Source organism: Streptomyces sp. NPDC012637 (genome assembly GCF_042954805.1).
In the GTDB taxonomy this organism is placed as follows: domain Bacteria; phylum Actinomycetota; class Actinomycetes; order Streptomycetales; family Streptomycetaceae; genus Streptomyces.
Genome location: NZ_JBIBDS010000009.1, coordinates 56,874 through 486,462, shown reverse-complemented (window position 1 = coordinate 486,462; position 429,589 = coordinate 56,874). Strand labels below are relative to the sequence as shown.

Annotated in this window: 384 protein-coding genes, 8 tRNA genes, 1 rRNA gene, 4 pseudogenes and 1 riboswitch (1 of these 398 running past the window's edge); of the genes and pseudogenes, 269 read left to right on the top strand and 128 right to left on the bottom strand. The window is 72.7% G+C overall.

Features of this window, described 5'->3' with window-relative positions; translation table 11 throughout:
* The 3 genes from rrf to ACFY8W_RS32980 all read left to right on the top strand — a co-directional run.
* Positions 1-93: ribosomal RNA gene (gene rrf / locus ACFY8W_RS32990) — 5S ribosomal RNA — on the top strand; the annotation flags it as partial.
* A gap of 228 nt (positions 94-321) precedes the next feature.
* Complete coding sequence (locus ACFY8W_RS32985) at positions 322-1,404, top strand: hypothetical protein (protein ID WP_391113340.1); 1,083 nt, start codon at positions 322-324, stop codon at positions 1,402-1,404.
* Positions 1,404-2,120, top strand: a complete 717-nt coding sequence (locus ACFY8W_RS32980) for a hypothetical protein (protein ID WP_391113337.1) — start codon at positions 1,404-1,406, stop codon at positions 2,118-2,120. Before ACFY8W_RS32985 ends, ACFY8W_RS32980 begins: the two co-directional genes overlap by 1 nt.
* A gap of 80 nt (positions 2,121-2,200) precedes the next feature.
* On the opposite strand, the gene ACFY8W_RS32975 is transcribed toward ACFY8W_RS32980, so the two are convergent.
* On the bottom strand, positions 2,201-3,487 hold the full coding sequence (locus ACFY8W_RS32975) for a DUF1015 family protein (protein WP_391113334.1): 1,287 nt from the start codon (positions 3,485-3,487) through the stop codon (positions 2,201-2,203).
* 86 nt (positions 3,488-3,573) lie between these two features.
* Between ACFY8W_RS32975 and ACFY8W_RS32970 the strand changes: the two genes are divergently transcribed.
* The 4 genes from ACFY8W_RS32970 (at position 3,574) to ACFY8W_RS32955 (ending at position 7,846) form a co-directional block, all read left to right on the top strand.
* A complete protein-coding gene (locus tag ACFY8W_RS32970; RefSeq protein ID WP_391113331.1) occupies positions 3,574-4,656 on the top strand; it encodes an HAD hydrolase-like protein in 1,083 nt (360 codons plus the stop codon).
* Between the two features lie 288 nt (positions 4,657-4,944).
* The gene (locus ACFY8W_RS32965) at positions 4,945-5,904 is read left to right on the top strand and encodes an iron chelate uptake ABC transporter family permease subunit (RefSeq protein WP_391113328.1); all 960 of its coding nucleotides are present in this window, start codon (positions 4,945-4,947) and stop codon (positions 5,902-5,904) included.
* Positions 5,901-6,932, top strand: a complete 1,032-nt coding sequence (locus ACFY8W_RS32960; RefSeq protein WP_391113325.1) for an iron chelate uptake ABC transporter family permease subunit — start codon at positions 5,901-5,903, stop codon at positions 6,930-6,932. The genes ACFY8W_RS32965 and ACFY8W_RS32960 overlap by 4 nt, the downstream gene beginning before the upstream one ends.
* Positions 6,933-6,970: 38 nt before the next feature.
* Positions 6,971-7,846 (top strand): ATP-binding cassette domain-containing protein, encoded by an 876-nt coding sequence (locus ACFY8W_RS32955; protein WP_391113322.1) that lies wholly within the window; start codon positions 6,971-6,973, stop codon positions 7,844-7,846.
* 313 nt (positions 7,847-8,159) lie between these two features.
* On the opposite strand, the gene ACFY8W_RS32950 is transcribed toward ACFY8W_RS32955, so the two are convergent.
* Positions 8,160-8,507, bottom strand: a complete 348-nt coding sequence (locus ACFY8W_RS32950; RefSeq protein ID WP_391113320.1) for an SCP2 sterol-binding domain-containing protein — start codon at positions 8,505-8,507, stop codon at positions 8,160-8,162.
* 41 nt (positions 8,508-8,548) lie between these two features.
* On the opposite strand from ACFY8W_RS32950, the gene ACFY8W_RS32945 reads away from it, so the two are divergent.
* From ACFY8W_RS32945 to ACFY8W_RS32920, 6 genes are all read left to right on the top strand, one after another.
* On the top strand, positions 8,549-8,917 hold the full coding sequence (locus tag ACFY8W_RS32945; protein ID WP_391113317.1) for a hypothetical protein: 369 nt from the start codon (positions 8,549-8,551) through the stop codon (positions 8,915-8,917).
* Between the two features lie 7 nt (positions 8,918-8,924).
* Positions 8,925-9,740: a TlyA family rRNA (cytidine-2'-O)-methyltransferase gene (locus ACFY8W_RS32940; protein ID WP_391113314.1), complete on the top strand. Its 816-nt coding sequence runs from the start codon at positions 8,925-8,927 to the stop codon at positions 9,738-9,740.
* Positions 9,737-10,675: an NAD kinase gene (locus ACFY8W_RS32935; protein WP_391113311.1), complete on the top strand. Its 939-nt coding sequence runs from the start codon at positions 9,737-9,739 to the stop codon at positions 10,673-10,675. Before ACFY8W_RS32940 ends, ACFY8W_RS32935 begins: the two co-directional genes overlap by 4 nt.
* A gap of 336 nt (positions 10,676-11,011) precedes the next feature.
* Positions 11,012-12,754, top strand: a complete 1,743-nt coding sequence (gene recN, locus ACFY8W_RS32930) for a DNA repair protein RecN (protein ID WP_391113308.1) — start codon at positions 11,012-11,014, stop codon at positions 12,752-12,754.
* A complete protein-coding gene (locus ACFY8W_RS32925) occupies positions 12,754-13,572 on the top strand; it encodes a hypothetical protein (protein ID WP_391113306.1) in 819 nt (272 codons plus the stop codon). Before recN ends, ACFY8W_RS32925 begins: the two co-directional genes overlap by 1 nt.
* Positions 13,573-13,710: 138 nt before the next feature.
* Positions 13,711-14,817, top strand: a complete 1,107-nt coding sequence (locus ACFY8W_RS32920; protein ID WP_391113303.1) for a glycosyltransferase — start codon at positions 13,711-13,713, stop codon at positions 14,815-14,817.
* 33 nt (positions 14,818-14,850) lie between these two features.
* Here ACFY8W_RS32920 and ACFY8W_RS32915 read toward each other — a convergent pair whose 3' ends face one another.
* A complete protein-coding gene (locus ACFY8W_RS32915) occupies positions 14,851-16,473 on the bottom strand; it encodes a PucR family transcriptional regulator ligand-binding domain-containing protein (protein ID WP_391113400.1) in 1,623 nt (540 codons plus the stop codon).
* 166 nt (positions 16,474-16,639) lie between these two features.
* Here ACFY8W_RS32915 and ACFY8W_RS32910 point away from each other — a divergent pair, with 166 nt between their 5' ends.
* A complete protein-coding gene (locus ACFY8W_RS32910) occupies positions 16,640-18,160 on the top strand; it encodes an amino acid permease (RefSeq protein ID WP_391113300.1) in 1,521 nt (506 codons plus the stop codon).
* 26 nt (positions 18,161-18,186) lie between these two features.
* The gene (locus ACFY8W_RS32905; RefSeq protein WP_391113297.1) at positions 18,187-19,812 is read left to right on the top strand and encodes an FAD-dependent oxidoreductase; all 1,626 of its coding nucleotides are present in this window, start codon (positions 18,187-18,189) and stop codon (positions 19,810-19,812) included.
* Positions 19,813-19,821: 9 nt separating this feature from the next.
* Here ACFY8W_RS32905 and ACFY8W_RS32900 read toward each other — a convergent pair whose 3' ends face one another.
* Entirely contained in the window at positions 19,822-21,210 is a 1,389-nt protein-coding gene (locus ACFY8W_RS32900) for an FAD-binding protein (protein WP_391113294.1), read from the bottom strand.
* A gap of 84 nt (positions 21,211-21,294) precedes the next feature.
* On the bottom strand, positions 21,295-23,097 hold the full coding sequence (locus ACFY8W_RS32895; protein ID WP_391113292.1) for a glycoside hydrolase family 15 protein: 1,803 nt from the start codon (positions 23,095-23,097) through the stop codon (positions 21,295-21,297).
* A gap of 565 nt (positions 23,098-23,662) precedes the next feature.
* On the opposite strand from ACFY8W_RS32895, the gene ACFY8W_RS32890 reads away from it, so the two are divergent.
* From ACFY8W_RS32890 to ACFY8W_RS32830, 13 genes are all read left to right on the top strand, one after another.
* Positions 23,663-25,321: a CTP synthase gene (locus ACFY8W_RS32890; protein WP_391113398.1), complete on the top strand. Its 1,659-nt coding sequence runs from the start codon at positions 23,663-23,665 to the stop codon at positions 25,319-25,321.
* Positions 25,322-25,395: 74 nt separating this feature from the next.
* The gene (locus ACFY8W_RS32885) at positions 25,396-26,022 is read left to right on the top strand and encodes an NUDIX domain-containing protein (protein ID WP_391113289.1); all 627 of its coding nucleotides are present in this window, start codon (positions 25,396-25,398) and stop codon (positions 26,020-26,022) included.
* Positions 26,023-26,233: 211 nt separating this feature from the next.
* Positions 26,234-28,240 carry a tetratricopeptide repeat protein gene (locus tag ACFY8W_RS32880; protein WP_391113286.1) on the top strand — a complete coding sequence of 669 codons (2,007 nt, stop codon included), beginning with the start codon at positions 26,234-26,236 and terminating at the stop codon, positions 28,238-28,240.
* A gap of 178 nt (positions 28,241-28,418) precedes the next feature.
* Positions 28,419-29,534 (top strand): alanine dehydrogenase, encoded by a 1,116-nt coding sequence (ald, locus tag ACFY8W_RS32875; RefSeq protein WP_391113283.1) that lies wholly within the window; start codon positions 28,419-28,421, stop codon positions 29,532-29,534.
* Between the two features lie 431 nt (positions 29,535-29,965).
* A complete protein-coding gene (locus ACFY8W_RS32870) occupies positions 29,966-31,009 on the top strand; it encodes an AAA family ATPase (RefSeq protein ID WP_391113280.1) in 1,044 nt (347 codons plus the stop codon).
* A complete protein-coding gene (locus tag ACFY8W_RS32865; RefSeq protein ID WP_391113395.1) occupies positions 31,006-31,536 on the top strand; it encodes a hypothetical protein in 531 nt (176 codons plus the stop codon). Before ACFY8W_RS32870 ends, ACFY8W_RS32865 begins: the two co-directional genes overlap by 4 nt.
* A 47-nt stretch (positions 31,537-31,583) precedes the next feature.
* On the top strand, positions 31,584-32,828 hold the full coding sequence (locus ACFY8W_RS32860) for a segregation/condensation protein A (protein WP_391113277.1): 1,245 nt from the start codon (positions 31,584-31,586) through the stop codon (positions 32,826-32,828).
* Between the two features lie 56 nt (positions 32,829-32,884).
* Positions 32,885-33,439: an SMC-Scp complex subunit ScpB gene (gene scpB / locus ACFY8W_RS32855; protein ID WP_391113392.1), complete on the top strand. Its 555-nt coding sequence runs from the start codon at positions 32,885-32,887 to the stop codon at positions 33,437-33,439.
* The gene (locus ACFY8W_RS32850; RefSeq protein WP_391113274.1) at positions 33,439-34,560 is read left to right on the top strand and encodes a pseudouridine synthase; all 1,122 of its coding nucleotides are present in this window, start codon (positions 33,439-33,441) and stop codon (positions 34,558-34,560) included. The genes scpB and ACFY8W_RS32850 overlap by 1 nt, the downstream gene beginning before the upstream one ends.
* 271 nt (positions 34,561-34,831) lie before the next feature.
* Complete coding sequence (locus tag ACFY8W_RS32845; RefSeq protein WP_391113271.1) at positions 34,832-35,905, top strand: AAA family ATPase; 1,074 nt, start codon at positions 34,832-34,834, stop codon at positions 35,903-35,905.
* Positions 35,902-36,642 (top strand): NUDIX domain-containing protein, encoded by a 741-nt coding sequence (locus tag ACFY8W_RS32840; RefSeq protein ID WP_391113269.1) that lies wholly within the window; start codon positions 35,902-35,904, stop codon positions 36,640-36,642. The genes ACFY8W_RS32845 and ACFY8W_RS32840 overlap by 4 nt, the downstream gene beginning before the upstream one ends.
* The gene (locus ACFY8W_RS32835) at positions 36,639-37,652 is read left to right on the top strand and encodes an ADP-ribosylglycohydrolase family protein (protein ID WP_391113266.1); all 1,014 of its coding nucleotides are present in this window, start codon (positions 36,639-36,641) and stop codon (positions 37,650-37,652) included. The genes ACFY8W_RS32840 and ACFY8W_RS32835 overlap by 4 nt, the downstream gene beginning before the upstream one ends.
* A 3-nt stretch (positions 37,653-37,655) precedes the next feature.
* Entirely contained in the window at positions 37,656-38,429 is a 774-nt protein-coding gene (locus ACFY8W_RS32830; RefSeq protein WP_391113264.1) for a DNA polymerase beta superfamily protein, read from the top strand.
* On the opposite strand, the gene ACFY8W_RS32825 is transcribed toward ACFY8W_RS32830, so the two are convergent.
* From ACFY8W_RS32825 to ACFY8W_RS32815, 3 genes are read right to left on the bottom strand one after another with little or no spacing between them, the layout of a single operon-like run.
* Positions 38,346-39,098: a DNA polymerase beta superfamily protein gene (locus ACFY8W_RS32825; RefSeq protein ID WP_391113262.1), complete on the bottom strand. Its 753-nt coding sequence runs from the start codon at positions 39,096-39,098 to the stop codon at positions 38,346-38,348. The two genes, ACFY8W_RS32830 and ACFY8W_RS32825, sit on opposite strands and share 84 nt — an antisense overlap.
* 10 nt (positions 39,099-39,108) lie before the next feature.
* Entirely contained in the window at positions 39,109-39,579 is a 471-nt protein-coding gene (locus tag ACFY8W_RS32820; protein WP_391113259.1) for a Rieske 2Fe-2S domain-containing protein, read from the bottom strand.
* A 45-nt stretch (positions 39,580-39,624) separates the two neighbouring features.
* Positions 39,625-39,960, bottom strand: a complete 336-nt coding sequence (locus tag ACFY8W_RS32815) for a DUF952 domain-containing protein (protein ID WP_391113256.1) — start codon at positions 39,958-39,960, stop codon at positions 39,625-39,627.
* A gap of 377 nt (positions 39,961-40,337) precedes the next feature.
* Here ACFY8W_RS32815 and aroH point away from each other — a divergent pair, with 377 nt between their 5' ends.
* The 5 genes from aroH to der all read left to right on the top strand — a co-directional run bounded on the left by aroH (position 40,338) and on the right by der (position 44,900).
* Positions 40,338-40,700: a chorismate mutase gene (gene aroH / locus ACFY8W_RS32810; protein WP_384423569.1), complete on the top strand. Its 363-nt coding sequence runs from the start codon at positions 40,338-40,340 to the stop codon at positions 40,698-40,700.
* Positions 40,697-41,785 carry a prephenate dehydrogenase gene (locus tag ACFY8W_RS32805; RefSeq protein WP_391113252.1) on the top strand — a complete coding sequence of 363 codons (1,089 nt, stop codon included), beginning with the start codon at positions 40,697-40,699 and terminating at the stop codon, positions 41,783-41,785. The genes aroH and ACFY8W_RS32805 overlap by 4 nt, the downstream gene beginning before the upstream one ends.
* A gap of 274 nt (positions 41,786-42,059) precedes the next feature.
* The gene (cmk, locus tag ACFY8W_RS32800) at positions 42,060-42,731 is read left to right on the top strand and encodes a (d)CMP kinase (RefSeq protein ID WP_391113249.1); all 672 of its coding nucleotides are present in this window, start codon (positions 42,060-42,062) and stop codon (positions 42,729-42,731) included.
* On the top strand, positions 42,728-43,372 hold the full coding sequence (locus ACFY8W_RS32795) for a 1-acyl-sn-glycerol-3-phosphate acyltransferase (RefSeq protein ID WP_391113246.1): 645 nt from the start codon (positions 42,728-42,730) through the stop codon (positions 43,370-43,372). Before cmk ends, ACFY8W_RS32795 begins: the two co-directional genes overlap by 4 nt.
* A gap of 79 nt (positions 43,373-43,451) precedes the next feature.
* Complete coding sequence (gene der, locus ACFY8W_RS32790) at positions 43,452-44,900, top strand: ribosome biogenesis GTPase Der (protein ID WP_391113243.1); 1,449 nt, start codon at positions 43,452-43,454, stop codon at positions 44,898-44,900.
* 122 nt (positions 44,901-45,022) lie between these two features.
* Here the strand turns inward: der and ACFY8W_RS32785 are convergent, their stop codons facing one another.
* Positions 45,023-45,250: a hypothetical protein gene (locus ACFY8W_RS32785; protein WP_391113240.1), complete on the bottom strand. Its 228-nt coding sequence runs from the start codon at positions 45,248-45,250 to the stop codon at positions 45,023-45,025.
* A gap of 203 nt (positions 45,251-45,453) precedes the next feature.
* Positions 45,454-46,236 carry a hypothetical protein gene (locus tag ACFY8W_RS32780; protein ID WP_391113237.1) on the bottom strand — a complete coding sequence of 261 codons (783 nt, stop codon included), beginning with the start codon at positions 46,234-46,236 and terminating at the stop codon, positions 45,454-45,456.
* A 225-nt stretch (positions 46,237-46,461) separates the two neighbouring features.
* On the opposite strand from ACFY8W_RS32780, the gene ACFY8W_RS32775 reads away from it, so the two are divergent.
* Entirely contained in the window at positions 46,462-47,181 is a 720-nt protein-coding gene (locus ACFY8W_RS32775; protein WP_391113234.1) for a transglycosylase family protein, read from the top strand.
* On the opposite strand, the gene ACFY8W_RS32770 is transcribed toward ACFY8W_RS32775, so the two are convergent.
* The 3 genes from ACFY8W_RS32770 to ACFY8W_RS32760 are packed head-to-tail and all read right to left on the bottom strand — an operon-like array spanning position 47,178 to position 51,171.
* Entirely contained in the window at positions 47,178-47,825 is a 648-nt protein-coding gene (locus tag ACFY8W_RS32770) for an ATP-binding cassette domain-containing protein (RefSeq protein WP_391113231.1), read from the bottom strand. The genes ACFY8W_RS32775 and ACFY8W_RS32770 overlap by 4 nt on opposite strands.
* Entirely contained in the window at positions 47,822-50,722 is a 2,901-nt protein-coding gene (locus ACFY8W_RS32765) for an ATP-binding cassette domain-containing protein (protein WP_391113228.1), read from the bottom strand. The genes ACFY8W_RS32770 and ACFY8W_RS32765 overlap by 4 nt, the downstream gene beginning before the upstream one ends.
* Entirely contained in the window at positions 50,710-51,171 is a 462-nt protein-coding gene (locus ACFY8W_RS32760) for a hypothetical protein (protein ID WP_391113226.1), read from the bottom strand. The genes ACFY8W_RS32765 and ACFY8W_RS32760 overlap by 13 nt, the downstream gene beginning before the upstream one ends.
* Positions 51,172-51,327: 156 nt before the next feature.
* On the opposite strand from ACFY8W_RS32760, the gene ACFY8W_RS32755 reads away from it, so the two are divergent.
* The 4 genes and pseudogenes from ACFY8W_RS32755 to ACFY8W_RS32740 form a co-directional block, all read left to right on the top strand.
* On the top strand, positions 51,328-51,831 hold the full coding sequence (locus ACFY8W_RS32755; RefSeq protein WP_391113223.1) for a hypothetical protein: 504 nt from the start codon (positions 51,328-51,330) through the stop codon (positions 51,829-51,831).
* The gene (locus tag ACFY8W_RS32750; protein WP_391113220.1) at positions 51,809-53,104 is read left to right on the top strand and encodes an ABC transporter substrate-binding protein; all 1,296 of its coding nucleotides are present in this window, start codon (positions 51,809-51,811) and stop codon (positions 53,102-53,104) included. Before ACFY8W_RS32755 ends, ACFY8W_RS32750 begins: the two co-directional genes overlap by 23 nt.
* A 68-nt stretch (positions 53,105-53,172) precedes the next feature.
* Positions 53,173-54,450 (top strand): glycosyltransferase, encoded by a 1,278-nt coding sequence (locus tag ACFY8W_RS32745; RefSeq protein ID WP_391113217.1) that lies wholly within the window; start codon positions 53,173-53,175, stop codon positions 54,448-54,450.
* An 83-nt stretch (positions 54,451-54,533) separates the two neighbouring features.
* Positions 54,534-55,595 (top strand): annotated as a pseudogene (locus tag ACFY8W_RS32740) (helix-turn-helix transcriptional regulator); the annotation flags it as partial.
* A gap of 52 nt (positions 55,596-55,647) precedes the next feature.
* Here ACFY8W_RS32740 and ACFY8W_RS32735 read toward each other — a convergent pair.
* A pseudogene (locus ACFY8W_RS32735) lies at positions 55,648-57,171 on the bottom strand (cbb3-type cytochrome c oxidase subunit I); the annotation flags it as partial.
* A 330-nt stretch (positions 57,172-57,501) separates the two neighbouring features.
* Between ACFY8W_RS32735 and ACFY8W_RS32730 the strand changes: the two are divergent.
* Positions 57,502-57,705, top strand: a complete 204-nt coding sequence (locus ACFY8W_RS32730; protein WP_391113214.1) for an I78 family peptidase inhibitor — start codon at positions 57,502-57,504, stop codon at positions 57,703-57,705.
* A 90-nt stretch (positions 57,706-57,795) separates the two neighbouring features.
* On the opposite strand, the gene ACFY8W_RS32725 is transcribed toward ACFY8W_RS32730, so the two are convergent.
* Entirely contained in the window at positions 57,796-58,824 is a 1,029-nt protein-coding gene (locus tag ACFY8W_RS32725) for a phosphatase PAP2 family protein (protein ID WP_391113211.1), read from the bottom strand.
* 403 nt (positions 58,825-59,227) lie between these two features.
* On the opposite strand from ACFY8W_RS32725, the gene ACFY8W_RS32720 reads away from it, so the two are divergent.
* A complete protein-coding gene (locus ACFY8W_RS32720; protein ID WP_391113208.1) occupies positions 59,228-61,012 on the top strand; it encodes an MFS transporter in 1,785 nt (594 codons plus the stop codon).
* Between the two features lie 44 nt (positions 61,013-61,056).
* On the opposite strand, the gene ACFY8W_RS32715 is transcribed toward ACFY8W_RS32720, so the two are convergent.
* Positions 61,057-61,491, bottom strand: coding sequence for a cell division protein SepF (locus tag ACFY8W_RS32715; RefSeq protein WP_128981817.1), 435 nt, complete (start codon positions 61,489-61,491; stop codon positions 61,057-61,059).
* Between the two features lie 332 nt (positions 61,492-61,823).
* Here ACFY8W_RS32715 and ACFY8W_RS32710 point away from each other — a divergent pair, with 332 nt between their 5' ends.
* The 5 genes from ACFY8W_RS32710 to ACFY8W_RS32690 all read left to right on the top strand — a co-directional run bounded on the left by ACFY8W_RS32710 (position 61,824) and on the right by ACFY8W_RS32690 (position 66,928).
* Entirely contained in the window at positions 61,824-63,080 is a 1,257-nt protein-coding gene (locus tag ACFY8W_RS32710; RefSeq protein ID WP_391113204.1) for a DUF5685 family protein, read from the top strand.
* Positions 63,081-63,178: 98 nt separating this feature from the next.
* Entirely contained in the window at positions 63,179-63,967 is a 789-nt protein-coding gene (locus ACFY8W_RS32705; RefSeq protein ID WP_391113201.1) for a DUF1684 domain-containing protein, read from the top strand.
* Between the two features lie 182 nt (positions 63,968-64,149).
* Positions 64,150-65,052, top strand: a complete 903-nt coding sequence (locus ACFY8W_RS32700; protein WP_391113198.1) for a trypsin-like serine protease — start codon at positions 64,150-64,152, stop codon at positions 65,050-65,052.
* 169 nt (positions 65,053-65,221) lie between these two features.
* Positions 65,222-66,121: an alpha-lytic protease prodomain-containing protein gene (locus ACFY8W_RS32695; RefSeq protein WP_391113196.1), complete on the top strand. Its 900-nt coding sequence runs from the start codon at positions 65,222-65,224 to the stop codon at positions 66,119-66,121.
* Between the two features lie 96 nt (positions 66,122-66,217).
* Complete coding sequence (locus tag ACFY8W_RS32690; protein ID WP_391113194.1) at positions 66,218-66,928, top strand: hypothetical protein; 711 nt, start codon at positions 66,218-66,220, stop codon at positions 66,926-66,928.
* Here the strand turns inward: ACFY8W_RS32690 and ACFY8W_RS32685 are convergent.
* Both ACFY8W_RS32685 and ACFY8W_RS32680 read right to left on the bottom strand, forming a co-directional pair.
* Positions 66,910-67,803, bottom strand: coding sequence for an alpha/beta fold hydrolase (locus ACFY8W_RS32685; protein ID WP_391113191.1), 894 nt, complete (start codon positions 67,801-67,803; stop codon positions 66,910-66,912). The genes ACFY8W_RS32690 and ACFY8W_RS32685 overlap by 19 nt on opposite strands.
* 181 nt (positions 67,804-67,984) lie before the next feature.
* Complete coding sequence (locus tag ACFY8W_RS32680) at positions 67,985-69,025, bottom strand: DUF3533 domain-containing protein (RefSeq protein ID WP_391113188.1); 1,041 nt, start codon at positions 69,023-69,025, stop codon at positions 67,985-67,987.
* Between the two features lie 167 nt (positions 69,026-69,192).
* On the opposite strand from ACFY8W_RS32680, the gene ACFY8W_RS32675 reads away from it, so the two are divergent.
* The 3 genes from ACFY8W_RS32675 (at position 69,193) to ACFY8W_RS32665 (ending at position 74,668) form a co-directional block, all read left to right on the top strand.
* The gene (locus ACFY8W_RS32675; RefSeq protein ID WP_391113185.1) at positions 69,193-72,681 is read left to right on the top strand and encodes a DNA polymerase III subunit alpha; all 3,489 of its coding nucleotides are present in this window, start codon (positions 69,193-69,195) and stop codon (positions 72,679-72,681) included.
* Positions 72,678-73,637 (top strand): hypothetical protein, encoded by a 960-nt coding sequence (locus ACFY8W_RS32670; protein ID WP_391113182.1) that lies wholly within the window; start codon positions 72,678-72,680, stop codon positions 73,635-73,637. Before ACFY8W_RS32675 ends, ACFY8W_RS32670 begins: the two co-directional genes overlap by 4 nt.
* Before the next feature lie 161 nt (positions 73,638-73,798).
* Positions 73,799-74,668, top strand: coding sequence for an alpha/beta fold hydrolase (locus tag ACFY8W_RS32665; RefSeq protein WP_391113179.1), 870 nt, complete (start codon positions 73,799-73,801; stop codon positions 74,666-74,668).
* Here the strand turns inward: ACFY8W_RS32665 and ACFY8W_RS32660 are convergent.
* Positions 74,665-75,612, bottom strand: coding sequence for a lytic polysaccharide monooxygenase (locus ACFY8W_RS32660; protein WP_391113176.1), 948 nt, complete (start codon positions 75,610-75,612; stop codon positions 74,665-74,667). The genes ACFY8W_RS32665 and ACFY8W_RS32660 overlap by 4 nt on opposite strands.
* Positions 75,613-75,873: 261 nt before the next feature.
* Positions 75,874-76,548: a response regulator gene (locus ACFY8W_RS32655; protein ID WP_391113173.1), complete on the bottom strand. Its 675-nt coding sequence runs from the start codon at positions 76,546-76,548 to the stop codon at positions 75,874-75,876.
* Positions 76,549-76,679: 131 nt separating this feature from the next.
* Between ACFY8W_RS32655 and ACFY8W_RS32650 the strand changes: the two genes are divergently transcribed.
* From ACFY8W_RS32650 to ACFY8W_RS32630, 5 genes are all read left to right on the top strand, one after another.
* Positions 76,680-77,663 carry a tripartite tricarboxylate transporter substrate-binding protein gene (locus tag ACFY8W_RS32650; RefSeq protein ID WP_391113170.1) on the top strand — a complete coding sequence of 328 codons (984 nt, stop codon included), beginning with the start codon at positions 76,680-76,682 and terminating at the stop codon, positions 77,661-77,663.
* Positions 77,660-78,223, top strand: a complete 564-nt coding sequence (locus tag ACFY8W_RS32645) for a tripartite tricarboxylate transporter TctB family protein (RefSeq protein WP_391113167.1) — start codon at positions 77,660-77,662, stop codon at positions 78,221-78,223. Before ACFY8W_RS32650 ends, ACFY8W_RS32645 begins: the two co-directional genes overlap by 4 nt.
* A 3-nt stretch (positions 78,224-78,226) precedes the next feature.
* Positions 78,227-79,726 carry a tripartite tricarboxylate transporter permease gene (locus ACFY8W_RS32640; protein ID WP_391113163.1) on the top strand — a complete coding sequence of 500 codons (1,500 nt, stop codon included), beginning with the start codon at positions 78,227-78,229 and terminating at the stop codon, positions 79,724-79,726.
* Positions 79,727-79,730: 4 nt separating this feature from the next.
* Positions 79,731-80,195, top strand: coding sequence for a GNAT family N-acetyltransferase (locus ACFY8W_RS32635; protein WP_391113161.1), 465 nt, complete (start codon positions 79,731-79,733; stop codon positions 80,193-80,195).
* Positions 80,196-80,265: 70 nt separating this feature from the next.
* On the top strand, positions 80,266-80,682 hold the full coding sequence (locus tag ACFY8W_RS32630) for a DUF6299 family protein (protein WP_391113158.1): 417 nt from the start codon (positions 80,266-80,268) through the stop codon (positions 80,680-80,682).
* Here ACFY8W_RS32630 and ACFY8W_RS32625 read toward each other — a convergent pair.
* Both ACFY8W_RS32625 and ACFY8W_RS32620 read right to left on the bottom strand, forming a co-directional pair.
* Entirely contained in the window at positions 80,669-81,172 is a 504-nt protein-coding gene (locus ACFY8W_RS32625; protein WP_391113155.1) for a DUF402 domain-containing protein, read from the bottom strand. The two genes, ACFY8W_RS32630 and ACFY8W_RS32625, sit on opposite strands and share 14 nt — an antisense overlap.
* Positions 81,153-82,082: a GNAT family N-acetyltransferase gene (locus ACFY8W_RS32620; protein WP_391113152.1), complete on the bottom strand. Its 930-nt coding sequence runs from the start codon at positions 82,080-82,082 to the stop codon at positions 81,153-81,155. The genes ACFY8W_RS32625 and ACFY8W_RS32620 overlap by 20 nt, the downstream gene beginning before the upstream one ends.
* A gap of 74 nt (positions 82,083-82,156) precedes the next feature.
* Between ACFY8W_RS32620 and ACFY8W_RS32615 the strand changes: the two genes are divergently transcribed.
* Entirely contained in the window at positions 82,157-82,531 is a 375-nt protein-coding gene (locus tag ACFY8W_RS32615) for a GntR family transcriptional regulator (protein ID WP_391113149.1), read from the top strand.
* A 161-nt stretch (positions 82,532-82,692) separates the two neighbouring features.
* Here ACFY8W_RS32615 and ACFY8W_RS32610 read toward each other — a convergent pair whose 3' ends face one another.
* Entirely contained in the window at positions 82,693-83,802 is a 1,110-nt protein-coding gene (locus tag ACFY8W_RS32610; protein WP_391113146.1) for a DUF5925 domain-containing protein, read from the bottom strand.
* Positions 83,803-84,014: 212 nt separating this feature from the next.
* Between ACFY8W_RS32610 and ACFY8W_RS32605 the strand changes: the two genes are divergently transcribed.
* A complete protein-coding gene (locus tag ACFY8W_RS32605) occupies positions 84,015-84,821 on the top strand; it encodes a GDSL-type esterase/lipase family protein (RefSeq protein WP_391113143.1) in 807 nt (268 codons plus the stop codon).
* Here the strand turns inward: ACFY8W_RS32605 and ACFY8W_RS32600 are convergent.
* Complete coding sequence (locus ACFY8W_RS32600) at positions 84,805-86,463, bottom strand: protein kinase (protein ID WP_391113140.1); 1,659 nt, start codon at positions 86,461-86,463, stop codon at positions 84,805-84,807. The two genes, ACFY8W_RS32605 and ACFY8W_RS32600, sit on opposite strands and share 17 nt — an antisense overlap.
* A gap of 275 nt (positions 86,464-86,738) precedes the next feature.
* Here ACFY8W_RS32600 and ACFY8W_RS32595 point away from each other — a divergent pair, with 275 nt between their 5' ends.
* A complete protein-coding gene (locus tag ACFY8W_RS32595) occupies positions 86,739-87,011 on the top strand; it encodes a hypothetical protein (protein ID WP_384416307.1) in 273 nt (90 codons plus the stop codon).
* 206 nt (positions 87,012-87,217) lie between these two features.
* Here ACFY8W_RS32595 and ACFY8W_RS32590 read toward each other — a convergent pair whose 3' ends face one another.
* Together ACFY8W_RS32590 and ACFY8W_RS32585 are read right to left on the bottom strand one after the other, a co-directional pair.
* Positions 87,218-87,994 carry an ABC transporter permease gene (locus ACFY8W_RS32590; RefSeq protein WP_391113136.1) on the bottom strand — a complete coding sequence of 259 codons (777 nt, stop codon included), beginning with the start codon at positions 87,992-87,994 and terminating at the stop codon, positions 87,218-87,220.
* On the bottom strand, positions 87,991-88,932 hold the full coding sequence (locus tag ACFY8W_RS32585) for an ATP-binding cassette domain-containing protein (RefSeq protein ID WP_391113134.1): 942 nt from the start codon (positions 88,930-88,932) through the stop codon (positions 87,991-87,993). The genes ACFY8W_RS32590 and ACFY8W_RS32585 overlap by 4 nt, the downstream gene beginning before the upstream one ends.
* Before the next feature lie 75 nt (positions 88,933-89,007).
* Here ACFY8W_RS32585 and ACFY8W_RS32580 point away from each other — a divergent pair, with 75 nt between their 5' ends.
* Entirely contained in the window at positions 89,008-89,718 is a 711-nt protein-coding gene (locus ACFY8W_RS32580; RefSeq protein WP_391113131.1) for a TetR/AcrR family transcriptional regulator C-terminal domain-containing protein, read from the top strand.
* Between the two features lie 267 nt (positions 89,719-89,985).
* Here the strand turns inward: ACFY8W_RS32580 and ACFY8W_RS32575 are convergent, their stop codons facing one another.
* From ACFY8W_RS32575 to hmgA, 3 genes are all read right to left on the bottom strand, one after another.
* The gene (locus ACFY8W_RS32575; protein ID WP_391113129.1) at positions 89,986-91,206 is read right to left on the bottom strand and encodes a type ISP restriction/modification enzyme; all 1,221 of its coding nucleotides are present in this window, start codon (positions 91,204-91,206) and stop codon (positions 89,986-89,988) included.
* A 234-nt stretch (positions 91,207-91,440) separates the two neighbouring features.
* On the bottom strand, positions 91,441-92,190 hold the full coding sequence (locus ACFY8W_RS32570) for a UTRA domain-containing protein (RefSeq protein ID WP_391113126.1): 750 nt from the start codon (positions 92,188-92,190) through the stop codon (positions 91,441-91,443).
* A gap of 51 nt (positions 92,191-92,241) precedes the next feature.
* Positions 92,242-93,555 carry a homogentisate 1,2-dioxygenase gene (hmgA, locus tag ACFY8W_RS32565; protein WP_391113123.1) on the bottom strand — a complete coding sequence of 438 codons (1,314 nt, stop codon included), beginning with the start codon at positions 93,553-93,555 and terminating at the stop codon, positions 92,242-92,244.
* Positions 93,556-93,738: 183 nt separating this feature from the next.
* On the opposite strand from hmgA, the gene ACFY8W_RS32560 reads away from it, so the two are divergent.
* The 8 genes from ACFY8W_RS32560 to ACFY8W_RS32525 all read left to right on the top strand — a co-directional run bounded on the left by ACFY8W_RS32560 (position 93,739) and on the right by ACFY8W_RS32525 (position 105,390).
* A complete protein-coding gene (locus ACFY8W_RS32560; RefSeq protein ID WP_391113121.1) occupies positions 93,739-95,838 on the top strand; it encodes a right-handed parallel beta-helix repeat-containing protein in 2,100 nt (699 codons plus the stop codon).
* Between the two features lie 575 nt (positions 95,839-96,413).
* Entirely contained in the window at positions 96,414-97,241 is an 828-nt protein-coding gene (locus ACFY8W_RS32555) for a hypothetical protein (RefSeq protein WP_391113118.1), read from the top strand.
* Positions 97,238-98,533, top strand: coding sequence for a hypothetical protein (locus ACFY8W_RS32550; RefSeq protein WP_391113115.1), 1,296 nt, complete (start codon positions 97,238-97,240; stop codon positions 98,531-98,533). The genes ACFY8W_RS32555 and ACFY8W_RS32550 overlap by 4 nt, the downstream gene beginning before the upstream one ends.
* 124 nt (positions 98,534-98,657) lie before the next feature.
* Positions 98,658-99,302 carry a TetR family transcriptional regulator gene (locus ACFY8W_RS32545; protein WP_391113390.1) on the top strand — a complete coding sequence of 215 codons (645 nt, stop codon included), beginning with the start codon at positions 98,658-98,660 and terminating at the stop codon, positions 99,300-99,302.
* Between the two features lie 405 nt (positions 99,303-99,707).
* Complete coding sequence (locus ACFY8W_RS32540) at positions 99,708-101,951, top strand: molybdopterin-dependent oxidoreductase (protein WP_391113111.1); 2,244 nt, start codon at positions 99,708-99,710, stop codon at positions 101,949-101,951.
* A gap of 122 nt (positions 101,952-102,073) precedes the next feature.
* On the top strand, positions 102,074-103,573 hold the full coding sequence (locus ACFY8W_RS32535; protein WP_391113109.1) for a citrate:proton symporter: 1,500 nt from the start codon (positions 102,074-102,076) through the stop codon (positions 103,571-103,573).
* 295 nt (positions 103,574-103,868) lie between these two features.
* The gene (locus ACFY8W_RS32530) at positions 103,869-104,534 is read left to right on the top strand and encodes a hypothetical protein (protein WP_391113108.1); all 666 of its coding nucleotides are present in this window, start codon (positions 103,869-103,871) and stop codon (positions 104,532-104,534) included.
* Between the two features lie 157 nt (positions 104,535-104,691).
* The gene (locus ACFY8W_RS32525) at positions 104,692-105,390 is read left to right on the top strand and encodes a class F sortase (RefSeq protein WP_391113106.1); all 699 of its coding nucleotides are present in this window, start codon (positions 104,692-104,694) and stop codon (positions 105,388-105,390) included.
* Between the two features lie 162 nt (positions 105,391-105,552).
* On the opposite strand, the pseudogene ACFY8W_RS32520 reads toward ACFY8W_RS32525, so the two are convergent.
* Positions 105,553-105,708 (bottom strand): annotated as a pseudogene (locus ACFY8W_RS32520) (transposase); the annotation flags it as partial.
* Between the two features lie 121 nt (positions 105,709-105,829).
* Here ACFY8W_RS32520 and ACFY8W_RS32515 point away from each other — a divergent pair.
* The 3 genes from ACFY8W_RS32515 to ACFY8W_RS32505 all read left to right on the top strand — a co-directional run bounded on the left by ACFY8W_RS32515 (position 105,830) and on the right by ACFY8W_RS32505 (position 109,901).
* On the top strand, positions 105,830-106,258 hold the full coding sequence (locus tag ACFY8W_RS32515; RefSeq protein ID WP_391113104.1) for a protein-tyrosine phosphatase family protein: 429 nt from the start codon (positions 105,830-105,832) through the stop codon (positions 106,256-106,258).
* A gap of 1,115 nt (positions 106,259-107,373) precedes the next feature.
* Entirely contained in the window at positions 107,374-108,765 is a 1,392-nt protein-coding gene (locus tag ACFY8W_RS32510) for an aldehyde dehydrogenase family protein (RefSeq protein WP_391113102.1), read from the top strand.
* 56 nt (positions 108,766-108,821) lie between these two features.
* On the top strand, positions 108,822-109,901 hold the full coding sequence (locus ACFY8W_RS32505) for a zinc-binding dehydrogenase (RefSeq protein ID WP_391113100.1): 1,080 nt from the start codon (positions 108,822-108,824) through the stop codon (positions 109,899-109,901).
* 170 nt (positions 109,902-110,071) lie between these two features.
* Here ACFY8W_RS32505 and ACFY8W_RS32500 read toward each other — a convergent pair whose 3' ends face one another.
* The 3 genes from ACFY8W_RS32500 to ACFY8W_RS32490 all read right to left on the bottom strand — a co-directional run bounded on the left by ACFY8W_RS32500 (position 110,072) and on the right by ACFY8W_RS32490 (position 112,721).
* Positions 110,072-111,112: an EamA family transporter gene (locus ACFY8W_RS32500; RefSeq protein WP_391113099.1), complete on the bottom strand. Its 1,041-nt coding sequence runs from the start codon at positions 111,110-111,112 to the stop codon at positions 110,072-110,074.
* Positions 111,113-111,329: 217 nt separating this feature from the next.
* The gene (locus tag ACFY8W_RS32495) at positions 111,330-112,028 is read right to left on the bottom strand and encodes a helix-turn-helix domain-containing protein (RefSeq protein WP_391113097.1); all 699 of its coding nucleotides are present in this window, start codon (positions 112,026-112,028) and stop codon (positions 111,330-111,332) included.
* An 18-nt stretch (positions 112,029-112,046) separates the two neighbouring features.
* Positions 112,047-112,721, bottom strand: a complete 675-nt coding sequence (locus ACFY8W_RS32490) for a TetR/AcrR family transcriptional regulator C-terminal domain-containing protein (RefSeq protein WP_391113387.1) — start codon at positions 112,719-112,721, stop codon at positions 112,047-112,049.
* A gap of 120 nt (positions 112,722-112,841) precedes the next feature.
* Here ACFY8W_RS32490 and ACFY8W_RS32485 point away from each other — a divergent pair, with 120 nt between their 5' ends.
* The 3 genes and pseudogenes from ACFY8W_RS32485 to ACFY8W_RS32475 all read left to right on the top strand — a co-directional run bounded on the left by ACFY8W_RS32485 (position 112,842) and on the right by ACFY8W_RS32475 (position 114,970).
* Positions 112,842-113,993 carry an acyl-CoA dehydrogenase family protein gene (locus ACFY8W_RS32485; protein WP_391113095.1) on the top strand — a complete coding sequence of 384 codons (1,152 nt, stop codon included), beginning with the start codon at positions 112,842-112,844 and terminating at the stop codon, positions 113,991-113,993.
* A 60-nt stretch (positions 113,994-114,053) separates the two neighbouring features.
* A pseudogene (locus tag ACFY8W_RS32480) lies at positions 114,054-114,269 on the top strand (YiaA/YiaB family inner membrane protein); the annotation flags it as partial.
* Positions 114,270-114,343: 74 nt separating this feature from the next.
* Positions 114,344-114,970 carry a TetR family transcriptional regulator gene (locus ACFY8W_RS32475; protein WP_391113093.1) on the top strand — a complete coding sequence of 209 codons (627 nt, stop codon included), beginning with the start codon at positions 114,344-114,346 and terminating at the stop codon, positions 114,968-114,970.
* Here the strand turns inward: ACFY8W_RS32475 and ACFY8W_RS32470 are convergent.
* Positions 114,961-115,422: a MaoC/PaaZ C-terminal domain-containing protein gene (locus ACFY8W_RS32470; RefSeq protein WP_391113091.1), complete on the bottom strand. Its 462-nt coding sequence runs from the start codon at positions 115,420-115,422 to the stop codon at positions 114,961-114,963. The genes ACFY8W_RS32475 and ACFY8W_RS32470 overlap by 10 nt on opposite strands.
* 103 nt (positions 115,423-115,525) lie before the next feature.
* Here ACFY8W_RS32470 and soxR point away from each other — a divergent pair, with 103 nt between their 5' ends.
* Positions 115,526-115,990 (top strand): redox-sensitive transcriptional activator SoxR, encoded by a 465-nt coding sequence (gene soxR, locus ACFY8W_RS32465; protein ID WP_391113089.1) that lies wholly within the window; start codon positions 115,526-115,528, stop codon positions 115,988-115,990.
* A gap of 56 nt (positions 115,991-116,046) precedes the next feature.
* On the opposite strand, the gene ACFY8W_RS32460 is transcribed toward soxR, so the two are convergent.
* Positions 116,047-117,120 (bottom strand): RNA ligase (ATP), encoded by a 1,074-nt coding sequence (locus ACFY8W_RS32460; protein ID WP_391113087.1) that lies wholly within the window; start codon positions 117,118-117,120, stop codon positions 116,047-116,049.
* Positions 117,121-117,273: 153 nt separating this feature from the next.
* On the opposite strand from ACFY8W_RS32460, the gene ACFY8W_RS32455 reads away from it, so the two are divergent.
* Complete coding sequence (locus tag ACFY8W_RS32455) at positions 117,274-118,011, top strand: hypothetical protein (protein WP_391113085.1); 738 nt, start codon at positions 117,274-117,276, stop codon at positions 118,009-118,011.
* On the opposite strand, the gene ACFY8W_RS32450 is transcribed toward ACFY8W_RS32455, so the two are convergent.
* The 5 genes from ACFY8W_RS32450 to ACFY8W_RS32430 form a co-directional block, all read right to left on the bottom strand.
* The gene (locus ACFY8W_RS32450) at positions 117,957-118,676 is read right to left on the bottom strand and encodes a 3-keto-5-aminohexanoate cleavage protein (RefSeq protein WP_391113083.1); all 720 of its coding nucleotides are present in this window, start codon (positions 118,674-118,676) and stop codon (positions 117,957-117,959) included. The genes ACFY8W_RS32455 and ACFY8W_RS32450 overlap by 55 nt on opposite strands.
* On the bottom strand, positions 118,676-119,284 hold the full coding sequence (locus ACFY8W_RS32445) for a hypothetical protein (RefSeq protein ID WP_391113080.1): 609 nt from the start codon (positions 119,282-119,284) through the stop codon (positions 118,676-118,678). The genes ACFY8W_RS32450 and ACFY8W_RS32445 overlap by 1 nt, the downstream gene beginning before the upstream one ends.
* Positions 119,285-119,581: 297 nt before the next feature.
* Entirely contained in the window at positions 119,582-120,826 is a 1,245-nt protein-coding gene (locus ACFY8W_RS32440; protein WP_391113077.1) for a serine-threonine protein kinase, read from the bottom strand.
* 71 nt (positions 120,827-120,897) lie between these two features.
* Entirely contained in the window at positions 120,898-122,295 is a 1,398-nt protein-coding gene (locus tag ACFY8W_RS32435) for an erythromycin esterase family protein (RefSeq protein WP_391113075.1), read from the bottom strand.
* A gap of 205 nt (positions 122,296-122,500) precedes the next feature.
* Positions 122,501-123,757, bottom strand: a complete 1,257-nt coding sequence (locus ACFY8W_RS32430; protein WP_391113072.1) for an exo-beta-N-acetylmuramidase NamZ domain-containing protein — start codon at positions 123,755-123,757, stop codon at positions 122,501-122,503.
* A 198-nt stretch (positions 123,758-123,955) separates the two neighbouring features.
* On the opposite strand from ACFY8W_RS32430, the gene ACFY8W_RS32425 reads away from it, so the two are divergent.
* Genes ACFY8W_RS32425 through ACFY8W_RS32415 form a run of 3 tightly spaced genes read left to right on the top strand, consistent with a single transcriptional unit; the run spans position 123,956 to position 127,043 of the window.
* A complete protein-coding gene (locus tag ACFY8W_RS32425) occupies positions 123,956-124,720 on the top strand; it encodes an SDR family NAD(P)-dependent oxidoreductase (protein WP_391113069.1) in 765 nt (254 codons plus the stop codon).
* The gene (locus ACFY8W_RS32420) at positions 124,717-126,402 is read left to right on the top strand and encodes an AMP-binding protein (protein ID WP_391113066.1); all 1,686 of its coding nucleotides are present in this window, start codon (positions 124,717-124,719) and stop codon (positions 126,400-126,402) included. Before ACFY8W_RS32425 ends, ACFY8W_RS32420 begins: the two co-directional genes overlap by 4 nt.
* A 47-nt stretch (positions 126,403-126,449) precedes the next feature.
* A complete protein-coding gene (locus tag ACFY8W_RS32415) occupies positions 126,450-127,043 on the top strand; it encodes a TetR family transcriptional regulator (RefSeq protein WP_391113384.1) in 594 nt (197 codons plus the stop codon).
* Between the two features lie 194 nt (positions 127,044-127,237).
* Here the strand turns inward: ACFY8W_RS32415 and ACFY8W_RS32410 are convergent, their stop codons facing one another.
* The 9 genes from ACFY8W_RS32410 to ACFY8W_RS32370 form a co-directional block, all read right to left on the bottom strand.
* Positions 127,238-128,452, bottom strand: a complete 1,215-nt coding sequence (locus ACFY8W_RS32410; RefSeq protein WP_391113063.1) for an acyl-CoA dehydrogenase family protein — start codon at positions 128,450-128,452, stop codon at positions 127,238-127,240.
* 6 nt (positions 128,453-128,458) lie between these two features.
* Complete coding sequence (locus tag ACFY8W_RS32405; protein WP_391113060.1) at positions 128,459-129,511, bottom strand: phosphotransferase; 1,053 nt, start codon at positions 129,509-129,511, stop codon at positions 128,459-128,461.
* Positions 129,512-129,668: 157 nt separating this feature from the next.
* Entirely contained in the window at positions 129,669-130,580 is a 912-nt protein-coding gene (locus ACFY8W_RS32400) for an MBL fold metallo-hydrolase (protein WP_391113057.1), read from the bottom strand.
* 99 nt (positions 130,581-130,679) lie between these two features.
* Positions 130,680-130,976: a hypothetical protein gene (locus tag ACFY8W_RS32395; protein ID WP_391113055.1), complete on the bottom strand. Its 297-nt coding sequence runs from the start codon at positions 130,974-130,976 to the stop codon at positions 130,680-130,682.
* Between the two features lie 311 nt (positions 130,977-131,287).
* A complete protein-coding gene (locus tag ACFY8W_RS32390; RefSeq protein WP_391113052.1) occupies positions 131,288-131,620 on the bottom strand; it encodes a DUF202 domain-containing protein in 333 nt (110 codons plus the stop codon).
* Positions 131,617-132,012: a YidH family protein gene (locus ACFY8W_RS32385; protein ID WP_384416195.1), complete on the bottom strand. Its 396-nt coding sequence runs from the start codon at positions 132,010-132,012 to the stop codon at positions 131,617-131,619. Before ACFY8W_RS32385 ends, ACFY8W_RS32390 begins: the two co-directional genes overlap by 4 nt.
* A 9-nt stretch (positions 132,013-132,021) precedes the next feature.
* The gene (locus ACFY8W_RS32380; protein ID WP_391113049.1) at positions 132,022-132,537 is read right to left on the bottom strand and encodes an NUDIX domain-containing protein; all 516 of its coding nucleotides are present in this window, start codon (positions 132,535-132,537) and stop codon (positions 132,022-132,024) included.
* 228 nt (positions 132,538-132,765) lie between these two features.
* Entirely contained in the window at positions 132,766-133,539 is a 774-nt protein-coding gene (locus ACFY8W_RS32375) for a glucose 1-dehydrogenase (protein ID WP_391113046.1), read from the bottom strand.
* A gap of 27 nt (positions 133,540-133,566) precedes the next feature.
* The gene (locus ACFY8W_RS32370; RefSeq protein ID WP_391113042.1) at positions 133,567-134,196 is read right to left on the bottom strand and encodes a TetR family transcriptional regulator; all 630 of its coding nucleotides are present in this window, start codon (positions 134,194-134,196) and stop codon (positions 133,567-133,569) included.
* A gap of 95 nt (positions 134,197-134,291) precedes the next feature.
* On the opposite strand from ACFY8W_RS32370, the gene ACFY8W_RS32365 reads away from it, so the two are divergent.
* Positions 134,292-135,959 (top strand): FAD-binding dehydrogenase, encoded by a 1,668-nt coding sequence (locus tag ACFY8W_RS32365; protein WP_391113039.1) that lies wholly within the window; start codon positions 134,292-134,294, stop codon positions 135,957-135,959.
* Positions 135,960-136,023: 64 nt separating this feature from the next.
* On the opposite strand, the gene ACFY8W_RS32360 is transcribed toward ACFY8W_RS32365, so the two are convergent.
* Positions 136,024-137,421: a gluconate:H+ symporter gene (locus ACFY8W_RS32360; protein WP_391113036.1), complete on the bottom strand. Its 1,398-nt coding sequence runs from the start codon at positions 137,419-137,421 to the stop codon at positions 136,024-136,026.
* 69 nt (positions 137,422-137,490) lie between these two features.
* Entirely contained in the window at positions 137,491-138,027 is a 537-nt protein-coding gene (locus ACFY8W_RS32355) for a gluconokinase, GntK/IdnK-type (RefSeq protein WP_391113033.1), read from the bottom strand.
* Positions 138,028-138,174: 147 nt separating this feature from the next.
* Here ACFY8W_RS32355 and ACFY8W_RS32350 point away from each other — a divergent pair, with 147 nt between their 5' ends.
* The 4 genes from ACFY8W_RS32350 (at position 138,175) to ACFY8W_RS32335 (ending at position 142,403) form a co-directional block, all read left to right on the top strand.
* On the top strand, positions 138,175-138,876 hold the full coding sequence (locus ACFY8W_RS32350; protein WP_391113030.1) for an FCD domain-containing protein: 702 nt from the start codon (positions 138,175-138,177) through the stop codon (positions 138,874-138,876).
* A 200-nt stretch (positions 138,877-139,076) separates the two neighbouring features.
* Entirely contained in the window at positions 139,077-140,552 is a 1,476-nt protein-coding gene (locus ACFY8W_RS32345) for an amino acid permease (protein WP_391113026.1), read from the top strand.
* Between the two features lie 136 nt (positions 140,553-140,688).
* Positions 140,689-141,774 (top strand): S-(hydroxymethyl)mycothiol dehydrogenase, encoded by a 1,086-nt coding sequence (locus ACFY8W_RS32340; protein WP_391113023.1) that lies wholly within the window; start codon positions 140,689-140,691, stop codon positions 141,772-141,774.
* Positions 141,774-142,403: an MBL fold metallo-hydrolase gene (locus ACFY8W_RS32335; protein WP_391113020.1), complete on the top strand. Its 630-nt coding sequence runs from the start codon at positions 141,774-141,776 to the stop codon at positions 142,401-142,403. The genes ACFY8W_RS32340 and ACFY8W_RS32335 overlap by 1 nt, the downstream gene beginning before the upstream one ends.
* Here the strand turns inward: ACFY8W_RS32335 and ACFY8W_RS32330 are convergent.
* Both ACFY8W_RS32330 and ACFY8W_RS32325 read right to left on the bottom strand, forming a co-directional pair.
* Positions 142,387-143,316, bottom strand: coding sequence for a pseudouridine synthase (locus ACFY8W_RS32330; RefSeq protein WP_391113017.1), 930 nt, complete (start codon positions 143,314-143,316; stop codon positions 142,387-142,389). The genes ACFY8W_RS32335 and ACFY8W_RS32330 overlap by 17 nt on opposite strands.
* Before the next feature lie 61 nt (positions 143,317-143,377).
* Positions 143,378-143,465, bottom strand: a tRNA-Leu gene (locus tag ACFY8W_RS32325).
* Between the two features lie 219 nt (positions 143,466-143,684).
* On the opposite strand from ACFY8W_RS32325, the gene ACFY8W_RS32320 reads away from it, so the two are divergent.
* From ACFY8W_RS32320 to ACFY8W_RS32310, 3 genes are all read left to right on the top strand, one after another.
* Complete coding sequence (locus ACFY8W_RS32320) at positions 143,685-145,010, top strand: M20/M25/M40 family metallo-hydrolase (protein ID WP_391113014.1); 1,326 nt, start codon at positions 143,685-143,687, stop codon at positions 145,008-145,010.
* Positions 145,011-145,189: 179 nt separating this feature from the next.
* A complete protein-coding gene (gene chpH / locus ACFY8W_RS32315; RefSeq protein ID WP_391113012.1) occupies positions 145,190-145,423 on the top strand; it encodes a chaplin ChpH in 234 nt (77 codons plus the stop codon).
* Between the two features lie 114 nt (positions 145,424-145,537).
* Positions 145,538-146,416: a chaplin family protein gene (locus ACFY8W_RS32310; RefSeq protein WP_391113009.1), complete on the top strand. Its 879-nt coding sequence runs from the start codon at positions 145,538-145,540 to the stop codon at positions 146,414-146,416.
* Between the two features lie 50 nt (positions 146,417-146,466).
* Here the strand turns inward: ACFY8W_RS32310 and ACFY8W_RS32305 are convergent, their stop codons facing one another.
* Positions 146,467-146,655 carry a DUF5703 family protein gene (locus ACFY8W_RS32305; RefSeq protein ID WP_128983151.1) on the bottom strand — a complete coding sequence of 63 codons (189 nt, stop codon included), beginning with the start codon at positions 146,653-146,655 and terminating at the stop codon, positions 146,467-146,469.
* 47 nt (positions 146,656-146,702) lie between these two features.
* On the opposite strand from ACFY8W_RS32305, the gene ACFY8W_RS32300 reads away from it, so the two are divergent.
* On the top strand, positions 146,703-147,335 hold the full coding sequence (locus ACFY8W_RS32300; protein WP_391113006.1) for a hypothetical protein: 633 nt from the start codon (positions 146,703-146,705) through the stop codon (positions 147,333-147,335).
* Between the two features lie 98 nt (positions 147,336-147,433).
* Here the strand turns inward: ACFY8W_RS32300 and ACFY8W_RS32295 are convergent, their stop codons facing one another.
* Together ACFY8W_RS32295 and ACFY8W_RS32290 are read right to left on the bottom strand one after the other, a co-directional pair.
* A complete protein-coding gene (locus ACFY8W_RS32295) occupies positions 147,434-149,707 on the bottom strand; it encodes a helix-hairpin-helix domain-containing protein (protein WP_391113003.1) in 2,274 nt (757 codons plus the stop codon).
* Positions 149,704-150,690, bottom strand: a complete 987-nt coding sequence (locus ACFY8W_RS32290; RefSeq protein WP_391113000.1) for an aldo/keto reductase — start codon at positions 150,688-150,690, stop codon at positions 149,704-149,706. The genes ACFY8W_RS32295 and ACFY8W_RS32290 overlap by 4 nt, the downstream gene beginning before the upstream one ends.
* A 186-nt stretch (positions 150,691-150,876) precedes the next feature.
* Between ACFY8W_RS32290 and ACFY8W_RS32285 the strand changes: the two genes are divergently transcribed.
* A complete protein-coding gene (locus tag ACFY8W_RS32285) occupies positions 150,877-151,926 on the top strand; it encodes an LLM class F420-dependent oxidoreductase (protein ID WP_391112997.1) in 1,050 nt (349 codons plus the stop codon).
* A 275-nt stretch (positions 151,927-152,201) separates the two neighbouring features.
* Positions 152,202-152,987 (top strand): ferritin-like domain-containing protein, encoded by a 786-nt coding sequence (locus ACFY8W_RS32280; protein ID WP_391112994.1) that lies wholly within the window; start codon positions 152,202-152,204, stop codon positions 152,985-152,987.
* Between the two features lie 56 nt (positions 152,988-153,043).
* On the opposite strand, the gene corA is transcribed toward ACFY8W_RS32280, so the two are convergent.
* Entirely contained in the window at positions 153,044-154,036 is a 993-nt protein-coding gene (gene corA / locus ACFY8W_RS32275) for a magnesium/cobalt transporter CorA (protein WP_391113382.1), read from the bottom strand.
* A 97-nt stretch (positions 154,037-154,133) separates the two neighbouring features.
* Between corA and ACFY8W_RS32270 the strand changes: the two genes are divergently transcribed.
* From ACFY8W_RS32270 to ACFY8W_RS32250, 5 genes are all read left to right on the top strand, one after another.
* Positions 154,134-154,823: an MSMEG_4193 family putative phosphomutase gene (locus tag ACFY8W_RS32270; RefSeq protein WP_391112991.1), complete on the top strand. Its 690-nt coding sequence runs from the start codon at positions 154,134-154,136 to the stop codon at positions 154,821-154,823.
* A 113-nt stretch (positions 154,824-154,936) separates the two neighbouring features.
* Entirely contained in the window at positions 154,937-155,527 is a 591-nt protein-coding gene (locus ACFY8W_RS32265) for a DUF3090 family protein (protein WP_391112988.1), read from the top strand.
* Complete coding sequence (locus tag ACFY8W_RS32260; RefSeq protein WP_391113379.1) at positions 155,491-156,345, top strand: SCO1664 family protein; 855 nt, start codon at positions 155,491-155,493, stop codon at positions 156,343-156,345. The genes ACFY8W_RS32265 and ACFY8W_RS32260 overlap by 37 nt, the downstream gene beginning before the upstream one ends.
* 166 nt (positions 156,346-156,511) lie before the next feature.
* Positions 156,512-157,741 (top strand): cysteine--1-D-myo-inosityl 2-amino-2-deoxy-alpha-D-glucopyranoside ligase, encoded by a 1,230-nt coding sequence (gene mshC / locus ACFY8W_RS32255; RefSeq protein ID WP_391112985.1) that lies wholly within the window; start codon positions 156,512-156,514, stop codon positions 157,739-157,741.
* 114 nt (positions 157,742-157,855) lie between these two features.
* Entirely contained in the window at positions 157,856-160,912 is a 3,057-nt protein-coding gene (locus ACFY8W_RS32250) for an NPCBM/NEW2 domain-containing protein (RefSeq protein WP_391112982.1), read from the top strand.
* A 219-nt stretch (positions 160,913-161,131) separates the two neighbouring features.
* Here the strand turns inward: ACFY8W_RS32250 and ACFY8W_RS32245 are convergent, their stop codons facing one another.
* From ACFY8W_RS32245 to ACFY8W_RS32225, 5 genes are all read right to left on the bottom strand, one after another.
* Positions 161,132-162,193, bottom strand: a complete 1,062-nt coding sequence (locus tag ACFY8W_RS32245) for a PAC2 family protein (RefSeq protein WP_391112979.1) — start codon at positions 162,191-162,193, stop codon at positions 161,132-161,134.
* A 154-nt stretch (positions 162,194-162,347) separates the two neighbouring features.
* On the bottom strand, positions 162,348-163,952 hold the full coding sequence (locus ACFY8W_RS32240; RefSeq protein ID WP_391112976.1) for an FAD-dependent oxidoreductase: 1,605 nt from the start codon (positions 163,950-163,952) through the stop codon (positions 162,348-162,350).
* A gap of 16 nt (positions 163,953-163,968) precedes the next feature.
* The gene (gene glpK, locus ACFY8W_RS32235; RefSeq protein WP_391113376.1) at positions 163,969-165,519 is read right to left on the bottom strand and encodes a glycerol kinase GlpK; all 1,551 of its coding nucleotides are present in this window, start codon (positions 165,517-165,519) and stop codon (positions 163,969-163,971) included.
* A gap of 35 nt (positions 165,520-165,554) precedes the next feature.
* A complete protein-coding gene (locus tag ACFY8W_RS32230; RefSeq protein WP_391112973.1) occupies positions 165,555-166,313 on the bottom strand; it encodes an MIP family channel protein in 759 nt (252 codons plus the stop codon).
* Positions 166,314-166,578: 265 nt separating this feature from the next.
* A complete protein-coding gene (locus tag ACFY8W_RS32225) occupies positions 166,579-167,343 on the bottom strand; it encodes an IclR family transcriptional regulator C-terminal domain-containing protein (RefSeq protein ID WP_391112970.1) in 765 nt (254 codons plus the stop codon).
* 244 nt (positions 167,344-167,587) lie between these two features.
* Between ACFY8W_RS32225 and metH the strand changes: the two genes are divergently transcribed.
* The 4 genes from metH to ACFY8W_RS32205 all read left to right on the top strand — a co-directional run bounded on the left by metH (position 167,588) and on the right by ACFY8W_RS32205 (position 175,655).
* Positions 167,588-171,124, top strand: coding sequence for a methionine synthase (gene metH / locus ACFY8W_RS32220; RefSeq protein ID WP_391112967.1), 3,537 nt, complete (start codon positions 167,588-167,590; stop codon positions 171,122-171,124).
* Positions 171,125-171,255: 131 nt separating this feature from the next.
* A complete protein-coding gene (locus tag ACFY8W_RS32215; RefSeq protein WP_391112964.1) occupies positions 171,256-171,963 on the top strand; it encodes an HAD-IA family hydrolase in 708 nt (235 codons plus the stop codon).
* Between the two features lie 456 nt (positions 171,964-172,419).
* Entirely contained in the window at positions 172,420-174,009 is a 1,590-nt protein-coding gene (locus tag ACFY8W_RS32210) for an ABC transporter substrate-binding protein (protein ID WP_391112961.1), read from the top strand.
* Between the two features lie 68 nt (positions 174,010-174,077).
* Complete coding sequence (locus ACFY8W_RS32205; protein ID WP_391112958.1) at positions 174,078-175,655, top strand: ABC transporter substrate-binding protein; 1,578 nt, start codon at positions 174,078-174,080, stop codon at positions 175,653-175,655.
* A 71-nt stretch (positions 175,656-175,726) separates the two neighbouring features.
* Here the strand turns inward: ACFY8W_RS32205 and ACFY8W_RS32200 are convergent, their stop codons facing one another.
* Together ACFY8W_RS32200 and ACFY8W_RS32195 are read right to left on the bottom strand one after the other, a co-directional pair.
* Positions 175,727-176,398, bottom strand: a complete 672-nt coding sequence (locus ACFY8W_RS32200; RefSeq protein WP_391112955.1) for a response regulator — start codon at positions 176,396-176,398, stop codon at positions 175,727-175,729.
* A 50-nt stretch (positions 176,399-176,448) separates the two neighbouring features.
* The gene (locus ACFY8W_RS32195; RefSeq protein WP_391112952.1) at positions 176,449-177,372 is read right to left on the bottom strand and encodes a PD-(D/E)XK nuclease family protein; all 924 of its coding nucleotides are present in this window, start codon (positions 177,370-177,372) and stop codon (positions 176,449-176,451) included.
* A 217-nt stretch (positions 177,373-177,589) separates the two neighbouring features.
* Here ACFY8W_RS32195 and ACFY8W_RS32190 point away from each other — a divergent pair, with 217 nt between their 5' ends.
* The 3 genes from ACFY8W_RS32190 (at position 177,590) to ACFY8W_RS32180 (ending at position 180,548) form a co-directional block, all read left to right on the top strand.
* Complete coding sequence (locus ACFY8W_RS32190) at positions 177,590-178,723, top strand: site-2 protease family protein (RefSeq protein ID WP_391113374.1); 1,134 nt, start codon at positions 177,590-177,592, stop codon at positions 178,721-178,723.
* Between the two features lie 18 nt (positions 178,724-178,741).
* Positions 178,742-179,629, top strand: coding sequence for a tRNA (adenine-N1)-methyltransferase (locus tag ACFY8W_RS32185; protein WP_019884997.1), 888 nt, complete (start codon positions 178,742-178,744; stop codon positions 179,627-179,629).
* Positions 179,630-179,978: 349 nt separating this feature from the next.
* Complete coding sequence (locus tag ACFY8W_RS32180) at positions 179,979-180,548, top strand: hypothetical protein (RefSeq protein WP_391112949.1); 570 nt, start codon at positions 179,979-179,981, stop codon at positions 180,546-180,548.
* A gap of 32 nt (positions 180,549-180,580) precedes the next feature.
* Here ACFY8W_RS32180 and ACFY8W_RS32175 read toward each other — a convergent pair whose 3' ends face one another.
* Entirely contained in the window at positions 180,581-180,892 is a 312-nt protein-coding gene (locus ACFY8W_RS32175; protein WP_391112946.1) for a ferredoxin, read from the bottom strand.
* 242 nt (positions 180,893-181,134) lie between these two features.
* Here ACFY8W_RS32175 and arc point away from each other — a divergent pair, with 242 nt between their 5' ends.
* The 6 genes from arc (at position 181,135) to prcA (ending at position 187,166) form a co-directional block, all read left to right on the top strand.
* Positions 181,135-182,901 (top strand): proteasome ATPase, encoded by a 1,767-nt coding sequence (arc, locus tag ACFY8W_RS32170; RefSeq protein WP_391112943.1) that lies wholly within the window; start codon positions 181,135-181,137, stop codon positions 182,899-182,901.
* Between the two features lie 165 nt (positions 182,902-183,066).
* Positions 183,067-184,578 carry a depupylase/deamidase Dop gene (dop, locus tag ACFY8W_RS32165; RefSeq protein ID WP_391112939.1) on the top strand — a complete coding sequence of 504 codons (1,512 nt, stop codon included), beginning with the start codon at positions 183,067-183,069 and terminating at the stop codon, positions 184,576-184,578.
* 145 nt (positions 184,579-184,723) lie between these two features.
* Complete coding sequence (locus ACFY8W_RS32160; protein ID WP_175439096.1) at positions 184,724-184,936, top strand: ubiquitin-like protein Pup; 213 nt, start codon at positions 184,724-184,726, stop codon at positions 184,934-184,936.
* Positions 184,937-184,999: 63 nt separating this feature from the next.
* Entirely contained in the window at positions 185,000-185,575 is a 576-nt protein-coding gene (locus ACFY8W_RS32155) for an endonuclease domain-containing protein (RefSeq protein ID WP_391113371.1), read from the top strand.
* Positions 185,527-186,366, top strand: coding sequence for a proteasome subunit beta (gene prcB / locus ACFY8W_RS32150; RefSeq protein WP_391112936.1), 840 nt, complete (start codon positions 185,527-185,529; stop codon positions 186,364-186,366). The genes ACFY8W_RS32155 and prcB overlap by 49 nt, the downstream gene beginning before the upstream one ends.
* Before the next feature lie 47 nt (positions 186,367-186,413).
* A complete protein-coding gene (gene prcA / locus ACFY8W_RS32145) occupies positions 186,414-187,166 on the top strand; it encodes a proteasome subunit alpha (RefSeq protein ID WP_384414579.1) in 753 nt (250 codons plus the stop codon).
* A gap of 177 nt (positions 187,167-187,343) precedes the next feature.
* Here prcA and ACFY8W_RS32140 read toward each other — a convergent pair whose 3' ends face one another.
* Positions 187,344-188,363 (bottom strand): substrate-binding domain-containing protein, encoded by a 1,020-nt coding sequence (locus ACFY8W_RS32140; RefSeq protein WP_391112933.1) that lies wholly within the window; start codon positions 188,361-188,363, stop codon positions 187,344-187,346.
* Between the two features lie 124 nt (positions 188,364-188,487).
* Here ACFY8W_RS32140 and ACFY8W_RS32135 point away from each other — a divergent pair, with 124 nt between their 5' ends.
* The 12 genes from ACFY8W_RS32135 (at position 188,488) to ACFY8W_RS32080 (ending at position 201,363) form a co-directional block, all read left to right on the top strand.
* Complete coding sequence (locus tag ACFY8W_RS32135) at positions 188,488-189,819, top strand: MFS transporter (RefSeq protein ID WP_391112930.1); 1,332 nt, start codon at positions 188,488-188,490, stop codon at positions 189,817-189,819.
* A gap of 9 nt (positions 189,820-189,828) precedes the next feature.
* The gene (gene pafA / locus ACFY8W_RS32130; protein WP_391112927.1) at positions 189,829-191,190 is read left to right on the top strand and encodes a Pup--protein ligase; all 1,362 of its coding nucleotides are present in this window, start codon (positions 189,829-189,831) and stop codon (positions 191,188-191,190) included.
* 128 nt (positions 191,191-191,318) lie between these two features.
* A complete protein-coding gene (locus ACFY8W_RS32125) occupies positions 191,319-192,257 on the top strand; it encodes an FKBP-type peptidyl-prolyl cis-trans isomerase (protein ID WP_391112924.1) in 939 nt (312 codons plus the stop codon).
* Between the two features lie 64 nt (positions 192,258-192,321).
* A complete protein-coding gene (locus ACFY8W_RS32120; protein ID WP_391112921.1) occupies positions 192,322-192,702 on the top strand; it encodes an FKBP-type peptidyl-prolyl cis-trans isomerase in 381 nt (126 codons plus the stop codon).
* A 153-nt stretch (positions 192,703-192,855) separates the two neighbouring features.
* A complete protein-coding gene (locus ACFY8W_RS32115) occupies positions 192,856-193,812 on the top strand; it encodes a WYL domain-containing protein (RefSeq protein WP_391112919.1) in 957 nt (318 codons plus the stop codon).
* Between the two features lie 16 nt (positions 193,813-193,828).
* Positions 193,829-194,779 carry a WYL domain-containing protein gene (locus ACFY8W_RS32110; RefSeq protein WP_391112916.1) on the top strand — a complete coding sequence of 317 codons (951 nt, stop codon included), beginning with the start codon at positions 193,829-193,831 and terminating at the stop codon, positions 194,777-194,779.
* A 97-nt stretch (positions 194,780-194,876) separates the two neighbouring features.
* Entirely contained in the window at positions 194,877-195,122 is a 246-nt protein-coding gene (locus ACFY8W_RS32105; protein WP_386864385.1) for a hypothetical protein, read from the top strand.
* A gap of 92 nt (positions 195,123-195,214) precedes the next feature.
* Entirely contained in the window at positions 195,215-195,412 is a 198-nt protein-coding gene (locus ACFY8W_RS32100) for a hypothetical protein (protein ID WP_391112912.1), read from the top strand.
* A gap of 187 nt (positions 195,413-195,599) precedes the next feature.
* Positions 195,600-195,884 carry a Sec-independent protein translocase subunit TatA gene (gene tatA, locus ACFY8W_RS32095; protein ID WP_384414608.1) on the top strand — a complete coding sequence of 95 codons (285 nt, stop codon included), beginning with the start codon at positions 195,600-195,602 and terminating at the stop codon, positions 195,882-195,884.
* Between the two features lie 104 nt (positions 195,885-195,988).
* The gene (gene tatC, locus ACFY8W_RS32090) at positions 195,989-196,891 is read left to right on the top strand and encodes a twin-arginine translocase subunit TatC (RefSeq protein ID WP_391113368.1); all 903 of its coding nucleotides are present in this window, start codon (positions 195,989-195,991) and stop codon (positions 196,889-196,891) included.
* A 125-nt stretch (positions 196,892-197,016) separates the two neighbouring features.
* Positions 197,017-199,845: a DEAD/DEAH box helicase gene (locus tag ACFY8W_RS32085; RefSeq protein WP_391112908.1), complete on the top strand. Its 2,829-nt coding sequence runs from the start codon at positions 197,017-197,019 to the stop codon at positions 199,843-199,845.
* A gap of 129 nt (positions 199,846-199,974) precedes the next feature.
* Positions 199,975-201,363, top strand: a complete 1,389-nt coding sequence (locus ACFY8W_RS32080; RefSeq protein ID WP_391112904.1) for a cytochrome P450 — start codon at positions 199,975-199,977, stop codon at positions 201,361-201,363.
* Between the two features lie 306 nt (positions 201,364-201,669).
* Here the strand turns inward: ACFY8W_RS32080 and ACFY8W_RS32075 are convergent, their stop codons facing one another.
* The 3 genes from ACFY8W_RS32075 to ACFY8W_RS32065 are packed head-to-tail and all read right to left on the bottom strand — an operon-like array spanning position 201,670 to position 203,978.
* Positions 201,670-202,602: an ADP-ribosylglycohydrolase family protein gene (locus ACFY8W_RS32075; protein WP_391112901.1), complete on the bottom strand. Its 933-nt coding sequence runs from the start codon at positions 202,600-202,602 to the stop codon at positions 201,670-201,672.
* 9 nt (positions 202,603-202,611) lie between these two features.
* Positions 202,612-203,079 carry an abscisic acid-deficient protein Aba4 family protein gene (locus ACFY8W_RS32070; protein ID WP_391112898.1) on the bottom strand — a complete coding sequence of 156 codons (468 nt, stop codon included), beginning with the start codon at positions 203,077-203,079 and terminating at the stop codon, positions 202,612-202,614.
* The gene (locus ACFY8W_RS32065; protein WP_391113366.1) at positions 203,076-203,978 is read right to left on the bottom strand and encodes a hypothetical protein; all 903 of its coding nucleotides are present in this window, start codon (positions 203,976-203,978) and stop codon (positions 203,076-203,078) included. The genes ACFY8W_RS32070 and ACFY8W_RS32065 overlap by 4 nt, the downstream gene beginning before the upstream one ends.
* A gap of 195 nt (positions 203,979-204,173) precedes the next feature.
* Between ACFY8W_RS32065 and ACFY8W_RS32060 the strand changes: the two genes are divergently transcribed.
* Both ACFY8W_RS32060 and ACFY8W_RS32055 read left to right on the top strand, forming a co-directional pair.
* Positions 204,174-204,818: a MerR family transcriptional regulator gene (locus ACFY8W_RS32060; RefSeq protein ID WP_391112895.1), complete on the top strand. Its 645-nt coding sequence runs from the start codon at positions 204,174-204,176 to the stop codon at positions 204,816-204,818.
* 673 nt (positions 204,819-205,491) lie between these two features.
* Positions 205,492-207,276, top strand: a complete 1,785-nt coding sequence (locus ACFY8W_RS32055; protein WP_391112892.1) for a hypothetical protein — start codon at positions 205,492-205,494, stop codon at positions 207,274-207,276.
* A gap of 80 nt (positions 207,277-207,356) precedes the next feature.
* Here ACFY8W_RS32055 and ACFY8W_RS32050 read toward each other — a convergent pair whose 3' ends face one another.
* Together ACFY8W_RS32050 and ACFY8W_RS32045 are read right to left on the bottom strand one after the other, a co-directional pair.
* The gene (locus ACFY8W_RS32050) at positions 207,357-208,193 is read right to left on the bottom strand and encodes an SIP domain-containing protein (protein WP_391112890.1); all 837 of its coding nucleotides are present in this window, start codon (positions 208,191-208,193) and stop codon (positions 207,357-207,359) included.
* Between the two features lie 267 nt (positions 208,194-208,460).
* On the bottom strand, positions 208,461-209,366 hold the full coding sequence (locus ACFY8W_RS32045) for a 5'-3' exonuclease H3TH domain-containing protein (RefSeq protein WP_391113363.1): 906 nt from the start codon (positions 209,364-209,366) through the stop codon (positions 208,461-208,463).
* Between the two features lie 272 nt (positions 209,367-209,638).
* Between ACFY8W_RS32045 and ACFY8W_RS32040 the strand changes: the two genes are divergently transcribed.
* The 4 genes from ACFY8W_RS32040 to ACFY8W_RS32025 all read left to right on the top strand — a co-directional run bounded on the left by ACFY8W_RS32040 (position 209,639) and on the right by ACFY8W_RS32025 (position 214,168).
* The gene (locus ACFY8W_RS32040; RefSeq protein WP_391112887.1) at positions 209,639-210,838 is read left to right on the top strand and encodes a betaine/proline/choline family ABC transporter ATP-binding protein; all 1,200 of its coding nucleotides are present in this window, start codon (positions 209,639-209,641) and stop codon (positions 210,836-210,838) included.
* Positions 210,831-212,639 carry a glycine betaine ABC transporter substrate-binding protein gene (locus ACFY8W_RS32035; protein ID WP_391112884.1) on the top strand — a complete coding sequence of 603 codons (1,809 nt, stop codon included), beginning with the start codon at positions 210,831-210,833 and terminating at the stop codon, positions 212,637-212,639. Before ACFY8W_RS32040 ends, ACFY8W_RS32035 begins: the two co-directional genes overlap by 8 nt.
* Before the next feature lie 204 nt (positions 212,640-212,843).
* Complete coding sequence (locus ACFY8W_RS32030) at positions 212,844-213,395, top strand: cupin domain-containing protein (protein ID WP_391112881.1); 552 nt, start codon at positions 212,844-212,846, stop codon at positions 213,393-213,395.
* 32 nt (positions 213,396-213,427) lie between these two features.
* Positions 213,428-214,168 (top strand): helical backbone metal receptor, encoded by a 741-nt coding sequence (locus tag ACFY8W_RS32025; RefSeq protein ID WP_391113361.1) that lies wholly within the window; start codon positions 213,428-213,430, stop codon positions 214,166-214,168.
* Here the strand turns inward: ACFY8W_RS32025 and ACFY8W_RS32020 are convergent.
* Entirely contained in the window at positions 214,095-215,252 is a 1,158-nt protein-coding gene (locus ACFY8W_RS32020) for a TDT family transporter (protein WP_391112878.1), read from the bottom strand. The two genes, ACFY8W_RS32025 and ACFY8W_RS32020, sit on opposite strands and share 74 nt — an antisense overlap.
* Before the next feature lie 70 nt (positions 215,253-215,322).
* On the opposite strand from ACFY8W_RS32020, the gene ACFY8W_RS32015 reads away from it, so the two are divergent.
* Positions 215,323-216,255: a LysR substrate-binding domain-containing protein gene (locus ACFY8W_RS32015; RefSeq protein WP_391112875.1), complete on the top strand. Its 933-nt coding sequence runs from the start codon at positions 215,323-215,325 to the stop codon at positions 216,253-216,255.
* Between the two features lie 266 nt (positions 216,256-216,521).
* On the opposite strand, the gene ACFY8W_RS32010 is transcribed toward ACFY8W_RS32015, so the two are convergent.
* A complete protein-coding gene (locus ACFY8W_RS32010) occupies positions 216,522-218,141 on the bottom strand; it encodes an amidohydrolase family protein (RefSeq protein ID WP_391112871.1) in 1,620 nt (539 codons plus the stop codon).
* A gap of 18 nt (positions 218,142-218,159) precedes the next feature.
* A complete protein-coding gene (locus ACFY8W_RS32005) occupies positions 218,160-218,822 on the bottom strand; it encodes a TetR family transcriptional regulator (RefSeq protein ID WP_391112868.1) in 663 nt (220 codons plus the stop codon).
* Between the two features lie 71 nt (positions 218,823-218,893).
* Between ACFY8W_RS32005 and ACFY8W_RS32000 the strand changes: the two genes are divergently transcribed.
* A complete protein-coding gene (locus ACFY8W_RS32000) occupies positions 218,894-220,315 on the top strand; it encodes a cytosine permease (RefSeq protein WP_391112865.1) in 1,422 nt (473 codons plus the stop codon).
* Here the strand turns inward: ACFY8W_RS32000 and ACFY8W_RS31995 are convergent.
* From ACFY8W_RS31995 to ACFY8W_RS31985, 3 genes are all read right to left on the bottom strand, one after another.
* Entirely contained in the window at positions 220,305-220,988 is a 684-nt protein-coding gene (locus ACFY8W_RS31995; RefSeq protein WP_391112861.1) for a gamma-glutamyl-gamma-aminobutyrate hydrolase family protein, read from the bottom strand. The two genes, ACFY8W_RS32000 and ACFY8W_RS31995, sit on opposite strands and share 11 nt — an antisense overlap.
* A gap of 30 nt (positions 220,989-221,018) precedes the next feature.
* Entirely contained in the window at positions 221,019-222,467 is a 1,449-nt protein-coding gene (gene eat / locus ACFY8W_RS31990) for an ethanolamine permease (RefSeq protein WP_391112858.1), read from the bottom strand.
* A 135-nt stretch (positions 222,468-222,602) separates the two neighbouring features.
* Positions 222,603-223,331, bottom strand: a complete 729-nt coding sequence (locus tag ACFY8W_RS31985) for an FCD domain-containing protein (RefSeq protein ID WP_391112855.1) — start codon at positions 223,329-223,331, stop codon at positions 222,603-222,605.
* A gap of 78 nt (positions 223,332-223,409) precedes the next feature.
* Between ACFY8W_RS31985 and ACFY8W_RS31980 the strand changes: the two genes are divergently transcribed.
* The 4 genes from ACFY8W_RS31980 to ACFY8W_RS31965 all read left to right on the top strand — a co-directional run bounded on the left by ACFY8W_RS31980 (position 223,410) and on the right by ACFY8W_RS31965 (position 228,308).
* Entirely contained in the window at positions 223,410-224,774 is a 1,365-nt protein-coding gene (locus tag ACFY8W_RS31980) for a glutamine synthetase family protein (protein WP_391112852.1), read from the top strand.
* An 8-nt stretch (positions 224,775-224,782) separates the two neighbouring features.
* A complete protein-coding gene (locus ACFY8W_RS31975; RefSeq protein ID WP_391112849.1) occupies positions 224,783-226,156 on the top strand; it encodes an aldehyde dehydrogenase family protein in 1,374 nt (457 codons plus the stop codon).
* 5 nt (positions 226,157-226,161) lie between these two features.
* Positions 226,162-226,947 (top strand): 3-oxoacyl-ACP reductase, encoded by a 786-nt coding sequence (locus ACFY8W_RS31970; RefSeq protein ID WP_391112846.1) that lies wholly within the window; start codon positions 226,162-226,164, stop codon positions 226,945-226,947.
* Between the two features lie 104 nt (positions 226,948-227,051).
* Positions 227,052-228,308, top strand: coding sequence for a haloacid dehalogenase-like hydrolase (locus ACFY8W_RS31965; RefSeq protein WP_391112843.1), 1,257 nt, complete (start codon positions 227,052-227,054; stop codon positions 228,306-228,308).
* A 12-nt stretch (positions 228,309-228,320) separates the two neighbouring features.
* On the opposite strand, the gene ACFY8W_RS31960 is transcribed toward ACFY8W_RS31965, so the two are convergent.
* On the bottom strand, positions 228,321-229,523 hold the full coding sequence (locus ACFY8W_RS31960; protein ID WP_391112840.1) for an alanine racemase: 1,203 nt from the start codon (positions 229,521-229,523) through the stop codon (positions 228,321-228,323).
* A gap of 480 nt (positions 229,524-230,003) precedes the next feature.
* Between ACFY8W_RS31960 and ACFY8W_RS31955 the strand changes: the two genes are divergently transcribed.
* Genes ACFY8W_RS31955 through ACFY8W_RS31945 form a run of 3 tightly spaced genes read left to right on the top strand, consistent with a single transcriptional unit; the run spans position 230,004 to position 233,256 of the window.
* On the top strand, positions 230,004-231,272 hold the full coding sequence (locus tag ACFY8W_RS31955; protein WP_391112836.1) for a hypothetical protein: 1,269 nt from the start codon (positions 230,004-230,006) through the stop codon (positions 231,270-231,272).
* Entirely contained in the window at positions 231,269-232,468 is a 1,200-nt protein-coding gene (gene mycP, locus ACFY8W_RS31950) for a type VII secretion-associated serine protease mycosin (protein ID WP_391112833.1), read from the top strand. Before ACFY8W_RS31955 ends, mycP begins: the two co-directional genes overlap by 4 nt.
* Before the next feature lie 53 nt (positions 232,469-232,521).
* Complete coding sequence (locus ACFY8W_RS31945) at positions 232,522-233,256, top strand: SseB family protein (RefSeq protein WP_391112830.1); 735 nt, start codon at positions 232,522-232,524, stop codon at positions 233,254-233,256.
* Between the two features lie 102 nt (positions 233,257-233,358).
* On the opposite strand, the gene ACFY8W_RS31940 is transcribed toward ACFY8W_RS31945, so the two are convergent.
* Positions 233,359-233,727 carry a DUF1844 domain-containing protein gene (locus ACFY8W_RS31940; RefSeq protein WP_391112827.1) on the bottom strand — a complete coding sequence of 123 codons (369 nt, stop codon included), beginning with the start codon at positions 233,725-233,727 and terminating at the stop codon, positions 233,359-233,361.
* A gap of 303 nt (positions 233,728-234,030) precedes the next feature.
* Here ACFY8W_RS31940 and infC point away from each other — a divergent pair, with 303 nt between their 5' ends.
* From infC to ACFY8W_RS31890, 10 genes are all read left to right on the top strand, one after another.
* Positions 234,031-234,726, top strand: coding sequence for a translation initiation factor IF-3 (gene infC / locus ACFY8W_RS31935; protein WP_384414684.1), 696 nt, complete (start codon positions 234,031-234,033; stop codon positions 234,724-234,726).
* A gap of 125 nt (positions 234,727-234,851) precedes the next feature.
* Complete coding sequence (gene rpmI / locus ACFY8W_RS31930; protein WP_041128339.1) at positions 234,852-235,046, top strand: 50S ribosomal protein L35; 195 nt, start codon at positions 234,852-234,854, stop codon at positions 235,044-235,046.
* A 106-nt stretch (positions 235,047-235,152) separates the two neighbouring features.
* Entirely contained in the window at positions 235,153-235,539 is a 387-nt protein-coding gene (gene rplT / locus ACFY8W_RS31925) for a 50S ribosomal protein L20 (RefSeq protein ID WP_019884941.1), read from the top strand.
* Between the two features lie 166 nt (positions 235,540-235,705).
* The gene (locus tag ACFY8W_RS31920) at positions 235,706-236,545 is read left to right on the top strand and encodes a TrmH family RNA methyltransferase (protein ID WP_391112823.1); all 840 of its coding nucleotides are present in this window, start codon (positions 235,706-235,708) and stop codon (positions 236,543-236,545) included.
* Positions 236,546-236,800: 255 nt separating this feature from the next.
* Complete coding sequence (locus ACFY8W_RS31915; RefSeq protein WP_391112820.1) at positions 236,801-238,060, top strand: ATP-binding protein; 1,260 nt, start codon at positions 236,801-236,803, stop codon at positions 238,058-238,060.
* Positions 238,061-238,229: 169 nt separating this feature from the next.
* The gene (gene pheS / locus ACFY8W_RS31910; protein WP_391112816.1) at positions 238,230-239,357 is read left to right on the top strand and encodes a phenylalanine--tRNA ligase subunit alpha; all 1,128 of its coding nucleotides are present in this window, start codon (positions 238,230-238,232) and stop codon (positions 239,355-239,357) included.
* Entirely contained in the window at positions 239,357-241,888 is a 2,532-nt protein-coding gene (gene pheT, locus ACFY8W_RS31905; protein ID WP_391112813.1) for a phenylalanine--tRNA ligase subunit beta, read from the top strand. Before pheS ends, pheT begins: the two co-directional genes overlap by 1 nt.
* Before the next feature lie 252 nt (positions 241,889-242,140).
* Positions 242,141-243,208: a SpoIIE family protein phosphatase gene (locus ACFY8W_RS31900; protein WP_391112810.1), complete on the top strand. Its 1,068-nt coding sequence runs from the start codon at positions 242,141-242,143 to the stop codon at positions 243,206-243,208.
* A gap of 295 nt (positions 243,209-243,503) precedes the next feature.
* Positions 243,504-244,847, top strand: coding sequence for a transcriptional regulator (locus tag ACFY8W_RS31895; protein WP_391112807.1), 1,344 nt, complete (start codon positions 243,504-243,506; stop codon positions 244,845-244,847).
* A 76-nt stretch (positions 244,848-244,923) separates the two neighbouring features.
* The gene (locus ACFY8W_RS31890; RefSeq protein WP_391112805.1) at positions 244,924-245,454 is read left to right on the top strand and encodes an NUDIX domain-containing protein; all 531 of its coding nucleotides are present in this window, start codon (positions 244,924-244,926) and stop codon (positions 245,452-245,454) included.
* 124 nt (positions 245,455-245,578) lie between these two features.
* Here the strand turns inward: ACFY8W_RS31890 and ACFY8W_RS31885 are convergent, their stop codons facing one another.
* The gene (locus tag ACFY8W_RS31885; protein ID WP_391112802.1) at positions 245,579-246,439 is read right to left on the bottom strand and encodes a 3-hydroxybutyryl-CoA dehydrogenase; all 861 of its coding nucleotides are present in this window, start codon (positions 246,437-246,439) and stop codon (positions 245,579-245,581) included.
* Positions 246,440-246,638: 199 nt separating this feature from the next.
* Here ACFY8W_RS31885 and ACFY8W_RS31880 point away from each other — a divergent pair, with 199 nt between their 5' ends.
* Positions 246,639-247,886 (top strand): family 10 glycosylhydrolase, encoded by a 1,248-nt coding sequence (locus ACFY8W_RS31880; RefSeq protein ID WP_391112799.1) that lies wholly within the window; start codon positions 246,639-246,641, stop codon positions 247,884-247,886.
* Positions 247,887-247,934: 48 nt separating this feature from the next.
* On the opposite strand, the gene ACFY8W_RS31875 is transcribed toward ACFY8W_RS31880, so the two are convergent.
* Both ACFY8W_RS31875 and ACFY8W_RS31870 read right to left on the bottom strand, forming a co-directional pair.
* A complete protein-coding gene (locus ACFY8W_RS31875) occupies positions 247,935-248,138 on the bottom strand; it encodes a DUF1918 domain-containing protein (protein ID WP_391112796.1) in 204 nt (67 codons plus the stop codon).
* A gap of 79 nt (positions 248,139-248,217) precedes the next feature.
* Positions 248,218-249,174 (bottom strand): EamA family transporter, encoded by a 957-nt coding sequence (locus ACFY8W_RS31870; protein ID WP_391112793.1) that lies wholly within the window; start codon positions 249,172-249,174, stop codon positions 248,218-248,220.
* Here ACFY8W_RS31870 and ACFY8W_RS31865 point away from each other — a divergent pair.
* The 4 genes from ACFY8W_RS31865 (at position 249,173) to ACFY8W_RS31850 (ending at position 253,063) form a co-directional block, all read left to right on the top strand.
* Positions 249,173-250,609, top strand: a complete 1,437-nt coding sequence (locus tag ACFY8W_RS31865) for an aminotransferase class I/II-fold pyridoxal phosphate-dependent enzyme (RefSeq protein WP_391112790.1) — start codon at positions 249,173-249,175, stop codon at positions 250,607-250,609. The two genes, ACFY8W_RS31870 and ACFY8W_RS31865, sit on opposite strands and share 2 nt — an antisense overlap.
* 103 nt (positions 250,610-250,712) lie before the next feature.
* Positions 250,713-251,165 carry a GNAT family N-acetyltransferase gene (locus tag ACFY8W_RS31860; RefSeq protein WP_391112787.1) on the top strand — a complete coding sequence of 151 codons (453 nt, stop codon included), beginning with the start codon at positions 250,713-250,715 and terminating at the stop codon, positions 251,163-251,165.
* 69 nt (positions 251,166-251,234) lie between these two features.
* Positions 251,235-251,810 carry a histidine phosphatase family protein gene (locus ACFY8W_RS31855; protein WP_384416439.1) on the top strand — a complete coding sequence of 192 codons (576 nt, stop codon included), beginning with the start codon at positions 251,235-251,237 and terminating at the stop codon, positions 251,808-251,810.
* A 29-nt stretch (positions 251,811-251,839) separates the two neighbouring features.
* The gene (locus ACFY8W_RS31850) at positions 251,840-253,063 is read left to right on the top strand and encodes a methyltransferase (protein WP_391113358.1); all 1,224 of its coding nucleotides are present in this window, start codon (positions 251,840-251,842) and stop codon (positions 253,061-253,063) included.
* On the opposite strand, the gene ACFY8W_RS31845 is transcribed toward ACFY8W_RS31850, so the two are convergent.
* Both ACFY8W_RS31845 and ACFY8W_RS31840 read right to left on the bottom strand, forming a co-directional pair.
* Positions 253,050-254,651 carry an ATP-binding cassette domain-containing protein gene (locus tag ACFY8W_RS31845; RefSeq protein WP_391112783.1) on the bottom strand — a complete coding sequence of 534 codons (1,602 nt, stop codon included), beginning with the start codon at positions 254,649-254,651 and terminating at the stop codon, positions 253,050-253,052. The genes ACFY8W_RS31850 and ACFY8W_RS31845 overlap by 14 nt on opposite strands.
* A gap of 163 nt (positions 254,652-254,814) precedes the next feature.
* A complete protein-coding gene (locus tag ACFY8W_RS31840) occupies positions 254,815-255,207 on the bottom strand; it encodes a hypothetical protein (protein ID WP_391112780.1) in 393 nt (130 codons plus the stop codon).
* 271 nt (positions 255,208-255,478) lie between these two features.
* Here ACFY8W_RS31840 and argC point away from each other — a divergent pair, with 271 nt between their 5' ends.
* From argC to ACFY8W_RS31815, 5 genes are read left to right on the top strand one after another with little or no spacing between them, the layout of a single operon-like run.
* Positions 255,479-256,507: an N-acetyl-gamma-glutamyl-phosphate reductase gene (gene argC, locus ACFY8W_RS31835; protein ID WP_391112777.1), complete on the top strand. Its 1,029-nt coding sequence runs from the start codon at positions 255,479-255,481 to the stop codon at positions 256,505-256,507.
* On the top strand, positions 256,504-257,670 hold the full coding sequence (gene argJ / locus ACFY8W_RS31830; protein WP_391112774.1) for a bifunctional glutamate N-acetyltransferase/amino-acid acetyltransferase ArgJ: 1,167 nt from the start codon (positions 256,504-256,506) through the stop codon (positions 257,668-257,670). The genes argC and argJ overlap by 4 nt, the downstream gene beginning before the upstream one ends.
* On the top strand, positions 257,667-258,581 hold the full coding sequence (argB, locus tag ACFY8W_RS31825; protein WP_391112771.1) for an acetylglutamate kinase: 915 nt from the start codon (positions 257,667-257,669) through the stop codon (positions 258,579-258,581). Before argJ ends, argB begins: the two co-directional genes overlap by 4 nt.
* Positions 258,578-259,777: an acetylornithine transaminase gene (locus tag ACFY8W_RS31820; RefSeq protein ID WP_391112768.1), complete on the top strand. Its 1,200-nt coding sequence runs from the start codon at positions 258,578-258,580 to the stop codon at positions 259,775-259,777. The genes argB and ACFY8W_RS31820 overlap by 4 nt, the downstream gene beginning before the upstream one ends.
* 7 nt (positions 259,778-259,784) lie before the next feature.
* Positions 259,785-260,321, top strand: a complete 537-nt coding sequence (locus tag ACFY8W_RS31815) for an arginine repressor (protein WP_046911235.1) — start codon at positions 259,785-259,787, stop codon at positions 260,319-260,321.
* Positions 260,322-260,405: 84 nt separating this feature from the next.
* Here the strand turns inward: ACFY8W_RS31815 and ACFY8W_RS31810 are convergent, their stop codons facing one another.
* The 3 genes from ACFY8W_RS31810 to ACFY8W_RS31800 are packed head-to-tail and all read right to left on the bottom strand — an operon-like array spanning position 260,406 to position 263,155.
* Positions 260,406-261,092: a L,D-transpeptidase family protein gene (locus tag ACFY8W_RS31810; protein ID WP_391112765.1), complete on the bottom strand. Its 687-nt coding sequence runs from the start codon at positions 261,090-261,092 to the stop codon at positions 260,406-260,408.
* Between the two features lie 37 nt (positions 261,093-261,129).
* A complete protein-coding gene (locus ACFY8W_RS31805; RefSeq protein ID WP_391112762.1) occupies positions 261,130-261,729 on the bottom strand; it encodes a pyridoxamine 5'-phosphate oxidase family protein in 600 nt (199 codons plus the stop codon).
* Positions 261,730-261,787: 58 nt separating this feature from the next.
* Positions 261,788-263,155 carry a hypothetical protein gene (locus ACFY8W_RS31800; RefSeq protein ID WP_391112760.1) on the bottom strand — a complete coding sequence of 456 codons (1,368 nt, stop codon included), beginning with the start codon at positions 263,153-263,155 and terminating at the stop codon, positions 261,788-261,790.
* A gap of 140 nt (positions 263,156-263,295) precedes the next feature.
* Between ACFY8W_RS31800 and ACFY8W_RS31795 the strand changes: the two genes are divergently transcribed.
* Together ACFY8W_RS31795 and argH are read left to right on the top strand one after the other, a co-directional pair.
* The gene (locus ACFY8W_RS31795; protein ID WP_391112757.1) at positions 263,296-264,489 is read left to right on the top strand and encodes an argininosuccinate synthase; all 1,194 of its coding nucleotides are present in this window, start codon (positions 263,296-263,298) and stop codon (positions 264,487-264,489) included.
* An 81-nt stretch (positions 264,490-264,570) separates the two neighbouring features.
* Positions 264,571-265,998, top strand: a complete 1,428-nt coding sequence (argH, locus tag ACFY8W_RS31790; protein WP_391112754.1) for an argininosuccinate lyase — start codon at positions 264,571-264,573, stop codon at positions 265,996-265,998.
* Between the two features lie 9 nt (positions 265,999-266,007).
* On the opposite strand, the gene ACFY8W_RS31785 is transcribed toward argH, so the two are convergent.
* Positions 266,008-266,517 (bottom strand): HAD domain-containing protein, encoded by a 510-nt coding sequence (locus ACFY8W_RS31785; protein ID WP_391112751.1) that lies wholly within the window; start codon positions 266,515-266,517, stop codon positions 266,008-266,010.
* Positions 266,518-266,601: 84 nt separating this feature from the next.
* Between ACFY8W_RS31785 and ACFY8W_RS31780 the strand changes: the two genes are divergently transcribed.
* Both ACFY8W_RS31780 and ACFY8W_RS31775 read left to right on the top strand, forming a co-directional pair.
* Complete coding sequence (locus ACFY8W_RS31780; RefSeq protein ID WP_391112748.1) at positions 266,602-267,153, top strand: TetR family transcriptional regulator; 552 nt, start codon at positions 266,602-266,604, stop codon at positions 267,151-267,153.
* Positions 267,150-268,706, top strand: coding sequence for an MFS transporter (locus ACFY8W_RS31775; protein ID WP_391112745.1), 1,557 nt, complete (start codon positions 267,150-267,152; stop codon positions 268,704-268,706). Before ACFY8W_RS31780 ends, ACFY8W_RS31775 begins: the two co-directional genes overlap by 4 nt.
* A 63-nt stretch (positions 268,707-268,769) precedes the next feature.
* On the opposite strand, the gene ACFY8W_RS31770 is transcribed toward ACFY8W_RS31775, so the two are convergent.
* Positions 268,770-269,444 (bottom strand): 1-acyl-sn-glycerol-3-phosphate acyltransferase, encoded by a 675-nt coding sequence (locus ACFY8W_RS31770; RefSeq protein WP_391112742.1) that lies wholly within the window; start codon positions 269,442-269,444, stop codon positions 268,770-268,772.
* A gap of 238 nt (positions 269,445-269,682) precedes the next feature.
* Between ACFY8W_RS31770 and ACFY8W_RS31765 the strand changes: the two genes are divergently transcribed.
* The 3 genes from ACFY8W_RS31765 to ACFY8W_RS31755 all read left to right on the top strand — a co-directional run bounded on the left by ACFY8W_RS31765 (position 269,683) and on the right by ACFY8W_RS31755 (position 272,190).
* Positions 269,683-270,867 (top strand): glycerophosphodiester phosphodiesterase family protein, encoded by a 1,185-nt coding sequence (locus ACFY8W_RS31765; RefSeq protein ID WP_391112739.1) that lies wholly within the window; start codon positions 269,683-269,685, stop codon positions 270,865-270,867.
* 278 nt (positions 270,868-271,145) lie between these two features.
* On the top strand, positions 271,146-271,667 hold the full coding sequence (locus tag ACFY8W_RS31760; RefSeq protein WP_391112736.1) for a sigma-70 family RNA polymerase sigma factor: 522 nt from the start codon (positions 271,146-271,148) through the stop codon (positions 271,665-271,667).
* Between the two features lie 37 nt (positions 271,668-271,704).
* Complete coding sequence (locus tag ACFY8W_RS31755) at positions 271,705-272,190, top strand: GNAT family N-acetyltransferase (protein WP_391113355.1); 486 nt, start codon at positions 271,705-271,707, stop codon at positions 272,188-272,190.
* Between the two features lie 36 nt (positions 272,191-272,226).
* Here the strand turns inward: ACFY8W_RS31755 and ACFY8W_RS31750 are convergent, their stop codons facing one another.
* The gene (locus ACFY8W_RS31750) at positions 272,227-273,192 is read right to left on the bottom strand and encodes a helix-turn-helix domain-containing protein (RefSeq protein ID WP_391112733.1); all 966 of its coding nucleotides are present in this window, start codon (positions 273,190-273,192) and stop codon (positions 272,227-272,229) included.
* Between the two features lie 177 nt (positions 273,193-273,369).
* Between ACFY8W_RS31750 and ACFY8W_RS31745 the strand changes: the two genes are divergently transcribed.
* Entirely contained in the window at positions 273,370-273,768 is a 399-nt protein-coding gene (locus ACFY8W_RS31745; protein WP_391112730.1) for a hypothetical protein, read from the top strand.
* A 103-nt stretch (positions 273,769-273,871) separates the two neighbouring features.
* On the opposite strand, the gene ACFY8W_RS31740 is transcribed toward ACFY8W_RS31745, so the two are convergent.
* Together ACFY8W_RS31740 and ACFY8W_RS31735 are read right to left on the bottom strand one after the other, a co-directional pair.
* The gene (locus tag ACFY8W_RS31740) at positions 273,872-274,327 is read right to left on the bottom strand and encodes a hypothetical protein (RefSeq protein WP_391112727.1); all 456 of its coding nucleotides are present in this window, start codon (positions 274,325-274,327) and stop codon (positions 273,872-273,874) included.
* 2 nt (positions 274,328-274,329) lie between these two features.
* Positions 274,330-274,692 carry a hypothetical protein gene (locus tag ACFY8W_RS31735; RefSeq protein WP_391112724.1) on the bottom strand — a complete coding sequence of 121 codons (363 nt, stop codon included), beginning with the start codon at positions 274,690-274,692 and terminating at the stop codon, positions 274,330-274,332.
* A gap of 525 nt (positions 274,693-275,217) precedes the next feature.
* Between ACFY8W_RS31735 and ACFY8W_RS31730 the strand changes: the two genes are divergently transcribed.
* From ACFY8W_RS31730 to ACFY8W_RS31695, 8 genes are all read left to right on the top strand, one after another.
* Positions 275,218-276,276: an ATP-binding cassette domain-containing protein gene (locus ACFY8W_RS31730; RefSeq protein ID WP_391112720.1), complete on the top strand. Its 1,059-nt coding sequence runs from the start codon at positions 275,218-275,220 to the stop codon at positions 276,274-276,276.
* Positions 276,273-276,941, top strand: a complete 669-nt coding sequence (locus ACFY8W_RS31725) for an ABC transporter permease subunit (protein ID WP_391112717.1) — start codon at positions 276,273-276,275, stop codon at positions 276,939-276,941. The genes ACFY8W_RS31730 and ACFY8W_RS31725 overlap by 4 nt, the downstream gene beginning before the upstream one ends.
* Before the next feature lie 112 nt (positions 276,942-277,053).
* Positions 277,054-277,911: a MetQ/NlpA family ABC transporter substrate-binding protein gene (locus ACFY8W_RS31720; protein ID WP_391112714.1), complete on the top strand. Its 858-nt coding sequence runs from the start codon at positions 277,054-277,056 to the stop codon at positions 277,909-277,911.
* A gap of 129 nt (positions 277,912-278,040) precedes the next feature.
* A complete protein-coding gene (locus ACFY8W_RS31715; protein ID WP_385693778.1) occupies positions 278,041-278,688 on the top strand; it encodes a GNAT family N-acetyltransferase in 648 nt (215 codons plus the stop codon).
* 61 nt (positions 278,689-278,749) lie between these two features.
* Positions 278,750-279,928, top strand: coding sequence for a precorrin-6y C5,15-methyltransferase (decarboxylating) subunit CbiE (gene cbiE, locus ACFY8W_RS31710; protein WP_391112710.1), 1,179 nt, complete (start codon positions 278,750-278,752; stop codon positions 279,926-279,928).
* A 324-nt stretch (positions 279,929-280,252) separates the two neighbouring features.
* A complete protein-coding gene (gene cobT / locus ACFY8W_RS31705; protein ID WP_391112707.1) occupies positions 280,253-283,753 on the top strand; it encodes a nicotinate-nucleotide--dimethylbenzimidazole phosphoribosyltransferase in 3,501 nt (1,166 codons plus the stop codon).
* Positions 283,754-284,040: 287 nt separating this feature from the next.
* Positions 284,041-285,273 carry a uroporphyrinogen-III C-methyltransferase gene (gene cobA, locus ACFY8W_RS31700; RefSeq protein ID WP_391112703.1) on the top strand — a complete coding sequence of 411 codons (1,233 nt, stop codon included), beginning with the start codon at positions 284,041-284,043 and terminating at the stop codon, positions 285,271-285,273.
* A gap of 105 nt (positions 285,274-285,378) precedes the next feature.
* Positions 285,379-286,197 (top strand): TrmH family RNA methyltransferase, encoded by an 819-nt coding sequence (locus ACFY8W_RS31695; RefSeq protein ID WP_391112700.1) that lies wholly within the window; start codon positions 285,379-285,381, stop codon positions 286,195-286,197.
* Between the two features lie 175 nt (positions 286,198-286,372).
* Here ACFY8W_RS31695 and ACFY8W_RS31690 read toward each other — a convergent pair whose 3' ends face one another.
* Positions 286,373-287,608: a protein kinase gene (locus ACFY8W_RS31690; RefSeq protein ID WP_391112697.1), complete on the bottom strand. Its 1,236-nt coding sequence runs from the start codon at positions 287,606-287,608 to the stop codon at positions 286,373-286,375.
* A gap of 526 nt (positions 287,609-288,134) precedes the next feature.
* Here ACFY8W_RS31690 and ACFY8W_RS31685 point away from each other — a divergent pair.
* The 3 genes from ACFY8W_RS31685 (at position 288,135) to ACFY8W_RS31675 (ending at position 289,970) form a co-directional block, all read left to right on the top strand.
* On the top strand, positions 288,135-288,302 hold the full coding sequence (locus tag ACFY8W_RS31685) for a hypothetical protein (RefSeq protein WP_391112694.1): 168 nt from the start codon (positions 288,135-288,137) through the stop codon (positions 288,300-288,302).
* A gap of 423 nt (positions 288,303-288,725) precedes the next feature.
* Positions 288,726-289,658 carry a phosphotransferase gene (locus ACFY8W_RS31680; RefSeq protein ID WP_391112691.1) on the top strand — a complete coding sequence of 311 codons (933 nt, stop codon included), beginning with the start codon at positions 288,726-288,728 and terminating at the stop codon, positions 289,656-289,658.
* Between the two features lie 39 nt (positions 289,659-289,697).
* Complete coding sequence (locus ACFY8W_RS31675; protein ID WP_391112688.1) at positions 289,698-289,970, top strand: zf-TFIIB domain-containing protein; 273 nt, start codon at positions 289,698-289,700, stop codon at positions 289,968-289,970.
* A gap of 86 nt (positions 289,971-290,056) precedes the next feature.
* Here the strand turns inward: ACFY8W_RS31675 and ACFY8W_RS31670 are convergent.
* The 5 genes from ACFY8W_RS31670 to ACFY8W_RS31650 all read right to left on the bottom strand — a co-directional run bounded on the left by ACFY8W_RS31670 (position 290,057) and on the right by ACFY8W_RS31650 (position 290,524).
* A tRNA-Val gene (locus ACFY8W_RS31670) sits at positions 290,057-290,131 on the bottom strand.
* A 28-nt stretch (positions 290,132-290,159) separates the two neighbouring features.
* A tRNA-Val gene (locus ACFY8W_RS31665) sits at positions 290,160-290,231 on the bottom strand.
* A 34-nt stretch (positions 290,232-290,265) separates the two neighbouring features.
* A tRNA-Val gene (locus ACFY8W_RS31660) sits at positions 290,266-290,337 on the bottom strand.
* A 1-nt stretch (position 290,338) separates the two neighbouring features.
* A tRNA-Cys gene (locus ACFY8W_RS31655) sits at positions 290,339-290,412 on the bottom strand.
* Between the two features lie 39 nt (positions 290,413-290,451).
* A tRNA-Gly gene (locus tag ACFY8W_RS31650) sits at positions 290,452-290,524 on the bottom strand.
* A gap of 264 nt (positions 290,525-290,788) precedes the next feature.
* On the opposite strand from ACFY8W_RS31650, the gene ACFY8W_RS31645 reads away from it, so the two are divergent.
* From ACFY8W_RS31645 to ACFY8W_RS31635, 3 genes are read left to right on the top strand one after another with little or no spacing between them, the layout of a single operon-like run.
* Positions 290,789-291,841, top strand: a complete 1,053-nt coding sequence (locus ACFY8W_RS31645) for a chorismate-binding protein (RefSeq protein WP_391112685.1) — start codon at positions 290,789-290,791, stop codon at positions 291,839-291,841.
* A complete protein-coding gene (locus tag ACFY8W_RS31640) occupies positions 291,838-292,668 on the top strand; it encodes an aminotransferase class IV (protein ID WP_391112682.1) in 831 nt (276 codons plus the stop codon). Before ACFY8W_RS31645 ends, ACFY8W_RS31640 begins: the two co-directional genes overlap by 4 nt.
* A 56-nt stretch (positions 292,669-292,724) precedes the next feature.
* Positions 292,725-293,561 (top strand): GNAT family N-acetyltransferase, encoded by an 837-nt coding sequence (locus ACFY8W_RS31635; RefSeq protein WP_391112680.1) that lies wholly within the window; start codon positions 292,725-292,727, stop codon positions 293,559-293,561.
* A gap of 187 nt (positions 293,562-293,748) precedes the next feature.
* Here ACFY8W_RS31635 and ACFY8W_RS31630 read toward each other — a convergent pair whose 3' ends face one another.
* Positions 293,749-294,261, bottom strand: a complete 513-nt coding sequence (locus tag ACFY8W_RS31630; protein WP_391112677.1) for a DsbA family protein — start codon at positions 294,259-294,261, stop codon at positions 293,749-293,751.
* A gap of 135 nt (positions 294,262-294,396) precedes the next feature.
* Between ACFY8W_RS31630 and ACFY8W_RS31625 the strand changes: the two genes are divergently transcribed.
* Both ACFY8W_RS31625 and ACFY8W_RS31620 read left to right on the top strand, forming a co-directional pair.
* Entirely contained in the window at positions 294,397-294,822 is a 426-nt protein-coding gene (locus tag ACFY8W_RS31625; RefSeq protein ID WP_391112674.1) for a hypothetical protein, read from the top strand.
* A 133-nt stretch (positions 294,823-294,955) separates the two neighbouring features.
* Entirely contained in the window at positions 294,956-295,120 is a 165-nt protein-coding gene (locus ACFY8W_RS31620) for a hypothetical protein (RefSeq protein WP_391112671.1), read from the top strand.
* 30 nt (positions 295,121-295,150) lie between these two features.
* Here the strand turns inward: ACFY8W_RS31620 and ACFY8W_RS31615 are convergent, their stop codons facing one another.
* Together ACFY8W_RS31615 and ACFY8W_RS31610 are read right to left on the bottom strand one after the other, a co-directional pair.
* Positions 295,151-295,708, bottom strand: a complete 558-nt coding sequence (locus tag ACFY8W_RS31615) for a CGNR zinc finger domain-containing protein (protein ID WP_391112668.1) — start codon at positions 295,706-295,708, stop codon at positions 295,151-295,153.
* A 191-nt stretch (positions 295,709-295,899) separates the two neighbouring features.
* A complete protein-coding gene (locus ACFY8W_RS31610; RefSeq protein ID WP_015032345.1) occupies positions 295,900-296,313 on the bottom strand; it encodes an SsgA family sporulation/cell division regulator in 414 nt (137 codons plus the stop codon).
* A gap of 189 nt (positions 296,314-296,502) precedes the next feature.
* On the opposite strand from ACFY8W_RS31610, the gene ACFY8W_RS31605 reads away from it, so the two are divergent.
* Complete coding sequence (locus tag ACFY8W_RS31605; protein WP_391112665.1) at positions 296,503-296,994, top strand: TIGR02611 family protein; 492 nt, start codon at positions 296,503-296,505, stop codon at positions 296,992-296,994.
* A 54-nt stretch (positions 296,995-297,048) separates the two neighbouring features.
* Positions 297,049-297,123: transfer RNA gene (locus ACFY8W_RS31600), tRNA-Val, on the top strand.
* A 75-nt stretch (positions 297,124-297,198) separates the two neighbouring features.
* On the opposite strand, the gene ACFY8W_RS31595 is transcribed toward ACFY8W_RS31600, so the two are convergent.
* Positions 297,199-299,616, bottom strand: a complete 2,418-nt coding sequence (locus ACFY8W_RS31595) for an SCO7613 C-terminal domain-containing membrane protein (RefSeq protein WP_391112663.1) — start codon at positions 299,614-299,616, stop codon at positions 297,199-297,201.
* An 82-nt stretch (positions 299,617-299,698) separates the two neighbouring features.
* Between ACFY8W_RS31595 and ACFY8W_RS31590 the strand changes: the two genes are divergently transcribed.
* On the top strand, positions 299,699-300,157 hold the full coding sequence (locus tag ACFY8W_RS31590; protein WP_391112660.1) for an SRPBCC family protein: 459 nt from the start codon (positions 299,699-299,701) through the stop codon (positions 300,155-300,157).
* A 40-nt stretch (positions 300,158-300,197) separates the two neighbouring features.
* Positions 300,198-300,269 (top strand) — tRNA-Val (locus tag ACFY8W_RS31585).
* A gap of 55 nt (positions 300,270-300,324) precedes the next feature.
* On the opposite strand, the gene ACFY8W_RS31580 is transcribed toward ACFY8W_RS31585, so the two are convergent.
* Positions 300,325-301,053, bottom strand: a complete 729-nt coding sequence (locus ACFY8W_RS31580) for an exonuclease domain-containing protein (protein WP_391112657.1) — start codon at positions 301,051-301,053, stop codon at positions 300,325-300,327.
* Between the two features lie 120 nt (positions 301,054-301,173).
* Here ACFY8W_RS31580 and ACFY8W_RS31575 point away from each other — a divergent pair, with 120 nt between their 5' ends.
* From ACFY8W_RS31575 to thrS, 3 genes are all read left to right on the top strand, one after another.
* Positions 301,174-301,749, top strand: a complete 576-nt coding sequence (locus tag ACFY8W_RS31575; protein WP_391112654.1) for a DUF4365 domain-containing protein — start codon at positions 301,174-301,176, stop codon at positions 301,747-301,749.
* Positions 301,749-303,086 carry a hypothetical protein gene (locus tag ACFY8W_RS31570; RefSeq protein WP_391112651.1) on the top strand — a complete coding sequence of 446 codons (1,338 nt, stop codon included), beginning with the start codon at positions 301,749-301,751 and terminating at the stop codon, positions 303,084-303,086. The genes ACFY8W_RS31575 and ACFY8W_RS31570 overlap by 1 nt, the downstream gene beginning before the upstream one ends.
* 112 nt (positions 303,087-303,198) lie before the next feature.
* The gene (thrS, locus tag ACFY8W_RS31565; RefSeq protein WP_391112648.1) at positions 303,199-305,175 is read left to right on the top strand and encodes a threonine--tRNA ligase; all 1,977 of its coding nucleotides are present in this window, start codon (positions 303,199-303,201) and stop codon (positions 305,173-305,175) included.
* Positions 305,176-305,203: 28 nt separating this feature from the next.
* On the opposite strand, the gene ACFY8W_RS31560 is transcribed toward thrS, so the two are convergent.
* Positions 305,204-305,890: an ion channel gene (locus ACFY8W_RS31560; protein WP_391112645.1), complete on the bottom strand. Its 687-nt coding sequence runs from the start codon at positions 305,888-305,890 to the stop codon at positions 305,204-305,206.
* Positions 305,891-305,955: 65 nt separating this feature from the next.
* On the opposite strand from ACFY8W_RS31560, the gene ACFY8W_RS31555 reads away from it, so the two are divergent.
* Positions 305,956-306,519, top strand: a complete 564-nt coding sequence (locus ACFY8W_RS31555; protein ID WP_391112641.1) for an HIT domain-containing protein — start codon at positions 305,956-305,958, stop codon at positions 306,517-306,519.
* Between the two features lie 40 nt (positions 306,520-306,559).
* On the opposite strand, the gene ACFY8W_RS31550 is transcribed toward ACFY8W_RS31555, so the two are convergent.
* Together ACFY8W_RS31550 and ACFY8W_RS31545 are read right to left on the bottom strand one after the other, a co-directional pair.
* Complete coding sequence (locus ACFY8W_RS31550; RefSeq protein WP_391112638.1) at positions 306,560-308,218, bottom strand: hypothetical protein; 1,659 nt, start codon at positions 308,216-308,218, stop codon at positions 306,560-306,562.
* Between the two features lie 193 nt (positions 308,219-308,411).
* Positions 308,412-310,619 carry an elongation factor G-like protein EF-G2 gene (locus ACFY8W_RS31545; protein ID WP_391112635.1) on the bottom strand — a complete coding sequence of 736 codons (2,208 nt, stop codon included), beginning with the start codon at positions 310,617-310,619 and terminating at the stop codon, positions 308,412-308,414.
* Positions 310,620-311,046: 427 nt separating this feature from the next.
* On the opposite strand from ACFY8W_RS31545, the gene pgsA reads away from it, so the two are divergent.
* From pgsA to ACFY8W_RS31530, 3 genes are read left to right on the top strand one after another with little or no spacing between them, the layout of a single operon-like run.
* Positions 311,047-311,706, top strand: coding sequence for a phosphatidylinositol phosphate synthase (pgsA, locus tag ACFY8W_RS31540; protein WP_391112632.1), 660 nt, complete (start codon positions 311,047-311,049; stop codon positions 311,704-311,706).
* On the top strand, positions 311,703-312,632 hold the full coding sequence (locus ACFY8W_RS31535) for a phosphatidylinositol mannoside acyltransferase (RefSeq protein ID WP_391112629.1): 930 nt from the start codon (positions 311,703-311,705) through the stop codon (positions 312,630-312,632). Before pgsA ends, ACFY8W_RS31535 begins: the two co-directional genes overlap by 4 nt.
* Positions 312,629-313,786, top strand: coding sequence for a glycosyltransferase (locus ACFY8W_RS31530; protein ID WP_391112626.1), 1,158 nt, complete (start codon positions 312,629-312,631; stop codon positions 313,784-313,786). Before ACFY8W_RS31535 ends, ACFY8W_RS31530 begins: the two co-directional genes overlap by 4 nt.
* 136 nt (positions 313,787-313,922) lie before the next feature.
* On the opposite strand, the gene ACFY8W_RS31525 is transcribed toward ACFY8W_RS31530, so the two are convergent.
* Entirely contained in the window at positions 313,923-315,638 is a 1,716-nt protein-coding gene (locus ACFY8W_RS31525; RefSeq protein ID WP_391112624.1) for a ricin-type beta-trefoil lectin domain protein, read from the bottom strand.
* 152 nt (positions 315,639-315,790) lie between these two features.
* Between ACFY8W_RS31525 and ACFY8W_RS31520 the strand changes: the two genes are divergently transcribed.
* The 13 genes from ACFY8W_RS31520 to ACFY8W_RS31460 all read left to right on the top strand — a co-directional run bounded on the left by ACFY8W_RS31520 (position 315,791) and on the right by ACFY8W_RS31460 (position 328,865).
* Positions 315,791-316,426, top strand: a complete 636-nt coding sequence (locus ACFY8W_RS31520; protein WP_391112621.1) for an MBL fold metallo-hydrolase — start codon at positions 315,791-315,793, stop codon at positions 316,424-316,426.
* Positions 316,427-316,437: 11 nt separating this feature from the next.
* Positions 316,438-316,980 (top strand): hypothetical protein, encoded by a 543-nt coding sequence (locus ACFY8W_RS31515; RefSeq protein ID WP_391112619.1) that lies wholly within the window; start codon positions 316,438-316,440, stop codon positions 316,978-316,980.
* Between the two features lie 124 nt (positions 316,981-317,104).
* Positions 317,105-318,019 (top strand): pyridoxal 5'-phosphate synthase lyase subunit PdxS, encoded by a 915-nt coding sequence (gene pdxS / locus ACFY8W_RS31510; RefSeq protein ID WP_391112616.1) that lies wholly within the window; start codon positions 317,105-317,107, stop codon positions 318,017-318,019.
* A 6-nt stretch (positions 318,020-318,025) separates the two neighbouring features.
* Positions 318,026-318,616: a pyridoxal 5'-phosphate synthase glutaminase subunit PdxT gene (gene pdxT, locus ACFY8W_RS31505; protein WP_391112614.1), complete on the top strand. Its 591-nt coding sequence runs from the start codon at positions 318,026-318,028 to the stop codon at positions 318,614-318,616.
* 63 nt (positions 318,617-318,679) lie between these two features.
* Complete coding sequence (locus ACFY8W_RS31500) at positions 318,680-319,432, top strand: YebC/PmpR family DNA-binding transcriptional regulator (RefSeq protein WP_391112611.1); 753 nt, start codon at positions 318,680-318,682, stop codon at positions 319,430-319,432.
* A 113-nt stretch (positions 319,433-319,545) separates the two neighbouring features.
* Positions 319,546-320,103, top strand: a complete 558-nt coding sequence (gene ruvC, locus ACFY8W_RS31495; protein WP_391112608.1) for a crossover junction endodeoxyribonuclease RuvC — start codon at positions 319,546-319,548, stop codon at positions 320,101-320,103.
* A complete protein-coding gene (gene ruvA / locus ACFY8W_RS31490; RefSeq protein ID WP_391112605.1) occupies positions 320,100-320,732 on the top strand; it encodes a Holliday junction branch migration protein RuvA in 633 nt (210 codons plus the stop codon). Before ruvC ends, ruvA begins: the two co-directional genes overlap by 4 nt.
* 88 nt (positions 320,733-320,820) lie before the next feature.
* Entirely contained in the window at positions 320,821-321,927 is a 1,107-nt protein-coding gene (gene ruvB / locus ACFY8W_RS31485; protein ID WP_391112603.1) for a Holliday junction branch migration DNA helicase RuvB, read from the top strand.
* A 174-nt stretch (positions 321,928-322,101) separates the two neighbouring features.
* Positions 322,102-322,560 carry a preprotein translocase subunit YajC gene (gene yajC / locus ACFY8W_RS31480; RefSeq protein WP_391112600.1) on the top strand — a complete coding sequence of 153 codons (459 nt, stop codon included), beginning with the start codon at positions 322,102-322,104 and terminating at the stop codon, positions 322,558-322,560.
* A gap of 145 nt (positions 322,561-322,705) precedes the next feature.
* The gene (gene secD, locus ACFY8W_RS31475) at positions 322,706-324,484 is read left to right on the top strand and encodes a protein translocase subunit SecD (RefSeq protein ID WP_391112597.1); all 1,779 of its coding nucleotides are present in this window, start codon (positions 322,706-322,708) and stop codon (positions 324,482-324,484) included.
* A 1-nt stretch (position 324,485) separates the two neighbouring features.
* Positions 324,486-325,565, top strand: a complete 1,080-nt coding sequence (secF, locus tag ACFY8W_RS31470; RefSeq protein WP_391112594.1) for a protein translocase subunit SecF — start codon at positions 324,486-324,488, stop codon at positions 325,563-325,565.
* Positions 325,562-326,113, top strand: coding sequence for an adenine phosphoribosyltransferase (locus ACFY8W_RS31465; RefSeq protein ID WP_391112591.1), 552 nt, complete (start codon positions 325,562-325,564; stop codon positions 326,111-326,113). The genes secF and ACFY8W_RS31465 overlap by 4 nt, the downstream gene beginning before the upstream one ends.
* 277 nt (positions 326,114-326,390) lie before the next feature.
* Positions 326,391-328,865: a RelA/SpoT family protein gene (locus ACFY8W_RS31460; protein ID WP_391112590.1), complete on the top strand. Its 2,475-nt coding sequence runs from the start codon at positions 326,391-326,393 to the stop codon at positions 328,863-328,865.
* A 141-nt stretch (positions 328,866-329,006) separates the two neighbouring features.
* On the opposite strand, the gene ACFY8W_RS31455 is transcribed toward ACFY8W_RS31460, so the two are convergent.
* Positions 329,007-330,236 carry a DUF349 domain-containing protein gene (locus tag ACFY8W_RS31455; protein WP_391112587.1) on the bottom strand — a complete coding sequence of 410 codons (1,230 nt, stop codon included), beginning with the start codon at positions 330,234-330,236 and terminating at the stop codon, positions 329,007-329,009.
* Between the two features lie 220 nt (positions 330,237-330,456).
* Entirely contained in the window at positions 330,457-331,239 is a 783-nt protein-coding gene (locus ACFY8W_RS31450; protein ID WP_391112584.1) for a peptidylprolyl isomerase, read from the bottom strand.
* A gap of 153 nt (positions 331,240-331,392) precedes the next feature.
* On the opposite strand from ACFY8W_RS31450, the gene ACFY8W_RS31445 reads away from it, so the two are divergent.
* The 5 genes from ACFY8W_RS31445 (at position 331,393) to rpsD (ending at position 336,604) form a co-directional block, all read left to right on the top strand.
* On the top strand, positions 331,393-332,100 hold the full coding sequence (locus ACFY8W_RS31445; protein WP_391112582.1) for an MBL fold metallo-hydrolase: 708 nt from the start codon (positions 331,393-331,395) through the stop codon (positions 332,098-332,100).
* Positions 332,101-332,110: 10 nt separating this feature from the next.
* A complete protein-coding gene (hisS, locus tag ACFY8W_RS31440; protein ID WP_391112579.1) occupies positions 332,111-333,373 on the top strand; it encodes a histidine--tRNA ligase in 1,263 nt (420 codons plus the stop codon).
* A 192-nt stretch (positions 333,374-333,565) separates the two neighbouring features.
* On the top strand, positions 333,566-334,192 hold the full coding sequence (locus ACFY8W_RS31435; RefSeq protein WP_391112576.1) for a vitamin K epoxide reductase family protein: 627 nt from the start codon (positions 333,566-333,568) through the stop codon (positions 334,190-334,192).
* A 52-nt stretch (positions 334,193-334,244) separates the two neighbouring features.
* Positions 334,245-335,600 (top strand): AAA family ATPase, encoded by a 1,356-nt coding sequence (locus ACFY8W_RS31430; protein WP_391113353.1) that lies wholly within the window; start codon positions 334,245-334,247, stop codon positions 335,598-335,600.
* A gap of 389 nt (positions 335,601-335,989) precedes the next feature.
* Positions 335,990-336,604, top strand: coding sequence for a 30S ribosomal protein S4 (rpsD, locus tag ACFY8W_RS31425; protein ID WP_391112573.1), 615 nt, complete (start codon positions 335,990-335,992; stop codon positions 336,602-336,604).
* A 34-nt stretch (positions 336,605-336,638) separates the two neighbouring features.
* Here rpsD and ACFY8W_RS31420 read toward each other — a convergent pair whose 3' ends face one another.
* Positions 336,639-338,810, bottom strand: a complete 2,172-nt coding sequence (locus ACFY8W_RS31420) for an AAA family ATPase (protein ID WP_391112570.1) — start codon at positions 338,808-338,810, stop codon at positions 336,639-336,641.
* Positions 338,811-338,986: 176 nt separating this feature from the next.
* On the opposite strand from ACFY8W_RS31420, the gene ACFY8W_RS31415 reads away from it, so the two are divergent.
* The 15 genes from ACFY8W_RS31415 (at position 338,987) to nusB (ending at position 352,575) form a co-directional block, all read left to right on the top strand.
* Positions 338,987-339,418: a DUF948 domain-containing protein gene (locus ACFY8W_RS31415; protein WP_391112568.1), complete on the top strand. Its 432-nt coding sequence runs from the start codon at positions 338,987-338,989 to the stop codon at positions 339,416-339,418.
* Positions 339,419-339,423: 5 nt separating this feature from the next.
* On the top strand, positions 339,424-339,780 hold the full coding sequence (locus ACFY8W_RS31410; RefSeq protein ID WP_391112565.1) for a hypothetical protein: 357 nt from the start codon (positions 339,424-339,426) through the stop codon (positions 339,778-339,780).
* On the top strand, positions 339,780-342,449 hold the full coding sequence (gene alaS / locus ACFY8W_RS31405; RefSeq protein ID WP_391112562.1) for an alanine--tRNA ligase: 2,670 nt from the start codon (positions 339,780-339,782) through the stop codon (positions 342,447-342,449). The genes ACFY8W_RS31410 and alaS overlap by 1 nt, the downstream gene beginning before the upstream one ends.
* Positions 342,449-342,913: a Holliday junction resolvase RuvX gene (ruvX, locus tag ACFY8W_RS31400; RefSeq protein ID WP_356069196.1), complete on the top strand. Its 465-nt coding sequence runs from the start codon at positions 342,449-342,451 to the stop codon at positions 342,911-342,913. The genes alaS and ruvX overlap by 1 nt, the downstream gene beginning before the upstream one ends.
* 101 nt (positions 342,914-343,014) lie before the next feature.
* Entirely contained in the window at positions 343,015-344,775 is a 1,761-nt protein-coding gene (gene mltG / locus ACFY8W_RS31395) for an endolytic transglycosylase MltG (protein ID WP_391112558.1), read from the top strand.
* Positions 344,772-345,599: a shikimate dehydrogenase gene (locus ACFY8W_RS31390; RefSeq protein WP_391112556.1), complete on the top strand. Its 828-nt coding sequence runs from the start codon at positions 344,772-344,774 to the stop codon at positions 345,597-345,599. Before mltG ends, ACFY8W_RS31390 begins: the two co-directional genes overlap by 4 nt.
* 107 nt (positions 345,600-345,706) lie before the next feature.
* Positions 345,707-345,943, top strand: a complete 237-nt coding sequence (locus tag ACFY8W_RS31385; protein WP_391112553.1) for a hypothetical protein — start codon at positions 345,707-345,709, stop codon at positions 345,941-345,943.
* Positions 345,944-346,074: 131 nt separating this feature from the next.
* On the top strand, positions 346,075-347,259 hold the full coding sequence (gene aroC, locus ACFY8W_RS31380; RefSeq protein WP_391112550.1) for a chorismate synthase: 1,185 nt from the start codon (positions 346,075-346,077) through the stop codon (positions 347,257-347,259).
* Positions 347,256-347,774, top strand: coding sequence for a shikimate kinase (locus ACFY8W_RS31375; RefSeq protein WP_391112547.1), 519 nt, complete (start codon positions 347,256-347,258; stop codon positions 347,772-347,774). The genes aroC and ACFY8W_RS31375 overlap by 4 nt, the downstream gene beginning before the upstream one ends.
* On the top strand, positions 347,771-348,865 hold the full coding sequence (gene aroB / locus ACFY8W_RS31370) for a 3-dehydroquinate synthase (protein WP_391112544.1): 1,095 nt from the start codon (positions 347,771-347,773) through the stop codon (positions 348,863-348,865). The genes ACFY8W_RS31375 and aroB overlap by 4 nt, the downstream gene beginning before the upstream one ends.
* A complete protein-coding gene (gene aroQ / locus ACFY8W_RS31365) occupies positions 348,862-349,308 on the top strand; it encodes a type II 3-dehydroquinate dehydratase (RefSeq protein ID WP_391112541.1) in 447 nt (148 codons plus the stop codon). Before aroB ends, aroQ begins: the two co-directional genes overlap by 4 nt.
* A 122-nt stretch (positions 349,309-349,430) precedes the next feature.
* Positions 349,431-350,300, top strand: a complete 870-nt coding sequence (locus tag ACFY8W_RS31360) for an AAA family ATPase (RefSeq protein WP_391112538.1) — start codon at positions 349,431-349,433, stop codon at positions 350,298-350,300.
* 112 nt (positions 350,301-350,412) lie between these two features.
* Positions 350,413-351,519, top strand: a complete 1,107-nt coding sequence (locus tag ACFY8W_RS31355; RefSeq protein WP_391112535.1) for a M24 family metallopeptidase — start codon at positions 350,413-350,415, stop codon at positions 351,517-351,519.
* Positions 351,520-351,568: 49 nt separating this feature from the next.
* A complete protein-coding gene (gene efp, locus ACFY8W_RS31350; protein ID WP_391112532.1) occupies positions 351,569-352,135 on the top strand; it encodes an elongation factor P in 567 nt (188 codons plus the stop codon).
* A gap of 2 nt (positions 352,136-352,137) precedes the next feature.
* Positions 352,138-352,575, top strand: coding sequence for a transcription antitermination factor NusB (gene nusB / locus ACFY8W_RS31345; protein ID WP_391112530.1), 438 nt, complete (start codon positions 352,138-352,140; stop codon positions 352,573-352,575).
* A 221-nt stretch (positions 352,576-352,796) separates the two neighbouring features.
* Here the strand turns inward: nusB and bldD are convergent, their stop codons facing one another.
* On the bottom strand, positions 352,797-353,300 hold the full coding sequence (gene bldD / locus ACFY8W_RS31340) for a transcriptional regulator BldD (RefSeq protein WP_265867144.1): 504 nt from the start codon (positions 353,298-353,300) through the stop codon (positions 352,797-352,799).
* 247 nt (positions 353,301-353,547) lie between these two features.
* Here bldD and pyrR point away from each other — a divergent pair, with 247 nt between their 5' ends.
* From pyrR to ACFY8W_RS31270, 14 genes are all read left to right on the top strand, one after another.
* The gene (pyrR, locus tag ACFY8W_RS31335) at positions 353,548-354,111 is read left to right on the top strand and encodes a bifunctional pyr operon transcriptional regulator/uracil phosphoribosyltransferase PyrR (protein ID WP_384422421.1); all 564 of its coding nucleotides are present in this window, start codon (positions 353,548-353,550) and stop codon (positions 354,109-354,111) included.
* 85 nt (positions 354,112-354,196) lie between these two features.
* On the top strand, positions 354,197-355,168 hold the full coding sequence (locus ACFY8W_RS31330) for an aspartate carbamoyltransferase catalytic subunit (protein WP_391112526.1): 972 nt from the start codon (positions 354,197-354,199) through the stop codon (positions 355,166-355,168).
* A gap of 5 nt (positions 355,169-355,173) precedes the next feature.
* Positions 355,174-356,487, top strand: a complete 1,314-nt coding sequence (locus ACFY8W_RS31325; protein WP_391112524.1) for a dihydroorotase — start codon at positions 355,174-355,176, stop codon at positions 356,485-356,487.
* Positions 356,484-357,053 (top strand): hypothetical protein, encoded by a 570-nt coding sequence (locus ACFY8W_RS31320; RefSeq protein WP_391112523.1) that lies wholly within the window; start codon positions 356,484-356,486, stop codon positions 357,051-357,053. Before ACFY8W_RS31325 ends, ACFY8W_RS31320 begins: the two co-directional genes overlap by 4 nt.
* Positions 357,050-358,192 (top strand): glutamine-hydrolyzing carbamoyl-phosphate synthase small subunit, encoded by a 1,143-nt coding sequence (gene carA / locus ACFY8W_RS31315; RefSeq protein ID WP_391112520.1) that lies wholly within the window; start codon positions 357,050-357,052, stop codon positions 358,190-358,192. The genes ACFY8W_RS31320 and carA overlap by 4 nt, the downstream gene beginning before the upstream one ends.
* Positions 358,185-361,493, top strand: a complete 3,309-nt coding sequence (gene carB / locus ACFY8W_RS31310; RefSeq protein WP_391112517.1) for a carbamoyl-phosphate synthase large subunit — start codon at positions 358,185-358,187, stop codon at positions 361,491-361,493. The genes carA and carB overlap by 8 nt, the downstream gene beginning before the upstream one ends.
* Before the next feature lie 55 nt (positions 361,494-361,548).
* Entirely contained in the window at positions 361,549-362,658 is a 1,110-nt protein-coding gene (locus ACFY8W_RS31305) for a quinone-dependent dihydroorotate dehydrogenase (protein WP_391112514.1), read from the top strand.
* A complete protein-coding gene (pyrF, locus tag ACFY8W_RS31300; protein WP_391112512.1) occupies positions 362,655-363,494 on the top strand; it encodes an orotidine-5'-phosphate decarboxylase in 840 nt (279 codons plus the stop codon). Before ACFY8W_RS31305 ends, pyrF begins: the two co-directional genes overlap by 4 nt.
* 322 nt (positions 363,495-363,816) lie before the next feature.
* The gene (locus tag ACFY8W_RS31295) at positions 363,817-364,140 is read left to right on the top strand and encodes an integration host factor (RefSeq protein WP_128978280.1); all 324 of its coding nucleotides are present in this window, start codon (positions 363,817-363,819) and stop codon (positions 364,138-364,140) included.
* Positions 364,141-364,200: 60 nt separating this feature from the next.
* Entirely contained in the window at positions 364,201-364,764 is a 564-nt protein-coding gene (gene gmk, locus ACFY8W_RS31290; protein ID WP_391112508.1) for a guanylate kinase, read from the top strand.
* A 28-nt stretch (positions 364,765-364,792) separates the two neighbouring features.
* Complete coding sequence (gene rpoZ / locus ACFY8W_RS31285) at positions 364,793-365,065, top strand: DNA-directed RNA polymerase subunit omega (RefSeq protein WP_005319902.1); 273 nt, start codon at positions 364,793-364,795, stop codon at positions 365,063-365,065.
* Between the two features lie 129 nt (positions 365,066-365,194).
* Positions 365,195-366,409, top strand: coding sequence for a bifunctional phosphopantothenoylcysteine decarboxylase/phosphopantothenate--cysteine ligase CoaBC (coaBC, locus tag ACFY8W_RS31280; RefSeq protein ID WP_391112505.1), 1,215 nt, complete (start codon positions 365,195-365,197; stop codon positions 366,407-366,409).
* 242 nt (positions 366,410-366,651) lie between these two features.
* Positions 366,652-367,860, top strand: a complete 1,209-nt coding sequence (gene metK / locus ACFY8W_RS31275) for a methionine adenosyltransferase (protein ID WP_391112502.1) — start codon at positions 366,652-366,654, stop codon at positions 367,858-367,860.
* A gap of 95 nt (positions 367,861-367,955) precedes the next feature.
* Entirely contained in the window at positions 367,956-370,103 is a 2,148-nt protein-coding gene (locus ACFY8W_RS31270) for a primosomal protein N' (RefSeq protein WP_391112499.1), read from the top strand.
* Between the two features lie 117 nt (positions 370,104-370,220).
* Here the strand turns inward: ACFY8W_RS31270 and ACFY8W_RS31265 are convergent, their stop codons facing one another.
* Positions 370,221-370,742: a hypothetical protein gene (locus tag ACFY8W_RS31265; RefSeq protein ID WP_391112496.1), complete on the bottom strand. Its 522-nt coding sequence runs from the start codon at positions 370,740-370,742 to the stop codon at positions 370,221-370,223.
* Between the two features lie 259 nt (positions 370,743-371,001).
* Between ACFY8W_RS31265 and fmt the strand changes: the two genes are divergently transcribed.
* The 9 genes from fmt to ACFY8W_RS31220 all read left to right on the top strand — a co-directional run bounded on the left by fmt (position 371,002) and on the right by ACFY8W_RS31220 (position 379,545).
* The gene (gene fmt / locus ACFY8W_RS31260; RefSeq protein ID WP_391112494.1) at positions 371,002-371,934 is read left to right on the top strand and encodes a methionyl-tRNA formyltransferase; all 933 of its coding nucleotides are present in this window, start codon (positions 371,002-371,004) and stop codon (positions 371,932-371,934) included.
* Between the two features lie 172 nt (positions 371,935-372,106).
* Positions 372,107-373,540 carry a transcription antitermination factor NusB gene (locus ACFY8W_RS31255; RefSeq protein ID WP_391112492.1) on the top strand — a complete coding sequence of 478 codons (1,434 nt, stop codon included), beginning with the start codon at positions 372,107-372,109 and terminating at the stop codon, positions 373,538-373,540.
* Between the two features lie 445 nt (positions 373,541-373,985).
* On the top strand, positions 373,986-374,669 hold the full coding sequence (rpe, locus tag ACFY8W_RS31250) for a ribulose-phosphate 3-epimerase (protein ID WP_391112489.1): 684 nt from the start codon (positions 373,986-373,988) through the stop codon (positions 374,667-374,669).
* Positions 374,670-374,854: 185 nt separating this feature from the next.
* Positions 374,855-375,904: a sugar-binding domain-containing protein gene (locus ACFY8W_RS31245; RefSeq protein WP_356072011.1), complete on the top strand. Its 1,050-nt coding sequence runs from the start codon at positions 374,855-374,857 to the stop codon at positions 375,902-375,904.
* Between the two features lie 78 nt (positions 375,905-375,982).
* Positions 375,983-376,498, top strand: a complete 516-nt coding sequence (locus ACFY8W_RS31240) for a ribonuclease domain-containing protein (RefSeq protein WP_391112486.1) — start codon at positions 375,983-375,985, stop codon at positions 376,496-376,498.
* The gene (locus ACFY8W_RS31235) at positions 376,495-376,899 is read left to right on the top strand and encodes a barstar family protein (RefSeq protein ID WP_391112484.1); all 405 of its coding nucleotides are present in this window, start codon (positions 376,495-376,497) and stop codon (positions 376,897-376,899) included. The genes ACFY8W_RS31240 and ACFY8W_RS31235 overlap by 4 nt, the downstream gene beginning before the upstream one ends.
* A gap of 105 nt (positions 376,900-377,004) precedes the next feature.
* Positions 377,005-378,447 carry a GuaB1 family IMP dehydrogenase-related protein gene (locus ACFY8W_RS31230; protein WP_391112481.1) on the top strand — a complete coding sequence of 481 codons (1,443 nt, stop codon included), beginning with the start codon at positions 377,005-377,007 and terminating at the stop codon, positions 378,445-378,447.
* Between the two features lie 77 nt (positions 378,448-378,524).
* Positions 378,525-379,028 (top strand): GNAT family N-acetyltransferase, encoded by a 504-nt coding sequence (locus ACFY8W_RS31225; RefSeq protein WP_391112479.1) that lies wholly within the window; start codon positions 378,525-378,527, stop codon positions 379,026-379,028.
* Positions 379,029-379,110: 82 nt separating this feature from the next.
* Complete coding sequence (locus ACFY8W_RS31220; RefSeq protein WP_391112476.1) at positions 379,111-379,545, top strand: hypothetical protein; 435 nt, start codon at positions 379,111-379,113, stop codon at positions 379,543-379,545.
* A gap of 154 nt (positions 379,546-379,699) precedes the next feature.
* On the opposite strand, the gene ACFY8W_RS31215 is transcribed toward ACFY8W_RS31220, so the two are convergent.
* Positions 379,700-380,698 carry a GDSL-type esterase/lipase family protein gene (locus ACFY8W_RS31215; protein WP_391112474.1) on the bottom strand — a complete coding sequence of 333 codons (999 nt, stop codon included), beginning with the start codon at positions 380,696-380,698 and terminating at the stop codon, positions 379,700-379,702.
* Between the two features lie 334 nt (positions 380,699-381,032).
* Between ACFY8W_RS31215 and ACFY8W_RS31210 the strand changes: the two genes are divergently transcribed.
* A complete protein-coding gene (locus ACFY8W_RS31210) occupies positions 381,033-382,529 on the top strand; it encodes an amino acid permease (protein WP_391112471.1) in 1,497 nt (498 codons plus the stop codon).
* Positions 382,530-382,539: 10 nt separating this feature from the next.
* Positions 382,540-382,995, top strand: a complete 456-nt coding sequence (locus tag ACFY8W_RS31205) for an Lrp/AsnC family transcriptional regulator (protein ID WP_030691274.1) — start codon at positions 382,540-382,542, stop codon at positions 382,993-382,995.
* Between the two features lie 92 nt (positions 382,996-383,087).
* Here ACFY8W_RS31205 and ACFY8W_RS31200 read toward each other — a convergent pair whose 3' ends face one another.
* Entirely contained in the window at positions 383,088-383,639 is a 552-nt protein-coding gene (locus ACFY8W_RS31200; RefSeq protein ID WP_391112468.1) for a Repetin, read from the bottom strand.
* Between the two features lie 290 nt (positions 383,640-383,929).
* Between ACFY8W_RS31200 and ACFY8W_RS31195 the strand changes: the two genes are divergently transcribed.
* Both ACFY8W_RS31195 and ACFY8W_RS31190 read left to right on the top strand, forming a co-directional pair.
* Entirely contained in the window at positions 383,930-384,748 is an 819-nt protein-coding gene (locus tag ACFY8W_RS31195; RefSeq protein ID WP_391112466.1) for a nitrilase-related carbon-nitrogen hydrolase, read from the top strand.
* Between the two features lie 62 nt (positions 384,749-384,810).
* Complete coding sequence (locus ACFY8W_RS31190) at positions 384,811-386,505, top strand: FAD-dependent oxidoreductase (RefSeq protein ID WP_391112463.1); 1,695 nt, start codon at positions 384,811-384,813, stop codon at positions 386,503-386,505.
* 45 nt (positions 386,506-386,550) lie between these two features.
* On the opposite strand, the gene ACFY8W_RS31185 is transcribed toward ACFY8W_RS31190, so the two are convergent.
* From ACFY8W_RS31185 to ACFY8W_RS31175, 3 genes are all read right to left on the bottom strand, one after another.
* Complete coding sequence (locus ACFY8W_RS31185; protein ID WP_391112460.1) at positions 386,551-387,252, bottom strand: DUF5995 family protein; 702 nt, start codon at positions 387,250-387,252, stop codon at positions 386,551-386,553.
* A 73-nt stretch (positions 387,253-387,325) separates the two neighbouring features.
* Entirely contained in the window at positions 387,326-388,741 is a 1,416-nt protein-coding gene (locus tag ACFY8W_RS31180) for a solute carrier family 23 protein (protein WP_391112457.1), read from the bottom strand.
* An 89-nt stretch (positions 388,742-388,830) separates the two neighbouring features.
* Positions 388,831-390,039, bottom strand: a complete 1,209-nt coding sequence (locus ACFY8W_RS31175) for an MFS transporter (protein ID WP_391112454.1) — start codon at positions 390,037-390,039, stop codon at positions 388,831-388,833.
* A gap of 135 nt (positions 390,040-390,174) precedes the next feature.
* Between ACFY8W_RS31175 and ACFY8W_RS31170 the strand changes: the two genes are divergently transcribed.
* Positions 390,175-391,299 carry an ROK family protein gene (locus ACFY8W_RS31170; protein ID WP_391112451.1) on the top strand — a complete coding sequence of 375 codons (1,125 nt, stop codon included), beginning with the start codon at positions 390,175-390,177 and terminating at the stop codon, positions 391,297-391,299.
* 120 nt (positions 391,300-391,419) lie between these two features.
* Here the strand turns inward: ACFY8W_RS31170 and ACFY8W_RS31165 are convergent, their stop codons facing one another.
* Complete coding sequence (locus ACFY8W_RS31165) at positions 391,420-393,807, bottom strand: chitinase C-terminal domain-containing protein (RefSeq protein ID WP_391112449.1); 2,388 nt, start codon at positions 393,805-393,807, stop codon at positions 391,420-391,422.
* A 266-nt stretch (positions 393,808-394,073) separates the two neighbouring features.
* A riboswitch (FMN riboswitch) is annotated at positions 394,074-394,203 on the top strand.
* 180 nt (positions 394,204-394,383) lie between these two features.
* Here ACFY8W_RS31165 and ribD point away from each other — a divergent pair.
* The 10 genes from ribD (at position 394,384) to ACFY8W_RS31115 (ending at position 402,893) form a co-directional block, all read left to right on the top strand.
* Positions 394,384-395,472 (top strand): bifunctional diaminohydroxyphosphoribosylaminopyrimidine deaminase/5-amino-6-(5-phosphoribosylamino)uracil reductase RibD, encoded by a 1,089-nt coding sequence (gene ribD / locus ACFY8W_RS31160; protein WP_391112446.1) that lies wholly within the window; start codon positions 394,384-394,386, stop codon positions 395,470-395,472.
* A gap of 2 nt (positions 395,473-395,474) precedes the next feature.
* On the top strand, positions 395,475-396,083 hold the full coding sequence (locus ACFY8W_RS31155) for a riboflavin synthase (RefSeq protein WP_391112443.1): 609 nt from the start codon (positions 395,475-395,477) through the stop codon (positions 396,081-396,083).
* On the top strand, positions 396,080-396,715 hold the full coding sequence (locus ACFY8W_RS31150; RefSeq protein WP_391112441.1) for a nicotinamide mononucleotide transporter: 636 nt from the start codon (positions 396,080-396,082) through the stop codon (positions 396,713-396,715). The genes ACFY8W_RS31155 and ACFY8W_RS31150 overlap by 4 nt, the downstream gene beginning before the upstream one ends.
* The gene (locus ACFY8W_RS31145) at positions 396,712-397,989 is read left to right on the top strand and encodes a bifunctional 3,4-dihydroxy-2-butanone-4-phosphate synthase/GTP cyclohydrolase II (RefSeq protein ID WP_391112438.1); all 1,278 of its coding nucleotides are present in this window, start codon (positions 396,712-396,714) and stop codon (positions 397,987-397,989) included. Before ACFY8W_RS31150 ends, ACFY8W_RS31145 begins: the two co-directional genes overlap by 4 nt.
* 33 nt (positions 397,990-398,022) lie before the next feature.
* Entirely contained in the window at positions 398,023-398,508 is a 486-nt protein-coding gene (gene ribH, locus ACFY8W_RS31140; RefSeq protein WP_384421051.1) for a 6,7-dimethyl-8-ribityllumazine synthase, read from the top strand.
* A gap of 33 nt (positions 398,509-398,541) precedes the next feature.
* Complete coding sequence (locus ACFY8W_RS31135; RefSeq protein ID WP_116162050.1) at positions 398,542-398,814, top strand: phosphoribosyl-ATP diphosphatase; 273 nt, start codon at positions 398,542-398,544, stop codon at positions 398,812-398,814.
* Positions 398,815-398,864: 50 nt separating this feature from the next.
* Positions 398,865-399,713: an ATP phosphoribosyltransferase gene (hisG, locus tag ACFY8W_RS31130; protein ID WP_391112435.1), complete on the top strand. Its 849-nt coding sequence runs from the start codon at positions 398,865-398,867 to the stop codon at positions 399,711-399,713.
* Between the two features lie 57 nt (positions 399,714-399,770).
* Positions 399,771-400,223, top strand: coding sequence for a PH domain-containing protein (locus ACFY8W_RS31125; protein WP_391112432.1), 453 nt, complete (start codon positions 399,771-399,773; stop codon positions 400,221-400,223).
* 241 nt (positions 400,224-400,464) lie between these two features.
* Positions 400,465-401,805: a CNNM domain-containing protein gene (locus tag ACFY8W_RS31120; RefSeq protein ID WP_391112430.1), complete on the top strand. Its 1,341-nt coding sequence runs from the start codon at positions 400,465-400,467 to the stop codon at positions 401,803-401,805.
* Entirely contained in the window at positions 401,802-402,893 is a 1,092-nt protein-coding gene (locus tag ACFY8W_RS31115; protein ID WP_391112426.1) for a CNNM domain-containing protein, read from the top strand. Before ACFY8W_RS31120 ends, ACFY8W_RS31115 begins: the two co-directional genes overlap by 4 nt.
* A 62-nt stretch (positions 402,894-402,955) precedes the next feature.
* Here the strand turns inward: ACFY8W_RS31115 and ACFY8W_RS31110 are convergent, their stop codons facing one another.
* Positions 402,956-404,845 carry an AAA family ATPase gene (locus ACFY8W_RS31110; RefSeq protein ID WP_391112424.1) on the bottom strand — a complete coding sequence of 630 codons (1,890 nt, stop codon included), beginning with the start codon at positions 404,843-404,845 and terminating at the stop codon, positions 402,956-402,958.
* 306 nt (positions 404,846-405,151) lie between these two features.
* Positions 405,152-405,796: a hypothetical protein gene (locus ACFY8W_RS31105; protein ID WP_391112421.1), complete on the bottom strand. Its 645-nt coding sequence runs from the start codon at positions 405,794-405,796 to the stop codon at positions 405,152-405,154.
* A gap of 187 nt (positions 405,797-405,983) precedes the next feature.
* Between ACFY8W_RS31105 and ACFY8W_RS31100 the strand changes: the two genes are divergently transcribed.
* Positions 405,984-407,390 carry a C39 family peptidase gene (locus tag ACFY8W_RS31100; RefSeq protein WP_391112418.1) on the top strand — a complete coding sequence of 469 codons (1,407 nt, stop codon included), beginning with the start codon at positions 405,984-405,986 and terminating at the stop codon, positions 407,388-407,390.
* Here the strand turns inward: ACFY8W_RS31100 and ACFY8W_RS31095 are convergent.
* Positions 407,338-408,480, bottom strand: a complete 1,143-nt coding sequence (locus tag ACFY8W_RS31095; protein WP_391112416.1) for a tyrosine-type recombinase/integrase — start codon at positions 408,478-408,480, stop codon at positions 407,338-407,340. The genes ACFY8W_RS31100 and ACFY8W_RS31095 overlap by 53 nt on opposite strands.
* Before the next feature lie 427 nt (positions 408,481-408,907).
* On the opposite strand from ACFY8W_RS31095, the gene ACFY8W_RS31090 reads away from it, so the two are divergent.
* Entirely contained in the window at positions 408,908-411,769 is a 2,862-nt protein-coding gene (locus tag ACFY8W_RS31090; protein ID WP_391112413.1) for a protein kinase, read from the top strand.
* A gap of 154 nt (positions 411,770-411,923) precedes the next feature.
* Here ACFY8W_RS31090 and ACFY8W_RS31085 read toward each other — a convergent pair whose 3' ends face one another.
* Positions 411,924-413,816, bottom strand: a complete 1,893-nt coding sequence (locus tag ACFY8W_RS31085; RefSeq protein ID WP_391112410.1) for a hypothetical protein — start codon at positions 413,814-413,816, stop codon at positions 411,924-411,926.
* Positions 413,816-414,271, bottom strand: a complete 456-nt coding sequence (locus ACFY8W_RS31080) for a DUF2199 domain-containing protein (RefSeq protein WP_391113351.1) — start codon at positions 414,269-414,271, stop codon at positions 413,816-413,818. Before ACFY8W_RS31080 ends, ACFY8W_RS31085 begins: the two co-directional genes overlap by 1 nt.
* A 129-nt stretch (positions 414,272-414,400) precedes the next feature.
* Here ACFY8W_RS31080 and ACFY8W_RS31075 point away from each other — a divergent pair, with 129 nt between their 5' ends.
* On the top strand, positions 414,401-414,835 hold the full coding sequence (locus tag ACFY8W_RS31075) for a hypothetical protein (protein WP_391112407.1): 435 nt from the start codon (positions 414,401-414,403) through the stop codon (positions 414,833-414,835).
* 42 nt (positions 414,836-414,877) lie between these two features.
* On the top strand, positions 414,878-415,648 hold the full coding sequence (locus tag ACFY8W_RS31070) for a transposase (protein WP_391112405.1): 771 nt from the start codon (positions 414,878-414,880) through the stop codon (positions 415,646-415,648).
* A gap of 65 nt (positions 415,649-415,713) precedes the next feature.
* On the opposite strand, the gene ACFY8W_RS31065 is transcribed toward ACFY8W_RS31070, so the two are convergent.
* The gene (locus tag ACFY8W_RS31065) at positions 415,714-416,829 is read right to left on the bottom strand and encodes a hypothetical protein (RefSeq protein ID WP_391112402.1); all 1,116 of its coding nucleotides are present in this window, start codon (positions 416,827-416,829) and stop codon (positions 415,714-415,716) included.
* A gap of 104 nt (positions 416,830-416,933) precedes the next feature.
* Between ACFY8W_RS31065 and ACFY8W_RS31060 the strand changes: the two genes are divergently transcribed.
* Both ACFY8W_RS31060 and ACFY8W_RS31055 read left to right on the top strand, forming a co-directional pair.
* Positions 416,934-417,593 (top strand): hypothetical protein, encoded by a 660-nt coding sequence (locus tag ACFY8W_RS31060; protein WP_391112401.1) that lies wholly within the window; start codon positions 416,934-416,936, stop codon positions 417,591-417,593.
* Positions 417,594-417,742: 149 nt separating this feature from the next.
* Positions 417,743-418,111, top strand: coding sequence for a hypothetical protein (locus ACFY8W_RS31055; protein WP_391112399.1), 369 nt, complete (start codon positions 417,743-417,745; stop codon positions 418,109-418,111).
* Between the two features lie 90 nt (positions 418,112-418,201).
* On the opposite strand, the gene ACFY8W_RS31050 is transcribed toward ACFY8W_RS31055, so the two are convergent.
* Positions 418,202-422,038 carry a hypothetical protein gene (locus tag ACFY8W_RS31050; protein WP_391112396.1) on the bottom strand — a complete coding sequence of 1,279 codons (3,837 nt, stop codon included), beginning with the start codon at positions 422,036-422,038 and terminating at the stop codon, positions 418,202-418,204.
* 71 nt (positions 422,039-422,109) lie between these two features.
* Positions 422,110-422,502 (bottom strand): hypothetical protein, encoded by a 393-nt coding sequence (locus tag ACFY8W_RS31045; RefSeq protein WP_391112394.1) that lies wholly within the window; start codon positions 422,500-422,502, stop codon positions 422,110-422,112.
* A 279-nt stretch (positions 422,503-422,781) separates the two neighbouring features.
* Between ACFY8W_RS31045 and ACFY8W_RS31040 the strand changes: the two genes are divergently transcribed.
* On the top strand, positions 422,782-422,928 hold the full coding sequence (locus ACFY8W_RS31040; RefSeq protein ID WP_391112391.1) for an SCO1431 family membrane protein: 147 nt from the start codon (positions 422,782-422,784) through the stop codon (positions 422,926-422,928).
* A gap of 28 nt (positions 422,929-422,956) precedes the next feature.
* Here the strand turns inward: ACFY8W_RS31040 and ACFY8W_RS31035 are convergent, their stop codons facing one another.
* Positions 422,957-424,108 carry an erythromycin esterase family protein gene (locus ACFY8W_RS31035; RefSeq protein ID WP_391113348.1) on the bottom strand — a complete coding sequence of 384 codons (1,152 nt, stop codon included), beginning with the start codon at positions 424,106-424,108 and terminating at the stop codon, positions 422,957-422,959.
* 228 nt (positions 424,109-424,336) lie between these two features.
* On the opposite strand from ACFY8W_RS31035, the gene ACFY8W_RS31030 reads away from it, so the two are divergent.
* The 4 genes from ACFY8W_RS31030 (at position 424,337) to ACFY8W_RS31015 (ending at position 429,517) form a co-directional block, all read left to right on the top strand.
* Positions 424,337-425,077, top strand: coding sequence for a MerR family transcriptional regulator (locus tag ACFY8W_RS31030; protein ID WP_391112389.1), 741 nt, complete (start codon positions 424,337-424,339; stop codon positions 425,075-425,077).
* A 343-nt stretch (positions 425,078-425,420) separates the two neighbouring features.
* Entirely contained in the window at positions 425,421-426,596 is a 1,176-nt protein-coding gene (locus tag ACFY8W_RS31025; RefSeq protein WP_391113345.1) for an acyl-CoA dehydrogenase family protein, read from the top strand.
* A gap of 496 nt (positions 426,597-427,092) precedes the next feature.
* Positions 427,093-428,214, top strand: a complete 1,122-nt coding sequence (locus tag ACFY8W_RS31020) for a hypothetical protein (protein WP_391112386.1) — start codon at positions 427,093-427,095, stop codon at positions 428,212-428,214.
* 202 nt (positions 428,215-428,416) lie between these two features.
* Positions 428,417-429,517, top strand: coding sequence for a phosphotransferase (locus tag ACFY8W_RS31015; protein ID WP_391112384.1), 1,101 nt, complete (start codon positions 428,417-428,419; stop codon positions 429,515-429,517).
* Positions 429,518-429,538: 21 nt separating this feature from the next.
* Here ACFY8W_RS31015 and ACFY8W_RS31010 read toward each other — a convergent pair whose 3' ends face one another.
* A protein-coding gene (locus ACFY8W_RS31010; RefSeq protein ID WP_391112381.1) for a hypothetical protein crosses the window boundary here: on the bottom strand, positions 429,539-429,589 show its end. Its footprint extends 318 nt past the window's final position; only the last 51 of its 369 coding nucleotides appear in the window; its start codon lies off the right edge, out of view; the stop codon is at positions 429,539-429,541.

Here is a 429,589-nt window from a genome sequence, read left to right as displayed (position 1 = left end):
ACGCCCGGTTACATTCCGAACCCGGAAGCTAAGCCTTTCAGCGCCGATGGTACTGCAGGGGGGACCCTGTGGGAGAGTAGGACACCGCCGAACAATCTTTCAGGACCCGTGGTCCCAGCGTTCACGCTGGGACCACGGGTCCTTTTTTGTTTTCCTCTGGATTTTTCTGAAAGCGCGGTGCGGTGCCGGCTGCGCGAGAATGACTGCAGTACCCGAAGACAGGAGTCACGTCGATGTCCACCAACTCTCCCGACGACCGTCCGGAGCGCGAGCCGCGTCGCCGGGACGGTGGCGAGCGGGGCGGCTTCCGTGGGCCGCGTCGTGACGACAACCGTGGTGGCGGCTACCGAGGCCGCGACGACCGTCCGCCCTTCCGTCGCGACGACAACCGCGATGACCGGCCTTCCTACCGTCGCGATGACCGTCGTGACGACAACCGCCGCGACGACAACCGTGGTGGCGACAACCGTGGCGGTGGCTACCGCGGTCGCGATGACCGTCCGCCCTTCCGTCGCGACGACAACCGCGATGACAGGCCTTCCTACCGTCGTGACGATCGTCGCGATGACCGTCGTGACGACAACCGTGGTGGCGAGAACCGTGGTGGCGGCTACCGCGGCCGCGACGACCGTCCCTCGTTCCGGCGGGATGACCGCCGTGACGAGCGGCCGTCCTTCCGCCGTGACGAGCGTCGCGACGACCGCCGTGACGACCGTCGCGACGAGCGGCCCTCCTTCCGCCGCGATGACCGGCCTTCCTACCGGAGCGACGACCGCCGCGATGACCGTGGTGGCGACAACCGGCGCGACGACAACCGTGGTGGCGGCTACCGCGGTCGCGACGACCGTCCCTCGTTCCGGCGGGATGACCGTCGTGACGAGCGGCCGTCCTTCCGCCGTGACGACCGTCGTGACGAGCGGCCCTCCTTCCGCCGCGACGACCGGCCTTCCTACCGGAGCGACGACCGCCGCGATGACCGTGGTGGCGACAACCGGCGCGACGACAACCGTGGTGGCGGCTACCGCGGCCGCGACGACCGTCCCTCGTTCCGGCGTGACGAGCGGCGTGACGACCGGCGCGATGACCGGCGTGACGAGCGGCCGTCCTTCCGTCGTGACGAGCGGCGCGACGACCGCCGTGACGACCGTCGTGACGAGCGGCCCCGTGGGCCGCGTCGTGAGGACGACCGGCGTGGTGGCGGCGGGTTCCGCGGGCGGGACGACCGTCGGGACGACCGTGGGCGTGGGCCGCGTCGGGACGACCGGGGCGGCTACGGGCGCCGCGACGACCGGGGCGACCGTGGTGGCGAGCGTCGCGGTGGCGACCGCGCGCCCATCAAGCGGCTGCCGATTCCGCCGGAGGTCACCGGTGAGGAGATCGACGCGGACGTGCGGCAGGAGCTGATGAGCCTGCCCAAGGGGCTGGCCGACGACGTCGCCCGCAACCTCGTCATGGTCGCCCAGCTGATCGACGAGGAGCCGGAGAAGGCGTACGAGTACTCGCGCATCGCCCTGCGGCTCGCGTCCCGTGTCGCCGCCGTCCGCGAGGCGGCCGGCTTCGCCGCGTACGCGACCCAGAAGTACTCCGAGGCGCTGGCCGAGTTCCGGGCCGCGCGGCGGATGACCGGCAGTGTCGAGCTGTGGCCCGTCATGGCGGACTGCGAGCGCGGTCTCGGCCGGCCCGAGCGTGCCCTCGCCATGGCCGGTGAGCCCGAGGTGCAGAAGCTGGACAAGGCCGGACAGGTCGAGATGCGGCTCGTGGCCGCCGGCGCCCGCCGGGACATGGGGCAGCTCGACGCCGCCATCGTGACCCTGCAGAGCCCCGAGCTGGCGTCGAACGCCAACCACCCGTGGACCGCGCGACTGCGTTACGCGTACGCGGACGCGCTGCTGGCCGCCGGGCGTGACGGCGAGGCGCGCGAGTGGTTCGCGAAGGCGCTGGAGGCCGACAAGGACGGCTCCACGGACGCCTCCGACCGGCTCGCCGAGCTGGACGGCGTCGAGTTCGTCGACGCGTTCGACGACACCGACGACGTCGAGGAGGCCGCTGACTCCGACGCGTCCGACCGGGAGAGCGACGAGGGCGACCAGGACGGCATCGCCGACGGCGACAAGAGCTGACGCCTGCGGTACGACATGAAGGGCGGCACCCCTGCCGGGGGTGCCGCCCTTCGTCGTTTCCGCCCACGGTGGGCCGGCGGTCAGTCGAGCGCCAGGCTCCTGAGCACCAGGCCGGTCGCCGGCTTCGGGCCGAAGGAGGTCGACTTGCGGGGCATGGTGACGCCCTGGCGGGCCAGGTCGCGGACGACCTCCTCCTTGACCGGGTGCATGAGGACCGCCGTACCGCCGCGGCGCTCGGCCTGGGCGACGGCCGCCTCGGTGTCGTGGATGTAGGCAATGTCCTCGGGGGCGTCCGGGATGCGCCAGACGTGGTCGAGGAGCGTGGAGTGCAGGACGGTCGCGTCCAGGGTGCGCCAGGCCTCGGGACGGTCCGTGCGGACGGTACGGGCGAGCAGCGCCGGGTCGGGGCGGTCGAGCAGGTGGAAGGTGCCGTCTCCGGCGAGGAGGAAGGCGTTGCCTTCGGCGGTGGCGGCGGCCAGGGCCTCCTGGGCGGCGGACAGCGGGCCGTCGACGCGGGTGACGCGGAAGGCGTCGCCGATGGCGGCGAGCGCGTCGGCGACGGGGAGCCGGTTGAGGAGGCGGTGGATGGCGCGGACCCGCAGCGGGTAGCGGGCGGTGTCGATCAGCAGCACCAGGCCGTGGTTCCAGGGGCCGGGGGCGGTGTGCTCCTCGCGGAGCCGGAGGTAGGTGGCCCAGCGGTGGTGGCCGTCGGCGATGAGGGCCTGGTGACGGCCGAGTTCGGTGGCGACGGCGGTGAGGTCGGCCGGGTTGGTGACGGACCAGAGGCGGTGGTGGAAGCCGTCCTCGGTGGTCGTGGACAGCAGTGGTTCGCGTTCGACGGCCCGGTCGATGACGGCGCCCGCGCCGTCGCCGTCGCCGCGGTAGGTGAGGAGCAGCGGCTCCAGGTTGGCGGCGGTGGTGCGCATGAGGTCGGCGCGGTCCTCCACGACGTGCGGCATGACGTCCTCGTGGGGGAGGACGATGCCCTCGGCCGGGGTGGAGAGCTCGAGCGCGCCGATGAGGCCGCGCTGGAGGATGCCGTCGCCGCGCTGCTCGTACACGTAGAGGGCGGGCTCGGGGTCCGGGGCGAGGATGCCGTCGGCGAGCCAGCGGTCGAGGGTGACGGCGGCCTTGCGGTGGCGGGTGCCGGCGGTGATGGCCTGCGGGAGGATCAGCCGGACGATGTTGTGGGGGTCGGCGGACTCGAGGTGGTGCAGTCCGTCGGGCCGGACGACGACGTCGTACGGCGGCGAGGTCACGGCGGCCAGGCTGCCCACCCGTTCGGGTACGTACCTGATGCCCCGGAACGGGGTCAGGCGGAGACCGGGGGCGCGGACGTCGTCGGCCGCGTGACCTGAGGTGTTCATCTCGTCATCCTATGTGGCGGGTGGTCATGAGCGATGATCAGGGGAGCGGGGCATTTTCACCTGCCGAAACGTGAGGAGTACATGGAATGACGGGATTCGGCCAGGGACGGCAGGGCAGAAACCGGCCGGACGGGAGTGCGCGCCCGCTGAATGAGGCGTACGACACGGCGCTGCTCGACCTGGACGGCGTCGTGTACTACGCGGGCGGCCACGCGATCCCGTACGCGGTCGAGGCGCTGGGCGCGGCCAGGGCCGGGGGCATGCACCTGGCGTACGTCACCAACAACGCGCTGCGGACGCCGGACACGGTGGCCGCGCACCTGACCGAGCTCGGCGTGCCGGCGGAGCCGGGGGACGTGATCACCTCGGCGCAGGCGGTGGCCCGGCTGATCGCGGACGAGGTGCCGCCGGGGTCGCGGATCCTGCTGGTCGGCGGCGAGGGGCTGCGGGTGGCGCTGCGCGAGCGGGGCCTGGTGCCGGTGGAGTCGGCGGACGACGACCCGGTTGCGGTGGTGCAGGGGTACGGGGGGCCCGATCTGCCGTGGGGCCGGTTCGCTGAGGCGAGCTACGCGGTGGGGCGGGGGCTGCCCTGGTACGCGTCGAACACGGACCTGACGATTCCGAGCGTTCGGGGCATCGGGCCGGGCAACGGGGCGGCGGTGGAGGTCGTGCGGATCGCGACCGGTGCCGAGCCGAAGGTCGCGGGCAAGCCGTTGCCGCCGATGCACCGGGAGACGGTGCTGCGGACGGGGGCCCGCAGGCCGCTGGTGGTCGGCGACCGGCTGGACACGGACATCGAGGGTGCGTTCAACGGTGGCGTGGACTCGCTGCTCGTGCTGACCGGGGTGACCGACGTGGCGCGGCTGCTCGCGGCGGTGCCGGAGCACCGGCCGACGTACGTGGCGCGCGACCTGCGCGGTCTGCTGGTCGCCCAGCCGGAGGTGGCCGAGGGCGCGGACGGGGCGTTCCGGTGCGGGGGCTGGACGGCTTCGGTGAGCGGGGGTGCCTTGCTGCTCGACGGCGAGGCGGGCGCGGCGGACGGAGCCGGGGACACGCCGGATCCGCTGGACGGCGTGCGGGCGCTGTGCGCGGCGGCCTGGACGGAGGCGGGGGCCGGTGCGTCCGGTCTGGACGCGGGGAAGGCGCTGGAGCGGCTGGGGCTGGCGTAGGGGACGCGGCCGGGACTGGCGTGGGGGACGCGTCGGCCTCGCGCCATTCCCCGAATTCACCCGCGTCGATCGCGGCGTGGATGCGCCGGATGTCGGGTCCCGCCCAAACCCGGCCCGCGGGTCGCGGCTGGGATCGGTCCCCGTCCGTACAGGGGATCGATCACCGATGGGAGGGTAGGCTAACCTAACCTCGTGTTGGTCGAGAGTCCCTCCCGTGCGAGCGCGGAGCCGACCGGCCCTGTCCAGAATCCGAGGCGCCGGAACTCCCTGCGTGCCGTCGGACTGGTCGTGGCCGTCGGGATCCTGCTGCTGATCTGCGTCCTGAGCATCATGATCGGTGCCAAGCCGGTGCCGCTCGGCGACGTCTGGCACGGGCTCTTCCACAACAGCGGCATCCGCAACGACGTCGTCATCCACGACGTCCGCGTCCCCCGCACCATCCTCGGCCTGCTCGTCGGTCTCGCCCTCGGCCTCTCCGGCGCCGTCATGCAGGGACTCACGCGCAACCCGCTCGCCGAGCCCGGTCTGCTCGGCGTCAACGCGGGCGCCGCCGCGGCGGTCGTCTCCGCGATCGCCTTCCTCGGGGTCACCGACGCCGCCTCCTACGTGTGGTTCGCCTTCGTCGGCGCGGCCGTCGTCTCCGTCGTCGTGTACGTCCTGGGCGGCAGTCGCAGCGCCACCCCGGTGCGGCTCGCCCTCGCCGGCACCGCGGCCACCGCCGCCCTGTACGGCTACGTCAACGCCGTACAGCTGCTCGACTCCGCCGCCCTGGACCGGCTGCGCTTCTGGACCGTCGGCTCGCTCGCGGACGCGAACATGGACACCGTCCGCCGGGTCGCGCCCTTCATCCTCGTCGGCACCGTCCTCGCGCTGCTGATCGCCCGGCCCCTCAACGCCATGGAGATGGGCGACGACACGGCACGGGCACTCGGCGCGAACCTCAACCGCACCCGGATCACCGCCATGCTGTCGGTGACCCTGATGTGCGGGGCCGCGACCGCCGCCTGCGGGCCGATCGTCTTCGTCGGCCTGATGGTCCCGTACATCGTGCGGTCGATCACCGGCCCCGACATGCGCTGGATCCTGCCGTACGCGGCGGTCCTCTCGCCCGTCCTCCTCCTCGGCTCCGACGTCATCGGCCGGGTCGTGGCCCGCCCCTCCGAACTCCAGGTCGGCATCGTCACGGCCCTCGTCGGCGGGCCCGTCTTCATCCGTCTCGTCCGCCGCAAGAGGATGGCCAAGCTGTGAGCACCAAGACCCTGCGGGCGGGCGGCCTCTCCGTGCGCTACGAGCCGCGCGCCCTGTTCTCCGTCGTCGGCCTCGTCGTGCTCGCGCTCGCCGCCGCGGTCGTCCTCATCGGCAGCGGCGACTTCCCGATCGCGCCCGGCGACGTCGTCGCCACCCTCCTCGGCGACGGCACGCCCGTGCAGGAGTTCGCCGTCATGGACCTGCGGCTGCCCCGCGTCCTCGTCGCCGTGTTCGTCGGTGCCGCGCTCGGCATCGGCGGCGCCGTCTTCCAGTCGATCTCTCGCAACCCGCTCGGCAGCCCCGACGTGATCGGCTTCGGGCAGGGCTCCACCGTCGGCGCGCTCGTCGTCATCGTCCTGTTCCAGGGCAGCGCCACGGCCGCCGCCGCGGGCGCGGTCGTCGGCGGGCTCGTCACCGGCGCCGTGATCTACCTGCTCGCCTGGAAGCGCGGAGTGCACGGCTACCGGCTCGTGCTCGTCGGCATCGGTGCCGCCGCCATGCTCACCGCCGTCATCCACTACCTCATCACCAAGGCGCAGCTCGTCGACGCGACCCGCGCGGTGGTGTGGATGACCGGCTCGCTGGACGGCCGCGACTGGGCGCAGTTCTGGCCGCTGTTCGCCGTCAGCTGCGTGCTGCTGCCGCTGGTCCTCGGACACGGGCGGGCGCTGCGGATGCTGGAGATGGGCGACGACGCCGCGTACGCCCTCGGCGTCAAGGTCGAGCAGACCCGGATCGTCCTCATGGCCGCCGCCGTGCTGCTCGTGGCCGTCGCCACCGCCGCCGCGGGCCCCATCGTCTTCGTCTCGCTGAGCGCGCCCCAGCTGGCCCGCCGGCTCACCCGCTCGCCCGGCCCGAACCTGGCCGCCTCCGCGCTCATGGGCACGGCCCTGCTGCTCGTGGCCGACTGGGCCGCCACCAACGCCTTCGGCGAGCGCCAGCTGCCGGTCGGCGTCGTCACCGGCGTCCTCGGCGGCTGCTACCTGCTGTGGCTGCTCGTCAGCGAGCGGAAGGCGGGCCGCATATGACCACCGCGCACACGAACGACAGGATCAGGAGCCAGGGTATGAACGGGCAGCAGCAGACGCGGCAGCAGACGCAGCGGCTCAGTGCCGAGTCGGTCACGCTCGCCTACGACCAGCGGGTCATCGCCCGCGACCTGAGCGTCGCCATCCCCGACAACTCCTTCACGGTCATCGTCGGCCCCAACGCCTGCGGCAAGTCGACGCTGCTGCGCGCCCTGTCCCGGATGCTCAAGCCCACCGAGGGCCGGGTGCTGCTCGACGGGCAGGCGATCCACTCGATGCCCGCTAAGAAGGTCGCCCGCACCCTGGGGCTGCTGCCGCAGTCCTCCGTCGCGCCCGACGGCATCACCGTCGCCGACCTCGTCGCCCGCGGCCGCTACCCGCACCAGGGCCTGCTGCGCCAGTGGTCCCCCGAGGACGAGCGGGTCGTGCAGGAGGCGATGGCCTCGACCGGCGTCGCCGAGCTGGCCGAGCGGTACGTCGACGAGCTGTCCGGCGGACAGCGCCAGCGGGTCTGGATCGCGATGGCGCTCGCCCAGCAGACCCCGCTGCTGCTCCTCGACGAGCCGACCACCTTCCTCGACATCCAGCACCAGATCGACATCCTCGACCTGTGCGCCGAACTGCACGAGACGCAGGGCCGGACGCTGGTCGCGGTGCTCCACGACCTCAACCACGCGGCCCGGTACGCCACCCACCTCATCGCCTGCCGCGGCGGCGAGGTCGTCGCCGAGGGCCCGCCGAGCGAGGTCGTCACCGCCGAGCTGGTCGAGCGGGTCTTCGGACTGCGCTGCCAGGTCATCGAGGACCCGGAGACGGGCACTCCGCTGGTCGTCCCGGCAGGCCGCAAGGCCCGCGCGAAGGGCCCGGCAGAGGCAGCGGGAGCCGCGGAGCCGGCGCCCGCGTCGGCGAAGTGACGTAGGCGGGGGAGCGCGGGGGCGTACGCCCGGGGCGTGGGCCCGCGGTCTGTGCCGGGCCTTGGCCTCGCGGTCCCTGCGGGGCTTTGCCGCACGCTTGCGACCGTGCCGGGCTTGCCCCCGCTGCCTGTGCCGGGCCCTGGCCTCGCGACCCGCCCCGGGTCCTGGGCCGGCGCCCGCGGCCCGTCCCGGGCCCTGGCCCCGCGACCTGTCCCGGGCAACCGGCCCCGGGCCCGGGCTCGCGCCCGGCCCGCGGTCCGTCCCGGGCTCCGGGTCTCCGGCTCGTTCGGGGCTCCGCGACCTGTCCGAGCGCCTACAGCAGCGTTCGCAGGCGCAGCAGGTCGCGGAAGCCGGCCTCCAGGCCGACGCGGCCGGAGGCCCAGGCCTTGGCGAAGTTCAGTTCGCCGTCGACCATCGACACCAGGTCGTCGCCCGTCATGCGGAGCCGGATCTGGGCCTTCTGCGCGGGCGGGCCCGCGAGCGTGGAATCGACCTCGATGCGGCCGTCGGCCAGGCGGCCCGTGAACGTGGTGTCCAGGTCCGTGATGTGGCAGCTCAGGGTGCGGTCGAGCGCGGCAGCGCCGCGCACCTCGCCGTTCGCCCCGGCCAGGTTCTCGGAGAGTCTGTCGAGTGCCGCACGGCACTCCGTGATCGTTGCCATCGCGTCGACCGTACCCCAGGGTCACGCGGTAGCGTCGGGGCATGAGCGACGCGTATCGGGCAGGCCACGACCCGGCCGCCCCCGACGAGGAGGACCTGTACCACCCGCCGGGCGGCGACCCCCTGGCGAGCGGACACGGCGCCGGGACCCCGCAGCGGTCCGCGGCCCCCGACCCGGACGGGGGCCCGGGCGCGGACCTCGACGAGCCCGGGCCCGCCCCGCTCGGTGTCGTCCGCACGCCCACCGGCCGGACCGCCGTCGACGTGCTCCTGGACCGGCTCGGCGACGCCGACCACCTCACGGCGGACGGACACCTCGACGTGTACGAGGATGTACACCGAGGGCTGCGCGCCGAGCTGACCTCGCTCGACGCCCCGCCCGGACCCCGTCCGTACGACAACAGGAGCTGAACCGAACGTGGCAGGACCGGCACGCCGCCGTCTGGACGCCGAGCTGGTACGGCGCAAGCTCGCGCGCTCGCGCGAGCACGCCAGCCAGCTGATCGCCGCGGGCCGGGTGACCGTCGGCAAGACCGTCGCCACCAAGCCCGCCACCCAGGTCGAGACCGCCGCGGCCATCGTCGTCGCCCAGGACGACGCCGACCCCGACTACGTCTCGCGCGGCGGCCACAAGCTGGCCGGCGCCTTCGCGGCGTTCGTGCCGCGGGGGCTGCGCGTCGAGGGCCGGCGCGCGCTCGACGCGGGCGCGTCCACCGGCGGCTTCACCGACGTCCTGCTGCGCGCCGGAGCCGCCCACGTGGTCGCCGTCGACGTCGGCTACGGGCAGCTCGCCTGGTCGCTGCAGAGCGACGAGCGGGTCACCGTCAAGGACCGTACGAACGTGCGGGAGATGACCCTCGAGTCCATCGACGGCATCCCCGTCGACCTCGTCGTCGGCGACCTCTCCTTCATCCCGCTCGGTCTCGTGCTGCCCGCCCTCGTGGCCTGCACCGCGCCCGACGCGGACCTGGTGCTCATGGTCAAGCCGCAGTTCGAGGTCGGCAAGGAGCGGCTCGGCTCCGGCGGAGTGGTGCGGAGCGCCGAACTCCGCGCCGACGCCGTGAAGAACGTGGCACGGCGGGCGGGCGAGCTGGGGCTCGGTGTCGTCGGCGTCACCGCGAGCCCGCTGCCCGGCCCCTCCGGCAACGTCGAGTACTTTCTGTGGCTGCGGGCCGGGGCGCCCGCTCTCGATCCCGCGGAAGTCGACCGCGCCGTGGCGGAAGGACCTCGTTGAGCACAGCTTCGAGCACGTCTCACGCAAGCAGCCGCACCACAGCCAGCCGCACTGTCTTCCTGCTCGCGCACACCGGCCGGCCGGCCGCCGTGCGCAGCGCCGAACTCGTCGTCCTCGGGCTGCTGCGCAGCGGCATCGGGGTGCGCGTCCTGGAGGCGGAGGCGGCCGACCTGCCGCTGCCGCCGTCCGTCGAGAAGGTGCCGGAGGCCTGCTCCGACGCGCTCGACGGCTGCGAACTCCTCGTCGTCCTCGGCGGCGACGGCACCCTGCTGCGCGGCTCCGAGTTCTCCCGCGCCTCCGGCGTGCCGATGCTCGGCGTCAACCTGGGCCGGGTCGGCTTCCTCGCCGAGGCCGAGCGGGACGACCTCGACAAGGTCGTCGACCGGGTCGTGACCCGGGCGTACGAGGTCGAGGAGCGGATGACCCTCGACGTCACCGTCTACCAGAACGGCGACGTGCTGCACCGGGACTGGGCGCTCAACGAGGCCGCCGTGCAGAAGGTGTCCCCGGAGCGGATGCTGGAGGTCGTCCTCGCGATCGACGGCCGGCCGGTGACCGGCTTCGGCTGCGACGGGGTGATCTGCGCGACTCCGACCGGGTCGACGGCGTACGCCTTCTCCGCCGGTGGCCCGGTGATCTGGCCCGAGGTGGAGGCGCTGCTCATGGTGCCCATCGGGGCGCACGCGCTGTTCGCCAAGCCGCTCGTCACCACGCCCGAGTCGGTGCTCGCGGTCGAGGTCGAGCCGCACACGCCGGACGGCGTGCTGTGGTGCGACGGCCGCCGCACGGTGGAGCTGCCCGCCGGTGCCCGGGTCGAGGTGCGCCGCGGCGCCGTCCCGGTCCGCCTCGCCCGGCTGCACCACGCCTCCTTCACCGACCGCCTGGTGGCGAAGTTCGCCCTGCCGGTGTCGGGGTGGCGCGGGGCACCGCACTAGCGCCCGTCCGGCCGCTCCGGCGGCCGGCTTCCGGGGGATCAGGGCCGGGTCCGCGCGGCGTCCGGCCGCCACCTCGCCGCGTCGCGGATGCGCCCGGACAGCCCCTGTCGCGACGCTCCGGCGCCTTGCGGTGCACCGCACCGGACGCCGCGGCCGGTCCGTCCCTGATCCGGCGGACAGGCCCTGGGCCCGTCCGGCCGCTCCGGCGGCCGGCTTCCGGCGGGGAGCCGCACGGGTCAACGAGGCGGTGCCGGGAAAGGCACGCGCCACGTGGCCGGCCGGCGAATTCGCCCCTGGAGGGGGGGGCGACGTGGCACCGGGCGGCGAAAACCTCGTATGGTCTGGGGCGTGCTGGAGGAGATGCGGATACGGTCGCTGGGTGTCATCGACGACGCCGTCGTCGAGCTGTCGCCCGGTTTCACCGCGGTGACCGGCGAGACCGGTGCGGGCAAGACCATGGTCGTCACCAGCCTCGGGCTGCTGCTCGGCGGGCGGGCCGACCCGGCCCTGGTGCGGATCGGGGCGGGCTCCGCCGTGGTCGAGGGGCGCATCACGCTGCCCCCGGGCTCGTCGGTCGCCGCGCGCGCCGAAGAGGCGGGCGCCGAACTCGACGAGGGCGCGCTGCTCGTCAGCCGTACCGTCTCCGCGGAGGGCCGCTCCCGCGCCCACCTCGGCGGGCGATCGGTGCCGGTCGGGCTGCTCGCCGAACTCGCCGACGAGCTCGTCGCCGTGCACGGCCAGACGGACCAGCAGGGCCTGCTGAAGCCGGCCCGGCAGCGCGGTGCGCTCGACCGGTACGCGGGTGACGCCGTCGCCGTGCCGCTCGCCGCCTACGGCGAGGCGTACAAGCGGCTGCGGGCCGTCGCCGTCGAGCTCGAGGAGATCACCACCCGGGCCCGGGAGCGGGCCCAGGAGGCGGATCTGCTGCGCTTCGGGCTCGGTGAGATCGAGGCCGTCGAGCCGCGCGCGGGCGAGGACGTCGAGCTGGCCGCGGAGGCGGAGCGGCTCGGGCACGCCGAGTCCCTGGCTTCCGCCGCCGCCCTCGCGCACGGCGCGCTCGCCGGGCAGCCCGAGGACCCCGAAGCCGTGGACGCGACGACGCTCGTCGCGGGCGCCGGCCGGGCCCTGGAGGCCGTACGGGCGCACGACCCGGCGCTCGCCGCGCTCGCCGACCGGATGGGCGAGATCTCCATCCTGCTCGCCGACGTGGCCGGTGAGCTGGCCGGTTACGCCGACAACCTGGACGCCGACCCGCTGCGGCTCGCCGCCGTCGAGGAGCGGCGCGCCGCGCTCACCCAGCTCACCCGCAAGTACGGCGAGGACATCACCGCCGTCCTGGCGTGGGCGGAGCAGAGCGCGGCCCGGCTCACCGAGCTGGACGGCGACGACGAGCGCATCGACGAGCTGACCGCCGAGCGGGACCGGCTGAGCGAGGAGCTCTCGGCGCTGGCGCAGCGGCTCACCGACGCCCGTACCGAGGCGGCGGCCCGGTTCGCCGAGGCCGTCACCGCCGAGCTGGCCTCGCTGGCCATGCCGCACGCGCGGGTGTCCTTCGCGATCCGGCAGACCGAGGACCCGGACGGCGTCGAGGTCGGCGGCCGCCGGGTCGCCTACGGCCCGGCCGGTGTCGACGAGGTCGAACTGCTCCTCGCGCCGCACCCCGGCGCCCCGCCGCGGCCGATCGCCAAGGGCGCGTCCGGTGGTGAGCTGTCCCGGGTGATGCTCGCGGTCGAGGTCGTCTTCGCCGGTACGGACCCGGTGCCGACGTACCTCTTCGACGAGGTCGACGCGGGCGTCGGCGGCAAGGCGGCGGTCGAGATCGGGCGGCGGCTCGCCAAGCTCGCCAGGACCGCACAGGTCGTCGTGGTCACCCACCTGCCGCAGGTGGCGGCCTTCGCCGACCGGCAGCTGCTCGTGGAGAAGACCAACGACGGTTCGGTCACCCGCTCGGGCGTCACCGTCCTGGAGGGCGAGGACCGGGTGCGCGAGCTGTCCCGGATGCTCGCGGGCCAGGAGGACTCCGAGACCGCGCGGGCGCACGCCGAGGAACTGCTGGCGACGGCGCGGGCGGACGCCTGATGCCGGGGCCGTGGACGGGGGTGGCCGGAGCGGTCGCGGGCCCGCCCGCGGTGCGCCCGGCCGGGCTGCTCTCCGCGGTCGCCGGCCGGGCGATCCGCTTCGCCGTCGCCTTCGGTGCGACGCGGGTCGCGCACGGGCAGCTGCGGCGGCGCCCGCCGGGCAACCCGGCGAGCTGGGAGCGGACCAACCACGCCGGCCGGACCGTGCACGTCCAGGCCGGAGCCGCGGTCGCCTTCGGCACCGCGCTCGCGGCCCTGCCCGGGGCGCCGGCCGTGCTCGCCACCGTCGCCGGGGCGGTCTGCGGCCGCCACGACGACCTGCGGGGCGACGAACGCCGGGGCTTCCGGGCCCATCTGACGGCGCTGCGGGACGGCGAGGTCACCAGCGGGGCCGTCAAGCTCCTCGGGATCGGCGCCGCCGGGCTCGCGGCCGGGGCGCTGCTCAAGCGACGCCCCCTGGACAAGGTCCTCGCGGGTGTCGTCGTCGCGGGGACGGCCCATCTCGTCAACCTGGTGGACGTACGGCCCGGGCGGGCCGGACTGCTCGTGCTCGGGCTCGGCGCGCCGGGGCTGCTGCGCGGGTCGCTCGCCGCCGTACCCATGGGGGCGGCCGCCGCGGTGCTCGCCGACGACCTGGCCGAACGCACCATGCTCGGCGACATGGGCGCCCACGCGCTGGGAGCCGCGCTCGGCACCGCCGTCGCCGCCGTCAACGGGCGGTTCGGACTCGCGGTCCACGCGACCGGTCTGGTCGCCGCCGCGGCGTACGGCGAGCGAAGAGAGGCAAGGGTCCCCCGGCCGGAGGCTGGGGGAGAGTGAGCGGGCTCGCGCGCGCCTCCGCGCCCGCCCCTGCGCTCACCCGTGTGGGTGAACCCGGCCGGTAAGTTGCGGCGGGCGACACGGCAACGCGGGGACTTCGGTGCCGGAACGTGCGTACGGACTGGCATTCTTGGGCGCGTGACACAGCTCCGTACGGTCCAAGTGCTGGGCGGCGGCAGCGCGGGCAGCAGCGCGCACGTCAGATCGCTTGCCTCGGGGCTCGTGGCAAGGGGCGTGCGGGTGACCGTGTGCGCCCCGCCCGAACTCGACCACGTCTACGACTTCACGGGCACCGGCGCGCACTTCGTGCCCGCGGTGCGCCGGGGCGGCCCGGCGGCGGTCGCCGTGCTGCGCAACGCGTTCATCGGCGCCGACGTCGTGCACGCGCACGGCCTCGACGCCTCGGTGCGGGCCTCGCTCGCGCTGTCCGGCGCCCCGGCGCCACGCACCCCGCTCGTCACGACCTGGCACACGCGCAGCCACGTGGAAGGCGCGCGGGCCCGGCTCGTACGGCTCCTGGAGCGCCGGACCGTACGGGCGGCGTCCGTCGTCCTCGGCACCTCGTCCGAACTCGTCGACCGGGCGCGGCGGCGCGGTGCCCGCGACGCCCGGCTCGCGCCGGTCACCGTGCCCGCCTCGCGGGCGCCGGTCTGCCTCCACGACGGCAAGGCACGGGCCGAACTCGGCGCCGTCGACCGCCCGTTGCTGATGGCCGTCGGCGCGCTGGAACCGGGGCGGGGCTACGGGATGCTGCTCGATGCGGCGCGGGCGTGGCGGGACCTCGACCCGGCGCCGCTGCTGGTCATCGCGGGCGAGGGCCCCGAACGGCCCGCGCTGCAGCGGCGGATCGAGGCGGAGGACCTCGCGGTGCGGCTGATCGGGCGCCGGGACGACGTGGCGGAGCTGCTCGCGGCGGCGGACGTCGCGGTGCTGCCCTCGCGCTGGGAGGCCCGCTCCCTGCTCGCGCAGGAGGCACTGCGGCTCGGCGTGCCGCTCGTCGCCACGGCGGTGGGCGGAGTGCCCGAACTCGTCGGCGACGCGGCGGAACTGGTCCCGTACGGCGACGCGGACGCCCTCGCGGGCGCGGTACGCGGCCTGCTGGACGACGTGGACCGCCGCCTCGACCTGGCGGCGGCCGGGCGGGTGCAGGCGGGTACGTGGCCGACGGAGGACGAGACGATCGCACACGTCCTGAGCGTCTACGACGAGCTGTCGGACCGCGTGGGCGCGGCGCGGAAGCACTGACCGCGGGGGCTCGGCGGAACCCCCGCGGCCTGGTCACGTCGTGTGGCGGCGGGCTCTCAGGGCCAGGCTCAGGGCCAGGACCGTCTGGGGGTCGTCCAGATCCGTGCCGAGGAGCTCGGAGATGCGGGCCAGGCGGTTGTAGAGGGTCTGCCGGTTGAGGTGGAGCTCGCGGGCCGTCTCCGCCTTGCGGCCCGCGTGGGCAAGGTAAGTCTCCAGGGTCGGCAGCAGGGGAGGCCTGGAGGTGCGGTCGTGGTCGCGGAGCGGGCCGATAGCGCGGTCCACGAAGGCCGCCAGGTCCGGGTGGTCCCGCAGCCGCCACAGCAGCAGGTCGGTGTCCAGACGGCGGGCGTCGTACCAGGGGCGGTCCGACAGGCCCTGGGCGGCCGTCGCCGTCTCCGCCGCGTGCCGCAGGCCGGCCGAGGCCGCCGCCCAGCCGCCCGCGACGCCCACCACCACGACCGGCGGGTGGGCGCCGGCGCGTTCCAGGCCGGCCCGCTCGACGCCGGCCCGCAGCGCCGCCGCGACCCGGTCCGCGACCGCCGTGCGCTCCGACTCCGAGCGCAGGCCCAGCAGGAGCGGGACCCTGCCTTCCACCGGGCGGACGCCGAGGAGGACGGGGACGCCGACCGAGGAGAGCTCCTCGAGGACCGCCCGCGCCAGGAGCGCCCAGTTGCCCGACGGGGACAGCTCGGAGGCGAGGCGCATCACGACCGGCAGGAGCGGGCCGTCGCCCGGTCTGAAGCCGAGGACGCGGGCCTGCGCCGGCGCGTCCTCCGCCGTGATCCGGCCCTCGGCGAGGTCCGTCAGGAAGTCGCCACGGCCGCGTGCCGCCAGCTCCTCCTCCTGCCGGGCCTGCATCAGGACGACCGCGAGCAGTCCCGCCGCCCGCTCCGCCGCCATCCGGTGCACCGGAGACAGCGACGAGGAGACGGCCAGCAGCACCAGCCGCGCCCGCACCGACGAGGTGCCCGGGCCGCCGCCCGGCACGTCGACCAGGACCGCGCCGGCCGGCGGTCCCGACTCGCGCGCCGCCCGCTGTCCGCGCAGCCCGTCCCACACCTGGAGCGGGTCGGCGGGCTCGGTCTCCGTGCCCGCCGCGTACAGCAGCTGGCCGTCGGCGGTCTCCAGGAAGACCGGGTTGAGCGCGAAGTCGGCCAGGATCCGCAGCACCTGCGGCACCCCGCCACCGCCGAGCAGCGCCTCGGTGCACTGCCGGTGGACCTCCTCGGCCTGGCGCAGCAGCGCGTAGTGGCCGTTGACGATCTCGGTGTGGATCTCCTCCGTCACGGCGACGAAGGGCACCTCGCGGTGCAGCTGGACCAGCGGCAGTCCGGCGGTCCGCGCCGTCTCCACGATCGTCGCCGGGAGCCGCGCGAACCGCGGGCCCAGTTCGACCACGAGGGCCGCGATGCCGCGCTCGGCGAGCCGCCGTACGAAGGCCCGCTGCTCCGCCGGGCGCGTGCCCAGGCCCATCCCGGTGGTGAGCAGCAGTTCGCCGCCCTTGAGCAGCGAGGCGATGTTCGGCACCTCGCCGGCGTGGACCCAGCGCACGGTGCGGTGCAGCCGGTCCGCGCCCGCGACGACCTCCGGGAGACCGCCGCGCAACCCCGGGAGCTCGAGCGCCCGCTGCACGGTGATCCCGCCCTGACTTTCCATCGACATGGACGGAAGCTACCCGCCGGGCCCGTCACCGCGACATCACCGGCCGGTAAACGGGCCGGACAGTTCGTACACCAGGGCGACAACTCGTCGCCCCCTGGCGGGAATTGTGCGACCGGATGTCGATTGTGGCCTACGTCACCCAAGAGGATGCTCTCGCGCCATGGCAGAGAACCCCACCCCAGAGGTCCACCGGCTCAAGGCGAACTCGGTCGGGCTCGTCGGCGTCGTCTTCATGGCCGTCGCCACCGCCGCGCCCATCACCGCGATGACCGGCAACCTCCCCATCGCCGTCGGCTTCGGCAACGGCACCGGCGCCCCCGCCGGCTATCTCTTCGCGACCGTCGTCCTCACCGTCTTCTCGGTCGGCTACGTCGCCATGGCCAAGCGGATCACCGCCGCCGGCGCCTTCTACGGCTACATCTCGCACGGCCTCGGCCGGATCGCCGGCATGGCCTCCGGCATGCTCGCCGTCCTCGCGTACATCGTCTTCGAGGCGTCCATCGTCGGCGTCTTCGCCTACTTCGCCAAGACGACCGTGGCCGACCAGCTGGGCGTGGACCTGCCGTGGATCGGCTACGCGGCGGCCATGCTCGCGGTCACCGCCGTCCTGTCGTACTTCGACATCAACCTCACCGCCAAGGCCCTCGGCGTGATGCTGGTCGCCGAGATCGCGGTCCTCTTCGCCGTCGCCACCGCCGTGCTGATCGCCGGCGGCGGACCCGACGGCATCCCGGCCGAGCCGATCAACCCCAAGAACGCCTTCACGGGCGCCTCCGCCGGCCTCGGCCTCTTCTTCGCCTTCTGGTCGTGGGTCGGCTTCGAGTCCACCGCGATGTACGGCGAGGAGTCCCGCGACCCCAAGCGGGTCATCCCGCGCGCGACGCTCATCTCCGTCATCGGCGTCGGCATCTTCTACATCTACGTGTCGTGGATGACGATCGCCGGGAACGGGCTGGCCGGCTCCGTGGAGCTGTCCGCGTCCTCCTCGCCGCTCGACCTGTTCTTCGCACCCACCGAGTCCTTCATCGGCGCCTGGGCCGTCGACGCCTTCCAGTGGCTGCTGCTCACCGGCTCCTTCGCCTGCGGCATGGCCTTCCACCAGTGCGCCTCCCGCTACCTGTACGCGATCGGCCGCGAGGGCTTCCTCCACCCGGCCCTCGGCCGTACGCACGCGAAGCACGGCTCGCCGTACGTCGCGTCCTTCGTGCAGAGCGCCATCGCCGTCGTCCTCGTCGGCGCCTTCTGGCTCACCGGCCAGGACCCGTACATCCACCTCTACACGCTGCTGGCGATCCTCGGCACGATGGCCATCCTCATCGTCCAGACCCTCTGCTCCTTCGCTGTCATCGGCTACTTCCGCAAGAACCACCCCGAGGACCGGCACTGGTTCAAGACGCTGACCGCCCCGCTGCTCGGCGGCGTCGGCATGACCGCCGTGGTCGTCCTGCTGATCATGAACATGGAGACCGCGGCCGGACTCGCCGCCGACTCGCTCTTCTTCAAGGCCATCCCCTGGATCGTCGGCGCCGTCTTCTTCGGCGGCCTCGGTCTCGGCCTCTACCTCAAGGCCCGGCGCCCCGAGCGCTACGAGATCATCGGCCGCATCGTCCTGGAGGACGCCACCGAGCGCGCCGACGACAGCACGGAGACCGCCGGCCCCGTCGCCGTACCCCAGAGCTGATCCCCCCTCACCTCCAGGAGCGCCCCATGGCACGCACCAACCCGATGCACCTCCTGAAGCACCTGGCCGCAGAGCACGCCGCCGCCCGACGCCTCGGCGTCCCCGTGGACGAGCTGCGCGGCCTGAGGAACGACGCCCTCGGGCGCCGGACCCTCCTCAAGTACGCCGCCGCGGCCGGCATCGCCGTCTCCGCCGGGACGGCCATCGCCGCCCCGGCGGCCGCCAAGGCCGTCACCCCCGCCCGGATCGCCGTCGTCGGCGCCGGCATCGCCGGCCTCACCGCGGCCCTCACCCTCCAGGACGCGGGCCTCAGCCCCGTCCTCTACGAGGCCAACCCGACCCGGGTCGGCGGCCGCATGTGGACCCAGCGCTCGCACTGGGCGTACGGGCAGACCTCCGAGATCGGCGGCGAGCTCATCGACACCAGCCACAAGAAGATCCTCGAACTCTGCCGCCGCTTCGGCCTCGCCACCGAGGACTTCCTCGGCGGCGGGCCCAACGGAGCCGAGGAGGTCCTCTGGTTCGACGGCGCCTACTACCCGCGCGAACAGGCCGACGAGGACTTCAACGCGGTCTACCAGGCCCTCCACCGCGACCTGCTCGAAGCGGGCGAGGTGAAGTGGAACCAGACCACCCCCACCGGCACCGTCCTGGACGACATGTCGATATACGAGTGGATCGAGAGCCGGGTCCCCGGCGGCCACTCCTCCCCGCTCGGGAAGTTCATGGACGTCGCCTACAACGTCGAGTACGGCGCCGACACCACCGACCAGTCCTCGCTCGCCCTGGTGCTGCTCATGGGCTACCAGACCAATCCGGGCAACTTCAACATCTGGGGCCTGTCCAACGAGCGCTACCACGTCGTCGGCGGCAACGACCGGCTCCCGAACGCCGTCGCGCAGGCCCTCGGACCCGGCACCCTGAAGATGGGCTGGTCGCTCGACGCCGTACGGGCCAACGCCGACGGCACCCAGACCCTCACCTTCACCGAGGCGGGCAGCACCCGGACCGTCACCGCCGACCACACCGTCCTGTGCGTGCCGCTGCCCGTCCTCCAGCGGCTCGACCTCGGCCGGGCCGGCTTCGACCCGCGGATGACGAACTTGCTGCGGGACGCCCGCATGGGCTACTGCACCAAGCTCAACATGCAGTTCGCCACCCGCCCCTGGCGCGGCACCGGCCCCTGGCCCGGAGTCTCCGCGGGCGACTGCTTCACCGACAGCGAGGTCCAGCAGACCTGGGACACCACCAAGATCCAGGGCGGCACCGGCGGCATCCTCATCCAGTACGGCGGCGGAACCCTCGCCAGGTCCCTGGACCCGGCCGGGCCGTTCTCCACCGAGTCCGACCCGTACGTCCGGGACCTCGTCACCCGCTACCTGAAGGGCGTCGACGCCTTCTTCCCCGGCACCTCCAAGGCCTACACCGGCCGCGCCCAGCTCTCCGCCTGGCACAAGAACCCGTACGCGCTCGGCGCCTACTCGTACTGGCCGGTGGGTTATCTGCACCGGTACGCGGGCTACGAGGGCACCGCCCAGGGCAACGTCCACATCGGCGGCGAGCACTGTTCCTACGACTTCCAGGGCTTCATGGAAGGCGGCGCCACCGAGGGCGAACGCGCCGCGCGGGAGGTGATCGCCGCGCTCAGGTGACGGGCGGGCTCAGGCGGCCGGCGCGATGTTGTGGTTGAAGCGGAAGACGTTGTCGGGGTCGTAGTCGGCCTTGACCCGGGCCAGGCGCCGGTAGTTCTCGGCGCCGAAGCCCTCCACCACCCGCTGCCGGCCCTCGTCGCCGGTGAAGTTGAGGTACACGGCGCCGGTCGACCACGGCAGCGCGTCCGCCCGCACGTCCCTGACCCACTGGATCGCCCGCTCGTCGTCGGCCGGGTCCTCCCACACCGCGAAGGGGTGCAGGCCCCAGGCCGCCGACCGCCACGGGACCGGGGAGTCCGCCGGACCGCGGGCGACCCGGCCGCCCAGCGGGAACAGCACGTGCTGCATGCCCGAGGGCACGATCATCCCGTCCGCGCGGGCGCAGAACACGTCCACCGCCGGGTCCGGGAACGCCGACAGGTACTCGGCCGACCAGTAGTTCCGCATCCCCGGCGGGTCGTCCAGCATGCACTGGAAGTCCACGTACGGCAGGTCCATCAGCAGCTCCACCGACGGCGACAGCGCGTACAGCGGATCGGCGAACGCGCGGACCTCGGCCGCCGGCCCGGCCCAGGTCACCAGGGCGCCGCTGAGCAGCGTGCCCTGCAGCTCCTCGGGGATGAACTCCTCGGGCGGCGCGTTGAGGTAGATCCCGCCGCCGCCGGCCTCGTCCGGCGCGTCCGCCATCAGGTCCCGGTACGCCCGGATGACCTCGGGGCCGGCCTCCTTGCGGAACAGCAGCATCACGAAGCCGAACTCGGGCAGCGGATGCACCCGCAGGGTCATCGAGGTGACGACCCCGAAGTTCCCGCCGCCGCCGTGCAGCGCCCAGAACAGGTCCGGGTTCTCCTCGGCGTCCGCGTGCACGTGCTTGCCCTCGGCCGTGATCAGCTCCACCGCCAGCAGGTTGTCGCACGCGAGCCCGAACTTCCGCTCCAGCCAGCCCGATCCGCCGCCCAGCGTGAAGCCGCCGACGCCCGTCGTGGACGCCCGGCCGCCGGTCACGGCCACGTGGAACGGCTGGCAGGCATGGTCCAGATGGCTCATGGTGGCCCCGCCCTCGACCCGTACGGTCATGGCCTCCGGGTCGACGACCACCGCGTGCATCCGCCGCAGGTCCACCACGAGCCCGCCGTCGTTGAGAGCCGTGCCGGCCACGCTGTGCCCGCCCCCGCGCACCGCGATCGGCAGCCCCGCCCCGCGCCCGAACAGCACGGCGTTCGACACGTCCTCGGGCGTCTCGCACTGGGCGATGACGGCGGGACGTTTGTCGATCATCCCGTTGAAGACGACCCGCGCCTCGTCGTAGCCCGGATCGCCGGGCACGAGCACCTCACCCGCGAGGTCCTCACGAAGACCCGCCAGGGCGCTGTCGGGAACGGTGGTCTGGGGAGCCATGGGAGTGCCCCCCTTTCGCGTGCGACACGGGGGACAGGACACCTTCATCGTAGGTCCGGGCCCTGCCCTCCGCCGCTCGGGACGTCAGCCCCCGTACGCGCCCGAAGCGGTGAGCCGCAGGGCCGTGTCGATCAGCGGGACGTGGCTGAAAGCCTGCGGGAAGTTGCCCACCTGGCGCTGGAGCCGCGGGTCCCACTCCTCCGCGAGCAGCCCCAGGTCGTTGCGGAGCGACAGCAGCCGCTCGAACAGCTTCCGGGCCTCGTCGACCCGGCCGATCATCGCCAGGTCGTCCGCGAGCCAGAACGAACAGGCGAGGAATGCGCCCTCGTCGCCCTCCAGGCCGTCCACGCCGGCCTCCTCGCCGGCGGTCGGGTAGCGCAGCACGAAGCCGTCCTCCGTGGACAGCTCCCGCTGGATCGCCTCGATCGTGCCGATCACCCGCTTGTCGTCCGGCGGCAGGAAGCCCATCTGCGGGATCAGCAGCAGCGAGGCGTCCAGCTCCCGGGAGCCGTAGGACTGCGTGAAGGTGTTCCGCTCCGGGTCGTAGCCCTTCTCGCAGACGTCCCGGTGGATCTCGTCGCGCAGCTCGCGCCAGCGCTCCAGCGGGCCGTCCGCGTCACCGGACTCGATGAGCTTGATCGTGCGGTCCACCGCCACCCAGGCCATCACCTTGGAATGGGTGAAGTGCCGGCGCGGGCCGCGTACCTCCCAGATGCCCTCGTCGGGCTGGTCCCAGTTCTTCTCCAGGTAGTTGATCAGCTTGATCTGCAGCAGCGAGGCGTAGTCGTTGCGCGACAGGCCCGTCATGTGCGCCAGGTGCAGGGCCTCGGTGACCTCGCCGTACACGTCCAGCTGGAGCTGGTTGGCGGCCCCGTTGCCGACCCGGACCGGGCCGGAGTTCTCGTAGCCTGGCAGCCAGTCCAGCTCCGCCTCGCCGAGCTCCCGCTCGCCCGCGATGCCGTACATGATCTGCAGGTTCTCCGGGTCGCCCGCGACCGCGCGGAGCAGCCAGTCCCGCCAGGCGCGGGCCTCCTCGCGGTAGCCGGTGCGCAGCATCGAGGAGAGGGTGATCGCCGCGTCCCGCAGCCAGGTGTAGCGGTAGTCCCAGTTGCGGACGCCGCCGATCTCCTCGGGCAGGGAGGTGGTCGGCGCGGCCACGATCCCGCCGGTCGGCGCGTACGTGAGCGCCTTGAGGGTGATCAGGGAGCGGACCACGGCCTCCCGGTACGGGCCGTGGTACGTGCAGTGATCGACCCACTCGCGCCAGAAGTCGGCGGTCGCCTCCAGCGAGCCCTCCGGGTCCGGCAGCGGCGGCGGCTCCTTGTGGGAGGGCTGCCAGGAGAGCGTGAAGGTGATCTTGTCACCGGGCGTGACCGTGAACTCGGAGTACGTGGTGAGGTCCTTGCCGTGGGTCTCGGCGTCGGTGTCCAGCCACACGGAGTCGGGGCCCGCGACGGCCACCGTGCGCTCGCCGACCTTGTGCACCCAGGGCACCACCCGGCCGTAGCTGAAGCGCATGCGCAGGCTGGAGCGCATCGGCACCCGGCCGCTGACGCCCTCGACCACCCGGATCAGCTGCGGGGCGCCGTCACGCGGCGGCATGAAGTCGGTCACCCGGACCGTGCCCCGCGGGGTGTCCCACTCGGATTCCAGGATGAGCGAGTCGCCGCGGTAGCGGCGCCGGTCGGCCGGGGCCGCCGGGGCGCCCTCCGGGCCGGCCGGGCCGACCCGCCAGAAGCCGTGCTCCTCGGTGCCGAGCAGTCCCGCGAAGACTGCGTGCGAATCGAAGCGGGGCAGGCAGAGCCAGTCGACACTGCCGTCCCGGCAGACCAGGGCGGCGGTCTGCATGTCTCCGATGAGTGCGTAATCCTCGATGCGCCCGGCCACGTGCTTCACTCCAGATCGAACGGCCACGTCCGCCCCGCGGGGCGTTTCCGCCCCGGAGGGCGATTCGTACAGGTCAGCGGGTCAAGGGATCGTTGACGAGCTCTTGGTCCGGCTGACAGGCGGGGGTGGTGCCGTGCCGGTCCGGCTCGGCAGCGCATGTCCGAGCAGGATACGACGCACCCTAGTGACCGGCTGCGCCGATCTTGTAACGCCGTTGCGCCGTTCGGGTGAACAGGTCTTGACCCCGCCCGGGCGACGGCTGTGCCCCCACCCATGGTGCACGGCCGAGCCGGTTCCGACTCGGCCCGGGCGGCGGCAGTGCCCCCACCCATGGTGCATGGCCGAGCCGGTTCCGAACCGGCGTGTCGCCCACCGTATGCACCCGACTGCCCCGTGTGGCCGGAAGCCATCTCCCGATGTCGCTGATACCCTGGTACCCCGTGGACCGGTGGGAAACGGCGACAGCCGAGGACCCCGAAACCGCAGCGACGGCACCCCCCGATTCTTCCGGAGGGGACGCCGGAACGCACTTCCAGAACGCGACCACGGGAGCCCCCTCTTGGCGATGCCGCCCAACACCACGACGACCAAGCACATCTTCGTCACCGGGGGTGTCGCCTCCTCCCTCGGCAAGGGCCTGACCGCCTCCAGCCTGGGTGCGCTCCTCAAGGCCCGGGGCCTGCGGGTCACGATGCAGAAGCTCGACCCGTACCTGAACGTCGACCCCGGCACGATGAACCCGTTCCAGCACGGCGAGGTGTTCGTCACCAACGACGGCGCCGAGACCGACCTGGACATCGGCCACTACGAGCGCTTCCTCGACGTCGACCTCGACGGCTCGGCCAACGTCACCACCGGTCAGGTCTACTCGCAGGTCATCGCCAAGGAGCGGCGCGGCGAGTACCTCGGTGACACCGTGCAGGTCATCCCGCACATCACCAACGAGATCAAGTCCCGCATCCGCCGCATGGCCACCGACGACGTCGACGTCGTCATCACCGAGGTCGGCGGCACCGTCGGCGACATCGAGTCGCTGCCCTTCCTGGAGACCGTCCGCCAGGTCCGCCACGAGGTCGGCCGCGACAACGTCTTCGTCGTGCACATCTCGCTGCTGCCCTACATCGGCCCCTCCGGCGAGCTGAAGACCAAGCCGACCCAGCACTCGGTCGCCGCCCTGCGCAACATCGGCATCCAGCCCGACGCCATCGTGCTGCGCGCCGACCGCGAGGTCCCGACCGCCATCAAGCGCAAGATCTCGCTGATGTGCGACGTCGACGAGGCCGCGGTCGTCGCCGCGATCGACGCCAAGTCGATCTACGACATCCCGAAGGTCCTGCACTCCGAGGGCCTGGACGCCTACGTCGTCCGCAAGCTCGACCTGCCCTTCCGCGACGTGGACTGGACCGTCTGGGAGGACCTCCTGGACCGCGTCCACAACCCGGAGCACGAGGTCACCGTCGCGCTCGTCGGCAAGTACATCGACCTGCCCGACGCCTACCTGTCGGTCACCGAGGCCATGCGGGCCGGCGGCTTCGCCAACAAGGCCCGGGTCAAGGTCAAGTGGGTCACCTCCGACGACTGCAAGACCGAGGCCGGCGCCGAGAAGCAGCTCGGCGACTGCGACGCGATCCTGATCCCCGGCGGCTTCGGCGACCGCGGTGTGGCCGGCAAGGTCGGCGCCATCCGCTACGCCCGCGAGAACAAGGTGCCGCTGCTCGGCATCTGCCTCGGCCTGCAGTGCATCGTGATCGAGGCCGCCCGCAACCTGGCCGACATCCCCGAGGCGAACTCCACCGAGTTCGACCCCGCCACCGCGCACCCCGTCGTCTCGACGATGGAGGAGCAGCTGGCCTACGTCGAGGGCGCCGGCGACCTGGGCGGAACGATGCGCCTGGGCCTGTACCCGGCCAAGCTCGCCGAGGGCTCGGTCGTCCGCGAGACCTACTCCGACGAGCCGTACGTCGAGGAGCGCCACCGCCACCGCTACGAGGTGAACAACGCCTACCGCGCGGAACTGGAGAAGAAGGCCGGTCTGGTCTTCTCCGGCACCTCCCCGGACAACAAGCTCGTCGAGTTCGTCGAGTACCCGAAGGACGTCCACCCGTACCTGGTCGCCACCCAGGCGCACCCGGAGCTCAAGTCCCGCCCGACCCGCCCGCACCCGCTGTTCGCGGGTCTGGTGAAGGCGGCCGTCGAGCGCAAGACGGGCAAGTCCGCCGAGTAGATCACTGGCGTTAACGTTGCCGGGGTACGGGTCCTGTGGACCCGTACCCCGGCTTTCGTACGAGAGGACTACCGATGCAGGTGCAGGACACCCCGGAGGAGTGGCGGGTCGTCGCCACCACCACCCCCTTCACGGGCAACAAGACGAGTGTCCGCACGGACGACGTGGTCATGCCGGACGGCGCGGTCGTCCGCCGCGACTACCAGGTCCACCCCGGCTCGGTCGCCGTCCTCGCCCTCGACGGCCAGGACCGGGTCGTGCTGCTCAAGCAGTACCGCCACCCGGTGCGGCAGAAGCTGTGGGAGATCCCGGCCGGACTGCTCGACGTGCCCGGCGAGAACCCGCTGCACGCCGCGCAGCGCGAGCTGTACGAGGAGGCGCACGTCAAGGCCGAGGACTGGCGGGTGCTGACCGACGTCTACACCACGCCCGGCGGCTGCGACGAGGCCGTGCGGATCTTCCTGGCGCGCGACCTGTCCGAGGCGGAGGGCGAGCGGTACGCGGTCGCCGAGGAGGAGGCCGACATGGAGCTCACCCGGGTGCCGCTGGACGAGCTCGTCCGCGGTGTCCTGGCCGGGGAGCTGCACAACAACTGCCTGGTCGTCGGCGTGCTCTCGCTGGTGGCCGCCCGCGCGGGCGACGGCCTGGACGCACTGCGCCCGGCGGACGCGCCCTGGCCGGCGCGCCCGTTCGAGGCGTGAGGGGCGACCCACTGGCGGGAGCCTCCGCCCCCGGCCGGCCCCGGCCCGGGCCACGACGGCCGGGCCGCCGGTCGGACAATCCAGTGATCCGATCGGGCGATTTGCCCGCCGCGCTCCGCCGGGTCCGGCGCACGGGCTGAACTACGCTCGGGAACGCCCGTGCGGAGCCCCCCGCGGGATGGTCGTGCGCAGGTGGACGGGAGCGTGGCCCGTGACGGATCAGGCGGTGGCGGCGGTCGGCGCCTCGCAGTTCTACGGTCGCCAGCGGGAGTTGAAGGCACTGCGGGCCGACATCGAACGCACCGGGCTCGACACCCTGACCGGCCGCAAGGCGCCCCGCGCCCGGGTCCTGCTCATCGCGGGCAAGCCCGGCTCGGGGCGGACCGCGCTCGCCGACGAACTGGTCGGCCGGCTCGCCGCCGACTACCCCGACGGGGTGTTCCGGGTGCGGCTCACCGAGGCCGGCGGCGAACCCGTCCCCACCGCCCGCGCCGCCCAGGAGCTGCTCGCCGCGCTCGGCGTCGCCGAGCCGCCCGGCGCCGCCGAGGACGAACTCACCGCCCTGGTCCGCGGCGCCTTCGACGGCCGCAGAGCCCTGCTGCTCCTCGACGACGCCGTCGACGCCGAGCAGGTCGACCCGCTGCTGCCCGACAACCCCGACAGCCTGGTCGTGGGCGTGGCGCGCGGCCCGCTCACCGGCATCCCGGACGTCCGGCCCTGCACGGTCGGCGGTCTCGACCCCAAGTCGTCCATCGAACTGCTCACCGCCTTCACCGGCTCCGTCCGCGTCACCGTCGACCCGCAGGCCGCCGAGAGCCTGGCCGAGGAGTGCGGCGGACTGCCCGGCGCCCTGGTGCTGGCCGGCGGCTGGCTCGCCGCGCGCCCCAAGGCCTCGGTCGCCGATCTCACCAAGCGGCTGCGCGCCCTCACCGGCGACCCGGTCGAGCGGGCCTTCGTCCTGGTCCACGAGTCGCTGCCGCAGCCGGCCGCCCGGATACTGCGACACCTGTGCCTGGCCCCGCTGGGCCGGGCCGACGCCCACACCGCCTCCGCGCTGGCCGGCTGCTCGGTGTCCGCCGCCGCGACCACCCTCGCCGACCTCGCCGCGCTCCGTCTCGTACGGGAGATCCCGGGCCGGGACGGGCGGTGCGAGGACGGGCAGTACGAGGTGCCCGGACACCTGGTGCCGCTGCTGCGGGCCGAGCTCGCGGAGCAGGACCGGCCGGCCGAGGTGCAGCTCGCGCGGGCGCGGATGCTGGAGCGGACGGTGCGACTGCTGCAGTCCAGCCGCGCCGTCACCGAGGCCGAGGGCTCCCCGGCCCGCCGCAAGCTCGCCGGGCTGCCCCGCGCCCTGCGCTTCCCGAACGCGGCGACCGCCGCCGCCTGGCTGGACAGCCGCCGGCCCGTGCTGCTCGCCGCGGCCCGGCTCGCGGTCGCCGACGGAGAGCTCGACACGCTGGCCCGCCGGCTGATCGCGGCACTCGTCCGGGCCCTCGCCGCGCACCGGGGGGCCGAGGCCGCCGCGCCCGACCTCTACGGGCTGCACCGGCTGGTCCTCGACGTCGCCGAGCGGCGCGGGCTGCACCGGGAGCGGGCCGCGGCCCTGCTGAACCTGGCCGACCTGGACGCCAGGACCGGACGAACTCAGGACGCCTTGCTGCGATATCGGTCGGCCTTGGACGCCGGACGCAAAGCAAATGACCCGTATGCGACCGGTCGTGCAATGGAATCCGTAGGTGGCAGTTATCAGGAGCTGGGGGACTGGCAGCGGGCCGGCGACTGGTACGGCCGCGCCCTCGCGCAGCGGCTGGCCCGCGACGAGCGCGCGGACCAGGCCCGGCTGTACGGCCGGCTCGGCGCGGTGCACACCTACGCCGGGCGGTACGGGGAGGCGCTGCGCAACTGGCGGGCCGCCGCCGCGGGCTACCGGCGGCTCGCCGATCTCCCCGGCTACGCACGGGCGTTGAGCGAGGCTGCCCGGGTCCAGGAGTACGCGGGCCGGCCCGAGGAGTCGCTGCGGACCTGCGAGGAAGCGGTGGAGTGGGCGCGCCGCGCGAAGGACGAGCGGCTCCAGGCCGCGCTGCAGCTGAGGCTGGCCGACACCCTCGACCGGCTCGGCGACCCCGCCGCGGCCCGGCTGCACAGGTCCGCGGCGGAGAGGCTGCTGGGAACCGACTCCTCCGCCTACGAAATCCGCAGTGGTTCCGGCGAAGATTAATACTTTGAAAGGCTAGACAGCGGGAACTCCTTCATTAGACTGGTCGCGCCGCGTTCGAACGTGGTCTGCCCCGGTGCGCCGCAGTGCATCCGGGTATGAATGGCTTTGTCACACCTTTTGGCTCTGACGCGCCACAGCACCCCCAGTTGTCCCCCCGATACAAGGACCGTGATCGACGATGAAGGTCGGCATCCCCCGCGAGGTCAAGAACAACGAGTTCCGCGTGGCCATCACCCCTGCCGGTGTCCACGAGCTCGTCCGCAACGGTCACCAGGTCTTCATCGAGCAGAACGCCGGTGTCGGCTCCTCGATCACGGACGAGGAGTACGTCGCCGCCGGCGCCGAGATCCTCGCCGGTGCCGACGAGGTCTGGGCCACCGCCGACCTGCTGCTCAAGGTCAAGGAGCCGATCGCGGAGGAGTACCACCGTCTCCGCAAGGACCAGACCCTCTTCACCTACCTGCACCTCGCCGCCTCCAAGGAGTGCACCGACGCCCTCCTGGAGTCCGGCACCACCGCCATCGCGTACGAGACGGTCGAGACCGCGAACCGCGCGCTCCCGCTGCTCGCCCCGATGTCCGAGGTCGCGGGCCGCCTGGCCCCGCAGGTCGGCGCCTACCACCTGATGCGCTCGGCCGGCGGCCGCGGCGTGCTCCCCGGCGGCGTCCCCGGCACCCACGCCGGCGAGTGCGTCGTCATCGGCGGCGGCGTCTCCGGCTGGAACGCCGTGCAGATCGCCATCGGCCTGGGCTTCCACGTGACCCTGCTCGACCGCGACATCAACAAGCTCCGTGAGGCCGACAAGATCTTCGGCACGAAGGTCAAGACGATCGTCTCCAACGCCTTCGAGCTGGAAAAGGCCGTCGTCGAGGCCGACCTCGTCGTCGGCGCCGTCCTCATCCCGGGTGCCAAGGCCCCGAAGCTGGTCACCAACGAGCTCGTCGCCAAGATGAAGCCCGGAAGTGTCCTTGTCGACATTGCCATCGACCAGGGCGGCTGCTTCGAGGACTCCCGTCCGACCACCCACGCCGAGCCGACCTTCCAGGTCCACAACTCGGTCTTCTACTGCGTCGCCAACATGCCGGGCGCGGTCCCGAACACCTCCACCTACGCCCTCACCAACGCCACGCTGCCCTACATCGTGTCGCTGGCGAACAACGGCTGGGTCGAGGCGCTGCGCCGCGACGCCGCCCTCGCCAAGGGTCTCAACACCCATGACGGCAAGGTGGTTTACAAGGAGGTCGCCGAGGCGCACGGCTACGAGCACCTCGAGCTGAGCAGCCTCCTGGGCTGATCTGCGAGGGCGGAGGGTCAACCCTCACCGTCAACCTCGCGCACCGGGCCGGACCTTGTCGAGCAAGGTCCGGCCCGATGTGTGTCCGGCCACGTTCCGACGCTCGGTCAACTCGCCTCGAACGTAACTCTTTAACCGTTTCGCGCACCCCTGAAACGTGCGGTTCCATGCCTGCGCACCCTTGACAGCGGGGTGTTCGGTTGCCGACACATCGGGCCGGGTCCGGCGGATTGTGTTGCTGCGGAGCGGTGACACGCCATAGAGTCGCCAACCGTCGGCATGGTGCCACGCTGACCTATCGATAAATGTTCCTGACCACATCCAAGGAGGTAAGACGACTTGTGAATGAGTCGACATTTACTCCCGAGGGTGGCGAGCCAGGGGCCCCGATCGGCTCCGTCGCGGTGCGGACCTTCGCGACGCACCAGCCCATGACGACAGCCCATACGATGAAGATGACGGACGGCCTACACGTGAACGCCACGGCCGGCAACGAGATGGGCCGAGAGTCCACCCACTTCGCCGCCTACGACGAGGTGCCCGAGGGGCACTTCTACGACCCCGACGCCGAGTACGAGCCCGACCCGGAGTACGCGGCCACCCTCGCACCGGACGCTGCCCGCCAGCGCCGCGAGCGGATCGGCCCCACCGGACGGCCCCTGCCGTACTTCCCGATCCCGGGCCCGCTGACCGACCACGGCCCCGCGAAGATCATCGCGATGTGCAACCAGAAGGGCGGCGTCGGCAAGACCACGTCGACCATCAACCTGGGCGCCGCGCTCGCGGAGTACGGACGACGGGTGCTGCTCGTCGACTTCGACCCGCAGGGCGCCCTGTCGGTCGGCCTCGGCGTGAACCCGATGGAGCTCGACCTCACCGTCTACAACCTGCTCATGGAGCGGGGCATGTCGGCGGACGAGGTGCTGCTCAAGACCGCCGTGCCCAACATGGACCTGCTGCCGAGCAACATCGACCTGTCGGCTGCCGAGGTCCAGCTGGTCTCCGAGGTCGCGCGCGAGTCCACGCTGCAGCGGGCGCTGAAGCCGCTGATGAACGACTACGACTACATCGTGATCGACTGTCAGCCCTCCCTCGGCCTGCTGACCGTGAACGCCCTGACGGCCGCTCACAAGGTCATCGTGCCGCTGGAATGCGAGTTCTTCGCGCTGCGCGGCGTGGCCCTGCTGACCGAGACCATCGAGAAGGTCCAGGAGCGGCTCAACCCCGACCTGGAGCTCGACGGCATCCTCGCCACGATGTACGACTCGCGGACGGTGCACTCGCGCGAGGTGCTCGCGCGCGTCGTCGAGGCCTTCGACGACCACGTGTACCACACGGTGATCGGCCGGACCGTGCGCTTCCCGGAGACCACGGTCGCCGGTGAGCCCATCACCACGTACGCCTCGAACAGCGTGGGCGCCGCCGCCTACCGTCAGCTCGCCAGGGAGGTGCTCGCCCGGTGTCACGCCGAGTGAGTCTGCCCGGCGCCGACGAACTGTTCCGTACGACCGGGGGGATGGCGCTCCAGGCCTCCTCGCCGCGCCGGACCGTACCGGCACCGGCGGGCGAGAGCGACTCGGCGGCGGCCACGGCCGCGGCGGCGGAGGGCCCCGCGGAGCACACGGCCGCGGACACCGAGGCGGCGGAGCCGCGCGCCCGGACGGCGGAGTCCGCCGCGCCGGCCGCGCCCGCTTCCGCGAACGCTCCCGGCTCCGCGGCGGCCAAGGGCGCTGCCGCTCCCGCCGCGAACGCCGCCCGTCGACGGAGCCGCACCGCCAACCGGCGCCCGAGCGGGCGTGAGCGCCACGACGAGAAGATCACGGTCTACGTCTCCGCGGAGGAGCTGATGGACCTGGAGCACGCGCGCCTGGTGCTGCGCGGCGAGCACGGCCTGGCGGTCGACCGCGGCCGGATCGTCCGCGAGGCGGTCGCGGTGGTCCTCGCGGACCTGGAGTCCCGCGGCGACGCGAGCATCCTCGTGCGCCGCCTGCGCGGTCGCTGACGGTAGCCTGCGGGCTGCCGCACCCCCGCTCCACCAGGACCCTCCCGATGCCCCCTCCCCCTCCCTCTGACGAAACGTCCCGCCCGCCGCGCCGGCGCACCCTGGGGCGTGGGCCGGGCGCGTCGCCGTCGAGCCCGCCGCCGCCCCGGCCGGCGGCTCCGCCCGCGGCGGAGGATTCGACATCGGTGGACGACTCACGTCCGGCGGAGGACTCGCGTCCGGTGGACGACTCACGTCCGGAGTGGGACTCGCGTCCCGCGGAGGACTCACCCCCGTCGGAGGTCGCGCCCCTGCCGCAGGTCGCACCCCTGCCGGAGGACGTGCCCGCGCCGGAGGCCTCCGCCCCGCCCGGGCCCTCGGCGGCGCCGACCGGGCCCTCCGACGGAGGCCGGGGCGGGAGCACCCCGGCCCTCTCCCCGTCCTCACCGCCGACGCCGTCCTCACCGCCGACGCCGCCGACGACGCCGGCGGTGTCGTCGGCAGAAGGGCCGGGCGAGGCCGGTGACGGGCGGTTCACCGTGCGGCTCGCGAACTTCGAGGGGCCGTTCGACCTGCTGCTGCAGCTGATCGCCAAGCACAAGCTGGACGTCACCGAGGTCGCCCTGTCCAAGGTGACCGACGAGTTCATGGCGCACATCCGGGCCATGGGGCCCGACTGGGACCTCGACCAGACGACCGAGTTCCTTGTCGTCGCCGCGACCCTGCTCGACCTGAAGGCGGCGCGGCTGCTGCCGGCCGCCGAGGTCGAGGACGAGGCGGATCTCGCGCTGCTCGAGGCGCGGGACCTGCTGTTCGCGCGACTGCTGCAGTACCGCGCGTACAAGCAGATCGCCGACATCTTCGGCGAGCGGTGGGAGGCCGAGGGGCGCCGCTACCCGCGCACCGTCGGTCTCGAGCCGCAGCACGCCGAGCTGCTGCCCGAGGTCGTCATCTCCATCGGTGCCGAGGGCTTCGCCCGGCTCGCCGTGAAGGCCATGCAGCCCAAGGCCAAGCCCGAGGTGTACGTCGACCACATCCACGCCCCGCTCGTCAGCGTGCGCGAGCAGGCCGCCGTGGTCGTCGCGCTGCTGCGGGAGAAGGGCACCGCCACCTTCCGGGAGCTCGTCACCGGCGTCGACGACACCCTCACCGTCGTCGCCCGCTTCCTCGCCCTGCTGGAGCTCTACCGCGAGAAGGCCGTCGCCCTCGACCAGGAGACCGCCCTCGGCGACCTCACCGTGTCCTGGACCGGCGGGGAGGCGGACCCGTCCGGGGCCGTCACCGACGAATTCGATCAGGAGGACGCCACGTGAACGATCCCAGGCCCGAGGACGGGCCCGCGATCAAGCCCGCCCTCGAAGCCGTCCTCATGGTCGTCGACGAGCCCGTCACCGAGGCCCATCTCGCCAAGGTCCTCGACCGGACCCCGCGCGAGGTCGGCGACGCGCTGCGCGAGCTCGCCGACGAGTACGCGACCCAGGGCCGCGGCTTCGAGCTGCGCCTGGTCGCCGGCGGCTGGCGCTACTACACCCGTGCCGAGTACGCCTCCGCCGTCGAGGCCTTCGTCCTGGACGGCCAGCAGGCCCGGCTGACCCAGGCGGCCCTGGAGACCCTCGCCGTCGTCGCGTACCGCCAGCCGGTCAGCCGTTCCCGCGTCTCCGCCGTACGAGGAGTGAACTGCGACGGGGTCATGCGCACCCTTCTCCAGCGCGGTCTGGTGGAGGAGGCGGGCGCGGAACCCGAAACAGGTGCGATCCTGTACAGGACGACGAACTACTTCCTGGAGCGGATGGGCCTGCGCGGCCTGGAGGAGCTTCCGGAACTCGCGCCCTTCCTCCCCGAGGCGGAGGCGGTCGAGCCGGACTCCCTGGAAGGCGTTCCGTCGTTCGACCCGGATGCCGACGACAAGACGACGGAAGTTTGATGCGAAGCAGCAGCGGCAGGAACAGCGGAAACAACGGCGGGAGCCGTGGTGCCAAGAGCGGCGGCCGCGGCAACTACAGGGGCGCGGGGAACAGCCGCGACGACCGGGGCGGTCAGGGCGGCCAGAGCGCCGGCCGTCCGCGCCGGCCCCGTCCCGAGGAGCGCTCCTACGACGTGGACGGCCTCGCCGGCCGTCCCTCCGACGGCCCGAAGCGCGGTCGCGGCGAGGCCGCCCGCGGCGGTGCCAAGGGCGGTCCCAAGCAGTCCCCGAAGCGCGGCGGCGGCCGTACCGCCCCGGCGCGCTCGCGCGAGTACGACGCCCGGGCGGAGGAGCGCAACCGCGAGCGGTACGCGAACAAGCCGCAGATCAAGACCCCGAAGACCTTCCCGGGCGCCGAGCAGGAGGGCGAGCGCCTGCAGAAGGTGCTGGCCCGCGCCGGCTACGGCTCGCGCCGTGCCTGCGAGGAGCTGGTCGAGCAGGCCCGCGTCGAGGTCAACGGCGAGATCGTCCTCGAGCAGGGTCTGCGCGTCGACCCTGAGAAGGACGAGATCAAGGTCGACGGCCTGACCGTGGCGACCCAGTCGTACCAGTTCTTCGCGCTGAACAAGCCCGCTGGTGTCGTCTCCACCATGGAGGACCCCGACGGCCGCCAGTGCCTCGGCGACTACGTCACCAACCGCGAGACCCGGCTCTTCCACGTCGGCCGGCTCGACACCGAGACCGAGGGCATCATCCTGCTCACCAACCACGGCGAGCTGGCCCACCGTCTCACCCACCCCAAGTACGGCGTGAAGAAGACCTACCTGGCCGCCATCACCGGCCCGCTGCCCCGCGAGGTCGGCAAGCGGCTCAAGGACGGCATCCAGCTGGAGGACGGCTACGCGCGCGCCGACCACTTCCGGGTCGTCGAGCAGACCGGCAAGAACTACCTCGTCGAGGTCGTGCTGCACGAGGGCCGCAAGCACATCGTGCGCCGCATGCTCGCCGAGGCGGGCTTCCCGGTGGAGAAGCTGGTCCGGACCGCCTTCGGACCGATCACGCTGGGCGACCAGAAGTCGGGCTGGCTGCGCCGGCTCAGCAACACCGAGGTCGGCATGCTGATGAAGGAAGTCGGCCTGTAGCCGCACCCGCTCCACGCGAGGCCCGTGACCGCCAGCCCGGCGGTCACGGGCCTTTTTCGTACTTGTGGTCGAGCCCTGCCGCCATTTATAGTCAGGATGACTCTTAAAGGCTCAAGGAGGCGGCCATGAGTCCCACGAACTTCCCCATCGCCCTTGCCGCGCGCGGCCGGCGGACCTGGACCCACGGGGGTGGACCAGGCTTCGGCGTCCCGCCCGCCGCGGGGGCGGTGGGGAACCTCGGGGCGGCGGGCCGGACAGGGGAGGAGCAGGCGTGAAGCGCTACGGGCACGGCCTCGTCCTCGGCAGGTTCCGTCCGCCGCACGCCGGCCACCACCACCTCGTCCGCACCGCGCGCGAGCGGTGCGAGCGGCTCACCGTCCTCGTCCGCGGCGCCGGCGACGAATCCCCGCCGCTCGCCGACCGCGTCGCCTGGATGCGGGAGATCCACCCGGACGCGCTCGTCGTCGGCGCCGAGCTCCCCGTCGACCTCCAGGACCCCGACCACGGGGACGCCCACATGGCGATCCTCCGGGCCGCCGTGCCCGAGCCCGTCGACGCCGTCTTCACCTCGGCCCCGCACGGCGAGGAGCTCGCCCGCCGCCTCGGCGCCGCGGCCGTCCGCGTCGAGCCCGACCGGACCCGTCACCTCGTCTCCAGCGCCGCCGTCCGCGCCGACCCCGTCGCCTTCTGGGACGACCTGGAGGCACCCGTACGGGCCGCGCTCACCCGACGGGTCGTCGTCCTCGGCGCCGAGTCCACCGGCGCCACCACCATGGCGCGCGCCCTCGCCGACCACTACGGGCGGCGCGGCGGCGTCTGGACCCGCACCCGCTGCGTCCCCGACCACGGACGCGAGTACGCCGAGCTCAAGCTCGCCGAACTGCGCGCCGAACGGCCCGGCGCCGACCTGTCCGACGTCGGCCTCCGCTCCGCCGACTTCCCCGTCATCGCCCTGCGCCAGGCCGAACTGGAGGAGGAGGCCGCCCGCGACGGCTCGCCCGTCCTCTTCTGCGACAGCGACGCCTTCGCCACCACCATCCGGCACGAGCGGTACCTGGGCACCAGCAGCCCCGGCACCGGCGAGATAGCCGCCCGCGGCCGGCAGCACCTGTGGCTGCTGACCGACCACCGAGGCGTCGCCCACGCCGACGACGGGCTGCGCGACGGCGAGCACCTGCGGCCCTGGATGACCGCGCGCCTCCTCACCCAGCTCGCCCACACCGGCCGCCGCACCGTCGTCCTCACCGGCCCGCACGAGGAGCGCCTCGCGACGGCCGTCGCCGCCGTCGACGCGCTGCTCGCCGAGGCCCGGCACTTCACCGAACCACTGCCGGAGCACCGATGACCACCGCGCCCCCGGGCGTCGAGGGCTACGACAAGCACGCCTTCGAGCCCTTCGCCCTCACCGCCGACCTCGCGGTCCTCACCGTCCGCGAGGGCCGCCTGCACGTCCTGCTCGTCGAACGCGGCCAGGAGCCCTACGCCGGGGCCTGGGCGCTGCCCGGCGGCTTCGTCCTGCCCGACGAGTCCGCAGAGCAGGCCGCGCGCCGCGAACTCGCCGAGGAGACCGGCCTGTCCGGCGATACCGCGGCCCTGCTCCACCTGGAGCAACTGCGCACCTACAGCGACCCGGGCCGCGACCCGCGGATGCGGGTGGTCTCCGTCGCGTTCACCGCGCTCGTCCCCGACCTGCCCGAGCCGCGCGGCGGCGGCGACGCGGCGCAGGCCCGCTGGCTGCCGTACGAGGAAGTCCGGCACCTGGCCTTCGACCACGACCGGATCCTCGCCGACGCCCGCGAACGGGTCGGCGCCAAGCTCGAGTACTCCTGTCTCGCCACCGCCTTCTGCCCGACCGAGTTCACCCTCGGCGAGCTGCGGCAGGTGTACGAGACGGTCTGGGGCGTCGCGCTCGACCGCCCCAACTTCCGGCGCAAGGTCCTCGCGACGCCCGGCTTCGTCCGGCCCGTCGAAGGCCCGCCGCGCCGCACCGGCGGACGGGGGAAACCGGCCGCTCTCTACCGGGCGGGCGAGGCCACGGCCCTCCACCCGCCACTGCTGCGACCGGAAGGACGGACGGAATGACGAAGCAGGCTGCGACCGGCTCGCTGATCGGGCTGGCGCTGGGGGACGCGCTGGGCTTCCCGACCGAGTTCAACGACGTGCCGCAGATCCTCGGGAAGTTCGGCCCGTGGCGCGGCATGGAGCTGCCGGTGCGCGGGGGCACCGCGTACATCACCGACGACACCCAGATGACACTCGCCTTCGCACGGGGCGTCCGCACCGCCATGGAACGCGGTGAGCTCGCCCCGCTGCGGCTCGCCAGGCCCGTCCGGTCGGAGTACGTCGACTGGTACCACTCGCCGGAGAACAACCGGGCCCCCGGCCGCACCTGCATGGTTGCGTGCAGGCTCCTCGACAGCGACCGGGCCTGGCAAGACGCCAGCCAGATCCACTCCAAGGGCTGCGGCGCCAACATGCGGGTCGCACCCATCGGGCTCGTGCCCGGCCTCACGGACGACCAGCGCTCCGGCGCCGCCCAGCTCCAGGCCGCGCTCACCCACGGGCACCCCACCGCGCTCGCCGCCTCCGACCTCACCGCACGGGCCGTGTGGCTGCTCGCCCAGGGGGCCGACCCGACCGGGCTCGTCGGCCGGCTCCGCTCGTACGCGTACGAGAACCGCGACCGGTACCACGAGCGCTGGCTCGGCGACCTGTGGACCCGTTCCCAGGACCCCGGCGCCACCCACTTCATCCGGCGCGGCTGGGACGAGTGCCTGTCGGTCCTGGAGCGCCTGGACGCCGTCCAGCGCACCGCCGACCCGGAGCTCGACCCCTGCGAGTACACCGGGGACGGCTGGATCGCCGAAGAGGCGCTCGCCACCGGCCTGCTCTGCTTCCTCCTCTTCCCCGACGAGCCCCTGACCGCCCTGCGCCGCGCCGCCTGCACCCGGGGCGACTCCGACTCCATCGCCGCCCTCGCCGGCGCCTTCGCGGGCGCGCACCTGGGCGCGGACGCCTGGCCGGGGGAGTGGGTGGAGCGGATCGAGCACAGGGACGAGCTGCTGGCCCTCGGCGCGTTCTGGGACGCGTGAGCCATGTCCGACCAGAACGCCCTCGTGCCCGACGTGGACCTGTCCGCCGTCGTCGCCGAGCAGCCCGACCCGCTGCTCTTCGCCACCGTCTCCGGCGCGCACCTCTACGGGTTCCCGTCCCGTGACTCGGACGTGGACCTGCGCGGGGTGCACCTGCTGCCCGTTCCCGCCCTGCTGGGCCTGCGCGAGCCGGAGGAGACCAGGACCCGCATGTGGGACCGCGACGGGGTCGAGATGGACCTCGTCACCCACGACCTGCGGAAGTTCGTCCGGCTGATGCTGCGGCGCAACGGCTACGTCCTCGAACAGCTCACGTCACCGCTCGTCGCCCACACCACCGACGCGCACGCGGAGCTGCGCGCCCTCGTGCCGGGCGTGCTCACCTCGCACCACGCCCACCACTACCGGGGGTTCGCCGGCACGCAGTGGCGGCTCTTCGAGAAGAGCGGCGAGCTGAAGCCGCTGCTCTACACCTACCGCGCGCTGCTGACCGGAATCCATCTCATGCGCTCCGGCGAGATCCAGGCCCATCTGCCCACGCTCGCGGCCGAGGTGCCCGAGGCGCCCGCGCGGCTCGGCGGGCTCGTCGCGGCCAAGGCGGACGCCGAGCACGGCGCCGCCGACGTGGCCCTGGCGGACGTGCGGGTGGAGGTGGAGCGGCTGCACGGCGTGCTCGACGCGGCGCAGGCCGCGTCAGGACTGCCGGACGAAGCCCGCGCCTTCGCCGGCCTGGAGGACCTCGTCGTCCGGGCCCGGCTGGAGCACGCGCAGGGCTGAGGCGCGGCGGGCGCGGGCCAGGAAGTCCTCGACCCGGGGCTGGTCCGGGGCGTCGGGCAGGGGGCTGGTGGCGTGGGCGCGGTCGGACTCCTCCTGGAGACGGTTCATCCAGGACTCGACCTCCGGCCACGACACCTCGCCGCGCTTCACCGCGAGCAGGCGATCCCGCTCCTCGCTCACGTCGATCCGCAGCTCGCCGCTGCGCAGCAGGTCCCGGCAGCTGGTCAGCAGGCGCAGCAGGTGCATCGCGTGCTTCCAGCGGGGCGCGCCGTACTGGCGGACGTCGGCCTCCAGCTTGCGGCGCTGGCCTTCGGCGTACCGGACGAAGGTCGTGTGCGAGCGGCGGGAGAGGAACGCGTCGCGGAGGGACAGCAGTTCGCGGCCGGTCGCGTCGGCGTGCTCGACGAGCGGGGAGTGCAGGCACTCCAGGACGTTCGGGTTGTTGCGCAGCGCCAGCTCACAGAAGCGCTCGAGCTCCCAGCTGAACTGCTCCTCGGCCGGGCCCTCCACGTGCGCCGGCGGCTTGTCGAAGCACCAGAACAGCGGCGTCGGGGCGAGGTACACGCCCCGGCGGTCGGTGTCGCTGTCCTCGGTCGCCAGACCGAACGCGCGCGACCCCATCACACAGGAGTAGATCGTGTGGTCGCGCACCAGTTCCTCGGGATTCATGCGCGCCAGACTAGGCCAGGGTGATCGTCCCCGACGAGACGTCGATCTCCTCGGCCGGCAGCGGGCGGGGCGCCGGGCCCGCCACGACGGAGCCGTCCGCGATGCGGTACTTGGATCCGTGGCACGGGCAGTCGATCGTGCCGTCGGCCACCTTGTTCACGAGACAGCCCTGGTGCGTGCAGACCGCCGAGAAGGCCTTGAACTCGCCCCGCGCGGGCTGGGTCACCACGACCTTCGCGTCCTTGAAGACCGTGCCGCCGCCGACCGGGATGTCGGAGGTCCTCGCGAGCGCCGGGCGGCCGGAGGAGGCCGCCGCGGACGGCGGCGTGGACGGCGGTGCCGTCGGCGGCGCGGTGGCGTCCGTCGGCCCCGGGCTCTCCTCCGCACCGCCCGTTCCGTCCTCACCGCAGCCGGTGACGAGGACCGTGCCGGCGAGGAGAGCCGCACGGCGGGACAGGCGGGGCAGGGCGTCAGCAGTCATGGCGACCAGCTTGGCCAGCTCCCCGTCCCGCGCGCCGCGACACGCCTACGCCCAGGGCGTCAGCTCCCTCGCCCGGCCGTCCGCGTCCCGCCGTACCTCCAGGACCGCCGTCACCGCGGCCCGCTCGATCGGTCCGTACACGTGCGGGAAGAGCATGTCCTCCGAGCCCTCCCAGCGGACCTCGCCGCCCAGCCGCGACTCGTCGAGCACCAGGACGAGCAGCGGGCCGGGTACGTCGCGGTAGTGGCCGTCGGCGATGGCGAGGGCCGTGGTCTCGTCCGGCGAGCAGTGGACGAAGCCCTCGGCGGCGAGGGAGGGCGGGGCGTAGGGGAGTCCGGGGTCGGCGGACCATTCGTCCAGGGGTACGACGTGCAGCAGCATGCCGACAGTTGTACCGCGCGCCCGCACCCGCTGTATCCCGCGCCGGCTCCCGCTGGGCCGCACACCCGCATCACCCGCTGGGCCGCACGCCGGTACCCGCTGCGCTGTGCTTCCGCTGCCCGCCCCGACTACCCCGGGTGGCGGAACGTGGCGATGCGGGTGTGATGGGCGAGATCCCCGGTCCCTGCCCCAGGCCGCCGACAAGCTCAGCCCGCCGGCTCGCTGCCCCCCCGAGCGGCTCCCTGGAGGACCTCATCCGTCGGCAGAACCTCTGACGCCCGCGCGGCCCGTCTCGCAGGGCGGGCGCCGCGACGGTGGCTCCGGACGGCTGACTAGGCTGGCCGGAGCACCGACGCAGGCGAAGAAGGAGTGACGAGGTGGCGGTACGAGCGGTCCGAGGCGCCGTCCAGCTGGAGCGGGACGAGGCCGGGCACATGCACGAGCAGGTCGAGGAGCTGCTCACCGCCGTGCTCGAACGCAACGGACTGACCGCCGACGACCTCATCAGCATCTGGTTCACGGCCACACCCGATCTGCACAGCGACTTCCCGGCCGCGGCCGCCCGCCGCACCGGGATCGTGGACGTCCCCCTGATCTGCGCCCAGGAGCTCGACATCGAAGGCGCGATGCCGAGGGTCGTACGGCTCCTCGCGCACGTCGAGTCGGAACTGCCCAAGTCCCGGATCGCGCACGTCTACCTCGGTGCCGCGGCCGCCCTGCGCAAGGACATCGCCCAGTGAGAACCGCGCTCGTCATCGGAACCGGCCTGATCGGCACCTCGGCCGCACTCGCCCTCGCCGGGCGGGGCGTCACCGTCCACCTGCGCGACCACGACCCGGCCCGGGCCCGTACCGCCGCCGCGCTCGGCGCCGGCACGGACACGGCGCCCGAGGGGCCGGTGGACCTGGTGATCGTCGCCGTACCGCCCGCGCACGTCGCCGGGACCCTCGCCGAGGCGATCGGGTCCGGGCTCGGCCGCGGCTACCTCGACGTGGCCAGCGTCAAGGGCGGCCCCAAGCGGGAGCTGCAGGAGCTGGGGCTCGACCTCACCGCGTACATCGGCACCCACCCGATGTCCGGCAAGGAGCGCTCCGGCCCGCTGGCCGCCACCGCCGACCTCTTCGAGGGCCGGCCGTGGGTCCTCACCCCGACCCGGGACACCGACACCGAGGTCCTCAACCTGGCCCTGGAACTGGTCGCCCTCTGCCGGGCCGTCCCCGTCGTCATGGACGCCGACGCCCACGACCGCGCGGTCGCGCTGGTCTCGCACACCCCGCAGCTCGTCTCCTCCATGGTGGCGGCGCGCCTCGAGAGCGCGGATGAGACCGCGGTACGGCTCTGCGGACAGGGCATCCGCGACGTGACCCGGATCGCCGCCTCCGACCCCCGCATGTGGGTCGAGATCCTCTCCGCCAACCCCGGGCCCGTCGCCGACGTCCTCGCGGGCGTGGCGGCCGACCTGGACGAGACGGTACGGGCGCTGCGCTCGCTCGAGTCCGGCGACGACGCGAAACGGCGCGCGGGCGCCTCGGGCGTGGAGGACGTCCTGCGCCGCGGCAACGCGGGCCGCGCCCGCGTCCCCGGCAAGCACGGCGCCGCCCCGACCGCGTACGAGACGGTCGCCGTCCTCATCAGCGACCAGCCGGGCGAGCTGGCCCGGATCTTCGCCGACGCGGGCCGCGCGGGCGTCAACATCGAGGACGTGCGCATCGAGCACGCGACGGGCCAGCAGGCCGGTCTGGTCCAGCTCATGGTGGAGCCGTCGGCGGCGCCGGTGCTGGGCACGGCGCTGAAGGAGCGGGGCTGGGCCCTGCGGACGAGCTGACGTCCCGGAGGGACGAGCTGACGCCCCCGGGGCCCGTCCGGTCCCCCGGGTACGACTCGCCGGACCGGGTCCGGCACAGCCGTCCGGGGCCCGGGACACCGCCCCGGGCCCCGCGGTCCCGGCCGGCGGAGCACGATCCGGCCCGCTCCGGCGGGGTCCCGGCCCCCGGCCCCGCGACCGCTGGGCCGAACGGGTGCGGCGGACTCGGTAACCTTGTGGGGTCCCCCGTACATCCGCCGGGGGCTGCCGCTCACCCAGGAAGGCGTTCCCCACCGTGGAAACCGTGATCGTCGCCATCGACGGCCCCTCCGGCACGGGCAAGTCGAGCACCTCGAAGGCGGTTGCCGCCAAGCTGGGGCTGAGCTACCTCGACACCGGGGCCCAGTACCGGGCCATCACCTGGTGGATGATCAGCAACGGCGTCGACGTCACCGACGCCGACGCGGTCGCCAACGCCGCCGCCAAGCCCGTCATCGTCTCCGGCACCGACCCGGCCCGGCCCACCATCACGGTGGACGGCGTCGACGCCGCCGGACCCATCCGTACCGAGGAGGTCACCTCCAAGGTCAGCGCCGTCAGCGCCGTCCCCGAGGTACGGACCCTCATCACGGAGCTCCAGCGGTCCATCGCCCGGACCGCCGAGCGGGGCATCGTCGTCGAGGGCCGGGACATCGGCACCACCGTCCTGCCCGACGCCGACCTCAAGATCTTCCTCACCGCCTCTCCCGAGGCCCGCGCCGCCCGCCGCTCCGGCGAGCTCAAGGGCGTCGACGTCCACGCGACCCAGCAGGCCCTGATCAAGCGGGACGCGGCCGACTCCAGCCGCAAGACCTCCCCGCTCGCCAAGGCCGCCGACGCCGTCGAGGTCGACACCACCGAGCTCACCCTGGACCAGGTCATCGAGTGCGTCGTGACGCTGGTGGAGGAGAAGAGGGCCGCCGAGTGACCGAGCCCTCACGGAAGGGCGCCGCCGTCGGCCGCCGCATCGGCATCGGGCTGATGTACGGCTTCTGGAAGCCGCGCGTGCTCGGCGCCTGGCGGGTCCCGGCCACCGGCCCCGTCATCCTCGCCGTCAACCACGCGCACAACATCGACGGCCCCATGCTCATGGGCACCGCCCCGCGGCCCGTGCACTTCCTCATCAAGAAGGAAGCGTTCGTCGGCCCGCTGGGCGCCTTCCTGGAAGGCATCGGGCAGCTCAAGGTGGACCGGGACTCGACCGACCGGACCGCGATAGGCAACGCCCTCGCGGTCCTGGACCACGGCGGAGTCCTCGGGATCTTCCCCGAGGGCACCCGCGGCGAGGGCGACTTCGCCTCGCTCCGTGCCGGCCTCGCCTACTTCGCCGTCCGCAGCGGTGCCCCCATCGTCCCGGTCGCCGTCCTGGGAAGCACGGACGCCCCCGGACGGTTGGTCAAGGGGCTGCCCCGGCTCCGCAGCCGGGTCGACGTCGTCTTCGGCGACCCGTTCGAGGCCGGTGACGGCAGCGGCCGGCGCACCCGCAAGGCGCTGGACGAGGCGACCTTCCGCATCCAGGAACGGCTCACCGACCACCTGAAAAACGCCAGGCGCCTCACCGGGCGCTGAGCGACACTCTCAGTAGTGGGCCCCGGGGCTCAGGCCTACCGAGGACCCACCGACCACGAATGATCAAGGAACGGACTTCATGAACGACCAGCACGACCACGGGGCACTTGGCGACGCCGAGTACGCGGAGTTCATGGAGCTCGCCGCGGAAGAGGGCTTCGACCTCGAGGACGTCGAAGGCGCGATCGAGGAGGCCGGGCACGGCCCGCTGCCCGTCCTCGCCGTCGTCGGCCGCCCGAACGTCGGCAAGTCGACCCTGGTGAACCGCATCATCGGCCGCCGCGAGGCCGTCGTCGAGGACCGCCCGGGCGTCACCCGCGACCGCGTCACCTACGAGGCCGAGTGGGCCGGCCGCCGCTTCAAGGTCGTCGACACCGGCGGCTGGGAGCAGGACGTCCTCGGCATCGACGCCTCGGTCGCCGCCCAGGCCGAGTACGCCATCGAGGCCGCCGACGCCTGCCTCTTCGTCGTGGACGCCACCGTCGGCGCCACCGACACCGACGAGGCCGTCGTCAAGCTGCTCCGCCGCGCCGGCAAGCCCGTCGTCCTCGCGGCCAACAAGGTCGACGGCCAGTCCGGCGAGGCCGACGCCGCCATGCTGTGGTCGCTCGGCCTCGGCGAGCCCTTCCCGGTCTCCTCGCTGCACGGCCGCGGCACCGGCGACCTCCTCGACGAGGTCCTCAAGGCCCTGCCCGAGGCCCCGGAGCAGCGCTTCGGCAACGCCGTCGGCGGCCCGCGCCGCATCGCCCTCATCGGCCGCCCGAACGTCGGCAAGTCCTCCCTCCTCAACAAGGTCGCCGGCGAGGAGCGGGTCGTCGTCAACGAGCTGGCCGGCACCACCCGCGACCCGGTCGACGAGCTGATCGAGCTCGGCGGCAAGACCTGGAAGTTCGTGGACACCGCGGGCATCCGCAAGAAGGTCCACCTCCAGGAGGGCGCGGACTACTACGCCTCGCTGCGCACCGCCGCCGCCGTCGAGAAGGCGGAGGTGGCCGTCATCCTCATCGACACCACCGACCACATCTCGGTCCAGGACCAGCGCATCATCACGATGGCCGTCGAGTCGGGCCGCGCCGTCGTCATCGCCTACAACAAGTGGGACGAGCTGGACGAGGAGCGGCGCTACTACCTGGAGCGCGAGATCGAGACCGAGATGCAGCAGGTCTCCTGGGCGCCCCGGGTCAACGTCTCCGCCAAGACCGGCCGCCACATGGACAAGCTGGTCCCGGCGATCGAGACCGCCCTCGCCGGCTGGGAGACCCGTATCCCCACCGGCCGGCTCAACGCGTTCCTCGGCGAGCTCGTCGCCGCCCACCCGCACCCGATCCGCGGCGGCAAGCAGCCCCGCATCCTGTTCGGCACGCAGGCGGGCACCAAGCCGCCGCGGTTCGTGCTCTTCGCCTCCGGCTTCCTGGAGGCGGGTTACCGCCGGTTCATCGAGCGCCGCCTCCGCGAGGAGTTCGGCTTCGAGGGCACCCCGATCCACATCTCGGTGCGGGTGCGCGAGAAGCGCGGCAAGAAGAAGTAACGCGCGCGGGCGGCGCACGCCGCAGCAGCGCAGACGGCCGAGGGCCGGGGCATCGATGCCCCGGCCCTCGGCCGTTCCTCCAGGTCCTCCAGGTCCGTCGGGTCCGACAGGTCCGTCGGGCGCTACAGACCGCCGCTCCGCGAACCCGGCGGCAGCGCGTACGCCGACGACCAGGCCGTCTGCTGACGGTGCCGCGCCGCTCCGGTGCTGCCGAAGCCCCGGAAGGCCAGTTCGTCCTCGCCGCTGCGGTCGCCCGGCAGCGTACGGAACGACCGGCGGTACTCGGAGTACAGGGCGTCGTAGATCGGAGTCGCCGAGAAGCCCGCGGAACCGTCCTGCGCCGGGCGCATCGAGGGGATCGGACTCGGAACCTGACTCGGAGTCGGACTCGGATACTGCTGGCGGAATGGGTCGTATGGGTGCACGTATGTGCCAACGACCCCGCCGTCCGTGAGATGCGGGCGATGCACCTCGGAAAGCGGCGCCCGGGGGCGCGGCACGGTCGGCACCCCGGGGAAGCGGGCCGGCCCTATGGCGGGTCGCGGGTGGTCCATCACGTGCCGGCCAGCGGCATGGCGGCGGCCACCAGGCGCCCGTTGGCCGCGGCCTTCTCCAGGGCGTCGCGCAGCAGGTCCTCGCGCGGCTGCTGGCCGATCGAACCGACCGGGGCGGCGAAGACGAGGACCGTGTGCGACTTGTTCGCCGCGGCCCGCCAGCCGTCGGTGACCTGGAGCGGCTGGTGCGCCTGCCACCAGGCGACCTGGCCCGTGCCGCCCGTACCGGGCTGGAGCACCGAGTGCAACTGGCCCATGGCGACCAGGACCGACCAGCCGGGCAGCGGGGCCGGCGCGTGGTCGAGGTCGGTGACCGGCTGGAAGCCCTGCTCGACGAGGAGGGGCAGGAACTCGTCCGTCAGACCGTCCGAACCGGGGCGGGCGACCGGCGCGGTCGGCTCCACCACGAGCGCCGGGTGCAGCTCGCCCTGGATCAGGACGAGACCGCTGGTGACGCCGAGGACCGCCTGCTCCGGGTGGGCGGCGGAGAGCGAGTCGGCGGCGTCGGCCGCCGTGATCGAGGCGACGGCGCCCTGGAGCTGCTCCTCGGCGACCCGCACGACCTGCGACGGGATGCAGCTGGCGTGGGCGAAGGCCAGGACCGCGGTCTCCTCGCCGACGAACAGCACGGTGCTGGTGCGCTCCTGCTCGGAGTCGCCCGGGGTCCGGCAGGAGGTGCAGTCGTAGCTGCCCGGGGCGTTGTCGCCGGCGAGCAGCCGGTCGGCTTCTTCGTCGCCGATCTCGGCGCGTACGTCCTCGCTGACGTCGAGCATGCGCGGCACGGGGGACTCCCTGGACTCATTGCGTGCGACGGCGGGCGGTTCCCGGTCGTCTCATGCCGAGTTCAACGGGGAAGGCTCGGCCGGGGTCACGCGTGGAGGGCCGGCAAATGTCTGAGGCGCGGCGGCGAGGGCCGCGCCCGGGCCGTGCGGCCGACCGGGTGGGATGTGAACGGCGTTCCGCGCGGCACGGGGCCGGGCTTCCGGGCCGCTGCCTAGCCTGCCCCGATGTCGAAGATCCGATGGTGGACGACCGGGTGCCTGCTGGCGGCCGCGCTGCTGGCGGTCCCGGCGGAGGCCGTGGCGGGTGCGGCGCCGGCTGTCGCGGGTGCGGCGCCGGCCGGGACGGGCGTGGCGCCGGACGTGGCGGGTGTGGTGCCGGCCCTGGCGGGTGTGGTGCCGGCTGGGGCAGGTGTGGTGCCGGTCCTGGCGGGTGTGGCGCCCGCCGGGACGGGCGTGGCGCCCGCCGGGTTCGCTCCCGGCGGGCCGGCGGCGCCCGGCTCCGCCGCTCCCACGCCCGTCGAGGCGTGCGTGAAGGACCAGTGGCCGTGGGGCTGCGTCGCCGAGTGCGAGAGCAGCGGGGACTGGCGCGCCAACACCGGCAACGGCTTCTACGGCGGGCTGCAGTTCTGGCAGCCCACCTGGGACGAGTTCGGCGGCCGCCGCTACGCCCGGCGCGCGGACCTGGCGACCCGTGCGCAGCAGATCACCGTGGCCGAGGACGTGCTGCGCGTCCAGGGCTGGGGGGCCTGGCCGGTGTGCTCGCGGCGGTACGGCCTGAGCGGGCGCGCCCATGTCGTGCAGCCCGGCGACACGCTCAGCGCGGTCGCCCGGCGGTTCGCCGTCAAGGGCGGCTGGCGGGCGCTGTACGCCGCGAACCGGGCGGCGATCGGCCCGGACCCGAACCGGCTGACGGTCGGCACGATGCTGCGGATCGCCCCGCTCTAGACGAGCTCCCTGGCGTCGGCGAGGGAACCCCGGCTCAGTTCGTACGCGACCGAGCCCGGCGGCAGCCCGCGCGGGACGCGCTGCTCGGCCAGGACGACCGCCGCGGAGCGGGGCGGCCGGGCGAGGGCGGCGAGCAGGTCGTACGTACGGGAGGCGACGGCCGTGGACAGGCCGAGGGACGGCTCGTCGACGAGGACGACGCGGGCGGGGGAGAGCAGCGCGCAGGTCAGGGCGAGCATGCGCCGCTCGCCGCCGGAGAGGGTGCCGGCGCGGTGGCCGAGCAGCGGCGCGAGCTCCGGGTACGCGGCGAGAGCCGCGTCCTGGCGGCCGGCGGCCACCAGGTCCAGGTTCTCGGCGACGGTGAGGGTCGCGTACACCGCCCGCAGATCCGGTACGAAGCAGAGCCCGCGGCGGGCCCGGGCGTGGGCGGGCAGCCCGGTGACGTCCGTTCCGCGCCACAGCACGCGACCGGCGGCCAGCGGCACCGTCCCGGCGAGGGCGCGCAGCGCGGTGGTGCGGCCGGAGCCGTTGCGGCCGAGCAGCACGGTGACGGTGGCGGCGGGCAGCGCCAGGTCGAGACCGTGCAGGGCCTCCAGGGGTCCGTAGCGGACCCGCGCGGCGCGGAGGGCGATCTCGACGGTCATGGCCCGTTCCTGGACACGATCCGGCCGCTCTCCATGGTGTGGACGGTGCGGGCGATGCCGGCGACGAGGTCCGGGTCGTGCTCGATCACGAGCACGGCGAGGCCGTCGGCGGCGAGGGCGGCGAGGACGCGGGCGAGGGCGTCGGTCTCGTCGGCGTCGAGCCCGGCGGCGGGCTCGTCGAGGAGCAGGGTGTGCGGCCCGGCCGCGAGCGCCCTGGCCAGCTCGACCCGGCGCAGCGTGCCGGTCGGCAGCCCGGCCGCCGCCATCCGCCGGACCGGCCCGGCGAGCCCGGCGAGACGCAGCGCCTGCTCGACGGCCGTCTCCGCGTCCCGGCCGCGGCCCCGGGCGCCCACGTGGACGTTCTCCTCGACGGTGAGCGACGGGAACACGGCGAGCTGCTGGAAGGTCCGCGCGATCCCGAGGCGGTGACGGGTGTGGGCGGCCCGCTTCGTGATGTCCACCCCGTCGAGGGCGACCCGGCCGGCGGTCGGCCGCAGCGTGCCGGCGAGACAGTCGAACAGCGTGCTCTTCCCCGCCCCGTTCGGCCCGACGACGGCGGTGACCGCACCCGGCCGGAGCTCCAGGTCGACCCGGTCGAGGGCGGTGAGCCCGCCCGGGTAGGTGAGGCTGAGACGACGGGCGACGAGGCGGGCCTGCGCCCGCCGTGAGGGCGTTCGCCCGACCGCCGGTCCGCCGTCGCCGGCGGTTCCGGCCTCGGGCCGCAGGCCCTGCGCCCGGCCTGCGGCCGGTCCCTGTGCGGGTGAGTGCCCGTGTGCCGGTTCTGCAGTGGGTGGTGCGGCGTCGGTGGCTGTGGGCGGTTGGGGGTGTGTCCGGACTCCTGTCGGTTTCTCCGCGGGTGGGACGGCGTGTGCCGGTTCTGTGGTGGGTGGTGCGGCGTCGGTGGCTGTGGGCGGTTGGGGGTGTGTCCGGACTCCTGTCGGTCTCTCCGCGGGTGGGACGGCGTCTGCCGGTCTTCCGGCGGGTGCCGCAGCCGCGGGCCGTTGGCGGTGCGCCCGGCCCTCGCCCGGGGCGGCGCCCCGGCGCCCGCTCCGTGCCGGGCCTTCGGCCGGCTGCCCGTCGGTGGTGGCCCCGCCGGGTGCCGGAGCCGCGCGCCGGCCCGTGCCACCGGCTTCGCCCGGGCGCGATTTCGGGAGCAGGGCCGGGACGAGTGGGGGGACGCGGCCCGTCAGGGTGGCGAGGAGGCCGATCAGGACCACCGCGACGCCCGCGTGGGAGCCGGCGTCCAGGGCCACGAGGAGGGTGGCGGCCAGCAGGGGAGTGAGGAGGGTGTCCGCGCCGAGGACCAGGACGGCGGCGAACCAGAGGAGGCCGCGGACCGGGTCGAAGGCGTCGGGGTCGAAGGCCCGGACGCCCATGCCGAGCAGGCCGCCGCCCAGCGCGGCCAGCGCCGAGCCCAGGGTGAAGGCGAGCAGCTTGAGGCCCGCCACCGGGACGCCCGCCGCCTCCGCGCCCGGCTCGTGGTCGCGCAGCGCCGCCAGCCCGCGGCCCGTGCGTCCCCGGCGCAGGGCGGCGACCAGGAGCAGGCAGCCGGCCAGGAGCACCAGCTCGAGGACGTAGTACGCGCGGTCGTGGCCGAAGCCCGCCGGGCGGTCGAGCGCCACGCCCGCCGTCGCGTACGGCTGCGCGAAGACGAAGCGGCTCACCGCGACCCCGACGGCGAGGGTCGCCAGGGCGAGGGCGAGCCCGTGGCGCCGGATCGCAGGCCAACCGGTCAGCAGACCCAGCGGCGCCACGCACAGCACCGCCACGCCCAGCGCCACGAGCTGCGGCAGACCGGCCGCCGTGAGCAGGCCCGTGAACAGCGCGCCGAGACCCGCGTACGCCGCCTGGCCCAGCGCGATCTGCCCGCCCCGGCCGGAGACCACCACCAGCGACAGCAGGATCACGGCGAGGGCGGGGACCTGCACCGCCGTCGTCAGGTCCTCGCCCGCGAAGCCCAGCGGCAGCGCGAACAGCACCGCCGTCACCAGCCACACGCCCGGCGGGACCCGCGGCGCGGCCCGCGGCGGCGGCAGCGCGTCCGTGTCGCCCACACCGGGCAGCACCAGGGCCGCCACGAGCAGCGCCACCACGAACAGGTTCGCGCCCACCGCCTGGAGCAGTTCGCCCGGCCAGCCCCCGGGGTGCAGCCGGGTCAGCTGGGCCTGCGCCACGCCGAGCGCGAGCGCGGTCACCACCGCCACCGGCAGGCTCCGCATCCGCGCCACCACCGCGACCGCGATCACCTCGACCACCAGCAGAGGCATCCCGTACGGGTCGAGCCGCACGTACGGTGCGAGCAGCACGCCCGTGAGGCCCGCCGTGAACGAGCCGAACGCCCAGCCCGCCGCCGACACCCGGTCCGCCGGGATGCCGGACAGGACGGCGAGCGGCCGGTTGTCGACGACCGCCCGCAGCTCCCGGCCGAACCGGGTCCACCGGGTCACCGCGCCCACGAGGCAGGCCAGCGCCACCGCCGCCGAGAGCTGCGCCCACGGGTCGTCGCCGAGCAGCACGGGCGCGTCGTCGCGCGCGCCGCCGCCCCAGACCAGCGCCGCCGCGCCGACGAGCAGCACGAACACACCGATCGAGGCCACGAGCGTCTGCGCCGGGCCGGCCCCGGCCAGGGCCAGCGGCCGGAACACGGCCCGGTCCAGGACCAGGCCGATGCCCGGCGCGACCACGAGCAGCGTCACCAGCGCGGCCGGTGGCAGCGGCCAGCCCCACTCGACCACGAGCTGGCGCAGCACGTACGCGCAGATCATGGCGACCGCGCCGTGCGCGAGGTTGAGGACGCCGGTCGCCCGGTAGGTGACGATCAGGCCGATGCCGGTGAGCGCCGCCGCGCTGCCGACGGCGAGCCCGGCGAGCGTGAGGTCGTACGTCAGCGAGGCCACGGCTCACACACCGGGCAGGGAGCCAGGTCCGCGTCCCCCGCCGGTTCCGCCTCGGGCCGCCCCGCCACCAGCGGGCAGTCAGGCCGGTGCGCCAGCGTCCCGCCCGGCACCCGCAGCGGCGGCCCTGCGGAGGAAGGCGCCCCGGCCCGCTCCTCGTCCGGCCGCTCCTCCTCCGCCGGCTCCGGCGCCTCCGTCCCCGGTCCCCACCCCGGCCCCGAGCCGCCCAGCAGCGCCCCGACGACCAGCACCGCCCCCGTCACGATCAGCGCCGCTCCCGGCACCGTGCACGAGGCCAGATACGGCAGCTGGCGCTCCGCGAAGCGCTCGCCCGAGATCCCGTACCAGCCGATGACGCACAGCACCGCCCCGCCCGCCGCCGCGACGAGCCCGCCCCACAGCAGGAGCCGGGGAGCCGGTGTCCGGCGGACCGACGGCGGAATCGACGGCACGGGAGCCTCCCTCGCTTCGGTCGGTGACATCACACAGCCACACCCTTTATGTTCTCTTTAGTTCCCTTCCTTGCGCTATGTCCGCGATCGGCACACCCTGGAAGCGGCAGGCCGCCCGGTCTGCCCTCGCGTCCGGCACCTCCGGTGGTGAGCCAGATGGTTCTCAAGCGACGCGCGGCCGCTTTCGCCGCCGCGGCGGTCCTCGCCCTCACGCCGGTGGTCGCCGGCTGCTCGGACGACGGCGGCTCCGCCTCCGACCAGGGCACGCCCACCGTTCCCCCCGTGCCCGAAGCGACCGACCAGCCCGGTGACCCGGCCGCTGCCAAGGCGGAGATCACCAGGAACTGGACCGCCTTCTTCGACCCGAAGACCCCGACCGCCGAGAAGGTCAAGCTCCTGGAGAACGGCGAGGCGATGGCACCGGTCCTCGGCGCCTTCGCGGGCGACAAGAACGCCCGGCAGACCTCCGTGAAGGTCAAGCAGGTCGACTTCACCTCGCCGACCGGCGCCGACGTCACCTACGACCTGCTCGTCGCCGGCAACACCGCCCTGCCCGACGCCAAGGGCACCTCCGTCCTCCAGAACGACACCTGGAAGGTCTCCGTGCGGACCCTCTGCGGCCTCGTCCAGGTCAGCGGTGCGACCGTCCCGGGCTGCTGAGACGGCACTGGCGCTGCTCCTCGCCGTCCTGGCCGCGCTCACCGCGGCCTGCGGCAGCCGGCTCCCGGAGCGCGCCTTCGAGACGCGGCCCACCGTCAACCCCTCCGGCGGTGAGCCGCTTCGCGTCGGCATCATCACCAGCGCCACCAGTCCCGTCGGCGGCGGGACCTTCACCGGCCCGCGCGACGGCGCCCTCGCCTACTTCGCCGCCCTCAACGCCCGCGGCGGCCTCGACGGCCGCCGGATCGAGGCGGTCACCTGCGACGACGGCGGCAGCGGCATCGGCAACAACGCGTGCGTGCACCGGCTGGTCGACGAGCGCAAGGTCTTCGCCCTGGTCGCCACCACCGCCCTCGACTACGCGGGTGCCCCGCGGGTCTCGCGGGCCGGCGTCCCCGACATCGGCGGGCAGCCGCTGACCCCGGCCTACGAGACGTACCCGCACCTCTACGGGATCTACGGCAGCTCCGCCCCGCGCACCGGGCAGGCGCCCGGCTGGAACGGCGTCCTGTACGGCGGCACCGAGGTCTACCGCTGGTTCAGGACCCACCTCGGCGCCCGCACCGCCGCCGTCGTCTCCTACAACCAGGCCGCCTCGGCCGCGTACGCCCGGCTGATCTCTCAGGGGCTGCGGGCCGAGGGCTACCGGGTCGTCGACGAGCAGGTCGACTTCGTCCTGCCCAACTTCCGCGCGGTGGCGGCCGATCTGCGGGCGCAGAAGGCCGACGTCGTCTTCGACGCGATGGACACCCACGGCAACGCCCGGCTGTGCGAGGCGATGGAGGCCTCGGGCGTGCGGGTCGCCGCCAAGGTGACCAACGTGCAGAACTGGTCCTCGTCGGTGCCGCGCGACTACGCGAAGTCGCCCGGCTGCCGGGCCGCGCTCTACGTCACCGGCTCCAGCCGCAACCACGACGACACGTCCTTCCCCGCCGTACGGGAGTTCCGGGCGGCGATGGGCGGCCGGCCGCTCTCGCAGTGGCAGTTGGAGGGCTGGGCGGCCGCCATGTGGTTCACGGACGCGGCGCGGTCCTGCCTCGCCGCGCCCGGCGGGCTCACCCGGGCCTGCGTCGAGGAGTACGTCAACCGGGCGGAGCCGTACACCGCGCGGGGGTTGCTGCTGCCGGTCCGCTTCGAGCACCTCGCCGAGCCGCCGAAGACCCGTGACACCTGTCTGTCCGTGGCGCGTTGGCGCGACGGGCACGGCTGGGTCGCCCAGGGCGACATGAACAGCACCTGTGCCTCCGTCCCCCAGTTGGGATACCGGCCGTGAACACGGACGCGCCGGGGCAGTACAGTCGCCCACGACCACGCACCTGACCGGGGGGAACCGGCACGCCCATGCGCATCTCCTTCCTTCTCCACAACGGCTACCACATCGGCGGGACCATCCGGGCGACCTTCACGCTCGCCGCCGAGCTGGCGGGCCGTCACGAGGTCGAGATCGTCTCGGTGTTCCGCCACCGCGACGAGCCGATCCTCGGCGTGCCCGCCGGTGTGACGCTGCGGCACCTCGTCGACCTGCGGAAGAAGAACCCGGGTTACGACGGCGAGCACCCCGACTTCCACCGGCCCGCCCGGGTCTTCCCGCGCGGTGACGGCCGCTGGAAGCAGTACAGCGCGCTCACCGACGCCCGGATCGGTGAGCACCTCGCCTCCGTCGAGGCGGACGTGGTCGTCGCGACCCGCCCCGGGCTCAACGTCCAGCTCGCCCGGCAGGCGCCGCGCGGCCCGGTCCTCGTCGGCCAGGAGCACCTGACCCTGGACGGGCACGGCTACCGGCTGCGGCGCGACATCCGGCACGAGTACGCGCTCCTGGACGCGGTCACCACGGTCACCGAGGCCGACGCCCGTTCCTACCGGGCGCTCGGGCTGCCCGGGGTGCGCATCGACGCCGTTCCCAACAGCGTTCCCGCGCCGGGCCTGCCGCCCGCCGACCCCGGGTCGAAGATCGTCGTGGCGGCCGGCCGGCTCACCCCGGTCAAGCGGTACGACCTGCTGATCGACGCCTTCGCGGACGTGGCCGCCGCCCGCCCGGACTGGAAACTGCGGATCTACGGGACCGGCGACGCCTCCGACAACCTGAAGAAGACGCTGGCGAAGCAGGTCGAGCGGCTCGGTCTCGGCGAGCACGTCTTCCTCATGGGCACCGCCCACCCGATGGAGCCGGAGTGGGCCAAGGGCTCGCTGGCCGCGGTCACCTCGCGGCGCGAGTCCTTCGGCATGACCATCGTCGAGGCGATGCGCTGCGGGCTGCCGGTGGTCTCCACCGACTGTCCGCACGGCCCCGCCGAGATCATCGAGGACGGCGTGGACGGCCGGCTCGTCCCGGTCGACGACACGGCGGCGGTCGCGGCGGCGCTGCTCGCCCTCATCAACGACGACGAGGCCAGGGCACGGGCGGCGAAGGCCGCGCTGGTGGCCTCCGAGCGCTTCGACCCGGCGCGGGTCGCCGGCCGCCACGAGACGATCTGGACCGACCTGGCATCGGCCGCCGCACCGCGCTCCCGCACCCACCCCGCCTTCCGGGCCGTCGCCCACCGCACGGTCGGCGCGGCCGTCGACGCCGTCTACACGGCGAAGGCGGCGGCGGGGAGGCTGGTCCGCCGCTTCCGCTGAGGCGGGGGAGGGGCCGGACGAAGGGCGAGCCCCTTTCCGATCGCGGACGCATCCTGTCCGCGATCGCTGGCAGACTCGGGCGCATGTTGGAGACCTCCGCACGACTGCTGCGCCTGCTCTCGTTGCTCCAGGCACACCGTGACTGGTCCGGGGCCGAGCTCGCCGAACGGCTCGGGGTGACGCCGCGGACGGTGCGGCGGGACGTGGACCGGCTGCGGGAGCTGGGATACCCGGTGAACGCGACGCCCGGCACGGGCGGCGGCTACCAGCTCGGCGCGGGGGCCGAACTGCCGCCGTTGCTGCTCGACGACGAGGAGGCGGTCGCCGTCGCCGTCGGGCTCCGGGCCGCCGCCGGGCAGGGGATCGAGGGCATCGGCGAGAGTTCCGTGCGCGCGCTCGCCAAGCTGGAGCAGGTGCTGCCCGGGCACCTGCGCCGCCGGGTGGGCGCCCTGAACGCGTACACCGTGCCGATGCTGCGCACCCCGCGCGACCGGATCGACCCGGCCGTCCTGACCGAGCTGGCCAACGCCTGCCGGGACGCCGAGCGGCTGCGCTTCGAGTACCGCGACCACGGCGGCGCCGCCACGCGCAGAACCGTCGAGCCGCACCGCCTGGTGTGCAGCGAGCGCCGCTGGTACCTGGTCGCCTGGGACCTGGACCGGGCCGGCTGGCGCACCTTCCGGGCCGACCGGATCACGCCGACGCCGCCGCACGGGCCCCGCTTCACGCCCCGCGAACCGCCCGCCGAGGACCTGGCCGCCTATGTGGCGAAGGGCGTGTCCACCGCCGCGTACAGCACCGAGGCGACGATCCGGCTGCACGTGCCGCTCGCCGAGGCCGCGGCCGCCGTGGGCGCCGCCGACGGGACGCTCACGGCCGAGGGCGAGCACTCCTGCGTGCTGCGGACCGGAGCCCACAGCCTCGACCTGCTGGTCGTCCACGTGTCGATGATCGGTTTCGAGTTCGAGGTCCTCGACCCGCCGGAGCTCGTCGACCGGGTGCGGGCGCTCAGGGACCTGCTGTCCCGGGGCCTCGGCCGGTCGGCCGGCGCTCCGGCGGCGGGCTCGTGATCCGCATCCGCTCGTACGCCGCGAACTCGGGGTGGTGCAGGTCGAAGGCGGGGGACTCGGAGCGGATCAGCGGCACCGCGAGGAAGTTGTGCCGGGGCGGCGGGCACGAGGTCGCCCACTCCAGCGAGCGCCCGAAGCCCCACGGGTCGTCCACCTCGACCTTCGGCGCGTACCGCCAGGTCCGCCACGCGTTGTAGAGGAACGGCAGGGTGGACGCGCCGAGCAGGAACGCGCCGATCGTCGACAGCGTGTTGAGCGCCGTGAAGCCGTCGGCGAGCAGGTAGTCGGCGTACCGCCGGGGCATGCCCTCCGCGCCCAGCCAGTGCTGCACGAGGAAGGTGAGGTGGAAGCCGACGAAGAGCGTCCAGAAGTGGATCTTGCCGAGGCGCTCGTCGAGCATCCGCCCGGTGAACTTGGGCCACCAGAAGTAGAAGCCGCCGAAGGTCGCGAACACGACGGTGCCGAACACGGTGTAGTGGAAGTGGGCCACCACGAAGTACGAGTCGGTGACGTGGAAGTCCATCGGCGGCGACGCAAGGATCACCCCGGTGAGCCCGCCCAGCAGGAACGACACCAGGAAGCCGGTCGCCCACAGCATCGGGGTCTCGAAGGACAGCGAGCCCCGCAGCATCGTCCCGGTCCAGTTGAAGAACTTCACCCCGGTCGGCACCGCGATCAGGAACGACAGCATCGAGAAGAAGGGCAGCAGCACGGCCCCGGTCACGAACATGTGGTGGGCCCACACGACCACCGAGAGCCCGGTGATGGTCATCGTCGCGGCGATCAGCGTCACGTAGCCGAACAGCGGCTTGCGTGAGAAGACCGGGATGATCTCGCTGACGATGCCGAAGAACGGCAGGGCGATGATGTAGACCTCGGGGTGCCCGAAGAACCAGAACAGGTGCTGCCACAGCAGCGCGCCGCCGTTGTCCGCCTGGAACGCGACCGAGCCGAACCGCCGGTCGGACTCCAGGACCAGCAGGGCCGCGGCGAGGACGGGGAAGGCGACGAGCACCAGGATCGTGGTGAAGAGCACGTTCCAGGTGAAGATCGGCATCCGGAACATGGTCATGCCGGGCGCCCGCATACCGATGATCGTCGCCAGGAAGTTCACCGAGGTGAGGATCGTGCCGAAGCCGGAGAACGCCAGCCCCATGATCCACAGGTCGACGCCGATCCCGGGCGAGCGCAGCGCGCTGTTGAGCGGGGCGTAGCCGGTCCAGCCGAAGGCGGCGGGTCCGGTGGGGGTGAGGAAGGACCCCAGCACCATCAGGCCGCCGAAGAGGAACAGCCAGTACGAGAACATGTTGAGCCGGGGGAAGGCGACGTCGGGCGCGCCGATCTGGAGCGGCACCAGCTCGTTGGCGAAGCCGGCGAAGGTGGGTGTCGCGAACAGCAGCAGCATGATCGTGCCGTGGATGGTGAAGGCCTGGTTGAACTCCAGGTTCGACACCAGCTGGAGCCCCGGCCGGGCCAGCTCGGCCCGCATCACCATCGCCAGCGCCCCCGCGACGAGGAAGAAGACGAACGAGGTCACCAGGTACAGGTGCCCGATCTTCTTGTGGTCGGTCGTGGTGAGCCAGTCGATCACGATCCGCCCATGCCGTTGCCGCTGCGATTCGACGGCCGCGGTCTCGGTCTCGGTACCCATCCCCGGATGATGACCTCCGTCGCGCGGGTGGTGCGGGAGGCGGACCGGCGGGTCGTCCGGTCGGCGGACCGTGTGCACGGGATGCGGAGGAACCGTGAATTCCGCCGGCGGTGCCGGGTCCGCCCGAATTCCCGGGCGGGGCACACGTGTACGGAATTCGGGAAGCGCTTGCCGACGGGGTGCGCGTTCGCCGTGGGCGGCTCGCGGAGAGGGCCGGGAATTACCCGGGAAACGGCCGGAAACCGACCTCGCCGGCTGACGGAGACGCGTCAAACATATGTCGAGAACCTGTGACACAAGCGTGACCGGCGAGGTACTAACGTGATCTGCATGACATCCGAACACGCACCCGACCACGCTTCCGAAACGTATGTGGGGCTCGCCCGGGAGGCGGCCGAACGGCTCGCCCGGAGCCGCGGCTGGAGCGTCGTCCGCAGCCTCGCGCCCGGCTCGGTCATCACCATGGAGTACCTGGAGGGGCGCATCAACTTCGAGGTCGAGGACGGCGTCGTCACCCGCGTCTGGCACGGCTGACCGCGCCCTCCGCGGAGCGGGCCCGACACGGGAGAGGGCCCCGGCCGATGATCGGCCGGGGCCCTCTCCCGTACGCGTGGGGGCGGCGGCTCAGCCGCCCGTCACGGGACGCGAGTGCGGCGGACGGCGGCTGCCGGCCTGACCGACCGGACCGCGCTCCGAGCGCACCGCGTGGTGCCCCGTGTGGTGCGAGGGGTGCGCCGTCCGCGGCGCCGCGAGCGGCTGGCCGGGGCGCGCCGTGCCCCGGGCGGCCGTGCCGCGGCCCGACCCGGCGCCGACGGCCTCGCGGACCGGCTCCTCGGCGCCCGGACGCGGCGGGAACAGATGGCCCGGCAGCGGGCCTCCGCCGGCGACGGGCAGCGACGGCACCAGGCGGCGGCGGGAGCGCAGCTGCTCGCGCAGCCGGTCGCGCACGCCCAGGATCCAGGCCTCCGCCACCGCGAGCACCGGCTCGCACCAGGGCAGCGCCAGCAGGATGAGCAGGCCGGCGGCCCAGCCGAGCAGCACGTCGCTCAGCCAGTGCGTGCCCAGGTAGACGGTGGTGAGTCCGACGCCCAGCGCGACCACGGCCGACAGTGCCGACAGGTAGCGGCGGGCCCTCGGCGTGGTCGCCAGATAGGCCAGGATGCCCCAGGTCACGACCGCGTTCGCGGTGTGGCCGGAGGGGAATATATCCCCGCCCGCGAACAGCTCGGCGGAGCCGACCTGGGTCGCGTAGTGGGGGCCGAGGCGGCCGAGTCCGAGTTTGACCGCGCCGACGGTCACGTTCAGCAGCAGCAGCGCGGCGCCGAGGCAGAGCAGCGGCCGCAGGGTGTGCTGACGCCAGGAGCGCCAGCCCAGCCACGCCGCGACCATCACGGCCGTCGGGCCGCGCTGGCCCAGGACCACGTAGTAGTCGAGGAAGGCGTGCAGCTCCTGCCACTGCTGGTAGGGCCGGAAGAGCATGATCTTCCAGTCGAGGGTGACCAGCCAGGTCGACAGGAGTACGGCGACGACGATGGCCAGATAGAACGCCAGCGTCCCGCCGAAGAGGGCGAGACGCGTACGGGTCATCCGCGGGACCTCTATCTTCGGCGGTTCCGGCTCCCGGTCCAGCCGGGCAAAGATGTCGGTACGCACCCAATCGACGTTACAGGGAGTGAGTACCGACCTTGGTCGTTCCCGTGCCTTCGTGATGACGATGTGATGTGGAGTTGCTCTCAGCCGGGCGTTTGTTCCCGTCACCCGTCGGAAAATCCGATGACCTTCAGCCCTATTGCCCGATGGATGTTTCCGGAACTCTGTTTGAGCGCCCGGGGAATTCCCGGAACGGCGTCACGGCGGGAATTCCAGGCGACGCGCGGCCGGCCCGGAGTGGTGTACGCCACACCACGCGGTCCGCCGGGGTGAGAGCTGCACCACGCGCTCGGGCCTTGAACTCGCGTACGCTGACGGCTCACTCGCCCGTCGATGCCGGGCCGCCCCGGGGCCGCTCCCCGGCCGGTGCCCGCCGAGCGCGAGGGCTTCACTGGGAGGTACGTACATGGCGCGGACGATCACGGCCGGAGCACGTCTCCGCACCGCCGGCGGTGGTGCCAACCGCTGGGTCGTGCTCGTCGTCCTCTGCGTCAGCCTGCTGCTGGTCGCGCTCGACGCGACCGTGCTGCACGTCGCCGTCCCCTCGCTCACCGAGGACCTCCGCCCCAGCTCCACCGCACTGCTGTGGATCGTCGACGCCTATCCGCTGATCTGCGCGGCGCTGCTGATCCTCTTCGGCACGCTCGGTGACCGGGTCGGTCGCAGACGGGTGCTGCTGCTCGGCTACGCGCTGTTCGGCGTCGCCTCGGCGATCGCCGCGCTCGCCACCGTTCCCGAGGTCCTGATCGGCGCCCGCGCCCTGCTCGGCGTCGGCGGCGCGATGATCATGCCCGCCACGCTCTCCATCCTCCGCGCGGTCTTCCCCGACCGGCGAGAGCGGGCCACCGCGATCGGCATCTGGACCGCGGTCGCCGCCGTCGGCGCCGCGACCGGGCCCGTGCTCGGCGGCTTCCTGGTCGAGCACTTCTGGTGGGGCTCGGTCTTCCTGATCAACATCCCCCTGATGGCGCTGATCCTGCCCGTCGGGCGCTGGCTGCTGCCCGAGTCACGGGGCGGTTCCGACGGTCCCTGGGACGTGCTCGGCGCGCTGATGGCCGCGGCCGGAGTGCTCGGCGCCGTCCTCGGCGTCAAGCGGCTCGGTGCCGGCGACCCGCCGTTCGCCCCGGCCACGCTCGGCCCGCTGCTGCTCGGCGCCGCGCTGCTCGTCCTCTTCGTACGGCGGCAGAAGCGGCGCGCGCACCCGCTGATCGACATGCGGCTGTTCGCCCGGGCACCCTTCACCACCTCGGTCGGCTGCATCGTGCTCGCCATGCTGGCCCTGGTCGGCCTGGAACTGATCGCCGTCCAGTACCTCCAGCTCGTCCTCGGCCTCAGTCCGCTGGAGACCGGCCTCCGGCTGCTCCCGCTGACCTTCGCCGCGATGGCGGCCGGTGCCACCGGTTCGTACACCCTGCGCAGGATCGGCCCGCGCCGGATGGTCGGCTGGGGCTTCCTGCTGACCGCGTCCGCGGTGCTGCTGCTCGTCCTCATGGGGCAGCACGACCGGCCGCTGCTGCTCACCGTCGGCTTCGTGCTGCTCGGCTTCGGCCTGCAGACCACGCTCTTCTCGGCGTACGAGTCGATGCTGAGCGAGGCCCCGCCGGAGAGTGCGGGCGGCGCCGCGGCGATCGGCGAGACCTCGTACCAGCTGGGCGCCGGAATGGGCATCGCCCTGCTCGGCAGCGTGATGAACGCGGCGTACGCACCCGGTCTCAGCGGGGTGCCCGGAGTGCCGGAGGACGCGGCCAGGTCGGCCGCGAACTCGCTCGGCGAGGCCTATCAGGTCGCCGAGCGGCTCGGCGGCCCGGCCGGCGACGCCCTGCACCACGCGGCCCGGCACGCCTTCGTGAACGGCCTGCACGTGACCCTGTTCGTGAGCGCCGGACTGCTGCTGCTCGGCGCGCTCATGGCGCTGCGGCTGCCGCGCGTCATGGAGTGCCCGGCGGCACCGGACGCCGAGCACACCGGCCAGGACCGGCCCGGCCGGGACGGCAGCGGCCAGGACAGGACCGGCGAGGACCAGGCCGGCCGGGGACGGGCCGGCACCGGGCTGCCGGGTGCGGCGGCGGGCCGCGGGCCGGCGGACCCGGACGGCGGGCCGCGAACGGGGGGCGGGACCGCGGATGCCGTACGGGTCCCCGCCTCGCGGGGCCACGCCGAGCCGGCCGGCTCGGGCCTGCAGGGGCACTGACGCTCCCGGCGGGCCGGACGAACGCCCCCGACGGGGCGCCGGTGTCAGCTCTGGTTGAAGAAACCGTCCTGCGAACGGCCGCCGGGCTCGCCGCTGACGATCTCCGTGTCCGCCGGGGTCAGCAGGAAGACCCGGGTGGCCACCCGCTCGATCGAGCCGCGCAGGCCGAAGGCGAGACCGGCGCAGAAGTCGACCACGCGCTTGGCGTCGTTCGGCTCCATCGCGGTCAGGTTCACGATCACCGGGACGCCGTCCCGGAACAGCTCGCCGATGCCCCGGGCGTCCCGGAACCCGTCGGGCGAGAGGGTCGCGATCCGACGGCCATGCTCCTGCGCCGTGTCGGACGCCACCCGCACCCGCGGGTCCGTCACCCAGGCGTCGTTGCTCTCGGCACCGTCGGCGTACTCGTCGTCGTAGTAACGCTCGTCGTTGTCCTCGACGAGTCCCAGCCAGGCACTGGCCTTGCGCACCGATCCCATGGACGCCTCCTTTCAGCGCGGTCACTCGTGGTTCCGCAATCCCTATCGTCGTCCATGATGCGGATCGCGCGCCAAGTGGATAGTCGGCGCGCAGGGGATTCGTGACGGTACTGGTGCAGAACGTAGGGCTCGAAATCTGGCGATTCGTCAGGGATCCTGCGGTTTGCGGGGGCTGACGAAGGGTCGGATCCGGGCATGCAACTTAAAATATGAAAGTCGGGCCACAAGGGTGACGATGGGGGCGTACGGGTGAACCGGTTCCCCTCGGACTCCTCGGTACGATGCCCGACGCAGCCGCGCGGACCCGCGCGCCGGTCCACGGGGGAGTGTCTTTGTTCGGAATCGTCAGGCCCTGCGCGCACCGCCTCACCGAAGGCCTCAAGGTCGAGTGGATGGCCCATCTCTGCGGCCTCTGCCTGGCACTTCGTGCCGACCACGGACAGTTCGCCCGGGTCGTCACCAACTACGACGGCCTGATCGTCTCCGTCCTGACGGAGGCTCAGGCCGGCCGGACCGAGGCCGGGCGTCGCACCGCGGGTCCCTGCCCGCTGCGCGCCATGCGGACCGCGCCCGTCGCGCGCGGCGAGGGAGCGCGGCTCGCCGCCGCCGTCTCCCTGGTCCTCGCCTCCGCGAAGATCCGCGACCACGTCGCCGACCGCGACGGTCTGCTGGCCCGCCGGCCGGTCGCCGCCGCGGCCCGCCGGGTCGCCCGCTCCTGGGACCGGGCCGGCGCCCGCACCGGCCGGGAACTCGGCTTCGACACGGCCGTCCTGGTCGACGCGGTCGACCGGCAGACCGGCCTGGAGGCCCTGGCCGGGCCCGGTACGCCGCTGCTCGTCGTCACCGAGCCGACCGAGACGGCGACCGCGGCCGCCTTCGCGCACACCGCGGTCCTCGCCGGCCGCCCCGGCAACGCCGAACCGCTCGCCGAGGCGGGCCGCCTCTTCGGGCGCCTCGCCCACCTCCTGGACGCCGTCGAGGACCAGGCCGCCGACGACACGGCCGGCGCCTGGAACCCGCTCACCGCGACCGGCACCTCCCGCGAGGAGGCCCGCCGGCTCGCCGACGACGCGCTGCACGGCATACGCCTCGCGCTGAAGGACGCCGAGTTCACCGACGGACACCTCGCCCACGTGCTCCTCGCGCACGAGCTGCGCGCCTCCGTCGACCGCGCCTTCGGCACGACGACCTGCGCACACGGGGCGCCGGGACCCGCCCAGGGCGGGGCGCCCGGCCCGTACGGCTCGTACAACCCGTACGGCGGCGGCAATCCGTACGGCGGGGGGCACCCTCACGGCGGCGGTCCGGCGGGCCCCGCCGGTCCCGGCGGCTCCGGCGGTCCGGGCGGCCCCGGCGGGCTGCCGCCGCAGTTCGGCGCCGGCGGACCGCACCAGCCCAAGAAGCCCCGCGGCTTCCTGGCCGGCTGCGCCATGTTCACCTGGCTGTTCTGCACCTGCCAGATCTGCTGCGCCAAGGAGTACGAGGGCCCCTGGTCCCGCAAGAAGCGCGAAGGCTGCTGCCGGGACTGTGACTGCAACGGCTGTGACGGCAACGGCTGCGACTGCTGCTGCCCCTGCGACGGCTGCTGACGGTGCGTCGGGCCCCCGGGGTCGTGGGGCGGCGTACGGGGGTCGCTCCGCCCGGTCTGTTCCGTGCCGGGAGCCGACCTGTGGAAAAGTGGCACACCATGAGTACGGATGCATCACAGGACTGGCAGCACTGGCACGAGCAGCGGACGGCGGCGGTCGCCTCGTCGTACGGGCCGCTCTCGCTGACCGGCACGTACTGGCTGTCGGACTTCCCGGAGGGGCGAATTCCGGCCGTTCCGGGGGAGTGGCGGGCGGACGGCGACGAGGTGGTCCTCAGCGCCGGCGCCGAGGACGCGGTCACGGTCGACGGCAAGCCGCTGATCGGCACCGTACGGCTGACCGCCGACCACGGCCCGATCCACGAGTCCCGGGCCGAGTCGGCGGGGCGCCGTCTCGTCGTCCTGCGCCGCGAGGGGGAGTGGGCGGTACGGGACTTCGACCCGGAGTCGGAGGCGCGCCGCGCCTTCCAGGGCATCGAGGCCACGCCCTACGACGAGAAGTGGGTGCGGCCGGGCGTGTTCCGCCCGTACAGCGAGGACCGGCACGTCCGGGTGGAGAACGCCGACGGCAAGGAGCGCGGTCTGGGGCTCTCGGGCGAGCTGGTCTTCGACCTGAACGGCGCCGAGCACAGCCTCCAGGTGGCGGTGGAGGACGACGGCACGCTGTGGGCGGTCTTCGCCGACGCCACCAGCGGCCGGGACAGCTACCGATTCCGCTTCCTGCGGCCGGCCGCCCCGGCGGCCGACGGTTCGGTGACGGTGGACTTCAACCGGGCGCTGCTTCCGCCGTGCGCGTTCGCGGCGCACTTCATCTGCCCGTTCCCGCCGCCGGGGAACACGCTGGACGCGGCGGTCGCGGCGGGCGAACGGCGGGTGGCCGGCGTCTGACGGCCGGTCCGAGCGGACGCCGGCCGGCGTTCCGGGAGGACGGTGACGGGCGGCGCGGGCCCGTGGGAGCCCGCGCCGCCCACGCGCGTAGAGCAGGTGTGTGGGCGGTCTTGTGCGTTCCGGATCGGTGGGCCAGTATCGCTCGCGGTGCATGTCAGGAACACGTCACCTGACGATGCCTCATGGACCCGCCACCCGCGGGTTCCTCCGGTGTGACCCGAAGGAGACCAGTGAGGACCACGCGCATCCGACTGCTCGCCGTCGCCGCCGCCGCCACGGCGGCCACCGCCCTCGGCCTTCCCGGCGCCCAGGCCGCCCCCACCCCCGGACCGGCGAGCGCGCAGGCGCTCGCCCGCGCCGACGCCGCCGTCCTGAAGGCGGACGTCGGCGGCACCGCCTGGTACGTCGACAAGGCCGCCGGCCGGGTCGTCGTCACCGTCGACTCCACGGTCGGCGAGGCCGGGATCGCCAGGATCCGCCAGGCGGCCGGGGCCGACGCCGCGGCGCTGCGGGTCGAGAGAACGTCCGGGGTCTTCAAGCCCCTGCTCGGCCCCGGCGACGCCATCTACGGCAGCGGCTACCGCTGTTCGCTCGGCTTCAACGTGGTCAGCGGCAACACGCCGTACTTCCTGACCGCCGGCCACTGCGGCAACGTCGTCAAGACCTGGTACGCCAACTCGGCCCAGTCCACGCTGATCGGCCCCACGGTCGGATCGAGCTTCCCGGGCAACGACTACGCCCTGGTCCGCTACGACAACACCTCGCTCAGCCGCACCGGCGGCTTCACCGCCGCCGACGCCTACGTGGGCGAGTCCGTCAAGCGCTCCGGCTCGACCACCGGCACCCGCAGCGGCACCGTCACCGGCCTGGACGCCACCGTCCACTACTCCGGCGGCGGCACCGTGCGCGGCATGATCCAGACCAATGTCTGCGCCGAGCCCGGCGACTCGGGCGGTGCCCTCTACGACGGCACCAAGGCGCTCGGCATCACCTCCGGCGGCAGCGGCAACTGCTCGACCGGCGGCACCACGTTCTACCAGCCGGTGCCCGAGGCGCTCGCCAAGTACCGGGTGAGCCTCCTCTAGCAACTCCCGCACGCGGCTGGTCAGTTGACGGCTGCACGACCGAAAGCCGCCCTTGCGGCGCGAAGTCGTGCGGCCGGAGACTCCCCCACAGCGCCGGCCCCCCAAGGCCGCGCCTCACGGGCCCGACACCCCACTGCGGGCCCCCGATTCCCCTCTGGAGGAACGAGAAGTGAGGATCAAGCGCACCACCCCCACGAGAAACACCGGCACCATCCGGATGGTCGCCGTCGCGACCGGTCTGGTCGCTGCCGCGGCGCTCGCCGTCCCCACCGCGACCGCCGACTCCGCGCAGACCTTCGGCGCCACCCAGCTCGCCGCCGCGAGTGACGCCGTGCTCACCGCCGACGTGGCGGGCACCGCCTGGCACACCGACGCCGCCACCGGCACGGTGGTCGTCACCGTCGACTCCACCGTCTCGCAGGCGGAGATCGCCAAGATCAAGCGCCAGGCCGGCGCCAACGCGGGCGCGCTGCGCATCGAGCGCACCCCCGGCAAGTTCAACAAGCTGATCTCCGGCGGCGACGCGATCTACGCGAGCAGCTGGCGCTGCTCCCTCGGCTTCAACGTCAAGGACAGCGCGGGCAACTACTACTTCCTGACCGCCGGCCACTGCACCGACGGCGCGGGCACCTGGTACTCCAACTCCTCCCGGACCACGGTGCTCGGCTCCACCTCCGGATCGAGCTTCCCGACCAACGACTACGGCATCGTGCGCTACACCAACAGCACGGTGACCAAGTCCGGCTCGGTCGGCAGCGTCGACATCACCAGCGCCGCCAACGCCACCGTCGGCATGTCCGTCACCCGCCGCGGTTCCACCACCGGCACCCACAGCGGCTCCGTCACCGGTCTCAACGCCACGGTGAACTACGGCGGCGGCGACATCGTCTACGGCATGATCCGGACCAACGTCTGCGCCGAGCCCGGCGACTCCGGCGGCCCGCTCTACTCCGGCAGCCGCGCCATCGGCCTCACCTCCGGCGGCAGCGGCAACTGCTCCTCCGGCGGCACCACGTTCTTCCAGCCGGTCACGGAGGCGCTGAGCGCGTACGGCGTCAGCGTCTACTAGACCCGCTCCGCCCGTTCCGGGCACCATGAGCACGATCAAGGTCCCCCGGCCGCACGACGGCCGGGGGACCGTTGTCCGTGAACGGGGGGAACACACGTGGCCGTCTTCAGGAACCGGAGGCGCCTCACCGTCTCCGACGCCCAACGCCGGGTACGCCGCAGTCCGTTGCTCTTCACCGCGCCGATCGTGCTGCTCGTCCTGCTGACGGGGGTGCTCGGCTGGGAGATCGTCCGGGCCAACATGACCGCGGCGGCGCGGGCGGAGTGGCCGTGGCGGCTCCAGCTGCTCGACATGGAGCCGCTGGGCAGCCTGCTGGCCGTCGCGGCGGGCGCGGTCCTCGCCCGGGCCCAGTACGCCCGTACCGTACGGCCGTTCCTGGGCTGGCGCGCCGACTGGACCACCGGACACCTGCGCGGCGGCGTGCCCGAGTGGCAGGTCGGCCTGCTCAACGGGGGCTCGCACACGGTCGTGGTGGAGGAGTACGCGTGCCTCGTCGTCCCGCGGGGCGGCACGCCCGATCCCGCCGCGCCGTGGACCGACGTCCAGGGAGCGGCGGCGGTGCTGACCGCGTCCGGGCTCACCGCGGGGGAGGACTTCCAGCTGGTCACGATGGGCAACTTCCCGCTGGTGGGCACCGGCAGCTACGAGACGGCGATGCTCGGGGCGTTCTCCCAGCGCTTCGTCGACGAGGTCGAGGCCCTGTACCTCAGGGTCCGGGTGGTCGACACCGTCGGCGACAGCCACGAGCGGATCCTGGACGCCCTCAAGGGCGCCCGGTCCACCGCGTATCAGCGCCCCGTGTCCTGACCGTCCAGCCAGCGCAGCACCTCGGGCAGTGCGTACTGGGCGGCGAAGTGCCCGGCGCCGGGCACGAGGACGGGCCGGGCCCCGGGGATGCGGCCGGCGAGCCAACGGGTGTGGCCGACGGGGGAGAAGCCGTCGTCGAGGCCGTGCCACAGCAGTACCGGCACGGTGACGGAGGAGACGTCGAAGCCCCACGGGCGGACGAAGGCGAGACAGTCGTCGAGCCAGCCGTGGTGCGAGACCCGCAGCGCCTCGCGGTAGCCGCGCAGCAGCACCGTGCGCACCCGCGGGTCCTCGACGACGGGCCGGTCGTGCGGGGAGAGGTCGGCGCGCAGGTCCTCGATGAGCCGCTCCGGGTCCCGTCGTACGGCGGCGGCGCGGTCTGCGAGCTCCCGGTCGAGCGCGACGGGGCCGGTCCCGTCCAGGCAGTCCCGGGCCAGGCCGTACTCGCGGACGTTGAACGGGGTCATGTCCGCGTACCAGTCCAGACCGGCGGCGTCCGGGGGCGCGAGCCCCACCAGGACGGCGGCCGCCCGGACCCGGTGGGGCAGCAGGGCGGCGCAGGCCAGCGCGTGCGGCCCGCCGCCGGAGCGGCCGACGACCGCGAACCGGTCCACGCCGAAGGCGTCGGCGACCGCGGCGGCGTCCGGGGCGGCGTCGGCGACGCGGCGGCCCGGGCTGCGTGCGGAGTCCCCGTATCCCGGGCGGTCGTAGGAGAGGAACCGGACGCCGGGGTGCCGCTCGGCCAGTCCGGGCAGCGCGGTGGCCAGGCGGCTGCCGGGGGTTCCGTGGAACAGGAGCACGGGGGTACCCGACGGGTTTCCCCATTCCTCGGCCACCAACCAGCGGCCGTCGTCGGTGCGCACGGGCGTTCCCATGAGGGCAGGGTATCTTGTGAATCCATTCACAAAAGGCTTCGGGCTCCTGTTGGAGGCGCCTGGGCCCGCTGCGGCGCGCGGCTCGTGACGCGCGAGGGCCCCGGCGGAGCGTGCGGTCCGCCGGGGCCCTCCGGGTCCGTCCGGTGCTCGGGGCCGGGACGGGCTCCGGCGCGTGCGTGGGTCAGGTCCGGACCTCGCCCGGCTCCGTGGCGATCGGCTCGGCCTCCGGCTGCTCCCGCTTCAGCGAGGCCATCACCAGCGTCACGGCGGAGCCGACGACCGCCCAGGCCGACAGGACCAGCATCGAGGCGGTCATGTCGTTGCCCTTGAAGTACGCGATCGAGCGCGCCGCCCAGGTGCCGGCGCCCGGTGGCAGGTACGGGCCGATCGCCTTCCAGAACGGCGGCAGCATCGGCAGCGGGAAGGCGCCGCCCGCGCTGGGGTTGCCCGCGACGACGATGAGGAGGATCGCCAGGCCGATGCCGACGATCCCGAAGACGGACTGCAGGGCGAGGGTGGCCGCGCCGACCGCGAACACCACCAGGGTGCCGAGGCCCCACAGGGCGGCGACGCTGCCGGGCAGGGCGCCGAGGATCGGACCGATGACGACGGCGCCGCCGAGGCCGCTGAGGACCGAGTAGAGCGCGAGCGTCCCGAGCCGGATGACCGCCCGCTCCCGGTTGGCGGGGCGGGAGCCGGCGCTGATCGCCAGGATCGCGGCGCAGATGTAGCCGCCGACGCACCAGCCGACGACCAGGTAGAAGGCGGAGAGCCCGTCGAAGTCCTCGGGAGAGGCGGGGGCGACGTCGACGGTCCGGATGGTGCGCTGGTTGGCCGCCTCCACCTGGGTGAACATCTTCTCCAGTGTGGAGGAGAGCACCGTGCCGCCGCCGGAGGCGACCAGCAGGGTGTCGGTGCGGCCCCTCGGGTCGACGATCAGCGCCCCGTCGATCTCCCGGTCCAGGATCTGGTCCCGCGCCGCGTCCGCGTCCGCGACCGTGCGCGGGTCGAGCGGATCGCCGGGGAGCTTCTCCAGCCGGTCCATGAGGACGGTGGAGACCTGCTGCGGGGCGACGACTCCGAAGGGCACGTCCGTCGGTTTCGGACTGTGCAGGGCCCCGACGTACGAGGTGATGAACAGCATCTGGAGCGCGAAGACGCCGATGACCAGCAGGGCTGCTCGGGGGGTGACGGCGCTCTTCAGTTCCTCGACGAGACTCATGTCCCCACGCTCCGGGGCGGCCGGTGTTTCCGCAGGTGGGACGGGGCTGAATGGCTGAGCGGGCGGCGACGGACACGGTTATCGTACGGGCGTTCGAAAATGGGCTATGGTGGGAGTGAGGGGGTGGGAACGTATGTACGATTTTGCTGTGGGAGGTGAGGCGGCGCATGCCGGGGTTCACGCATCTGCACACCGCGTCGGGCTTCTCCCTGCGCCACGGCGCCTCGCATCCCGCCCGGCTGGCCGAGCGCGCCGCCGAGCGCGGCATGGACGCCCTCGCCCTGACCGACCGCGACACGGTCGCGGGCGTGGTCCGCTTCGCCAAGGCCTGCGAGAAGGCGGGCGTCCGTCCGCTCTTCGGCGTGGACCTCGCCTGTGAGCCGTTCCTGACCGCGGTCCCTCCGGACGGCGCGGGACCCGACGGGACCCGGACGGGCGGGGCCACCTCCGCGCGGCGCGCGCCCGTGCGCGGTGGCGCCTTCGTGGACGAGTCCGCGCCCCGCGCCGTCTTCCTCGCCCGGTCCCGGGCCGGCTGGGCCGGGCTCTGCGCGCTCGTCACCGCCGCCCACGCCCATGCGGGGGAGGGGCCGCCCGTGCTGCCCTGGGCGGCCAACCGCGGCGAGGACCTCTTCGTCCTGCTCGGTCCCGGCTCCGACGTCGGGCGGGCCCTCGCCGCGGGACGCCCCGACCGGGCCGCGCGGCTGCTCGTGCCCTGGCGCGAGCGGTACGGCGACGCCCTGTGCCTGGAGGTCGTGCACCACGGGCGCTCCGGCACCGGCCCCGGCTCGCTGCGGCTCGCCGCCCGTACCGTCGGCTTCGCCGCCGAGCAGGGCGTCCGGCCCGTGCTCGGCAACGAGGTGCGGTACGCCGATCCCGGCCAGGGCCCGGTCGCCGACGTGCTCGACTCGGCCCGCCGGCTCGTCCCGGTCGACCCGCGCAACGGGCTCGACAGCGGCGAGGCCTGGCTCAAGGACGCCGGCGCCATGCTGGCCACGGCCGAGCGGGTGGTGGAGGCCGCGGGCTTCCGCCGGGACGCCGCGCACCGGCTCCTGGAGCGGACCGAGTCCGTCGCCGCGGCCTGTCTCGTCGACCCCCAGGACGACCTCGGCATGGGCTCCGCGCACTTCCCCGAGCCGTACCTGGTCGGCGCCGCCCACCGCACCGCGCAGCGCGTGCTGGCCTCCCGGGCCGCCGCCGGCATGGTCCTCAAGGGTTACGACCGGCGCCCCGACCGGCGCGCCTACTGGGACCGGATGCACCGGGAGCTGGACATCATCGCCCACCACGGTTTCGCCAGCTACTTCCTGACAGTGGCCCAGGTCGTGGACGACGTACGGGAGATGGGCATCCGGGTGGCCGCCCGCGGATCCGGCGCCGGCTCCCTCGTCAACCACCTCCTCGGCATCGCCCACGCCGACCCGGTCGAGCACGGCCTGCTGATGGAGCGCTTCCTGTCCAAGCGCCGCACCGCCCTGCCCGACATCGACGTCGACGTGGAGTCCGCCCGCCGCATCGAGGTCTACCGGGCGATCCTCGGCCGCTTCGGCGCCGAGCGGGTCGTCACCGTCGCCATGCCCGAGACCTACCGGGTCCGCCACGCGGTGCGCGACGTGGGCGCCGCCCTGTCCATGGACCCGGCCGAGACCGACCGGATCGCCAAGGCCTTCCCGCACATCCGCGCCCGGGACGCCCGCGCCGCCCTCGACGAGCTGCCCGAACTGCGCGAGCTGAAGGCGGAGACGGAAGGGCGCGAACGCTTCTGGGAGCTGGTCGAGGCGCTCGACGCGCTGCCCCGCGGCGTCGCCATGCACCCCTGCGGCGTGCTCCTCTCCGACGCCTCGCTGCTCACCCGTACCCCCGTCGTGCCGACCAGCGGCGAGGGGCTGCCCATGTCGCAGTTCGACAAGGAGGACGTGGAGGACCTCGGTCTGCTCAAGCTCGACGTCCTCGGCGTGCGGATGCAGTCGGCGATGGCGCACGCGGTCGCCGAGGTCGAGCGGGTCACCGGCACCCGGCCGGACGTCGACGCGGTCCCGCCCGGCGACCCCGACACGTACCGGCTGATCCGCTCCACCGAGACCCTGGGCTGCTTCCAGATCGAGTCGCCGGGCCAGCGCGACCTGGTGGGCCGGCTCCAGCCGGAGAACTTCCACGACCTGGTCGTCGACATCTCGCTCTTCCGCCCGGGGCCGGTCGCCGCCGACATGGTCCGCCCGTTCATCGCGGCCCGGCACGGCCGCGCGCCGGCCCGCTACCCGCACCCCGACCTGGAGGACGCGCTGAAGGAGACGTACGGCGTCGTCGTCTTCCACGAGCAGATCATCGAGATCGTGAGCATCATGACCGGCTGCGGCCGCGACGAGGCCGACCAGGTGCGCCGCGGTCTCTCCCACCCCGAGTCGCAGGGCAGGATCAGGAACTGGTTCGCCGAGCGGGCGAAGCGGAAGGGCTACGAGGACGAGGTCGTCGCCCGTACCTGGGAGATCGTCGAGGCCTTCGGCTCGTACGGCTTCTGCAAGGCGCACGCGGTGGCCTTCGCCGTGCCGACCTACCAGTCGGCCTGGCTCAAGGCGCACCACCCGGCCGCCTTCTACGCCGGGCTGCTCACCCACGACCCCGGCATGTACCCGAAGCGGCTGCTGCTCGCGGACGCCCGGCGGCGCGGGGTGCCCGTGCTGCCGCTCGACGTGAACCGGTCGGCGGCCGCCCATCGTATCGAACTGGTGTCCGATAGTGGTCCGGAGACCTGGGGACTCCGGCTCGGTCTCGCCGACGTCCACGGCATCAGCGAGGCCGAGAGCGCCCGCATCGAGGCCGGGCAGCCCTACGCCTCCCTGCTCGACTTCTGGGAGCGGGCCCGCCCGCGCAAACCCGTCGCCGAACGGCTCGCCCAGGTCGGCGCGCTGGACGCGTTCGGCGCCAACCGCCGCGACCTGCTGCTGCACCTCACCGAACTCCACCGCACCCAGCGGGGCGCCGCCTCCTACGGCGGACAGCTCCCGCTCGCGCAGGGCCGCAAGACCGCCCCCGTCGGCCTGCCCGACCTCGACGAGAGCGAACGGCTCAGCGCCGAGCTCGGCATCCTCGGCATGGACGCCTCCCGCCACCTCATGGGCGACCACCAGGCCTTCCTGCGCGAACTCGGCGTGGTCTCCGCCCGGCGGCTGCGCTCGGCCGCGCACGGCCAGGTCGTCCTGGTCGCCGGCGCCAAGGCGGCCACCCAGACCCCGCCGATCCGCTCCGGCAAGCGGGTCATCTTCACCACCCTCGACGACGGCACCGGCCTGGTCGACCTCGCCTTCTTCGACGACTCCCACGAGCGCTGCGCCCACACCGTCTTCCACTCCTGGCTGCTGCTCGTCCGCGGGGTGGTGCAGCGGCGCGGCCCGCGCAGCCTCAGCGTGGTCGGCGCCGCCGCCTGGAACCTGGCCGAGCTCGCCGAACTGCGGGCGAGCGGCGGCCTGGAGGCGGTGGGCGAGCGGCTCTCCGAGCAGCCCGGGCAGGCCCCTGCCGGGGAGGCCGGCGGCACCGGCCGGAAGATCACCCTGTCCACCGGCTACACGATGAACCCCTGGGCCGACCTCCGGCCCGCCGGGGAAGGCGCCGCGACACCGTCGCGGAAGCTGTGGCACAGCAGTCCGGGGAGCGCGGGATGATCCTTTGCGTACGGTTCCGACTGGAGCCCATGGGGGAGGTGATGCTCCCTCGACTGCTCGACCTGCTCGGCGAGTTCACCCCGGTCGTCGAGGCGGCCCCACCCGCCGAGGCGCTCGCCGACGTGCGCGGCGCGCTGCGCTACTTCGGCTGGAGCCCGGCCGAACTCGCCTCGGTGATCCGGGTCAGGGCGCTCGCCCTGTACGGGATCGACTGCGTCATCGGCGCGGGCCCCAACCCGATGCTGGCCCGGATGGCGGCCCGCGAGGCCCGGCCCGGCGCCACCGTCGTCGTGGAGGACCCGACGGCCTTCCTGCGGGACCGGCCGGTCGCCGCCCTCGACGGAGTGGGCCGCGCCACCGCCCGCACCCTCTGCGGCTACGGCCTCGACTCCGTCGGCCGGGTCGCGGACGCTCCGCTCGCCGTGCTCCAGCGCCTGGTCGGCGCCAAGGCCGGCCGCGAGCTGTGGGAACGGGCCCGCGGCGTCGACCGCACCCCCGTCGTCCCCGGCGAGGTCTCCCGGTCCCTCGCGGCCGAGCGCTCCTTCCCGCACGACGAGCTGGACCCCGGCGAGCACCGCAGGGCGCTGCTCTCGCTCACCGGCGAACTGGGCGCCCGGATGCGGACGGAGGGCCAGGTGTGCCGCTCCCTGACCGTGACCGTGCGCTACGCGGACCGCACCACGTCGAGCCGCACCCGCACCCTGCGCGAGCCCACCGCCCACTCGGCGGACCTCACCGCGCTCGCGTATGCGATCCACGCCTCCTTCGGCCTCCAGCGCGCCCGGGTCCGGGGCGTCGCGCTGCGCGCCGAGGGCCTGGCCCCGGCCGAGGGCGCCGCCCACCAGCTCACCTTCGACCCGGCCGACGACAAGGCCCGCCGCATCGAGGAGGTGGCGGACCGGGCCCGGGCGAAGTACGGCCCGCGGGCGATCGTGCCGGGCTCGCTGGCCGCGTGAGCACGACGGTGTAGGCGACACGGGACTTTTTACCGACGCGTAACTTCCCACTGCGGCTACCCGTACGTAACTTGGCGGAAAGCGCGCATCCCCACTTGTGGTCCGGACCGCAGGGCGTAGAGCACTCCCTCATTCCCCTTGAGCCGCAAGGAGATCGCCCGATGCTGCCCAGGAAGCCCTGGAAGCAGGCCGTCAGAGCGCTGTCCGTTCTGCTCCTGACCGCCGCCGCCACCCTCGCACCGACCGCCGCCGCCCAGGCCGACACGGCCCCCAGCCGGGGCTGGAACGACTTCACCTGCAAGCCGTCCGCCGCCCACCCCCGCCCGGTCGTCCTCGTCCACGGCACCTTCGGCAACTCCGTCGACAACTGGCTGGGCCTCGCGCCCTACCTCGTCAACCGGGACTACTGCGTCTTCTCGCTCGACTACGGCCAGCTGCCGGGCGTGCCGTTCTTCCACGGCCTCGGCCCCATCGACAAGTCCGCCGGCCAGCTCGACGCGTACGTCGACCGGGTCCTCGCCTCGACCGGGGCCGCGGAGGTCGACCTGGTCGGCCACTCGCAGGGCGGCATGATGCCGCGCCACTACCTCAAGTTCCTCGGCGGCGCCGCCAAGGTGAACGCGCTCGTCGGCATCGCCCCCGACAACCACGGCACCACCCTCAACGGGCTCACCCGGCTCCTGCCGTACTTCCCGGGCGCCGAGGACCTGATCGGCACGCACACCCCCGCGCTCGCCGACCAGATCGCCGGCTCGGCGTTCCTCACCAGGCTGAACGCGGGCGGCGACACCGTTCCCGGCGTCCGGTACACGGTGATCGCCACCAAGTACGACGAGGTCGTCACCCCGTACCAGTCGGGCTGGCTGTCCGGGCCCGACGTCACCAACGTGCTGCTCCAGGACCGCTGTGCGCTCGACCTGTCCGAGCACGTGGCCATCGGGACGGTGGACCGGATCGTCTTCCACGAGGTGAACAACGCCCTCGACCCGGCCCACGCGACCCCGACCACCTGCCTGTCGGTCGTCGGCTAGCGGGCCGACCTGCGGCGGGCGGTGGCGAAGAGCACGACCGCGCCCAGACCGAGGACGGCGGCGCCGCCCATCGCGAGGTACGGGGTGGCGGCGTCGCCACCGGTCTCGGCGAGCTCCTCGCCGGAGCCGTGGGCGGCGGGCGCGGGAGCCGCGCTGCTCGGGGCGGCGTCGCCGCCCGGGGTCGCACCGCCCGGAGCCGTGGTGCCCGTGGTGGTGCCAGGCGCGGTGTGCCCGCCGTGGCCGCCGTGCCCGGTCTGCGCGGGCTGCTCGGAGGGAGCACTCGGCGCCGGGACCGGAGCGCCGCCGCCGCTGTCCTTCCCGAACACCACGTCGGAGCAGGTGTAGAACGCCTCGGGGGAGTCGGAGCGCTGCCAGATCGAGTAGATCAGGTGACGGCCCGACTTCTTCGGCACGGTGCCGGTGAACACGTAGTCACTGTTCTGCATACCGGGGTCGGTCGCCGTGGCGAACGGCTTCGCCTCCAGGTCCGACCACGTCAGCGGCTTCGACGGGTCGTAGCCGTCCTTCGTCACGTACAGCTCGAAGGACCCCCTGTGCGGCGCCGTCCCCTTGTAACGGAAGGTGTGCGCACCGGAGTTCATCGCGCTCGCCGGCCAGTCCGCGCGCGCCAGGTCGAGTCCGCGGTACTTCTCGTTCCCGGCGCTGCACAGCTTCCCGTCCGGGATCAGCTCCCGGTGCTTCCCGGCCGCGTTCGCGATGTTCACGCCGTTCCAGTCGTAGAACGCCTGCGTCCCACCGGCGGCCACGGCCGCCCTGCACGCCGCCGAGTCCGGGCTCTCCGGCCCCTCCGCGTAACAGCCCGCGACCCGGCTCACCGGGTCGGTCATCGACCCGTGCGCGAACGCTCCGGGCGCGGCGGCGAGTCCGGACAGGACCAGCGCGGCGGCGGTGGCGGAGACGGCGGTGGTACGGCGTGAGGTCATGGGGGACAACTCCTTCACGAGGGTGGGGCCGTGGGGGGATGACCAGCAAACTAGCCCTCGGAATCCGCCGAACCGGCGCTCGTCGCGCCCGGAAGCCGATCCTTATGGTCGCGTTAAGGAGTCTCTAAGCGGGACCACAGACAGTGCCTCCCCCAGCCGCCGAACCGGCATCCGGTCCCATGAGCGCAGCGGTCCTCACCATCGTCCTGGCCTTCGTCGGCTCCAGGAACGGCAGCGGGCCCTGCTCGGCCGTCGGCGCCGTCAGCCCAGCCGGCGGTAGCGCCGCTCCGGGCGGCCCGTGCCGCCGTAGCGGAGGGTGATCTCGGCGCGGCCGGTCTCCGCGAAGTACTCCAGGTAGCGGCGGGCGCTCACGCGGGACAGCGAGCCCGCCTCCGCGCACTCGGTGGCCGACAGGCCCTCCGGATGCGCCCGCAGGATGGTGTCGACCAGGTCGGCCGTGGGCGCGGCCAGGCCCTTGGGGAGCTCGCGGGAGGCGCGCGGGCGGGCGCCGAAGATCTGGTCCACGTCCTCCTGGCGGGCCTCCGCCCGCTCCAGTTCGTCCAGGCGGCCCTGCAGGGAGGCCACGTGCCGCAGCTGCTCCTGCAGCGCCGCCTGGTTGAAGGGCTTGATCAGGTAGTGCAGGGCTCCCGCGCGCAGCGCCGAGCGGATCGTGTCCACGTCCCGCGCCGCCGTGATGAACAGCGCGTCCGCCGAGAGGCCCGCCGCCCGCAGCTCGCGCAGCACCGCGATCCCGTCCATGTCGGGCAGGAAGATGTCGAGCAGCAACAGGTCCGGCCGCAGCCGGTCCGCCGCGCGCAGCGCCTCCGCCCCGGTGTGCGCGACGCCCACGACCTCGAAGCCCGGCACCGCCGACACGTAGCGGCAGTGCAGCTTGGCCACCATGAAGTCGTCGTCGACCACCAGCACCTTCGTCACGCCGACAAGGTAGGACGCGACCACAAGGACCACAACGTCCGTTGGTTGCGGAAGAGAGACAGCTTCTTAACGTGCGGGCAACATGTGGGCCACCTCACACCTTTCCCCGTACCTACCGAGAGGCGGCTCACGTGCGCCTGCGCACCCCCCTCGCCCTGCTCGGGGCGGCGCTCCTCGTGCTCGTCGGACCGCCGCTGCTCAGCCCGGGCAGCGGCTCCGACACCGGCACGCAGATACCCGGCCTGCGCTTCATGGTCCCCAACACACCCGGCGGCGGCTACGACATCACCGCCCGCACCGCGGCCAAGAACGCCGAGGACGCCGGGCTCACCTCCGACATCGAGGTCTTCAACCTGCCCGGCGCCGGCGGCACCGTCGGCCTCACCCGGCTCGTCGGCGAGCGCGGCAACGGCAGGCTCGCCATGTCCATGGGCCTCGGCGTCGTCGGCGCCGTCCACACCAACAAGACCCCGAGGACCCTCGCCGACACCACCCCGATCGCCCGGCTCACCATGGAGCAGGACATCGTCGTGGTGGGGAAGGACTCCCCGTACCGGACCATCCAGGACCTGCTCGCCGCCTGGAAGAAGGACCCCGGCAAGCTGCCCGTCGGCGGCGGCTCCTCGCCCGGCGGCCCCGACCACCTGGCGCCCATGCTGATGGCGCAGGCCGCGGGCATCGCCCCGAAGAGCGTCAACTACGTGCCCTTCGACGGCGGCGGCGAGCTCCTCGCCTCCATCCTCGGCAACAAGGTCGCCTTCGGCGTCTCCGGCGTCGGCGAGTACCTCGACCAGATCAAGGCCGGCGAGCTGCGGCTGCTCGCCGTCACCGGCGCCGAGCGGGTCCCCGGCCTCGACGCGCCGACCCTGCGCGAGGCCGGCCTCGACACCGAGTTCATCAACTGGCGCGGGATCGTCGCCCCGCCCGGCCTCACCGACGCCGAACGCGACAAGCTCATCGGCCTCGCCACCGAACTGCACGCCTCCGAGGAGTGGCGCGAGTCCCTGAAGACCCACGGCTGGAACGACGCCTTCCTGCCCGGGGAGAAGTTCGGCGCCTTCCTCGCCGAACAGGACAAGCGCGTCGGTTCCGTCCTGAAGGAGCTGGGACTGTGACCACGGAAGAAACCACCGGAACCGCCACCGAAGCCACCACGGGAACCCCCGCGGAAACCGGGAAGCGGTCGTCCTGGCTGCGCGAGCACTCCGAGCTCGGCGTCAGCCTGATCCTCCTCGTCCTCGGCGTCCTGGTCCTCACCGACGCCCTCACCATGACGGTCGACATCGCCCAGCGCGGCCCCGTCGGCCCCCGCACCGTCCCCCTCGTCGTCGGCACCGGCCTGCTCGCCGTCGCCGTCCTCCTCGCCGTCGACGTGCTGCGCGGCGGCCGCGGCGAGGCCGAGGGCGGCGAGGACATCGACCTCTCCGAGCCCAGCGACACCCGCACGGTCCTCCTCCTCGCCGGCGTCTTCCTCGGCTTCGCGGTCCTCATCGGCCCCCTCGGCTTCCCCGTCTCCGGCGCCCTGCTCTTCTGGGGCTCCGCCCACGCCCTCGGCAGCCGGCACCACCACCGCGACCCGCTGATCGCCGCCGTGCTCTCCCTGTTCACCTACCTCGTCTTCGACAACCTCCTCGGAGTCCCGCTGCCCGGCGGCCCGCTGATGGGAGTGCTCTGACCCATGGACTCTCTGAACTCCCTGCTCGACGGGTTCGGCACCGCGCTGACCCCGATGAACCTCCTGTGGGCCGCCGTCGGCGTCCTCCTCGGCACCGCCATAGGCGTGCTGCCCGGCATCGGCCCCGCCATGGCCGTCGCCCTGCTGCTCCCCGTGACGTACGGACTCGAACCGACCGGCGCCTTCATCATGTTCGCCGGCATCTACTACGGCGCGATGTTCGGCGGCTCCACCACCTCGATCCTGCTCAACACCCCCGGCGAGAGCGCGGCCGTGGTCGCCGCCATCGAAGGCAATCCCATGGCCAAGGCGGGCCGGGGCGCCCAGGCGCTCGCCGCCGCCGCCATCGGCCACTTCGCCGGCGGCCTCGCCGGCACGATCCTGCTCGTCGCGCTCGCCCCGACCGTCGCCGCGCTCGCCGTCGACATCGGCGCCCCGGACTACTTCGCCATCATGGTCCTCGCCTTCATCGCGGTGACCTCCGTCCTCGGCTCCTCCCGCATCCGCGGCCTCGCCTCGCTCCTCATCGGCCTCACCCTCGGACTGGTCGGCCTCGACCAGATGACCGGCCAGCAGCGCCTCACCTTCGGCTCGCTCCAGCTCGCCGACGGCATCGACGTCGTCATCGTCGCGGTCGGCCTCTTCGCCATCGGCGAGGCCCTGTGGGTCGCCGCCCACCTGCGCCGCACCACCGGCGAGGCCATCCCCGTGGGCCGCCCCTGGCTCGGCCGGTCCGACGTCCGGCGCACCTGGAAGGCCTGGCTGCGCGGGCCGCTCATCGGCTTCCCGTTCGGCGCGATCCCGGCAGGCGGCGCGGAGATCCCCACCTTCCTGTCGTACGTCACCGAGAAGCGCCTCTCGAAGCACAAGGACGAGTTCGGCAAGGGCGCCATCGAAGGCGTCGCGGGCCCCGAGTCCGCCGCCTCCGCCTCCGCCGCCGGCACCCTGGTCTCCATGCTCACCCTGGGCCTGCCCACGACCGCCGTGGCCGCCGTGATGCTCGCCGCCTTCCAGCAGTACGGCATCCAGCCGGGACCGCTGCTGTTCGAGCGCGAACCCGAGCTGGTGTGGGGCCTGATCGCCTCGCTCTTCGTCGGCATGGTGCTGCTGCTCGCGCTCAACCTGCCGCTCGCCCCCGTGTGGGCCAAGCTGCTCCGCATCCCCCGCCCGTACCTCTACGCCGGCATCCTCTTCTTCGCCGCCGTCGGCGCGTACGCGGTCGGCGGCGAGGCCCTCGACCTGGTGATCCTGCTGGTCATCGGCCTCATCGGATTCGGCATGCGGCGCTACGGACTGCCCGTCCTGCCAGCCGTCATCGGCGTCATCCTCGGCCCGGCCGCCGAGCAGCAGCTCCGCCGCGCCCTGCAGATCAGCGACGGCTCCCTGACCGGCCTCGTGAACACCCCGTTCTCGGTGACCGTGTACGCGGTCGTGGCGATCCTGCTGGCCTGGCCGCTGCTCCGAAAGCCGTTCGACCGCCGCTCGAGCGCCGCCGTAACGTGACCGTATGACGACCCCTCCGCTCCGCCCCGCCACCGCGGCCGACGTGCCCGCCGTGAAGGCCGTGATCGACGCGGCCTTCCACCACTACATCGAGCGGATCGGCGTCGTGCCCGCCCCGATGGAGGAGGACCACGCGGCCAACGTCGAGGCGGGCAGGGTGTTCGTCGCGGGCGACCCGGTGACCGGTCTCGTCGTGGTGATCCCCGAGGCCGGTCACCTCTGCCTCGACACCGTCGCCGTCCACCCCGACGCCCAGGGCACCGGCCTCGGCCGGACCCTGATGGCCTGGGTCGAGCAGCGGGCGCACGAACTCGGCCTGCCGGAGGTGCGGCTGCTCACCAACGCGATGATGTGGGAGAACCAGAAGATGTACGAGCGGTACGGCTACGAGGTCACCGAGCGCCGCCGGACCGGCCCGTACGACCGTATTCATTACCGCAAAGTGCTCAACTCGCCCCCGATGGGGTGAGTTTCGGACAAGTGGCGGCTTGATCCGGTATGCCTGGCGGGCAGCACCCCCACCCCGAAGGGATCCCCCCATGCGCGCTCGCCTCGCCCTCGCAGGCGCCCTGCTGGCCACCGCCGCCGCCACCGCCCCGACCGCCCACGCCGGAGCGGGCGACGGCCTGTCCGTCGCCCCGCACGGGACCGTCGCCGAGGACGGCACGGTCACCCTCTCCGGCTCGTACCGCTGCGTGGACGACGGCGCCGGGCCCGTCTTCGTCAGCTCCACGCTGATCCAGGACGACCGTTCCGCCGGCATCGGCGGCACCCGGGCCGTCTGCGACGGCCGGGTCCACGAGTGGACCAACAGCGCCGTCGTGAAGGAGCCGGGCTACCGCCCGGGCGAGGCCCGGGTGGAGGCCACGCTGATGCAGCTCACCGCCCAGGGCCCGATGGGCCTGCCGCTGCCCGGCTTCCTCGCCACCGAGGAGTCGGCCGTCACCCTCGGCTGAGCAGCCCGACCAGTCCGTCCCGGCCCAGGGCGGCCAGCTCGTCGAGGGCCAGCACCGCGCGCTCGGCCGCCTCCGGGTCGGAGGCGGCCAGACCGCTCGCCGCGAACTCGTCCTCGTCGAGCCGCAGCACCTCACTGCCGTCCGCCGACACCCACAGGTCCAAATCCAGGTCCTCGACCACCACCTCCTCGGCGCCGATGCCGGCGGGCCGCGTCACGTCGCAGTACCAGCCCTTGAGCGTCCCGTCGCCGGAGCGGACCTCCTTCACCGCGTACCAGCGGTCGCGCCAGTAGTGCTCCGTGAACACGTCGCCCGGCTCGAAACGCACGAAGCCGAAGTCCCGTACGCCCTCCGCGGCCCAGGGCGCGCGGACGGTCAGCCGGACGCCGTCGTCGGACACCCGCTCCGCGGGGTAGCGGATCTTCGTCCGGCCGGCCTTCACCAGGACGATCTCGACCGTGCCCGCCGCCTCAGCCGAGCTTGCGGACATGACGGGTCTCCTTCGCGCGGATCTCGTAGCCGAACCACTCGTTGACGGCCAGCATCGGGCCGTTCTTCGCGTCGTTGCCGGTGAACGCCTCCGTGCAGCCGGCCGCGCGGGCCCGGTGCAGCGAGTCGTTCTTGACCAGCTTGGCGAGCCCCCGGCCCCGGTGGTCGGGGTGGGTGCCGGTCATTGCGGAGCCGTAGCGGCCCAGGCCGTCGGTGCGGGCCGCGCTGAACGCCACCGGCCGCCCGTCGACCAGGGCCACCGTGGTGAGCTCCCGGTCGAGCAGCGGATGGTTCCAGGTGGACGCCAGCCAGTACTCGTAGTCGTCCAGCTCCGCGGCCACGTCGCCCGGCTCGTCCGCCGTGGTCACCCCGTCCAGCTCGAACAGCGGCCGCGGGTCGGCGGCGAAGCCGGCCGCCGTGCGCAGCTCGACGCCGGCGGGCGGCGCCTGCAGCGGCGGCAGTTCGGCCGTGGTCAGATCGAGCCGCAGGAAGTACGCGGAACGGCTCGGCCGGTAGCCGTGCTTCTCCGCGAAGGCGACGCAGGGAGGCTCGTCGAGGACCCAGCTGTACAGCGTCGTCGCGCCCACCTCCGCCAGGTGCTCCTCGGCCGCGCGCAGCAGCAGGGTGCCGGCCCCGCGCCCGGTGTGGTCGGGGTGGACGAAGACGTTGACGTCGCCGATCCCCGGCTCGGGGGACTCGTGGGCGAGCGACACCTCCGCCGTGCCGACGGCCTCGCCGTCGACCTCGGCGATCAGCGGCCGGGTGCGGGCGCCGGGATGGGCATGGGCCAGGTCGTAGGCCACCTGCGGGCCGGTTGCGAGCATGTAGGGCAGGGCGGCGCGCCTGACCCGGGCGTAGGCCTCGGCGTCCTCGGGGACTCCGGGCCGAACGTCGCGGACGATCACAGTCATGGGACCGCACGCTAGGCGGCGTCCGCGTTCGGCCGCCTCCCATTTTCCGGCGGGCCGGGTGCACAATCGGGCGGGTGACGCTTCGAATCAGCGTGGATGCCCGTTCCACCACCGCTCCGTACGAACAACTGCGCGCCCAGATCTCGGAGAGCGCCCGCTCGGGCGAGCTGCCCGTCGGCTACAAGCTTCCGACGGTGCGCGGCCTCGCGGAGGACCTCGGGCTCGCGGCGAACACGGTCGCCAAGGCGTACAAGGCCCTGGAGGCGGACGGTGTGATCGAGACCCGGGGCCGCAACGGCACCTTCGTCGCCGCCGCCTCCGACGCCGCCTCCCGCCTCGCCGCCACGGCCGCCGCGGCCTACGCGACGGAGGCCCACCGGCTGGGCCTGACCCGCGACGAGGCCGGCGCGGCGGTGAAGGACGCGCTGCGCGCGGCGTACGACGACTGAGTGCGGACGCCGGGCGGTGACGCCGGGCGCTGACCCTCGGTGCCGAGTCGGCCGGTCGGTTGTGACGGCGGGCGTGTGGACACCGGGCCGTGGCGACGGGCGCAGGGCCGGCGGGCGGTGACCGCCGGGGCCGACGCCCGGTGCCGAGGCGCCGGGCGGCGCTACAGGTACATGCCCTGGCTCGTCGCGCGCTGCTCCGGCATGCCCGCCGCGGGCGTCCCGCGGCGCAGGGCGAACAGCTCCGCGAGGGTGGCTCCGTCCCGTCCGATGCCGTCCTCGCGGCCGAGCCAGGTCACCGCCTCGGCGCGGCTGAGCGGTCCCACCTCGACCCGGGCCAGGCAGCGGCCGGGCCGCACCACGGCGGGGTGGAGCCGCTCCAGGTCCTCGTTGGTGGTGACGGCGACCAGCACGTTGCGGCCTTGGCCGAGGAGCCCGTCGGTGAGGTTGAGCAGCCGGGACAGCGCCTGGCCCGCCGCGTGTTTGGCCTCGCCGCGGATCAGCTCGTCGCAGTCCTCCAGGAGGAGCAGCCGCCAGCGGCCCTCCTCGGTCCCGTCGTCCTCGCCGATCGCGATGTCCATCAGGTAGCCGACGTCGCCGAAGAGCTGCTCGGGGTCGAGGACGCAGTCGACCTGGCACCAGTCGCGCCAGGAGCGGGCGAGGGTGCGCAGCGCGGAGGTCTTGCCGGTGCCGGGCGGGCCGTGGAGCAGCAGCAGCCTGCCGGTGATGTCGTCCGGGGTGAGGGCCATCAGCCGGTCCATCTGCTCGGCGACCGGTGCCGTGTAGTTGGGGCGGACCTCCTCCCAGGTGGCCGCGCCGATCTGACGGGTGGTCCGGTCCGGGCCGCGCCGGGGCGAGAGGTGCCAGAAGCCCATGGTGACGTTGTCCGGGCTCGGTTCCGGCTCGTCCACGGCCCCGTCGGTGGCCTCCTTGAGGACCCTCTTGGCGAGTTCGGGGTCGGTCGCGGTGACGGTGACGTGGGCGCCCCAGTTGAAGCGCGAGGCGAGCAGCGTCCAGCCCTCGCCCTCGGCGAGGACGGCCCCGCGGTCGCCGTCCTTCGCGGCGCGCAGCAGCCGGGCGTCCGAGGGCAGGAGGGTCGCGGACGGCTTGACCCGTTCCAGTCGGGCGCCGTGTGCGTGGGGCTGCTCGCCGTTGACGAAGCGGCCGAGGAACAGGGCGTCGACGACGTCGGACGGCGAGTCGGCGTCATCGAGGTTGAGTCGGATGGGCAGGGAATGGAGTGGATCGGCCGGTGTGTCCGGGGTGCCTGACATGGCCTCATGATCTGCCACGGGGGCGGTGCGCGCACCGGGTTTTGCGGCGGACGGCCCGTCGGGTGACGGGTGGGGCCGAAGTGGCTTGTTCTCGACGGTTCGTGAGGGAGTGACAGGAGCGTTTCACTCCCACTTTTGACATGAACACTTCCGGCGGGTCGGATCCACTGCTACTACCTGGTAACGCAGAGATCCTGCTACAGGGAGGTTCCATGAAACTGTCCCGTTTTACGGCGTTCTCGTCCTCACTGCTCCTCGGTGCCGTCCTCGCCCTGACCGGGGCCGGCGTCGCCCACGCCGCGGAAAGCGCCGCGGTGGACTACGTGGCCCTCGGCGACTCGTACTCCTCCGGTGTGGGAGCCGGGAGTTACGACAGCGCCAGCGGCGACTGCAAGCGCTCCACCAAGGCCTACCCGGTCCTCTGGAAGAACGCCAACGCCCCCTCGTCCTTCGCCTTCACCGCGTGCTCGGGCGCCCGAACGGGTGATGTCACGGCCAATCAGCTCGGACCGCTCAACAGCGGCACCGACCTGGTCTCCATCACCATCGGCGGCAACGACGCCGGTTTCGCCGACGTCATGACCACCTGCGTCCTGCAGTCCGAGTCGACCTGCATCAACCGCGTGAATCAGGCCAAGGCCTACGTCGACTCGACCCTGCCCGGCAAGCTCGACTCGGTCTACTCGGCCATCAGATCCAGGGCCGCCAACGCCCGTGTGGTCGTCCTCGGTTACCCGCGCTTCTACCAGCTCAACGGCAGCTGTATCGCCGGCCTGAGCGAGAACGAGCGCCGCGCCATCAACGACGCCTCCGACTACCTCAACGCGGCCACCGCCAAGCGCGCCGCCAACCACGGCTACACCTTCGCCAGTGTGGTCCCCGCCTTCACCGGCCACGAGATCTGCTCGAGCTCGTCCTGGCTGCACAGCGTCAACTGGCTCAACATCGGCGAGTCGTACCACCCGACCGCGTCCGGCCAGTCCGGCGGCTACCTGCCGACCTTCAGGGCCGTGGCGTAGCGGATCCGCCCGGCGCACCGCCGGAGGCTCCGGCCGAGGCACCACCAGGGGAGGCGGTCCCCTCCGAAGGCGTCGCCGTCGACGGCGGGGCCGACGGCGGGACCGTCTCCTCACAGGTCACCGTGAACGCCACCCAGTTGGACTGCCGGGCGACCGGCTCGCGGACCTCGACCCGGATCCGGTCGCTCACCTGCGAGCCCGCCCCGTACTCCGCCTGCGTGCGGGTCAGCACCTGCTCGGTGGGTCCGCCCTCGGGGAACTCCAGCGTCCGCCACTGCGCGTCCTGGCCCTCGCCGCTCTGCGTCGCCCAGCGGTACGACACGGTCGCCGGCGTCCGGTCCACCGTGACCGCCGCCGTGAACGACGGCGCCGCGTCCTCCGGCGGCGGGCACGCCCCGCTGTAGGAGTCGCGCACCGCCCGTACGTTCAGCAGGACGGACACCGGCGGAGTCGTCGTCGCGCTCGGCGAGGCACTCGTGGTCTCCGCGGACGTCGTCGGCGCCGCCGTCGGCGCCGTCGTGGGCGCGCTCGTCGTGACCGGCGGCACCGTCGGTGTCTCGTTCGAGTCGGTGTCCCGCAGCGCCGCGTACGTCAGCCCGCCCGCCACCAGGAGCAGCGCCGCGATCCCGGCCGTCAGCCCCCAACGCCTGCGCGGCCGGGACCCGTCGCCCGGTCCCGGCGCCGGCAGGGGAGTGGTCGCCCCGGCCCCCGCCGGACCACCGGGTCCGCCCGGCGCGCCCGCGCCGGCCAGGCCGACCGGCCCACCCGCGCCGTCCGTGCCGCGCGGCGGGACGGGCGCGTACGGCCCCGCCCGCAGCGGCTCCGTGCGCGGCGTGCCGCCCGCGCCGATCAGCCGCAGCTGGTCCTCCGCGGTCGCCGCCGACGAGCGCTGCTCCGGGTCCTTGCGCAGCAGCCCCTCGATCACCGGCGCCAGCGGGCCCGCGTGCGCGGGCGGCGCGGGTTCCTCGTCCACCACCGTGCGCAGGGTGTCGAGCGGTGTCTCCCGGCGGAACGGCGAGACGCCCTCCACCGCCGCGTACAAGAGGATGCCCAGTGACCACAGGTCCGCCGCGGGACCCGGCGTGTGGCCCAGGGCCCGCTCGGGAGCGAGGTACTCGGGCGAGCCGATCAGCTCGCCGGTCATGGTGAGCGGCGAGACGCCCTCGACGGCCGCGATCCCGAAGTCGGTGAGCACCACCCGCCCGTCGTTGGCGAGCTGGACGTTGGCCGGCTTGACGTCCCGGTGCAGCACTCCCGCCTCGTGCGCGGCACGCAGCGCCGCACACACCTCGGCGCCGATGTGCGCCGCCCGTCGCGGCGGCATCGGACCCTCGGCCTCCAGGGTCTCGGCCAGCGTGAGGCCCGGGACCAGCTCCATCACGATCCACGGGCGGTCGTCGTCCAGGGCCACGTCGTAGACGGTGACGACGTTGCGGTGGGTGATCCGGGCGGCGGACCTGGCCTCCCGCTCCAGCCGGGCGTAAAGGCGCTCGCGGTCCTCCGCCGGGAGTCCGGCCCCGGCCCGGACCTCCTTGACCGCCACCTCGCGTCCCAGGACCTCGTCCCGGGCGCGCCAGACGGTGCCCATCCCGCCCTCGCCGAGCACGTCGAGCAGCCGGTAACGCCCCGCGATGACCGTCATCACTCCACGGTAGCGGAGGCCCGTGCGTTTTGGTGGCGGAGATCACACCCGCTCGCGGCCCCGCAGGGTGGGGCCGCGCGTGCAGGATGGTTCGTGACGGTTCGACAGGTGTTCGATCGCTGTCCAACTCACCCTGGAATCAGACGGATTCGGACAGTGATCGTCAACCCCCGTACACGAGCGGTGAATCCTGCGGCCGGAATACACGGGTGTCGTAGCGGGGCGATAGGGTTAACCTGCCCGGGCCGGGTGCCCTCGTACGGGTGGGGAGTGACATGGAACAGATAGCAATGCGCAGCAGGCCGCGTGTGCCTGCCATCACCTGCGGGAGCAGCGCGACGAGTTCGCGACTCGACCGCCATCTCGCGGTGCTCGGCGGTCCCGCCGTGCCGCAGCGCGAGGCGGCCGAGGCGACGCTGCTCATGCGGGAACTGACGACGCGTACGCGTGAGGTGCCCGTGCAGGGCCACCGCAGCCGCAGCGCGCGGGTCTCGCTCTTCGCCCCGCTGCGCCGACTGCGCCGCTCGCTCTTCGGCAACCACAGCTGACAGGCCGTCCGGGACGGGCTCCCGCGCACCCCGAGGCGCCGCTCCCGCCCGCACCCGCTCGGCCCACGGCTCGTCCCTGACCGATCGCCGGACGTGTCCCCGCCCGTCCGGCGCCTTCCCTTACCCGCGTCCCCGTACGGCCCGCACCCCGCGGGACACGTGCCCGGCAAGGCCCGTACGCGCGAGGTCCCCGCGGATGCGGGATCTCAGGCGCGGGCGTAGCGCCCGACGGCCGCCGGAGCGCACAGCGCGATCAGCGCCAGCGACCAGAGCAGTCCCCCGGCCACCGGGTGCGTCACGGGCCAGGCCGCGTCGGCCGGCACCGGCGCGTTCCCGAACAGCTCGCGGACGGCGGTCGTCACCGCCGAGATCGGGTTCCACTCCGCGACCGTCCGCAGCCAGCCCGGCATCCCGTCGGTCGGGAGGTAGGCGTTGGAGAGCAGCGGCAGCATGAAGGTCGCGCTGCCCAGCTGTCCGGCCGCCTCCTCGCTCTTCGACGCGAGACCGAGCAGGATGCCCACCCATGTGGCCGCGAAGCGGAAGAGCAGCAGCAGTCCGAAGGCGCCGAGGGCCTCCAGGGCCGTGCCCTCGATCCGCCAGCCCATCGCCAGGCCGACCAGCATCAGCGGGACCATGCCGACCGCGCTGGTGACCAGGTCGGCGAGCGCCTGGCCCAGTGGCACCGCAGCCCGGCTCACCGGCATCGTGCGCAGCCGGTCCATCACTCCGCGGTGGGTGTCCTGTGCGGCCTGGAACATCCCGGTCATGACGCCGTTCGCGGCCGTCGCCACCAGCATTCCCGGCACCAGGAAGGCCCGGTAGTCCGCGCCCGGCATGGCGAGCGCGCCGCCGAGGACGTACCCGAAGAAGAGCAGGAAGACCACCGGCATGGTCTGCGTCATGACCGTGATCGCCGGGGCGTGCCGGATCCGCAGCAGATGGCGGCCGAGGATCGCGGTGCCGTCGTGGACGAGAGCGCTCATGCGGCGAGCTCCTTGCGGTCGGTGAGGCGCAGGAACACCTCGTCGAGGGTGGGCGGGCGCAGCGACGCGTCCAGGATGGGGACGCCGGCCGCGTCGATCTCCCGGACGAGCCGGGGCAGGGTCAGCGTCGGGTCGGTGGTGACCGCGCCGACCGTGCGGCGCTCGGGGTCCAGCGAGGGCAGCGAGCCGGTGAGCCGGTCGAGCACGGCCGCGGCCGCCTCGAGCGGCGCCGGTTCGGCCACCACGACCTCGGCGTAGCTGCCCATCCGCGCCTTGAGCTCGGCCGGCGTGCCCCGGTGGGCGGCGCGGCCCCCGTCGACGAGGACGATCTCGTCGGCGAGCCGGTCGGCCTCCTCCAGGTACTGGGTGGTGAGCAGCACGGTCGTGCCCTGGGACGCCAACCCCCGTACGGCGTCCCAGATCCCGTTCCGGCTGTGCGGGTCGAGTCCGGTGGTCGGCTCGTCGAGGAACAGCACGCTCGGCGGGACGATCAGGCTCGCGGCCAGGTCGAGGCGCCGGCGCATGCCGCCCGAGTAGGTGCGGGCGGGCCGGCCGGAGGCCTCGGCGAGGCCGAAGCGCTCGAGGAGTTCGTCGGCGCGGGAGCGCGGGGCGCGCAGCAGCCGGGCGAAGAGCCGCAGGTTCTCCGCGCCGGTGAGGTCGCCGTCGACGGAGGCGTACTGCCCCGTGACCGCGATCCGCTCGCGCACCCCCGCCGGGTCGCGGACCACGTCGCGCCCGGCGACCCGCGCGCTGCCGGAGTCGGGCGACACCAGTGTGGTGAGCACCCGGACCGCCGTCGTCTTCCCGGCACCGTTGGGGCCGAGCACCCCGCAGACCGTGCCTTCGGGCACGGCGAGGTCGAGCCCGCGCAGCGCGCGGACCTCGCCGTAGCGCTTGCACAGGCCCTCACTAAGTACAGCGTACGTAGTTGTCGTCATGCGGTGACCCTAGCGCATTACGTACGGTGTACGTAACCGACTGCGTCATTACGATGTGCGGCGAGGTGATGAGCGATGGCAGGCCGAGCGGCCGAACCCGAAGTGATCTGGGCGCGCCCCGAGCGCACGGGCCGCGGCCCGAAACCGGCCTACCGCCGGGAGGACATCACGGACGCGGCCGTCCGCATCGCCGACGCCGACGGCATCGACGCGGTCTCCATGCGACGGATCGCCGCCGAACTCGGCTGCGGCACGATGTCCCTGTACAACTACGTGCCGCGCAAGGAGGACCTGTACGAGCTGATGGTCGACCGGGCCAGCGGCGAGTACGAACTCGGCGGGTCGAGCGGCGACTGGCGCGCCGACATGACGGCCGTCGCCCGCCAGGCCCGCGGGATCCTGCACCGCCACCCCTGGGTGATCCGGCTGATGACCACCGGATACGCCTTCGGGCCCAACGCCCTGCGCTTCCTCGAGCACTGCCTGGAGTGCCTGGACGGGCTCGACCTGCCCGGCGGCACCAAGATGGAACTGATCGCCACGATCAACGGCACCGTGATGACGATCGTGGCCAACGAACTCGCCCTCGCCGAACGCGCCCGCTCCCTGCCGTGGTCGGAGGAGCAGGAACAGGCCGTACGCCAGGCCTACCTGGCGAGCCGGCTCGCCACCGGCGCCTACCCCCACCTGACGGCCGTCTTCACCGCCGCCGCCCCGCCGCCCGACGCGGAGGAGGTCTTCACCCGCACCGTCGACCGGGTCCTCGACTCCTTCGTGAAGGCCTGAGCGGGCCGGGGGCCGGGGCCGGGAGCGGCGAGGAGCGCCCGGTCGAGCCCGTCGAGCCCGGGAGCGCCCGGTCGAGCTCTGTCGTGGCTGGTTGAGCCCAGTCGGGCTCTGTCGTGGCCGTTCGGGTCCGTTCGGGCTCTGTCGTGGCCGGTCGAACCAGGGTGAGCTTTGCCGTGGCCGGTCTGGTCCGTTCGAGCTCTTGCGTGGCCGGTCGAGCCGGTCGAGCCCGGGAAGCGACCGGGTCCTGCCCTGGAGCGCAGCGCCCAGTCACAGCAGGGCGAACTGGCCCTCCGGCCCTTCCTCCTGGTGGCCGAGCACGGACGCCGGGCGGCGCGCTCCGTCCGGCACGGGCAGCACCCCGGCCGCCCGCAGCCCGGCCCCGGTCACCCCTTCCGCCACCGCGCGCCCGGCCAGCGCCGACCGCTCCGGCTCGCGGCCGGCGAGCAGCGCCAGGACCGTGATCAGCTCCAGCAGCTCCGAGGTCCACTCCTGCGGCCACGCCGCAGGACCGATCGCCTCCAGGCTCCCCGGCTCGGCCGGCGCGGTCCGGTGCGCGAACCACTGCTCCAGCATCCGCACCCCGACGACTTCGAACTCCCACGCCCCGGCCGGCACGGGGGAGACGCGGCCCTCGTCCAGGGACAGCACCTCCTCCACCGGGTCGTACGCGAGCACGGACGGCCGGGCCGGCACCGCCGCCCGTACGTACGGCCTGCGGCCACCCGGAAGCCGCGGCCGCGCCCCGCCGCGGGCCCCGCGCAACTGCACCTCGATCAGCTCACGGCCGAGCGCCACGCCCGCCGCCCACACCTCCGGGTCCACGGGCAGCGGCACCCGGCAGCCGGCGGCGGAGGGCAGCGCCGCCGCCACGGCCCACGCGAGCACGTCCGCCGCGGCCACCTCACAGCCGTACCGCCCACCGAGGAACTCCCGCAGACCCGGCGCCAGATTCGGCTCCAGGCCGCCCGGGCGGCGGAACAGCGGGCGGATCCGGCCCGGACGGCCCGCGGGGGAGCGGCCGTCCGGCAGCGCGGCCGTCACCAGCAGCGCGGGTCCGCCCGCGCCCGGCACATGACCCTGCTCGACCGCGAACAACTGGTGCCCGTCGGCCACCCGCCACAGCTCGGGCCGCGCGGAGTCGATCAGCCGGTGGTCCGGCAGCAGCCACTGCTCGTCGAACGGGCCGTGTGCGAGCCGCACCGGCTCGGGACAGGGGCCCGGCTCCCGCGACAGCCGCACCGTCGCCGTCCGCTGCCCGGGCAGAGCGGCCACCGAGCTCGCCGGCGTCCGCGCCCGGCTCGGCCGGAACAGCGCCTCGCGCTCCGCGCCTTCCGCCGCCGCCAGCCGCTCCCACCGCGCCCGCAGCGTGCGCGGATCCGGCGCGACGATCCAGGACCGCCCGAGCCGCAACGGCGCCACGGACCACGGCATGAGGTCGTCAAGGAGGGGCAGGTCCACGATCGCCGCGTCTTCCGTCACGCCCCGCATGCTAACGAGGGCGCTCCGTGCGCCTCCACGGGTCCACCGGCGTCACCGTGCCTCCACCGTGACCCTGGTCCGCGTCACCGTGCCTTCACCATGGCCGCGACGGGCCCGCCGCGCCTCCACCGTGCCCGTGGTCCGCGTCCCCGCGCCCGCAACGTGACCGCGACAGACTCGCCGCAGCCGGCACCACGCCAGAGGTCCGCGTCACCGCGCCTCCGCCGTGACCACGAGCCGGCGTCACTGTGCCTCCACCGTCACCGTGAAGGAGAACCGGTCGCCCCGGTAACGGATCCGGGCCACGTCCACGACCCGGCCGTCCTCGTCGTACGTCACGCCCGTGTAGTGCAGGATCGGCGAGAGCAGCGGGACCTGGAGCAGCTGCGCGGTCTCCGGGTCCGCTAGGCGGGCCTCGACGGTGTCGGTGATCCGGCTGATCCGGACCCCGACGACGTCGCGGAGCACCTTCGTCATCGGCCAGCGCTCCAGATCGGCCGGGTCGATGCCGGCGGCGATCTCCGGCAGCACCGCGTTCTCCGCCCAGTTCGTGGGCTCGCCGCTCTCGCCGTCCGCGCGGAGCCGCCGGAAGACCGCGACCTCCGAGCTGCCGGGGAAGTGCTCGGCCAGCTCGCCGGGCACCGGCTCGGTGCCGTGGCCGAGCACGGTCGTCCGCTCGCCGGACTGCTGGGCCACGATCGCGTCGATCGAGCCGAGCAGCCGGCGCGGGGTGGAGCGCCGGGCGCCCGGTTCGATGAAGGTGCCGCGCCGCCGGTGCCTGCTGATCAGGCCCTCCTCCTCCAGCTCCTTGAGGGCCTGGCGCATGGTCAGCACGCTCACGCCGTAGTGCGCCGCGAGCTGCTCCTCGGTGGGCAGCCGCAGCGAGGCGTCAGGGGTGCGGCCCAGTATGGAGGCGCGCAGCGACTGCGAGACCTGGTACCAGAGCGGCAGCTTCCGGTTCAGGACCAGCGAGTCGGGAGCGAAGGCGGTCACGGTTCTCTCCGTACGACGACTACGGGACACCCGGCCGGATGTTACGGGTGTTCACGGCCGGAAGTGGCGCTCAAGACCCTGCCATACGTCGTCGTAGCCGCGCTGCAGGTGGTCGGCACCGGCCGCCTGGGCGGTGGCGGTGACCGGCCAACGGGTCTCGAACATGAAGGCCAGGCCGTCGTCGATCTTCTGCGGCTTCAGCTCGGCGGCGCTGGCCCTGTCGAAGGTCTCCCGGTCGGGGCCGTGCGCGGACATCATGTTGTGCAGCGAGCCGCCGCCCGGCACGAAGCCCTCCGCCTTGGCGTCGTACGCGCCCTCGATCAGGCCCATGTACTCGCTCATCACGTTGCGGTGGAAGTACGGCGGCCGGAAGGTGTCCTCGCCGACCAGCCAGCGCGGCGCGAAGACGACGAAGTCGACGCCCGCGAGCCCCGGGGTGTCGGACGGCGAGGTCAGCACCGTGAAGATCGACGGATCCGGGTGGTCGTAGGAGATCGTCCCGATGACGTTGAAACGGCGCAGGTCGTAGACGTACGGAGTGTGGTTGCCGTGCCAGGCGGCGACGTCCAGCGGCGAGTGGGTGTACGTCGCCGCCCACAGGTTGCCGCAGTACTTGTTGACCACCTCCACCGGGCCCTCGACGTCCTCGTACGCGGCGACCGGCGCACGGAAGTCACGGGCGTTGGCCAGACCGTTGGCACCGATCGGACCGAGGTCGGGCAGCTGGAACGGGGCGCCGTAGTTCTCGCAGACGTAACCGCGGGCCGTCTCGTCGAGGAGCTCGACGCGGAAGCGCACGCCGCGCGGGATCAGCGCGACCTCGCCGGGACCGGCCGCGAGGTCGCCCAGCTCGGTGCGCAGCAGCAGCCCGCCGCGCTCGGGCACGATCAGCAGCTCGCCGTCGGCGTCGCTGAAGACCCGCTCCATGGAGGCGTTGGCGTGGTAGAGGTGCACGGCCATGCCGGCCCGCTGGGTCGCGTCGCCGTTGCCGCCCAGCGTCCACAGGCCCGCCAGCCAGTCCGTACCGGGCGCCGGGTCCGGCAGCGGGTTCCAGCGCAGCCGGTTCGGGTCCGGCACCGTCTCGGTGAAGGGCGCGGACCGCACGGCGCCGTTGTCGATCCGGGTGAACGGCGGATGCGCGGCCGAGGGCCGGATCCGGTACAGCCACGAGCGCCGGTTGTGCGCCCGGGGCTCGGTGAACGCGCTGCCGCTCAGCTGCTCCGCGTACAGCCCGAGCGGCGCCCGCTGCGGCGAGTTCCGGCCCTCCGGGAGGGCACCGGGGACGGCCTCGGAGCTGTGCTCGTTGCCGAACCCCGTGCTGTAGGTCAGCGCTTCGGCCGTCTTCCTCGCCTGTTCCGCGTTCATCGCGTGCTCCTGTCCTGACGCTCACAACAATCCTATGCATGACCGTAGGATTCCGCTCCCGCTCGCGTCAACGGGGACTTTCCGGGCCCTTCCCCGCCTTTCCCCGGATGGCCGCCGGGCTCCTTGGACGAGGTGCGTGCACGGGGGGTTCCCAAAGATGAACAATGCTCTACTCTCACGCGCATGTCGTGGACCCGAAGGTTCGTTCTCGCGCTCTCGGCCGTGCTCGCGGCCCTCGCCACCGCCCTCGTCACCGCCCCCGCCGCCCAGGCGCACGAGGAGCGGCCCGTCACCTTCCCCGACGGCTCCGGCAGCGTCCCCACGCTGCGCACCGGCGAGCCCGATCTGCTCGTGTGCAAGAACGACCCCGCCGACTTCCGACGACGGACCGCCGCCTTCCCCGCCGGACTGAAAGCCCGCAACCTCACCCTCTTCGACCGCTGCCGCCGCCAGGGCTACCGCCACCTCCAGCAGGCCGTCGACGCCGTCGACCGGCCCGGCATGACCATCGCGATCCTGCCCGGCCTCTACGAGGAAGAGCCCTCACAGCCCGCGCCCACCGGCGCCTGCGCCACGCTCAAGGCACCGAAATCCTCCTTCGGCTACCAGATCCTCAGCTACGAGCAGCAGAAGCAGTGCCCCCACAACCAGAACCTCGTCGCGATCCTCGGCAAGAAGAACCTCCAGATCGAAGGCACCGGCGCCTCCCGGCTCGACGTCGTCATCGACGCCAGGTACACCAAACTCAACGCCATCCGCGCCGACGGGTCCGACGGCGTCTACTTCCGCAACTTCACCGCCCAGCGCACCACGTTCAACTCGCTCTACGTCCTCGCCGCCGACGGCTTCGTCATCGACGACGTCCTCACCCGCTGGAACGACGAGTACGGCTTCCTCACCTTCGCCTCCGACCACGGCCTCTACAAGAACTGCGAGTCCTACGGCAACGGCGACTCCGGCATCTACCCCGGCTCGGCCTCGGACATCAACGACGGCCGCGGCTACGACGTCCCCCGCTACTCCATCGAGATCACCGGCTGCCGCAGCCACCACAACATGGTCGGCTACAGCGGCACCGCCGGAGACTCCGTGTGGGTCCACGACAACGAGCTCGACCACAACATGGGCGGCGCCTCCATGGACTCCGCCTTCCCCGGTCACCCCGGACTCCCGCAGAACCACGCCCGCTTCGAGCGGAACCTCATCCACGACAACAACCAGAACTACTACCCGTACGTCGCCGACGGCACCTGCGCCAAACCGCCCGCCGAACGCGGCTACGAACAAGGCGTCGTCTGCCCGCAGATCTCCATGCCGCCCGGCACCGGCATCATCACCGCCGGCGGCAACTGGAACCTCTACGAGAACAACTGGATCTACGGCCACCAGCGCGCCGCCTTCTTCCTCAGCGCCGTCCCCGCGTTCATCCGCGGCGAATCCGCCTGGGGCAAGCAGACCGACACCTCCCACCACAACCGCTACGCCGCCAACCACCTGGGCGTCGACCGCGCCGGCAACATCCGCCCCAACCGCACCGACGTGTGGTGGGACGGCCAGGGCAGCGGCAACTGCTGGCAGCCCGGCACCGGCGCCGGCACCCCCTACGCCCTGCCCGGCTGCGGCCCCCGCCGCGGCGACGTCTCGGGCGACACCCGCCGCCTCGTCGGCGAACCCGTGAAGCTCGCCCAACTCCTCGTCTGCGCCGACTACAACGTCCAGGCCCGCCGCCTGCCCGCCGGCTGCGACTGGTACGGCGCACGCGGCATCCAGCGCGTCGAGACCCAGCTCACCCTCGGCACCGCCGCCGTCCTCGCCCTCGTCGGCACCATCCTGTGGTGGCGCCGGCTCCGCGGCAGCCGCCTCGCGGGTGCGGCCACCCTCCTCGGACTGCTCGGCCTGGCCCTCGACGTCACCGCCTCCACCCTCGCCCTCACCCCGACCGTCCTCCCGGCCCTCGCACTGCTCCTCACCGGCCTGTGGTGGACCGCGCTCGGCATCGCCCTGCGCCCGCACCGCCGCTTCTTCGCCTGGACCACGATCACCCTCGGCGCCCTCACCCTCCTCGACGCCTTCGACAAGGCGGTCCTGATGATCCCCTGGATCCCCCTGAGCCCGGCCTGGATACGAGGCCTGCTCGCGGTGGTCTGGGTGCTGTGGGCCGTGATCGCCGCAGGCACCCGCCGCCCGACCCCCACCCTTCCCCCCGCCCCCGCCCCCCTCCCCACCCCCTCGACCCCTTCTGACCCCTCCACCCCCTCCGGCCCCGCGGGCGGTGCCGCGTGACCGCCCGCCCCTTCCCGACGCCTGCGGCTGGGCTGCCGCCCGCCCCGACCCCGCCCGCCGCTCCCACTGCTGCGGCTGAAGTCGCCGTGATCGCCAAGGTCCTGGTCTCTGCTCCCGCGACTCCGGCCCAGGTCGCTGGGGCCGCCTCGGCTCTGCCCGCCGCTTGCTCGGCTCCGGCCTCGTTGGCCGTGGCCGCCCCGGCTCCGACCGCCGCTTGCTCGGCTCCTGCCCCGTTGGCCGTGGCCGCCCCGGCTCCGACCGCCGCTCGCTCGGCTCCGGCCTCGTTCGCCGTGGCCGCCCGGGTTCAGCTCGCCGCTCGCTCGGCTCCGGCTCCGGCCGCCGCTCCCTCGGCTCCGGCTCCGGCCGCCGAGAGCGCCCCTCCGCCTGCGCCCGTCGCCACCGGCGTTCGGCTTGCGGCCGCCGCCTCCGCCCCTTCACGTCCGCCCGCCACCTCCGCCCCTTCACGTCCGCCCGCCGCCCCCGCCCCCTCACGTCAGCCCGTCGCCACCGACGCTCGGCCGCGCCGCGGGTTCCGCCGCGCCTGGCGTCCCGCGCGGCGCCGCCCGGCCGGTGCCGTGCTCGCGCTCGCCGTCGGCGCGGCGCTGCTCGCCGGCTGTGGTGGGCGCCCCGCCACCCACCACAAGCCCGGCACCAGCCACCAGGAGGCGACCGGCGGCAACGGCACCCTCCTCGAGGCCCGCGACAGCACCGGGCACCGCCTCCGCGAGGTGCCCGCCGCCGGGGCGCCGGCCGTGCGACTGGAGGCCCGCCCCGACAGCGAGGGCGGCTGGAACGTCCACCTCGTGGTGGAGAGGTTCCGCTTCACTCCCGAGAGCACCGGCGGCGCCGCCCTCCCCGGGCGCGGCCACGCCCGGCTCCTCGTCGACGGCCGTGAGACCGCCCGCGCCTACGGCCCCTGGGCCCATGTCCCGGCCGGTGCCCGCACCCTCACCGTCCGGCTGCACGCCGACGACCACACCGCCTGGGCCGTCGCCGGCCGTCCCGTCGAGGCCACCGTCCGCCTCGCCGCCGGAACCTCCGCGGGAGCGACCCAGCCCGCGCCGCCCGCTCCCACGACCGTGCCGAACTCGACACAGACGCCGACGCAGTCGCCGAAGCCGATGCCGAAGCCGGCACCCCAGGGCCGTACCGTCACCATCACCATCACCGGAAACTCCGTACAACCACCGCCTTCCCGAATCGAGTTGAAGAAGGGCGAGCGCGTCACCCTCCAGGTGACAGCCGATCGCGCGGACACCCTGCACGTTCACGGCTACGACCGCGAACTCCCGCTCACCACAGGCCGCACCGCCACCCTGACGCTCACGGTCGACCGCACCGGTCTGTTCGAGGTGGAGACCCACGAGTCCGGACTCGTGCTGACCCAACTCGTCGTCCGGTGACGGCACCCACCGCGCCCGCGCCCCTGTCCCTGCCACTCGCCCATGGCGTGGGCGCCCAGCACGACCTGCCCCTCTCGCCCTTCTACGCCTATGCCGGCGCGTTCGCCGCGCTCTTCGTCTCCTTCCTCGCCCTCGGCCTGCTCTGGTCCTCCTCCCGCTTCCGCGGCGAGCTGGCCGGCCGCCCGCTGCCCGCGCCCGTCCAGCGCCTCGCCGACGCGCCCGCCACCCGCACCGCCCTGCGGATGCTCGGAGCCGCCGCCGCGCTCGTCCTCGTCCTGCACCTCCTCCTCGGTCCCGACGACCCGGACCACAACCCCGCACCCGGCGCCGTCTACGTCCTGCTCTGGGTCGGACTCGTCCCCGCCTCCCTTCTCCTCGGCCCCGTCTGGCGCCTGGTCAACCCGCTCCGCGCCCTGCACGGCCTGCTCCCCGCCCCGCGGCCGCCCCGGCCGCTGCCCGCCCGGCTCGGCATCCGGCCCGCGGCCGCCGGGCTGCTCCTCTTCACCTGGCTGGAGCTGGTCGCCCCCGACAACACCTCAACCCCCGTTCTCCTGGCGGTGCTTGGTGCCCACACCGCGGTCCACCTGCTCGGGGCCGCCCGCCACGGCCCCGCGTGGTTCGCCCACGCAGACCCCTTCGAGGTCTACTCCTCCCTCCTCGCCCGGCTCTCCCCGCTCGGCCGCCGCGCCGACGGCCGACTCGTCCTCCGCTCGCCCTTCAACGGCCTCGACGCCACGCCGCCCATGCCCGGCCTCGTCGCCACCGTCTGCGTCCTCCTCGGCTCCACCGCCTACGACGGCTTCTCCGACAACCCCCGATGGATCACCCTCCTCCAGACCTCACCCCTCGGCCGCACACCCACCGCGACCCTCGGGCTGCTCGGTGCCGTCGTCCTCGTCGCCGCGCTCTACGGGCTGTGCGCCGGCAGCCTCCGGCTGGTCGACCGCGAACTCACCACCCCGCTCACCTCCTTCGCCCACTCGCTGCTGCCCATCGCCCTCGGCTATCTCGTCGCCCACTACTTCACACTCTTCGTCACCGAAGGGACACGCACAGCCATCATGGCAGCCGGCACTGACAACGCCTCCGCGCCCGCCCCGCCCCTGGGTGCCGGCGGCCTCGCCACCCTCCAGGTCGCCGCGATCATCACCGGTCACGTCCTCGGCGTCGTCGCCGCGCACGACCGCTCGGTCCGCCTCTTCCCTCCCGCGCGGGCCGTCGCCGGCCAACTCCCGCTGTTCGTCCTGATGATCGCGTACACCCTCGGCGGAATCGGCCTGCTGATCGCCTGACCACGGCAGGAGCGGCATGATGGTCCCCGTGCCCCAGCCCACCCCGAAGCCCTCGCAGGCCTCGAAGCCCTCGCAGACCCCGGAGCCGGCGCCGGTCCCGAAGCCCTCGCAGACTCCGGAGCCGGTGCGGGCCCCGAAAGCCGCGCCCGCCGCGGGCCCCACGCCCGCGCTCCGCCGCGCCCCCGTCCAGCAGCGCAGCGCCGAACGCCTCGCCCGCATCCTCGACGCCTGCGCCGAACTCCTCGACGAGACCGGCTACGAGCAGCTGAGCACCCGGGCCGTCGCCGCGCGGGCCGGTGTCCCCATCGGCTCCGTCTACCGCTTCTTCGGCAACAAGCGGGCCATGGCCGCCGCCCTCGCCCACCGCAACCTCGACAGCTACGCCGCCCGCATCACCGCCGGGCTCGCCGCGCTGCCGGCCGCCGACGCCTTCGCCGTCATCGACACCGTGCTCGACGCGTACATCACCATGAAACGGACCGTGCCCGGCTTCGGCCTGGTCGACTTCGGGATCCCGGCCGCGGCGCCCGGCGAGGCCACGGGGGACGAGGACCCCAACCTCCGCGTCGCCGACCGGCTCTGCGGGCTGCTGGCAGCGCCGCTCGGCCGCCCCGTCGACGAAACCCTGCTGCGCAAGGTCCTCGTCTGCGTCGAGGCCACGGACGCCCTGCTCCGGCTCGCCTTCCGCACCGACCCGGCCGGCGACCCGGCCCTCGTCGCCGAGACCCGCGAGCTGCTCCACGCGTACCTCGGCCCGTCCCTGGCCTGAGCGTTCCCTCTTCTCGCTGTTCCTCCCCTGGCCGCTCCTCGCCTTGCTGTTCCGCTCCGGGCCGTCGCCTCCTGGCTGTCCGCTCCTGGCCGTCCGCCTCGCGGCCGTTCCCCTTCTGGCCCTCGGCCTGTCCGTCCGCTCCTGGCCGTTCCCCTCCCGGCCCTGCGCCCCCTGGCCGTCCGCCGCCTGGCCGTTCCCTCTGGCCCTCCGCCCCTGGCCGCCCCTCCCGGCCATTCCCCTCCTCGCCGTTCGCGCGTGACCGCCCCCGCCGCCCGCCCGGGAAGGCCGCCCTGCCGGACCGTCTGCCGGCCGGCCGACGCAGGGTCTGTCGGACCTCCCTACTGGTCGGTATGCTCGCGCTTGCCCGCGCGCCACCGTCGTTGCCGCCGCTCCAGGGAGACCTCCATGTCCACCGCCCTGCGCATCTGCCCCCTGTGCGAAGCGACCTGCGGGCTGACCCTCACGCTCGACGGCGACCGGGTCACCGCCGCGCGCGGCGACCGGGACGACATATTCAGCCAGGGTTTCGTCTGTCCGAAGGGCGCCTCGTTCCCCGCGATCGACGCCGACCCCGACCGGCTCGCCCGGCCGCTCGTCCGCGAGAACGGGACACTGCGGGAGGCCGACTGGGCCGAGGCCTTCGACCTCATCGCCGCCCGGATCCGCCCGCTGGTCGACGAACACGGACCGCACGCCGTCGGCGTCGTCCTCGGCAACCCCAACGCCCACACCGTCGCCGGCGCCCTCTACCCGCCGCTCCTCATCGGCGCCCTGCGCAGCCGCAGCCTCTTCACCGCCTCCACGGTGGACCAGATGCCCAAGCACGTCTCCAGCGGACTGCTCTTCGGCGACGCCTTCGCCGTCCCCGTGCCCGACCTCGACCGCACCGACCACCTGCTGATGCTCGGCGCCAACCCGCTGGACTCCAACGGAAGCCTGTGCACCGCCCCCGACTTCCCCGGGCGGCTCAAGGCGCTGCGCCGCCGCGGCGGCACCCTCACCGTCGTCGATCCGCGGCGCACCCGCACCGCCCGGCTCGCCGACCGTCACCTCGCCATCCGCCCCGGCGCCGACGCCCTCTTCCTCGCCGCCCTCGTCCACACCCTCTTCGCCGAGGGACTCACGGACCTGGGCGCGCTCGCGTCGCACGTCGAAGGCGTCGACGAGGTCCGCGAGGCCGTACGGGAGTTCAGCCCCGAGGCGGTGGCCGCCGCCTGCGACCTCGACGCCGAAACCATCCGTACCACCGCCCGCGAACTCGCCGCCGCGCCCACCGCCGCCGTGTACGGACGGATGGGCTCGTCCACCGTCGCGTACGGCACGCTCGGGAACTGGCTCGTCGACGTCCTCAACGTCCTCACCGGCAACCTCGACCGGCCCGGCGGCGCCCTCTTCCCGCTGTCCGCGACCGCTCCCGCGCCCCGGCCCGCCGGCCCCGGGAAGGGCTTCGCGCTCGGCCGCTGGACCAGCCGGGTCTCCGGCCACCCCGAGGCCAAGGGCGAACTGCCGCTGTCAGCCCTCGCCGAGGAGATCGACACACCGGGGGAGGGGCGGATCCGGGCGGTGATCACCGTAGCCGCCAACCCCGTTCTGTCCGCGCCCGACGGCCGCCGCCTCGACGCCGCCCTGGACTCGCTCGACTTCATGGTCGCCGTCGACCCGTACCTCAACGAGACCACCCGGCACGCCGACGTCGTCCTGCCCCCGCCGCCGCCCTCGCAGAGCGCGCACTTCGACTTCGCCTTCAACCAGTTCGCCGTGCGCAACCAGGTCCGCTACACACCGGCCGCCGTACCGCTCGCCGCCGGACGCATGGACGAGTGCGAGATCCACGCCCGGCTGATCCTCGCCGTCTCCGGGATGCACGGTGCTCCGCCGTCCGCCGTGGACGACCTGGCCGTCGACGGCATGCTCGCCAAGGCCGTCGCGCAGGAGCACTCGCCCGTGCACGGCGAGGACCCCAAGGACGTGGCCGCGCGCCTCACCGGAGCCACCGGGCCCGAGCGGCGCCTGGACCTGATGCTGCGCCTCGGTCCGTACGGGCGCTCCCACGGCCTCACCCTCGACGCGCTGCGCGCCGCGCCCCACGGCATCGACCTCGGGCCCCTCCAGCCGCGGCTGCCCGGCCTGCTCAAGACCCGCAGCGGGCGGATCGAGCTGCTGCCCGCGCCGATCGCCGCCGATCTGCCGAGGCTGCGCGCGGCCCTCGACTGCGACACCGACTCCGACTCCGCGGCCGAGCGTGGCATCCTCCGGCTCGTCGGACGGCGCCACCTGCGCTCCAACAACAGCTGGCTGCACAACATCCCGGCCCTGACCGGCGGTTCCAACCGCTGCACCCTCCAGGTCCACCCGGAGGACGCGGCGAGGCTCGGCCTCACCGCCGGCGGCTCCGCCCTCGTCAAGGGAGAGGGCGGTGAGCTGGAGGCCGAGGTGGAGATCACCGACGCCGTGCGCCCGGGTGTCGTGAGCCTGCCGCACGGCTGGGGCCACGACCGTCCCGGCACCCGGCTCGGCGTCGCCGCGGGCAGCCCCGGAGTCAACGTCAACCAGCTGCTCGACGGCTCGCTGCTCGACCCGCTGTCGGGCACCGCCGTACTCAACGGCTTCCCCGTCCAGGTCGGACCCGCCGCGACACCCATGCTGTGACCTGGGGTTTTGCTCGTATTGCTCACGCGTCAACGTCTTGTTAACGCGTGACGGCCCCACCTACCGTCATCCGCACCGCCGCTCTGGCGGGAGTTCAAGGGTGAACGTGAGGTGTCCTTCCCATGCTGACCATCCTCGGCTTCGCCATGATCGCGACCTTCCTGGTCCTGATCATGATGAAGAAGATGTCGCCGATCGCGGCGCTCGTGCTCATTCCCGCGTTGTTCTGCGTCGCCGTCGGCCAAGGGGCGCAGCTGGGTGACTACGTCATCGAGGGCGTCGGCAAGCTGGCGCCCACGGCCGCGATGCTGATGTTCGCGATCGTCTACTTCGGCGTGATGATCGACGTCGGTCTCTTCGACCCGATCGTCCGCGCCATCCTGCGCTTCTGCAAGGCCGATCCCGTGCGCGTGGTGGTCGGTACGGCGGTGCTCGCCGCGATCGTCTCGCTGGACGGCGACGGCTCGACCACCTTCATGATCACGGTCTCGGCGATGTACCCGCTCTACAAGCGGCTCGGCATGAGCCTCGTCGTCATGACCGGCGTCGCCGCCACCGCCAACGGTGTCATGAACACCCTTCCCTGGGGCGGCCCGACGGCCCGCGCGGCCACGGCGCTCAAGCTGGACGCGGGCGACATCTTCGTTCCGATGATCCCGGCGCTCGGCGTCGGACTGCTCTTCGTCTTCGTCCTCGCGTACGTCCTGGGCCGGCGCGAGCGCAAGCGCATCGGCTACCTCAGCCTGGACGACGTGCTCGCGCCGCGGACCGAGACCGTCCTGGTCACGGCCGGCGGCGGCACCGCCGAAGGCGGCGAGGGTACGGGCGAGGGCAAGGCTGCGGGTACGGGCAAGGGCGGGGCCGCGGGTACGGGCAAGGGTGCTACGGGCGGCGCCGCGAGCGGGGCGGGCGGCGGCTCCGGCGCCGCGGTTGCGGAGGGGGACGCGGCGGGGAACGCGGACGGCACCGCGGGCGGCGGCTTCCAGGGGCTCGACCCGCGCCGCGAGACGCTGCGCCCCAGGCTGTACTGGTTCAACGCGGGCCTCACCGTCGCCCTGCTCACCGCGATGATTATGGAGCTGCTGCCGATCCCGGTGCTGTTCCTGCTCGGAGCCGCGCTCGCGCTCACCGTGAACTTCCCGAAGCCGGCCGACCAGAAGGCCCGGCTCGCCGCCCACGCCGACAACGTCCTCAACGTGGCGGGCATGGTCTTCGCCGCCGCCGTCTTCACCGGTGTGCTCACCGGCACGGGCATGGTCAAGCACATGGCCGACTGGCTGGTCGGCGCCATCCCCGAGGGCATGGGTCCGCACATGGCCCTGGTCACGGGCGTGCTCAGCCTGCCGCTCACGTACTTCATGTCCAACGACGGCTTCTACTTCGGCGTCCTGCCGGTGCTCGCCGAGGCGGGCGCGGCGCACGGCGTCTCCCCGCTGGAGATCGCCAGGGCCTCCCTGGTCGGCCAGGCGCTGCACATGTCGAGCCCGCTGGTCCCGGCCGTGTACGTGCTCGTCGGCATGGCGAAGGTGGAGTTCGGCGACCACACCAGGTTCACGGTGAAGTGGGCCGCGTTGACCTCGCTGGTGGTGCTCGCCGCGGGCGTCCTGTTCGGGATCGTCTAGTCCCGCGACCTGACCTTCAGGGCCCCGCAGGGCCCCGGAGGGTCCCTTGGGGGCCCCGCAGGGCCCTTTTGGGCCGGTCGGGAAACGGCCCTTGCGGCCCGGACGGGGCTGAACGGGGCTGGACGGGGCTGGACGGGACGTGGCTGGACGGGGCTCGACGGGGGGCGCCGAGGGCCGGACGGGTGGAAGTCGGAGGGTGGCACGGCACGGTGTCGCGCTCCGTGGCCATGTGGTGACCAATAGTCAGATTATCGGCCCGAGAGATCCGATATCTGACCGACTGGAGGAATCCCGCATGACCGTTCCGGCGCTCCGTCCGCTGCTCACCACCGCCGCCACCGCGCTCGTGATCAGCTCCGCCGCCCTCGCGGGCGCGCCCTCGGCATTCGCCGCGCCCGGCGACAACGGCGACATCAAGATCCATGAGAAGGGCACGGTCGAGCCCGACCCGAGCAACGACCCCAAGGTCTGCGAGTTCCACATCGCCGCCTTCAACTTCGACGGCCTCCAGGACGTCGACTGGCAGATCTTCAACCAGCCGGGGAACAACGGAGCCGTGAAGTCGGGGAGCATCATCCTGGACCAGAACGGCGACGGCTACACCGCCGACATGACGCTCCCCGACGGCATGTACAAGGTCGAGTGGACCTGGGAGGGCCAGCAGGGCGCCAAGAAGAGCAAGGTGTTCCGGGTCGAGTGCGTGACCCCGCCCACCAAGCCGCCGACCCACCCGCCGACCACGGGCGGCAACGGCGACGGCGGCCACCACGGCAAGCCGCCGCACCACAAGCCCCCGCACGGGCCCGTCGGCGCCGGCGGTGGCGGAGCGGCCGACCCGACCTCTCCCGCCACTGACAGCTCCGCCTTCGGCGTCGGATCGGCCATTGCCGCGGGTCTCGCGGGCACCGCCGGCCTGATCCTCATCCGCCGTTCGCGCCGCCGCAACGATGGCGCCGCGTAGGTCCGACCTCCCGCGCGCGGCGGCCCCGGCCGGCCGGGCCCCGGCCCCGCCGCCGTCCGGGCGGAGCCCGCGCAGGTCCCACCCGCGCGGGTCCGCCCGGCGCAGGCGCACCACTCGGCGCCAGCGCAGGCTCCTCCGGCTCGCCAGAACCGTCGCCGTGACCGTCACCCTGGTCGTCGGCGGCGTCTGGTGGGCCCAGGGTGAGGAACCGGCCGGCCCGGCGCTCGCCGCCGGACCCGCGGCGCACGGCGTGACGGCGGACGGCGACGGAAGCCCCGGCGGCAACGGAAAGGGGGCGTCCGGGCACCCGGGCGCCGCCCCGGCCGCCGCCGGGTCGGGGGCCCGTGGCGCGACCGCCGCGCCGAAGCCCCAGCGGCCGCCCGCGCCCCTGGGCCGCTCCCGGCCCACCACCCTCGCCGTCCCCGCGATCACCATCGAGGCGCCCGTCGTCGGACTCGGCCTCGACCGTGCCGGGAGCCTCGCCACCCCGCCCGTCGACAACCCGCGGGTCGTCGGCTGGTACGCCAGCGGCGTCTCCCCCGGAGAACGGGGCACCGCCGTCGTCGTCGGCCACCGCGACACCCGCACCGGACCGGCGATCTTCATCAACCTCAACTCGCTCAACCCCGGCAACACCATCCGGGTCGCCCGTGCCGACGGACGCGTCGCCGTCTTCACGGTCGACCGGGTCCGTACGTACGCCAAGTCGGCCTTTCCGAGCGACGAGGTGTACGGGGCCACCGAACGCCCCGAACTCCGCGTCCTCACCTGCGGCGGAACCTTCGACCCGAAGGAGGGCTACGCCTCCAACATCGTGGTCTTCGCCCACCTCACAGGTGTCGACCGGGAGATCTGACGGGCCCCCGCCACGGACGCCGGGCGTACGACGCCCGGCACCACGGCGACCCGGCAGCGTGCTGATGAGCCCGGACGATCGTGGAATCGACCGAGACGACCCAGTCGAGGTCGCCCTCCGCATCGGTCCGGGCGAGCAGCGTGGTGAAAACCTTATCCAGGTCCCGTCGGCAGCCCACTTCCGCAGCCGGTTGTGGGCACCCTTCCACGAGCCGAAGTGCTCGGGCAGGTCCATCCACGGTGTCCCGGTGCGGTGCTTGAACGCGATCGCGTCGATCACCTGCCGGTGATCACGCCACCGGCCACCCCGCTTCCGTATAACGATCGGATGATCCGAAGGAAGTGGCTAGGCCTGCGGGCCTGGGGAGGCCCCATGCGCCAGACGCCGCGGCCTGTCCGACCCTTATCCGCCGAACGACACACCTAGCTAGGCTCGTCGTGTGATCACAGCCTGGGAGCCCGCGGGCGCGGGTGTACTACGACTTCCCTCGGGTCGGCTCGTTCGTGGTCGAGGGCTCAGTCGACCCCTTCCACCAGGGCCGTTGCCCACCTTCGCGCTCTATCTACTGGGACACGAGCCGCCCTCCGTCGCGTGGGAGGCTCGATGGCTTCGCTGGCCGGACTTCTGGCTGCCGTCCGACCGCGCGGCAGCCGCTGACGCACTGCGCGAGGCGTGGACGCGCGCCGAACACGAGCGCGTCGAGATCGCGTGTGGCGGTGGACGCGGACGCACCGGCACGGCCCTGGCCTGCATCGCCGTGCTGGACGGTGTGCCCAGTCACGAGGCGGTCGCCTACGTCCGCAGGCATTACGCGTCACGCGCCGTGGAGACACCCTGGCAACGACGCTTCGTCTCCCGCTTCCAGTAGGAGCCTGGAGCGGCCATCGGGGGTTTTCCGCCGGATCGGCGACGAGTCGTTGCTGCCGGACCGGACTCCGAAGCGGGCGTCGCCGCCGTATTCATCCGGTCGGCGAGGTGATCCGAAGGAAACGCCCGGTGCCCCGCGAGCAGCGCGAGCGCCTCCTCCGGGCGGCCATCCCGTACGGCGAGTTCGGCACGGACCGACCGCACCTCGTACTGCGCCTGATGGTCGCCCTGAGCCCGGGCGGAACGTTCCGCCGGTTCCAGAAGGGCCGCCGCGCCCGGTTCCGCCGTCCGTATTCGCATGCCGGCCAGGACCACCAGCGCGTACGGGCTGCTCCACGCGGCCTCGGACTCCGCGTCCCGCACGGCCGTCGCCGCCGTCTCGCGCGCCTCGTCCGGCTCCTCGACCGGAGGTGCAGTTCCGCGAGATGGGCCCTCTCGAAGACCGTCGCCGTCGGATCCCCCGAGCGTTCCGCCGGGGCGAGTGCCCGCCGACCCGTCGCGATCGCCTCCCGCCGCCGGCCGACCCGTCGCGATCGCCTCCCGCCGCCGGCCGGCCCGCCGCGCCGTCTCGCGCAGCACCGACAGGACCGAGGCCGGCAACTGGTGGTCCCCGTACGCCTCCGCGTGCGGCAGCGCCCCCTCCGTCACCCGACCCGCCTCCCCGAACCGGCCCGCGAGCCCCAGCGACGTCGCCCGCGCCGCGAGCGCCCGGGCGAGCAGCCCGCGCCGCTCGGGACCGGCCACCGGTCCGCAGCGGCGGGCCGCTGCCGTGCGGGTCGTGGACAGGGCGGGCCGCGGGGCGCGACGATCGGGCGGTGGCCCACGAGGTGGCCGACGAGGTGACCGTGGGGTAGTCGTTCCGGGCCCCTCTGGCGCCAGAAAACTAACAGCGCTAGTTTGGGGTACCGGCGAGTAGCCCGGGCGACCCCGAACGACCGCCCGGCACACCGCCGGCCGGCGGTGTCCACCGGCCGACGGTCCGCCGGTGACACGCACCGCCCGGTGCGCCCGCCGGTTCGCCAGGACACGCACCGCCCGGCGGCCGGCCGGTCTCCGGCGGGCGCACCGCCGGCCGCGCACGCACACCCGTGCCCGACACGCGAGGAGAGACAGCGGATGAAGGCCCACGACGCGATGTACATCGGCGGGGAGTGGCGCCCCGCCGCCTCCACGGAGACCGTTCCCGTGGTCGACCCGGCCACCGAACAGGTCGTCGCCCGGGTCCCGGCCGGCACCGCCGAGGACGTCGACGCCGCCGTGCGCGCCGCCCGCGCCGCCCTCCCCGGCTGGGCCGCCACGCCGCCCGCCGAGCGGGCCGCCCGGCTCGCCGCCCTGCGCGACGCGCTCGCCGCCCGGGCCGAGGAGATCGCCGCCACGGTCACCACCGAGCTCGGCGCCCCGCCGCAGCTCGCCGCCGCCGTGCACACCAAACTGCCGATCGCCGTGGCCGGCTCGTACGCCGAACTCGCCGCCACCCACCCCTTCGAGGAGAAGGTCGGCAACTCCACCGTCTACTCCGAGCCGGTCGGCGTGGTCGCCGCGATCACGCCCTGGAACTACCCGCTCCACCAGATCGTCGCCAAGGTCGCCCCGGCCCTCGCCGCCGGCTGCACGATCGTCCTCAAGCCCGCCGAGGACACCCCGCTCACCGCCCAGCTGTTCGCCGAGGCCGTCCACGAGGCAGGCGTCCCGGCCGGCGTCTTCAACCTGGTCACCGGCCTCGGCACGGTCGCCGGGCAGGCCCTCGCCGAGCACCCCGGCGTCGACCTGGTCTCCTTCACCGGCTCCACCGCCGTCGGCAGGAAGATCGGCGCGCTCGCCGGCGGCGCCGTCAAGCGTGTCGCCCTCGAACTCGGCGGCAAGTCCGCCAACGTGATCCTGCCGAGCGCCGACCTCGGCAGGGCCGTCGCCGTCGGCGTCGCCAACGTCATGTCCAACTCCGGCCAGACGTGCAGCGCCTGGACCCGGATGCTGGTGCACGCCGACCAGTACGAGGAGGCGGTCGGGCTGGCCGCCGCGGCCGTCGCCAAGTACGTTCCCGGCGAACGCGTCGGCCCGCTCGTCAACGCCCGGCAGCGCGACCGGGTCCGCGGCTACATCGAGAAGGGCCTCGCGGAAGGCGCCCGGCTCGTCGCCGGCGGCCCCGACGCCCCGCGCGACACCGGCTACTACGTCTCCCCGACCGTCTTCGCCGACGTCACCCCGGACATGACCATCGCCCAGGAGGAGATCTTCGGCCCGGTCGTCTCGATCATCCGCTACGAGGACGAGGCCGACGCCCTCGCCATCGCCAACGGCACCGTGTACGGGCTCGCCGGCGCCGTGTGGGGCGACCCGGACGAGGCCGTCGCCTTCGCCCGCCGGATGGAGACCGGTCAGGTCGACATCAACGGCGGCCGTTTCAACCCGCTGGCCCCGTTCGGCGGCTGGAAGCAGTCCGGCGTGGGCCGCGAGCTCGGCACGCACGGCCTCGCCGAGTACCTCCAGACCAGGTCCCTGCAGTTCTGAGCGCCGCCGTTCCCAGCGCCGTACCCCGCGTCGTCCGCACAGAAGGAGCCCCACGCGTGATCCGCGCCGCCGTCCTGCCCGCCGTCGGCTCTCCTCTGGAGATCACCGGCATCCAGCTGCCCGAGCCCGGTCCCGGGCAGGTCAGGGTCCGCCTCGCCGCCGCAGGCGTCTGCCACTCCGACCTGTCGCTGTCCAACGGCACCATGCGGGTGCCGGTCCCCGCCGTCCTCGGCCACGAGGGCGCCGGCACGGTCGTCTCCGTCGGCGAGGGAGTCACCCACGTCGCCCCCGGCGACGGCGTCGTCCTCAACTGGGCGCCGTCCTGCGGCGCCTGCCACCACTGCGGACTCGGCGAGGTGTGGCTCTGCGCGAACGCGCTGACCGGCGCCGCGAACGTGTACGCCCGCACCGAGGACGGGACCGAGCTCCACCCCGGGCTCAACGTGGCCGCCTTCGCCGAGGAGACCGTCGTCGCGGGCAACTGCGTGCTGCCCGTCCCCGACGGCGTACCGCTCACCGACGCCGCCCTGCTCGGCTGCGCCGTCCTCACCGGCTGGGGCGCCGTCCACCACTCCGCGCGGGTGCGGGCCGGCGAGTCCGTCGCCGTCTTCGGCGTCGGCGGCGTCGGCCTCGCCACCCTCCAGGCCGCGCGGATCGCCGGCGCCTCGACGGTCGTCGCGGTCGACGTCTCGCCCGAGAAGGAGGCCCTGGCCCGGGCCGCCGGAGCCACCGACTACGTCCTCGCCTCCGAGACCACCGCCAAGGAGATCCGGCGGCTGACCGGAGGCCACGGTGCCGACGTCTCCGTCGAGTGCGTCGGCCGTGCGACCACCATCCGCACGGCCTGGGAGGCCACCCGGCGCGGCGGCCGCACCACGGTCGTCGGCATCGGCGGCAAGGACCAGCAGGTCACCTTCAACGCCCTGGAGATCTTCCACTGGGGCCGCACCCTGTCCGGCTGCGTCTACGGCAACTCCGACCCGGTGAAGGACCTCCCGGTCCTGGCCGAGCACATCCGGGCCGGCCGCCTCGACCTGGGCGCCCTGGTCACCGAACGGATCACCCTGGAGGGCATCCCGGGCGCCTTCGAGAACATGCTCGCGGGCAGGGGCGGCCGGGCGCTCGTCGTCTTCTGACCGCCCGCTTCCGACCGCCCGCTTCCGACCGCCCGCTTCCGCCCGACTGATCCTGACCGCCTGCCCGACCGCCTGCCCGACCGTCTGATCCCGACCGCGCCTGATCCCGACCGCCTGCTGCCCACCATCTGCCGGGTGACGGCAGCGGTCGCTCGGCGACGGGCGGGGGGCTACTCGGTACCGGCGGCGGGCTTCGTGACGGTCCGCGGCCGGGACCGGGACACCGCCACTCCCGCCAGGCACAGCGCGCCGCCGCCGAGCGTGAGCAGTCCCGGCAGCTCGCCGAGGAGCACCCAGGCCATCAGGACCACCAGGGCCGGCACGGCGTAGGTCGTCGCGCCCATCCGCCCCGCGGTCGTACGGGCCAGGGCGTAGGCCCAGGTGGTGAAGGCCAGCGCGGTCGGGAACACGCCGAGGTAGACCATGTTGAGCGTCGCCGACAGCGGTGCCCGGCCCGCCTCCTCGACCAGCTGCCCGGCGAACGGCAGACAGGCCACCGCCCCGATCGCGCAGCCGAAGGTCGTCACCTGGAGCGCGCTGGCGTGGGCGAGCGCCGGCTTCTGGGAGACGACGCCACCCGCGTACGCGACGGCGGCGAGCAGGCACAGCACCACGCCGAGCACCGAGGCGTGCCCCTCGCCGGAACCGGCCGACATCGACAGGCCGACCGCGACGGCGCCGGCGAAGGACACCGCCATGCCGGCCAGCAGCCGCGGCGGCAGGGACTCCTTGAGGAACCGGGCGCCGAGCAGGGCGATCAGGATCGGGCCGATGTTCACGACCATCGCGGCCGTACCCGCGTCGACCTCCTGCTCGCCCCAGTTCAGGACCACCATGTAGACCCCGAACCACAGCAGCCCGGACGTCACGATCCCGGGCCAGGCGGCCCGCGGCGGCAGGCCCTCGCGCCGTACCAGCAGGACGGCGCCGAGGACCAGGGCGCCCGCGAGGAGCCGGCCGAGGGCGAGGGCGCCGGGGGAGTAGGCGGCACCCGCGCTGCGGATGGAGACGAAGGCGGATGCCCACAGGACGACGGTGACGGCCGCCGCGGCGAGCGCGAGGCGCGAGGTACGGCTGGGCGCGCCCGGCGGACCGACAGAAGCACCGGAGGGGGCGGGAGAGGCGGAGGAGGCGGGAGAAGCGGGGGAAGAGCCGGAGGAGGAACTCGAGGAGGAAGCGGACGAGGCGGCGGAGGTCGGCTGGTTCGGCATGGCACGACCGTAGGGCGCGGACCGTTCGGCGGTCACCGCAATATCGCGGACGCCGGGCCGGGCCGCCGCACCACCACGCGAGGCGCCGGGCCAAGCCGCCGCACCACCACGCGAGGCGCCGGGCCAAGCCGCCGCACCACCACGGCGGACGCCGGGCCACCACCACGGCGGGCGCCGGGCCAAGCCACCGCTCCACCACGCGAGGCGCCGGGTCGGGTCACCGGAGTGCCGTCGGCTCGATGCCGAGCGCCGCGTGCAGCGCCCGTTCCCCGTCCGGCGTCACCTTCACCGCCCGTTCCGAGCCGATCCGTACGCACCAGCCCGCGTCCAGCGCGTGCCTGCACAGAGCCGCGCCCGCGAGCCCCGCGAGGTGCGGCCTGCGCTCGGTCCAGTCGAGGCAGCCGCGTGCGAAGGGCCGCCGCCCCTTCCCCGGTACGAGCGGGACGCCCAGGCCCTCGAACCAGGCCAGGCCGCCGTCGGTGAGCGCGAACCCGGTGTCCTGGCGCAGCAGTCCGCGTGCGGTCATCGCATCGGTGATCGCGATGCCGAGCCTCCCGGCGAGGTGGTCGTAACAGGTCCGCCCGCGTGCCATGGCCTGCCCGGCGCTCGCGGCCCGCAGGTTCCGCGGCGCCTCGGGCACGGCCGGCTCGGCGCGGGCGGCCAGGTCCTCGACGAGGTGCGCGATCCCGGGGTCGGCGAGCCGTACGTAACGGTGCCTGCCCTGCCGCTCCTCGGTGAGCACCCCGCCGGCGACGAGCTTCCCCAGGTGCTCGCTCGCGGTGGACGGCGCCACCCGCGCGTGCCGGGCCAGCTCCCCGGCGGTCCAGGCCCGCCCGTCGAGCAGGGCGAGCAGGAAGGCGGCGCGGGTCTCGTCGGCGAACAGGGCGGCGAGCGCGGCGAGGTCTTTGGGAGCCATGCCGTCAGGGTGCCGCACTCACGCTTCGGTCGTGGCCGAAGTGTCCTGGACCCCCGCCTCGTACTGCATCGCGAGCCCGTCGAGCAGTGCCCGCAGTCCCGTCTCGAACGCGCTCTCGTCGACCTGTTCGCGGCGCTCCGCGAGCAGGTGGGCCTGGCCGAGGTGCGGATAGTCGGCCGGGTCGTACGCGGTCTCGTCGTCGACGAAGCCACGGGCGAAGGAGCCGAGCGCGGAGCCGGTGATGAAGTAGCGCATCAGGGCGCCGATGCGGGTGGCCTGGGCCGGTGGCCAGCCGGCCCGGACCATCGCGCCGAAGACCGCGTCGGCGACCTTGAGGCCGGCCGGGCGGCGGCCCGGGCCCTGGGCGAGCAGCGGTACGAGGTTCGGGTGGTCGGTGAGCGCGGCGCGGTAGGAGACGGCCCAGTCGTGCAGGGCGGTGCGCCAGTCGCGGGAGTCGTCCGGAGCGAACATCGACAGGTCGACCTTGGCGCTGACCCCGTCCGCGACCGCGTCCAGGATCTCGTCCTTGGTCCGGAAGTGGTTGTAGAGCGAGGGGCCGCTGACGCCCAGTTCGGCAGCGAGGCGCCGGGTGGAGAGGGCGGCGAGCCCCTCGGCGTCCACGAGTGCTCCCGCCGTCTCGACGATGCGGTCTCGGCTGAGGAGGGGCTTGCGCGGGCGGGCCATGGCGCACATAGTAGGCGGGAGCAAGAAAACTAGCAGTGGTAATTAAAGTGGGGCGGTCAAGCCGGGACGGCGGCCTGTCGTGGGCGGGCCGGTTCCGGCGGCCGCCGGTCGGCGGCGGAAGGCGGCGCGATGAACCTGGAGCTCAGCGAGGAGCAGGAGGCCGTACGGCAGCTCGCACGGGACTTTGTCGCGCGCGAGGTCGCCCCGCACGTCGTCGCGTGGGACCGCGCCGAGAACGTCGACCGGGCGATCGTGAAGAAGCTCGGTGCCGTCGGCTTCCTCGGCCTGACGATCCCCGAGGAGCACGGCGGGTCCGGCGGCGACCACCTGTCCTACTGCCTCGTCACCGAAGAGCTCGGCCGCGGCGACTCCTCGGTCCGCGGCATCGTCTCCGTCTCGCTCGGCCTCGTCGCCAAGACCATCGCCTCCTGGGGCGACGAGGAGCAGAAGCGCACCTGGCTGCCCCGGCTCGCCTCCGGTGAGGCCGTCGGCTGCTTCGGCCTCACCGAGCCCGGCACCGGCTCCGACGCCGGGAACCTCGCCACCCGGGCGGTCCGCGACGGCGACACGTACGTGATCGACGGCGGCAAGACGTTCATCACCAACGGCACCTGGGCCGACGTCGTGCTGCTCTTCGCCCGCACCGGCGCCGCGCCCGGCCACAAGGGCGTCTCCGCCTTCCTCGTCCCCGCCGACACCCCCGGCCTGACCCGCCGCGCCCTCCACGGCAAGCTCGGCCTGCGCGGCCAGGCCACCGCCGAGCTGGTCCTGGAAGGCGTCCGCGTGCCGGCGAGCGCGATGCTCGGCCCGGAGGGCAAGGGCTTCTCCGTCGCCATGTCCGCCCTGGCCAAGGGCCGGATGTCGGTCGCGGCCGGCTGTGTCGGCATCGCCCAGGCCGCCCTCGACGCGGCGGTGCGGTACGCGGGGGAGCGCGAGCAGTTCGGCAAGCCCATCGCCTCGTACCAGCTCGTCCAGGAGCTGATCAGCGACATCGCCGTCGACGTCGACGCGGCCCGGCTGCTCACCTGGCGGGTCGCCGACCTCGTCGACCGCGGCCGGGACTTCGCCACCGCCGCGTCCAAGGCCAAGCTGTACGCCTCCGAGGCCGCCGTGCGCGCGGCGAACAACGCCCTGCAGGTCTTCGGCGGGTACGGCTACATCGACGAGTACCCGGTCGGCAAGCTGCTCCGGGACGCCCGCGTCATGACGCTGTACGAGGGCACCAGCCAGATCCAGAAGCTCATCATCGGCCGGGCGCTGACGGGCGTCTCGGCGTTCTGAGTACCCGCTGAGTACGAGGGCGGATGTGGCGGGGGCCACATCCGCCCGATGCTGTCCCGCATGAGCGACCCACTCGTCAAACAGCAGCAGAACACCGCCGCCTACTACGTGCAGGCGGTCGTCTCCTTCGGCCTCGCCCTCCTGGCCGTGACCGTCGGGATCTACAAGCTCGACGCCAGCGCCTGGGTCCGCGCCTTCCTCGCGGTGGCGGTCCTCTACCTCACCACCTCCGCCTTCACCCTGGCCAAGGTCGTCCGTGACCGGCAGGAGCTCGGCACCCGCAATCTCTAAGCGCTTGCTCACCGGCGTTGTATGGTGTTCGTCCCTGACGGCCCGAGGAGGAGTGTGCGATGAGCGCGGCGGAGGAGACGCCCGGCGGCGAGGACATGCCGTGGGGCGAGGTGACGCCCGAAGCCGCCCGGCGCCTGCTGGTCGCGGCCGTCGACGCGTTCGCCGAGCGCGGCTACCACGCCACCACGACCCGGGACATCGCGGGCCGGGCCGGCATGAGCCCGGCCGCGCTCTACATCCACTACAAGACCAAGGAAGAGCTGCTCCACCGGATCAGCCGGATCGGCCACGACAGGGCCCTGGAGATCCTGCGGGCCTCCGCCGACGGTCCGGGCCCGGCGGCCGAGCGGCTCGCGGACGCCGTCCGCTCCTTCGTCCGCTGGCACGCCGAGCGGCACACCACCGCCCGGGTCGTGCAGTACGAGCTCGACGCCCTCGGCCCCGAGCACCGCACCGAGATCGTGGCGCTGCGCCGCGAGTCGGAGGCGACCGTGCGGCGGATCCTCAACGAGGGCGTGGCGGCGGGGGAGTTCGACGTCCCTGACGTGGCCGGCACCACGGTCGCGGTGCTCTCCCTCTGCATCGACGTCTCGCGCTGGTTCAACACCCAGGGCCGCCACACCGCCGACGAGGTCGGCGCGCTCTACGCCGACCTCGTGCTGCGGATGGTCGGCGCTCAGAAGTAGTAGCGGGAGACCGACTCCGCGACGCAGACCGGCTTGTCGCCGCCCTCGCGCTCGACGGTCACCGTCGCCGTGACCTGCACCCCGCCCCCGGCCTCCGTCACCTCGGTGAGGACGGCGGTGGCGCGCAGCCGCGAGCCGACCGGCGCGGGAGCGGGGAAGCGGACCTTGTTCGTGCCGTAGTTGAGGCCCATCTTCATGCCCTCGACCCGCATGATCTGCGGCACCAGGGTCGGCAGCAGGGAGAGCGTCAGATAGCCGTGGGCGATCGTCCTCCCGAACGGGCCGGCCGCGGCGCGCTCCGGGTCGACGTGGATCCACTGGTGGTCGCCCGTGGCCTCGGCGAACTGGTCGATCCGCTTCTGCTCGATCTCCAGCCACTCGCTGTGCCCCAGCTGCTCGCCGACCCCGGCGCGCAGCTCGTCGGCGGACGTGAAGATCCTCGGCTCGGCCATGTTCCCGCTCCCTCTCAGGTGGAAGTGTCTAAGCGCTTGCTCAGCATGTGCGGCGAGAGGTCTCCTGTCAACGGAACAGGCCCCCTCACGTAGGCTCGGACGAGTGCCGCAGATTCCCGAGAAGATCCACGAACTGACCGTCGGCCAGCTGTCCGCGCGCAGCGGGGCGGCCGTCTCGGCCCTGCACTTCTACGAGGCGAAGGGCCTGATCACCAGCCGCCGTACGAGCGGGAACCAGCGCCGCTACGGTCGCGACACCCTGCGCAGGGTCGCCTTCATCCGCGCCGCCCAGCGGGTCGGCATCCCGCTCGCCACCGTCCGCGACGCACTCGCGCAGCTCCCCGAGGAGCGCACCCCGACCCGCGAGGACTGGGCCCGGCTGTCGGGGACCTGGCGGGCCGAGCTGGACGAGCGGATCAAGCAGCTCGGCCGGCTGCGGGACCACCTGAGCGACTGCATCGGCTGCGGCTGTCTCTCCCTCGAGAACTGCGTGCTGTCCAACCCCGACGACGTGTTCGGCGAGCGGCTCACCGGCTCGCGCCTGCTGCCCGAACGGCGGGAGGCATAGGAACAGGGGCCCGCCACCCCCGTGGGCGGGCCCCTGTTCGGCTCGGCAGGCGGGCGTCACTCGTACTCGGTGCCGCCCTTGCGGGTCAGATAGGCCGGGCTGACCGCCTTCGCTATCGCGCGTCCGCCGACGACCGGGCTGTACCGCTCGGTCACCGGGCGGATCACCACGCCCTCGCGCAGGTGCAGCTCACTCCCGGACACCGTCTCCCGGCCGCTCGCGAGGACGAGGACGGTGTCGAGGTCGTACGGGCCGGTGAACAGCCGTGGTACGAGCGGCAGTTCGCCCGGCTCGAGCACCTCGGCCGGATCCAGCCACCGCACCTGCCCGTCGATCTCGGCGGACAGGTCGAACAGCGCGAAGCCGACACCCTCCTCGGCGCGGGCGTTCGCCCCGTACGCCAGGTCCTGCACCCCAGCGCCGTACACCTCGCCGAACAGGCCGACGCGCCGGGCGCCGAGGCGGGCGGCGAGCCGGGCCGCGACGGCGGACAGGCCGTGGCCGTGGACGGCGCGCCAGTACAGGTTGCGCGGGTCCTCCTTCAGCGCCAGGCCCTTCGCGCCGAAGCCCTTGGACGAGACGACGGTCCGGTCCTCCTCGGCGAGATAGGTGACGAGGCAGGCCGTGCCGTGCAGCTTCTCGGTGAGGACCACCGGCTCGCCCGGCTCGAAGACGTCCGGGAAGCGGTGCAGGTTCTCGATGTCCACCCACGGCAGCAGATCCGGCGCCGCCTCCACGTCCCCGCTCATCGTCGGCGGGATCGGCGGCGCCCACTTCGTGATCCCGAGCAGCTCCGCGAAGTCCGTGCCGTCCTCCGCCGCCTGCTTCAGGTCCACCCCGTCGAGCGCCTTCGGCCGGCACACCAGTCCCTGCGACAACTCCCCTCGCAGCCGTACCGCCTTGACCCGGTCCGAGGCCTTCCCGGCGAGCCGGCCGGTCAGCCCCAGCTCCTCGACGAGCGCGGCGGGCAGCACGGCCTGTTCCGGAATGTAGACCGCCACGTCGCCCGTCCGGTAACTGCCCTTCGCGACGACCGCCCGGTAGAGGCCGACCTGCGCGAGTTCGAGCGCGTCGGCGTTGGGATGGTCGTGGACGGTCAGGGTCTCGGCGGTGACGCGCAGCGTGGACATTCAGGACTCCGGTCGGTCGGTGGGTTTCCCGTGTGTGGTCATCGCCGCACACTCTGACGGCTCCCAATTCCACTGGGCGAACGGTTTGTCGGCTGGTAGCGTCGCTCTCTTCGCCGGGCGTCGACCCGGCGGAGTCCCGTCAGGACCGTCGCCGTGCCCGATACGCCGCTCCCTCCCGCCCTCGCCGCCGCCCTCCGGCACGTCGAGGAGGTCTTCCGCGGCATGACCGCGAGCCCCGACGGGTGCCTGCACTGCTACGGCGCCGAGGAGTTGGCGCTGCTCGCGACACCCGACGTCCGGCTGGACGACGACCTGCTGCGGATGATGTGCCACGAGGCGCCCGACATCTTCGGCGACCATCCGGCCGTGATGCGCCGTCTGGTGCCGCAGTTCCTCGCGTTCGTGGCCGGTGGGCGCTTCGACGGCGCCGGGTACCAGCCGACGGGCCTGGGCCGCACCGCGTGGTGGAGGTGGCCCCCGGAGCAGGCCGGTGCCGTCGACGCGTTCCTCTCCGTCTGGTGGGCCGAGACGCTGGCCACACCCGATCCCGACCCCGACGTACAGACGGTCTTCCAACTCTGCGCCGACATGCGCCAGTCGGTGACGCCGATGCTCGACCATTGGGCAGCCTCGCGGCCCGGGGGGACGCAGGAGCGTCACCTGGCGGAGTGGGTGGACCGGTGGATCGACGACCTGCTCAGCGACTACGGCACGTCGCTCTCCCCCTGGTTCCCGGACCCCCTCGTCGAGCTCCAGACCTGGCTCCTCCGGCACGCCTCCCACCTCGACCCACGGGTCCCGCTGCTCGCGCTGCCGTACGACGAGCGGTGGCTCGTCTACGACGAGACGGTCGCCGCGGCGGGCTCGGCGAGGGCCGCCGAGACCAGCTGAGCGTTGGAGCGGGCCGGCGTGCCGTCCGGGAGCAGCAGGGTGTCCTCCAGTCCCGTGCGGGCGGCCAGGCCCAGCCGGCGGGCGAGCCGGAAGAGCGGCCAGGCCGCGCCGTCGCGGCCGTGGAGCAGGACCGGGCGGCCGTGCGGCGAGCGGGCGAGCGTCGCGAGGAGGGCGAGTGCCGCCTCCTCCGACGCGGCCTCGGCGAGGACCCGCGGCACGCGCGGGGCCGGCGAGGAGCGCAGGAAGCGCGCCGGGCCGTCGGTGCCCTGGCGCAGGACCGCGTCCACGGCGACGCCCCGGTCGAGCAGGGCCGTCGCGAGGGCCTCGGCGCCCGGCTCGTGCCAGGCGACCGTCGCCCGGTCCGGCAGCACCGTCCAGGACCGCACCCGGGCGAGCCTGCGCACCGGGTCGGGCTCCGCGCGGGCGCCGGTCGTCACCCCCACCGGTACGTCGCCGCCCACGGCCGCGCGGATCGCGGTGAGCGTGTCCGCGAGCACCCGCGGCGAGAGCGTGTCGCTGCCGCAGGGCGTCCTGGGGTGGACGTGCACCTCGTCCGCGCCCGCGGCGACCGCCGCGGCCGCCGCCTCGGCCATCGCGACCGGGGACATCGGCACTCCGGCCGCGTCCCCGGGCCCGCGGCCCCCGTTGAGACACACCTGGAGCATCAGGCCACCGACGCCAGCCGGGACACGTCACCGCGGGTCCTGGCCAGGGCCCGGGGCGTCAGCACGCCCCGCGGTATCAGCACCCCGCAGTCCTCGCACACCGGCCCGAACCACGGCTCGTCCCGCAGCTCCGACCGCCACTCGATGCGCGGGCCCGCGCACACCGGGCAGTGCTCGCCCGGGCCGCTCCGCAGCGCTTCCACCAGCCGTCCGACCACCTCCGGCAGCGGCTCCGAGGGATGGCGCGCCGGGTCGTCGCAGCGGGCCACCCCGTTGCCGCCCCAGATCCTGCGGTGCCACTCGTCGAGCCCGCCCGGCCGGCGCAGCCCGCCGTGTTTCTCGCGCCGCCGCCGCTCGGCGAACTCCTTCTCGTACGCGAGCCACACCGAGCGGGCCGCCTCCAGTTCGTCGAGCGCGGCCACCAGGCGGTTCGGATCCGCCTCCCGGTCCTCGGGACCGAATCCGTGCCTACGGCACAGATGGTCCCAGGTCGCCCGGTGACCGTAGGGCGCGAACCGCTCCAGGCACTTGCGCAGCGAATACCGTCGCAACGCCGTGTCGCACCCCGGATCGCGGACCTGTCTCGCGAGACTCCGGAACCCGGCCATCGTCTGCCACCTCCGTCGCTAGCACTCCGGCGATATGAGAGGGACGAACGAGCGGCGCTTCCTGTTCCATCGACGGGCGGATGGCAGCCATCCGGACACCGAAGCCCGGTCATCCGGACACTGATGCGGTCATCCGGACGCCGATGCCCGGTCATCCGGACAGGGGTGTCCGGTCATCGGCCGACCGGCTGGGGCGGTCGCGGGCGGACGGGCGGACGGACGGGCGGATGGGCGGACGGGGGACGGGAGACGGGGGGCGGGGGGATGAGGGGACGGGGGGATGAGGGGACGGGGGCGTCAGTTGAAGCGGCCGGCCCGGGCCACCACCCGGGCCAGTTCCTCGTGGCAGATGTCGCTGTGTTCGGCGACGACCTGTGACGCGTCCACGCTCACGCAGCCCGAACCCGGCAGCCCGTCCCGCAGCACGGCCCCGAGCGTGCGGGCGGCCGTGCCCGGGACGGCCTGGACGCCGTCGTAGCCGACGGCCCACCAGCGCCGGTCGTCGCCGAGCAGCGACTCGTCGTCACGGGCGAGCCGGGAGGCCAGCGGGTAGAAGACCCTCAGCGCCGTGTCGTGGTGCGAGTGGCAGGCCACCAGCGGGCCGTCGACCCGGCCCTGGAGCCCGCCGAGCGAACCCCGCCGGCCCTGGTCGTGCGGGAGCCGGTCCGCGAAGGCGTAGTGGGAAAACGCGCCCTGAAGCAGCGTCACCGACTTCACGTTGCGGACGCCGGGAGGCAGCCCGCGCAGGCCGTGCGAGACGAGCCGGGCGCCGAAGCTGTGGCCGACGAGATGGACGCGCAGCTCCGGCGCCCGGCGTGCCAGGTCACCGAGCAGCGGGCCGAGACCGCGCTCGCCGACGACGCCCGCCCGGCGCTTCATCGTGAAGTACGTCGCCTGGCGGAGCGCCTCCTTCGCGCCCCGCCACAGCCGCTTGACGCGGTCGCCGCCGAACAGCGACTCGGCGCCGACGGCCGCCACCAGGCCCGCCGCTGCCGACGCCGCGGCGTCGTGGACGCCGGCCTCGGCCGCCGTCCCGGCCTCGTGGGCGTCGGCGAACATCGTGTACACCGTCAGCGGATCGGCCACCAGGAACGCGGGCACCTCGGTCGCGACCAGACCTTCCCCGGCGGTGCCCGTCAGCTCCCTCAGCAGTCCCGCGAACTCGGCGAACGCCGCCTCGTCCGCCGGCTCCTCCGCGAGCAGCTCCGCGATGCGGGCCACCGTCGCCGCCCGGCCGGGGACGACCGCCACCAGCGCCGGGTAGTCCGGAACCCGTTCGTCCGAGAACATCATCGACGGCCAGACCAGGCCCGCGTACCCGAGCCGCGTCGCGCCGCCCGTCACCCCGGGGAAGGGGGCGAAGAAGCGGTCGAAGAGGCCGCTCGCGACCGCGCGCGAGTTGTTCCAGCCGTGCGTGAAGAGCACCAGGTCCGTGCAGCCCCGGCGGGCCAGTGACGCGAGCGCGTCCGCCTGGCCCGCCGGGCCGTCGCCGTCCTTGTCGAAGTCCACCTCGCGGTACGGCTCGACACTCGTCACCGTCATGGGCCCGTCCCTCCGCGCCGAGGTACGCCGTTGGCACCGGGATTCTGCCCGGGCCGGGGGACGGCCAGTCGTCAGCCGAGCAGGCGCGCCGCCGAGATCTCCGGGAAGTGCATCACCGCGTCGTACGAGGCGGCGAGCCGCACCGGTGTCGTGTCATCGGCCCAGGGGTACACGGTGCCGATCGCCCGGGTCGGCCGGGCCCCGCCCAGCCACTCCCGCGCGGCCGGCGTGGCCGTGCGCAGGTCGATCAGGAAGGGGCGCGGCGCGACCCGGTCCAGGACGTGCTCGTTGCTGTCCGGCCCCAGCCGGCTTACGGAGAACACCCGGACCGGCTCGCCCGGCGTCCCGGCGTCGTGCGCGTTGAACGAGCCCCGCCCGAAGGCGGCCCCGACCGTCACGTAGTCCCGGCCGAGAGCGTCCCGCAGGAAGGCGCCCTGGGTGCGCGGGTAGTGCTTCGGCATCGTCGTCTCGTAACCGACGTGCCCGTTGTGCGCGGACAGCACCATCCGGTCGCCGGTGTGCCGCTGCCACCACACGGTGTTCTCGGCCATGATCCGGTCGCGGTAGAGCATGGCCTCGCCCACGTGCTCCTCCGAGGTGAGGTCGTACGAGTACTCCGTGCCGACCTGGGCGATGGCCCGGGCGTGCTGCACCGCCCACGTGTGCGCCTCACGGGCGGCGCGGTCCCGCCCGGCCGGCTTCTGCCGCTCCAGCAGGGCGAGGGCCCGGTTCACGTCGGCCGCCATCGCCCGCCGTTCGGCGAGCGGCCTGACCAGGTAGGCGTTCATCCAGCCGTCGACGTCGCCGCCGGCCGGCCGGGAGGCGCGGTACAGCTCGTGGAAGCGGGGGAGCAGCTCAGGCCGCGTCCGGGCCACGTGGCCGGTGACCTCGTCGAAGAGGTTCGGGCCCGCGTAGCCGAGGTCGTTGCCCATGAAGCGCACCTGGTGCTGCGGGTGGCGCAGGTTGTGCCGCCGCATCCAGGTGAACAGGTCCAGGTACTCCTCGGTGTTCCAGAAGGCGTACGCGTTCTGGAACTCGTCCCGCATGATCTTCCGGATGTCGCCCCTGCCGAACCGCACGTAGTCGTCGACGAGCAGGCCGGTGCTCCAGTTGGCCTCCAGGGCGAAGGTGGTGAACCCCTGCTCCTCCACGAGCCGTTCGAACATCCGGTGCTTGGCCTCGAAGAACTCGGCCGAGCTGTGCGTGGCCTCGCCGATGCCCACCACCTTCGCCGAGCCCACGATCCGCTCCAGGGTGCGGGCGTCGCTCAACGGGCGTGCGGTGACAGCGAGTTCCCTGGCGGGATCGGTGTTGTCGGCCTCCCGCGGCTGGGCGGCCGGTGCCGCCCGCGCGGCCGGGGCCGCGGGGGCGGCCGGCGCGGCCTGGGCGGCCGGGGCGAGCAGGCCCACGCACAGGGCGGCGAGGAGGGCGCCGAGGGGACGGCGGTGACGCCGTAAGGAAGTCTTCATGATCCGATCCTCGGCTCCGGAGACCGCGCCGGCCCATCCCGGCGGCCCCCGGACCGGAGGGGGGACAACCCCCGTACGGGGACGGCTTCCCTCGTACGGGGACGACCCTGCCCATGGGTTGCCCCTTGGGGTTGCCCCTGCCCATGGGCTGTCCCTTCCCTGGTGGTGCCCCTGTCCTGGGACAACCCCGGCCCGTGGGCGGGTTCTAGCGGTACATCAGGTACTCCCGTCGCACGGCCCGGAACGCCGCGAGGTCCGTCTCCCAGGCGGCGACCACCTCGTCCGCCGTCGCGCCCGCGTCGATCAGCGTGCGCACGCGGGTCGAGCCGGTCAGCTTGTCGATCCAGTTGTCCGCGCGCCACGCGAAGCCGCTCCAGCTGCGGCGCGCGGTGACGAGGAGCGCGATCCCGGTCCGCACCGGGTCGAAGACCTCGCGGTCGTGCACCATCAGCTGCACACCGCCGACGGTCTTCCCCTGGAACTTCGAGAAGGTCGGCGCGAAGTACGCCTCCCGGAAGCGGACGCCCGGCAGGTCCAGCGCGTTCGCGGCCTCCGCCCACCGGCCGTCGATCCCCTCCGCGCCGAGCAGCTCGAACGGGCGGGTGGTCCCGCGGCCCTCGGACAGGTTGGTGCCCTCGAAGAGGCAGGTGCCCGAGTACACGAGCGCGGTGTCGGGCGTCGGCATGTTCGGGCTCGGCGGCACCCACGGCAGACCGGTCGCGTCGAAGAAGTCGTCGCGCCGCCAGCCGCTCACCGCGACCGTCTCCAGCGTCACCGGCTTCGCCAGGAACTCGCCGTTGAACAGCCGGGCCAGCTCCGCCACCGTCATCCCGTGCGCCTGCGCGATCGGCTCGCGGCCCACGAAGGTCGCGAACGCCCGGTCCAGGACGGGGCCGAGCGCGGCCCGCCCGGTCACCGGGTTCGGCCGGTCGAGGACGACGAAGCGCTTGCCCGCGAGCGAGGCCGCGACCATGCAGTCGTAGAGCGTCCAGATGTACGTGTAGAAGCGGGCGCCCACGTCCTGGATGTCGAACACGACCGTGTCCACGCCCGAGGCGGTGAAGACGTCCGCGAGCGGCTGACCGCTCTTCAGGTACGTGTCGTAGACGGGAAGTCCGGTCGCCGGGTCGTCGTAGCGGCCCTCCGAACCACCGGCCTGGGCGGTGCCGCGGAAGCCGTGCTCGGGGCCGAATACGGCGACCAGGTCGACGCGTTCGTCGGCGTGCATCACGTCCACGACGTGCCGGGCGTCCGCGGTGATGCCGGTCGGGTTGGTGACCACGCCGACCCGCCGGCCGGCGAGCTGCGCGTAACCGTCGGCGGCGAGCCGCTCGAAGCCGGTGCGCACCCGGCGGCCCCGGCCGGGCGGCGCGTCGGCGGCGGCCGGTCCGGCCCCCGCCGTCACCGCCGCCGCGCCGAGCGCTCCGCTCGCGGCCAGCAGTCCCCGTCTGGACAGGCTCATGAAGAAACCTCCTTGATCGCCTTCCGTGACATGCCCACGCACGCTAACGCCGCGGAGCCCGCCACGGAACGAGGCGTACCGCCACGTCCTGTCCCCAGGGCGGCCGGCCTCGGCGGGGGAGGGCGCTCCGCACCCTTCCCCGGCTCCATACCGACCGGTTAGTCTGCCCGCACAGCCGTGAGCGAGAGGTGGGCCGGGATGAGTTCGGTGCAGGGTGCGGGAGTGGTCGTCACGGGAGCGGGAGGCGGTATCGGGGCCGCGCTCGCCAGGCGCTTCGCCGCCGAGGGCGCGCGCGTCGTCGTCAACGACCTCGACCCCGGCCGCACCAAGGCCGTCGCCGACGAGATCGGCGCCCTGGCCGTGCCAGGCGACGCCTCCGCCGTCGTCGAGGAGGCCCGCGAGGCGCTGGGCGGCACCGTCGACGTCTGGTGTGCCAACGCCGGACTCGCCTCGCCCGGCGACGCCTTCGCCGACGAGGACGTGTGGGCGGCCGCCTGGGACGTCAACGTGATGGCCCACGTCCGCGCCGCCCGCGCCCTGCTGCCCGACTGGCTGGAGCGCGGCGGCGGCCGCTTCGTCTCGACCGTCTCCGCCGCCGGACTGCTCACCATGGTCGGCGCCGCCCCGTACAGCGTCTCCAAGCACGGCGCGTACGCCTTCGCCGAATGGCTCTCGCTCACCTACCGCCACCGCGGCCTCAAGGTCCACGCCATCTGCCCGCAGGGCGTGCGCACGGACATGCTCACCGCGGCCGGATCGGCCGGCGAGCTGGTGCTCGCGCCGACCGCCATCGAGCCCGAGGACGTCGCCAACGCGCTCTTCGACGCCATGGCCGCCGACCGCTTCCTCGTCCTGCCGCACCCCGAGGTGGCCGACTTCTACCGGGCCAGGGCCGCCGACCCCGAACGGTGGCTCGGCAACATGAACCACATCCAGCGGAAGTGGGAAGGAGCGGGCGCATGACCGACACCGACGCCGGCAACGGCTCGATCTACGCCGCCAGGCCCTGGCTTGGCCGGCTCAGCGAGGCCCAGCGGGCGCCGATCGATCCCCCGCCCACCCTCCTGCACGCCTTCCGGGCCGCTGTCGCCCGCACGCCCGGGCATCCCGCCCTCGCCTACTTCGACGGCCGGATCACCTACCGCGAGGCCGACGCCCTCTCGGACTCCGTCGCCGGCCACCTCGCCGCCCGCGGTGTCGAGCGCGGCGACCGCGTCGCGGTCATGTTGCAGAACAGCCCGCACTTCGTCCTCGCCCTGCTCGGCGCGTGGAAGGCCGGCGCCACCGTCGTCCCGCTCAACCCGATGTACAAGTCGGCCGAGGTCGGTCACGCCCTGCGCGACTCCGGCGCCCGCGCCGTCGTCTGCTCCGACCGCGCCTGGGCCGGTCACGTGCGCGACGCCGCGGCCGGCACCGGCGTCGCCGTCGTCCTCACCGCCGACGAGCGCCAGCTCCAGACCCGCGACGACCCGCGCGTCCTCGGCTTCGCACCCGACCCCGGCGCCACCGGCACCGCCACCGACGCCGACGACCTCCTCGCCGTCGCCCGCGCCGGCCACCCGGCACCCGCGGACCGCGAGCTCACCACCGACGACATCGCCCTGATCAGCTACACCTCCGGCACCAGCGGCACGCCCAAGGGCGCCCTCAACCTCCACCGGGGCCTCGTCCACAACGCCGAACGCCAGCGCACCGGCCACCCGGTGCCGCCCGGCGCCGGCTACTTCGTCCTCGCCCCGCTCTTCCACATCACGGGCCTCGTCTGCGAGCTCGGCGCCTGCTTCGCCAACGCCGGCACCCTCGTCCTCGCCTACCGCTTCGAGCCCGGCGTCGTCCTCGACGCCTTCCTGGAGCACCGGCCCGCCTACACCGTCGGCCCGTCCACCGCCTTCATGGCGCTCGCCGCCCACCCGGCCGCGACGCCCGACCACTTCTCGTCCTTCCTGGTCGTGTCGTCCGGCGGCGCGCCCGTCCCGCCCGCGCTCGTCGAGAGGTTCCGCGCCGGCTTCGGCCCGTACCTGCGCAACGGCTACGGCCTCACCGAGTGCACCGCGCCCTGTGCCGCCGTACCGCCGGAGCACGAGGCGCCCGTCGACCCGGTCTCCGGCACCCTCTCGGTCGGCGTGCCGGGACCGGACACCGTGGTCCGCATCCTCGACGAGGACGGCGCCGAGGTGCCCTTCGGCACGCACGGCGAGATCGCCGTCCGCGGCCCGCAGGTCGTCCCCGGCTACTGGGGGCTGCCCGAGGCCACCGCCGCCGCCTTCCCCGACGGGGAACTGCGCACCGGCGACATCGGCTTCATGGACGAGGACGGCTGGCTGTACGTCGTCGACCGCAAGAAGGACATGATCAACGCCTCCGGCTTCAAGGTCTGGCCGCGGGAGGTCGAGGACGTCCTCTACACCCACCCGGCCGTCCGCGAGGCCGCCGTCGTCGGCGTCCCGGACGCCTACCGCGGCGAGACCGTCAAGGCCTACGTGAGCCTCCGCCCGGGCGCCGTGGTCGAGCCCGGCGAGCTCTCCGACTACTGCGAGCAGCGGCTGGCCGCGTACAAGTACCCGCGCGAGGTCGAGATCCTGCCGGAGCTGCCCAAGACGACAAGTGGGAAGATCCTCAGGCGGGACCTGCGGTCCCCGAAGTGAGCACCAGCAGCACGAGCGGCACCAGCATGAAGGAAAGGCGGCCCAGCATGGCCAGGACGACGGACGGGAACGGCACCCCCGTCCCCCAGAGGCTCCTCGCCGCCGCCACCCGGCTCTTCGCCGAGCGGGGGTACGACCGGACCTCCGTCCAGGAGATCGTGGAGGCGGCGGGCGTCACCAAGGGCGCCCTCTACCACTACTTCGGTTCCAAGGAGGACCTGCTCCAGGAGGTCTACGCCCGGGTGCTGCGCCTCCAGCAGGAGCGGCTCGACGCCTTCGCGGACGCCGACGCGCCGATCGGGGACCGGCTGCGCGGCGCCGCCGCCGACGTGGTCGTCACCACGATCGAGAACCTCGACGACGCGGCGATCTTCTTCCGCTCCATGCACCACCTGAGCCCGGAGAAGAACAAGCAGGTACGGGCCGAGCGGCGGCGCTACCACGAGCGGTTCCGGGCGCTGATCGAGGAGGGCCAGCGGGCCGGGGTGTTCTCCGACGCCACGCCCGCCGACCTGGTGGTGGACTACCACTTCGGCTCGGTTCACCACCTGTCGACCTGGTACCGCCCGGACGGGCCCCTGACCCCGCAGCAGGTCGCCGACCACCTCGCCGACCTGCTGCTGCGGGCCCTGCGCCCGTAGGGGGGCGGGTACTCGCCCGTACGGGCAGCAGTCGAGCCCCCGGGGCGGACGCCCCGGCCCGGGTCGGCCTCGCCGCGCCGACGCCCAGGAACGAGCCGCTGCTGACGCCGTGCATGTCGGCCGCGGCGGACATGCCGGTCACGCAGGGCGGGTACACCCTGCGCGACCGGCGTGCCTGAGCGGTACGCGCCCCGTCACAGGTACTTCTTCAGCTCCCGCCGGGCCAGCGAACGCTGGTGCACCTCGTCAGGGCCGTCCGCGAGCCTGAGGGTGCGGGCCGCGGCCCACAGCTCGGCGAGCGGGAAGTCCTGCGAGACGCCGCCGGCGCCGTGCACCTGGACGGCCCTGTCGATGATGTCGACGACCGCGCGCGGCGTGGCGATCTTGATCGCCTGGATCTCCGTGTGCGCGCCCCGGTTGCCGACGGTGTCCATCAGCCAGGCCGTCTTCAGGACGAGCAGCCGCAGCTGCTCGAGCGTCACCCGGGCGTCCGCGATCCAGTTCTGCACCACGCCCTGCTGGGCGAGGGCCTTGCCGAAGGCATGGCGGGACACGGCCCGCCGGCACATCAGCTCCACGGCCCGCTCGGCCATGCCGATCAGCCGCATGCAGTGGTGGATGCGGCCCGGCCCGAGGCGGGCCTGGGCGATGGCGAAGCCCCCGCCCTCCTCGCCGACCAGGTTCGCGGCGGGGACCCGGACGTCGTCGAACACCACCTCGGCGTGGCCCCCGTGCGAGTGGTCCTCGTAGCCGTACACCTGCATCGCACGCCGCACCTCGACGCCGGGGGTGTCGCGCGGGACCAGGATCATCGACTGCTGGCGGCGCGGGTCGGCGCCGTCGGGGTCGGTCTTGCCCATGACGATGAAGATCCTGCAGTCGGGGTTCATCGCCCCGGAGATGTACCACTTGCGCCCGCTGATGACATACGAGTCGCCGTCCCGCCGGATCCGGGTCTCGACGTTGGTGGCGTCGGAGGACGCCACCTCGGGCTCGGTCATGGCGAAGGCCGAGCGGATCTCGCCCGCGAGCAGCGGCTCCAGCCACTGCTTCTTCTGCGCCTCGTCGCCGAACTGGGCGAGCACCTCCATGTTCCCGGTGTCGGGGGCCGCGCAGTTGAGGGCGGTGGGCGCGAGGTGCGGGCTGCGGCCGGTGATTTCGGCGAGCGGCGCGTACTGGAGGTTGGTGAGCCCGGCGCCGTGCTCCTCGTCGGGCAGGAAGAGGTTCCACAGGCCCTGGCGGCGGGCTTCCGCCTTCAGGTCCTCGACGACCGGCGGGGTGTCCCACGGCGAGGCGAGCGCGGCCCGCTGCTCCTCGGCGACGGCCTCGGCCGGGTACACGTGCTCGTCCATGAAGGCGAGGAGCTTCGCCCGCAGTTCCTCGGTGCGGGCGTCGAACGCGAAGTCCATGACGGATCAGCCTTCCTGGGGTTCCTGGGGTCCCTGCAGAGTGGTGAGGCCGTGTTCGATGAACACGGGGACGAGCTCGCCGATCCGGTCGAAGCCGGCGCCGACGGTCTGACCGAGGGTGTAGCGGTAGTGGATGCCCTCGAGGATCACGGCGAGCTTGAACCACGCGAAGGCCGTGTACCAGGAGAGGGCCCCGACGTCCCGGCCGGAGCGCTCGGCGTACCGGGCGATCAGCTCGGCGGTGCTCGGGTGGCCCGCTGCCGTCGCGGTGGTGGACACGGGGGAGTCCGGCACCTCCAGCGGCGTGCTGTACATGACCAGCAGGCCGAGGTCGGTGAGCGGGTCGCCGAGGGTGGACATCTCCCAGTCCAGGACCGCGTGGATGCGGTCGTCCGCACCGATCAGGACGTTGTCGAGGCGGTAGTCGCCGTGGATCACGGTGGGGGCCGGGGACGCGGGCAGCTCGCGGCTCAGCGCGGCGTGCAGCTCGTCGATGCCGGGCAGCTCGCGGCCCCGGGACGCGGCGAGCTGCTTGCCCCAGCGGCGCAGCTGCCGGTCGAGGAAGCCCTCGGGCCGGCCGAAGTCCGCGAGCCCGACGTCGGCCGGGTCTACGGCGTGCAGGTCCACCAGGGTGTCGACCAGGCCGAGGACGGCCGCGCGGGTGCGCTCGGGGCCCAGCGGGGCCAGCTCGGCGGCGGTGCGGTACGGGGTGCCCTCGACGAAGTCCATCACGTAGAACGGCGCTCCGAGCACCGACTCGTCCTCGCACAGCAGCACCGCCTCCGGCACCGGCACGGCGGTGGGGCCCAGGGCGCTGATCACGCGGTGCTCGCGCCTCATGTCGTGCGCGGTGGCCAGGACGTGGCCGAGCGGCGGGCGGCGGACGACCCATCGGGTGGTGCCGTCGGTCACGACGTACGTGAGGTTCGAGCGGCCGCCCTCGATCAGCCGGGCGGTGAGGGGGCCCGTGACGAGGCCGGGCCGCTCGCGGTCGAGGTGACGGCGCAGCCGCTCGGGGTCGAGGCCGGGTGGCGGGGAACCGGGCGGGGTGGTGGTCATACGGGCGTACCTCCGGGGTCGGCGTCGCCGTTCATGATGACCGACCAGTCGGTATGTCGTCCAGGGCCTGCCCTCCTGAACCGCCGGCCGGGCCCGGCCGGTCCGGGCGCCCTGGCCGCTGATCCGCCCGCCCCGGTCCCTGAACCGCCGGCCGGGCCTACGCGTGGCAGGCCACCGGCACCCCGCCGTTCATCGCCGCCATGTCCCCGAACACGGCCGCCGGGTCCAGCGGGTGACCTTCCGGCAGGCCTTCCAGCTCCGCGTACGCGCGGTGCAGGTTGGCGACCAGCCGCTCGCTCTCCTGCCATGCGGCGAACTCGCCCAGGTCGGCGCGGCGCGCCGTCTCCAGCGGCGTCGCGCCCCTGGCGTGGCCCTCGGCCGCGAGCTCGCTCACCCAGCGCAGATAGCGCTCGGTCGTGTCGTACGCGGACGGGTCGGTCACCCGGCCGTGGCCCGGCACCACCGTGGACGCGTCCAGCGAGCGCAGCAGTCCGAGCGCGCGCAGCGAACCGGCCAGCGAGCCCATCGGCAGGAACGGCGTACCGCCGTGGAAGATCAGGTCTCCGGTGAACACCACGCCCTGCTCGGGCAGGTGGACGATCGAGTCACCGGTGGTGTGCGCGGGACCCGGGTGGATCACCCGCACCTCGGTCCCGCCGACGTACAGCGTCAGGCGGTCCCCGTACGTGAGGTCCGGCGGCAGGATCTCGACCTCGCCGAAGTCGGTCTGCGGCCACAGCAGATGGAGCTGCCGCCCGGCGGCCAGCTGCTCGGCACAGCAGTTGTCGTGCCCGACGATCCGGGCCTCCGGCCGGAACACCCCGTTGCCGTAGGTGTGGTCGCCGTGGTGGTGGGTCGAGACGATCGTGCGCGGCAGGGCGAGGCCCGCGTCGACCACGGCCGCGCGCAGCAGCCTGGCCCGGCGCTCGGTGGCGGCGGTGTCGACGAGCAGCGACTCGCGGTCGTCGCCGACGAAGCCGGCGTTGTTGAGGCACCAGCCCCCGTCGGGCTGGACGAAGGCGTGGACGTTCGGCGCGACGGCGACCACGTACGGATCGGTGGCAGACAAAGGGAATCCCCCGGTTGAGAGCCCGACTTGACGGGGCTGGACGGGGGAAGCGTGCCAGCAGCTCCCGCTCCGGGGGAAGTCGGTCCGCCGCCCGTGCGCCTAGTGGTCGTCCCAGTGGTTGCCGTGCGCCGCGTGCCGGTGCCCGTCGTGCAGGTAGTCGACGTGGTCGCCGTGCTCCACGCCGGTGTGTCCGCAGTCCGGCCCGTGCGTGTGGTCGGGATGGGTGTGCGGGACGTGGGACGTGGGCTCGCACTCGTCCCAGTGCCCGGCGTGTTCGCGGTGCAGATGACCGTCGTGGGCGTAGTCGACGTGGTCCCGGTGCGTGACGGCGGTGTGTCCGCAGGACGGGCCGTGGGAGTGCGCGTGGGTGGGGTGCTCATGATGGACAACGGTCATGGCTCCGCCTCTGGCAGGGATCGGCTGTCAACCTCAGGCTAGTCCGGAATGTCCGGCAGGGCAGATTCGGGCGGTTTGGGCAGATGGCAGACGGATGAGATGGATGGGACGGATGGGACGGGGGAGGCGAGTGAGGCGGGGGAGGCGAGTGAGACGGGAGAGGCAGGGGAGGTGAGTGAGGCAGAGGAGGCGGAAGGGGGCAGAAGAGGCGGAAAGGGGCGGAAGAAGCCGGTCAGGCCTGCCCCGGACCACGGCGGGGCGGCGCGCCGAGCTCCGCACCTCGGCCCACGGCGGGGCGGCGCGCCGCTCCCTCAGAGCAGCACCCCGACCGCGAAACCCGCGAAGGCCACCGTGCACACCGCCGCGAGCAGCGCGCCCCGGCGCGACAGCGCCTGCGGCCTGGCCGCCTCAAGGGACCGGATCCGGCGGTGCCCCACCGCGAGGAACCCGATCCACACCAGCGCCGAGAGGCCCGCCGCGACCAGCCCGGGCGCCGTCACGTCGTCGTGGATCGCCTGCTTGCCCGCCAGCACGGCCACCACCGTGGCGGACAGGGTGGTGCGCCGCCAGGCCAGCCGGGTCCGTTCCGGCTGCAGCCCGGGGTCCCGGTCCGCCGTGGCGGCCCCGGCCCCGTCGCCGGTCATCGCCCGGCCCAGCCGAAGACGACGACCACCACCATCGCGAGCGCGACCACCGCCACCGCGAGGCTCAGGACCGTCGGGAAGCGGGACACGGGCAGGTCCTCGCCGCGCCGCATGGCCCGCTCGCAGCGCACCCAGTGGTTGACGGCGCGCAGCGCGCACAGCACGCCGGCCGCGAGCAGCGCGAGCGCGAGTCCCACGCGGACGCCCCAGCGCAGGTCCGGCAGGAACTGGTCCACGGCGAAACCGCCGCCGATGAGAGCGAGCGCGGTCCGGATCCACGCGAGGAAGGTCCGCTCGTTGGCCAGCGAGAAGCGGTAGTCGGGGGTCTCGCCCTCCTCCCGGAGGCGCCGCGGCGCGAACCACAGCCGCAGGCTCTGCACGAAGTCGCTCACGCGGGCACCCTAACGGCCCCGGTGCGCGAGCAGCCGCTCGTAGGCGGCGAGCCCGTCCGGCACCCACTCCCACTCGGCGAGCCGCGCCGTCAGCTCGTCCTCCGGCAGGAAGGCGTGCCAGGCCACCTCCTCCGCCTGCGGGTTCACCGGCAGGTCGCACCGCACCTCGTACACGGCCGACCACCACTTGCCGGCGGTGCCCCCGGAGTCGTACAGGAACGTGAAGAGGTGCCGGGGCCGGGGCAGTCCGGACACACCCAGCTCCTCCTCGGCCTCGCGCAGCGCGGCGTCGTCGTAGGACTCACCCGCGCCGAGGACACCGCCGACGAACATGTCGTACAGGGACGGGAAGACCAGCTTGGTCGGCGTCCTGCGGTGCACGAAGATCCGGCCCTCGGCGTCCCGCACCTGGATGAAGGCGCAGCGGTGGACCAGGCCCCGCGCGTACACCTCACCGCGCGGTGCCCGCCCCACCACCTGGTCGTTCTCGTCGACGACGTCGAGTACTTCGTCAGAGGCGCTCATGCGCCCATGAAATCACCGAAGCCGCCGCCGGCCGTTCACTGGCCCACGACCTGTGCCACCGGCCCGCGACGTACGCCACCCGCCCGCGCCCGTCACCGGTCCACGACGTACGCCACCCGCCCGCGCCTACGTCACCGGTCCACGCCGACGCCACCCGCTCACGCCACCGGTCCACGTCCACGCCACCGGCCCTCGCCGACGCCACCGGCCCTCGCGTCCGCGCCGACGTCACTGCCCCATGACGTACTTGACCGTCGGACCGGTGGTCCAGCCGCCGTCGACGGCCAGCTCGGCGCCCGTCACGTACGAGGCGGCGTCGGAGAGCAGGAAGACCACGGCGCCGGCGATCTCGTGGGCCTCGCCGACCCGGCCCATCGGCGTGTTCGGGTACTTGCCCTCGCCCTTCTCGATGCCCACGGAGGCGGTCATCGGGGTGTACGTCATGCCCGGGTGGACCGAGTTGACGCGGATGTTCGAGGTGCCGAGCTCGACCGCGCCGATCTTCGTGAGCCCGCGCACGCCCCACTTGGAGGCGCCGTAGCCGGCGGTGAGGGCCAGGCCCATCAGGCCGGCGGCCGAGGAGATGTTGACGATCGAGCCGGCGCCGGCCTCCTTCATGGCCGGTACGGCGGTCTTCATGCCGATGAAGGCGCCCGTCAGGTTGATGTCGAGGACCTTGCGGAAGTTCTCGACGGACTCGGTCTCCAGGAAGGCGCCGCTCGCTATGCCCGCGTTGTTCACCAGGCCGTGCAGCCCGCCGAACTCGGCGACCGCGTGGGCGACGGCCGCCGCCCACTCCTCCTCCGAGGTCACGTCGTGGTGCAGGAAGCGGGCCCGCTCGCCGAGCTCGGCCGCGGTCGCCTTGCCCTCCTCGTCGAGCACGTCGGTGATCACGACGTTGGCGCCCGCGGCCACCGCCTGGCGTGCCGCCTCGGCGCCCAGGCCGCGGGCGCCGCCCGTGATGAGCACGGTCTTGCCGGTGAGGTCGTAAGCGTCGTTCATGGGGGTCCCTTCGGGGAGCTTCGGTCTTCAGACGCTCCGGGGCCGCGCGGCCCGGAGAAGCGCGGTGGTCGTCTCGACCAGGTCGGCGAGGAAGAGCGGTTCGCCGGTGAGCGGCTCGGCGCCGTGGAGGTACTGCCGGGCCCGGTCCGCCATCGCGGCGCCCACGACGGTCAGCGCCAGGTCGAGCCGCTCCAGGCGGAGCGGCTGGGGCAGCCCGTCGGCGGCGAGACGGGCCTCGATCCGCTCGATGAGCCGCCAGTAGCAGGTGCCGGCGAGCGTGGGGTGCGGGGTGCGGGTGCGGACGCCGCTCTCGTGGCTGAGCTGCGCGGAGATCCGCAGGCAGCGCCGGCCGCGGTCGGTGCGCAGCTCGCTCGCCTCCGCCGTGACGAGCGCCGCGACCAGGGCGTGGGTGTCGTCGGCGGCGGCGTCGAGGAGCGGGGCGAGCACCTGCTCGGTGCGGACCTGACGCCCGGCCATGACGGCGTCGAGCAGTCCGGCGCGGGAGCCGAAGTGGTACTGCACGGCGGACGGGTTGCCCTGTCCCGCGAGGGAGACGATGTCCCGCAGCTGGGCGCCGTCGACGCCCTGCGCGGCGAAGATCTCCTCGGCCGCGCGGATCAGTTTCTCCCGGGTCTCGGGCCCTGACGTCCTTGCCATGTCACTCATATTAATGCTCGACATTAGAAAGCGGGAGGGCTCGCGGAGGGCCGGAACCGTTGACTGGATACATCGGTGTATCCAAGATGCGGTCCATGTCATCCCATGAGTCGTACGACGCCGACGTGATCGTCATCGGGGCCGGTCTCGCCGGTCTCGCCGCCACCGCCGAACTGGTCGACGCGGGCCGGTCCGTGATCCTGCTCGACCAGGAGCCCGAACAGTCCCTGGGCGGCCAGGCCCACTGGTCCTTCGGCGGGCTCTTCCTCGTCGACTCGCCGGAGCAGCGCCGGATGCGCATCCGCGACAGCCACGACCTGGCCCTCCAGGACTGGCTCGGCACGGCCGGCTTCGACCGGCCCGAGGACGACTGGGCGCGGCGCTGGGCGGAGGCGTACGTCGACTTCGCCGCCGGCGAGAAGCGCTCCTGGCTGCACGGGATGGGGGTGCGCTTCTTCCCGGTGGTCGGCTGGGCGGAGCGCGGCGGCTACGACGCGAACGGCCACGGCAACTCCGTGCCGCGCTTCCACATCACCTGGGGCACCGGCCCCGGCCTCGTCGCGCCGTTCGAGCGGCGGGTGCGCGAGGGCGTCGCCCGCGGCCTGGTCCGGTTCCGCTTCCGGCACCGCGTCACCGCTCTCGGCTCCACCGCCGGCACCGTCGACACCGTCACGGGCGAGGTCCTGGCGCCCTCCGGCGTTCCGCGCGGCACGGCGAGCAGCCGTGAGGTCACGGGCGACTTCTCGTTCCGCGCCCAGGCGGTGATCGTCACCTCCGGCGGCATCGGCGGCAACCACGACCTCGTCCGGAAGCAGTGGCCGGAACGCCTCGGCACCCCGCCCGACCGCATGCTCTCCGGCGTCCCCGCCCACGTCGACGGACTGATGCTCGGCATCGCCGAGGACGCCGGCGCCCACCACGTCAACCGCGACCGGATGTGGCACTACACGGAGGGCATCGAGAACTGGAACCCGATCTGGGCCCGCCACGGCATCCGCATCCTGCCCGGCCCGTCGTCCCTCTGGCTTGACGCCACCGGCAAGCGGCTGCCCGTACCGCTCTTCCCCGGCTTCGACACCCTCGGCACCCTCGAGCACATCATGCGGACCGGCTACGACCACACCTGGTTCGTGCTCGACCAGAGGATCATCGGCAAGGAGTTCGCGCTCTCCGGCTCCGAGCAGAACCCGGACCTCACCGGCAAGTCGGTCCGCGGCGTCCTCGGCCGCGCCCGCGCCGACGTGCCGGGGCCGGTCAGGGCCTTCATGGACAAGGGCGCCGACTTCGTCGTCGAACGCGACCTCGGGGCCCTGGTCCGCGGGATGAACCGGATCACCGGCGAGGACCTCGTCGACGAGACGGCGCTGCGCCGCGAGATCACCGCCCGCGACCGCGAGATCGCCAACCCCTTCACCAAGGACCTCCAGGTCACGGCGATCCACGGGGCCCGCCGCTACCTGGGCGACAAGCTGATCCGTACGGCCGCCCCGCACCGCATTCTCGACCCGAAGGCCGGCCCGCTGATCGCCGTACGCCTCAACATCCTCACCCGCAAGTCCCTCGGCGGCCTCCGGACCGACCTCTCGTCCCGCGTCCTCACCGCCTCCGGCGAACCGCTGCCCGGTGTGTACGCGGCGGGCGAGGCGGCCGGCTTCGGCGGCGGCGGCGTCCACGGCTACCGCTCCCTCGAAGGCACCTTCCTCGGCGGCTGCCTCTTCTCGGGGCGTGCGGCGGGGCGCGCGGCGGCCCGGTCGGTGGGCTGACACGACGACGCGGGCCGGTCGTCCGAGGGGACGACCGGCCCGCGGGCCCGGATGCCGCGCCGCGCTACAACACCAGCGACAGCAGCAGCACGAACGCGATGCCGACCACCGAGATGATCGTCTCCATCACCGACCAGGTCTTGATCGTCTGGCCGACGTCCATCCCGAAGTACTCCTTCACCAGCCAGAAGCCGGCGTCGTTGACGTGGCTGAAGAAGAGCGAACCGGCACCGATCGCCAGGACCAGCAGGGAGACCTCACCGGTCGACATGCCCTCGGCCAGCGGGGCCACCAGGCCCGCCGCCGAGATCGTCGCCACGGTCGCCGAGCCGGTCGCGAGCCGGATCGCGACCGCGATGAGCCAGGCGAGCAGCAGGGCCGGGATGGACCAGTTCTCCGAGAAGTCCAGGATCATCTGGCCGACGCCGATGTCGATCAGCGTCTGCTTGAAGCCGCCGCCCGCGCCGACGATCAGCAGGATGCCCGCGATCGGGGCCAGCGACTTCTCGACGGTGGAGGACAGGCGCTCCTTGGAGAAGCCGGCCGCCCGGCCCAGGGTGAACATGCCGACTATGACGGCGGCGAGCAGCGCGATCAGCGGCGAGCCGATGACGTCGGTGACCTTCTGCACGCCGTTGGCGGGGTCGTCCACGACGATGTCGACGAGCGCCTTCACCAGCATCAGGACGACCGGCAGCAGCACGGTGGCGACGGTGGCGCCGAAGCCGGGGCGCTTCTCCAGCTCCTCGGAGGGGCGCACGGGGATCATCTTCTCGGGGGCCGGGATGTCCACCCAGCGGGCCGCGAACCGGGAGAACACCGGACCGGCGATGATCACGGTCGGGATGGCGACGAGCAGGCCGAGGGCGAGGGTGACGCCCAGGTTGGCGCCGACCGCGTCGATCGCGACGAGCGGGCCGGGGTGCGGCGGGATGAGGCCGTGCATCACCGACAGGCCGGCGAGGGCCGGGACGCCGATCCGCATCAGCGAGTAGTTGCCGCGCTTGGCGACCAGCAGCACCACCGGGATCAGCAGCACGATGCCGACCTCGAAGAAGAGCGGCAGACCGATCACGGACGCGATCAGCACCATCGCCCAGGGCATGGCCCGCCCGGACGCCTTCGCCAGGATCGTGTCGACGATCTGGTCCGCGCCGCCCGAGTCCGCGAGCAGCTTGCCGAGGATCGCGCCGAGCGCGATGAGCACGCCGACACCGGCCACGGTGGTGCCGAGTCCGGTGGTGAAGGACTTGATGGTGTCCGCGAGCGGAGCGCCCGCGAACGCGCCGAGCGCCAGCGACCCGATGGTCAGGGCGAGGAAGGCGTGCAGCTTGAACCTGGTGATGAGCAGGACGATGACGGCGATGCCGGCGAGTACGGCGATGCCGAGCTGGGCGTTGCCCGCCGAGGTGATCGGTTCGGCGGCGTCCGCTGCCAGGATCTCGACGCTGAGACTGGTCACGGTGGGTCCCTTGGGGGTGAGGGGGCAGGGGAGGTGCGGGGGGTGGGGGGAAGTGAACGGTGCGGGGGGTCAGACGGTGAGCCGGCGCAGCGCGGCGACGGCCCGGGCGGTGATGTCCTCGGGAGTGCCGGCGACGTCGACGGCGACGCCGGCCTCGTCCTCCTGCAGCGGCTGCAGGGTGGCGAACTGGGAGTCCAGGAGGGCGGTGGGCATGAAGTGGCCCTTGCGGGCGGTCATGCGCTGCTCGATGAGCTCCCGGTCGCCGGTCAGGTGCAGGAAGACCACACCGGGCGCGGCCGCCCGCAGCCGGTCCCGGTAGCTGCGCTTCAGCGCGGAGCTGCTCACCACGCCGCCGAGGCCGGCCCGGCCGTGCGCCCACTCTCCGATGGCGTCGAGCCAGGGCTCGCGGTCCGTGTCGTCCAGCGGGACGCCGGCCGACATCTTGGCCACGTTGGCCGCCGGGTGGAAGTCGTCGCCCTCCGCGTACGGAAGGCCGAGGGCCTCGGCCACCAGCGGACCGATCGTGGTCTTGCCGGTGCCGGCGACGCCCATCACGACGACGACCGGGGGACGGCCGCCCGTGGAGGGCCGGGGGGTGGTGCTCATGGGTGGTGCCTCGCTGTCTTCTTCGACATCGATCCGTCGCGCTCATGAAACCCATTGGGTACGACGTATTCAAGACCCTGTGACAAATAAGTCGTACTTTTTCTTCCCCGCGTGATCATTCGTGTGATCACGCATAGGCTGGCCACCATGACGACACCGGCCCAGGGGCTCCATCCGCACGTCCTGACCTCCCTGGGCCTCGCGATCACCGCGGGCGAGTACCCGCCGGGCAGCGTGCTGCGCACCGACGAGCTCGCCGAGCGCTTCGAGGTCTCCCGGACGGTGGTGCGCGAGGTCGTGCGCGTCCTCGAGTCCATGCACCTCGTCGAGTCCCGCCGCCGGGTCGGCGTGATCGTGCTCCCGGCCGAGCGCTGGAACGTCTACGACCCCCAGGTCATCCGCTGGCGCCTGGCCGGCGCGGACCGGCCCCGCCAGCTGCGCTCGCTCACCGTGCTGCGCTCCGCGATCGAGCCGGTCGCCGCCGGTCTCGCCGCCCTGAACGCGACGCCCGAGCAGTGCCGCGAGCTCACCGAGCAGGCCCTCGGCATGGTCGCCACCTCGCGCGGTCGCCAGCTGGAGGCGTACCTCGTCCACGACGTCGCCTTCCACCGGGTCGTCCTCAACGCCTCCGGCAACGAGATGTTCGCCCGGCTCGGCGACGTCGTCGCCGAGGTGCTCACCGGCCGCACCCGCCACCAGGTGATGTTCGAGGACCCCGACCCGGCCGCCGTCACCCTCCACGTCCAGGTCGCCGAGGCCGTACGGGAGAAGAACGCGGCCCGCGCCGAGGAGCTGACCCGGGAGATCGCGGTGGGTGCGCTCAAGGAGCTGGACGTCCTCGCGCCGTAGCGGCCGTCGGCAACGACGCCGTAACACGCTGTACACCCGCCGGTAACCTCTGAACTAGCTCAAATAAGGGCGTTCAGTGACATCCGCCACAGTCAGAACCGGGTGTTGCCGTGAGGATGTGCGCTGGCCGTGCCGGGAGTCCCACAAGGGCACGGCCGGGTACCGCACAGACCCTCCCCCTCACGAAGGCGAACAACTCCATGAGTGACCGCAGCACTGCGGCCGACCCGCTGTCCGCCACCCCGGCGGGCTCCGGAGCCACGACCGCGTCGGCGACCCCCCACGTCGACGCCGGCGACGCCGGATACCGCAAGGACCTCAAGTCCCGGCACATCAACATGATCGCCATCGGCGGCGCCATCGGAACCGGCCTGTTCCTCGGCGCTGGCGGCCGCATGGCCAACGCCGGTCCCTCCCTCTTCATCGCGTACGCGGTGTGCGGCGTCTTCGCCTTCTTCGTGGTGCGGGCCCTCGGCGAGCTGGTGCTCTACCGTCCCTCCTCCGGCGCCTTCGTCTCGTACGCCCGTGAGTTCATGGGCGAGAAGGGCGCCTACACGGCCGGCTGGCTCTACTTCCTCAACTGGTCGACCACCGCCGTCGCCGACATCACCGCCGCGGCCACCTACGCGCACTTCTGGTCGATGTTCAGCGACATCCCGCAGTGGATCCTCGCGCTGATCGCCCTCGCGGTCGTCCTCGCCGCCAACCTCATCTCCGTGAAGTACTTCGGCGAGATGGAGTTCTGGTTCGCGATCATCAAGGTCGCCGCCCTGGTCGCCTTCATGGTGGTCGGCATCTTCCTCGTCGTGACCTCGCACGACGTCGGCGGCCACACGCCGGGCCTCTCCAACATCACCGACAACGGCGGCATCTTCCCCAATGGCATGATGCCGATGCTGCTGCTGATCCAGGGCGTCGTCTTCGCCTACGCCTCCGTCGAGCTGTGCGGCGTCGCCGCCGGCGAGACCGAGAACCCCGAGAAGATCATGCCGAAGGCGATCAACTCGATCATGTGGCGCGTGGGCCTCTTCTACGTCGGCTCCGTCGTCCTGCTGGCGCTGATCCTCCCGTACACCGCGTACTCCGGCGACCAGAGCCCCTTCGTCACCGTCTTCGACAAGCTCGGCATCCCCGGCGCCGCCGGCGTGATGAACCTGGTCGTGCTCACCGCCGCCCTCTCCAGCCTCAACTCGGGCCTCTACTCCACCGGCCGCATCCTGCGCTCGATGTCGCTGGCGGGCTCCGCGCCCAAGTTCACCGGCGTGATGAACAAGGGCGGCGTGCCCTACGGCGGCATCCTGCTCACCGCGGGCTTCGGCGTCGCCGGCGTCGTCCTCAACGCCCGGATGCCCGAGGAGGCCTTCGAGCTGGTCCTGAACTTCGCCTCGATCGGCATCATCGGCACCTGGGCGATGATCATGGTCTGCTCGCTGCTCTTCGTCCGCCGCGCCAAGGAGGGCAAGCTCGCCCGCCCGAGCTACCAGCTGCCCTGGGCCCCGTACACCCAGATCGTGACGCTCGTCTTCCTCGCCTCCGTCCTGGTCCTGATGTGGCTGGACGGCGGAGTGGGCCGCACCACCGTCAACTCCCTGCCGCTGATCGCGGCGGCGCTGGTCGGCGGCTGGTTCCTGGTCCGCCGCCGGGTCCGCGCGACCCAGGCCGAGCGCCAGGACTGACCCCGGCGACACCCCCACGGACTTTCCCCCACGGGAAGAACGAGACCCCTGCAGGCACGATCTGCGGGGGTCTCGCGTTTTGTCAGGAGATAGTGGTACGCAAGATCCTTACAGTGTCGGAGAAGGGAAGTTCGCGATGCCGCAGCAGGTCCAGGGGGTCGTGGCCCCCGGCAGGAACGAGCCCGTACGGGTCGAGACGATCGTGATCCCGGACCCCGGTCCCGGCGAGGCCGTGGTGAGGATCCAGGCCTGCGGGGTCTGCCACACCGACCTCCACTACAAGCAGGGCGGGATCAACGACGAGTTCCCCTTCCTGCTCGGCCACGAGGCCGCGGGCACCGTCGAGTCGGTCGGCGACGGCGTCACCGACGTCGCGCCCGGCGACTTCGTGATCCTCAACTGGCGCGCGGTCTGCGGCCAGTGCCGCGCCTGTCTGCGCGGCCGCCCCTGGTACTGCTTCGCCACCCACAACGCGCGGCAGAAGATGACCCTGCTCGACGGCACGGAGCTCTCCCCGGCCCTCGGCATCGGCGCCTTCGCCGAGAAGACCCTCGTCGCCGCGGGCCAGTGCACCAAGGTCGACCCGGCCGTCGCACCCGAGGTCGCCGGACTGCTCGGCTGCGGCGTCATGGCCGGCATCGGCGCCGCGATCAACACCGGGAACGTCGGCCGCGGCGACAGCGTCGCCGTCATCGGCTGCGGCGGCGTCGGCGACGCGGCGGTCGTCGGCTCCCGGCTCGCCGGAGCCGCGAAGATCATCGCCGTCGACATCGACGACCGGAAGCTGGCCAAGGCCACGGAGATGGGCGCCACCCACACGGTCAACTCCCGCACCACCGACCCCGTCGAGGCGATCCGCGAGCTCACCGGCGGCTTCGGCGCCGACGTCGTCATCGAGGCCGTCGGCCGCCCCGAGACCTACCGGCAGGCCTTCTACGCCCGCGACCTGGCCGGCACCGTCGTCCTGGTCGGCGTACCGACCCCCGACATGAAGCTCGAGCTCCCGCTCCTCGACGTCTTCGGCCGCGGCGGAACGCTCAAGTCGTCCTGGTACGGCGACTGCCTGCCCTCCCGGGACTTCCCGATGCTGATCGACCTGCACCAGCAGGGCCGCATCGACCTCGGCGCCTTCGTCACCGAGACCATCGGACTCGGAGACGTCGAGAAGGCCTTCGCCCGCATGCACGAGGGCGACGTGCTGCGCTCGGTGGTGGTCCTCTGATGGCCGCCCGCATCGACCACCTGGTCACCTCCGGCACCTTCAGCCTCGACGGCGGCACCTGGGAGGTCGACAACAACGTCTGGATCGTCGGCGACGACACCGAGGCGATCGTCATCGACGCCGCCCACGACGCCGACGCGATCCTCGCCGCGCTCGACGGCCGCGCCCTGCGCGCCATCGTCTGCACCCACGCCCACGACGACCACGTCGACGCGGCCCCGGCCCTCGCCGCCGCCACCGGCGCCCGCATCCTGCTGCACCCCGCCGACCAGCCGCTGTGGAAGCTCACCCACCCCGACCACACGCCGGACGGCGAGCTCGCCGACGGCCAGGTCCTCACCATCGCCGGCACGGACCTCCGGGTCCTCCACACCCCCGGTCACGCGCCCGGCGCCGTCTGCCTCCACGCCCCTGACCTGGGCACCGTCTTCACCGGCGACACCCTCTTCCAGGGCGGCCCCGGAGCGACCGGCCGGTCGTTCTCGGACTTCCCGACGATCGTCGAATCCATCCGCGGGAAACTCCTCACCCTGCCCCCGGAGACGGTCGTCCGCACCGGCCACGGCGAGACGACCACGATCGGCGCCGAGGCACCGCACCTCCAGGAGTGGATCAGCCGAGGCCACTGAGGGGGCGCGTGCTCAGGAACCTCCTCCGCTCGCCCGTGAACGGGTCGGTGAACACCAGCGACCGTGCGACCAGCTGCAACGGCCGCGCGAAGTCCTCCGGCCCGTCCTCACGGACCACGGGATAGACGGGGTCGTGGAGGATCGGCAGCCTGAGCGCGTTCATGTGCACCCGCAGCTGATGGGTCCGCCCGGTCACCGGCACCAGCCGGTACCGGGCGAGATCTCCCTCACGGGCGAGCAGCTCGATCCGGCTCTCCGCGTTCGGCTCGCCCGGCACCTCCCGGGCGGCCATCACCCCGCGCTCCTTCTCGATGCGGCTGCGCACCGTCACCGGAAGCTCCAGCGCCGGGTCGTACGGTGCCACCGCCTCGTACGCCTTGTGCACGAGCCGGTCCCGGAACAGGGTCTGGTACGCCCCCCGGTCCTCCGGCCGTACGACGAAGAGCACGAGCCCGGCCGTGAGCCGGTCCAGCCGGTGAGCCGGCTGCAGCGTCGGCAGCCCGAGCTCCCGCCGCAGGCGCGCGACCGCCGTCTCCGTCACGTGCCGCCCGCGCGGCATCGTCGCCAGGAAGTGCGGCTTGTCGGCCACGACGATCCGCTCGTCCCGGTACACGACCCCGACCTCGAAAGGCACCCGCTCCTCCGCGGGGAAGTCACGGTGGAACCACAGGTACCGCCCGGCGGCATAGGGCTCGTCACCGTCGACGGCCAGCCCGTCGGCGCCGACGAACCGCCCCTCGCGCAGCATCTCCTCGACCCGCGCGGCCCCGACGGCCCCGCCGTACCGCGCCACGAGATGCTCCCGCAGCGTCCCCCACGCCCGCTCCGGGTCCTCGGGCAACCGCACCCGCACGGCATCGATGCCGTCCCGCTGGGGCAGGGGCGACGCGGGGGCCTTGGTTCTCCGTCTCACCCGACAACCCTAAACAACCCCGGACATGCGAAAAGGCCCCACATCAGTGGGGCCTTCCTGCTGGTGTCCGAGGGGGGACTTGAACCCCCACGCCCGATAAAGGGCACTAGCACCTCAAGCTAGCGCGTCTGCCATTCCGCCACCCGGACAGGTGTTTCGTCTTCCTGGCCGCTGGGCCCTTCCGACGAGGAAAACCATAGCAAACATCTGGGGTGGTCGATCACCACCCTGGTCACGGCCGTCGCGGGCGCATCCGCTGTGACGGGAGTGTGTCGGCCGGGAGCCACCCTTGGGCCGGGCGGGGGAGCGCGGGAGGATGGGGGTGATCGCACAGCAAGCACGTGGGGCACGTAGTGGGAGGAAGCAGCGTGAGCGAGTCGAACACCGGCCGTGGCGTCACCGGCGAGGACGAGGTCGTCGACCTGTGCCGGGACCTCATCCGCATCGACACCAGCAACTACGGCGACCACTCCGGTCCGGGCGAGCGGGCCGCGGCCGAGTACATCGCGGAGAAGCTCGCGGAGGTCGGGCTCGAGCCGAAGATCATCGAGTCGCACAAGGGACGGGCCTCCACCGTCGCCCGGATCGAGGGCGAGGACCCCTCGCGGCCGGCCCTGCTGATCCACGGCCACACGGACGTCGTCCCGGCCAACGCCGAGGACTGGACCCACCATCCCTTCTCCGGCGAGGTCGCCGACGGCTGCGTCTGGGGCCGCGGCGCCGTCGACATGAAGGACATGGACGCGATGACCCTGGCTGTCGTCCGCGACCGGCTGCGCAGCGGGCGCAAGCCGCCGCGTGACATCGTCCTGGCCTTCCTGGCCGACGAGGAGGCCGGCGGCACCTACGGCGCCCGGCACCTGGTCGACAAGCACCGGGACCTCTTCGACGGCGTGACGGAGGCGATCGGCGAGGTCGGCGGGTTCTCCTTCACCGTCAACGAGAACCTGCGGCTCTACCTGGTCGAGACCGCCCAGAAGGGCATGCACTGGATGCGGCTGACCGTCGAGGGCACCGCCGGGCACGGCTCCATGACCAACAACGACAACGCCATCACCGAGCTCTGCGAGGCCGTCGGCCGGCTCGGCCGGCACCAGTGGCCGGTGCGCGTCACCAAGACCGTGCGGTCCTTCCTCGACGAGCTGTCGGACGCCCTCGGCACCCCGCTCGACCCCGAGGACATGGACGCCACCCTCGCCAAGCTCGGCGGCATCGCCAAGATGGTCGGCGCCACCCTGCGCAACTCCGCCGCCCCGACCATGCTCGGTGCCGGCTACAAGGTGAACGTCATCCCCGGCCAGGCCACCGCGCACGTCGACGGCCGCTTCCTGCCCGGTTACGAGGAGGAGTTCCTGGCCGACCTCGACCGCATCCTCGGCCCGCGCGTCAAGCGCGAGGACGTGCACGGCGACAAGGCCCTGGAGACCAGCTTCGACGGCGCGCTGGTCGACGCGATGCAGCTGGCCCTGCGGGCCGAGGACCCGATCGCCCGGGCCGTGCCGTACATGCTCTCCGGCGGCACCGACGCCAAGTCCTTCGACGACCTCGGCATCCGCTGCTTCGGCTTCGCGCCGCTCCAGCTGCCGCCGGAGCTGGACTTCGCCGGCATGTTCCACGGCGTCGACGAGCGCGTCCCGGTGGACGGCCTGAAGTTCGGCGTCCGCGTCCTGGACCGCTTCATCGACGCGAGCTGACGCGCGCCGGCGCGAGCCGGTCCGAACCGGCTCGCGCCGAGGGCTTCCGGAATCGACCGCGCGTGCACCGATTACCGGAAAGAGTGAATGGCCGAGGGGCCTCGTAGCCCCCTGGATTCCCCCTCGTTACAGGTGATGCGGTCCGAGGCTTGGACCGCTTTTGCCAACAAGGAGGAATAATGATCAAGAAGGTCGTCGCTGCTGCGGCTGCCACCGGCGGTCTCGTTCTCGCGGGTGCGGGCATGGCCGTTGCCGACGCGGGTGCCCAGGGTGCGGCCATCGGTTCCCCCGGTGTGCTCTCGGGCAACGTCGTCCAGGTGCCGGTTCACGTCCCCGTGAACGTGTGCGGCAACACGGTCAGCATCATCGGGCTGCTGAACCCCGCCTTCGGCAACACCTGCATCAACGCCTGACGTTCTGTCTCGGCCCCCTGAGGGCCCGAGTCAAGGCCGGCCCCGGAGTGCGTGCCATGCACTCCGGGGCCGGTGGCCATTTCGTCACGAGCCGAGAAAAGCAGGTAATCAGCAATGCGACAGGTCACACGCATCATCACCCGCAAGAGCATCGTCACCGTCGCCGCGGCGGGCGGCATGATCGCCCTCGGCGGCGGTTACGCCCACGCCGCCTCGGGAGCGAGCGGTGCGGCATCCGACTCGCCGGGCGTCGCGTCCGGCAACAACGTCCAGGTCCCGGTCCACGCGCCGGTCAACGTCTGCGGCAACACGGTCTCCGTCATCGGGTTGATGAACCCGGCCACGGGCAACACCTGTGCCAACAAGAGCGGTTCGGGCGGCCACGGCGACGACGGGGGTTACGGCGACGAAGGGGGCCACGGCTCCTCCGCCGGCGGCCACGCCTCCGACTCGCCGGGCGTCGGCTCCGGCAACAACGTCCAGGTCCCCGTCGATGCCCCCGTGAACGTCTGCGGCAACAGCGTCAACGGCGTCGGCCTGGGCAACGCCGCCGGCGACAACGACTGCGGTTACGGCGTCGAGCCGACGACGCCCGGCAACCCCGGTAATCCAGGGAATCCCGGCAACCCGGGCGGGCCCGAGACGCCCGGCAACCCCGGCAACCCGGGCGGGCCCGAGACGCCCGGCAACCCCGGCAACCCGGGCGGGCCCGAGACGCCCGGGAACCCCGGCAATCCCGGGAACGAGGGTGAGCACCCGGGCAACCCCGGAAACCCGGGTACTCCCGGCACCCCGGGACACCCCGGTACGCCCGGTACGCCCGGAACCTCGTACGGGCCGAACACGCCCGGTACGCACGGCGTCACGCCGAGCCACCCCACCGAGGAGCTCGCGCACACCGGTGCCGGGTCGCTCGGTCTCGCCGTCCCGGCCGGCGCGGGCCTGCTGCTCGCCGGCTCCGTGATCTACCGCCGGGCCCGCCGCTCCGCCTGACCCGCACGGAAAACGGCAGGGGCCCCGCATCGCGGGGCCCCTTCTGCTTCTCACCAGGTGGCTCGGGTCTGACGGATGATGCGGCGCCGCAGCCGCACTCTGCGGCTGCCGTCGCGACGCAGGCTCAGGCGGTCCAACTCCCAGTGTCCGTACTCTGCATGGTCGGTCAGAAGCCGCGTCGCCTCCTTGCGAGAGACGCCCCGCGGCACGTACACGTCGACAAATTCGTATTCCGGCATCGCATCTATTGTGCGGCCAAGGGCCAGGTACGGATAGCGTCTGTCCTATGTCTGATGCTGCGCAGCCCACCGCTGCCGAGGTACGCGCCGCCGCCGAGGCGGTCAAAGCCGCACTGGACCGTCACCTCGCGGCGGTCGAACGCCGCACCGGGGACGACGACCCGGCCGTCTACGAGGCCTTCAACGCGCTCGCCACGGCGGCGGAGGCGTACGACGAGGCCCTCTACGACCGGTACGACGAGGTCACGCCCTTCGAGATCCCAGGCGCCGACGACTCCCTGCCGCCCTACGCGGGGCCGGACGAGCCGCACGCCCTGAGCGTGCTGATCCGCCGCGACTACGCGGTGGTGGAGCCGCAGCGTCTGATCGCCCAGGCCCGCCGGGTCACCGATCTCGAACGCGAGGAGGGCGCGGGGACCACCCACGCGGCCCTCGGCGTCGTCTTCGGCGAGTACGAACCTGACGAAATCGCGTCCCGGCACAAGGAATTCGGTCTGGAGGAGGGCGACTCCACGCTCTGGGTCGAGGCCGCCGAGGAACTGCCCGAGCCGGGTGAGTGGCTGCACGCCCCGTTCGACCAGGCCGACCCGGAACGGATCGTGTGCCGCTTCGACATCAGCGCCGTCTTCGACGACGAGGTGGACGAGGAGGAGCTGGAGGAAGAGGTCCGCCGGGCCTGAGCCATCGGCCCCGAGTCACCCCCGGTCACCGGGCCTGAGCCCGCAGACGGCGCGCGCCCTTCCCGCGGAGAGCGGGGAGGGCGCGCGCCGTCTTCACGTCATGCCTCGTCGTCCTCGTGCAGCAGCGCCTCCAGGAGCGGTCGCAGCCGCGTCGTGCGCTCCGGGTCCCGGCCCTCGGCGACCGCCCGGGGCAGCGCCTGCTCCACACCGTGGACGACCGACAGATGGCGCTCCGCGCGCCCGAACGCCGTGTACACCCAGGACCGGGTCAGGCCGCCCGCCGCGTCGCCGGGCAGCACCACGACCGCGGCCGGCCAGCGCGCCCCGACCGCCTGGTGCGCGGTGAGCGCCCAGCCGTGCCGCAGAGTGGACTCGACCCGCTCCTTCGGTACGACGACCTTCTCGCCCTCGCAGTCCAGGTGCAGGCCCTCGGCGTCGGCCGAGACGACCGTGCCGACCAGGGTGCGGCCCGGGGCGGGGGAGTGGGCCACCCGGTCGCCCGGGTCGTAGCCGCCGAAGCGGCCCGGGCCGGGGTTGAGGCGCTCCTTGAGCGCCGCGTTCAGGGCGCGGGTGCCGGCCGAGCCGCCGTGGCCGACCGTGATCACCTGGGTCTGCGCGGTCGCCACGCCGATCGCCCGCGGGATCGAGTCGGCGACCAGCTGCACCGTGCGGTGCACCGCCACGCCGGCGTCCCGGACCGGGACGATCACGACCTCCTTGCCGGGTGCGGCCACCTGGTTCAGCTCTCCTACGCCGATGCCGGACACCAGCTCGCCCACCGGGCCCGGGTCGGGCACCCGGGAGGCGATCTGCGGGGCGACCCGGGCCGCGAGCAGATCGGCGAACACCCGGCCCGGGCCCACCGGTCCGAGCACGTGCGGATCGCCGCTGAGCACCAGCCGGCAGCCGTCCGGCAGCGCCTCCACCAGCGAGGCCGCGCCCTCCACGTCGAGCTGCGGCGCGTCCAGGACGACCAGCAGGTCCAGGGCGAGGCTGCCCTCCGCGTCCCGGCCGGGACCGGCCGCGCCGGACAGCAGCGCGGCCACCGGCACCGCTCCGTCCCGGGCCGTGTGCGCCGCGAGCGCGACCCGCAGGCCCCGGGCGCGGGCGGCCCCGGCGAGTGCGGCCGGCTCCGCGCGGGCGGCCTCGCCGCCGGTGTGCAGCACCAGTCCGTGGGCCCCGGCGGCCCGGGCCAGTTCGGGGCCGTCCCACTCGGCCGGCTCGACCGTGCGGATCAGGCGGGCGAGTCCGTCGGCCAGGCTCTCCTCCGCGAGCGCGAAGCGCTCGAGGCCCAGCAGCACGGGTGTCTCGGGCCGCGACTGCTCCCGCGCCTCCTCGCCTTCCTCTCCGGTCTCCTCCGTCTCCTCGTCCTGCTCCTCCTGGAAGACCAGCACCGCGGCCTCGGAGACCGCGAGGTCGACGGCCTTGTCCGGCTCGGGCACCGACAGCCTGGCGAGCCCGTCCCGTACGGCGCCGATCTCCAGGGCCGTATGGCCCTTCAGGGCCGCCTGGTCGAGGAGCCAGGCGGCGAGCGCCACCACCCGGCGCGGGTCGTCGGGGCCGCACTCCGGGCCCAGCAGCGCCCGCGCGAAACCGTCTGCCTGCTCGGACCGCACGCCTGGTACCGCGAGCAGCTGCCACGGATCGTCTTCGAGTGCCCGGGCGGCGCCCTCGCCGAGGACCGCGGCGACCTGCCCGGCGAGCGCCTCGGGCGCGCCGCCGCGTGCGAGGACCTGCCGCACGGCCGCCGTGGTCTCCTCCGTCACCAGCGGCGCCTCGGGCACGGGCGGGCGCACGGTCGTCTCGGGCGGCGCGGCCGGTGCGGGCCGGCTCGGAGCGGGCGCCTCGACGCGCGGGACCGAGACCGGCCTGGCGCCGCTCTCGACGGCCCGGACCGCCGCGAGGAGATCCGCGGCCGTGCCCGTCAGCTTCGCGCCCGCGTCCACGGGCGAGCCGCGCTCGGCCTTGCGCCGCTCGATCTTCGCCCGCAGCTCCCGCTGCGCGGCCAGCTCCGCCTGAGCCTCGGACAGCCCCGACGCGTCGGCACCGTCCGCGCCGGCCTCGGCTGCCCCCGTGTCCTCGGCACCGTCCGCGGCGGCCTCGGCTGCCCCCGTGTCCTCGGCACCGTCCGCGTCGGCCTCTGCTGCCCCCGTGCTCTCGGCACCGTCCGCGTCCCCGGAGTCGCCGGACTCGCCGGACACCCCGTCCTCGGCGCCTGCGGGGTCCCCGGCCCCGGCTTCCGCCGTCCCCGGCTCCGCGCCGGCCTCCGGCCGCGCCTCGGGCGCGTCCGGCGGGCCCGCGGACGGTGCCTGGTCGTCGGTGGCGGGCTCGGTCGCCTCGGGCGGCGCGGTGTCGCCGGAAGGCTCGGTCACAAGGTGCTCCAGTCGTGATCCGGGTAGCGGTGCAGGGGCGCCGACACGTCGTCGAGAGCCCGGCAGATCTCGTCAGGAAGACTAAGGCTCTCCACTGACAAAGCCGCCGCGAGCTGCTGCGCGTTGCGCGCGCCGACGATCGGGGCGGCGACGCCGGGCCGGTCGCGGACCCAGGCGAGGGCGACCTGGAGCGGGGTGGTGGCGAGGCCGTCCGCCGCCGTGCTGACCGCGTCCACGATCCGGCTCGCCGCGTCGTCCAGATACGGCTCGACGAACGGCGCGAGCGCCTCCGAACCGCCCCGCGAGTCCGCCGGAGTGCCGTGCCGGTACTTGCCGGTGAGCACCCCGCGCCCGAGCGGCGAGGAGGGCAGCAGCCCGATGCCCAGGTCGAGCGCGGCCGGCAGCACCTCGCGCTCGACTCCCCGCTGCAGCAGCGAGTACTCCATCTGCGTCCCGGCGAGCCGGGTCCGGTCCCCGGTGTGCTGCCAGGTCCCGGCCTTCGCCAGCTGCCAGCCGCAGAAGTTGGAGACGCCCACGTACCGGGCCCGGCCGCTGCGCACCGCGATGTCGAGTGCCTGGAGCGACTCTTCGAGCGGGGTGTACGGATCGAAGGCGTGCAGCTGCCAGAGGTCCACGTAGTCCGTGCCGAGCCGGGCGAGCGAGGCGTCGAGAGCGGCGAGGAGGTGGCCGCGCGAGCCGTCCGTGCGCCGGTCGGGGTCGGGGACGCTGCCGGCCTTGGTCGAGATCACCAGGTCGCGGCGCGGGATCAGGCCCGACCTCTCGTCCACGAGCCGCCCGAGCAGGTACTCCGCCTCGCCGCCCCCGTACACGTCCGCGGTGTCCACGAGCGTGCCGCCCGCGTCCCAGAACACCTTCAACTGCTCGGCCGCGTCGTGCTCGTCGGTGTCGCGGCCCCAGGTGAGGGTGCCGAGCCCGAGCCGGGACACGCGCAGGCCGGTACGTCCGAGATGCCTCTGCTCCATGGCCGCGAGATTACTGGCCAGGGCACCACGCGGAGAGACCCTGTGGACAACCTGTCCACAGGCCGCCCGTTCGAGGCCCGCCGATCGGGTCCGTGCCCCGCTCCCCGACCGGCTCCTGACGAATGCCGGAGCCGCGCGCTAGAGTCCCCGGCACAGGACGTTACCGATGGGTAAGGGGTACGTGGCATGCGGCTCGGCATCAACCTCGGCTACTGGGGCGCGGGCATGGACGGCGACAACCTGGCCGTGGCCCAGGAGGCGGACCGCCTCGGCTACGACGTGTGCTGGGCCGCGGAGGCGTACGGCTCCGACGCGCCGACCGTGCTCTCCTTCGTCGCCGCCAAGACGGAGCGGATCGACATCGGCTCCGCGATCATGCAGATCCCGGCGCGGCAGCCCGCGATGACGGCCATGACCGCCGCGACCCTCGACTCGCTCTCCGGCGGCCGCTTCCGCCTCGGCCTCGGCGTCTCCGGCCCGCAGGTCTCCGAGGGCTGGTACGGCGTCAAGTTCGACAAGCCGCTGGCGCGCACCCGCGAGTACGTGGAGATTGTCCGCCGCGCGATGTCCCGCGAGCGCCTCACCTACGAGGGCGAGCACTGGACCCTGCCGCTGCCGGACGGCCCGGGCAAGCCCATCAAGCTCACGGTCCACCCGACCCGTCCGCACATCCCGCTCTACATCGCCGCGATCGGCCCCAAGAACCTGGAGCAGACCGGCGAGATCGCCGACGGCGCCCTGCTCATCTTCCCGGCCGCCGAGCACCTGGAGGAGACCGCGCTGCGCCACCTCCGCGCGGGCCGCGAGAAGGCCGGGCTCACCATGGACGGCTTCGACGTCCACCCGACGCTGCCGCTCGCCCTCGGCGACGACATCGACGCGCTGGCGGACGTCTTCCGCCCGTACACCGCCCTCTACGTCGGCGGCATGGGCAGCCGCAAGCAGAACTTCTACAACCAGCTCGCCCAGCGCATGGGCTACGAGAAGGCCGCCGCGGAGATCCAGGAGAAGTACCTGTCCGGCGACAAGGCCGGCGCCGCCGCGGCCGTCCCGCGCCAGCTCATCGACCAGACGACCCTGCTCGGCTCCGTCGACCGGATCGCCGACCGCATGAAGGCCTACGCGGCGGCCGGGGTGACGACCCTGACGCTGGCCCCGGCCGGCTTCACGCTCGACGAGCGGATCGCGGCGCTGCGGGCCGGAGTGGAGGCCCTGGAGCGGGCGGGCCTCGCGTAACCGGCCGGCGGGACGGTCCCGGTACAAGCCTGCGGCCGTGGTGGGGGCTCGGGGGTCTTCCCCGCCACGGCCGTCACGCAGCACAACGCGCGAGCCACGCCCGGGGTTACGCGGTCCGCGGCGCGTCCCCTCCCACACCGCCCGCCCGCCGACGGCGTTCCGTCCGGCCCGCCGGCCGCCCCTCGTCCGTACGCCGTTCGGCCCAGCCTCCCGCCCCTCCTGTTGCCCGCCCGCGCGCGGCGCACTTGACTCGTACACCACGGGAGGTGGCAGCCATGCTCACGGCCAAGAGCCTGTTCCAGGAAATCATCGACAACGACGAGTCGTTCCGGCTCTTCTGTTCCATCGCCGCCAGCGGCGAGACCCAGGGCGGCTGGGAGAACGGCCGGATCGCGGCCCTCGTCGCCCCCGGCATGCGGGACCTGGCACCCAAGATCACCCGGCACGGCGCCGACGAGGACAAGCACGGCCGGATCTTCAACGCCCTGCTGAGGAAGCGCGGCCTCGAACCCGTGCCCGTGCCGCCCGAGACCGACTACACGATGCTGCTGGAGAAGCGCGGCATCGGCCTCGCGCACGACAAGCTGCGCCGCGACGAGCCGCTGACCGAGCACGACATCGTCGTCTACCTGGCGCACAGCCGGGTCACCGAGCAGCGGGCGGCCGATCAGATGATCATGCTGGTCAAGTACTTCGGGGACCATCCCGAGCTCGGCAAGGCCATCCGCATGATCGACCACGACGAGACGAACCACCTCTCGTACTGCCACGAGGAGCTGCTGCGCCTCAACCACGAGGGGCACGGCCGGCTCATCCAGCGCGTCCTGCGGGACTCCGCGCTCGCCGAGATCCGGGTGTACCGGGACGTCAGCCTCGCCGTGATGAGCCACATGGGCCGCATCCTGGGCTGGCCCAGGGCGAAGTCCGCGGCGCTCGCCGCCGGCATCCACGGCATGTACGCGTGGGAGCGCGCCGCCGGCTGGCACAGGATGGTGGACCTCAGGATGCCCGAGCGACGCGACGCCCTCGGCGGCCCCGTGACCCCGGCCCCCGCCTACTAGGCCCGCCGCCCGCCGCCCGCCGGCCTTCCGGCCGGTACGCCCGGGCGCGGCGGGCCTCACATCCAGCCGCGCCGCTTGAACAGCCGGTAGAGGCCCGTGACGGTCGCGGCCAGCAGCAGGAGCAGCGCCGGGTACGACCACGCCCAGCGCAGCTCCGGCATGTGGTCGAAGTTCATGCCGTAGATCCCCGCGACCATCGTGGGTACCGCGGCCATCGCCGCCCAGGCCGAGATCTTGCGCATGTCGTCGTTCTGCCGCACGCCCATCTGCGCCAGGTGCGCCGACAGCACGTCGGACAGCAGCCGGTCCAGGCTCTCCACCTGCTCGTTGGCGCGCAGCAGGTGGTCCTGCACGTCACGGAAGAACGGCATGGCCTTGTCGTGCACGAAGGGCACCGCGCCCGTCGCGAGCCGGGCCATCGGCGCGGTCAGCGGGCTCGCCGCCCGGCGGAACTCCAGGACCTGCCGCTTGGCCGTGTAGATCCGCTCCGCGGTCCGCTTCGGGCTGCCGCCGGCCGGCGCGAAGACATCGGCCTCCAGCTCCTCCAGGTCGATCTGGAGCTCCCCGGCGACGTCGATGTAGTGGTCCACGACCGCGTCGGAGATCGCGTACAGGACCGCGGTCGGCCCGTGCCGGAGCACGTCCGGCGTGGCCTCCATGCGCTTGCGCACGGCCGTCAGCGGGCTGCCGGCCCCGTGCCGCACGGTCACCACGAACGAGTCGCCGACGAAGACCATGACCTCGTCCGAGCTGACCCGGTCGCTCTCCGGCTCGTACACCACCGGCTTCAGCACCACGAACAGGCAGTCGTCGTACACCTCCAGCTTGGGCCGCTGATGCGCCTTCAGGGCGTCCTCCACGGCCAGCGGGTGCAGCGCGAACTCCGAGGAGACGTGGCTGAACTCGGCCTCGGTCGGCTCGTACAGCCCCACCCACAGGAACGCGTCCCCGCTCGACCGCGCCTCCTCCAGCGCGTCCGACAGGTCGGCGGGGCTCTCCGTCCGCTGCCCGCGCCGATAGATGGCTGAGTCCACGATCACGCGCCGTATTCTCCCCCGGCCGCGGCCGGACCGCATCCTCTCGTGGCGCACCGGTCCGCCGCGTGGGCGTCCCCACGCGCGCGTGCGGGCGCCTACGCTGGCCCCCATGGCCACCCTGATCCTCGTACGGCACGGACGCTCCACCGCCAACACCTCCGGGGTGCTCGCCGGTCGCACGCCCGGCGTCGCGCTCGACGAGCGCGGCGCCGCGCAGGCCGCCGAGCTGCCCGGGCGGCTGGCCGGGGTGCCGCTCGCCGCCGTCGTCTCCAGCCCGCTCCAGCGCTGCCACGAGACCGTGCGTCCGCTGCTCGACGCCCGCCCCGGGCTGACGCTGCACACCGAGGAGCGGATCAGCGAGTGCGACTACGGAGACTGGTCGGGCCGCAAGCTCGCCGAGCTGATGGACGAGCCGCTGATGCAGGTCGTCCAGGCGCACGCCTCGGCCGCCGCCTTTCCCGGTGGCGAGTCCATGCGCGCCATGCAGGCCAGGGCCGTGGACGCGGTGCGCGACTGGAACGCCCGGATCGAGGCCGAGCACGGCGAGGACGCCGTCTACGCGATGTGCTCGCACGGCGACATCATCAAGGCGATCGTCGCCGACGCCCTCGGCCTCCACCTGGACCTCTTCCAGCGGATCCAGGTCGACCCCTGTTCGGTCACCGCGATCCGCTACACGCGCCTCCGCCCCTTCGTCCTCCGCCTCGGCGACACCGGCGACCTGGCCGCGCTCGCCCCGCGCGAGACGACCGGCGGACAGGGGGAGGCCGAGGTCGGAGGCGGTGCGGGCGCACCGTGATCCATCCGCGCAGTAGGGTGGACGCGCCGCTGTAGTGCCGTCCCGCGGCACCGGCGGCCGCGACATCCGCGTCCACGACAGCAGCACAGCCGAGACCCAAGGGAGTCAGGAACGTGTCCCGTCAGGTGTTCCTCTACGACCCACCGGAGCGTTTCGTGGCCGGCACGGTCGGGCTGCCTGGCCGCCGTACGTTCTTCCTCCAGGCGTCCGCGGCCGGCCGGGTCACCAGCGTCGCCCTGGAGAAGACCCAGGTCGCGGCCCTCGCCGAGCGGATGGACGAGCTGCTCGACGAGGTCGTGCGCCGTACCGGCGGCAACGCTCCCGTACCGGCGATGGCCCCCGCCGACATCACGGACACCGCCCCGCTCGACGCCCCCGTCGAGGAGGAGTTCCGGGTCGGCACCATGGCGCTCGCCTGGGACGGCGAGGAGCAGCGCATGATCGTCGAGGCGCAGGCGCTCGTCGAACTCGACGCGGACTCCGAGGAGGACCTCGCCGAGGCCGAGGAGCGGCTGCTCCAGGACGAGGAGAACGGCCCGCCGATGCTGCGGGTCAGGCTGACCGGCGCCCAGGCCCGGGCCTTCGCCAAGCGGGCCCTCGACGTGGTGAACGCCGGCCGGCCGCCGTGCCCGCTGTGCAGCCTGCCGCTCGACCCCGAGGGCCACGTCTGCCCGCGCCAGAACGGATACCGCCGCGGCGCATGAGCAGTCATCAGGCCCCCGCGACGCCCACGACGCCCGCGGTCCTCGAACTGCTCGGCCGCGGCGAGCTGACCGTCCGCGGCCAGGTACGCGAGGCGTCCAACGCGGTGCTGTTCTGCTCCGTCGCCCACGAGGGCCGGCAGGCGGACTGCGTCTACAAGCCGGTCGCCGGGGAGCGCCCGCTGTGGGACTTCCCCGACGGCAACCTCGCCCGCCGCGAGGTCGCCGCCTTCGAGCTGTCCGAGGCCACCGGCTGGGGCCTGGTCCCGCCGACCGTGCTCCGTGACGGGCCGTACGGCGAGGGCATGGTGCAGCTGTGGGTCGAGGCCGACCCGGAGGCGGCCCTGCTCGCGCTCGTGGAGGACGAGGAGCCGGGGGAGGGCTGGAAGGCCGTCGGACCCGCCCAGGTGGCCGAGGACCGCACGGCGCTGCTCGTGCACGCCGACAGCCCGCAACTGCGCCGGCTGGCCGTCCTGGACGCCGTCATCAACAACGGCGACCGCAAGGGCGGGCACCTGCTGCCCGGGCCCGACGGACACCTGTACGGGATCGACCACGGCGTCTCCTTCCACGTGGACGACAAGCTGCGCACCCTGCTGTGGGGCTGGGCGGGCGAGGAGCTGACCGAGGAGGCCGTCGCCGTGCTCGCCGGTCTCGACGCCCGGCTCGCACCCGGCACTCCACTGGCGGAACGGCTCGCGGCGCTGCTGACCGCCGCCGAGGTGGACGCCCTGCGGGAGCGCGTCGCCCGGCTGCGCGGGACCGGGCGGCATCCCGTACCGTCGGGGCAGTGGCCCGCGATCCCCTGGCCGCCGGTGTAGCGCCGGGCGCTGCCCGGCCGGACCGCTGCTTTTCCGCCAACATCTTCCGCGCGCCTGAAACCCCCTAGGGGTATGCACGAAAGGCTCTGACCCGCAAGACCGCCTAATAGGTCAAGATCCCGGGTGCGGTTCGTATCCGGAACACCTGTCCGGTTACGCTCAGGACATGCATGCCTGGCCCGCTTCTGAGGTCCCCGCCCTGCCCGGCAAGGGCCGCGACCTCCGGATTCACGACACGTCGACCGGCGGACGAGTGACCCTCGCCCCCGGCCCCGTCGCCCGTATCTACGTCTGCGGCATCACGCCGTACGACGCGACCCACATGGGGCACGCGGCGACCTACAACGCGTTCGACCTCGTTCAGCGCGTGTGGCTCGACACCAAGCGGCAGGTCCACTACGTCCAGAACGTCACCGACGTGGACGATCCCCTCCTGGAGCGGGCCATCCGCGACGGCATCGACTGGGTCGGCCTCGCCGAGCGCGAGACCGCCCTGTTCCGCGAGGACATGACCGCCCTGCGCATGCTGCCCCCGCAGCAGTACATCGGAGCCGTCGAGGCCATACCGGGCATCGTCCCGCTGGTCGAGCGGCTGCGGGACTCCGGTGCCGCCTACGAGCTCGACGGCGACATCTACTTCTCCGTGGAGGCCGACCCGCATTTCGGCCAGGTCTCGCACTACGACACCGAGCTGATGCGCCACCTGTCCGCCGAGCGCGGCGGCGACCCGGAACGCCCGGGCAAGAAGAACCCGCTCGACCCGATGCTGTGGATGGCCGCCCGCGAGGGCGAGCCCAGCTGGGACGGCGCCAGCCTCGGCCCCGGCCGACCCGGCTGGCACATCGAGTGCGTCGCCATCGCCCTCGACCACCTCGGCATGGGCTTCGACGTCCAGGGCGGCGGCTCGGACCTGATCTTCCCGCACCACGAGATGGGCGCCTCGCACGCCCAGGCCCTCACCGGCGAGTTCCCCATGGCCAAGGCGTACGTCCACGCCGGCATGGTCGCCCTGCACGGCGAGAAGATGTCCAAGTCCAAGGGCAACCTGGTCTTCGTCTCCGGGCTCCGCCGGGACGGCGTCGACCCGGCCGCCATCCGGCTCTCCCTGCTCGCCCACCACTACCGGGCCGACTGGGAGTGGACCGACCAGGTCCTCCAGGACGCCGTCGCACGCCTGGACCGCTGGCGCGCCGCCGTCTCGCGCCCCGACGGCCCGTCCGCCGACGCGCTCGTCGAGGAGGTCCGCGAGGCCCTCGCCGACGACCTGGACGCCCCGGCCGCGCTCGCCGCGGTCGACCGCTGGGTCGCGCTCCAGGACGCCGAGGGCGGCACCGACGAGTCCGCTCCCGGCCTCGTCTCCCGTGCCGTCGACGCGCTGCTCGGCGTCGCCCTGTAGCGCGTCCGGACGTCGGCTCCGGTTCACGCGACCGCCCCCGGACTTCCCGTGGAAGTCCGGGGGCGGTTCCTTTTTGTCCTGTCGCGACGCTCGAATCTGCGCTAGATAGGCCACATGCAATCATCAATGCGCATGAGAGCTGCAGTTGCCGGCACCCTCCTCGGCCTGCTCGCCGTCTTCGCCGGACCCGGAAGCACCGCGTCCGCCGAGCCCTCCGACACCACCGTCGGCGCGGTCACCGACTTCGCCGCCGACGGGTCCGTCTACCGCCTGACCGCGGGCCACGCCGAGGCCCGGATCAGCTTCGTCTCCGACGACACCTTCCGCATCGAACTCGCCCCCGACGGAAGGTTCACCGACCCCACGGGACAGGACATCGTCCTCCCGCAGGGCCCGCCGCCCGTCACCCACTGGGCCGACCGCGGCGACCGCTACGAACTCGGCACCGCCCGGGTGACCCTGCGCGCGTACAAGTCCCCGCTGCGCTTCGCCGCGTTCCGCGCCGACGGCACGCCGCTGTGGACCGAGACCCGGGGCCTCACCTGGAACCAGGACCGCACCGTGCAGACCCTGGCCCGCGGCGCCGGCGAGCAGTTCTACGGCGCCGGCATGCAGAACGGCCGCGGCAACACCTCCCACCGCGGCAAGACCGTCGAGGTCGGCGTCGACTACAACTGGAACGACGGCGGCCACCCCAACTCCGTCCCGTTCTACCTCTCCTCCGCCGGCTACGGCGTCTACCGCAACACCTACGCCCCCAACACCTACGCCTTCGGCGAGCCCGTCACCACCACCGCCCGCGAACAGCGCTTCGACGCCTACTACTTCGCCGGCGACGGCGAGGACGCCCTCAAGGACGTCATCGGCCAGTACACCCGGCTCACCGGCAAGCCCTTCCTCCCGCCCGTCTACGGCCTGGAGATCGGCGACGCCGACTGCTACCTGCACAACGCCAACCGCGGCGAGCGCCACACCCTCGACGCGTTGAAGGTCGCCGACGGCTACGTGCAGAACGACATGCCCAACGGCTGGATGCTCGTCAACGACGGCTACGGCTGCGGATACGAGAACCTCGCCGAGACCGCCCAGGGACTCCAGCAGCGCGGCATGCAGCTCGGCCTGTGGACCGAGGACGGCCTCGACAAGCTCGCCGACCAGGTCACGGCCGGCCAGCGGGTCGCCAAGCTCGACGTCGCCTGGGTCGGCGAGGGCTACAAGTTCGCCCTCGACGGCTGCAAGGGCGCCTACGCGGGCATCGAGGCCAACAGCACCGCGCGCGGCTTCACCTGGGCGCCCGAGAGCTGGTCCGGCGCCCAGCGCTGCGGGGTCCAGTGGTCCGGCGACCAGTCCGGCAGCTGGGAGTACATCCGCTGGCAGATACCCACCTACGCCGGCGCCTCCATGTCCGGGCTCGCCTACACCACCGGCGACGTCGACGGCATCTTCGGCGGCAGCCCCAAGACGTACACCCGTGACCTGCAGTGGAAGACCTTCCTGCCGGTCACCATGACCATGGACGGCTGGGCCGCCCACGACAAGCAGCCCTTCCGCTACGGCGAGCCCTACACCTCGATCAACCGGGCCTCCCTCAAGCTCCACGAGGCACTGCTGCCGTACATCTACTCGCACGCCCACCGGGCCACCGAGACCGGCGTCGGCCTCGCCCGGCCCCTCGTCCTCGAACACCCCGACGACCCGGTGGCCGCCTCCGACGCCGCCAAGTACGAGTTCCTCAGCGGCGAGGACTTCCTCGTCGCGCCCGTCTACAAGGACGCCGTGGAGCGCGACGGCATCTATCTGCCCAAGGGCACCTGGATCGACTACGCCAACGGGCGCACCTACGAGGGCCCCGTCACCCTCGACGACTACAGCGCCCCGCTCGACACCCTGCCCCTGTTCGTCCGGGCCGGCGCCGTGGTCCCCATGTGGCCCGGCGGCATCCGCTCGGCCACCGACCGCAGGCCCGGCGACCCGATCGCCTGGGACGTCTACCCGCAGGGCACCTCCTCCTTCGAGCTGTACGAGGACGACGGCGTCACCCGGGAACACCGCTCCGGCCGTCACGCCACCCAGCGCGCCGAGGTGACGGCCCCGCAGCGCGGAGCCGGTGACGTCACCGTGCGCATCGGCGCGAGCGTCGGCGACCACGCCGGAAAGCCGGCCGCCCGGCCCTACCACTTCACCGTCCACACCGGCGACACGCCCGGAGCCGTCACCCTGGGCGGCCGCGCGCTGGCCCGGCACACCACGAAGGCCGCCTTCGACACCGCCACGCAGGGCTGGTGGTACGACCGCGACGACCGTGGGGGAGTGGTCCGGGTCAAGACCGCCGCCCAGCCCACCGACCGCGCCTTCACCCTCGTCCTCGCCGGCACCAGCGCCGTCGGCGGAGCCGTGCCCGGCGCCGCCGCCACCCTCACCGCGCCCGCCGGTCAGGAACTGGGCGCCGGCGTGCCCGGCACCGTCGCCGTGGACGTCACCGCCGGGACCCGGGACGCCACCGCGGTCGAGGTCGGCCTGGACGTCCCGGCCGGCTGGCAGGTCGCCCCGGCCGCGCCGGTCGCGCGCATCCCGGCCGGCACCACCCGGCGCGTGGAACTCGCCGTCACCCCGGCCCCCGACGCCGTCCCCGGCGAGGCCACGCTCACCGCGACCGCCCGCCACCGCGCGGCGGGCACGGACCACACCGCGACCCAGCGCTTCGCCGCCGGGGTCATGCCGCCACCGCCCACCGCACCCGCCTGGGCGAGCGACCTCGTCTGGCTGAAGTCGACCAACGGCTGGGGACCGCCCGAACGCGACCGCTCCAACGGCGAGTCGGGCGCCGCCGACGGCCACGCCCTCACCCTGGCCGGCACGACCTACGAGAAGGGCATCGGCGCCCACGCCGACTCCGACATCGAGGTCTACCTGGGCGGCCGGTGCACCGCCCTCACCGCCGACGTCGGCATCGACGACGAGATCGACGGCTACGGGGACGTGGCCTTCTCGGTCGAGGCCGACGGCAAGGTGCTGTGGACCTCGCCACGGGTGACCGGGGCCTCGGCCACGGTCCCGGTGGACGTCGACGTGACCGGCGCCCGCCACGTCCACCTGAGGATCACCGACACCAACGGAACGAAGAGCGGGGACCACGGGGACTGGGCGGCCGCCCGGTTCGACTGCGCCTGACGGTCCCGCCGTGATGGAGTGTCCGATGACCACCGGTGAGGACCACCGGGACGGAAGGACGCTCCGTGCGACGACGTTCCTTCGCACGAAGAAGTCTCCCGGGAGCCGCCGCTGCCACTGGCGCGGCGGCTCCCGACGCGGTCGCGGTCGACCGGGTGTGACGTACACGCCGGGAGAACGCGTACGGGAGGGGCGGCCGCGCCACCCCTCCCGTACCGGTCACTCCTCGGCGTCGCCGCCGTCCGGCTCCCCGCCCGCGTCCGAGCTCCCTCCGGGGCCCGCGTCCGCGCCCCCCTCCGGGCCGGCGTCCGCGCCCGGGACCGCCTCGGGCCCCGGCTGCTGCGGCTTCGGCGGACGGGTCCGCTCGCCCGGGCCGTCCCGCAGGTACGAGGTGTCGCCGCCCTCCGTCGCCACGCCCGGACCCGGTCCCGGGCCCTGGCCCGGGTCACGGCGCCGCAGATAGCGCTCGAACTCGCGGGCGATGGCCTCGCCGGAGGCCTCCGGCAGCTCCGCCGTGTCCCGCGCCTCCTCCAGGGTCTGCACGTACTCGGCGACCTCGCTGTCCTCCGCGGCCAGCTGGTCCACGCCCAGCTGCCAGGCCCGCGCGTCCTCCGGCAGCTCGCCCAGCGGGATGCGCAGGTCGATCAGGTCCTCGAGACGGTTGAGCAGCGCCAGCGTGGCCTTCGGGTTCGGCGGCTGCGACACGTAGTGCGGCACGGCCGCCCACAGGCTCACCGCCGGCACGCCCGCGTGGGTGCAGGCCTCCTGGAGGATGCCCACGATGCCCGTCGGGCCCTCGTAGCGGGTCTCCTCCAGGTCCATCGTGCGGGCCAGGTCGGGGTCGGAGGTGACGCCGCTGACCGGCACCGGCCGCGTGTGCGGGGTGTCGCCGAGGAGCGCGCCCAGGATCACCACCATCTCCACGCCCAGCTCGTGGGCGAAGCCGAGCAGCTCGTTGCAGAACGAGCGCCAGCGCATCGACGGCTCGATCCCGCGCACCAGGACCAGGTCGCGGGGCTTCTCGCCGCCGATCCGCACCACGGAGAGCCGGGTCGTCGGCCAGGTGATCTTCCGGACGCCGCCGTCCAGCCACACCGTGGGCCGGTTGACCTGGAAGTCGTAGTAGTCCTCGGCGTCGAGCGCCGCGAACACCTCGCCCTTCCACTCCCGGTCCAGATGGGCGACCGCCGCGGAGGCGGCGTCACCGGCGTCGTTCCACCCCTCGAACGCGGCCACCATGACCGGGTCGATCAGCTCGGGAACCCCCTCGAGCTCGATCACCCAGTGCCTCCTTCGTCGAAGTTCCTGTCGTACGGACCAACCTTACGGCTTTCCCCGGCCGCGTCGGCCTTGATCAACTACCCAGGAAAGCCGGGCCGCACACGGAACGGGTAAGGGGCGGTCCCCAATGGAGACCGCCCCTTACCGCCCCGCCCTACTTGCGCAGCATGTCCTCGACCTTGCCGCGGATCTCGTCGGTGGCGAGGCCGCGGATGGTCAGGGTCGTGCGGCGGCGCAGCACGTCGTCCGCGGTCTCGGCCCACTCGAGGTCGCGGGCGTAGGCGACCTGGGCCCAGATCTCCGGCGCGTCGGGGTGGATGCGCTCGGCGAGGTCGGGGTTCTCGTTCGCCATGCGGGCGATGTCGAAGGCGAGCGAGCCGTAGTGCGTGGCCAGGTGCTTGGCGGTGTCGGCCGACATCCGCGGACCGGGCGCCGGGCCGTCCACGAGCAGCCGGTGGGCCACGGCGTTCGGGTTGGCGATGCCGGGCAGCGGCAGCCGCTTCGGCAGCGCGGAGACCGGCTCGTAGTCGTCGCCGAGCGGGCCGCCCGGGAGCGACTCCAGCTTCTTCATGATCGTGCGGCCGATGTGGCGGAAGGTGGTCCACTTGCCGCCGGCCACCGACAGCATGCCGCCGCGGCCCTCGGTGACGACCGTCTCGCGCTTGGCCTTCGAGGTGTCGCCGGGACCGCCCGGCAGCACCCGCAGGCCGGCGAAGGCGTAGGTGATCAGGGAGCGGTCGAGCTGCTGGTCGCGTATGGAGAAGGCGGCCTCGTCCAGGATCTGGGCGATGTCCTTGTCGTTGACGGCGACCTCGGCCGGGTCGCCCTCGTACTCCTCGTCGGTGGTGCCGAGCAGGAGCATGTCCTCCCAGGGGAGGGCGAAGGTGATCCGGTACTTGTCGATCGGGGTGGCCAGCGCGGCCTTCCACGGCGAGGTGCGCTTGAGCACCAGGTGGGCGCCCTTGGAGAGGCGGATGGAGGGCGCCGCGTTGGGGTCCTCCATCTTCCGCAGGTGGTCGACCCACGGGCCGGTGGCGTTGAGCACCAGGCGGGCGGTGACGCCGAACTCCTCGCCGGACAGCCGGTCCCTGAGCTCGGCGCCGGTGACCCGGCCCCGGGTGAAGCGCAGGCCGGTGACCTCGGCGTGGTTGAGGACGACCGCGCCGGCGTCGACGGCGGCGCGGACCGTCATCAGGGCCATGCGGGCGTCGTTCATCTGGTCGTCGCCGTAGACGGCGACGGCCTTCAGGTTGTCGGTGCGCAGCTCCGGCACGTCCTGGGCGGCCTTGGCGGGGCTCAGCAGGTGGCCGACGCCGTCGCCGAAGGCGGACAGGGCGCTGTAGGCGAAGACGCCGGCGCCGAGCTTGGCCGCGCCGTGCGGGCCGCCCTTGTAGACGGGCAGGTAGAACGTGAGCGGGTTGGACAGGTGGGGGGCCACCTGGCGGGAGACCGCGCGCCGCTCGAAGTGGTTCTCCGCGACGAGCTTGACCGCGCCGGTCTGCAGGTAGCGCAGACCGCCGTGGAGGAGCTTGGAGGAGGCGGAGGAGGTGGCGCCGGCGAAGTCGCCGGCGTCCACCAGGGCCACCCGCAGTCCGGACTGCGCGGCGTGCCAGGCGGTGGAGATGCCCAGGATGCCGCCGCCGATCACCAGGAGGTCGTACGTCGCCTTGGACAGCTGCTCCCGGGTCTCGGCGCGGGTCGGAAGGGAACCGGCAGCCGGGTGCATCCCCAGGGAGGGGAGGCTCTGCAGGGTGGTCATCGCAACTTACTCCTCGTCAGTTCTCTTCTTCTTCGAGCCAGCCCATGGAGCGCTCTACGGCCTTGAGCCAGTTCTTGTACTCGCTGTCACGCTTGTCGGCGTCCATGCGAGGGGTCCACTCGGCGGCCCGGCGCCAGTTGGCGCGCAGGGCGTCGGTGTCGGGCCAGAAGCCGACGGCCAGGCCGGCGGCGTAGGCGGCGCCGAGGCAGGTGGTCTCGGCGACCATCGGGCGCACGACGGGGGCGTCCAGGAAGTCGGAGAGGGTCTGCATCAGCAGGTTGTTGGAGGTCATGCCGCCGTCGACCTTGAGGGCCGTCAGCTCGACGCCGGAGTCCTTGGTCATGGCGTCGGTGATCTCGCGGGTCTGCCAGGCGGTGGCCTCCAGGACGGCACGGGCGATGTGCGCCTTGGTGACGTACCGGGTGAGGCCGGCGATGACACCGCGGGCGTCGGAGCGCCAGTACGGGGCGAAGAGGCCCGAGAACGCCGGCACGAAGTAGGCGCCGCCGTTGTCCTCGACGGAGGAGGCGAGCGTCTCGATCTCGGCGGCGGACTTGATGAGGCCCATCTGGTCGCGCATCCACTGGACGAGCGAGCCGGTGACGGCGATCGAGCCCTCCAGGGCGTAGACCGGCTTCTCGTCGCCGATCTGGTAGCCGACCGTGGTCAGCAGGCCGCTGTAGGAGTTGATGATCTTGTCGCCGGTGTTCATCAGCATGAACGTTCCGGTGCCGTACGTGGACTTGGCCTCGCCCTCGGCGAAGCAGGTCTGGCCGAACAGGGCGGCCTGCTGGTCGCCGAGTGCGGAAGCGACCGGGACGCCGTCGAGGACGCCGCCCTTGACCGTGCCGTACACCTCGGCGGAGGAGCGGATCTCCGGCAGCACCGTGGCCGGGATGTCCATGGAGGCGAGGATGCGCTCGTCCCAGGCCATCTCGTGAAGGTTCATCAGGAGGGTGCGGGAGGCGTTGGTGACGTCGGTGACGTGGTGGCCGCCCTCGACACCGCCGGTCAGGTTCCAGATGACCCAGGAGTCCATGGTGCCGAAGAGGATGTCGCCGCGCTCGGCGCGCTCGCGCAGGCCCTCGACGTTGTCGAGCAGCCAGCGGACCTTGGGGCCGGAGAAGTACGAGGCGAGCGGGAGGCCGGTCTCGCGGCGGAAGCGGTCCTGGCCGACGTTGCGGCCGAGTTCCTTGCACAGGCCGTCGGTGCGGGTGTCCTGCCAGACCAGCGCGTTGTGCACCGGCTCGCCGGTGTTCTTGTCCCACATCAGGGTGGTCTCGCGCTGGTTGGTGATGCCGATCGCCTTGACGTCGGCCGCGGTGATGCCGGCCTTGGCGATGGCGCCGGCGACGACCTCCTGGACGTTGGTCCAGATCTCGGTGGCGTCGTGCTCGACCCAGCCCGGCTTCGGGAAGATCTGCTCGTGCTCCTTCTGGTCGACGGAGACGATGCGGCCGTCCTTGTCGAAGACGATGCAGCGGGACGAGGTGGTGCCCTGGTCGATGGCGGCGATGAACGGCCCCGCGCCGTGGGAGGCAGTGGCGGCGGTGTGGGCGTCGGTCACGGTGTACTCCAAGGGAAGTCTGGAAGAAGGACGGCTCAGGCGAACGCGATGTTGTAGATGCCCGCGGCGATGGCGCCGCCGACCAGCGGGCCGACGACCGGGATCCAGGCGTAGCTCCAGTCGGAGCCGCCCTTGTTCGGCAGCGGGAGCAGGGCGTGCACGATGCGCGGGCCGAGGTCACGGGCCGGGTTGATCGCGTAGCCGGTCGGGCCGCCGAGCGAGAGGCCGATGGAGACGACGACGAAGGCGGTGATCAGGGCGCCGATGACGCCGAGGCCCTTGCCGCTGTCGTTGAGGCCCTGGGTGAGCACGGCGAGCACGAGCACGACGGTGCCGATGATCTCGGTGGCCAGGTTCTGCCAGGTGTTGCGGATCTCGGGGCCGGTGGAGAAGACACCGAGCACCGGGCCGGGGCCTTCGACGGGCTTCTCGCCGACGGTCTCGGGGTCCGTGAGGTGGGCCCGGAACTGGCCGTAGTAGGCGATCCACACGAGCGCCGCGCCGATCATGGCACCGAGCATCTGACCGGCGACGTAGACCGGCACGTCGCTCCAGTCGCCGCTCTTGATCGCTATGCCGATCGTGACGGCGGGGTTCAGATGGGCGCCGGAGAGGGAAGCGGTCATGTAGACCGCCGTCATGACGGCGAAGCCCCACCCGAAGGTGATCGCAAGCCAGCCCGCGTTGCGGGCCTTGGAGCTCTTCAGCGTGACGGCGGCGCACACGCCACCGCCGAGCAGGATGAGTACGGCGGTACCGATGGTCTCGCCGAGGAAGATGTCGGAGCTGGACACCCGCGACTCCTTTGTCCTTCGTCCAGGGGAAGGCGAACCACGGGTCACTCCGATGGTTCGCGCCCTCGTGTGAGGGCGTTTTCGGCCCTTGGCACTGCCATACCTTAGCGCGTATTGCCGGTACCTGTTCGACAATGCCGACCGATGAACGGAAGTTTTGCGCCAGGGTTAACAGCGCGTCAAGGGTCGCGAGCGCGAAAAACCCGCCGATAACGCGATCGTTACCGACGGGTTCTGGGGTGCCCGGGCGAGGCCGGGCGCCAGGTCAGAAGCGGCCCGCCCCCAGGTCGCGGGAGACCGCGCGGGCGCAGTCCCGGACGGCCGCCACGAGCTCCGAGCGCAGCTCGCCGCCCGCGCAGACCCGCTCCACCGCGCCCGTGATGGCCACCGCTCCCACCGGCATCCGGCGCCGGTCGTGGATGGGGGCCGCCACCGAGGCCACGCCCTCCCAGGTCTCCTCCACGTCCGCCGCCCAGCCGCGCGCCCGCGTCATGTCGAGCAGCGTCTCGAAGTCCGTGAGCTCGGTGACCGTCCGCGGTGTGAACGGCTCCCGCTCGACCTCCACCGCCTCGCTGTGCGCCACCGGGTCGTACGCCGAGAGCACCTTGCCCAGGGCCGTGGAGTGCAGCGGCTGCATGGCCCCCACCTCCAGGACCTGGCGGCTGTCGTCCGGCCGGAAGACGTGGTGGACGATGAGCACGCCCTGCTGGTGCAGCACGCCCAGGTGGACGCTCTCCCCGCTGGACCGGGCCAGGTCGTCCGTCCAGACCAGGGCCCGCGCGCGCAGCTCGTGCACGTCCAGATAGCTGTTGCCGAGGCGCAGCAGCTCCGCGCCCAGCTGGTAGCGGCCGGACGCCGGGTCCTGCTCCACGAACCCCTCCGCCTGGAGGGTGCGCAGGATGCCGTGCGCCGTGCCCTTGGCGAGGCCGAGCGAGGAGGCGATGTCGGACAGGCCGAGCCGGCGCTCGCCGCCCGCGAGCAGTCGCAGCATCGCCGCCGCCCGTTCAAGCGACTGGATGTTCTTCGCCATCGCCCGGCCCTTCTCCCTCACATGCTGTTCGACAATGCTGAACACTATCGGTCGATGCCGACCTTGTGTCACACCTGACAGTGTCGGACAAGAACGGGCCGGACCGGGAGTCCCCGGACACAGGATGCCGTCCACCTGCTGGAACCCCATGTCCACCCCGGCGCTCACGCGGCTAGTCTGGGCGCGTGCACCCTCCGCCGAGAGTGCAAAGCCGACAGCCGTCGCATCCCAGGGAGCCTTATCCATGGCCTCGTCGCCGACCCGTTCCGCCGCACCCGCAACCGCCGCCCAGCGGGCCGACGCCCTCCGCGAGGCCTTCGCCTCCCGGGTCGTCGTCTCCGACGGCGCCATGGGCACGATGCTCCAGGCGCAGGATCCCTCCCTCGAGGACTTCCAGCAGCTCGAGGGCTGTAACGAGATCCTGAACGTCTCCCGCCCGGACATCGTCCGCTCGGTCCACGACGCGTACCTCGCGGTCGGCACCGACTGCGTCGGCACCAACACCTTCAACTGCAACTTCTCCGCGCTCGGCGAGTACGACATCGCCCACCGCATCCACGAGCTCTCCGAGGCCGGCGCCCGCATCGCCCGCGAGGCCGCCGACGCGTACACGGAGGAGACGGGACAGCAGCGCTGGGTCCTCGGCTCGATGGGCCCCGGCACCAAGCTCCCCACGCTCGGCCACGTCGAGTACGGCACCATCCGCGACGCCTACCAGCAGAACGCCGAGGGCCTCCTCGCCGGCGGCGCCGACGCCCTCCTCGTCGAGACCACCCAGGACCTCCTCCAGACCAAGGCCGCGATCATCGCCGCCCACCGCGCGATGGAGGTCGCCGGCTACACCGTCCCGCTGATCACCTCGGTCACCGTCGAGACCACCGGCACCATGCTGCTCGGCTCCGAGATCGGCGCCGCGCTCACCGCGCTCGAGCCGCTCGGCATCGACATGATCGGCATGAACTGCGCCACCGGCCCCGCCGAGATGAGCGAGCACCTGCGCTACCTCGCCCGGCACGCGGGCATCGCGCTCTCCTGCATGCCCAACGCCGGTCTGCCCGTCCTGACCAAGGACGGCGCGCACTACCCGCTCTCGGCCGCCGAGCTCGCCGACGCCCACGAGACCTTCGTGAACGAGTACGGCCTCAGCCTGGTCGGCGGCTGCTGCGGCACCACGCCCGAGCACCTGCGCCAGGTCGTCGAGCGCGTCCGCGGTGTCGTCCCGCCCGTCCGCGAGCCGCACCCCGAGCCGGGCGCCGCATCCCTCTACCAGACCGTCCCGTTCCGCCAGGACACCTCGTACCTCGCCATCGGCGAGCGGACGAACGCCAACGGCTCGAAGAAGTTCCGCGAGGCCATGCTGGAGGCCCGGTGGGACGACTGCGTCGAGATGGCCCGCGACCAGATCCGCGAGGGCGCGCACATGCTCGACCTCTGCGTCGACTACGTCGGCCGGGACGGCGTCGCCGACATGAAGGAGCTGGCCGGCCGCTTCGCCACCGCCTCCACCCTGCCGATCGTCCTCGACTCCACCGAGGTCGACGTCATCGAGGCCGGCCTGGAGAAGCTCGGCGGCCGGGCCGTCATCAACTCGGTCAACTACGAGGACGGCGACGGCCCGGAGTCCCGCTTCGCGAAGGTCACCCGCCTCGCCCAGCAGCACGGCGCCGCCCTGATCGCCCTCACCATCGACGAGGAGGGCCAGGCCCGCACCGTCGAGAAGAAGGTCGAGATCGCCGAGCGGCTCATCGACGACCTCACGGGCAACTGGGGCATCCGCGAGTCGGACATCCTCATCGACACCCTGACCTTCACCATCTGCACCGGTCAGGAGGAGTCGCGCAAGGACGGCATCGCCACGATCGAGGCGATCCGCGAGCTCAAGCGGCGCCACCCGGACGTCCAGACCACGCTCGGCCTGTCCAACATCTCCTTCGGCCTCAACCCGGCCGCGCGCATCCTGCTCAACTCCGTCTTCCTGGACGAGTGCGTGAAGGCGGGCCTGGACTCGGCCATCGTCCACGCGTCGAAGATCCTCCCGATCGCCCGCTTCGACGAGGAGCAGGTCACCACCGCCCTCGACCTGATCTACGACCGGCGTGCCCCCGCGGAGGGCGACAAGCCGGCCTACGACCCGCTGCAGAAGCTGATGGCCCTGTTCGAGGGCGCCACCGCCAAGTCCCTGAAGGCCGGCAAGGCGGAGGAACTGGCCGCCCTGCCGCTGGAGGAGCGCCTCAAGCGGCGGATCATCGACGGCGAGAAGAACGGTCTGGAGGCGGACCTCGACGAGGCCCTGACCACCACGCCCGCGCTCGACATCGTCAACAACACGCTGCTCGACGGCATGAAGGTGGTCGGCGAGCTGTTCGGCTCCGGCCAGATGCAGCTGCCGTTCGTGCTCCAGTCCGCCGAGGTGATGAAGACCGCGGTTGCCTACCTGGAGCCGCACATGGAGAAGTCCGACGCCGAGGGCAAGGGCACGATCGTGCTCGCCACCGTGCGCGGCGACGTCCACGACATCGGCAAGAACCTCGTCGACATCATCCTGTCCAACAACGGCTACAACGTCGTCAACCTGGGCATCAAGCAGCCCGTCTCCGCGATCCTGGAGGCCGCCGAGGAGCACGCCGCCGACGTGATCGGCATGTCGGGCCTCCTGGTGAAGTCCACGGTGATCATGAAGGAGAACCTGGAGGAGCTGAACCAGCGCGAGCTGGCCGCCAGGTACCCGGTGATCCTCGGCGGCGCCGCCCTCACCCGGGCCTACGTCGAGCAGGACCTGCACGAGATCTACCAGGGCGAGGTCCGCTACGCCCGCGACGCCTTCGAGGGCCTGCGCCTGATGGACGCCCTCATCGCCGTCAAGCGCGGCGTGCCCGGCGCGGCCCTGCCCGAGCTCAAGCAGCGCCGGGTCGCCAAGGGCGCCGCCACCCTCCAGGTCGACGAGCCGGAGCCGGGCGGCCGCTCGGACGTCGCCACCGACAACCCGGTGCCGACGCCCCCGTTCTGGGGCACCCGGGTCGTCAAGGGCATCCAGCTCAAGGAGTACGCGAGCTGGCTCGACGAAGGCGCCCTGTTCAAGGGCCAGTGGGGCCTCAAGCAGAACCGCGCCGGCGACGGCCCCTCGTACGAGGAGCTCGTCGAGAGCGAGGGCCGGCCGCGGCTGCGCGGCTGGCTGGAGCGCCTGCACACGGAGAACCTCCTGGAGGCGGCCGTCGTCCACGGCTACTTCCCCTGCGTCTCCAAGGGCGACGACCTGATCATCCTCGACGATGCGGGCAACGAGCGCACGCGCTTCACCTTCCCGCGCCAGCGGCGCGGCCGGCGCCTGTGCCTCGCGGACTTCTTCCGCCCGGAGGAGTCCGGCGAGACCGACGTGGTCGGCCTCCAGGTCGTCACCGTCGGCTCGAGGATCGGCGAGGCCACGGCCAAGCTCTTCGCGTCCGACTCCTACCGCGACTACCTCGAACTCCACGGCCTGTCCGTGCAGCTGGCCGAGGCCCTCGCCGAGTACTGGCACGCCCGGGTCCGCGCCGAGCTCGGCTTCGGCGGCGAGGACCCCGAGGACGTCGAGGACATGTTCGCGCTCAAGTACCGCGGCGCGCGCTTCTCGCTCGGCTACGGCGCCTGCCCCGACCTGGAGGACCGCGCCAAGATCGCCGAGCTCCTGGAGCCGGAGCGGATCGGCGTCCACCTCTCGGAGGAGTTCCAGTTGCACCCCGAGCAGTCCACTGACGCCATCGTCATCCATCACCCGGAGGCGAAGTACTTCAACGCTCGGTAACCGGTGCGCGGGTAAATCCCTGCGCCTGATGTGATCCGGACGTACACTGGTCGGTCCAGTGCAGGCCGGTCGCCCACCCCCGTGCCGGGGAGGGTGGCCGGCCTCTTCGTCCCTCCGTGGAGGTGTGCCGGATGACCAGTACGGTCCCCGCGTCCTTGTTCCGTGCCAACGGCAGCTCCGCCCTGCAGGCGGTCTTCCTCGACATGGACGGCACCCTCGTCGACACCGAGGGATTCTGGTGGGACGCGGAGGTGGAGGTCTTCGCCGACCTCGGGCACCGGCTCGACGAGGCCTGGCGGGACGTCGTCGTGGGCGGGCCCATGACGCGCAGCGCCGGCTATCTGATCGAGGCCACGGGCGCCGACATCACCCTGGAGGAGCTCACCGTGCTGCTCAACGAGAAGTTCGAGCAGCGCATCGACCGGGGCGTGCCGCTGATGCCCGGCGCCGACCGGCTGCTCACCGAGCTGGCCCGGCACAGCATCCCGACCGCCCTGGTCTCCGCCTCGCACCGCCGGATCATCGACCGGGTGCTCGCCTCGCTCGGCCGCGACCGGTTCGCACTGACCGTCGCGGGCGACGAGGTGACCCGCACCAAGCCGCACCCGGAGCCGTATCTGACCGCCGCCCGTGGCGTCGGGGCCGAACCCGCGCTGTGCGCGGTCGTCGAGGACACCGCGACCGGCGTCGCGGCGGCCGAGGCGGCCGGCTGCCGGGTCGTCGCGGTGCCCTCCGTCGCCCCGATCGCGGCCTCCGCGGGCCGGGTCGTGGTCCGCTCCCTGGAAGAGGTCGACGTGCCCTTCCTGCGGACGCTCATCGCCTCGCCCAGGGGACGCTGACCGACCGCGCCGTTCGCGCCCGGAAACTTCAGGCCATCCACCGGAAAGAACCCTGAGTGACATTGGTCACCCAGAGTGCCGACCGGAGGGTGGCCTGTCTGCGTGCGGTGTCCCGAAACCACCGGTTACACCCCGCCCATGTGTCCCGGTTCGCTCCCCACCGTACGAATCATTCCCGCGCATGACTATCGAACGCACCGTATTCATGCTCGCCAGCCGTGCGCCTTCGCGACCTTCCCCGTCCGGTGGCACTGGTGTAGCCCACTAATCTTTCGCACGTACTCCGCCGCACCCACCGCGTGCCCCGGCGCCCACCCGAGTCGCCGTGTACACAGGACCGATCGCACCCCCATTCCGGCCCGATCGCCGCGCCCCGACCGGGCGTCCGGCGGAGTGACCGAAGCCGCTGTACCAGTGCCGGCCGTCACCCCGTGCCGGATGAGGAGAACGTCCCTGATGAACCGCAAGACCCTGGTGCTGCCGATCGTGGCCGCACTGCTCACCCCCCTGCTCGCCGGCTGCGGTGGAGGGGACCAGAGCAGAGCGATCGTCGTCGGCACCACGGACCAGTTCGTCGCCACCGAGGACGCCCCGGCACCGCTCGACCCCGCCTTCGCCTACGACACCGGCGCCTGGAACATCCTGCGCCAGACCCTGCAGACCCTCATGCACGTCCCGCGCGGCGGCGGCGCACCGGTCCCCGAGGCCGCCGAGAGCTGCGGCTTCTCCGACAAGGAGAGCGAGAGCTACCGCTGCAAGCTCCGCGAGGGACTCACCTTCGCCGACGGCACCCCGATCACCGCCGAGGACGTCAGGTTCTCCGTCGAGCGCGTCCTCGCCATCAAGTCCGACAACGGCACCGCCGCGCTCCTCGCCAACATCGACACCGTCGAGACCAAGGGCGACCTCGAGGTGATCTTCCACCTCAAGACGCCCGACGCGACCTTCCCGTACAAGCTCTCCACGCCCGTCGCCGGCATCCTCAGCAAGGACAAGTACGACGGCAAGTCGCTGCGCGAGGGCTTCGACGTCGACGGCTCCGGCCCCTACACGATGAAGGCCGAGCGCGACGGCGACAAGGTGACGAAGTTCGTCTTCACCAAGAACACCCGCTACCAGGGCGACATCACCCTGCGCAACGACAAGGTCGAACTGCGCACCTTCGGCGACGCCGACGGCATGGACAAGGCGCTGCGCTCCGACGACATCGACATGGCCGGCCGCGCCATGTCGCAGCCGCAGATCAAGGAACTCACCGAGAAGCCCCAGGAGGGCATCGACCTCACCGAGGTCCCCGGTCTGGAGATCCGCTACCTCGCCTTCAACACCAAGGCCCCCGCCGTCAAGGAGAAGGCCGTCCGGCAGGCCATGGCCTCCGTCGTCGACCGCGGCAAGCTGATCGACAAGGTCTACGGCCCCACCGCCGAGCCCCTCTACTCGCTGATCCCCTCCAGCGTCACCGGCCACGCCACCTCGTTCATCGACACCTACGGCGAGCCCGACGCGTCCAAGGCCGCCAAGCTGCTGCGCGAGGCCGGCGTCAAGACGCCCGTGCCGGTCACCCTGCACTACACCACCGACCACTACGGCGCCGAGACGGCCGACGAGTTCGAGGCGCTGCGCGCCCAGCTCAACGCCACCAAGCTCTTCGACGCCCGCGTCCAGGGCACCGAATGGTCCAAGTTCCGCCCGGCCCAGAAGCGCGGCGACTACGCCGTCTACGGCCTCGGCTGGTTCCCCGACTACCCGGACCCGGACAACTACGTCGCTCCGTTCCTCGACAGCGACAACTTCCTCAACACCCCCTACGTCAACCAGTCCGTCCGTGACCGGCTGATCCCGCAGTCGCGCCGCGAGGCCGACCGCACGGCCGCCGCCCCGGTCTTCGAGCAGATCCAGAAGATCGTCGCCACGGACGTCCCCGTCCTGCCCCTGTGGCAGGGCAAGCAGTACGTCGCCGCCCGCGACGACATCACCGGCGTCGAGTGGTCGCTCAACACCTCCTCCGACCTGCTCCTGTGGGAGCTCGGCCGCGGCACCGCCTGACCCCTTCGTTGTACCGGCCGCGCAGCGGTTGCGCGGCCGGCCTGGCAAGAGATCAAGAGGCAAGTTCTGTGAAGGCACACAACAAGTGGCTGACCGCCCCGCTCGCCGCGGGCCTGGCCGCGACCCTGCTCAGCGGCTGCGGCACCGAACAGGGCGGTGACTCCGGAGGCTCCGGGTCCGCCGTGCGCGTCGGCATGTCGGACGAGATCATGGCGACCGACCCGGCCGCCGGTTACGACCCCGGCTCCTGGCTGCTGTTCAACAACGTCTTCCAGTCCCTGCTCGCCTTCCCCAAGGGCGCCTCCGAGCCCGAGCCCGAGGCGGCCGACAAGTGCGGCTTCTCCGGCGGCAGCAAGGTCTACACCTGCACCCTGCGCGACGGCCTCAAGTTCTCCAACGGCAATCCGCTCACCTCGGAGGACGTCAAGTTCTCCTTCGAGCGCGCCCTGAAGATCGCCGACCCCAACGGCCCGGCCCCGCTGCTCTCCTCGATCGACTCCATCGAGACCCCCGACGAGAAGACCGTCGTCTTCAAGCTGAAGGTTCCCGACGCCACCTTCCCCAGCAAGATCGCCTCGGGCGCCGGTTCCATCGTCGACCACCGCGAGTACCAGGCCGACGGGCTGCGCACCGACGGCAAGGCCGTCGGCTCCGGCCCGTACAAGCTCGACTCGATCAGCGACACCGAGGCCGTCTTCAGCGCCAACAGCGCCTACCAGGGCAACGCCAAGCGGAAGAACGGCAGCGTCACGCTCAAGCTCTACCAGGGCGACCGCGAGGCCCTGGCCAAGGCCCTCTCGGACGGCGACGTGGACGTCGCCTACCGAGGCCTGTCCGCCGACGACATAGCCGCCCTGGAGAACTCCCAGGGCGACAAGGGCATCCAGGTCGTCCAGGGCTCCAGCGCCGAGGTCCAGCACATGGTCTTCAACGTCAAGGACCCGGTCGTCGGCAAGCTCGGCGTCCGCAAGGCCATCGCCCACCTCGTCGACCGCGAGGCGCTCGTCCAGAACGTCTACAAGTCGACCGCGACGCCGCTGTACTCCATCGTCCCGGCCGGCATCGCCGGACACTCCACCTCGTTCTTCGACACCTACGGCGAGCCCGACAAGGCCAAGGCCAAGGCCGCGCTGCGCAAGGACGGGATCACCGGCAAGGTCAAGCTCACCCTCTGGTCCACGCCGAACCGCTTCGGCCCCTCCACCGACCAGATGATGGAGGCCATCGCCACCCAGCTCAACGCCAGCGGCCTGTTCGACGCGAAGGTCGAGTCCGTCTCCTTCGAGAAGTACGAGAAGGACATCGCGGCCGGCAAGTACGGCGTGTACGTCCGCGGCTGGGTCCCCGACTACCCGGACGCCGACAACTTCACCTCCCCGTTCTTCGGCGACGACAACGTCCTCGGCAACCGCTACGAGAACGCCCTGATCACCGGCGAGCTGCTGCCGGCCGTCGCCGCGTCCCCCGACCGGTCCGAGACCGGCTCCACGTACACCAAGGTCCAGGACCTCGTCGCCGACGAGCTCCCGCTGCTGCCGCTGTGGCAGGGCAAGCAGTACGCGGTGGCCCGCGAGGGCGTCACCGGCCTCGAGTGGACCCTCGACGCCTCCACCGTCTTCCGCTTCTGGGAGATCAAGAAGGGCTGACGGCTCCTCCGGCACGACGAGGGCCCGGCGCGCACGCAGCGCACCGGGCCCTCACCCGTACCCCCGGTGACTCACTGCGCGCCCGGGCGCACCAGACCGCTCTCGTACGCGTAGACCGCCGCCTGCACCCGGTCCCGCAGGCCCAGCTTCGTCAGCACATGACCGACGTGCGTCTTCACCGTCGTCTCGCTGACGAACAGGTCCGCCGCGATCTCCGCGTTCGACAGACCGCGCGCGACCAGCTTCAGCACCTCTACCTCGCGGTCGGTCAGCGTGTTCAGCGTGTCCGGCACCTGCTCGTCGCCCGACGGCAGGTGCGCCGAGTACTTGTCGAGCAGTCGGCGCGTGATCGACGGCGCCAGCATCGCCTCGCCCGCCGCCACCACCCGGATCGCCTGCACCAGCTCGTGCGCCGGGGCGTCCTTCAGGAGGAAACCGCTCGCCCCCGCCTTCAGCGCCTCCACCACGTACTCGTCGAGGTCGAACGTGGTCAGCACCAGCACCTTCGCCGGGCCGTCCCGGCCCGGACCGGTGATCTGCCGCGTGGCCTCCACCCCGTCCATCCGCGGCATCCGGATGTCCATCAGCACCACATCGGGCTGCAGCGCCCGCACCTGGTCCAGAGCCTGCAGGCCGTCCCCGGCCTCGCCCACCACCGCCAGATCCTGTTCGGCCTCCAGGATCATCCGGAAACCGGTGCGCAGCAGCGGCTGGTCGTCGACCAGTAGGACGCGGATAGCCACGGACAACTCCTTCACGGCGTGGGCTGGACGTGATCCATTCTGCCCTGGGGCTACTCCGCGGACTCCGGCGGGCGCGCGGGCACCACCGGCAGCGGATACACCGGGGGAGTGCCGCCGAACTCCGGACACACCGCCTGGTGGTCGCACCAGCCGCACAGCTTCGTCGGCCGCGGCCGCCAGTCACCCGTCTCCGTCGCCAGCCGGATCGCCTCCCACAGCGCGTGCAGCTTGCGCTCCACCCGCAGCAGATCCGCCTCCACCGGGTCGTACGTCAGCACGTCGCCGCTGCCCAGGTACACCAGCTGGAGCCGGCGCGGCACCACGTTCTTCAGCCGCCACACCACCAACGCGTAGAACTTCATCTGGAACAGCGCGCCCTCGCTGTACTCCGGGCGCGGCGCCTTGCCCGTCTTGTAGTCGACGATCCGCACCTCGCCCGTCGGCGCCACGTCCACCCGGTCGATCACCCCGCGCAGCCGCAGCCCGGACGCCAGCTCCGTCTCCACGAACAGCTCGCGCTCCGCCGGCTCGAGACGCGTCGGGTCCTCCAGCGTGAACCACCGCTCGACCAGCGCCTCCGCCTCCGACAGCCACCGCGCGAGCTTCTCGGCGCGCGGCTCCGTCGGATCCGTGTCCGACGCGTCAGCGGCGCCCCCAGGACCCTCCGCGGTCTCCGCGAACAGATCGGCGAGCTCCGGACGCGACTCCAGCAGCCGGTCCCACTGCCCCGGGATCAGCGCCTTCGCCCGCGGCACCGTCCGCTCCGCCGCCGGCGCGTCGAACAGCCGCTCCAGGACCGCGTGCACCAGCGTGCCGCGGGTCGCCGCCGCGCTCGGCTTCTCCGGCAGCCGGTCGATCACCCGGAACCGGTACAGCAGGGGGCACTGCATGAAGTCGCTCGCCCGCGAAGGCGACAGCGACACGGGCGGCCGTGCCTCCACGGCGCCCACCGGCGGCTGCTCGCTCGTACTCATGACACAGACCCTACGGCGCGCCACCGACAGTCCGTGCCCGTCCGACCCTGATCCACCCGACGGGCGCGCGCGGAATACCATCGACGCAGGACCCGTCGCGCTGCATGATCGAACCGCGACCGAGTGCGCGGGCCGAGCGGCCCGGCGACGAGAGGAACCCGTGAACCAGGACGAGTCCAAGCCGCAGCGGACCGAGGAGCCAGGCGGTGGCATCCTCATGGGCCGCCCCTTCGGCGTGCCCGTCTACGTCGCGCCCAGCTGGTTCCTCGTCGCCGCCCTCATCACCTGGGTCTTCGGCGACCAGATCGAGCGCGTCCTGCCCGAACTCGGCGCCGCCCGCTACCTCGTCTCGCTGTTCTTCGCCATCGCCTTCTACGCCTCCGTGCTCGTCCACGAACTGGCCCACACCCTCGCCGCGCTCCGCTTCAAACTCCCGGTGCGCCGCATCCAGCTCCAGTTCTTCGGCGGCGTCTCCGAGATCGACAAGGAGACCGAGACCCCCGGCCGCGAGTTCGTCCTCGCCTTCGTCGGCCCGCTGCTCTCCCTCGTCCTCGCCGGACTCTTCTACCTCAGCCTCTATGCGGTCGAGCCCGGCACCGTGCCCGGCGTACTGCTCGGCGGACTGATGATCTCCAACCTGATCGTCGCGGTCTTCAACCTGCTGCCCGGCCTGCCCCTCGACGGCGGCCGGATGCTCCGCGCCGTCGTCTGGAAGATCACCGGCAACCCGATGAGCGGCACCGTCGCCGCCGCCTGGGTCGGCCGCGCCCTCGCCGTCACCGTCCTCATCGGACTGCCCCTGCTCACCCGCACCGGCTGGCTCGGCAACTCGCCCGACGACATCTCCGGCTTCACCACCGTCACCGACGCCCTGCTCGCCGCGATCCTCGCCGCGATCATCTGGACCGGCGCCGGCAACAGCCTCCGCATGGCCCGGCTGCGCGAACACCTCCCCGAGCTGCGCGCCCGCGCCCTCACCCGCCGCGCCATCCCCGTCGAGCCCACCACCCCGCTCTCCGAAGCCCTCCGCCGCGCCAACGACGCCGGCGCCCGCGCCCTCGTCGTCGTCGACGGCCACGGCGCACCCACCGGGATCGTCCGCGAGACCGCCATCGCCGCAGTCCCCCAGCACCGCCGCCCCTGGGTCGCCGTCAGCGCCCTCTCCCAGGACCTCGTCGACGGCATGAAGGTCCCCGCCGAACTCACCGGCCAGCCCCTCCTCGACCACCTCCGCGCCAGTCCGGCCACCGAATACCTGGTCGTCGAGGAGACCGGCGAGATCTACGGCGTGCTGTCCACCGCCGACGTCGAGAAGGCCTTCGTCAAGGCCATGGCACGACCCTCCTCGTAACACCGGTACCCTGTTCACATGTCCGAACCGACCGGTGCCGCCCGCCGTCGCGGGCCCTTCAAGGTCGGGGACCAGGTCCAGCTCACCGACCCCAAGGGACGCCACTACACGTTCACGCTCGAGGCCGGGAAGAACTTCCACACCCACAAGGGGTCCTTCCCGCACGACGAGCTGATCGGTGCTCCCGAGGGCAGTGTTGTCCGTACCACGGGAAACGTCGCCTACCTTGCGCTGCGCCCCCTGCTCCCCGACTACGTCCTGTCCATGCCCCGCGGCGCCGCCGTGGTCTACCCCAAGGACGCGGGGCAGATCCTGGCCTTCGCCGACATCTTCCCCGGCGCCCGCGTCGTCGAGGCGGGTGTGGGCTCCGGCTCGCTGAGCTCCTTCCTGCTGCGCGCCATCGGGGACAGCGGCATGCTGCACTCCTACGAGCGCCGCGAGGACTTCGCCGAGATCGCCAAGGGCAACGTCGAGCGCTACTTCGGCGGCCCCCACCCCGCGTGGCAGCTGACCGTCGGCGACCTCCAGGACAACCTGTCCGACACCGACGTCGACCGCGTCATCCTCGACATGCTCGCCCCCTGGGAATGCCTGGAGGCCGTCTCCAAGGCGCTCGTCCCCGGCGGCATCCTGTGCTGCTACGTGGCCACCACCACGCAGCTCGCCCGCACCGTGGAGTCCATCCGCGAGTTCGGCTGCTACGCCGAGCCGCAGCCCTGGGAATCCATGATCCGCAACTGGCACGTCGAGGGTCTGGCCGTGCGCCCCGACCACCGCATGATCGGTCACACCGGCTTCCTCGTCACCGCCCGCCGCCTCGCGGACGGCGTCGAGCCCCCGATGCGCCGCCGCCGACCCGCCAAGGGCGCCTACGGCGAGGACTACGAGGGCCCCAACAAGGGCTGACGCCCCCGCAGGGCTGACGCCCCGACAACGCAACGGTGCCGCCGCCGAGTTCCCGCCCCAGGGCGCGGAAGTCGACGGCGGCACCCTCATGTTCGGAGCCGAGCAGAGCCGAGTCAGGCCGAGTCAGGCCGAGCAGAGCCGAGTCGGGCCGAGCCGAGCGCGGCGGGTCGGGCCGAGCCGAGCGCGCCGGGTCGGGCCGAGCCGTCCGGCCGTACCACCCGCGCGCCCCCCCGTCACGCCGCGCGCCGGCCCGTAACGCCGGAGCCGACCCCGCCTGTTCCGCACTCCTGTGACGTGTGGCACGATGCCCGCAACTCCTTCCGCACCACCCTCACAGGAGACTTCTCGCGTGCAGACCTCCGCCGTCACGGACCTCGCGCACACCCACGCCCGCCCGGTGCACTGGCTGACCACCGCCACCGCCATGGCCGCGGTCGTCGCCCTCGCCGGCCTCCTCCAGCCCGACCCCGCCGGAGCCGCCGGCGCGCACGGCGCACCCGCCCCACGGCCCGCCCCCGACGCCGACACCGCCCGCTTCCCCCTGGAATGCGGCGGAAACCCGAGCACCATCGCCCAGCGGGCCACCGGCGACCTCGACGGCGACGGAAACCCCGAAACCGTCGCAGTCGTACACTGCGAAGCCGGCTCCGGCACGCCGCCCAGCGGCATCTACGTCCTCACCCACGGCAAGGGAACCGGCACACCCGCGGCACGCGTCGTCGCCACCCTCGTCGAACCCTCGCAGCAGAAGAACGTCAGCGGCTTCACCGTGAGCGGCGGAGCGGTCCACGCCACCCTGCTCGGCTACTCGACCCCCGACGTCCCCAGCTGCTGCCCCGACCAGCACGAACAGGTCAGCTGGCGCTGGCAGGGCGGAACCTTCGTCCGCACCGCCCAGAACCAGGCACGCGCGGTCTGACCGGCCGGGCCCACAGGCCCGTCACCACACCGTCACTCCGCGTCGGGCCCGTACACCTCGACGCCGTCGCCGACCCGGCGCACGTGGATGCAGTCGCCCGGACACTCCTTCGCGGAGTCCACCACGTCCCGCAACAGCGGCAACGGCACCGGCGTCGTCGCCCCCGGCTCCTGCAGCAGCTCGTCGTCCGCACTCTTCACATACGCGAGCCCGTCGATGTCGAGCTCGAAGACCTCGGGAGCGTACTGCGCGCAGATCCCGTCCCCGGTGCACAGGTCCTGGTCGATCCAGACCTCCAGCGCCTCGTCGGCGCCCGCCGCCGGGGCCTCGTGCTGCACGGTCATATCTCCTGCCGTTTCTTCTTCGCGTCGGTAAGTCGGGCAAACCCTGACGGGTGTTGACCCCCCACGACGATACAACCGGGCGCTTTTGCCGCGCCCCCCGGTGGGTATTCCCCTGGCGTGAGGGGAAGCGCAAGGGTGAAGATCGGACACACCCCACAGTCTTTTTGATCTAGGGGTTTCAATCATCACCCACCCAGGTAGGGTCAGGAAGCGTCCAGCTCCCCTTGGAGGAGGTGAGGACCGTGGCAGCCCACGACGACGACATCAACCGCGGCATCCGGCCGGGGCGGGGGTCTGAGGACCCCGCCGGCCAGGTTGCCTATCTCGAGCAGGAAATCGCCGTCCTGCGCCGCAAGCTCGCCGACTCTCCGCGTCACACGAGGATTCTCGAGGAGCGGATCGTCGAGCTGCAGACGAACCTGGCCGGCGTGTCCGCTCAGAACGAGCGACTCGCCAATACGCTCCGTGAGGCCCGCGACCAGATCGTGGCCCTCAAGGAGGAGGTCGACCGGCTCGCCCAGCCGCCGGCCGGCTTCGGTGTCTTCCTGCAGGCCAACGAGGACGGCACGTGCGACATCTTCACCGGGGGCCGCAAGCTCCGGGTGAACGTCAGCCCCGGAGTCGAGCTCGACGAGCTCAGGCGGGGCCAGGAAGTCATGCTCAACGAGGCGCTCAACGTGGTCGAGGCCATGGAGTTCGAGCGCGCCGGGGACATCGTCACCCTCAAGGAGATCCTCGAGGACGGCGAGCGCGCCCTGGTGATCGGCCACACCGACGAGGAGCGGGTGGTGCGGCTCGCCGAACCCCTCCTCGACATCACCATCCGCCCCGGCGACGCCCTCCTCCTGGAACCCAGGTCGGGATACGTCTACGAGGTGATCCCGAAGAGCGAGGTCGAGGAACTCGTCCTCGAAGAGGTCCCGGACGTCGACTACGACAAGATCGGCGGCCTGGGCAACCAGATCGAACTGATCCGCGACGCGGTCGAGCTCCCGTACCTCTACCCCGACCTCTTCAAGGAGCACGAACTCCGGCCCCCCAAGGGCATCCTGCTCTACGGCCCGCCCGGCTGCGGCAAGACGCTGATCGCGAAGGCCGTCGCCAACTCCCTTGCCAAGAAGGTCGCCGAGGTCACCGGCCAGCCCGCGGGGAAGTCCTACTTCCTGAACATCAAGGGCCCCGAGCTCCTCAACAAGTACGTCGGCGAGACCGAGCGGCACATCCGCCTCGTCTTCCAGCGTGCCCGGGAGAAGGCGAGCGAGGGCACCCCCGTCATCGTCTTCTTCGACGAGATGGAATCCCTCTTCCGCACCCGCGGCTCCGGAGTCAGCTCGGACGTGGAGAACACCATCGTCCCCCAGCTGCTCGCCGAGATCGACGGCGTGGAAGGCCTGGAGAACGTCATCGTCATCGGCGCCTCCAACCGCGAGGACATGATCGACCCCGCGATCCTGCGACCCGGCCGGCTCGACGTCAAGATCAAGATCGAGCGCCCGGACGCGGAAGCGGCCAAGGACATCTTCGCCAAGTACCTCACGGCCTCGCTCCCGCTGCACGCCGACGACCTCGCCGAGCACAGCGGATCCAAGGAAGCCGCCGCCCACGGAATGATCCAGTCCGTGGTCGAGCAGATGTACGCGGAATCCGAGGAGAACCGCTTCCTCGAGGTCACGTACGCCAACGGCGACAAGGAAGTCCTCTACTTCAAGGACTTCAATTCCGGCGCGATGATCCAGAACATCGTCGACCGGGCCAAGAAGATGGCCATCAAGGCCTTCCTCGACCACGACCAGAAGGGCATCCGCGTCTCCCACCTCCTCCAGGCCTGCGTGGACGAGTTCAAGGAGAACGAGGACCTCCCCAACACCACCAACCCGGACGACTGGGCCCGCATCTCCGGAAAGAAGGGCGAGCGGATCGTCTTCATCCGCACCCTCGTCACCGGAAAGCAAGGCGCGGACACCGGCCGCTCCATCGACACGGTGGCCAACACCGGACAGTACCTGTAGTGACGCGCACCGGCTGCGGATGTCCGGAAACCGGGCATCCGCAGCCGTCGCTTTCCACTCACCCAATCGCATTCGATCTCCCCGTACGCGCGCGGCCGCTCTAGGCTCGTGGGTACCGCCGAATCACGCACAGTGCGGGGGTCGGCGCCGGGCAAGGAGGGCCGCATGACCGTACGGCGCGTTATGGGCATCGAGACGGAGTACGGGATCTCCGTCCCGGGGCACCCCAACGCCAATGCCATGCTCACCTCGTCCCAGATCGTCAACGCCTACGCGGCGGCGATGCACCGGGCGCGCCGCGCCCGCTGGGACTTCGAGGAGGAGAACCCGCTGCGGGACGCCCGCGGCTTCGACCTCGCCCGCGAGGCCGCCGACTCCAGCCAGCTCACCGACGAGGACATCGGCCTCGCCAACGTCATCCTCACCAACGGCGCCCGGCTCTACGTGGACCACGCCCACCCCGAGTACAGCGCCCCCGAGGTCACCAACCCCCGCGACGCCGTCCTCTGGGACAAGGCCGGCGAGCGGATCATGGCCGAGGCCGCCGAACGGGCCGCCCAGCTGCCCGGCGCCCAGCCGATCCACCTCTACAAGAACAACACCGACAACAAGGGCGCGTCCTACGGCACGCACGAGAACTACCTGATGAAGCGGGAGACCCCCTTCTCGGACATCGTGCGCCACCTGACGCCGTTCTTCGTCTCCCGCCAGGTCGTCACCGGCGCCGGCCGCGTCGGCATCGGCCAGGACGGCCGCGAGCACGGCTTCCAGATCAGCCAGCGCGCCGACTACTTCGAGGTCGAGGTCGGCCTGGAGACCACGCTCAAGCGCCCCATCATCAACACGCGCGACGAGCCCCACGCCGACGCCGAGAAGTACCGGCGCCTGCACGTGATCATCGGGGACGCCAACCTCTCCGAGATCTCCACCTACCTCAAGCTCGGCACCACGGCGCTCGTCCTCTCCATGATCGAGGACGCCTTCATCACCGTCGACCTCGCCGTCGACCAGCCCGTACGCACCCTCCACCACGTCTCCCACGACCCGACCCTCCAGCACCTGATCACGCTGCGCAGCGGCCGGACACTCACCGCGGTGCAGCTCCAGATGGAGTACTTCGAGCTGGCCAGGAAGTACGTGGACGAGCGGTACGGCTCGGACGCCGACGAGCAGACCAAGGACGTCCTGGTCCGCTGGGAGGACACGCTCAACCGGCTCGAGAACGACCCCATGAGCCTGGCCGGCGAACTGGACTGGATCGCCAAGCGGGAGCTCATGGAGGGCTACCGCAGGCGCGACGGCCTGGACTGGGACGCCGCCCGGCTGCACCTGGTGGACCTCCAGTACGCGGACGTACGCCCCGAGAAGGGCCTGTACAACCGTCTGGTGGCCCGAGGGCGCATGAAGCGCCTCCTGGACGAGCCGACGGTGGAACGGGCCGAGACGAGCCCTCCTGAGGACACCAGGGCCTACTTCCGCGGCCGCTGCCTGGAGCAGTACGCGGACGACGTGGCCGCCGCGTCCTGGGACTCGGTGATCTTCGACCTCCCGGGCCGCGACTCGCTCCAGCGCGTCCCGACCCTGGAGCCCCTCCGGGGTACCCGGAACCACGTGAAGGAACTCCTGGACCGCTGCCGGACGGCCGAGGAACTGGTCCGCGTCCTTTCCGGCGGCTGAGGCGGCTGAAATGCCCGGGCACTGGGAATCATGAGACCAGTGCCCGGACGTTGCGGAAACTACAGGGCCGATGTCAGTCCCGGCTTGTAGGGTCGGATCTTGTACAGACCCACACGAGCGGGCCGATTCGAGCGGGGTGAGGTTTATGGCGACCAAGGACACCGGCGGCGGACAGCAGAAGGCGACGCGTTCCACCGAAGAGGTCGAGGAGACCACGGCGGAGGCGAGCTCCGACCTCAAGGAACGCCAGGAGAAGCTGAGCGACGACGTGGACTCCGTCCTGGACGAGATCGACGACGTCTTGGAGGAGAACGCCGAGGACTTCGTGCGGTCGTTCGTGCAAAAGGGTGGCCAGTAAGGGCATTTGACCTTCGAATCGAAGGCGAGTGGGGGGCTCGTGGTCAATTCGGTGCCGCAAGGCATGAAGCGGTGTTCGCGTTGTCGACGGGTCCAAACCAAAGACGCTTTCGCTGGCAACCGCGCGATGCGGGACGGATTGCAGGCGTACTGCCGAGAGTGTCAGGCCGCGCACTACAAGGCGCGCCAGGAGGCGGCGGGGCGGACGGTGCGGGTCAAGGTGCCCGTGCCGTCTGGCCACAAGCGGTGCCCGCAGTGCAAAGAGATCAAGCCGCACTCCGAGTGGGAGCGGAACAAGACCAGCTCGGATGGTTGGTCCAGCTACTGCCGGGCGTGCCGGGGGCAGCGCAATCGGGCCGGCTACTTCAAGCGGAAGTACGGCATCACTGAAGCCGAACGCGATCAGATGATCGCCAGCCAGGGCGGTGTCTGCGTGATCTGCCAGGACGGTCCGGCGGAGCATGTGGATCACGATCATCGGACGGGTAAGGTCCGAGGCGTGCTGTGCTTCAGCTGCAACGCGGCGCTGGGGCAACTCAAGGATCGGCCGGACGTCATCAGGCGTGCAGCCGCTTACGTGGAAGGAAACCTGTGGAACCCAACACTCGTAGCACAGGGCGTCTACCGGCAGCCTTCCTGACGCCGGGCTCGTCCTCCTTCATGGACTTCCTCTCCGACCACTCGCCGCAGCTGCTCCCGGGCAACCGGAAGCTTCCCGAGGGGATCGTCGAGGCGCCGCACGGGACGACCATCGTCGCCGCGACCTTCCCCGGCGGGGTCGTGCTCGCCGGTGACCGGCGGGCGACCATGGGGAACATGATCGCGCAGCGGGACATCGAGAAGGTGTTCCCGGCCGACGAGTACTCCGCGGTCGGCATCGCCGGCACGGCCGGCCTCGCCGTGGAGATGGTGAAGCTGTTCCAGCTGGAGCTGGAGCACTTCGAGAAGGTGGAGGGCGCGACGCTCTCCCTGGAGGGCAAGGCCAACCGCCTGTCCACGATGATCCGCAGCAACCTGGGCATGGCCATGCAGGGCCTGGCCGTCGTGCCGCTCTTCGCGGGCTGGGACGAGGGCAAGGAGAAGGGCCGGATCTTCTCCTACGACGTCACCGGCGGCCGCTCCGAGGAGCACGGTTACGCCGCCACCGGCTCGGGCTCGATCTTCGCGCGCGGGTCGATGAAGAAGCTCTACCGGGACGACCTGACCGAGCAGCAGGCCACCACGCTCGTGGTCCAGGCGCTGTACGACGCGGCGGACGACGACTCGGCGACCGGCGGCCCGGACCTGGCGCGCAGGATCTTCCCGATCGTCACCGTCATCACCGACGAGGGCTTCCGCAGGCTCACGGAGGCGGAGTCCTCCGAGCTGGCCCGGTCGGTCACCGAGCGGCGTCTGGAGCAGCCCGACGGGCCGCGCGCCGCTCTGCTCTGACCACTCGTCGACCTCTGTTGAAGCCCAGAAGAAAGGGACGGTAGCCGGTGTCCACGCCGTTCTATGTCTCACCTCAGCAGGCCATGGCCGACCGGGCCGAGTACGCCCGCAAGGGCATCGCCCGCGGCCGTAGTCTCGTCGTCCTCCAGTACGCCGACGGCATCGTCTTCGTCGGCGAGAACCCGTCCCGCGCGCTGCACAAGTTCAGCGAGATCTACGACCGGATCGGTTTCGCCGCCGCCGGCAAGTACAACGAGTACGAGAACCTGCGGATCGGTGGTGTGCGCTATGCCGATCTGCGGGGTTACACCTACGACCGTGACGACGTCACGGCCCGTGGTCTGGCGAACGTGTACGCCCAGACGCTGGGCACGATCTTCTCCAGCGCGGGTGAGAAGCCGTACGAGGTGGAGCTCGTCGTCGCCGAGGTCGGAGCGGAGCCGGAGGGTGACCAGATCTACCGGCTGCCGCACGACGGATCGATCGTGGACGAGCACGGCTCGGTCGCGGTCGGTGGCAACGCGGAGCAGATCAGTTCCTTCCTGGACCAGCGGCACCGCGACGGCATGTCGCTCGCCGAGGCGTTGAAGCTGGCCGTGCAGGCGCTGTCCCGGGACACCAACGGCAGTGAGCGGGAGATCCCCGCGGAGCGCCTCGAGGTGGCGGTCCTGGACCGTACGCGTCCGCAGCAGCGCAAGTTCAAGCGGATCGTCGGCCGGCAGCTGAAGCGGCTGCTGGAGGCGGACGACGCGGCGGTGGCGAAGACGGACGACCCGTCGGACGAGGCCGCGGAGGAGTAGGCCGCGGAGGAGGTTCCGTCGTCAGGCGTTCGAGGCCCTGGTCCGCTGCGGCGGGTCGGGGCCTTCGTCGCACCCGGGTGCGGTCCGCCATATCCGGGTGTTCGTCGTACCCGGGTGCGGTCCGCCGTATCCGGGTGTTCGTCGTGTCCGGGGTGCGGTCCTCGCTCTCCGGTGCGGTCAGACGGCCGGAGCGGGGCCCGAGGAGCCGCGGACCATCAGTTCGACGGGGAGTTCGACCGGCTCGGGCCGTTCGCCGGCGAGGGCGGCGAGGAGTGCGGTCATGCCCCGCCCGCCGAACTCCTCCGCGGGCAGTCGCACGGTGGTGAGTTCCGGCTCCAGCGCGGTCGAGAGGGCCATGTCGTCGAAGCCGGTGACCGAGAGGTCCTCCGGGATCCGCAGGCCGAGCCGGCGAGCGGCCTTGAGGACGCCGGCCGCGAGGATGTCGTCGTCGCAGATCACCGCGGTGGGCCGGGCGCCGGGGGCGGTGAGCGCCAGGTTGGCGGCCTCCCGCGCGTCGGCGACGTTCAGTGGAGCGCGGGCGGTGCGCAGCTCCGTTCCGTGCAGGGCCTCGGCGAGGGCGGCGGCCCGTACGTCGAAGGTCCAGGACGGGACCGCTGATGCCAGGTGGAGGAAGCGGCGGTGGCCGAGGCCGAGCAGATGGCTCGTGACCCGGCGCATGCCGTCGGCGACGTCGAGGTTGACGTGTGCGGCGGCGCTGCGGTCGGCGGGGTCGCTGTCGAGCATGACGAGGGGCAGGTCGGTGCCCTGGAAGGCCTTGAGGGCGTCGGTGGCCATGGAGGAGGCGATGACGCCGTCCAGGGAGGCCGGTGCGGAGGCGAAGGGGTCCTTGGCGGGGCCGATGCCGTCGGGGGAGGGGTACAGGACGACGCCGAAGCCGTGCCGGGCGGCCTCGGCCGCGGCGCCGGTGTAGACGTGGGCGAAGAACTCGTTCGTGAGTGCGGGGACGACGAGGAGGACGGTGCGGGTGCGGCCGAGGCGCAGGTTGCGGGCGGCGAGGTTGGGCCGGTAGCCGAGCTGCTGTGCGGCGGTGCGGACCGACTCGGCGGTGCGCTCGGAGACGCGGCCGCGCCATTTGTCGCCCAGGACGAGGGAGACCGTGGCCTGGGAGACTCCGGCGGCCCGGGCGACGTCCCGGCTGGTGGGCCGAGTGGCGGCGGGCTGTTCCGGCGTGTGCACTGGAGCCTCCGGGTCGGGAACGGATCGGGCACGCGGGGTGGACCGCCGTGCTGTCGTCATGGTACGTATGACTCCGGACGTTATACGTAAAACCTCGGGCGGAGGCCCCGGGAGGGGAGCGATCATGGCCACCGAGGCCAGGGCGAGCGGCGGCTATCTCGACATCCTGCGTGCCCCGCACGCCGCGCGCCTGCTGACCGGCACCCTGGTCGGCCGGCTGCCGAACGGCACCGGCCCGGTCGCCATCACCGTCTTCACCCGCGCCGAGGGCGGCAGCTACAGCCTGGCCGGCGGCCTCATCGCCGCCTACGGTCTCGCCACCGCCGTCGGACAGCCCCTGCTGGGCCGTGCCGTCGACCTCAAGGGCCAGCCCCGCGTCCAGCTCCCCGCCGCCGTGATCTCCGCCCTCGGCATGGCGGCCCTGGCCGTCACCGGCATCGGGAACCTGTGGCTCGCCTATGCGGCCGTCCTGGTCGCCGGGCTCTTCACCCCGCCACTGGAGGGCGGGCTGCGCGCCCTGTGGCCGAGCGTCCTGGGCCGCGAGGACCGGGTCCACCGCGCGTACGCGCTGGACGCGGTCGCCCAGGAGGTCATGTTCACCGTCGGGCCGCTGCTGCTCACCCTGCTGGTGTCGCTCTGGTCGCCCGCCTCCGCGCTCCTGGTCATCAACCTGCTCGGCGTCCTCGGCGCCCTGTCGGTCGTCGTCTCCAAGCCCTCCCGCGCCTGGCGCTCGGCGCCCCGCGAGGCGCACTGGCTGGGCGCGCTCCGCTCGCCCGGACTCCTGGCGCTGCTCGCCTCGTTCTTCTTCGTCGGTCTCGCCCTCGGCTCCATCACCGTCGCCGCCGTCGCGTACGCGGACGACCGCGGCAACGAGGCCGTGTACGGCTGGCTGATGGCCGCCCTCGGCCTCGGCGCCCTCGTCGGCGGCGTGGCCTACGGCGCCCGTCAGTGGGCCGGTGCGCCCGAGCGGCGGCTGCGGGTCCTGGTGCTGCTGCTGGCGCTCGGCTACCTGCCGCTGCTGCTGGTGCCCGGGCCGGCCGCCATGACCGCCCTCGCCGCCCTCTCCGGGGTGTTCCTGGCTCCCGCCATCGCCTGCGCCTTCATCGTGGTCGACCGGCACGCGCCGCGCGGCACGGTCACGGAGGCGTTCTCCTGGCTCGTCACCACCTTCGGTGTGGGCGCCGCGCTCGGCTCGGCGGTCTCCGGGCCCGCCGTCGAACTGGCGGGGACCCCGGCCGGTTTCGCCGTGGCCGGCGTCGGCGGAGTCGTCGCCTTCCTCGTGCTCCTCGCGACCGGCCGCGTACTCGGCCCGCCCACAGGGTCGCGACACGCCGTCAGCGGGGGTGCCGCGGACGGCGGGGCCGGGGCCGGGTCGGCCGAAAAGAACACGCACTCATCGGAAAATGATCGAAACGGGGCCGTCGAACCCGGTTTCAGCTCGGGCCTTCAGGCGTAATGTTCAGACATGGACCGCCGCATTTTCGGGCTGGAGAACGAGTACGGCGTCACGTGCACGTTCAGGGGACAGCGCCGACTGTCTCCTGACGAAGTGGCGCGCTACCTCTTCCGCCGTGTCGTGTCATGGGGCCGCAGCAGCAATGTCTTCCTGCGGAACGGCGCCCGCCTGTACCTGGACGTGGGTTCGCATCCGGAATACGCAACTCCCGAATGCGACAACGTGGTCGAACTGGTCACCCACGACAAGGCGGGCGAGCGCATTCTCGAAGGACTCCTCGTCGACGCGGAACGCCGCCTGCACGAGGAGGGAATCGCGGGCGACGTCTATCTCTTCAAGAACAACACCGACTCCGCCGGAAACTCCTATGGTTGCCACGAGAACTATCTGGTGGCCCGCCACGGAGAGTTCTCCCGGCTCGCGGACATCCTCATTCCGTTCCTCGTCACCCGCCAGCTCATCTGCGGTGCGGGAAAGGTGCTGCAGACCCCGCGCGGCGCCGTCTACTGCGTCTCCCAGCGCGCCGAGCACATCTGGGAGGGCGTCAGCTCCGCCACCACCCGCTCGCGTCCCATCATCAACACCCGTGACGAGCCGCACGCGGACGCCGAGCGCTACCGGCGGCTCCACGTCATCGTCGGCGACTCCAACATGTCCGAGACGACCATGCTGCTCAAGGTCGGCGCCACCGACCTCGTGCTGCGCATGATCGAGGCGGGCACCGTGATGCGCGACCTCACCCTGGAGAACCCGATCCGGGCCATCCGCGAGGTCAGTCACGACATCACCGGCCAGCGCAAGGTCCGCCTCGCCAGCGGCCGCGAGGCCTCCGCCCTGGAGGTCCAGCGGGAGTACTACGAGAAGGCCGCCGACTTCGTCGACCGCCGCGGGATCCGCAGCGGCACCGTCGCCCAGGTCCTCGAACTGTGGGGCCGTACGCTCGACGCGATCGAGGAGGAGCAGCTCGACCGCATCGAGACCGAGATCGACTGGGTCATGAAGTACAAGCTCATCGAGCGGTACCGGGCCAAGCACAACATGACGATGTCGCACCCGCGGGTCGCCCAGATAGACCTCGCGTACCACGACATCCACCGCCGGCGCGGCCTGTACTACCTGCTCCAGAAGAACGGCCAGGCGGCGCGGGTCTGCAACGACGTGAAGATCTTCGAGGGCAAGTCGGTGCCCCCGCAGACCACCCGGGCCCGGCTCCGCGGCGACTTCATCCGGCGCGCCCAGGAGCAGCGCCGGGACTTCACCGTCGACTGGGTCCACCTCAAGCTCAACGACCAGGCGCAGCGCACCGTGCTGTGCAAGGACCCGTTCCGTTCGGTCGACGACCGGGTGGAAAAGCTGATCGCCGGAATGTAGGACCGGCACAGCTCCGGAGGCGGTCGCACCTCGGCCCCGCACGTTTCACGTGCGGGGCCGACGGCATCACAGAGTGGTCCCCTAGAGTGTCCGGACAACTACTGTGCCGTCTGAGATCTGAGGAACTAGTGCGCCGACTTGCCGGCCTGCTCGTCGTCCCGCTTCTGCTGCTCACCACAGCGGCGTGCGGCAGCGACGAGACGGGCTCCGATTCCGGTTCGATGAAGAACGGGCTTCCCGCCATCACCGCGGGCGAGAAGTTCGGGGAGAAGCCGACCCTCGCCAAGGGCGTGGGCGACCCGCCGAAGGCCCTCAAGGTCAACGTCATCAGCGAGGGCGACGGCGCGGTCACCAAGAAGGGCGACGCGCTCTCGGTGAACTACCTGGGTCAGGAGTGGGACGAGACCACCCCCTTCGACAACAGCTTCGACCGGAAGCAGCCCTTCTCGCTGACCCTCGGCGAGGGCCAGGTCATCCAGGGCTGGGAGAAGGGCCTGGAGGGCCAGAAGGTCGGCAGCCGCGTCGAGATCGGCATCCCGCCGGAGCTCGGTTACGGTGCCCAGGGCCAGGGCGACATCAAGGCGAACGCGACCCTGGTGTTCGTGGTCGACATCCTGAAGGCCGTCACCATCCCGAAGTCCGCCACCGGCACCGAGGTGGCGCAGGACAACAAGGACCTGCCCAAGGTCGGCACCAACACCGACGGCAAGCAGCCCTCGCTGACCGTGCCCAAGGTCGACCCGCCGACCAAGCTGGTCTCCAACTACGTCCTGGAGTCCAAGGGCGAGACCGTAGCGGCCACCGACACGGTCGTCGTGAACTACGTCGCCGCCCTGTGGAAGGACGGCAAGGTCTTCGACTCGACGTACACGCAGGGCAAGCCCGCCAACTTCCCGCTCAGCCAGCTGACCCTGAAGGGCCTGAAGGACGGCCTCGTCGGCAAGAAGGTCGGCAGCCGGGTCCTGATCGTCGCCCCGCCGTCCGAGGCCTTCGGCGACAAGGAGCAGCAGGGCATCCCGAAGAACTCCACCCTCGTCTTCGCCGTCGACATCCTGGCGAAGGTGTAAGACTGTCCAGGTCGCGCAGATCATCGTCTGCGCGGTTCGTAAGTTTTCTGAGGAGCACACTGCAGTGAGCATCGAGAAGCCCGAGGTCGACTTCCCGGGCGGCGAGCCGCCGGCCGACCTGGAGATCAAGGACATCTGGGAGGGCGACGGTCCGGTAGCCGAGGCCGGCGACCTGATCGACGTCCACTACGTGGGTGTGCTGTTCGAGTCCGGCGAGGAGTTCGACTCCTCCTGGAACCGCGGTACCCCGCTCCAGTTCCAGCTCGGTGTCGGCATGGTCATCCAGGGCTGGGACAAGGGCGTCCAGGGCATGAAGGTCGGCGGCCGCCGCCAGCTGATCATCCCCGCGCACCTGGCCTACGGTGACCGTGGCGCGGGCGCCAAGATCGGCCCCGGCGACACCCTGATCTTCGTCTGCGACCTCGTGGACGTGAAGAAGGTCTGATCCGGCCCTTCGTCCGGACCCGAGGGCCCCCGCCTCCCCGGCGGGGGCCCTCGGTGCTGTCCCCGTCCCGGCCCGGCTTTTGTCCGGACACCCCGGGGCGGTACGGTCGGACGTCCGAGAAGTCAATCCGGCAGAAGAGGGTGCGGGGCGTCGATGGCGATTGCCAAGGCCGAGCGGCTGATGAATCTTGCGCTGTGCCTGCTCGGAACCCGCCGTCCGCTGAGCAAGCGGGAGCTCCGCGGCTCCATCGAGGCCTACATGGAGGCGACCGGCGAGGACGCCTTCAACCGGATGTTCGAGCGTGACAAGGACGACCTGCGCGAGCTCGGCCTGGTCATCGAGACCGTCGAGAACCTCGACGGCGAGACCGGCTACCTCGCCCGCCGTGACTCCAACCGGCTGCCGCCGATCACCCTGGACGCCGAGGAGGCCGCCGCCCTCGGCCTCGCCGCCAAGGTCTGGCAGCAGGCACGCCTCGCGGGCGCCGCGAGCGGCGCCCTGCAGAAGCTGCGCGCCGCCGGGATGCCGGAGGCGGAGGACTCGTACGACTCCCAGCACAGCGCCCTGGAACCGCGCATCCCGGTGCACGAGGCCGCCTTCGAGCCGCTGATGCTGGCCTGCCGCGACCGCCGGCCGGTCGTCTTCGACTACCGCAAGGCCACCGCCGCCCGCCCCGAGACCCGGCACGTCGAGCCGTGGACCCTGGAGTGCTGGCGCGGCCACTGGTACCTCGCGGGCTGGGACCGGGACCGCGGCGCCGAGCGGGTCTTCCGGCTCTCCCGCATCACCGGCAAGGTGCGCTCCCGGGCCGGCGCCTTCACCGCGCCCGTGCCCGACGTCGTCACCGTCCGCGAGACCGTCGAGAGCTGGGCGGGCGAGACCGCCACGCGATCCGCACGGATCCGGCTGCGGGCCGGCTGCGGCTATCCGCTGCGGGCCCGCGCGCTGGCCGTGACCGAGGGCCCGGACGGCTGGGACGAGCTGGAGATCCCGTACGGGCACGGCCTCGACGCCTGGCTCGTGGAGTTCGGGCCGGACGCGGTCGTCCTGGAGCCCGCGGACCTGCGGGCCGACGTGGTGGAGCGGCTGCGCGCCGTCGCCAAGGGCTGAGGGGGAAGGAACGACCATGGCCGCCAACGCCATCGACCAGACGAGGCGCATGCTCTCCCTCGTCACCTATCTGCGGGAGCGCCCGGGCGCGCACGTCGCCGACGTCGCCCGCGCCTTCGGGATCACCGAGGACGAGCTGATCTCGGACCTCGACGTGCTGCCCATGTGCGGAACCAGCTTCCGGGGCGGCGACCTCCTCGACATCGACACCGACGGCGACCGGATCTGGTGGCACAACCCCGACGACGTCGCCGAGCCGCTGCGGCTCGCCGCCGACGAGGCGACCGCCCTGCTCGTCGCGGCGCGGGCGGTGGCGACGCTGCCCGGGCTGCGCGAGGGCGACCGCGAGGCGCTGCTGCGCGCCACCGCCAAGCTGGAGGCGGCGGCCGGCGAGGCCGCCGGGGCCAGCTCCCGGCTCTCGGTGACCTTCGAGTCCGAGGGCGGTGTCTTCGCCGAGGTCGACCGGGCCATCTCCGAGCGGCGCAGGCTGTGGCTGCGCTACTACTCGCCCGCGCGTGACGAGCTGACCGAGCGCGAGGTGGACCCGATCCGCCTCTTCGCCGTCGGCCACACGTACATGGAGGCGTGGTGCCGGCTCTCCGAGGCGCGCCGCACGTTCCGGCTCGACCGGGTCGCCGAGATCCGGATCCTGGACGACCACGCCGCGCCGCCGGAGATCGAGCTGCGTGACCTCTCGGAGGGGCTGGTGCAGCCGTCCGCCGAGGACCCCGAGGTCGTGGTGGAGGTCGGGCCCGGCGGCCGCTGGGTCGCCGAGTACTACCCGCACGACCGGGCCGAGGAGCTGCCCGACGGCGGGCTGCGGATCACGCTGCGCACCCCGGCGCCCGCCTCGCTGCGACGGCTGGCGCTGCGGCTCGGCAGCGACGGGCGGATCGTCGCCCCGCAGGAGCTCGCGGACAGCGCCCGCGAGGCCGCCGCGGCGGCACTGGCCGCGTACGAGGGCTGAACAGCAGGGGGAACGTGACGTTCCGGGGGGACCGGACGCTGTTCCCAGTGGGACCGTACCCGTACCGCAGTGGGGAGAGTTGAGGGAAATGTCCGCGATGTCCGCCCTTACGGCGCCGGTCGCCCCGGTCACCTTCAAGGCCGCCTGCCCCGACTGCCGCGCCCGCTTCGAACTCTCCGCGGGCGCCCTGCGGCTCGCCATCGGTGCGAGCCGCCGCACCACCTTCTACTCCTTCACCTGCCCCGAGTGCGGCAGCGCCGTCCGCAAGCCGGCCGGGGAGCGGATCGTCGAGCTCCTCACCGGCGGCGGCGTGAACACCCTGCGCCTGCACACCACCGGCTGACACGCCACGGGGCCGGCGCCCGCACGCCACCGGCGGAAGCGCCGGCCGCCACCGCCCGACGGCCGGGCCCCGGCAGCGTCTAGGCTCGGCACATGTTCTGGCCCATGCTCGCCATCGCCCTCGGCTTCCTCGGCATCGCCGTCCTCGGCATCCTCGGCATCAAGGTGTTCCTGGAGGCCCAGCGCCTCGGCCGTCAAGTGGCCCGCACCACACAGCGCATCCACCAGGCCGCCGAAGACCTCGAAAAGGCGGCCGCCGACCTGGCGCGAACGGGCGAGACCCTGCGCTGAATTCGCCCCGCACGCTGCGCGGAAGTCCGGCCGCGCACCCGCGCGGTACGCAATCCGGAGTATGCAAGGCCATTGCCGCCCGTTTACTCCTGCGGGTTACGATCGCTTGCAGCGCGGGTGGCCGGACGCATGTCCGACCGGCCGGGCACGCACTCCAATGTCGCCTCGGTGAAGAAGGTAAACAGCTATGGGTAGGCTCGGCCCCACCGAGATCATTCTGATCCTCGTCGTGATCATCCTGCTGTTCGGCGCCAAGAAGCTCCCGGACATGGCGCGTTCGCTCGGCAAGTCCGCCCGCATCCTCAAGAGCGAGGCCAAGGCGATGAAGTCCGACGACCAGCAGAGCGCCCCGGCCGACCCGCCGCACCCCGCGCCCCAGGACCAGGCCGCGCCGCGCACCATCCAGGCCGCGCCCGGCGACGTGACCAGCTCGCGTCCCGTGACCGAGCCCACCGACACCACCAAGCGCTGACCCGGTCCGCCGCGGCCGCCGCCGAGGGCGGCGGTCGCCGCACGAGATGAGGACGTGGGTTGCTCAAGTCTGCCCGCAAGCAGGAGAAGGATCCCGAGGGCCGGATGCCCCTCGTGGAGCACCTGCGTGAACTTCGCAACCGCCTCGCGAAGGGCCTGCTGGCCATCGCGGCGGTGACCGTCGTCGCCCTCGTGTACAGCGAGGACCTGATGGTGTTCCTGACGAAGTCGGTGCCCAAGTGCGCCGAGGGGACCATGGGCGACGGCGGCAACTGTGCCGTCGTCTCCTTCAACACGCTGATCGCCCCGTTCAGCACGACGATCCAGGTCAGCCTCGTGGCCGGCCTCGTCGTCGCGAGCCCGGTCTGGCTGTACCAGCTCTGGGCCTTCATCGCGCCCGGCCTGCACAAGCAGGAGAAGAAGTACACGTACGCCTTCGTCGGCGCCGCGGTCCCGCTCTTCGCGGCCGGCGCCTACCTCGCGTACCTCATCCTTCCCATCAGCGTGAAGGTGCTCATCAGCCTCACGCCCGAGGGCTCCGCCAACATCCTCTCGCTGGCCGACGTCCTCGACTTCACCCTGCGCATGGTGCTGGTCTTCGGGCTCGCCTTCGAGCTCCCGCTCGTCCTGGTGATGCTGAACCTCACCGGAGTGCTCAGCGGCAGGCGCATGGCCCGCTGGTGGCGCGGCGTGATCATGGGCGTCTTCGTCTTCGGCGCCATCATCACCCCGACGACCGACCCCATCGGCATGCTCGCCCTGGCCGGCCCGATCACCGTCCTCTACCTGGCTGCGGTCGGCTTCTCGCTCCTCAACGACAAGCGGCGCCGGCGCAACAACCCCGACGCCGAGCTCGGCGACGACGAGGCCTCGCACCTGGACCTCACGCCCGAGGCCGTCGGTCAGGTCGAGACCGTCAGCGCCGCCCGGGCCCTGCCCGAGCAGGCCACCGGGGAGTCGGACGGCGCCAGGTCGCACCGGCTGAACGGGTACGACGACATCACCTGATCCTTCACCGATCCTGCAAGGTCCCCCGGGCTCCGCCCGGGGGACCTGCGCGTTCCGGCCCCGTCCCCAGCGCCTCGATAAAGATCGCGTCACTGTCAGAGGGGGCGGGTAGGCTCGACAACAAGATGACAGAGGACCTCACACCAGCCGAAGCGTACGCAGCTGCCCGCGCCCGCAACGCGGAGCAGGCCACCGCGCTGGCCCCCTTCCGCGAGATGTACGACTTCGGTCTCGACCCGTTCCAGATCGAGGCATGCCAGGCTCTCGAAGCGGGCAAGGGCGTGCTCGTCGCCGCGCCCACGGGCTCCGGCAAGACGATCGTCGGCGAGTTCGCCGTCCACCTGGCCCTCCAGCAGGGCCGCAAGTGCTTCTACACCACGCCCATCAAGGCGCTCTCCAACCAGAAGTACGCCGACCTCGTGAAGCGGTACGGCCACGAGAAGGTCGGCCTGCTCACCGGCGACAACAGTGTCAACGGTGACGCCCCGATCGTCGTCATGACCACCGAGGTCCTCCGCAACATGCTCTACGCGGGGTCGCAGGCGCTGTCCGGCCTCGGCTACGTCGTCATGGACGAGGTCCACTACCTCTCCGACCGCTTCCGCGGCGCCGTCTGGGAGGAAGTGATCATCCACCTCCCCGAATCGGTGACCCTGGTGTCGCTCTCCGCGACCGTGTCGAACGCCGAGGAGTTCGGCGACTGGCTCGACACCGTCCGCGGTGACACCGAGGTGATCGTCTCCGAGAGCCGCCCCGTGCCGCTCTGGCAGCACGTCCTGGCCGGCCGCCGGATGTACGACCTCTTCGAGGAGGAGACCGACCACGGCGGCCGCGGCGCCTCCCGCCGCGAGGTCAACCCCGACCTGCTGCGCCTCGCCCGCACCGAGAACTCGCGCACGTACAACCCGCGCGACCGGCGCCGGGGCAAGATGATCCGCGAGGCCGACCGCGAGCGTGAGCGCCGCCAGCGCTCCCGCATCTGGACGCCCGGCCGGCCCGAGGTCATCGAGCGCCTCGACGCCGAGGGCCTGCTGCCCGCCATCACCTTCATCTTCAGCCGGGCCGGCTGCGAGTCCGCCGTCCAGCAGTGCCTCTACGCGGGCCTCCGGCTCAACGACGACGAGGGCCGCGCCCGCGTGCGCGAGATCGTGGAGGAGCGCACCGCCGCCATCCCCACCGAGGACCTCCACGTCCTCGGCTACTACGAGTGGCTGGAAGCCCTGGAGCGCGGCATCGCCGCCCACCACGCCGGCATGCTCCCGACCTTCAAGGAGGTCGTCGAGGAGCTGTTCGTCCGCGGCCTCGTCAAGGCCGTCTTCGCCACCGAGACCCTGGCGCTCGGCATCAACATGCCGGCCCGCTCCGTGGTCCTGGAGAAGCTCGTCAAGTGGAACGGCGAGCAGCACGCCGACATCACGCCCGGCGAGTACACCCAGCTCACCGGCCGGGCCGGGCGCCGCGGCATCGACGTCGAGGGCCACGCGGTCGTGCTCTGGCAGCGCGGCATGGACCCCGGCCACCTGGCCGGACTCGCCGGCACCCGGACGTATCCACTGCGCTCCAGCTTCAAGCCCTCGTACAACATGGCGGTCAACCTCGTCGACCAGTTCGGCCGGCACCGCTCGCGCGAGCTGCTCGAGACCTCCTTCGCCCAGTTCCAGGCCGACCGCTCGGTCGTCGGGATCTCCCGCCAGGTCCAGCGGAACGAGGAGGGCCTGGAGGGCTACCGGGAGGGCATGACCTGCCACCTCGGCGACTTCGAGGAGTACGCGCGGCTCCGCCGCGAGCTCAAGGACCGCGAGACCGAGCTGGCCCGGCAGGGCGCCGCGCAGCGCCGCGCCCAGGCCGCCGCGTCCCTGGAGCGGCTCAAGCCCGGCGACGTCATCCACGTGCCGACGGGCAAGTTCGCCGGCCTCGCGCTCGTCCTCGACCCCGGCGTCCCGGCGGGCCGCACCAACGGCCACCGCGGCTTCGAGCACCACGACGGGCCGCGTCCGCTGGTCCTGACCGCCGAGCGGCAGGTCAAGCGGCTCGCCTCCATCGACTTCCCGGTGCCGGTCGAACCGCTGGAGCGGATGCGCATCCCGCGTTCCTTCAACCCGAGGTCCCCGCAGTCCCGCCGCGACCTCGCCTCCGCGCTGCGCAGCAAGGCCGGGCACATCAACCCCGAGCGGCACCGCAAGGGACGCTCGGCCGCCGCCGACGACCGCGAGATCGCACGCCTGCGCTCCGAGATCCGGGCCCATCCCTGCCACGGCTGCGACGAGCGCGAGGACCACGCCCGCTGGGCCGAGCGCTACCACCGGCTGCAGCGCGACACCAAGCAGCTGGAGCGGCGGATCGAGGGACGCACCAACACGATCGCCCGCACCTTCGACCGGATCGTCGCGCTCCTCACCGAGCTCGACTACCTGCGCGGCGACGACGTCACCGACAACGGCAAGCGGCTCGCCCGGCTCTACGGCGAACTCGACCTGCTCGCCAGCGAATGCCTGCGCGAAGGCGTGTGGGAGGGGCTCAACCCGGCCGAACTGGCCGCGTGCGTCTCCGCGCTCGTCTACGAGGCCCGGCAGTCCGACGACGCCGTCGCGCCGAAGCTGCCGACCGGCAGGGCGAAGGCCGCACTCGGCGAGATGGTGCGGATCTGGGGCAGGCTCGACGCGCTGGAGGAGGAGTTCAAGCTCCACCAGACGGAGGGCGTCGGCCAGCGCGAGCCCGACCTCGGGTTCGCCTGGGCCGCCTACCAGTGGGCCTCCGACAAGGGGCTCGACGAGGTGCTGCGCGAGGCCGAGATGCCCGCGGGTGACTTCGTCCGGTGGTGCAAGCAGGTCATCGACGTGCTCGGGCAGATCGCGGCGGCCGCGCCGAAGGAGAACAGCACGGTCGCCAAGAACGCCCGCAAGGCTGTGGATTCCCTGCTCAGGGGCGTCGTCGCCTACAGCTCGGTGGGCTGAGCCCACCGGGACTGACGGTGAACTGACAAGGGTTTTCCACAGGGGTGGCGGAGTGTCGGTTCCTTCCGCTTCCATGAACTCGTACAGCAGAACGAGATCGTGGAGCAATTCCGCAGGGGGGAACCGCACTTGACCACGCACGCCGGTCCGTCCGCCGTCGCCGGCGCGACCGCGGACGGACGGAAGACCGTCCCGGGCCCCCGGGGCATCCCTTTCCTCGGCAACCTGCCGGAGTTCGGCAAGGACCCCCTCGCCTTCTTCGAACGGCTGCGTGAGCGCGGGGACTTCGTCCGCTGGCGCTTCGGCCGCACCAACGCCCTGTTCATCGCCCATCCCGAGGCCATCGGCGAACTCCTCACCGAGGTCGAGCGGACCTTCGACCAGCCCGACCTGGGCATCGCCTTCCGCACGCTGCTCGGCGAGGGTGTCGTCGTCTCCAAGGGCGCCGACTGGCGGCGCAAGCGCTCCCTCGTGCAGCCCTCGGTGCGACCGCGTCAGGTCAAGTCGTATGCCGCGACGATGGCCGAGTGCGCCGTGGACCTCGCCGGGCGCTGGACCGACGGGCAGCGCGTCGACATCAAGAGGGAGATGGCCGCCCTCACCCAGCTCATCGCCGTCCGCACCATCTTCGGCGTCGACACCGCCGCCGACGCCGAGGCGATCGGCCGTGCCATGGACGTCGCCCAGAAGGAGATCGGCGCCGAGTTCAGCGGCATCGGCGCGATACTGCCCGACTGGGTGCCCACGCCCGGGCGGGCCCGCATCAAGCGCGCGACCGCCGTCATCGACGCCGAGGTCGCGCGGGTCGTCGCCCGTCACCGCGACGGCGACACCGAGCGCCCGGACCTGCTCAGCCGGCTGCTCGCCGCACAGGACGAGACCGGGGCGCACCTCTCCGACCGGGAGATCCGCGACGAGACCGTCACGCTCTACATCGGCGGGCACGAGACCACCAGCTCCACCCTCGTCTGGGCCTGGTACCTCCTCTCCCGCAACCCGCGCGCGGCCGAGGCCCTGGGCGGGGAGCTCGACCGGGTGCTCGGCGACCGCGACCCGGGCTTCGACGACTACGCCGAACTCGCCTACGCCCAGGCCGTGGTGAAGGAGACCCTGCGGCTCTACCCGACGATCTGGCTGCTCACCGGCATAGCGAAGGAGGGCGCCGTGCTCGGGGGCGCCCCGGTTCCGCCCGGCACCCGGGTCTGGAGCAGCCAGTGGGCCACCCACCGCGACGCCCGCTGGTACCGGGACCCGCTGGAGTTCCGCCCCGAGCGCTGGCTGACGCCGGAGGAGGGCGAGGAGGCGGAGGAGATACCCGAGTACGCCTGGTACCCCTTCGGCGGCGGCCCCCGCGTCTGCCTCGGCACCCGTTTCGCCATGGTGGAGGCGGTCCTGATCCTGGCCGTACTGGCCCGCCGCTTCCGGCTGGACGTCACCGCCGAGGAGATCCTTCCGGTGCCGGGGCTCACCCTCCAGCCGGACCGTGACGTCCTGGCGACGGTGCGGGCGCGCGGCTGAGGCGGGTCCGCCGGATCAGGGGCGGAGCGGGGAGGACCGGGCCGGTCCTGCCGGCCGGATCGGGGTTGGAGCGGACGCCGGGCCTGTCGGCCGGGTCGGGGATGGAGTGGGCGTAGGCCCTATCGGCCGGATCGGGAATGGAGCCGGGCGTAGGGCCTGTCCTCCGGGTCGGAAACGGAGCGGCATAGGGCCTGTCGGGCGGATCGGGGACGGACCGGGCGGGGTCTGTCCTCCGGATCGAGCGGGCTGGGCTGAGGGCGCGTCTTCCGGATCAGGCCGGGACGCCGGCAGTCCGGAAGACAGTGCCTAGGAGCCCTGGCGGGTCAGGGCCCGCGCCAGGTCGCGCAGGTCCTCGGCGCACAGGACCCGGTCGCCGAAGCCCGGCAGGGGCACGTGCAGGGCGGCGGTCCAGCGGGGCGGGACGGCGTCCGGTCCGTACACCGCGCCGGCGAGCATGCCGGTGACGGCGGCGACGGTGTCTGTGTCGCCGCCGAGGTCGACGGCGGCGGCGAGGGCCTGCTCGAACGAGGTGGTGGTGCGCAGGGCCCACAGGGCGGAGCCAAGGCAGGGCCAGACGGCGCCGTTGAACTCGGTGGCCTCCTCGGGCCGCCAGCCCGGGGCGAGGACGGTCGTCCACCGCTCCCGGTGGCCTTCCGCGACGTCGCCGAGCGCGTCGGGCACGGCCGCGAGCGGGTCCTCGCCGAGGAGAGCGACGCGAACCAGTTCGTGGAGCACCGCCGTGCCCTCCCAGGCGGCCGCGTCCCCGTGGGTCAGGGCGGCGATCCGCCGGCCCGCGTCCATGGTGGCGGCGCGGCCGGCGGAGGCGAAGCGGACGGCCGACGTGGCGGCCCGCATCAGCGAACCGTTGCCCGCGGCACGGCCGTTGAGCTGGAAGTGCAGGGCCGCGGCGCTGTCCCACGGATCGCCGCCGAGGAGCACCGCCTCCGTCTGCAGGCCGATGTCCTTGGGTCCGGCGGCGGCCCAGCGGCGGAAGCGGTCGAACATGTCCGGCAGATCGAGCCCGCCGCGTTCGAGGAGCGATTCCCCGACGAGTACGGCCATCTGCGTGTCGTCCGTGGCCTCCCCGGGCTCCCAGCCGCCGCCCCCGCACATCTCGCCCGTGCCGTCGGGGAAGCGTTCCCGGAACACTCCGGGGAGTCCGAACTCGAAGGGCGCCCCGAGCGCGTCCCCGACGGCGGATCCCAGTACGGCGCCGACGGCCCGGTCCTCCTGTCGCATGGGGCGAGGCTACAGGCGGGCGGCGGGGGCGGGTCGGGCGGAGGTGCCGGGGCGTTCCGTGCGGGAACGGCGGGCCGCGCGGATCGGGAGGAAGAGGAGGAGGGCGAACGGGGAGAGGAGGATCGTGAGGACCAGGAGGGGGCCCATGAGGAAGGGCGAGAGGCCGAGGCGGCGGCCCTCGCGGTAGATCCACTGGCCCAGGAGGAGGTCCCAGGCGATGATCTGGGCCCAGACCGCGCTCGCGCCGTTGGCGAGGACGGTGAGGTCGCGGAAGTGGTCGATGTCCGGGCTGCTGACCGCCGTCCAGAGTTCCGGGAGGACCGGGGCCACGAGGACCAGGTAGAGCGCGAGTACCGGGAGGACGGTCAGCGGCGAGGCGGCCACGCGGTCCGTGATGCTCCGGCCGGGCGCGAAGATCATCAGCAGCCAGACCGGTGCCGCGAGGAAGAAGGTGAGTTCGAAGAGGAAGCCGGTCATGCCGCGAGCTCCTGACGGTCGGCGGAAACGGGAAGGTGCGGGGTGCGGAGCGCCAGCGCGGTGGCCGCGACGGTGAGGACGGCGAGGGCGCCGGCCGCGGCGAGCGTGAGGGCGTCGGGGGAGAGCAGCGGCTGACCGCGCAGGGCCTGCCAGGTGACGAGGACGAAGGTGCCGGCGTAGGCGCCGGAGGCGACGAGCGTCAGCCGGAGCCGGACCCGGTCGTCGGCGAGCCGGGCGAAGCGCGGCGCGAGGGCGGCGAGCAGCAACAGGAGCAGCGGGACCAGCTGGAGGGCGTGCATCCCGAAGAAGTGGCCGATGCGCAGGTCCCCGCCGGTGGTGGACCAGCCGATGAGCGGTATGCCGGGGCCGCCGTCGGGCACGCCCACGCTGTGCGCGCCGGTGACCGGCGGGTCGTCCTGGGCGAGCTGCTCCGGCGTCGGTCGCACCATGAGGAAGCCGACCGCGGCGCCGGCCAGCGCGATCAGCGAGGAGAGCCGGACGGCCCAGGCGGTGGCGCGGTCCAGGATGCGGGCGCGCAGGAGCAGGACGGCGATCACCAGCGCGGCCAGCCAGAGGACGACGACCGTCATGCCCATGAGCTGGAAGACCGCAGCGTCGAAGGCCGTCTCGCCGTTGAAGTGGCTCTGCCGGCCGCGCACCACCTGGCCGGTGATGAGGACCATCTCGACGGCGCTGGCCGCCGCGAGCACGGTCCCGGCCCACCAGCCGACCCGCCGTGCGCGTGCCCCGGGCAACAGGGACAGCATCCAGGCGAGCGTGAGCGCGTACGCCACGAAGGAGACCGAGAACTTGAACGGCTTGGCCCAGATGGGCGCGCCGACCAGCACCCGGTCGTCCAGGAGGAGCCCGCCGGCCGAGACCAGGGCGAGCAGGACCATCGAGGCGGTGAACCAGACCAGGGGCCGGTGCAGGGTGCGGAGCTGGGGCGCCGATGACGCTGATGACGCTGAGGACATGAGATCCCCCCGTGGGATGGAATGGATAGTGGCACTCGCCACTATCTGATAGTCCCACTATCTATGATGGGAGGCGGGTCGGCAAGGCCATAGCGCGACCGGAAAGGTGAACACGCGGTGCGAATCGGAGAGTTGAGTCGGAGGACCGGGGTGTCCGTGGCGACGATCAAGTACTACGTACGGGAGGGGCTGCTGCCCGCCGGGCAGCTCACGAGTCCGAACCAGGCCTCGTACGACGAGTCGCACGTCCGGCGGCTCCGCCTGATCCGGGCCATGATCGACGTCGGTGGCCTGTCCGTCGCCGCCGTGCGCGAGGTCGTCGCCGCGGTCGACGACCCGGACCGGCCGCTTCACGAGATGCTCGGCGCCGCCGCCGACAACGTGGTGCCGCGCTACGAGGGCGCCGGCGACGAGCCGGGCGACGCCCTCGTCGCCGCCCGTGCCACGGTCGCCGACCTGATCGACCGCCGGGCCTGGCTCTCCCATCGTGACGCCCCCGCCGGAGAGGCCCTCGCGGTCGCCATCGCCGCCCTGGAGAACGTCGGCCACGGCGGATTCGCCGAGGCGATCCTCGAGGAGTACGCGGACGCGGCGGAACGCGTGGCCCGGGTGGACGTCGAGTACGTGGCCAAGAACGTCGCCCGCGAGGAACTCGTCGAGAGCGTGGTCATCGGCACGGTCCTCGGCGACGCGGTCTTCGCCGCCCTCCGCCGCCTCGCCCACATCGAGGCCTCACGCCGCGTCTTCGGCACCGGCCGCTAGGCGCGACGCGACCACCGTCAGGCGCCCGATGCGACCCCCGTCAGCCGTCCGACGCGACCCCCGTCAGGCGTCCGACGCGACCACCGTCAGGCGTCCGACGCGACCACCGTCAGGCGTCCGACGCGACCACCGTCAGGTGCTAGGCGACCACCGGCAGGCGGACCGGCTCGGGGAGGACGGGGCTCTGGAAGGAGCCGGCTCGGGAAGGACCGGCCGGCTCGGGAGGGCCGGCTCGGGGAGGGCCGGCTCGGGGAGCGATGGGCGCCCTGTGAATCCGCTCGACGGCCCTACGGCGTCACGGCTTACGGCGCTGCGGCATTACCGCTCTGATGGTGCTGCGAGGCGGCGGGTCTGCGGGTTTGCCGGTTGGCGGGTCTGCAGGTCGGCAGGGCTACGGCTCGGCAGGAATACCGGTCGGCAGGGCTACGGCTCGGCAGGGCTACCGGTCGGCAGGGCTACCGGTCGGCGGGTCGGCGGGTCGGCGGGTCGGCGGGTCGGCGGGGTCTTGGGTGTACCGGGGCTCTGGGTCTGAGGCTCGCGGGCCTGCGGTGGAGCTCCGGTCGGGTGAAATGCGGGTGGGTGTCCGGCGCGTCGTGGGTGCCGTCGCATCCGCAGAAACGATCGGGCTCTGGTACGACGGGCGCGTTCCGACACGACCGAAAGGAACTCGCCCATGCCTCCCACGCCCCTCGACGCGCCGGACCCAGGGACGCCACGGCGGCCGAAACCCCGCCGTCGGCGCGGTTTCGCGGCGCTGCTCAGCAGCGTTCTGGCGGCCGCGGTGCTTCCTCTGGCCGCCGGGGCCCCGGCCCATGCCGCCGTCGGCATCGACGAGTACCCCGTGACCAACCCCAGCACGCCGGTCGGCATCACCACCGGCCCGGACGGCAACCTGTGGTTCACCGAGGCGGTCGGCGACAAGATCGGCCGGATGAGCCCGACGGGCACCCTCATCGCCGAGTACCCCCTGCCCGAGTTCAGCTCTCCCTTCGACATCACCACCGGCCCGGACGGCAACGTCTGGTTCACCATGCAGCACTTCGACTCCCGGGTCGGGAAGATCGACACGAACGGCACGGTCACCGAGTACCCGCTCCCCGAGCAGTTCGTCGAACCCACCGGCATCACCGCCGGCCCGGACGGGGCCATGTGGTTCACCGAGCAGAACGGCAGCCGGATCGGCCGCATCACCACTGCCGGCGCTCTCACCGAGTACCCGCTGCCCGCCGGTTCCGGTCAGCCGTCCGCCATCACCACCGGGCCGGACGGGAACCTGTGGTTCACCGAAATCGGCGCCGGCCGCATCGGCCGCATCACCCCGTCCGGCGCCGTCACCGAGTTCGCGGTCCCCGGCGGCGGCGGTCCGACCGACATCACCACCGGGCCCGACGGGAACCTCTGGTTCACGGTGTTCGGCGACAACCGGATCGGCCGGATCACGACGGCCGGTGCGATCACGCAGTTCGACCTGCCGTCGAACGGCTTCCCACCCCAGCCCCAGGACATCACCGCCGGGCCGGACGACAGCCTGTGGTTCACCGAGCGCAACAGCGGGAAGATCGGGCGGATCAGCACGTCCGGCGTCATCGCCGAGTTCCCTCTGTCCTCGTCGGAGTCCGGCCCCTGGGGCATCACCAAGGGCCCGGACGACGACATCTGGTTCGCCGAGACCACCGGCTTCATCGGGCACCTCCACCTCACCGACGCCGACCTGGCCGTCGCGAAGTCCGACACGGGCTCCGATCCCGTCGTGGAGGGGCAGAACGTGACCTACACGCTCACCGCGACGAACAACGGCCCGCAGACGGCCGAGGGGGTCGTCCTGCAGGACACGCTCCCGGCCGGGCTCCAGTTCGTCTCGGCGTCCCCCGGGTGCACCGCGGCCGGTACCACTCCGGACGTCGTCACCTGTGACATCGGCACCCTCACCGCCGGAGCGAGCGCCGCTCGGACCATCACCGCGACGGCCACGACCGAGGACGTCGTCGCCGACACGGCGGGCGTGGCCGGCGCGGTCTCCGACCCGGCCCCGGCCAACGACACCGCGACGGAGACGACCACCGTCGGCGCGGTCACCTGCTTCGGCGAACAGCCCACCATCATCGGCACCCCGGGCGACGACCAGATCAACGGGACGCCCGCACGCGACGTCATCCTCGCCCACGGCGGCAACGACACCGTCAACGGCCTCGGGGGCGACGACCTCGTGTGCGGTGGCCCCGGGGCGGACTCGATCACCGGCGGGCCCGGCAGGGACCGCCTCGCGGGCGGCGCGGGTGACGACGTCCTCCACGGCTCCCCGGGCGACGACACCGTGACCGGCGGCCTCGGCGACGACTTCCTCTTCGGCGACGCCGGCAACGACGACCTCGACGGAGGCCCGGGCACGAACAGCAACAACGGCGGCCCCGGCACCGACGTCTGCGCCAACCCCGGCACGGGCCCGGGCTGCCCGTGACCTGAACTGCCCGTCGTCACGGACCGCGAAGGGGTGCTCCCGGAACCGGGAGCACCCCTTCGACGGGTGTGCGGCGCGCGTCAGTTCTCCTGTTCGCGCTCCACCTGCTCGTTCCACTCGCGCTTGATCGCGCGCCAGGCCTCGTCCGTCTTGCCCAGGCGCCAGTAGCCCGAGATGGACAGGCGCTCGCGCGGCACCTCGCGGTCGAGGCGGAGGTGGCGGCGGAGCTCCTTGACGAAGCCGGCCTCGCCGTGGACGAAGGCGTGCACGTCACCCGCCGGGAAGTCCAGGCCGCGCACGGCCTCCAGGAGCGCCTCGCCCACCGGGCGGGCGCCACGGTGCAGCCAGGTGACGTCCACCCCGGCCGCCGTCGCGAACTTCTGCTGCTCCGCGGCGTCCGCGACCTCCAGGAAGGCGTGCACCTTCGTGCCCGCCGGCAGCCGCTCCAGGGCGGTCGCGATCGCGGGGAGGGCGCTCTCGTCGCCGACGAGGAGGTGCCAGTCGGCGGCCTCGTCCGGGGCGTAGCCACCGCCGGGGCCGAGGAAGCGGATCGTGTCGCCCGCCCGGGCGCGCGCCGCCCACGGCCCGGCCAGGCCCTCGTCGCCGTGCACCACGAAGTCGACGGTCAGCTCGCGGTGCACCGGGTCCCAGGCCCGCACCGTGTAGGTCCGGGTCGTCGGCCACTGCTCCCGTGGGAACTCGGCCCTGATCCGCTCCATGTCGAACGGTTCCGGGTAGCTCACGCCCTCCGGCGCGAAGAGCAGCTTCACGTAGTGGTCGGTGTGCTCGCCGATCTCGAAGGCGTCCAGCCCGGGGCCGCCGAGCACCAGGCGCACCATGTGCGGGGTGATCCGCTCCGTGCGCACCACCTGGGCCTCGTGCGCCCTCGGTGCCTTGCGTGCGGGCTGTTCTGCCACGGCGGTCTCCCGTTCCCAGTGATTACTTAGGTTTACCTAAGTTAGCATCCCGGCCGGGCTCCGGCCCACAAGGCCTTTGCGGCCCCGGGCTCGGGCTCCAGGACCCGGGCGCAGCCACCAGCGCCAGCGCCACGGGCTCAGCGCACAAGCCCCCCGGCTCAGCGCGCCAACGCCAGGGCTCAGCGCACAGGAGCCCCCGAGCCAGCGCATAGGAGCCCCCGGCTCAGCGCACAGGAGCCCCCGAGCCAGCGCGCAGGAGCCCCCGGCTCAGCGCGTCAGGACCGGCAGCAGCCGGCCCACCGCCCCGCCGAGTCCCCAGCGCTCCACCAGACCCGCCAGCGCCTCCGGGTCCCGGGGCTCCGACGGCAGCGCCGCCGAGAACTCCGGCAGCGGCGCGTCCCGCGCCACCCGCACCACCGTGGGCGCCACGTCCAGGTACTCCGCCGCCTCCACGATCCCGCGCCGCTTCGCCGGAGTCAGCCGCGACGTCCGGTCGACCGCCGCCGCCCGCACGCCCGCCAGGTCCCCGTACTCCGTGATCAGCTGCGCCGCCGTCTTCTCGCCGATGCCCTTCACGCCGGGCAGGCCGTCGCTCGTGTCACCGCGCAGCGCCGCCATGTCCGCGTACTGCTCCGCCCGCACGCCGTACTTCGCGAGGATGAACTTCTCGTCCACCAGGTCGCAGTCGCCCACGCCCTTGCGCGGATACAGCACCCGCACCCCGCGCGCGTCGTCCACGAGCTGGAACAGGTCCCGGTCGCCCGTGACGATGTCCACCGGGCCGGCCGCCCGCTCCGTCAGCGTGCCGATCACGTCGTCCGCCTCGAAGCCCGCCGCCCCGACCCGTGCGATGCCCAGCGCCTCGAGCACCTCCACGATCACCGGCACCTGCGGCGACAGCGTGTCCGGGACCTCCTCGACGTCCGGACCCGTCGGGGTCTCCACGGCCACCCGGTGCGCCTTGTACGAGGGGATCAGGTCCACCCGCCACTGCGGCCGCCAGTCGTCGTCCCAGCAGGCCACCAGGTCGTCCGGGCGGTGGTCCTGGACGAGCCGGGCGATGAAGTCGAGCAGCCCGCGGACGGCGTTGACCGGCGTCCCGTCCGGCGCCCGGACCGAGTCCGGCACGCCGAAGTACGCGCGGAAGTAGAGGCTGGCGGTGTCGAGGAGCATCAGGCGTCGCGTCACACCCCGATCATGCCGCACCCCGCCGACAACACCGTCCCGCACGCGTGACACGCGTCACCTTCGCGTTTGCTCCCGGAAAGCCAGGGCAGGCGCGAGCCCGGAGCGGACCCGGTACGGGATTCAACGATCCGGACGAACATCCGGACCACGGACGAATTCCCGTGCGTGACGGGCGCGCGGGCAGATCCCGCCCCGCTCCACGGCCCGGCTGCTGCGGGGGTGGCGGGCCGTTTTTCGTTGCTACCCGTGAGGTGTATGTGTCCAGGCTCCAGGCCGACCATCTGTACAAGGTGTTCGGCAGACGACCCGACGAAGCCGTCCGCAAGCTCGCCGAAACCGGCGCCGACCGGGACGCCCTGCGTGCCGACGGCACCACGGCGGCCGTGATCGACGCGTCCTTCACCGTCGACCCCGGCCAGATCTTCGTCGTCATGGGTCTGTCCGGATCCGGCAAGTCCACCCTGCTGCGGATGCTCAACGGTCTGCTCACCCCCACCGCGGGCCGGGTCCTCTTCGACGGCCGCGACCTCACCGCGCTCTCCGACCGCGAGCTGCGCGACGTCCGGTCCAGGAAGATCAGCATGGTCTTCCAGCACTTCGCCCTCTTCCCGCACCGCAGCGTCCTCGAGAACGCCGCGTACGGCCTGGAGGTCCAGGGCGTCCCGCGCGCCGAGCGTGAGAAGCGCGCCGCCGAGGCCCTCGAGCTGTGCGGACTCGCCGGCTGGGAGAAGTCCTGGCCCGACGAGCTCTCCGGCGGCATGCAGCAGCGCGTCGGCCTCGCCCGCGCGCTCGCCACCGACGCCGACCTGCTCCTCATGGACGAGTCGTTCAGCGCGCTCGACCCGCTGATCCGGCGCGACATGCAGGACCAGCTGCTCGTCCTCCAGCAGAAGCTGAAGAAGACCATCGTCTTCATCACCCACGACCTCAACGAGGCCATGCGCCTCGGCGACCGCATCGCCGTCATGCGCGACGGCCGGATCGTCCAGCTCGGCACCGCCGAGGACATCCTGGTCCGCCCCGCCAACGACTACGTCGCCTCCTTCATCCAGGACGTCGACCGCACCCGGGTGCTCACCGCCGCCGCCGTCATGACCGCCGGCACCGTCGAGCCCGGCGACTGCCCGCCCGGCTGCGGCTGCCGGGCCGTCGCGCCCGAGACGCCGCTCGCCGAGCTGTGCACCGTCTCCGCGCGCTCCCTGCATCCCGTGGCCGTCGAGAACGCCGCCGGCGACGTCCTCGGCGTCGTCGCCCAGGACCGCCTCCTCGGCGTCATGGGCGGCCTCGACGCCGACCTCCGCCCCGGCACGCCCGTCGGAGCGAGCGGGACCCTCGCCGGAGCGACCGGCACGCCCGCCGGAGCGCCCAGCGCCGGAGCGTCCGGAGCGACCGGAACGCCCGGAGCGGCCGTCGAACCGGCCGCCGACGGCGAGAAGGAGGTGACCACCCATGCCTAGGCTTCCCCTCGGCCAGTGGGTCGACAACACCGTCGACTGGCTCCAGGCCCAGTTCTCCTGGCTGTTCGACGCCGTCACCAGCGTCGTCACCGGCCTCTACGACGGCATCGACGCCGTCCTGTCCGCGCCCCAGCCGCTGCTCTTCGCCGGCATCCTCGCCGTCGTCGCCTGGTGGCTGCGCGGCCTCACCGCCGGTGTCCTCGCCTTCGTGGGCTTCGCCCTCGTCGACTCCATCGAGCTGTGGGACGACGCCATGTCGACCCTCTCCCTCGTGCTCGTCGCCACCCTCGTCACCCTGGTGATCGCCGTACCGCTCGGCATCTGGGCCGCCCGCTCCAAGACCGTCAGCGCCGTGCTGCGCCCGGTCCTGGACTTCATGCAGACCATGCCGGCGATGGTCTACCTCATCCCCGGCATCATCTTCTTCGGCGTCGGCGTCGTCCCCGGCATCATCGCCACCATCGTCTTCGCCCTGCCGCCCGGCGTGCGGATGACCGAGCTCGGCATCCGCCAGGTCGACGGCGAACTCGTCGAGGCCGCCGAGGCCTTCGGCACCACCCCGCGCAACACGCTGCTGCGCGTCCAGCTGCCGCTCGCGCTGCCCACGATCATGGCCGGCGTCAACCAGGTGATCATGCTCGGCCTGTCCATGGTCGTCATCGCCGGCATGGTCGGCGGCGGCGGACTCGGCGGCGCCGTGTACCGCGCCATCGGCAACGTCGACATCGGCCTCGGCTTCGAGGCCGGCATCTCCATCGTCATCCTCGCCATGTACCTGGACCGGATCACCGGCGCCCTCGGCCGTCAGGTCTCCCCGCTCGGCCGGCGTGCCGCCGCCAAGGCCCACGCCGCGCGGGCCGCCCGCGCCGGCGCGAAGGTCTGGGGCCACCGCCCGCAGCCCGTCACCGCCCTCGTCGGCGTCGTGATCCTCGCGCTCGTCGCCGGCGGCATGGGCTTCCTCGGCGGCAGCGGCGGCTCCTCCACGACCGCCGCCGGCCAGAACACCGGCCACGGCAAGAAGATCAGCCTCGGCTACATCCCCTGGGACGAGGGCATCGCCTCCACCTTCCTCTGGAAGGAGCTCCTGGAGCGCCGCGGGTACGAGGTCGACGCCAAGCAGCTGGAGGCCGGCGCCCTCTACACCGGGCTCGCCGGCGGACAGATCGACTTCCAGACCGACTCCTGGCTGCCCGTCACCCACGCCCAGTACTGGGAGAAGTACCGGAACAAGCTGGAGGACCTCGGCTCCTGGTACGGTCCCACCTCCCTCGAACTCACCGTCCCCTCGTACATGAAGGACGTGAACAGCCTCGCCGACCTCAAGGGCAAGGCCGGGCAGTTCAAGGGCCGGATCGTCGGCATCGAGCCGAGCGCCGGAATGATGGGCATCCTCAAGGACAAGGTCCTCAAGGACTACGGCCTGGAGGGCGAGTACAAGGTCGTCGACGGCTCGACGCCCGGCATGCTGGCCGAACTCAAGCGCGCGTACGACAAGAAGGAGCCGATCGTGGTCACCCTCTGGTCGCCGCACTGGGCCTACTCCGGTTACGACCTGAAGAAGCTCCAGGACCCCAAGGGCAGCTGGGGCAAGGGCGACGGCGTGCACACCCTCGCCCGCAAGGGCTTCGCCGCCGAGAACCCCGAGGTCGGCGCCTGGCTGAAGGGCTTCAAGCTCAGCGAGAAGGAGCTCACCGGCCTCGAGGCCGTCATCCAGGAGACCGGCAAGGGCAAGGAGCAGGAGGCGGTCCGCACCTGGCTCGACCGGAACCCGGGTCTCGCGGAGCGGCTCGCCCCGCAGTAGAGCCCGGCTGGATCTGGACTCGCGAAAGTTCCGAATTCGCTCCGAAAAGGGGTGGTCGCCGAACGTGTTCGGCGACCACCCCTTTTCGCCACGACGCGAAACCCGGGACCAAAGCTGCGTAAGGTTCAGGTAACCGACCAGTACGAGACCACGAACGCCGCGAGTGACACGGGCGACGCGAGCGACACGAGGGAGGTGGCCGACATGGACGACAAGGAGTCACTGCGCGTGGGCGCGGCCGTCAAGAGGCGCCGACGGGCACTCCAGCTCACGCTGGCCGTCGTCGCCCGGCGCAGCGGTCTGTCCGTGCCCTTCCTCAGCCAGGTCGAGAACGAGCGGGCCCGCCCCAGCGACCGCTCCCTCCAGCTGGTCGCCGAGGCCCTGGAGACCACCGCCGCCGAACTCCTCGCCGCGGCCGAGGCGGCGCGCACCGTCGACGTCGTCCGCTCCGACGAGGAGCTGTGGGACATGCCGCCGGGCGTACGGCCGCTGGTCCGCGGCAGGCACCAGCTCCAGGCCCTGGAGTTCACCGGCGAGCAGGACGCCGGACGCGAATTCCTGCACCGCAACGACGAGTTGCTGTACGTCGCCGACGGTGCCGTCGAGGTCGAGGCCGAGGGCCGCGCGTACCGGCTGGGCAGCGGCGACACCCTGTACCTGTCCGGCGGGGTGCGCCACCGGTGGCGGGCCACCGCGCCCGCGACCCGTCTCGTGTTCGTCTCCGTCGCCGACCACATCGAGGCCGAGGAGGGATGAGGACCGTACGTCGGCCTCCGGCGACGCGCGGCATGCGGGTCGTCTCGCTCGTGCCCTCGCTGACGGAGGCGGTCGCCGTCTCCGCGTCCGGTGCTCTCGTCGGCGTCACCGACTGGTGCAGCCACCCCGCCGGCCTCGGCGACTCCGTCGCGCGGATCGGGGGCACCAAGAACCCCGACACCGATGCCGTCGCCCGGCTGCGGCCCGATCTGGTGATCGCCAACGAGGAGGAGAACCGGGGCCAGGACCTGGACGCCCTGCGGGCCGCGGGGCTCGACGTCCTCGTCACCGAGATCCGCACCCTCGACCAGGCCTTCGCCGAGCTCACCCGGGTGCTCGACGCCTGCGGCGTGGTCGGGCGGCCGGAGTGGCTGGACGCCGCCGAGGCCGCGTGGGCCACCGCTGCCGACGCCGTCGCCGGACGCGGCGAGCCCCTCCGCACCGCCGTCGTGCCGATCTGGCGCCGGCCCTGGATGGTGCTCGGGCGCGACACCTTCGCCGGGGACCTGCTCGCCCGCCTCGGCGTACGCAACCTCTACGCCGGGCACCCCGAGCGCTACCCGCGCGTGCCGGTCGAGGAGCTGAACGCCGCCGCGCCCGACCTCGTCGTCCTGCCCGACGAGCCCTACCGCTTCACGCGGGACGACGGCCCCGAGGCGTTCCCCGGGGCCGTCGCCGCGCTCGTCGACGGACGTCACCTCACGTGGTACGGGCCGTCACTGGCCGAGGCTCCGCGGTCACTCGCCCGGGCCCTGCGAGCAGCGAGCCGCTGACCAGGCCGCGCAGGGTGTGGCCGGCCGCGACCAGCCAGGCGGCGACCAGCAGGACGTACAGCCCGACCGCGAGCCAGCGGAAGGCGGCGAGACCGGTGTGCTGGGCCAGGCCCTCGGCGCCCGTCACGCAGGTGCCGACCGGGAAGGTGAAGGCCCAGAAGGTCATCGCGAAGCCCATGCCCCGGCGGCGGGCCCGCACGACGAGCGCACCGGCCAGGGCCAGCCACAGCAGGGCGAAGCCCATGACGGGGACGCCGTAGAGCACGGCGAAGGCGGCGAAGCCGTGGGCGTACGGCTCGGGCAGCACGGCCGACGCGGCGTCGGCGAACTTGTTCGCCGCGGTCGTCGACTGGCCCAGCGGGCCCAGGACCAGGAACAGTGTGGGGGTGAGGGCGAGGGGGAGCGGGCCGTGGGTGACGAGGCGGCCGAAGACCAGGGGCAGCATCACCAGGGTCGCGAGCAGGCTGATGCCGAACATCGCGTAGCAGGCGATCAGGAAGGTCTGCTGGGCCGGTCCGGCGGGAAGGTGGGGCAGGAGCAGGGGCCCGAGCGCCGCCGAGACCATGGGGGCGACGACCGGCAGCAGCCACACGGGAGAGGCGCCCTCGATCCGGTGCCGGGCGACCATCAGGTACGGCACCGCCACGGCGGCCACGAGGCCGATGGCCGTGCCCGCCGTGAACAGCACGGCGTCGACGGCGACCGCGGCGGGCAGGCCGATCCAGTCCCTGCCGACGATCACCGTTCCGCCGCCGACCGCGAGCAGGGCCATGGCGAGGCAGCCGTAGAACGGGGCCATCGCCGGGTCGAGGAGATGGGCGCGGGCCTGGTCGCGGTGGTGGGTCCAGTGCAGGGCGCGGGCGGCGAGCAGCGTCAGCAGCAGCGCGAAGGAGAGGGCCCAGACGGCGGCGCAGGCGGTGCGCAGGCCCGGCACGTCCACCGGGAGGGTGGCTCCCGCGTTGGCGATGATGGCGGTGCCCATCACGGAGGCGTACCAGTTGGGGCCGAGGTGACGGACCGGGGCCCACCGCACGCCGGGGGTGGTGGCGAGGGGGGCCGGACGGGAAGGTGCGAGCGTTGCCATGACTCGACCTTCTCGCGGGCGCAGGGCCCCCACCAGGGGTGATGTGACTATGAGGGCATAAGCTGGCTTTATGAGCAGCGAGCCGAGCGACGTCGTCAGCCTTCTGTCCCACCGGGTGCCCGACCTCGGCGCGCTCGAACTGCTCCTCGCCGTCGCCCGGCACGGCAGCCTCGGCCGGGCCGCACGCGAGGTCGGCATCACCCAGCCCGCGGCGAGCAGCCGCATCCGGTCGATGGAGCGGCAGCTCGGGGTGGCCCTGGTCGACCGGTCGCCCCGCGGGTCCCGGCTGACGGACGCGGGGGCGCTCGTCACGGACTGGGCGCGGCGGATCGTGGAGGCGGCCGAGGCCTTCGACGCGGGCGTCCAGGCGCTGCGGGGGCGGCGGGACTCGCGGCTGCGGGTCGCGGCCTCGATGACGATCGCCGAGTACCTGCTGCCGGGATGGCTGATCGCGCTGCGGGCCGAGCGGCCCGACACCGCCGTGTCGCTCCTCGCGGGGAACTCGACGGTCGTCGCGGAGCGGCTGCTCGGCGGCGAGGCCGATCTCGGGTTCGTGGAGGGGCTGGCCGTGCCGGAGGGGCTGGACGGGGCGGTCATCGCCCATGACCGGCTCGCCGTCGTCGCCGCTCCCTCGCACCCGTGGGCGCGGCGCGGACGGGCGCTCGACCCGGCGGAGCTGGCGGCGACGCCGTTGGTGCTGCGGGAGCGCGGGTCGGGGACGCGCCAGGTGCTGGACGCGGCGCTGGCCGGCTACGGGGGGCTGGCGCAGCCGCTGCTGGAGCTGGCGTCGACGACGGCGGTGAAGGCGGCGGCGGTGAGCGGGGCGGGGCCGGCCGTGCTGAGCGAGCTGGCGGTGGCCGAGGAACTGGCCTCGCGGCGGCTGGTCGCCGTGCCGGTGGCGGGGGTGCTGCTGCGGCGCGATCTGCGGGCGGTGTGGCCGGCGGGGCACCGGCCGACGGGGCCGGCTCGGGATCTGCTGTCGCTGACGCGCAGTGGAGGGTGACCCTGGGGTGTGACCTGGCGCGCCCGTGGGCGGGCAGGCCGCTGCTGCGCGGGGCCGCCGGGGCCCTCGGTGCGCCGGTACGCCCCGGCCGTTGGGGCGGTGGGTGGTCCGCGGGGGCCGTTCCGGGGCCCGTGTCCGGGACTGCCTGATTTACGGCGCGGAGCTGGTCACTCGTGCGGTGAACGGCCTTCTTCCGCGCCACAAATCACGCTTTACGTCCCGGACACGGGCCCCTCCACGGCCCCCGCTCCCGTCCGCCCTCTTCCTCAGGCCGTCTCCTCCGCGCGGTGCGTCACCTTGCCGTCGACCGTCGTCAGCAGGACTCGTACCCCAGGCAGGTCCGCCGCCGGTGTCGTCAGGGGGTTGTCCGCCAGAACCGTGAGGTCCGCGCGGTGGCCCGGGGCCAGGCGGCCCGCCTCGTGTTCCTCGTTCGCCGCGAAGGCCGCGTTGACCGTCATGCCGCGCAGTGCCTCCAGTGGCGTCAGGGCCTGTTCGGGGCCGTGCGGCGGCCGGGTCAGGTCGCGGGTCGGGCGGCGGTGGCGGGCGCCCGCCATGACGGTGAGCGGCGGGAACGGCGCGATCGGCCAGTCCGAGCCCAGGACCACGGTCGCCCCCGAGTCCCACAGGTCGCGGCAGCGCCAGGCGCGGGAGGCGCGCTCCTCGCCGAGCCGGCGGGACCAGTTGTCGGTGTGGTCGGCGCGTGTGAAGTCGCAGCAGTGGGTGGGCTGCATGGAGGCGATGACGCCCAGCTCGGCGAAGCGGTGCAGCGTGTCGTCCGGGACCGTCTCGATGTGCTCGATGCGGTGCCGGACCGTGCTCCGGTGCTTCTCGATCGCGTCCAGGGCGTGGCGTACTGCCGCGTCGCCGATCGCGTGGGTGGCGGTCGGCACTCCGGCGCGGGCGAGCTCGCCGATGACGTGGGTGTAGGCCGCCGGGTCGGGCCAGAAGGCGTGGGTGGACTCGCCGTGGCAGTCGGGGCGCTCCAGCCACGCCGTGCCGTTGTCGATCGTGCCGTCCATGAAGAGCTTGACGCCGTCCACGCGCCACAGGCGGCCGCGTTCGCGTTGCAGGTCGATCAGTTCCCGTATTCCGTCGGCGCCGGTGCCGGGCTGGCACCAGGGCGCTACGCGGAGGCGGAGCGGGAGTCCGCCCGTCTCGTCCAGTTCGGACAGGAGGGCGAGGGAGTCGCCGTTGGCGTCCATGACGTGGGCGCCGGTCAGGCCCGCCGCGGCCATGGCGTACAGGGCCTTGGACAGGCGGTCGCGGCGTTCGGCGTGGGTGGGCCGGGGTGCCACGCGTTCGACCAGTTCACAGGCGGCGTCCTCCTGGAGGAGGCCGGTGGGGCGGCCCCGTTCGTCGCAGACGACCTCGGCGGAGGCCTGGTCGAAGACGCGCGGGCCGTCGACGCCGGCGAGTTCCAGGGCGCGGCGGCTGGCGAGGGCCGAGTGGGCGTCGAAGAGGAGGAGAAAGGCCGGGACGCCGTCGAGGACGGTGTCGAACGGGGCACTGGAGACGGGTTCGTCGCCGAAGACGTTGGGGTCCAGGCCCCAGGCGAAGAGCCAGTCGCCGCGGCCGAGGCGCCGGGTCTGTGACGCGAGCGCGTCGCGGACGCCGTGCAGGTCGGTGCAGTGGGAGAGGTCGAGGCCGTGGGTGAGTTCGGCGCCGGTGACGGGGTGGAGGTGGCCGTCGACCAGGCCGGTGGTCACCACGGCGCCCTTGAGGTCGATCACCTCGGTGTCGCCGGCCGCCAGGGCCCGGATCTCCCCGTCGTCGCCCAGGGCGGCGATCCGTCCGGTCTCGGACACGGCCAGCGCCGTCTCCGGCAGGAAGGTGCCGGTGCCGGGATCGAGCAGCCGGGCGGAGGACAGGACGAGTCGGGTGCGCACACGAGCTCCTGGGAGGGGTCAGTGGGGGAGGAGGGGAGTGGGGAGTGACCGCGCCGCGTGGTCCAGGGTGCCGGTGGGCAGGTTCAGTTCCCGTTCGGCCGTGGTCACGGCCATCCGCCGTACCGCCTCGGGGCGGTTCTCGCGGGCCGTGTTGGCGTGGGCGCCCAGGCCGTCGAGGACGACGAGGATCTGGATCGCGGTCACGTGCGGGTCGGGGGTGCGGAACTCGCCGCTCGTCACGCCGTCGCGGATGAGGCCCTCCAGGCGTTCGTCGTTCGCCAGCTCCTGCTCGTGGACCCGCTCCTGGAGGAGCGGGCGGTAGCGGCTGAGGTGGCGGGCGTTGATCCACAGGCGGCTGATGTCGTCGTAGGCCTCGCCCTGCGAGAGCACGAAGTAGCGCGCGAGGTACTGGGTGGGCGTTCCGTCGGGGCGGTCGGCCGGGAGCAGGGCGTCGAGTTCGCCGGTGGCGGCGGTGCCGAAGGCCTCGGCCACGAGGTTCTCCGCGGACGGGAAGTAGTGGCTGATCAGACCGGGGCGCACGTCGAGCTCCTCGGCGATGCGGCGGAGGGTGACGCACTCCAGTCCCTCGGTGAGGGCGACGGCGGCGGCCGCCTCGACGATCTCCGCCCGGCGTGCCTCGGGGGACTTGCGAACTCGTTTGCGCTGGACGCTTGACGACATGGGGGCGATGCTATTGAGTGTGCGACCAATAAGCAACCAGGTGTGCACGACACGCTCTCCCGGAGGGCCGCATGGCATCCAGCACCCCCGCTTCGAGACCCCGGTCCACCCCGGCTCCCGACAGTGACCGGCCCACTCGGATCGAGTCGCACGGCATCGACCACATCCCCGACGAGGAGCGGTACGGACATCCCCGCGAGCTCTTCGCCATCTGGGCCGCCGCCAACGTCAACTACCTGAGCCTGGTGGTCGGGGGCGCCCTCGTCCTGATGGGCCTCAGCCTCGCCCAGGCGTTCGCGGTGATCGTGGTCGGCAACCTGTTCTGGCTGCTCACGGGCGTGCTCGCGATGTCGGGACCCGCGGCCGGGGCCCCCAGCGAGGTGATCACCCGGGCCATGTACGGCGTGCGCGGCAACCGTGTGAACAACGCCGTGACCGGCTGGATGATCTCCGTCTGCTACTTCGCGCTCAATCTGGCGGCGGCGGCCGGCGCCGCGTTCGCCCTGGTGGAGAAGGCAGGCCTCGACGCCTCGACACCGGTGAAGATCGTCGTCGTCCTCGTCGTCGCGGGGGTCACGCTCACCATCGGCGTGTACGGCCACGGGCTGATCGTGCGGCTCTACCTGCCCATCACCATCGCCCTGACCGCGGTCTTCGGCGTCGTCGCCTACGTCGTCCTGCTGAAGGCGGACTTCGGCTACGTGCCCGACGCCTCGCTGAGCGGCGGGGACCTGTGGGCCACCGTGATCGGGGGCGTCACGCTGATCGCGGCCGGCCCGCTCTCGTACACCACCAGCGCCGACTTCTCGCGCTACCTGCCCCGTACGGCCTCGGCGAAGGCGGTCGTCGGCTGGACCGCCCTGGGCGGATTCCTGCCCAGCGTCGCGGTCTGCTCGCTCGGCGCCCTCGCCGCCACCGTCGTCGACATGACCGATCCGCAGGCCGCGCTCGAGTCGATGCTGCCGGGCTGGTTCGGACCCGTGTTCCTGCTCGCCCTGGTGCTCGGCACCGTCGCGATCAACGCGATGACCGCGTACAGCGCCGGCCTCGCCCTCCAGGCGGTGGGACTGCGGATCCGGCGCTCCCGCAGCGTCCTCGTCGACGGCGCGGTGGCGGTCGCCCTGACGCTGTACGCGCTGCTGGTCTCCAACTTCCTGGACACCGTCAGCAACGTCCTCCAGCTGACCGTCGTCCTGCTCGGTCCGGCCATGACCGTGTACGCGGTCGACATCTGGCTGCGCCGCAACCGGTACGACGGCGCCGCCCTCATGGACGAGAGCCCGGCGAGCCCCTTCTGGTACGCGGCCGGGGTCCACCCCGCCGGTGCCGTCGCGGTGCTCGGCGGCGGTGCCGTGGCGGCGCTGTGCGTCGACACCGCCTACACCGGCCCCATCGCCCGGGCCCTCGGCGGTGTCGACCTCGCGATGCCCGTGGGCATGCTCCTCGCCGGACTGCTGTACGCCCTGCTGACGCGCCGGCGGATCAGCGCCTGACGGCCGCCGCCACGAGGGCCCGCATCACGCGCAGGTCCTCGCCCATCTCCGGGTGCCACTGGACGCCCAGCGCCCAGGCGGGGGAGGGGAGTTCGATCGCCTCGACCGTGCCGTCCGCGGCATGGGCCGAGGCGACGAGGTCCTTGCCGAGGACCTCGACGCACTGGTGGTGGTACGTGGGGACGTCGGTCCGCTCCGGGACCAGGGTGGCGTAGCGGGTGCCGGGCACCGGCGAGACCGGGTGGCTGCCCATCACGCCGACCGCCTCCGTGTGGCCGTCCAGGTGCTGGACGAGGGTGCCGCCGAGGGCCACGTTCAGGAGCTGCATGCCGCGGCAGATGCCGAGCAGCGGCACCCCCGCGTCCAGGGCCGCCCCGATCAGGGCCAGCTCCCAGGCGTCCCGGGCCCGGGCGGGCGGGCCGGTACGCGGGTCGGGCTCGGCCCCGTACCGTACCGGCTCGACGTCCGCACCGCCCGCGATCACGAGCCCGTCCAGGCGCGCCACCGTCTCCGCCGCCACGGAAGGATCGTCCGGGGGCAGCATGGCCGGAAGGCCGCCGCTCCGCTGGACCAGCCGGGGGTACGCGGCCGGGAGCAGCGCCGCGGGCAGCTCCCACACGCCCCAGCGGGCCTGGTCCAGATAGGTCGTCACACCGATGAGCGGCTTGGGCACGGGGTCCTCCGGGTCGGGAAGCAGGGTCGGTCAGCGTTCGAGTTCCGCCTCGGCCGCGGCGAGCGCCGCGAACTCCTCCTCGGGCGCGCTCGCCACCAGGTGACGGCGACTGTAGAACGCGAAGTAGGCCAGCGCGATCACGTAGACGCCGAGTGCGATGAACGCCGCGTCCTTGTCCACCAGGAAGGTCGCCACGAGGGCCGAGAGGGCGAGGACGAAGGCGGTCGAGGACGTCACGACGCCGCCCGGAGTGCGGTACGGGCGGGCCAGGCCCGGCTCGCGGCGGCGCAGCACGATGTGGGAGAGCGCCATCAGGGCGTACGAGATGGTGGCGCCGAACACCGCGATGTTCAGCATCCGCGCCCCGTTCCCGGTGCCCGCGGCGAGCGCGAACCCGATGGCGCCGGGGATCAGCAGACCCAGGTAGGGCGACTTGCGGCGGCTGGTGAGCGAGAGGAAGCGCGGCAGGTAGCCGGCCCGGGACAGCGCGAACAGCTGGCGCGAGCCCGCGTAGATGAGGGAGAAGAACGAGGCGACCAGGCCCGCGAGGCCCGCGTAGTTGACGAAACGGCTGAGCGCCGTGGGCTCCCCGTCGCCCTGCAGCGCCACCACCAGCGGGTTTCCGGCCTCCTGGACGGCCGCCGACCCGCGGGCGCCGGTCGCCGCGAAGAAGGTCACCACGGCGAGGACCACCAGGATGCCCATGGACAGGGCGAGCGCCCGCGGCATGGAACGCACCGGGTCCTTGGCCTCCTCGGCGGCCAGCGGCACGCCCTCGACGCCCAGGAAGAACCACATGCCGAACGGGAACGCCGCCCAGATGCCCAGCAGGCCGAACGGCAGCCAGGAGTTGGCGCCGGTGGCGGTCGGGTCGACCGGGATGTCGTTCAGGCCGTCCACGTGGAAGTCGCTGAGCGCGCCGAGCGCGAAGACGAGCAGCGCGGCGACGGCGACGGCGGTGACGATCAGGCTGAAGCGCAGCGCCTCGCCCACGCCCCACAGGTGGATGCCGATGAAGAGCGCGAAGCAGACCAGATAGACCGGCCAGCCCGATTCCAGGCCGAACAGGCCCAGGGACTCGACGTAGTCGCCGATGAAGATGGAGATGGCGGCCGGCGCGAGCACGTACTCGATGAGGATCGCGGTGCCGGTGAGGAAGCCGCCCCAGGTCCCGAGCGCGCGCCGGGCGAAGCCGTAGCCGCCGCCGGCGGTGGGCAGGATCGCGGACAGCTCGGCGAGCGAGAAGACCAGACAGGCGTACATCGCGCCCATGAGGACCGTCGCGATCGCCAGACCGCCGAAGCCGCCCTTGGACAGGCCGATGTTCCAGCCGGAGAAGTCGCCGGAGACGACGTACGCGACGCCGAGCCCGGTCAGCAGCAGCCAGCCCGCGCTGCCGCGGCGCAGGGTGCGCCGCTCCAGGTAGTCGTCGGGGGCGTGGGTGTTTCCTGTGGTGCCTGAGGTGTCTTCCAGCGTCATGGCAGCGCTCAGCTCCCCGCTACGGGCCCAATGGATTGGTGCCATACCTTTGCGGCCGTCGGGCGGAGAGCGCAAGTCCCCTGCGTTACTTTCGGGTTACGCGCGGCCCCGGGACGCGCCCGCCGGCCCGGCCCCTCAGGTGAGGAAGCCGCGCAGCAGCGCCGCCGTGCCCGCGCAGTGCTCCCGCATCACCTCGCGCGCCGCGTCCGCGTCCCCCTCGAGCACCGCCTCCACCAGCGCCGTGTGCTGGTGCTGCGAGTGCTCCAGGTTGCGGACCAGGAGCGGGATGCAGTCCAGGAGGTCGTTGACCGTCGCCCGCACCGCCGCGTACTGCGCGGTCAGCGTCGGCGAGCCGGACAGCTCGGCGAGCGTCAGGTGCAGCAGGGTGTCCTGGCGCCGGTAGTCGCCGAGCGGCGCGTCGTGCGTCGCCGCCAGCGCCGCCCGCAGCCGCTCCGCGCCCTCCTCGTCCAGGCCGTGCGCCGCGCACAGGCCGGCCGCGCCGACCTCCAGGACCTCGCGGAAGCGCAGCGTGTCCTCCATGTCGACGGCCGCGATCCGGCGGCGCAGCTCCGCCTCGTCTGCGGTCTGCGGGCGCTGCAGCACGAACGTTCCGCCGTACCGTCCGCGCCTGCTCTCCACCAGGCCCTGCTCCTGCAGCACCTTCAGGACCTCGCGCAGCGTGACCCGGCTGATGCCCATCCGGTCGGCGAGCTCCCGCTCGGCCGGCAGCCGCTCCCCGCCCGGCACCAGGCCCAGCCGCACGACCTGGAGGATCTGCTCCAGGGCCTCCTCGAAACCGTTGCCCGCGCGCACCGGCCGCAGCACGGGCGTCAGCCGGTCCGCCGATTCACTCGTACTGGCCACCTCGTCGTTTCCCCTTCCCAAGCAATGGTTCTTCGCAATACCTTATGGCTCCCGGCAGGCCGAAGGAGGAGTAATCCCGTGGCAGACCGCACACCCCCGCTCACCGTCGACGAGCTCCGCGCGCTCGTCGCGAGCGGCGAGATCGACACCGTCGTCCTGGCCTTCCCCGACATGCAGGGCCGGCTCCAGGGCAAGCGGTTCGCCGCACCGTTCTTCCTCGACGAGGTGCTCGACCACGGCACCGAGGGCTGCAACTATCTTCTGGCCGTCGACACCGAGATGAACACCGTCGACGGCTACGAGATGTCCTCCTGGGACCGCGGCTACGGCGACTTCGCCATGCGCCCCGACCTCTCCACCCTGCGCCGCGTCCCCTGGAACGAGGGCACCGCCATGGTGACGGCCGACCTCGTCTGGAACGACGGCGGCCCCGTCGTCGCCGCCCCGCGCCAGATCCTGCGCCACCAGCTCGACCGGCTCGCCGCCCACGGCTACACCGCCCACGTCGGCACCGAGCTCGAGTTCATCGTCTTCAAGGACACCTACGAACAGGCCTGGGACGCGGGCTACCGCGGGCTGACCCCGGCGAACCAGTACAACATCGACTACTCGGTGCTCGGCACCGGCCGCGTCGAGCCCCTGCTGCGCCGCATCCGCAACGAGATGGCCGCCGCCGGGCTCACCGTCGAGTCCGCCAAGGGCGAGTGCAACCCCGGCCAGCACGAGATCGCCTTCAAGTACGACGAGGCCCTGATCACCTGCGACCAGCACGCGGTCTACAAGACCGGCGCCAAGGAGATCGCCGCCCAGGAGGGCTGCTCGCTCACCTTCATGGCCAAGTACAACGAGCGCGAGGGCAACTCCTGTCACATCCACCTGTCCCTCCAGAACGGTGACGGCGTGAACGTGATGGCCGGAGACGGACCCGACGGGATGTCGGACGTCATGCGGCACTTCCTCGCCGGACAGCTCGCCGCCCTCAGGGACTTCTCCCTGCTGTACGCGCCCAACATCAACTCCTACAAGCGCTTCCAGCCCGGCTCCTTCGCGCCCACCGCCGTCGCCTGGGGCCACGACAACCGGACCTGCGCGCTGCGGATCGTCGGCCACGGCCGCTCCATGCGCTTCGAGAACCGGGTGCCCGGCGGCGACGTCAACCCGTACCTCGCCGTCGCCGCCCTCGTCGCCGCCGGCCTGTACGGCATCGAGCAGCGCCTCGAACTCCCGCCCGCCTGCACCGGGAACGCCTACACCGCCGACTACGCGCACGTCCCCACCACCCTCCGCGAGGCCGCCGAACTCTGGGAGAACAGCGAGATCGCCAAGGCCGCCTTCGGCGCCGAGGTCGTCGCCCACTACCGCAACATGGCCCGCGTCGAGCTCGACGCGTACGACGCCGCCGTCACCGACTGGGAACTGCGCCGCTCCTTCGAACGCATGTGAGGAAAGACTTGCCGCACGAACTGCACGTCCTCAACCCGGCGACCGAGGAGCTCGTCGCCACCGTCCCCGCCGCGACCCCGGCCGACGTCGACGCCGCCGTCGCACGGGCCGCGGGCGCCCAGCGGGCCTGGGCCGCGCTCGCACCCGCCGACCGGGCCCGCGCGCTGCGCCGCTTCGCCGCCGTGGTCGACGCCCACGTCGAGGAACTCGCCCTCCTGGAGGTCCGCGAGGCCGGCCACACCCTCGGCAACGCCCGCTGGGAGGCCGGCAACGTCCGCGACCTGCTCGACTACGCGGCCGGGGGAGCCGAGCGCCTCAACGGCCGGCAGATCCCGGTCCCCGGCGGCCTCGACATCACCATCCTCGAACCCCTCGGCGTCGTCGGCGTCATCGCGCCCTGGAACTTCCCCATGCCGATCGCCGCCTGGGCCACCGCACCCGCCCTCGCCGCCGGCAACGCCGTGGTACTCAAGCCCGCCGAGACCACCCCGCTCACCGCGCTGCGCCTCGCCGAACTCGCCCTGGAAGCCGGACTTCCCGAGCACCTCTTCCAGGTCCTGCCCGGCGAGGGCCCGGTCGCCGGCGCCGCGCTCGTCGACCACCCCGGCGTCGCCAAGGTCGTCTTCACCGGCTCCACCCGGGTCGGCAAGCAGATCATGGCCAAGGCCGCCGACCAGGTGAAGCGGGTCACCCTCGAACTCGGCGGCAAGAGCCCCAACATCGTCTTCGCCGACGCGGACCTGGAGGCGGCCGCCGCCGCCGCGCCGATGGCCTTCCTCGACAACAGCGGCCAGGACTGCTGCGCCCGCACCCGCATCCTCGTCCAGCGTCCGGTCTACGACCGGTTCCTGGAGCTCCTCACCCCCGCCATCGAGGAGATCGTCGTCGGCGACCCGCTGGACGAGCGCACCCAGATGGGCCCGCTCATCTCCCGCGCCCAGCTCGACCGCGTACGGGCGTACGTGACGGACGCCGCCGAGCACGCGGAAGCCATCCGCGGCAAGGCACCCGAAGGCCCCGGCTTCTGGTTCCCGCCGACCCTCCTCACCGGCGTCCCCGAGGACGCGCCCTGCGCCGTCGAGGAGATCTTCGGGCCCGTCGCCGTCGTCCTGCCCTTCGAGGACGAGGCCGACGCGATCCGGCTCGCCAACGCCACCCCGTACGGCCTCTCCGGCTCCATCTGGACCCGCGACATCGGCCGCGCGCTGCGCGCCTCGCGCGCCGTCCGGGCCGGCAACCTCTCCGTCAACTCCCACTCCAGCGTCCGCTACTGGACCCCGTTCGGCGGCTTCGGCCAGTCCGGCCTCGGCCGGGAGCTGGGCCCCGACGCCCTGACCGCCTTCACCGAAACCAAGAACGTCTTCATCAGCACGGAGGCCTGAACCGCATGACTACTGAAGCCAACATCTGCCGCCGGCTCGTCGGCCGCACCGCCGTCATCACCGGCGCCGGCAGCGGCATCGGCCTCGCCACCGCCCGCCGCCTCGCCTCCGAGGGCGCCAACGTGGTCTGCGGCGACATCGACGAGCAGGCCGGCAAGGCCGCCGCCGAGGAGATCGGCGGCACCTTCGTCAAGGTCGACGTCACGGACCCTGAGGACGTCGAGAACCTCTTCAAGGCCGCCTTCGACACCTACGGCTCCGTCGACATCGCCTTCAACAACGCCGGCATCTCGCCGCCCGACGACGACTCCATCCTGGAGACCGGCCTGGAGGCCTGGAAGCGCGTCCAGGACGTCAACCTGACCTCCGTCTACCTGTGCTGCAAGGCCGCCCTGCCGTACATGCGGCGCCAGGGCAAGGGCTCCATCATCAACACCGCGTCCTTCGTCGCCATCATGGGCGCGGCCACCAGCCAGATCTCGTACACCGCCTCCAAGGGCGGCGTGCTCGCCATGTCCCGCGAGCTCGGCGTGCAGTTCGCGAGGGAGGGCATCCGGGTGAACGCCCTGTGCCCCGGCCCGGTCAACACCCCGCTCCTCCAGGAGCTGTTCGCCAAGGACCCGGAGCGCGCCGCGCGCCGCCTGGTGCACATCCCCGTCGGCCGGTTCGCCGAGGCCGAGGAGATCGCCGCCGCGGTCGCGTTCCTCGCGAGCGACGACTCCTCGTTCGTCAACGCCACCGACTTCCTCGTCGACGGCGGCATCTCCGGCGCGTACGTGACGCCGCTGTAGGACGCCGCTGCGGACCTCACCACCGCCGCCCCCTACCCACCCCCACCCCACGCAGCCGGGCGTCGCAAGGCGCCCGGCTGTCGTGCGTAAAGAGAGGTGTGATCATGAACAGCACGTTCCGCACGTACGCCGCCGCGGCCGCCCTCGCCGTCGCCGCGACCGCGCTCCTCCCGGCGCCCGGCGCCACGGCCAGGCCCGCCGCCTGCCCGACGCTCAACGTCTCCGAGGGCTGGTACGGCGACAACCAGGCCCGCATCGAGCGCCTGATGGCCGACCACTGTCAGGACAAGGGCGCCAGGGCGAAGAAGCCCCTCGCCGTCTTCGACTGGGACAACACGGTCATCAAGAACGACGTCGGCGACGCCACCCTCTACTGGCTGCTGCGCAACGACCGCATCCGGCCCCCGCGCCACGGCGACTGGACCACCACCAGCCGCTGGCTCACCCCCGAGGCCGCCACCGCCCTCGGCAGCGCCTGCCCCACGGGCGGACGCACCCTGCCGACCTCCACCGACACGCGCTGCGCCGACGAGATCCTCGCCGTGTACGGAAAGGGCGCCACGAGCACGGGCAGGACCGCGTTCGCCGGCCACGACCACCGCCGCATGGAACCCCAGTACGCCTGGCTCGCCCAGCTCCTGCGCGGCTGGACCGGCCGCGAGGTCCGGTCCTTCGCCGCCGCCGCCCGCGCCGAGAACCTCGCCGCACCGCAGGGCGCCACCCAGCAGGTCGGCACCGCCCGGGTCACCGGCTGGGTGCGCTACTACGAGCAGCAGCGCGACCTGATCCGCGCCCTCCGGGACGCGGGCTTCGACGTGTGGATCGTCTCCGCCTCGCCCGAGCCCGTCGTGGACGTCTGGGCCGAGGGCGTCGGCATCGACCCCTCCCACACCCTCGGCATCCGCAACACCACCGAGCACGGCCGCCTCACCAGCCACCTCCAGGGCTGCGGCAGCGTCCGCGACGGCGAGGACCGGATGATCACCTACATCGACGGCAAGCGCTGCTGGATCAACCAGGAGATCCTCGGCGTCCACGGCGCCGCCGCCGAGCGCGTCCAGCCGGCCGACCGCCGCCAGGTCCTCGCCGCCGGCGACTCCGACACCGACGTCTCCTTCCTGCGCGACGCCACCGGCCTCCGGCTCGTCCTCAACCGCAACAAGAACGAGCTGATGTGCCGGGCCTACGACAACCGCGACGGCCGATGGATCGTCAACCCCATGTTCATCGAGCCGAAGCAGCGCAGGACCACCCCCTACCCCTGCGCCACCACCGGGTACACCACCGCCGACGGCACCGCCGGGCCGGTCCGGCGCGCCGACGGCAGCGTCGTACCGGACCAGCAGGACTCCGTCTTCTAGACGGGAGACCGTCTAGAGGAAGGTCCGCCCCTCACCCCGGTACGTCGGGACGGCGGCCGTCACCCGGTCGCCCTCCACCAGGTGCAGCGTGTCGAAGCGCTCGCACAGCTCGCCCGCCTTCGCGTGGCGGAACCAGACCTTGTCGCCGATGCGGAGGTCGTCGGCGGGCGAGCCGAGCAGCGGGGTCTGGACCTCGCCCGGACCCTCCTGCGGGTCGTAGCGCAGACCCTCCGGCAGGTACGGGACGGGGAGCCGGTCCCGCCCGGCGACGCCCGACGCGGGATAGCCGCCGCCGAGGACCGTCACCACGCCCACGCCGGGGCGGCGCACGACGGGCAGGGCGAAGAGCGCGGAGGGGCGCCCGGAGAACGAGGTGTAGTCGTCGAAGAGCCGCGGTACGTACAGCCCCGAGCCCGCCGCGATCTCCGTCACCGCGTCCTCGGCAGCGGTGTGCTGCACGCTGCCCGTGCCGCCGCCGTTCACGAACTCGAGCTCCGGCGCCACCGCGCGCACCGCACGGACCACCGCCGCCCGGCGCGCCGCCAGCTCCTTGCGGGCCGCCGACTGCATCAGCCGGATCGCCCGCGAGCGCAGCGGCCGGCCGGCGACCGCGTCCCCGACGCCGGCCACGTGACCCTCGTAGGCCATCAGGCCCACCAGCCGGAAACCGGGCCGCCGGGCGACCGAACGGGCGAGATCGGCCAGCTCCGCGGGCTCGTGGAGCGGTGAGCGCCGGGCCCCGATCCGCACCCGGCCGCCCAGCAGGTGCAGCGAGGTGTCCAGCTCCAGACAGATCCGGATCTCCTCCGTGCCGCCCGCCCGAGAGGCCTCGATCAGGTCGAGCTGGGCCACGTCGTCGACCATCACCGTCACGGCACCCGCCAGCTTCGCGTCACCCGCGAGCTCGGCGAACCCGCCCCGGTCGGCCGACGGATAGGCCAGCAGCACGTCCTCGACCCCGGCCCTGGCCAGCCACAGCGACTCGGCGAGGGTGAAGGACATCACGCCCGCGAACCCGTCCCGCGCCAGCACCCGCTCCAGGAGCGCCCGGCACCGCACCGACTTGCTCGCGACCCGTACCGGCTTGCCCCCGGCCCTGCGGACCAGATCGTCGGCGTTCGCGTCGAAGGCCTCGAGATCGACGACCGCGAGGGGCGCGTCGAGGTGGGCGGTGGCCCGGTCGTACCGGGCGCGGTCGGCGGCACGGGGAGTCATGGGCCGAGCTTGCCAGACGGGTTTACGGGTGGGTAGCCCCTGGGTTCCCGCACCAGGGGGAACAGACCGTAGAGTGGCGGCCATTGCTTTCACGGAACGACCAGGGGGACGGGGATGAGCACCGAGCCGCAGCGCCCGATGTCCCGCATCACCGAAGCCCTCCTCCCGCCGGAGCCCGCCACGCCACCGCCGCACCGCCCGCTCTCGGCACCCGCCGGGCCCCGCGCGGACCACGCGGCCCCGGCGGCACCGGACGCCCCGACGCCGCCCGCGCCGCGGACGTCTTCCCCGGCCGCCGGCACCCCGCGACCGGACGCCCCCACGCCGTCCGCGCCCGGACCCAGGGCGACCTACCCTGCCGCGGGCTCCGCGCGGCCGGGTGCCTCGGCGTCGTCCGCGCCCGCACCCCGGACGCCTTCCCCGGCCGTCGCCAGCCCGCGACCGGACGCCCCGACGCCGTCCACGCCCCCTGGGCTCGCGGTGTCCTCCCCGACGCCGGAGCGCCCCGCGCTCCGTGAGCCCGCGCCGGCGCCGGAGCGCCCCGTCTCCCGCATCACCGAGGCGCTGCTGCCCCCGGAGCCTCCGGCGCCGGCGGCTCCCGTCGCTTCCGCGCCCCCGGCGTCCCCGCAGGCCCGTCCCGCCGGTGACGGTCGGCCTCGCCGGGTCGCACAGCCGCTGCCGCCCGAGCAGCCGGCCCCGTCCGCGCGGCCCGTGCGGCCGGCCCCGGGGGCCGAGGCGCCCACCGAGACCACCACCCGGCTCCGGCCCGTACGGGACGACCGGCAGGGCCCCGTCGGCGCCGCCCCGCGCCAGGGCACGCCTGCGCACCCCGCTCCGGCCCGGCCCGCCGGCCCCGGGGCGGTGCGGGGCGGCCATCCCACGCCCGCCGGTCCGCCGGGCGGCGCCCCGCGCCCCGCTCCGGCGTACGCGTACGACCCGTGGGCCCTGCGCGGCGGCGCGCCCGCCGAGACCCCCGTCGAGACCACCACCCGGCTCCGGCCGATCAGGGAACGCGGCACCGGCCGGGTCGTCGCGGCCGCGGTCTGTGCCGTGCTCGCCCTCGGGCTCGTCGGCGGCGCCCTCACCGGCGCCGTGCTCGCCGGTACCGGCGCCGGCGAACCCGCCGAACCGCCCGGCTTCAGCCGCGCCCGCGCGCTCTGGCACGACGCCCCGGTCGACACCCTCTTCCCGCGCACCCTCTCCGGCCCCGACGCCGGTCCCGGCGGCGCGACGCGCACCTGGAGCCGGATCGTCGTCGCCCCCGACGCGCCCTGCACGCCCACCGCCCTGCCCCGGGCCCTCCACACCGCCCTGGGCGCCGTCGGCTGCGACCGGGTGCTGCGCGCCACCTACACCGACGCCACCTCCTCCCACGTCGTCACCGTGGCCCTCGTCTTCACCCAGGCCGATCCCGCCACCATGCGCACCCTGGGCTCCCGCGCCGCCGACGAACCGGCCCCCGCCCTCTCCGCGCCCGGCACCGTCGCCGCCCGCTTCGGCGACCGCCAGCGGGCCAGCTGGTGGCGGCACGTCCTGCCCGACCTGCCCGTGGTCGTCACCGCCGTCTCCGGCTTCGCCGACGGCCGGGTCGTCGCCGAGCCCGAGGCCGCGGAGCGCGCCATGAAGCCCAAGCGCACGACCGCCGTCGCCCAGGCCGGCCTCGGCCACGAGGCCAAGGGCGCCGCCGAGGCCGTGGAACGAGCCCTGCGCGCGACCGTCGCCGCCGCCGTCGAGGAGGACAAGCGGTGACCCTCCGCCCGGCCGTCCGCCGTACCGCCCGCCTCGCCCCGCGCCGAGCCGCCGTCGCGCTCCTCGCCGCCGCCTTCGCCGTCCTGCCGGCGACCACCACGCCCGCGTACGCCGACACCATCCGCGCCCGTCAGTGGGGACTCGAAGCCCTGCACACCGGCAAGGCCTGGCAGACCACGCGCGGGGAGGGCGTCACCGTCGCCGTCCTCGACACCGGCGTCGACGCGAGCCACCCCGACCTCGAAGGCTCGGTCCTGCCCGGCACCGACCTCGTCGGCTTCGGCGCCGAGCGCGGCGACCGCGCCTGGGCCAGGCACGGCACCGCCATGGCCGGCATCATCGCCGGACACGGCCACGGCCCGGGCGGCCAGGACGGCGTCCTCGGCATCGCCCCGAAGGTCCGCGTGCTGCCCGTCCGCGTCATCCTCGAAGGCACCGACAAGGCCCGGGACAAGGCCCGCAAGACCCGGGGCACCGCACTCGCGGAAGGCATCCGCTGGGCCGCCGACCACGGCGCCGACGTCATCAACCTCTCCCTCGGCGACGACTCCGAGTCGGCCCACCCGGACGCGGGCGAGGACGCCGCCGTCCAGTACGCCCTCGCCAAGGGCGTCTCCGTCGTGGCCTCCGCGGGCAACGGGGGCGACAAGGGCGACCACATCTCGTACCCCGCCGCCTACCCCGGGGTCATCGCCGTCGCCGCCGTCGACCGTTACGGCACCCACGCCTCCTTCTCCACCAGCCGCTGGTACGCCACGGTCAGTGCCCCCGGCGTCGACATCGTCATCGCCGACCCCGACCGCCGCTACTACGAGGGCTGGGGCACCAGCGCGGCCGCCGCCTTCGTCTCCGGCGCCGTCGCGCTCGTCCGCTCCGCCCACCCCGACCTCACCCCCGCCCAGATCAAGCAGCTGCTCGTCGACACCGCGCGCAGCCGGCCCAAGGGCGGGCGCAGCGACGACAAGGGTTACGGCACGGTCGACCCCGCCGCCGCGATCAAGGCCGGCGGCAAGCTGAAGGGCGCCGACCCGAAGACCGCCGTCGCGGGCTGGACGGGGCGCTACTTCGGCCCCGGCCCGCAGCCCGCCGCGGAGGAGTCGCACCCCGTCGGCATCCTCGCGCCGCTCGCGGGCGGGGCCGGCGTCGTCCTCCTGGCCGCCGCGGTGGCCCTCTGGCGCGGCGGCCGCACCCGCTGAGGTCCGGTCGGCCCTGGTCATCCGGCCCGGAAGGCGGCGGTTAGGCTCGGGGCGTGGCGCTCAAGAACATCCCCGACCCCGGTTTCTCCTCCGACGACGGCTCCGCCGACCCGCGGCTCGCCGCGGCCCTCGCGGCCTGGGCGGAGGACCGAACCGCCCACGGGCCGGTCCTGGAGGCGCTGCGCGGCGCCCGGCTGCTCGTCCCCGTCGTCGCCGTCCTCGGCGAGGTGGAGATCGACCCGGAGACCGGGCTCAAGCAGGAGAAGACCAGCGACATGGCGGTGCCGACGCTGACCGCAGGTGACCGCCGGGCGCTGCCCGCGTTCACCTCGATGGCCTCGCTGCACCTGTGGGACCCGGCCGCCCGGCCCGTCGCCGTCCCGCTGCAGCAGGCGCTCGCGGCCCTCGTCCACGAGAAGGCCGACACCTTGGTCCTGGACCTGGCCGGCCCGGTGGCGTACCAGGTGACCGGCTCCGCGCTGCTCGCGCTCGCCGAGGGCCGCAGCAGTGCGGACCCGCTGGACGACCCCGCGGTGCGGGACGCGGTCCGGGCCGCCGTCGCCGCCGAGCCGACGGTGCTCCGCGCCCACCTGGGCCCCGGCGCCGCCGACGGCACCCTGGCGCTGGTCCTCGCGGAGGACGCGGACCCGGCGGAGGCCGCCCGGCGCGTGGCCCGCGCGCTGGCCGCCGACGAAACACTGAGGGCCCGCCTGGTGCGCGGCCTCGACCTGGCACTGCTGCCGGCCTCGGCGACGCCTCCCGGCGAGCCCTTCTACGTAAGGAACTGATTCCGCCCCGGCCCTGTCGGGCCGGAGGGGCGGTCGGACCCAGGCCCTGGCGTCGAACTCCCGCCTGCCCCGCGGGCGACGACGGGAGTTCGGCGACGGGACCTAGCCGTAAACCGGGCCCGTGTACTTCTCGCCCGGGCCCTGGCCCGGCTCGTCCGGGACGAAGCTGGCCTCGCGGAAGGCCAGCTGGAGGGACTTCAGGCCGTCGCGCAGCGGGGCCGCGTGGAAGGAGGAGATCTCCGTGACACCGGCGTCGAGCAGACCGGCGAGGGCGTGGATCAGCTTGCGGGCCTCGTCGAGGTCCTTGTGGTCGTCGCCCTCCTCGGTGAGCCCGAGCTTCACGGCGGCGGCGCTCATCAGGTTGACGGCGACCGTCACGATCACCTCGACCGCCGGGACCTCCGCGATGTCGCGGGTCATGGCTGCGAAGTCGGGGGACTCGTGGGACTCGTTCTGGGGCGTCTCGCTCATGCCCACACGATAAGCCGACGTACGGTTCGCGCCGACCGGCGGGTCCTGCTAACCTTGTGTAACGACCGGCCGGACACCTACGTGCCCGGCCCACAAGTGGAGGCTCCGATCTCCCACCTGGCTGCCCTTGAGGGGCGGCGGGTCACCGGTCAGGTGGCATCCATCGTTCCGTACGGACGATGGAGCCGCCCGATGTGCGCCCCGCGATGGCTCGCGGCGGTGCTCCGGTTTCATGGAGCCCCGCCTGTGTCCCGTCCGGGGCATTTTTCGTGCACCCGCTCGGTTGGTCCTGACAGTTCTACCGTGACGTGTCCGTCCGCCGAGGCGGTCGCGTGGTGCTACCGAGGAGGATCCATCAGCGCCGAGCCCCGCATCAACGAGCGGATTCGCGTTCCCGAGGTGCGTCTTGTCGGCCCCAGCGGCGAGCAGGTGGGCATCGTCCCCCTTGCCAAGGCCCTGGAGCTCGCGCAGGAGTACGACCTCGATCTGGTTGAGGTCGCGGCGAACGCCCGTCCGCCCGTGTGCAAGCTCATGGACTACGGGAAGTTCAAGTACGAGTCGGCCATGAAGGCCCGTGAGGCGCGCAAGAACCAGGCGCACACGGTCATCAAGGAGATGAAGCTCCGGCCGAAGATCGACCCGCACGACTACGACACCAAGAAGGGTCACGTCGTCCGGTTCCTCAAGCAGGGTGACAAGGTCAAGATCACGATCATGTTCCGTGGTCGTGAGCAGTCCCGCCCGGAGCTCGGTTACCGACTGCTGCAGCGCCTCGCGGAGGACGTACAGGAGCTCGGCTTCATCGAGTCCAACCCGAAGCAGGACGGCCGGAACATGATCATGGTTCTCGGTCCCCACAAGAAGAAGACCGAGGCCATGGCCGAGGCGCGCGAGGCCCAGGCCGCGCGCAAGGCCGAACGCCAGGGCGGTTCCGCCGCCGCGGAGGCCCCGGCCGAGCAGGCTTCGGCCGACACGTCGGCCGAGAACGCCGAGGCGTGATCCCGCGGGGCTGCCCCACCGGCAGCCCCAGGGTTCCGCCCGGAACCACCAAACGAAGAATTGACGCTCCTGCTTGTCCGGTGTCCGCACCGGGGGAGCGCCACTGACGAGGAGATAACGGCGCTATGCCGAAGAACAAGACGCACTCCGGTGCCAAGAAGCGCTTCAAGGTCACCGGCTCCGGCAAGATCCTGCGGGAGCGCGCCGGCAAGCGCCACCTGCTCGAGCACAAGTCGTCCAAGCTGACGCGTCGCCTCACGGGCAACGCCGAGATGGCCCCGGGTGACTCCGCCAAGATCAAGAAGATGCTGGGCATCTGATCTGATCTCCCGTCCTCGTCCGACGAGGGCATCCGGCACAGACCGGGACCCATCCGTTTTCCGGGTCGTGTGAACACACCACGGCCCCGCTACAAGGAGTTAAGAAGTGGCACGCGTCAAGCGGGCAGTCAACGCCCACAAGAAGCGCCGGGCGATCCTCGAGCAGGCCTCCGGCTACCGCGGTCAGCGTTCGCGCCTCTACCGCAAGGCCAAGGAGCAGGTCACCCACTCGCTGGTCTACAACTACAACGACCGCAAGAAGCGCAAGGGCGACTTCCGTCAGCTGTGGATCCAGCGCATCAACGCCGCTGCCCGCCTGAACGGCATGACGTACAACCGCCTCATCCAGGGTCTGAAGGCCGCCAACATCGAGGTGGACCGCAAGATCCTCGCCGAGCTGGCCGTCAACGACGCCAACGCGTTCGCCGCGCTGGTCGAGGTCGCGCAGAAGGCCCTCCCGGCCGACGTCAACGCCCCGAAGGCCGCCGCCTGATCTTCCAGGTCGCAGTACTTCTGCCCGGACCCGCAGGCCTCGCGCCTGCGGGTCCGGCGCGTTGACCGCCGTAGGGGCCCGTCCGGCGGATCAGGGCCGGACAGGTCCTCACGCCCCACCGCTGCCGTCATCGAGCCGTCGTCGAGAGTCAGAGAGCCGCAGGCACATGTCCACCCCCGAGCTGATCTCCCCGCGTTCGCCGCGCGTCGTCGCCGCCCGGCGGCTCGCCAAGCGCAATTTCCGGGGCAAGGACCGCCTCTTCATCGCCGAGGGCCCGCAGGCCGTCCGCGAGGCCGTCGAGCACCGCGGCAGCACCGGACAGCCGACCCTCGTCGAGCTGTTCACCACCGTCGAGGCCGCCGAGCGCTACGCCACGATCGTCGACGCCGCCCGCGCCGCCGGGGCCCGGGTCCACCACGCCTCCGACGCCGTCCTCGCCGAGGTCTCCCAGACCGTCACCCCGCAGGGCCTCGTCGGCGTCTGCCGCTTCCTCGACTCGCCGTTCGAGGACATCCTCGCCGCCCGGCCCAAGCTGGTCGCCGTCCTCGCGCACGTCCGCGACCCCGGGAACGCCGGCACCGTGCTGCGCTGCGCCGACGCCGCGGGCGCCGACGCCGTGATCCTCACCGACGCCTCCGTGGACCTGTACAACCCCAAGTCCGTGCGCGCCTCCGTCGGCTCCCTCTTCCACCTCCCGGTCGCCGTCGGCGTGCCCGTGGAGCAGGCCGTCGAGGGCCTCAAGGGCGTCGGCGTGCGGATCCTCGCCGCCGACGGCGCGGGCGAGGACGACCTCGACGACGAGCTGGACGCCGGCACCATGGGCGGCCCGACCGCCTGGGTCTTCGGCAACGAGGCCTGGGGGCTGCCCGAGGAGACCCGGGCCCTCGCCGACGCCGTCGTCCGCGTCCCGATCCACGGCAAGGCCGAGAGCCTCAACCTCGCGACCGCCGCCGCCGTGTGCCTCTACGCCTCCGCGCGCGCCCAACGCCCCCGAACCACCTCCTGAGACCTCCACAGGGCCCGCCCGCCCAGGCCCTGTCGTCAGACTCCCGCCTGCCCCGCGACGCCATGCACGCGCTCTCGCCGCACCGGGCACAAGCCCGAGTACGTCCCGTACGAGGCCTTGCGCCCGGCACGCCGAGAGCACGCACCTGACGCCGCAGGGCCGCCCTCCGGGCGACGACGGGAGTTTGACGACAGGACCTAGTAGGGTGACGCTCTCGGGGCCCACTGCGGTACACGGAGGGGTGGGATTACGGGGATGACGGTCGGCACGGGCAGTCCCGCACAGGCACGGAGCGCCGCGCCGCACGCGCCGGAGGCGCCACCGGCGCCCGTACCGGAGCAGCCCGCGCCCCCGCCCGTACCGGAGCAGGCGGCCGCCCCCTCGTGCGAGAGCGACGGCTGCCCGGCCGGCGGATCCGACGCCGGCCCCGGCCCCGCCGCCGACATCGGCTTCGCCGACGGCCCCGGGATCGACCCCGACGACCTGCCCGACGGTCTCGTCGTCGCCGACGAGACCGGCCGGATCGTCTGCTTCAACGCCGCCGCCGGCCGCATCACCGCCGTCCCGGCCGCCAGCGCGCTCGGCCGCCCGCTCGACGAGGCGCTGCCGCTGGAGGACCTCAAGGGCAGCCGCTGGTGGGCGCTGACCGACCCCTACGGCGGTCTCGCCACCCGGCGCGGCCAGCCCGAGCGCAACCTGCTGCTGCCCGGCGGGCGCGAGGTGCTCGTCTCCGCCCGCTACGTCCGCGCCCGGCCGGGCGGGCCGGTGCGGCGGGTCGTGGTCTCGCTGCGCGGCACCGAGGCGCGCCGGCGCACCGAGCGCAGCCACGCCGAGCTCATCGCCACCGTCGCGCACGAGCTCCGCTCGCCGCTCACCTCCGTCAAGGGCTTCACCGCGACCCTCCTCGACAAGTGGGATCGGTTCACGGACGACCAGAAGCGGCTGATGCTGGAGACCGTCGACGCCGACGCGGGCCGCATCAAGCGGCTGATCGCCGAGCTCCTCGACATCTCCCGGATCGACTCCGGGCGCCTGGAGGTCCGCCGTCAGCCCGTGGACATCGCCGCCGCCGTCGGCCGGCACGTGCACGCCCACACCACCGGCGGCCAGTCGCCCGACCGCTTCTTCGTCCGGGTCAGGCCGGGCCTGCCCGAGCTGTGGGCGGACCCCGACAAGATCGACCAGATCCTCGGCAACCTGCTCGAAAATGCGGTGCGCCACGGCGAGGGAACCGTCACCATCGAGGTGGCACCCACCACGGCCACCAGCGACGGAGAGAAGGGGACGGAGGTCACCGTGAGCGACGAAGGCCCCGGCATCCCCGAGGAGTCGATGGGCCGCGTGTTCACCCGCTTCTGGCGGGGCAGCAAGCGCGGCGGCACCGGGCTCGGCCTCTACATCGTCAAGGGCGTCGTCGAGGCCCACGGCGGCACGATCACCGTCGGACGCGGTCCCCGTGGCGGGGCCGAGTTCCGATTTATCCTGCCCGTCGGCACCCCGGCACACCTCCTCTGACCCGTACGCGCGTCTCGCCTGACGAGACCGTACGAGGTCGGGAGCCGGTCGGACGGCCCACGGGCTCATTCGCGTCCCCGCGCCCCGTTAGACTCGTCCTTTGGCACGTTTGCGCCCTTGACGTCGAGCTCGGGGCCGCCCAGCCAAGCCAACGGAAGCACGGGAAGAGATGTCGGCACCCAATAAGTCGTACGACCCGGTCGAGGTCGAGGCCTTGAAACCGGAAGAGATCGAGCGCATGCGGGACGAGGCGGTCGCCGCCTTCGCCGCCGCAGGCGACCTCGACGCGCTCGCCCACGCGAAGACCGCGCACACCGGCGGCACCTCGCCGCTGGCGCTCGCCAACCGGGAGATCGGCGCCCTGCCCCCGCACGCCAAGGCCGCGGCCGGCAAGATCGTGGGCCAGGCCCGCGGTGCCGTGTCCAAGGCGCTGGCCGCCCGCCAGGCCGAGCTGGAGGCCGAGCGCGACGCCCGGGTCCTCGTCGAGGAGGCCGTCGACGTCACCCTGCCGTACGACCGGATCCCGGCCGGTGCCCGGCACCCGCTGACCACCCTCATGGAGCGCGTCGCCGACGTCTTCGTGTCGATGGGCTACGAGGTCGCCGAGGGCCCCGAGGTCGAGGCCGAGTGGTTCAACTTCGACGCCCTGAACTTCGTGCCGGACCACCCGGCGCGGCAGATGCAGGACACCTTCTTCGTCCAGGGCCCCGAGGGCACCACGGGCGACGAGTCCGGTGTCGTGCTGCGCACCCACACCTCGCCGGTGCAGGCCCGCACCCTCATCGACCGGGAGCCCCCGGTCTACGTGGTGTGCCCCGGCCGCGTCTACCGCACCGACGAGCTCGACGCCACCCACACCCCGGTCTTCCACCAGATCGAGCTGCTGGCCGTCGACGAGGGCCTCACGATGGCCGACCTCAAGGGCACCCTGGACCACATGGTCCAGGCGCTCTTCGGACCCGACATGAAGACCCGGCTCCGCCCGAACTTCTTCCCCTTCACCGAGCCGTCCGCCGAGATGGACATGCTCTGCTACGTCTGCCGCGGCGAGTCCGTCGGCAACCCGGACCGTCCCTGCCGCACCTGCGGCAGCGAGGGCTGGATCGAGCTCGGCGGCTGCGGCATGGTCAACCCGAAGGTGCTCGTCGCCTGCGGTGTGGACCCCGAGAAGTACAGCGGATTCGCCTTCGGGTTCGGCATCGAGCGGATGCTGATGTTCCGCCACAACGTCGAAGACATGCGAGACATGGTCGAGGGTGACGTCCGGTTCACCCGGCCCTTCGGGATGGAGATCTGATGCGGGTCCCGCTTTCCTGGCTGCGGGAGTACGTCGACCTGCCGGCGACCGCGACCGGCCGTGACGTGCAGGCCAAGCTCATTTCGGCAGGCCTCGAGGTCGAGACCGTCGAGCAGCTCGGCGCGGGCCTCACCGGCCCGCTGGTGGTCGGCAAGGTCCTCACCATCGAGGAGCTGACCGAGTTCAAGAAGCCGATCCGCTTCTGCACCGTCGACGTCGGTCAGGCCAACGGCACCGGTGAGCCGCAGGAGATCATCTGTGGTGCCCGGAACTTCGCCGAGGGCGACAAGGTCGTCGTGGCCCTGCCCGGCGCCGTGCTGCCCGGCGACTTCCGGATCGCCGAGCGCAAGACGTACGGCAGGGTCTCCCGCGGCATGATCTGCTCGGGCGACGAGCTCGGCATGGGCGACGACGGCTCGCACGGCATCATCGTGCTGCCGCCGGAGCACGAGGTCGGCACCGACGCCACCGCGCTGCTCGAGCTCTACGACGAGGTCCTCGACATCGCCGTCACGCCGGACCGCGGCTACTGCCTGTCGATGCGCGGCGTCGCCCGCGAGGCCGCCATCGCCTACGGCCTGCCGCTGCGCGACCCGGCGCTGCTCGACGTGCCCGCCCCCAACGCGTACGGCTACCCGGTCCAGGTCGCCGACCCGGTCGGCTGCGACCGCTTCGTCGCGCGCACGGTCGTCGGCCTCGACCCCGAGGCCCGCTCGCCGATCTGGATGCAGCGCCGCCTCCAGAAGGCCGGCATGCGTCCGATCTCGCTCGCCGTGGACGTCACGAACTACGTGATGATCGAGCTCGGCCAGCCGCTGCACGCCTACGACCGCAGCCGCGTCGACGGCCCCATCGGCGTCCGCCGCGCCGCCGAGGGCGAGAAGATCACCACGCTCGACGGTGCCAAGCGCGTCCTCGACTCCGGGGATCTGGTCATCACCGACAACCGCGGCCCCATCGGCATCGCGGGCGTCATGGGCGGTGCCGACACGGAGATCGCCGACCCGGTCGCCGACCCGGAGACCGGCGCCCTCGTCGGCACCACCGAGGTCGTCATCGAGGCCGCGCACTTCGACGCGATCTCGATCGCGCGCACGGCCCGCCGCCACAAGCTGTCCTCGGAGGCCTCCAAGCGCTTCGAGCGCGGGGTCGACCCGCAGGCCGCCGCGGCGGCCGCGCAGCGCACGGTCGACCTGCTCGTGCTCCTCGCGGGCGGCACCGCCGAGGCCGGCGTGACCGAGGTCATCGCCCCGTCCGCGCCGCACACGATCACGATGCCGGCGAACCACCCCGACAAGGTGGCCGGCGTGGCCTACGGCCGCGAGACCGTCGTCCGCCGTCTCCAGGAGATCGGCTGCGACGTCTACGGCCAGGACGAGCTCGTCGTCACGGTCCCGTCGTGGCGTCCCGACCTCTACGTGCCGAACGACCTGGCCGAAGAGGTGATCCGCCTGGAGGGCTACGAGAACCTGCCCTCCACGCTGCCCAAGCCCCCGGCCGGCCGCGGCCTCACCGAGCGCCAGCGCGTCCACCGCCGGGTGGGCCGCGCGCTCGCCGGCGCCGGCTACGTCGAGGCGCTGAACTATCCCTTCATCGGCGAGCAGGTCTTCGACCAGCTCGGCCTGGACGCGGACGACGCCCGCCGCCGGGTCGTGAAGCTGGTCAACCCGCTCTCCGACGAGGAGCCCGCGCTCCGTACGACGCTGCTGCCGGGCCTCCTGGGCGCGCTGCGCCGCAACGACGGGCGCGGCAGCCACGACCTGGCGCTCTTCGAGACCGGCCTGGTCTTCCGGCCCACCGAGGACCAGCCGGCCGTGGCCGTCCGCCTCGGTGTCGACGGGCGTCCGTCCGACGAGGAGATCGCCCGCGTCAACGCCGCGCTGCCCGAGCAGCCGCGCCGCGTCGCGGTCGTCCTGGCCGGCGCGCGCGAGCAGGCCGGCTGGTGGAGCAAGGGCCGCCCGGCCGACTGGGCCGACGCGATCCAGGCGGCGCGCACCGTGGCCGCCGAGGCGGGCGCGGAGCTGCTGATCGACGCCGACCAGCACGCCCCGTGGCACCCCGGTCGCTGCGCCGCGTTCCACGTGGTGATCGACGGCGTGAAGACCCTCGCGGGCCACGGCGGCGAACTCCACCCGCGCGTGGTCAAGGCCCTCGGCCTGCCGGCCCGCACCTGTGCGATGGAACTGGACCTGGACGTCCTGGAGCGCGCGAGCGCGGGCCCGCTGAAGGCCCCGCGCATCTCCGCCTTCCCGGTCGCCACCCAGGACGTCGCCCTGGTCGTCGACAAGGACGTCCCGTCCGCCATGGTCGAGTACTACCTGGCCGGCGGCGCGGGCGAACTGCTGGAGTCCATCCGCCTGTTCGACGTCTACACCGGCGACCAGACCGGCGAGGGCAAGAAGTCCCTGGCCTACGCCCTCCGCTTCCGCGCCCCCGACCGCACCCTGACGGTCGAGGAGGCCACCGCGGCGCGCGACGCCGCGGTCGCCATGGCGGCGGAGCACACGGGCGCGGTCCTGCGCGGCGCCTGACGGCGACGCCGTACGGCGCGTAGCGAGCGAGGGGCCCTGCCCCGGGCGACGGCCCGGGGCAGGGCCCCTTCGCGTGCGCCGGCCCTCCGCACTCCCGTGCGGGTTCCCGTACGGTTGCTCACTCCTTCGGGTGAGATCTCCGGCGGGTGTTCCGCCAGGTCCTCCGGCCCCGCGAGAATCGACCCGGCCACAGGGGCGGGCCTGTGTGCCGCAGGGTCTTCGGGCGCTGGCGGGCCTCGGGAAGGGCCGTGGATGTTCCGTGACAGGTCATTGGTTGCCGAAGGCTCCTGGCTTCGGCGGACGGCTCCGCTGCTGGTCCCGGTGGTGTGGGGGGTCGTGGCCGTCGCCTGGCGGCTGTGGTGTCCGCTGGCCCGGGAGCCCGGGCTGCCGATGCGGATCGCCACCAGTGCCGTCTTCCTGACGGTCGGGCTCGGGATCGTGCTCGGCGTGCGGTGCGGGCTCAAGCGGGAACTGGTGCGGGTGCGGGCCGTGGCCGAGGCGACGCAGCAGGTGCTGCTGCGGCCGCCGCCCGCGCGGCTCGACGGGCTCGCGGTCGCCGCGGGACAGTTGTCGGCGTCCCGGGGTGCCGTGGTCGGCGGCGACCTGTACGAGGCGGTGGCCACGCCGTACGGCGTGCGAATCGTGATCGGCGACGTGCGGGGGCACGGGCTCGCCGCGCTCGGGGCGGTGGTCGCCCTCCTCGGCAGCTTCCGCGAGGCCGCGCACGACGAGGCCGAACTCGCCGGTGTGCTCAGGAGGCTGGAGCGGGCCCTCGGACGGCACCTGTGCGAGCGGGCCCGTGAGGAGCACCCGGCCAGGGGCGGGCGAGCGCCCGAGCATCCCGCGGCCGAGGAGTTCGTGACGCTGCTGCTCCTGGAGATCCGTCCGGACGGTCTCGTCGAGGTTCTGGACTGCGGGCACCCGGGGCCGTACCGGATCGGCGGCCGCCGCGTCGAACCCGTGCCCGTAGGCGAGCCGCTGCCGCCGCTCGGTGCCTTCCCGCTGCCCGCCGAACTCGTGCCGTACCCCGCGACCCGGCTGCTGCCCGGTGAGACGCTGGTGCTCCACACCGACGGCGCCGAGGAGGCCCGGGACCACCGGGGCCGGTTCTTCCCGCTGCCCGCCGTCCTCGCCGGGGCGGCGCGCGAGGCCCCCGCCGTGCTCGTGCGGCGGGTCCACGCGGCGCTGCTGCGCCACACGGGCGGCCGGCTCGCCGACGACGTCGCGCTGCTCGTCGTCCGCAACGACCGGGTGCGGGTACCGGCGCAGCCCGCCGAACCCGGGCTGCGCCGTACCCGGCCCGCGCCCTCCCCGCACTAGCGTCCGAACCAGTGAGACAGGGATGGGCAGTTGGCCGGCGCCGTCCGTGCTGCCACGGAGTGTCGGGCAGATCAACAGCACGGACGGCGCATGCGACCGGGCGACCGCACTGTACGAGGGGGAGCCGGCGGCCCGGTCCTCGCCCTTCGGCGAGAGACCCAAGTCAACCCGTACCGGGGCGACTTCGACAGCGCGCACGGAAGGGAAGAACGAGCACTTCGTTCACACCCCGTGCGAAAGCGTCCTTTTCACTAGTCTGAGCGCACCGAATCACCGGAGCGGTCCCATGCAGCACATGCCTCAGCACAACACCCTCCTCGGCGCCCTGCTCGCCGAGGCGGGCATCTCGAACGCCGGCCTCGCCACGCGGGTGAACCAGGCCGGCCGGGCCCGCGGCCTCGCGCTGCGCTACGAACACACCGCGGTGGCCCGCTGGTTGAAGGGCCAGCGGCCCCGCGGCCAGGTGCCCGACCTGATCTGCGAAGTGCTGGCCGGCCGGCTGCGCCGCCCGGTCACCCTCGACGACATCGGACTCGGCGTGCCCGGCACGCTGCTTCCCGCCCCCGGCACACCGCTCTCCGGCTTCGTCGACCGGGCCACCGCCCTGTGGCGCTCCGACGAGCAGGGGCGCACCCACGTCCTCGGCGCACAGGCGGTCACCGGGACCCCGGCGGTGATGCCGGTGTGGGAGTGGGAGAACCCGCCGGAGGACGTCGACGTCTCCCACGAGGGCCGCACCCGGGTCTCGGCCGCCGACGTCTCGATGCTCACCGCCGCCCGCGCCCACTACGAGCAGATGTACCGCAAGGCCGGCGGCATGGCGACGCGCGCCCGGATCGTCGGCTTCCTCGGCACCGGGACCGCGCCGCTGCTGCGCGGCGCGTACGGGGACGCGCTCGGGCGGCGGCTGCACCGGGCGGCCGGCGGCCTGGTGGCCGTGGCCGGGATCTGCGCGTACGACTCCGACGCCCAGGGTCTCGCCCAGCGCTACTTCCACCAGGCGCTACGGCTCGCGAAGGCGAGCGGCGACCGTGGCCTCGGTGCCTACGTGGTCGCCCTGCTCGTCAACCAGTCGCTGTTCATGGGGGAGTACCGGCAGGCCGTGGCGTTCGCGGAGGCCGCGCTGCGCTCGGCGGGACGGGAGATCACGCCCGCGCTCGCCGCCGATCTGACGGCGATGCAGGCGAAGGCGTACGCGCATCTCGGCGACGGCGCCGCGGCTCTCGCCTGCATCCTGCGGGCGGAGGCGGAGGCCGAGCGGATCAGCCCGGGAAGCGAGCCGGCCGAGACGGGTTACGTCCAGCCGGGCCTGGTCAACGTGCAGGTCGCAGAGGCCCTGCTCAGTCTGGGTGAACTCGCGGCGGCCCACGAGCACGCGGCCGCGGCGGTGGGGACTCCGGCGCACGACCGGGGGCGGGTGCACCGGCTCGCCATGCTGTGCCAGATCGAGCTGCGGCAGGGGGAGCCGGACCGGGCGGCGCGGACGGCGGAGGAGATGACCGAGCAGGCGCGCGGGATGGAGTCCCGGCGGCTGCGGGACCGGCTCCGGCTGGTGCGGGAGCAGTTGCTCGCGAGCGGGGGCGTGGAGGCGCGCCGGGCGGCCGAAATCGTCGACAGTGCGCTGCGCGTGCCCCTGTGAGCGTTTCCTTGCGACCTGGCGCCTGCTGCGATATTGCCACCAAGTAATCACCGACCTGTCGGAAGGTGGCAAAAACGTGCAGTGGACGAAACTAAGTGAACAGCCGGTCTATGAGAACCGCTGGTTCCGGGTCAATCTCGCGGACGTCGAACTCCCCGACGGCCGCCGGCTCGACCACTATCTGATCCGGCTACGCCCGGTCGCCGCCGCGACCGCCGTCAACGACGCCGACGAGGTCCTGCTGCTGTGGCGCCATCGCTTCATCACCGACAGCTGGGGCTGGGAGCTGGCCGCCGGGGTCGTCGAGGACGGCGAGGAGATCGAGGCCGCCGCGGCCCGCGAGATGGAGGAGGAGACCGGCTGGCGCCCCGGGCCGCTGCGCCCGCTGCTCACCGTCGAGCCCTCCAACGGCCTCACCGACGCCCGCCACCACCTCTACTGGAGCGAGGACGCCACCTGGACCGGGCCGCCGCAGGACGCCTTCGAGTCCTCGCGCCTGGAATGGGTACCGCTCAAGCTCGTCCCCGACATGATCGCCCGCGGCGAGGTCCCGGCCGCGAACATGGCGGCCGGGCTGCTCATGCTGCACCACCTGCGGCTGGGGTGACGGCGGGGCACGGAGCGGAAAAGGCCGGACGGCCCGTACCTGTGCGGTGTACGGGCCGTCCGGTGGCGCCGGAGCGCCGGTCCTGAGGAACGGCGGAGAGCGCTCCTCAGGAGTCGGGGGAGGCTCAGGAGTACGGGTAGAAGCCCGAGCCCGTCTTCCGGCCGAGACGGCCGGCGTCCACCATGCGCTGGAGCAGCGGCGGAGCGGCGTACAGCGGCTCCTTGTACTCGGCGTACATCGAGTCCGCGATCGAGGCGATGGTGTCCAGGCCGATCAGGTCGGAGAGCTTCAGCGGCCCCATCGGGTGGGCGCAGCCGAACTCCATGCCGTTGTCGATGTCCTCGCGGCTCGCGATGCCCGACTCGAACATCCGGATGGCGGAGAGCAGGTACGGCACGAGCAGCGCGTTCACCACGAAGCCCGAGCGGTCCTGGGCGCGGATGGCGTGCTTGCCGAGGGTCTTCTCGGCGAACAGCTGGGCCCGGCTGATCGTGCCCTCGGAGGTGGTGAGGGCGGGGATCAGCTCGACCAGCTTCTGCACCGGCGCCGGGTTGAAGAAGTGGATGCCGATGACCTGGTCGGGGCGGGAGGTCGCCACCGCCAGCTTCACCAGCGGGATGGAGGAGGTGTTGGAGGCCAGGATGGCGTCCGGCCGGGTGACCACCTGGTCGAGGACCTGGAAGATCTCGGTCTTGACCTGCTCGTTCTCCACGACCGCCTCGATCACGAGGTCGCGGTCGGCGAACTCGCCCAGGTCGGTGGTGAAGCTGAGGCGCGCGAGCGTCGCGTCGCGCTCCTCCTCGCTGATCTTGCCGCGTTCGGCGGCCTTGGCGAGCGAGTTGTAGAGCCGCGTGCGGCCGATCTCCAGCGCCTCGCCGGTGGTCTCGGCGACCCTCACGTCAAGACCGCTGCGGGCGCACACCTCCGCGATGCCCGCGCCCATCTGGCCGCAGCCGACCACTCCGATGCGCTCAATGTCGGCCATGGAGTCCGTCACCTCGTGCCTTTCGCTCTCTGCTGGCGGCGGGGGCCCGTGTGATTCCGGTGCGTCCGCCTCGACCCCACGACGTTACTCCCGACACGACCGATGATCGATCGTTCTGGACGGGGCATGCTGTCCGATGGGCTGTGACGTATCCGATAGCGAGGGGTGACAAATGCCGCCGATCGGTAGAAGAGGGTTCATGGCCGGAGCCGGGGCCGCGCTCTCGGGCCTCGGTCTCGGTCTCGCGGGGAGGCCCGCCGGGGCCGCGGAGCCCGTGGAGGACGCGGAGGCCCTGGAGGACGCGGAAGCCGTGGAGGCCGCTGAACCCGCGGAAGCCGCCGGGACCGCCGGGGCCGCGTTCCGCGGCATGTGGATCGCCACCGTCGCCAACCGCGACTTCCCCTCCCGGCCCGGACTGACCGCCGCCGCGCAGCGCGCCGAGCTCCTCCGCCTGCTCGACCTCGCCGTACGGCGCAGGATGACCGCCGTCCTGTTCCAGGTCCGCCCCTCGGCCGACGCCCTGTGGCCCTCGCGGTACGAGCCCTGGGCCCAGTGCCTCACCGGGGTCCAGGGTGCCGACCCGGGCTGGGACCCGCTGGGGACGGCCGTGACCGAGGCGCACGCGCGCGGCCTCGAGCTGCACGCCTGGTGCAACCCGTACCGCGTCGCGAGCCACGCCGACCCGGCGCGACTGGCCGAGAAGCATCCGGTGCGGCTCCACCCGGAGTGGGCACTCACCTACGACGGGCGGCTGCTGTACAACCCGGGCCTGCCCGAGGTCCGGCGGCACGTCCAGGACGCCATGCTCGACGCCGTACGCCGCTACGACATCGACGCCCTGCACTGGGACGACTACTTCTACCCGTATCCGGTCGCGGGGCAGGTCCTGGACGACGACGAGGCCTTCGCGCGGCACGGGGCGGGGTTCGCCGACCGGGCCGCCTGGCGGCGGAACAACACCGACCTGCTCGTCTCCGAGATGGCCGAGCGGATCAAGGAGGTCAAGCCCGGCGTCGCCTTCGGCATCAGCCCCTTCGGCGTCTGGCGCAACGCCGGCACCGACCCCGCGGGCTCCGACACCACGAGCCTGCAGACCTACGACGACCTGTACGCCGACACCCGGCGGTGGATCACCGAGCGCTGGATCGACTACGTGATCCCGCAGCTCTACTGGAACATCGGCTTCCCGGCCACCGACTACGCCAAGCTCGTGCCGTGGTGGGAGCGGACCGTGCAGGGCACCGGCGTACGGCTCTACATCGGCGAGGCGCTGTACAAGGTGGGCGACCCCGCCCAGCCGGCGGCGTGGCAGGACCCGGGGGAGCTGGCGCGCCACGTGGAACTCGCGCGCGGCTATCCGGGCGTCGGCGGGCACTGCTACTTCGCGGCCCGCGAGGTCGCCAAGGACCCGTTGGGCGCGCTCACCGCCGTCCTCGCCGACGTCTGACGCCCCGTCGCTTCCCGGAAGTGTCCTGTGGAGCTGCGGCCCGGGGGCTCACTGGCCCCCGGTCTCCAGGTGGTGGCGTACGACGGTGTCGGGGCCCGGCGACATCAGGGCCTCGTGGCCGTCGTCATCGAACTTGACGCGGTACGGGGGAGCACCGTTCTCGCCCTTCACCTCAAGGACCTCGGCCGTACGGTCGTGCTGACCGACGGTCCGGCCGTGCACCAGCAGTTTGTCGCCCACGCTCGCACGCATCGGGGTGACCTCCTCGCGGCCGGTTTCGTCCCCGGCTCGTCCTGTTGACGAGCCTACGTCTGCCATTGTGACCTGGGTCTCAGCTCTTCGCCCGCTGGGTCACGGCGATGCAGACCAGCACCGCCACGGCAGCCACCGGCGCCGCCGGGGTCAGGTCCTCGCCGAGCACGGTGACCGACCAGAAGAGCGTGAGCAGCGGCTGGGCGAGCTGGAGCTGGCTGGCGCGTGGGATGCCGATCGCGGCCATGCCGCGGTACCAGACGTACAGACCGAAGAAGGTGGATCCGGCGGCCACCCAGACCAGGCCCGCGATGCCGTGCGCGGTGACGTGCACCGGCTCGTACGACAGGGACACGGCCGCGCCCACCGTCATCAGCGGGAGGCACAGCACCAGCGCCCAGCCGACCACCTGCCAGCCCGGCATCACCCGGGCGAGCCGTCCGCCCTCCGTGTAGCCGGCGGCGCACACCAGCAGGGCCCCGAACAGGTACAGGTCGCCGGTCGACAGCGCGCCCCCGCTCTGCCGGAGCGTGAAGGCGAGCACGACGACCGCTCCGGACACGGCCGCGATCCAGAACGTACGGGACGGGCGGCGACCGGTACGGACCGCGGCGAAGGTCGCCGTCGTCAGCGGCAGCAGGCCCACGACCACGGCGGCGTGCGAGGTGGTGGAGGTCTGCAGCGCGAGCGTGGTCAGCAGCGGGAAGCCGACCACCACGCCGCCCGCGACGACCGCGAGCCCCGCCCAGTGGCGCCGCTGCGGCAGCGGCACCCGGCCTCCGAGCAGGAAGGCGCCCGCGATGAGGGCGGCGAGCACCGAGCGGACGGCGACGAGCGACCAGGGGCCGAAGCTCTCCAGGCCCCAGACGGTCGAGGGGAAGGTCAGCGAGAAGGAGACCACTCCGAGAGCGGCGAGCAGGGTGCCGCGCTGCGCGGCCGGAGCGGGAGCGCTCCGCACGTCCGTCGCGGCGGCCGGACTTCCGGCAGTGGCGACCGCTATCGTGTTCGGAGTAGTAGCGCTATTCTGTGCTGTCATGCACGAGCCTAGCAGTGTCGCTGAACTGGCGAACAGTCTGAGAGCAGAGCTTGACCGCTACTCACCTGGAGAGAAGCTGCCGTCGAGCCGGGTGCTCGTCGAGCGTCATCGCGTCTCCCCGGTCACGGTCACCCGCGCGCTCGCCCAGCTCGCCGCGGAAGGGCTCGTCGTCACCCGCCCCGGCGCCGGCGCCTACCGCGCCGAACCGCGCACCGCCGCTCCCGCCGTCGGTGACACCTCCTGGCAGGAGCTCGCCCTCAGCGCCGACACCGCCACCGAACTCGTCCCGCGCGCCGTCGACGCCTCGGGCGTCCTCGTCACGCTCTCCGCGCCGCCGCCCGGAGTCGTCGAGTTCAACGGCGGCTACCTCCACCCGTCCCTCCAGCCCGAGCGCGCCCTGGCCGCCGCCCTCGCCCGGGCCGGCCGCAGGCCGGGTGCATGGGGCCGCCCGCCCACCGACGGACTGCCCGAACTGCGCGAGTGGTTCGCCCGTGAGATAGGCGGCAGCGTCACCGCCGCCGAGGTCCTCATCACCGCCGGCGGCCAGTCCGCCATCACCACCGCCCTGCGCGCCCTCGCCCCGCCCGGCACCCCCGTCCTGGTCGAATCGCCCACCTATCCCGGCATGCTCGCCGTCGCCCGCGCCGCCGGGCTGCGGCCGGTGCCGGTGCCCACCGACGCCGACGGCGTCCGGCCCGAGCTGCTCGAAGCGGCCTTCCGCGCCACCGGTGCCCGGGTGTTCGTGTGCCAGCCGCTCTTCCAGAACCCCACCGGAGCCGCGCTCGCCGCCGAGCGCCGGGCCGCCGTCGTCCGCATCGCCCGCGCCGCCGGCGCCTTCGTCGTCGAGGACGACTTCGCCCGCCGCCTCGTCCACGCCGACGCCGGCCCGCTGCCCGGAACGCTCGCCGCCGACGACCCGGACGGCGTCGTCGTCCACGTCTGCTCCCTCACCAAGATCACCTCGGCGAGCCTCCGGGTCGGCGCGCTCGCCGCCCGCGGACCCGTCCTCGAACGCCTCCGCGCCATCCAGGTCGTCGACAGCTTCTTCGTCCCCCGGCCCCTCCAGGAGACCGCCCTCGAACTCGTCGGCTCGCCCGCCTGGAACCGTCACCTGCGCGCCGTCTCCCAGGAGCTGAAGAGCCGGCGCGACACGATGACCGGTGCCCTCGCGCACCACCTGCCCGAGTTCGCCCTGCCGCACATCCCCTCCGGCGGCTACCACCTGTGGCTCCGGCTCCCGGACACCCTCCCGGAAGCCGGGCTGCTCCCGGCCGCGCTGCGCGCCGGAGTCGCCGCCGCTCCCGGCCGGCCCTACTTCTGCGCCGAACCGCCCGCCGGCCACATCCGGCTGAGTTTCGCGGGTGTCGCGGGCGGTACGGAGATCCTGGAGGGCGTGCGGCGGCTGCGCGCGGCCGTCGACGAGCTCACCGGGTGACGCGCCGGGCGCGCCGCAGGCCCTCCGGGACCGGCCGCGCGCCCCGCCCTCGCCCCCGGCAAATTCGCCTGACACGGGACGGCGCTCCTGGCAGCCTGCCGCCATGACCGACACCGCCGCCTCGGACGCCGCCGTCATGCACGGGGCGTACGAGATCTCAGCCGACCCGGCCCGAGTCGACGCCGCCCGCGTCCACCTCTGGCTCTCCACCGACGCGTACTGGGCCATGGGCCGACCTCGGGAGAAGCAGGACGCGGCCATCGCCGGCTCCCTCAACTTCGGCGCCTATGACCGCGAGAGCGGCGACATGGCCGCGTACGCCCGGGTCGTCACCGACTACGCCACCTTCGCCTGGCTCTGCGACGTCTACGTCGACCGGCCCGCCCGCGGCACCGGCCTCGGCACCGCCCTCGTCGTCGCGGTCCGGGACCACCTCGAGCCGTACGGGCTGCGCCGCATCATGCTCGCCACCGCCGACGCGCACGGCGTCTACGAGAAGGTCGGTTTCACGCCACTGCAGAATCCGGACAAGTGGATGGCACTCGGACAGCAGTGAGCAAGACCCTCGCGCAACCCTGCCATTGACCCCTTGACCTGCGGGGCCACCGGCCTCACGATCGCGGCCATGGGTCTTCGGGTCACGCTCGTCGCGGCGGCGCGCAGCTCCTCCCTGCTCGCCGAACGCTTCGACGACGACCGGCCGCTCGACGAGGCCGGCTGGTACGAGGTGCAGCTCGCCGCGCCGCGGCTGATTCCGCTCGGTGCCGCCGAGCTGCGCTACTGCTCCCCGACGCCCCGCAGCCGCGCCACCGGCACCGCCCTCGGCTACGCGCCGCTCGCCCAGCCGGCCCTCCGCGACTGCGACATGGGCCGCTGGCGCGGCCTCACGCTGGCCGAGGTGGCCGCCCTCGAACCCGCGGCGGTGGACGCCTGGCTCACCGATCCACGCACCGCGCCCCACGGCGGAGAAACGCTTCTGTCGTTCATCACGCGGGTCGGCGGCTGGCTCGACACCCGGCCCGCGGACGACGGCGCCATCGTCGCCGTCGCCGAGCCGGCCGTCGTCCGCGCCGCCCTCGTCTACGCGCTGAAGGCCCCGCCCGCCACGTACTGGAACGTCGACGTGCGCCCGCTGTCCACGGTCACCCTCACCGGCCGCCCCGGACTGTGGCACCTTCAGCTGGCGGCGGCCGTCTCCTGACCGGCTAGCCTGGTGGCACGATGAACCGTCTGACCACGTCATGGGGCACTTTCCCGCTCACCCGCTTCCCCGCCGACCCGCGCGACCCGCTGCGCGCCTGGGACGCGGCGGACGAGTACCTGCTGAACCACCTCGCCGAGTCCGGCACCGGCCTGTCCGGGACCGTCGCCGTGGTCGGCGACCGGTGGGGTGCGCTCGTCACCGCGCTCGCCGCGGCCAGGGCCGACGCCGGCTCCGGGACGGGCGCGGGACGGCTGACGCAGATCTCCGACTCGTACCTGGGCCGGAGCGCCACGGCGGAGAACCTGGCCCGCTCGGGCGCCGCCCCTGACGCGGTCACGCTGCTCACCACCCAGGACCCGCCGCCCGCCCGGGTCGACGTGCTGCTCGTACGGGTGCCCAAGAGCCTCGCGCTGCTGGAGGACCAGCTGCACCGGCTCGCTCCCGCCGTGCACGAGGACACCGTGATCGTCGGTACCGGCATGGTGAAGGAGATCCACACCTCGACGCTGGAGCTGTTCGAGCGGATCCTCGGACCCACGCGGACGTCGCTGGCCGTGAAGAAGGCCCGGCTCATCCACACGACGCCGGCGGCCACGGGCGGACAGGGGGAGCCCGCGGCGAACCCCTGGCCGCTGCGGTACGCGCTGCCGGGCGACGCGCCGGCCGGGCTCGCCGGCCGCACGGTCGTCAACCAGGCGGGTGTGTTCTGCGCCGACCGGCTGGACATCGGCACGCGGTTCTTCCTGAAGCACCTGCCGACCGGCATCGGAGCGGCGCGCGTGGCCGACCTCGGCTGCGGCAACGGCGTCGTCGGGCTCGCCGTCGCCCTCGCCGAGCCCGAGGCCGAGCTGCTGTTCACGGACGAGTCCTACCAGGCCGTCGCCTCGGCCGAGGAGAACTTCCGCACCCACGCGGGGGAGGGACGGAAGGCCGAGTTCACGGTGGGCGACGGGCTCGCGGACGCGGCCCCCGGTTCGGTCGACCTCGTGCTGAACAACCCGCCGTTCCACAGCCACCAGGCCACCACCGACCACACCGCGCGGCGCATGTTCGCCGACGCCCGCCGGGCCCTGCGGCCCGGCGGGGAGCTGTGGGTGGTCGGCAACCGGCACCTCGGCTACCACGTCACCCTGCGGCGGATCTTCGGCAACAGCGAACTCGTCGCGAGCGACCCGAAGTTCGTGGTCCTCAGAGCCGTGAAGCGGGCCGGCGGGCCGGACCGCGCCCGCCAGGACGTCACGCGAGGCTGACCAGCTCCCGGTAGCCCTCGTTCCACAGGTCCTCCTCCGCGTCCGGGAGCAGCAGCACCCGCTCCGGGCGCAGCGCGTCGATCGCGCCCTCGTCGTGCGTGACCATGACGATCGCGCCCGGGTACGTGCCGACGGCGGCCAGGACCTCGTCGCGCGAGGCCGGGTCCAGGTTGTTCGTCGGCTCGTCGAGGAGCAGCACGTTCGCGCCGGAGTGGACCAGGCCCGCGAGCGCGAGCCGGGTCTTCTCGCCGCCCGAGAGGACCCCGGCCGGCTTGTCGGCGTCGTCGCCCCGGAACAGGAAGGCGCCGAGGACGCGGCGGACCTCGCCGTCCGTCAGGTGCGGGGCGGCCAGGGCCAGGTTCTCCCGGACCGTGCGGTCCGGGTCCAGCGTCTCGTGCTCCTGGGCGAAGTAGCCGGCGCGCAGGCCGTGGCCGTGCACGACGCGGCCGGAGTCCGGGGCCTCCCGGCCCGCGAGAAGTCGCAGCAGGGTCGTCTTGCCCGCGCCGTTGAGGCCGAGGACCACGAGCCGCGAGCCCCGGTCCACCGCCAGGTCGACGCCGTCGAGGACCGGGCGCCCGCCTCCGTAGCCCTTGGTCAGGGAGACGGCGCCGAGCGGCGTACGGCCGCAGGGCGCGGGCTCCGGCAGCCGGATCCGCGCCACGTGCTCGGCGCGCCGCACGTCCTCCAGGCCCTCCAGGAGCCGGTCGGCACGGCGGGCCATGCTGCGGGCGGTGACCGAGGTCGAGGCGCGGGCCTTCATCTTGTCCGCCTGCGCGTGCAGCGCCGCCGCCTTGCGTTCGGCGCTGGCGCGCTCGCGGGTGCGGCGCCGTTCGTCGGCCTCCCGCTGGGTGAGGTAGGCGGCCCAGCCGGTGTTGTGGACGTCGATCGTCGCCCGCTGCGGGTCGAGGTGGAAGACCCGGTTGACGGTGGCCCCGATCAGGTCGAGGTCGTGGCTGATGACGACCAGGCCGCCCTGGTGGGCGGCGAGGTGGCCGCGCAGCCAGCCGACCGAGTCGGCGTCGAGGTGGTTGGTCGGCTCGTCCAGCAGGAGCGTGCCCTCGCGGCCGTGCCCGGCGAAGAGGATCCGGGCCAGCTCGACGCGGCGCTTCTGCCCGCCGGAGAGTGTGCCGACCGGCCGCGCCAGGGCCTCGGCGGGCAGCCCGAGCCCCGCGGCGACCCGCGCCGCCTCGGCCTCGGCCGCGTAACCGCCGCAGGCCTCGAAGGCGGCCTCGGCGCGCGCGTACGCGTCCATCGCGCGGTCGTCGGCGTGCTCCGCGAGCCGCTCGGCGGCCTCGCGCAGGCGCCGCACGGCGACGTCCATGCCGCGCGCGGACAGGATCCGGTCGGTGACGGTCACGTCGGGATCGGCGGCGCGGGAGTCCTGCGCCAGGTGCGCCACGGGCCCGGTGCGCAGCACGCTGCCGGCGGCCGGCGCGCGCAGCCCGGCCAGGGTGTGGAGGAGGGTCGTCTTGCCGGCGCCGTTGCGGCCGACGAGCCCGACGCGGTCGCCGGGCGCGATGTGGAAGGAGACTCCGGACAGGAGGAGGCGGGCGCCGACGCGCACGTCGGCACCGCGAACGGTGATCATGGGATTACGCTCCGAACAAGCTCAAGGACACACGGGTGGCGTGGAAGCGGGTCCTTGGCTAGGAAATTCGGGGCGTGGACATGTGCTCCAGGCTAGGGGAGGGCGCCGGCCGGACGCATCCGGATTTCCCGCAGGAGGGGTCCGGCCGCTCCCCGCGGGCCCCTCACTGCTCGGGAAACCGCAGGCCGAGGGCCCGTACACGGTCCTCGCCCGTGGTGATGGCGAGCTCCGCGATCCGTCCCTCGCGCAGGGTGAACACGACCGCCGTGACCGGTCGTCCGTCGTCGAAGGCGACCGCCCCGAGCGCTCCGCCGACCAGGGCCGGACGGGCCGCGCGTCCCGCGTGCCGGGACAGCGCGGACGCGGCTCCGTCGGCGACGGCGGGCGCGCCGACGGCCGTTCCGTGTTCCGAGCGGGCGACCACCTCGGGATGGAGCACGGCGGCGAGCACGCGCGGGTCCCGGTGGTGCACCGCGCTCAGGAACACGTCCACGACGGCCCGGTCCCGCGCCGGATCCCCGGCGGGCCGCGCGGGCAGAAAGGTCTCCTCGTCCATGGGTGTCACTCCTGTGCATGCCGGGTGCGGGTGCGGGTGCGGTCGGTGCGGGCGGTGCACAGAATTGACGTCGTGGGGCGCGCGGTTGTGACACGGTGGCGGGCCCTTGGCCGGGTAGCGGGTCGCGGCGGCATGGTCCGGACCCGGCGACCGGGGCGGCGGCCTGACCCCGAGTGGCACGCGTTCGACCGAGTGTCACCGCTTCACGGGAGGGGCTTTGCATAAAACTGCGCTCATGCGTATAGTCATGCCATCCATGAGGAGGGTTTCGATGACGGTACGAGCAGCAGTCGCGGGCGCGAGCGGATACGCGGGCGGAGAGCTCCTGCGCCTCCTCCTGGCCCATCCCGGTGTCGAGATCGGCGCCCTGACCGGCCACTCCAACGCCGGCCAGCGGCTCGGCGGACTGCAGCCGCACCTGCTGCCGCTCGCCGACCGGATCCTGGAGGAGACCACGGCCGAGGCCCTCGCCGGGCACGACGTCGTCTTCCTCGCCCTGCCGCACGGCCAGTCCGCCGCCGTCGCCGAACAGCTCGGTCCGGACACCCTCGTCGTCGACATGGGCGCCGACTTCCGGCTGAAGGACCCGGCCGACTGGGAGGCCTTCTACGGCTCCCCGCACGCCGGCACCTGGCCGTACGGCCTTCCCGAACTGCCGGGCGCCCGCGCCGCGCTGGAGGGGTCCAAGCGCATCGCGGTGCCCGGTTGCTACCCCACCGCCGTCTCCCTCGCGCTCTTCCCGGCCTACGCCGCCGGGCTCGCCGGACCCGAGGCCGTGATCGTCGCCGCCTCCGGCACCTCGGGCGCCGGCAAGGCCGCCAAGCCGCACCTGCTCGGCAGCGAGGTCATGGGCAGCATGTCCCCGTACGGCGTCGGCGGCGGCCACCGCCACACCCCCGAGATGATCCAGAACCTCAGCGCGGCGGCGGGCGAGCGGGTCACCGTCTCCTTCACGCCCACCCTCGCGCCGATGCCCCGCGGCATCCTCGCCACCTGCACGGCCACCGCCAGGCCCGGCGTGACCGGCGAGACCCTGCGCGCCGCGTACGAGAAGGCCTTCGCGGACGAGCCGTTCGTCCACCTGCTCCCCGAGGGGCAGTGGCCCGCCACGGCGTCCGTCTACGGTTCCAACGCGGTCCAGCTCCAGGTCGCCCACGACCCGGCGGCGAACCGGATCATCGTGATCAGCGCCATCGACAACCTCACCAAGGGCACCGCCGGCGGCGCGGTGCAGAGCATGAACATCGCCCTCGGACTTCCCGAGACGACCGGACTTTCCACGATGGGAGTCGCTCCATGAGTGTCACCGCAGCGAAGGGATTCACGGCCGCGGGCATCGCGGCCGGGATCAAGGAGAACGGCAACCCGGACCTGGCCCTCGTGGTCAACACCGGGCCGCGCCGCGCCGCCGCGGGAGTCTTCACCTCCAACCGTGTCAAGGCCGCCCCCGTCCTCTGGTCCCAGCAGGTCCTCGCCGACGGCGAGCTGACCGCCGTCGTCCTCAACTCCGGCGGCGCCAACGCCTGCACCGGCCCGAAGGGCTTCCAGGACACCCACGCGACCGCCGAGAAGGTGGCCGAGGTCCTCAGCGCGAGCGGCACCGACACCGGCGCGGGCGAGGTCGCCGTCGCCTCCACCGGACTGATCGGCGTCCTGCTCCCCATGGACAAGCTGCTGCCCGGCGTGGAGAAGGCCGCGGCCGAGCTCTCCGTGCACGGCGGCGAGAAGGCCGCCATCGCCATCAAGACCACCGACACCGTCCACAAGACCGCCGTGGCGGGCAAGGACGGCTGGACCGTCGGCGGCATGGCCAAGGGCGCGGGCATGCTCGCTCCCGGCCTCGCCACCATGCTCGTCGTCCTCACCACCGACGCCGACGTCGACGCCAAGGGCCTCGACGCCGCGCTGCGGCAGGCCACCCGCCTCACCTTCGACCGGGTCGACTCCGACGGCTGCATGTCCACCAACGACACCGTCCTGCTGCTCGCCTCCGGCGCCGCCGGCGTCACCCCGGCCCAGGACGAGTTCGCCCAGGCCGTCCAGGAGGTGTGCGCCGACCTGGCCCGCCAGCTCATCGGCGACGCCGAGGGCGCCAGCAAGGACATCCGCATCGAGGTGATCAACGCGGCCACCGAGGACGACGCCGTCGAGGTCGGCCGGTCCATCGCCCGCAACAACCTCCTGAAGTGCGCCATCCACGGCGAGGACCCCAACTGGGGCCGGGTGCTCTCCGCCATCGGCACCACCTCCGCCGCCTTCGAGCCGGACCGGCTCAACGTCGCCATCAACGGCGTCTGGGTGTGCCGGAACGGCTCCGTCGGCGAGGACCGCGAGCTCGTCGACATGCGCTACCGGGAGGTCGTCATCACCGCCGACCTCGCCGCCGGCACCGAGTCCGCCGTCATCTGGGCCAACGACCTCACCGCCGACTACGTCCACGAGAACAGCGCCTACTCGTCATGACCAACGCCACGCGGAAGCACACCGCGCTCCCCAAGGCCCAGACGCTCATCGAGGCGCTGCCCTGGCTCACCCGGCACCGCGGCAAGACCGTCGTCATCAAGTTCGGCGGCAACGCCATGGTCGACGAGGACCTCAAGGCCGCGTTCGCCCAGGACGTCGTCTTCCTGCACCACGCCGGCCTCAAGCCGGTCGTGGTGCACGGCGGCGGGCCCCAGATCAGCGCCGCCCTCGACCAGGCCGGCCTGGTCAGCGAGTTCAAGGCGGGCCTGCGGGTCACCACGCCCGAAGCCATGGACGTCGTGCGGATGGTGCTCGCCGGCCAGGTCCAGCGCGAGCTCGTCGGCCTGCTCAACCGGCACGGTCCGCTCGCCGTCGGCATCACCGGCGAGGACGCCCACACCATCACCGCCACCAAGCACCAGCCGCTCATCGAGGGCGAACAGGTCGACATCGGCCGGGTCGGCGAGATCACCGCCATCGACAGCGGCGCCATCCAGGCACTCCTCGACGACGGACGCATCCCCGTCGTCTCCTCCATCGCCCGCTCCCAGGACGACGACCATGTCTACAACGTCAATGCTGATACGGCGGCTGCGGCACTCGCTGCTGCGCTGGGCGCCGAGACGCTGATGGTCCTGACCGACGTCGAGGGCCTCTACGAGGACTGGCCCCACAGCGACGAGGTCATCAGCCGGCTCACCGCGAGCCAGCTGGAGAAGCTGCTGCCCGAACTCTCCAGCGGCATGGTCCCGAAGATGGAGGGCTGTCTCCACGCCGTGCGCAACGGCGTCACCACGGCCCGCGTCATCGACGGCCGGGTCCAGCACTCCATCCTGCTGGAGATCTTCACCGACGAGGGCATCGGCACGATGGTCGTGCCGGACGGCACGAACGACCAGGGGGAGAAGTGACCGGGAACACCGAGCTGACCCAGCGCTGGCAGGGCGCCCTCATGGACAACTACGGCACGCCCCGGCTGCCGCTGGTCCGCGGCGAGGGCGCCAGGGTCTGGGACGCCGACGGCAAGGAGTACCTCGACTTCGTCGGCGGCATCGCCGTCAACGCCCTCGGCCACGCCCACCCGGCCGTCGTCGAGGCCGTCTCCCGGCAGGTCCGGAGCCTCGGCCACGTCTCCAACCTGTTCGTCGCCGAGCCGCCCGTCGCGCTCGCCGAGCGGCTCCTGAGCCTCTTCGGCCGGCCCGGCAGGGTCTTCTTCTGCAACTCGGGCGCCGAGGCCAACGAGGCCGCGTTCAAGATCGGTCGGCTCACCGGCCGGTCCCACATGGTGGCCACCGACGGCGGCTTCCACGGCCGGACCATGGGCGCCCTCGCGCTCACCGGCCAGCCCGCCAAGCAGGCGCCCTTCCTGCCGCTGCCCGGCGACGTCACGCACGTCCCGTACGGGGACGCGGAGGCGCTGCGGGCCGCGGTCACCGAGGACACCGCCTTGGTGATCATCGAGCCGATCCAGGGCGAGAACGGCGTCGTCGTCCCGCCGCCGGGCTACCTCAAGGCCGCCCGGGAGATCACCCGCGCCACTGGCACCCTGCTCGTCCTCGACGAGGTGCAGACCGGCATCGGCCGGTGCGGCGACTGGTTCGCGTACCAGGCCCACGAAGGCGTCGAGCCGGACGTCGTGACCCTCGCCAAGGGACTCGGCGGCGGGCTGCCGCTCGGCGCGACCGTCGCCTTCGGCGCGGCCGCGGAGCTCTTCTCGCCCGGCCACCACGGCACCACCTTCGGCGGCAACCCGGTCGCCTGCGCCGCCGGCCTCGCCGTCCTGGACACGCTCGGCACCGACGCGGCCCTCGACCACGTGAAGGCGGTCGGGGAGCGGCTGCGCCAGGGAATCGAGGCCCTGGGCCACCCGCTGGTCTCCCACGTCCGTGGTGCGGGCCTCCTGCTGGGTATCGTGCTCACCGGGCCCCTCGCACCCCAGGTGCAGCAGGCGGCCCAGGACGCCGGCCTCCTGGTGAACGCGCCCGCCCCCGATGTCGTACGGATCATGCCTCCGCTGGTCCTCACCGACGCCGACGCGGACGCCTTCCTCCGGGCCCTGCCCGGAGTCCTGGACGAGGCGAACGGGCAAGGACGAACCGGAGAATGAGACGACGATGACCGACGCGCAGGAGAACGAGCACGGCGGGCCGTCCGTTCCGCAGACCCGCACCGCACGCCACCGCAGGATCGTCGACATCCTCAACCGGCAGCCGGTGCGCTCGCAGAGCCAGCTCGCCAAGCTCCTCGCCGACGACGGGCTGAGCGTCACGCAGGCGACGCTCAGCCGCGACCTCGACGAGCTCGGCGCGGTGAAGATCCGCAACACCGGTGGAGAGCTCATCTACGCCGTGCCCAGCGAGGGCGGCTTCCGCACCCCGCAGGCGCCGCTCGGGGAGTCCGCCAAGGAGGAGCGCATGCGGCGCCTCTCCGGTGAACTGCTGATCTCCGCCGAGGCCTCGGCCAACCTGGTGGTGCTCCGCACCCCGCCGGGCGCCGCCCAGTTCCTCGCGTCGGCCATCGACCAGGCCGAACTCCACGCGATCCTCGGCACGATCGCGGGCGACGACACGCTGCTGCTCATCTCCCGTGACCCGGTCGGCGGGCAGGCGCTCGCCGACCACCTGCTGCGCCTCGCGCAGAAGGAACGCTGAACCCCCGGCGGGTGACCGCCCAGGCCGTCCCTTCCGGATACCGGCCGGGTCCGCGGCCTGTCCGGCCCTGTTCCGGAAGACGGCCTAGTACCGCGTGATCGCCGTCGGCCCGCCCCGCGTGCCGACGGCGATGTGCGGCCCGCGCCCCGGATCGGCCCAGGCGAGGATCCGGCGCATCGCGCCCGCCGGCACGGACACGCACCCGGCCGTCGCCCCGCGCCCGTTCACGTGCAGGAAGATCCCAGCGCCGCGCCCCCGCACCGGACGGTCGTAGTTGAAGCCGATCACCAGCGCGTGCGCGTACTGCGCGCGGTAGGCGACCAGGTGCTCGGACTCGGCGGCCCGGCAGTCCCGAGGCAGCCCCTCCACCCAGCGGTTGTACGCCCGCGACCCGTTGTCCTGGCACCACCAGGACCGGTCGGTCACCCGCGCGTAGCGGTAGGCCGTACCGGCGGGCGCCGGCTCGGTCCCGAAGGCGTACGGCAGTCCGTACAGGCCGGTCGGCGTGGTGTTCGTGCCCTGCCGCCGGGTCGCGCCCTCGGCGAGCCCCTTCGCACCGAACCTCGCGGGCGCCGAGCCCGCCTTCACCCACCGCCGGCCGCGCCGGTCCCACCAGGTGACGGTGCCCGTCGTGGCGGCCGGATCCGCGGCCTCTGCGGTGATCAGCTGCGAGCCGCCGCCGGTGTCCGCCATCCGCTCCGGGAGCGGTACGGGTGCGGGCGCGGCGGCCAGCGACGCGGCCAGGGCCCCGAGTGCGAGAAGGATGCGCATGGCGCGACGCTAGGCGCCGGGCGGGGCGGCCGCGAGATTACTGGGCCGGGCGGGGGAGCGGCGGCAGCGGGAGCGGCATCGCGGGCAGTCCGTCGAGGCTGGTGGCCACCTTGCGCGCGCAGTACGCGTCGAACTCCTCCTCCGTCTTGCGGTTGAAGTAGTCCGCGTGCAGCTGCCGCTCCTCCTGGTAGTCCATCAGCGGAACGGCGAACCCGCAGGCGTCGCTGACCCGTCGGGCGTGCACCACGACGATCGCCCGCACGCCGCCCTGGCCCTCGACGGCCTCCGCCGGGAAACGGGCGAAGAGTTCGGCGAAGCGCGGGTCGTCGCGGAACACGACCTCGCCGGTGCCGTGCACCCGCACGACGGTCGGCGGCCCGGAGAACGCGGTCCACATGAGCGTGATCCGCCCGTTGCCCGGCTCGCGCAGATGGGCCACGGTCTCCGCGCCGCTGCCGCCGAAGTCCACGTAGGCGAGGGTCAGTTCGTCGAGGACGACCAGCGTGCCCCTGCGGCCCTTGGGCGAGAGGTTGACGTGGCCGTCCCCGGCGAGCGGCGCGGTGGCGGTGAAGAAGACGGGCTGGTCCTCGATGAAGGCACGGAGACGTCCGTCGATACGTTCGTATGTCTTACCCATGACGCCCATTCTGGTGGTGGAGTGCGCTCCGGAGCCGACCGGGTGTCCGGCGGTCCGGTCAGGTGCGCCACAGCCGTGAACGGGCCTCCGCCGGGCGGGGCACGGCCTCCCCGATCCCGAGGGTCCTGCGGATCCGCGTGCGCAGCTCCGGGTCGGGATCCCGGGCGAGCCGCCGGGCCGTCTCCTCGTACGCGGCCGAGCCGTGTGCACGCAGCAGCCGCAGCGCGCGGACGCGCACCGTCACCGGCCGGCCGGGCCCGGTGCGCCGCACCAGTTCGTCCTCCGGCAACCGGTCCGCCCAGGGCAGCAGGGCCCGCGCCGCTTCCCGTACGACACCGGGCGCGGGGTCGTTGAGCAGGGCGAGCAGCCGGTCGTGGTCCGCGGCTTCGAGGACGCGCAGGCCCGCGACGGCGGAGGAGCGGACCAGCGGGTGCGCGTGCCCGGTCAGCTCCCAGAGGACCGGGAGGCCGGCGTTCCGGTCCCCGCACTCGGCGAGTCCGAGCGGCGCCCGGCCGGGCACGGTCGCCGGACCGGTGCAGGCCGCCCGGTAGAGGGGCAGGGGATCGCGGCCGTCCTGGCGCAGGACCCAGCGGGCGCAGGCACGGACCAGCGCCGAACGGTCGTACAGGGACGGTTCCGCCTCGGCTGCCCGCCCGGCCTTCCGCAGTGCCGTGACACCGGCCGAGCGCACGGTGCCGGAGCGGGCGGCGAGCAGCACCGGCAGCGTCTCGTCGGGGACGCCGGCGGCGAGCGCGGCCGACGCGGCCTTGTCCCGGACGACGACGTCGGTGTCGTAGGCGGCGAGTCCGGCCAGTTCGGCGGGCGTGAGGAGTCCCCGCTCGACGCCGACGTCGAGGGCGAACCGCCGGGTGGCCCGGTCCCGGTTCAGGAGCAGGGCGGCGACGGTGGCCGGCGGGGCGGCGCGCAGCACCTCCCCGAGGAGCGCGGTCGCCGTGCCGCCGCGAAGCCGGGCCCGCAGCCGCAGGATGACGGGGGCGGTGACGGCGAGGGTGCCGGCGTCCGCACCGGGCAGGGCGCCGGCCAAAACGGCGTGGGCCTCGTCGCGTACCGGAGCGGCCCAGTCGGCCGTGCGGACCGCGACCAGGGGAAGGACGGCGGGGCGCCCGGCGGCGTGGGGGAGTGCGGCCGCGCGGATCCGGCCGTCGCCGTCGCACAGGGCGAGGGCGAGCTCCGCCTCGCTCGGCGTCGGGCTGCCGAGGAGGGCCCGGAGGACGGTGGGGCGCCCGCGCTCCGCGAGCCACGGGTGCGTCGGACGCCCCATGCCCCGCCACGTGTATCCGGACCGGATGCGCTCGTCCAGCTCCAGCCAGGACCCCGGGCGCCAGAGCTCCACGGCCCGGGCGAGCGCGCCCCCGCGCGCGAGCCCTCGTATCGCCGCGTCCAGCGGCTTCTCCTCGCTCGTCATGCACGGAGGCTACGGCTCGCGTGCCCGCTCCCGCCTGCGGTTTTCCGTCGGCTGCGGAGCCCGCTCGAGAGCGCGTTGACAAAACATACGGAGGACTGCATAGTTATACCCATCAGTGGTTGGAAGGTTAGGAGAAACCCGTGACCGAGCGCGTCGTACTCGCCTACTCGGGCGGCCTGGACACCTCCGTCGCCATCGGCTGGATCGCCGAGGAGACGGGTGCCGAGGTCATCGCCGTCGCCGTGGACGTCGGCCAGGGCGGCGAGGACCTGGACGTCATCCGCAAGCGCGCGCTCGCCTGCGGTGCGGTCGAGGCCGAGGTCGCGGACGCCAAGGACGAGTTCGCCGACGAGTACTGCCTCCCGGCGATCAAGGCCAACGCCCTCTACATGGACCGCTACCCGCTGGTCTCGGCCCTCTCCCGGCCGGCCATCGTGAAGCACCTCGTGGCCGCCGCGAAGAAGCACGACGCCTCGATCGTCGCCCACGGCTGCACCGGCAAGGGCAACGACCAGGTGCGCTTCGAGGCCGGCATCCAGGCCCTCGGCCCGGACCTGAAGTGCATCGCCCCGGTCCGTGACTACGCGATGACCCGCGACAAGGCCATCGCCTTCGCCGAGAAGGCGAACCTGCCGATCGCGACCACCAAGAAGTCCCCGTACTCGATCGACCAGAACGTCTTCGGCCGCGCCATCGAGACCGGCTTCCTCGAGGACATCTGGAACGCCCCGATCGAGGACATCTACGAGTACACCCAGAACCCGGCGGTCACCCGCGAGCCCGACGAGGTCGTCATCTCCTTCAAGGAGGGCGTCCCGGTCGCCGTCGACGGCAGGCCGGTCACCGTCCTCGAGGCGATCCAGCAGCTGAACCAGCGGGCCGGCGCCCAGGGCATCGGCCGGATCGACATGGTCGAGGACCGTCTCGTCGGCATCAAGTCCCGCGAGGTGTACGAGGCTCCCGGCGCGATCGCCCTGATCACCGCCCACCAGGAGCTGGAGAACGTCACCGTCGAGCGCGAGCTGGCCCGCTACAAGCGGCAGGTCGAGCAGCGCTGGGGCGAGCTCGTCTACGACGGCCTGTGGTTCTCCCCGCTGAAGCGTGCCCTGGACGGCTTCATCGAGGAGGCCAACCAGCACGTCACCGGCGACATCCGGATGACCCTGCACGGCGGCCGTGCCGTCGTCACCGGCCGGAAGTCCGCGGAGTCGCTCTACGACTTCAACCTCGCCACCTACGACACGGGCGACACGTTCGACCAGTCGAAGGCCCAGGGCTTCATCGACATCTTCGCCCTCTCGGCGAAGATCGCGGCGAAGCGTGACCTCGCCTGACCGCACGTCGTTCGACAGCCGCCTCCCCGTCCCGTGCGCGGGGAGGCGGTCGTACATCCACAGTCTTGAGGAGCAGCAGCTGTGAGCAGCAACAACGGTGACGTCCGGCTCTGGGGCGGCCGGTTCGCCGACGGCCCCGCCGAGGCCCTGGCGAAGCTGTCCGCGTCCGTCCACTTCGACTGGCGGCTCGCGCCGTACGACATCGCCGGTTCCCGTGCCCACGCGCGCGTGCTGCACAAGGCCGGACTCCTCACCGAGGACGAGCTGACCCGCATGCTGGCCGGCCTCGACCAGCTGGAGGCGGACGTCGCCGGCGGCTCCTTCGTGGGCACCATCGCCGACGAGGACGTCCACACCGCCCTGGAGCGGGGTCTGCTGGAGCGCCTCGGCGCCGAGCTCGGCGGCAAGCTGCGGGCCGGCCGGTCGCGCAACGACCAGGTCGCCACGCTCTTCCGGATGTACCTGCGGGACCACGCCCGGATCATCGGCGGTCTGATCGCGGACCTCCAGGACGCGCTCGTCGGCCTCGCCGAGGCGCACCCGGACGTCGCCATGCCGGGCCGGACCCACCTCCAGCACGCCCAGCCGGTGCTCTTCGCCCACCACGTGCTCGCCCACGTGCAGTCGCTCTCCCGGGACGCCGAGCGGCTGCGGCAGTGGGACACCCGCACCGCCGTCTCGCCGTACGGCTCCGGCGCGCTCGCCGGTTCCTCGCTCGGGCTCGACCCGGAGGCGGTCGCCAAGGACCTCGGCTTCGAGCGGGGTTCGGCGGGCAACTCCATCGACGGCACCGCCTCGCGGGACTTCGTCGCCGAGTTCGCCTTCATCACGGCGATGATCGGGGTGAACCTCTCCCGGATCGCGGAGGAGATCATCATCTGGAACACGAAGGAGTTCTCCTTCGTGACCCTGCACGACGCCTTCTCCACCGGCTCGTCGATCATGCCGCAGAAGAAGAACCCGGACATCGCCGAGCTGGCCCGGGGCAAGTCCGGCCGGCTCATCGGCAACCTGTCCGGCCTGATGGCGACGCTGAAGGCCCTGCCGCTCGCCTACAACCGGGACCTCCAGGAGGACAAGGAGCCGGTCTTCGACTCCTGCGACCAGCTGGAGGTCCTGCTGCCCGCCTTCACCGGCATGATGGCCACGCTCACGGTCAACCGGGAGCGCATGGAGGAGCTGGCGCCGGCGGGCTTCTCGCTCGCGACGGACATCGCCGAGTGGCTGGTCAAGCAGGGCGTGCCGTTCCGGGTCGCGCACGAGGTGGCCGGCGAGTGCGTCAAGGTCGCCGAGGCGGAGGGCAAGGAGCTGGACGGCCTGACGGACGAGCAGTTCGCCAAGATCTCCGAGCACCTCACCCCTGAGGTCCGCACGGTCCTCAACGTCCCCGGCGCCCTCGCCTCCCGCAACGGCCGGGGCGGCACGGCCCCCTCGGCGGTCGCCGCCCAGCTGGTCGAGGTCAAGGCGGACCTGGTGATCCAGCACGCCTGGGCCACCGCCAAGAACTGAATCCCGTTCCTACAGCGCCGCCGCCCAGTCCGCGAGCGCGTCGAAGTCCGGCCGGAGCAGTCCGAGCCGGGGATCGACGTGCAGCAGCAGGGCGGCGGTGAGGTGGTTCCGCTCCACGTACTCGTGGTCGTACGACGTGATGTCGTCGTCGACCCAGGCGAACGGCCGCCCCTGCGCGTACTCCAGGATGTACTGGGTCTTCCAGAACGTCCCGCGCGGGGCGGCCCCGTGCATTTTCGGCCAGTCGATGAACGGCAGCTCGGGCAGCCCGAGCTGCGGCCCGATCCAGTCGTTCGCCTCGCCCTTCCACGTCGTCGCCCACACCAGCTCGTACGCCTCCGCCAGCGCGCGCAGCTCGCGGCCGTGGTCCGCGTTGAGCCAGACGCGCAGTGGCTTCGTCTCCAACCAGCCGCCCGGGCGCATCCGGTGGGTCGCATACCCCTCGGGCCGGCGCTCGGCCTGGGCGGCGTACGGGTTCAGCGGGCCGTCCACGTCGATCAGCAGCAGCGGCTTCGTCATGTTCACAGCATTCCTCCGTGCCTCCAGTGAGGCATCAAAATTTCGAATGAGACATTGATGTCTCATTCGGTGTATGGTCGTCTCATGTCAGTCGACCGCACCCAGGTGCTCCACGCCGCCGCAGCCCTGCTCTCCCGCAAGGCGACCGCCACCATGGACGAGGTCGCGCGGGCCGCCGGGATCGGGCGGGCCACGCTGCACCGGCACTTCGCCGGGCGTGACGCGCTGGTGCGGGCGCTCGAGCAGATGTGCATCGAGGAGACCGAGGCCGCGCTCGACGCGGCCCGGATCGACGAGGGACCGGCCGACGAGGCCGTACGCCGGCTGATCGGCGCCTCGGAGCCCGTCGCGCCGCTGCTGGCCTTCCTCGTCACCGAGAACCAGCTCTTCGAGGGCGACCAGCAGAACGAGGGCTGGGCCCGCCTCGACGCCCGGATCGCCGCGCTCTTCCGGCGCGGCCAGGAAGAGGGCGTCTTCCGGATCGACCTGACCCCCGCCTGGCTCAGCGAGGCCTTCTACGGGCTCGTCGGCGCGTGCGCCTGGGCCGTCACCGACGGGCGGGTCGCCGCCAAGGACTTCCAGTACATGATCGCCGAGCTGCTGCTCGGCGGAGCGCGCAGGAGCGTGGAGAAGTGATCACCGACAGCATCACGAGTGCGAAGCAGCACGAGAGCCATACCGAGGGCGTGCGCCGTCCCGGCCGGTGGCTCGCCCTCGCCGTGCTCGTCCTGGCCGTGCTGCTCGTGGCGGTCGACGCCACGGTACTCGGTCTGGCGACGCCCTTCCTCTCCGAGGACCTCAAGCCGTCCGGCACCCAGCTGCTGTGGATCGGCGACGTCTACTCCTTCGTCATCGCCGGTCTGCTGGTCTCCATGGGCAGCCTCGGCGACCGCATCGGCCGCAAGAAGCTGCTGCTCACCGGAGCCGTCGCCTTCGGCGCCGTCTCCGTGCTCAACGCCTACGCCACCAGCCCCGAGATGATGATCGTGGCCCGCGCCCTGCTCGGCGTCGCCGGCGCCACCCTCATGCCCTCCACCCTCGCGCTGATCCGCAACCTCTTCCACGACCCGCGCGAGCGCAGCCTCGCCATCGGCATCTGGGGCGCCATGGCCTCGGCCGGTGCCGCCGTGGGCCCGGTCGTCGGCGGGTTCCTGCTGGAGCACTTCTGGTGGGGCTCGGTCTTCCTCATCAACCTGCCCGTCATGGCCGTCCTGGTCCTCGTCGGCGCCAGGCTCATCCCCGAGTCGAAGAACCCGGACCCGGGCCCCTGGGACCTGCCCAGCGTCGGCCTCTCGCTCATCGGCATGATCGGCGTCGTCTACGCGGTCAAGGAACTGGCCGCGCACGGCGTCACCGTGGAGGTCGCCGGCGCCGCCGTCCTCGGCGCCGGCGCGCTGACCTGGTTCGTCCGCCGCCAGCTCCGGCTGCCGGCGCCGCTCCTGGACATGCGGCTGTTCCGTAACCGCGGCTTCTCCGGCGCCGTCCTCGCCGATCTCCTGACCATCCTCGGCCTGTCCGGCCTGGTGTTCTTCCTGTCCCAGTTCTTCCAGCTGGTCCAGGGCCGCCAGCCGCTCGAGGCCGGGCTCGCCGAACTGCCCGCCGCCGTCGGCGCGGTGACGGCCGGTCTGGTCGCGGGCAACGTCGCCCGCCGCTTCTCCGTGCGGTCTGTCGTCACCGGCGGTCTCGCCGCCATCGGTCTCGCCCTCGCGGCGCTCACCACCCTCGGGCAGGCGACCGGCTACCCGCTGCTCGGGGTGAGCCTGCTCGTCGTCGGCGTCGGCGCGGGCTTCGCGTTCACCGTCACCGCCGACGTGATCCTGTCCAGCGTCCCCAGGGAGCAGGCCGGTGCCGCGTCCGCGGTCTCCGAGACGGCGTACGAGCTGGGCGCGGCCCTCGGCATCGCGGTCCTCGGCTCCATCGTGACCGGCGTCTACCGGGGCTTCCCCGCCCCGGCCGGCATCCCGGCGGACACCGCTGCCGCGGCCCACGACTCGCTCGGCGGCGCCGTCGAGGCCTCCGCGGGCCTCGCCCCCGAGCAGGCCGGCGCGCTGGTCTCGGCCGCCCAGGACGCCTTCGTCGACGGCCTGCGCATCGCGGCCGGCGTCGGCGCGGCGGTCCTCCTCGCGACCGCGGTCGCGGCCTGGTTCCTGCTGCGCGGCCAGAAGCTGGCCGACGGCGTCGAGCACTGACGCGCGCCGGTACGCGCGAAGGGCGCCCCCGACGACCGGGGGCGCCCTTCGCGCGTACGAGCGTTACGCGGCTTCCTTCGCCTTGGTGGCGTACATGTCCACGTACTCCTGGCCGGACAGCCGCATGACCTCCGCCATCACCGAGTCCGTCACCGCCCGCAGCACGTACCGGTCGCGGTCCATGCCGTCGTAGCGGGAGAACTCCATCGGCTCGCCGAAGCGGACCGTCACCCGGCCCGGGCGCGGGATGCCCGCACCGCCCGGCTGGACCTTGTCGGTGCCGATCATCGCGAACGGCACCACCGGCGCGCCCGTCATCAGGGTGAGCCGGGCGATGCCGGTGCGGCCCCGGTACAGACGGCCGTCGGGGGAGCGGGTTCCCTCCGGGTAGATCGAGAAGATCTTGCCCTCCTCCAGCACCCGGCGTCCGGTCATCAGCGCGGCCACACCGCCGCGGCCGCCGTCGCGGTCCACCGGGATCATGCCGACGCTGGTGAAGAACCAGGCCATCAGCCGGCCCTTGAAGCCCTTGCCCGTCACGTACTCGTCCTTGCCGATGAAGAACACCTGGCGGTCCAGGCAGATCGGCATGATCATCGAGTCGATGAAGGTCAGGTGGTTGCCCGCGAGGATCACCGGCCCGGTGCCCGGGACGTTCTCGGCGCCCTCGACGCGTGGGCGGAACATGAGGCGCAGGACCGGACCGAGGGTGGCCTTCATGATCGCGAGACGGGACAACGGTTCCTCCGGTGTCGGGCGGGCGGCTCGTGCGGAGCCGACAAGTGCAGATCGCGACGATACTCGCGGGTCACGGCGCGTCGCACATCGGGTTCACGGAGTGGATACGCGGTGTTGACGTGTGTTTCCGCCATGTTCCCCGCAGGTCTGCCGTTCGTAGGGGCTCTTTGCCTAGCGTCGGGACCGTCATTGACAGGTGCGGGACATCACGCGGGACATCACCATCGAAGGAGTGTTCATGACACAGCCCGAGCGCCGGACCCCGGCCCGACGAGCCGTCCTCGGAGCCGCAGGAGCCGCCGTCCTCGGCGGCTCGACCGTCCTCGCCGGAGGCACCGCGCAGGCCGTGCAGTCCGCCGTCGCCGCCGACCCGGGCGCCCGCGGCTCCGGCCACGGGCACGGCTACCGCTCGCTCCCCGTCCCCACGGTCATCGCCCACCGCGGCGCCAGCGGCTACCGCCCCGAGCACACCCTCGGCTCGTACCAGCTCGCCCTCGACATGGGCGCCCACGTCGTCGAGCAGGACCTCGTCCCCACCAAGGACGGCCACCTGGTCTGCCGCCACGAGAACGACATCACCGGCACCACCGACGTGGCCGACCACCCCGAGTTCGCCTCCCGCCGCACCACCAAGACCGTCGACGGCACCCCCTTGACCGGCTGGTTCACCGAGGACTTCACGCTCGCCGAGCTCAAGACCCTCCGGGCCAAGGAGCGGATTCCGGCCACCCGCCAGGAGAACACCCTCTACGACGGCCGCTGGACCGTCCCCACCTTCGAGGAGGTGCTGCGCTGGGCCGAGGAGGAGGGCCGGCGCCGGGGCCGCGAGGTGTGGCTGCACGTCGAGACCAAGCACCCCACCTACTTCCGCTCCCTCGGCCTCGGCCTCGAGGAGCGGCTCGCCGGGCTCCTGCGCCGCTACGGCCGCCACCGGGCGAACTCCCCGGTCTTCCTCCAGTCCTTCGAGCCCGGCAGCATCCAGCGCCTGGCCCGCCTCGTGGACTCCCCGCGCGTCGTGCTGCTCTCCGCCGCGAGCAGCCGCCCCTGGGACTTCGTCCAGGCCGGCGACCCGCGCACCGTCGCCGACCTCGTGAAGCCCGAGGGCCTGCGCTGGATCGCCTCGTACGCCCAGGGCATCGGCCCCACCCTCGACCTGATCCTGCCGCGCGACGCGAGCGGCCGGCTCGGCACCGAGACCACCCTGGTGCGCGACGCGCACGCCGAGGGCCTCATCCTCCACCCGTACACCCAGCGCAACGAGAACGGCTTCCTGCCGGCCGAGTACCGGCGGGGCACCGACCCGAACGCGTACGGCGACGCCTTCGGCGCCCTCAAGCGGTTCTTCGCGACCGGGATCGACGGGATCTTCTCCGACAACGCCGACACGGCGCTGCTCGCGGCGGCGGACTTCCGCGACCGCTGACCCCTCCAGGTCCTGCCCGGCCCGATCCGCCGGACTGGACCTGCCCACCCGGCCCGGCCGGCCCAGGCCGTGCGGCCTGGCCGGGTCGTGCGGCCTGGCCCTCTTCGCGCGGCCGGTCCTGGTCGTGCGGCCTGGCCCTGCTCGTGCGGCCGGGCCTGGTCGCGCGGCCCAGCCCCCCGCGTGGTCCGGCCCTCCGCGTGGTCCGGCCCGTACCCCCGACCGGGTGGTTTGGGGCCGGGTCCGCAACCGGGCCCGGTCCGCCCCGCATCGTGCCGGTCATGACCTCCCGCGAAACCCTGCTCGCCACCCTCTCGCCGCTGCTCGCCGCCGAGTCCCGGGCGGAGGCGCCGGCCGCCGGCGTCGAGGCCGGAGACCTCGAACAGGCCGTCTGGCTGCGGCTCCTGGAGCACCTCCAGGAGGAGGGCGCCCCCGAGCGCCCCGCAGAATGGCTGCGCCGCGCCGTACGCACCGAGGCCCGCCGCGCGCGCCGGGCCCGCCTGCGCGAACGGCCCTACCACGGCGAACCGGCCCACGAGGCCGGGCGCTCGCCCGAGAGCCACGCCCTCGTCGCCGAGCGCCGCCGCGCCCTGCGCGCCGCCGTCCGCCGCACACCCGGCCACTGCCCGCGGCTGCTCACCGCGATGCTCCATCCCGACGACCCCACCTACCGGGAAATCGCAGGGGCGTTGGGTATCTCACAGGGGAGTCTGGGGCCGATGCGTTCCCGTTGCCTGGGATGCCTGCGCAGAATGCTGGCTGCGGAGGTTCCCGGCGCGGGCGCGCGGGGAAGGGTGCCGTAGACCCACGGCGGACCAGATGAGCGGGAGGCATGCGCACATGGGCATGAGCGTGACCATCTCAGCGGCGAACGCGACGCAGGACGCGGAGAGCATCCTGAAGCTGCAGTACCTCTGCTACCAGCGCGAGGCCGAGATCTACCAGGACTGGTCGATCGAGCCGCTGACCCAGTCGCTGGACGCCCTGCGCGCCGAGCTGACCGAGGGCCGGGCCTTCGTCGCCCGCCTCGGCGACGAGATCGTCGCCTCCGTGCGCGGCCGGCTCGACGAGGACGGCACCGTGCGGATCGCGAAGCTCATCGTCCACCCGCGCATGCAGCGCCACGGCATCGGCGGCCGGCTCCTCGACGCCATCGAGGGCCACTACGCCGCCGAGCCCGCCCCGGCCGCCAAGCGCTTCCAGCTCTTCACCGGCCACCGCAGCGAGGGCAACCTCCGGCTCTACCGCAGCAAGGGCTACGCGCAGGTCGCCGTCCGCGAGGTCGGCCCGCGGCTCACCCTGGTGACCCTGGAGAAGGCCGCCTGACGACCCCGCCCCGCCCGCTCCCGGCGGCCCGCCTCCTCAGGCGGGCCGCATCGCCGCCCGGTAGCGGGACGGGGCGATCCCGAACCGCTCGGTGAACGCCTGCCGCAGCGCCTCCGCACTGCCGAACCCGCAGCGCGCCGCGACCCCGGCCATCGGCAGCGTCGTCGAGGCCAGCAGCTGCGCGGCGGCCTCCGTGCGGGCCTGCCGCACGTAGCGGCCCGGCGCCCGGCCCAGCTGCTCCGTGAACAGACGGGTCAGATGGCGGGGCGTCACTCCCGCCCGGGCGGCGAGCGCCGGTGTGCTCAGGTCGTCGTCCGGATGGGCCGCGATGTGCTCGACCAGCCCCCGGAGCATGTCGTCACGGGCCGGCGGAGTCGCGGTGAACAGGCTCATCTGCGCCTGGTTCCCAGGCCGTTGCAGATAGACCACGAGGTCGCGGGCGACCTGGCGGGCCAGCTCCGGACCGTGGTCCTCCTCGACGAAGGCCAGGGTGAGGTCCAGCGCGCTGGTCACCCCCGCCGCCGTGTAGACGTGTCCGTCGCGGACGTAGATGGGGGCCGGGTCCACGACGACCTCCGGATGCCGCTCGGCGAGCTGCCGCGCGAACCGCCAGTGCGTGGTCGCCCGGCGGCCGTCGAGCAGCCCGGCGGCGGCCAGCACTCCCGCGCCCGTGCACACCGACGCCACCCTCCGGCTCTCCCGCGCCAGCCGTCGCACGTGCCCGACGAGCCGGGTGTCCGCCGCCGCCCGCTCGAAGCCCGTGCCGCCGGAGACGATCAGGGTGTCCAGGGGGCCGGTCAGCCGTTCGAGCGACCGCTCGCTGCCGAGGACGAGGCCGGAGCCGCAGACCATCGGCCCGCCGCCCGGACCGGCCAGGAGCACCCGGTAAGGGACCGCGGGCGCGCCGATCCCGTTGGCCATGGCCAGGGTCGTGGTCACGCACGCGATGTCCAACAGCTCGGCCGCCTCGTAGCCGACCACCACCATGAGCCGTTCCGCCATGCGCCCGACCCTATGCCGGAAGGACGGCTACCCCAAGGGAACGGACACCGGGGCGGCACACCGCTCCCCGGCGGCTCGCCCGACGGGGACAGTGGTCCCACCGCGCTCACCCGCACGGCCCCGCCCGTCCGGTCGCCGTCGCACCGCCCACACAGGCACGTCCCCGGGAGGCACCCGATGCACACGCCCGCGCACCGCTGGCCCACGCTGATCGCCCTGGCGCTGGCGGCGCTCACCTTCCTCGACGGCCTTCCCGCGCCCGGGTTCCTCGCGGCGGTCCTCGCCGCGATGCCGCTGTTCTACCTGTTCTTCGGCTCACTCCGCGGCGAACTGCGGCCCCCGCGCGTCCTCGCCGTCCAGCTCGCCGGTCTCGTCGGCTTCGCCGCCGTCTCCCTCCTGGCCGTGACCGTGGACGGCACCCTCGCCCTGCTGGTCCTGGCCGCCGGCTGGCTCGGCCACGCCGTGTGGGACGCCGTGCACTTCGTGAAGGCCCGGATCGCACCCCGGCAGTGGTCGGAATGGTGCGGCGTCTTCGACGCCTGCGGTGCCCTCGCCCTCGTCGTGGCCGCGCTCTAGGTCCTGTCGTCGAACTCCCCTCGTCGCCCGGAGGGCACGCGGGAGTGTGACGACAGGATCCAGGCCCTCTCCTCCGGATCAGGGCCGGACGGGCCGCCGCGGCTCAGGCGGTACGGGAGCGCCGCAGCCACCAGATGCCGGTCAGCGGCAGCAGCACCGGGATGAAGACGTAGCCGTACCCGTACTGGGACCAGACCGTCGTGTCCGGGAAGGCCGAGGGTTCGACCAGCGTCCACGTCCCGACGACCAGGACGCCCGCGAGCTCGGCGGCGCAGCACACCAGCGCCGCCCTGCGGGCCGTCTCGCCGCCCCGCACCAGCGTGTACGTGATGAAGGCGTAGACGACGGCGGCCACCGCCGAGAGGCTGTACGCCAGCGGCGCCCGGTCGAACTCGGTGGCGATCTGGAACACCGAGCGGGAGACCGCGCCCACCGACATCACGCCGTACAGCCACACCACGAGCAGGCCCGGCCCCTTCACCAGACGGCCGGCCCCGGCGCCGCCGGTCTCGCTCCGGGTCCCGCTTCCGCTGCCGGTCTCGCTCTCGGTCGCGGTCATGGTCAGCCCACCGTCCAGATGTCGTAGAGACGCACTTCGAGCACCGCGAGCACCACGGCGCCGGCCGCCACCGTCGCCGAACCCCACTTGCTGCGCTCGGTCAGCGACAGCAGCCCGGCCGCGGGCACCGCGCACATCGCGCCCAGGAGATAGGCGACGAAGATCGTGGTGCCCTCCTCCGCCTTCTCGCCGCGGACCAGCTGCACGATGCCGACCACCAGCTGCACCAGGGCGAGGAAGGTCACCACGGCCATGCCGATGAAGTGCCAGTCCTTGGTGGACTGGTTCCGGTAAGCGGCGAAGCCGCACCAGGCGGCGAGGGCGAGCGCGGCCACCGAGACCGCGACCGTCAGGGCGTCAAGCATGCGCCCGAGGGTATTACGGGCCGAATGGCCCGATGCGCGCGGCCCCCGCCCCGCGCACCGTGGCCTTGGCCACAGCCCGGCGACCGCTCCGCGCTCCGCTCCACCACGGTCAGGGCCGCCTCTTCCCAGGTCCCGCGCCGCCCCGGCCTGTCCGCATGGCGTCTCAGCAATGTCCGCTATTCGGACAGCCGCCTTTCGTTCGCACGTTTGCATGCTTTACTTGCAGCCATGACCACGACGAGCAGCCGCACCCTTGCGACCGAGGCGAACCAGACGCCCGGTGCTCGTTGTACGTGTCGAATGTGCGCCAACTGAGGGCCCCCGCCAGAGCCTCGCGCCCCGAAGCGAGACCCGACGGCCGAGCCGATCCGCCCGCCTTTTCCGGCGCCGGACCGTGCCCGCCCCGCGCACGCGCTGCCTCCCGGCCCACCGCCGCGACCAGCCGCCCTGCGCCTGACTGTCCGAAAGACGAATGCCGTGCACGGCGGACCCATGCGCCGCGCACTCGACAGTGACGGAAACCCTGTGATCACCACTTCGGGCCTGACCAAGGTCTACGAGTCGCGAGGCCGCCAGGTCACCGCTCTGGACGGCGTCGACCTCCACGTTCGCGAAGGCGAGGTCTTCGGCGTGATCGGCCAGAGCGGCGCCGGCAAGTCCTCGCTCATCCGCTGCGTGAACCTCCTGGAGCGCCCCACCTCCGGCACCGTGACCGTCGACGGCGTCGACCTCACCGCCCTCGCCGGGAAGGGCCGGCGCGCCGGCCGGGAACTGCGCCACGCCCGCAGCCGCATCGGCATGGTCTTCCAGCACTTCAACCTGCTGTCCTCACGCACCGTCAAGGACAACATCGAGCTCCCCCTGGAGATCCTCGGCGTCTCCGGCGCCGAACGCTCCCGCCGCGCACTGGAACTCCTCGACCTCGTCGGCCTCGCCGACAAGGCCAAGGCCTACCCCGGCCAGCTCTCCGGCGGCCAGAAGCAGCGCGTCGGCATCGCCCGCGCCCTCGCCGGCAAGCCCAGGGTCCTGCTCTCCGACGAGGCCACCAGCGCCCTCGACCCGGAGACCACCCGCTCCATCCTCCAGCTGCTGCGCGACCTCAACCAGCAGCTCGGCCTCACCGTCCTGCTCATCACCCACGAGATGGACGTCGTGAAGACCATCTGCGACTCCGCCGCCCTCATGCAGCACGGCCGCGTCGTCGAGTCCGGCACCGTCGGCGAACTGCTCGCCACCCCCGGCTCGCAGCTCGCCGCCGAACTCTTCCCGGTCAGCGGCGCCGCCACCGCGCCCGGCCGCACGGTCGTGGACGTCACCTTCCACGGCGAGACCGCCACCCAGCCGGTGATCTCCCAGCTCTCCCGTACGTACAACATCGACATCTCGATCCTCGGCGCCGCCATGGACACCGTCGGCGACCGGCAGATCGGCCGCATGCGCATCGAACTCCCCGGCAACTACGAGGAGAACGTCGTCCCGGTCGGCTTCCTGCGCGAGCAGGGCCTCCAGGTCGAGGTCGTCGAACAGCAGGACCGGCCCGTGCCCGCCCAGGCGCCCGCGCTGGTGAAGGAAGGTGCCAAGTGACCTGGTCCGAGATGCAGCCCCTGCTCGAGCAGGGCACCGTCGACACCCTCTACATGGTCCTGTGGGCCACCGTCGTCACCGTGCTCGGCGGACTCCCGCTCGGCATCCTCCTCGTCCTCACCGACAAGGGCGGACTGCTGCAGAACCGCCCGGTGAACAAGGTCGTCGGCGCGATCGTGAACGTGGGCCGCTCGCTGCCGTTCATCATCCTGCTGATCGCCCTCATCCCCTTCACCACCTTCGTCGTCGGCACCTTCATCGGCCCGACCGCGATGATCGTGCCGCTCGCCATCGGCGCCATCCCGTTCTTCGCCCGGCTCGTCGAGACCGCGATCCGCGAGGTCGACCACGGGCTCGTCGAGGCCGTCCAGGCCATGGGCGGCGGCATCCCCACCATCGTCCGCAAGGTGCTGCTCCCGCAGGCCCTGCCCTCCCTGGTATCGGCCGTCACCACCACCGTCATCGTGCTCATCGGCTACTCGGCCATGGCCGGCGCGGTCGGCGGCGAAGGCCTCGGCTCCAAGGCCATCACGTACGGCTACCAGCGCTTCGACACCACCTTCATGCTCGTCACCGTCGTCGTCCTGGTCGTGATCGTGACCGTCGTCCAGCTCATCGGCGACGGCGTCGTCCGCCTGCTCGCCCGCCGCGGCCGCACCGCGTGAAGGCACCGCCCGACGGCACCGCCTGACGGCACCCCAGACTTCGCAACCCGAAGAAGAGCCCGGACTTGTTGTCCAGGCGAACACACCGCTCCACCGGAAAGAGGCACTCTTCGTGCGCAACAACATCAAGCTCACCGCGGGCATCGCCGCCACCGCCGCCCTCGCCCTCGGCCTCACCGCCTGCGGCACCTCGTCCGACCCGTCCTCCTCCAAGGACGCGGCCGGCTCGGCCGACAAGGCGCTCGTCGTCGCCGCGTCCCCGACGCCGCACGCCGACATCCTCAACTACGTCAAGGACAAGCTCGCCGCGAAGGAGGGCCTGAAGCTGGAGGTGAAGGAGTTCACGGACTACGTCCTGCCGAACACCGCCACCGAGACCGGCCAGGTCGACGCCAACTTCTTCCAGCACAAGCCGTACCTCGACGACTTCAACAAGAAGAACAACACCCACATCGTCCCGGTGGTCAACGTCCACCTGGAGCCGCTCGGCCTCTACTCCAAGAGCCTGAAGTCGGTGAAGGACATCAAGGCCGGCCAGACCATCGCCGTCCCCAACGACACCACCAACGAGGGCCGCGCCCTCCACCTGCTCGCCGAGAACGGCCTCATCACCCTCAAGGCGGGCGTCGGCACCGACGCCAAGCTCTCCGACATCACCGACAAGAAGGGCCTGGAGTTCAAGGAGCTGGAGGCCGCCACCGTGCCCCGCGCCCTGAACGACGTCGACGCCGCCGTCATCAACGGCAACTACGCCATCGAGGCCAAGCTCGAGCCGGCCAAGGACGCCCTCGTCCTGGAGAAGGCGGAGAACAACCCGTACGCCAACTTCCTCGCCGTCAAGGAGGGCAACGAGAAGGACGCCCGCGTGCAGAAGCTCGTGAAGCTCCTCAACTCGCCCGAGGTGAAGAAGTACATCGAGGACACCTACAAGGGCTCGGTCATCCCGGCCTTCGGCACCCCCGCCAAGTAGGCCCCGCAGCACGGTCCTTCCCGCCCGAAGGCCCCGCGCGCCCCGTCCGGCGCCCGGGGCCTTCGGGCTGACCCGCGCATGCGCGGCGGACACCGCATGCTGCATGCTGTGCGTTCACGGTCTTCACGTATGGAGTTGCGCATGACTACGACCTTCCCGTCCATCTCCATCAGCACGGACCGGTTGGTGCTGCGCCCGTACGAAGAGGCCGACATCCCCGCGTTCACGGAGATGATGAACGACGAGCTCGTGGTCGCCTGGACCTCCGTCCCGCACCCGTACACACACGCGAACGCCGAGGAATGGGTGCGCAGGATCGCTCCTGCGGAACGGGCCGAGGGCCGCGGCATCGTCTTCGCCGTCACCGAGTTCCTCACCCAGCGCCTCGTCGGCACCGTCCACCTCCACGGCACCAACTGGCGCACCCGCGCCACCGAGGTCGCCTACGTCACCGCGCCCTGGGCCCGCGGCGAGGGATACGCCACCGAGTCCGTCCTCGCCGTCGCCCAGTGGCTCTTCGGCGACCGCGGCTTCGAACGCCTCGAACTGCGCACCGCCGCCGACAACACCGCCTCCCAGCAGGTCGCCCAGAAGATCGGCTGCATCAGCGAGGGCGTGCTCCGCAACGCCTGGATAGCGCGCAGCCAGACCGAGACCGGCGAGTGGGCCGAGTTCCGCACCGACCTCATTGTCTGGAGCCTGCTCCCCGAGGACCTCGACGGCGTCGCCGACCAGATGGCCGAGGCCGGACTGTCCACCTACGCCGACTGGAGCTGACCGCACCGGTAGGCTCGGCACCGCCCCCGACCTGCACACACTCCCAGGGAGACAGACACACATGGCCGACCGGGTCACGGTGATCGGCTGGGACGGCTCGCCCCTCACCGCGGCGGCCAGGTCCGCGCTCGCCGCCGCCACCCTGGTGGCCGGCGCCGCCCACCACCTCGCCCTCCCCGAGGTCCCCGCCGGCGCCGAACGCGTCCGCCTCGGCAGCGTCGACCTCGCCGCCCGGCGCATCGCCGGCCACCGCGGCACCGCCGTCGTCCTCGCCGACGGAGACCCCGGCTTCTTCGGCGTCGTCCGCGCCCTGCGCGCTCCCGAACACGGCCTCGAGGTCGAGGTCGTCCCCGCCGTCTCCTCCGTCGCCGCCGCCTTCGCCCGCGCCGGCATGCCCTGGGACGACGCCCGGATCGTCGTCGCCCACCAGCGCACCCTGCGCCGCGCCGTCAACGTCTGCCGCGCCCACCCCAAGGTCGCCGTCCTCACCTCGCCCGGCGCCGGCCCCGCCGAACTGGCCCTGCTCCTCGACGGGATCCACCGCACCTTCGTCATCTGCGAGGAACTCGGCACCGAACGCGAACAGGTCACCGTCGTCACCTCCGACAAGGCCGCCGACCACGCCTGGCGCGACCCCAACGTCGTCCTCGTCATCGGCGGCAGCTCCACCGGCGGCTGGCTCATGGGCCACGACACCCCCGCCACCCGCGGCTGGGCCCTGCCCGCCGACGAGACCGGCGGCCACGCCGGCCAGGACGCCACCCTGCGCGCCGCCCAACTCGCCCGGCTCGGCCCCCGGGACGGCGACCTGGTCTGGGACATCGGCTGCGCCGACGGCGCCTTCTCCGTGGACGCCGCCCGCTTCGGCGCCGCCGTCATCGCCGTCGACACCGACCCCGGCGCCTGCGCCCGCACCGAGGCCGCCGCCCGCGCCGCCGGCGTCCAGCTCCAGGCCGTACCCGGCCGCGCCCCGCACGTCCTGGAACGCCTGCCCGAACCCGACGTCGTACGCATCGGGGGCGGGGGAGTCCCCGTCGTCACCGCCTGCACCGACCGCAGGCCCGAGCGGATCGTCGCGCACGCCGCCACCCGCGACGAGGCCGAGGCGATCGGAGCGGCCCTGGCCGACGGCGGCTACCTGGTCGAATGCGCGCTGCTGCAGACCGTGGGCCTCGACCCCGCGGGCTGGACGGAACGCGACCGTTCCGTGGTCTTCCTGCTGGCCGGCCGCAGGGCCTGAGCAGCCCCACCCGTGATCGCGCCGCCCGCGGGGCGGGGTAGGCTGGCCGATTGTTGTACCGCGCCCGGACGTTCGGTGGTTTGTTCGCCAATGTCCGGAAGTAGTGGCCCCATTGGGCCGCTGATGTGGTACGGAGCAATGGGGGACGGCGCGACGTGGCGCAGTCCACAGCGAACCGTGGCGGATCCGCCTGCCAGGATGGCCGAAGGCCGCGACAATGCATGGGTGTCCGCGCGTCCTCACGTGCCGCGCGGCGCGCGAGCTCGTTCTTGTTGACGGGCGAAGGTCTGAAGGAGCACAACCGATGGGCGAGGGGTACGCAGCATGACGGACACCGGCCAGGTCCCCGGCGAGGGGCTGCCGGAGAACGCAGGCATGGTCGAGCAGCCGGGCATCCCCGCGCCGGGCGCGTACACCTTCCTGGACCCCTCCGAGCACGCAGCCGAGGAAGACGACCTGCTCCTGATGCCGGGCGCCCAGGGCGCCTGGAGCGAGCACCAGCCGGGCGTCGCGCCCGCGCCCCCGGTCGCCATGCCCGCCCCGGCGGCCCCGGTCGTCGACCCGCTGACCGCCCCCATCGAGCAGGTCACCGCGACCCCGCCGCAGGGCGTGCCGGTGCCCCAGCACGCCACCCCGGCGCACGGCGTCCCGCACGAGCCCGTCGCCGACCACGGCTACGAGCCCGGCATCCTCGACACCGGCGCCCACGAGGCGGCCGGCCGCGACTCCGGCTCCGTCGACCTGAGCGCGGTCCGCATGCCCGGCCCCGCCACCGCGCCGACCCCGCCGCCCGCCCGCCGCCCGCTGCACATGGGCCCGCCCCTCCCGGACGCCACCGGTGGCGTGGTGCGCTCGCTCGCCGACCGCGGCCCGGCCGCCGCCCCGGTCCCGCAGCCCGCCCCGGTCGCCGCGACCGCGCCCACCCCGATGCCCGTCCGCACCCCGGGCCCGCCCACCACGGGACCCGAGTACCTGGACGTGCCGCAGCCGGACCAGCAGACCGCCCCGCAGGGCGCCGTGCCGTGGACCGCGCAGCCGCAGGAGCACCAGGCCCAGGCCCCCGCAGAAACGGTCCCGCCGGTCGCCCAGTTCGTCCCGGTCGAGGGTTCCCTCCCGTCCGCCCCGCACCTGGCCCCGACGCCGGCGCCCGAGCCGGTGGCGGCGCAGGAGCAGCCGGCAATCGCGGAGCCCGTCGTGGCCGCCGCCGAGCCGCTCGTGGCGGAGGCCTCCGACCCCGACGCCCAGGCGTCCGCCACGGCCGAGGAGCCGCAGCCGGCTCCCGCCCCGGTCGTCGTGGAGGCGGCGGCCGTGGAGGAGCCGGTGGCCGAGCAGCCTCCGGCCGCCGAGCCCGTCGCTCAGGAGGCCGCGCCCCAGGAGGCCGTCGCTCCGGAGCCCGCCCCTCAGGAAGCCGTCGCTCCGGACGCCGCGGCCGAAGCGGCCGCCGAAGCCGTTGCCGAGGAAGCCGTCGTCATGGAGACCCCGGCTCCGGTGCCCGCCCCGCGCGAGGCGGAGCCGGAAGCCCAGGCCCCGGCCGAGGAGCCGCAGCCGGCCGTCGAGGTCCCGGCCGAGGTCCCGGCCGGGGTCCCCGCCGAGGTGCAGGCCGAAGGCCAGGCCGAGGCCGCCGTCGAGCCCGTTGCCGAGGCCGTCGTCGAAGAGCCCGCGGTCACCGCCGAGGCAGTGGCCGCCGAGGCCCCCGTCGCCGAGGCGCCCGTGGTGGAGCCCGCCGTCGTCGAGCCCGCCGTCGTCGAGGCGCCCGTGGTGGAGCCCGCCGTCGTCGAGGCGCCCGTCGCGGAGGCCCCGGCCGAGGAGCCCGCGCCCGTGCCCGCCCCGGAGGAGCCGGTGGCGGCCGCCCCGGCCCCGGTCGAGGTCGCCGCCGAGGAGATCCCGGTCGTCCCCGACGGCACGGGCCAGCCGCAGCCGGAAGAGGCACCCGAGGCACCCCAAGCCTCCGCGGCCGAGGAGCTCCGGCCCCAGCACGAGCAGGAGCCCCGGCCGGACGCGCCGCAGGCCGCCGAAGAAGCACCGGCCGAGGCAACCGCCGAGGCACCGGTCGAGGCACCGGTCGAGGCACCGGCCGCCGGGGAAGAGCCGCGGGAGCGCGCCCCGGGCTACGACGAGGCCGAGCGCGAGGCGGTGCTCCGCGTCATGCGCGAGCGCCGCGACATCCGCAACGGCTTCCGTCCCGACCCGATCCCGCACGAGGTCCTGCTCCGCGTCCTGGAAGCGGCCCACACGGCACCGTCCGTCGGCCACTCGCAGCCGTGGGACTTCGTCGTCATCCGCTCCGCCGAGACCCGCCGGACCATGCACGAGCTGGCCCAGCGGCAGCGCGAGGCGTACGCCAAGTCCCTCCCCAAGGGCCGGGCGAAGCAGTTCAAGGAACTGAAGATCGAGGCCATCCTCGACACCCCGGTCAACATCGTCGTGACCGCCGACCCGACCCGGGGCGGCCGCCACACCCTCGGCCGCTACACGCAGCCGCAGATGGCCCCGTACTCCTCCGCGCTCGCCGTCGAGAACCTGTGGCTCGCCGCGCGCGCCGAGGGCCTCGGCGTCGGCTGGGTCAGCTTCTTCGACGAGCGCGAGATGGTCCGCGCCCTCGGCCTGCCCGACCACCTCGAAGTGGTCGCGTACCTCTGCGTCGGCTACGTCGACGAGTTCCCCGAGGAGCCCGAGCTGATGCAGGCGGGCTGGTCCAAGCGCCGCCCGCTGTCCTGGGTCGTCCACGAGGAGACGTACGGCCGCCGCGCCCTGCCCGGCGAGGAGCCGCACGACCTGCTCCAGGAGACGGTCGCCAACATCCGCCCGCTGGACGCCAAGGCGCTCGGCGAGGCGTGGGAGCGCCAGAAGCGCATGACCAAGCCCGCCGGGGCGCTGGGCATGCTGGAGATCATCTCCGCGCAGCTCTGCGGCCTCTCGCGGGTCTGCCCGCCGCCGATCCCGGAGCCGGCCGCCGTCGCGATCTTCGCCGGCGACCACGGCGTGCACGCCCAGGGCGTCACCGCCTGGCCGCAGGAGGTGACCGGCCAGATGGTCGCGAACTTCCTCGGCGGCGGCGCGGTCTGCAACGCGTTCGCGAACCAGGTCGGCGCCGAGGTCTGCGTCATCGACGTCGGCGTGGCCTCCGACCTGCCCTCCACGCCCGGTCTCCTGCCGCGCAAGGTCCGCCCGGGCACGGCCGACTTCACCATCGGCCAGGCGATGACCCACGAGGAGGCGATCGCCGCGATCGAGGTGGGCATCGAGACCGCCCGCGACCTCGTGGCCGCCGGCAACAAGGCGCTGCTCACCGGCGAGATGGGCATCGCGAACACCACCGCGTCCGCCGCCCTCATCTCGGTCTACACGGGTGTGGACCCGGCCGAGGTCACCGGCCGCGGCACCGGCATCAACGACGAGATGCACGCCCGCAAGGTGGACGTCGTCCGGCGCGCGCTCGACCTCCACAAGCCGGACCCGGCGGACCCGATCGGCGTGCTCGCGGCCCTCGGCGGCCTGGAGCACGCGGCGCTCGTCGGCCTGATCCTGGGCGCGGCCTCGCTCCGCACCCCGGTCATCCTCGACGGCGTCTCCACCGGCGCCGCGGCGCTCGTGGCCCGGGCCATCGCACCCGAGTCCCTCGCGGCCTGCATCGCGGGCCACCGCAGCGCCGAGCCGGGCCACGTCGCGGCCCTCAACAAGCTGGGCCTGCGCCCGCTGGTCGACCTGGACCTCCGCCTCGGCGAGGGCACCGGCGCCCTCCTCGCCCTCCCGGTGGTCCAGAGTGCCGCCCGCGCGATGCACGAGGTGGCGACCTTCGACTCCGCGGGCGTCACGGAGAAGTAGGAGAACGACGACGCGTCCCCCGCCCCCACCGGCGGGAGGTGGGGGACGCGGAGGGTCCCGTGTTCGGGACGTCAAGCGTGATCTGTGGTGCGGAACAAGGACGTTCGGCATTTCCGGCACCGGATCCGCTCCGCCAGTCATGCAGTCCCGAATGCGGGCCCGGAACGTGCCCCACGCACCCGACCGACGGCGCTCGGCCGAGGGGACATCCGTCACACAGTGAAACCCGCAGGTCACCGATATCGTGAGGTGCGCCAAGCACCGCCTCCAGAGGAGCCGCCCGCACCATGGCCGACCACGCCGAGCACCCCGCCTACCCCGTCGGACTCCGCCTCGCCGGCCGCCGTGTCGTCGTGTTCGGCGGTGGCCAGGTGGCGCAGCGCCGTCTTCCCGCCCTGATCGCGGCGGGCGCCGAGGTCACCCTGATCTCACCCTCCGCGACCCCCTCCGTGGACGCGATGGCCGAGACGGGCGAGATCACCTGGATCAAGCGCCGCTACCAGGAGGGCGACCTGGCCGACGCCTGGTACGCCCTGGTCGCCACCACGGACCCGGTGGCGAACGCCGCCATCTCCGCCGAGGCCGAGCGCACCAAGACCTGGTGCGTCCGCTCCGACGACGCCGAGGCGGCCACCGCCTGGACCCCGGCCACCGGCCACAGCGAGGGCGTGACGGTCGCGGTCCTCACCGGTCACGACCCGCGCCGCTCGGCGGCCGTCCGGGACGCGGTCGTCGAAGGCCTGCGCGACGGCTCCCTGGCGGCGCCCGCGCGCCGGGCCCGCACCCCGTTCGTCGCCCTGGTCGGCGGCGGCCCCGGCGACCCGGACCTGATCACGGTCCGCGGCCGTCGGCTCCTCGCGGAGGCGGACGTGGTGATCGCGGACCGCCTCGGCCCGCGCGACCTGCTCAGCGAACTGCCCCCGCACGTCGAGGTGATCGACGCGGCGAAGATCCCGTACGGCCGTTTCATGGCCCAGGAGGCCATCAACAACGCGCTCATCGAGCACGCCAAGAAGGGCAGGTCCGTCGTCCGCCTCAAGGGCGGCGACCCGTTCGTCTTCGGCCGCGGCATGGAGGAGGCCCAGGCGCTGGCCGCCGAGGGCATCGCGTGCACGGTGGTCCCGGGCATCTCCAGCTCGATCTCGGTCCCGGGCGCGGCCGGCATCCCGGTCACCCACCGCGGCGTCGCCCACGAGTTCACCGTGGTCAGCGGCCACGTGGCGCCCGACGACCCGCGCTCCCTCGTGGACTGGGCGTCGCTCGCCAAGCTCACGGGCACGCTGGTGATCCTCATGGGCGTCGACAAGATCGGCAAGATCGCCGAGGCGCTGATCGCCCACGGCAAGTCGCCCGACACCCCGCTGGCCCTGGTCCAGGAGGGCACCACGGCGACCCAGCGCCGCGTGGACGCCACGCTCGCGACGGTGGCGGAGACGGTCAGGGCCCAGGAGGTCCGCCCGCCGGCCGTGATCGTCATCGGCGACGTGGTGAACGAGGGCCCGGACAAGCCGCTCGCCTAGGACCCCCTGAAGGACCCGCTGACAGGGCCCCCGATCCTCCCGTGCGGGCCCTCAGAGCGCCCCGCACGCATTGGCACCACCCCCAGGACAAGGCAGTATCACCCCGTGGCCGAACTCATCACGATCGACGACCCCGACGACCCGCGTCTGCGCGACTACACCGGACTGACCGACGTCGAGCTCCGCCGCAGACGCGAGCCCGCCGAGGGGCTGTTCATCGCCGAGGGCGAGAAGGTCATCCGCCGCGCCAGGCAGGCGGGTTACGAGATGCGGTCGATGCTGCTCTCCGCCAAGTGGGTGGACGTCATGCGCGACGTCATCGACGAGGTCCCGGCGCCCGTGTACGCGGTGCAGCCGGACCTCGCCGAGCGCGTCACGGGCTACCACGTGCACCGCGGCGCCCTCGCCTCGATGCAGCGCAAGCCCCTGCCGACGGCGCCGGACCTCCTGGCCACGGCCCGTCGGGTCGCCGTCATGGAGTCGGTCAACGACCACACCAACATCGGCGCGATCTTCCGCAGCGCCGCCGCGCTCGGCATGGACGCGGTGCTGCTCTCCCCGGACTGCGCGGACCCGCTCTACCGGCGTTCCGTGAAGGTCTCCATGGGCGCGGTCTTCTCGGTCCCGTACGCCCGCCTGGAGACCTGGCCCCGGGGCCTGGAAGCGGTACGGGAGGCGGGCTTCAGGCTGCTCGCCCTCACGCCGGCGGACCGGGCCGCCTCCATCGACGACGCGGCGCCGCACAAGCTGGACCGGGTGGCGCTGATGCTCGGCGCCGAGGGGGAGGGCCTGTCGACGCAGGCGCTTCGCGCGGCGGACGAGTGGGTGCGCATTCCGATGGCGCACGGCGTGGACTCGCTGAACGTCGGCGCCGCGGCGGCCGTCGCCTTCTACGCGGTGACGAGCGGCCGCCCGCAGTCGTAGCTTCTGCATGGTGACGAGCGGCTGCCCACAGTCGTGGCTTCGCCGCGATGATGAGCGGCTGCCCGAGGCCGTGGCTTCTGCGCCGTGACGGGCGTCGGCCGCAGCCCTGACCCAGCCGCCCCCGCGGGAGGCTCGGGACCCCGCCCGGCCCGCTCCGCTGCCCGGGCGGCTCCGGCTACCCCTGCAGCGCCTGCGCGGCCGCGATGCCGAGCGCGACGACCAGCGTGACGACCACGAAGACGAAGAGCCGCTGACGCAGCAGCCTCGGGTTGGCGGGCCGGCGACCGGTGGACGTGGAGCGGCCCCCGGACCGGGTGCCCGGCCGGGTGCCGGTGCGCGACTGCTGCCCGCGCGAGCCACCGCCCGTACGGGACGAGGACGGCCGGGAGGCGGAGGGCCGGGAGGCGCCCGGACGGTCCTGGCCGCCCGTGGGCCGGTCCGCGGCCGGCTGCCGCTCCCCGCCCTGCTCCACGGACCGCTCGGTCGTGCGCTCGGTCGTCCGTTCCGTGTACCGCTCCGTGGGCCGGACGGCGCCGCGCTCCTCGACGCGCTCCCGAGGACCGGGCGGCCGGGCGGCGGCGGGCAGGCCCTGGGCCTCCCGCGCGGCGATCTCCTTGAGCCGCATGGACAGCTGGAGGGTGCTGGGCCGCTCCTCGGGGTCCTTCGCGAGACAGGCCCGGACGAGTGGGGCGAGGGCGTCCGGCACGCCGTGCAGATGCGGCTCCTCGTGCACCACCCGGTAGAGCATGACCTCCGAACTGCCGTGTCCGAAGGGGGAGTCGCCCATCGCCGCGTACGCGAGGGTGGCGCCGAGCGAGAAGACGTCCGTGGCGGGCGTGACGACCGCGCCCCGGACCTGCTCGGGCGCGAGGAAGCCGGGCGAGCCGACGGCGGTGCCGACGTGGGTGAGGGTGCTGGCGCCGGTGGCCCAGGCGATCCCGAAGTCGATGATCCTGGGTCCCTTGGGGGAGAGCAGGATGTTCGACGGCTTGAGGTCGCGGTGCACGACACCGGCCTCGTGGACGGCGACGAGCCCTTCCGACAGGGCGGCGCCGATCGCCGCGACGTCGGAGGCCCGCAACGGACCCTCCTCGGCGACCCGGTCGTGCAGGGAGGGCCCGGGCACGTACTGGGTGGCGAACCAGGGGCGCTCGGCCTCCAGGTCCGCGGCCACGAGGCGGGCGGTGCAGCCGCCGCGGATCCGCCGGGCGGCGGACACCTCGCGCGCGAACCGGGACCGGAACTCCTGGTCCTCGGCCAGGTCGGGCCTGATCACCTTGAGCGCCACGCGCTGCCCGCGCCGGTCGGAGCCGAGGTACACGACTCCCATCCCGCCGGCGCCCAGCCTGCGGTGGAGCCGGAACGACCCGACGATCCGCGGGTCCTCGCGCCGGAGCCGCATCATCGCCATGTCCGTCCCCTCGTCCGTTCGACGTGGCACAGCTTACGTAGCCCCGCCCCGGCGTGCTCACAGGCCGCGCCCTCGTCGCCGCATCGATTGTCAGTGCTGAGGGGGACACTTGAGGAGGGGTCAGTCACGCCACTCGCCAACACTCCCTCATATCAAGGACGTTGGAGATCCGTCGTCCCGACACCCCGGTCGCCCGCGCCAAACGTGAGCGACGTCACGCACCGTCTCCGGGGTCTCACCTCCGGCCACCCGGACTCCCTCCGGCCGTGCTGTGGCCATCGCCCGGTCATCTTCCGCCGGACCCCGGCCGTCCCCTCAGGGAAGACCCCCACTCCGGGGCGGCCGTCTCCACCCAGGGGAGTACGCCGAGCGGACGGCCGTCATCCTCCGGGAGGCCCGGAAGCCGGTACGCAGGCAGGACGCCCAGGGGCCCGCCGCTGCCTAGATTGGTTGTCGAGCGGCGGGTGCAGCACTCGTCCCCCGAGGTCACCGCACCCGCCGCGTCCGACACGACAGGAGAGGAACCATGGCGTACCCGGCCCCGCGGTTGAACACCCGCCCTTCGAGCCGCCGTCACCCGCTGGTGGCGACCGCCATGGTCCTCCCTCTCGCGGCCCTGCTCGTGGTCGTCTTCGGCGGCTGGGACGCGGTGGTCACTCAGGCGTCGTCCGTGGGCGTGATGCTGGGGCGCTGAGCGGCGCTCCGGACCCGGGAGAGCGGCCCGGGTCGGGGACATCCGGCCAATCAACCCCGTGGGGACGGGGGTGCGGCGGACGGCAGCGTGTGGCCGGTCAGCTGGGGAGCTGACCGGCCCTCGCGCTTTTCCGGGCCGGGACCTCCCGACCGGCGGAGTACGACGCCGACCCGACGTGCGCGACCCTCGACCGGACGGGACCCGACGCGGCGCGACCCGACCGGAGCCGAAGCGGCGCGACCGGACCTGAAGCGGGCCGCGCCCGACGCGGCCCGACCCGCCCGGACCCGAAGCGGCGGGCCCCGCCGTGGCGCGGCCCGACGAGACCCGACGCGACCCGCGCACGTGGCCCGGCCACGGCCCCCTTCCGCCCTGTGCGGGCCGCCCCCGCGCCCCGCGCACGGCCCCGCGTAGGCTCCCCGCGTGGAGGAGACCGTTCTCGTACAGCTGCACGCGCTCGCGCGGGAGGCCGCGCACCCCGCCGAGGCCCCGCCCTGCCGCTGCCCGGTGGCCCTGCTCGCCGACCGGGACGACGGCACGGTCGTACGGCACGGAGGCCTCGTCCTGAAGGCGCACGCGCCGGAGGGCCACCGGCAGCAGCTGCGGTCGCGCGTCTCGCTCGCGGCGGAGCCCGGCCTGGCGCAGGTCCTCCTCGCACCCCTGCCGGGGCCGCGCGCGGAACTCGACGACCGCCTCCTCACGGCCTGGCCCTACGGCACGCCGGTCGACCCGGACGCGCCCGACGCCGCACCCTGGGAGGAGGCCGCACGGCTGCTCGCCGCCCTGCACCGGACCCCGCCCCCGCCGGGGCTCCCCGCCATGCGCGCTCCGGAGAAGGCGGCGCTCGCCGTGGACCGCATGCGGCGCGCGGCCCCCGCCCATCCGGCCACGGCCACGGTGCTCCGCGCCTGGCGCACCCTCCCCGACCTCCCGGCGCCCCGGGCCCTCTGCCACGGCGACTTCCACCTGGGGCAGCTCGTCCGGCTCGGGCGGCCCGGACCGGAACCGTCCTGGCGTCTGATCGACGTCGACGACCTCGGCGTCGGCGACCCCGCCTGGGACCTGGCGCGCCCGGCGGCCTGGTTCGCGGCCGGCCTGCTGGCGCCCGACGTCTGGTCCCGCTTCCTCGCCGCGTACGAGTCGGCCGGCGGCCCGGCGACCACGAGCCCGGGCGGCGACCCCTGGGCCCGCCTCGACATCCCCGCCCGCGCCCTGACGGTCCAGACCTCCGCGCTCGCCCTCGCGAAGTCCACCGCGGAGGGCCGCCCGCTGGACGAGGTGGAGCAGGTGATGATCGACACCTGCGCCCGAATCGCATCGCTCCGAACCGAGTTGGCTCCGCCGGCGTCCCCCTAAGGTGAGAGCACCATTCGAACGGCAGGGAGTTGAGTCCGCATGCAGTGTCCGAAGTGTCACGCGCCCATGCACACGTACAACCGCAACGGCGTGCAGATAGAGCAGTGCAGCGGTTGCCGGGGCATCTTCCTGGACTACGGGGAGCTGGAGGCGCTGACCCGCCTGGAGTCGCAGTGGGTGCAGGCCCCGCCCGCCCCGCAGGCCTACCCGGCGCAGCCCGCGGCCCCGGCCTGGGGCGCCCCGCACCACGGCGGCCACGGTCACCACGGCGGCCACCACCGCGGCTTCGGGCGGATGCTCTTCTCCTCCTGACGCCGAGCGGGGGCCCCTCCGGGGGCCTGTCCGCACACGACGCACACGAAGAAGCCCCCGGCCGCTGAACGGCCGGGGGCTCTGTCTGGTGCGCGATACTGGGATTGAACCAGTGACCTCTTCCGTGTCAGGGAAGCGCTCTCCCGCTGAGCTAATCGCGCGGGCACACCCGAGGGTGCGGGTACTGCGTGCGCGATACTGGGATTGAACCAGTGACCTCTTCCGTGTCAGGGAAGCGCTCTCCCGCTGAGCTAATCGCGCGGGGGATCCGAAGATCCAGGACCCGAAGGTCCAGTGGACGATACTGGGATTGAACCAGTGACCTCTTCCGTGTCAGGGAAGCGCTCTCCCGCTGAGCTAATCGTCCTTGGAGGTGGAGACGGGATTTGAACCCGTGTAGACGGCTTTGCAGGCCGTTGCCTCGCCTCTCGGCCACTCCACCAGGAGTGAATACGGGGGTTCGGGATGATCCCCCACATCGAGCGGACGACGAGATTCGAACTCGCGACCCTCACCTTGGCAAGGTGATGCTCTACCAACTGAGCCACGTCCGCTTGTCGTTTCCGTTTCGCTTGCGCGTCCCGGCGACGTGTTGAACTCTAGCGGATTCCTGGGCCAGCACAAAAACGCGTTTCCGCAGCGTGCTGACCTGCACCCGCGCCGACGGGTTCGGGAGCGTTCGTACGGCGTTCACTCCACGTGTTCCCGAGGTGGCTCCCGGCGCCTCCTCCGCCCCCTCGGCCGCGTCCGTCCCTCCGGGTCCTCCCGTCCCACTGCTCCCACCGGTCGGGTCGCCCTCGCCGCCCTAGACTCGCCATGTGCACTCCCTCGCTCCTCTGGCCCGCTTCGGCGGCCTCCTCGCCACCGATCTCCGGGACGTCACCCACGACCCCGAGGCCCTGGACTCGTCCGGCTTCTGGGCCGTCGTCGCCGACTTCGAGGGCCGGCTGACCTGCGCGCGCTTCGGTGACGTGCGGCCCGACCCGGTCCCCGCGCCCGTCCCGGGCGCCTGGCGCGGACCGGCGGCCGGCGACTGGACGTCCTCGCTCGACCGCGCCGCGTACACGGAGGGCGTGCGCCGCGTGCGCGAGCACATCGCGCGCGGCGAGGTCTACCAGGCCAACCTCTGCCGGGTGATGTCCGCGCCGCTGCCGGATCCGGCCGGGGCCGACGTCGACGCGCTCACCGCCCTCCTCGCCCGCGGCAACCCCGCCCCCTATGCGGGAACGGTCCGGCTGCCCGCGCACGGCGTGGAGATCGCCACCGCCTCTCCCGAGCTGTACCTGAGCCGCGCGGGCGCGACCGTGGAGTCCGGTCCGATCAAGGGCACCGGCAGGACGGCCGAGGACCTCCTGGAGAAGGACCACGCCGAGAACGTGATGATCGTCGACCTGGTGCGCAACGACCTGGGCCGGGTCTGCGCCACCGGTTCGGTCACCGTGCCCGAGCTGTGCGCCGTCGAACCCCACCCGGGCCTCGTCCACCTGGTGTCCACCGTGCGCGGCGAACTGCGCGCCGGGGCCGGCTGGCGCGACCTGCTCGCCGCGACCTTCCCGCCCGGCTCCGTGACAGGCGCCCCCAAGTCCAGCGCCCTGCGGATCATCGAGGCCCTGGAGACCGTTCCGCGCGGTCCCTACTGCGGCGGCATCGGCTGGGTCGACGCCGACCGGCGCACGGCCGGGCTGGCGGTGGGCATACGCACCTTCTGGATCGACCGTGCCGAGGGCATGCTCCGCTTCGGCACCGGCGCCGGCATCACCTGGGGCTCCGACCCCGAGCGCGAATGGGCCGAGACCGAGCTCAAGGCCGCCCGTCTGGTCGCGATAGCGTCGGGCGCGTACGAGGCGAGCGGAAAGGCCATATCTCGATGAAACTCTGGGTCAACGGCGGACTGCACGACGCGGAGACCGCCCGGGTGTCCGTCCTGGACCACGGTCTCACCGTCGGCGACGGCATCTTCGAGACGGTCAAGGCCGAGCGTGGCGAAACGTTCGCGCTCACCCTCCACCTGGAGCGGCTGACCCGCTCCGCCCGCGGTCTCGGCCTGCCGGACCCGGACCTCGACGAGGTCCGCCGCGCCTGCGCCGCCGTCCTCGAGGCCAACCCGGTGGAGCTCGGCCGGCTCCGCATCACGTACACCGGCGGCCTCTCGCCGCTCGGCTCGGAGCGCGGAGACGCGGGCCCCAGCCTCGTCGTGGCCCTCGGCGAGACGAGCCGGCGCCCGGACTCCACCGCCGTGATCACCGTCCCCTGGACCCGGAACGAGCGCAGCGCCCTCGCGGGCCTGAAGACCACCTCGTACGCCGAGAACGTCGTCGCGCTCGCCCGGGCCCACGAGCGGGGCGCCTCGGAGGCGCTGTTCGGCAACACGGTCGGCCGGCTCTGCGAGGGCACCGGCTCCAACGTCTTCGTGGTGGTCGAGAGCCGCATCCTCACCCCGCCGGTCGCCTCCGGCTGCCTCGCCGGCATCACCCGCGCCCTGGCGGTGGAGTGGACCGGTGCCGAGGAGACCGACCTGCCGCTGGACGTCCTGGAGAGCGCCGACGAGATCTTCCTGACCTCGACCCTGCGTGACGTCCAGGCCGTGCACCGCGTGGACGACCGGCAGCTCGCCGCGGCGCCGGGGCCGGTCACGGCCAAGGCGATGCGGGTCTTCGAGGAGCGCGCGGCGCAGGACCGGGACCCGCGGCTCGGCTGAGCGGCGCCGCGCAAATCCTGATGACGGACGGCGGCGGGGTGGGTAGAACACCAGTGATGACCACGACCCTGCGGCCCTCCGAGCCGCTTCAGCAGTCCGCCGACGGCGGCCGTTCGCGCACCTACGACATCTGCGTGAACAGCCGTCGGGTCGGCTCCGTCCACCTCGCCACGGATCCGGGCTTCGGGGCCGCTCTGGGCGTGATCTCGGACCTCCGGGTCGACGCACCGGACCGGGGCCGCGGCCGGGGCACGGTGGCGGCGCTCGCCTCCGAGGAGGTGCTGCGCTCCTGGGGCTGCAACCAGGTGCGGATCTCGGTGCCCACGGACGCGCCGGGAGCGATGCGGATGGCGGCCTCGCTCGGCTACACCGAGCGCAGCCGGAACATGCTCAAGGAGCTGCCGTCCGAGCCGCCCGCGCTGCCGGAGGGCTTCGTCCACCGCCCGGTGACGGAGGAGGAGTTCGCCGAGTGGTCGGCGCGCTCCATGGACGCCTTCGCGCGGAGCTGGATCGACCGCGGGGTGCCGGAGGAACAGGCGCGCGCCAAGGCCGAGGACAGCCGCCGCCGCTTCCTGCCCCAGGGCCTGGCCACGCCGGGCGTCACCGTGATGGCGGCCGTGCGGGACGAGCGGGTGGTCGGCTATCTGTGGAGCGGCCGGATCGAGCTGGAGCCGGAGCGGTGGACGGGCTTCGTGTACGAGGTCGAGGTCGCCGAGGAGCAGCGCGGCCGGGGGTACGGCCGGGGGCTGATGCTGGTCGCCGAGCGGGCGGCGCTCGCGGCCGGCGAGACCCTGCTGGGGCTGCACGTCTTCGCGGGGAACACCACGGCGATCGGGCTCTACGAGTCGCTGGGCTACCGCACGACCCACCTCAACAGCGCCAAGACGCTGTAGGGGGTGCTTTCGGATCGGGCCGGGTCGAGGAGCGGCGGGCCTCGGGACGCCGGCAGGATCCGGAGGACACGCCCTGTGGCCGGTCCGGCGGTTCGGGGTCCCGGGGCCGCGGCGTCCGCCGCGGCCTCTCCGGCCCGATCCGCCGGAAGGGCTCGGGGCGTGCGGCGCCTCGCCGGTCGTCGTCGGGTCAGCCCTTCAGCAGGCCGTCGGCGATCTCCTCGATGCGCTCGCGCAGGCCGTCCTGGCTCTGGCCGCCGTCGAGGCGCTCGCCGCCGATGACGTACGTGGGCGTGCCGGTGACCTTGATCGCCTTGCCCTCGGCCTCGTCGGCGTCGACGGTCAGCAGGTGCCGGCCGTCGATCAGCGCGGTGTCGAACTCCTCGGCGTCCAGGCCTAGTTCGCCCGCCACCTCCAGGAGCACCGGCTCGCCGCGCTCGCCGAGCTCGGCGGTCCTGGCGAGCAGCGCCTCCGTGTACGCCCAGCCCTTGCCCTGCTCGAAGGCCTCCTCGGCGGCCTGGGCCGCGGCGTAGGCGTGCTTGTGCTTGGGCAGCGGGAAGTGGCGCAGCTGGACGTCGAGGCGCTCGCCGTACTTCGCGCGGAGGGCGCGGACATCGTCGAGGGCCTTGAAGCAGTCGGGGCACTGCAGGTCGAACCAGGCCTCCAGGACGACGGCGGAGGCGGGGGTGGTGGACTCACTCATGGGAAGAGTCTCCCATCCGGTCGTCCCTGGGGGACGACCCGGAGATCTCCCTGATCCGGGGCCCGGGGCATGGCCGGGCGGGGGTGGGGCGGTGCAGGATGGAAGGGACGTATCAGCCGGGACCAGGAGGACCGCATGCTTGCCGAGACCATTTGCTCCGCGGTGGCCGCGGCGGGCCTGGGCATCGCCGCGATCACGGCCTTCCGCAAGCGGTTCCTGGCCGCGGCCCGGATCGCCGCGTACGCGCTGGTGCCGCTGGGCCTGGTGATGACGGGCGCGGTGGAGTGGCTGGCGGAGACGGCCTTCAGCCCGGTCGCCTGGGCCGGCTTCGGCGTGCTGGGCGCGGCGTGGCTGCTCTTCTCGTCCACGCGGGCGATCGAGCGGCGCCGGGCCGGACGGAAGGAGACCGCCGGGGGAGAGGGCCGGACCGCCGTGGCGCCGTCCGCGTCGGCGCCGTCGCTCGGTGCCGGTCAGCGCGGTCCGGCGGCGAAGCCGCGGGCGCAGGCGGCCGACGAGGACTTCAGCGACATCGAGGCGATCCTGAAGAAGCACGGAATTTGACCGGGATCCGACCGCCGTCTGACCGGTTCTGACGCTTCTCGGTCGCGCCCGCCACGGGATGGGGTGAACGGGGCGTGTCGCGGGGTGTGTTGCGGGATCTTGGGGGTGCTCCGTGCCCCATCATCCCCCCGAGATGCTGGATACCTCACGGGACCCCGTCCCCACCCCCACTGCCGCTCCCGCCGACGAGCCGCGCGGCTGCCTGTTCGCGCTCTCCCAGCCGCCGCTGATGATCTTCCTCGGGGTGATCGGCGGTCTGCTGCTCATGGCCGCCCTCCACGACCTCTTCCTGCTGTGAGGCCGGGTGCGGCAGGCAGGCCGGACGGGCTCAGCCCGCGGCTTCCTTGCGGCGGGCGCGGTAGGCGGCGACGTGCAGGCGGTTGCCGCAGGTGCGGCTGTCGCAGTAGCGGCGCGAGCGGTTGCGGGAGAGGTCGACGAAGGCCCGGCCGCAGTCCGGGGCCTCGCAGCGGCGCAGCCGCTCCTGCTCGCCCGCGACCACGATGACGGCGAGCGCCATGCCGCAGTCCGCCGCCAGGTGGTCCGCGACCGAGGCGCCCGGTGCGAAGTAGTGCACGTGCCAGTCGTAGCCGTCGTGGTCGGTGAGCTGCGGCGTGGTGCCGGCCCCCGCGACCAGTTGGTTGATCAGCGTGGCGGCGATCCGGGCGTCGGGCGCCGAGAAGACGGCCGTGAAGCGTTCGCGCACCTCGAGCACGGCGCGCAGGTCGTCCGCTCCGAGCGTGCCCACGTCGCTGATCTTGTGGGCGTGCACGAAGGACTGCAGCGCCTGGACGTCCCCGAGCTCGTCGTCGCGGTCACCCCGCGGGGCGGTGTTCATCAGATCGACGACGGTGTCGAGGGCGATCCGGGTGTCGTGGGGGATCAGCACGATTCGCTCCCTGGCCGGCTGCGGGCGGGCGCCCGCGGAATTGCGCTGACTCTAGCGCGACCCGGAAACGGGCATCGGCGCCCCGCACCGCGCCGGCTGCGCGGTGGGGAGCGCCGATGGTGGAGGTACGCGACTGCCCGCGCGGCGCCGTCTCCCCGAGTCGGACGGCGCCGTGCGGCTGTTGGCCTGGCTCAGCTGTCGGCCAGGATGTGGGAGAGCTCCGTGTCGAGGTCGAAGTGTCGGTGCTCGGTGCCAGGTGGCACGGCAGCGTCGGTCCGCTTCAGGAACGACTCCAGGGCCCGCGCCGGGGCCTCGAGCAGGGCTTCGCCCTCGGGGGAGCTCAGTGCGATGCAGACGACTCCCTGGCCGTGGCTGCGGGACGGCCAGACTCGGACGTCGCCCGTGCCGGTGGGCCGGTGCAGGCCCTCGGCGAGAAGGTCGCGGGCGAAGACCCATTCGACCGTCTCCTCGGCTCCGGTGTGGAAGGTGGCGTGCACGGCATACGGATCGGCCGTGTCATACCGCAGGCCCGCGGGTACAGGCAGTGATGACTCGCTCGACACAACGAGGCGCAGGTGCAGCTCGCAGCTGACCGTGGTGTTCATAAGCGCCAGGGCCTTTCGCTCAGTGTGCGCTCGGGGATTCGCACGTCGGCGAAATCGACATGCCACCTACGGTGCCGTTGTAAACCCCTCTGTCTGTTTTGTGATCGTTCAGGTAGCTCGTCTGGGCGTATGTAACTTTGGGTAATACCGCCATTTCAGCCCGCCGGTCCGGTCCGGTAAGTTGGGGTCATGAATGCGGAGAGTGACGAGCGCACCGGCGAGTCCGCGGCGAACGGGGGCAACGGTGCGGAGAAGCCGGACGTCGCGCCGGCGAACACGGCGGAGAGCGGTTCCGGGAGCACCGAGGAGGCGCCTCTCGGATCGCGGGCGCCGGAGTTCATCAAGGCCCGCCGGACCCTGCACCTGAGCTGGCAGGTCGGCGTCTTCGTCGTCGGCCTGGCCGTCGTCGGCGCCGGCATCGTGATGCTGCCGCTGCCCGGCCCCGGCTGGCTGGTGATCTTCGCGGGCATGGCGATCTGGGCGACCGAGTTCGTCTGGGCCCAGCTGGTGCTGCGCTGGACCAAGCGGAAGGTCACCGAGGCCGCCCAGCGGGCCCTCGATCCCAGGGTCCGGCGCCGGAACATCATCCTCACCACGGTGGGTCTGGTGATCATCGCCGTGCTGCTCGGCATCTACCTGTGGAAGTTCGGCTTCGTCATGCCGTGGAAGATCGACCAATGACCCCGAGGTGGTTCGGGAGGGCCGCTGACATGGGGTAATGTTTGCGGTGCGCCCGGGCGATTAGCTCAGTGGGAGAGCGCTTCGTTCACACCGAAGAGGTCACTGGTTCGAACCCAGTATCGCCCACCACCCGGACCGAGGGCCCGGAGACGATCACCGTCTCCGGGCCCTCGGCGTTCCCCGGGACCCGCGGCCCGGCGCCGCTCAGCGCAGCCGGCCGAGCCGCTCGCGGAGCCTGCGGGCGTCCCGCAGCCGCTGCTCGTACGTCGCACCGACCGCGAGCAGCAGCAGGCCCGCCAGGGCCGGCGGCAGCCAGCGCGGCAGCGCGCCCACCGCCTGCACCACGTACGGCGCGAGCTCGTGCAGCCCGTCCAGGGCCAGCACCGCCCCGCCGAGCAGCAGCGGCGCCTGGAGCCGGAACCGCGCGCCGATCAGCGTCACCCCGAGCGCCGCGACGCCCAGGAGCAGCGGACGCGTCCAGTGCGGGTCGACCCAGGCCGCGAAGAGGCTCGGCACCAGCGTCGCCGCCAGACCCGGCCCGTACGCCGTCCACGACGAGGCCTCCGGGTCGCGGCGCCGTCGCAGCACACCCACCACCAGGGCCGGCACGGTCACCGGCAGCGCGTACGCCTCCGGCGCCGTCACCTCCCAGACCGCCAGCCGCACCCACGTGGCGAGCAGGAACAGCGCCGCCGCGACCCACGAGGCGACCGGGCGCCGCTCGGGCCGTACCGCCGTCGCCGCCGCGACCACCCCGCCGAGCGCCAGCGCGAGCGCGAGCAGCGCGGGCCGCCCGACCGTGAGGACCGTCGCGCACAGCCCCACCGCCGCGCCCGTGGCCTCCACCGCCACGGCCACCGGGTGCCGCCGCAGCCACCCGCCGACGCCGGCCGTCCCGGCCGGCACCGCCAGCAGCACGAGACCGCTCACCGCCGGCCCGAACCCGGCGGCCGCCGCCCCGGCACCGGCCAGACCCGCCACCGCCAGCACCGCCGCGCAGGCCCCGACCAGCCGCCGGGCGCCGTCGCCCACCACCGCGACCCCGCCGAACAGGACCGCGAGCACCCCCAGCACCGCGAACGTCGCCCCCTGCGTGTCCAGCCCCAGGGCCACCGCCCCGGCCGCGGACCCGAGCCCGCACGCGAACGCGAGCCGGCCCACGACCGCCGAGGGCTCCACGCCCCGCAGCAGCACCCCGGGCCGCACCGCGATCGCCAGTGCCCCGGCCGTGGCCGCCAGCTGGACCGCCGGCGTCACCGCGTACGACAGCTCCAGGGACACCGGCAGCGAGGTGAGCAGCGCCCACACCAGCAGCAGCACCCCGGCGCGGGCCCACGCGCGGGGCACCACCGCGAGGGCCACGGCCGCGAGCGACAGCACCAGCGAGGCGGTCGCGGGATACCCGGTCAGGACAGGAGCGGAGTGCTCGCCCGACCACACCGCCGTCCGCCGGGCCAGCGGCCCCAGCAGTCCCGCCGCCACCGGCGGCACCGCCCACGCCACGGCGAGGCCGAGCACGCCGCCGCCCGCGAGGGCGAGCCCGTTCCGCACCGCACCCGGCGACGACGGGGAGCCGGCGGCCCCGGCACCTCCGCCCCCGCGGAGGCTCCGGATCCCGCCGGCCCCCCACGCCCCGGCCGCCAGGACCACGCCGCCCAGCGCGTAGCCGGGGACATCCCAGGCCTCCGGCAGGACGGCCCGCAGCAGGCCGCCCGCCGCGGCGACCACCGCGAGCCCCGCTCCCACGGCGGAGGCGAGCGCGGAGCCGCGGTGGCGCACCGCGAGGAACAGCAGCACCGCGGCGCACGCGAGGAGCAGCGGAGCCCCGCGCAGCGGAGTCTCGAAGGACAGGAACAGACCCGTGAGCAGCGCCCAGCCGCCCAGGCCGGCCGCTCCCACGCCCGCCGTCACCCGCACCGGCAGCGGCCCGGCCCACAGCACGGCCACGAGGTCCAGGACCGCCGTCGCGAGCGCCGCCCACGCGAAGGGGACGACACCGCCGCCGGCGGCCAGCACTCCGAGGGGGAGCGGCAGTTGGGCGGCGGCCACGGCGGCCGGAAGCGGGATCCGCAGCCGGCCCAGGGCGGAGCCGTACGCCGCCCAGACACCCGCGAGAACCGCCGACGCCGCCGCCGCGTACCCGGGTCCGTCTGTCTCCGGCAGTGCCACCCGGTGCAGGGCGTAGGCGTCGAGCACCGTCAGGACCAGGCCGAGCGCCGCCACCGACTCCGCCGTCGACCGCAGCCCGCGGCGCAGCAGGACCACCGGGGCCGACAGCGCGGCCGAGGTCACGGCCGCCAGGACCGCGGACCGGCCGCCGATGCCCATCGAGCCCCAGCTGACCAGAGTGAAGACCAGCGCGGCGACGGTCAGCAGCACCCCGCCCAGCGTGAGCAGCACGTTCTGCGTGCCGCGCGGCGTCGCCTCGGGCCGGGGCGCCCGGGGCGTGCCCCAGGGCGCAGGGGCGGGCGGCTGCGGCACCGGCACGGCGACCCGCTGCGCGTTCAGCACCCGCAGGAGCCAGTCCCGGCGGACGAGCAACTGCGCCCGGCGCGCGTCGAGCCGGGCCAGTTCGCGGTCGACGAGCACCAGCTCTTCCGCGGGAGGCAGGGAGGATTCCATAGCCGGAGTGTGGCGCCGGACACAGGGAGACGGGATGCGCGCGCGTACTCAGATCCGGGCCTGAGTAGCCCACACTGGGCCCATGGACTGGTGCCGCTACCGCTTCCGCAGCATCTGGCTGCTCGCCGCGCCGCCCGACGCCGTCTACGCCGTCCTGGAGCGGGGCGAGGAATACCCGCGCTGGTGGCCCCAGGTCCGCGAGGTCGTCCCCGCCGACGACGGCACCGGCACCGCCCGTTTCCGGTCCCTCCTCCCGTACGAGCTCGTGGTCACCGCCGAGGCCCTGCGCCGCGACCCGGCCGCCGGCGTCCTGGAGGTCGGGATGAGCGGCGACCTGGACGGCTGGGCGCGCTGGACCCTCACCGCGCAGGGCGCCGGCACCCGTGCCCTGTACGAGCAGGAGGTCGAGGTCCGCAGCCCGCTGATGCGCGTGCTCGGCATCCCAGGCCGGCCGCTGTTCCGCGCCAACCACGCCCTGATGATGCGCGGCGGACGCCGCGGACTCGCCGCCCACCTGCGGGCCTCGCCGCCGCCGGTTTGAACGAAGCCCCGTCGGGCCTGTATGGTTCAACGCGTTGCCCGGGCGATTAGCTCAGCGGGAGAGCACTTCGTTCACACCGAAGGGGTCACTGGTTCGATCCCAGTATCGCCCACCGGGAGAGGCCGGTCCGTCAGATGACGGACCGGCCTCAGCCGTTTCCGGCGGGGTCATGCCGCCGTCCGCAGCTCCGGACGCAGCGGCCAGGCCGGGTCGACCGTCTCGGGGGTGCCCTGCCGGGCGAACCAGGCCTGCAGCCCGCGGGCCTGCGCCGCGTGCCACACCGCCTGCAGGGTGTGCAGCTCCGCCGGCGTCAGCCGTTCGAGCCGGGCGGTGAACCGCCGCCCCACCGCCCGGACGACCTCCATCGCCGCCTGCGCGTCCGCCGCCGCGTCGTGTGCGCCGTCCAGGGTCACCCCGTACTGCTCGCACAGGTCCGTGAGCGTCCGCCGGCCCTTGCGGTAGCGGTCCAGGTGCTTGTCCAGGACCCGCGGGTCGAGGACGCACAGCGGCACGTGCTCCGTGTAGCGGGCCAGCGAGGACGCGCGATGGCGGCGCAGCTCGCGGTCCAGGATCGTCAGGTCGAACGGTGCGTTCATCACCACCAACGGGCGTCCCGCCGCGCTCTGTTCCGCTATCGCCCGGGCCAGTTCCTCCATCACGGGGGACGGCCACCGCCCGTTGCGCTGCAGATGATCGTCCGTCAGGCCGTGTACGGCGGTGGCCCCGGGCGGCACCGGCACGCCCGGGTTCACCAGCCAGCGCGTCACCCGCGGCCGCATCCCCGCCGCGTCCTGGACGACGAGGGCGGCGGACACGATCCGGTCCGCCTCGACGTCCACTCCCGTGGTCTCCGTGTCGAATGCCGCCAGGGGCCCTTCGTACCAGTGCGTCGTCATCCCCGAACTCCTCGCACGTGCGCGGCAGATGGCCATCCCCCTGCCCGAATCGTTGATACCCGGGCTGTTTGCGCCGTACGCGGACCGGTCACAACACAGGTGACGGGGAAGGGAATTGACATGGCGCTCGCCCAGCCCGAGTCGGATGGGCTGCCGCCCCAGCGGGCAGCACCGCTGCGCGGCTCACTCGCCACCACCGCCTGCATGGAGACCCTTCAGGTGGGGTACCTCCACGCGGTCGCGGCGGCGGCGGGCTGCTCGCTGTCGCAGCCGTTTCCGGACAACGGCATCGACTGGCACGTGAGCCACAGCGCTCCCGGTCACACCGTCGACGACGAGGTGACCATCAAGGTGCAGCTGAAGTGCACCTACCAGCTACCGCCGCGACCGTCCGGGGACACGACCGGGTCCTTCGCCTTCACGCTCGACAACGAGCACCTGGTGAAGCTCGCGCGCACCCCCGTCGCGGTCCACAAGATCCTGGTCGTGATGCTCGTGCCGCGCGACCGGGAGGACTGGCTGCGCGCCGGGCACGACCGGCTCGACCTGCGCCACTGCTGCTACTGGATCAACCTGGCCGGGCACCCGGTCACGGGACGGCGCAGGACCACCGTGCGCATCCCGACGGCACGGATCTTCGACGACCGGGCGCTCTGCGAGATCATGGCCCGGGTCGGCGTGGGAGGGAGACCCTGATGCACCGGCCGACCGACGAACCCGAGGACGGGGCCGGTCACGGCCCCGACCGGGGCCTCCCGCCCGCCCACTCCGGCCCGCCCGCCTTCCGGCCCCAGCCGCACCCCGCCCCCGGCGAACTGCCCGGCCACTGGACCGGCGTCCCCGCCGCGCCCGTCGGGCCCTGGGCCGACGCCGCCGAGTCACCCGACCCGGGCGGCGTCGACCCACGGGTCCTCGGTGCGCTGCTCGCCCGGCACGGCTGGCGCCGCCGCGGCGGCGCCGTCGGCCGCTACAGCCGCTGGTCGCCCCCCGGACCCGCGGCGGGCAGCCGCGGCACCAGCCTCCTCGTACCGGAGAGCCGCGCCTTCCCCGACTGCGAGGACCTCATCGGCGAGGCGCTGACCGCCCTCGCCCGCAGCGCCGACCCCACCGCCCGCGAGGTACTCACCGGCCTCGCCGTCCCCAGCGACGAGATCCGCTGGTGGCGCGACGTGCCGCCGGGCCCGGCCGGGCCGGTGCCCTGGAGCGTGCAGGAGCAGCTGAGGACCGCCGCGCGCGGCGTGCTGCTCGCCGGCGCCCTCGCCGTCCGCGGCCGCGCCGGCTACCACGGGGCCCGGCACCGGCGGCAGGCGCAGGCGTCCCTGGAGTCCGTCGTCATGGGCGCGGCGCCGGGCGGCCGCGGCCTGACCGCCTTCCTGCCCGTCACCCCCGGCCGGGCCGTCTCGGTGCGGCTCTACCACGCGCTGTACGCCGCCCGGGAGGCCGTCGACTACCGGCGCGCGACGGGCGGCATGGAGGCCTTCGACACCGCCGTCGAGGCCGGCGTGAGCCGCGAGCTCACCGACGCCCTGGTCGGGCTGGTGCGCGGCACCGAGGGCGCGAGCATCGCCCTCGCATGGTCCCCGGCGGCCGGGACGCCGGCGGGCTGCGCCGCCCGCCCCGAACCCGTCGAGTTCTCGCCCGGCGACCTGCCGGCGCTGCGCGAGGCCGGCGCCCGCTATCTGCGCGACGAGCCGGCCGTACCGGTACGGATCACCGGCGCCGTGGTCCGCATGCGCCGCTCCGGCCCGCGCGGCCAGGGCACCGTGCGCCTGCGCGTCCTCGCCGGCGCCGAGGTCGGCCACGTCCGGGTCACCCTCGACGAGGAGGCCTACCGCACCGCCGGCCACGCCCACCTCGTCGGCCTGCCCGTCCGGGTCACCGGCCGCCTGGAGAGCCGCGGCGGCTTCCGCCGCCTGACGGACGCCACCGGCCTCGTACCGGTGCAGGTGGACGACGCCGAACGGGACCGGCTGATGAAGTCGCTCCGCGACCCGGACTTCTTCGAGGAGGCGTGCGGGCCCGGCGACGACTGAGGGCCGGCGGGGCGCCCCGGGTAGGATCAAGGCTGCGCGGCACCTCGTCTCTGCCGCGCACCGTTGGCGCCGGCACCTCGTGTCTGCCCGCGCCCCTATGTATGGAGCACCCGTGTCTGAAGTCCGTGTGACCGTCCGGTCCGCCTCAGGTTCAGAGGAGAGGACGGTGAGCGCGGGCACCACGGCCGGCGCCCTGTTCGCCGACGACCGCACCGTCATCGCCGCCCGGGTCGCGGGCGAGCTGAAGGACCTGTCGTACGAGCTCGCCGAGGGCGATGCCGTCGAGGGCGTGGAGATCTCCTCCGAGGACGGTCTGAACATCCTGCGCCACTCCACCGCGCACGTGATGGCCCAGGCCGTGCAGGAGCTCTTCCCCGAGGCCAAGCTGGGCATCGGCCCGCCGGTCCGCGACGGCTTCTACTACGACTTCGACGTCGAGAAGCCGTTCACGCCCGAGGATCTCAAGGCCATCGAGAAGAAGATGCAGGAGATCCAGAAGCGCGGTCAGCGCTTCTCCCGTCGTGTGGTGACCGACGAGGCCGCCCGCGAGGAGCTCGCCGACGAGCCGTACAAGCTGGAGCTCATCGGCATCAAGGGCGCCGCGTCGACCGACGACGGCGCGAACGTCGAGGTGGGCGGCGGCGAGCTGACCATCTACGACAACCTGGACGCCAAGACCGGTGACCTGTGCTGGAAGGACCTCTGCCGCGGTCCGCACCTGCCGACCACCCGGAACATCCCGGCGTTCAAGCTGATGCGCAACGCCGCCGCCTACTGGCGCGGCAGCGAGAAGAACCCGATGCTCCAGCGCATCTACGGCACCGCGTGGCCGTCGAAGGAGGAGCTGAAGGCCCACCTCGACTTCCTCGCCGAGGCCGAGAAGCGCGACCACCGCAAGCTCGGCAACGAGCTCGACCTGTTCTCCATCCCGGACGAGATCGGCTCCGGTCTCGCCGTCTTCCACCCCAAGGGCGGCATCATCCGCCGGGTCATGGAGGACTACTCGCGCCGCCGGCACGAGGAGGAGGGCTACGAGTTCGTCTACTCGCCGCACGCGACCAAGGGCAAGCTCTTCGAGAAGTCCGGCCACCTCGACTGGTACGCCGAGGGCATGTACCCGCCCATGCAGCTCGACGAGGGCGTGGACTACTACCTCAAGCCCATGAACTGCCCGATGCACAACCTGATCTTCGACGCGCGCGGGCGCTCCTACCGTGAGCTGCCGCTGCGCCTGTTCGAGTTCGGCACCGTGTACCGGTACGAGAAGTCGGGCGTCGTGCACGGCCTCACCCGGGCCCGCGGCTTCACGCAGGACGACGCGCACATCTACTGCACCCGCGAGCAGATGGCGGACGAGCTCGACAAGACGCTCACCTTCGTCCTCAACCTGCTGCGCGACTACGGTCTGACCGACTTCTACCTGGAGCTGTCCACCAAGGACCCGGAGAAGTACGTCGGCTCCGACGAGGTGTGGGAGGAGGCCACCGCGGTCCTCCAGCAGGTCGCCGAGAAGCAGGGCCTCCCGCTCACCCCCGACCCGGGCGGCGCCGCGTTCTACGGCCCGAAGATCTCCGTGCAGGCGCGCGACGCCATCGGCCGCACCTGGCAGATGTCGACCGTGCAGCTCGACTTCAACCTGCCGGAGCGCTTCGACCTGGAGTACACCGCCCCCGACGGCACCAAGCAGCGACCGGTCATGATCCACCGCGCGCTCTTCGGCTCGATCGAGCGCTTCTTCGCGGTGCTCCTGGAGCACTACGCGGGCGCGTTCCCGGCCTGGCTGGCCCCGGTGCAGGCGACCGGCATCCCGATCGGCGACGCGCACGTCGACTACCTGCAGGAGTTCGCCGCCAAGGCGAAGAAGCAGGGGCTGCGCGTGGAGGTCGACGCCTCCTCGGACCGGATGCAGAAGAAGATCCGCAACGCGCAGAAGCAGAAGGTCCCGTTCATGATCATCGCGGGCGACGAGGACATGGCCAACGGTGCCGTCTCCTTCCGCTACCGCGACGGCTCGCAGGAGAACGGCGTCCCCGTCGACGAGGCCATCGCCAAGATCGCCAAGATCGTCGAGGACCGCGTCCAGGTCTGACGGCCCGCCGTACGCCGACCTGACGGACTCAGGAGGCCCCCGGGAAATCCCCCGGGGGCCTCTTCTCGTCGTCCCGGGTGAACGCCTGGATCAGCCAGGACGAGAAGGAACCCGTCACGGCGCCGAGCAGGGCAAGGCCGCAGCCCATCATGCCCACCGCCGTGAGACGCCCGAGCGGCGTCACCGGGACCACGTCCCCGTAGCCGACCGTCGCCAGGGTCGCGCACGCCCACCACACCGCGTCCCCGAAGGTCCGGATCGCGGAGCCCGGGGCGTCGTACTCGACCTCGTAGACGGTCAGCGCGCCCGCGAAGCCGAGCAGGCCGGCCGTCATTCCCGCGTACGCCATGACCCGGGCGTGGAGCGTGAGCCGGGGCTGGTCGTGGCGGCGCTGCATCCGGTCGTAGACGCTCACGATCCGCAGCGGGCGCAGCAGCGGCAGGATCAGCACCACCGTGTCGAGGAAGTGGTGGCGGACGAAGCGGAGCAGGCCGAGGCCGCTCAGCCGGAGCCGTACGACGTAGTCCACCAGGAACACGGCCCACGAGGCGAAGGTCAGCGCGAGACACAGGTCGCGCACGCCCGAGGGCAGATGGTGACCGAGGATCCGCACCGCGTAGGCGGCGAGAAAGACCAGGGCCGTCACCGTCAGCGGGGTCTCCATCCAGCGGTCCCAGCGCTCCTGCGCGGGCGGGATCGGTGGCCTGACTCTCATCCGATCAGCATGGCCCCTGCATGGATCCTCCGCCCCGGCGACACGTTCCGAACGGGCGAAGCAATATGCTGCACAGCATGACGACTGAGCCGGAGCAGCAGATCGGAGTGGGAACGCAGGACGCGTTCCAGCGCCTGTGGACGCCTCACCGGATGGCGTACATCCAGGGCGAGAACAAGCCGACCGGGCCGGGTGCCGAGGACGGCTGTCCGTTCTGCACGATCCCGTCGAAGTCGGACGAGGACGGTCTGGTGATAGCGCGCGGCGCGAGCGTGTACGCGGTGCTGAACCTCTACCCGTACAACGGCGGCCATCTGATGGTGGTCCCGTACCGGCACGTCGCCGACTACACCGACCTCGACGCGGCCGAGACGGCCGAGCTCGGCGAGTTCACCAAGCGGGCCATGGTCGCGCTGCGCGCCGCCTCGGGCGCGCACGGCTTCAACATCGGCATGAACCAGGGCACGGTCGCGGGCGCCGGGATCGCCGCGCACCTGCACCAGCACGTCGTTCCGCGCTGGGGCGGCGACACCAACTTCATGCCGGTGGTCGGCCACACCAAGGTGCTGCCGCAGCTGCTCGCCGACACCCGGAAGATGCTGGCCGACGCCTGGCCGGCCGGCATCTGATCCGCGTCCGCTCCGCGGGGCCCTCTCCGCGGACGACGCCTCACGCGTCGTAGAGGTCGGCCTTCTTCGGGCCGGGGTCCTGGATGCCGCCGCTCAGGATCAGCGAGCGGGCGCTGAAGCGCTCGGTGTCCACGCCGTGATCGTCGAGCACCCTGATGGTCGCGGCGTGCACCGCCCGCAGCACCGGGGTCGCCGTACGGATCGCGTCGTCCGCCATGAAGCGGTGCCGCCAGGGCTGGCCGGCCCAGGCGTGCCGCAGGCCGAAGGGCTCCGGCAGGACCAGCTTGCCGCCGAGGAAGTCGAGCACCGGCGGGAACCAGGTGAGCGGCGCGCGGACCGCCTGGCGCACGACGTCGTCCGTGTCGGTCAGCGGCAGCTTGATCTCCCGGGTCTCCCAGAACCTGACGGTCTTGGAGACCTCCTTCGTCTTCGCCTTCGGCTTCGTGGTGAACAGGCCGTGCACCGGGCCGAGGGCGTGGCCGGTGACCTCGACGCGCAGGGTGTGGTGGAGCGAGGTGACCGTCACCATCATGGTGAGGACCAGCTGACCGTCCCAGAGCGTGAACTGGACCCCCAGGTAGTGCCGGTTCCCGCTGCCGAACTGCTGGTCGTTGCAGATGCGCTGTATCTCGTGCGGCTTCACCTGGAAGTGCACGACGTTCTCACCCTCGGGGCGGGCGACCTCGTCGGCGCCCTCGCCGACCGGCGAGACGATCCAGTGCTTCACGGTCGGCTTGGGGAAGCCGGTCTTCAGCGAGCCGCGTTCCAGGAGCGTCAGCTCGGTGTGGATCTGGCGGACGACGTCCCAGGCGCGGAAGTCGTGGATCTCCTTGCCGTCGCGGGGCACGAGCTCCTCGGCGAGGGTCCAGCTGCCCCAGCGGGTGCCCATGCCCAGTATTCCCTTGGGGCCCGCGTAGAAGACGACGTTGGACTGCTGCTCGGCGCCCAGCTTCTCCAGGTTGAGGCGGAGCTCCTCGGCGGTCTTCTCCGTCGGGTCCTTCGGCACCGCCTCGGGGACGGCGGCGCCGAGGCCGCCGCCGCTGAGCAGCGCGGTCCAGCGCTCGCGCAGGTCCTGCGCGGTCTTCTCGCAGATCCGGCGGGCCAGGAACCAGCCGACGACGGGCGCCACGATCATGGCGCGCAGGTAGTTCGGCAGCAGCCCGTCGAAGGGCAGCTTGAGGAGCACGAGCAGGGCGAGGAAGCCGGCCGCGACGAGCAGTGCGGTGCCGACGGCGCTGGTGCGCTTGTTCTCGGAGCCCGCGGCGATCCGGCGCAGCTGGATCACGCCGAGCCAGATCAGCAGGCCGGGCAGGAACAGCACGCCGAAGAGGAAAGTGACCAGGGTCAGCTTGATGTCGCGCTGCTTGCGGATGCCGGTGGCGGCCAGGCAGTGCTCGACCACCGGCTGGGGGTCCGCGCCGAAGGACTGGATGAGGGGCTTGCGGGCGCCGCCGAGCATGCGGACCTGGACGGCGCGGGAGAAGGCCTCGCCGAGGTCGGGACGGAAGAGCTTCTTCCACTTCCCTTCCTTGACGGTCGACTTGTGCCACTCGCTGTTGGCGTCGAGGATCACCTCGACCGGGCTGTCGCGGTACGCGGCGGAGGCGAGCGCATGGGTCGCCGCCGTCTGTGCGTCCGATCCCTGAAGGGGAACCTGCGCCCCGGGTCCGAAACTGCCGATCGTCACTGCCGCCCCCATCACCACGGTTCCTGTGCGGGCTGTTCCCAACTGCCGCGCCCCGCACACCTTCTGAGCTGGGCACCACAGCGTAACCGGGTGGCGACGCATGCGTCACCGGAGCGTGCGGGGTCGGCCGAATGCGCGGGGGGTCGGCCGAATGCCGCCCGCCGGAGGGGAGTCGGGCGGACGGCACCGGCTGTCACCGTGTCAGCTACGCGCCCTTCTCCGCCTGTTGGCGGACCTTGTCCGCCATGTGCGGCGGCATCGCCTCGTGCCGGGCGTACGAGCGGTCGAAGCTGCCCGTGCCGTGCGAGACGGAACGCAGGTCGACCGCGTACCGCCCGATCTCGATCTCAGGCACCTCCGCGCGCACCACGGTCCGGCCCGAGCCCGCCTGCTCGGTGCCGACCACGCGGCCGCGCCGCCCCGACAGGTCGCTCATCACCGCGCCCACGTACTCGTCCGGCACCAGCACGGCCACCTCCGCGACCGGCTCCAGGAGGTGGATCGCCGCGTCGGCCGCCGCCTCCCGCAGGGCCAGCGCGCCGGCCGTCTGGAAGGCCGCGTCGGAGGAGTCCACCGAGTGCGCCTTGCCGTCCCGCAGGGTGACCCGGATGTCGACCAGCGGATAGCCGGCGGCCACGCCACGGGCCGCCTGCGCCCGTACGCCCTTCTCGACGGACGGGATGAACTGGCGCGGCACGGCGCCGCCGACCACCTTGTCGACGAACTCGATGCCGCTGCCCGGCGGCAGCGGCTCCACGTCGATCTCGCAGATCGCGTACTGGCCGTGCCCGCCCGACTGCTTCACGTGCCGGCCGCGCCCGGCCGAGGGGCCGCCGAAGGTCTCGCGCAGCGACACCTTGTGCGGCACCGTGTCGACCTGCACGCCGTACCGCCCGCGCAGCCGCTCCAGGGCAACGTCCGCGTGCGCCTCGCCGAGACACCACAGGACGACCTGGTGGGTGTCCTGGTTCTGTTCGAGCCGCATCGTCGGATCCTCGGCGACCAGGCGGGCGAGGCCCTGCGAGAGCCGGTCCTCGTCGGCCTTGCTGTGCGCCTCGATCGCGAGCGGCAGCAGCGGCTCCGGCATCGTCCACGGCTCCATCAGGAGCGGCTCGTCCTTCGCGGAGAGCGTGTCGCCGGTCTCGGCACGCGCCAGCTTGCCGACGCAGGCCAGGTCGCCCGCGACGCAGTGCGCGAGGGTGCGCTGCTGTTTGCCGAACGGGGAGGTCAGCGCGCCGACCCGCTCGTCGACGTCGTGGTCCTCGTGGCCCCGGTCGGCCAGCCCGTGGCCGGAGACGTGCACGGTCTCGTCGGGCCGCAGGGTGCCGGAGAAGACCCGTACCAGCGAGATCCGGCCGACGTACGGGTCGGAGGAGGTCTTCACGACCTCGGCGACCAGCGGACCGTCCGGGTCGCAGGTCACCGCCGGGCGTGGCCGGCCCTCCGGTGTGGTCACGGCCGGCGCCTCGCGCTCGAGCGGGCTGGGGAAGCCGCCGGTGACCAGTTCGAGCAGCTCGACCGTGCCGAGGCCCTGCTTCCCGCCGTCGGTCGCCGGCGCCGCGGCGAGCACGGGGTGGAACGTGCCGCGCGCGACCGCCTTCTCGAGGTCGTCGATCAGGGTCTTGAGGTCGATGTCCTCGCCGCCGAGGTAGCGGTCCATGAGGGTCTCGTCCTCGCTCTCGGCGATGATCCCCTCGATCAGCCGGGCCCTGGCCTCCGCGATCAGCGGCCGCTGGGTCTCGTCGGGCGGATCCTCCCGGCGCGTGCCGGTGGAGTAGTCGAAGATCCGCTCCGTGAGCAGCCCCACCAGACCCGTGGCGGGCGCGTGGCCGTCGGCGCCCTCGGCGCCGCGCACGGGCAGGTACAGCGGGAGCACGGCGTCGGGATCGTCGCCGCCGAAGAGGGAGCCGAGGAGCTCGGTCAGCCGGGTGAAGTCGGTGCGTGCCGTGTCGAGGTGGGTGACGACGATCGCCCGGGGCATGCCGACGGCGGCGCACTCCTCCCACACGGCGCGGGTCGAGCCGACCACCGCGTCGGCCTCCTGCGCCGCCGAGACGACGAAGAGGGCCGCGTCCGCCGCGCGCAGACCGGCCCTCAGCTCCCCGACGAAGTCGGCGTATCCGGGTGTGTCCAAGATGTTGATCTTGTAGCCGCCCCATTCGACCGGGACGAGCGAGAGCTGTACGGAACGCTGCTGGCGGTGCTCGATCTCGTCGTAGTCGGAGACCGTCGCGCCGTCCTCGACCCGTCCGGCCCGGTTGACCGCTCCGGCGGTCTGCGCCAGGGCCTCGACGAGGGTCGTCTTTCCCGATCCGCTGTGGCCGACCAGCACCACGTTCCGTACGGCCGAGGGCCGGTCGGCCGTTGGAGCCCTGCCGGCGGCTCCGGAGTGGGGGTTCGCCTTGTCGCCCATGATTTCTTCCTCCCGACTGCTGCGTACTGCTCGGCGGTGAGGTGGGGGGCGGGCGCGGGGGACTCGCCCGCGGTTGTCCTTCGAGCTTTGCACCGACGTCATGGTGCGTCCATACGTCGTACGCGCGCGGGGCGTGTGGACGGCAGGGAGGGGTACGCGCGCGGAGCGTGGGGACGGCAGGGAGGGGTACGCGCGCGGAGCGTGTGGACGGCGGGAGGAGGCACGCGCGCGGAGGGCGTGGAGGGCGGGGCGGGGCACGCGGCGGGGCGTGTGGACGGCTGAGGGGGCACGCCGTGCCCGTCCTCCAGGGGTCGCCGACGCCACAGGCGGGTGCCGCCGCTCCCGCGGGGGCCCGCGTGGCTACGATGGGTGAGCCGGTGGTCGTAGGGGCCGCGCGGCCCACGAACCTCGGGAAGGCCTCAAGGCCATGCTGAACAAGTACGCGCGTGCGTTTTTCACGCGTGTCCTCACACCGTTCGCCGCGTTTCTGCTCCGTCGGGGCGTCAGCCCCGACACCGTCACGCTCATCGGCACCGCCGGGGTCGTGGCCGGCGCCCTGGTCTTCTTCCCCCGCGGCGAGTTCTTCTGGGGCACGATCGTCATCACGCTGTTCGTCTTCTCGGACCTCGTCGACGGCAACATGGCCCGGCAGGCCGGCCTCTCCAGCCGCTGGGGCGCCTTCCTCGACTCGACGCTCGACCGGGTCGCCGACGGGGCCATCTTCGGCGGCTTCGCGCTCTGGTACGCGGGCGGGGGCAACGACAACGTGCTCTGCGCGGTCGCGATCTTCTGCCTCGCCAGCGGCCAGGTGGTCTCCTACACGAAGGCGCGCGGCGAATCGATTGGCCTGCCGGTCGCCGTCAACGGCCTGGTCGAGCGCGCGGAACGGCTGGTGATCTCGCTGGTCGCGGCCGGCCTCGCCGGGCTCCACGCGTTCGGCGTGCCCGGCATCCAGGTGCTGCTGCCCATCGCGCTGTGGATCGTGGCGGTCGGTTCGGCGGTGACCCTCGGGCAGCGGGTCGTGACCGTACGCAGGGAGGCCGCGGAGGCCGACGCCTCCGCACGGGGGAGCGAGGCGACATCGTGAGCGTCAGGGACAGCGTGACCGACGGCCTGTACGGGCTCGGCTGGGCCACGGTGAAGAAGCTGCCCGAGCCGGTGGCGAGGGGCCTCGGCCGGCGGATCGCCGACGTGGCGTGGAAGCGGCGCGGCAAGAGCGTGCTGCGCCTGGAGTCCAACCTCGCCAGGGTCGTGCCCGACGCCACGCCCGAGCGGCTGGCTGAGCTGTCGAAGGCCGGCATGCGCTCGTACATGCGCTACTGGATGGAGTCCTTCCGGCTGCCCACCTGGAGCAAGGAGCGGGCCGCCGGCAGCTTCGACCCGAAGGACGTCCACCACCTGACGGACGCCCTCGCCTCCGACCGGGGCGTCATCCTCGCGCTGCCGCACATGGGCAACTGGGACCTCGCCGGCGTGTGGGTGACCCGCGCGCTGGGCGTTCCGTTCACGACCGTCGCCGAGCGGCTCAAGCCCGAGTCGCTGTACGACCGGTTCGTCGCCTACCGCGAGTCCCTCGGCATGGAGGTGCTGCCGCACACCGGTGGCGCCGCGTTCGGCACGCTGGCGCGGCGGCTGCGGGCCGGCGGCCTGGTCTGCCTGGTCGCCGACCGGGACCTGTCCGCCTCCGGCGTCGAGGTCTCGTTCTTCGGCGAGAAGGCGCGGATGCCCGCGGGGCCCGCGATGCTCGCGCAGCAGACGGGCGCGCTGCTGCTGCCGGTGACGCTCTGGTACGACGACACCGACGTCATGCGGGGCCAGGTGCACGCACCTCTGGACGTACCCGAGTCAGGTACCCGGGCTGAGAAGACGTCCTCCATGACACAGGCCCTCGCCGACGTCTTCGCCGGGGGCATCGCCGAGCACCCGGAGGACTGGCACATGCTGCAGCGGCTGTGGCTCGCCGACCTGGAGGAGCGCGTGGAGGAGCAGCGCGAAGGGGAGCAGCGCACTTGAGGATCGGCATCGTCTGCCCGTACTCCTGGGACGTGCCGGGCGGCGTCCAGTTCCACATCCGCGATCTCGCGGAGCACCTGATCAGGCTGGGCCACGAGGTCTCCGTCCTCGCGCCCGCCGACGACGAGACGCCGCTGCCGCCGTACGTGGTGTCGGCGGGGCGCGCCGTGCCCGTGCCGTACAACGGCTCCGTGGCGCGGCTCAACTTCGGCTTCCTGTCGGCGGCGCGGGTGCGTCGCTGGCTGCACGAGGGCACCTTCGACGTGGTCCACATCCACGAGCCGACGTCGCCGTCGCTCGGCCTGCTCACCTGCTGGGCGGCGACCGGGCCGCTCGTGGCCACCTTCCACACCTCCAACCCGCGCTCGCGGGCGATGATCGCCGCGTATCCGATCCTCCAGCCGGCGCTGGAGAAGATCAGCGCGCGCATCGCGGTCAGCGAGTACGCGCGGCGGACGCTGGTCGAGCACCTCGGCGGCGACGCGGTCGTCATCCCGAACGGCGTCGACGTCGACTTCTTCGCCCGGGCGGAGCCCAAGAAGGAGTGGTCCGGAGGCACCCTCGGCTTCATCGGGCGGATCGACGAGCCGCGCAAGGGCCTGCCGGTCCTCATGCGGGCCCTGCCGAAGATCCTCGCCGAGCGGCCGGACACCCGGCTGCTCGTCGCCGGGCGCGGCGACGAGGAGGAGGCCGTCGCCTCGCTGCCGCGCGAGATGCGTTCCAGGGTCGAGTTCCTCGGCATGGTCAGCGACGAGGACAAGGCACGGCTGCTGCGGAGCGTCGACGTGTACGTGGCGCCCAACACGGGCGGGGAGAGCTTCGGCATCATCCTCGTCGAGGCGCTGTCGGCGGGCGCGCCGGTCCTCGCCTCGGACCTGGACGCCTTCGCCCAGGTACTGGACCAGGGCGGGGCGGGCGAGCTGTTCGCCAACGAGGACGCGGACGACCTGGCCGTCCGGGCGATCGCGCTCCTCGGTGACGAGGCCCGCCGCGCGGAGCTCAGCGAGCGCGGCTCGGCGCACGTCCGCCGCTTCGACTGGTCGACCGTCGGCGCGGACATCCTGGCCGTCTACGAGACGGTGACGGACGGCGCGGCCTCGGTCGCCACGGACGAGCGCGCGAGCGGCGGCCTGCGGGCGAGGCTGGGCCTGTAGGGCCCGGGGCTTCCCCCTGCCGGAAGGGGTGAGGACGAAGGGGCCGGCCCTGGGAGGGCCGGCCCCTTCGTCCGCGTCCGGGGACCGGGTGCGGGACCGGGCCGAGTCGTCCGGCCCTGATCCGAAAAGAAGCGGCCTAGAAGCCCTTCACCACCCAGTCCTGGGCGTCGGGGGTGGGGCTGCCCTGGGTCCACAGGGTCAGCCACACGCCGTTGTTCAGGGAGTTGCCCTTCGGCGTGATGGCCTTGCCGTAGGCGTTCACGGCGCTGCCGTCGGCCGACGGTGAGAACCGCTGGACGTCACTGGCCGGATTGCACGTCCAGAGGGTGAGCAGTGCGCCGTTGGTGTTGGCGCCGTTCCCCTCCGGGGTGATGCACTTGCCGCTCGCCTTGTGGACGATCAGGCCGTTCTCGTACTTCCACCGCTGCACGTCCGATCCCGTGCAGGTCCACACGGTGATCGGCGTGCCGTTGGCGGTGCCGTTGCCCTGGGGCGTCGCGCAGACGGAGCCCACCACGTGGAAGTTGGTGAGCCAGCTCCAGCCGTCGACGGGCTTGCCGGCGTCGGGCTCGATGTCGAACACGACCCTGCGCGGCCCGGTGGAATCCACCAGGGCCTCGTTGGCGCCCCAGAGCCGCTTGGCGTGGGGGTCCCAGGACAGGCCCTGGGTCAGCTGCGGCGCCTGGGTGAGGACGTGCGGCGCCTCGCCGGGCTTGGCCACGTGGATGCAGGAGTAGAGCTCGGTGCCGCCCGGCCAGTACGTCGGGCAGGTGCCGCTCATGTAGTAGGTGGTGCCGTCCGTGGCGGTGCCCTGGATGCCCCACACGGGAGAGGTGTAGCCCGTGGTCTCCGAGGCGACCGTGGCGGGCAGGCCGGTGCCGAGGGTCGACAGCGGCCAGCGGACGATGCGGGCGCCGCCCTGGCTCCTGTTCTCCACCGAGACCAGGGCGGGGGTCGCTCCCGAGCGGTCGATGCTCAGGCTGCTCAGGCACAGCTCGTTGTTGACCGACGGCCCGCAGGCGCGGGGGCTGTTGTTGACGTAGGCCGTGGAGAGGGCGTCGACCGCGGCGCTGCTGACGGTGCTGTAGCGGGCGACGAGCGGCATCGCCCAGAGGTGGTAGCGGGCGGAGGTCTTGCCCGCCGAGATGCCGGTGAGGGCGCTCGTGGTGTCGGTCATGCGCCACATCCGCGTCAGGTCGAAGACCTGGAGCTCCGCGCCGTTGGCGACGAACAGCCGGTTGCCGTACCAGGCGACGCCGTCCGCGTGCGAGGGGTACGCGAGCTGCTTGAAGTTGCCGGCGATGGGCTCCACGAGCGCGATGTGGCCGTACCCGACCTGGCCGCCGGCCGACTCGGCGATGGTGACCCGCGCGTAGTCCTCGACGGTGGGCGGAGTGCGGTCCTTGACGTACGTGCCGTGGTACCAGGAGGTGGCCGTGAGGGACCGGCCCGCGTACAGCCCGTCGGCGGTGGCGGCATGCGAACCGGCGAAGCCCTGCGGCATCCAGCCGCCCGCGGCGTCGGCGTAGTTCGACCGGTCGTCATTGTCGTCCCAGCAGAACCCGTCGGGCTTGAGGGCGCCGTTCAGACCGGTGGCGTGACACAGCCCCGGGCGTCCGGTACGGGCGCCCAGGACGTCGGTGACGGACGCCCTGGTGACTCCGGAGGCCTCGGCGGAGTCGATGAGGGCCGTCTTGTCGCCGTCCACGCGGGTGAGCTTGAAGTTCGCGGTGAACGGGTCGAGGCCCGAGGCGGCCTGCGCGGGCTGGGCGGGAAGCAGGACGGAGGCGGCCACGGCCGCACCGAGGGCGAGCCGGGCGACACGGCTTCTTCGTCCGAACATGAGTTTCATTCGGGCAGGCTAGCCGTGCCAAGCCTCTCATGATCATCTCCTTCACCAGGTCTTCACGCGGCTCTTCCGGCAGGTCACGGCGTCGCCCGGAGTCTCAGGTGCGGAGGAAGGCGCGGGTTCCGTGCTCGGCCGGGCCGTGGCAGCCTGGGACGATGATCTCCGTCGAGCGCCTCGATCTCGGATACTTCGTCCGTCCCGCCGCGGAGTGGGGCGGTCCCCACGACCGTGAGGAGCCCGTACTCGCGTACCGCGTGCGCCACGACGGCGGGTGCCTGCTCTTCGACACCGGCATGGGCACCGGGTCTCCCGAGACCGACGCGCACTACCGGCCGGTGCGCAGGCCGTTGGAGGTGGAGGCGGGGGGCGTCGACCTCGTGGTCAACTCCCATCTGCACTTCGACCACATCGGCGGCAACCAGCGGTTCGCCGGCGTCCCCGTCCTGGTGCAGCGCCAGGAGCTCGCCGCCGCCCTCGCCGGGGGCTACACCATCGACTCCCTGCTGCCGGGCGTCCGGTACGAGGAGGCCGAGGGGGAGTACGAGGTCGCGAAGGGGGTGCTGGTGCTGCCGACGCCCGGGCACACCGAGGGCCACCAGTCGCTGGTGCTCGACGAGGGCGACCGGCTGACGGTGCTCGCGGGGCAGGCGTACGACTTCGCCCGCGAGTTCGGGACTCCGTACCGCCCGTGGCTCGGGCGGATCGGGGAGCTCGCGGCGGGGCGCCACGTCCGCGTCCTGTTCGCCCACGGCCACGAGGTCTGGGAAGGGACCCTGCCGCCGCCCGGGTAGCCTGTGCGCCCGTGACCGAAACCCTCATCTGGACCGTCGTCGCGCTGATCCTCGTCGGCGTCTACCTGAGCTGGACCGCCGGGCGGCTCGACCGGCTGCACACGCGCATCGACGCCGCGCGGGCCGCGCTCGACGCGCAGCTGCTCCGCAGGGCCTCGGTCGCCCAGGAGCTCGCCACCTCCGGCGTGCTCGACCCCGCCGCGTCGATCGTGCTGTACGAGGCGGCGCACGCCGCACGCCAGGCCGAGGAGGACCACCGCGAGGTCGCGGAGAGCGAGCTCAGCCAGGCGCTGCGCGCGGTGTTCGGCGAGCCGGAGCAGGTGGAGCTGGTACGGGAGGCGCCCGGCGGCGAGGAGGCGGCCGGGGAGCTCGCGGCGGCGGTGCGCCGGGTGCCCATGGCCCGGCGGTTCCACAACGACGCGGTGCGGGCCGCCAGGGCGCTGCGCCGGCACCGGAAGGTGCGCTGGTTCCGGCTGGCCGGCCACGCACCCTTCCCGATGGCCTTCGAAATGGATGATGAACCGCCTGTCGCGCTTGCGGATCGTCCTACCTGACGCCCATCGGCCTTCGTAACCTGTGAAAACGATCCACCGGGTGCGCATTGGCCCTTGATGTGGACCGCTCGTGGCCTGTTTCCTCGCTCTTGTCGTCAACCCCGTTGTCACATGTGAGGTACCCGTGTCCACCACGCCTTCCACCACCCCGCAGTCCCCCGAGACCGGCACCGCCCGCGTGAAGCGCGGCATGGCCGAGCAGCTCAAGGGCGGCGTGATCATGGACGTCGTCACCCCGGAGCAGGCGAAGATCGCCGAGGACGCGGGCGCGGTCGCCGTCATGGCCCTGGAGCGGGTCCCCGCGGACATCCGCAAGGACGGCGGCGTGGCCCGTATGTCCGACCCGGACATGATCGAGGGCATCATCAACGCCGTCTCCATCCCGGTCATGGCCAAGTCCCGCATCGGCCACTTCGTCGAGGCCCAGGTCCTGCAGTCCCTCGGCGTCGACTACATCGACGAGTCCGAGGTCCTGACCCCGGCCGACGAGGTCAACCACTCCGACAAGTGGGCCTTCACCACCCCCTTCGTCTGTGGCGCCACGAACCTGGGCGAGGCCCTGCGCCGCATCGCCGAGGGCGCGGCCATGATCCGCTCCAAGGGCGAGGCCGGCACCGGCAACGTCGTCGAGGCCGTCCGCCACCTGCGCCAGATCAAGAACGAGATCGCCAAGCTGCGCGGCTTCGACAACAACGAGCTGTTCGCCGCCGCCAAGGAGCTGCGCGCCCCGTACGAGCTCGTCAAGGAGGTCGCCGAGCTCGGCAAGCTGCCGGTCGTGCTGTTCTCCGCCGGTGGCGTCGCCACCCCGGCCGACGCCGCGCTGATGCGCCAGCTCGGTGCCGAGGGCGTCTTCGTCGGCTCCGGCATCTTCAAGTCGGGCGACCCGGCCAAGCGCGCCGCCGCCATCGTGAAGGCCACCACCTTCTACGACGACCCGAAGATCATCGCGGACGCCTCCCGCAACCTGGGCGAGGCCATGGTCGGCATCAACTGCGACACCCTGCCCGAGGCCGAGCGCTACGCGAACCGGGGCTGGTAAGCACCGATGAGCACCACTCCCGTGATTGGTGTCCTGGCACTCCAGGGCGACGTACGGGAGCACCTGATCGCCCTGGCCGCGGCTGACGCCGTGGCCAGGCCCGTCAGGCGCCCCGAGGAGCTCGCCGAGCTCGACGGCCTCGTCATCCCGGGCGGCGAGTCCACCACCATCTCCAAGCTGGCCGCGCTGTTCGGGCTGATGGAGCCGCTGCGCGAGCGGATCGCCGGCGGCATGCCCGTGTACGGCACCTGCGCCGGACTGATCATGCTCGCCGACAAGATCCTCGACCCGCGCTCGGGCCAGGAGACCTTCGGCGGCATCGACATGATCGTGCGCCGCAACGCCTTCGGGCGGCAGAACGAATCCTTCGAGGCGGGCGTCACCGTCGCCGGGATAGACACCCCCGTCGAGGGCGTCTTCATCCGTGCCCCCTGGGTGGAGTCCGTCGGCGCCCAGGTCGAGGTGCTCGCCGAGCACGACGGCCACATCGTGGCCGTCCGGCAGGGCAAGGCCCTCGCCACCTCGTTCCACCCCGAGCTGACCGGCGACCACCGGATCCACGAGCTGTTCGTCGACATGGTGCGCGCCGAGAGGTGACCCGATCCTTGTAGGATCTCTGGGGTTCGTTCAAGAAGTTGGTTACGCGAAGGAGACAGGCAGATGTCCGGCCACTCTAAATGGGCTACGACGAAGCACAAGAAGGCCGTGATCGACGCCAAGCGCGGCAAGCTCTTCGCGAAGCTGATCAAGAACATCGAGGTCGCGGCCCGCACCGGCGGTGCCGACCCGGACGGTAACCCCACCCTCTACGACGCCATCCAGAAGGCCAAGAAGTCGTCCGTTCCGAACAAGAACATCGACTCGGCCGTCAAGCGCGGCGGCGGCCTCGAGGCCGGCGGCGTCGACTACGCGACGATCATGTACGAGGGCTACGGCCCGAACGGTGTCGCGGTGCTCATCGAGTGCCTCACCGACAACCGCAACCGCGCCGCCTCCGACGTGCGCGTCGCCATGACCCGCAACGGCGGCTCCATGGCCGACCCGGGCTCGGTCTCGTACCTGTTCAACCGCAAGGGCGTCGTCGTGCTGCCCAAGGGCGAGCTGACCGAGGACGACGTCCTGGAGGTCGTGCTCGAGGCCGGCGCCGAGGAGGTCAACGACCTCGGTGAGAGCTTCGAGGTCATCAGCGAGGCCACCGACCTGGTCGCGGTCCGCACCGCGCTCCAGGAGGCCGGCGTCGACTACGACTCGGCCGAGTCCAGCTTCGTCCCGACCATGCAGGTCGAGCTCGACGAGGAGGGCGCGCGCAAGATGTTCAAGCTGATCGACGCGCTCGAGGACAGCGACGACGTGCAGAACGTCTTCGCCAACTTCGACGTCAGCGACGAGGTCATGGAGAAGGTCGACGCCTGATCGCGCGGGCTTCTCGGCAGCGGGCCGGCGGGGACACACCCCGCCGGCCCGCTGCGTTGTCAGTGGCAGCCGATAGCCTGCACAAACAGACTTGCGATCAGGGAGGGGCGGCCGTGCGCGTACTCGGGGTGGACCCGGGACTCACCCGGTGCGGCGTCGGCGTCGTCGAGGGAGTCGCCGGACGGCCGCTGACCATGCTCGGCGTCGGCGTGGTGCGCACGCCCGCGGACGCCGACATCGGCCTCCGGCTGGTCGGCATCGAGCGCGGCATCGAGGAGTGGATCGACCGCTTCCAGCCCGAACTCGTCGCCGTGGAGCGAGTGTTCAGCCAGCACAACGTGCGCACGGTGATGGGCACCGCCCAGGCGAGCGCCGTCGCCATGCTGTGCGCCGCCCGGCGCGGTATTCCCGTCGCCCTGCACACCCCGAGTGAGGTCAAGGCCGCCGTCACCGGCAGCGGACGCGCCGACAAGGCCCAGGTCGGGACCATGGTCACCCGGCTGCTCCGGCTCTCCGCCCCGCCCAAGCCCGCCGACGCCGCCGACGCGCTCGCGCTCGCCATCTGCCACATCTGGCGCGCCCCCGCCCAGAACCGCCTCCAGCAGGCCGTCGCCCAGAACCGCCTCCAGCAGGCCGTCGCCCTGCACGCCTCGAAAGGCCGCACGTCATGATCGCCTTCGTCAGCGGCCCGGTGGCCGCCCTCGCCCCCACGACCGCCGTCGTCGAGGTCGGCGGTGTGGGCATGGCCGTCCAGTGCACCCCGAACACCATCGCCGGCCTGCGCCTCGGCGAGCACGCCCGCCTGGCCACCTCCCTGGTCGTCCGCGAGGACTCGCTGACCCTGTACGGCTTCGCGGACGACGACGAGCGCCAGGTCTTCGAGCTGCTGCAGACCGCGAGCGGCGTCGGGCCGAGGCTGGCCCAGGCGATGCTCGGCGTCCACTCGCCGGACGCGCTGCGCCTTGCGGTGTCCACCGGCGACGAGAAGGCGCTCACCGCCGTGCCCGGCATCGGCAAGAAGGGCGCACAGAAACTCCTCCTCGAGCTGAAGGACAAGCTCGGCGCCCCGCTCGGCAGCAGCGGGCTCGTCGGACAGCAGCGGGCGGTCGCCGCCGGACCCGCGCCCTGGACCGAGCAGCTGTCCGCCGCGCTGATCGGCCTCGGCTATGCCGGCCGCGAGGCCGAGGACGCGGTCGCGGCCGTCGCCCCGCAGGCCGAGGCCGCCATCGCGGAAACCGGCTCGGCCCCCGTCCCGCAGCTCCTGAGGGCGGCCCTGCAGACCCTGAACAGGGCCCGCTGACCAGGGCCGCTGCGCGGGGCGGCTCCCCGCCCCGCGGCGCCCGCCGCGCACCACAGACCGCACCGACCACACCGCGAAGGCAGAGCACGTGAACTGGGACGACGAGACGGACACCGGCGCCGCCGCCGAACGGCTGGTCGGCGCCGCCGCCGAGGGCGACGACCAGGCCGTCGAGGCCGCGCTGCGCCCCAAGGACCTCGGCGAGTTCATCGGCCAGGAGAAGGTCCGCCAGCAGCTCGACCTGGTCCTCAAGGCCGCCCGCCAGCGCGGCGCCACCGCCGACCACGTACTGCTCTCCGGCGCTCCCGGCCTCGGCAAGACCACCCTCTCGATGATCATCGCGGCCGAGATGAACGCCCCGATCAGGATCACCAGCGGGCCCGCCATCCAGCACGCCGGTGACCTCGCCGCCATCCTGTCCTCCCTCCAGGAGGGCGAGATCCTCTTCCTCGACGAGATCCACCGGATGTCCCGGCCCGCCGAGGAGATGCTCTACATGGCGATGGAGGATTTCCGCGTCGACGTCATCGTCGGCAAGGGCCCCGGCGCCACCGCCATCCCCCTGGAGCTGCCCCCGTTCACCCTGGTCGGCGCCACCACCCGGGCCGGACTGCTGCCGCCGCCGCTGCGCGACCGCTTCGGCTTCACCGCGCACATGGAGTTCTACGAGCCGCACGAGCTGGAGCGTGTGGTCCGCCGCTCCGCCGGACTCCTCGACGTCGAGATCGACACCGACGGCGCCGCCGAGATCGCCGGCCGGTCCCGCGGCACGCCCCGCATCGCCAACCGGCTGCTCCGCCGCGTCCGCGACTACGCCCAGGTGAAGGCCGACGGAGTGATCACCCGCGAGGTCGCCGCCGCCGCCCTCGGCGTGTACGAGGTCGACAGCCGCGGTCTCGACCGGCTCGACCGTGCCGTGCTCGAGGCGCTGCTCAAGCTCTTCGGCGGCGGACCGGTCGGCCTGTCCACCCTCGCGGTGGCCGTGGGGGAGGAGCGCGAGACCGTCGAGGAGGTCGCCGAGCCCTTCCTCGTACGGGAGGGACTGCTCGCCCGCACACCCCGCGGCCGGGTCGCCACCCCGGCCGCCTGGACCCACCTCGGACTGGTTCCGCCGCAGGCAGCGGGCCCGGGCGCGGCTGGCGGCGGCGGACGGACCGGCGGGGGAAAGGGACAAGCGGGGCTGTTCGGGATGTGACGACGGTGACGGCGCGGATAGTCGCCCGGTCAGGAACCACGGTGCGATGCTGGGCGTTGTTCCATCGATGCGGACTCGCCTAGACTCCGCCGATGCCGCCCTTTCTGGTCGGCGTACCCACCCCCGAAGATCAGGCCGCGGTTTCTCCGCGACCGTGCGAAGGAAACCCGTCCCGTGAACCTCGTGACCCTCCTCCCCTTCATCGTCCTCATCGGGGCCATGTTCCTGATGACCCGCTCTGCCAAGAAGAAGCAGGCGCAGGCGGTGGAGATGCGCAACCAGATGCAGCCCGGCACCGGCGTACGCACCATCGGGGGGATGTACGCCACCGTCAAGGAGATCGGCGACGAGACCGTCCTCCTCGAGGTCGCGCCCGGCGTGCACGCCGTCTACGCCAAGAACGCGATCGGTGCGGTGCTCGAAGACTCCGAGTACAACCGCATCGTCCACGGCGACGACGACACCGACACCGACACCGTCGTTCCGGACGACGCCTCCTCGCTCACCGAGGACGCCGCCGAGGGCCAGGAGGGGGCGGCCAAGGCCGACCTGACCAAGAAGGACGCCGCTCCCGCGGCGGACTCCGAGGTCGAGAAGGACGGCAAGGCCGACGGGGAGACCGAGGCGAAGTAATCGCCCCCGGGGCGGGCGCGGACGCCCACAGGCGTCCGCCGCCCCGGACCGGTTTCACGTCTGCGGGGGCAGGTCCCCACACACACTTCGTGGCCGCCGCCCGCCCAACCGGCGCGGGGGCGGTTTGGACAGGGAGAAACGACAGGTGGCAGCACCGAAGAAGGGCCGAAGGCCGGCGGGGGGCCAGAGCCGGCCGGGCCGCGCCCTGGCACTCATTCTGATCGCCATGGTCGCGCTCACCGGCGGCATGTTCTGGTCGGGGCACACCACCCCGCGCCTGGGCATCGACCTCGCCGGCGGCACGTCGATCACGCTCAAGGCGAAGGCGGAGCCCGGACAGGAGTCCGCCGTCAACGAGACCAACATGAACACGGCGGTCGGCATCATCGAGCGCCGTGTCAACGGTCTGGGTGTCTCCGAGGCCGAGGTCCAGACGCAGGGCCGCGAGAACATCATCGTGAACATCCCCAAGGGGACGAACGAGAAGCAGGCTCGCGAGCAGGTCGGCACCACCGCCCAGCTGTACTTCCGGCAGGTCCTGGCCGTCGCCGCGGCCGATCAGCCCGCGCCGAACCCCAGCGCCACGCCCAGCGGCTCGGCGACCCCGTCGGCGAAGCCCTCCGGCGCCACCGCGGACAAGGGCAAGGACGGCAAGTCCGCCACCCCGACGGCCACCGCCTCCAGCCAGGGCCGTGCCGTCAGCGAGGCGCTGAAGGCCCCGAGCCCCACGCCCACCGCGAGCTCCTCCTCTTCCGCGTCGCCGAAGGCGTCCTCGACGCCGAACCCGACCCAGTCGGGTGACGCCGCCACCACGGCCCTGCAGCAGAAGTTCGCGACGCTCAACTGCCTCGACCCGAAGCAGCGCGCCGCCGTCGGCCAGGGCGTCAAGCCCTCCGAGCCCACCATCGCCTGTGGCGAGGACGCCCCCGGCATCTGGTCCAAGTACCTCCTCGGCCCGGCCGAGGTCGACGGCAAGGACGTCGACGACGCCCAGGGCGTCTTCGACCAGCAGCGCGGCATGTGGATCGTCACCATGGACTTCACGGGCGAGGGCTCGAAGAAGTTCCAGAAGATCACCGGCAAGCTCTCGCAGCAGCAGGACCCGCAGAACCGCTTCGCGATCGTCCTCGACGGCGACGTCGTCTCCGCGCCGTCCGTGCGCCAGACGCTGAGCGCCAGCGCCGAGATCTCCGGCAGCTTCACGCAGGAGACGGCCCAGGACCTGGGCAACATCCTGTCCTACGGCGCCCTGCCGCTGTCCTTCGAGACCCAGAGCGTCGACACCGTCACCGCCGCCCTCGGCGGAGAGCAGCTCCAGGCGGGCCTGATCGCCGGTGCCATCGGCCTCGCGCTGGTCATCATCTACCTGGTGGTCTACTACCGCGGCCTGTCGTTCGTGGCGATCCTCAGCCTCGGCGTCTCGGCCCTGCTCACCTACGTGATCATGGCCCTGCTCGGCCCGGCCATCGGCTTCGCGCTGAACCTGCCGGCCGTCTGTGGTGCCATCGTCGCCATCGGCATCACCGCGGACTCGTTCATCGTCTACTTCGAACGCATCCGCGACGAGATCCGCGAGGGCCGCACGCTGCGTCCGGCCGTCGAGCGCGCCTGGCCGCGGGCCCGGCGCACCATCCTGGTCTCCGACTTCGTGTCGTTCCTCGCCGCCGCGGTGCTCTTCGTCGTCACCGTCGGCAAGGTCCAGGGCTTCGCGTTCACGCTCGGCCTGACCACGCTGCTCGACATCGTGGTGGTGTTCCTCTTCACCAAGCCGGTGATGACGCTCCTCGCCCGCACCAAGTTCTTCGGCAACGGGCACAAGATGTCCGGCCTCGACCCGAAGAGCCTCGGTGCCAAGCCGCCGCTGCGCCGCACCCGCCGTACGTCCGCCCCTGCCGCTGGCCCCGTCGAACCGAAGGAGGCGTGAGATGTCGAAGCTCGGCGATCTCGGCGCCCGACTCCACCGCGGTGAGGTCGGCTACGACTTCATCGGCAACCGCCGTATCTGGTACGGCCTCTCGATCCTGATCACCATCACGGCCATCGTCGCCCTCGCGGTGCGCGGCCTGAACATGGGCATCGAGTTCCAGGGCGGCGCCGTCTTCACCACCCCGAAGACGGACGTCTCCGTCAGCCAGGCCACGGAGTACGCGGAAGAGGCCTCCGGCCACGACGCCATCGTCCAGCAGCTCGGCAACGGCTCCCTGCGCATCCAGGTCGGCGGCCTCGACACCGCCAAGTCCGACCAGGTCCGCTCGGAGCTCGCCAAGGACCTGAACGTCCCCGAGACGAAGATCGCGGCGGAGCTCGTCGGCCCCAGCTGGGGTGAGCAGATCGCCACCAAGGCCTGGACGGGCCTCGGGGTCTTCATGATCCTCGTGGTGATCTACCTCGCCATCGCCTTCGAATGGCGGATGGCCCTCGCGGCGCTCGTCGCGCTGATCCACGACCTCACCATCACCGTCGGCATCTACTCGCTGGTCGGCTTCGAGGTCACGGTCGGTACGGTCATCGGTCTGCTGACGATCCTCGGTTACTCGCTCTACGACACGGTCGTCGTCTTCGACTCGCTCAAGGAACAGACGAAGGACATCACCAAGCAGACCCGCTGGACGTACAGCGACGTCGCCAACCGCTCGATCAACAGCACCCTGGTCCGTTCGATCAACACCACGGTCGTGGCGCTGCTCCCGGTCGCCGGTCTGCTCTTCATCGGTGGCGGCGTCCTCGGCGCGGGCATGCTGAACGACATCTCGCTGTCGCTGTTCGTGGGTCTCGCGGCCGGCGCGTACTCGTCGATCTTCATCGCCACCCCGCTGGTCGCCGACCTCAAGGAGCGCGAGCCGGCGATGAAGGCCCTGAAGAAGCGCGTCCTGGCCAAGCGTGCCTCCGACGCCGCCAAGGGCGACGACCTCGACACCGGCGACGCGTTCGACGCCTCCGGCGCCGAGCCGGCCGTCGTCGGCCAGCGCGGCCGCCGCGGCCGTTCCTCCGGACGGCGCGGATGACCGCCGAGGCGCAGGGCAACCACGAGCTGCTCCTCAGTCGCATCAGGGACGTCCCCGACTACCCGAAGCCCGGGGTGCTGTTCAAGGACATCACCCCGCTGCTCGCGGACCCGGAGGCGTTCACCGCGCTCACCGACACGCTGGCCGGACTGTGCGCCGCGCACGGCGCCACGAAGATCGTCGGCCTGGAGGCCCGCGGCTTCATCCTGGCCGCGCCGGTCGCCGTCCGCGCCGGCCTCGGCTTCATCCCGGTCCGCAAGGCCGGGAAGCTGCCCGGGGCGACGCTGCGGCAGGCGTACGAGCTGGAGTACGGCACCGCCGAGATCGAGGTGCACGCCGAGGACCTGGCCGCGGGCGACCGCGTCATGGTCATCGACGACGTCCTCGCGACCGGCGGCACCGCCGAGGCCTCCATCGAGCTGATCCGGCGTGCCGGAGCCGAGGTCGCCGGCGTCGCCGTCCTCATGGAGCTCGGCTTCCTGCCGGGCCGGGCCCGCCTCGAGCCCGTCCTGGCCGGAGCGCCGCTCACCGCGCTCATCACCGTCTGAGCCGTCGTCCGTGCCGTCCGGCGGCGTCGGACGGCGTGGGACACCGCCGGACCTGGTACGGAGGCGGCCCGGGAATTCCCCGGGCCGCCTCCGTCGTTTTCCGGACAGCCCCGAGAAACGGGCACCCGGCGAGGCACGGCCGCGCATGAGGTGCGTCTCAGCCCACAGGCGCGTGAGCACAGGCGCTTCCAGGTCGATACCATGGCCTTTCCGGGCCTGACCGGGGGACCCGGAACCTCCCCCAGACCCCGTCCGGGGGGACCCCCAAGGAGCGCTCTTGCCAGACGAGGCCCAGCCACTCTCCGCCGCGCAGCCCGACAAGCGAGCCGAGCAGGCCGCGCCGAGCACCGCCGCGCCCCAGAACCCGCCTGCGGAGACCAGGCCCCGGCCCGCGGCCCCCGCCCCGCCCCCGTCCGGCCGGCCCGCCCCGGCCCCGCCCGCCCGCTCCGGCGGCTCCTCGAGCCGGGTCCGCGCCCGCCTCGCCCGCCTCGGCGTCCAGCGGTCCTCCCCGTACAACCCGGTCCTCGAACCTCTGCTGCGGATCGTCCGCTCCAACGACCCGAAGATCGAGACCGCGACACTCCGCCAGATCGAGCGGGCCTACCAGGTCGCCGAGCGCTGGCACCGCGGCCAGAAGCGCAAGAGCGGCGACCCGTACATCACCCACCCGCTCGCCGTCACCACCATCCTCGCCGAGCTCGGCATGGACCCGGCGACGCTCATGGCCGGCCTGCTCCACGACACCGTCGAGGACACCGAGTACGGCCTGGAGGACCTGCGCCGCGACTTCGGCGACCAGGTCGCCCTGCTCGTCGACGGCGTCACCAAGCTCGACAAGGTCAAGTTCGGCGAGGCCGCGCAGGCCGAGACCGTCCGCAAGATGGTCGTCGCCATGGCCAAGGACCCCAGGGTCCTGGTCATCAAGCTCGCCGACCGCCTGCACAACATGCGCACCATGCGCTACCTCAAGCGGGAGAAGCAGGAGAAGAAGGCCCGCGAGACCCTGGAGATCTACGCCCCGCTGGCCCACCGGCTGGGCATGAACACCATCAAGTGGGAGCTGGAGGACCTCGCCTTCGCGATCCTCTACCCCAAGATGTACGACGAGATCGTCCGGCTCGTCGCCGAGCGCGCCCCCAAGCGCGACGAGTACCTCGCGATAGTGACCGACGAGGTCCAGTCCGACCTGCGGGCCGCCCGCATCAAGGCCACCGTCACCGGCCGGCCGAAGCACTACTACAGCGTCTACCAGAAGATGATCGTCCGCGGCCGTGACTTCGCGGAGATCTACGACCTGGTCGGCATCCGCGTCCTCGTGGACACCGTCCGCGACTGCTACGCGGCCCTCGGCACCGTCCACGCGCGATGGAACCCGGTCCCCGGCCGGTTCAAGGACTACATCGCGATGCCGAAGTTCAACATGTACCAGTCGCTGCACACGACGGTCATCGGACCCAACGGCAAGCCCGTCGAGCTGCAGATCCGCACCTTCGACATGCACCGCCGCGCCGAGTACGGCATCGCCGCGCACTGGAAGTACAAGCAGGAGGCCGTCGCCGGCGCCTCCAAGGTGCGCACCGACGTGCCGAAGAGGTCCGGCAAGGACGCCGAAAAAGACACCGTCAACGACATGGCGTGGCTGCGGCAGCTCCTCGACTGGCAGAAGGAGACCGAGGACCCCTCGGAGTTCCTGGAGTCGCTGCGCTTCGACCTCTCGCGCAACGAAGTCTTCGTCTTCACGCCGAAGGGCGACGTCATAGCGCTGCCCGCCGGCGCCACCCCGGTCGACTTCGCCTACGCCGTCCACACCGAGGTCGGCCACCGCACGATAGGCGCCCGCGTCAACGGACGCCTGGTGCCGCTGGAGTCCACCCTCGACAACGGCGACCTCGTGGAGGTCTTCACCTCGAAGGCCGCCGGCGCCGGACCTTCCCGGGACTGGCTGGGCTTCGTCAAGTCGCCGCGTGCCCGCAACAAGATCCGCGCCTGGTTCTCCAAGGAGCGCCGCGACGAGGCCATCGAGCAGGGCAAGGACGCCATCGCGCGGGCCATGCGCAAGCAGAACCTGCCGATCCAGCGGATCCTCACCGGAGACTCGCTCGTCACCCTCGCCCACGAGATGCGGTACACCGACATCTCCTCGCTGTACGCGGCGATCGGCGAGGGCCATGTGACGGCCCAGTCCATCGTGCAGAAGCTGGTCCAGGCCCTCGGCGGCGAGGAGGCCGCGACCGAGGACATCGCCGAGACCCACCCGCCGGCCCGCGGCCGCACCAAGCGCCGCTCCAGCTCGGACCCGGGCGTCGTCGTCAAGGGCGTCGAGGACGTCTGGGTGAAGCTGGCCCGCTGCTGCACCCCGGTGCCCGGCGACCCGATCATCGGCTTCGTCACCCGCGGCAGCGGCGTGTCCGTGCACCGCAGCGACTGCGTGAACGTCGAGTCGCTGTCCCGGGAGCCCGAGCGGATCCTGGAGGTCGAGTGGGCGCCCACCCAGTCCTCCGTCTTCCTGGTCGCCATCCAGGTCGAGGCCCTGGACCGTTCCCGGCTGCTCTCCGACGTCACCCGGGTCCTCTCGGACCAGCACGTCAACATCCTGTCGGCGGCCGTCCAGACCTCCCGCGACCGGGTGGCCACCTCGCGCTTCACCTTCGAGATGGGCGACCCCAAGCACCTGGGCCACGTCCTGAAGGCCGTGCGCGGCGTGGAGGGCGTCTACGACGTCTACCGCGTGACCTCGGCCCGCCGGCCGTAGCACGCGCACGAAAGGCGGCTCCGGTACTCGCGTACCGAAGCCGCCTTTTTCCTGACGGTCGCATCAGCCATCAATCGAGGAACCCCGACGGAGAGCGACCACCTCCGCGAGAGCGGCGCCGGTTCAGGCGCGAAAGGAGGCTCAGCCGCCGAACTCCTGCAGGCCCTTCAGAGCCTGGTCGAGCAGCGCCTGACGGCCCTCGAGCTCCTTGGCGAGCTTGTCGGCCTTGGCGTCGTTGCCCGCCGCGCGGGCCGCGTCGATCTGCTTCTGGAGCTTGTCGACCGCGTCCTGGAGCTGGCCCGTGAGACCCGCGGCGCGCGCCCGCGCCTCCGGGTTGGTGCGACGCCACTCGGCCTCCTCGGCCTCCTGGATCGCCCGCTCCACCGCGTGCATCCGGCCCTCGACCTTCGGGCGGGCGTCGCGCGGCACGTGGCCGATGGCCTCCCAGCGCTCGTTGACGGAGCGGAAGGCGGCACGAGCGGCCTTCAGGTCCGTCACGGGCACCAGCTTCTCCGCCTCGGCCGCGAGCTCCTCCTTCAGCTTGAGGTTCTCGACCTGCTCGGCGTCACGCTCGGCGAAGACCTCGCCGCGCGCCGCGAAGAACACGTCCTGGGCGCCGCGGAAGCGGTTCCACAGGTCGTCCTCGTGCTCGCGCTGGGCCCGGCCCGCCGCCTTCCAGTCCGCCATCAGCTCGCGGTAGCGGGCGGCCGTCGCACCCCAGTCGGTCGAGTTCGACAGCGCCTCGGCCTCGGCGACCAGCTTCTCCTTGGTCTTGCGGGCGTCCTCGCGCTGCGCGTCGAGCGCCGCGAAGTGGGCCTTGCGACGCTTGGAGAACGCCGAGCGGGCGTGCGAGAAGCGGTGCCACAGCTCGTCGTCGGACTTCCGGTCGAGCCGCGGCAGGCCCTTCCAGGTGTCCACCAGGGCCCGCAGACGCTCGCCCGCGGCGCGCCACTGCTCGCTCTGCGCCAGCTCCTCGGCCTCGGTGACCAGGGCCTCCTTGGCGGAGCGCGCCTCGTCGGCCTGCTTCGCCTTCTGGGCCTTGCGCTCCTCGCGGCGGGTCTCCACCGTCTCGGTCAGCTTGTCGAGACGGGCGGCCAGCGCGGCCAGGTCGCCGACGGCGTGGTGCTCGTCGACCTGCTGCCGGATGTGCTCGATGGCCGCCGTGGCGTCCTTGGCCGACAGGTCGGTGGTCCGCACCCGCTTCTCGAGGAGGCCGATCTCGACCACCAGGCCCTCGTACTTGCGCTCGAAGTAGGCCAGCGCCTCCTCGGGGCTGCCGGCCTGCCACGATCCGACGACCTTCTCGCCCTCGGCCGTACGCACGTACACGGTGCCCGTCTCGTCGACGCGGCCCCACGGGTCGCTGCTCACAGCGCCTCCTCAACATGATGCCGTCGCGGGGGCTCCGCCCCTGGCATCGTCCACGGTTTCCCGGCGGGTCTCGCCCGCCCTCCACAGCACGGCCGACGGCCTGCGCTGCACAACGCCAATCTAGGCGAACGGCGGCCCGGCTGTCCGCACTCAGCACGACCGAAATTCAACGGTCACGCGCACGTGTGGTCGCCGGGCCGTCATCGCCCGGTCCGCCGGCTCACTTCTTGGTGACGGCGGCCTTCTCGATCGTGACCTTCTTCTGGGGCGCACCGTCGCCGGCACCGCCCGCGACACCGGCCTTCGCGACCTCCTCGACGGCCTTCAGGCCGTCGGCGTCGAAGGTGCCGAAGGGGGTGTAGTTCGGCGGGAGCTTGGTGTCCTTGTACACGAGGAAGAACTGGCTGCCACCGGTGTTCGGGCCGGCGTTCGCCATCGCCACGGTGCCCTTCGGGTACGTCACCATGCCGTCCTTGGCGGCCTTGCCGAGGCCGTTCAGGTTCTCGTCCGGGATCGAGTAGCCGGGGCCGCCGGTGCCGTCGCCCTTCGGGTCGCCGCACTGGAGCACGAAGATGCCCGAGGTGGTCAGGCGGTGGCACGCCGTCCCGTCGAAGTACTTCTTGTCGGCGAGGTGCTTGAAGGAGTTCACGGTGTGCGGGGCCTTCGCCGCGTCCATCGTGACCGTGATGTCGCCGACGTTCGTCTTGAGGGCCATCGTGTACGTGGCCTTCTTGTCGATCGACATCGCCGGTTCGGGCTTCTTCTCCTCGGTCGGCGCCGCGCTCGGCGTCTCCGAGGGCTGCGAGGCCTCCGTGCTCTTGGAGTCGTCGCCGGTCAGTGCCACCGAGGCCCAGACGGCGAGGCCGGCGGCGAGCACCACCGCCACCGACGACGCGATGACGGTGTTACGGCGCGTCCTGCGCTGTGCCTCCGCACGCCGCTGCTGCTGCCGCGCGTACTTCTCCCTGGCGAGCTGCCGCCGCCGCTGATCGCTGCTGACCACCGGGTCCGCTCCTTGTCGATCGTCTGTTCAGTCCTGGCCGGATGTGCCCGTACCGTATACGGGTTGGCTGTGGAATACGCAGCGCCGGTAGGCTCTGATCTGCTGCATTCCGCACCGCCGCAGCCACATGCCGGACGACAAATAAGGACGATCGTGCTGATTGCCGGGTTCCCCGCCGGGGCCTGGGGCACCAACTGCTACGTGGTCGCCCCCGCCGCAGGCGAGGAGTGCGTCATCATCGACCCGGGCCACCAGGCCGCCCAGGGAGTCGAGGAGACGCTGAAGAAGCATCGGCTCAAGCCCGTCGCCGTGGTCCTCACGCACGGCCACATCGACCACGTCGCCTCCGTCGTCCCGGTCTGCGGCGCCCATGACGTACCCGCGTGGATCCACCCCGCCGACCGGTACATGATGAGCGACCCGGAGAAGGCCCTCGGCCGCTCCATCGGGATGCCCCTCATGGGCGAGCTGACCGTGGGCGAGCCGGACGACGTGCACGAGCTCACCGACGGCGCCGAGCTGAAGCTCGCGGGCCTCGACATCACCGTCGCGCACGCGCCCGGTCATACCAAGGGGTCGGTGACCTTCCGGACGCCGGAGACCTCGGAGATCCCCTCCGTGTTCTTCTCCGGCGACCTGCTGTTCGCCGGCTCCATCGGACGCACCGACCTTCCCGGCGGTGACATGGACGAGATGCTGCAGTCGCTGGCCCGCGTGTGCCTGCCGCTCGACAACTCGACCGTGGTGCTGTCGGGGCACGGTCCCCAGACGACCATCGGCCAGGAGCGCGCCACCAACCCGTATCTGCGGCAGGTGGCGGCCGGCCTCGGGAGCGCGGACGCTCCCCGACGAGGAATGTGACGAGATCCACGTGAGCACCTTCAAGGCCCCCAAGGGCACGTACGACCTGATCCCTCCGCGTTCGGCCACGTTCCTGGCCGTGCGTGACACGATCGCCGCCCAGGTGAAGAACGCCGGCTACGGCTATGTCGAGACCCCCGGATTCGAGGACGTCAGCCTCTTCTCGCGCGGCGTCGGCGAGTCCACCGACATCGTGACCAAGGAGATGTACACCCTCACCACGAAGGGCGGCGACCAGCTCGCCCTGCGTCCCGAGGGCACGGCATCCGTCCTACGCGCGGCCCTCGAGTCCAACCTCCACAAGCAGGGCAACCTGCCCGTCAAGCTTTGGTACTCCGGCTCGTACTACCGGTACGAGCGCCAGCAGGCGGGCCGTTACCGCCACTTCTCGCAGGTCGGTGCCGAGGCCATCGGTTCCGAGGACCCGGCGCTCGACGCCGAGCTGATCATCCTGGCCGACCAGGCCTACCGATCCCTCGGCCTGCGCAACTACCGCATCCTCCTGAACTCGCTCGGTGACAAGGAGTGCCGTCCTGTCTACCGCGAGGCCCTGCAGACCTTCCTGCGCGGCCTCGACCTGGACGAGGACACGCTGCGCCGTGCCGAGATCAACCCGCTGCGCGTCCTCGACGACAAGCGCGAGTCCGTGCAGAAGCAGCTGGCCGACGCGCCGCTCCTCAAGGACTACCTGTGCGAGGAGTGCAAGGCGTACCACGAGGAGGTGCGCGCGCTGATCACCGCGGCGGGCGTCGTCTTCGAGGACGACACGAAGCTGGTGCGCGGCCTGGACTACTACACCCGGACCACGTTCGAGTTCGTCCACGACGGTCTCGGCTCGCAGTCCGCGGTGGGCGGCGGCGGTCGCTACGACGGCCTGTCCGAGATGATCGGCGGCCCGGCGCTGCCGTCGGTCGGCTGGGCGCTCGGCGTGGACCGCACGGTCCTCGCGCTGGAGGCGGAAGGGGTGGAGCTCGATCTCCCGGCCACCACCAGCGTCTTCGCCGTGGCGATCGGCGACGAGGCCCGGCGGGTGCTCTTCGGCAAGATCACCGAGCTGCGCAGGACTGGTGTCGCCGCCGACTTCTCCTTCGGCGGCAAGGGCCTCAAGGGCTCGATGAAGGACGCCAACCGCTCCGGCGCCCGCTTCGCGGTCGTCGCCGGTGAGCGGGACCTCGCCGAGGGTGTCGTCCAGCTCAAGGACATGGAGTCCGGCGAGCAGACGGCGGTCGCGCTGGACGAGCTGGTCGAGACGGTGAAGGCACGGCTCGCCTGATCGAAGCCGGTCCCGGTCCCGGTACGAGGACGAGTACAGGGACGAGCACGGGCAGGGGCCCGGTCCGCGCGCGGCGCGGGCCGGGCCCTTCCGTTTACCTCGCGCTCACGTCGTCCGTGCCACCGTGTGCGGCAGAATGTTCGTGCCCCGGTCAGCGGAATCGACGAATCGACGAAGAGCGAGTAGAACGACATGACGAAAGCAGCGGCCGCGAACGAGACCGCCGCGCGGGAGGACTCCCGCGCCATCGGCGCGAGCCGCGGCTTCGCCTGGCTTCTGGTGATCACCGGCGCCGCCGGTCTGCTGGCCGCGTGGGTCATCACCATCGACAAGTTCAAGCTGCTCGAGGACCCGAACTTCACGCCCGGGTGCAGCCTGAACCCGATCGTGTCCTGCGGGAACATCATGAAGAGCGAGCAGGCCTCGGTCTTCGGCTTCCCCAACCCGATGTTCGGCCTCGTCACGTACGCCATGGTCGTCGCGATCGGCGTGGGCCTGCTGGCGGGCGCCCGCTACCGCGGCTGGTACTGGCTCGGCCTCAACGCCGGAATGCTGTTCGGCGTCGGCTTCTGCACCTGGCTGATGTACCAGTCGCTGTACGAGATCAACGCGCTGTGCCTGTGGTGCTGCCTCGCCTGGGTCGCCACCATCGTCATGTTCTGGTACACGACCTCGCACAACGTCCGCCGCGGCGTCATTCCCGCCCCCTCGGGCCTGCGGACCTTCTTCGACGAGTTCACCTGGGTCCTGCCGGTGCTGCACGTCGGCATCATCGGCATGCTGATCCTGACCCGCTGGTGGGACTTCTGGACCAGCTGAGGTCGGGCCGTGCCGTCCGGACTGTCAGTGCTCTGACTTAGGCTTCATGACCGTGGAGCCCGACCTCTTTACCGCAGCCGCCGAAGAGCGCCAGGAGAAGGACCCGGCCAGCAGCCCGCTGGCCGTGCGGATGCGTCCGCGCACCCTCGACGAGGTCGTGGGCCAGCGCCATCTGCTGAAGCCCGGCTCGCCGCTGCGCCGGCTGGTCGGCGACGGCGGCGGAGGCCCGGCGGGCGCGTCCTCGGTGATCCTCTGGGGCCCGCCCGGCATCGGGAAGACCACCCTGGCGTACGTGGTGTCGAAGGCCACCAACAAGCGCTTCGTGGAGCTGTCCGCGATCACCGCGGGCGTCAAGGAGGTCCGCGCCGTCATCGACGGCGCCCGGCGTGCCGTCGGCGGCTACGGCAAGGAGACCGTCCTCTTCCTCGACGAGATCCACCGCTTCTCCAAGGCCCAGCAGGACTCGCTGCTCCCGGCCGTGGAGAACCGCTGGGTGACCCTGATCGCCGCCACCACGGAGAACCCGTACTTCTCGGTGATCTCCCCGCTGCTCTCCCGCTCGCTGCTGCTCACCCTCGAGCCGCTCACCGACGACGACCTGCGGGGCCTGATGCGCCGGGCGCTCACGGAGGAGCGGGGGCTGGGCGGCGCGGTGACGCTGCCCGAGGACGCCGAGGCCCATCTGCTCCGGATCGCCGGCGGCGACGCCCGGCGCGCCCTGACGGCCCTGGAGGCGGCGGCGGGTGCCGCCATCGCCAAGCAGGAGCCCGAGATCACCCTGGAGACGGTCGAGGAGACCGTGGACCGGGCGGCCGTGAAGTACGACCGGGACGGCGACCAGCACTACGACGTGGCGAGCGCCCTCATCAAGTCGATCCGCGGCTCGGACGTGGACGCGGCGCTGCACTATCTGGCCCGGATGATCGAGGCGGGCGAGGACCCGCGCTTCATCGCCCGCCGGCTGATGATCTCGGCGAGCGAGGACATCGGCCTCGCCGACCCGAACGCGCTGCCGATCGCCGTGGCCGCCGCCCAGGCCGTGGCGATGATCGGCTTCCCCGAGGCCGCGCTGACCCTGAGCCACGCCACCATCGCCCTGGCCCTCGCCCCGAAGTCGAACGCGGCGACGAACGCGATCTTCGCCGCCCAGGCCGACGTACGGGCCGGGCTCGCGGGCCCCGTCCCGCCGCATCTGCGCGACGGCCACTACAAGGGCGCCGCCAAGCTCGGCCACGCCCAGGGCTACGTGTATCCGCACGACGTGCCGGGCGCCATCGCGCCCCAGCAGTACGCCCCGGACGCCGTCCACGGCAAGCGCTACTACGAACCCACCCGCTACGGCGCGGAGGCGCGGTACGCGGACGTGGTGGAGAAGGTTCGGGAGCGGCTGAAGGGCGAGGGCGGCTGACGGAGCCGGGGAGGCGGCCGGGACCACGGCCTCCCGGGCCGAGGGCCTCGGTGCACGAGGGCCCCGGCGGACCCGGTACACTCGTCGGAAGTGCTGCGTCCCGTGTCCGGCTTCGGCCGACATCACCAGAGCGGGACAGTCAGCCGGAGCTCCGGCCTTCGGGCCTGGTCTCCAGGAGCGTCGCGCACCTTCGAAGGTGTCGCGGGCAACCCACCACCACCGGGAACTCCGGAGCGGGCGGTGGGTCGTTCGCGTGCTGCACGTACGTGCCCAGACCTGGGAGCGGCTGCCCGGCAGGTCCCTCGTGGACCCGGCGGGTTTCCCGGCTGCGGATTGCGACCTCCCTAACCCTGGTGAAGCCGTATTCGCAACAGCAGAGAGGTTGGTTCATGCCGAACCAGTCCCGTCCCAAGGTCAAGAAGTCCCGTGCGCTCGGCATCGCGCTGACGCCGAAGGCCGTCAAGTACTTCGAGGCCCGCCCCTACCCGCCGGGCGAGCACGGCCGTGGCCGCAAGCAGAACTCGGACTACAAGGTCCGTCTGCTCGAGAAGCAGCGTCTGCGCGCCCAGTACGACATCAGCGAGCGCCAGATGGCCCGCGCCTACGACCGCGCCAAGAAGGCCGAGGGCAAGACGGGCGAGGCGCTGGTCGTCGAGCTCGAGCGTCGCCTCGACGCCCTGGTCCTGCGTTCGGGCATCGCCCGCACCATCTACCAGGCCCGCCAGATGGTCGTCCACGGCCACATCCAGGTCAACGGTGGCAAGGTCGACAAGCCGTCCTTCCGCGTCCGTCCCGACGACGTCGTGATGGTCCGCGAGAAGTCCCGCGCCAAGACCCTCTTCCAGGTCGCTCGCGAGGGTGGCTTCGCCGCCGAGGGCGAGACCCCGCGCTACCTGCAGGTCAACCTGAAGGCCCTGGCCTTCCGCCTCGACCGCGACCCGAACCGCAAGGAGATCCCGGTCATCTGCGACGAGCAGCTGGTCGTCGAGTACTACGCCCGCTGATCTCCGGCAGGCCGTAGTACCACCCCCGCGGTGTTCAGCCCGCCGCTTCCCCGCCCTTTCCGGTGGGGGAGCCGGCGGGCTTCCGCGTCTCCGGGACCGGCGCCCGCCCGGCCCGGAACGGCCGCGGCGCCCGCGCCCCGGCCCGGTCCCGCCCGGCCGGATCCGGGCGGCCGGCGAGTGCCCGGTCCACCGCGGCGTCGACGGACAGCCGCTCGCCCTCGCCGTACCGGGCCCCGTACGCCTCGCCGCCCAGTGCCTCGCGCGCCTGCCGTGCGCACAGCGCCCGCGAGCCGTTGAAGTGCGCCGAACCGAACAGCGGCAGACCCACCGACCGCCACACCGGCATCGCCGCACCCTGCAGCACCGCCGCCTCCTCGGCGTCCCCCTCGACCACCGTCACCAGGGCCAGCAGCTCGATCGCGAGCACCAGACCCACCAGGTCGTGGAAGGTGTGGTTGATCGTGACGCACTCGGTCAGCAGCTCCCGCGCCGACACCGGATCGCCGTCCGTCAGCGCCGCGTAGGCCAGCACGAAGAGCGCGTACGCCCGCGTCCAGCGCTCGCCGCGCTCCTCGCAGACCTCCCGCACCTCCGCGCACAGCGCGACCGCGCCCTGAAGGTCGCCCACGAACGCCCGCGCCATCGCCAGCTCCACCTGGCCCATCAGCACGTTGCTGTTCAGCTCGCCGATCTCCCCGTACGCGTCGAGCGCCCGGCCGATCAGCTCCTCCGCCCCCGGCAGATCGTCCGAGAGCAGCGCCAGACAGCCCATCCGGTGCGTCGCGTACGCCTCGGCCAGCGCGTTCCCGGTGGCCCGGGCCCGCTCCCCGCACTCGTGCAGCGCCGCCACCGCCGCCGTCGGATCGCCCTGCAGGATCGCCACGTAACCCAGCACCCACAGCGCCTTCAGGCGCGCCTCCTCATGCAGCGCGGCCGGGCCGCACGCGGGCATGGCGATCGCCCGGTCCAGCCAGTGCCGTCCCTCGGACAGCCGCCCGCAGCCCACCCAGTAGAACCAGAGCGTCCCCGCCAGGTGCCGGGCCAGCGAGGCGTCCTCCGCCGACTCCAGGCACAGCTCCAGCGCCGCCCGCAGGTTCGGCAGCGCCACGTCCGTGGCCGCCGCCACCTCGGCCTGCCGCGGGCTGAACCACTCCAGCTCGCACCACGTGGCGAACCCCGTGTACCAGTCCCGGTGCCGACGGCGCATCCGCTCGGTGTCCCCGAGCGCCTCCAGCCACTCGGCCCCGTACGCACCGACCGTGTCGAGCATCCGGAAACGCGGGCCCGCCGCCGTGTCCTCGCGGGTCACCAGCGACTGCGCGAGCAGCTCACCGAGCACGTCGAGCACCCGGTCCGCGGACAGACCGGCGCCCGCGCACACGTACTCCACCGCCTCCAGGTCGAACGGACCGGCGAAGACCGAGAGCCGCGCCCACAGCAGCCGCTCCTCGGGCGTGCACAGCTCGTGGCTCCAGCCGATGGCCGTCCGCAGCGTCTGGTGCCGGGGCAGCGCACCGCGCCGGCCGCCGTCGAGCAGCCGGAACCGGTCCTCGAGGCGCCGCAGCAGCTGTGCCGGGGTCAGCAGCGGCAGCCGCGCCGCCGCCAGTTCGAGCGCCAGCGGAATCCCGTCCAGGCGCCGGCACAGTTCCCGCAGCGTGCCGGGGTCCCCGGCCCCGCCCGCGCCCGCCTCCGCCGCCCGCCCGGCGAGCAGCTCCATCGCGTCGGCGTCGTCCATCGGCGCCAGCGTGAACACCGCCTCGCCGTCCACCCGCAGCGGCCGCCGGCCCGACGCGAGCACCCTGAGCCCCGGGCAGCCCAGCAGCAGCTCCCGCAGCAGCCCCGCGCACTCCTCCGCCAGGTGCTCGAACCCGTCCACCACGAGCAGCAGCCGCCGCTCCGCGAGGTGATCCAGGAGCACCTCGAGCGGGGCGCGCACGGTGTGGTCGGTCAGACCCAGCGCCTCGACCAGCGCGTGGGCCACCAGGCCGGGGTCGCGCAGCGCGGCCAGCTCCGCGAGGCGGACCCCGTCGACGTAGCGTTTCTGCAGTGCCTCGGCGGTTCTCAGGGCCAGCCGGGTCTTTCCCACCCCGCCCACTCCGACGACCGTGACCATCCTGAACTCGTCGATCAACCCGGCCAGTTGGTCCTGCTCGGCGGTCCGGCCCACGAACCGGTTCAGCTCCGCAGGGAGATTGCTCCGTCGCATGGGACACGGAGCGTACTCATCCGCGCGCGCTCCGTACAATCGGTACGCCGCAACTCCCCTCCCACAAGCGGTAATGCGGTACGGCCCGGGAGCCCGGGCGCGATAGGGTCGGAGGACGTATCAGCAGCGGGTCCGACGACCGTCCGGGGCCCGACGACAGCAGAGAGCGGTGCAGAGTGACCGGTGGTGAGGTTGCCGGGATCCTGGTGGCCGTGTTCTGGGCGATTCTCGTCTCCTTCCTCGCCGTGGTGCTGGTGAGGCTGGCGCAGACGCTCAAGGCGACCACCAAGCTCGTCGCGGACGTGACCGACCAGGCCGTCCCCCTGCTCGCCGACGCCTCCCAGGCCGTGCGCTCCGCGCAGACCCAGCTCGACCGGGTCGACTCCATCGCGTCGGACGTCCAGGAGGTCACCTCCAACGCCTCCGCGCTGGCCGGCACCGTCGCCTCCACGTTCGGCGGCCCGCTGGTCAAGGTGGCGGCCTTCGGCTACGGGGTGCGCAGGGCGCTGGGCCGCAACCGCGAGGACGCGCCGCCCGCGGCCGACCGGCGTACTGTGATCGTCGGTCGTACCGTGCCGTCCGCGCGACGCCGGAAGCAGAAGGGCTGAGCACGATGTTCCGCCGTACGTTCTGGTTCACCGCGGGCGCGGCCGCCGGCGTGTGGGCCACCACCAAGGTCAACCGCAAGCTCAAGCAGCTGACGCCGGAGAGCCTCGCCGCGCAGGCGGCCGACAAGGCCGTCGAGGCGGGGCACCGGATCAAGGACCGCGCCGTCGGCTTCGCCCTCGACGTGCGGGCGAACATGCTGCAGCGCGAGGCCGAGCTCGGCGAGGCGCTCGGCCTGGACGCGCCGCCGCCCGCGGAGCAGGAGCGCGAGCTCCCCGCGCCGCGCCGCAGGCCGGAACTCGGCGGCCGCACCACCCCAGACACCACCTATTCGTTGACGTACAACCGGAATGAGGACCACTGATGGAGTCGGCTGAAATCCGCCGCCGCTGGCTGAGCTTCTTCGAGGAGCGCGGGCACACCGTCGTCCCTTCGGCGTCGCTCATCGCGGACGACCCGACTCTGCTGCTCGTCCCCGCCGGCATGGTGCCCTTCAAGCCCTACTTCCTGGGTGAGGTCAAGCCGCCCTTCACGCGCGCGTCCAGCGTGCAGAAGTGCGTGCGCACCCCCGACATCGAAGAGGTCGGCAAGACCACCCGCCACGGCACGTTCTTCCAGATGTGCGGCAACTTCTCCTTCGGCGACTACTTCAAGGAAGGCGCCATCAAGCTCGCCTGGGAGCTGCTGACCACCTCGGTCGAGCACGGCGGCTACGGGCTCGAGCCGGAGAAGCTCTGGATCACCGTCTACCAGGACGACGACGAGGCCGAGGCCATCTGGCGCGACGTCGTGGGCGTGCCCGCCGAGCGCATCCAGCGCCTCGGCAAGAAGGACAACTTCTGGTCCATGGGCGTCCCCGGCCCCTGCGGCCCCTGCTCCGAGATCAACTACGACCGCGGCCCGGAGTTCGGCGTCGAGGGCGGCCCCGCCGTCAACGACGAGCGGTACGTCGAGATCTGGAACCTCGTCTTCATGCAGTACGAGCGGGGCCAGGGCATCGGCAAGGAGGACTTCGAGATCCTCGGCGACCTGCCGTCCAAGAACATCGACACGGGCCTCGGTCTCGAGCGCCTGGCGATGATCCTCCAGGGCGTGCAGAACATGTACGAGACCGACACCCTCAAGGTCGTCATCGACAAGGCCACCGAGCTCACCGGCGTCGCCTACGGCAAGGCCCACGACAGCGACGTCTCGCTGCGCGTGGTCGCCGACCACATGCGCACCTCCGTCATGCTCATCGGTGACGGCGTCACCCCCGGCAACGAGGGCCGCGGCTACGTGCTGCGCCGCATCATGCGCCGCGCCGTCCGCAACATGCGCCTGCTCGGCGCCACCGGCCCGGTCGTCGGCGAGCTCGTCGACACGGTCATCAGGACGATGGGCGAGCAGTACCCGGAGCTGGAGACCGACCGCAAGCGCATCGAGACGGTCGCCCTCGCCGAGGAGGCCGCGTTCCTGAAGGCCCTCAAGGGCGGCACCAACATCCTCGACACCGCCGTGACCGAGACCAAGGCCGCCGGCGGCACGGTCCTCGCCGGCGACAAGGCGTTCCTGCTCCACGACACCTGGGGCTTCCCGATCGACCTCACCCTCGAGATGGCCGCCGAGCAGGGCCTGACCGTGGACGAGGACGGCTTCCGCCGCCTGATGAAGGAGCAGCGGGAGCGGGCCAAGGCCGACGCCCAGGCCAAGAAGACCGGCCACGCCGACGTCACCTCGTACCGCGAGATCGCCGACAGCGCCGGCGCCACCGAGTTCACCGGCTACACCAACACCGAGGGCGAGACCACCGTCGTCGGCCTGCTGGTCAACGGCGTCCCGTCGCCCGCCGCCTCCGAGGGCGACGAGGTCGAGGTCGTCCTCGACCGCACCCCGTTCTACGCCGAGGGCGGCGGCCAGCTCGCCGACCACGGCCGCATCAGGCTGCACTCCGGCGCCGTCATCGAGATCCGCGACGTGCAGCAGCCGGTCCCCGGCGTCTCCGTGCACAAGGGTTCGGTGCAGGTCGGCGAGGTGACCGTGGGCGCCACCGCCTACGCCGCCATCGACGTGCGCCGCCGCCGGGCCATCGCCCGCGCCCACAGCGCCACCCACCTGACCCACCAGGCGCTGCGCGACGCCCTCGGCCCGACCGCCGCCCAGGCCGGTTCGGAGAACTCCCCGGGCCGCTTCCGCTTCGACTTCGGCTCGCCGAACGCCGTTCCCGGCGCCGTCCTCACGGACGTCGAGCAGAAGATCAACGAGGTGCTCTCGCGCGAGCTCGACGTGCACGCCGAGGTCATGCCGATCGACGAGGCCAAGCGTCAGGGCGCCATCGCCGAGTTCGGCGAGAAGTACGGCGAGAAGGTCCGCGTCGTCACCATCGGCGACTTCTCCAAGGAGCTGTGCGGCGGCACGCACGTGCACAACACCGCCCAGCTGGGTCTGGTGAAGCTGCTCGGCGAGTCCTCCATCGGCTCCGGCGTGCGCCGCATCGAGGCCCTGGTCGGCGTCGACGCGTACAACTTCCTCGCCCGCGAGCACACGGTCGTCGCCCAGCTCCAGGAGCTGGTCAAGGGCCGCCCGGAGGAGCTGCCGGAGAAGATCTCCACGATGCTCGGCAAGCTGAAGGACGCCGAGAAGGAGATCGAGAAGTTCCGCGCCGAGAAGGTCCTGCAGGCCGCCGCCGGTCTGGTCGACTCCGCCCGGGACATCCGCGGCGTCGCCCTGGTCACCGGCCAGGTGCCGGACGGCACCGGCGCCGACGACCTGCGCAAGCTGGTCCTCGACGTCCGCGGCCGCATCCCGTCCGACCGCCCGGCCGTCGTCGCCCTGTTCACCACGGCCAACGGCAAGCCGCTCACGGTCATCGCCACCAACGAGGCCGCCCGCGAGCGCGGCCTCAAGGCCGGCGAGCTGGTCCGCACGGCCGCCAAGACCCTCGGCGGCGGCGGTGGCGGCAAGCCGGACGTCGCCCAGGGCGGCGGCCAGAACCCGCAGGCCGTCGGCGAGGCCATGGAGGCCGTCGAGCGCCAGGTGGTGGAAACGGTCTGATGCGACGAGGACGACGACTCGCCGTCGACGTCGGGGACGCCCGGATCGGGGTCGCCTCGTGCGACCCCGACGGGGTCCTGGCCACGCCGGTGGAGACCGTGCCGGGACGTGACGTCCCGGCCGCCCACCGGCGGCTGCGCCAGATCGTCGAGGAGTACGAACCGATCGAGGTCGTCGTGGGCCTGCCCCGCTCGCTCAGCGGGCGGGAGGGTCCGGCCGCGACCAAGGTCCGCGCCTTCGCCCGCGAGATGGCCAAGGGCATCGCCCCGGTCCCGGTCCGGCTGGTCGACGAGCGGATGACCACGGTCACCGCGACCCAGGGCCTGCGGGCCTCGGGAGTGAAGTCGAAGAAGGGCCGTTCGGTCATCGACCAGGCCGCCGCGGTGATCATCCTTCAGAACGCTCTTGAGTCCGAACGGGTATCGGGTAATCCGCCCGGCGAGGGCGTCGAAGTGGTCATCTGATCGCGATACGGTAACGTTCCGCGCGATGCGGCGGTGTTCGAACAGCTGCCGCACAACGTAGAGGCGGAACGTCCGGAAGCCTCGCGGCTGTTTGGGGATCGATGACTGAGTATGGCCGGAGCCCCGGCTCCGAACCGTGGCACCCCGCGGACCCGCTGTACGGGGACCAGGGGTGGGAAGGCCAGCAGCAGTACCCGCAGCAGGCGCAGCAGTACGGCCACCAGGACCCGTACGGGCAGCAGCAGGCGTATGCCGACGGCATGTACCAGCAGCAGCATCAGCAGCACCCCCAGCAGTCCCACGGTTACGACGCCCAGCAGTACGGCGGACAGCAGTACGGGAACCCGGGTGGTTACGACACGCCCGGGTATCCCGAACAGCAGTACGGCCAGCAGTATGACCAGCAGTACGACCAGCGGTACGACGGGAACTGGGAGACGGGCCAGGCGGCCATGCCGTACAACGCCCCGCCCGCCGATCCGTACGGCGGCCAGCAGCCCGACCTCTACGGCACCCCCGAGGCGTACCCCCCGCCGCAGCCCCCGGGCCGGCGGCAGGTGCCGCCGCAACCGGTGACCGACTGGGAGGCGGAGCCGCAGGAGGAGGACCATCCCTTCTTCACCGGCTCGGACGACGCCACCCGCGACCGGCGCGACCGCCGGGCCGCCGACGGCGGCCGCGACGACGACTACGACGAGTACGACGACGAGGAAGAGGAGCCCGGCGGCCGCCGCGGCTCCCGCTCCGGACGCGAGCGCCGCGGCAACAAGGGCCGCAAGGCCAAGAACGGCATGGCCTGCCTGGTCGTGGCCGCGGTCCTCGTCGGCGGTGTCGGCGGCATCGGCTACTTCGGCTACAAGTTCTGGCAGGGCCAGTTCGGCGCCGCGCCCGACTACGCGGGCGAGGGAAGCGGCGAGGTCCAGGTCGAGATCCCGCAGGACGCCGGCGGCTACGTCATCGGCAACATCCTGAAGAAGGCCGGCGTCGTCAAGAGCGTCGACGCCTTCGTCTCGGCCCAGCAGAAGAACCCGAGGGGCCTGACGATCCAGGCCGGCGTCTACACGCTGAAGAAGGAGATGTCGGCGGAGAGCGCCGTCGCGCTGATGCTCAGCCCGGCGAGCAAGGCCAACTTCGTCCTGCCGCCCGGCAAGAGGAACGCCTGGGTCTACGACGAGCTCGACAAACGCCTCGGCCTCAAACGGGGCACCACCAAGGAAACCGCCGTCAAGCAGGCGAACAGCCTCGGTCTGCCCGACTGGGCGAAGAACCACCCCGAGGTCAAGGACCCGCTGGAGGGCTTCCTCTTCCCCGCGACCTATCCGGTCGCCAAGGGCACCAAGCCCGAGGACGTCCTGCGCAAGATGGTCTCCCGCTCGAACGGCGAGTACGCCAAGCTCGACCTCGACGCGAAGGCGAAGGAGCTCGGCCTCGACGGCCCGTGGGAGCTCGTCACCGTCGCGAGCCTCGTGCAGGTCGAGGGCAAGTACAAGCACGACTTCGACAAGGTCGCGCGGGTCGTCTACAACCGGCTCAAGCCCGGCAACATGGAGACCGTGGGCCGCCTGGAGTTCGACTCCACGGTCAACTACCTGCGCGGTCAGAGCACGCTCGACGTCGGTCAGGTCAAGGACCTGCGGAAGATCCAGGACCCGTACAACACGTACCGGGTCCAGGGCATGATCCCCGGCCCGATCAGCAACCCGGGGCTCGACGCCCTCCACTCCGCCATGAACCCGACGCCCGGCCCGTGGTACTACTTCGTGTCGATCAACGAGAACAAGACGGTCTTCGCCGTGACGATCGCCGAGCACAACAAGAACGTCGCGGAGTACGAGAAGGAGCGGGAGAAGTCGGGGCAGTGAGTACACGACACCGGGCGGCCGTACTCGGCTCGCCCATCGCCCACTCGCTCTCCCCGGTGCTGCACCGGGCCGCGTACCGGGAGCTCGGCCTCGACGACTGGTCCTACGACCGGTTCGAGGTGGACGAGGCCGCGCTCCCCGGCTTCGTGGGCGAGCTGGACGCGTCGTGGGCGGGGCTTTCCCTCACCATGCCGCTCAAGCGGGCGATCATCCCGCTGCTCGACGAGATCACGGACACCGCCGCCTCGGTCGAGGCGGTCAACACGGTGGTGTTCACCGAGGACGGCCGGCGGACCGGCGACAACACCGACATCCCCGGCATGATCGCCGCGCTGCGCGAGCGCGGCGTCGAGAAGGTGGACTCCGCCGCGATCCTCGGTGCCGGCGCCACCGCCTCCTCGGCCCTGGCCGCGCTCGCCCGGGTGTGCTCCGGGCCCGTCACCGCGTACGTACGCAGCGAGGCGCGCGCCGAGGAGATGCGGGGCTGGGGCGAACGGCTCGGCGTCGACGTGCGCATCGCCGCCTGGGACGGGGCGGCGGAGGCCTTCGCCGCGCCGCTGGTCGTCGCCACCACCCCGGCCGGCACGACGGACGCGCTCGCCGGGGCCGTCCCGGAGGCTCCCGGCACCCTGTTCGACGTCCTCTACGACCCCTGGCCCACCCGCCTCGCCGCCGCCTGGTCGGCCCGCGGCGGGAAGATCGTCGGCGGACTCGACCTCCTGGTGCACCAGGCGGTGCTCCAGGTCGAGCAGATGACCGGCCGCGCGCCGGGACCGCTCGCGGCGATGCGGGCGGCGGGGGAGCAGGCGCTCGCCGAGCGCTGACACCGGAACACGCCGGTACGGGACACCTGATCCGAGGTGCCTGATCCGAGGCACCGTCCAAGGTGCCGATCCGGGGCGCCCGGTGCGGGCACGACAGGGGGAAGAGCATGGAGAGCGGCGGCGTGCTGCTCGCGTCCAAGTGGGACGTCGCGGGTGACCTCGCCCGCGTGGTGGGCGGACTCCTCCGGGTCGCCTTCATGGCGCTGCCGGAGTGGCTCCGCTATTCGGTGATCGCGCTGGGGGGCGGGTTCGTGCTGTACGTCGTGGCGACCCGCTGCCGCGACTGGTGGCGTGAGCGGCGTGCGGCGTCCGCCGGTCCGCCGGAAGCCTCACCCGACACGTGAGACATGTGTCCCGACCCGTGGACCGGCGATCGATCGACCGCCCGGACGTGGGAGGATCAGGGGAGGCGGACCCGGGCCGCGCACCCAGGTCGTGCCGTCGCAGTGCCCAGGCGCGAGCATGAGGAGCATCGTTGAGCAGGTTGCGTTGGCTGACGGCGGGGGAGTCTCACGGCCCCGCGCTGGTTGCAACCCTTGAGGGACTTCCGGCCGGTGTTCCGGTCACCACGGAGCTGGTGGCGGACCATCTCGCACGGCGGCGCCTCGGCTATGGACGCGGTGCGCGCATGAAGTTCGAGCAGGACGAGATCACCTTCCTGGGTGGTGTCCGGCACGGACTCTCGCTCGGCTCGCCGATCGCCGTCATGGTCGGCAACACCGAATGGCCCAAGTGGGAGAAGGTCATGGCGGCCGACCCGGTCGACCCGGCCGAGCTGGCGAACTCCGCGCGCAACGCGCCGCTGACCCGCCCCCGCCCCGGCCACGCAGACCTGGCCGGCATGCAGAAGTACGGCTTCGACGAGGCCCGGCCGATCCTGGAGCGCGCCAGCGCCCGTGAGACCGCCGCCCGCGTCGCCCTCGGCGCCGTCGCCCGCTCCTTCCTGAAGGAGGCGGCCGGCATCGAGATCGTCTCCCACGTGGTCGAGCTCGCCGCCGCCAAGGCCCCGTACGGCGTCTACCCGACCCCGGCCGACGTCGAGAAGCTCGACGCCGACCCGGTGCGCTGCCTCGACGCCGACGCGTCGAAGGCGATGGTCGCCGAGATCGACCAGGCCCACAAGGACGGCGACACGCTCGGTGGCGTCGTCGAGGTCCTCGCGTACGGCGTCCCCGTCGGCCTCGGCTCCCACGTGCACTGGGACCGGCGCCTCGACGCCCGGCTCGCCGCCGCGCTCATGGGCATCCAGGCCATCAAGGGCGTCGAGGTCGGCGACGGCTTCGAGCTCGCCCGCGTGCCCGGCTCGCAGGCCCACGACGAGATCGTCAAGGGCGAGGACGGCCTCACCCGCAGCTCCGGCCGCGCCGGCGGCACCGAGGGCGGCCTCAGCACCGGCGAGCTGCTGCGCGTCCGCGCCGCGATGAAGCCCATCGCCACCGTGCCGCGCGCCCTCGCCACCGTCGACGTCGCCACCGGCGAGGTCGCGGCCGCGCACCACCAGCGCTCCGACGTCTGCGCCGTCCCGGCCGCGGGCATCGTCGCCGAGGCGATGGTCGCGCTGGTCCTCGCGGACGCCGTCCTGGAGAAGTTCGGCGGCGACTCGGTCCCCGAGACCCGTCGCAACGTCCGGTCCTACCTCGACAACCTCCACATCCGGTGACCGCCGGCCCGCTGGTCGTCCTCGTCGGGCCCATGGGCTCCGGCAAGTCCACCGTCGGCGCGCTGCTCGCGGAGCGGCTCGGCGCCGTCTACCGGGACACCGACGCGGACATCGTCGCCACCGAGGGACGCGAGATCGCGGACATCTTCGTCGAGGAGGGCGAGGACCACTTCCGCGCGCTCGAACGCGAAGCCGTGAGCAAGGCCGTCGCCGAGCACGGGGGCGTCCTCGCCCTCGGCGGCGGCGCGGTGCTCGACCCGGGCACCCGCGCCCTGCTGCGAGGGCTGCCCGTCGCGTACCTCTCCATGGACGTCGAGGCGGCCGTCCGCCGCGTCGGCCTCGGCGCCGCCCGGCCGCTGCTCGCCGTCAACCCGCGCCGGCAGTGGCGCGAGCTGATGGACGCCCGGCGCCATCTGTACGAAGAAGTCGCGAGCGTCGTCGTCGCCACCGACGACCGCACGCCCGAAGAGGTCGCCGCCGCGATCCTCGACGCACTGGAGTTGAAGGACGTATGACGGACCAGGAAGTGACCCGTATCCAGGTCGGCGGCTCCGCGGGTTCCGACCCGTACGAGGTACTGGTCGGCCGACAGCTGCTCGGCGAGCTGCCCGCGCTCATCGGCCCCCAGGCCAGGCGCGTGGCCGTGATCCACCCCGAGGCGCTGGCCGAGACCGGCGAGGCGCTGCGCGAGGACCTCGCCGAGCAGGGATACGAGGCCGTCGCCATCCAGGTGCCCAACGCCGAGGAGGCCAAGACCGCCGAGGTCGCCGCCTACTGCTGGAAGGCGCTCGGGCAGACCGGCTTCACCCGCAGCGACGTCATCGTCGGCGTCGGCGGAGGCGCCACCACCGATCTGGCCGGCTTCGTCGCCGCGACCTGGCTGCGCGGCGTGCGCTGGGTCGCCGTCCCGACGACCGTGCTCGGCATGGTCGACGCGGCCGTCGGCGGCAAGACCGGCATCAACACCGCCGAGGGCAAGAACCTCGTCGGCGCCTTCCACCCGCCGGCCGGCGTGCTCTGCGACCTGGCCGCGCTCGACTCGCTGCCGGTGCACGACTACGTCAGCGGTCTCGCCGAGATCATCAAGGCCGGCTTCATCGCCGACCCGGTGATCCTCGAGCTCGTCGAGGCCGACCCGCAGGCCGCCCGCACTCCCGCCGGGCCGCACACCGCCGAGCTCATCGAGCGGTCGATCCGGGTCAAGGCCGAGGTGGTGTCCGGCGACCTCAAGGAGGCCGGCCTCCGCGAGATCCTCAACTACGGGCACACCCTCGCCCACGCCATCGAGAAGAACGAGCGGTACAAGTGGCGGCACGGCGCCGCCGTCTCCGTCGGCATGGTCTTCGCCGCCGAGCTCGGCCGGCTGGCCGGCCGCCTCGACGACGCCACCGCCGACCGCCACCGCGCCGTCCTGGAGTCCGTCGGCCTGCCGCTCACCTACCGCGGCGACCAGTGGCCCAAGCTCCTCGAGACCATGAAGGTCGACAAGAAGTCCCGCGGCGACCTGCTGCGCTTCATCGTCCTCGACGGCCTCGGCAAGCCGACCGTCCTCGAGGGCCCCGACCCGGCCGTCCTCATCGCGGCCTACGGCGAGGTGTCCGCGTGAGCGAGCGGCGTCGCGTCCTCGTCCTGAACGGCCCGAACCTCGGCCGCCTCGGCTCCCGCGAGCCCGACATCTACGGCGCCACCTCGTACAAGGGCCTCGTGGAGTCCTGCCGCGCGCTCGGCGAGCAGCTGGGCTTCGACGTCGAGGTGCGCGAGACCAACGACGAGGGCGAGATGATCCGCTGGCTGCACGAGGCGGCCGACGGCTCGCTCCCGGTCGTGCTCAACCCCGGCGCCTTCACGCACTACTCGTACGGGATGCGGGACGCGGCCGCGCAGCGCACGGCGCCGCTGATCGAGGTGCACATCTCCAACCCGTACACACGGGAGGAGTTCCGGCACACCTCGGTGGTGGCCGCCGTGGCCACCGGGACCGTCGCCGGCTTCGGCATCGGCTCCTACCGACTGGCGCTGCGCGCGCTCGCGGAGGAACTGGACGCCTGAGCCCCGCGTCCCCACTCCGGGCACGTCGATCCGCCCCCGGCCGTTTCCCCTCGGGAAGCCGGGGGCGGTAACGTTCCGGCAACGACGGAAACATCGCCGGAGGAAACGGAGTGGGGCACCGGATGCAGCACGGAATGGGGGCTCCGCTGCCACCGCAGGAACCCGCGGGCCACACCGGTTGGGTCCAGGGCGGCCCCCCGCCCGTCCCGCCCGCTCCGGCACACCACCCCTACCCGGCTCCTCCCGGGCCGCCGGCGCACCCCGCGCCGCCGGCCCCGCAGGCGCCGCCGATGGGTCCGCCGCCCGTCCAGGCCCCGCCGCCCGGCTGGGGCGGGGGGCCGGGAGCCCCGGGTGCCCCGGGCGCTCAGGGTGTCCCGGCCACCGGGCAGGTCACCGGTCCCATCACCGTGCCGCCCGCCGTGACCGGCACCGGCGGCGCGACCATAGCCGTCCTGCTCATCGGCCCGGCCGGCGCGGGCAAGACGACCGTCGCGCGCCACTGGGCCGGCCGCCGGCCGGTGCCGACGGCCCACATCAGTCTCGACGACGTGCGCGAATGGGTCTGCTCCGGATTCGCCGACCCCCAGTCCGGCTGGAACGAGAACTCCGAGGCCCAGTACCGGCTGGCCCGCCGCACCTGCGGCTTCGCCGCCCGCAACTTCCTCGCCAACGGCATCTCCTGCATCCTCGACGACGCCGTCTTCCCCGACTGGCCGGTCGTCGGCCTCGGCGGCTGGAAGCGCCACGTGGGCCCCGGCCTGCTGCCCGTGGTGCTGCTGCCCGGCCTGGACGTCGTCCTGGAGCGCAACGCCGAACGCAGCGGCAACCGCCGCCTCTCGGACGAGGAGGTCGCCGCGATCCACGGCCGGATGGCCGGGTGGTACGGCTCCGGACTGCCGATCATCGACAACTCCACGTACGACGTGGAGACCACGGCCCGCGTCCTGGACGAGGTCCTGGCCCGCGCGATATCCGGCGCGCCCCCGGCGTAGCCGCCGCGGAGCACTCCCTCGGTACGCCGCCCCGGCCCGGCCCCCACGCGGCGGCTGCCCGGTCGGACCCGCACAACAGGCCGCCGCGCCCGGGCGCTCGTAGGCTCGGAGCATGTCAGAGGTGTATGCGGACCGCCGGATCCGGCTGCGCGACCGGTGCGGGGCCGCGGGCAGCCCGGCGGCGCTGGTCTCCCGCCCCGCCAATGTCCGCTATCTCACGGGCGGTTCGCCCGCCGGGGCCGTGCTGCTGCTCGGGCCCGACGAGGACGTGCTGCTGTGCCCCACCGCGCCCGGTGGCGATCCGGCCGACGGGCGGGTGGACGAGGTGCTGCGGCAGCTGGTGCTGCCGGCCGGCGGCGGGGATCCGGCGGTCGCGGGCGTGGACTTCGCCCGGAAGGCCGGCGCGGACGCCCTGTCCGTCGAGGAGCACCATCTGACCGTCGCCCGGCACCGGGCGATGGGCTCCGTCGCGCCCGGGCTGCGGCTCGCCGATCTGTCCTGCGCCGTCGAGCAGCTGCGGATCGTCAAGGACGAGGACGAGATCGCCTGTCTGCGGATCGCCGCCGAGATCGCCGACCAGGCGCTCGGGGAGCTCCTCGAGTCGATCCTGGTCGGCCGCACCGAGCGGCACCTCGCCCTGGAGCTGGAGCGGCGGCTCGTCGACCACGGCGCCGACGGGCCGGCCTTCGCCACCTCCGTGGCGACCGGACCGCACTCCGGCCGGGCCGGGCACCGGCCCACCGACCGGCGGGTCGAGGAAGGCGACTTCCTCTCCGTGTGCCTCGGCGCCAACTACCGTGGCTACCGCTGCGAGATCGGCCGCACCTTCGTCATCGGGACCACCCCCGCCGACTGGCAGATCGAGCTGTACGATCTCGTCTTCGCCGCTCAGCGGGCGGGTCGCGAGGCGCTCGCGCCCGGCGCCGAGTACCGCGACGTCGACCGCGCGGCCCGGCAGATTCTCGCCGCGGCGGGTCACGGCGACACGACCACACCCCTCACCGGGCACGGCGTGGGCCTGGAAATCGACGAGGACCCGCAGCTCGCACCCGCGGCCATGGGTAAACTGGACGCTTGTGTGCCGGTCACCGTCGAACCGGGGGTCCACCTCCCGGGCCGGGGCGGGGTCCGGATCGATGACACGCTCGTCGTGCGCCAGGAGGCGGACGGCGGACCCGAGCTACTCACCATCACGACCAAGGAGCTGCTCGCGCTGTAGCGGCGCGCACGCCTCCCGGTCCCACGTCAGTCCAGGAGATTCCGCAACCGTGGCTTCCACGAACGACCTCAAGAACGGCATGGTGCTCAAGCTCGAAGGCGGCCAGCTCTGGTCCGTCGTCGAGTTCCAGCACGTCAAGCCCGGCAAGGGCCCGGCCTTCGTGCGCACCAAGCTCAAGAACGTGCTGTCCGGCAAGGTCGTCGACAAGACCTTCAACGCCGGCGTGAAGGTCGACACGGCCACCATCGACCGTCGTGACATGCAGTTCTCCTACATGGACGGCGACTACTTCGTCTTCATGGACATGGAGACCTACGACCAGCTGCACGTCGACCGCAAGGCCGTCGGCGACGCCGCCAACTTCCTCATCGAGGGCTTCACCGCCTCCGTCGCGCAGCACGAGGGCGAGGTGCTCTACGTCGAGCTCCCGGCCGCCGTCACGCTGACCATCCAGCACACCGACCCCGGTGTCCAGGGTGACCGCTCCACCGGTGGCACCAAGCCCGCCACCCTGGAGACCGGCCACGAGATCCAGGTCCCGCTCTTCATCACCACCGGTGAGAAGATCAAGGTCGACACCCGCACCAGCGACTACCTCGGCCGGGTGAACGACTAACCGTGGCCGCCCGGAGCAAGGCCCGTCGTCGGGCCTTCCAGATCCTGTTCGAGGCCGACCAGCGCGGCACCTCGGTCCAGGAAGTCCTCGCGGACCAGGTTCGGCTCGCCCGCTCGGACGAGCGTCAGCCGCCGGTCAACGAGTTCACCATGCAGCTGGTCGAGGGCTACGCGGGTCACGTGAGCCGGATCGACGAGCTCATCGCGACCTACGCGGTGGACTGGGACCTCGACCGGATGCCCGTCGCCGACCGGAACATCGTCCGCCTCGGTGCGTACGAGCTGATCTGGGAGGACGGCACCCCGGACGCGGTGGCGATCGACGAGGCGGTGCAGCTCGCCAAGGAGTTCTCCACGGACGAGTCGCCGACCTTCGTCAACGGTCTGCTCGCGCGCTTCAAGGACCTGAAGCCGCGCCTGCGCCGGGACGCGGACGCCTAGGCCGTTTCTTTCGGACCGGCCAGGATCCGGAAGAGACGGCCTGGTTCCGTCCCCCGGCAGTCGAAGGGGCCCGCAGCACACGACGTGCTGCGGGCCCCTTCGGCGTACGCGCCGTCCGGCCCGCCCCCGCCGTACGGCTACGGGTACGAAAAGCGCCGGGCCCCGGGGGTCGAGGTGACTCCCGGGGCCCGGCGGCACGTTTCTGCTTCAGCTGTTCCGCGTCAGCTGTTGTCCTCGTGGGCGACCGCGCGGCGCGCGTCCGCGTCCAGGACGCCCCAGCTGATCAGCTGCTCGGTGAGGACCGAGGGGGACTGGTCGTAGATGACGGCGAGGGTGCGCAGGTCGTCCTGGCGGATCGACAGCACCTTGCCGTTGTAGTCGCCGCGCTGGGACTGGATCGTCGCCGCGTAGCGCTGGAGCGGGCCGGCCTTCTCGGCGGGGACGTGGGCGAGGCGCTCCAGATCGAGGACCAGCTTCGGCGGGGGCTCGGCGGCGCCGCCGGGGGTCGTGCCCGGCAGCAGCTCCTGCACCGGCACACCGTAGAAGTCCGCCAGCTCGGCCAGGCGCTGCACGGTCACGGCGCGGTCGCCGCGCTCGTACGAACCGACCACGACCGCCTTCCAGCGGCCCTGGGACTTCTCCTCCACACCGTGGAGGGAAAGGCCCTGCTGGGTGCGGATCGCACGGAGTTTGGCCCCGAGCTGCTTTGCGTATTCGCTGGACATAACGCTCCCGGACGCTGAGACGACGTTGCGGCTGCGCCGCGCGGCTGGTAACTCACTGTGAGGTTACGCAGCGTGACACTCTCCCGTCAAGCCGAATGGTCCATACCGCCCCCCTCCGGGGGACGGCGCCCGGAGTGGCGGACGGGTGGTGAGCTGGGCACTCATCCGCCCCTGGTAAGGTGGACGGCGCAGTTCCGACGTCCTTTAAGGTCCGTCCCGTGAGGCGGAGAAGGAGGTCCGTTTTCATATGGACGCACAGCAGCAGACCGATGCGGCACGCCCCGTTCTCGAGGCCCCCGACATCGCGCGGGTACTGACCCGCATCGCCCACGAGATCGTCGAGCGCGCCAAGGGCGCCGACGACGTGGTCCTCCTCGGCATTCCCACCCGCGGTGTCTACCTCGCCCGCCGGCTCGCCGAGAAGCTCGAATCGATCACCGGCAGCAAGATCCCGGTCGGTTCCCTCGACATCACCATGTACCGGGACGACCTGCGGCTGAAGCCGGCCCGCGCCATCGGCCGCACCGAGATCCCCGGTGACGGCGTCGACGGCCGCCTGGTCGTCCTCGTCGACGACGTCCTCTTCTCCGGCCGCACGATCCGCGCCGCCCTCGACGCCCTCGGCGACATCGGCCGCCCGCGCGCCGTCCAGCTCGCCGTCCTCGTCGACCGCGGCCACCGCGAGCTGCCCATCCGCGCCGACTACGTCGGCAAGAACCTCCCCACGTCGCTGCGGGAGACGGTCAAGGTCCAGCTCGCCGAGGAGGACGGTCGCGACACCGTGCTGCTCGGCAGCAAGCCCGCCTCCTAGCCGGACCGGCACTCCCGACGGGTTCCGGGGCACATCCCTGCGCACCCGCATGCCCTCACCCTCCCACCACGGAGCGAAACCCCCGATGATGCGTCACCTCATCTCGGCCGCCGACCTCACCCGCGACGACGCCGTCCTGATCCTCGACACCGCCGAGGAGATGGCCCGGGTGGCCGACCGGCCCATCAAGAAGCTGCCGACCCTGCGCGGCCGCACCATCTGCAACCTCTTCTTCGAGGACTCCACCCGGACCCGGATCTCCTTCGAGGCGGCCGAGAAGCGGCTGTCCGCCGACGTGATCAACTTCGCGGCGAAGGGCTCCAGCGTCTCCAAGGGCGAGTCCCTGAAGGACACCGCGCAGACCCTGGAGGCGATGGGCGTCGACGCCGTCGTCATCCGGCACCACGCCTCCGGCGCCCCGTACCGCCTGGCCACCTCCGGCTGGATCGACGCGCCCGTCATCAACGCCGGCGACGGTACCCACCAGCACCCCACGCAGGCCCTGCTCGACGCCTTCACCATGCGCCGCCGCCTGGTCGGCCGGGACGCCGGTCTCGGTAAGGACCTGGCCGGAAAGCGCATCACGATCGTCGGCGACGTCCTGCACAGCCGGGTCGCCCGCTCCAACGTCGACCTGCTGCACACCCTCGGCGCCGAGGTCACCCTGGTGGCCCCGCCCACCCTGGTCCCGGTCGGCGTGGAGAACTGGCCCTGCGAGGTCTCCTACGACCTCGACAGCGTGCTGACCAAGTCCGACGCGGTGATGATGCTGCGTGTGCAGCGTGAGCGGATGAACGCCGCCTTCTTCCCGACCGAGCGCGAGTACTCGCGCCGCTACGGGCTCGACGGCCACCGGATGGCGAAGATGCCCGAGCACGCCGTCGTCATGCACCCCGGCCCCATGGTCCGCGGCATGGAGATCACCGCCGAGGTCGCCGACTCCGACCGCTGCACGGTCGTCGAGCAGGTCGCCAACGGCGTCTCCATCCGCATGGCCGTGCTGTACCTGCTGCTCGGCGGCAACGAATCGCAGTCCACTCGTACCGAGGAGAAGTAAGACCCATGAGCAAGATCCTTATCCGCGGTGCGAAGGTGCTGGGCGGCGAGGCGCAGGACGTCCTCATCGACGGCGAGGTCATCGCCGCCACCGCCCCGACGGGCGAGATCGACTGGAGTGGTACGGACCTGTCGGCCGACGGCGCGCAGGTGATCGAGGCCGAGGGCCAGATCCTGCTGCCCGGCCTGGTCGACCTGCACACCCACCTGCGCGAGCCCGGCCGCGAGGACTCCGAGACCGTCCTCACCGGCACCCGCGCCGCCGCCTCCGGCGGCTACACGGCCGTCTTCGCCATGGCCAACACCCACCCCGTCGCCGACACCGCCGGCGTCGTCGAGCAGGTCTACCGGCTCGGCAAGGAGGCCGGCTACTGCGACGTGCAGCCCATCGGCGCCGTCACCGTCGGCCTGGAGGGCAAGAAGCTCGCCGAGCTCGGCGCCATGCACGACTCCGCCGCCGGCGTCACCGTCTTCTCCGACGACGGCAAGTGCGTCGACGACGCCGTGATCATGCGCCGCGCCCTGGAGTACGTGAAGGCCTTCGGCGGCGTCGTCGCCCAGCACGCCCAGGAGCCCCGCCTCACCGAGGGCGCCCAGATGAACGAGGGCGTCGTCTCCGCCGAGCTCGGCCTCGGCGGCTGGCCCGCCGTCGCCGAGGAGTCGATCATCGCCCGCGACGTGCTGCTCGCCGAGCACGTCGGCTCCCGCGTCCACATCTGCCACCTGTCGACCGCCGGCTCCGTCGAGATCGTCCGCTGGGCCAAGTCCCGCGGCATCGACGTCACCGCCGAGGTCACCCCGCACCACCTCCTCCTCACGGACGAGATGGTCCGCAGCTACAACCCGGTCTACAAGGTCAACCCGCCGCTGCGCACCGAGCGCGACGTGATGGCGCTGCGCGAGGCCCTGGCCGACGGCACGATCGACATCGTCGCCACCGACCACGCCCCGCACCCGCACGAGGACAAGGACTGCGAGTGGGCCGCCGCCGCCATGGGCATGGTCGGTCTGGAGACCGCCCTGTCCGTCGTCCAGCAGACGATGGTGGAGACCGGGCTGCTCGACTGGGCCGGCGTCGCCGACCGGATGTCCGTCAAGCCCGCGCAGATCGGCCGGGCCAGGGGCCACGGACGCCCCGTCTCGGCTGGTGAGCCCGCCAACCTGACGCTGGTCGATCCGGCATACCGTGGTGTCGTGGACCCCGCCGACTTCGCCTCCCGCAGCCGCAACACCCCCTACGAGGGCCGCGAGCTGCCGGGACGCGTCACCCACACGTTCCTGCGGGGCCGGGCAACGCTCGTCGACGGGAAGCTGGCGTGACACCACTCGTACTCCTCGCGGCCGAACCGAAGTCGGCCGAAGTCACCGACTGGGCCGGCCGGCTCGGCTGGGTCGCCGGACTGCTGCTGTTCGTCGCCTTCGTCTACTGGCTGATGCGCCAGGGATGGAAGTGGCGCGGCAGCCTCCAGTCCGACCTCCCGCCCCTCCCCGAGGTGCCGGAGGCGCCCGGAGCGGCCAGGCTGACGCTCAGCGGCCGCTACCACGGCTCCACCACCGCCGGACAGTGGCTCGACCGGATCGTCGCCCACGGCCTGGGCACCCGCAGCCGCGCCGAGCTCACCCTCACGGACGCCGGGATCAGCGTCGTACGCCCCGGGGCGAACGACTTCCTGATCCCCGCCGAGGCCCTGCGCGAGGCCCGCCTCGACAAGGGCATCGCCGGCAAGGTCCTCACCGAGGGCGGCCTGCTGGTCGTCACCTGGGCCCACGGCGACAAGCTGCTCGACTCCGGCTTCCGCTCCGACCGGGCGGCCGAGCACGCCGCCTGGGTCGAGGCCCTCACCCACCTGAACACCGCAAGCACGACGGAAGGCATCGCACGATGACAACCTCCACAAGGGGAGCTGCCAAGGTTCCCGCCGTACTCGTCCTGGAGGACGGCCGCATCTTCCGCGGCCGCGCCTACGGGGCCGTGGGGGAGACCTTCGGCGAGGCCGTGTTCTCCACCGGCATGACCGGCTACCAGGAGACCCTCACCGACCCGTCGTACCACCGCCAGGTCGTGGTCATGACCGCCCCGCACGTCGGCAACACCGGCGTCAACGACGAGGACCCCGAGTCCGCCCGCATCTGGGTGGCCGGCTACGTCGTCCGCGACCCCGCCCGCGTCCCCTCCAACTGGCGCGCCCAGCGCTCCCTCGACGAGGAGCTGCGGCTCCAGGGCGTCGTCGGCATCCAGGGCATCGACACCCGCGCCCTCACCCGCCACCTGCGCGAGTGCGGCGCCATGCGCGTCGGCATCTTCTCCGGCAGCGCGCTCCCGGACGAGGGCACCATGCTCGCCGAGGTCCGCCAGCAGGCCGAGATGAAGGGCGCCGACCTCTCCGCCGAGGTCGCCACCAAGGAGCCGTACGTCGTCCCCGCGCTCGGTGAGAAGAAGTTCACCGTCGCCGCCGTCGACCTCGGCATCAAGGGCATGACCCCGCACCGGATGGCCGAGCGCGGCATCGAGGTCCACGTGCTGCCCGCCACCGCCACCGCCGAGGACGTCTACGCCGTCGACCCCGACGGTGTGTTCTTCTCCAACGGCCCGGGCGACCCGGCCACCGCCGACGGCCCCGTCGCCGTCATGCAGGAGGTCCTGCGCCGCAAGACGCCGCTCTTCGGCATCTGCTTCGGCAACCAGATCCTCGGCCGCGCCCTCGGCTTCGGCACCTACAAGCTGAAGTACGGCCACCGGGGCATCAACCAGCCGGTCCAGGACCGCACCACCGGCAAGGTCGAGGTCACCGCGCACAACCACGGCTTCGCCGTCGACGCGCCCCTCGACAAGGTGTCCGACACCCCCTTCGGGCGCGCCGAGGTCTCCCATGTGTGCCTGAACGACGACGTCGTGGAGGGGCTGCAGCTGCTCGACCAGCCGGCCTTCTCCGTCCAGTACCACCCCGAGGCGGCCGCGGGCCCGCACGACGCCGCGTACCTCTTCGACCGCTTCGTTTCGCTGATGGAGGCCGAGCGTGCCTAAGCGCACCGATATCCAGTCCGTCCTGGTCATCGGCTCCGGCCCGATCGTCATCGGCCAGGCCGCCGAGTTCGACTACTCCGGTACCCAGGCCTGCCGGGTCCTCAAGTCCGAGGGCCTGCGCGTCATCCTGGTCAACTCCAACCCGGCCACGATCATGACCGACCCGGAGATCGCCGACGCCACGTACGTCGAGCCGATCACCCCCGAGTTCGTCGAGAAGATCATCGCCAAGGAGCGCCCCGACGCCCTCCTGCCGACGCTGGGCGGCCAGACGGCCCTCAACACGGCCATCTCCATGCACGAGCAGGGCGTCCTGGAGAAGTACGGCGTCGAGCTCATCGGCGCCAACGTCGAGGCCATCCACAAGGGCGAGGACCGCGACCTCTTCAAGGGCGTGGTCGAGGCCGTCAACGCCAAGATCGGCCACGGCGAGTCCGCCCGCTCGGTCATCTGCCACTCGATGGACGACGTCCTCAAGGGCGTCGAGACGCTCGGCGGCTACCCCGTCGTCGTCCGCCCGTCCTTCACCATGGGCGGCGCCGGCTCCGGCTTCGCCCACGACGAGGAAGAGCTGCGCCGCATCGCCGGCCAGGGCCTCACGCTCTCCCCGACCACCGAGGTGCTCCTGGAGGAGTCCATCCTCGGCTGGAAGGAGTACGAGCTGGAGCTCATGCGCGACAAGCACGACAACGTCGTGGTCGTCTGCTCCATCGAGAACTTCGACCCGATGGGCGTCCACACCGGTGACTCGATCACCGTCGCCCCGGCGATGACGCTCACCGACCGCGAGTACCAGGTCCTGCGCGACATCGGCATCGCGATCATCCGCGAGGTCGGCGTCGACACCGGCGGCTGCAACATCCAGTTCGCGGTGAACCCCGACGACGGCCGCATCATCGTCATCGAGATGAACCCGCGCGTCTCCCGCTCCTCCGCGCTCGCCTCCAAGGCCACCGGCTTCCCGATCGCCAAGATCGCCGCCCGGCTCGCCGTCGGCTACACGCTGGACGAGATCCCGAACGACATCACCGAGAAGACCCCGGCCTCCTTCGAGCCGACCCTCGACTACGTCGTCGTCAAGGCCCCGCGCTTCGCCTTCGAGAAGTTCCCGTCCGCCGACTCCACGCTGACCACGACCATGAAGTCGGTCGGCGAGGCCATGGCGATCGGCCGCAACTTCACCGAGGCCCTGCAGAAGGCCCTGCGCTCCCTCGAGAAGAAGGGCTCGCAGTTCGCGTTCACCGGCGAGCCCGGCGACAAGGCGGAGCTGCTGCGCGAGGCGGTCCGCCCGACCGACGGCCGGATCAACACGGTCATGCAGGCCATCCGCGCCGGCGCCACGCCGGAGGAGGTCTTCGAGTTCACCAAGATCGACCCGTGGTTCGTCGACCAGCTCTTCCTCATCAAGGAGATCGCCGACGAGCTCGCCGGGGCCGAGAAGCTCGAGCCCGAGCTGCTCGCCGAGGCCAAGCGCCACGGCTTCTCCGACGCCCAGATCGCCGAGATCCGCGGCCTGCGCGAGGACGTCGTCCGCGAGGTCCGGCACGCCCTCGGCGTCCGCCCGGTCTACAAGACGGTCGACACCTGCGCCGCCGAGTTCGCCGCCAAGACCCCGTACTTCTACTCGTCCTACGACGAGGAGACCGAGGTCGCGCCGCGAGAGAAGCCCGCGGTGATCATCCTGGGCTCCGGCCCGAACCGCATCGGCCAGGGCATCGAGTTCGACTACTCCTGCGTCCACGCCTCCTTCGCGCTCAGCGACGCGGGCTACGAGACCGTGATGGTCAACTGCAACCCGGAGACCGTCTCCACGGACTACGACACCTCCGACCGCCTGTACTTCGAGCCCCTGACGCTCGAGGACGTGCTGGAGATCGTCCACGCCGAGTCACTGGCCGGCCCCATCGCGGGCGTCGTCGTCCAGCTCGGCGGCCAGACCCCGCTGGGCCTCGCCCAGGCGCTCAAGGACAACGGCGTGCCGGTCGTGGGCACCTCCCCGGAGGCCATCCACGCCGCCGAGGACCGCGGCGCCTTCGGCCGGGTGCTCGCCGAGGCGGGCCTGCCCGCGCCGAAGCACGGCACCGCCACCACCTTCGCCGGTGCCAAGGCCATCGCCGACGAGATCGGCTACCCCGTGCTCGTACGCCCCTCGTACGTGCTCGGCGGCCGCGGCATGGAGATCGTCTACGACGAGGCGCGCCTGGAGGCGTACATCGCCGAGTCCACCGAGATCTCCCCGACCCGCCCGGTGCTCGTCGACCGCTTCCTCGACGACGCGATCGAGATCGACGTCGACGCGCTCTACGACGGCCACGAGCTCTACCTCGGCGGCGTCATGGAGCACATCGAGGAGGCCGGCATCCACTCCGGCGACTCGGCCTGCGCCCTGCCTCCGATCACCCTCGGCGGCTTCGACATCAAGCGCCTGCGCGCCTCCACCGAGGCCATCGCCAAGGGCGTCGGCGTCCGCGGTCTGATCAACATCCAGTTCGCGATGGCCGGCGACATCCTGTACGTCCTCGAGGCCAACCCGCGCGCCTCCCGCACCGTGCCCTTCACCTCGAAGGCGACCGCGGTGCCGCTCGCCAAGGCCGCGGCCCGCATCTCCCTCGGCGCCACCATCGCCGAGCTGCGGGAAGAGGGCCTGCTGCCCAGGCAGGGCGACGGCGGCACCCTCCCGATGGACGCGCCGATCTCCGTCAAGGAGGCCGTGATGCCGTGGTCGCGCTTCCGCGACATCCACGGCCGCGGCGTCGACACCGTCCTCGGCCCGGAGATGCGCTCCACCGGCGAGGTCATGGGCATCGACAACGTCTTCGGCACGGCGTACGCCAAGTCGCAGGCGGGCGCCTACGGACCGCTGCCCACCAAGGGCCGCGCGTTCATCTCGGTCGCCAACCGCGACAAGCGCTCGATGGTCTTCCCGGCCCGTGAGCTGGTCGCCCACGGCTTCGAACTGCTCGCCACCTCCGGCACGGCCGAGGTGCTCAAGCGCAACGGCATCAACGCCACGATCGTGCGCAAGCAGTCCGAGGGCGAGGGCCCGAACGGCGAGAAGACGATCGTCCAGCTCATCCACGACGGCCAGGTCGACCTGATCGTCAACACCCCGTACGGCACCGGCGGCCGCCTCGACGGCTACGAGATCCGTACGGCGGCGGTGGCCCGCTCCGTCCCGTGCCTGACCACGGTCCAGGCGCTCGCGGCGGCGGTCCAGGGCATCGACGCGCTCAACCACGGCGACGTGGGCGTCCGCTCGCTCCAGGAACACGCGGCGCATCTGACCGCGGCCCGCGACTAGCAGCCCACAAGGGGGACACCGGAAACGGTGTCCCCCTCTTGCTGAGGACACCTCCATGTACAAGTTCTTCTTCAACCTCGTCTTCACGCGCATGGACCCCGAGGAGGCCCACTACCTGGCCTTCCGCTGGATCCGGCTCGCCGCCCGCGTCCCCGTGCTCCGCACCTTCGTCGCGGCCGTCCTCGCGCCGCGCCACAAGGAGCTGCGCACCGAGGCCCTGGGCCTGCGCATGCACGGCCCCTTCGGCCTCGCCGCCGGCTTCGACAAGAACGCGGTCGCGATCGACGGCATGGCCATGCTGGGCTTCGACCACGTCGAGATCGGCACGGTCACCGGCGAGGCCCAGCCCGGCAACCCCAAGAAGCGGCTGTTCCGGCTCGTCCCGGACCGCGCCCTGATCAACCGCATGGGCTTCAACAACGAGGGTTCCGCCGCCGTCGCGGCCCGCCTGGGCGCCCGCAACCCCGTCTTCAGGACGGTCGTGGGCGTCAACATCGGCAAGACCAAGGTCGTCCCGGAGGACGAGGCCGCCGCCGACTACGTGAAGTCCACCGAGCGGCTCGCCCGGCACGCCGACTACCTGGTCGTCAACGTCTCCTCCCCGAACACCCCGGGGCTGCGCAACCTCCAGGCCACCGAGTCGCTGCGGCCGCTGCTCACCGCCGTCCGCGAGGCCGCCGACCGGTCCGTCGAGGGCCGCCGCGTCCCGCTCCTGGTGAAGATCGCCCCCGACCTCGCCGACGAGGACGTGGACGCCGTCGCCGACCTGGCCCTGGAGCTCGGCCTCGACGGCATCATCGCCACCAACACCACCATCGCGCGCGACGGCCTCGGCCTGAAGTCCGACCCCGCGCTCGTCAAGGAGACCGGCGGCCTGTCCGGCGCCCCGGTCAAGCAGCGCTCCCTGGAGGTGCTGCGCCGCCTCTACGCGCGCGTGGGCGACCGGATCGTCCTCGTGGGCGTCGGCGGCATCGAGAACGCCGAGGACGCCTGGCAGCGGATCCTCGCCGGCGCCACCCTGATCCAGGGCTACAGCGCCTTCATCTACGAGGGCCCGTTCTACGCCCGCGCGATCCACAAGGGCCTCGCCGCGCGCCTCGCCGCCTCCCCGTACGCCACCCTCGCCGAGGCCGTCGGCGCCGACACCCGAAAGGCCGCCCAGTGACCCACGAATCCTTCGGCGCCCGCCTGCGCTCCGCCATGGACACGCGCGGCCCCCTGTGCGTCGGCATCGACCCGCACGCCTCCCTGCTGGACTCCTGGGGTCTGCCCGACACCATCGACGGCCTGGAGCGCTTCACGTTCACGGTCGTCGAGGCACTGGCCGAGACGGTCGCCGTGTTCAAGCCGCAGGCCGCGTTCTTCGAGCGCTTCGGCTCGCGCGGCGTGGCGGTCCTGGAGCGCGCCGTCGCCGACCTGCGGGCTGCGGGCGGCCTGGTCGTCATGGACGCCAAGCGCGGCGACATCGGCTCCACCATGGCCGCCTACGCGGAGGCCTTCCTGCGCAAGGACTCGCCGCTCTTCTCCGACGCGCTCACCGTCTCCCCGTACCTCGGCTACGGCTCGCTGAAGCCGGCCGTGGACCTGGCGCGCGAGTCCGGTGCGGGGCTCTTCGTCCTGGCGCTGACGTCCAACCCCGAGGGCGCGGAGGTCCAGCGGGCCGTCCGCGAGGACGGGCGCAGCGTCGGCGCGACGATGCTGGCCCACCTGGCGGAGGAGAACGCGGGGGAGGGCCCGATGGGCTCCTTCGGCGCGGTCGTCGGCGCGACGCTCGGTGACCTGTCGGAATTCGACCTCGACATCAACGGGCCGCTGCTCGCCCCCGGCATCGGCGCCCAGGGCGCGACCCCGGCCGACCTCCCGGCGGTCTTCGGCGCGGCGGTCCGCAACGTCGTCCCGAACGTCAGCCGCGGGGTCCTGAGGGAGGGCCCGGACGGAGCCGCGCTGCGGGCCGCCGCGGAACGTTACGCGAACGAGATCAGGACGGCCGTGGGCGCCTGAGGCACCCCGGGGGCCGATTTCGGCCGGTTCTCGCCAATCCGCAGGTCGGGCGGCGTGTCCTCGCCGTCTCACTCCTTGACAAAAGTTGGCCCAAAACCGCGTCGTTATGTCGGAAATGTCCTGGTCGGTCGATGCTGACCAGGACTTTTCCTCTGTTCTCGCTGACTCCAGCGGTCTTGGCCGCTAGTCTCCGGGACAGAGTCGGCGTTCGGCGTACTCCACGTCGGTCGTTGCTCCACTGGTGTGGGGTGCTCCGCTCACGCGGGGCGTGCAGCTTCCACCGGTCCGTATCCGACAGTTCGACATCCGAGGTGACGTAGGCGTGGCTCTTCCGCCCCTTACCCCTGAACAGCGCGCAGCCGCGCTCGAAAAGGCCGCCGCGGCTCGCCGGGAGCGGGCCGAGGTCAAGAATCGACTCAAGCACTCCGGCGCCTCCCTGCACGACGTCATCGCGCAGGGGCAGACCAATGACGTCATCGGCAAGATGAAGGTCTCCGCGCTGCTCGAGTCCCTGCCGGGCGTGGGCAAGGTCCGCGCCAAGCAGATCATGGAGCGACTCGGCATCTCCGAGAGCCGTCGGGTCCGTGGCCTCGGCTCCAACCAGATCGCTTCTCTGGAGCGTGAGTTCGGCGGCGCCGGCGCCTGACGGCGCCCGGGCCCGGACCGCGCGTCCCGGGCACACCGGTAAAGCTGGAATAATCGCTGCATGGCAGCAGAGGTACGTCCGCGGCTGACCGTGCTCTCCGGCCCCTCAGGGGTGGGCAAGAGCACGGTCGTCGCTCATATGCGCAAGGTCCACCCCGAGGTCTGGCTCTCGGTGTCGGCCACGACACGGAAGCCGCGACCCGGCGAGCAGCACGGTGTCCAGTACTTCTTCGTCACGGACGACGAGTTCGACAAGCTGGTCGCCAACGGCGAACTGCTGGAGTGGGCCGAGTTCGCGGGCAACCGCTACGGCACCCCGCGTCGCGCGGTCCTCGACCGTCTGGAGGCGGGGGAGCCCGTGCTCCTGGAGATCGACCTCCAGGGCGCCCGGCAGGTCAAGGAGTCCATGGCGGACGCCCAGCTGGTCTTCCTGGCCCCGCCGAGCTGGGACGAGCTGGTCCGCCGGCTCACCGGCCGCGGCACCGAGTCGCCCGAGGTCATCGAGCGCCGTCTCGGGGCCGCGAAGGTCGAGCTGGCCGCCGAGTCGGAGTTCGACACCACGCTCGTCAACACCTCGGTCGAGGACGTCGCGCGTGAGCTGCTAACGTTGATGAACGTTGTCTGATCTTTTCTCCATCTTCGGAAGGTAGAGCGTGTCCTCTTCCATCACCGCGCCCGAGGGCATCATCAACCCGCCGATCGACGAGCTGCTCGAGGCGACGGACTCCAAGTACAGCCTCGTGATCTACGCCGCCAAGCGCGCGCGCCAGATCAACGCGTACTACTCGCAGCTGGGCGAGGGCCTGCTCGAGTACGTCGGTCCGCTCGTCGACACCCACGTCCACGAGAAGCCGCTCTCGATCGCGCTGCGCGAGATCAACGCGGGCCTGCTGACCTCCGAGGCCATCGAGGGCCCGGCGCAGTAAGCACGCATCGCTTGTAACGCTTGTCACCACAGGCCCGGCGGAACATCCGCCGGGCCTGTGGTGTCTCATGGAGTGGTACGCACCGGAGTCGTACGCATCCGAGCCTTCAGGGGAGCAGAGTTGAGCGCGGTGACGAAGCCGAGGGTCGTCCTGGGCGTGAGCGGCGGCATCGCCGCGTACAAGGCGTGCGAGCTGCTGCGCCGGCTCACCGAGTCCGGCCACGACGTCCGGGTGGTCCCCACCGACTCCGCCCTGCACTTCGTCGGTGCCGCCACCTGGTCGGCCCTCTCCGGCAACCCCGTCTCCACCGAGGTGTGGGAGACCGTCCACGAGGTGCCGCACGTGCGGATCGGGCAGGCCGCCGACCTCGTCGTCGTCGCCCCCGCCACCGCCGACATGCTGGCCAAGGCCGCCCACGGCCTCGCCGACGACCTGCTCACCAACACGCTGCTCACCGCGCGCTGCCCGGTGGTCTTCGCGCCGGCCATGCACACCGAGATGTGGGAGCACCCGGCCACCCAGGAGAACGTGGCCACGCTGCGCCGCCGCGGCGCCGTGGTCATCGAGCCCGCCGTCGGCCGCCTCACCGGCGTCGACACTGGCAAGGGCCGGCTGCCCGACCCGGGGGAGATCTTCGAGATCTGCCGTCGCGTCCTGGCGCGCGGCGTCACGGCTCCCGACCTGGCCGGCCGCCACGTCGTGATCAGCGCCGGCGGCACCCGCGAGCCCCTCGACCCGGTCCGCTACCTCGGCAACCGCTCCTCCGGCAAGCAGGGCTACGCCCTCGCCAAGGCCGCCGCGGCCCGTGGCGCCCGGGTCACCCTGATCGAGGCCAACACCGGCCTGCCCGACCCGGCGGGCGTCGACGTCGTGCGCGTCGGCACCGCCGTGCAACTGCGCGAGGCCGTCCTCAAGGCGGCCGCTGACGCGGACGCCGTGGTTATGGCGGCGGCGGTCGCCGACTTCCGGCCCGCCGCCTACGCCCCCGGCAAGATCAAGAAGACGGACGACGGCGGCGCCCCCACGATCGAGCTGGTCCGCAATCCCGACATCCTCGCCGAGATCTCCGCCGAGCGGGCGCTGCCCGGCCAGGTCGTCGTCGGCTTCGCCGCGGAGACGGACGACGTCCTCGACAACGGGCGCAAGAAGCTCCGCCGCAAGGGCTGCGACCTGCTCGTCGTCAACGAGGTGGGCGAGCGCAAGACCTTCGGCTCGGAGGAGAACGAAGCCGTGGTCCTCGCCGCCGACGGTGCCGAGACCTCCGTGCCCTACGGGCCGAAGGAAGCGCTGGCGGAGACGGTGTGGGATCTGGTCCTGCCCCGGCTGCGCCCCCTCTCCGGGTGAATTCCGAGCGAACTCCGCGGTACGCCCGGACCGCGCCCCCGCAGCCGCGAGAAGTTCCACAAACCCGGACAAAAGGCCAGCTCGGAGCGTTGATCACCGCACAGATCACGCAATCGCGTGGCCAGGGACCTGGCCACATGGCCGACCGTGACCGATAGACTGTTCTCGGAACGTCGCGGGGCGCAGCCCCCTGCCGGTCCGTAAACGAGTAGCCAGCAGCCGCTGCAACCCCAGGGAGCGTTGTGTCCCGTCGTCTGTTCACCTCGGAGTCCGTGACCGAGGGTCACCCCGACAAGATCGCTGACCAGATCAGCGACACCATCCTCGACGCGCTGCTCAAGGAGGACCCCACCTCCCGCGTCGCCGTCGAGACGCTGATCACGACCGGCCTCGTGCACGTCGCCGGTGAGGTCACCACCAAGGCCTGGGCCGACATCCCGACCCTCGTCCGCAACAAGATCCTCGACATCGGGTACGACTCCTCGAAGAAGGGCTTCGACGGCGCGTCCTGCGGCGTCTCGGTCTCCATCGGGTCGCAGTCCCCGGACATCGCGCAGGGCGTCGACACGGCGTACGAGTCCCGCGTCGAGGGCGACGAGGACGAGCTCGACAAGCAGGGCGCCGGCGACCAGGGCCTGATGTTCGGCTACGCGTCGGACGAGACCCCGGAGCTCATGCCGCTCCCGATCCACCTCGCGCACCGGCTCTCCCGCCGCCTCACCGAGGTCCGCAAGAACGGGACCATCCCGTACCTGCGCCCCGACGGCAAGACCCAGGTCACCATCGAGTACGACGGCGACAAGGCCGTCCGCCTCGACACCGTGGTCGTCTCCTCGCAGCACGCGTCCGACATCGACCTCGAGTCGCTGCTCGCGCCCGACATCCGCGAGTTCGTCGTCGAGCACGTCCTGAAGCAGCTCGTCGAGGACGGCATCAAGCTCGACACCGACGGCTACCGGCTGCTGGTCAACCCGACCGGGCGCTTCGAGATCGGCGGCCCGATGGGCGACGCCGGCCTCACCGGCCGCAAGATCATCATCGACACCTACGGCGGCATGGCCCGCCACGGCGGCGGTGCCTTCTCCGGCAAGGACCCGTCGAAGGTGGACCGCTCGGCCGCGTACGCCATGCGCTGGGTCGCCAAGAACGTCGTCGCCGCGGGCCTCGCCTCCCGCTGCGAGGTCCAGGTCGCGTACGCGATCGGCAAGGCCGAGCCCGTCGGCCTCTTCGTCGAGACCTTCGGCACCAACACCATCGAGACCGAGAAGATCGAGCACGCCATCGCCGAGGTCTTCGACCTCCGCCCGGCCGCGATCATCCGCGACCTCGACCTGCTCCGCCCGATCTACTCCCAGACCGCCGCCTACGGCCACTTCGGCCGCGAGCTGCCGGACTTCACCTGGGAGCGCACGGACCGCGTGGACGCCCTGAAGGCGGCCGCGGGCCTGTAAGCACCAGGAGCCGCCCGAAGGCCCGGAACCCCCTGGGGTGCCGGGCCTTCGGCGTGCCGGGGCCGCTGTCGGTGCCGTCTGGTAGGTATGGGGCTGTGAGCAGCGAGAACGAGAAGGCCGGGGGGCACGAGGGGCACGAGGAGCCCGAACAGCTCGCGCTCATCCGGGAGACCGTGCGCAAGGCGAAGGTGCCGCGGGCCAAGCCGCGGACCTGGCGCGGGGCCGCGCTCGCCAAGGAGCTGCCGGTCGCGCGGGTCGTGGTGAACAAGGGAGTGCTCCACCTCGACCAGTTCTTCGACTACGCCGTACCCGAGGAACTGGACGCCGCCGCGCAGCCCGGTGTGCGGGTGCGGGTGCGCTTCGGGGCCGGGGCGCACCAGGTGCGGGGCGGGCGGCGCGAGGGCGGGCGGCTCATCGACGGGTTCCTGGTGGAGCGGCGGGCCGAGTCGGACTACTCCGGGCCGCTCGCCGCGCTCGCCGACGTCGTCTCGCCCGAGCCCGTGCTCGGCCCCGAGCTGCTGGGGCTCGCCCGGGCCGTCGCCGACCGCTACGCCGGCAGCCTCGCCGACGTCCTCCAGCTGGCCGTCCCGCCGCGCAACGCGAGCGCCGAACGCCGGCCCTCGCCCGCGCCGCTGCCGCCGCCGCCCGCGCCCGCCGCGGGCAGCTGGGCACGGTACGAGCGCGGCGCGGCGTTCCTGGAGTCGCTGGCCCGCGGCGGGGTGCCGCGGGCGGTGTGGAACGCGCTGCCGGGGCCGCACTGGGCCGAGGAGATCGCCCGGGCGGTCGCCGCGACCCTCGCGTCCGGGCGCGGCGCCCTCGTCGTCGTACCCGACGGGCGCGCCGCCGGCCGCGTCGACGCCGCCCTCACCGGACTGCTCGGCGAAGGACGGCACGCGCTGCTCACCGCCGAGGCCGGGCCCGAGAAGCGGTACGGGCAGTGGCTCGCTGTCCGGCGCGGCGCCGTCCGCGCGGTCGTCGGCACCCGGGCGGCGATGTTCGCGCCCGTGCGCGACCCCGGGCTCGTCGTCATCTGGGACGACGGCGACACCAGCCACAGCGAACCGCACGCCCCGCAGCCGCACGCCCGGGACGTCCTGCTGCTGCGCGCCGCCCACGACCGCTGCGCCTTCCTGCTCGGCTCCACCAGCTGCACCGTCGAGGCCGCCCAGCTCGTCGGTTCCGGCTGGGCGCAGCCGCTCGCCGCCGGACGCGACCAGGTGCGGGCCGCCGCGCCGCTCGTGCGGACCGTCGGCGACACCGACCTCGCCCGCGACGAGGCCGCCCGCGCCGCCCGGCTGCCCACCCTCGCCTGGCAGGTGGTGCGGGAAGGGCTGAAGACCGGGCCGGTGCTCGTCCAGGTGCCGCGCCGGGGCTACGTGCCGCGGCTCGCCTGCGAGCGCTGCCGGACGCCCGCCCGCTGCCGGCACTGCTCCGGGCCGCTGGAGGCGCCCGAGCAGCAGGAGCTGCACTGCGGCTGGTGCGGGCGCGGCGCGCCCGACTGGCACTGCGTGGCGTGCGGCTCCACCCGGCTGCGCGCCCAGGTGGTCGGTGCCCGGCGCACGGCGGAGGAACTGGGGCGGGCCTTCCCGGCCGTGCCCGTACGCACCTCCGGACGCGACCACGTCCTGGACCGGGTGCCGGGACGGCCCGCGCTCGTGGTGAGCACCCCGGGCGCCGAGCCGGTCGCCGAGGGCGGCTACGCGGCCGCGCTGCTCCTCGACGGCTGGGCCATGCTCGGCCGACCCGACCTGCGGGCCGGCGAGGAGGCCCTGCGCCGCTGGATCGACGCCGCCTCGCTGGTCCGGGGCCAGGGCGAAGGCGGCACGGTGGTGGTCGTCGCCGAGCCGACGCTCCGGCCCGTCCAGGCGCTGGTGCGCTGGGACCCCGTCGGGCACGCCCAGCGGGAGCTGGCCGAGCGGGCCGAGCTGGGCTTCCCGCCCGTCTCGCGGATGGCGGCGGTGTCCGCGCCGCCGGATGCCCTCGCTGCCTTCCTGGCCGCTGCCGAACTGCCCCCGGACGCCGAGATCCTGGGGCCCGTACCACTGCCCGTGACCCGTCCCGGCGGCCCCCGCCGCCCCGGCGACACCCCGCCGGGCGAACAGTGGGACCGCGCGCTGATCCGCGTTCCGCCGGGCAGCGGGGCCGCGCTCGCCACCGCCCTGAAGCGGGCGCAGGCGTCGAGGCTGGCCCGTGGCGGCGGCGAGCCGGTGCGGGTGCGGGTGGACCCGCCGGACATCGGCTGACGACGGGCACGCGAAGGGCCGCCCGCTCGGTGGCGGGCGGCCCTTTCGTGGTGCGGCGCCGTCGCGTGGCCTGGCGCCGTCATGCCGCGGCGCCGTCGTGGCGCCGGGGGTGGGGTGTCAGCCGTTGCGAGGGGCCGGGAAGGCCGGCGGGCGCTGCTCCTCGCGCAGCGTCTGGCTGCCCGAGGTCGGCTGCGGCGGCATGGTGCGGGCGGGCGGGACCACCGGCATGGTGCGGGTGGCGGCGCCCGGCTCCGCCGTACGCTCCTGCTCCAGGGCGACGCCCGGCTGCGGGGCGCGGCGCGAGCCGTAACGGCGGTGGACCGCCTGCTTGGTGACTCCGAGCGCGGAGCCCACCGCGTCCCAGGAGAACCCGAGCGAGCGGTCGAAGTCCACCGCCGCCGTCACCAGGGTCTCGACGCTGTCCCGCAGCTCCTGGGCGAGCCGTACGGTCGGGGCGGGAGCGCGCCCGTAGACGACGAAGCCCGTCGAAGGAGCGGTGCGGCGCGGACGGTAGACATTGCCCAGCTGGGCCGTGAGCGTGCGCAGTGCGTCCACCTGCCGCCGGACCCGCTCGATGTCCCGCACGAGCAGGTGCAGACTTGCCCGGGCCTGGGCGTCGTGGGTTGCGTGGTCGGCCATGGATGAGCCTCTCGAACCGGCGTGAAAGGGGCGGGTCGCTGGGGGAAGGGCGACCCGATTCGGTCAATCTCCTTTGACCAACGCGCCACCCGGGGTTGGGTCACGCTGCGGGGGCGTACACGCATATGCGCAGGGCGCTCGTCCTCGCGTACGCCCCCTGAGCCGGCGGCCCCTAGACTGGTGCGCTGCCCTCCCGAGCCCTCGGCTCCGCTCGAGCAGGGAGGTACCACCATCGCCCCGAGATGCGAGGTTTTCCCGCGTGAAGCTCGTCTTCGCAGGCACCCCCGAGGTCGCCGTACCCGCCCTGGACGCCCTGCTCGCCTCCGGGCGGCACGAGGTGGCCGCCGTCGTCACCCGGCCCGACGCGCCCGCCGGCCGGGGCCGGCGGCTCGTCGCGAGCCCCGTCGCCGAGCGCGCGGAGGAGGCCGGGATCGAGGTGCTCAAGCCGGAGCGGCCGCGCGACGAGGCGTTCCTCGCACGGCTCCGGGAGATCGCGCCCGACTGCTGCCCCGTCGTCGCGTACGGCGCGCTGCTGCCCCGCGTCGCCCTCGACATCCCGGCCCACGGCTGGGTCAACCTGCACTTCTCGCTGCTGCCCGCGTGGCGCGGCGCCGCGCCGGTGCAGCATTCGCTGATGGCCGGGGACCAGGTGACGGGCGCGTCCACCTTCCAGATCGAGGAAGGCCTCGACTCCGGCCCGGTGTACGGCGTCGTCACCGAGGACGTGCGGCCCACCGACACCAGCGGGGACCTGCTCACCCGGCTGGCCTTCGCCGGCGCGGGCCTGCTCGCCGCGACGATGGACGGCATCGAGGACGGCACCCTGAAGGCGGTGCCGCAGCCCGCCGAGGGCATCACCCTCGCCCCGAAGATCCAGGTCGAGGACGCCCACGTCGACTTCGCGGCCCCCGCGCTCCGCGTCGACCGCGTCGTCCGCGGCTGCACCCCGGCCCCCGGCGCCTGGACGCTCTTCCGCGGCGAACGCCTCAAGCTCATCCAGGTCGCCCTCGTGGCCGACCGCACCGACCTGGCCCCCGGCGAGCTCGCCGCCGGCAAGAACAACGTGTACGTCGGCACCGGCTCGCACGCGGTGGAACTGCTCTGGGTCCAGCCCCAGGGCAAGAAGCCGATGAAGGCGGCCGACTGGGCCCGCGGCGTGCGCATCGCTCCTGGGGAGCGCGTCGGGGCCTGAGGGCGCTGCTCCCGGTACCCGAAGGGGCCTGGTGGGACCGGACGGGCCTCGACGCCCGCAGGGTCCCGCCTGCCCGGCCCGCCCCCGCCCTCCCGCCGGCGTTACGCTGAGTGGTGCCGGGCCCGGGTGTCCGGCCGACCCCTCACCGGATTCATCCTCACGCGGAGCACCTTTGAGCGAGCAGGCACGTCGTCGCACCCCCACGTCCTCCAAGGCCCCCCGGCCCCACCGGCGGCCCAAGAAGGATCCCGTGCGGATCCTCGCCTTCGAGGTGCTGCGGGCCGTGGACGAGCGGGACGCGTACGCGAACCTCGTGCTGCCGCCGCTGCTGAAGAAGGCGCGGGAGAAGAACGAGGGCTTCGACGGGCGGGACGCGGCGCTCGCGACCGAGCTCGTCTACGGGACGCTGAGGCGACAGGGGACGTACGACGCGATCATCTCCGCGTGCGTGGACCGGCCGCTGCGCGAGGTCGACCCGCCGGTGCTCGACGTGCTCTCGCTCGGCGCGCACCAGCTGCTCGGGACCCGGATCCCGAGCCACGCCGCCGTGTCCGCCACCGTCGAGCTGGCCCGCGTGGTGCTCGGCGACGGGCGGGCCAAGTTCGTGAACGCCGTGCTGCGCAAGATCGCGCAGGACGACTTCGACACCTGGGTGGCGCGGGTCGCGCCCCCGTACGAGGACGACGCCGAGGACCACCTCGCCGTCGTCCACTCCCATCCGCGGTGGGTCGTGTCCGCGCTGTGGGACGCACTCGGCGGAGGCCGCGCCGGGATCGAGAGCCTGCTGGAGGCCGACAACGAGCGGCCCGAGGTCACCCTGGTCGCACGCCCCGGCCGGGCCACCACCGAGGAGCTCGCCGCCGCGGCCGAGACGGAACCCGGGCGCTGGTCGCCGTACGCGCTCCGGCTCTCCGAGGGCGGCGAGCCCGGCGCGATCGAGGCCGTGCGCGAGGGCCGGGCCGGCGTCCAGGACGAGGGCAGCCAGCTCGTCGCGATCGCCCTCGCCAACGCCCCGCTCGACGGCCCCGACACCCGCTGGCTCGACGGCTGCGCCGGCCCCGGCGGCAAGGCGGCCCTGCTCGGCGCCCTCGCCGCCCGGCGCGGCGCCGCCCTGCTGGCCTCCGAGAAGCAGCCGCACCGCGCCCGCCTGGTCGAGCGCGCCCTGGCCGGCAACCCGGGCCCGTACCAGGTCATCGCCGCCGACGGCACGCGCCCGCCGTGGGGCGAGGGCTCCTTCGACCGGGTCCTGATGGACGTGCCCTGCTCCGGGCTCGGCGCGCTGCGCCGCCGCCCCGAGGCCCGCTGGCGCCGCCGTCCCTCCGACCTCGACGGCTTCGCGCCGCTCCAGCGCGGGCTGCTCACCGAGGCGCTGCGGGCCGTCCGGGTCGGGGGAGTGGTGGGGTACGCCACCTGCTCGCCGCACCTCGCCGAGACCCGGGTGGTCGTGGACGACGTCCTGAAGAAGGCGGGCGGCGCCGAACTGATCGACGCCCGCCCGCTGCTGCCCGGCGTCCCGGACCTCGGCGACGGCCCCGACGTCCAGCTGTGGCCGCATCTGCACGGCACGGACGCGATGTACCTGGCGCTCATCCGCCGCACGGCCTGAGGGGCAGGGGCCGCCTCCGTCCGCGCCCCCGGACATAGGGGTCGAGCGCCGTCACGGGCGGCCTGAAGTCCAGCCGGAGGGCGTGGACCACGGCCGGCGAGGGAGGGGGCTCGGTTCGGGGGGCATCGGCACCGCGCCGACCGGACTCCAGGAAGGCCAGGCGGGGATCGGAACGCCGACGGGCTGTCCGAGCGCCGACGGGCTGTCCGAGCGCCGCCGCGCAGAAGGTCGCGCAGGTGGTGGTCTCGGCCACCGGTACGGTGCGGGTCGCCGTCACGACGCCCGTCGCCGGTCCGGAGCCGGCGGACGCACGACAGCCGTTCCGCCGGCCCTACCGGCGGAATCATCTGGTCTGTACCATTACGTCCCGCGCGGGACGCGGCCCCCGCACGATCCACACCGCTTCGCGGCAAAGAAGTGCTCAAGAACATGGCAGGCTTGGCACATGGCGCAGATCAATCCCAGCATCCTGTCCGCGGACTTCGCCCGGCTCGCCGATGAGGCGAAGGCGGTCGACGGTGCCGACTGGCTGCACGTCGACGTGATGGACAACCACTTCGTGCCCAATCTGACGCTGGGCGTGCCGATCGTCGAGTCGCTCAGCCGGGCCACGGACACCCCGCTCGACTGCCACCTGATGATCGAGGACCCGGACCGCTGGGCCCCGCAGTACGTGGAGGCCGGCGCGGGATCCGTCACCTTCCACGTGGAAGCGGCGGCCGCTCCCGTGCGGCTCGCCCGGGAGATCCGCGCCAAGGGCGCCCGGGCGTCCATGGCGCTCAAGCCGGCCACGCCCATCGAACCGTTCGAGGACCTGCTGCCGGAGCTCGACATGCTCCTGATCATGACCGTCGAGCCCGGCTTCGGCGGCCAGGCCTTCCTCGACATCATGCTGCCGAAGATCCGCCGCACCCGCGAGCTGATCTCCAAGCACGGCCTGGAGCTCTGGCTGCAGGTCGACGGCGGCGTCTCCGAGTCCACCATCGAGCGGTGCGCCGAGGCCGGCGCCGACGTCTTCGTGGCCGGTTCCGCCGTCTACGGTGCCGCCGACCCGGCCGACGCCGTGCGCTCCCTCCGGGCCAGGGCCGAGTCCGCGACCGCCTCGGCGGCGTGGGCGTGTGGCCACTGAGCCTCCGCTGACCCACCGGTACGTGAACGCGGTCCGTCGGGGCGCCGACACGGCCGCTCAGGACCCGCCGGATCTGACAGGATGAACGGTGAGTCCAGAGTGTGAACGACAGCTTGAACAGCAGCACCAGAAGCAGCGGCCGCGGCGCACGACGAAGCGCGCCGAGGACACGCGAGCAGCCGTACGTGAACAGCAGTGAGGAGATCGCGGTGGCGGGTATGTCGGCGGGACGGTCGGCCCTGCGCATGGGACCCGCGGAACTCGTGCAGGCGGCGGCCATGGCCCGCCGTTTCTACCTCGAGGGCAAGTCCAAGATCCAGATCGCCGAGGAGTTCGGCGTGAGCCGCTTCAAGGTGGCCCGGGTCCTGGAGACCGCCCTGGAGCGCGACCTCGTGCGCATCGAGATCCGCGTGCCGGCCGAACTGGACGCCGAGCGCTCCGACGCGCTCCGCGCCCGTTACGGGCTGCGCCACGCCGTGGTCGTCGAGTCGCCGGCCGAGGGCGAGGACGAGTCGCCCGACCCGGAGAACCTCGGCGAGGTCGCGGCCGACCTGCTCGGCGAGCTGGTCACCGAGGGCGACGTCCTGGGCCTCGCCTGGGGTCGCTCCACCATCCACATGGCCGCCGCCCTCGACCGGCTGCCGCCCTGCACCGTCGTCCAGCTCACCGGCGTGTACGACGCGGGCACGGCCGAGCGCGGCTCGGTGGAGGCGGTGCGGCGCGCCGCACAGGTCTCCGGCGGCGAGGCCCACCCCATCTACGCGCCGATGCTGCTGCCCGACGCGGCGACCGCCAACGCGCTGCGCAGCCAGACCGGCATCGCGCGGGCCTTCGAGTACTTCGACAAGGTCACCGTCGCGTGCGTCTCCATCGGTTCCTGGGAGCCGGGCATCTCGACCGTCCACGACATGCTCTCCGACGCCGAGCGCGCCCACTACGCCTCGCTCGGCGTCGCCGCCGAGATGTCCGCGCACCTCTTCGACGCGGAGGGCAGACGGGTCGGCCGGGACCTCGGCGAGCGCTGCATCACCGTCGAGGCGGACCGGCTGCGCCGGATCCCCGAGGTCGTCGCCATCGCGGGCGGCCAGCGCAAGGCGGCGGCGATCGGCGCGGTGCTCCGCTCCGGTCTCGTCACCAGCCTGGTGACCGACCGGTCCGCGGCCGACTACCTGCTCACCGAGTTCAGCCCGGGCCCGCGCCCCGCGCTCGACCGCGCGGACCCCGACGGCATCTGACGACGGTCCGCGCCCACCGGTCGGCCGGTGGGCGCGCCCGCACGGCGGGCCGGCCCGGGCGATGGCAGCATCGGGGCCATGATCCTGCGAAGCGCCCGGCTCGGGCTCGCCCTGTTCGCCGGGCTCGCGCTCTTCCTGACCGGGTGCTCCGGCGGCAGCGGTACGGCCACGGGAGCGGGCACGGGCGCGACGGCCGCCGGCCCCTCCCAGACCGTCACGGCCCGCCCTTCCCGGACCGTCACGGTCGCTCCTCCCCGTGCCCCCGGCACCCGGACCGCCGCGGCCGCCCCGACGGCCCGCGGCGGCGACTCCGGGCTGCCCACCGTCCGCGAGGACCGGCTGCCGGCGGAGGCCCGGAAGACCCTCGCCCTCATCCGCGCCGGCGGGCCCTTCCCGTACGCCAAGGACGGCGCCGTCTTCTCGAACTTCGAGCGGGTCCTGCCGCGGCGCGAGCGTGGTCACTACCACGAGTACACGGTGAAGACCCCCGGCGAACGCGACCGTGGCGCCCGGCGCATCGTCACCGGCAGGTACGGGGAGATCTACTACACCGACGACCACTACGCGAGCTTCCGGGAGGTGGTCACCGAATGAGCCCAGAAGACCTCGGCGACAACGGCGACAAGGGTGACAACGGCGGCAGCGGCGACTTCGGCGACGGCGCCGACAACGGCGACGTGGCCGTCCTCGACCTGTACGGGGTCACCGACAAGGCCGCCTTCATGGACCGCTGCGCCGCCGCGCTCGGCCTGCCCGACTGGTTCGGCCGCAACTGGGACGCCCTCGCGGACTGCCTGACCGACCTGCCGGCGCCCGTCGCGATCGTCGTCACCGGCTGGCAGGGCTACGCGCGGACGCACCCCCGCGAGTGGCAGCTCGCGCAGGACGTCTTCGCCACGGCAGTCGAGGAACGCCCCGCGCACCTCACCGTTCTCCTCTCCCTCGGAGAGGTTTTCGGAGGATCCGACGAAAGGTCCCCCGAAAGGCTCGGATGAATCGCCCGGGGCTGGTATTCGTACCGGCGTGGGACAATGAACTACGTGCTTTTTCCCCTGGCTGAAATGCCTAGGGGCCGATCCGAACGACTGGGATGTCAGCACGTGCGTTTCCTCAATGACGTCAAGCCGCCGTACGACCTCACCTACGACGATGTGTTCATGGTGCCGAGCCGCTCGGCCGTGGGTTCCCGCCAGGGCGTGGACCTCTCCTCGCCGGACGGAACCGGTACGACGATTCCGCTGGTCGTGGCCAACATGACCGCCATCGCCGGCCGCCGTATGGCCGAGACCGTCGCCCGCCGCGGCGGCCTGGTCGTCATCCCGCAGGACATCCCGATCGACGTCGTCACCGACGTCATCGGCTGGGTCAAGTCCCGCCACCTGGTCCTCGACACCCCGATCGTCCTGGAGCCGCACCAGACCGTCGCCGACGCGCTCTCGCTGCTGCCGAAGCGGGCGCACGAGGCCGGCGTCGTCGTCGACGAGTACCGCCGCCCGGTGGGCGTCGTCACCGACGCCGACCTTTCCGGCGTGGACCGCTTCACCCAGCTGTCCGAGGTCATGTCCAAGGACCTGCTGCTCCTCGACGCCGACATCGAGCCGCGCGAGGCCTTCCACCGCCTCGACACCGCCAACCGCCGCTACGCCCCGGCCGTCGACGCCGACGGCAAGCTGGTCGGCATCCTCACCCGCCGGGGCGCCCTGCGCGCGACCCTCTACACCCCGGCCGTCGATGCGAACGGCAGGCTGCGCATCGCGGCCGCCGTCGGCATCAACGGCGACTTCGTCGGCAAGGCCAAGCAGCTCCTCGACGCGGGCGTGGACACGCTCGTCATCGACACGGCACACGGCCACCAGGAGTCGATGATCAACGCGATCAAGGCCGTGCGCGCCCTCGACCCCCAGGTTCCGATCGTCGCCGGCAACATCGTCGCAGCCGAGGGCGTCAAGGACCTCATCGATGCCGGCGCGGACATCATCAAGGTCGGTGTGGGTCCCGGCGCCATGTGCACCACCCGCATGATGACCGGCGTGGGCCGCCCGCAGTTCTCCGCCGTCCTGGAGTGCGCGGCCGAGGCGAAGAAGTACGGCAAGCACGTGTGGGCCGACGGCGGTGTCCGTCACCCGCGCGACGTCGCCATGGCGCTCGCCGCCGGCGCGTCCAACGTCATGATCGGCTCCTGGTTCGCCGGTACGTACGAGTCCCCGGGCGACCTCCAGCACGACGCCCAGGGCCGCGCCTACAAGGAGTCCTTCGGCATGGCCTCCGCCCGTGCCGTGAAGAACCGCACGAGCGACGAGTCCGCCTACGACCGCGCCCGCAAGGCGCTGTTCGAGGAGGGCATCTCCACCTCGCGCATGTTCCTGGACCCGCAGCGTCCGGGCGTCGAGGACCTGATCGACTCGATCATCGCCGGTGTCCGCTCCTCCTGCACCTACGCCGGTGCGAGCAACCTCGCCGAGTTCGAGGAGCGCGCCGTCGTCGGCATCCAGTCCGCCGCGGGTTACGCGGAGGGCAAGCCGCTGCACGCCAGCTGGAGCTGAGCCTTCGGCTCCTCCGACGCCGCGGGCCCCCGGGAAATCGCTCCCGGGGGCCCGCGGCGTTCCCGTACGGTCGGCGCATGGACCGCACGGAGATCACGCCCTGCCGCGCCGCGGACGTCGCGCTGCTCGACCGCCATCTGCCGACGCCGGGCGCGCCCACCCGCCACGCCGACCGGTTCGCCCGCCAGGAGGCCGGGACCGGCACCTATCTGGTCGCCTGGCGGGACGGGGCCCCGGCCGGGTACGGGCAGGTCCGCTGGGACGGTTGCGCCGCGCCCGAGGTGCGGGCCGCGGCCGGCGACTGCCCGGAGTTCAACGGCCTGGACGTACGGGAGGACCTGCGCGGGCAGGGCATCGGCACGGCCCTGATCCGCGCGGCCGAGGAGCTGGTGCGCGAGCGGGGCGGCACGCTCCTGGGGCTCGGCGTCGGCCACCACAACCCCCGGGCGGCGGCGCTGTACGCCCGGCTCGGGTACGCGCCCGTGACGGCGTACACCGACCGCTACGCGTACACGGACGCGGACGGCGTGCGGCACGAACGTGCCGACGCCTGCACCTTCCTCGTCAGACGGCTGGACTGATCGCCGCCGCGGCCCGGGAGGCCGCCCCGCGGGGCCGCCCGGCCCGTTTGACGTCCGCCGTCGCCGGCGGTCTCATCGGAGCATGGGCCGCGGAACGAGCGACGGACCGGCCGGCGGCGGGAACACCGCCGCGATGAAGGGCGCCGCGTGCTGCGCCTGGCTCACGGGCGTCGGTTTCGGAGCACCGTGCGTCTACGCGATCGGCCACCTCGCCCGGCACGGCGAGGTGTGGACCTTCCTCGGCTTCCCCACCTACGGAGGCGGTCCCTTCGAGCGGATCGGCCTCAGGACGAGCGGGCCGCTGCTCGCCGGCTTCCTCGTCGTCTGCCTCGCGGAGGTGGGCGCCGGCCGGCTGCTGTGGCGGCGCCGCCCGGCCGCCCGGCCCGTCGCCCTGGCACTCCTGCCCGCGGAGGCGGCCTTCTGGGCCGGTTTCGCGCTCCCGTTCGGCTTCCTCCTCGGCGCCGCGCGCACCGCGCTCGTCCTCGTGGCCCGCGACGGCCGTACGAGGGCGCGATAGGGCGGTCTCCCGGATCTTGCCGGCGTCCCAGGGGCCGGCACGCAGGTCCGCCGCGTCGTCGCTCGCCGACGCTCCGCGTCGCCTCCCTCTTCCGCCCTGCGGCCGCACGCACCGGACGCCGCTCCTCCACTCGGCCTGGTCCGAAGGACCCGCCCTAGCCCGGCGGCACGAAGCCCGCCTCGCGCAGCGAGCGGGCCACCGCCGCGCCCAGCAGGGTGTGGCCCGCGTCGTTGGGGTGCAGGCCGTCGGCGAGGTGGTCCGGGCCCAGGAGGTCGCGGCCCGGGAGGACGGCGAGCCGGCGGTCGCCCGCGAGGACCCGGTCCCGCCCGGCCCGCTCCATGGCCGCGCGCAGCTCCGTCAGCGTCGCGCCCATCGGGTTCGGCGTCGTCTCCGCCGCCGGCCGCAGCACGGGGGAGACGAGCAGCAGCGGGGTCTCGGGGTGTCCCCGGCGTACGAGCGACAGGAACGTCCGCGTGGTCTCGTACATCAACGAGGCCGAAAACGGCATCGTCCCCCAGCAGTTGGTGCCGAAGGCGAGCGTGATCAGCTCGCCGGGGAGGCGGGAGAGCTGCTCGGCGAGCGGCAGTTCGCCGCGCGCGCCGCCGGCGTAGCCGAGGTTGACCGGGTCGAGGCCGAGCAGCCGGCCGGCCGTCGCGGGCCAGGAGCGGGCGGGCCGGGTGGCCCACCAGCCCTCGGTGATCGAGTCGCCGTGGACCAGCCAGCGCGGGCGGCGCGGGGCGGGGGAGAGGGCGCCGCCGACCGCGCGCAGACCGAGCACGACCGGCGCCTGCCCTTCGGGCAGATGGACGGTGAACTCGCCGCCGCCGGGCGGGAGTTCGATCCGTACGGAACCCTCCTCGGCCGGCCGGGCGAACACCTCGGCGAGACAGTCCGTGCCCTGCCAGAGCGCGAAGCCGTGCCGCAGCGCCCGGAGCGCGTCACCGGCGACCGGGAGGGCCGCGCGGTACCGCAGCAGCACGGCCCGGGTCCCCGGCGCGGCCGTGAACTCCACCCGCACGCCGATCGGCAGCGCGGCCCGCTGGGCGATGTCCCAGGGCAGCCGTTCCAGGTCCGCCGGGTCGGCGCGGACGGGCCGGTCGCCGTCCAGCCATGCGGTACCGCGGAGAAAGGGTTCGGGCTCCAGCCAGCTCACCGAGGACCTCCGTTCGGGCGGGTGCAGCGTGGGTCATGCCGCACGAGGAGTCAATGCTCGCGCGCGGGGCGCCGTACGCCCCCGATGTGTCGATTCATGCGGGGGAGCGCAATGTTTCCCCGTCTGTGCCGCAAGCGCGCAATGATCATCTGCGACTGCGCAACAACCCTGCATTACGGATGCGAAGCGCGGGGCCTTAGGCTCATGCCTCGTACCAGGAGTGGCGGCGACCGCCTGCTCGGCGGTTCCCCCTTCCCCCGTGGGCTGTCTCGGCATGCCCGCGCACCGCCGCGGTCCCCGCTCCGTCTACAGGCAGCGATAAGGAGCCCCCGCAGTGCTGGACCACGGCGCAGCCCCACCGGTCGACGACGCGAACGTCACGACCGCCCGCAAGACCACCGGGCTCTCCGCCCTCACCCGCCGCAAGCCGGTCGAAGCCCTGGTCGCGGAGGGTGGCCAGGGTGAGGGCGGCTCGCTCCGCCGCTCGCTCTCGATGTGGCAGCTGACCATGATCAGCATCGGTGCGACGCTCGGCACCGGCATCTTCGTCGTCCTCGGCGAGGCGACTCCGCTCGCCGGCCCCGCGGTCGCGATCTCCTTCGTCATCGCGGGCCTCACCGCCCTCTTCTCGGCGCTCTCCTACGCCGAGCTGGCCGGCTCCATACCGGTCTCCGGTTCCTCGTACTCGTATGCGTACGCAACGATGGGCGAGCTCATCGCCTGGGTCTGCGGCTGGTGCCTCGTGCTGGAGTACGGCGTCTCCGTCGCCGCCGTGGCGGTCGGCTGGGGCGAGTACCTGAACGAGCTGCTCGACGGCACCATCGGGGTGACCATCCCCGAGGCCGTCTCCGCGCCGCTCGGCGAGGGCGGGTTCGTCAACCTCCCGGCCCTCGTCGTGGTCCTCCTCGCGATGGTCTTCCTGATGGGCGGCGCCAAGGAGAGCGCCCGCATCAACACGATCATGGTCGCCGTGAAGATCGTCACGCTGCTGCTCTTCATCGGCATCGGCTTCATGGGCATCAAGGCGGGCAACTACGCCCCGCTCGCCCCGCTCGGTGTGACCGGCATCAGCGCCGCCGCGGCCACGCTGTTCTTCTCGTACATCGGCTTCGACGCCGCCTCCACAGCCGGTGAGGAGGCCCAGAACCCCAAGCGGGACCTGCCGCGCGCGATCATGCTCTCGCTGCTGATCGTCACCGTGCTGTACTGCCTGGTCGCGCTGGTCGCCGTCGGGGCCATGCCGTGGCAGGACTTCGAGGGCACCGAGGCGGCCCTCGCCCAGATCATGAAGGACGTCACCGGACAGAGCTTCTGGGGCGTCGTGCTGGCGGCGGGCGCGGTCGTCGCCATCGCCAGCGTCGTCTTCGCCGTCCTCTACGGCCAGACCCGCATCCTCTTCGCGATGTCCCGCGACGGGCTGGTGCCCAAGGTCTTCGCGAAGGTCGACTCGAAGTCCGGCGCCCCGCGCGCCAACACCGTGATCGTCTCGCTCTTCTGTGGTGGCCTCGCCGCCTTCATCCCGCTGGGCGAGCTGGCCAACGCCACCAGCATCGGCACGCTCTTCGCCTTCGCGCTGGTCAACGTCGCGGTCGTCGTCCTGCGCTACACGCGGCCCGAGATGAACCGCACCTTCAAGGTGATGCTCTTCCCGGTCACCCCGATCCTGGGCTTCCTCTTCTGCGGCTACATGATGATCAACCTTCCGGCCGTCACCTGGATGTGGTTCGGCGGCTGGATGATCGCGGGGCTCGTGTTCTACTTCCTGTACGGCATGCGCCGCTCCCGACTGGCCACGGCACCGGCCCTGGCAGAGGCTCCAGCAGAGAAGTGATCCACCCGTAGTGCGACTCAACGACCTCGACGAACGCATCGTCCACGCCCTCGCGGAAGACGCCCGCCGCAGCTACGCCGACATCGGCTCGCTGGTCGGCCTCTCCGCGCCCGCCGTGAAACGACGCGTGGACCGGCTCCGGGCCGAGGGCGCCATCACCGGCTTCACCGTGCGGGTGGACCCGGCGGCGCTCGGCTGGGAGACGGAGGGGTTCGTCGAGATCTACTGCCGCCACAACACCTCGCCGGAGGACATCCGGCGAGGGCTGGAGCGGTACCCGGAGGTGGTGTCCGCGTCGACCGTGACCGGTGACGCGGACGCCGTCGTCCAGGTCTTCGCCTCCGACATGCGCCACTTCGAGCGCGTCCTGGAGCGGATCGCGGGCGAGCCCTTCGTGGAGCGCACCAAGTCCGTCCTGGTGCTCTCGCCGCTGCTGCGGCGCTTCTCCTCCGGCTCGCCCGCCTAGGAACGCGTGGACACGAAGGGACCGCCCACCCCCGTGGGACGGTCCCTTCGTGCGTGCGGGAGCCCGTGCGTGCGGGAGTCCGTGCGACGGGCTCAGTCGGTGGGGTACTCGAACTGCCAGGGCAGCACCTTGAGGTCGCCGGTGCCCTCCTTCGTCCGCTCGAAGGGCGCGGCGCTGGTGCACTTCGGCACCTCGTCCGTCAGCGGGTCGTTGGACGCCATCCAGCTGTACCCCAGCCGGTCCCGTCCTCTGGCCGTGTCGTGCACGGAGATGCCGACGCGCTTGCCGACGGCCGTGGCCAGCAGGCCCTCGCCACGGGTGATCACGCCCGTGACGGTGGCCACCTTCCCGCCCGTGACCAGGCAGTCGACCTTCACGTCGGCCGCCGCCGCGAAGTCGCCCTTGTAGTGGCTGAAGCGGAAGGTCCCCGTCGCCTCCCATGGCAGCGCGTCCTTCGCCAGGTGCGCGTCGAAGCTCATGGTGATGTCGTCGCCGGCCGGGCGGTACAGCTTGGCGCTGCCGGTCAGCGCCGCCGCCTCCCGGTCCGCGCCCTTCCCGTCCCCGGAGGCGGTCGCGGAGCCGGCCGCTCCAGCCGTGATCAGCAGGGCGGCGGCCACGGCGGCGATCTTCGTACGGCGGTTCATGTCGCGCGGTCCTTTCGGCAGGTCAACCGGACGACGACCACTCTTCCGCGCCGGTCGCGCGGGAACATCGCGCCGCGGAACGGTCCTCGTCTCCGCCGCACGGCGGGGGAGGGGTACACCCCTGGTCGTAGCGGCACGCAACGAATCGCCGCCGTGCCCGACGATCACGCAACGGTTCGACGGTCGGTCCGCAACGGTCTCGCCTTGTCCCGGCCGAGCCCGAAACCGTACCGTTTTTGACGTCTTCCCTTCGAATTGCCTCCCTCCACTCCTGCCTCCGAGGAACGCCCATGCCCGCGCTGCGCGCCGCCCTGCTCCAGAGCTCCGGACAGCTCGGTGACGTGGCCGCGAATCTGAAGATCCTCGACGAGGCCGCGGCCCGCGCCGCCGAGGGCGGCGCCGGCCTGCTGCTCGCCCCCGAGCTGTTCCTCACGGGCTACGCCATCGGCGCCGACATCGCCCGGCTCGCCGAGCCGTCCGACGGCCCCTCCGCGCGGGCCGTCGCCGAGATCGCGGCCCGCCACGGCCTGGCCGTCGGCTACGGCTACCCGGAGCGGGACACCGAGGCGCACGGCGTGCTCCACAACTCCGCGCAGCTCTTCGGCGCCGACGGCGCCGTGCTCGCGCACTACCGCAAGACCCACCTCTTCGGCGACTTCGAGCTGAAGTGGTTCACGCCCGGAGACCGGAGCGTCGTCCAGGCGGAGCTCGGCGGCCTCACCGTCGGCCTGATGATCTGCTACGACGTCGAGTTCCCCGAGAACGTACGGGCGCAGGCGCTGGCCGGCACGGACCTCCTCCTCGTGCCGACCGCGCTCATGCACCCCGCCGAGATCGTGCCCGACGCCGTCGTCCCCGTGCGCGCCTTCGAGAACCAGCTCTACATCGCGTACGCCAACCGGACCGGGCCCGAGGGCGACTTCGAGTTCGTCGGCCGGTCCACCCTCGCCGCCCCCGACGGCACCGCCCGGGCCCGCGCGGGACAGGGCGAGGACCTCGTGTTCGGCGAGGTCGACCCCGACGTCCTGAACGCGTCCCGCGCGCTCAACCCGTATCTCCGCGACCGGCGGCCCGGCCTCTACGGCTCCCTGGTCGACGACCGGGCCTGAGCGCCCCTCCGCCCGCCCACCCCCGCTCCACCTTCCTTTTTCGTGCAAGGAGTCCGTACCCCATGACGTCCACGGTGCCCACCGCCGTCCAGCACACCGACGGCCAGCCCCCGATCACCATGTTCGGTCCGGACTTCCCGTACGCCTACGACGACTTCCTGGCCCACCCGGCCGGTCTCGGCCAGATACCCGCGACCGAGCACGGCACCGAGGTCGCGGTCATCGGCGGCGGCCTGTCGGGCATCATCGCGGCGTACGAGCTGATGAAGATGGGCCTCAAGCCCGTCGTGTACGAGGCCGACCAGATCGGCGGCCGGCTGCGCACCGTCGGCTTCGAGGGCCCGGAGACCGAGGGCCTGACCGCCGAGATGGGCGCGATGCGCTTCCCGCCCTCCTCCACGGCGCTCCAGCACTACATCGACCTGGTGGGCCTCACCACCCGGCCGTTCCCGAACCCGCTGGCCGAGGCCACGCCCTCGACCGTCGTCGACCTCAAGGGCGAGTCGCACTACGCCGAGACCATCGACGACCTGCCGCAGGTCTACCGCGACGTCGCCGAGGCCTGGAACGCGTGTCTCGACGAGGGCGCCGACTTCACCGACATGAACCGGGCGATGCGCGAGCGCGACGTCCCGCGCATCCGCGAGATCTGGGCCAGGCTCGTCGAGAAGCTCGACGACGAGACCTTCTACGGCTTCCTCTGCAAGTCCGAGGCCTTCAAGTCCTTCCGGCACCGCGAGATCTTCGGCCAGGTCGGCTTCGGCACCGGCGGCTGGGACACCGACTTCCCGAACTCCATCCTGGAGATCCTCCGGGTCGTCTACACCGAGGCCGACGACCACCACCGCGGCATCGTCGGCGGCTCGCAGCAGCTGCCGCTGCGCCTCTGGGAGCGCGAGCCGCAGAAGATCGTCCACTGGCCGCTGGGCACCTCGCTCGCCTCGCTGCACGAGGGCGCCCCGCGCCCGGCGGTGACCCGCCTGCACCGCGCGGCCGGCAACCGGATCACGGTCACCGACGCCTCCGGCGACATCCGCACGTACCGCGCCGCGATCTTCACCGCCCAGTCGTGGATGCTGCTGTCCAAGATCGCCTGCGACGACTCGCTGTTCCCGATCGACCACTGGACCGCGATGGAGCGCACCCACTACATGGAGAGCTCGAAGCTCTTCATTCCGGTGGACCGTCCGTTCTGGCTGGACAAGGACGAGGAGACGGGCCGTGACGTCATGTCGATGACGCTCACCGACCGGATGACCCGCGGCACCTACCTCCTGGACGACGGCCCGGACAAGCCGGCCGTCATCTGCCTCTCGTACACGTGGTGCGACGACAGCCTGAAGTGGCTGCCGCTGTCCGCGAACGAGCGGATGGAGGTCATGCTGAAGTCGCTGGGCGAGATCTATCCGAAGGTCGACATCCGGAAGCACATCATCGGCAACCCGGTGACGGTGTCCTGGGAGAACGAGCCCTACTTCATGGGCGCCTTCAAGGCCAACCTGCCGGGCCACTACCGCTACCAGCGCCGCCTGTTCACGCACTTCATGCAGGACCGGCTGCCGGAGGACAAGCGGGGCATCTTCCTCGCGGGCGACGACATCTCGTGGACGGCCGGCTGGGCCGAGGGCGCGGTGCAGACGGCGCTCAACGCGGTGTGGGGCGTGATGCACCACTTCGGCGGCGCCACCGACGCCACCAACCCGGGCCCCGGCGACGTGTACGACGAGATCGCCCCGGTCGAGCTGCCGGAGGACTGAGCTCCGTGCGGCCGTGAGCCACGGCCGTGAGCCACGGCCGTGAGGTCAGGGCCTGGCCAGCGGGGTGAGCAGCATCCGCCCCACCAGGCCCACCGACCGGTCGAGGCGTTCGGTGAACTCCTCGGCCAGGTCGGGCAGCCCCCGCAGCTGCCACAGCGAGCGGGCGGCGAGCCAGGCCCCCTCGCGGGCCCGGTCCAGGCTCCAGCAGCCGAGCAGATGCGTCAGCGGGTCCGCGATCTCCAGGAGGTCCGGGCCCGGCATCAGTTCCTCGCGGATGCGCTCCTCCAGGAGCACCAGTACGTCGCCCACCCGGTCGAACTCGTCCTCCAGGTCCGTGGGCGCGCACTCCAGGGCGCGGCAGGTGTCGACCACCGCGAGGGCCAGGTCGTGGCCGATGTGGGCGTTGATCCCGGCGAGCGCGAACTGCAGGGGCCGTACGCCCGGATGCCGCCGGTAGTGGAAGAGCGGCCGCCAGCAGGCCGGGGCCGGACAGCCGGTCGCGACGGCGTCGACGACCGCGAGATAGCGCTGGGCGAACCGTACGTCGAGGGTGGCGGCCGCCCGCCGGTCGGCGAAGGAGCCGGACTCGATGGCCCTGCCGATCTCCTCGGTGACCGTCAGATAGACCCGGTTGAACACCGCGACCCCGTCGGCGGGGTGCCAGGCCGAGCGGATGGCCCGCATCCGGTCCACCACGGGGTCGACGGCCGTGAACGGCCCGAGCTGGATGTCCTGCGTCTGCGCCATGGCTGCAGGGTGGCAGCAGGAGAGCCGGACGGTGGGGTTCCGCCACCCGGCTTCCCCAGAACGGGCGAATATGTCAGGACTTCGCCGCGGGCTCCGAGCCCGGGGTGCTCTCGCCCGGGGTGCTCTCGTACGAGCTGGTGCCCGAGTCGAGCAGCGGCTCCTGCTGCTTCAGGTGGGCGGGCGCGAAGGCGCGCAGCACGTGGTAGCCGGTGATGACGACCAGGGTGCCGAGCGCGATGCCGCCGAGCTCGAAGGTGTCGGTGAAGGTGAGCTTCACGCCGCCGACGCCGATGATGATGCCGGCCGCGGCGGGCACCAGGTTGAGCGGGTTGCGCAGGTCGACCTTGGCGTTGATCCAGATCTGGGCGCCGAGCAGGCCGATCATGCCGTAGAGGATGACGGTGATGCCGCCGAGCACGCCGCCGGGGATGGCGGCGACGACCGCGCCGAACTTCGGGCAGAGGCCGAAGAGCAGCGCGAAGCCGGCCGCCGCCCAGTAGGCGGCCGTGGAGTAGACCCGGGTCGCGGCCATGACGCCGATGTTCTCGGAGTACGTGGTGTTCGGCGGGCCGCCCACGGCGGTGGACAGCATGGAGGCGGCGCCGTCTGCGGCGATCGCCGTACCGAGCTTGTCGTCCAGCGGGTCGCCGGTCATCTCGCCGACGGCCTTGACGTGCCCGGCGTTCTCGGCGATGAGCGCGATGACCACGGGCAGGGCCACGAGGATCGCGGACCACTCGAAGCTGGGGCCGTGCAGGGTCGGCAGGCCGATCCAGTCGGCCTGGGAGACGCCGGAGAGGTCGAGGCGCCAGTGGTCGGTGACCTGGCCGCTCGGCGACATCGAGTGGATCTTGCCGAAGACCAGGTCGAAGACCCAGGAGATGCCGTAGCCGAAGATCAGCCCGAGGAAGATCGCGATGCGGGACCAGAAGCCCCGCAGACAGACCACGGCGAGGCCGGTGAACAGCATCACCAGCAGCGCCGTCCACTGGTCCTGCGGCCAGTACGTGGCGGCCGTGACCGGGGCCAGGTTGAAGCCGATCAGCATGACCACGGCGCCGGTGACGATCGGCGGCATGGCCGCGTGGATGATCCGTGCCCCGAACTTCCTCACCGCCAGACCCGCGAGGAACAGCGCCGCGCCGACCACGAACACCGCGCCGGTCACGGTCGCGCTGCTGCCGCCGGAGGCCCGGATGGCGGCGGCGACGCCCACGAAGGACAGCGAACAGCCCAGGTACGACGGGACGGTGCCGCGGGTCGCGAGCAGGAAGATCACGGTGGCGACACCGGACATCATGATCGCGAGGTTGGGGTCGAGACCCATGAGGACCGGAGCGACGAAGGAGGCGCCGAACATCGCCACCACGTGCTGGGCGCCGAGCCCTGCGGTACGGGGCCACGAGAGGCGTTCGTCCGGCCGGACGACTGCTCCCGGCGCGGGTGTCCTCCCGTCGCCGTGCAGGGTCCAGCGCACGCCGAGGCTCATGTGCTCGCTCCAGTTCTCGGGGTCAGGCGGCGGTCGGTCCCGTCGTGCCGGGACCGCAAAAGATCAGCCACATGGTAGTGCGCCGCAGGTCAGCGAACCCCTTCGGCGGTGCTGCGCTCCGCCGCTCCGGCCGCCTCGCGCCCGCCCGTCCGGAGCACGCCCGCGCCGAGCACGAGGCCGAAGGTCAGCAGGGTCACCAGCCCGAAGGAGAAGGCCAGCGAGGTCGCGTCGGCGATGCCGCCGATCGCCGAGGGCGCGATGAGCCCCGAGGTGTACGTGATGGTGGCGACGCCCGCGATGGCCTGGCTGGGGTTCGGCCCGCTGCGGCCGGCGGCGGCGAACGCGAGAGGGACGACCACGGCGACACCGAGCCCGATGAGACCGAAACCGGCCAGCGCGAGGGCCACGTGCGGGGCGAACACCACGAGCAGCCCGCCGAGGGTCGCGGCCACACCTCCGACGCGTACGGTGCGCACCGCGCCGAAGCGGTCCACCACCCGGTCGCCGACCAGCCGGGCCACGGCCATGGTCAGGGCGAAGGCGGTGGTGGAGGCGGCGGCGAGACCGGCGGAGGTGCCCAGCTCCTCCTTCAGGTAGACGGCCGACCAGTCCAGGCTGGCGCCCTCGGCGAACACTCCGCAGAAGCCGATCGCGCCGATGACCAGGGCGGACTTCGGCGGCAGCGAGAACCGCGGCGGCGCCTCCTCCTCGGGCGCGCTCTGCAGGTCGAGCACGCCCTGGCAGGCGGCGAGACCGAGCACGGTCAGGACGAGCGCGGCCACCAGATGGTGGAGCCGGGCGTCGCCGCCGAGGTGGGCGGCGACGGTACCGGCGGCGGAGCCGAGCAGGGCGCCCGCGCTCCACATGCCGTGCAGGCCGGACATGATGGAGCGGCCGAGCCGGTTCTCGGTCTCGACGCCGAGCGCGTTCATGGCGACATCGGACATGCCGGCCGTGGCGCCGTAGACGAACAGGGCCGCGCACAGGCCGTAGACGTTCGGCGCGAGCGAGGGCAGCGTCAGCGACAGGGTCCACAGGACGAGCAGCCCGCGCAGCGCCTGGCGGGCGCCGAAGCGGTGGCTGATCGCGCCGGCCAGCGGCATCGCGAGCGAGGCGCCGATCGCCGGGAACGCGAGGGCGAGTCCGAGCTGGCCCGCGCCGACGCCCGCGTGCTCCTGGATCCAGGGAATGCGGGTGGCGAAGCTGCCGGTGACCGCGCCGTGGACGCAGAAGACGGCGGCGACGGCGAACCTGGCGCGCCGCAGCCGCTCGGTGGTGAAGACGGTCTGCGCCGCCATGTGCCCTCCCCGGGATGGTCGTCCTCGAACGCGCCGTAAACTATCAGGAACCCTGCCTGATAAATAGTGGACCGGCCGTACGGGCGGACGCCGACGGCCCGGCCGGCCCCCTGATCCGTCTGAGAGGATCGCCGCATGGCCGCATCCCCGAGCACCGCACGGGCCATCAACGACCGGCTCGCCCTGCGACTGCTCCAGGACGAGGGACCGTTGACGGCCGCCCAGCTCAAGACCCTCACCGGGCTCTCCCGGCCCACCGTCGCCGACCTCGTCGAACGGCTCCGGGGCTCGGGACTCGTCCATGTCGTCGGCGAGTCCGGCGCCGAGCGCCGCGGCCCCAACGCCAAGCTGTACGGGATCGTCGCCGCGCGCGCCCACCTCGCCGCCCTCGACGTCCGCACGCGCTCCGTCTCGGTCACCGTCACCGACCTCCTCGGCACCACGCTCGCGGAGGCGGCGGCACCCGTCGGCGACGCCGGCGGCACCGGCACCGCCGTGGAGAAGGCCGTCACGCTCCTGGAGCGGACCGCGAAGGAGGCCGGCGTCGACCGGCTCCACACCGTGGCCGTCGGCGCGCCCGGCCTGATCGACCCGGCCACCGGCGAGCTGCGCGACTCCACCGGACTGCCCGCCTGGCACCGCCGGCTCATCGGCGTCCTCCAGGAGCGGCTCCCCGCCCACGTCCTGGTCGAGAACGAGACCAACCTCGCCGCCGTCGCCGAACTGCGCGAGGGCGCGGCCAGCGACCGGGACGACTTCGTCCTCGTCTGGCTGGGACAGGGCGTCGGCGCGGCGGTCGTCCTCGACGGCAGGCTGCGCCGTGGCGCCTCCGGCGGCGCCGGCGAGATCGGTTTCCTGCCCGTGCCCGGAACCTCCGGGCTGCCGTCGGCCACCGGCTGCGACGGCGGCTTCCACGAGCTGGCCTGCGTGGCCGCCGTCGACGCCCTGGCGGCCGCCCACGGCCTCGCCCCGGCCACGGCGCTCGCCTCCGGCCACGGCCCGTTCCTCGACGCCCTCGCCCGCCGGCTCGCGGTCGGCGCGGCGGCGGTGGTCTCCGTCCTGGACCCGGGCTGCGTGGTCCTGGCCGGCGAGACCGGGCACCAGGGCGGGCCGGAGCTCGCCGCCCGCGTCGAGGCCGAGCTCGCCCGGCTCTCCCCCCTGCGCACCGAGGTGCGCGCCACCACCCTCGGCGACGCGGCGGTCCTGCGGGGCGCCCTCCTGCGCGCCCGGGACGCGGCCCAGGACGAGCTCTTCCCGTAGGTCGGCCCGCCGGGAACGCGTCCGCGCCGCGCCCCGACAGGGGGACGCGGCGCGGTGGGGAAGCCCGGCGGCGGCAAGGGCCGTGAGAACCGCCGCCGGGGGTTTCTCAGGTGGTGCGCACTAGCAGGCGCCCTGGTCCTTCCAGACGCCCCACTCGCCGGTCGTGCCCGGCTCCTCGTTCTGGGTCCACCACTGGGCGAGCCACTTGCGGCCCTTGTGGGAGACGACCGTGCCGCCGGTGTAGACCTGGCCCGCCACGTAGGCCGGGGCGGTGCAGCCGGCCGGCGGGGTGGTGGTCTGCGTCGGGGTCGGGGTCGGGCTCGTGGTGGTCGCCGTCGGGGTCGGGGTCGCCGTCGTCTGGGTCGGCGTGGGCGTCGGGGTCGAGCCGCCCGGCTCGACCGTCGTCGTGCCGCGCGCCAGGTCGCCGGCGAGGGCGTACGTCGTGCCGTTGACGGTCACCGTCCAGTTCGACGGGGTGGAGACCGGCAGGTAGTAGTTGAACGCCAGGTCCACGGTCGCGCCCGGGGCCAGCGACTGCCAGGCCGGGAGCTTCAGGGAGACCCGGTGGAAGTCGCCCTTCAGGCCGCCGACGTTGCTGCCCGTGTGGTCGCTGCTGATCACCTTGGTGCCGAAACCGGACTGGTCGGAGGCGTTGTTCGGAGCCGCGGTCGCGTAGTCGAACTGGAACTCCGTGCCGCCCGGCAGCGCGGTGGCGGTGTTGTTGGTGATCTTGATCTTCGGCGTGATCGGGTAGTTGGAGTCGCCCAGCTTGAACTCGGTGAACTCCACGCCCACGTTGACGGCCTGGGCCGGCAGCGCCTTGTTGCTCTTCTTCGCGCCGTACGGGGCGGCCGCCTTGAACTTGTCGTACATCAGCGAGGTGAGCGTGGAGCCCATCTCGTACTGGCCCTTGGCCGCGTTCCAGCCGTAGTCGCCGGCCAGCTCCCAGACCATGGTGCCGCCGATGCCGCGGTCGACCACGTAGTCGGCCTTGGCGGCCACCGACTGCTCGTCCTCGGTGGACAGGAAGACCTTCTTCTGGGCGTTCCACAGCCACGGGGCGACCAGCGTGGAGTCGTACTTACGCGCGTAGGTGCCGGTGAGCGTGGTGTTCGACGGGAAGCCGTACCGCGTGACGTAGTCGCCGACGATCCCCTTCTCGAGGTTCTTGGCGTGCCACATCGGGTTGGAACCGGCGGGCGACTCCTGCCCGTTGGTGTCCTTGTCGTGCCACAGGTTGTCGATGCCGACAGCGCCGTCACCGCACTTGGTCAGACCGGCCCCGGCCGGGCAGGTGGTCGCGGCGGCCTTGCCCCACAGACCGTCGGTGCCGCCCTGCACGTTCTTGTGGCCGCGGGTGTAGTAGGGCAGGCCGATGTTGATCCGGCCGGCCGGCATCGAGCCGCGGAAGTAGTGGTAGGCCCAGTCGGTGTTCAGGTAGCCGATGGAGCCGTACTGCGCGGAGCCGTAGACGCCCGCGGCGGCCAGCTCGGCGTCCTTGCCGTCGTCGAAGAGCGAGGCGTTCGGGCCGACGTACTCGTTCCAGGCGCCGTGCAGGTCGTAGGACATGATGTTGACGTAGTCCAGGTACTTCTGCATCTGGAAGGTCTCCATGCCGCGCAGCAGATAGCCCGAGGAAGGCGCGGCGACGGTCAGCAGGTAGTGCCTGCCGTCCGCGGCGCCGGCCGTGTCGAGCTTCTGTCGCAGGGACTTCATCAGGGCGGCGTAGCCCTGCACCAGGCCCGCGCGGCGCGCGTTGGCGAGCTGCCAGTCGAGCGGGTTGCCGGCGTCCTTCATGGTCGTCGGGTACTCGTAGTCGATGTCGACGCCGTTGAAGCCGTACTTCCGGATGAAGTCGACGGCGGAGTTCGCGAACGTGTCGATCCCGGCCTGGTTGACCGACCCGTCGGCGTTGGTCGCCATCGAGTAGAAGCCGCCGGAGTTCACCCGCGTGCCGTTGTCGTCGAAGTAGCCGCCGGTCTCCGCCCAGCCGCCGACCGAGATCAGCGTCTTGACGTTCGGGTGCTGCTTCTTGAACTTGTTCAGCAGGTTGAAGTGGCCCTTGTAGGCGTACGCCGGGTCCATCTCGGCGCCCGCGACACCGGGCCAGGTCATCCCGGTCGCGGCGTTGTTCGCGCCGTCGCCGCCCACGGACAGCTTGTTGTCGCTGCCGACGTGGCCGAACGCGTAGTTGATGTGGGTGACCTTGTCCCACGGGATGTCGGAGGCCAGGTAGGCGGGCTCGCCGTTCTTCCCGGTCCGCCAGCCGGTGAAGTAGCCGATGACCCGGCGCTGGTGGTCCGTGCCCATCTTCTCGCGGCCCTCGGTGTCGTACACCGAGCAGTACGGGACGTCGACGCCGGGCGTCTTGTAGAGGCCGTCGGGGCGACAGGACTCGTTGTCGGCGGCGTAGGAGACGCCGCCCGCGGCGAGGGAGCTGATCAGCAGCCCGGCGACGGCGGCGCCGGAAGCGAGCAGCGAGGCCCTCTTCTGGGTGGGGGACAACACGATCGGTTCCTCCAAGGGAGGTCGGGCTGAACACAACGAACAAGGGGGTGGGTCGTGTCGGGCCCGTGGAGTGCGCACGCCGGCGGGCCGTACCTCGGAGGTGACTCGGAGATTAAGAGGACTAGACCAGTGCGTCAATAGGTCTGGACCAACGAAGGATTTCGTGACAGGGTCCTGGCAGGGGCATGGCGAGTTGTGAGCCAGCCCACAGGGCCTCACCCGCATGGCCGGTTCCCGGCCGTGGCACACTGGCCCTGTATCAGCAGCAGCGCACTCCGGGGTCGGTGTAATTCCGAACCGGCGGTATAGTCCGCGACCCGTCCGCAGCCAGCGGCCGGTTGACCAGGTGAGATTCCTGGACCGACGGTGAAAGTCCGGATGGGAGGCAGTGCGCGGCGGGCGACCCCTTTCCGGGGGTGAGCCGGCCGTACGTCCGCTGGTCGCCGCTCCCCGTACGCGGGGGTGGTGCACCGGAGGACCCTCGGCTTCGGCGCACCCTGCGCGAGGCCGTCGTACCCGCTCCCTGTCGTCATCGACAGGCCCCGGAGTCCGTGCCCGAAGAGGCAGGAGGACCCGGTGGCCACCCAGGCCGACATCACCGCCATGCGACGCGCGATCGCGCTCGCCGCCCGCGGTCTCGGCTCCACCAGCCCCAACCCTGTCGTCGGCTGCGTCGTCACGGACGCCTCCGGCCGGCCCGTCGGCGAAGGCTGGCACCAGCGTGCCGGCGGCCCGCACGCCGAGGTCCACGCCCTGCGCGCGGCCGGCGAGCAGGCCCGCGGCGGCACCGCGTACGTCACCCTCGAACCCTGCAACCACACCGGCCGCACCGGTCCCTGCGCCCAGGCCCTGATCGAGGCCGGTGTCGCCCGCGTCGAGTACGCGGTCGGCGACCCGAACCCGCAGGCCACCGGCGGAGCCGACACCCTGCGCGCGGCCGGCGTCCGGGTCGCCCAGGGCCTCCTGGAGGACGAGGCCGAGGCCGGGAACCTCGCCTGGCTCACCTCCGTCCGCCGCGGCCGCCCCTTCGTCCGCTGGAAGTACGCCGCCACCCTCGACGGCCGGATCGCCGCCGCCGACGGCACCTCCCGCTGGATCAGCTCCGCCGAGTCCCGCGCCGACGTCCACCGGCTCCGCGCCGAGGCCGACGCGGTCGTGGTCGGCTCCGGCACCGCCCGCGCCGACGACCCCCACCTCGCCGTCCGCGGCGTCGAAGGCGCCGTGCAGCCGCTGCGGGTAGTCGTCGACACCGAGGCGACCGCCGTGCGGCCCGGCGCCCGCGTCCTCGACGACGCCGCCCCCACCCTCATCGCGATCGCCGAGGACGCCGGCACCACGCTCACCGACGTCGTACGGCTGCCCCGGGCCGAGCGCGGCCTCGCCGTCCCCGCCCTCCTGGACGCCCTGCACGCGCGCGGCGTCCGCTCCGTCCTCCTCGAAGGCGGCCCGACCCTCGCGGGTGCCTTCCTCGCCGCGGGAGCCGTCGACCAGGTCGTCGGCTACCTCGCACCGGTCCTCCTCGGCGCGGGCCCGGCCGCCCTCGCCGACGCCGGAATCACCACCATCACCGACGCGTTGCGGCTCGACGTCAGCGAGACCGTGCGCATCGGACCCGACATCCGCATCACCGCGACCCCCGTCGTCACGACCCCCAAGGGAGCCTGACCGTGTTCACCGGAATCGTCGAAGAGCTGGGCGAGGTCGTCGCCGTCGAGCAGCTGGAGGACGCCTCCCGTTTCCGACTGCGCGGCCCGCTCGTCACCGAGGGCGCCCAGCACGGTGACTCGATCGCCGTCAACGGCGTCTGTCTCACGGTCGTGGATTTCGGCGACGGCGAGTTCACCGCCGACGTGATGGCCGAGACCCTCAAGCGCTCCTCGCTGGGCGCCCTGGAGGTCGGCTCCCGCGTCAACCTGGAGCGGCCCATGGCCGTCGGCGGCCGCCTCGGCGGCCACATCGTCCAGGGCCACGTGGACGGCACCGGCACGATCCTGGAGCGGACCCCGTCCGAGCACTGGGAGCTGGTCAGGGTCGGTCTGCCCGCCCAGCTCGCCCGCTACGTCGTCGAGAAGGGCTCGATCACGGTCGACGGCGTCAGCCTCACCGTCGTCGAGGTCGCCGACGACTGGTTCACCATCAGCCTCATCCCCACCACCCTCGCCCTGACCACGCTCGGCACCAAGCGGCCCGGCGACCCGGTCAACCTCGAGGTGGACGTCATCGCCAAGTACGTCGAGCGGCTGCTCGGCCCGAACGCACAGGAGAACGGCAAGTGAACTGGCTCAACTCCGAGGCGTTCACGGCCTTCGGCCAGCACATCATCTGGTCGGACATGGTCGGCAACATCTTCGGCCTCGTCGCCCTCGCCCTCGGCTGGCGCCGCTCCGTCTGGACCTGGCCGGTGCAGTTCCTCGCCGGCCTGATCCTCTTCGGCGCCTTCTTCGGCCACCTCACCGGCAGCGCCGGCAAGCAGGTCGTCGTCATGCTCGTGGCGCTCTACGGCTGGTGGCAGTGGCAGCGCGGCAGGGGACAGGGCGCGGACGGCCACATCGCGGTGCGCTTCGCCACCTGGCGCGAGCGGGCCGTCATGATCGGCGCGGCCGCCGCCGGCACCGTCGCGGTCGCCCAGCTCTTCACGGCGTACCCGAGCCTCTCCTGGGACCCCTGGCCCGACGCGTACATCTTCGTCGGCACCGTCGTCGCCATGTACGCCCAGGCCCGCGGCATGGTCGAGTTCTGGTTCGCCTGGCTGCTCGTCGACCTGGTCGGCGTCCCGCTGAACTTCGCCAACGGCTACGCCTTCTCCGGCTTCGTCTACGTCATCTACGGCGCGCTCGTCCTCTGGGGCCTGCGCGACTGGTGGCTGCGCTCGCGCACGGCCACCTCCCTGGAAGGAGCCCACGCATGAGCGCGCTTCCCATGTGGGACGTCACCGACCTCGTCCTCGACCCCGTCGAGCAGGCCATCGCGGACATCGCCGCCGGCCGGCCTGTCGTCGTCGTGGACGACGAGGACCGCGAGAACGAGGGCGACCTCGTCATCGCGGCCGAGAAGGCCACGCCCGAGGTCGTCGCCTTCATGATGAGCGAGTGCCGCGGCCTGATCTGCGCGCCCATGGAGGGCGAGGAGCTCGAGCGCCTCCGGCTGCCGCAGATGGTCGACGACAACACCGAGTCGATGAAGACGGCCTTCACGGTCTCCGTCGACGCGAGCGCCGCCCACGGCGTCACCACCGGCATCTCCGCCGCCGACCGCGCCACCACCCTGCGGATGCTCGCGAGCGGCAGGCACGAGCCCGGCGACTTCGTCCGGCCCGGACACATCTTCCCGCTGCGCGCCAAGCCCGGCGGCGTCCTGGTCCGCAACGGCCACACCGAGGCCGCCGTCGACCTCGCCCGGCTCGCCGGGCTCCGTCCGGCCGGCGCCATCGTGGAGATCGCCGGCGAGGACGGCGTCATGCTGCGGCTGCCCGAGCTGATCCCGTTCGCCCGCAAGCACGGCCTGACGATCATCTCGATCGAGGACCTGATCGCCTACCGCCGCTCCGCCGAGCCGACCGTACGCCGCGAGGCCGAGGTCCAGCTGCCCACCCGGCACGGCGACTTCACCGCGTACGGCTACCGCTCCACCGTCGACGGGGTCGAGCACGTCGCCCTCGTCCACGGCGAGATCGGCGACGGCGTGGACGTCCTGGTCCGGGTCCACTCCGAGTGCCTGACCGGAGACGTCTTCCACTCGCTGCGCTGCGACTGCGGCCCCCAGCTGGAGGCCTCCATGGACCGGATCACCGAGGCCGGCCGCGGCGTCGTCGTCTATCTGCGCGGCCACGAGGGCCGCGGCATCGGCCTGCTCTCCAAGCTCCGCGCCTACGAGCTCCAGGAGCGCGGCCGCGACACCCTCGACGCCAACCTGGAGCTCGGGCTGCCCGCCGACGCCCGCGACTACGCGGCCGGCGCCCAGATCCTCACCGACCTGGGCGTCCGCAGCGTGCGCCTGATGACCAACAACCCCGACAAGATCGACGCCCTCACCCGCCACGGACTGGAGGTCGAGGGCCGCGAGCCCATGCCCGTCCAGGCGGGCGAGCACAACCTCCGCTACCTGCGCACCAAGCGGGACCGGATGGGCCACGACCTGCCCTGGCTGGACGGCACTCCCGCCCCCACCTGCGGCAACCAGTAAGTCAGCACGTACCGAGATCGACCAAGGAGAACCATGAGCGGCAAGGGCGCACCCGTCCTCAGCGTCAAGAACTGCGGCGACCTCCGCGTCGCGGTCATCGCGGCCCAGTGGCACGAGAAGATCATGGACGGCCTCGTCGACGGCGCCCTGCGCGCCCTCGCCGAGCTCGGCATCGAGGAGCCCACCCTGCTGCGCGTCCCCGGCAGCTTCGAGCTCCCGGTCGTGGCGAAGGTGCTCGCCGAGCGCGGCTACGATGCCGTCGTGGCCCTCGGCGTCGTCATCCGCGGCGGGACGCCGCACTTCGAGTACGTGTGCCAGGGCGTCACCCACGGCCTCACCCAGGTCTCGATCGACACCGGCGTACCCGTCGGATTCGGCGTCCTGACCTGCGACACCGAGGAGCAGGCCCTGGACCGGGCCGGCCTGGAAGGGTCCAGCGAGGACAAGGGCCACGAGGCCGTCACCGCCGCCGTCGCCACCGCGACGATCTTGCGCACGGTCAGCGAACCCTGGCGCTGAGTGCAGATTCCCACCCCGTACTCTTAGGACATCATGGCGAACAAAACCTTCGAAGAGCTCTTCGCCGAGCTCAAGCTCAAGGCCGAGACCGGCGACCCGGCGACCTCCCGCACCGCGGAACTGGTCGGCAAGGGCGTCCATGCCATCGGCAAGAAGGTCGTCGAGGAGGCCGCCGAGGTCTGGATGGCCGCCGAGTACGAAGGCAAGGAAGCCGCCGCCGAGGAGATCTCGCAGCTGCTGTACCACGTCCAGGTGATGATGGTCGCCCGCGGGATCTCGCTCGACGACGTCTACGCCCACCTCTGAGCACGTCCCTTCACCACAACCCGACATCCGAGGCAAAGGAAGCCCGTCCCATGCTGCGCATCGCCGTCCCCAACAAGGGTTCTCTCTCCGGACCTGCGATGGAGATGCTCCATGAGGCGGGCTACCGGCAGCGCAAGGAGTCCAAGGAACTCGTCACCGTCGACCCGGACAACGAGGTGGAGTTCTTCTACCTCCGCCCCAAGGACATCGCGATCTACGTGGCGTCCGGCCGGCTCGACATCGGCATCACCGGCCGCGACCTGCTCCTGGACTCCGGTGCCAACGCCGAGGAGATCCTGCCGCTGAACTTCGGCCGCTCCACCTTCCGCTACGCCACCCGGCCCGGCACGGCGAACGGCCCCGAGGACTTCCACGGGATGACGATCGCCACCTCCTACGAGGGCATCGTCGCCAAGCACCTCGCCGAGCAGGGCGTCGACGCGTCCGTCGTCCACCTCGACGGCGCCGTCGAGACCGCGATCCAGCTCGGCGTCGCCGAGATCATCGCGGACGTCGTCGAGACCGGCACCAGCCTGCGCAACGCGGGCCTCGAGGTCATCGGCGAGCCGATCCTCACCTCCGAGGCCGTCGTCGTCCGCCGCACCGGCGCCACCGCCGACGACCCCAAGGTGCAGCAGTTCCTGCGCCGCCTCCAGGGCGTCCTCGTCGCCCGGTCGTACGTGATGATGGACTACGACTGCCGCGCCGAGCACCTGGAGCAGGCCGTCGCCCTCACGCCGGGCCTGGAGTCGCCCACCGTCTCGCCGCTGCACAACGAGGGCTGGGTCGCCGTGCGCGCCATGGTCCCCGCCAAGGAGGCGCAGAAGGTCATGGACGACCTGTACGAGCTGGGCGCCCGGGCCATCCTGACCACGGCCATCCACGCCTGCCGCCTCTGACGGCCGGAAGACGCCGAACGCCCGAAAGCCCGAACGCAAGGAAACCCGGGAAACCCGATGTCCGACACCACCGCTCCCGCCCTCCCGGTCACCTTCCGGCCGGCCCGGACCCGGGTCGTCCTGCTGACCGCCGGTGTGACGATGTTCGTCGTCATCACCGCCGTCGGGCTGATGCTGGAGAAGCTGGGACCGGGGGAGCGGGCCAGCTTCGTCTTCACCGCCGCGATGTTCCTGGGTGTCCTGGTGCTGCTGAGCCGGCCCAAGGTCGTCGCCGACGACGAGGGCGTGACGGTCGTCAACATCACCCGGACGCGCCGACTGGCCTGGGCCGAGATCCTCAAGGTCAACCTGCGCCCCGGCGACGCCTGGGTCTTCCTCGACCTGAGCGACGGCACCAGCCTGCCGGCCCTCGGCATCCAGCCGGGAATCGCCAAGGAGCAGGCCATCCGCGACGCCCGCGCGCTGCGCGCGCTCGCCGAGAGCAGGGGCACCGGCACCGAGGCCGGCTGACCCCGGCGGGCCCGGGCACGGACCCTCATCCGTCCCCCATATGGGGCCGACCCCCTGCCCGCGCCGGTGCGGGCGTGGCTAATCTGGTGGCGGTGGTGCCGAGCGGCACCACCGCCTCGCTCGTGCAGGGCCGCCCGCCGGCGACCCGCGAGGCCACCCTTCGACCCGAGGAGTGACTCCCTCCGGCAATGGACGGATCGTCCGGTAGTACCTGCGCCGCCCCCTCCCTCGAGGCGGCGGCATGATCGTCTCCCTGCTGCTCCTCGCAGCCGCCTTCCTGCTGATCCTCGCCAACGGCTTCTTCGTGGCCGCCGAGTTCGGCCTCGTCACCGTCGAACGTGCCGAGGCCGAGCGCGCCGCCGCCGAAGGCGACCGCCGGGCCCGCGGCGTCGTCCGCGCCCTGCGCGAGCTGTCCTTCCAGCTCTCCGGCACCCAGCTCGGCATCACCATCACCTCGCTCGTCACCGGCATGCTCGCCGAGCCCGCGCTCGCACGGCTGCTGGACGGACCGCTCACCGCGACCGGACTGCCCGAAGGGGCCGTCTCCGGCATCTCCGTGCTCGTGGGCATGCTGCTCGCCTCCGCCGTGCAGATGGTGGTCGGCGAACTCGTACCGAAGAACTGGGCGGTCTCCCGGCCGCTCCAGGTGGCCCGGTTCGTCGCCGGACCGCAGCACGCCTTCGCCAGCCTGTTCCGGCCGGTGATCTCCCTGCTCAACACCGTCGCCAACCGGCTCGTCCGGCTGTTCGGCGTGGAGCCGGCCGACGAGCTGGACTCGGTCCGCACCCCCGGCGAGCTGGTCGCCCTGGCCCGCCACTCGGCCCTGGCCGGCGCCCTGGAACAGGACACCGCCGACCTCTTCGTCCGCACCCTGTCGCTCGGCGGGCTCACCGCCGAACAGGTCATGACCCCGCGGGTGCGGATGAGCTCCCTCCAGTCGGACGCCACCGCGGCCGACGTCCTCAACCTCACCCGGGCCACCGGCCTGTCCCGCTTCCCCGTCTACCGCGAGCGGATCGACGAGATCGTGGGCATGGTCCACCTCAAGGACGCGCTCGCCGTCGTCCCGGACGAGCGGCACCGGACCTCCGTGGCACGGATCGCCGTCCCGCCGTTGCTCGTCCCCGAGTCGCTGCCCGCCCAGGCCCTCCTGGAGCGGCTGCGCCGCGAACAGCCCATCGCGGTCGTCGTCGACGAGTACGGCGGCACCGCTGGCGTGGTCACCCTGGAGGACATCGTCGAGGAACTGGTCGGCGAGGTCCGCGACGAGCACGACACCGCCGCCGACGCGCGGCCGGAACTGGCCACCGTGCCCTCCGACGACGGCTCGCAGGTCTGGGAGGCCGACGGCTCCTGCCGGGTGCACACCCTGCACCGGATAGGACTCGACGTGCCCGACGGCCCGTACGAGACGGTCGCCGGGCTCGTCGCCGATCTGCTCGGGCGCATCCCCGCCCCGGGCGACCGGGCCGAGCTGCCCGGCTGGCGGCTCTCGGTGCGCCAGGTCGACCGCTACCGCGCCGAACGGGTGCGGATCATGCGCACCGCCCCGGTGCCCGTCGCCGCGGAGGCGGCCCGATGAGTCTGCTCCCTCTGCTCCTCGCCGTCCTGCTGGTCCTGGCGAACGGCTTCTTCGTCGGCGCCGAGTTCGCCCTCGTGTCCGTACGCCGCAGCCAGATCGAGCCGCTCGGCGGCAAGCGGGCCCGCCAGGTCCTGTACGGCCTGGAGAACCTGCCGCAGATGATGGCGGCCGCCCAGTTCGGCATCACCGTCGCCTCGCTGACGCTCGGCGCGGTCGCCGAGCCGACCGTGGCCCGGCTGCTCGAACCCGTCTTCCACGCGGTGGCCGTACCGGAAGGCCTCATCCACCCGCTCGGGTACGTGATCGCGCTCGCCGCGGTGGTCTTCCTCCACCTGGTCATCGGCGAGATGGTCCCCAAGAACCTGGCGATGGCCGACCCCGAGCGCACCGCGCTGCTGCTCGGTCCCGGCCTGGTCGGCTTCGCCCGGCTCTGCCGGCCGGTCACCCGTGCCCTCGGCGCCTGCGCGAGCCTCGTCCTCAAGGCCTTCAAGGTCGAACCGAAGGACGAGGTGGAGGCCGTCTTCACCAGCGCCCAGCTGGGCCGGCTCGTGGAGGACGCCGGACAGGCCGGACTGCTCGACCCGGCCGAGCAGGAGCGCCTGGAGGACGCCCTGGAACTGGGCACCCGCCCGGTCACCGACGTCCTCATCCCCTCGGCCTCGCTCGTCACCGTGCCTCCGTCGGTCACCCCCCGGGACATCGAGGAGCTCACCGTGCGCACCGGATACTCCCGCTTCCCGGTACGGGCCGAGGGCCGGGGCACCTTCATGGGCTTCGTGCACGTGAAGGACGTCCTGGACCTGGAGGAGCGGGACCGGGCGGTGCCCCAGCAGGTGTGGCGCCCGATGGCCACGGTGCGGGCCGAGCTTCCGCTGGACGACGCGCTCACCGTGATGCGCCGGGCCGCGACCCATCTGGCGCAGGTGGCGGACGCCTCCGGCCGGGTGCTCGGCCTGGTCGCCATGGAGGACGTGCTCGAGATGCTGGTCGGCGAGGTCCGCGACCCGGCGCACCGCGTAGGACCGCCGGTGCGGCACCCGTCGAACCGGCCGCAGCAGCAGCCGCCCGCGCGGGTGCTCACGGGCTGAGCCCCCGGCGCCCGTCCGGCGGACCGGGGCCCTGCGGGCCCTGGTGCCGCGGGATCCGCCGGTCAGATGCCCGGCGGATCCTGCGGGCCGCGGTCCGTGGGGCCGCGGCCCGAGAGCACCTCGCCGTACGCCTGCATCAGGTCCGGCAGCCGCAGCGTGGCCAGGTCCTCGCGGGACGGCGTGGTCCCGTAGCCGGACAGCCGCAGATCGCGGTAGGCGCAGGACTTCTCGTACAGGGTGCGCAGGAAGCGACCGTTGCCGAGCTCGTCGATCCAGCCCTGGTCGACGACGTGCCCGCTGATCGAGCGCAGCTCCTCCAGGGCCTCCTCGTCCCAGCCGTCGCCGTTCGCCGCGGCGAGGACCTTGCCGATCTCGGTGAGCTCGAGCGGGCGGTACGAGGGGAAGTCGACCCGGGTGGTGAACCGGGAGGACAGCCCCGGATTCGCGGCGAGCAGCCGGTCCATGCCCTCCGGATAGCCGGCCAGGATCACCACCAGGTGGTCGCGGTTGTCCTCGGCGCGTTTGAGCAGCACCTGGAGGGCCTCGTCGCCGTAGGCGTCACCCTTGCTGTAGCCGGTGTTGGAGAGCGCGTAGGCCTCGTCGACGAAGAGCACCCCGCCGATCGCCGAGTCGATCAGCTCGTTGGCCTTGACCGCGGTCTGGCCCAGGTACTCGCCGACCAGGTCGGCCCGCTGGGCCTCCACCAGATGGTCCCCGCCGAGCAGCCCGAGCGCGTAGAAGACCCGGCCGAGAATGCGGGCGACGGTGGTCTTGCCGGTGCCCGAGGGACCGGAGAAGACAAAGTGACGTTTCGGCGGCTGGACGGGCAGGCCCTGGCCGGCGCGCAGCCGGGCCATCTCCAGTTGCGCCGACAGCGCCTTCACCTGCCGCTTGACCGGCTCCATGCCGACCATCCGCTCCAGCTCCGCCAGCGCCTCGGCGAGCAGCGCCGGGTCGGTGGAGCCGGCCGGGAAGCGCGGCGGCGCCGGCTGGGCCGGGACCGCCGCCTTCTGGCGCACGACGTCGGGCGGCTCCGGCGGCGCGGGCGGCGGCCCGGCCTCGGGTCTGAGCAGCAGGCCGTCGCCGGCCGCCCCGTCCGGGTCGATCCGCTCGCCGTCCACGGTGTCCTGGCCGAAGCCTCCGTACATGGCCGGGGCGAGCCCCACCGGATCGTCCGCGCCCTCGAAACCGTCGTACTCGGCGATGGCGGCGAGCCGTGCGGCGGTGTCCATGAACGCCGGGTCGATCCGGTGCACCGCGCGGTAGAGCGGCATCGCGGCGGCGGACCTGCCGGTGCCCTCGTGCGCCCGCGCGAGCCAGTAGCGCAGCTCCTTGCGCTGCGGCTGCTCGCTGCGGCAGCGCATCAGCGCCGTCGCGAGCAGCGGCTCGGCCTGGCCGTACATCTCCAGGCGCACCCGGGCCATGCCGCCGAAGAGCCCCGCCTCGATGCCCAGGAGCGGGTCGTCGACCAGGGGCTCGGTGTGCCGCACCAGCTGCTCCCAGTCCTTGACCAGGTACGAACGGCAGGCGTGCAGGAAGCGGACCTGCGGGTCGGCGTCGACCGGCGGCAGCCCGGCGAGTGCCCGGTCGAGCTCCGGCACGTGCCGGCCGTCGAGCCAGTGCGAGGCGTGCGCGAGCAGCAGGTCGCGCGGGCTCTCGAGCACCGGCTGCACCCACCAGCCCAGCCAGTACCAGGAGTTGAGGTTCCTCCGGTGCCGGGTCCGCTGCTCGCCGAAGCGCTCGCGGTTGCGGTACATCCGCAGGAGCGCGGTCGTGGTGTCCACGCGCAGCGCGTGCAGCCCGAGCCAGCCGTCGGCCATGCCGGGGTCGATGCGCACCGCCGTACGGAACTCCTCCTCAGCCTGCGGATAGGCGCCCATCGTGTAGGCGTCGACTCCGCGCAGCCAGGCGAGCTCGGCGGGGGCATGTGTGCCCTGTGTGCCGAAGTCCATCGGGTCCCCCACAACCGTCGACACGTGGACGGGAATTGACCGCACCGAGGGGCATCGTACCTGCGCAGAGGGTGCGTGATGAGGGAGAAGAAGGCGATCCGTCGTGATCGACACGATCCGCGGCCCGCTCACCGTCGGTGACCCTCGGTGAGCGCGGGGGCGGAACGAAGCCCCCGATCACGGGGGAACAACCGGGGGCTTCGCGTCCGCGGCGACTCCGAAGAGCCGCACATTGAGAACGTAAGACCTGTACGCCCCTTGGGTCAAGCGGAGTTGAGGCACTTGCGGAAGTGGACTTCCGCCCACTCAGTTTGCGGCCGGTGAGTCATCACGGTGGGTGATGATCTGGTTGGGGCCCGCTGTCACACGCGGCCCTGGCAGCCACTCGTAACCCTCCCCGCACTCCCGTACCAAGGTGTCCGCGAAGGGCCGCGAAGGGTCCTCGGAGAAATGGCGAGTCTCCGCCACGGTCCATTCGTCCCAGAATCTGGAGAGCCCAGGCCCGTCGCGACGCCTTCCGCGCACCCAGGACTCCTCGGGACCGCGCTCCATCCACAGCAGTCGCGCGAGGAACGGCCGCAGCGCCCGCCGCCCGGCCCCCACGCCCTCCACGACCACCACCGGTGCCGGGTCCAGCGGCCGCGGGGGACCGAAGGCGCGCAGATTCCAGTCGTACGGGTGATAGAGCGCCGTCTCGCCACGGGAAAGCGGCCCGATCACCTCGCCGAGCATCCGCCCGGTCCACTCGAAGAACTCGTCATGGGTGGCGAGGTCGTCGAGATGGAGGACGGGGGCGTCGCCGAGCGCGGCGGCGAGCCGGCCGGCCAGCGTGGACTTGCCGGAGCCGGCATGCCCGTCGACCGCGACGAGCCGCACCGGTCCGCACGAGGGCGGCAGCAGGCGCAGCGCGGCGGCCACGCGGTCGGGACCGGAACGGTCGAGCTCGGTCATGGCCCCCAGCGTAGGCGAGCCGCCGGACGCGGTCCGCCGCAGGTCAGCGACTCGGCCAGTGCCACTGGTGAAGACCAATATTGCTCGGGCGGCACGCGTCGAATCGCTGGCAGAAGCCGTCCGCGAGCCGCGATAGTGGGGCCCGCAGCCCGTCCGTTCGCCACCACCGACTGGAGGGTCACCGCCCATGCCCCCTGCCACCCCGCGCAGAACCGTCCTCGCCGCCCTCGCGGCCGCCGCGGGCACGGCCGCCGCCACCGCGGCCCCCGCGACCGCGGCGCCGGGAGCCCGCGCCGCCGACGCCGCCTGCGCCGATGACACGGCCTGCGGCGACCAGGCCGCAAGCGGCCACGCCCCGGCGCCCGGGCCCGTCGACAACCGCTTCTGGAGCACGTACACCGACTGGCGCTGCGGCACCACGACCGGCACCCGCGCCGTCGCCGGACGCCGCCCCGGCCTGGTCATGGACAGCCCGGCCGGCCGCACCGACTACACCGACCCGCACACCGGCCGTACCAGCACCTGGGAGCACGCGAGCTGGACCTCGCCGGTCCACACCTCCAGCGTCCCGGCCACCGAGGTCATCGCCTCGTGGAACGCCCACACCCCGCCCGGCACCTGGCTCCAGGTCGAGCTGCGCGGCACGTACGGCGACGGCACCGAGACGCCCTGGTTCGTCATGGGCCGCTGGGCCGCGGGCGACGCCGACATCCGGCGCACCTCGGTCGACGACCAGAGCGACGGCAGGGCCTCCATCTGGACGGACACCTTCTCGATCGACGACCCCGCGAGCGGCCTCCGCCTCGTCTCCTACCGGCTCCGCCTCACCCTCCACCGCAGGCCGGGCACGACGCTCACCCCCACGGTCTGGCGGCTCGGCGCGATGGCCTCGGACGTCCCTGACCGCTTCACGGTGCCCGCGTCCGTGCCGGGCCTCGACCGGGAGCTCACCGTGCCCCGCTACTCGCAGAACACGCACGTGGGCCAGTACCCCGAGTACGACAACGGCGGCGAGGCCTGGTGCAGCCCCACCTCCTCGCAGATGATCGTCGAGTACTGGGAGCGCCGCCCCGCGGCCGAGGACCTGGCCTGGGTGAACCCCGACTTCGCCGACCCGCAGGTCTGCCACGCGGCCCGGTTCACCTACGACTACCAGTACGCGGGCTGCGGGAACTGGCCCTTCAACGCCGCCTACGCCGCCACCTACCCGGACATGAACGCGGTCGTCACCCGCCTGGGCTCCCTCACGGACCTGGAGACCCTGATCCGCGCCGGAATCCCGGCCATAACGTCGCAGTCCTTCCGCAAGGAGGAGCTGACCGGCGCCGGCTACGGCACCTCGGGCCACCTGATGACGGTGATCGGCTTCACCGCCACCGGCGACGTGATCGCCAACGACCCCGCCTCACCCAGCAACGAGGCCGTCCGCCGGGTCTACAAGCGGCGGGAGTGGGAGAACATCTGGCTGCGGACCAAGCGTTATGACGCAAACGGCAAGGTCAGAGGCGGTACGGGGGGTGTCTGCTACCTCTTCTGGCCGGTCAAGTCAGCACCAAGTCAGCACCGCGCGCTGCAGGCACTCGGCCTGGTGTGAGCATGTGCGGCCCGACGGCAGTCTCGACGACCTGACGGCAGCGCTCCTGGCCGTCCTGAGTGAGGTGGCCGTACCGGTCCACCGTGACCTTGATCGAACGATGTCCGAGCCAGCGAGACACCTCGTGAATGGACACTCCGTTGGTCAGGGCCACGGTGGTCCATTTGTGACGCAAGTCGTGCGGGTTGTATGCGGGAAGCTCGAGCCGCCTGATGGCGCGGTCCCACGACTTGCGCAGAAGATCGGGATACGGCATTCCACCGCTCGCATTGCGGATCGGAAGCCGGTCGATGAACGGCTCAAGGGAAGCAGGCACGGGTATGTCGCGCCACTCGCCTTCTTTCCGATGCTTCAGCGGGGCATATTTCGGTGTGTACTTTCCGAAGGTGTCCTTGTAGCGAATCACCTGCCGCCGGATTCGCAGGGTGCCGTCGCGCATGTCCTCCGGGAAGACTCCCAGGGATTCCCCTATGCGAAGTCCGCAACACGTCATGAGCCATATCGCCGGAGACAGGCGAGGTCCGATCTCCTTGGCGATGGCGGTTATCTCCTCGAAGCTGGGAAGCTTCCTGTCGTCGACAGGAATAACAGGGTTCTCCAGCTTCTCGGCCTGCGTCATGGGGTTCACGGGGATCCGCCTGTGGCGCACGGCGTGGGAGAACAGCGCCGAGAGGGCTATGTGCCGGGACTCGATGGTGTTGAGGGCCGCCCCGTCCCGGCGCCAACGTGCGTACAGGCCCTCGATGTCCGCTGCAGTGACCTGCGAGATCATCTTGCTCCCCAGGTGGGGGACCACGTGGAGGCGGACGATGCGCTCGTACGACTCGAGGGTGCCGGCGGAAGCGGTCTTCTTCGCGAGCCAGTCGTCCGCGTACCGGCGGAGCGACACCTTGCCGGCGTCGGGGTCGACGTAGATGTTCTCGCGCTTGTCGCCTTCCATCTTGGTGGCGAAGTCGACCGCGTCCTTCTTCCGGGGAAACGACTTCTCCCGCTGACGCCCGGTGCGTCCGCCCGGCTCCCTGTAGCGGACGGTCCACCGCTTGCCGGACACGGCGGAACCGTTGTCGATGATTTGAGCCAACCTGTTCACCCATCTCTGCTCACACGGCCGTTGACCGTGCTTTTCGGTGTGGGTGGTGTTGTAGTCGATGTTTCCGGCCGCGCCAAATCCCTGGGCGCCGGAAGATTTGGCGGCCCACCTTTACGCGGGCGGTAAGGCCATGATTGTGCTGGCGCGAGGGCGCACCGCACCAAAGGCCGTGCGCGTCCTGCCATGCGCTCATCTGAGCTGGTCGACGCCGATGTCAAGCGTGGCTTGCCTTAAGAGGGTTGTCCTGTGTACCGAAGAGGGGCAGCGATTGCCCGTTGTACGGGGTCGGTGTGCGTCCTGACTACCTGGTCGGACGTCGTCTTGAGCCCACGCGCTCACTCCTTCCCCGATTCGGGGGCGGCCTTGCGCCGCCCCCGACTTCGCTGACATACCCAGCACTGGCAAACTCCGGCGTCACGTGCCCTCGATGGGACAGAATGCGCTCACGCTGGCCCCGCATCTGGGCGGTCGGCAACGGGAGCGGGAGAACACGAACAGCGTGGATGAGGCACGGGCTCTACTGGCCGACTTTGGTCAGTGGGCCAAGGACGACATTGCGACCGACGCGGAGAAGTACGAGGCGCTCGCCGAGCTGGTGGCCGCTCTCCTGAGGCGGGTCTGCGCCGATGGCTCCGTGCAGCGAGTCGACCTTGAGGGGCTGCCGGGGCTCGGCTTCGAGTACGAGGGACGGGACTATCTGCTCAGCCTGGCCATCGGTCCGAAGGATGCCCGGGGCCGGGCGGTGCTCGGTGCACGCCGGTCGGGGCTGGAGTCAGAGCGCTGGGCTCTGCTGTGGTGGACGGAGACCGTCACACCCGATGACGACGACCTGGACCAGGTCGAGGACGCCGTTCGGGCCTTCGGTGTCGTGCTGGACCGGAGCCATCTGGACGCGGCCGTGGCCGGCCTGCGGTCCCTGCCGGAGCTGATCCGCGACACCTTTCGGCAGCGCCGACCCCACGCTCAGCTCGTTGAGCTGCTCACCGCTTCCCGCCCTCCGGACCAGGCTTGGCCGATGACGCCTGCGGCGCGTTTGAGCCCTCCAATTCAGGTGGAGATGCAGACCGAGCAGCCACTGGCCGCCGAGCTGCTGTTCATGGGCGTTCGGGCGTTGGAGGACCCTCCCTCGGGCCTTGCAGCTCGTTCGTGGCGTGGCGGGACCGGTCTGCTGATCACTGGCGCGCATGGAGTGCTGGAAGTCGGCACGCGCGGGGCGGCCCGCTGGAACCTGAAGCTGTCCGGGTGTCACGGCGCCCCGCTCCTTCGGAGCGACGATGCGATGCTGGTGATGTGCGGGCCGGCGCTGGTCTGCTGGCGCGAAGGCACCCTGACCGTTCTGGCCGGGGCCTTCGAGGAGGGGGCTCAACTGCTGCCGGGCCCCGGCGGGGAGCCGTGGGTGCTCTCCGGTTCCGGTGTCACGTTCGGCGCCGGCGGCGGCACGCTCGCTCTGACCCGCGTCGGCAGTCAGCTCGGCGACCAGCTGCGCTACCCCATCGCCTTCGAGGCAGCGGTCCGGTCGGCCGTCTGGCTGGACGGGCGCCGCTTCTTCCTGGCTGCTGGCGGGCACAGCGCGGTGGTGGACCTGGCCCGGAGCACGGATGCCGGCCGGCGTGAGGACTGGGTTCCCACCGCTGGGCACTACCCGGCGCACCTGCTGGCCGACGGGCGCGGGGATGTGCTCAGCGCCTCGCCCGACGGGTCGGGCAACCGCGTCCTGCTGCACCGCACCCTCTTGGCGAGCCGCTCTGCCGAGACGGTGGCCGATCTCCAGCTCGCCCAGGTCTTCGGCCTCGCCCAGCCCGACGGCCCCGACGGGCCTGTGTTCCTGCTCGCCTCGCTTCCGGACAATGACCCGTCCCGGGTGCGCCCCGTCGTGGTCAAGGTCACCACTAAGGGGTCGGACGTCGACTCCGGCGACGGGGACGCCGACCCTGCCGAGGCGCGTTGGCGGGAGTACGGGCTGGTGAGCGGATCCGCCCGCGGGGAGAGGAAGGATTACCGGCTCGACCGGCTGCCGCTGGCGGAGGGCGGGCAGGCCGACGTCTTCCGCGCCATGCACAAGCCGTCGCGCGTTGTCGTGGCGTTCAAGCGCCGCCAGGGCAAGGGGGAGCGGGAGCGCCGCCGCACGGCCCGGGAGATCGACCTCGCGCAGCGGCTGGGTGGTCACCCCCACGTGATGCCGGTGCTCGACTTCAGCCCGGACCACTCCTGGTTCGTGATGCCCATGGCCCAGGCCACCGCCGAGGACCTGCGCGCGGAGCTCCTGGAGCCGGGCCGGCTGCGGGGCCTAGTGGACGCCGTCGCCTCGGCGCTCGCCGCGGCGCACGAGCACGGATGGCTGCACCGGGACATCAAGCCGTCCAACGTCCTGTACCTGGAGGACCGGTGGGTGCTGGCCGACTGGGGCATTGTGCGCCGGCCTCGCGGCCAGACAAGCGACCTAGGCGTCCTTACCAACGGAGCGATCGGCACCGAGGGATTCGCCGCCCCGGAACTGACGGCCGACGCGCACGATGCCACTTTCGCGAGCGACATCTACAGCCTCGGCCAGCTCATCGGGTGGATCCTGACCGGTACCTGGCCCCAGCCCAACGTGCCGCTTCTCCCTCCGCCGGGCCCGTGGTACGGCGTCGTACGCCGGGCCACACACCTCAACCCTGCGCTGCGGCCCCAGGACGTCGCGGCCTTCATCGACCTGGTCGAGCAGGAGACCGTCCCGGCCGCTGGGCTGCCCATCATCCGCGCCCGCCGGCTACTTGAGGCCGCGAACGGGGGCGACACCGAGGCGGCCGGCCAGCTCCTCGACCTTGCGGCCGACCGGCCCGGCGACTACGAGCTCTACCTGGAAGCGGTCGCCGCGCTCGGCATCGAGGCCGCTGGGCCCGTGCTGCTGTCGGACGTCCCACGGGCTGTTGCGGTGTTCAAGTCGCTGGCCTCCCATGCCCGCGGCGACGGGCAGGGCAACTGGGCGCAGTGGGGTGAGATGGACCGGGCGATCAGCTGGCTCTTGACCGCTGCCGCGCTGGCCGCGCGCGAGGAGCAGTGGGAGCTCTTGGACGTCGCGGCAGACAGCATGTGCGAGTGGGACGGCTCGTGCGACCAGTGGAACGCACAGAATTCGATCCAGGGGTGGTTGCGCTCCCTGGACGGGCAGGCCGCGGCTGTGGTCGCCTCGGTCCTGCGCCAACACCCCTACAGTGCCCGGCACTTCCACGAACTCGTCGACGAGCGGGCAGTCGAGGTGTCGCTGCGGGGCGCGATCCATACTGCCCTCGCAGAACTCGGCTGACTCGAGTGCGGCGGCCCTGGGCCGGTGGCATCGTGCCGACCATGATGATCGGAACCTGAAGAGAGGTGTCTACGTCGCGGACTCCGACAGCCCCGGGGTCCTGGCCCAGCAGGTACGACAACGTCGGGGCGACCGACGTGGCCTGCCCTTCAGATCACCGTTCCGCAGGCGCCTTGGGTAGGACCTCGAAGAGCGGCTTCATGGCAGCGTGGAAGAGTTCAGCCTGCCGTGATGGCTTTGGAGGGCTAAGCCTCATGACATGGAGGATGTGCTCGCGGAAGCCAGCGTTGCGCAGGCTACCGGCATTCTTGCTTTGCAGGATTTCGAGGAGGCTGGGGCCGGCGTCTTCCTGGACCCCTTCGATCATCTCCAGTTCCTCGATGTCTGCGATCTCAAGGGGGGCGGTGTCCGGTCCTTGGAGCAGGTTTCGGGACCGCGCACGTTCGCGGATGACCGTCAGAGTGATGGGGTTGACGGGAAAGCCCTCGGGCAGGACGAGCAGGGGGTAGAAGCGCCGGGGAAGCGTGGCGTGTATGCCGGTGAGGGCTGCTTCGTCTGCGCGCAGGGAGTTGATCGTTGCGTTGATCTGGTCGAGTTCCTCGATGAGCTTGTCGATGTCCTCGATCTGGGACTCGTCCGGTACGGCGGTAGCGGCTTCGCGGCGTAGCTGGGTGGTGGTGACCTCGATGACGATCCAGGCGCCGGGGTAGTCGATCGCTGCGTCGGCGATGCGCTGGCCTTGAGCCGTGTAGGCGGCTTTGAGCTGTTCGTCGTCGTAGACGCGTCGAGCAGTGGATGCGTCTTGGGCAATGTGGTGAAGAACCTCGCTGACGTAGACCTCGCTGAAGTGGCGCAGGGTCTGCTCAGCCCGGGCTGCGAGCTTCTTGTGACCGGAGGGCTTGATTCGCCCGGGTGGCGGGAACTTTATGTCCCAGATCGGCAGCCATCCGAAGGCGCGGCTCACGAGGTGTCGTGGGTCGAGGATCAGCAAACGTTCTTCGGGCAGTTTAATGACGGGCCAGCGCTGGAACGGGTCGAAGGACCATTCAGTGCGCAGCTCAGCGCGTTCGCGTTGGAGCTCTTCTCGGAGTCCGGACATGCTGTTGCTGATGAGTTCGAGGACTCCTTCGCGTCGTTCATGAGGGATGTCCAGCGTTGACAGTTCGGCCCGCTCGACAACGAAACACCCCTGCACGGTACGAGCCCAGAGATAGCCTGCGATTGCGGCTAGATCTTCGAGGCGTACTCCTGTGCAGTCCTCGTATGCCTGGCTGAGATCAACGACCGCAGGCTCTGACTGGTGCTCTGCGGGGAGCTCGAGCCACCGGCGAGCGTAACGGGCCAGGACGCCGGACACGGACCAAGTGTGGTTGAAATGTTGATTGGCGATGATCTCTCGACCGAGTGGGCCGGGGCGGTCCTCGATCACCGTCGGACCTGTCTCAGGTTGGCGTCCCATGGTCTGACTGATGCAGAGTAGAGCGCCCACGAGATCGCCTTGAGCGACGCCGTCCGGGAGCGACCCTGGGGATACTTGGACGGCGGTTCGGGCCAGCAACATCAGAGCCTGAGGCACCAGCAGCCTGCGGGTGGTGTCTCGAAGGAGATTCAGCACACGATCACGCGGAGGACCGTTCAACATCGTGCCAGCGAACCTCTCATCAACACTGCGTGCGGATGCACCTGGCATTGCGAGAGCCGTGAGCCAGAAGGCGGAGAACCGGAGCACGCTCTCCAGGGAGAGTCGCTGCAGTTGACGCGTGGTGTAGCCGGTTGGTGGTGTGACGCCGTAGACCTCTTCGGCGGTGAGGTAGACAGCCATCAGGTCGATGGGGGCAGGCGTCTGCGCGGAGGACTTGGGCAGCCAAAGGCCGCTGGGATGCTGGTTCCACTCGGAGACGAGAGCTGGAGCCGTCGAGCCCTGCAGGACAGCACGTCCTCCCGAGGGATCGGCAAGGTAGCTGGAACGTAGCGACTCAGGTTCGGCTTCCGCCAGCAACCGCCTGATCTCCTCGATTCTCCGCACAAGATCATTTGTGGCATCCATCAGAATTCCCTGTCGTGCAGCACGGACTCGGCGATCTCACGCACGCGGCGCATCGTGATGCCAGCGCGCTGTTCGACAGCGAGCGGGTGCTCGGTCGGTTCGAGCTCGACCAGGGGCCGCTCGCCGATCGGGCGGGTGTGGACGTTGGTCTTCAGGTTAATGGTGCTGGGGGCATAGATCGGAAGCTCGGTGGTGAGCCAGCCGAAGTACGGCTTCTCCGACTCGCGCCCGGGCGTATCCCACAGGTCGGCCGCCCGGGAGAAGTTCTCTCGGCTGAGGGAGACCCAGACACCCCAGGAGAAGACTTCGTCGCTGCCGATGACCGGTATCTCGATCAGACCCTTGACGAAGTAGTGCTGCGCCTTGATGACGCACTGGTCCGAGGAGAGCAGGCAGTCGGGGGCATCGGCGAAACTCGGGTCCCAGACGTAGGGGGCGGCAGCGGAGTAGTTCATCGGCAGCTCGCCGTGGTGGCTGCCGCAGCACGTACAGGTGAATCCGAGATCGCTGGTCATGGCGGGAGCCTAAGGGATGTCCCGTATAAGGACGTGAGCTGGGGGGTTGCCTGACGGTACGGTCGACGCGTGGAGTCGAAGAGGGTGAGCGAGTGCCCGTTGCGCGGGGGCGGTGTGCGTCCTGGCTACCTGGTCGGGCGCCGTCTTGAGCAAGTAGTCGCCTCGTGGTACCTGTACGGCTCAGAGGCTCCGTCCGGCCCGCTGGACGTGTGGCTGATCGACAGCGAAGCGGTCGCCACGCGCATCACGACCGGTTCGGACTGGTGCCTGATCGTGGAGGCATCGGCTCCCTTCGCGGGATACGACATGGCGGAGTCCGGCCGCATCGAGGTGGCGCCGGTCAGCGGCGAGACCCCGTTCGCGGATCACCTCGGCGAGATGGTGCTGGCAGTCAGCGAGGAGAGTGTCCCGGACAGTGGGCGGATCGCTCTGGAGATCACCTTCGACTCCGGCCGTGTCCGGTGTGAGACCTGGTCCGGCGACCTCCGCCTGTCCAGCAAGTGATCAACACACCAGCCCCGGCATGAACCGTGTGAGGCTCCCGTCGTGGCTGGTGTGATCACGGCGTCGCAGCCGTCCTGGATAGCCCCGTTCACCGGGTTGAGCCCCCGCTCCTTCGGCACGTTGGTGGCACAGCTGCGGCATGAGGGGGCTGACCCGGTTCGCAGAGGCCGGCCGTGGAGCCTGCCGCTGGAAGACCGGGTGCTGCTGGTCACGGCCTACTGGCGTACCAACTTGACGTTGCGACAGCTCGCCCCACTGTTCGGCGTCTCGAAGTCCGCAGCCAACCGCATCGTCAGCCACCTCGGCCCCCTGCTCGCGCTCAAGCCCCGCAGGCGATTCCGCAAGAACACCGTCCTCATCGTGGACGGCACCTTGGTCCCCACCCGCGACCACACCATTGCCGAGCGGTCGAAGAACTACCGCTACTCCACCAACCATCAGGTCGTCATCGACGCCGACACCCGGCGCGTCGTGGTGGTCGGCCAGCCGTTGCCTGGCAACCGCAACGACTGCAAGGCGTGGGAACTGTCCGGAGCCAAGAGCTTGGTCGGCAACACCACCGTGATCGCAGACGGCGGCTACCGCGGCACCGGCCTGGTCATCCCGCACCGTCGAGAACGTGGCCAGACCGAGCTACCGGCGTGGAAGGAAGAGCACAACGCTTCCCACCGCCAGGTCCGCGCCCGTGTCGAGCACGCCTTCGCCCGCATGAAGAGCTGGAAGATCCTCCGTGACTGCCGTCTGAAGGCCGACGGCGTTCACCACGCCATGCTCGGCATCGCTCGCCTCCACAACCTCGCCCTGACCGCGTAGCGGATCTATGTCGATGGTCGATGAGGAGCATGGTCGCGATCACTACGCTGTCAGGAACCTCTGACTCAACCATCGAACCGCCGCCATGGCAGCTGAAGTCGGGAAAGCGGCCGCAGCGCGCTGCGGTGCAGGGCGCCGATCCAGACGTCGGACTCATGGCTGCTGTTCAGCTCAGGCGAGATATGAGCGACCAGGCCCGGTCCGACGAGGAAGTTCGTCGGACCGATGGGCGCCAGGAACGGCCGTAGCGGTACGCGATGCAGGCAGGATTCCAGCTCTGACAGCAACTGCTCGGGCAGATTGCGGAGGAATGCCTTGTACGGGGCGGTCATCGAAGCCTCATACAACGAGAACTGCAGCAGGAACCGGCTTAGCGGCTCCTCCTCGCGGGCCGGTGCGTCGTCCTCGGTCAGCCAGACGTCCGGATCGGTGCCGGCAGCGTCGAGCTGCCACGGGATGGACCAGTCCCAGCAGCCCTGATTCTCGATGGCGACGACCAGGCGCTCACCGTGGATGTCGGTCGAGAGCCTTGTGAGCGGTTGGATGGAGTTCTGGCCTCCGAGGATGGCCGGACGCTTCTCGGCGAGACGGTAGAAGTCGGCCAAGGCATAAGGGACGGAGCCGGGTATCGCGATGGTGGTGGGCCGGGTTTCAGTTTGGGCGGGATACCAGCCGGTGACGAAGGATTCCAAGGCCATGCCGGGGTCCGTGCGGACATGGTCGAGCCAGTCCAGGCCGGGCGAAAGGGGCGCAGCTGTTGGCGGCCGAACCGTGTCGAGCAATTCTCGACTCAATGGCGGGTCGATGCGCAGGTGGCAACTGTTGAGTTCGCCGTTGGTCCAGGTGCTTCGCGAGTGGTGGACGGGACCAATGTAGACGGCTAGACCGTCGACCCGGACGAACAAGTGCACCGGCCGGTCCAGATCCGGTTCCGATCCTGCGAACGGCTTTCGACCAGTGAGCCTGGATGCGGCTACTGCAGGCGTAAGACCTCGTAGACGGAACTCCTGGTCGTTCCACACGCCGCCTGCTGCCGGATCGTCTACTGCATCCCCGATGATCACAACAGCCGCAGCCCCGACCGCGATCGTGGACCTGCCTACGTCGAACACCTTGGGCTCTGCACCCGCGAGATCGAGTGCCACGCTCACGTCTACGGTGGCCGAACGCGTCAGCGACATTCGGCGAGTCTATCCGGGGAACGATCACTGCGGTGCCGGGAAAAGATCTCCAGCGGTCTTGATCGCGGCAGGCCGGACCCACTCGTGAACGCCGGGGAGCAGACATGCTGCAGACTTCCCGGGTGATCGTTCTGCAGCCCGTCCTGGAGGTCTACGCCTCCGACGACTTCACCCTCTGGCCAGTCGCCAAGTCCGCACCGTACGGCTTCCTGCCACTCAGCGGCGCACTCGATCCCGCCGAGGTCGGCACGGCGGTGATGCGTATCGCCGACTGCAACAACATCGATCCCGAGGACGACGGTCGCCCACCACGGCCCGCCGACCTACTCGGGAGCTTCCTGCACGGACTGCTCACCATGGACGACCTTTTCGTATCCGGTGGCCTGCGGATCACCGACACCGCAACCGGCACCACGTTGTTGCCGGGCTGCTGCAATGGGCTGGACGAGAGGCGCGACTGGCTTGAGGTCGTCGACGGCACCGGCTGGGCCTCCTTCGGTCACGACCCATCTCCGCTCGCCGAACGTGACGGCGAAGTCGTCCGGTTGACCGTCGACGCCGAGCACGACAACAGCCCGGTGATGGAGGTACCCGTTACGGACCTGCGTCGCCTGCTCGCCGGCGCAGAGCAAGACCTGATCGACTTCCTCCAGCTGGCCGCTGTCTGGGCCGCTCGGCACATGCCCGCTTACGCCGCTCCGGTCGCCTCCGCCCTCGGCCGTGCTCTAGACCTGCCCGCACCGGTGATCCCGACGAACCCTTAGGGCTGCATGCCGGCGCGCTGCCTCAGGTTCATCGGCAGCGGTCCAGTCAGGAAGCGGCGAGTTGGATCTTTACGGGACAGCCCTTAGGGACTGACCGTCACCGCGGCCGTGTCGCTGCTCGCCCCCCCACCCGCTTTGGAAAGGCATCCGTGCGCGTTCTTCTCGTGGCCGCGGCCACGGCTCTCGCTGCCGGCCTCGTCAGCGCCCCTGTGGCTTCCGCGGCACCGCCCAGGCCGGCAGCCGCCGAATTCGACTTCTGGTTCAACCAGTACGGGTACACCCCCAAGGCAGATCTGCCGGCCGGCGAGCACCGCGTCGTCATCGGCGCCAGCTGTAACGGCGACAGCGTGGGCGCTCAGCTCTACCACGTCACCTGGGGTGTCGACCGGAAAGTCGGAGACGTCTTCGAAATCCCGTGCGAAGGGGCCACCAGTGCCGGTTACCAACTCAGCGGCGGCGAATACTACTTGTACCTCCTCTCCGGCGTGGACAACACCCACATCACGGGCCACTGGTGACGGCCCCGGGACTTCCACCTGAAGTTGCACTGAGCGGGACCTGTTCACCATGCACGAGCTCCGGCACGGAAGACGGATACCGCCGGCCCCTTACTGCGTCGCCTCAAGAAACGCGTCGGCCATCGCGGCCACCGCCTCCGGCCACTCCCGTCCCAAGGCGGCCACGCTCCGGCGCCAGTCGCCCTCGCGCAAGGCGCGTGCTAGGAGCGGCCGGGCCTGTGCGGGCTCCAGCTTCCGGGCCACGTCGACGAGGACCAAGGCCCTCTGCGCGGGGACCGGCACGCTCTCGGCGAGGGCCACGGCCGCGTCCGGGTCTCCGGAGACGGCCATCGCGACCGCGACCTCGCCGACGAAGTCGTACCAATCGTCGGGCTCGCCCCCTCGTGCCGCCACCCCGAGCAGCTCGCGCGCCGCCGCGGCGTCGCCTTCGCGCGCCGCCGTGGCCGCGAGCAGCGACATGGTGCGCCGCCGCCAGCCGGGCGACTGCATCGTGCGCGCGAGCCGCGCGGTCTCCAGCCGGTCCCCCCGCGCCGCCGCGGTGTGGATGCGCACCGTCGTGGGGAGGTCTCGTGCGTACGGGTGCAGGAGCGGGCGCGCGATCCGCTCGGCCCGGTTGTGGACCCCGGCCCGAACGAGCGCCTCGGCAAGCCGCAGCAGCGCTTCGTCGAGGGCGTTGGACGGCGTCGCATCGGCGGCCGCCGCCTCCGCCAGGTCCGCGAGCCGTTCCAACTGCGCGCGATCGTCGTGCGGCGTCGCCATCACCAGAGCCCGCCAGCCGCTCACCTGCGCGGCGGGGTGCTTCACCGCCGCCAGCAGCGCCTCGGCACGCCGCGGCGAACCGGCCGCGTGCAGCGCCTGAGCGAGTCGGCTCAACTGGTACGCAGCCGAGTCCGAGCCGGAAGAATCGGTCCTCGCGGCGACGAGGGCCTTCGCGGCGAACGCCGTGACATGTGCCGGACGCTTCGCGCGCCCGGCCGCGGCGACGAGGGCCGTGAGACACGCGGCCCGCACCGTCGGCTGCGCCTCGCGTAGGAGCTGGGCCGCCGTCTGGAGTGCCGCCGACCCGTAGAGGGCCTCCACCAGCTCGGGCAGAGCGTTGGTGTACGAGGGTTCCTCGGCGAGCCGGCTGTCCGCCGTGCCCGCCCGCTGCACCAGGGCACCGGCGCGCGCCTTGTCACCGGCGACCATGAGGCCACGCAGTAGAGCGGCCAGGGACCGGGCCTCCTCGCCACCGTCCAAGGAGCGTGCCTCTCGCTCCGCCTCGGCGGCCAGCTCCGCCGCCTCGCGGCGCTCGCCGGCCTCGGCGAGCGCCAGGGCCAGCCCCGCCAGCCCCTCTGCCCGGCGCCGCGGCGAGCGGAGCGTGCGGGCCGCGGCCAGGGCCTGCGCCAGGCGACCCTCGGCGCGCAGCGCGTGCACCATGAACAGCAGCAGTACGTCCCGTGCGACGGCACTGTCGCCGGACCGGACGAGAGCCGCGGCGCGGACGTACAGCCCCTGGCGCACCGCCACCTCGATGAGGTGGCGTGCCGTCTCCTGGGCGGTGTAGGAGGGGAGGGTTCGCATCAGCTCCTCGGCGCGGTCGTACGCGCCGGCCTGAGCGAGCGCCTTCGCGAGCTCGGACAGCGCGAACGACGCTGCGTGACGCCTCTGGAGGGTGCGCGCCGTCGCCTCGGCGCGGTCGGTGAGACGGCTCACCTCCGCCGGTCCTCCCGCCGCCGCGGCCCTCTCCACCAGGTAGGTCCACTGTCGTACGCGCGACGAGGGCTCCGGCTCGGAGCCGACGACGGCGCACGCGCGCGTCCAGAGCCGGGTGGCCCGGGCCCGCTCCTCCGCCCCGGCGGTGCTCCGCACCACAGCGTCAGCCGCGATCGCCGCGAGCTGCTGCAGCCCCGTGTTCCGCAGGATCGGCTCACGGATCCGGTCCACGATCGCCTCGGCGCGGTCGTACCGGCCGGCCCTGGCCAGTTCGACGGCCACCTGCTTCAGGGACCGCTCCCTCAGGAAGGGATCCGGCAGGGCGGCGGCGGTGGCCTCGGCCGTCGCGTACCGGCCCGCCGCGGCCTGGGCCCCCACCACGGACTCGAGTGCGAAGGCCCGGGACCGCGTCGTGAGGGAGGCGGCGACCCGCTCGGTCTCCTCGACGCGGCCCTGCCGGCCCCACACGTCCGCCACACTCCGCCAGGCGTCCTCCCGGTCCTCGGGCCGGACCACCGTGGCGATCAGGGTCCGGAGCGGCGCGTCCTGTCCGGTTCGCGCCAGCGCCTCGACGCAGGCGCCGGCGGCGCCGCGGCGCAGCGCCGCATCCGTGATCGAGCCGACCACCACTGCCGCCTCGTCCACCAGCCCGGTCACGGCCAGCGCGGCCGCGAGGCCGACCGACGCCTCGCCCCGGAGATGGGGGTTGATGATGCCTCCGGCCGTCGCGCTCACCCGGTCGGCGAGCCGTACGGCGCGCGCCCGGTCTCCGGCGCGGGCCGCCCGCTCCACGAGGTCCGTCAGCAGTGCGGCCCGGGTGCGCGGCTCCGGGGCCGCAGCGGCCAACGCCTCCGCTCGGGCGAAGTCGCCGAGTACCGCCCACGCGCTGGGCAACGCCGCCGGCAGAGCCGCGTTGCGCGCGCCCAGCATGCCGTGATGGACCGCCAGCACGCCCAGCGCCGACAGGTCGGGCGTCTCCTGGACGAGGGCCGCGTCCTGGGCGGCGCCGATCTCGGCCAGCGCCGCCGCGTCCCCTCCGGTGTGGGCGAGCAGCCGTGCGTGGCGGGCGCGGTCGGTGGCGCAGGTCACCAGCTCCGTCGTCATGCTGTTGTCGGCGAGCATGGCGGTGTATCCGCGCAGCAGGTAGCCGGGGGTGTCCGCCGGCCAGCCGCGCCGGCGGTACGTATCCGCCCAGGCGCACAACCGCTGCCGGTACGCGCCGAGCTGGGACCCGAGGAAGCGGCTCGCCGCGGCCTGGAGTTCCTCGTGCGCCAGCAGGTACGCGTCCGGGGCGGCACCGTCGGCCGCGTTCACCACGGCGCTCGCGGCAGCCCTGCGTCGGGTGAAGGCGCGGGCCGTCACCGTCTCGAGGTGCTCGTCGACGAGCCACCGGTCAAGGCCCGTCAGCTCCGCGAGATCGGCCGCCCGCAGCCCGCCACCGGACGCGGTGACGAGCCCCAACAGGTCCCGTTCCGCCGGGGAACCATGCAACAGCCGCTTGAGATCCCGTTCGGCATCCCGGCGTACCACCTGGGCGTGCGGCGACATGGCGAGCTCCCGGATGAGGGCGTCCCCGTTCCGTAGCGGATGATCGTCCGGCACGTCGGCCGCGAGCGGTGGATCGGGACGGCTCGCGACGACGACCCGCAGTCCGTGTGGCAGCGTGGCCGGCAGGAGCGCGGCGATGCTGTGGACCTCCGGCCCCGGCGCGGCGCCGCGGTCCTCGTCGAGCCCGTCGACGAGAAGGACCAACCGCTCCCCGCGCTCCTCGCACAGTGCCGCGGCGTCCGTGAGCTGGGCGATGAGGTGCGGGCCGCGCGTGGCCTCGGAGAGATACGCCGGCAGCGGCCGGTCGAGCAGATCGGCCAGCTGCTCCAGCACGACGTCGGTGAAGCCGGTCCGGTCGGCGTGGCCGGCGAAGCGCCCGGTGACGAAGAAGCTCACCACTCGTGTGCCCGCCGGCGGGCGCAGGGCGAACCACGCCATCAGGGCCGACTTGCCCGCCCACGCGGGTGCCCGCCACCATAAGTAGCCGGTGTTTCCGGGATCCGTGCAGAAAGCCGCGAGCTCCTCCAACTCCGCTTGACGGCCGAGCAGTTCGGCGGGTGCGATGGTCCGCACCTGGTGCAGATAGGCGGAGCGGACCGGCGCCCCCACGGTGACGAAGACGTTCGTCTGGACGCCGCCGTCGCCGATCTGCACTCCTCGCGCGTGCGAGGCGTCGATGCGCACGTCGGGCCCTGGCCGGCCGAACCGCTGGGGGCCGTCGGGCGCGCCGGCCGGCGGAGGGGCCGCGACGCCGGTCAAGAGAACGTGTTCGTCTGCGTGTTGTGGTCCCCGACCTGCACCCCTTTGGCCTGGTCGGCGTGCACCTCGTAGCGCGCCGGTCGTGCGTCGGCCCCGTCCGCCCGCTCCAGCAGGAGCCGGGCGGCGGCGAGCACGACCTCGTCCCGGTCCGCGCCGACCTCCACCAGTCGCTCCCGCAACCGCGCTTCCCACAGCCCCGGTTCGACCTCCTCGGCCTCCAGCAGCTCCCGCGTCTCCGAGTCCTCCCGACCGTCCTCCGCCACCCGGCGAAGCCGCAGCGCCTCCCGGAGACCGGCATACGCGTCCCGAACCGCACTGCCGGCCGACTCCGTGACACCCGCGGCGGCACCGGTGGCCAATGCCGCCAGGATCAGCTCGACACCTGTCATGTCCTTCTCCTTCCGCGGGGAGCGTTCCCTCACTCCGAGCAACGACCCGACCGGGCGTCCGGGCACGCGCGGTGCCCCGCCGCGCCGCGAATCCCGCTTCTTCGGGAACCTGCGTGAGAAACGCGCCGATCCTGAACCGGAAACGCGTCGTCCCCCTTTCTACCCCCCGTATGCGCTCCCCCGTATGCGCTCACCCAAGGACCGCGTTCCGACCTGGGGCGGCGGTGGCGTGGTCTGCGTCGCTGCCCCGCGGCTCCGGCCGCTGGGACGCCGGGCCGCATGAGCGCGACCTCCCACGCCGCCGCCCGCGTCCACGCGCGCACCGGCGGCCCCAAGGACGACGGACCCGATGTCCTCCAGCACGTCCTCGGCTGGACCCTGGTCGTCGTCCTCGCCGTGTTCGTCACCCGGGCCGGCCTGATGTGAGCCGGCCCGGGCCTCCGACGGCGAGCTCCTACGTCCGGGGGACGTCCTTCACGAACACGAGGCCGTCGCTGTCCGCGAGGTGGGCCGGGTCCAGCGGGGCGTAGCCGAACCACGGCGACACGCGCGGCGCGGGCAGGGCGTCACCCAGGGCGGTGGCCAGCCGTCGCGCGTCGACCAGGCAGCGGTCCTCCGGCAGCGCGTACAGGAGCCCCTCGACCGTGTCCGGCGGGGGCACGTCCACGCCCTGGTGCCGGATCGTGCCGAGAGCCGTGGCCACGAAGCGGTACTCCGTGCCGAGCCCGGCGCTCACCAGCGCGCCCGCACTCCACCACTCCAGCGGCGCCCCGCCCATCCGCATCGTGCTCTTCTCCCGCTGGAGGTGGGAGTTGTGGGCGTGGACGAGCACGGGGCCGCGGGCGGCGAGGGCGAGCAGGTTCTCGGCCATCATCTGGCCCCGCACGCCCACCAGCCGGGTCAGACGCGCGGGCGAGGTGTCGGCCATCCAGTAGTGGTAGCGCAGCAGACCGAGGGCGGTGCGCCCGTACAGGCGCGCCCGGTCCCAGTCGTCCCGTGACGTCGCCGCCACCAGGTGCGGCGACTGCGCGTCGAGCAGCGCCGCGAGCTCGTCGGCGAGCAGCCTCAGTTCCCCGGCCTCGGCCGACCGGCCCACGGACCGGGACGGGTCCCGCATCGCGGCCGGCTCCGTCCACCGGTCGTCCGTGCCCAGGAGACGGTCGAGGGTCTCCGCGGTGCAGGGCAGCAGGGCGGGGTCGCCATGTGCCGCGAGGTAGTCGTGCAGCGCGGTGAGGACCTGCCGCGGGCTCGCCGCGGCGGTGATCTCCAGCGGGCCGTCGAAACCCGCGAAGCGGAGGCGGTCGGACGCGGGACGGCCCTCGTTGAAGGCCCGCATCCATCGCACGAGCTCGCGGTTGGCCGCCGAGCCGCCCCAGCCGTGGCTGATCCCGCGCTCCACGACCTCGTCGAGCTCGCCTGCACCGGAGGTGACGTGATCGTCCACGAGGAGGCCGGCCACGCAGTCGCTCTCGATCGCGATCGTCCGGTAGCCCTCCTGCTGCACGAGCTCCCGGAAGAGCTCGTTGCGCAGGTCGAGCAGGGTGTCCTCGCCGTGGGTGGGCTCGCCCAGGGCGAGCAGCCGCGGCCGGGTCGGGAGGAGAGCCATGACGCCGGCGGCGTCGACGGGGCGGGTGGTCTCCCCGACGCTCTTCTCACGCGGTGCGTCCAGCGTTCGCCCACGCGTTTCCTGGAGTGCTTCCTCGACGGTCGCGTTGACGGTTGCCGTGACGGTTGCGTTGACGGTTTCCGGGATGTGAGTCGCCATGCCTTCAACCGTATCGTTGAAGCTTCGGTGGAAACTTTTGCGCGATGGATCGCTATATGGTGGGGCTCCATGGGGAGAAACCTTCAAAGCAGTGGTCGGCTGCTCCGGCCGGTCGACCTGGCGCGTGGGCACGGACTGTCCACGCAGGCGGTCCGGAACTACGAGGCCGCAGGGATCCTGCCGGCGGCCGCGCGTACCCCCCACGGCTACCGCACCTACACCCCGTTGCACGCCAAGGCCCTCGGCGCCTTCCTCGCCCTGCTGCCCGGCCACGGCCACCCGACGGCCACGGCGATCATGCGCGCGGTCAACGAGGGAGCCGTCGAAGAGGCGTTCCGCCTCATCGACGAGAGCCACGCCCAGCTCCTCGACGACCGCCGCACCCTCCAGGCCGTGGAGAGCGCCCTGCGTGACCTGGGGCCGGGCACGGAGACCGAGCCGGAGGGGGCGTCCGGCACCGGTGACACCTTCGTCGGGCCGCTGGCCGCGAAGCTCGGCATCCGGCCCGCGACGCTGCGCACCTGGGAACGCGCCGGTCTGGTGCGCCCGCGCCGCGACCCGCGCACCGGCTACCGCGTCTATGACGCGGCCGCCGTACGGGACGCCCGCCTCGCCCACCAGCTCAGGCGCGGCGGCTACCTGCTCGAGCAGATCGCCCCGCTGATCGAACACGTACGGTCGGCCGGCGGGCTCGAACCACTGGACGCCGCCCTCCACGACTGGCAAGCCCGCCTTTCCGCCCGCGCCCGCGCGATGCTGACGGGGGCCGCGGAACTGGAGTCGTACCTCCGCGAGCGGGACACCCCTTGAGTCTGGCTCTGCCCAGCGGCTCTACTGGCCTACTCGGGCTTCCCGGCCTTCCCGGGCTTCCCGGGCTCTCCGGCCTGCCGGGTCCCTCCGCTCTCCCTGGCCTCCCCACCCATCCTGGCCTCCCCACCCATCCTGGCCTCCCCACCCATCCTGGCCTCCTCGCCCTTCCTGCTCCTCCCGGCCTCCCGCTCACCCCGGCCTCCCGTCCCGTCCGCTCCCGTGTGAGGCGGGCCCGCCGAACGGGCATACTCCTCCCGCCACGGCCGCCCGCCGCGCCTCCGCGCGCCCGAGGCGGGGCAGCATCGGCGCAGTGACCGACCCCGAGAGGGAGGAGTGCCGCCGCATGCCCGACCACGCCCAGCCGCAGCCCGTGGAACGCCGGCTGCCCACCGAGGAGGCCCGGGAGCTGCTCGCCCTGGTCCGGGAGATCGCCGAGCGCGAGATCGTGCCCCGTGCCGCCGAAGAGGAGGCCGCCGGGCACTTCCCCCGGGAGCTCTTCTCGCTGCTCTCCGCCTCCGGGCTGCTCGGACTGCCGTACGACTCCGCGTACGGCGGCGGCGACCAGCCGTACACCGTCTACCTCCAGGTCCTGGAGGAGCTGGCCGCCGCCAGGCTCACCGTGGCGCTCGGCGTCAGCGTGCACAGCCTGTCCTGCCACGCCCTCGCCGCCTTCGGCAGCGAGGAGCAGCGGGCTGCCCATCTGCCGTCGATGCTCGGCGGCGGACTGCTCGGGGCGTACTGCCTCTCCGAACCGTCCTCCGGCTCCGACGCCGCCGCCCTGCGCACCCGGGCCGTCCGGGACGGCGAAAGCTGGGTCATCGACGGTACCAAGGCGTGGATCACCCACGGCGGGATCGCCGACTTCTACACCGTCATGGCCCGCACCGGCGGCGGGGGCCCGAAGGGCATCACGGCCTTCCTGGTGCCCGGCGACGCGCCGGGGCTCGGTGCCGCCGCGCCCGAGCGGAAGATGGGCATGAAGGGCTCGCCCACGGCGCAGGTGCACCTGGACGGCGTCCGCGTGTCCGACGCGCGGCGGATCGGCGCGGAGGGGCGGGGCTTCACCATCGCCCTGGCCGCGCTCGACTCAGGGCGGCTCGGCATCGCCGCCTGCGCGGTGGGCGTGGCGCAGGCAGCGCTCGACGCGGCCGTGGCCTACGCGCGGGAACGCCGCCAGTTCGGCCGGCCGATCGCCGACTTCCAGGGCCTGCGCTTCCTGCTCGCCGACATGGCCACCCAGGTCGAGGCGGGCCGGGCCCTGTACCTGGAGGCCGCCCGGCTGCGCGACGAAGGCCGGCCGTTCGGCAAGCAGGCGGCCATGGCGAAGCTGTTCTGCTCGGACGCGGCGATGCGGGTCACGACGGACGCGGTGCAGGTGCTCGGCGGCTACGGCTACACCGCGGACTTTCCCGTCGAGCGCTTCCTGCGGGAGGCGAAGGTGCTGCAGATCGTCGAGGGCACCAACCAGATCCAGCGGGTGGTCATCGCGCGCCACCTTGCCGGACCAGAGTCCCGTTGACGCGTACGGTTCGGTCGGCCCAGACCGGGCCCGCGGCCAGGCGGCTCCACTCCTGGTCGCGGTGGCCCGGCAGCGTCCTGCCGTGGCTGGCCCAGAGGTCGAGCACCGCCCGGTAGATGGGCGGGTCGGCGGGGTGCGGCGTGGTGGCCGGTGGGGGCGCGGGCGTGGGTGCCGGAGAGTGTGCGGGCACGGGGCTTGGCGCGGGAACCGGCATGGGGGCGGGAATCGGCACGGGAGCGGGAATCGCCTGCTGAACCGATTCTTCAAAGTGCGGCTCGGGCTGTCGATGCCGGCCGTATCCGCTGGGTGTCGTATACAGCGTGGTCATGCCCAGCCCAACGCTCCGGCCCGGCGCCCGGTCACCGCCGAAGGCCGTCGAGCGGAAGTTCGACGCGTCCCCGGGCCCGCGCGCCGCCTTCCCTCCCCGCACGACTCTGGCCCCCGGCGCGGATCCTGACGTACCGTCAGTTCCCACTCGCCGCCGAGGAGGTAACACGTGTCAGACGACCGGCCGGTCCCGCTCGACGAATACCCCGTGCACCAGGCGCCGCTCTCCATGAAGCACCACGTCAGCGGCGACCGGAACGCCTACGACCGGTGCATCTTCCACGTCTTCGACCATCAGGGCCGTGCCCTGCTCATCGCGGGGCTCGGCGTGTACCCCAACACCGGGGTGGTCGACGCCTACGCGACGCTGCGCACCGGCGACCGGCTGCACGCCGTCCGAGCCTCCGACGCCCTCGGCGACGACCGGATGAACCTCTCCGTCGGCCCCCTGCGGATCACCGTCGACCAGCCGCTCCGGCAGCTCACGCTGCACTGCGACCCCGACCCGGGCGACCCCGACGGGCTCTCCTTCGACCTCACCTGGACCGGTGACTTCCCGGCCGTCTGGGAGCCGCACCACACCCAGCGCCGTGGCGACCGGCTCACCCTGGAGGGCCGTCGCTTCGTCCAGGCCGGCCACGCCGTCGGCGCCATCCGGGCGGGCGGCGAGGAGTTCGCCGTCACGGCGGGGGAGTGGACCGGGACCCGCGACCGCAGCTGGGGCGTACGCCCGCTGCCCGGCGAGGAGCCGGGCCGCGCCGAGGAGTTCCGGCCCGAGGGCTTCCACTGGCTCTGGATACCGATGCGCTTCGAGGACCGGTTCCTCATGGTCATCGCCCAGGAGGACGCCGACGGCTACCGCACCCTCAACGAGGCCCTGCTGGTGCGGAATGGGCGGCGGGACACCCAACTCGGCTGGCCCCGGACCGACATCACGTACCGCCCCGGTACGCGCGAGCCCGAACGGGCCGTCGTCCACCTCACCGACCCGGCCGGCAAGGCCCTGGAGATCGGCGTGGAGATCCTCGCCTCCTCCCCGCTCGCCGTCGGCGCAGGCTACCCGCCCGCCTCCGACTGGCAGCACGGCAGCTGGCAGGGCCGCGGCTGGACCGACCGCCGTGTCTACGACCTGTCCGACCCGGCCTCCCACCCGCTCGCCGCCTACGGCGTCACCGACCACGCCGCCCGCTTCACCCTCGACGGGCGCACCGGCCACGGCATCTTCGAGCACGGCTCCTTCGGCCGCCACGACCCCAGCGGCTTCGCCGACCACACGTCCACGGCCCCGTAGGGCCGAACCACACGGGCGTCAGCCCCGTAGCGCCGGACCACACGGGCGTCAGCCCCGTAAATCCGACCACCCGGGCGCCGGCCCCGTAGTGCGGGACCACACGTGCGTCAGCCCCGTAGAGCCGACCGCACGGGCGCGCCCTCCGTAGACCCGACCCCACGTCCCCACGTCCCCACGCCCGCAGCCCCGCAGAGGAGACCCGATGGCGACGGCGCCCCGGCCCCGTACCACCACCCGCGATCCCGAGGAGCTGGGCCGCCGGCTCGGTGCCTGGCTGGCCGGGCGGCTGCCCGGCGCCCGGGTCACCGGTCTCGCCGTGCCCGGATCCAACGGGATGTCCAGCGAGACCCTGCTCTTCGACCTGGAGCACCCGGAGGCGCCGGTCCGCGGCTGCGCGCTCCGGCTCGCGGCCGACCCCGACGCGTACACCGTCTTCCCGGTGTACGACATGGCGCGTCAGCACCGGGTGATGCGCCTGGTCGGCGAGCACACCGACGTGCCCGTGCCGCGGGTGCTGTGGCTCGAGGAGGACCCGGGTCCGTTGGGCGCGCCCTTCTTCGTGATGGCCCGCGCCGAGGGACGGGTGCCGCCGGACGTGATGCCGTACACGTACGAGGGGAACTGGCTGCACGCGGCGAGCGACGCCGAACGGGCCGTCCTGGAGGCCGAGTCGGTCGGCGTGCTCGCCCGGCTGCACGACCAGTTCCCGGCGAAGGAGGCCGAGTTCCTGCTGCCCGAGGGCGAGGGCAGCCCGCTGCGCCGGCATGTCGACGCCCAACGCGCCTACTACGCCTGGGTGGTGGACGGGCTCGCGCCCTCGCCGCTGATCGAGTCCGCCTTCGACTGGCTCGAGGCGCACTGGCCCGCCGACGAGGGTCCCGCCGTGCTCAGCTGGGGCGACGCGAGGATCGGGAACATCGTCTACGACGGGTTCACGCCGGCCGCGGTGCTCGACTGGGAGATGGCGGCCTGCGCGCCGCGCGAGGTCGACCTCGGCTGGACCGTCTATCTGCACCGCTTCTTCCAGGACCTCACGGTGAGCTTCGGCCAGCCCGGGCTGCCGGACTTCCTGCGCCGCGACGCGATCGAACGGCGGTACGCCGAACTGACCGGGCACACACCCCGGGACATGGAGTTCCACACCCTGTACGCGGCACTGCGGCACGCGATCGTGATGCTGCGGATCGCGTACCGGCAGGCGTACTTCGGAGAGGTCCGGGTGCCCGCGAACGCCGCGGACGTGGACGGCCTGATCCTGCACCACGCCACGCTCGCGGCGATGGTGCAGGGGCGCTACTGGTGAGCGGGGCCGGCTCGTGCCGTGTCAGGCGGCGCGGCGCAGCTGGGCCGGCTTGATCGGGCGCGAGCCCGGGCC

Bases quoted from the DNA above. Each gene is read 5' to 3' on its own strand.
- ACFY8W_RS32980 (WP_391113337.1), top strand. From the start codon at position 1,404: ATGAGCCTGCCCAAGGGGCTGGCCGACGACGTCGCCCGCAACCTCGTC.
- ACFY8W_RS32975 (WP_391113334.1), bottom strand. From the start codon at position 3,487: ATGAACACCTCAGGTCACGCGGCCGACGACGTCCGCGCCCCCGGTCTC.
- ACFY8W_RS32970 (WP_391113331.1), top strand. From the start codon at position 3,574: ATGACGGGATTCGGCCAGGGACGGCAGGGCAGAAACCGGCCGGACGGG.
- ACFY8W_RS32955 (WP_391113322.1), top strand. From the start codon at position 6,971: ATGAACGGGCAGCAGCAGACGCGGCAGCAGACGCAGCGGCTCAGTGCC.
- ACFY8W_RS32950 (WP_391113320.1), bottom strand. From the start codon at position 8,507: ATGGCAACGATCACGGAGTGCCGTGCGGCACTCGACAGACTCTCCGAG.
- ACFY8W_RS32945 (WP_391113317.1), top strand. From the start codon at position 8,549: ATGAGCGACGCGTATCGGGCAGGCCACGACCCGGCCGCCCCCGACGAG.
- recN (WP_391113308.1), top strand. From the start codon at position 11,012: ATGGTCTGGGGCGTGCTGGAGGAGATGCGGATACGGTCGCTGGGTGTC.
- ACFY8W_RS32925 (WP_391113306.1), top strand. From the start codon at position 12,754: ATGCCGGGGCCGTGGACGGGGGTGGCCGGAGCGGTCGCGGGCCCGCCC.
- ACFY8W_RS32915 (WP_391113400.1), bottom strand. From the start codon at position 16,473: ATGGAAAGTCAGGGCGGGATCACCGTGCAGCGGGCGCTCGAGCTCCCG.
- ACFY8W_RS32910 (WP_391113300.1), top strand. From the start codon at position 16,640: ATGGCAGAGAACCCCACCCCAGAGGTCCACCGGCTCAAGGCGAACTCG.
- ACFY8W_RS32905 (WP_391113297.1), top strand. From the start codon at position 18,187: ATGGCACGCACCAACCCGATGCACCTCCTGAAGCACCTGGCCGCAGAG.
- ACFY8W_RS32900 (WP_391113294.1), bottom strand. From the start codon at position 21,210: ATGGCTCCCCAGACCACCGTTCCCGACAGCGCCCTGGCGGGTCTTCGT.
- ACFY8W_RS32890 (WP_391113398.1), top strand. From the start codon at position 23,663: ATGCCGCCCAACACCACGACGACCAAGCACATCTTCGTCACCGGGGGT.
- ACFY8W_RS32885 (WP_391113289.1), top strand. From the start codon at position 25,396: ATGCAGGTGCAGGACACCCCGGAGGAGTGGCGGGTCGTCGCCACCACC.
- ald (WP_391113283.1), top strand. From the start codon at position 28,419: ATGAAGGTCGGCATCCCCCGCGAGGTCAAGAACAACGAGTTCCGCGTG.
- ACFY8W_RS32870 (WP_391113280.1), top strand. From the start codon at position 29,966: ATGACGACAGCCCATACGATGAAGATGACGGACGGCCTACACGTGAAC.
- ACFY8W_RS32860 (WP_391113277.1), top strand. From the start codon at position 31,584: ATGCCCCCTCCCCCTCCCTCTGACGAAACGTCCCGCCCGCCGCGCCGG.
- scpB (WP_391113392.1), top strand. From the start codon at position 32,885: ATGGTCGTCGACGAGCCCGTCACCGAGGCCCATCTCGCCAAGGTCCTC.
- ACFY8W_RS32850 (WP_391113274.1), top strand. From the start codon at position 33,439: ATGCGAAGCAGCAGCGGCAGGAACAGCGGAAACAACGGCGGGAGCCGT.
- ACFY8W_RS32840 (WP_391113269.1), top strand. From the start codon at position 35,902: ATGACCACCGCGCCCCCGGGCGTCGAGGGCTACGACAAGCACGCCTTC.
- ACFY8W_RS32835 (WP_391113266.1), top strand. From the start codon at position 36,639: ATGACGAAGCAGGCTGCGACCGGCTCGCTGATCGGGCTGGCGCTGGGG.
- ACFY8W_RS32830 (WP_391113264.1), top strand. From the start codon at position 37,656: ATGTCCGACCAGAACGCCCTCGTGCCCGACGTGGACCTGTCCGCCGTC.
- ACFY8W_RS32825 (WP_391113262.1), bottom strand. From the start codon at position 39,098: ATGAATCCCGAGGAACTGGTGCGCGACCACACGATCTACTCCTGTGTG.
- ACFY8W_RS32820 (WP_391113259.1), bottom strand. From the start codon at position 39,579: ATGACTGCTGACGCCCTGCCCCGCCTGTCCCGCCGTGCGGCTCTCCTC.
- ACFY8W_RS32815 (WP_391113256.1), bottom strand. From the start codon at position 39,960: ATGCTGCTGCACGTCGTACCCCTGGACGAATGGTCCGCCGACCCCGGA.
- der (WP_391113243.1), top strand. From the start codon at position 43,452: ATGAACGACCAGCACGACCACGGGGCACTTGGCGACGCCGAGTACGCG.
- ACFY8W_RS32785 (WP_391113240.1), bottom strand. From the start codon at position 45,250: ATGCGCCCGGCGCAGGACGGTTCCGCGGGCTTCTCGGCGACTCCGATC.
- ACFY8W_RS32775 (WP_391113234.1), top strand. From the start codon at position 46,462: ATGTCGAAGATCCGATGGTGGACGACCGGGTGCCTGCTGGCGGCCGCG.
- ACFY8W_RS32770 (WP_391113231.1), bottom strand. From the start codon at position 47,825: ATGACCGTCGAGATCGCCCTCCGCGCCGCGCGGGTCCGCTACGGACCC.
- ACFY8W_RS32755 (WP_391113223.1), top strand. From the start codon at position 51,328: ATGGTTCTCAAGCGACGCGCGGCCGCTTTCGCCGCCGCGGCGGTCCTC.
- ACFY8W_RS32745 (WP_391113217.1), top strand. From the start codon at position 53,173: ATGCGCATCTCCTTCCTTCTCCACAACGGCTACCACATCGGCGGGACC.
- ACFY8W_RS32730 (WP_391113214.1), top strand. From the start codon at position 57,502: ATGACATCCGAACACGCACCCGACCACGCTTCCGAAACGTATGTGGGG.
- ACFY8W_RS32720 (WP_391113208.1), top strand. From the start codon at position 59,228: ATGGCGCGGACGATCACGGCCGGAGCACGTCTCCGCACCGCCGGCGGT.
- ACFY8W_RS32715 (WP_128981817.1), bottom strand. From the start codon at position 61,491: ATGGGATCGGTGCGCAAGGCCAGTGCCTGGCTGGGACTCGTCGAGGAC.
- ACFY8W_RS32705 (WP_391113201.1), top strand. From the start codon at position 63,179: ATGAGTACGGATGCATCACAGGACTGGCAGCACTGGCACGAGCAGCGG.
- ACFY8W_RS32700 (WP_391113198.1), top strand. From the start codon at position 64,150: ATGGACCCGCCACCCGCGGGTTCCTCCGGTGTGACCCGAAGGAGACCA.
- ACFY8W_RS32685 (WP_391113191.1), bottom strand. From the start codon at position 67,803: ATGGGAACGCCCGTGCGCACCGACGACGGCCGCTGGTTGGTGGCCGAG.
- ACFY8W_RS32680 (WP_391113188.1), bottom strand. From the start codon at position 69,025: ATGAGTCTCGTCGAGGAACTGAAGAGCGCCGTCACCCCCCGAGCAGCC.
- ACFY8W_RS32675 (WP_391113185.1), top strand. From the start codon at position 69,193: ATGCCGGGGTTCACGCATCTGCACACCGCGTCGGGCTTCTCCCTGCGC.
- ACFY8W_RS32670 (WP_391113182.1), top strand. From the start codon at position 72,678: ATGATCCTTTGCGTACGGTTCCGACTGGAGCCCATGGGGGAGGTGATG.
- ACFY8W_RS32665 (WP_391113179.1), top strand. From the start codon at position 73,799: ATGCTGCCCAGGAAGCCCTGGAAGCAGGCCGTCAGAGCGCTGTCCGTT.
- ACFY8W_RS32660 (WP_391113176.1), bottom strand. From the start codon at position 75,612: ATGACCTCACGCCGTACCACCGCCGTCTCCGCCACCGCCGCCGCGCTG.
- ACFY8W_RS32640 (WP_391113163.1), top strand. From the start codon at position 78,227: ATGGACTCTCTGAACTCCCTGCTCGACGGGTTCGGCACCGCGCTGACC.
- ACFY8W_RS32635 (WP_391113161.1), top strand. From the start codon at position 79,731: ATGACGACCCCTCCGCTCCGCCCCGCCACCGCGGCCGACGTGCCCGCC.
- ACFY8W_RS32630 (WP_391113158.1), top strand. From the start codon at position 80,266: ATGCGCGCTCGCCTCGCCCTCGCAGGCGCCCTGCTGGCCACCGCCGCC.
- ACFY8W_RS32625 (WP_391113155.1), bottom strand. From the start codon at position 81,172: ATGTCCGCAAGCTCGGCTGAGGCGGCGGGCACGGTCGAGATCGTCCTG.
- ACFY8W_RS32620 (WP_391113152.1), bottom strand. From the start codon at position 82,082: ATGACTGTGATCGTCCGCGACGTTCGGCCCGGAGTCCCCGAGGACGCC.
- ACFY8W_RS32610 (WP_391113146.1), bottom strand. From the start codon at position 83,802: ATGTCAGGCACCCCGGACACACCGGCCGATCCACTCCATTCCCTGCCC.
- ACFY8W_RS32605 (WP_391113143.1), top strand. From the start codon at position 84,015: ATGAAACTGTCCCGTTTTACGGCGTTCTCGTCCTCACTGCTCCTCGGT.
- ACFY8W_RS32600 (WP_391113140.1), bottom strand. From the start codon at position 86,463: ATGACGGTCATCGCGGGGCGTTACCGGCTGCTCGACGTGCTCGGCGAG.
- ACFY8W_RS32595 (WP_384416307.1), top strand. From the start codon at position 86,739: ATGGAACAGATAGCAATGCGCAGCAGGCCGCGTGTGCCTGCCATCACC.
- ACFY8W_RS32590 (WP_391113136.1), bottom strand. From the start codon at position 87,994: ATGAGCGCTCTCGTCCACGACGGCACCGCGATCCTCGGCCGCCATCTG.
- ACFY8W_RS32585 (WP_391113134.1), bottom strand. From the start codon at position 88,932: ATGACGACAACTACGTACGCTGTACTTAGTGAGGGCCTGTGCAAGCGC.
- ACFY8W_RS32580 (WP_391113131.1), top strand. From the start codon at position 89,008: ATGGCAGGCCGAGCGGCCGAACCCGAAGTGATCTGGGCGCGCCCCGAG.
- ACFY8W_RS32575 (WP_391113129.1), bottom strand. From the start codon at position 91,206: ATGCGGGGCGTGACGGAAGACGCGGCGATCGTGGACCTGCCCCTCCTT.
- hmgA (WP_391113123.1), bottom strand. From the start codon at position 93,555: ATGAACGCGGAACAGGCGAGGAAGACGGCCGAAGCGCTGACCTACAGC.
- ACFY8W_RS32560 (WP_391113121.1), top strand. From the start codon at position 93,739: ATGTCGTGGACCCGAAGGTTCGTTCTCGCGCTCTCGGCCGTGCTCGCG.
- ACFY8W_RS32540 (WP_391113111.1), top strand. From the start codon at position 99,708: ATGTCCACCGCCCTGCGCATCTGCCCCCTGTGCGAAGCGACCTGCGGG.
- ACFY8W_RS32535 (WP_391113109.1), top strand. From the start codon at position 102,074: ATGCTGACCATCCTCGGCTTCGCCATGATCGCGACCTTCCTGGTCCTG.
- ACFY8W_RS32530 (WP_391113108.1), top strand. From the start codon at position 103,869: ATGACCGTTCCGGCGCTCCGTCCGCTGCTCACCACCGCCGCCACCGCG.
- ACFY8W_RS32510 (WP_391113102.1), top strand. From the start codon at position 107,374: ATGAAGGCCCACGACGCGATGTACATCGGCGGGGAGTGGCGCCCCGCC.
- ACFY8W_RS32500 (WP_391113099.1), bottom strand. From the start codon at position 111,112: ATGCCGAACCAGCCGACCTCCGCCGCCTCGTCCGCTTCCTCCTCGAGT.
- ACFY8W_RS32495 (WP_391113097.1), bottom strand. From the start codon at position 112,028: ATGGCTCCCAAAGACCTCGCCGCGCTCGCCGCCCTGTTCGCCGACGAG.
- ACFY8W_RS32490 (WP_391113387.1), bottom strand. From the start codon at position 112,721: ATGTGCGCCATGGCCCGCCCGCGCAAGCCCCTCCTCAGCCGAGACCGC.
- ACFY8W_RS32485 (WP_391113095.1), top strand. From the start codon at position 112,842: ATGAACCTGGAGCTCAGCGAGGAGCAGGAGGCCGTACGGCAGCTCGCA.
- ACFY8W_RS32475 (WP_391113093.1), top strand. From the start codon at position 114,344: ATGAGCGCGGCGGAGGAGACGCCCGGCGGCGAGGACATGCCGTGGGGC.
- ACFY8W_RS32470 (WP_391113091.1), bottom strand. From the start codon at position 115,422: ATGGCCGAGCCGAGGATCTTCACGTCCGCCGACGAGCTGCGCGCCGGG.
- ACFY8W_RS32460 (WP_391113087.1), bottom strand. From the start codon at position 117,120: ATGTCCACGCTGCGCGTCACCGCCGAGACCCTGACCGTCCACGACCAT.
- ACFY8W_RS32450 (WP_391113083.1), bottom strand. From the start codon at position 118,676: ATGCTCCAGGTGTGTCTCAACGGGGGCCGCGGGCCCGGGGACGCGGCC.
- ACFY8W_RS32445 (WP_391113080.1), bottom strand. From the start codon at position 119,284: ATGGCCGGGTTCCGGAGTCTCGCGAGACAGGTCCGCGATCCGGGGTGC.
- ACFY8W_RS32440 (WP_391113077.1), bottom strand. From the start codon at position 120,826: ATGACGGTGACGAGTGTCGAGCCGTACCGCGAGGTGGACTTCGACAAG.
- ACFY8W_RS32435 (WP_391113075.1), bottom strand. From the start codon at position 122,295: ATGAAGACTTCCTTACGGCGTCACCGCCGTCCCCTCGGCGCCCTCCTC.
- ACFY8W_RS32430 (WP_391113072.1), bottom strand. From the start codon at position 123,757: ATGAGCCTGTCCAGACGGGGACTGCTGGCCGCGAGCGGAGCGCTCGGC.
- ACFY8W_RS32425 (WP_391113069.1), top strand. From the start codon at position 123,956: ATGAGTTCGGTGCAGGGTGCGGGAGTGGTCGTCACGGGAGCGGGAGGC.
- ACFY8W_RS32420 (WP_391113066.1), top strand. From the start codon at position 124,717: ATGACCGACACCGACGCCGGCAACGGCTCGATCTACGCCGCCAGGCCC.
- ACFY8W_RS32415 (WP_391113384.1), top strand. From the start codon at position 126,450: ATGGCCAGGACGACGGACGGGAACGGCACCCCCGTCCCCCAGAGGCTC.
- ACFY8W_RS32410 (WP_391113063.1), bottom strand. From the start codon at position 128,452: ATGGACTTCGCGTTCGACGCCCGCACCGAGGAACTGCGGGCGAAGCTC.
- ACFY8W_RS32405 (WP_391113060.1), bottom strand. From the start codon at position 129,511: ATGACCACCACCCCGCCCGGTTCCCCGCCACCCGGCCTCGACCCCGAG.
- ACFY8W_RS32395 (WP_391113055.1), bottom strand. From the start codon at position 130,976: ATGACCGTTGTCCATCATGAGCACCCCACCCACGCGCACTCCCACGGC.
- ACFY8W_RS32390 (WP_391113052.1), bottom strand. From the start codon at position 131,620: ATGACCGGCGACGGGGCCGGGGCCGCCACGGCGGACCGGGACCCCGGG.
- ACFY8W_RS32380 (WP_391113049.1), bottom strand. From the start codon at position 132,537: ATGAGCGCCTCTGACGAAGTACTCGACGTCGTCGACGAGAACGACCAG.
- ACFY8W_RS32375 (WP_391113046.1), bottom strand. From the start codon at position 133,539: ATGAACGACGCTTACGACCTCACCGGCAAGACCGTGCTCATCACGGGC.
- ACFY8W_RS32370 (WP_391113042.1), bottom strand. From the start codon at position 134,196: ATGGCAAGGACGTCAGGGCCCGAGACCCGGGAGAAACTGATCCGCGCG.
- ACFY8W_RS32365 (WP_391113039.1), top strand. From the start codon at position 134,292: ATGTCATCCCATGAGTCGTACGACGCCGACGTGATCGTCATCGGGGCC.
- ACFY8W_RS32355 (WP_391113033.1), bottom strand. From the start codon at position 138,027: ATGAGCACCACCCCCCGGCCCTCCACGGGCGGCCGTCCCCCGGTCGTC.
- ACFY8W_RS32350 (WP_391113030.1), top strand. From the start codon at position 138,175: ATGACGACACCGGCCCAGGGGCTCCATCCGCACGTCCTGACCTCCCTG.
- ACFY8W_RS32345 (WP_391113026.1), top strand. From the start codon at position 139,077: ATGAGTGACCGCAGCACTGCGGCCGACCCGCTGTCCGCCACCCCGGCG.
- ACFY8W_RS32340 (WP_391113023.1), top strand. From the start codon at position 140,689: ATGCCGCAGCAGGTCCAGGGGGTCGTGGCCCCCGGCAGGAACGAGCCC.
- ACFY8W_RS32335 (WP_391113020.1), top strand. From the start codon at position 141,774: ATGGCCGCCCGCATCGACCACCTGGTCACCTCCGGCACCTTCAGCCTC.
- chpH (WP_391113012.1), top strand. From the start codon at position 145,190: ATGATCAAGAAGGTCGTCGCTGCTGCGGCTGCCACCGGCGGTCTCGTT.
- ACFY8W_RS32310 (WP_391113009.1), top strand. From the start codon at position 145,538: ATGCGACAGGTCACACGCATCATCACCCGCAAGAGCATCGTCACCGTC.
- ACFY8W_RS32305 (WP_128983151.1), bottom strand. From the start codon at position 146,655: ATGCCGGAATACGAATTTGTCGACGTGTACGTGCCGCGGGGCGTCTCT.
- ACFY8W_RS32300 (WP_391113006.1), top strand. From the start codon at position 146,703: ATGTCTGATGCTGCGCAGCCCACCGCTGCCGAGGTACGCGCCGCCGCC.
- ACFY8W_RS32290 (WP_391113000.1), bottom strand. From the start codon at position 150,690: ATGGAGCAGAGGCATCTCGGACGTACCGGCCTGCGCGTGTCCCGGCTC.
- ACFY8W_RS32285 (WP_391112997.1), top strand. From the start codon at position 150,877: ATGCGGCTCGGCATCAACCTCGGCTACTGGGGCGCGGGCATGGACGGC.
- ACFY8W_RS32280 (WP_391112994.1), top strand. From the start codon at position 152,202: ATGCTCACGGCCAAGAGCCTGTTCCAGGAAATCATCGACAACGACGAG.
- ACFY8W_RS32270 (WP_391112991.1), top strand. From the start codon at position 154,134: ATGGCCACCCTGATCCTCGTACGGCACGGACGCTCCACCGCCAACACC.
- mshC (WP_391112985.1), top strand. From the start codon at position 156,512: ATGCATGCCTGGCCCGCTTCTGAGGTCCCCGCCCTGCCCGGCAAGGGC.
- ACFY8W_RS32250 (WP_391112982.1), top strand. From the start codon at position 157,856: ATGCAATCATCAATGCGCATGAGAGCTGCAGTTGCCGGCACCCTCCTC.
- ACFY8W_RS32240 (WP_391112976.1), bottom strand. From the start codon at position 163,952: ATGACCACCCTGCAGAGCCTCCCCTCCCTGGGGATGCACCCGGCTGCC.
- ACFY8W_RS32225 (WP_391112970.1), bottom strand. From the start codon at position 167,343: ATGGCGAAGAACATCCAGTCGCTTGAACGGGCGGCGGCGATGCTGCGA.
- metH (WP_391112967.1), top strand. From the start codon at position 167,588: ATGGCCTCGTCGCCGACCCGTTCCGCCGCACCCGCAACCGCCGCCCAG.
- ACFY8W_RS32215 (WP_391112964.1), top strand. From the start codon at position 171,256: ATGACCAGTACGGTCCCCGCGTCCTTGTTCCGTGCCAACGGCAGCTCC.
- ACFY8W_RS32210 (WP_391112961.1), top strand. From the start codon at position 172,420: ATGAACCGCAAGACCCTGGTGCTGCCGATCGTGGCCGCACTGCTCACC.
- ACFY8W_RS32195 (WP_391112952.1), bottom strand. From the start codon at position 177,372: ATGAGTACGAGCGAGCAGCCGCCGGTGGGCGCCGTGGAGGCACGGCCG.
- ACFY8W_RS32190 (WP_391113374.1), top strand. From the start codon at position 177,590: ATGGGCCGCCCCTTCGGCGTGCCCGTCTACGTCGCGCCCAGCTGGTTC.
- ACFY8W_RS32185 (WP_019884997.1), top strand. From the start codon at position 178,742: ATGTCCGAACCGACCGGTGCCGCCCGCCGTCGCGGGCCCTTCAAGGTC.
- ACFY8W_RS32175 (WP_391112946.1), bottom strand. From the start codon at position 180,892: ATGACCGTGCAGCACGAGGCCCCGGCGGCGGGCGCCGACGAGGCGCTG.
- dop (WP_391112939.1), top strand. From the start codon at position 183,067: ATGACCGTACGGCGCGTTATGGGCATCGAGACGGAGTACGGGATCTCC.
- ACFY8W_RS32160 (WP_175439096.1), top strand. From the start codon at position 184,724: ATGGCGACCAAGGACACCGGCGGCGGACAGCAGAAGGCGACGCGTTCC.
- ACFY8W_RS32155 (WP_391113371.1), top strand. From the start codon at position 185,000: ATGAAGCGGTGTTCGCGTTGTCGACGGGTCCAAACCAAAGACGCTTTC.
- ACFY8W_RS32135 (WP_391112930.1), top strand. From the start codon at position 188,488: ATGGCCACCGAGGCCAGGGCGAGCGGCGGCTATCTCGACATCCTGCGT.
- pafA (WP_391112927.1), top strand. From the start codon at position 189,829: ATGGACCGCCGCATTTTCGGGCTGGAGAACGAGTACGGCGTCACGTGC.
- ACFY8W_RS32115 (WP_391112919.1), top strand. From the start codon at position 192,856: ATGGCGATTGCCAAGGCCGAGCGGCTGATGAATCTTGCGCTGTGCCTG.
- ACFY8W_RS32110 (WP_391112916.1), top strand. From the start codon at position 193,829: ATGGCCGCCAACGCCATCGACCAGACGAGGCGCATGCTCTCCCTCGTC.
- ACFY8W_RS32105 (WP_386864385.1), top strand. From the start codon at position 194,877: ATGTCCGCCCTTACGGCGCCGGTCGCCCCGGTCACCTTCAAGGCCGCC.
- ACFY8W_RS32100 (WP_391112912.1), top strand. From the start codon at position 195,215: ATGTTCTGGCCCATGCTCGCCATCGCCCTCGGCTTCCTCGGCATCGCC.
- tatA (WP_384414608.1), top strand. From the start codon at position 195,600: ATGGGTAGGCTCGGCCCCACCGAGATCATTCTGATCCTCGTCGTGATC.
- tatC (WP_391113368.1), top strand. From the start codon at position 195,989: ATGCCCCTCGTGGAGCACCTGCGTGAACTTCGCAACCGCCTCGCGAAG.
- ACFY8W_RS32085 (WP_391112908.1), top strand. From the start codon at position 197,017: ATGACAGAGGACCTCACACCAGCCGAAGCGTACGCAGCTGCCCGCGCC.
- ACFY8W_RS32075 (WP_391112901.1), bottom strand. From the start codon at position 202,602: ATGCGACAGGAGGACCGGGCCGTCGGCGCCGTACTGGGATCCGCCGTC.
- ACFY8W_RS32070 (WP_391112898.1), bottom strand. From the start codon at position 203,079: ATGACCGGCTTCCTCTTCGAACTCACCTTCTTCCTCGCGGCACCGGTC.
- ACFY8W_RS32065 (WP_391113366.1), bottom strand. From the start codon at position 203,978: ATGGTCCTGCTCGCCCTGGTCTCGGCCGGCGGGCTCCTCCTGGACGAC.
- ACFY8W_RS32055 (WP_391112892.1), top strand. From the start codon at position 205,492: ATGCCTCCCACGCCCCTCGACGCGCCGGACCCAGGGACGCCACGGCGG.
- ACFY8W_RS32045 (WP_391113363.1), bottom strand. From the start codon at position 209,366: ATGCTCCTCGACACCGCCAGCCTCTACTTCCGCGCGTACTTCGGCGTG.
- ACFY8W_RS32035 (WP_391112884.1), top strand. From the start codon at position 210,831: ATGCCTAGGCTTCCCCTCGGCCAGTGGGTCGACAACACCGTCGACTGG.
- ACFY8W_RS32030 (WP_391112881.1), top strand. From the start codon at position 212,844: ATGGACGACAAGGAGTCACTGCGCGTGGGCGCGGCCGTCAAGAGGCGC.
- ACFY8W_RS32025 (WP_391113361.1), top strand. From the start codon at position 213,428: ATGCGGGTCGTCTCGCTCGTGCCCTCGCTGACGGAGGCGGTCGCCGTC.
- ACFY8W_RS32020 (WP_391112878.1), bottom strand. From the start codon at position 215,252: ATGGCAACGCTCGCACCTTCCCGTCCGGCCCCCCTCGCCACCACCCCC.
- ACFY8W_RS32015 (WP_391112875.1), top strand. From the start codon at position 215,323: ATGAGCAGCGAGCCGAGCGACGTCGTCAGCCTTCTGTCCCACCGGGTG.
- ACFY8W_RS32005 (WP_391112868.1), bottom strand. From the start codon at position 218,822: ATGTCGTCAAGCGTCCAGCGCAAACGAGTTCGCAAGTCCCCCGAGGCA.
- ACFY8W_RS32000 (WP_391112865.1), top strand. From the start codon at position 218,894: ATGGCATCCAGCACCCCCGCTTCGAGACCCCGGTCCACCCCGGCTCCC.
- eat (WP_391112858.1), bottom strand. From the start codon at position 222,467: ATGACGCTGGAAGACACCTCAGGCACCACAGGAAACACCCACGCCCCC.
- ACFY8W_RS31970 (WP_391112846.1), top strand. From the start codon at position 226,162: ATGACTACTGAAGCCAACATCTGCCGCCGGCTCGTCGGCCGCACCGCC.
- ACFY8W_RS31965 (WP_391112843.1), top strand. From the start codon at position 227,052: ATGAACAGCACGTTCCGCACGTACGCCGCCGCGGCCGCCCTCGCCGTC.
- ACFY8W_RS31960 (WP_391112840.1), bottom strand. From the start codon at position 229,523: ATGACTCCCCGTGCCGCCGACCGCGCCCGGTACGACCGGGCCACCGCC.
- ACFY8W_RS31940 (WP_391112827.1), bottom strand. From the start codon at position 233,727: ATGAGCGAGACGCCCCAGAACGAGTCCCACGAGTCCCCCGACTTCGCA.
- rpmI (WP_041128339.1), top strand. From the start codon at position 234,852: ATGCCGAAGAACAAGACGCACTCCGGTGCCAAGAAGCGCTTCAAGGTC.
- ACFY8W_RS31920 (WP_391112823.1), top strand. From the start codon at position 235,706: ATGTCCACCCCCGAGCTGATCTCCCCGCGTTCGCCGCGCGTCGTCGCC.
- ACFY8W_RS31915 (WP_391112820.1), top strand. From the start codon at position 236,801: ATGACGGTCGGCACGGGCAGTCCCGCACAGGCACGGAGCGCCGCGCCG.
- pheS (WP_391112816.1), top strand. From the start codon at position 238,230: ATGTCGGCACCCAATAAGTCGTACGACCCGGTCGAGGTCGAGGCCTTG.
- pheT (WP_391112813.1), top strand. From the start codon at position 239,357: ATGCGGGTCCCGCTTTCCTGGCTGCGGGAGTACGTCGACCTGCCGGCG.
- ACFY8W_RS31900 (WP_391112810.1), top strand. From the start codon at position 242,141: ATGTTCCGTGACAGGTCATTGGTTGCCGAAGGCTCCTGGCTTCGGCGG.
- ACFY8W_RS31895 (WP_391112807.1), top strand. From the start codon at position 243,504: ATGCCTCAGCACAACACCCTCCTCGGCGCCCTGCTCGCCGAGGCGGGC.
- ACFY8W_RS31885 (WP_391112802.1), bottom strand. From the start codon at position 246,439: ATGGCCGACATTGAGCGCATCGGAGTGGTCGGCTGCGGCCAGATGGGC.
- ACFY8W_RS31880 (WP_391112799.1), top strand. From the start codon at position 246,639: ATGGCCGGAGCCGGGGCCGCGCTCTCGGGCCTCGGTCTCGGTCTCGCG.
- ACFY8W_RS31875 (WP_391112796.1), bottom strand. From the start codon at position 248,138: ATGCGTGCGAGCGTGGGCGACAAACTGCTGGTGCACGGCCGGACCGTC.
- ACFY8W_RS31865 (WP_391112790.1), top strand. From the start codon at position 249,173: ATGCACGAGCCTAGCAGTGTCGCTGAACTGGCGAACAGTCTGAGAGCA.
- ACFY8W_RS31870 (WP_391112793.1), bottom strand. From the start codon at position 249,174: ATGACAGCACAGAATAGCGCTACTACTCCGAACACGATAGCGGTCGCC.
- ACFY8W_RS31860 (WP_391112787.1), top strand. From the start codon at position 250,713: ATGACCGACACCGCCGCCTCGGACGCCGCCGTCATGCACGGGGCGTAC.
- ACFY8W_RS31855 (WP_384416439.1), top strand. From the start codon at position 251,235: ATGGGTCTTCGGGTCACGCTCGTCGCGGCGGCGCGCAGCTCCTCCCTG.
- ACFY8W_RS31845 (WP_391112783.1), bottom strand. From the start codon at position 254,651: ATGATCACCGTTCGCGGTGCCGACGTGCGCGTCGGCGCCCGCCTCCTC.
- ACFY8W_RS31840 (WP_391112780.1), bottom strand. From the start codon at position 255,207: ATGGACGAGGAGACCTTTCTGCCCGCGCGGCCCGCCGGGGATCCGGCG.
- argC (WP_391112777.1), top strand. From the start codon at position 255,479: ATGACGGTACGAGCAGCAGTCGCGGGCGCGAGCGGATACGCGGGCGGA.
- argJ (WP_391112774.1), top strand. From the start codon at position 256,504: ATGAGTGTCACCGCAGCGAAGGGATTCACGGCCGCGGGCATCGCGGCC.
- argB (WP_391112771.1), top strand. From the start codon at position 257,667: ATGACCAACGCCACGCGGAAGCACACCGCGCTCCCCAAGGCCCAGACG.
- ACFY8W_RS31815 (WP_046911235.1), top strand. From the start codon at position 259,785: ATGACCGACGCGCAGGAGAACGAGCACGGCGGGCCGTCCGTTCCGCAG.
- ACFY8W_RS31810 (WP_391112765.1), bottom strand. From the start codon at position 261,092: ATGCGCATCCTTCTCGCACTCGGGGCCCTGGCCGCGTCGCTGGCCGCC.
- ACFY8W_RS31805 (WP_391112762.1), bottom strand. From the start codon at position 261,729: ATGGGTAAGACATACGAACGTATCGACGGACGTCTCCGTGCCTTCATC.
- ACFY8W_RS31800 (WP_391112760.1), bottom strand. From the start codon at position 263,155: ATGACGAGCGAGGAGAAGCCGCTGGACGCGGCGATACGAGGGCTCGCG.
- ACFY8W_RS31785 (WP_391112751.1), bottom strand. From the start codon at position 266,517: ATGACGAAGCCGCTGCTGCTGATCGACGTGGACGGCCCGCTGAACCCG.
- ACFY8W_RS31780 (WP_391112748.1), top strand. From the start codon at position 266,602: ATGTCAGTCGACCGCACCCAGGTGCTCCACGCCGCCGCAGCCCTGCTC.
- ACFY8W_RS31765 (WP_391112739.1), top strand. From the start codon at position 269,683: ATGACACAGCCCGAGCGCCGGACCCCGGCCCGACGAGCCGTCCTCGGA.
- ACFY8W_RS31760 (WP_391112736.1), top strand. From the start codon at position 271,146: ATGACCTCCCGCGAAACCCTGCTCGCCACCCTCTCGCCGCTGCTCGCC.
- ACFY8W_RS31755 (WP_391113355.1), top strand. From the start codon at position 271,705: ATGGGCATGAGCGTGACCATCTCAGCGGCGAACGCGACGCAGGACGCG.
- ACFY8W_RS31750 (WP_391112733.1), bottom strand. From the start codon at position 273,192: ATGGCGGAACGGCTCATGGTGGTGGTCGGCTACGAGGCGGCCGAGCTG.
- ACFY8W_RS31745 (WP_391112730.1), top strand. From the start codon at position 273,370: ATGCACACGCCCGCGCACCGCTGGCCCACGCTGATCGCCCTGGCGCTG.
- ACFY8W_RS31740 (WP_391112727.1), bottom strand. From the start codon at position 274,327: ATGACCGCGACCGAGAGCGAGACCGGCAGCGGAAGCGGGACCCGGAGC.
- ACFY8W_RS31735 (WP_391112724.1), bottom strand. From the start codon at position 274,692: ATGCTTGACGCCCTGACGGTCGCGGTCTCGGTGGCCGCGCTCGCCCTC.
- ACFY8W_RS31715 (WP_385693778.1), top strand. From the start codon at position 278,041: ATGGAGTTGCGCATGACTACGACCTTCCCGTCCATCTCCATCAGCACG.
- cbiE (WP_391112710.1), top strand. From the start codon at position 278,750: ATGGCCGACCGGGTCACGGTGATCGGCTGGGACGGCTCGCCCCTCACC.
- cobT (WP_391112707.1), top strand. From the start codon at position 280,253: ATGACGGACACCGGCCAGGTCCCCGGCGAGGGGCTGCCGGAGAACGCA.
- cobA (WP_391112703.1), top strand. From the start codon at position 284,041: ATGGCCGACCACGCCGAGCACCCCGCCTACCCCGTCGGACTCCGCCTC.
- ACFY8W_RS31690 (WP_391112697.1), bottom strand. From the start codon at position 287,608: ATGGCGATGATGCGGCTCCGGCGCGAGGACCCGCGGATCGTCGGGTCG.
- ACFY8W_RS31685 (WP_391112694.1), top strand. From the start codon at position 288,135: ATGGCGTACCCGGCCCCGCGGTTGAACACCCGCCCTTCGAGCCGCCGT.
- ACFY8W_RS31675 (WP_391112688.1), top strand. From the start codon at position 289,698: ATGCAGTGTCCGAAGTGTCACGCGCCCATGCACACGTACAACCGCAAC.
- ACFY8W_RS31640 (WP_391112682.1), top strand. From the start codon at position 291,838: ATGAAACTCTGGGTCAACGGCGGACTGCACGACGCGGAGACCGCCCGG.
- ACFY8W_RS31635 (WP_391112680.1), top strand. From the start codon at position 292,725: ATGACCACGACCCTGCGGCCCTCCGAGCCGCTTCAGCAGTCCGCCGAC.
- ACFY8W_RS31630 (WP_391112677.1), bottom strand. From the start codon at position 294,261: ATGAGTGAGTCCACCACCCCCGCCTCCGCCGTCGTCCTGGAGGCCTGG.
- ACFY8W_RS31625 (WP_391112674.1), top strand. From the start codon at position 294,397: ATGCTTGCCGAGACCATTTGCTCCGCGGTGGCCGCGGCGGGCCTGGGC.
- ACFY8W_RS31620 (WP_391112671.1), top strand. From the start codon at position 294,956: ATGCTGGATACCTCACGGGACCCCGTCCCCACCCCCACTGCCGCTCCC.
- ACFY8W_RS31610 (WP_015032345.1), bottom strand. From the start codon at position 296,313: ATGAACACCACGGTCAGCTGCGAGCTGCACCTGCGCCTCGTTGTGTCG.
- ACFY8W_RS31605 (WP_391112665.1), top strand. From the start codon at position 296,503: ATGAATGCGGAGAGTGACGAGCGCACCGGCGAGTCCGCGGCGAACGGG.
- ACFY8W_RS31595 (WP_391112663.1), bottom strand. From the start codon at position 299,616: ATGGAATCCTCCCTGCCTCCCGCGGAAGAGCTGGTGCTCGTCGACCGC.
- ACFY8W_RS31590 (WP_391112660.1), top strand. From the start codon at position 299,699: ATGGACTGGTGCCGCTACCGCTTCCGCAGCATCTGGCTGCTCGCCGCG.
- ACFY8W_RS31580 (WP_391112657.1), bottom strand. From the start codon at position 301,053: ATGACGACGCACTGGTACGAAGGGCCCCTGGCGGCATTCGACACGGAG.
- ACFY8W_RS31575 (WP_391112654.1), top strand. From the start codon at position 301,174: ATGGCGCTCGCCCAGCCCGAGTCGGATGGGCTGCCGCCCCAGCGGGCA.
- ACFY8W_RS31570 (WP_391112651.1), top strand. From the start codon at position 301,749: ATGCACCGGCCGACCGACGAACCCGAGGACGGGGCCGGTCACGGCCCC.
- ACFY8W_RS31560 (WP_391112645.1), bottom strand. From the start codon at position 305,890: ATGAGAGTCAGGCCACCGATCCCGCCCGCGCAGGAGCGCTGGGACCGC.
- ACFY8W_RS31555 (WP_391112641.1), top strand. From the start codon at position 305,956: ATGCTGCACAGCATGACGACTGAGCCGGAGCAGCAGATCGGAGTGGGA.
- ACFY8W_RS31550 (WP_391112638.1), bottom strand. From the start codon at position 308,218: ATGGGGGCGGCAGTGACGATCGGCAGTTTCGGACCCGGGGCGCAGGTT.
- ACFY8W_RS31545 (WP_391112635.1), bottom strand. From the start codon at position 310,619: ATGGGCGACAAGGCGAACCCCCACTCCGGAGCCGCCGGCAGGGCTCCA.
- pgsA (WP_391112632.1), top strand. From the start codon at position 311,047: ATGCTGAACAAGTACGCGCGTGCGTTTTTCACGCGTGTCCTCACACCG.
- ACFY8W_RS31525 (WP_391112624.1), bottom strand. From the start codon at position 315,638: ATGAAACTCATGTTCGGACGAAGAAGCCGTGTCGCCCGGCTCGCCCTC.
- ACFY8W_RS31520 (WP_391112621.1), top strand. From the start codon at position 315,791: ATGATCTCCGTCGAGCGCCTCGATCTCGGATACTTCGTCCGTCCCGCC.
- pdxT (WP_391112614.1), top strand. From the start codon at position 318,026: ATGAGCACCACTCCCGTGATTGGTGTCCTGGCACTCCAGGGCGACGTA.
- ACFY8W_RS31500 (WP_391112611.1), top strand. From the start codon at position 318,680: ATGTCCGGCCACTCTAAATGGGCTACGACGAAGCACAAGAAGGCCGTG.
- ruvA (WP_391112605.1), top strand. From the start codon at position 320,100: ATGATCGCCTTCGTCAGCGGCCCGGTGGCCGCCCTCGCCCCCACGACC.
- secF (WP_391112594.1), top strand. From the start codon at position 324,486: ATGTCGAAGCTCGGCGATCTCGGCGCCCGACTCCACCGCGGTGAGGTC.
- ACFY8W_RS31465 (WP_391112591.1), top strand. From the start codon at position 325,562: ATGACCGCCGAGGCGCAGGGCAACCACGAGCTGCTCCTCAGTCGCATC.
- ACFY8W_RS31435 (WP_391112576.1), top strand. From the start codon at position 333,566: ATGACGAAAGCAGCGGCCGCGAACGAGACCGCCGCGCGGGAGGACTCC.
- rpsD (WP_391112573.1), top strand. From the start codon at position 335,990: ATGCCGAACCAGTCCCGTCCCAAGGTCAAGAAGTCCCGTGCGCTCGGC.
- ACFY8W_RS31420 (WP_391112570.1), bottom strand. From the start codon at position 338,810: ATGCGACGGAGCAATCTCCCTGCGGAGCTGAACCGGTTCGTGGGCCGG.
- ACFY8W_RS31410 (WP_391112565.1), top strand. From the start codon at position 339,424: ATGTTCCGCCGTACGTTCTGGTTCACCGCGGGCGCGGCCGCCGGCGTG.
- alaS (WP_391112562.1), top strand. From the start codon at position 339,780: ATGGAGTCGGCTGAAATCCGCCGCCGCTGGCTGAGCTTCTTCGAGGAG.
- ruvX (WP_356069196.1), top strand. From the start codon at position 342,449: ATGCGACGAGGACGACGACTCGCCGTCGACGTCGGGGACGCCCGGATC.
- mltG (WP_391112558.1), top strand. From the start codon at position 343,015: ATGACTGAGTATGGCCGGAGCCCCGGCTCCGAACCGTGGCACCCCGCG.
- ACFY8W_RS31385 (WP_391112553.1), top strand. From the start codon at position 345,707: ATGGAGAGCGGCGGCGTGCTGCTCGCGTCCAAGTGGGACGTCGCGGGT.
- aroB (WP_391112544.1), top strand. From the start codon at position 347,771: ATGACGGACCAGGAAGTGACCCGTATCCAGGTCGGCGGCTCCGCGGGT.
- ACFY8W_RS31360 (WP_391112538.1), top strand. From the start codon at position 349,431: ATGCAGCACGGAATGGGGGCTCCGCTGCCACCGCAGGAACCCGCGGGC.
- ACFY8W_RS31355 (WP_391112535.1), top strand. From the start codon at position 350,413: ATGTCAGAGGTGTATGCGGACCGCCGGATCCGGCTGCGCGACCGGTGC.
- bldD (WP_265867144.1), bottom strand. From the start codon at position 353,300: ATGTCCAGCGAATACGCAAAGCAGCTCGGGGCCAAACTCCGTGCGATC.
- pyrR (WP_384422421.1), top strand. From the start codon at position 353,548: ATGGACGCACAGCAGCAGACCGATGCGGCACGCCCCGTTCTCGAGGCC.
- ACFY8W_RS31330 (WP_391112526.1), top strand. From the start codon at position 354,197: ATGATGCGTCACCTCATCTCGGCCGCCGACCTCACCCGCGACGACGCC.
- ACFY8W_RS31325 (WP_391112524.1), top strand. From the start codon at position 355,174: ATGAGCAAGATCCTTATCCGCGGTGCGAAGGTGCTGGGCGGCGAGGCG.
- carA (WP_391112520.1), top strand. From the start codon at position 357,050: ATGACAACCTCCACAAGGGGAGCTGCCAAGGTTCCCGCCGTACTCGTC.
- ACFY8W_RS31305 (WP_391112514.1), top strand. From the start codon at position 361,549: ATGTACAAGTTCTTCTTCAACCTCGTCTTCACGCGCATGGACCCCGAG.
- gmk (WP_391112508.1), top strand. From the start codon at position 364,201: ATGGCAGCAGAGGTACGTCCGCGGCTGACCGTGCTCTCCGGCCCCTCA.
- ACFY8W_RS31265 (WP_391112496.1), bottom strand. From the start codon at position 370,742: ATGGCCGACCACGCAACCCACGACGCCCAGGCCCGGGCAAGTCTGCAC.
- rpe (WP_391112489.1), top strand. From the start codon at position 373,986: ATGGCGCAGATCAATCCCAGCATCCTGTCCGCGGACTTCGCCCGGCTC.
- ACFY8W_RS31240 (WP_391112486.1), top strand. From the start codon at position 375,983: ATGATCCTGCGAAGCGCCCGGCTCGGGCTCGCCCTGTTCGCCGGGCTC.
- ACFY8W_RS31235 (WP_391112484.1), top strand. From the start codon at position 376,495: ATGAGCCCAGAAGACCTCGGCGACAACGGCGACAAGGGTGACAACGGC.
- ACFY8W_RS31225 (WP_391112479.1), top strand. From the start codon at position 378,525: ATGGACCGCACGGAGATCACGCCCTGCCGCGCCGCGGACGTCGCGCTG.
- ACFY8W_RS31220 (WP_391112476.1), top strand. From the start codon at position 379,111: ATGGGCCGCGGAACGAGCGACGGACCGGCCGGCGGCGGGAACACCGCC.
- ACFY8W_RS31200 (WP_391112468.1), bottom strand. From the start codon at position 383,639: ATGAACCGCCGTACGAAGATCGCCGCCGTGGCCGCCGCCCTGCTGATC.
- ACFY8W_RS31195 (WP_391112466.1), top strand. From the start codon at position 383,930: ATGCCCGCGCTGCGCGCCGCCCTGCTCCAGAGCTCCGGACAGCTCGGT.
- ACFY8W_RS31190 (WP_391112463.1), top strand. From the start codon at position 384,811: ATGACGTCCACGGTGCCCACCGCCGTCCAGCACACCGACGGCCAGCCC.
- ACFY8W_RS31185 (WP_391112460.1), bottom strand. From the start codon at position 387,252: ATGGCGCAGACGCAGGACATCCAGCTCGGGCCGTTCACGGCCGTCGAC.
- ACFY8W_RS31180 (WP_391112457.1), bottom strand. From the start codon at position 388,741: ATGAGCCTCGGCGTGCGCTGGACCCTGCACGGCGACGGGAGGACACCC.
- ACFY8W_RS31175 (WP_391112454.1), bottom strand. From the start codon at position 390,039: ATGGCGGCGCAGACCGTCTTCACCACCGAGCGGCTGCGGCGCGCCAGG.
- ACFY8W_RS31170 (WP_391112451.1), top strand. From the start codon at position 390,175: ATGGCCGCATCCCCGAGCACCGCACGGGCCATCAACGACCGGCTCGCC.
- ACFY8W_RS31145 (WP_391112438.1), top strand. From the start codon at position 396,712: ATGAGCGCGCTTCCCATGTGGGACGTCACCGACCTCGTCCTCGACCCC.
- ribH (WP_384421051.1), top strand. From the start codon at position 398,023: ATGAGCGGCAAGGGCGCACCCGTCCTCAGCGTCAAGAACTGCGGCGAC.
- ACFY8W_RS31135 (WP_116162050.1), top strand. From the start codon at position 398,542: ATGGCGAACAAAACCTTCGAAGAGCTCTTCGCCGAGCTCAAGCTCAAG.
- hisG (WP_391112435.1), top strand. From the start codon at position 398,865: ATGCTGCGCATCGCCGTCCCCAACAAGGGTTCTCTCTCCGGACCTGCG.
- ACFY8W_RS31125 (WP_391112432.1), top strand. From the start codon at position 399,771: ATGTCCGACACCACCGCTCCCGCCCTCCCGGTCACCTTCCGGCCGGCC.
- ACFY8W_RS31120 (WP_391112430.1), top strand. From the start codon at position 400,465: ATGATCGTCTCCCTGCTGCTCCTCGCAGCCGCCTTCCTGCTGATCCTC.
- ACFY8W_RS31115 (WP_391112426.1), top strand. From the start codon at position 401,802: ATGAGTCTGCTCCCTCTGCTCCTCGCCGTCCTGCTGGTCCTGGCGAAC.
- ACFY8W_RS31110 (WP_391112424.1), bottom strand. From the start codon at position 404,845: ATGGACTTCGGCACACAGGGCACACATGCCCCCGCCGAGCTCGCCTGG.
- ACFY8W_RS31105 (WP_391112421.1), bottom strand. From the start codon at position 405,796: ATGACCGAGCTCGACCGTTCCGGTCCCGACCGCGTGGCCGCCGCGCTG.
- ACFY8W_RS31100 (WP_391112418.1), top strand. From the start codon at position 405,984: ATGCCCCCTGCCACCCCGCGCAGAACCGTCCTCGCCGCCCTCGCGGCC.
- ACFY8W_RS31090 (WP_391112413.1), top strand. From the start codon at position 408,908: ATGGGACAGAATGCGCTCACGCTGGCCCCGCATCTGGGCGGTCGGCAA.
- ACFY8W_RS31085 (WP_391112410.1), bottom strand. From the start codon at position 413,816: ATGGATGCCACAAATGATCTTGTGCGGAGAATCGAGGAGATCAGGCGG.
- ACFY8W_RS31080 (WP_391113351.1), bottom strand. From the start codon at position 414,271: ATGAACTACTCCGCTGCCGCCCCCTACGTCTGGGACCCGAGTTTCGCC.
- ACFY8W_RS31065 (WP_391112402.1), bottom strand. From the start codon at position 416,829: ATGTCGCTGACGCGTTCGGCCACCGTAGACGTGAGCGTGGCACTCGAT.
- ACFY8W_RS31060 (WP_391112401.1), top strand. From the start codon at position 416,934: ATGCTGCAGACTTCCCGGGTGATCGTTCTGCAGCCCGTCCTGGAGGTC.
- ACFY8W_RS31045 (WP_391112394.1), bottom strand. From the start codon at position 422,502: ATGACAGGTGTCGAGCTGATCCTGGCGGCATTGGCCACCGGTGCCGCC.
- ACFY8W_RS31040 (WP_391112391.1), top strand. From the start codon at position 422,782: ATGAGCGCGACCTCCCACGCCGCCGCCCGCGTCCACGCGCGCACCGGC.
- ACFY8W_RS31035 (WP_391113348.1), bottom strand. From the start codon at position 424,108: ATGGCTCTCCTCCCGACCCGGCCGCGGCTGCTCGCCCTGGGCGAGCCC.
- ACFY8W_RS31030 (WP_391112389.1), top strand. From the start codon at position 424,337: ATGGGGAGAAACCTTCAAAGCAGTGGTCGGCTGCTCCGGCCGGTCGAC.
- ACFY8W_RS31025 (WP_391113345.1), top strand. From the start codon at position 425,421: ATGCCCGACCACGCCCAGCCGCAGCCCGTGGAACGCCGGCTGCCCACC.
- ACFY8W_RS31015 (WP_391112384.1), top strand. From the start codon at position 428,417: ATGGCGACGGCGCCCCGGCCCCGTACCACCACCCGCGATCCCGAGGAG.